The 461,373-nt window shown below is 66.4% G+C and carries 374 protein-coding genes, 1 tRNA gene, 3 other RNA genes, 3 pseudogenes and 1 riboswitch (2 of these 382 only partly in view); of the genes and pseudogenes, 193 read left to right on the forward strand and 188 right to left on the reverse strand.

Annotated elements, in window-relative coordinates:
- On the forward strand, positions 1-843 hold the 3' portion of the coding sequence (locus XnspCFBP7698_RS04150; protein WP_104580491.1) for a helicase HerA-like domain-containing protein. Its footprint begins 663 nt before the window's first position; the window shows 843 of its 1,506 coding nt (coding positions 664-1,506); its start codon lies off the left edge, out of view; it ends in the stop codon at positions 841-843.
- A 223-nt stretch (positions 844-1,066) separates the two neighbouring features.
- Here XnspCFBP7698_RS04150 and XnspCFBP7698_RS21520 read toward each other — a convergent pair whose 3' ends face one another.
- Positions 1,067-1,366: a hypothetical protein gene (locus XnspCFBP7698_RS21520; RefSeq protein WP_158255445.1), complete on the reverse strand. Its 300-nt coding sequence runs from the start codon at positions 1,364-1,366 to the stop codon at positions 1,067-1,069.
- A 187-nt stretch (positions 1,367-1,553) separates the two neighbouring features.
- Positions 1,554-2,153, reverse strand: a complete 600-nt coding sequence (gene nudK, locus XnspCFBP7698_RS04160; RefSeq protein ID WP_104580492.1) for a GDP-mannose pyrophosphatase NudK — start codon at positions 2,151-2,153, stop codon at positions 1,554-1,556.
- A 221-nt stretch (positions 2,154-2,374) separates the two neighbouring features.
- On the opposite strand from nudK, the gene XnspCFBP7698_RS04165 reads away from it, so the two are divergent.
- On the forward strand, positions 2,375-3,646 hold the full coding sequence (locus tag XnspCFBP7698_RS04165; RefSeq protein ID WP_104580493.1) for a DUF4013 domain-containing protein: 1,272 nt from the start codon (positions 2,375-2,377) through the stop codon (positions 3,644-3,646).
- Between the two features lie 207 nt (positions 3,647-3,853).
- Here the strand turns inward: XnspCFBP7698_RS04165 and XnspCFBP7698_RS04170 are convergent, their stop codons facing one another.
- On the reverse strand, positions 3,854-5,320 hold the full coding sequence (locus tag XnspCFBP7698_RS04170; RefSeq protein WP_199680032.1) for a rhomboid family intramembrane serine protease: 1,467 nt from the start codon (positions 5,318-5,320) through the stop codon (positions 3,854-3,856).
- A 111-nt stretch (positions 5,321-5,431) separates the two neighbouring features.
- On the opposite strand from XnspCFBP7698_RS04170, the gene greB reads away from it, so the two are divergent.
- On the forward strand, positions 5,432-5,938 hold the full coding sequence (gene greB / locus XnspCFBP7698_RS04175) for a transcription elongation factor GreB (protein WP_123137256.1): 507 nt from the start codon (positions 5,432-5,434) through the stop codon (positions 5,936-5,938).
- Between the two features lie 154 nt (positions 5,939-6,092).
- On the opposite strand, the gene rimO is transcribed toward greB, so the two are convergent.
- Complete coding sequence (gene rimO, locus XnspCFBP7698_RS04180) at positions 6,093-7,466, reverse strand: 30S ribosomal protein S12 methylthiotransferase RimO (RefSeq protein WP_123137257.1); 1,374 nt, start codon at positions 7,464-7,466, stop codon at positions 6,093-6,095.
- Between the two features lie 182 nt (positions 7,467-7,648).
- Between rimO and XnspCFBP7698_RS04185 the strand changes: the two genes are divergently transcribed.
- The 4 genes from XnspCFBP7698_RS04185 (at position 7,649) to XnspCFBP7698_RS04205 (ending at position 9,587) form a co-directional block, all read left to right on the forward strand.
- Positions 7,649-8,311 (forward strand): dienelactone hydrolase family protein, encoded by a 663-nt coding sequence (locus XnspCFBP7698_RS04185; protein ID WP_047693204.1) that lies wholly within the window; start codon positions 7,649-7,651, stop codon positions 8,309-8,311.
- A complete protein-coding gene (locus tag XnspCFBP7698_RS04190; RefSeq protein WP_123137258.1) occupies positions 8,308-8,745 on the forward strand; it encodes an HIT family protein in 438 nt (145 codons plus the stop codon). The genes XnspCFBP7698_RS04185 and XnspCFBP7698_RS04190 overlap by 4 nt, the downstream gene beginning before the upstream one ends.
- A gap of 28 nt (positions 8,746-8,773) precedes the next feature.
- Positions 8,774-8,941, forward strand: a complete 168-nt coding sequence (locus tag XnspCFBP7698_RS04195; RefSeq protein WP_003486900.1) for a DUF5668 domain-containing protein — start codon at positions 8,774-8,776, stop codon at positions 8,939-8,941.
- A 460-nt stretch (positions 8,942-9,401) separates the two neighbouring features.
- A complete protein-coding gene (locus XnspCFBP7698_RS04205) occupies positions 9,402-9,587 on the forward strand; it encodes a DUF5668 domain-containing protein (RefSeq protein WP_047693207.1) in 186 nt (61 codons plus the stop codon).
- Positions 9,588-9,607: 20 nt separating this feature from the next.
- Here the strand turns inward: XnspCFBP7698_RS04205 and dcd are convergent, their stop codons facing one another.
- From dcd to apbC, 3 genes are all read right to left on the reverse strand, one after another.
- Positions 9,608-10,177, reverse strand: a complete 570-nt coding sequence (gene dcd / locus XnspCFBP7698_RS04210) for a dCTP deaminase (protein WP_010366727.1) — start codon at positions 10,175-10,177, stop codon at positions 9,608-9,610.
- A gap of 104 nt (positions 10,178-10,281) precedes the next feature.
- A non-coding RNA gene (locus tag XnspCFBP7698_RS04215) (sX9 sRNA) lies at positions 10,282-10,357 on the reverse strand.
- A 60-nt stretch (positions 10,358-10,417) separates the two neighbouring features.
- Positions 10,418-11,269 (reverse strand): iron-sulfur cluster carrier protein ApbC, encoded by an 852-nt coding sequence (apbC, locus tag XnspCFBP7698_RS04220; protein ID WP_104580497.1) that lies wholly within the window; start codon positions 11,267-11,269, stop codon positions 10,418-10,420.
- Positions 11,270-11,600: 331 nt separating this feature from the next.
- Here apbC and XnspCFBP7698_RS04225 point away from each other — a divergent pair, with 331 nt between their 5' ends.
- The 5 genes from XnspCFBP7698_RS04225 to XnspCFBP7698_RS04245 all read left to right on the forward strand — a co-directional run bounded on the left by XnspCFBP7698_RS04225 (position 11,601) and on the right by XnspCFBP7698_RS04245 (position 25,046).
- Entirely contained in the window at positions 11,601-14,591 is a 2,991-nt protein-coding gene (locus tag XnspCFBP7698_RS04225) for a TonB-dependent receptor (protein WP_123137259.1), read from the forward strand.
- A 367-nt stretch (positions 14,592-14,958) separates the two neighbouring features.
- On the forward strand, positions 14,959-18,006 hold the full coding sequence (locus XnspCFBP7698_RS04230) for a TonB-dependent receptor (protein ID WP_123137260.1): 3,048 nt from the start codon (positions 14,959-14,961) through the stop codon (positions 18,004-18,006).
- 245 nt (positions 18,007-18,251) lie between these two features.
- The gene (locus XnspCFBP7698_RS04235) at positions 18,252-20,363 is read left to right on the forward strand and encodes a M13-type metalloendopeptidase (protein WP_123137261.1); all 2,112 of its coding nucleotides are present in this window, start codon (positions 18,252-18,254) and stop codon (positions 20,361-20,363) included.
- A gap of 412 nt (positions 20,364-20,775) precedes the next feature.
- A complete protein-coding gene (locus XnspCFBP7698_RS04240) occupies positions 20,776-22,863 on the forward strand; it encodes a M13 family metallopeptidase (RefSeq protein ID WP_123137262.1) in 2,088 nt (695 codons plus the stop codon).
- Positions 22,864-23,033: 170 nt separating this feature from the next.
- The gene (locus XnspCFBP7698_RS04245; RefSeq protein WP_104580502.1) at positions 23,034-25,046 is read left to right on the forward strand and encodes a M13 family metallopeptidase; all 2,013 of its coding nucleotides are present in this window, start codon (positions 23,034-23,036) and stop codon (positions 25,044-25,046) included.
- 214 nt (positions 25,047-25,260) lie between these two features.
- On the opposite strand, the gene XnspCFBP7698_RS04250 is transcribed toward XnspCFBP7698_RS04245, so the two are convergent.
- From XnspCFBP7698_RS04250 to XnspCFBP7698_RS04275, 6 genes are all read right to left on the reverse strand, one after another.
- Positions 25,261-25,959 (reverse strand): rhomboid family intramembrane serine protease, encoded by a 699-nt coding sequence (locus XnspCFBP7698_RS04250; protein WP_047695727.1) that lies wholly within the window; start codon positions 25,957-25,959, stop codon positions 25,261-25,263.
- 41 nt (positions 25,960-26,000) lie between these two features.
- Positions 26,001-26,408 carry an MGMT family protein gene (locus XnspCFBP7698_RS04255; RefSeq protein ID WP_081422515.1) on the reverse strand — a complete coding sequence of 136 codons (408 nt, stop codon included), beginning with the start codon at positions 26,406-26,408 and terminating at the stop codon, positions 26,001-26,003.
- Positions 26,409-26,843: 435 nt separating this feature from the next.
- Entirely contained in the window at positions 26,844-28,214 is a 1,371-nt protein-coding gene (gene gorA, locus XnspCFBP7698_RS04260; protein WP_047695725.1) for a glutathione-disulfide reductase, read from the reverse strand.
- Positions 28,211-29,461: an FAD-dependent oxidoreductase gene (locus tag XnspCFBP7698_RS04265; RefSeq protein WP_123137263.1), complete on the reverse strand. Its 1,251-nt coding sequence runs from the start codon at positions 29,459-29,461 to the stop codon at positions 28,211-28,213. Before XnspCFBP7698_RS04265 ends, gorA begins: the two co-directional genes overlap by 4 nt.
- Before the next feature lie 6 nt (positions 29,462-29,467).
- A complete protein-coding gene (locus tag XnspCFBP7698_RS04270) occupies positions 29,468-30,709 on the reverse strand; it encodes a DUF418 domain-containing protein (RefSeq protein ID WP_104580506.1) in 1,242 nt (413 codons plus the stop codon).
- A gap of 233 nt (positions 30,710-30,942) precedes the next feature.
- On the reverse strand, positions 30,943-31,422 hold the full coding sequence (locus XnspCFBP7698_RS04275; RefSeq protein WP_047695722.1) for a peptidylprolyl isomerase: 480 nt from the start codon (positions 31,420-31,422) through the stop codon (positions 30,943-30,945).
- 109 nt (positions 31,423-31,531) lie between these two features.
- On the opposite strand from XnspCFBP7698_RS04275, the gene XnspCFBP7698_RS04280 reads away from it, so the two are divergent.
- Positions 31,532-32,077: a C40 family peptidase gene (locus XnspCFBP7698_RS04280; RefSeq protein WP_147423586.1), complete on the forward strand. Its 546-nt coding sequence runs from the start codon at positions 31,532-31,534 to the stop codon at positions 32,075-32,077.
- Positions 32,078-32,186: 109 nt separating this feature from the next.
- Positions 32,187-32,936: a C40 family peptidase gene (locus XnspCFBP7698_RS04285; protein ID WP_047695720.1), complete on the forward strand. Its 750-nt coding sequence runs from the start codon at positions 32,187-32,189 to the stop codon at positions 32,934-32,936.
- Between the two features lie 222 nt (positions 32,937-33,158).
- On the opposite strand, the gene XnspCFBP7698_RS04290 is transcribed toward XnspCFBP7698_RS04285, so the two are convergent.
- The 3 genes from XnspCFBP7698_RS04290 to XnspCFBP7698_RS04300 form a co-directional block, all read right to left on the reverse strand.
- Entirely contained in the window at positions 33,159-33,650 is a 492-nt protein-coding gene (locus tag XnspCFBP7698_RS04290; RefSeq protein WP_047695719.1) for an acyl-CoA thioesterase, read from the reverse strand.
- Positions 33,651-33,940: 290 nt separating this feature from the next.
- Entirely contained in the window at positions 33,941-34,783 is an 843-nt protein-coding gene (locus tag XnspCFBP7698_RS04295; protein ID WP_104580507.1) for a class I SAM-dependent methyltransferase, read from the reverse strand.
- Positions 34,784-34,792: 9 nt separating this feature from the next.
- The gene (locus tag XnspCFBP7698_RS04300; RefSeq protein WP_104580508.1) at positions 34,793-36,133 is read right to left on the reverse strand and encodes a dicarboxylate/amino acid:cation symporter; all 1,341 of its coding nucleotides are present in this window, start codon (positions 36,131-36,133) and stop codon (positions 34,793-34,795) included.
- 115 nt (positions 36,134-36,248) lie between these two features.
- Here XnspCFBP7698_RS04300 and XnspCFBP7698_RS04305 point away from each other — a divergent pair, with 115 nt between their 5' ends.
- The 5 genes from XnspCFBP7698_RS04305 (at position 36,249) to XnspCFBP7698_RS04325 (ending at position 42,553) form a co-directional block, all read left to right on the forward strand.
- Positions 36,249-37,982, forward strand: a complete 1,734-nt coding sequence (locus XnspCFBP7698_RS04305; protein WP_104580509.1) for an alkaline phosphatase — start codon at positions 36,249-36,251, stop codon at positions 37,980-37,982.
- A gap of 280 nt (positions 37,983-38,262) precedes the next feature.
- On the forward strand, positions 38,263-39,564 hold the full coding sequence (tilS, locus tag XnspCFBP7698_RS04310; protein WP_255404428.1) for a tRNA lysidine(34) synthetase TilS: 1,302 nt from the start codon (positions 38,263-38,265) through the stop codon (positions 39,562-39,564).
- 31 nt (positions 39,565-39,595) lie between these two features.
- Complete coding sequence (locus tag XnspCFBP7698_RS04315; RefSeq protein WP_039411772.1) at positions 39,596-39,859, forward strand: exodeoxyribonuclease VII small subunit; 264 nt, start codon at positions 39,596-39,598, stop codon at positions 39,857-39,859.
- A 1-nt stretch (position 39,860) separates the two neighbouring features.
- Positions 39,861-40,736 carry a farnesyl diphosphate synthase gene (locus XnspCFBP7698_RS04320; RefSeq protein WP_104580511.1) on the forward strand — a complete coding sequence of 292 codons (876 nt, stop codon included), beginning with the start codon at positions 39,861-39,863 and terminating at the stop codon, positions 40,734-40,736.
- A 719-nt stretch (positions 40,737-41,455) separates the two neighbouring features.
- Positions 41,456-42,553 carry a M35 family metallo-endopeptidase gene (locus XnspCFBP7698_RS04325; RefSeq protein ID WP_064632770.1) on the forward strand — a complete coding sequence of 366 codons (1,098 nt, stop codon included), beginning with the start codon at positions 41,456-41,458 and terminating at the stop codon, positions 42,551-42,553.
- 68 nt (positions 42,554-42,621) lie between these two features.
- Here XnspCFBP7698_RS04325 and XnspCFBP7698_RS04330 read toward each other — a convergent pair whose 3' ends face one another.
- Entirely contained in the window at positions 42,622-43,011 is a 390-nt protein-coding gene (locus tag XnspCFBP7698_RS04330) for a DUF4870 domain-containing protein (RefSeq protein WP_047695713.1), read from the reverse strand.
- Positions 43,012-43,239: 228 nt separating this feature from the next.
- Positions 43,240-44,607: a metalloprotease PmbA gene (gene pmbA, locus XnspCFBP7698_RS04335; RefSeq protein ID WP_104580512.1), complete on the reverse strand. Its 1,368-nt coding sequence runs from the start codon at positions 44,605-44,607 to the stop codon at positions 43,240-43,242.
- A gap of 199 nt (positions 44,608-44,806) precedes the next feature.
- On the opposite strand from pmbA, the gene yjgA reads away from it, so the two are divergent.
- Positions 44,807-45,388: a ribosome biogenesis factor YjgA gene (yjgA, locus tag XnspCFBP7698_RS04340; RefSeq protein ID WP_047695711.1), complete on the forward strand. Its 582-nt coding sequence runs from the start codon at positions 44,807-44,809 to the stop codon at positions 45,386-45,388.
- Positions 45,389-45,557: 169 nt separating this feature from the next.
- Here the strand turns inward: yjgA and tldD are convergent, their stop codons facing one another.
- On the reverse strand, positions 45,558-47,003 hold the full coding sequence (gene tldD, locus XnspCFBP7698_RS04345) for a metalloprotease TldD (RefSeq protein WP_104580513.1): 1,446 nt from the start codon (positions 47,001-47,003) through the stop codon (positions 45,558-45,560).
- Positions 47,004-47,100: 97 nt separating this feature from the next.
- On the opposite strand from tldD, the gene XnspCFBP7698_RS04350 reads away from it, so the two are divergent.
- The gene (locus tag XnspCFBP7698_RS04350; RefSeq protein ID WP_104580514.1) at positions 47,101-47,850 is read left to right on the forward strand and encodes a DUF6065 family protein; all 750 of its coding nucleotides are present in this window, start codon (positions 47,101-47,103) and stop codon (positions 47,848-47,850) included.
- Between the two features lie 126 nt (positions 47,851-47,976).
- Here the strand turns inward: XnspCFBP7698_RS04350 and XnspCFBP7698_RS04355 are convergent, their stop codons facing one another.
- The 3 genes from XnspCFBP7698_RS04355 to XnspCFBP7698_RS04365 form a co-directional block, all read right to left on the reverse strand.
- Complete coding sequence (locus XnspCFBP7698_RS04355) at positions 47,977-51,894, reverse strand: YhdP family protein (protein ID WP_123137264.1); 3,918 nt, start codon at positions 51,892-51,894, stop codon at positions 47,977-47,979.
- Between the two features lie 169 nt (positions 51,895-52,063).
- Positions 52,064-53,563, reverse strand: coding sequence for a ribonuclease G (gene rng / locus XnspCFBP7698_RS04360; RefSeq protein ID WP_047695708.1), 1,500 nt, complete (start codon positions 53,561-53,563; stop codon positions 52,064-52,066).
- A complete protein-coding gene (locus XnspCFBP7698_RS04365) occupies positions 53,563-54,135 on the reverse strand; it encodes a Maf-like protein (protein WP_123137265.1) in 573 nt (190 codons plus the stop codon). Before XnspCFBP7698_RS04365 ends, rng begins: the two co-directional genes overlap by 1 nt.
- A gap of 130 nt (positions 54,136-54,265) precedes the next feature.
- Here XnspCFBP7698_RS04365 and XnspCFBP7698_RS04370 point away from each other — a divergent pair, with 130 nt between their 5' ends.
- From XnspCFBP7698_RS04370 to XnspCFBP7698_RS04380, 3 genes are all read left to right on the forward strand, one after another.
- Positions 54,266-55,000, forward strand: coding sequence for an SIMPL domain-containing protein (locus XnspCFBP7698_RS04370; RefSeq protein ID WP_123137266.1), 735 nt, complete (start codon positions 54,266-54,268; stop codon positions 54,998-55,000).
- A gap of 322 nt (positions 55,001-55,322) precedes the next feature.
- Positions 55,323-58,427: a TonB-dependent receptor gene (locus tag XnspCFBP7698_RS04375; protein WP_123137267.1), complete on the forward strand. Its 3,105-nt coding sequence runs from the start codon at positions 55,323-55,325 to the stop codon at positions 58,425-58,427.
- 375 nt (positions 58,428-58,802) lie between these two features.
- Positions 58,803-59,408, forward strand: coding sequence for an energy transducer TonB (locus XnspCFBP7698_RS04380; RefSeq protein WP_199680094.1), 606 nt, complete (start codon positions 58,803-58,805; stop codon positions 59,406-59,408).
- Between the two features lie 433 nt (positions 59,409-59,841).
- On the opposite strand, the gene rlmH is transcribed toward XnspCFBP7698_RS04380, so the two are convergent.
- The gene (gene rlmH / locus XnspCFBP7698_RS04385; RefSeq protein WP_104580521.1) at positions 59,842-60,312 is read right to left on the reverse strand and encodes a 23S rRNA (pseudouridine(1915)-N(3))-methyltransferase RlmH; all 471 of its coding nucleotides are present in this window, start codon (positions 60,310-60,312) and stop codon (positions 59,842-59,844) included.
- Between the two features lie 121 nt (positions 60,313-60,433).
- On the opposite strand from rlmH, the gene XnspCFBP7698_RS04390 reads away from it, so the two are divergent.
- The gene (locus tag XnspCFBP7698_RS04390) at positions 60,434-61,969 is read left to right on the forward strand and encodes an alkaline phosphatase PhoX (RefSeq protein WP_123137268.1); all 1,536 of its coding nucleotides are present in this window, start codon (positions 60,434-60,436) and stop codon (positions 61,967-61,969) included.
- A gap of 245 nt (positions 61,970-62,214) precedes the next feature.
- Here XnspCFBP7698_RS04390 and XnspCFBP7698_RS04395 read toward each other — a convergent pair whose 3' ends face one another.
- The 7 genes from XnspCFBP7698_RS04395 to XnspCFBP7698_RS04425 form a co-directional block, all read right to left on the reverse strand.
- On the reverse strand, positions 62,215-63,330 hold the full coding sequence (locus XnspCFBP7698_RS04395; protein WP_123137269.1) for a J domain-containing protein: 1,116 nt from the start codon (positions 63,328-63,330) through the stop codon (positions 62,215-62,217).
- A gap of 11 nt (positions 63,331-63,341) precedes the next feature.
- Positions 63,342-63,758, reverse strand: a complete 417-nt coding sequence (gene rsfS / locus XnspCFBP7698_RS04400) for a ribosome silencing factor (RefSeq protein WP_047695700.1) — start codon at positions 63,756-63,758, stop codon at positions 63,342-63,344.
- Between the two features lie 56 nt (positions 63,759-63,814).
- Positions 63,815-64,606, reverse strand: a complete 792-nt coding sequence (gene nadD / locus XnspCFBP7698_RS04405) for a nicotinate-nucleotide adenylyltransferase (RefSeq protein ID WP_233548943.1) — start codon at positions 64,604-64,606, stop codon at positions 63,815-63,817.
- A 95-nt stretch (positions 64,607-64,701) separates the two neighbouring features.
- Positions 64,702-65,730 carry a DNA polymerase III subunit delta gene (gene holA, locus XnspCFBP7698_RS04410; RefSeq protein WP_123137270.1) on the reverse strand — a complete coding sequence of 343 codons (1,029 nt, stop codon included), beginning with the start codon at positions 65,728-65,730 and terminating at the stop codon, positions 64,702-64,704.
- A 154-nt stretch (positions 65,731-65,884) separates the two neighbouring features.
- Complete coding sequence (gene lptE / locus XnspCFBP7698_RS04415) at positions 65,885-66,526, reverse strand: LPS assembly lipoprotein LptE (protein ID WP_047695697.1); 642 nt, start codon at positions 66,524-66,526, stop codon at positions 65,885-65,887.
- A 352-nt stretch (positions 66,527-66,878) separates the two neighbouring features.
- Positions 66,879-69,521: a leucine--tRNA ligase gene (gene leuS / locus XnspCFBP7698_RS04420; RefSeq protein WP_104580583.1), complete on the reverse strand. Its 2,643-nt coding sequence runs from the start codon at positions 69,519-69,521 to the stop codon at positions 66,879-66,881.
- A 67-nt stretch (positions 69,522-69,588) separates the two neighbouring features.
- Complete coding sequence (locus XnspCFBP7698_RS04425) at positions 69,589-70,206, reverse strand: DUF998 domain-containing protein (protein ID WP_104580525.1); 618 nt, start codon at positions 70,204-70,206, stop codon at positions 69,589-69,591.
- A gap of 165 nt (positions 70,207-70,371) precedes the next feature.
- Here XnspCFBP7698_RS04425 and trxA point away from each other — a divergent pair, with 165 nt between their 5' ends.
- From trxA to XnspCFBP7698_RS04445, 4 genes are all read left to right on the forward strand, one after another.
- Complete coding sequence (gene trxA, locus XnspCFBP7698_RS04430; protein ID WP_104580526.1) at positions 70,372-71,229, forward strand: thioredoxin; 858 nt, start codon at positions 70,372-70,374, stop codon at positions 71,227-71,229.
- A 222-nt stretch (positions 71,230-71,451) separates the two neighbouring features.
- Positions 71,452-71,901 carry a DUF4442 domain-containing protein gene (locus tag XnspCFBP7698_RS04435; RefSeq protein WP_104580527.1) on the forward strand — a complete coding sequence of 150 codons (450 nt, stop codon included), beginning with the start codon at positions 71,452-71,454 and terminating at the stop codon, positions 71,899-71,901.
- A 181-nt stretch (positions 71,902-72,082) separates the two neighbouring features.
- Positions 72,083-72,322 carry a DUF378 domain-containing protein gene (locus XnspCFBP7698_RS04440; protein ID WP_047695693.1) on the forward strand — a complete coding sequence of 80 codons (240 nt, stop codon included), beginning with the start codon at positions 72,083-72,085 and terminating at the stop codon, positions 72,320-72,322.
- Between the two features lie 124 nt (positions 72,323-72,446).
- A complete protein-coding gene (locus XnspCFBP7698_RS04445) occupies positions 72,447-73,367 on the forward strand; it encodes a peptidylprolyl isomerase (protein ID WP_104580584.1) in 921 nt (306 codons plus the stop codon).
- A gap of 74 nt (positions 73,368-73,441) precedes the next feature.
- On the opposite strand, the gene XnspCFBP7698_RS04450 is transcribed toward XnspCFBP7698_RS04445, so the two are convergent.
- Positions 73,442-74,329: a DMT family transporter gene (locus XnspCFBP7698_RS04450; protein ID WP_123137271.1), complete on the reverse strand. Its 888-nt coding sequence runs from the start codon at positions 74,327-74,329 to the stop codon at positions 73,442-73,444.
- 170 nt (positions 74,330-74,499) lie between these two features.
- On the opposite strand from XnspCFBP7698_RS04450, the gene XnspCFBP7698_RS04455 reads away from it, so the two are divergent.
- The 4 genes from XnspCFBP7698_RS04455 (at position 74,500) to XnspCFBP7698_RS04470 (ending at position 77,990) form a co-directional block, all read left to right on the forward strand.
- Entirely contained in the window at positions 74,500-75,492 is a 993-nt protein-coding gene (locus XnspCFBP7698_RS04455; protein WP_104580529.1) for a LysR substrate-binding domain-containing protein, read from the forward strand.
- Positions 75,493-75,857: 365 nt separating this feature from the next.
- Positions 75,858-76,172, forward strand: coding sequence for a metalloregulator ArsR/SmtB family transcription factor (locus tag XnspCFBP7698_RS04460; protein WP_064508264.1), 315 nt, complete (start codon positions 75,858-75,860; stop codon positions 76,170-76,172).
- Between the two features lie 110 nt (positions 76,173-76,282).
- Complete coding sequence (locus XnspCFBP7698_RS04465; RefSeq protein WP_104580585.1) at positions 76,283-77,617, forward strand: DUF2867 domain-containing protein; 1,335 nt, start codon at positions 76,283-76,285, stop codon at positions 77,615-77,617.
- Positions 77,618-77,696: 79 nt separating this feature from the next.
- Complete coding sequence (locus XnspCFBP7698_RS04470; protein WP_039412560.1) at positions 77,697-77,990, forward strand: hypothetical protein; 294 nt, start codon at positions 77,697-77,699, stop codon at positions 77,988-77,990.
- Positions 77,991-78,178: 188 nt separating this feature from the next.
- Here the strand turns inward: XnspCFBP7698_RS04470 and XnspCFBP7698_RS04475 are convergent, their stop codons facing one another.
- Positions 78,179-78,982, reverse strand: coding sequence for a DUF4349 domain-containing protein (locus XnspCFBP7698_RS04475; RefSeq protein ID WP_104580530.1), 804 nt, complete (start codon positions 78,980-78,982; stop codon positions 78,179-78,181).
- A complete protein-coding gene (locus tag XnspCFBP7698_RS04480) occupies positions 78,979-79,335 on the reverse strand; it encodes a GFA family protein (protein ID WP_104580531.1) in 357 nt (118 codons plus the stop codon). Before XnspCFBP7698_RS04480 ends, XnspCFBP7698_RS04475 begins: the two co-directional genes overlap by 4 nt.
- Positions 79,336-79,554: 219 nt before the next feature.
- On the opposite strand from XnspCFBP7698_RS04480, the gene XnspCFBP7698_RS04485 reads away from it, so the two are divergent.
- A complete protein-coding gene (locus XnspCFBP7698_RS04485) occupies positions 79,555-81,360 on the forward strand; it encodes a DUF885 domain-containing protein (RefSeq protein ID WP_104580532.1) in 1,806 nt (601 codons plus the stop codon).
- 698 nt (positions 81,361-82,058) lie between these two features.
- Here the strand turns inward: XnspCFBP7698_RS04485 and XnspCFBP7698_RS04490 are convergent.
- Together XnspCFBP7698_RS04490 and XnspCFBP7698_RS04495 are read right to left on the reverse strand one after the other, a co-directional pair.
- On the reverse strand, positions 82,059-83,891 hold the full coding sequence (locus tag XnspCFBP7698_RS04490) for an ABC transporter ATP-binding protein (protein WP_104580533.1): 1,833 nt from the start codon (positions 83,889-83,891) through the stop codon (positions 82,059-82,061).
- A 157-nt stretch (positions 83,892-84,048) separates the two neighbouring features.
- Entirely contained in the window at positions 84,049-84,645 is a 597-nt protein-coding gene (locus XnspCFBP7698_RS04495) for a plasmid pRiA4b ORF-3 family protein (protein WP_104580534.1), read from the reverse strand.
- Positions 84,646-84,772: 127 nt separating this feature from the next.
- On the opposite strand from XnspCFBP7698_RS04495, the gene XnspCFBP7698_RS04500 reads away from it, so the two are divergent.
- Positions 84,773-84,849: non-coding RNA, sX9 sRNA (locus tag XnspCFBP7698_RS04500), on the forward strand.
- A gap of 4 nt (positions 84,850-84,853) precedes the next feature.
- On the opposite strand, the gene XnspCFBP7698_RS04505 is transcribed toward XnspCFBP7698_RS04500, so the two are convergent.
- From XnspCFBP7698_RS04505 to XnspCFBP7698_RS04520, 4 genes are read right to left on the reverse strand one after another with little or no spacing between them, the layout of a single operon-like run.
- A complete protein-coding gene (locus XnspCFBP7698_RS04505; RefSeq protein ID WP_123137272.1) occupies positions 84,854-87,913 on the reverse strand; it encodes an efflux RND transporter permease subunit in 3,060 nt (1,019 codons plus the stop codon).
- Positions 87,910-89,016, reverse strand: coding sequence for an efflux RND transporter periplasmic adaptor subunit (locus XnspCFBP7698_RS04510; protein ID WP_123137273.1), 1,107 nt, complete (start codon positions 89,014-89,016; stop codon positions 87,910-87,912). Before XnspCFBP7698_RS04510 ends, XnspCFBP7698_RS04505 begins: the two co-directional genes overlap by 4 nt.
- Before the next feature lie 21 nt (positions 89,017-89,037).
- On the reverse strand, positions 89,038-89,874 hold the full coding sequence (locus XnspCFBP7698_RS04515) for a MipA/OmpV family protein (RefSeq protein ID WP_104580537.1): 837 nt from the start codon (positions 89,872-89,874) through the stop codon (positions 89,038-89,040).
- 19 nt (positions 89,875-89,893) lie between these two features.
- On the reverse strand, positions 89,894-91,363 hold the full coding sequence (locus tag XnspCFBP7698_RS04520) for an efflux transporter outer membrane subunit (RefSeq protein ID WP_104580538.1): 1,470 nt from the start codon (positions 91,361-91,363) through the stop codon (positions 89,894-89,896).
- 105 nt (positions 91,364-91,468) lie between these two features.
- On the opposite strand from XnspCFBP7698_RS04520, the gene XnspCFBP7698_RS04525 reads away from it, so the two are divergent.
- Together XnspCFBP7698_RS04525 and XnspCFBP7698_RS04530 are read left to right on the forward strand one after the other, a co-directional pair.
- A complete protein-coding gene (locus tag XnspCFBP7698_RS04525) occupies positions 91,469-92,158 on the forward strand; it encodes a response regulator (RefSeq protein ID WP_104580539.1) in 690 nt (229 codons plus the stop codon).
- Complete coding sequence (locus tag XnspCFBP7698_RS04530; RefSeq protein ID WP_104580540.1) at positions 92,155-93,348, forward strand: ATP-binding protein; 1,194 nt, start codon at positions 92,155-92,157, stop codon at positions 93,346-93,348. The genes XnspCFBP7698_RS04525 and XnspCFBP7698_RS04530 overlap by 4 nt, the downstream gene beginning before the upstream one ends.
- Positions 93,349-93,412: 64 nt before the next feature.
- Here the strand turns inward: XnspCFBP7698_RS04530 and XnspCFBP7698_RS04535 are convergent, their stop codons facing one another.
- The 3 genes from XnspCFBP7698_RS04535 to rraA form a co-directional block, all read right to left on the reverse strand.
- Positions 93,413-94,678 carry a cation:proton antiporter gene (locus tag XnspCFBP7698_RS04535; protein WP_104580586.1) on the reverse strand — a complete coding sequence of 422 codons (1,266 nt, stop codon included), beginning with the start codon at positions 94,676-94,678 and terminating at the stop codon, positions 93,413-93,415.
- Between the two features lie 216 nt (positions 94,679-94,894).
- A complete protein-coding gene (locus XnspCFBP7698_RS04540) occupies positions 94,895-96,490 on the reverse strand; it encodes a serine hydrolase (protein WP_199680034.1) in 1,596 nt (531 codons plus the stop codon).
- Positions 96,491-96,512: 22 nt separating this feature from the next.
- Positions 96,513-97,013: a ribonuclease E activity regulator RraA gene (gene rraA / locus XnspCFBP7698_RS04545; RefSeq protein WP_104580541.1), complete on the reverse strand. Its 501-nt coding sequence runs from the start codon at positions 97,011-97,013 to the stop codon at positions 96,513-96,515.
- A 301-nt stretch (positions 97,014-97,314) separates the two neighbouring features.
- Here rraA and XnspCFBP7698_RS04550 point away from each other — a divergent pair, with 301 nt between their 5' ends.
- Entirely contained in the window at positions 97,315-98,148 is an 834-nt protein-coding gene (locus tag XnspCFBP7698_RS04550) for a DUF72 domain-containing protein (protein ID WP_104580542.1), read from the forward strand.
- Between the two features lie 343 nt (positions 98,149-98,491).
- Positions 98,492-99,439, forward strand: a complete 948-nt coding sequence (locus tag XnspCFBP7698_RS04555; protein ID WP_047695678.1) for a DMT family transporter — start codon at positions 98,492-98,494, stop codon at positions 99,437-99,439.
- A 347-nt stretch (positions 99,440-99,786) separates the two neighbouring features.
- On the opposite strand, the gene XnspCFBP7698_RS04560 is transcribed toward XnspCFBP7698_RS04555, so the two are convergent.
- The 4 genes from XnspCFBP7698_RS04560 to XnspCFBP7698_RS04575 form a co-directional block, all read right to left on the reverse strand.
- On the reverse strand, positions 99,787-100,857 hold the full coding sequence (locus tag XnspCFBP7698_RS04560; protein WP_039412991.1) for a sensor domain-containing diguanylate cyclase: 1,071 nt from the start codon (positions 100,855-100,857) through the stop codon (positions 99,787-99,789).
- 120 nt (positions 100,858-100,977) lie between these two features.
- The gene (locus XnspCFBP7698_RS04565) at positions 100,978-101,700 is read right to left on the reverse strand and encodes a pseudouridine synthase (RefSeq protein ID WP_039412988.1); all 723 of its coding nucleotides are present in this window, start codon (positions 101,698-101,700) and stop codon (positions 100,978-100,980) included.
- A gap of 81 nt (positions 101,701-101,781) precedes the next feature.
- Positions 101,782-104,187: an EAL domain-containing protein gene (locus XnspCFBP7698_RS04570; protein ID WP_147423581.1), complete on the reverse strand. Its 2,406-nt coding sequence runs from the start codon at positions 104,185-104,187 to the stop codon at positions 101,782-101,784.
- Positions 104,188-104,445: 258 nt separating this feature from the next.
- On the reverse strand, positions 104,446-106,350 hold the full coding sequence (locus tag XnspCFBP7698_RS04575) for a DEAD/DEAH box helicase (protein WP_104580543.1): 1,905 nt from the start codon (positions 106,348-106,350) through the stop codon (positions 104,446-104,448).
- Between the two features lie 170 nt (positions 106,351-106,520).
- On the opposite strand from XnspCFBP7698_RS04575, the gene XnspCFBP7698_RS04580 reads away from it, so the two are divergent.
- The 3 genes from XnspCFBP7698_RS04580 (at position 106,521) to XnspCFBP7698_RS04590 (ending at position 108,100) form a co-directional block, all read left to right on the forward strand.
- Positions 106,521-107,021, forward strand: a complete 501-nt coding sequence (locus tag XnspCFBP7698_RS04580) for a sigma-70 family RNA polymerase sigma factor (RefSeq protein WP_104580544.1) — start codon at positions 106,521-106,523, stop codon at positions 107,019-107,021.
- A 28-nt stretch (positions 107,022-107,049) separates the two neighbouring features.
- Complete coding sequence (locus tag XnspCFBP7698_RS04585; protein ID WP_104580545.1) at positions 107,050-107,697, forward strand: hypothetical protein; 648 nt, start codon at positions 107,050-107,052, stop codon at positions 107,695-107,697.
- Positions 107,698-107,857: 160 nt separating this feature from the next.
- Positions 107,858-108,100 (forward strand): RNA-binding S4 domain-containing protein, encoded by a 243-nt coding sequence (locus XnspCFBP7698_RS04590; protein WP_047695671.1) that lies wholly within the window; start codon positions 107,858-107,860, stop codon positions 108,098-108,100.
- A gap of 176 nt (positions 108,101-108,276) precedes the next feature.
- Here the strand turns inward: XnspCFBP7698_RS04590 and ubiM are convergent, their stop codons facing one another.
- The 5 genes from ubiM to XnspCFBP7698_RS04615 form a co-directional block, all read right to left on the reverse strand.
- A complete protein-coding gene (ubiM, locus tag XnspCFBP7698_RS04595; RefSeq protein WP_104580546.1) occupies positions 108,277-109,452 on the reverse strand; it encodes a 5-demethoxyubiquinol-8 5-hydroxylase UbiM in 1,176 nt (391 codons plus the stop codon).
- 86 nt (positions 109,453-109,538) lie between these two features.
- On the reverse strand, positions 109,539-109,940 hold the full coding sequence (locus XnspCFBP7698_RS04600; protein ID WP_039411317.1) for an MAPEG family protein: 402 nt from the start codon (positions 109,938-109,940) through the stop codon (positions 109,539-109,541).
- Between the two features lie 25 nt (positions 109,941-109,965).
- On the reverse strand, positions 109,966-110,511 hold the full coding sequence (locus XnspCFBP7698_RS04605) for a DUF4019 domain-containing protein (protein ID WP_047695670.1): 546 nt from the start codon (positions 110,509-110,511) through the stop codon (positions 109,966-109,968).
- A 240-nt stretch (positions 110,512-110,751) separates the two neighbouring features.
- Positions 110,752-111,006 carry a hypothetical protein gene (locus tag XnspCFBP7698_RS04610; RefSeq protein ID WP_047695669.1) on the reverse strand — a complete coding sequence of 85 codons (255 nt, stop codon included), beginning with the start codon at positions 111,004-111,006 and terminating at the stop codon, positions 110,752-110,754.
- A gap of 78 nt (positions 111,007-111,084) precedes the next feature.
- Positions 111,085-112,266 carry a hypothetical protein gene (locus XnspCFBP7698_RS04615; RefSeq protein ID WP_104580547.1) on the reverse strand — a complete coding sequence of 394 codons (1,182 nt, stop codon included), beginning with the start codon at positions 112,264-112,266 and terminating at the stop codon, positions 111,085-111,087.
- Between the two features lie 269 nt (positions 112,267-112,535).
- Between XnspCFBP7698_RS04615 and XnspCFBP7698_RS04620 the strand changes: the two genes are divergently transcribed.
- The 4 genes from XnspCFBP7698_RS04620 to XnspCFBP7698_RS04635 are packed head-to-tail and all read left to right on the forward strand — an operon-like array spanning position 112,536 to position 117,274.
- Positions 112,536-113,999 carry a DNA-3-methyladenine glycosylase 2 gene (locus tag XnspCFBP7698_RS04620; protein WP_104580548.1) on the forward strand — a complete coding sequence of 488 codons (1,464 nt, stop codon included), beginning with the start codon at positions 112,536-112,538 and terminating at the stop codon, positions 113,997-113,999.
- Positions 113,996-114,541 (forward strand): methylated-DNA--[protein]-cysteine S-methyltransferase, encoded by a 546-nt coding sequence (locus XnspCFBP7698_RS04625; protein ID WP_104580549.1) that lies wholly within the window; start codon positions 113,996-113,998, stop codon positions 114,539-114,541. Before XnspCFBP7698_RS04620 ends, XnspCFBP7698_RS04625 begins: the two co-directional genes overlap by 4 nt.
- 37 nt (positions 114,542-114,578) lie before the next feature.
- The gene (locus tag XnspCFBP7698_RS04630; protein WP_104580550.1) at positions 114,579-115,883 is read left to right on the forward strand and encodes an ectonucleotide pyrophosphatase/phosphodiesterase; all 1,305 of its coding nucleotides are present in this window, start codon (positions 114,579-114,581) and stop codon (positions 115,881-115,883) included.
- A 53-nt stretch (positions 115,884-115,936) separates the two neighbouring features.
- Positions 115,937-117,274 carry a chloride channel protein gene (locus tag XnspCFBP7698_RS04635; protein ID WP_104580551.1) on the forward strand — a complete coding sequence of 446 codons (1,338 nt, stop codon included), beginning with the start codon at positions 115,937-115,939 and terminating at the stop codon, positions 117,272-117,274.
- Between the two features lie 186 nt (positions 117,275-117,460).
- Here XnspCFBP7698_RS04635 and XnspCFBP7698_RS04640 read toward each other — a convergent pair whose 3' ends face one another.
- Together XnspCFBP7698_RS04640 and XnspCFBP7698_RS04645 are read right to left on the reverse strand one after the other, a co-directional pair.
- The gene (locus XnspCFBP7698_RS04640; RefSeq protein ID WP_008571876.1) at positions 117,461-117,643 is read right to left on the reverse strand and encodes a 30S ribosomal protein THX; all 183 of its coding nucleotides are present in this window, start codon (positions 117,641-117,643) and stop codon (positions 117,461-117,463) included.
- 282 nt (positions 117,644-117,925) lie between these two features.
- Positions 117,926-118,342 carry a MerC domain-containing protein gene (locus XnspCFBP7698_RS04645; RefSeq protein WP_047695869.1) on the reverse strand — a complete coding sequence of 139 codons (417 nt, stop codon included), beginning with the start codon at positions 118,340-118,342 and terminating at the stop codon, positions 117,926-117,928.
- 161 nt (positions 118,343-118,503) lie between these two features.
- Here XnspCFBP7698_RS04645 and XnspCFBP7698_RS04650 point away from each other — a divergent pair, with 161 nt between their 5' ends.
- Together XnspCFBP7698_RS04650 and XnspCFBP7698_RS04655 are read left to right on the forward strand one after the other, a co-directional pair.
- Positions 118,504-120,570, forward strand: a complete 2,067-nt coding sequence (locus XnspCFBP7698_RS04650) for a TonB-dependent receptor (protein ID WP_047695872.1) — start codon at positions 118,504-118,506, stop codon at positions 120,568-120,570.
- Positions 120,571-120,962: 392 nt separating this feature from the next.
- Positions 120,963-123,344 (forward strand): TonB-dependent receptor, encoded by a 2,382-nt coding sequence (locus XnspCFBP7698_RS04655; RefSeq protein ID WP_104580589.1) that lies wholly within the window; start codon positions 120,963-120,965, stop codon positions 123,342-123,344.
- 337 nt (positions 123,345-123,681) lie between these two features.
- Here XnspCFBP7698_RS04655 and XnspCFBP7698_RS04660 read toward each other — a convergent pair whose 3' ends face one another.
- Together XnspCFBP7698_RS04660 and XnspCFBP7698_RS04665 are read right to left on the reverse strand one after the other, a co-directional pair.
- On the reverse strand, positions 123,682-124,713 hold the full coding sequence (locus XnspCFBP7698_RS04660) for an aldo/keto reductase (RefSeq protein WP_104580552.1): 1,032 nt from the start codon (positions 124,711-124,713) through the stop codon (positions 123,682-123,684).
- Positions 124,714-124,855: 142 nt separating this feature from the next.
- Positions 124,856-126,064: an MFS transporter gene (locus tag XnspCFBP7698_RS04665; protein WP_104580553.1), complete on the reverse strand. Its 1,209-nt coding sequence runs from the start codon at positions 126,062-126,064 to the stop codon at positions 124,856-124,858.
- 100 nt (positions 126,065-126,164) lie between these two features.
- On the opposite strand from XnspCFBP7698_RS04665, the gene XnspCFBP7698_RS04670 reads away from it, so the two are divergent.
- From XnspCFBP7698_RS04670 to XnspCFBP7698_RS04680, 3 genes are all read left to right on the forward strand, one after another.
- Entirely contained in the window at positions 126,165-127,070 is a 906-nt protein-coding gene (locus tag XnspCFBP7698_RS04670; RefSeq protein WP_104580554.1) for a LysR family transcriptional regulator, read from the forward strand.
- 494 nt (positions 127,071-127,564) lie between these two features.
- Complete coding sequence (locus XnspCFBP7698_RS04675) at positions 127,565-128,527, forward strand: metallophosphoesterase (protein WP_104580555.1); 963 nt, start codon at positions 127,565-127,567, stop codon at positions 128,525-128,527.
- Positions 128,528-128,627: 100 nt separating this feature from the next.
- Positions 128,628-130,928, forward strand: a complete 2,301-nt coding sequence (locus XnspCFBP7698_RS04680) for a TonB-dependent receptor (RefSeq protein ID WP_104580556.1) — start codon at positions 128,628-128,630, stop codon at positions 130,926-130,928.
- Between the two features lie 3 nt (positions 130,929-130,931).
- Here XnspCFBP7698_RS04680 and XnspCFBP7698_RS04685 read toward each other — a convergent pair.
- Positions 130,932-131,007: non-coding RNA, sX9 sRNA (locus tag XnspCFBP7698_RS04685), on the reverse strand.
- 254 nt (positions 131,008-131,261) lie between these two features.
- Positions 131,262-131,465 (reverse strand): hypothetical protein, encoded by a 204-nt coding sequence (locus XnspCFBP7698_RS04690; RefSeq protein ID WP_104580557.1) that lies wholly within the window; start codon positions 131,463-131,465, stop codon positions 131,262-131,264.
- Between the two features lie 218 nt (positions 131,466-131,683).
- Here XnspCFBP7698_RS04690 and XnspCFBP7698_RS04695 point away from each other — a divergent pair, with 218 nt between their 5' ends.
- Complete coding sequence (locus tag XnspCFBP7698_RS04695; RefSeq protein ID WP_123137346.1) at positions 131,684-132,592, forward strand: AraC family transcriptional regulator; 909 nt, start codon at positions 131,684-131,686, stop codon at positions 132,590-132,592.
- An 11-nt stretch (positions 132,593-132,603) separates the two neighbouring features.
- On the opposite strand, the gene XnspCFBP7698_RS04700 is transcribed toward XnspCFBP7698_RS04695, so the two are convergent.
- From XnspCFBP7698_RS04700 to XnspCFBP7698_RS04715, 4 genes are read right to left on the reverse strand one after another with little or no spacing between them, the layout of a single operon-like run.
- Positions 132,604-133,290, reverse strand: a complete 687-nt coding sequence (locus XnspCFBP7698_RS04700) for a TetR/AcrR family transcriptional regulator (RefSeq protein WP_104580558.1) — start codon at positions 133,288-133,290, stop codon at positions 132,604-132,606.
- Positions 133,283-134,770: an efflux transporter outer membrane subunit gene (locus XnspCFBP7698_RS04705; RefSeq protein ID WP_104580559.1), complete on the reverse strand. Its 1,488-nt coding sequence runs from the start codon at positions 134,768-134,770 to the stop codon at positions 133,283-133,285. Before XnspCFBP7698_RS04705 ends, XnspCFBP7698_RS04700 begins: the two co-directional genes overlap by 8 nt.
- A gap of 1 nt (position 134,771) precedes the next feature.
- Complete coding sequence (locus XnspCFBP7698_RS04710) at positions 134,772-137,915, reverse strand: efflux RND transporter permease subunit (protein WP_104580560.1); 3,144 nt, start codon at positions 137,913-137,915, stop codon at positions 134,772-134,774.
- Positions 137,916-137,930: 15 nt separating this feature from the next.
- Positions 137,931-139,136 carry an efflux RND transporter periplasmic adaptor subunit gene (locus tag XnspCFBP7698_RS04715; protein ID WP_104580561.1) on the reverse strand — a complete coding sequence of 402 codons (1,206 nt, stop codon included), beginning with the start codon at positions 139,134-139,136 and terminating at the stop codon, positions 137,931-137,933.
- Between the two features lie 108 nt (positions 139,137-139,244).
- Between XnspCFBP7698_RS04715 and XnspCFBP7698_RS04720 the strand changes: the two genes are divergently transcribed.
- Complete coding sequence (locus XnspCFBP7698_RS04720) at positions 139,245-139,886, forward strand: TetR/AcrR family transcriptional regulator (protein WP_179454232.1); 642 nt, start codon at positions 139,245-139,247, stop codon at positions 139,884-139,886.
- A 107-nt stretch (positions 139,887-139,993) separates the two neighbouring features.
- Here the strand turns inward: XnspCFBP7698_RS04720 and XnspCFBP7698_RS04725 are convergent, their stop codons facing one another.
- The 9 genes from XnspCFBP7698_RS04725 to creB all read right to left on the reverse strand — a co-directional run bounded on the left by XnspCFBP7698_RS04725 (position 139,994) and on the right by creB (position 148,894).
- Entirely contained in the window at positions 139,994-140,500 is a 507-nt protein-coding gene (locus tag XnspCFBP7698_RS04725) for a transcriptional repressor (RefSeq protein WP_039413527.1), read from the reverse strand.
- A gap of 13 nt (positions 140,501-140,513) precedes the next feature.
- Positions 140,514-141,917, reverse strand: a complete 1,404-nt coding sequence (gene gltX / locus XnspCFBP7698_RS04730; RefSeq protein WP_104580562.1) for a glutamate--tRNA ligase — start codon at positions 141,915-141,917, stop codon at positions 140,514-140,516.
- 68 nt (positions 141,918-141,985) lie between these two features.
- The gene (locus tag XnspCFBP7698_RS04735; RefSeq protein ID WP_104580563.1) at positions 141,986-143,077 is read right to left on the reverse strand and encodes a DUF3616 domain-containing protein; all 1,092 of its coding nucleotides are present in this window, start codon (positions 143,075-143,077) and stop codon (positions 141,986-141,988) included.
- Between the two features lie 138 nt (positions 143,078-143,215).
- Positions 143,216-144,112: a carbon-nitrogen hydrolase family protein gene (locus XnspCFBP7698_RS04740; RefSeq protein WP_104580564.1), complete on the reverse strand. Its 897-nt coding sequence runs from the start codon at positions 144,110-144,112 to the stop codon at positions 143,216-143,218.
- A 66-nt stretch (positions 144,113-144,178) separates the two neighbouring features.
- Positions 144,179-144,781: a GNAT family N-acetyltransferase gene (locus XnspCFBP7698_RS04745; protein ID WP_104580565.1), complete on the reverse strand. Its 603-nt coding sequence runs from the start codon at positions 144,779-144,781 to the stop codon at positions 144,179-144,181.
- Positions 144,782-144,830: 49 nt separating this feature from the next.
- On the reverse strand, positions 144,831-145,244 hold the full coding sequence (locus XnspCFBP7698_RS04750; protein ID WP_104580566.1) for a hypothetical protein: 414 nt from the start codon (positions 145,242-145,244) through the stop codon (positions 144,831-144,833).
- A 7-nt stretch (positions 145,245-145,251) separates the two neighbouring features.
- Entirely contained in the window at positions 145,252-146,571 is a 1,320-nt protein-coding gene (gene creD, locus XnspCFBP7698_RS04755) for a cell envelope integrity protein CreD (protein ID WP_104580567.1), read from the reverse strand.
- Between the two features lie 122 nt (positions 146,572-146,693).
- Entirely contained in the window at positions 146,694-148,142 is a 1,449-nt protein-coding gene (gene creC / locus XnspCFBP7698_RS04760) for a two-component system sensor histidine kinase CreC (RefSeq protein ID WP_104580568.1), read from the reverse strand.
- Between the two features lie 47 nt (positions 148,143-148,189).
- Positions 148,190-148,894: a two-component system response regulator CreB gene (creB, locus tag XnspCFBP7698_RS04765; RefSeq protein WP_184384983.1), complete on the reverse strand. Its 705-nt coding sequence runs from the start codon at positions 148,892-148,894 to the stop codon at positions 148,190-148,192.
- 213 nt (positions 148,895-149,107) lie between these two features.
- Here creB and rlmJ point away from each other — a divergent pair, with 213 nt between their 5' ends.
- The 10 genes from rlmJ (at position 149,108) to XnspCFBP7698_RS04830 (ending at position 164,567) form a co-directional block, all read left to right on the forward strand.
- The gene (gene rlmJ / locus XnspCFBP7698_RS04770) at positions 149,108-150,016 is read left to right on the forward strand and encodes a 23S rRNA (adenine(2030)-N(6))-methyltransferase RlmJ (RefSeq protein ID WP_104580569.1); all 909 of its coding nucleotides are present in this window, start codon (positions 149,108-149,110) and stop codon (positions 150,014-150,016) included.
- A 385-nt stretch (positions 150,017-150,401) separates the two neighbouring features.
- On the forward strand, positions 150,402-150,944 hold the full coding sequence (locus XnspCFBP7698_RS04775; protein ID WP_047697449.1) for a GNAT family N-acetyltransferase: 543 nt from the start codon (positions 150,402-150,404) through the stop codon (positions 150,942-150,944).
- Between the two features lie 1,326 nt (positions 150,945-152,270).
- Positions 152,271-155,735, forward strand: a complete 3,465-nt coding sequence (mfd, locus tag XnspCFBP7698_RS04795; protein WP_104581735.1) for a transcription-repair coupling factor — start codon at positions 152,271-152,273, stop codon at positions 155,733-155,735.
- Positions 155,736-156,226: 491 nt separating this feature from the next.
- Positions 156,227-156,556, forward strand: coding sequence for an STAS domain-containing protein (locus XnspCFBP7698_RS04800; protein ID WP_039414978.1), 330 nt, complete (start codon positions 156,227-156,229; stop codon positions 156,554-156,556).
- Between the two features lie 16 nt (positions 156,557-156,572).
- The gene (locus tag XnspCFBP7698_RS04805; RefSeq protein ID WP_184372656.1) at positions 156,573-158,582 is read left to right on the forward strand and encodes a chemotaxis protein CheA; all 2,010 of its coding nucleotides are present in this window, start codon (positions 156,573-156,575) and stop codon (positions 158,580-158,582) included.
- A 64-nt stretch (positions 158,583-158,646) separates the two neighbouring features.
- Positions 158,647-160,800: a methyl-accepting chemotaxis protein gene (locus XnspCFBP7698_RS04810; protein WP_146093295.1), complete on the forward strand. Its 2,154-nt coding sequence runs from the start codon at positions 158,647-158,649 to the stop codon at positions 160,798-160,800.
- Positions 160,801-160,810: 10 nt separating this feature from the next.
- The gene (locus tag XnspCFBP7698_RS04815; protein ID WP_104581733.1) at positions 160,811-161,323 is read left to right on the forward strand and encodes a chemotaxis protein CheW; all 513 of its coding nucleotides are present in this window, start codon (positions 160,811-160,813) and stop codon (positions 161,321-161,323) included.
- Between the two features lie 25 nt (positions 161,324-161,348).
- Positions 161,349-162,632, forward strand: a complete 1,284-nt coding sequence (locus XnspCFBP7698_RS04820) for an EAL domain-containing response regulator (RefSeq protein WP_104581738.1) — start codon at positions 161,349-161,351, stop codon at positions 162,630-162,632.
- Positions 162,633-162,636: 4 nt separating this feature from the next.
- The gene (locus tag XnspCFBP7698_RS04825; RefSeq protein WP_047697462.1) at positions 162,637-163,443 is read left to right on the forward strand and encodes a protein-glutamate O-methyltransferase CheR; all 807 of its coding nucleotides are present in this window, start codon (positions 162,637-162,639) and stop codon (positions 163,441-163,443) included.
- Positions 163,440-164,567 carry a chemotaxis response regulator protein-glutamate methylesterase gene (locus XnspCFBP7698_RS04830; RefSeq protein ID WP_104581732.1) on the forward strand — a complete coding sequence of 376 codons (1,128 nt, stop codon included), beginning with the start codon at positions 163,440-163,442 and terminating at the stop codon, positions 164,565-164,567. Before XnspCFBP7698_RS04825 ends, XnspCFBP7698_RS04830 begins: the two co-directional genes overlap by 4 nt.
- Positions 164,568-164,682: 115 nt before the next feature.
- On the opposite strand, the gene XnspCFBP7698_RS04835 is transcribed toward XnspCFBP7698_RS04830, so the two are convergent.
- From XnspCFBP7698_RS04835 to gpmA, 4 genes are all read right to left on the reverse strand, one after another.
- Positions 164,683-166,245: a phospholipase D family protein gene (locus tag XnspCFBP7698_RS04835; protein WP_104581731.1), complete on the reverse strand. Its 1,563-nt coding sequence runs from the start codon at positions 166,243-166,245 to the stop codon at positions 164,683-164,685.
- 298 nt (positions 166,246-166,543) lie between these two features.
- Positions 166,544-168,646 carry a M13-type metalloendopeptidase gene (locus tag XnspCFBP7698_RS04840; RefSeq protein WP_104581730.1) on the reverse strand — a complete coding sequence of 701 codons (2,103 nt, stop codon included), beginning with the start codon at positions 168,644-168,646 and terminating at the stop codon, positions 166,544-166,546.
- A gap of 281 nt (positions 168,647-168,927) precedes the next feature.
- Entirely contained in the window at positions 168,928-169,245 is a 318-nt protein-coding gene (locus XnspCFBP7698_RS04845) for a hypothetical protein (protein WP_104581737.1), read from the reverse strand.
- A 148-nt stretch (positions 169,246-169,393) separates the two neighbouring features.
- Entirely contained in the window at positions 169,394-170,143 is a 750-nt protein-coding gene (gpmA, locus tag XnspCFBP7698_RS04850) for a 2,3-diphosphoglycerate-dependent phosphoglycerate mutase (RefSeq protein WP_047697473.1), read from the reverse strand.
- 103 nt (positions 170,144-170,246) lie between these two features.
- Here gpmA and nfi point away from each other — a divergent pair, with 103 nt between their 5' ends.
- From nfi to XnspCFBP7698_RS04865, 3 genes are all read left to right on the forward strand, one after another.
- On the forward strand, positions 170,247-170,954 hold the full coding sequence (nfi, locus tag XnspCFBP7698_RS04855) for a deoxyribonuclease V (RefSeq protein WP_104581729.1): 708 nt from the start codon (positions 170,247-170,249) through the stop codon (positions 170,952-170,954).
- Positions 170,955-171,099: 145 nt separating this feature from the next.
- Positions 171,100-171,990, forward strand: a complete 891-nt coding sequence (locus tag XnspCFBP7698_RS04860) for a pirin family protein (RefSeq protein WP_104581728.1) — start codon at positions 171,100-171,102, stop codon at positions 171,988-171,990.
- 246 nt (positions 171,991-172,236) lie between these two features.
- Positions 172,237-172,698, forward strand: a complete 462-nt coding sequence (locus XnspCFBP7698_RS04865; RefSeq protein WP_104581727.1) for a hypothetical protein — start codon at positions 172,237-172,239, stop codon at positions 172,696-172,698.
- Between the two features lie 283 nt (positions 172,699-172,981).
- On the opposite strand, the gene XnspCFBP7698_RS04870 is transcribed toward XnspCFBP7698_RS04865, so the two are convergent.
- On the reverse strand, positions 172,982-173,416 hold the full coding sequence (locus tag XnspCFBP7698_RS04870; RefSeq protein ID WP_104581726.1) for an OsmC family protein: 435 nt from the start codon (positions 173,414-173,416) through the stop codon (positions 172,982-172,984).
- A gap of 33 nt (positions 173,417-173,449) precedes the next feature.
- The gene (locus tag XnspCFBP7698_RS04875) at positions 173,450-174,307 is read right to left on the reverse strand and encodes a pirin family protein (protein ID WP_104581725.1); all 858 of its coding nucleotides are present in this window, start codon (positions 174,305-174,307) and stop codon (positions 173,450-173,452) included.
- A 229-nt stretch (positions 174,308-174,536) separates the two neighbouring features.
- Between XnspCFBP7698_RS04875 and XnspCFBP7698_RS04880 the strand changes: the two genes are divergently transcribed.
- Complete coding sequence (locus tag XnspCFBP7698_RS04880; RefSeq protein WP_104581724.1) at positions 174,537-176,609, forward strand: carbon starvation CstA family protein; 2,073 nt, start codon at positions 174,537-174,539, stop codon at positions 176,607-176,609.
- Positions 176,609-176,833 carry a CstA-like transporter-associated (seleno)protein gene (locus XnspCFBP7698_RS04885; protein ID WP_005926176.1) on the forward strand — a complete coding sequence of 75 codons (225 nt, stop codon included), beginning with the start codon at positions 176,609-176,611 and terminating at the stop codon, positions 176,831-176,833. The genes XnspCFBP7698_RS04880 and XnspCFBP7698_RS04885 overlap by 1 nt, the downstream gene beginning before the upstream one ends.
- 1,353 nt (positions 176,834-178,186) lie before the next feature.
- Here the strand turns inward: XnspCFBP7698_RS04885 and XnspCFBP7698_RS04895 are convergent.
- Positions 178,187-178,891 carry an HAD family hydrolase gene (locus tag XnspCFBP7698_RS04895; protein ID WP_199680036.1) on the reverse strand — a complete coding sequence of 235 codons (705 nt, stop codon included), beginning with the start codon at positions 178,889-178,891 and terminating at the stop codon, positions 178,187-178,189.
- 193 nt (positions 178,892-179,084) lie between these two features.
- Between XnspCFBP7698_RS04895 and XnspCFBP7698_RS04900 the strand changes: the two genes are divergently transcribed.
- Together XnspCFBP7698_RS04900 and XnspCFBP7698_RS04905 are read left to right on the forward strand one after the other, a co-directional pair.
- Positions 179,085-179,894, forward strand: a complete 810-nt coding sequence (locus XnspCFBP7698_RS04900; RefSeq protein WP_199680038.1) for an ankyrin repeat domain-containing protein — start codon at positions 179,085-179,087, stop codon at positions 179,892-179,894.
- A 36-nt stretch (positions 179,895-179,930) separates the two neighbouring features.
- A complete protein-coding gene (locus tag XnspCFBP7698_RS04905; protein WP_104581723.1) occupies positions 179,931-181,127 on the forward strand; it encodes an XVIPCD domain-containing protein in 1,197 nt (398 codons plus the stop codon).
- Between the two features lie 134 nt (positions 181,128-181,261).
- Here XnspCFBP7698_RS04905 and XnspCFBP7698_RS04910 read toward each other — a convergent pair whose 3' ends face one another.
- The 8 genes from XnspCFBP7698_RS04910 to XnspCFBP7698_RS04945 all read right to left on the reverse strand — a co-directional run bounded on the left by XnspCFBP7698_RS04910 (position 181,262) and on the right by XnspCFBP7698_RS04945 (position 190,925).
- Positions 181,262-182,512 (reverse strand): DUF819 family protein, encoded by a 1,251-nt coding sequence (locus XnspCFBP7698_RS04910; protein ID WP_047697497.1) that lies wholly within the window; start codon positions 182,510-182,512, stop codon positions 181,262-181,264.
- A gap of 351 nt (positions 182,513-182,863) precedes the next feature.
- Positions 182,864-183,079 (reverse strand): hypothetical protein, encoded by a 216-nt coding sequence (locus XnspCFBP7698_RS04915; protein WP_039414022.1) that lies wholly within the window; start codon positions 183,077-183,079, stop codon positions 182,864-182,866.
- A gap of 533 nt (positions 183,080-183,612) precedes the next feature.
- Positions 183,613-184,221: a nucleotidyltransferase family protein gene (locus tag XnspCFBP7698_RS04920; RefSeq protein WP_104581722.1), complete on the reverse strand. Its 609-nt coding sequence runs from the start codon at positions 184,219-184,221 to the stop codon at positions 183,613-183,615.
- A gap of 473 nt (positions 184,222-184,694) precedes the next feature.
- Positions 184,695-185,708, reverse strand: a complete 1,014-nt coding sequence (locus XnspCFBP7698_RS04925) for an XdhC family protein (protein WP_104581721.1) — start codon at positions 185,706-185,708, stop codon at positions 184,695-184,697.
- Complete coding sequence (paoC, locus tag XnspCFBP7698_RS04930; protein WP_104581720.1) at positions 185,705-187,912, reverse strand: aldehyde oxidoreductase molybdenum-binding subunit PaoC; 2,208 nt, start codon at positions 187,910-187,912, stop codon at positions 185,705-185,707. The genes XnspCFBP7698_RS04925 and paoC overlap by 4 nt, the downstream gene beginning before the upstream one ends.
- A 1-nt stretch (position 187,913) precedes the next feature.
- A complete protein-coding gene (locus XnspCFBP7698_RS04935; protein WP_047697509.1) occupies positions 187,914-188,864 on the reverse strand; it encodes a xanthine dehydrogenase family protein subunit M in 951 nt (316 codons plus the stop codon).
- Complete coding sequence (gene paoA / locus XnspCFBP7698_RS04940) at positions 188,861-189,520, reverse strand: aldehyde dehydrogenase iron-sulfur subunit PaoA (RefSeq protein ID WP_255404433.1); 660 nt, start codon at positions 189,518-189,520, stop codon at positions 188,861-188,863. The genes XnspCFBP7698_RS04935 and paoA overlap by 4 nt, the downstream gene beginning before the upstream one ends.
- A 397-nt stretch (positions 189,521-189,917) precedes the next feature.
- The gene (locus tag XnspCFBP7698_RS04945) at positions 189,918-190,925 is read right to left on the reverse strand and encodes an NAD(P)-dependent alcohol dehydrogenase (RefSeq protein ID WP_104581719.1); all 1,008 of its coding nucleotides are present in this window, start codon (positions 190,923-190,925) and stop codon (positions 189,918-189,920) included.
- A gap of 212 nt (positions 190,926-191,137) precedes the next feature.
- Between XnspCFBP7698_RS04945 and XnspCFBP7698_RS04950 the strand changes: the two genes are divergently transcribed.
- Positions 191,138-192,685 carry a GGDEF domain-containing protein gene (locus XnspCFBP7698_RS04950; protein ID WP_199680104.1) on the forward strand — a complete coding sequence of 516 codons (1,548 nt, stop codon included), beginning with the start codon at positions 191,138-191,140 and terminating at the stop codon, positions 192,683-192,685.
- 155 nt (positions 192,686-192,840) lie between these two features.
- Here the strand turns inward: XnspCFBP7698_RS04950 and XnspCFBP7698_RS04955 are convergent, their stop codons facing one another.
- Positions 192,841-193,386 (reverse strand): single-stranded DNA-binding protein, encoded by a 546-nt coding sequence (locus tag XnspCFBP7698_RS04955; protein ID WP_123137275.1) that lies wholly within the window; start codon positions 193,384-193,386, stop codon positions 192,841-192,843.
- Between the two features lie 273 nt (positions 193,387-193,659).
- Between XnspCFBP7698_RS04955 and XnspCFBP7698_RS04960 the strand changes: the two genes are divergently transcribed.
- Positions 193,660-194,658, forward strand: a complete 999-nt coding sequence (locus XnspCFBP7698_RS04960; protein ID WP_104579817.1) for a polyprenyl synthetase family protein — start codon at positions 193,660-193,662, stop codon at positions 194,656-194,658.
- 194 nt (positions 194,659-194,852) lie between these two features.
- Here the strand turns inward: XnspCFBP7698_RS04960 and XnspCFBP7698_RS04965 are convergent, their stop codons facing one another.
- The 5 genes from XnspCFBP7698_RS04965 to XnspCFBP7698_RS04985 form a co-directional block, all read right to left on the reverse strand.
- Positions 194,853-195,653: a dienelactone hydrolase family protein gene (locus tag XnspCFBP7698_RS04965; protein ID WP_146093176.1), complete on the reverse strand. Its 801-nt coding sequence runs from the start codon at positions 195,651-195,653 to the stop codon at positions 194,853-194,855.
- Positions 195,654-195,950: 297 nt separating this feature from the next.
- Positions 195,951-197,360 carry a UDP-N-acetylmuramoyl-L-alanine--D-glutamate ligase gene (gene murD, locus XnspCFBP7698_RS04970; protein WP_104579816.1) on the reverse strand — a complete coding sequence of 470 codons (1,410 nt, stop codon included), beginning with the start codon at positions 197,358-197,360 and terminating at the stop codon, positions 195,951-195,953.
- A complete protein-coding gene (murL, locus tag XnspCFBP7698_RS04975) occupies positions 197,341-198,696 on the reverse strand; it encodes a UDP-N-acetyl-alpha-D-muramoyl-L-alanyl-L-glutamate epimerase (RefSeq protein ID WP_104579815.1) in 1,356 nt (451 codons plus the stop codon). The genes murD and murL overlap by 20 nt, the downstream gene beginning before the upstream one ends.
- Positions 198,693-199,151: a hypothetical protein gene (locus tag XnspCFBP7698_RS04980; protein WP_104579814.1), complete on the reverse strand. Its 459-nt coding sequence runs from the start codon at positions 199,149-199,151 to the stop codon at positions 198,693-198,695. Before XnspCFBP7698_RS04980 ends, murL begins: the two co-directional genes overlap by 4 nt.
- Positions 199,135-201,744: a bifunctional aspartate kinase/diaminopimelate decarboxylase gene (locus XnspCFBP7698_RS04985; RefSeq protein WP_104579813.1), complete on the reverse strand. Its 2,610-nt coding sequence runs from the start codon at positions 201,742-201,744 to the stop codon at positions 199,135-199,137. The genes XnspCFBP7698_RS04980 and XnspCFBP7698_RS04985 overlap by 17 nt, the downstream gene beginning before the upstream one ends.
- 178 nt (positions 201,745-201,922) lie before the next feature.
- Here XnspCFBP7698_RS04985 and XnspCFBP7698_RS04990 point away from each other — a divergent pair, with 178 nt between their 5' ends.
- On the forward strand, positions 201,923-202,801 hold the full coding sequence (locus XnspCFBP7698_RS04990) for a PhzF family phenazine biosynthesis protein (protein WP_104579812.1): 879 nt from the start codon (positions 201,923-201,925) through the stop codon (positions 202,799-202,801).
- Positions 202,802-202,832: 31 nt separating this feature from the next.
- Positions 202,833-203,714, forward strand: coding sequence for a PhzF family phenazine biosynthesis protein (locus XnspCFBP7698_RS04995; RefSeq protein ID WP_104579811.1), 882 nt, complete (start codon positions 202,833-202,835; stop codon positions 203,712-203,714).
- Positions 203,715-203,967: 253 nt separating this feature from the next.
- On the opposite strand, the gene XnspCFBP7698_RS05000 is transcribed toward XnspCFBP7698_RS04995, so the two are convergent.
- From XnspCFBP7698_RS05000 to XnspCFBP7698_RS05020, 5 genes are all read right to left on the reverse strand, one after another.
- Entirely contained in the window at positions 203,968-204,570 is a 603-nt protein-coding gene (locus tag XnspCFBP7698_RS05000) for a glycine zipper 2TM domain-containing protein (RefSeq protein ID WP_039404808.1), read from the reverse strand.
- Between the two features lie 152 nt (positions 204,571-204,722).
- Positions 204,723-205,157 carry an OsmC family protein gene (locus XnspCFBP7698_RS05005; protein WP_039404806.1) on the reverse strand — a complete coding sequence of 145 codons (435 nt, stop codon included), beginning with the start codon at positions 205,155-205,157 and terminating at the stop codon, positions 204,723-204,725.
- A 215-nt stretch (positions 205,158-205,372) separates the two neighbouring features.
- Complete coding sequence (locus XnspCFBP7698_RS05010; RefSeq protein ID WP_039404804.1) at positions 205,373-206,320, reverse strand: aspartate carbamoyltransferase catalytic subunit; 948 nt, start codon at positions 206,318-206,320, stop codon at positions 205,373-205,375.
- A 13-nt stretch (positions 206,321-206,333) separates the two neighbouring features.
- Positions 206,334-206,801, reverse strand: a complete 468-nt coding sequence (ruvX, locus tag XnspCFBP7698_RS05015; RefSeq protein ID WP_039404802.1) for a Holliday junction resolvase RuvX — start codon at positions 206,799-206,801, stop codon at positions 206,334-206,336.
- Positions 206,794-207,360 carry a YqgE/AlgH family protein gene (locus tag XnspCFBP7698_RS05020; RefSeq protein WP_039404799.1) on the reverse strand — a complete coding sequence of 189 codons (567 nt, stop codon included), beginning with the start codon at positions 207,358-207,360 and terminating at the stop codon, positions 206,794-206,796. The genes ruvX and XnspCFBP7698_RS05020 overlap by 8 nt, the downstream gene beginning before the upstream one ends.
- Before the next feature lie 308 nt (positions 207,361-207,668).
- Between XnspCFBP7698_RS05020 and XnspCFBP7698_RS05025 the strand changes: the two genes are divergently transcribed.
- Entirely contained in the window at positions 207,669-208,235 is a 567-nt protein-coding gene (locus XnspCFBP7698_RS05025) for a DNA-3-methyladenine glycosylase I (protein WP_104579810.1), read from the forward strand.
- 36 nt (positions 208,236-208,271) lie between these two features.
- Positions 208,272-209,171 (forward strand): DUF72 domain-containing protein, encoded by a 900-nt coding sequence (locus XnspCFBP7698_RS05030; protein ID WP_047693783.1) that lies wholly within the window; start codon positions 208,272-208,274, stop codon positions 209,169-209,171.
- 12 nt (positions 209,172-209,183) lie between these two features.
- On the opposite strand, the gene XnspCFBP7698_RS05035 is transcribed toward XnspCFBP7698_RS05030, so the two are convergent.
- The 3 genes from XnspCFBP7698_RS05035 to XnspCFBP7698_RS05045 all read right to left on the reverse strand — a co-directional run bounded on the left by XnspCFBP7698_RS05035 (position 209,184) and on the right by XnspCFBP7698_RS05045 (position 212,458).
- Positions 209,184-209,858, reverse strand: coding sequence for a YitT family protein (locus XnspCFBP7698_RS05035; RefSeq protein ID WP_184372665.1), 675 nt, complete (start codon positions 209,856-209,858; stop codon positions 209,184-209,186).
- A 309-nt stretch (positions 209,859-210,167) separates the two neighbouring features.
- Positions 210,168-211,298 (reverse strand): PilT/PilU family type 4a pilus ATPase, encoded by a 1,131-nt coding sequence (locus tag XnspCFBP7698_RS05040; RefSeq protein WP_039404792.1) that lies wholly within the window; start codon positions 211,296-211,298, stop codon positions 210,168-210,170.
- 122 nt (positions 211,299-211,420) lie between these two features.
- Positions 211,421-212,458 carry a type IV pilus twitching motility protein PilT gene (locus tag XnspCFBP7698_RS05045; RefSeq protein WP_003489919.1) on the reverse strand — a complete coding sequence of 346 codons (1,038 nt, stop codon included), beginning with the start codon at positions 212,456-212,458 and terminating at the stop codon, positions 211,421-211,423.
- A 327-nt stretch (positions 212,459-212,785) separates the two neighbouring features.
- Between XnspCFBP7698_RS05045 and XnspCFBP7698_RS05050 the strand changes: the two genes are divergently transcribed.
- The 7 genes from XnspCFBP7698_RS05050 to XnspCFBP7698_RS05080 all read left to right on the forward strand — a co-directional run bounded on the left by XnspCFBP7698_RS05050 (position 212,786) and on the right by XnspCFBP7698_RS05080 (position 217,732).
- Positions 212,786-213,478 carry a YggS family pyridoxal phosphate-dependent enzyme gene (locus tag XnspCFBP7698_RS05050; RefSeq protein ID WP_104579809.1) on the forward strand — a complete coding sequence of 231 codons (693 nt, stop codon included), beginning with the start codon at positions 212,786-212,788 and terminating at the stop codon, positions 213,476-213,478.
- 43 nt (positions 213,479-213,521) lie between these two features.
- A complete protein-coding gene (gene proC, locus XnspCFBP7698_RS05055) occupies positions 213,522-214,376 on the forward strand; it encodes a pyrroline-5-carboxylate reductase (protein WP_104579947.1) in 855 nt (284 codons plus the stop codon).
- Between the two features lie 555 nt (positions 214,377-214,931).
- Positions 214,932-215,351 (forward strand): HU family DNA-binding protein, encoded by a 420-nt coding sequence (locus XnspCFBP7698_RS05060; protein ID WP_039404742.1) that lies wholly within the window; start codon positions 214,932-214,934, stop codon positions 215,349-215,351.
- Between the two features lie 150 nt (positions 215,352-215,501).
- Positions 215,502-216,086, forward strand: coding sequence for a M23 family metallopeptidase (locus XnspCFBP7698_RS05065; RefSeq protein WP_104579808.1), 585 nt, complete (start codon positions 215,502-215,504; stop codon positions 216,084-216,086).
- A 91-nt stretch (positions 216,087-216,177) separates the two neighbouring features.
- Positions 216,178-216,480, forward strand: a complete 303-nt coding sequence (locus XnspCFBP7698_RS05070; RefSeq protein WP_047693789.1) for a DUF3861 family protein — start codon at positions 216,178-216,180, stop codon at positions 216,478-216,480.
- Between the two features lie 57 nt (positions 216,481-216,537).
- Positions 216,538-217,080: a hypothetical protein gene (locus XnspCFBP7698_RS05075; protein ID WP_343125100.1), complete on the forward strand. Its 543-nt coding sequence runs from the start codon at positions 216,538-216,540 to the stop codon at positions 217,078-217,080.
- Between the two features lie 55 nt (positions 217,081-217,135).
- Positions 217,136-217,732 (forward strand): DUF1439 domain-containing protein, encoded by a 597-nt coding sequence (locus XnspCFBP7698_RS05080; RefSeq protein ID WP_104579807.1) that lies wholly within the window; start codon positions 217,136-217,138, stop codon positions 217,730-217,732.
- Positions 217,733-217,855: 123 nt separating this feature from the next.
- Here the strand turns inward: XnspCFBP7698_RS05080 and XnspCFBP7698_RS05085 are convergent, their stop codons facing one another.
- Both XnspCFBP7698_RS05085 and XnspCFBP7698_RS05090 read right to left on the reverse strand, forming a co-directional pair.
- Positions 217,856-218,398, reverse strand: coding sequence for a type 1 glutamine amidotransferase domain-containing protein (locus XnspCFBP7698_RS05085; protein ID WP_104579806.1), 543 nt, complete (start codon positions 218,396-218,398; stop codon positions 217,856-217,858).
- 102 nt (positions 218,399-218,500) lie between these two features.
- Entirely contained in the window at positions 218,501-218,968 is a 468-nt protein-coding gene (locus tag XnspCFBP7698_RS05090; protein ID WP_039404726.1) for an SET domain-containing protein-lysine N-methyltransferase, read from the reverse strand.
- 172 nt (positions 218,969-219,140) lie between these two features.
- On the opposite strand from XnspCFBP7698_RS05090, the gene XnspCFBP7698_RS05095 reads away from it, so the two are divergent.
- From XnspCFBP7698_RS05095 to XnspCFBP7698_RS05165, 15 genes are all read left to right on the forward strand, one after another.
- Positions 219,141-219,599: an SUF system Fe-S cluster assembly regulator gene (locus XnspCFBP7698_RS05095; RefSeq protein WP_039404723.1), complete on the forward strand. Its 459-nt coding sequence runs from the start codon at positions 219,141-219,143 to the stop codon at positions 219,597-219,599.
- A 15-nt stretch (positions 219,600-219,614) separates the two neighbouring features.
- Entirely contained in the window at positions 219,615-221,072 is a 1,458-nt protein-coding gene (gene sufB / locus XnspCFBP7698_RS05100; protein WP_104579805.1) for a Fe-S cluster assembly protein SufB, read from the forward strand.
- A 112-nt stretch (positions 221,073-221,184) separates the two neighbouring features.
- Positions 221,185-221,949 carry a Fe-S cluster assembly ATPase SufC gene (gene sufC, locus XnspCFBP7698_RS05105; protein ID WP_104579804.1) on the forward strand — a complete coding sequence of 255 codons (765 nt, stop codon included), beginning with the start codon at positions 221,185-221,187 and terminating at the stop codon, positions 221,947-221,949.
- Positions 221,949-223,211 (forward strand): Fe-S cluster assembly protein SufD, encoded by a 1,263-nt coding sequence (sufD, locus tag XnspCFBP7698_RS05110; RefSeq protein WP_104579803.1) that lies wholly within the window; start codon positions 221,949-221,951, stop codon positions 223,209-223,211. The genes sufC and sufD overlap by 1 nt, the downstream gene beginning before the upstream one ends.
- Positions 223,208-224,452 (forward strand): cysteine desulfurase, encoded by a 1,245-nt coding sequence (locus tag XnspCFBP7698_RS05115; protein ID WP_047693803.1) that lies wholly within the window; start codon positions 223,208-223,210, stop codon positions 224,450-224,452. The genes sufD and XnspCFBP7698_RS05115 overlap by 4 nt, the downstream gene beginning before the upstream one ends.
- Positions 224,453-224,801: 349 nt before the next feature.
- Positions 224,802-225,341, forward strand: a complete 540-nt coding sequence (locus XnspCFBP7698_RS05120; protein ID WP_104579802.1) for a GNAT family N-acetyltransferase — start codon at positions 224,802-224,804, stop codon at positions 225,339-225,341.
- Positions 225,338-225,667, forward strand: coding sequence for a non-heme iron oxygenase ferredoxin subunit (locus tag XnspCFBP7698_RS05125; protein ID WP_039404706.1), 330 nt, complete (start codon positions 225,338-225,340; stop codon positions 225,665-225,667). The genes XnspCFBP7698_RS05120 and XnspCFBP7698_RS05125 overlap by 4 nt, the downstream gene beginning before the upstream one ends.
- A 324-nt stretch (positions 225,668-225,991) precedes the next feature.
- On the forward strand, positions 225,992-228,310 hold the full coding sequence (locus XnspCFBP7698_RS05130; RefSeq protein ID WP_104579801.1) for a TonB-dependent siderophore receptor: 2,319 nt from the start codon (positions 225,992-225,994) through the stop codon (positions 228,308-228,310).
- A gap of 47 nt (positions 228,311-228,357) precedes the next feature.
- Positions 228,358-229,044 (forward strand): Fe2+-dependent dioxygenase, encoded by a 687-nt coding sequence (locus XnspCFBP7698_RS05135; RefSeq protein WP_047693808.1) that lies wholly within the window; start codon positions 228,358-228,360, stop codon positions 229,042-229,044.
- A complete protein-coding gene (locus tag XnspCFBP7698_RS05140; RefSeq protein ID WP_104579800.1) occupies positions 229,037-229,795 on the forward strand; it encodes a tetratricopeptide repeat protein in 759 nt (252 codons plus the stop codon). Before XnspCFBP7698_RS05135 ends, XnspCFBP7698_RS05140 begins: the two co-directional genes overlap by 8 nt.
- Positions 229,796-229,801: 6 nt before the next feature.
- Positions 229,802-230,440: a PepSY-associated TM helix domain-containing protein gene (locus XnspCFBP7698_RS05145; protein ID WP_104579799.1), complete on the forward strand. Its 639-nt coding sequence runs from the start codon at positions 229,802-229,804 to the stop codon at positions 230,438-230,440.
- 21 nt (positions 230,441-230,461) lie between these two features.
- Positions 230,462-230,977 carry a DUF2271 domain-containing protein gene (locus XnspCFBP7698_RS05150; protein ID WP_104579798.1) on the forward strand — a complete coding sequence of 172 codons (516 nt, stop codon included), beginning with the start codon at positions 230,462-230,464 and terminating at the stop codon, positions 230,975-230,977.
- A gap of 160 nt (positions 230,978-231,137) precedes the next feature.
- Entirely contained in the window at positions 231,138-231,941 is an 804-nt protein-coding gene (locus tag XnspCFBP7698_RS05155; protein ID WP_104579797.1) for a DUF4198 domain-containing protein, read from the forward strand.
- Between the two features lie 384 nt (positions 231,942-232,325).
- Positions 232,326-233,300 carry an FAD:protein FMN transferase gene (locus tag XnspCFBP7698_RS05160; RefSeq protein WP_233548945.1) on the forward strand — a complete coding sequence of 325 codons (975 nt, stop codon included), beginning with the start codon at positions 232,326-232,328 and terminating at the stop codon, positions 233,298-233,300.
- Entirely contained in the window at positions 233,297-234,916 is a 1,620-nt protein-coding gene (locus tag XnspCFBP7698_RS05165) for a flavodoxin domain-containing protein (RefSeq protein ID WP_104579796.1), read from the forward strand. Before XnspCFBP7698_RS05160 ends, XnspCFBP7698_RS05165 begins: the two co-directional genes overlap by 4 nt.
- A 9-nt stretch (positions 234,917-234,925) precedes the next feature.
- Here XnspCFBP7698_RS05165 and XnspCFBP7698_RS05170 read toward each other — a convergent pair whose 3' ends face one another.
- Positions 234,926-235,663 (reverse strand): HutD family protein, encoded by a 738-nt coding sequence (locus XnspCFBP7698_RS05170; RefSeq protein ID WP_104579795.1) that lies wholly within the window; start codon positions 235,661-235,663, stop codon positions 234,926-234,928.
- A 314-nt stretch (positions 235,664-235,977) separates the two neighbouring features.
- Positions 235,978-236,352: a helix-hairpin-helix domain-containing protein gene (locus XnspCFBP7698_RS05175; RefSeq protein ID WP_005993268.1), complete on the reverse strand. Its 375-nt coding sequence runs from the start codon at positions 236,350-236,352 to the stop codon at positions 235,978-235,980.
- A 157-nt stretch (positions 236,353-236,509) separates the two neighbouring features.
- On the opposite strand from XnspCFBP7698_RS05175, the gene XnspCFBP7698_RS05180 reads away from it, so the two are divergent.
- The 4 genes from XnspCFBP7698_RS05180 (at position 236,510) to murU (ending at position 240,561) form a co-directional block, all read left to right on the forward strand.
- Positions 236,510-238,003 (forward strand): M20 family metallopeptidase, encoded by a 1,494-nt coding sequence (locus XnspCFBP7698_RS05180; RefSeq protein ID WP_104579794.1) that lies wholly within the window; start codon positions 236,510-236,512, stop codon positions 238,001-238,003.
- Between the two features lie 511 nt (positions 238,004-238,514).
- A complete protein-coding gene (locus tag XnspCFBP7698_RS05185; RefSeq protein ID WP_039404677.1) occupies positions 238,515-238,787 on the forward strand; it encodes a GlsB/YeaQ/YmgE family stress response membrane protein in 273 nt (90 codons plus the stop codon).
- Between the two features lie 47 nt (positions 238,788-238,834).
- Complete coding sequence (locus tag XnspCFBP7698_RS05190) at positions 238,835-239,854, forward strand: phosphotransferase (protein WP_104579793.1); 1,020 nt, start codon at positions 238,835-238,837, stop codon at positions 239,852-239,854.
- Complete coding sequence (murU, locus tag XnspCFBP7698_RS05195) at positions 239,851-240,561, forward strand: N-acetylmuramate alpha-1-phosphate uridylyltransferase MurU (protein WP_104579792.1); 711 nt, start codon at positions 239,851-239,853, stop codon at positions 240,559-240,561. The genes XnspCFBP7698_RS05190 and murU overlap by 4 nt, the downstream gene beginning before the upstream one ends.
- A gap of 392 nt (positions 240,562-240,953) precedes the next feature.
- On the opposite strand, the gene hda is transcribed toward murU, so the two are convergent.
- From hda to XnspCFBP7698_RS05210, 3 genes are read right to left on the reverse strand one after another with little or no spacing between them, the layout of a single operon-like run.
- On the reverse strand, positions 240,954-241,655 hold the full coding sequence (hda, locus tag XnspCFBP7698_RS05200; protein WP_047693831.1) for a DnaA regulatory inactivator Hda: 702 nt from the start codon (positions 241,653-241,655) through the stop codon (positions 240,954-240,956).
- The gene (locus XnspCFBP7698_RS05205; RefSeq protein ID WP_039404666.1) at positions 241,652-242,818 is read right to left on the reverse strand and encodes an AI-2E family transporter; all 1,167 of its coding nucleotides are present in this window, start codon (positions 242,816-242,818) and stop codon (positions 241,652-241,654) included. Before XnspCFBP7698_RS05205 ends, hda begins: the two co-directional genes overlap by 4 nt.
- The gene (locus tag XnspCFBP7698_RS05210; RefSeq protein WP_199680040.1) at positions 242,815-243,927 is read right to left on the reverse strand and encodes a DUF2066 domain-containing protein; all 1,113 of its coding nucleotides are present in this window, start codon (positions 243,925-243,927) and stop codon (positions 242,815-242,817) included. Before XnspCFBP7698_RS05210 ends, XnspCFBP7698_RS05205 begins: the two co-directional genes overlap by 4 nt.
- Before the next feature lie 22 nt (positions 243,928-243,949).
- On the opposite strand from XnspCFBP7698_RS05210, the gene purM reads away from it, so the two are divergent.
- The 6 genes from purM to XnspCFBP7698_RS05240 all read left to right on the forward strand — a co-directional run bounded on the left by purM (position 243,950) and on the right by XnspCFBP7698_RS05240 (position 248,431).
- Positions 243,950-245,083 (forward strand): phosphoribosylformylglycinamidine cyclo-ligase, encoded by a 1,134-nt coding sequence (purM, locus tag XnspCFBP7698_RS05215; RefSeq protein WP_199680042.1) that lies wholly within the window; start codon positions 243,950-243,952, stop codon positions 245,081-245,083.
- Positions 245,084-245,096: 13 nt separating this feature from the next.
- A complete protein-coding gene (locus tag XnspCFBP7698_RS05220) occupies positions 245,097-245,555 on the forward strand; it encodes a hypothetical protein (RefSeq protein WP_047693836.1) in 459 nt (152 codons plus the stop codon).
- Between the two features lie 22 nt (positions 245,556-245,577).
- Positions 245,578-246,195, forward strand: coding sequence for a DUF2238 domain-containing protein (locus XnspCFBP7698_RS05225; protein WP_104579944.1), 618 nt, complete (start codon positions 245,578-245,580; stop codon positions 246,193-246,195).
- Positions 246,182-246,850, forward strand: a complete 669-nt coding sequence (gene purN, locus XnspCFBP7698_RS05230) for a phosphoribosylglycinamide formyltransferase (RefSeq protein WP_104579789.1) — start codon at positions 246,182-246,184, stop codon at positions 246,848-246,850. The genes XnspCFBP7698_RS05225 and purN overlap by 14 nt, the downstream gene beginning before the upstream one ends.
- A 64-nt stretch (positions 246,851-246,914) precedes the next feature.
- Entirely contained in the window at positions 246,915-247,742 is an 828-nt protein-coding gene (locus XnspCFBP7698_RS05235; RefSeq protein ID WP_047693839.1) for a DUF3108 domain-containing protein, read from the forward strand.
- Positions 247,743-247,744: 2 nt separating this feature from the next.
- Complete coding sequence (locus XnspCFBP7698_RS05240) at positions 247,745-248,431, forward strand: DUF3108 domain-containing protein (RefSeq protein WP_123137276.1); 687 nt, start codon at positions 247,745-247,747, stop codon at positions 248,429-248,431.
- 321 nt (positions 248,432-248,752) lie between these two features.
- On the opposite strand, the gene XnspCFBP7698_RS05245 is transcribed toward XnspCFBP7698_RS05240, so the two are convergent.
- The 3 genes from XnspCFBP7698_RS05245 to XnspCFBP7698_RS05255 all read right to left on the reverse strand — a co-directional run bounded on the left by XnspCFBP7698_RS05245 (position 248,753) and on the right by XnspCFBP7698_RS05255 (position 250,809).
- Positions 248,753-249,076 (reverse strand): hypothetical protein, encoded by a 324-nt coding sequence (locus tag XnspCFBP7698_RS05245; protein WP_047693841.1) that lies wholly within the window; start codon positions 249,074-249,076, stop codon positions 248,753-248,755.
- Positions 249,073-250,347: a UDP-N-acetylglucosamine 1-carboxyvinyltransferase gene (murA, locus tag XnspCFBP7698_RS05250; RefSeq protein WP_104579788.1), complete on the reverse strand. Its 1,275-nt coding sequence runs from the start codon at positions 250,345-250,347 to the stop codon at positions 249,073-249,075. The genes XnspCFBP7698_RS05245 and murA overlap by 4 nt, the downstream gene beginning before the upstream one ends.
- 234 nt (positions 250,348-250,581) lie before the next feature.
- Complete coding sequence (locus XnspCFBP7698_RS05255) at positions 250,582-250,809, reverse strand: BolA family protein (protein WP_104579787.1); 228 nt, start codon at positions 250,807-250,809, stop codon at positions 250,582-250,584.
- Between the two features lie 53 nt (positions 250,810-250,862).
- Here XnspCFBP7698_RS05255 and XnspCFBP7698_RS05260 point away from each other — a divergent pair, with 53 nt between their 5' ends.
- The 15 genes from XnspCFBP7698_RS05260 (at position 250,863) to XnspCFBP7698_RS05335 (ending at position 264,016) form a co-directional block, all read left to right on the forward strand.
- Entirely contained in the window at positions 250,863-251,864 is a 1,002-nt protein-coding gene (locus tag XnspCFBP7698_RS05260; protein WP_104579786.1) for a KpsF/GutQ family sugar-phosphate isomerase, read from the forward strand.
- 48 nt (positions 251,865-251,912) lie between these two features.
- Complete coding sequence (locus tag XnspCFBP7698_RS05265; RefSeq protein WP_039409257.1) at positions 251,913-252,461, forward strand: HAD family hydrolase; 549 nt, start codon at positions 251,913-251,915, stop codon at positions 252,459-252,461.
- On the forward strand, positions 252,458-253,033 hold the full coding sequence (gene lptC / locus XnspCFBP7698_RS05270) for an LPS export ABC transporter periplasmic protein LptC (protein WP_039409260.1): 576 nt from the start codon (positions 252,458-252,460) through the stop codon (positions 253,031-253,033). The genes XnspCFBP7698_RS05265 and lptC overlap by 4 nt, the downstream gene beginning before the upstream one ends.
- Positions 253,011-253,565, forward strand: coding sequence for a lipopolysaccharide transport periplasmic protein LptA (gene lptA / locus XnspCFBP7698_RS05275; protein ID WP_081422339.1), 555 nt, complete (start codon positions 253,011-253,013; stop codon positions 253,563-253,565). Before lptC ends, lptA begins: the two co-directional genes overlap by 23 nt.
- Positions 253,565-254,284 carry an LPS export ABC transporter ATP-binding protein gene (lptB, locus tag XnspCFBP7698_RS05280; protein WP_039409264.1) on the forward strand — a complete coding sequence of 240 codons (720 nt, stop codon included), beginning with the start codon at positions 253,565-253,567 and terminating at the stop codon, positions 254,282-254,284. The genes lptA and lptB overlap by 1 nt, the downstream gene beginning before the upstream one ends.
- Positions 254,285-254,324: 40 nt before the next feature.
- Positions 254,325-255,764 (forward strand): RNA polymerase factor sigma-54, encoded by a 1,440-nt coding sequence (locus XnspCFBP7698_RS05285; RefSeq protein WP_047693853.1) that lies wholly within the window; start codon positions 254,325-254,327, stop codon positions 255,762-255,764.
- Positions 255,765-255,851: 87 nt separating this feature from the next.
- Positions 255,852-256,169 (forward strand): ribosome-associated translation inhibitor RaiA, encoded by a 318-nt coding sequence (gene raiA / locus XnspCFBP7698_RS05290; protein WP_005913379.1) that lies wholly within the window; start codon positions 255,852-255,854, stop codon positions 256,167-256,169.
- 21 nt (positions 256,170-256,190) lie between these two features.
- On the forward strand, positions 256,191-256,649 hold the full coding sequence (locus tag XnspCFBP7698_RS05295) for a PTS sugar transporter subunit IIA (protein ID WP_047693857.1): 459 nt from the start codon (positions 256,191-256,193) through the stop codon (positions 256,647-256,649).
- Positions 256,646-257,596, forward strand: a complete 951-nt coding sequence (gene hprK, locus XnspCFBP7698_RS05300; RefSeq protein ID WP_005993219.1) for an HPr(Ser) kinase/phosphatase — start codon at positions 256,646-256,648, stop codon at positions 257,594-257,596. The genes XnspCFBP7698_RS05295 and hprK overlap by 4 nt, the downstream gene beginning before the upstream one ends.
- The gene (rapZ, locus tag XnspCFBP7698_RS05305) at positions 257,593-258,465 is read left to right on the forward strand and encodes an RNase adapter RapZ (RefSeq protein WP_039409288.1); all 873 of its coding nucleotides are present in this window, start codon (positions 257,593-257,595) and stop codon (positions 258,463-258,465) included. The genes hprK and rapZ overlap by 4 nt, the downstream gene beginning before the upstream one ends.
- Before the next feature lie 515 nt (positions 258,466-258,980).
- Positions 258,981-259,373, forward strand: a complete 393-nt coding sequence (locus XnspCFBP7698_RS05315; RefSeq protein ID WP_039409290.1) for a PTS fructose IIA component family protein — start codon at positions 258,981-258,983, stop codon at positions 259,371-259,373.
- On the forward strand, positions 259,366-259,635 hold the full coding sequence (locus tag XnspCFBP7698_RS05320) for an HPr family phosphocarrier protein (RefSeq protein WP_039409292.1): 270 nt from the start codon (positions 259,366-259,368) through the stop codon (positions 259,633-259,635). Before XnspCFBP7698_RS05315 ends, XnspCFBP7698_RS05320 begins: the two co-directional genes overlap by 8 nt.
- Before the next feature lie 58 nt (positions 259,636-259,693).
- Complete coding sequence (gene ptsP, locus XnspCFBP7698_RS05325) at positions 259,694-261,433, forward strand: phosphoenolpyruvate--protein phosphotransferase (RefSeq protein ID WP_047693858.1); 1,740 nt, start codon at positions 259,694-259,696, stop codon at positions 261,431-261,433.
- Between the two features lie 301 nt (positions 261,434-261,734).
- A complete protein-coding gene (gene mgtE / locus XnspCFBP7698_RS05330) occupies positions 261,735-263,096 on the forward strand; it encodes a magnesium transporter (RefSeq protein ID WP_039409298.1) in 1,362 nt (453 codons plus the stop codon).
- A 182-nt stretch (positions 263,097-263,278) separates the two neighbouring features.
- Complete coding sequence (locus tag XnspCFBP7698_RS05335) at positions 263,279-264,016, forward strand: prolyl oligopeptidase family serine peptidase (protein ID WP_208412504.1); 738 nt, start codon at positions 263,279-263,281, stop codon at positions 264,014-264,016.
- 133 nt (positions 264,017-264,149) lie between these two features.
- On the opposite strand, the gene cydB is transcribed toward XnspCFBP7698_RS05335, so the two are convergent.
- The 6 genes from cydB to XnspCFBP7698_RS05375 all read right to left on the reverse strand — a co-directional run bounded on the left by cydB (position 264,150) and on the right by XnspCFBP7698_RS05375 (position 273,297).
- Complete coding sequence (gene cydB, locus XnspCFBP7698_RS05340) at positions 264,150-265,166, reverse strand: cytochrome d ubiquinol oxidase subunit II (RefSeq protein ID WP_047693860.1); 1,017 nt, start codon at positions 265,164-265,166, stop codon at positions 264,150-264,152.
- Positions 265,166-266,566: a cytochrome ubiquinol oxidase subunit I gene (locus tag XnspCFBP7698_RS05345; RefSeq protein ID WP_104579785.1), complete on the reverse strand. Its 1,401-nt coding sequence runs from the start codon at positions 266,564-266,566 to the stop codon at positions 265,166-265,168. The genes cydB and XnspCFBP7698_RS05345 overlap by 1 nt, the downstream gene beginning before the upstream one ends.
- A gap of 962 nt (positions 266,567-267,528) precedes the next feature.
- Positions 267,529-268,917, reverse strand: coding sequence for an amino acid permease (locus XnspCFBP7698_RS05355; protein WP_104579783.1), 1,389 nt, complete (start codon positions 268,915-268,917; stop codon positions 267,529-267,531).
- 276 nt (positions 268,918-269,193) lie between these two features.
- Positions 269,194-270,255, reverse strand: a complete 1,062-nt coding sequence (locus XnspCFBP7698_RS05360) for a pectate lyase (RefSeq protein WP_039409313.1) — start codon at positions 270,253-270,255, stop codon at positions 269,194-269,196.
- Between the two features lie 907 nt (positions 270,256-271,162).
- On the reverse strand, positions 271,163-272,104 hold the full coding sequence (locus XnspCFBP7698_RS05370; RefSeq protein ID WP_104579782.1) for a proline iminopeptidase-family hydrolase: 942 nt from the start codon (positions 272,102-272,104) through the stop codon (positions 271,163-271,165).
- 428 nt (positions 272,105-272,532) lie between these two features.
- Positions 272,533-273,297 carry a LuxR family transcriptional regulator gene (locus tag XnspCFBP7698_RS05375; protein WP_104579781.1) on the reverse strand — a complete coding sequence of 255 codons (765 nt, stop codon included), beginning with the start codon at positions 273,295-273,297 and terminating at the stop codon, positions 272,533-272,535.
- Between the two features lie 184 nt (positions 273,298-273,481).
- On the opposite strand from XnspCFBP7698_RS05375, the gene XnspCFBP7698_RS05380 reads away from it, so the two are divergent.
- The 4 genes from XnspCFBP7698_RS05380 to XnspCFBP7698_RS05395 all read left to right on the forward strand — a co-directional run bounded on the left by XnspCFBP7698_RS05380 (position 273,482) and on the right by XnspCFBP7698_RS05395 (position 278,909).
- The gene (locus tag XnspCFBP7698_RS05380) at positions 273,482-274,864 is read left to right on the forward strand and encodes an APC family permease (RefSeq protein WP_123137279.1); all 1,383 of its coding nucleotides are present in this window, start codon (positions 273,482-273,484) and stop codon (positions 274,862-274,864) included.
- A gap of 473 nt (positions 274,865-275,337) precedes the next feature.
- The gene (locus XnspCFBP7698_RS05385) at positions 275,338-276,735 is read left to right on the forward strand and encodes a trypsin-like peptidase domain-containing protein (protein WP_104579779.1); all 1,398 of its coding nucleotides are present in this window, start codon (positions 275,338-275,340) and stop codon (positions 276,733-276,735) included.
- 536 nt (positions 276,736-277,271) lie between these two features.
- On the forward strand, positions 277,272-277,676 hold the full coding sequence (locus tag XnspCFBP7698_RS05390) for a hypothetical protein (RefSeq protein ID WP_104579778.1): 405 nt from the start codon (positions 277,272-277,274) through the stop codon (positions 277,674-277,676).
- A 225-nt stretch (positions 277,677-277,901) separates the two neighbouring features.
- Positions 277,902-278,909 (forward strand): MBL fold metallo-hydrolase, encoded by a 1,008-nt coding sequence (locus tag XnspCFBP7698_RS05395; protein ID WP_104579777.1) that lies wholly within the window; start codon positions 277,902-277,904, stop codon positions 278,907-278,909.
- A 48-nt stretch (positions 278,910-278,957) separates the two neighbouring features.
- Here the strand turns inward: XnspCFBP7698_RS05395 and XnspCFBP7698_RS05400 are convergent, their stop codons facing one another.
- From XnspCFBP7698_RS05400 to soxR, 6 genes are all read right to left on the reverse strand, one after another.
- The gene (locus XnspCFBP7698_RS05400) at positions 278,958-280,475 is read right to left on the reverse strand and encodes a tryptophan halogenase family protein (protein ID WP_104579776.1); all 1,518 of its coding nucleotides are present in this window, start codon (positions 280,473-280,475) and stop codon (positions 278,958-278,960) included.
- Between the two features lie 176 nt (positions 280,476-280,651).
- Complete coding sequence (locus tag XnspCFBP7698_RS05405) at positions 280,652-281,698, reverse strand: cupin-like domain-containing protein (RefSeq protein WP_104579775.1); 1,047 nt, start codon at positions 281,696-281,698, stop codon at positions 280,652-280,654.
- A gap of 4 nt (positions 281,699-281,702) precedes the next feature.
- Complete coding sequence (locus XnspCFBP7698_RS05410; protein WP_104579774.1) at positions 281,703-282,461, reverse strand: SapC family protein; 759 nt, start codon at positions 282,459-282,461, stop codon at positions 281,703-281,705.
- Positions 282,462-282,768: 307 nt separating this feature from the next.
- Positions 282,769-285,924: a TonB-dependent receptor gene (locus XnspCFBP7698_RS05415; protein WP_039409335.1), complete on the reverse strand. Its 3,156-nt coding sequence runs from the start codon at positions 285,922-285,924 to the stop codon at positions 282,769-282,771.
- 710 nt (positions 285,925-286,634) lie between these two features.
- Positions 286,635-288,626: a M1 family metallopeptidase gene (locus XnspCFBP7698_RS05420; protein WP_146093174.1), complete on the reverse strand. Its 1,992-nt coding sequence runs from the start codon at positions 288,624-288,626 to the stop codon at positions 286,635-286,637.
- 395 nt (positions 288,627-289,021) lie between these two features.
- Complete coding sequence (gene soxR, locus XnspCFBP7698_RS05425; RefSeq protein ID WP_039409341.1) at positions 289,022-289,468, reverse strand: redox-sensitive transcriptional activator SoxR; 447 nt, start codon at positions 289,466-289,468, stop codon at positions 289,022-289,024.
- Positions 289,469-289,566: 98 nt separating this feature from the next.
- Between soxR and XnspCFBP7698_RS05430 the strand changes: the two genes are divergently transcribed.
- Positions 289,567-290,937 (forward strand): MFS transporter, encoded by a 1,371-nt coding sequence (locus XnspCFBP7698_RS05430; RefSeq protein WP_104579773.1) that lies wholly within the window; start codon positions 289,567-289,569, stop codon positions 290,935-290,937.
- A gap of 532 nt (positions 290,938-291,469) precedes the next feature.
- On the opposite strand, the gene XnspCFBP7698_RS05440 is transcribed toward XnspCFBP7698_RS05430, so the two are convergent.
- The 8 genes from XnspCFBP7698_RS05440 to pdxH form a co-directional block, all read right to left on the reverse strand.
- Positions 291,470-292,636: a glutathionylspermidine synthase family protein gene (locus tag XnspCFBP7698_RS05440; protein WP_104579771.1), complete on the reverse strand. Its 1,167-nt coding sequence runs from the start codon at positions 292,634-292,636 to the stop codon at positions 291,470-291,472.
- Between the two features lies 1 nt (position 292,637).
- Entirely contained in the window at positions 292,638-293,213 is a 576-nt protein-coding gene (locus XnspCFBP7698_RS05445; RefSeq protein ID WP_039414410.1) for a DUF1190 domain-containing protein, read from the reverse strand.
- Positions 293,214-293,226: 13 nt separating this feature from the next.
- The gene (locus XnspCFBP7698_RS05450; RefSeq protein ID WP_039414407.1) at positions 293,227-293,631 is read right to left on the reverse strand and encodes a DUF350 domain-containing protein; all 405 of its coding nucleotides are present in this window, start codon (positions 293,629-293,631) and stop codon (positions 293,227-293,229) included.
- Positions 293,632-293,665: 34 nt separating this feature from the next.
- A complete protein-coding gene (locus XnspCFBP7698_RS05455) occupies positions 293,666-294,343 on the reverse strand; it encodes a YjfK family protein (protein WP_184368145.1) in 678 nt (225 codons plus the stop codon).
- Complete coding sequence (locus tag XnspCFBP7698_RS05460) at positions 294,340-295,419, reverse strand: potassium channel family protein (protein ID WP_104579769.1); 1,080 nt, start codon at positions 295,417-295,419, stop codon at positions 294,340-294,342. The genes XnspCFBP7698_RS05455 and XnspCFBP7698_RS05460 overlap by 4 nt, the downstream gene beginning before the upstream one ends.
- A 27-nt stretch (positions 295,420-295,446) precedes the next feature.
- Positions 295,447-296,220: a PspA/IM30 family protein gene (locus XnspCFBP7698_RS05465; protein WP_047696482.1), complete on the reverse strand. Its 774-nt coding sequence runs from the start codon at positions 296,218-296,220 to the stop codon at positions 295,447-295,449.
- A 12-nt stretch (positions 296,221-296,232) separates the two neighbouring features.
- Entirely contained in the window at positions 296,233-296,649 is a 417-nt protein-coding gene (locus XnspCFBP7698_RS05470; protein ID WP_039414395.1) for a YjfI family protein, read from the reverse strand.
- A gap of 307 nt (positions 296,650-296,956) precedes the next feature.
- Positions 296,957-297,556 carry a pyridoxamine 5'-phosphate oxidase gene (gene pdxH / locus XnspCFBP7698_RS05475; protein WP_039414416.1) on the reverse strand — a complete coding sequence of 200 codons (600 nt, stop codon included), beginning with the start codon at positions 297,554-297,556 and terminating at the stop codon, positions 296,957-296,959.
- Between the two features lie 217 nt (positions 297,557-297,773).
- Between pdxH and XnspCFBP7698_RS05480 the strand changes: the two genes are divergently transcribed.
- From XnspCFBP7698_RS05480 to mdtD, 10 genes are all read left to right on the forward strand, one after another.
- Positions 297,774-298,316: a shikimate kinase gene (locus XnspCFBP7698_RS05480; RefSeq protein WP_047696486.1), complete on the forward strand. Its 543-nt coding sequence runs from the start codon at positions 297,774-297,776 to the stop codon at positions 298,314-298,316.
- Positions 298,313-299,425, forward strand: a complete 1,113-nt coding sequence (gene aroB / locus XnspCFBP7698_RS05485; protein WP_123137280.1) for a 3-dehydroquinate synthase — start codon at positions 298,313-298,315, stop codon at positions 299,423-299,425. Before XnspCFBP7698_RS05480 ends, aroB begins: the two co-directional genes overlap by 4 nt.
- A gap of 231 nt (positions 299,426-299,656) precedes the next feature.
- The gene (locus XnspCFBP7698_RS05490) at positions 299,657-299,908 is read left to right on the forward strand and encodes a WGR domain-containing protein (RefSeq protein WP_039414382.1); all 252 of its coding nucleotides are present in this window, start codon (positions 299,657-299,659) and stop codon (positions 299,906-299,908) included.
- Positions 299,909-299,922: 14 nt separating this feature from the next.
- Positions 299,923-300,987 carry a uroporphyrinogen decarboxylase gene (gene hemE / locus XnspCFBP7698_RS05495; protein WP_123137281.1) on the forward strand — a complete coding sequence of 355 codons (1,065 nt, stop codon included), beginning with the start codon at positions 299,923-299,925 and terminating at the stop codon, positions 300,985-300,987.
- A 785-nt stretch (positions 300,988-301,772) separates the two neighbouring features.
- On the forward strand, positions 301,773-302,066 hold the full coding sequence (locus XnspCFBP7698_RS05500) for a RebB family R body protein (protein WP_011051975.1): 294 nt from the start codon (positions 301,773-301,775) through the stop codon (positions 302,064-302,066).
- Between the two features lie 22 nt (positions 302,067-302,088).
- Positions 302,089-302,358, forward strand: coding sequence for a RebB family R body protein (locus XnspCFBP7698_RS05505; RefSeq protein ID WP_047696491.1), 270 nt, complete (start codon positions 302,089-302,091; stop codon positions 302,356-302,358).
- A 30-nt stretch (positions 302,359-302,388) separates the two neighbouring features.
- On the forward strand, positions 302,389-302,655 hold the full coding sequence (locus XnspCFBP7698_RS05510) for a RebB family R body protein (RefSeq protein ID WP_039414371.1): 267 nt from the start codon (positions 302,389-302,391) through the stop codon (positions 302,653-302,655).
- Between the two features lie 52 nt (positions 302,656-302,707).
- Entirely contained in the window at positions 302,708-302,986 is a 279-nt protein-coding gene (locus XnspCFBP7698_RS05515; RefSeq protein WP_011051978.1) for a RebB family R body protein, read from the forward strand.
- A 106-nt stretch (positions 302,987-303,092) separates the two neighbouring features.
- Positions 303,093-303,428: a hypothetical protein gene (locus XnspCFBP7698_RS05520; RefSeq protein ID WP_039414365.1), complete on the forward strand. Its 336-nt coding sequence runs from the start codon at positions 303,093-303,095 to the stop codon at positions 303,426-303,428.
- A gap of 443 nt (positions 303,429-303,871) precedes the next feature.
- The gene (gene mdtD / locus XnspCFBP7698_RS05525; RefSeq protein ID WP_123137282.1) at positions 303,872-305,293 is read left to right on the forward strand and encodes a multidrug transporter subunit MdtD; all 1,422 of its coding nucleotides are present in this window, start codon (positions 303,872-303,874) and stop codon (positions 305,291-305,293) included.
- Between the two features lie 240 nt (positions 305,294-305,533).
- Here mdtD and XnspCFBP7698_RS05530 read toward each other — a convergent pair whose 3' ends face one another.
- From XnspCFBP7698_RS05530 to XnspCFBP7698_RS05545, 4 genes are all read right to left on the reverse strand, one after another.
- Complete coding sequence (locus XnspCFBP7698_RS05530; protein ID WP_343203217.1) at positions 305,534-309,001, reverse strand: ATP-binding protein; 3,468 nt, start codon at positions 308,999-309,001, stop codon at positions 305,534-305,536.
- A 401-nt stretch (positions 309,002-309,402) separates the two neighbouring features.
- Positions 309,403-312,987 (reverse strand): two-component regulator propeller domain-containing protein, encoded by a 3,585-nt coding sequence (locus XnspCFBP7698_RS05535; RefSeq protein WP_104579941.1) that lies wholly within the window; start codon positions 312,985-312,987, stop codon positions 309,403-309,405.
- Between the two features lie 97 nt (positions 312,988-313,084).
- Positions 313,085-313,294: a hypothetical protein gene (locus tag XnspCFBP7698_RS05540; RefSeq protein ID WP_147423582.1), complete on the reverse strand. Its 210-nt coding sequence runs from the start codon at positions 313,292-313,294 to the stop codon at positions 313,085-313,087.
- An 84-nt stretch (positions 313,295-313,378) separates the two neighbouring features.
- Positions 313,379-316,942: an ATP-binding protein gene (locus XnspCFBP7698_RS05545; protein ID WP_123137284.1), complete on the reverse strand. Its 3,564-nt coding sequence runs from the start codon at positions 316,940-316,942 to the stop codon at positions 313,379-313,381.
- A 96-nt stretch (positions 316,943-317,038) separates the two neighbouring features.
- On the opposite strand from XnspCFBP7698_RS05545, the gene XnspCFBP7698_RS05550 reads away from it, so the two are divergent.
- From XnspCFBP7698_RS05550 to XnspCFBP7698_RS05565, 4 genes are all read left to right on the forward strand, one after another.
- The gene (locus tag XnspCFBP7698_RS05550) at positions 317,039-317,695 is read left to right on the forward strand and encodes a YceI family protein (RefSeq protein ID WP_123137285.1); all 657 of its coding nucleotides are present in this window, start codon (positions 317,039-317,041) and stop codon (positions 317,693-317,695) included.
- Entirely contained in the window at positions 317,692-318,255 is a 564-nt protein-coding gene (locus tag XnspCFBP7698_RS05555) for a cytochrome b (RefSeq protein ID WP_104579758.1), read from the forward strand. Before XnspCFBP7698_RS05550 ends, XnspCFBP7698_RS05555 begins: the two co-directional genes overlap by 4 nt.
- Positions 318,256-318,264: 9 nt before the next feature.
- On the forward strand, positions 318,265-318,834 hold the full coding sequence (locus XnspCFBP7698_RS05560) for a YceI family protein (RefSeq protein ID WP_123137286.1): 570 nt from the start codon (positions 318,265-318,267) through the stop codon (positions 318,832-318,834).
- Positions 318,835-318,964: 130 nt separating this feature from the next.
- Positions 318,965-319,540, forward strand: coding sequence for an excalibur calcium-binding domain-containing protein (locus XnspCFBP7698_RS05565; RefSeq protein ID WP_123137287.1), 576 nt, complete (start codon positions 318,965-318,967; stop codon positions 319,538-319,540).
- Between the two features lie 93 nt (positions 319,541-319,633).
- Here the strand turns inward: XnspCFBP7698_RS05565 and XnspCFBP7698_RS05570 are convergent, their stop codons facing one another.
- Entirely contained in the window at positions 319,634-319,867 is a 234-nt protein-coding gene (locus XnspCFBP7698_RS05570) for a glutaredoxin family protein (RefSeq protein WP_047697417.1), read from the reverse strand.
- An 86-nt stretch (positions 319,868-319,953) separates the two neighbouring features.
- Here XnspCFBP7698_RS05570 and XnspCFBP7698_RS05575 point away from each other — a divergent pair, with 86 nt between their 5' ends.
- Positions 319,954-321,336 (forward strand): L-serine ammonia-lyase, encoded by a 1,383-nt coding sequence (locus tag XnspCFBP7698_RS05575; RefSeq protein ID WP_047697415.1) that lies wholly within the window; start codon positions 319,954-319,956, stop codon positions 321,334-321,336.
- A 363-nt stretch (positions 321,337-321,699) separates the two neighbouring features.
- Positions 321,700-322,707 (forward strand): alpha/beta hydrolase, encoded by a 1,008-nt coding sequence (locus XnspCFBP7698_RS05580; RefSeq protein ID WP_199680044.1) that lies wholly within the window; start codon positions 321,700-321,702, stop codon positions 322,705-322,707.
- 341 nt (positions 322,708-323,048) lie between these two features.
- On the opposite strand, the gene XnspCFBP7698_RS05585 is transcribed toward XnspCFBP7698_RS05580, so the two are convergent.
- The 3 genes from XnspCFBP7698_RS05585 to XnspCFBP7698_RS05595 are packed head-to-tail and all read right to left on the reverse strand — an operon-like array spanning position 323,049 to position 326,379.
- Entirely contained in the window at positions 323,049-324,137 is a 1,089-nt protein-coding gene (locus tag XnspCFBP7698_RS05585) for a homoserine dehydrogenase (protein ID WP_166751949.1), read from the reverse strand.
- Positions 324,134-325,351, reverse strand: coding sequence for an O-succinylhomoserine (thiol)-lyase (locus XnspCFBP7698_RS05590; RefSeq protein ID WP_104579818.1), 1,218 nt, complete (start codon positions 325,349-325,351; stop codon positions 324,134-324,136). The genes XnspCFBP7698_RS05585 and XnspCFBP7698_RS05590 overlap by 4 nt, the downstream gene beginning before the upstream one ends.
- The gene (locus XnspCFBP7698_RS05595; RefSeq protein WP_123137288.1) at positions 325,348-326,379 is read right to left on the reverse strand and encodes a homoserine O-succinyltransferase; all 1,032 of its coding nucleotides are present in this window, start codon (positions 326,377-326,379) and stop codon (positions 325,348-325,350) included. The genes XnspCFBP7698_RS05590 and XnspCFBP7698_RS05595 overlap by 4 nt, the downstream gene beginning before the upstream one ends.
- A gap of 71 nt (positions 326,380-326,450) precedes the next feature.
- A riboswitch (SAM riboswitch) is annotated at positions 326,451-326,571 on the reverse strand.
- Positions 326,572-326,739: 168 nt separating this feature from the next.
- Between XnspCFBP7698_RS05595 and XnspCFBP7698_RS05600 the strand changes: the two genes are divergently transcribed.
- The 4 genes from XnspCFBP7698_RS05600 (at position 326,740) to XnspCFBP7698_RS05615 (ending at position 332,074) form a co-directional block, all read left to right on the forward strand.
- A complete protein-coding gene (locus XnspCFBP7698_RS05600; RefSeq protein WP_123137289.1) occupies positions 326,740-327,612 on the forward strand; it encodes a M23 family metallopeptidase in 873 nt (290 codons plus the stop codon).
- A gap of 127 nt (positions 327,613-327,739) precedes the next feature.
- Positions 327,740-329,344, forward strand: coding sequence for a peptide chain release factor 3 (locus XnspCFBP7698_RS05605; protein WP_123137290.1), 1,605 nt, complete (start codon positions 327,740-327,742; stop codon positions 329,342-329,344).
- Between the two features lie 75 nt (positions 329,345-329,419).
- Complete coding sequence (locus XnspCFBP7698_RS05610) at positions 329,420-330,064, forward strand: hemolysin III family protein (RefSeq protein WP_039413436.1); 645 nt, start codon at positions 329,420-329,422, stop codon at positions 330,062-330,064.
- 54 nt (positions 330,065-330,118) lie between these two features.
- Positions 330,119-332,074: an AsmA family protein gene (locus XnspCFBP7698_RS05615; RefSeq protein WP_123137291.1), complete on the forward strand. Its 1,956-nt coding sequence runs from the start codon at positions 330,119-330,121 to the stop codon at positions 332,072-332,074.
- Between the two features lie 161 nt (positions 332,075-332,235).
- Here the strand turns inward: XnspCFBP7698_RS05615 and XnspCFBP7698_RS05620 are convergent, their stop codons facing one another.
- From XnspCFBP7698_RS05620 to mtgA, 3 genes are read right to left on the reverse strand one after another with little or no spacing between them, the layout of a single operon-like run.
- Positions 332,236-332,664, reverse strand: a complete 429-nt coding sequence (locus XnspCFBP7698_RS05620) for a CBS domain-containing protein (RefSeq protein WP_104579822.1) — start codon at positions 332,662-332,664, stop codon at positions 332,236-332,238.
- Complete coding sequence (locus tag XnspCFBP7698_RS05625) at positions 332,624-333,670, reverse strand: glycosyltransferase family 2 protein (RefSeq protein ID WP_104579823.1); 1,047 nt, start codon at positions 333,668-333,670, stop codon at positions 332,624-332,626. The genes XnspCFBP7698_RS05620 and XnspCFBP7698_RS05625 overlap by 41 nt, the downstream gene beginning before the upstream one ends.
- A gap of 2 nt (positions 333,671-333,672) precedes the next feature.
- Positions 333,673-334,410: a monofunctional biosynthetic peptidoglycan transglycosylase gene (mtgA, locus tag XnspCFBP7698_RS05630; RefSeq protein ID WP_104579824.1), complete on the reverse strand. Its 738-nt coding sequence runs from the start codon at positions 334,408-334,410 to the stop codon at positions 333,673-333,675.
- 75 nt (positions 334,411-334,485) lie between these two features.
- Between mtgA and XnspCFBP7698_RS05635 the strand changes: the two genes are divergently transcribed.
- The 3 genes from XnspCFBP7698_RS05635 (at position 334,486) to XnspCFBP7698_RS05645 (ending at position 339,456) form a co-directional block, all read left to right on the forward strand.
- Entirely contained in the window at positions 334,486-335,376 is an 891-nt protein-coding gene (locus XnspCFBP7698_RS05635) for an Hsp33 family molecular chaperone HslO (protein WP_047697393.1), read from the forward strand.
- 152 nt (positions 335,377-335,528) lie between these two features.
- Positions 335,529-336,365, forward strand: coding sequence for a hypothetical protein (locus XnspCFBP7698_RS05640; protein ID WP_199680106.1), 837 nt, complete (start codon positions 335,529-335,531; stop codon positions 336,363-336,365).
- Between the two features lie 241 nt (positions 336,366-336,606).
- A complete protein-coding gene (locus XnspCFBP7698_RS05645) occupies positions 336,607-339,456 on the forward strand; it encodes a TonB-dependent receptor (protein WP_104579825.1) in 2,850 nt (949 codons plus the stop codon).
- A gap of 116 nt (positions 339,457-339,572) precedes the next feature.
- Here the strand turns inward: XnspCFBP7698_RS05645 and XnspCFBP7698_RS05650 are convergent, their stop codons facing one another.
- Positions 339,573-340,181: a TetR/AcrR family transcriptional regulator gene (locus XnspCFBP7698_RS05650; RefSeq protein WP_039413419.1), complete on the reverse strand. Its 609-nt coding sequence runs from the start codon at positions 340,179-340,181 to the stop codon at positions 339,573-339,575.
- A gap of 136 nt (positions 340,182-340,317) precedes the next feature.
- Here XnspCFBP7698_RS05650 and XnspCFBP7698_RS05655 point away from each other — a divergent pair, with 136 nt between their 5' ends.
- Both XnspCFBP7698_RS05655 and XnspCFBP7698_RS05660 read left to right on the forward strand, forming a co-directional pair.
- Positions 340,318-341,241, forward strand: a complete 924-nt coding sequence (locus XnspCFBP7698_RS05655) for an alpha/beta hydrolase (RefSeq protein WP_199680046.1) — start codon at positions 340,318-340,320, stop codon at positions 341,239-341,241.
- On the forward strand, positions 341,238-343,712 hold the full coding sequence (locus XnspCFBP7698_RS05660; RefSeq protein WP_039565375.1) for an acyl-CoA dehydrogenase: 2,475 nt from the start codon (positions 341,238-341,240) through the stop codon (positions 343,710-343,712). The genes XnspCFBP7698_RS05655 and XnspCFBP7698_RS05660 overlap by 4 nt, the downstream gene beginning before the upstream one ends.
- A 322-nt stretch (positions 343,713-344,034) precedes the next feature.
- Here XnspCFBP7698_RS05660 and XnspCFBP7698_RS05665 read toward each other — a convergent pair whose 3' ends face one another.
- Entirely contained in the window at positions 344,035-344,388 is a 354-nt protein-coding gene (locus tag XnspCFBP7698_RS05665) for a DUF1304 domain-containing protein (RefSeq protein ID WP_104579827.1), read from the reverse strand.
- 407 nt (positions 344,389-344,795) lie between these two features.
- Positions 344,796-346,166: an MFS transporter gene (locus XnspCFBP7698_RS05670; RefSeq protein WP_104579828.1), complete on the reverse strand. Its 1,371-nt coding sequence runs from the start codon at positions 346,164-346,166 to the stop codon at positions 344,796-344,798.
- 367 nt (positions 346,167-346,533) lie between these two features.
- On the opposite strand from XnspCFBP7698_RS05670, the gene XnspCFBP7698_RS05675 reads away from it, so the two are divergent.
- Together XnspCFBP7698_RS05675 and XnspCFBP7698_RS21710 are read left to right on the forward strand one after the other, a co-directional pair.
- A complete protein-coding gene (locus tag XnspCFBP7698_RS05675; protein ID WP_184368158.1) occupies positions 346,534-347,877 on the forward strand; it encodes a serine hydrolase domain-containing protein in 1,344 nt (447 codons plus the stop codon).
- An 841-nt stretch (positions 347,878-348,718) separates the two neighbouring features.
- Positions 348,719-349,138 carry a hypothetical protein gene (locus tag XnspCFBP7698_RS21710; protein ID WP_233548927.1) on the forward strand — a complete coding sequence of 140 codons (420 nt, stop codon included), beginning with the start codon at positions 348,719-348,721 and terminating at the stop codon, positions 349,136-349,138.
- Positions 349,139-349,387: 249 nt separating this feature from the next.
- Here XnspCFBP7698_RS21710 and XnspCFBP7698_RS21310 read toward each other — a convergent pair whose 3' ends face one another.
- The 9 genes and pseudogenes from XnspCFBP7698_RS21310 to nudE all read right to left on the reverse strand — a co-directional run bounded on the left by XnspCFBP7698_RS21310 (position 349,388) and on the right by nudE (position 356,319).
- Positions 349,388-349,720, reverse strand: a complete 333-nt coding sequence (locus XnspCFBP7698_RS21310) for a hypothetical protein (protein ID WP_146093178.1) — start codon at positions 349,718-349,720, stop codon at positions 349,388-349,390.
- A gap of 410 nt (positions 349,721-350,130) precedes the next feature.
- Complete coding sequence (gene gcvH / locus XnspCFBP7698_RS05685) at positions 350,131-350,526, reverse strand: glycine cleavage system protein GcvH (RefSeq protein ID WP_104579830.1); 396 nt, start codon at positions 350,524-350,526, stop codon at positions 350,131-350,133.
- 149 nt (positions 350,527-350,675) lie between these two features.
- Positions 350,676-351,785, reverse strand: coding sequence for a glycine cleavage system aminomethyltransferase GcvT (gcvT, locus tag XnspCFBP7698_RS05690; protein WP_104579831.1), 1,110 nt, complete (start codon positions 351,783-351,785; stop codon positions 350,676-350,678).
- Between the two features lie 153 nt (positions 351,786-351,938).
- Positions 351,939-352,373, reverse strand: a complete 435-nt coding sequence (locus tag XnspCFBP7698_RS05695) for an NfeD family protein (RefSeq protein ID WP_039408890.1) — start codon at positions 352,371-352,373, stop codon at positions 351,939-351,941.
- 3 nt (positions 352,374-352,376) lie between these two features.
- Positions 352,377-353,342, reverse strand: a complete 966-nt coding sequence (locus XnspCFBP7698_RS05700) for an SPFH domain-containing protein (protein WP_104579832.1) — start codon at positions 353,340-353,342, stop codon at positions 352,377-352,379.
- 131 nt (positions 353,343-353,473) lie between these two features.
- Positions 353,474-353,809, reverse strand: coding sequence for a YnfA family protein (locus tag XnspCFBP7698_RS05705; RefSeq protein ID WP_104579833.1), 336 nt, complete (start codon positions 353,807-353,809; stop codon positions 353,474-353,476).
- Positions 353,810-353,853: 44 nt separating this feature from the next.
- Positions 353,854-354,663, reverse strand: a pseudogene (gene mazG / locus XnspCFBP7698_RS05710) (nucleoside triphosphate pyrophosphohydrolase); the annotation flags it as partial.
- 310 nt (positions 354,664-354,973) lie between these two features.
- Entirely contained in the window at positions 354,974-355,774 is an 801-nt protein-coding gene (gene cysQ, locus XnspCFBP7698_RS05715) for a 3'(2'),5'-bisphosphate nucleotidase CysQ (RefSeq protein WP_104579835.1), read from the reverse strand.
- Positions 355,771-356,319: an ADP compounds hydrolase NudE gene (gene nudE, locus XnspCFBP7698_RS05720; RefSeq protein WP_039408877.1), complete on the reverse strand. Its 549-nt coding sequence runs from the start codon at positions 356,317-356,319 to the stop codon at positions 355,771-355,773. Before nudE ends, cysQ begins: the two co-directional genes overlap by 4 nt.
- 41 nt (positions 356,320-356,360) lie before the next feature.
- Between nudE and bioA the strand changes: the two genes are divergently transcribed.
- Positions 356,361-357,779, forward strand: a complete 1,419-nt coding sequence (bioA, locus tag XnspCFBP7698_RS05725; protein ID WP_104579836.1) for an adenosylmethionine--8-amino-7-oxononanoate transaminase — start codon at positions 356,361-356,363, stop codon at positions 357,777-357,779.
- Entirely contained in the window at positions 357,770-358,504 is a 735-nt protein-coding gene (locus tag XnspCFBP7698_RS05730) for a 16S rRNA (uracil(1498)-N(3))-methyltransferase (RefSeq protein ID WP_047697366.1), read from the forward strand. Before bioA ends, XnspCFBP7698_RS05730 begins: the two co-directional genes overlap by 10 nt.
- 566 nt (positions 358,505-359,070) lie before the next feature.
- Here XnspCFBP7698_RS05730 and XnspCFBP7698_RS05735 read toward each other — a convergent pair.
- Positions 359,071-360,069, reverse strand: a complete 999-nt coding sequence (locus XnspCFBP7698_RS05735; RefSeq protein WP_199680108.1) for a glucokinase family protein — start codon at positions 360,067-360,069, stop codon at positions 359,071-359,073.
- 716 nt (positions 360,070-360,785) lie between these two features.
- Here XnspCFBP7698_RS05735 and XnspCFBP7698_RS05740 point away from each other — a divergent pair.
- The 13 genes from XnspCFBP7698_RS05740 to XnspCFBP7698_RS05800 all read left to right on the forward strand — a co-directional run bounded on the left by XnspCFBP7698_RS05740 (position 360,786) and on the right by XnspCFBP7698_RS05800 (position 385,768).
- Positions 360,786-363,506, forward strand: coding sequence for a TonB-dependent receptor (locus tag XnspCFBP7698_RS05740; RefSeq protein WP_104579838.1), 2,721 nt, complete (start codon positions 360,786-360,788; stop codon positions 363,504-363,506).
- Between the two features lie 175 nt (positions 363,507-363,681).
- Complete coding sequence (locus XnspCFBP7698_RS05745) at positions 363,682-365,367, forward strand: alpha-L-fucosidase (protein ID WP_123137293.1); 1,686 nt, start codon at positions 363,682-363,684, stop codon at positions 365,365-365,367.
- A 3-nt stretch (positions 365,368-365,370) separates the two neighbouring features.
- Positions 365,371-366,438, forward strand: coding sequence for a glycosyl hydrolase family 18 protein (locus tag XnspCFBP7698_RS05750; RefSeq protein WP_184374881.1), 1,068 nt, complete (start codon positions 365,371-365,373; stop codon positions 366,436-366,438).
- 208 nt (positions 366,439-366,646) lie between these two features.
- Entirely contained in the window at positions 366,647-369,136 is a 2,490-nt protein-coding gene (locus XnspCFBP7698_RS05755) for a family 20 glycosylhydrolase (protein WP_199680047.1), read from the forward strand.
- Between the two features lie 21 nt (positions 369,137-369,157).
- Positions 369,158-371,860 carry a glycoside hydrolase family 2 protein gene (locus XnspCFBP7698_RS05760; protein ID WP_199680048.1) on the forward strand — a complete coding sequence of 901 codons (2,703 nt, stop codon included), beginning with the start codon at positions 369,158-369,160 and terminating at the stop codon, positions 371,858-371,860.
- Between the two features lie 346 nt (positions 371,861-372,206).
- Complete coding sequence (locus XnspCFBP7698_RS05765) at positions 372,207-374,867, forward strand: glycoside hydrolase family 3 C-terminal domain-containing protein (RefSeq protein WP_104579842.1); 2,661 nt, start codon at positions 372,207-372,209, stop codon at positions 374,865-374,867.
- A 482-nt stretch (positions 374,868-375,349) separates the two neighbouring features.
- Positions 375,350-376,807: a glycoside hydrolase family 125 protein gene (locus XnspCFBP7698_RS05770; RefSeq protein WP_123137294.1), complete on the forward strand. Its 1,458-nt coding sequence runs from the start codon at positions 375,350-375,352 to the stop codon at positions 376,805-376,807.
- 157 nt (positions 376,808-376,964) lie between these two features.
- On the forward strand, positions 376,965-379,307 hold the full coding sequence (locus tag XnspCFBP7698_RS05775) for a GH92 family glycosyl hydrolase (protein ID WP_104579844.1): 2,343 nt from the start codon (positions 376,965-376,967) through the stop codon (positions 379,305-379,307).
- Positions 379,308-379,491: 184 nt separating this feature from the next.
- Entirely contained in the window at positions 379,492-381,327 is a 1,836-nt protein-coding gene (locus XnspCFBP7698_RS05780) for a beta-galactosidase family protein (RefSeq protein ID WP_123137295.1), read from the forward strand.
- Between the two features lie 316 nt (positions 381,328-381,643).
- On the forward strand, positions 381,644-381,844 hold the full coding sequence (locus tag XnspCFBP7698_RS05785; protein ID WP_047697346.1) for a hypothetical protein: 201 nt from the start codon (positions 381,644-381,646) through the stop codon (positions 381,842-381,844).
- Positions 381,845-382,281: 437 nt separating this feature from the next.
- Positions 382,282-383,385, forward strand: a complete 1,104-nt coding sequence (locus tag XnspCFBP7698_RS05790) for a sialidase family protein (protein ID WP_123137296.1) — start codon at positions 382,282-382,284, stop codon at positions 383,383-383,385.
- Positions 383,386-383,695: 310 nt separating this feature from the next.
- Positions 383,696-384,091, forward strand: coding sequence for an ATP synthase F1 subunit epsilon (atpC, locus tag XnspCFBP7698_RS05795; RefSeq protein WP_104579847.1), 396 nt, complete (start codon positions 383,696-383,698; stop codon positions 384,089-384,091).
- A gap of 165 nt (positions 384,092-384,256) precedes the next feature.
- Positions 384,257-385,768 carry a DASS family sodium-coupled anion symporter gene (locus XnspCFBP7698_RS05800; RefSeq protein ID WP_199680050.1) on the forward strand — a complete coding sequence of 504 codons (1,512 nt, stop codon included), beginning with the start codon at positions 384,257-384,259 and terminating at the stop codon, positions 385,766-385,768.
- A 41-nt stretch (positions 385,769-385,809) separates the two neighbouring features.
- On the opposite strand, the gene XnspCFBP7698_RS05805 is transcribed toward XnspCFBP7698_RS05800, so the two are convergent.
- Both XnspCFBP7698_RS05805 and XnspCFBP7698_RS05810 read right to left on the reverse strand, forming a co-directional pair.
- Complete coding sequence (locus XnspCFBP7698_RS05805) at positions 385,810-386,547, reverse strand: copper homeostasis protein CutC (protein ID WP_104579848.1); 738 nt, start codon at positions 386,545-386,547, stop codon at positions 385,810-385,812.
- Complete coding sequence (locus XnspCFBP7698_RS05810) at positions 386,544-387,608, reverse strand: N(4)-(beta-N-acetylglucosaminyl)-L-asparaginase (RefSeq protein WP_104579849.1); 1,065 nt, start codon at positions 387,606-387,608, stop codon at positions 386,544-386,546. Before XnspCFBP7698_RS05810 ends, XnspCFBP7698_RS05805 begins: the two co-directional genes overlap by 4 nt.
- A gap of 517 nt (positions 387,609-388,125) precedes the next feature.
- Between XnspCFBP7698_RS05810 and XnspCFBP7698_RS05820 the strand changes: the two genes are divergently transcribed.
- The 3 genes from XnspCFBP7698_RS05820 to XnspCFBP7698_RS05830 are packed head-to-tail and all read left to right on the forward strand — an operon-like array spanning position 388,126 to position 392,275.
- A complete protein-coding gene (locus XnspCFBP7698_RS05820; protein WP_104579850.1) occupies positions 388,126-389,931 on the forward strand; it encodes a VWA domain-containing protein in 1,806 nt (601 codons plus the stop codon).
- Between the two features lie 29 nt (positions 389,932-389,960).
- The gene (locus XnspCFBP7698_RS05825; RefSeq protein ID WP_047697335.1) at positions 389,961-390,533 is read left to right on the forward strand and encodes a sigma-70 family RNA polymerase sigma factor; all 573 of its coding nucleotides are present in this window, start codon (positions 389,961-389,963) and stop codon (positions 390,531-390,533) included.
- Positions 390,530-392,275, forward strand: coding sequence for a hypothetical protein (locus XnspCFBP7698_RS05830; protein ID WP_123137297.1), 1,746 nt, complete (start codon positions 390,530-390,532; stop codon positions 392,273-392,275). Before XnspCFBP7698_RS05825 ends, XnspCFBP7698_RS05830 begins: the two co-directional genes overlap by 4 nt.
- A gap of 434 nt (positions 392,276-392,709) precedes the next feature.
- On the opposite strand, the gene XnspCFBP7698_RS05835 is transcribed toward XnspCFBP7698_RS05830, so the two are convergent.
- From XnspCFBP7698_RS05835 to pilG, 8 genes are all read right to left on the reverse strand, one after another.
- A complete protein-coding gene (locus tag XnspCFBP7698_RS05835; RefSeq protein WP_104579852.1) occupies positions 392,710-393,282 on the reverse strand; it encodes a GNAT family N-acetyltransferase in 573 nt (190 codons plus the stop codon).
- Positions 393,283-393,930: 648 nt separating this feature from the next.
- Positions 393,931-394,410: a chemotaxis protein CheW gene (locus tag XnspCFBP7698_RS05845; protein ID WP_123137298.1), complete on the reverse strand. Its 480-nt coding sequence runs from the start codon at positions 394,408-394,410 to the stop codon at positions 393,931-393,933.
- Positions 394,411-394,443: 33 nt separating this feature from the next.
- On the reverse strand, positions 394,444-395,631 hold the full coding sequence (locus tag XnspCFBP7698_RS05850) for a chemotaxis protein CheB (protein ID WP_123137299.1): 1,188 nt from the start codon (positions 395,629-395,631) through the stop codon (positions 394,444-394,446).
- 7 nt (positions 395,632-395,638) lie between these two features.
- Complete coding sequence (locus XnspCFBP7698_RS05855; protein ID WP_123137300.1) at positions 395,639-402,922, reverse strand: Hpt domain-containing protein; 7,284 nt, start codon at positions 402,920-402,922, stop codon at positions 395,639-395,641.
- A 113-nt stretch (positions 402,923-403,035) separates the two neighbouring features.
- Complete coding sequence (locus XnspCFBP7698_RS05860) at positions 403,036-405,072, reverse strand: methyl-accepting chemotaxis protein (RefSeq protein WP_047697324.1); 2,037 nt, start codon at positions 405,070-405,072, stop codon at positions 403,036-403,038.
- Between the two features lie 39 nt (positions 405,073-405,111).
- Positions 405,112-405,642 (reverse strand): chemotaxis protein CheW, encoded by a 531-nt coding sequence (locus XnspCFBP7698_RS05865; protein ID WP_039413900.1) that lies wholly within the window; start codon positions 405,640-405,642, stop codon positions 405,112-405,114.
- Positions 405,642-406,004, reverse strand: coding sequence for a response regulator (locus XnspCFBP7698_RS05870; RefSeq protein ID WP_039413898.1), 363 nt, complete (start codon positions 406,002-406,004; stop codon positions 405,642-405,644). The genes XnspCFBP7698_RS05865 and XnspCFBP7698_RS05870 overlap by 1 nt, the downstream gene beginning before the upstream one ends.
- Positions 406,005-406,021: 17 nt before the next feature.
- Entirely contained in the window at positions 406,022-406,423 is a 402-nt protein-coding gene (gene pilG, locus XnspCFBP7698_RS05875; protein ID WP_005913706.1) for a twitching motility response regulator PilG, read from the reverse strand.
- Between the two features lie 237 nt (positions 406,424-406,660).
- Here pilG and gshB point away from each other — a divergent pair, with 237 nt between their 5' ends.
- Positions 406,661-407,611 (forward strand): glutathione synthase, encoded by a 951-nt coding sequence (gene gshB, locus XnspCFBP7698_RS05880; protein WP_104579856.1) that lies wholly within the window; start codon positions 406,661-406,663, stop codon positions 407,609-407,611.
- On the forward strand, positions 407,608-408,483 hold the full coding sequence (locus XnspCFBP7698_RS05885; RefSeq protein ID WP_104579857.1) for an energy transducer TonB: 876 nt from the start codon (positions 407,608-407,610) through the stop codon (positions 408,481-408,483). The genes gshB and XnspCFBP7698_RS05885 overlap by 4 nt, the downstream gene beginning before the upstream one ends.
- An 82-nt stretch (positions 408,484-408,565) precedes the next feature.
- Here XnspCFBP7698_RS05885 and XnspCFBP7698_RS05890 read toward each other — a convergent pair.
- The 6 genes and pseudogenes from XnspCFBP7698_RS05890 to mrcB all read right to left on the reverse strand — a co-directional run.
- Positions 408,566-409,111, reverse strand: a pseudogene (locus tag XnspCFBP7698_RS05890) (ADP-ribosylglycohydrolase family protein); the annotation flags it as partial.
- A gap of 281 nt (positions 409,112-409,392) precedes the next feature.
- Positions 409,393-409,746, reverse strand: a pseudogene (locus tag XnspCFBP7698_RS05895) (ADP-ribosylglycohydrolase family protein); the annotation flags it as partial.
- Positions 409,743-410,462, reverse strand: coding sequence for a tRNA (adenosine(37)-N6)-threonylcarbamoyltransferase complex dimerization subunit type 1 TsaB (gene tsaB, locus XnspCFBP7698_RS05900; RefSeq protein WP_104579858.1), 720 nt, complete (start codon positions 410,460-410,462; stop codon positions 409,743-409,745). The pseudogene XnspCFBP7698_RS05895 and the gene tsaB, both read right to left, overlap by 4 nt.
- Before the next feature lie 319 nt (positions 410,463-410,781).
- On the reverse strand, positions 410,782-412,779 hold the full coding sequence (locus tag XnspCFBP7698_RS05905; RefSeq protein ID WP_104579859.1) for an ATP-dependent DNA helicase: 1,998 nt from the start codon (positions 412,777-412,779) through the stop codon (positions 410,782-410,784).
- A gap of 436 nt (positions 412,780-413,215) precedes the next feature.
- A complete protein-coding gene (locus tag XnspCFBP7698_RS05910; protein ID WP_104579860.1) occupies positions 413,216-413,740 on the reverse strand; it encodes a hypothetical protein in 525 nt (174 codons plus the stop codon).
- A 13-nt stretch (positions 413,741-413,753) separates the two neighbouring features.
- Positions 413,754-416,198, reverse strand: a complete 2,445-nt coding sequence (gene mrcB / locus XnspCFBP7698_RS05915; RefSeq protein ID WP_104579861.1) for a penicillin-binding protein 1B — start codon at positions 416,196-416,198, stop codon at positions 413,754-413,756.
- Positions 416,199-416,431: 233 nt separating this feature from the next.
- Between mrcB and XnspCFBP7698_RS05920 the strand changes: the two genes are divergently transcribed.
- Positions 416,432-418,534, forward strand: coding sequence for a glycosyltransferase (locus XnspCFBP7698_RS05920; protein WP_146093179.1), 2,103 nt, complete (start codon positions 416,432-416,434; stop codon positions 418,532-418,534).
- A 78-nt stretch (positions 418,535-418,612) separates the two neighbouring features.
- On the opposite strand, the gene XnspCFBP7698_RS21605 is transcribed toward XnspCFBP7698_RS05920, so the two are convergent.
- Complete coding sequence (locus XnspCFBP7698_RS21605; RefSeq protein WP_184367248.1) at positions 418,613-420,127, reverse strand: hypothetical protein; 1,515 nt, start codon at positions 420,125-420,127, stop codon at positions 418,613-418,615.
- A gap of 371 nt (positions 420,128-420,498) precedes the next feature.
- The gene (locus XnspCFBP7698_RS05940; protein WP_146093181.1) at positions 420,499-422,658 is read right to left on the reverse strand and encodes a bifunctional (p)ppGpp synthetase/guanosine-3',5'-bis(diphosphate) 3'-pyrophosphohydrolase; all 2,160 of its coding nucleotides are present in this window, start codon (positions 422,656-422,658) and stop codon (positions 420,499-420,501) included.
- A 315-nt stretch (positions 422,659-422,973) separates the two neighbouring features.
- Between XnspCFBP7698_RS05940 and pqqA the strand changes: the two genes are divergently transcribed.
- The 9 genes from pqqA to XnspCFBP7698_RS05980 all read left to right on the forward strand — a co-directional run bounded on the left by pqqA (position 422,974) and on the right by XnspCFBP7698_RS05980 (position 432,684).
- A complete protein-coding gene (gene pqqA / locus XnspCFBP7698_RS05945; protein WP_002812057.1) occupies positions 422,974-423,054 on the forward strand; it encodes a pyrroloquinoline quinone precursor peptide PqqA in 81 nt (26 codons plus the stop codon).
- Positions 423,055-423,137: 83 nt separating this feature from the next.
- A complete protein-coding gene (pqqB, locus tag XnspCFBP7698_RS05950; RefSeq protein ID WP_104579865.1) occupies positions 423,138-424,037 on the forward strand; it encodes a pyrroloquinoline quinone biosynthesis protein PqqB in 900 nt (299 codons plus the stop codon).
- A complete protein-coding gene (gene pqqC / locus XnspCFBP7698_RS05955) occupies positions 424,034-424,786 on the forward strand; it encodes a pyrroloquinoline-quinone synthase PqqC (protein WP_104579866.1) in 753 nt (250 codons plus the stop codon). Before pqqB ends, pqqC begins: the two co-directional genes overlap by 4 nt.
- Entirely contained in the window at positions 424,783-425,061 is a 279-nt protein-coding gene (pqqD, locus tag XnspCFBP7698_RS21715) for a pyrroloquinoline quinone biosynthesis peptide chaperone PqqD (RefSeq protein WP_047695269.1), read from the forward strand. The genes pqqC and pqqD overlap by 4 nt, the downstream gene beginning before the upstream one ends.
- Positions 425,058-426,185 carry a pyrroloquinoline quinone biosynthesis protein PqqE gene (pqqE, locus tag XnspCFBP7698_RS05960; protein WP_233548928.1) on the forward strand — a complete coding sequence of 376 codons (1,128 nt, stop codon included), beginning with the start codon at positions 425,058-425,060 and terminating at the stop codon, positions 426,183-426,185. Before pqqD ends, pqqE begins: the two co-directional genes overlap by 4 nt.
- A 63-nt stretch (positions 426,186-426,248) precedes the next feature.
- Positions 426,249-426,761 carry a hypothetical protein gene (locus XnspCFBP7698_RS05965; RefSeq protein WP_104579868.1) on the forward strand — a complete coding sequence of 171 codons (513 nt, stop codon included), beginning with the start codon at positions 426,249-426,251 and terminating at the stop codon, positions 426,759-426,761.
- Between the two features lie 202 nt (positions 426,762-426,963).
- A complete protein-coding gene (locus tag XnspCFBP7698_RS05970) occupies positions 426,964-428,454 on the forward strand; it encodes a PhoPQ-activated protein PqaA family protein (protein ID WP_104579869.1) in 1,491 nt (496 codons plus the stop codon).
- A gap of 461 nt (positions 428,455-428,915) precedes the next feature.
- A complete protein-coding gene (locus XnspCFBP7698_RS05975) occupies positions 428,916-429,947 on the forward strand; it encodes a glucokinase family protein (RefSeq protein WP_104579870.1) in 1,032 nt (343 codons plus the stop codon).
- 100 nt (positions 429,948-430,047) lie between these two features.
- A complete protein-coding gene (locus tag XnspCFBP7698_RS05980; protein WP_104579871.1) occupies positions 430,048-432,684 on the forward strand; it encodes a TonB-dependent receptor in 2,637 nt (878 codons plus the stop codon).
- 277 nt (positions 432,685-432,961) lie between these two features.
- Here the strand turns inward: XnspCFBP7698_RS05980 and hrpA are convergent, their stop codons facing one another.
- Positions 432,962-437,077 carry an ATP-dependent RNA helicase HrpA gene (gene hrpA / locus XnspCFBP7698_RS05985; RefSeq protein ID WP_104579872.1) on the reverse strand — a complete coding sequence of 1,372 codons (4,116 nt, stop codon included), beginning with the start codon at positions 437,075-437,077 and terminating at the stop codon, positions 432,962-432,964.
- 103 nt (positions 437,078-437,180) lie between these two features.
- Between hrpA and XnspCFBP7698_RS05990 the strand changes: the two genes are divergently transcribed.
- The 4 genes from XnspCFBP7698_RS05990 to XnspCFBP7698_RS06005 all read left to right on the forward strand — a co-directional run bounded on the left by XnspCFBP7698_RS05990 (position 437,181) and on the right by XnspCFBP7698_RS06005 (position 441,164).
- Positions 437,181-437,729 carry a Dps family protein gene (locus tag XnspCFBP7698_RS05990; RefSeq protein WP_039410975.1) on the forward strand — a complete coding sequence of 183 codons (549 nt, stop codon included), beginning with the start codon at positions 437,181-437,183 and terminating at the stop codon, positions 437,727-437,729.
- Positions 437,730-438,249: 520 nt separating this feature from the next.
- Complete coding sequence (recQ, locus tag XnspCFBP7698_RS05995; protein ID WP_047695276.1) at positions 438,250-440,046, forward strand: DNA helicase RecQ; 1,797 nt, start codon at positions 438,250-438,252, stop codon at positions 440,044-440,046.
- A gap of 152 nt (positions 440,047-440,198) precedes the next feature.
- Positions 440,199-440,681 (forward strand): hypothetical protein, encoded by a 483-nt coding sequence (locus XnspCFBP7698_RS06000; protein WP_047695277.1) that lies wholly within the window; start codon positions 440,199-440,201, stop codon positions 440,679-440,681.
- A 78-nt stretch (positions 440,682-440,759) separates the two neighbouring features.
- Positions 440,760-441,164 (forward strand): response regulator, encoded by a 405-nt coding sequence (locus XnspCFBP7698_RS06005; protein WP_104579873.1) that lies wholly within the window; start codon positions 440,760-440,762, stop codon positions 441,162-441,164.
- Positions 441,165-442,440: 1,276 nt separating this feature from the next.
- On the opposite strand, the gene XnspCFBP7698_RS06015 is transcribed toward XnspCFBP7698_RS06005, so the two are convergent.
- Positions 442,441-443,151 carry an rRNA pseudouridine synthase gene (locus XnspCFBP7698_RS06015; protein WP_104579874.1) on the reverse strand — a complete coding sequence of 237 codons (711 nt, stop codon included), beginning with the start codon at positions 443,149-443,151 and terminating at the stop codon, positions 442,441-442,443.
- Between the two features lie 197 nt (positions 443,152-443,348).
- Between XnspCFBP7698_RS06015 and XnspCFBP7698_RS06020 the strand changes: the two genes are divergently transcribed.
- Positions 443,349-443,555: a hypothetical protein gene (locus XnspCFBP7698_RS06020; protein WP_039410964.1), complete on the forward strand. Its 207-nt coding sequence runs from the start codon at positions 443,349-443,351 to the stop codon at positions 443,553-443,555.
- A 469-nt stretch (positions 443,556-444,024) separates the two neighbouring features.
- Complete coding sequence (locus tag XnspCFBP7698_RS06025) at positions 444,025-446,193, forward strand: methyl-accepting chemotaxis protein (protein ID WP_104579875.1); 2,169 nt, start codon at positions 444,025-444,027, stop codon at positions 446,191-446,193.
- 247 nt (positions 446,194-446,440) lie between these two features.
- Here the strand turns inward: XnspCFBP7698_RS06025 and XnspCFBP7698_RS06030 are convergent, their stop codons facing one another.
- Positions 446,441-446,803: a response regulator gene (locus XnspCFBP7698_RS06030; protein WP_047695280.1), complete on the reverse strand. Its 363-nt coding sequence runs from the start codon at positions 446,801-446,803 to the stop codon at positions 446,441-446,443.
- Positions 446,800-447,807 carry an HWE histidine kinase domain-containing protein gene (locus XnspCFBP7698_RS06035; protein ID WP_104579876.1) on the reverse strand — a complete coding sequence of 336 codons (1,008 nt, stop codon included), beginning with the start codon at positions 447,805-447,807 and terminating at the stop codon, positions 446,800-446,802. Before XnspCFBP7698_RS06035 ends, XnspCFBP7698_RS06030 begins: the two co-directional genes overlap by 4 nt.
- A 799-nt stretch (positions 447,808-448,606) precedes the next feature.
- Here XnspCFBP7698_RS06035 and XnspCFBP7698_RS21720 point away from each other — a divergent pair.
- Complete coding sequence (locus XnspCFBP7698_RS21720) at positions 448,607-448,876, forward strand: hypothetical protein (RefSeq protein WP_233548929.1); 270 nt, start codon at positions 448,607-448,609, stop codon at positions 448,874-448,876.
- A gap of 281 nt (positions 448,877-449,157) precedes the next feature.
- Here the strand turns inward: XnspCFBP7698_RS21720 and XnspCFBP7698_RS06045 are convergent, their stop codons facing one another.
- Positions 449,158-449,847: a TetR/AcrR family transcriptional regulator gene (locus XnspCFBP7698_RS06045; protein ID WP_199680052.1), complete on the reverse strand. Its 690-nt coding sequence runs from the start codon at positions 449,845-449,847 to the stop codon at positions 449,158-449,160.
- A 256-nt stretch (positions 449,848-450,103) separates the two neighbouring features.
- Here XnspCFBP7698_RS06045 and XnspCFBP7698_RS06050 point away from each other — a divergent pair, with 256 nt between their 5' ends.
- Positions 450,104-450,997 (forward strand): NAD(P)/FAD-dependent oxidoreductase, encoded by an 894-nt coding sequence (locus tag XnspCFBP7698_RS06050; protein WP_104579878.1) that lies wholly within the window; start codon positions 450,104-450,106, stop codon positions 450,995-450,997.
- 287 nt (positions 450,998-451,284) lie between these two features.
- Here XnspCFBP7698_RS06050 and XnspCFBP7698_RS06055 read toward each other — a convergent pair.
- The 12 genes from XnspCFBP7698_RS06055 to XnspCFBP7698_RS06110 all read right to left on the reverse strand — a co-directional run.
- A tRNA-Lys gene (locus XnspCFBP7698_RS06055) sits at positions 451,285-451,360 on the reverse strand.
- 46 nt (positions 451,361-451,406) lie between these two features.
- The gene (gene queC, locus XnspCFBP7698_RS06060) at positions 451,407-452,081 is read right to left on the reverse strand and encodes a 7-cyano-7-deazaguanine synthase QueC (RefSeq protein ID WP_104579879.1); all 675 of its coding nucleotides are present in this window, start codon (positions 452,079-452,081) and stop codon (positions 451,407-451,409) included.
- 428 nt (positions 452,082-452,509) lie between these two features.
- On the reverse strand, positions 452,510-453,193 hold the full coding sequence (gene queE, locus XnspCFBP7698_RS06065) for a 7-carboxy-7-deazaguanine synthase QueE (protein WP_104579880.1): 684 nt from the start codon (positions 453,191-453,193) through the stop codon (positions 452,510-452,512).
- Positions 453,194-453,235: 42 nt separating this feature from the next.
- The gene (gene ybgF, locus XnspCFBP7698_RS06070; RefSeq protein ID WP_104579881.1) at positions 453,236-454,051 is read right to left on the reverse strand and encodes a tol-pal system protein YbgF; all 816 of its coding nucleotides are present in this window, start codon (positions 454,049-454,051) and stop codon (positions 453,236-453,238) included.
- A gap of 6 nt (positions 454,052-454,057) precedes the next feature.
- The gene (gene pal, locus XnspCFBP7698_RS06075; RefSeq protein WP_039415542.1) at positions 454,058-454,576 is read right to left on the reverse strand and encodes a peptidoglycan-associated lipoprotein Pal; all 519 of its coding nucleotides are present in this window, start codon (positions 454,574-454,576) and stop codon (positions 454,058-454,060) included.
- A 57-nt stretch (positions 454,577-454,633) separates the two neighbouring features.
- Entirely contained in the window at positions 454,634-455,953 is a 1,320-nt protein-coding gene (gene tolB / locus XnspCFBP7698_RS06080) for a Tol-Pal system beta propeller repeat protein TolB (RefSeq protein WP_047695287.1), read from the reverse strand.
- 268 nt (positions 455,954-456,221) lie between these two features.
- Positions 456,222-457,262 carry a cell envelope integrity protein TolA gene (tolA, locus tag XnspCFBP7698_RS06085; RefSeq protein ID WP_104579882.1) on the reverse strand — a complete coding sequence of 347 codons (1,041 nt, stop codon included), beginning with the start codon at positions 457,260-457,262 and terminating at the stop codon, positions 456,222-456,224.
- Positions 457,252-457,701 (reverse strand): protein TolR, encoded by a 450-nt coding sequence (gene tolR, locus XnspCFBP7698_RS06090; RefSeq protein WP_039415386.1) that lies wholly within the window; start codon positions 457,699-457,701, stop codon positions 457,252-457,254. The genes tolA and tolR overlap by 11 nt, the downstream gene beginning before the upstream one ends.
- A gap of 178 nt (positions 457,702-457,879) precedes the next feature.
- A complete protein-coding gene (gene tolQ, locus XnspCFBP7698_RS06095) occupies positions 457,880-458,659 on the reverse strand; it encodes a protein TolQ (protein WP_039415390.1) in 780 nt (259 codons plus the stop codon).
- Positions 458,660-458,670: 11 nt separating this feature from the next.
- Positions 458,671-459,129: a tol-pal system-associated acyl-CoA thioesterase gene (gene ybgC / locus XnspCFBP7698_RS06100; RefSeq protein ID WP_047695289.1), complete on the reverse strand. Its 459-nt coding sequence runs from the start codon at positions 459,127-459,129 to the stop codon at positions 458,671-458,673.
- Positions 459,130-459,181: 52 nt separating this feature from the next.
- Positions 459,182-460,216 (reverse strand): Holliday junction branch migration DNA helicase RuvB, encoded by a 1,035-nt coding sequence (gene ruvB, locus XnspCFBP7698_RS06105; protein ID WP_047695290.1) that lies wholly within the window; start codon positions 460,214-460,216, stop codon positions 459,182-459,184.
- 131 nt (positions 460,217-460,347) lie between these two features.
- Positions 460,348-461,373, reverse strand: the 3' portion of a protein-coding gene (locus XnspCFBP7698_RS06110) for a potassium transporter Kup (RefSeq protein WP_039563631.1). The gene runs 882 nt beyond the window's last position; 1,026 of the gene's 1,908 nt are visible here — the last part of the coding sequence; the start codon falls outside the window, past its right edge — the gene reads right to left on this strand; its stop codon occupies positions 460,348-460,350.

Raw genomic sequence — 461,373 nt, forward strand, 5'->3', positions numbered from 1 at the left:
GGCATCCTGGCGGCCAATCAACTGGTGCTCAAGCCGAAGCTGTATTCCACCTTCCTGCTGTGGTTGTTGTCCGAACTGTTCGAGGGCTTGCCGGAAGTGGGCGACCTGGACCAGCCCAAGCTGGTGTTCGTCTTCGACGAGGCGCACCTGCTGTTCGACGATGCGCCGGCCGCGCTGGTGCAGCGCATCGAACAGGTGGTGCGCTTGATTCGCTCCAAGGGCGTCGGGGTGTATTTCTGCTCGCAGTTTCCCGACGACATCCCGGACACCATCCTCGGCCAGCTCGGCAACCGCGTGCAGCACGCGTTGCGCGCCTACACCCCGCGTGACCAGAAGGCGGTCAAGACCGCCGCGCAGACCTTCGTGGCCAATCCCAAGCTCGACGTGGCCAGCGCCATTTCCAGCCTGGGCACCGGCGAAGCCCTGGTATCGCCGTTGCAGGGCAAGGGCGTGCCGGCACCCGTGCAGCAGACGCTGATCGCACCGCCGCGTTGCCGCATGGGCGCCATCAGCGCGCCCGAACGCGCGCAGGTCCGCGCGGCCAGCCCGGTTGGTACCCGCTACGACACCGCGATCAATCGCGAATCGGCCGCCGAACTGCTGGCACGCCGCGTGGAACAGGTGGCCATGCAGACCGCCGCCCCGCCCGCGCGTAGCCGCGAGCAGGAGGACGCGCAGGACAGCGGCTTCGGCAAGGCGGTCAAGGATGCCGTGTTCGGCACCGGACGTCGCCAGGGCATGCTGGAAACGATGGCCAAGCAGACCTCGCGCACCATCGGCAGCAAGATCGGCCAGCAGATCGTGCGCGGTATTTTTGGAAGTATTTTTGGCGGGAAGCGCTGAGCCTAGCATTGCAACCAGCGTGGTTGTGCGCCTCCACGCAATAAAGCCTGACCAACAAGGCATCGCAATCGAGCGTGCTCGCGCAACACCACGTCCGCACGTCAAGGAGACTCGCAAGATGCAAGCAGATGCAGCTGTTATCTCGTCACTTTTCTTACTCATCAGCGCCGGCACAACGTTCGCTCAGCAGAACGCAAATCAAGACGACCCGCCCAGCGCATGGCTACTGGGCAGGCAGCACCTGCTTGCAGGTCACTATGTCGGCAAGCTGCACCCAGACAATACGCAATGCCAGGCCGTTCGCGCAGAACTCTGGCTTGAGGCCTAAGGAGACAAGGAAAGCCGGCGATACATTTTGAAGACGGCATGTATCGCGCCCGAAACGCAACGCAGCACCACCACCACAACCGAACGTGGACCTTGGTGGCTCGATAAGAACGGAGACGAGTGCCTGATTCTCTCCCGCGACGACGTCTCCGATCTCTCGCTCAATCCGAATATGTATGGATTTCGGATCGACCAAGAAACTGGTCCGAAAGGGCAGCAAGCTAGCTTTTCGTTAGTTCAAGACGGCAATAACTGCCACAGCGGCAGTCCACTAGAACATCGAGACAAAGTGTTGAGACGAGCTCGTTGAGCGAGAGCCTGGGCATCCGCGCGTTGCGCGTTTGCCTACTTACCCATACTGGGCAGGGTAGACAGTGCGCACTTCAATCCAGCACCCCGTGCAGCTTTGCGTACTGCAGCAGCATGATGGTCTTGGCGTCGGCGATGTCGCCGGAGCCGATCATTGCCAGCGCATCGTCGAGTGACAGTTCCAGCACCTCGATCTCCTCGCCGTCCTCTTCGACGCCGCCGCCTTCGCTCACCTTGTCGCCGTCGAAGTATTCGCCGACGAAGAAGTACAGCCGCTCGGTGACCGAGCCCGGGCTCATGAAGGCCTCGAACACCTTGCGCACGTGATCGATGCGATAGCCGGTTTCCTCTTCGGTTTCCTTGCGGATACAGGTCAGCGCATCGTCCTGATCGAGCAGGCCGGCGCAGGCTTCGATCAACAGGCCGTCCGGATTGCCGTTGAGCAGGGTCGGCAGGCGAAATTGCCGGGTCAACATCACCGTCTTCCTGGCGCGGCTGTAGAGCAGGATGGTGGCGCCGTTACCGCGGTCGTATGCCTCGCGCGACAGGGTCTGCCAACGGCCGTCCTTGCGCAGGAAGTCGAAGGTGACCTTGCGGAGCACATACCAGTTGTCGGACAGCACATCGATGCTGCGAATACGGACCTGTGGGGTGTCCAGGGTCGATGGATTCACGCGGAGCTCCTTGCGATAGGAAAAGGACAGGCGCCATGGGATGGCATGGGAAGCGCATGGCATCTGGGGCGCGCGGCCCCGCGGCGAACCGGCGACAGCGAGCGGCAGGCCGCAGGCAGCTGACCCGCCCGGACCGCAGTGGCCGAAAGGCCTCAACGCCCAATTGCACGAGGCCGCGCATCGTCGCACAATCCCTTCACATCACACGCTTGGGGAGCGTCATGGAAGACCGTTTTCGCGCGCGCAAGGCCGTGCAGGCCGCGCCTGCGCCGTTCTGGACCCGCATTCCCGCCATTGCCACTTACCCGCTGCGCGGCTCGGCGCTGTATGCGCTGATCGCGCTGACGCTATGCAGTGCATTGCTGGTGTTGCCGGGCATTCTGAAGCTGCTGGTCATGGGCGTGCTGGGCATGGCGACCTACACCTACGCCTTCGACATCCTGCGCCACACCGCCGATGGGCAAGCCGATGCGCCCCGGCTCGGATACAACAGCTTCGACAGCGCGGTGCTGCGCCTGATCCTGCTGGCCATCGCGCTGGGCATCGTGATCGGCGCGGCCGCCGTGGTCGCGGGCCCGTTCGGGCTGACCATCGCCTATGTGGCAACCCTGTTGCTGTTGCCCGGCATGCTCATTTCGCTTGCCATCGACGGCAGCCTGCGGCGCGCATTGAACCCTGCGGTATCGATCGACATGGCGATGCGCATCGGCTGGCCATATCTGGCCGCCTACGGGCTGCTGTATGTGATCCAGGGCAGCGGCACGGCGGCGGCGTTCATTGCACTGACATATCTGCCGCCCATCGTGCGCGAGGCGACCACGCTGGTGGCCTCCATCTGGGCCCTGTTCGCCAGCTTCCATCTGATGGGGTACCTAGTCTACCAGTACCACGAAGCGCTGGGCTATACCCCCAGTGGTGGCGACGTGCAGGAACGTGCCGATCCGGATCAGCGCCTGCTCGATGAAGCCGAACACCATGTGCGCGAGGGTCACACCGACGAGGCCTTTCAGGCAGTGCGCGGTGCGGTGCGCTCGCGTGCGGTGAGCCTGGCGGTGCACGAGCTGTATCAGCGCCTGCTCCGACAGCACCATCGCAGCGACGAACTACACGAACACACCCAGCACTACATCAACCGCCTGCTGCAGGAAAGGCAGGAACGCCGCGCGCTCGCACTGCAGCGCGAAGCGCTGGACAGCGACCCTGCATTCACCCCGATGCTGCCGGAGCAGGCCACCCTGCTGGCCGAGCGCGCCAAGATGGCCGGGCAATTCCAGCTGGCCACCGATGGCTTGCTGGCCGCCATCGCAGCCTGGCCGCGCGACCCGATGCTGCCGAGCTGGTCGCTGGATGCGGGCCTGATGCTGGCCGAGCGCTTCGGCCGCGACGACCAGGCACGTGCGCTGCTGCAACACGCAACGGAGCGCTGCGACGATGCAGCGCAGCGCGCAAAGCTGGATGCGGCATTGCGCGCGGTTGTGATCCAGCCGGCGTAAAGACAGCCGCGCAGGGGCGCGAGCGATCGTCAGCGTGGCACGTCAGCCGATGGCTGCGGCCAACTTATGGCCGCTGACAAAACCACTGCGCTCACCGCCAGGCGGGCACGGCGGGTGCTCGGAATAGGAAGGTACACGCGCGCACCCGCTTCCTCCGCGCCATGCGCCCCCACCTGACAACGGCTCGCCAGGTGTCGTTCGCCACGCTCATCCGTTCTCGAGCAGAAACCGCGCCTTGGCCGCCTGCCCCTGCTCGGGAAACTGGTCCAGCACCTGGCGCAGCAAACGCGTGCGCTGCTCCCCGGCGTGCAGGTCGCCGTGGCGCAGTGCCAGCACGAACCATCGCTGGGCAAGCTCGGCCCGCGGCGCGTCGCTTTCGCAGTCCTTCAACACACGCTCGGCATCGGCCAGCAGCCCGTTGCTGAGGCAGGCGTCGACCAAGGCCATGCGAGCCGGCAGCTCGCACAGGGCCAGGTCCTTGCCCAGCTCTGCTGCCACGCCCAACTGGAGCCGCGCCTGTTCTGCCGTATGCGACGGCAGGCGCAACATGGTCTGCGCGTGCCGCAGCGTGTCCTGCCTGCTCCCGGCATTGCGCGCAACGCGGTAGCGCGCCAGCGCGATTTCCAGGCTCTGCGGCATTTCATCGGCAAGCTCGGCCAGCAACCGCTCTGCCTCACGGTTTTCCATGCGCCCCAGATGCGACTGCGCGCGCGCCCAGCGGTCATCGGCCTGCGCAGGCTCGTGCTCGTCCATGAATCCCGGGCGGATCTGACGCGTGGCCACGAGGATCGCGCCCAGCAGCGCGCCACTGACCAGGCCGCCGGCATGCGCCTCGAACGCCACCGAGCCGTTCTCGCTCCACAGCAGGCTGTAGATTTCCCAGCCCAGCCATAGCGGCAGCAACAGGATTGCAGGCCCACGCACGTAGTTGAACACCACGAAAAACCAGTAGAAGAACCGCGCCCGACGGCGGCCCCAGACCACGCAAAATGCGCCCATCAGTGCGGCAATGGCGCCGGACGCGCCCAGCCCGCCACCGGGCTGGCCCCAACGCCACCACAGGCTCGCCGCACTGGCGCCGAAGCCGCCCGCCAGGTACAGCAGCAGGAACCATCCGCTGCCGATCGCACCTTCCAGCAAGGTACCGAGCGCCAGCAGAAACACCATGTTGCCGAACAGATGATTCAGGTCTCCATGCAGGAAGGTGGCCGACAGCATGCGCGCCGGCGACCATTCGGAACTGCGTTGCAGATGGCGCAACGTGAATACCTTGGACAGCCGCGCGTCGTACGGCGCACGCAAGCCCTGCCATTGGCGCAGCTGTTCTTCGTTGTTGAACAGCGTGCCGCCGCGCAACGCCTGCGCAAAGGCGACATCGTGCATCGTCAGGTGGGCGAGATAGGCGGTGCGCTGGCGCGCAGGAGCGGCAGCCAGCTTGCCCTGCCGCGCAGCACGCAACCTGGGGTCGCTGGTCTGTTCCAGATAGTGGGCGTGCGCCGCCGCTTCCAGCGTTCCCAGCCCGGAGTCGACGTAGTAGCGCACGGCATCCTCGACCAGCGCATCGTCCTTGCGCTGATAACCGACGTAGACGACCACGTTGATCAGCACCAGCAGCAGCGTCACCCAGGGAATGTTCTGGCGCGACCAGGGTTTGTGCAGCGGCATGAGCAGCATGACGACATCCGTGTCCGAGAATGGCGCAAAGCTTCGCTGTGCGGCGGCAGATGCGCAAGCACGCCATGCGCGCTAGCATCGCGCCCCCGCCGTTCGATGCCCCGCCCGACCATGAGCCGCTGGCGCCCGCCTGCCGAAAAAAGCACCGCACTGATCACCCCGGAAGGCCATGCGTGCCTGAAGGCCGAGCTGGAAGAGCTGTGGCGCGTGCGCCGGCCGGAGGTGGTGCGCGCACTGGCTGCGGCCGCTGCGGAAGGCGACCGCTCGGAAAACGCGGAGTACACCTATCGCAAGAAGCAGCTGGGCGAGATCGACCGCCGCGTGCGCTACCTGAGCAAGCGCCTGGAAGCGCTGCGCGTGGTGGACACCGCGCCCACCGACCCGCAGGCGGTGTTTTTCGGCGCGCTGGTGGAACTGGAAGATGCCGACAGCGGCGAACTGCTGCGCTACCGCATCGTCGGCCCGGACGAAACCGATGCCGCACGCGGCTGGATCAGCATTGATTCGCCGCTGGCGCGCGCGCTGCTGAAAAAGCGCGTGGACGACGAATTCGACGCGCAACTGCCGTCTGGCAAGCACAGCTTCGTAGTGGTGTCGGTGGATTACACCGGCCAGTAGCCGCGTGATCGCATTCCGCTGACGCTCGGCGGCCGGGGCCAGGATGACCTTGGCGCGTGCAGAAGCGCACTTGTGCGCGATGGGGCTGTATCGATAAGGCCTCATCGCGCACAAGCGCGCTGCTACGGACTGCGGTGTCCCGACACGTGGCCGGTTACACCATCTGCAGATTCAACGACCGCCCTTGCTGGATCGCGCCATTGGCCGGCAGCGCATCGCCGAACAGGTCGTGCTCGTCGCTGTCGGTGATTTCCACGTCGACCAGGTCGCCCACCTTCAACTGGAGCTCGCCGCCGTTCTGGATATGCACCAGGCCGTCGATTTCCGGTGCGTCCGCGCGCGAACGTGCCACCGCGATGTCGTCTTCGATCAGATCCACCAGGCATTGCTGCACGCTGCCGATCTTGGCTTCCAGACGCAGCGCAGAGATCTCCGCCTGCTTGGCCATGAAGCGCGCCAGGCGCTCCTGCTTGACCTCTTCCGGCACCTGATCCGGCAGCGCATTGGCACTGGCGCCATCCACCGGCGAGTACGCGAACGCGCCCACGCGATCGAGCTGCGCCTGGTCCAGGAAATCCAGCATGGACGCGAACTCGGCCTCGGTTTCACCGGGGAAGCCAACGATGAAGGTCGAGCGCACGGTGATCTCCGGGCACATCGCCTTCCAGCGCTGTACGCGCTCCAGGGTCTTGTCCACCGCGCCCGGGCGCTTCATCAGCTTGAGGATGCGCGGGCTGGCGTGCTGGAACGGGATGTCCAGATACGGCAACAGCTTGCCTTCGGCCATCAGCGGAATGACGTCGTCCACGTGCGGGTACGGGTAGACGTAATGCAGGCGCGTCCACACGCCCAGCTCCGACAGGCCTTCGCACAACGCCTTCATGCGGGTCTGGTACATGCGGTCGCGCCACGGGCGCTCGTCGTATTTCAGATCCACGCCGTAGGCGGAGGTGTCCTGCGAGACCACCAGCAGCTCCTTGACCCCGCCACGCACCAGCCGCTCGGCCTCGCGCAACACTTCGTCCACCGGGCGCGAGACCAGATCGCCGCGCATCGAGGGGATGATGCAGAAGCTGCAGCGATGGTTGCAGCCTTCGGAAATCTTCAAGTAAGCGTAATGCCGCGGCGTCAGCTTGATGCCGTAGTCCGGCACCAGATCCACGAACGGGTCGTGCCGCGGCGGCAGCGCGGCGTGCACCGCTTCCATCACGCTCTGGTAGTCCTGCGGGCCGGACACCGCCAGCACCTGCGGGTAGGCCTCGCGGATCTGCTCCGGGCGCTTGCCCAGGCAGCCGGTGACGATCACCTTGCCGTTGGCATTCATCGCCTCGCCGATCGCATCCAGCGATTCGGTCACCGCCGAATCGATGAAGCCGCAGGTGTTGACCACCACCACGTCGGCGGCGTCGTAGCTGGGCACGATGTCGTAGCCCTCCACGCGCAGCTGGGTGAGGATGCGTTCGGAATCGACGAGCGCCTTCGGGCAGCCAAGGCTGACGAAGCCGACTTTGGGGTTCAGCTGGGACATGGAAGCAGGAGCCTGGGAGTGGAGCGGCCTGGGGCCTGGGCAGGGCCAATTATAGCGGCGCGCGGGCAGCGCTCTGAACCGTCATGCCTCGCCAGCGGGGTCGGCTTTGCGAAACCCTCACTTTTCACGATGCCGGTCCGGTCGATAATGCGCGCCTCCCCCGCCGCACATCAGGAATTCCCATGGGTCACTGGACCACGCTCGACACCCCCGACGGCCAGGTTGCTGCCTGGCACGCCACCCCCGCCTCCAGCCCGCGCGGCGGCCTGGTGGTGATTCAGGAGATCTTCGGCGTCAACGAACATATCCGCGCGGTGGCCGACGATTACGCCGCGCGCGGCTACGAGGTACTGGCACCGGCCTTCTTCGATCTGGAAGAAAAGGACGTGCAGCTGCCCTACGACCAGGAAAGCGTCCAGCGCGGTCTGGCCTTGGCCAATGCGGTCGGCCTGGAGCGCGCGGTGGAGGTGGTGAAATCCGCCGCCACGCTGCTGACCCGCGCCGGCAAGGTGGGCACGGTGGGCTATTGCTGGGGCGGCTCGGTGGCGCTGCTGTCGGCCATCCGCCTGGGCCTGCCCTCGGTGAGCTACTACGGCGGCCGCAACACCCAGCTACTGGACGAAACCCCCAAGGCACCGGTGATGTTCCACTTCGGCGAGCAGGACGCCAGCATTCCGCCCGAGGCGATCCAGGCGCACCGCGAGAAGCTGCCGCAGATGGAGACCTTCGTGTACCCCACCGGCCATGCCTTCAATCGCAGCATCGACCCCACCCACTACGACGCCGACAGCGCCGAACGCGCGCTGGAACGCACCTTGGGCTTCTTCGAAGCGCACCTGGGATGAGTGCACCGGCACCCGGCAGTGCTGTAGCGGACGGGTTTCAGCTGGATCCGCGCCTGGCGGCCGACACGGTGTTCGTCGCCGACGGGCCGTTGTCGCAGGTCCGCCTGATGGACGACACACGCTTCCCGTGGCTGGTGCTGGTGCCACGGGTGGCCGATGTCAGCGAGTGGGTCGATCTGGATGGCGGCCAGCAGCGTCTGTTGCTGGCCGAAATCAACCAGCTCTCGCAGTTGCTGCGCGTGGAGCCGGGCGTGGGCAAGCTCAATCTCGGTGCGCTGGGCAATATCGTGCGGCAGCTGCACGTGCATCTGGTCGGCCGCCATCCCGGCGATGCGGCCTGGCCCGGGCCGGTCTGGGGCAGTGGCAGCGCGCAGCGATTTGCCGCCGACGCCCTGCAGGAGCGTGTCGCGGCATGGGCGCAACGGCTACGATAGGCGCCCGTTCGCCAACCTGCCTTCTCGCATGAAATCCAATGTCGTCGCCGCGCTGATCCTGATCCTGGTGGGCCTGCTGTTCCTGGCCAACAACCTGGGCTGGACCAATCTCAGTCTTGGCCGGCTGATCGCCACCTGGTGGCCGGCGGCGCTGGTCGCCTGCGGCATCGGGATGCTGTTCGGGCGCGGCAAGTAGGTCGGGCGGGGATTCGGGAATCGGGATTGGGGAATCGTCAAAGCGGCGTGCTTGCGCTGAAGGTTCTCCGTTCAAAGAAGGTTCTCCGTTCGGCGGCTTGCTGTGATTCCAGGGAGGTGATGCCCGGTTCTGGTCCTGGCGTTGCAAACGAATCACCCGGCGCTCCCTTCTCCCGTCGGGACATTGCCCTTCTTTATGGGGGAGAAGGTGCCCCGCAGGGGCGGATGAGGGTACGGGCCAAGCTCATGCACTTGCCGGCTGCCCACTGCGCCAGGACATCTTGCTCTGCCGCATCTGCCCGAAAACTGACAGGCAACGCATTGCGTGCCCTGGCCAACCATCCTGACGCGCTCAGTAGCGATGCAACATGACAACTGTCATCCGCAACTGTTGACTTCTGGCACCTGATCGGCAGCCGTATCGCGCGCAGCATGGCCTCACACCAACCGAGGATGTCGCCATGCACTACCGCCTGATTCCTGCCTTGTTTCTGATCGTCCTGGGCGCGTTGTTTCTGCTGGACAACCTAGGGCTGGCCGATCTGGATGTGGGCCACCTGATCGCCACCTGGTGGCCGGCTTTTATGATCGCTGCCGGCGTGCGCCAGCTGCTGCGTTATCGCGAAAAAGCCGCCGCGACCTGCTGAAGGCCACGGCAGCCCGTGCCTCAGGTCCGCGGCAAGGTCACGCCGGTCTGGCCCTGGTACTTGCCGCCACGGTCCTTGTACGAGGTCTCGCACACTTCATCGGACTGGAAGAACAGCATCTGCGCCACGCCTTCGTTGGCGTAGATGCGCGCCGGCAACGGCGTGGTATTGCTGAATTCCAGCGTCACGTGGCCTTCCCACTCCGGCTCCAGCGGAGTCACGTTGACGATGATGCCGCAGCGCGCGTAGGTGCTCTTGCCCAGGCACACCACCAATGTGTCGCGCGGGATGCGGAAATATTCCACCGTACGCGCCAACGCGAAGCTGTTCGGCGGAATGATGCAGACATCGGATTCGATGTCGACAAAACTGCCCGGGTCGAAATGCTTCGGGTCAACGATCGTCGAGTTGATGTTGGTGAAGATCTTGAACTCGCGCGAGCAGCGCACGTCGTAGCCGTAGCTGGAGGTGCCGAAGCTGACGATGCGCTGCCCGGCGGCGTCGTGCTTGATCTGCCCGGGCTCGAACGGCTCGATCATCGCGTGCTGTTCGGCCATGCGCTTGATCCAGCGGTCGCTCTTGATGCTCATGCGGTGTTCCTTGAAGACGGAAGGCGGCGGGCCGAGCGGCCCGCGCGAAGACGGCGAATTCTAGCAAGCGGCCGGCATCGGCGGCCGGCCGGTGTACTGAGAGTAGCGAACACAACGTCGCGAGCAGACCTCAGGTGGGCGTAGACGGCGCTGGGGGACCGCAGTGTATGAGTGGTAGATGCCGATTCGAACACCGGCCGCGCCCGCCTGGCGGTGAGCGCAGTCGTTTAGCTGGTTGCTCTATAGCAGCGAGGCCGAAATCGGGATGCTGGCGCGCGGGCGCTTGCCCAACTCCTCGGCCAGGCGCGCGGCAGCGGCCAGGTATGCCTGCGCTGCTGCCGATTCCGGCGCGGCCACCACAATGGGTTGACCGGCATCGCCCTGCTCGCGGATCCCGATCGCCAGCGGCAACGACCCCAGCAACGGCACGCCGTACTGCGCGGCCATGCGCTCGCCACCGCCTTCGCCGAACAGGTGCTCGCGATGCCCGCAGTTGCTGCAGGTATGCACCGCCATGTTCTCGACGATGCCCAGCACCGGCACCTCGACCTTTTCGAACATCTTCAAGGCCTTGCGCGCATCCAGCGTGGCGATGTCCTGAGGCGTGGTGACGATCACCGCACCGGCTACCGGAATCTTCTGCGACAGGGTCAGCTGGATATCACCGGTGCCGGGCGGCAGGTCGATCAGCAGATAATCCAGGTCGTCCCACAGGGTGTCGTTGAACAGCTGGGTCAGGGCGGAAGTCGCCATCGGGCCGCGCCAGATCATCGGCGTGTCCTGATCCACCAACAGGCCGATCGACATCGCCTCGATCCCGAACGCGCGCAAGGGCTCGATCGACTTGTTGTCCGGGCTATCCGGGCGCCCGCTCAGGCCCAGCATCGCCGGCACGCTGGGGCCATAGATATCGGCGTCCAGCACGCCCACGCGTGCGCCCTGCTGCCGCAGCGCCAGCGCCAGATTCACTGCCGTGGTGGACTTGCCCACCCCACCCTTGCCCGACCCCACCGCAATGACGTTACGGATACGCGGATGCGGGGCCAGCGCGCCCTGCACTGCATGTGCGGCAATTCTGCGTTCGCCACTCATGCGTCGCGGCCCTGGGGTGCACCCGTCGCGGCGCGCGCGTGTTGTTTCAACTTCATCGCCATTGTCTACCCGGTTTCATCGTATGCGGAACGCAGCCACTGCCTGACCGTGCGCTCGCGAAGCCGTGCAGTTTACCGGCTCGTGTCCAAATCGCCGTACATGCCCGGCTACAGCGATATCCGGTCTCGATGCAAGCGCATGTCAAACACCGACATATTTCACAATTGTGGACACATGATTAAGGAGTTGTTACGTTCGAGATTCAGTTCAGCCAGCGCTCAGCGAGCCCAGCTGTTACCCCACATCGTCAGTACAGGAATCTGCAAAGGTCATGTCGAGTCGTCTCCCGCAACGCACCCGTCGTCATCGTTTGAGCGCCGCCTTGTTGGCCGCGCTGGTCGCACCGGCCGGCCACGTTGCCGCGCAATCGGAAAATGGCGTGGCGCCCGGCACCACCGATCTGGACAAGGTCACCGTCACCGGCTCGCGCATTGCGCGTACCGGTTTCGTCACCCCCTCGCCGGTCACCGCCATCAGTGCCGAAGAAATCCGCGCCACCGGCGCGACCACCATCAGCGATCTGATGGCACGCATGCCGGCGCTGGCGCCGAGCTACACCCTGGGCAATTCCACCCGCTTCATCGGTACCGCCGGCCTGGGCCTGCTCGACCTGCGCGGCATGGGCGTGGACCGCACGCTGGTGCTGGTCAACGGCCGCCGCCATGTGGGCTCCAGCCCCGGCTCGACCGCAGTGGACGTCAACACCATTCCGGTGGAATGGGTCGAACGCGTGGAAGTCATCACCGGTGGCGCGTCGGCGGTGTATGGCGCCGATGCGGTGGCGGGCGTGGTCAACTTCATCCTCAAGAAATCCTTCACCGGTTTCGAGACGCGCGCACAGACCGGCCTGGCCGATGAAGGCAATTACAACCGCTCGTTTGCCAGCTTCTCTGCCGGCACCGACTTTGCGCAAGGCCGCGGCAACATCGCCATCTCGGGCGAATACAGCAAACAGGACCGCTTCGGCCGCGGCAATCGTGCCATCGGCCGCGAGTACCTGGTCAGCGTGCAAAACCCCAGCTTCGACCCGAGCCGCCCGCCAAGCGAGAGCAACCCGCAGACCGTGCTCAGCGGCCCGGGTGGCAACCACGGCACCTCCTACGGCGGCACCTTCAACCTGGGCACGTTCGATTTCCGCAACCCGGCCACGTACGGCAACCGCTATCTGTTCAACGACGACGGCAGCTTCCGTCGTAACCGTTACAACGGCACGGTGGTGAGCAACACCTCGTGCGTGGATTGCGATTTTGCCGACCTCAACGCGGTGGCCGACCTGCAGCCGGGCTTCGACCGCAAGAGCGTCAATACCATGATCAACTTCGAGATCAGCGAAAACCATCGCGTGTTCTTCGAAGGCAAGTACAGCGAAACCGATTCGGAATTCTTCGGCCAGCCGGCATTCGACAGCTCGCTGCGCGTACGCCGCCAGAACCCGTATGTCAGCCCCGAACTCGGCGCGCTGATGGATTCGCGCGGGGCCACGCAGATCCTGATGAACCGCTTCAACGTCGACGCCGGCCGCCGCGGCGAGAACATCGAGCGCAAGACCTACCGTGCGGTGCTCGGTGCCGAAGGCAATTTCACCGACAACTGGACCTACGACGTGTCTGCCAACTACGGCAAGACCACGGTGGACCGGCTCAACCTCAACAACCGCATCAACGAACGTTGGCAGGCCGGCATCGATGCCGCGCGCGATGCCAGCGGCAACATCGTCTGCCGCACCACCCTGGATCCAAGCGCGATCAACCCCAACACCAGCCGGGTGTATTCGGCACTGGCGCGCGAGGGCTGCGTGCCCTTCAGCATCTTCGGCAACGGTGCAGTGAGCCCGGAAGCCGCTGCCTGGTTCAATACCACCGCGCGCTCCCAGGCCAAGATCCAGCAGACCGTGTTCAGCGCCTCGGTGGCCAATAGCAACCTGCTGTCGCTGCCGGCCGGCGACATCGGCATTGCCGGCGGCGTGGAATACCGCAAGGAGCAAAGCGAGGAAATCACCGACCCGCTGGCGGCATCGGGCGTGACCTTCCTCAATGCGATCCCCAACAGCGGCGGCGAATACACCGTCAAGGAAGTCTTCGTCGAAAGCACCATTCCGCTGCTGGCCGGGCTGCCGGGCGTGGATCGGTTGGCGCTGGATGTGGCTGGCCGTTATTCGGACTACAGCAGCATCGGCTCGACCAAGACCTGGAACATCGGCCTGGACTGGACCATCATTCCGTCGCTGCGTCTGCGCGGCACCCTCGCTCAGTCGGTGCGTGCGCCCAGCATCGGCGAACTGTACGACTCGCAGAGCGAGAACTTCGCCACCATCAACGACCCCTGTAACTACCTGCCCACCAATACCAATCGCCCGGGCACGGCGGGCGATGTGGGCTTGCGTCAGGCCAACTGCAATGCGCTGGGTGTGCCGGTGGGCTGGATCGACACCTACACGGCCACCCGCCCCGGCGTGAGCGGCGGCAACCCGGACCTCAAGCCGGAGCGCGCACGCAGCCTGTCCTATGGCCTGGTGTGGCAACCAGAGTTCTTCGAAGGCTTCGGCATGTCGATCGACTACTGGCGCATCGATCTGCGCGATGCCATCGGCACCGTGACGGCCGAGACCAATGCGACGCGTTGCGTGGATAACCCCGGTGGCATCGGCAACAGCTTCTGCGGTTTTGTGCAGCGCGCACCGCTGGGTGGCTTCACCGACCCGCAGGGCCGCATCTATCCCGAGCACAGCATCATCGGCTGGCAGGCATTGAATGAAAACCTGGCGCGTTCGCGTCGTGTGGGCGTGGACCTGGAAATGGACTATCGCTTCCAGCTCGGCGAAGGCAACACCGTGTTGCGCTTTGTCGGCACGCGCCTGATCCAGTCGCGCGAATGGGTGTTCCAGGATTTCCCGGCCGAATACGACGAGTACGTGACCTACGTGACCGACCCGCGCTGGCGTGCGCAGTTCCAGACCAAATACAACTGGAACGAATGGCGCGCCTCGTGGGACATGAACTACGTGGACGGCAACCTGCGCGTGACCCCGGAGAGCTACAACAGCAACCCGGGCTCGGCCAGCCCGATCAAGAACGGCTCGTACGTCTACCACAACTTCCAGTTCGGCTATCAGTTCCCCGGTTCGAAGATCGACGTCTATCTGGGCATCGACAACGCCTTCGACAAAGACCCGCCGCGTAATTACTTCGGCTCGGACTTCAACTCCGCGTTGTACGACAACGTGGGCCGGTTCTTCTATCTGGGAACGACCGTGCGGTTTTGAGGGATGTGAGGAAAAGAGCCCCGCTTGGTCGGGGCTTTTTTTTGCCAGACGTCGCAGCGAGGTTCCTCGTGTAGCGGATGCGCCGGTCGCAACCGCCTCAGCAGGTCGAGCTTGCTGCCTGAGGGTCGGCGTATCTGTATCGAATGTAACTAGCTCACGCTGGCAATTGTCGAGGTTGTTTGTTTCGGCGTGCTCTCTGCCGCCCTTTTGTGCCGAATTCACCGCTTCTTGCGCGGATTTCATCTATTTCATTAAGAAATGGTTTCAATCGCTTGCACCGTCAGACACAGATTCATTACGTTCGGGTTAAGGCCATCTGACTCCCCGATGACCGCCCCTTATCCGAAATCCAGTTTAAAGGTCAGGAATGAGCAATCAGTTTCGTCGCCAGGTCCTCAAGCGCACCGCCCTCGCCGTCGTGCTCGGTGCCTGCCTAGCCAACGGCGCGGTCTATGCGCAGAGCACCACCGGCAGCATCTACGGCAGTGCCCCGTCGGAAGCCGGCAGCACCATCGTCGTACAGAGCGACACAGGTCTTAGCCGCACCATCACCATCGATGCAAATGGCCGTTACAACCTCGGCTCGCTGCCGGTGGGCGCCTACACCGTTACCCTGAAGCGCGGCGACCAGGTCGTCGATACCCGCAAGAACGTGCAACTGCGCGTCGGCTCGGGCACTGAAGTCTCGTTTGCTGGGGCAAGTGCCGCAGGCAGCGCCGATGCAACCACGCTGGGCGCGATCACTGTCACCGCCGCCAATGCACCGAAGATCGATGTCAGCTCGACGAGTGCACGGTCGGTCATCACTTCCCAGCAGCTTGCGATCCTGCCACTTGGACGCAGCGCTGAAGCAATTGCGCTGCTTGCACCTGGCGCTGTCGCGGGAAGCGGCGCGTTTGATAACGGCTCACGCTCGGTCGTTTCATTCGGCGGCGCGGGCGTTACCGAAAATGCTTATTACATCAACGGATTCAACGTCAGCAATCCGCTCAGCAACTTGGGTGGCGTGAGCTTGCCGTATGGTGCCATCGACCAGCAGGAAACCTATACCGGCGGTTACAGCGCGCGTTACGGTCGTTCGACTGGCGGCGTGATCAATCAGGTGGGCAAGCGCGGCACCAACGAATGGCATTTTGGTGCTCAGGCCGTCTGGGAGCCTAAAGCGCTCGCAAGCTCGCCTGAGAACGTGCGCTTCCCCAACAACACACTGCCAGCCGATTTCGAATACACCAATGCAGACCAGCCGGGAACGCTCTACCGTAGCCGCAAAGACGACGCCGCCAACCGTACCGTCTATAGCGCTTATGCGGGCGGCCCGCTGATCGAAGACAAGCTCTTCGTATTTGTCGCCGGCGAATCCGACAAGACCGACGGCGTGTCCACCAACTCCAGCGCGGCAAGCATTCTGGGTCGCAACAATTACTCGTACAGCGCACCGAAGTTCTACGGCAAGATCGACTGGAACATCAACGACAGCAACATTCTGGAATACACCCGCATCGAAAGCACAGATCGTCGCGCGGGCTATTACACCGATTTCGACTACGACACCTTGTCCGGTGGTGGTCGTAGCGGGACGTTCGCCGATACCTACAAGATCAAAGACCGTTACGACATCTTCAAGTACACCGGGTATCTCACCGATGACCTGACCTTGAATGCCACCTGGGGCCGTAGCCGCCAGGACAATCTGCAGGGCAATCCGTACGTTTCCAACCTGCCTTACCTGCAGAATGTGACCAATCAGGATCCTGCACTGACCGGGGGTACGCCGATCACCAACGATCAGGCAAGCAACCGCACCAAGGCCGATCGCCCACAGAACAAGACCCGCAGCCTGCGGCTTGAACTCGAATACCGGCTCGGCGACCACGACCTGACCGCCGGCGTGGACAACATGTATTTCAATGCGTCTGATGAAGGTGTTCGCACCACTGGGCCCGGATACCAGTGGTTGTTCGCACGGCAGTCCAATCCGGCTGTCGACATCCGTCCTAGTCTGGGTGTCGGCCCGTCGGGCGGCAATGGCTACTATGCGCAGCGCCGTATCTTCACCACGACCACCAGCATGGCCGTTGAGCAGAAGGCGTACTACCTGGAAGATCGCTGGCAGGTCACCGACAAGTGGCTGGTCCTGCTGGGCATCCGCAACGACAAGTTCACCAACTTCAATAGTGCCGGCGCTCCGTACGTTGACAGTGGTGACCAGTGGGCACCACGTCTGGGCGTGAGCTGGGATGTGTTCGGCGATTCGTCGCTGAAGCTGTATGCCAACCTTGGACGTTACTACCTGGCGCTGCCAAACAGTGTTGCAGTGCGTGGAGCGTCTGCGTCCACCTACACCGACGAATATTTCGCGTATAGCGGCTTGGACGCAAACGGAGAGCCGACCGGCTTGAGAGCGCTGGGCCCGGGCCCGGTGTCTTCGAATGGCGAATACGGCCAGACGCCCGACCCGAATTCATTCGCACCGAGCGATCTGAAGTCTCAGTACCAGGATGAGTTCCTGATGGGCTTCGAAAAGACGCTCGGCGAGAAGTGGAACTCGGGTGCAAAGGTGACCTATCGCAAGCTGCAGACCGCGATCGACGATGTATGCGATACAGGCCGGATCGCCGACAAGCTCGCAGCCGGTGGCATTGACGCCTCATCGGTTGCCATTCCTGGTTGCGTGATGTTCAACCCAGGCGAAACCAACACCTACAACCTGGCCAATGTCGACGGCTCGGGCCGCACGCAGGTGCGTATGTCTCAGGAGGATTGGGGATTCACCAGTGGTGCCAAGCGTAACTACGTGTCGGTCGACTTGTTCCTGGAACATCCGTTCGACGAAAAGTGGTTCGGCCGCGTCGATTACACTTGGTCGCATCTGTACGGCAACACCGAAGGCCAGGTGAAATCCGATCTGGGACAGGCTGACGTTTCCAAGACGCAGGACTGGGACTCGGCAGAGCTGATGTACTACGCAGGTGGAAGTCTGGCCAATGATCGCCGCCATCAGCTCAAGGCATTCGGTGCCTATCAGTTCACACCGGAATGGATGGCATCTGCCACGGTGCGCGTGTTGTCCGGCACACCAAAATCGTGCTTGGGCTATTTCGGCCAGGGCGAGCAGGACCCGATCGGCTATGAGTCGGCTTACCACTATTGCGCCGGTTCTCCTTCGCGTCCGGGCGACGCAGGCCGCACGCCTTGGCTGACAAATCTGGATCTGGGCGTGACCTATCGCCCGTCATTTGCCGATCACAAGCTCGCCATCGGGCTGCAGGTCTTCAACGTACTCAATGACCGCGATGCCACACGTGCGGAAGCGGTGTACGGGGACGACCGTTATACGGTGTCCAACACCTATGGCATGGGCACCTACTTCAACCCGCCCCGCTTCGTCCGTCTCTCTGCGGCTTATGACTTTTAAGCGCAGCGTTCAGAACTAGAACACGCACTTCTCCACGGCCCCGAAAGGGGCCGTTTTTTTAGTGTGCCCCCTGCTGCAGCTGCGTCGGGAGCCTGCCTCCCGACCATCTACACACCCCGCACCCATGACCTTCGACACCATGCCATCCGGCTGGCGAGGCGTAGAGTGCCGGCCACGGCTCCGGCGACGGAGCTTCCCAATCGACTGCTGCTCCTGGAGCCTTTGTGATTCGAACACCTCACCTATTGACGTTGACCCTGGCCGTGGCGGCCGCGCTCAGTGGTTGCAAGAAATCCGACGACGCTGCACCGGCGGCCCCGGCCGGCGACGCCGCAACTGCGGCAGCCGCTGAGCCGGCGGCGCCCAAGACGCTGACCCTGGACCAGAGCAAGCTGCCGGCGGTGAACCAGTTCACTGCGGCAGACCTCGACCCCAACGGCAATGCCTGTACCGACCTCAACGCCTACGCCAATGCCAAGTTCCTGGCCGCCAACCCGGTGCCGGGCGACCGCACCAGCTGGGGCGCATTCGAGATGCTCGACGAGCGCTCCAATGCGATCCAGCAGCAATTGGTGGAACAGGCCGCTGCGGACACCAAGGCGACGGGCGTGGAGAAGATCGTCGGCGACCTGTGGTCCACCGGCATGGACGAAGCCAAGATCAACGCGCAGGGCATCGAGCCGCTGAAGCCGGAGCTGGCTGCCATCGACGCCATCAGCGATCAGGCCAAGCTGGTCGACTATCTGCGTAGCAGCGCGGCCAAGGGCAACAACGACCTCTTCAGTTTCGGCGCCGAGGCGGACTTCAAGAAGTCCAGCCAGAACATCGCCTATGCCATGCAGGGCGGCCTGGGTCTGCCGGACCCGGAGTACTACACCAGCGCCGGCAACAAGGCCAAGCTGGACGCCTACCAGGCGCACGTGGCCAAGGTGCTGGAACTGTCCGGCGTGGCTGCGGCCGATGCCGCCGCGCAGGCCAAGCAGGTGGTCGCGTTCGAAACCCGCCTGGCCAAGGTGTCCAAGACCAGCACGCAACTGTCGCGCGATGCCTCGCTGGCCTACAACCCGATTTCCCCGGCCGATGCCGACAAGCTGACCCCGAACTGGTCGTGGACCGAGTTCTTCAAATCGCAGGGCGTCACCACGCCGGAGATGTTCTCGCTGGCGATCCCGGCCTTCCACCAGGAAGTGAGCAAGATGATTGCCGACACCGACCCGGCGATCTGGCGCGCATACCTGCGCTTCCACACTGTCGATGGCGCTTCGCCGTACCTGAGCCAGCCCTTCGTCGATGAGAGCTTTGCGTTCTACAACAAGACCCTGCGCGGCCAGAAGGAAATCAAGCCGCGCTGGAAGCGCGTGCTGGCCACCATCAACGGCCAGACCGGTGAAGCGCTGGGCCAGATGTACGTCAAGGTTGCCTTCCCGGCCGAGTCCAAGGCCAAGATGGAAACCCTGGTGACCAATCTGCGCACCGCGCTCAAGGCCCGCATCGAAAAGCTGGACTGGATGAGCCCGGAGACCAAAACCAAGGCCATCGCCAAGTGGGAAAGCTTCACGCCCAAGATCGGCTATCCGGAAAAATGGCGTGAGTGGAATGGCCTGACCACCACCCGCGAGAGCTACCTGGGCAACGTGCAGGCCGCGGCCGAATACAACTACAAGTGGAACCTGTCCAAGATCGGCAAGCCGGTGGACAAGACCGAATGGGGCATGAGCCCGCAGACGGTCAACGCCTACTACAACCCGCTGCAGAACGAGATCGTGTTCCCGGCCGCCATCCTGCAGCCGCCGTTCTTCGACCCGAATGCGCCGGAGGAAATGAACTACGGCGGCATCGGCGCGGTGATCGGCCATGAGATGACCCACGGCTACGACGACCAGGGCAGCCGCTTCGGTGCCGATGGCAACTTCATCCCCGATCCGGGCTGGTGGACGCAGAAGGATCTGGACGCATTCAAGGCACGCACCGGCAAGCTGGTAGCGCAGTTCGACAGCTACCGCACGCCGGCCGGTGACAAGGTCAAGGGCGACCTGACCCTGGGCGAGAACATTGCCGACCTGGGCGGCCTCAATACCGCCTACGACGCGATGAAAACCGCCACCGCCGGCAAGGACGACCCGAAGACCGACGGCATCACCCGCGACCAGCGCTTCTTCCTCAACTGGGCCACGGTGTGGCGCCGCAACTTCACCCCGGAAGAACTCGTCGTGCGCCTGAAGACCGACCCGCATGCGCCGGCCAACTTCCGCGCCATCGGTGCACCGTCGAACATGCCGGCCTTCGCCGCTGCGTTCTCGTGCAAGGCGGGCGATGCGATGGTGCGTCAGGGCGACAAGCAGGTTGTGATCTGGTAATTGCGCGGTCGTTGTAAACGACGGGCGGCGATCGAGAGGTTGCCGCCCGTTCTTCTTTGGAGATGCCTTGTGAGGCTGCGCAATGCGGTCCGCGCCTTCAAGCGCCGCGCCAGCGCCACGCCAGCGCCGTGCACGATGCATTGACTGCACGCATCAGGTCCCGGCGACCACCAGGTGCATCGCGTCGGCGACAGAGAGTCCGTGCGCTCATGCATTGACCTGCACCACACCGCTGACGTTTGCGACGGCTGGTTCGGATTCGGGGCACGCCCGTTGCCATTTTCCCTGCGCCATCAGGCACCTGTTGTCCAGCAATCAGCACCCTAAATACAAGTCTCAACAAAGCTCAAACGCATGCGCCAGCACGGCAGAGCCCGCCTATTCTCGGTGCTCCTTCCTGCCACTTTCTGCCATGTCAGCCATCAAGACTTCAACACTCGCCCTTGCCCTGCTGGTCGCTTTGACGGGCTGCAAGCGCGCATCCGATGACAGCAGCGTACCGACGCAGGCACCCACTGCGGCCGCCACTCCATCCAAGCCGGCTTTCGATATCGAAGAGCTGGATACCGCGTCAAGCGCGTGCACGAATCTGGATACCTTCGTCAATGCCAAGTGGGACAAGGCCAATCCGATTCCGCCCGACCAGACCACTTGGGGCGTGTTCGACGAGCTCGTGGAAAAGAGCCTGGCCACGCAGCGACGGATTGTCGAAGCCGCCGCAAGGCAGGCAGACAAACAGGCCGATCCCCTGACCCGCAAGCTGGGCTTGCTGTACGCCTCGGGCATGGACGAACACGCCATCGAAGCAGCCGGCTACGACCCCATTCGTCCGCAGCTGGAGGCGATTGCCACACTCAGCTCCAGCACCGCGATTGCCGACTACATCACCAAACGCTACGCAGAAGGCGACGCACTGGTGTTCGATTTCGGTGCCGGCCCCGATTTCCACAAGGCTGAGCAGCAGATCGCGTTCGCCCAGGAAGGTGGCCTGGGGTTGCCGACCAAGGACTATTACACCGCTGCGCAATACGCTCCCATCCGCGCAGCCTACCTCGCCTACATCGCCAAATCCTTCGAACTCACCGGGAGCGATGCCGACACGGCCAAACGCCAGGCCAAAGACGTCATGACGCTCGAATCGCGCCTGGCCGCTGCATCGCTTGCGCCGACCGATGCCCGCCAGCCCAAGAACCGATATCACTTCCTCAGCGTCGCCGATGCCGACAAGATCACGCCGCACTTTTCGTGGACAACATTCTTCGCCGCGCAGGGCGTGGATGTCGGCCCCGGCTTCTCGCTGTCGCAACCACGCTTTTTTGCGGCATTCGATCAACAATTAGCCACCGCGCCGGTGGCGCAGTGGCAGGCATATCTGCGCTTCCATACCATCGATGAGGCGTCCAAGCAGCTCAGCAAGGCGTTCGTCGACAACAACTTTGCGTTTTATGGAAAGACGCTGTCCGGGCAGCCCGAACAACGGCCGCGCTGGAAGCGCGTTCTTCGTGCGGTCAACGGGGCCATGGGCGAAGGCCTGGGCGAACTGTACGTCGCCAAGGTCTTCACGCCCGACACCAAGCAACGCGCCGCCGAACTGGTGGACAACATCCGTGCCGCACTCAAGACACGGATCGAGCACGTCGACTGGATGAGCGAGCAGACCAAGGCCAAGGCCTTGGCGAAGTGGGAAACCTTCCTGCCCAAGATCGGTTACCCGGACACCTGGCGCGACTGGTCCGGGCTGGAGATCGTGCCCGGCGCGTATTACCGCAACCTGCAGGCCGCGGCAAAGTTCAACTACCACTACGACATTGCGCAAATCGGCAAACCCACCGATCGCAAGCGCTGGACGATGACGCCGCAGACGGTCAACGCGTATTACAGCCCCAGCACAAACTCCATCAGTTTCCCGGCCGCCATCCTGCAACCGCCATTCTTCGATGCCAACGCGGATGACGCACTGAACTACGGCGCGATCGGCGCCGTCATCGGCCATGAGGCGTCGCATGGTTTTGACGATCAGGGCAGCCAATTCGATGGCGCGGGCAACAATGTCAATTGGTGGACGCCGCAGGATCGCAAAGCCTTCGACGCGCGCACCGATGTGCTGGTCAAGCAATTCGACGCCTATGTGCCGCTGCCGAACCATCCAACCCTGCACGTCAACGGCAAGCTCACCCTGGGCGAAAACATCGCCGACCTGGGTGGCCTCAACATTGCCTACGACGCCTTGCAGACCGCACTGCGCACGCATCCCGAGCGCGCACGCACGATCGATGGCTACCGCCCGGAACAACGGTTTTTCCTGGGCTTTGCGCGCAACTGGCGCGAACAGGTCCGTGAGCAGCAGCAGCTGGTCTATCTGGCCTCCGACCCGCATTCGCCAAGCCACCTGCGTGCCATCGCCTCGCCGTCCAACATGCCGCAATTCGCCCAGGCGTTCTCCTGCAAGCCAGGCGATGCAATGGTGCGCCCGGACAAGGACCGCGTGGTGATCTGGTAAGCGCCTGCAAGCGCTTCCAACCCATGAGCGCACGCACAGGCCCGCACACGCGGGCCTGTCGCGTTCATGCAAACGGCCGGTACCGGAGACGAACGGCAGCGGGCGCATGCCTGCGCAGCACGCAGCCTTGCTAAACTCCGCCGACTTTACTCTGGCCACCTGTCTTCTCGATGCCCACCATTCGCCCGCTTGCCCTCGCTCTTGGCTTCAGCCTGATCACGCTGCTGTCCGCCCCCGACGCCGACGCCGCTCGCAAGAAGAAGGCAGCTCCCAAGGCCCCGGCCGTCTCTGCGGCCTGCACCGATTTCTACGACTACGCCAATGCCGGCTGGCTGAAGGCCAACCCGGTGCCGCAGGCCGGCGCCGTGACCGCGCTGGGCCAACTGTCCGACCGCGCACTGCAGCAGCAGCGTGAGTTGCTGGACGCCTCGATGAAGGCGCCGCAGGGCAATGTGCAGAAGCTGCTGGGCGATTTCTGGGCCAGCGGCCTGGATGAGGCCGCCGTGGAAAAGGACGGCTCCAACCCGATCGCCCCCTTGCTGTCGCGCATCGACGCGATCAAGAAGGCCAAGGATGTGCCCGCTTCGATCGCCGCATTGCATCAGGTCGGCATTCCGGTCGGCTTCAACTTCGGTCCCGATGTGGACCTGAAGGCGCTGGACCGCCACATCGGCTACTTCATGCAGGGCGGCATGGGTCTGCCCGACCCGGCGTTCTACACCCGTACCGATGCCGACACCCAGGCGCTGATGGGCCGCTACCGCGCCTACGTCAAGCAGATCCTGGCGCTGACCGGCACCCCGGCCGACAAGCTCGACGCCGATGCCGCCTCCGTGCTGCAGATCGAAACCGCGCTGGCGCGTAGCGCGCAGTCGGTGCAGGGCATCAACAACCCGTTCAACAACTACGCCCCGATCGCCACCAAGGAGCTGACCAAGCAGTACAAGAACCTGCGCCTGGCCGACTTCCTGGAGGCCCAGGGCGTCAAGGACGACCTGGTGTCGATGGCCGACCCGGCCATGTTCAAGCAGCTCGACAGCATGATCGTCAGCATCAAGCCGGAGCAGTGGAAGGCCTACCTGCGCTGGCGCGTGGGCGATGCGATGGCGCCGTACCTGTCCAAGAGCTTCCACGATGCCGAATACCAGTTCCGCGGCCGCCTGCTGCGTGGCGACGCCGTGGCGCCGCAGCGCTGGCAGCAGGTGCTGGATGCCATCAACGTGGCTGCCGGCCCGATGCTGGGTCGCGAATACGTGGCGCGTTACCTGAGCAGCGACACCCGCCGCCAGGCCGAAGCCATCGCCGACCAGGTGCGCGACGCACAGCTGGCCGCGCTGGAGCGCACCGGCTGGGGTAACGGCGAGGCAGTGGCAGAAGCCAAGGCCAAATTGACCGCGATGAAGATCGAAGTCGGCGCACCGCGTCGCGATCTGGATTACACCGTGCAGCCGATGGGCCGTGGCAGCTTCGGCGGCAACATGCTGATCGCCTCGACCTGGCGTCACCGCGAGGAAATGAAGCGCATCGGCAAGGGCAACGCCGACCGTCGCTGGGACGTGCTGCCGCAGCAGCCCGCCGTCGCCTATGACATTGCACAGAACCGCCTGATCGTCACCGCTGCCGTGTTGCAGGCACCTGTGCTGACCAGCGGCAGCACGCCGGCGGCCCAGTACGGCGCCTACGGCGCGCTTGTGGCGCACGAGCTGACCCGCGCGATCGACGCCAAGGGGTCGCTGGTCGATGCCAAGGGCGAGCTGCGTAGCTGGTGGACGCCGGCCGAAAAGACCAGTTGGACGCTGCTCACCGGCAAGGTGGCCAATCAGTTCGCTGCCTATCCGTACCCGGGCGTGCCCAATGCCAAGGTCAACGGCGCGCAGACCGCCGAAGAGAACCTGGCCGATCTGGCCGGCGTCGAATTGGCCTGGCAGGCCTTCAGCAAGGCGCAACCCGCCGCCACCGAAGCCGACAAGCAGGCCTTCTTCACTGCCTGGGCCGGCCTGTGGGCACAGCAACTGTCGCCGAACGAAGCGGTGCAGCGCGCCAGCGCCGACATCCGTGCACCGGGCCAGTGGCGCACCAATGGCCCGCTGTCGAACCTGCCGGAGTTCGGAGCAGCATTCACCTGCAAGCCGGGCCAGCCGATGCAGCGCGTGGACGCGGACCAGATCAAGATCTGGCGTTGATTCACGCGCCAGGAGGTCACTGGCAATCAACACGCAGTGGCAGGCAATGAAAAAGAGCGCGGAATCCGCGCTCTTTTTTTGTCTCCACGTTTGTCGATTTACCGACCAGCCTGAAACACGCTGAACGTAGGAGCGGACCTGGCCGCGACACGGCTTTACCTGTAACCGCCGTCGCGGCCGGATCCGCTCCTATGAATCGATGCGTAGTCCGACCTCAGCGCACCACGCGCAACGGCGGCTTGCGGCCCTTGCCACCGCCCTTGCGGCCGCCGCTGCTACCGAACGGCGGCTGGCCGCGCCAATAGCGGATCATCAGCCAGCCGAACAGCATGCCGCCCAGGTGCGCGAAATGCGCCACGCCCGGCTGCCAGCCGGTCGCGCCCAGAAACAATTCGATCGCGCCAAACACGATCACAAAGGTGCGCGCCTTCATCGGAATCGGCGGGAACAGCAGCATCACGCGCTGGTTCGGGAACAGCATGCCGTAGGCTAGCAATAGCCCGAACACACCACCCGAGGCCCCCACCACCGGCGCACCGCTCTGGGTGAACCAGGCCATCAGCAACTGGCACACGCCGGCCCCGGCCACGCACACCAGGTAATAGGTGAGAAAGCGCTTCTGGCCCCAGGTCTGTTCCAGCGGCGCACCGAACATGAAAAGCGCCAGCATGTTGAAGAACAGATGGTTGAAACCGCCATGCAGGAAGGCGTAGGTCAGCAACTGCCACGGCATGAAGCTGGCACCGGGCGAAAACGCATCGAAGCCGTTGGACAGCGGCCACAGCATCAGCCATGACAGCGTGCTATCGGATGGCAGCATGCCCGCACCCAGGTCGCCCACCGCCCACTGCAGCAGGAACAGGCCGATGTTGGCGATCAATAAGGCTTTGGTGACGGGCGGCAGTTGGGGCATGGCGGCATTCCTTCAGGATGCTGCAGATGATAACGGCAGCCCTATGAAGGCCCCCACACGGCCGCATCCAGCCGCTGTGCGGCACTGGCCCGGCGCACACGGCCCCGCTCCACCCGGACGCCCTCGGCACGCAGCCGCTGACATTGCTCGCGATGGCCTGCCGAGCCCTCGGGCAGCGCGATCCGGCCATCACTGCGCACCACGCGGTGCCAGGGCAGCTGCGGGTCGTCATTGCCGCTGAGCACGCGCGCCACCAGCCGCGCACGGCCCGGCAGGCCGGCGCGCTGGGCAACGTCCCCATAACCGGCGACCTCGCCCACGGGAATCGCGCGGATCACCTGGAGAATCCGCAGCCGCGCCTGCTCGCCGGACAGTGACTCACCCTTGGAGGCGACATGCCCTGCGGAGGTGGCGGATAGAAATGGCGTTGAAAAGCGAGATCTGGACATCGCGCAAGCATGCCAGCTGACGGGGTTGCATATGCGCGTGCGGATCGCCCCGTAGGCTAAGAGAAAGTTGCAAGCCCCTCTTCCCCGGGAGAGGGGTTGGGGTGAGGGTACGGCCGCAGCAAGCAAACCGCTCAGGCAACGCAATACGTCGTCATTCGCCCCGATTAGAGTACAAAAAGCTTTGAACATCAGATCGAGCTGGATCAATGAGTCGCTTGTGCTGAGGCCTCTCCTCGCTGGCAGAGGCTTCAATCCTGCTCCCATCGGGACATTGCCCCTTTATGGGAGAGAAGGTGGCGCCCAGCGCCGGATGCGGGTACGGCTGCCACTGGAAATCGCAGTCTGGCATCAAACGCGGCATCGCCTTATGCGCCGCAACATGGCAACCAAGCATCGATAGCGACGGCGACGGCGACGCCACCGCGTCGCCATCCCTCAATGCATCAACACGATCTCTTCCGACGAGGTGGGATGAATCGCCACCGTCTCGTCGAAGTCGCGCTTGGTCGCGCCCATCTTCACCGCAACCGCAAAGCCCTGCAGCATCTCGTCGGCGCTCTCGCCCAGCAGATGCACGCCAACCACACGCTCCTCCTGGCCTGCGCATACCAGCTTGAACAGGCTGCGCTGCGGCGCATCGGCCAGCGCATGCAGCATTGGGCGGAAGTTGCTGCGATAGACGCGCACCTCGCCGTTGTACCGTTCGCGTGCCTGCTCCTCGGTCAGCCCGACATGGCCCAGCGGCGGGTGCGAGAACACCACGCTGGGCACGCCGTCGTAGTCCATGCGCGCATCGGGCTGGTTGCCGAACAACCTGTCCATCAACTTGCGCGCCGCCGCGATCGCCACCGGCGTCAGCCCAACCTTGCCAGCCACATCGCCGATCGCATGAATGTTGGGCACATTGGTGGTCTGCCCGTCGTCCACCACCACCTCGCCCTTGTCGCCGAGCGTCACACCGACGCCATCCAGGCCCAGGCCGGCCGTGTTGGCGCGCCGGCCGATGGCAAAGAACACCTTGTCGAACACGTCGTTGCCTTGCTCGCGCGGATGCGCAGGATGACCATGCACGCGCAGCCCGCCCTGCGCATCGCGCTCCAGACCGGTGGTGGTGAAACCGAAATGCAGGCGTACGCCCAGGTGGCGCAGGTTGTCGGCCAACTGCAGCGTCAACTCCGCATCGAAGCGCTCCAACAGACGGTCGCTTTGCACGTACAGGTGCACGCGGCTGCCAAGTGCCTGCAACAGGCCGGCAATTTCCACCGCGATATAGCCACCCCCAACGATCGCCACGTGCGCTGGCGCATGACAGAGGTTGAAAAAATCGTCTGAAACCTCGCCATGCTCGGCGCCGTCCACGCCCGGGCGCAGCGGATGCGCACCGGTGGCGATGACGATGTGTTCGGCAGTGACTGGCACACCATCGCCACCCAGGATGGTATGACGGTCCTGCAACACGCCACGCTGCGGGATCAGGACCACGCCATCTTCGTTGAGACGCCGCCGATAACTCGCGTGGATGTTGGCGATGTAGCCCTGCCGATGCGTGACCAGCTCCTGCCATGCCAACGTGGGGCGCGGCACATCGAACCCCAGCGCGCCGGCCAGCTCGATCTTGCCGGCCAGATCGGCCGCCAGCCACATCGCTTTTTTCGGCACGCAACCCAGGTTGACGCAGGTCCCGCCCAGCTCGTCGGGCTCCATGATCGCCACGCGCGCGCCGTGTTTTGCCGCGCGAAAACCGGCCGCCAGCCCACCGGAACCGCCGCCCAGAATCACCACGTCGTAGTCGTAACGCGCACTCATGCGAATCGCTCCGCCCGGTAGGGATGCGGGTCCAGCGCAGGTGCGCGGCCCGTGATCAGGTCGGCCATCAGTTTTCCGCTTGCAGTGCTCATGCTGATCCCGAGCATGCCATGGCCAGCCGCGAGCCAGACGTGAGGACGCGCCGGCACGGCGCCCAGTACCGGCACATCGTCCCAGGTCATCGGTCGCCATCCATACCAGCGCTCGATCACTGCCGGCCCGCATGGCGCATGCAGATATTCGGCGGCCGCACGTTCCAGCGCAGCCAGGCGCGCGGGCGTGAGCTGGGTGTCGTGGCCGGAAAATTCCATCGTGCTGCCGATGCGCAGCCGGTCGCGCCACGGCACCACGAACACCCAGCGATCCTTCAGCACCACCGGGCGGCGCGGCATCAACGGTGGTGCGCTGTAAGTGATCGAATAGCCCTTGCCGGCCTGCACCGGCAGGCGTAGCCCGAGCTGCGCAGCCAGCTGCGGCGACCACGGCCCGGTGGCGATCACCACCTCACGTGCGTGCAGCACCGCCGGGCCGGTGTGCACGCAGACACCGGATGCCTCCGGCAGCACGGCATGCACGCGGCAGTGCTCATCGATCACCGCGCCCTGTGCGCGCAGCACCCTGGCCAGTTCCGCGGTATAGCGTTCCGGGCGCAGATGCGCGTCGCCAGGGAAATGGATCGCACCTGCGATGCCGTCGCGAAATGCCGGATCCTGCCGCGCGTAGTCGGCGCCATCGATTACCTGCGTCTGGATGCCCCACTGCGCCAGCACCTTGCATTCGGCGCGGTACTGCGCAAAGCGGCGTGCGTCGCCGAACACATAGTCCAGCCCATCGGTCCGGTAATCGCAGTCCAGCGCGTAACGCCTCACCCAGTCGTCCAGGCGCTGGCGCGCGTCGTGCAGCAAGGCCGCACGGGCATGCGCACTGGCGTGCCAGTCGCGCGCATTGCAGCGCCGTGCGAACCGCAACAGCCAGCGCCATAACGCCGGATCCAGGCGTGGCGGGATGTACAAGGGCGCGTCCGGCGTCAGCATCCATTTCACCGCCTGCGCGATCATGCCCGGCGCCGCCAGCGGTGGCGCATGGCTTGGCGTGATCGTGCCGCAGTTGCCGTGCGAGGTGGCAGCGCCCAACGCGCCGGCATCGAGCACGCGCACCTGACGGCCGGCTTCCACGAGCGCCAGCGCAGTGGCCAGGCCGATCGCGCCGGCACCGATCACCACCACGTCCTCGCGCACGGCGCTCACCTGCGGCTACCCGGCCCGGGCGTTGCTGCGCCACATCGGCGGCACGCGCAGGTAGGTCACGCTCCGCCAGACCCATTCCAGTGGCCCGAAGCGGAACCAGCGCAGCCACAGGTGGCTCAGCACCACCTGCGCGGCGAACAGCGCCACTGCGAACGGTAGTTGCCACACGCGCGGCAATTGCTCGAAGTAGCCCAGCCCGTACCCGTAGAACACCCACGTGCACAGCACCGACTGCAACAGATAATTGCTCAGCGCCATGCGGCCGGCAGGCGCAAGCCATGCCAGACGCGACGCAAAGCGCACCACCCATGCCGCATAGCCCAGGCTCATCAGCGGCCCGGCGATCAACGCCAACGCGAACGCGCCGGACAGGCGCAGCGTCGCACGCGCAGGGTCCATCCACGGTTCCAGCGCGTAGCTGACCACCATGACGGCAAGCCCCAGCGGCACGGCCCCGTAGCGCAATGCGCGAAACAGCTGTGGAAAGCGCTCGGGCGCCGCGATCGCGCCGCTGCGCACGAACCAGCTGCCCAACAGGAACATGCCCAGCATGGCCGGACCATTGATGCTGAGCCCGCTCATCGCCTGGCGTAGGTCATGCCAACGCTGCACGGTGGCCTGCAGGTAGGTACCGTGTCCAAACGCGGCGCGCTGTGCCTGCACGTTGGCTGCTGCCTGCTGCGCGGCGTCGGCCATGGCGGTGTTCCAGTCGCTCGCCGCTGCCGGATCGGACTGCATCAGCGCGATCGCACTGCCGTACAGCATCACCAGCGCCGGCGCGCACAGGTACACCAGCGCGGCAAGCCACGGCAACGTCACCGTCGGCACCTTGCGCGCGCTCAGCAGCAGGACCGCCAGCACGGCATAGGTCACCAGAATGTCACCGGACCACAGCAGCAGCGCATGCGCCAGACCGATCACCAGCAAGCCGGCAGTGCGGCGCAGGTACATGCCGATCAATCCGCGCCCTGCCTGATCGGCGCGCTGCGCCATCACCGCAAAGCCCATGCCGAACAACATCGAGAACAGGGTGTAGAACTTTCCCTGCACGAACAGATAGACCAGCGCATCGGCGATGCGATCGGCGCCGTGCCAGTGCGGCTCCACGCCGCTCAATGCCAGATCGAGCGGTCCGACGAAGGCCTCGATGTTCATCAGCAGGATGCCGAGCAATGCAAAGCCGCGCAGTACGTCCAACACGACGATGCGCTCGGTCGCGGCAATGGGGAGCAGATCGGGTCGGGTCATTGCAACTCAGGCCATCGGGTGCGATGGCGCACACCGCAGAACGCAAACGGCCCGCCTGGAGGGCGGGCCGTCGGAAACGCCGCCGTTACCGGCTGCATCGAGCGTGGCGCAGTGCGTGCCCCCTGGTGGGAAAGTGGCGGCTCCGGCGGCCCGGCACGCAACCGAGGTGCAGACCGAACCCGGAATCCAGCACTTCACCGCCACCGGCAACGCCGACACCCTGCCCGCAGTGCTTAGTGGTGATGACCGCCGTCACCGTGAACGTGCCCGTGGTCGCGCTCTTCCTGGCTTGCTTCGCGCACTTCGATGATTTCCACATCGAAGTGCAGGTCCTTGCCGGCCATCGGGTGATTGAGGTCGACATCGACCACGCTCATGCCGACCTTCTGCACGGTGACCGCACGCGGGCCGAAGTTGGTCTGCAGCACCACCTGGGTGCCCGGAACCAGCTTGGTGGCACCGAAATGCTTCTTGGGCACGCGCTGGCTCAGGCCTTCGCGGTACTCGCCATAGGCCTCGGTCGCCTTGACGTCGACGCCGAAGCTTTCGCCGGCTTCCTTGTCCATCATGGCCGCTTCCAGGCCGGGGATGATGTTGCCGTGGCCGATCAGGATCACCAACGGGTCACGCTCCTTGGAGCTCTCGATCGGCTCCTGGCCGATCTCCGAAACGGTGTAGTGGAAGCGGACGACGCTGTCTTTTTCGATCTTCATGCCTGGCTCTGAATGGGCTGCCCGGTGGCAGACGGTTGAGGACGGCTTGTCGGCCGCCGGGTGCGCCGCCATCATGGCGACCTTTCGAACCGCCCATTATCCCGGCTCCATGCATATCACGCCAGTTTTCGCCGCCCGCATCCATCGCGCCGCGGCCTGTTTGCTGCTGGGCTTGTTCCTGCTGGGTGGTTGCGCGCAGCAGACCCCGGTGCGGCGTCCGGCCGCCGCGCCCCCGCCGCCGCCGCGCGTCTGGCCGCAGGTGGCGCCGGCCAATCCTGCGGCGGCCAACGACATCCTGATGCGCGCATTGGGCCTGGTCGGCACTCCGTACCGGTTTGGTGGCAACACACCGGAGACCGGGTTCGACTGCAGCGGGCTGGTCACTTATGTCTACAAGGACGTGGCGGCCGTCATGCTGCCGCGCACCTCGCGCGAGCTGGCCGAGATCCAGGGGCCGCCGATCCCGCCAGAGCGGCTTGCCACCGGCGATCTGGTGTTCTTCGGAGCCAGCGGCAGCGTGACCCACGTCGGCATTTACGTGGGTGAAGGTCGCTTCGTGCATGCCCCGACCACCGGCGGTACGGTCCGCTTGGATTTCCTGGATGGCGCCTACTGGCGTGACCATTATTCAGGTTCGAAGCGGGTTTTACACTGAAATGTGATGAACATCACAAGTCATAAAACGGAAAGTTAACTTTTTTTGAACGTAACGATTCGTTCACCAGGGCATCATCCCGCATCGACAGCAGAATTGTGATTCCCGCGTGACGAACGACGAACAGATCAGCCCTGGCGCCGCCCCGCTTCCGCTCCGGAAACCGCTCCGCCTGCTTTGCGCCACCGCACTTTGGATTGCAGCACTTCCCGCTCTGGCGCAGACCGCCACCAGCGCCTCATCCACTCCGCAGACGACTACGCCAGACAGCGCCGTCGCCGCCGAGAAAGCCGCAACCCGCAGCCGCGCCGACGCCGCTGCCACCGCAACACTGGCCGCCCTGCTTCCGCACCTGGCCGCCAATGACGCCATTCCGCTGATGGACCGCTCGGCGATGTTCGCCGGCGACCTCAGCCGCCTGCTGGCCAATTACGACGTGTCGCAGAGCGCAGCCAACGCTGCACAGAACGCCGTGGCGGACAGCCGCGTGCAGGTGATCCTGCAACGCGCCATGGCCCTGCTCGGCACCCCCTACGTCTGGGGCGGCGAGTCCACCGAAGGTTTCGATTGCAGCGGCCTGGTTGGCTACGTCTTCAAGACCGCGCTGGGTATCGATCTGCCGCGCGTTTCGCGCGACATTGCGCGCGATGAATCAGCCGAGCTGATCAAGGACCCGAACGCGCTGAAGGCAGGCGACCTGGTGTTCTTCGGCAAGCGTGGCCGCATCGATCATGTCGGCCTGGTGGTCGGCGACGGCAAGTTCCTGCACGCGCCCAGCCGCGGCAAGGACGTGCGCGTGGATTCGCTGGCCAGCGGCTACTGGAGCGAGAAGTTCATCCAGGCACGTCGGGTGCTCTGACTGCCGGCATAGACACTGCGTCGATTGCATGACAAAGGCCGCGGCGATCCCGCGGCCTTTTTGTTGCAGTGCCGTGGCACGTTGCAGTTCTGCATCGCCCATGACCGCTGCGTGGCAGCGGGTACACCCGCCGCCGGCTGCACTGCACGCGCCTGGCCTCACGCTACGTGCGGCAGCTCGGGCATGCGTGGACCCCAGCGGCAGCGCAGCCTGCGGTGCCGGTTACCGCGAGGTATCGGCCTGGTAATGGGACATGGTGTCCTCGATCCCTTTGCTCAGCTCCATCACCTTGAGCGCGTACTCGGCCAGGCGTTGGTCCTCCGGGGTATCCGGTCGCCACGAGGGCACTTCCACCGGCGTGACGCCGTCCGGGTCCATCGCCACGAACACGATGATGCAGTGCGTGCACAGGCGCGAGTCGCCCCCCATCGGGCTGCGTGCCCGCACATCGATGGCGAAGTGCATGCTGCTGCGGCCGGTGTAGACCAGCTTGGCCGACACCGCGACCAAGTCACCGATCCGTACCGGCGCCACGAAACGGATGCCGCCCACCGCCACGGTCACGCAGTAATGCCCGCTCCAGCCACTGGCCGCCGCGAAACCGACCTGGTCGATCCACTTCATCACCACGCCGCCATGCACCTTGCCGCCGAAATTGACGTCGCTGGGCTCGGCCAGAAATCGAAATGTCAGATCACGCTGTTGGCCGATCACCGCCCGCCTCCCTCAATGGATGAGCCGGCAGTGTGCCATGTGGCTGCAACGGCGGGCATGCGTTGCGCGGCCGCGTCCACTGCTCGCAACAGTCAGCGACGTTGCCCACCTGCAAGGCGGTGATCTGCGCTGATCCGGCGCGAGCTCCGCAGCCCTACGAGCAGAACCGCAACGCCGGCCACCATTGCGATGTCGACGCGGCACCCACCTGGCTGTCGACGTCCGCAAGCGACCGGCCTGCTCACCGGCCGCTATATCGCAGCCTCGTCCAATGCGGCTTGCAGGCAACGCTAGGCCGTCGCGCACACTGCCGCGACGTTGTCCTGCTTGCGAAGGCAAAGCCACGGGAAATGCGGCTGTTGCAGCCTCAGCAGGCGCCGCACCCGCGCACCCAGCCGGCGCGGATCGAACCGCCATTCCACTGCAAATCGGTCGAAGGTGGCGTAGGTGTGCTGGTGATATTGCTCGGCCAATGCAGGCACGCCCAACCCGGTGAAATACCGCAGGCTGCGCGCGGCACTGCCGTTGGCGCGTTGCGGATTTGCATACAAGGGGCTGTCGAGGATATGCAGCTCGCCGCCATCGCGCAGCTGCGCCAGCAGGCGCACCAGCAGCGCGCCGGGGTCGGCGAAATACTGGATGCACGCCGGCACCACGATGACGTCGAACACATCCTGCGGCAGTGCCAGGGTGTGGATATCGGCGGCAACGAAACTCAGGCGTTGGTCGTGACCGAACACGCGTGCGGCCTGCGCAAGTTCGGTGCGATTGACGTCGATGCCGCACACGTCGCGTTGCAGCGACTGGGCGAGCCGTTGCGACAGCCAGCCATTACCGCAGCCCAGTTCAAGAATGGCGCCCTCGCTTGCGCGCGCGCGCAGGTGTTGCACCAGCAAGTCACTGGACAGCGCGCGCACCTGCCATTCCAGGCTGGCGCCGAGCTTGCCGCCGGGGCGCGGCAGGCTGCGGACTTGCGCATCGGTATACACGCGGCCTTCCTTGCGCCGCACCTGCAGGTAGCGATCCTCGAACGGGTCCGGCGCCAGGCTGCGCTGCACGAACACACCGTCGACCATCTCCAGCTCGGTCACTTGCGCCAGGCGCTCGCGCAGCGCGGGAAATCCTGCCGTCATCGAGGGCGCTCAGCGCAGCGGCTTGGCACTGTCCGCCGGCGGATCTTCCAGCCCCACATTGGTGGAGGCGGATTCGTAGATGGTCTTGTCGAGCAGGCCGGTTTCCTTGGCCACCAGCACCGGCACCAGCATCTGCCCGGTCACGTTGGTCATGGTGCGCATCATGTCCAGGATGCGGTCGATGGCGTACAGGTAGCCGATCACTTCCAATGGCAGGTTGGCCGCGCTCAGCACCACCGTGGCCATGATCACCGCCGTGCCCGGCACGCCGGCCGTGCCGAAGCTGCCGAGTACCGAGGCGATCAGCACCACGAAATACTGATTGGCGGTCAGCGGCACGCCGGTGTATTGCGCGATGAACACTGCGCACAAAGCCGGAAAGATTGCGCCGCAGCCGTCCATCTTGATGCTGGCGCCCAGCGGCACCGCGAATGCGGCGTAATCCTTGCTCACGCCTAGGTTATGGGTGATCGAGCGCATCGCCACCGGCATGGCGGCAAAGCTCGACGAACTGACGAAGGCCACCTGCATGCCGGGCGCAGCGCCGCGGAAGAACTTCCACGGGTTGAGCCCATGCACCAGCAACAGGCCGCTGTAGACCACCAGGATATGGATCGCGCAGGCCAGATACAGCGCCAGCACGAAACTACCGAAAGGCAACAACTTGGCGAACCCGTAGCTGCCGACCAGGCTGGCGATCAGGCCGAAGGTGCCGAGCGGGGTCATCTCCAGCACGAAGCGGGTGACCTGGATCATGATGTCGCTCAGTTGCCCGGTCAGCTTGCGCGCCTCGGTCACCCGTTCGCCGAGCTTGACCATTGCAAAGCCCAGCAGCCCGGCAAAGAAGATCACCGGCAGGATCGAGCCGCGCCCGGCCGCCAGCACGGTTTCGCCGGCGGCATTGGTCTTGGTGCCGATGCCGGTGAGTGCGTAGAACGGATTGGACGGCACCACGTCCAGCAGCACCTTGATCGGGCTGGGCACATCGCGCGGCTTCCAGGCCGAATCCACACTCAGATTGAAATGGCCGGCACCCGGCTGCATCAACGTGCCCACCGCCAGGCCAACGCCCACCGCCAGGGCTGCGGTGATCACGAACCACAGGAAGGTGCGCCCCCCCAGCGCGGCCACCGATTTCTGCCCGTGCAGCGACGAGATTGCGTTGATCACCGCGAAGAACACCAGCGGGACCGCAATCATCTTGATCAGGGTGACGTACAGATCGCCCAGTGGGCCGAACCACACGTCGGCCGCAGGGCCCATTGCCGCACCGGCCAGCGCGCCGAGAACGAAGCCGGCCACCACGCGCTGCCAGAACGGAATGCGCAACCAGGCCGCAACCAGTCTCATGTCGTCGAATCATCCGGGGGGAGAGTGCATGCACCTTATCGCAGGCCCGGCCTGCCCGCGAGGCCACGACTGGAACAGCGGCGTGTCATCTGTGCGACGGACGCGGGCCGGCATAATGGGCGCTGATTCAGCCACGAGTTCGACCCCGATGCGTTACCGCCTGCCTGCCCTCGCCGCCCTCACCACGCTCTGCGTCGCCGCCTGCGCCTCCACTGCCGGAAGCAGCGCCTCTGCACCCGCTGCCGTCAACGTGGACGTGCCACCCGTGACCCATCCGGCCGGCGAGACCCCGCAGTGGTGGTATCGCTCCGGTGCGGCGCGCGCCGCCGGCAACGGCGCCATGGCCGGCAAGGCGCGTAACGTGATCCTGTTCCTGGGCGATGGCATGAGCCTGACCACCGTGGCGGCCGCACGCATCCTCGATGGCCAACGCAAGGGCGGGCCGGGCGAAGAGAACCTGTTGTCGTGGGAGCAGTTCCCGGCCACCGCCTTCAGCAAGACCTACAACACCGATTCGCAGACGCCCGATTCGGCCGGCACCATGACCTCCATCACCACCGGTGTGAAGTCGCACATGGGCGCGATCGGGGTCAGCAGCGGCAATCGCAGCGACTGCGCCGACAGCTTGAACAAGGGCCTGCTGAGCTGGCTGCAACTGGCCGACAGCGCCGGCATGGCCACCGGCATCGTCACCACCACGCGGCTGACCCATGCAACGCCTGCGGCAACGTATGCGCATTCGCCGGACCGCAACTGGGAAAACGACACCGATCTTCCCGAGTCCGCGCGCACCGCCGGCTGCCAGGACATCGCCCAGCAGTTGCTGTCCACCGCGCGCTACGGACGCGGCCCGCAGGTGGTGCTGGGCGGAGGACGCAGCCAGTTCCAGACCGTGCAGGAGCGCGACCCCGAATACGACGACAAGGTGGGCCTGCGCCTGGACGGCCGCGACCTGGTGGCCGAATGGAAGCAGGCGCACCCGCAGGGCGCGTATGTCTGGAACGCGCAGCAATTGAAAGCGGCAACCGGCGCGCCGGCGCTGCTGGGGCTGTTCGAACCGGACCACATGCAGTTCGACCACGACCGCAACCGCACCCAGCAGGGCGAGCCCAGCCTGACCGAGATGACACGCACCGCGATCCAGTCGCTGTCGCGCGACCCGAATGGGTTCGTGCTGATGGTCGAAGGCGGGCGTATCGATCACGCCAATCACGCCGGCAATGCCTACCGCGCGCTCGATGAAACCGTGTCGCTGTCCGATGCGGTGCGCGCTGCCGTGCAGACCGCGCCACCGGACACGCTGATCATCGTCACCGCCGACCATTCGCACACGCTCAACTTCGTCGGGTACCCGGTGCGCGGCAACCCGATTCTGGGCAAGGTGCGCGGCACCGGCGGCGAAGAAGGCGACCGCACCCAGCTGGCCACCGACCTGGCCGGCCAGCCCTACACCACGCTCAGCTACGCCAACGGCCCCGGCTACACCGGCGCCAGCAACGCGCAGCCGGCCGGGCCGAAGAAGTATCCGCACGAGCCCAGCAACAGCGAGCCGGCGTCCGGTCGCCCGGACCTGACCCACGTCGACACCGAGGCGCCCAGCTACATGCAGGAGTCGCTGGTGCCGACCAAGTCCGAAAGCCATGGCGGCGAAGACGTCGGCATCTGGGCCACCGGCCCGGGCAGCGCGGCCTTCCGCGGCACCCTGGAGGAGAACGTGATCTACCACGTCATCGTGCAGGCCACCCCACGCCTGCGTGCGCGCCTGTGCAAGGCCGGCACCTGCAACAGCGCCGGCGTGCCGGTGGAGCTGCCCAAGCCGGCCACGTTCGAGGCGGCGGCCACGCGTTGATGGGCGGCTTGCTGCGCGATGACCGCCGGTGGGCCGGCGACCAGCCTCACCTTGCCGGCGTGTCTGCCGCATCAACGGACGGCGGTGGGCATGACGCGCAGCGGCTTGGGCGACTGGCCGCATCGGCTTGTGCTTGCCCATGCGCGGCACACCGCGATGGCCATGGCACCGCCATGCGCGCGGGCCAGGCGGTGCGATCCGCACCCGCCTGGCACACGGCTGCTTCGCAGACACCGGCAACTCGCGTGCGACGCGGCGTTCGTCCTTCAGTGAGTACCCGGTGACCGACGCCACCACATTGCTGCCCACCACTCCCCCCGGCCCGGTGGTGATCGCCTACAGCGGCGGCATGGATTCGGCGGTCTTGCTGCACGCGCTGGCTGCGATTCCGGCCTACCGTGCGCGCGGCCTGCGGGCGCTGCACGTGCACCACGGCCTGCACGCCGATGCCGGTGCCTGGGCGCTGCACTGCAAGCACACCTGCGCGGCGCTGCAGGTGCCGCTGCGCATCGTGCAGGTGCAGGTCGCGCGCGACAGCGGGCTGGGCCTGGAGGCCGCCGCGCGCCAGGCCCGCCATGCCGCCTTTGCCGAAAGCCTTGCCCCCGGCGAATGGTTGGCACTGGCCCACCACCGCGACGACCAGGCCGAAACCTTCCTGCTGCGCGCTCTGCGCGCCTCCGGCCCGGATGGCTTGGGTGCCATGCGCGCGCAGCGGCGCTTCGCCGACGGCATGGCGTGGCGCCCGTTGCTGGCGCGGGCACGCGCCGACCTGCAGGCGTATGCACAGGTGCACCGGTTGCACTGGATCGAAGACCCGAGCAATGCAGATGCGCGCTACGACCGCAATTTCCTGCGGACCCGGGTGCTGCCGTTGCTGCAGCAACGCTGGCCGCAGGCGGCCGACGCGCTGGCGCGCAGCGCGCAGCTGAGTGCCGACGCCGGCGAGCTGCTGCTGCACGAGGACCTGATACTGCTGCCCGATATGCAGACGGCCACGGGCGCCCTGGACCTGCAGTTGCTGCGCGCACAGCCCGCGGCACGCCGGCCGCGGTTGCTGCGCGCATGGGCAAGCGCAGCCGGCGCGCCACCGCTGCCCGCCCACGGCGTGGCGGCCCTGGAGCAGGAGATCGAGCACCCCGCCGCCGACCGGCAGGCCTGTTTTGCGTGGCAGCAGGTCGAAGTGCGCCGCTGGCGGCACCGTCTCTACCTGCGCCGCCCGTCCGTCCCATGGCCGGCGCACTGGTCTGCGCCATGGGACGGCGCGCAGCCGCTCTGCCTACCCGATGGCGCGCAGCTGCAGCTGCAGGGCGCGCCGGGGCTGCGCTTTGCGCAACCGCTGTTGGTGCGTGGCCGACACGGTGGCGAGCGCATCGTGCTGCCGCAGCGCGCGCATTCGCATCGGCTCAAGCATCTGCTGCAGGCCTCGGATCTGCCACCGTGGGAGCGCGATCGCCTGCCGATCCTGTGGGCCGGCGACCAGGTCCTGGCCGCGGGCGATTGCATCGTCTCGGCACCGTTGAGCCACTGGTTGCAGGCCAATGCGGCGCGCCTGGTCTGGCGCGCGGACACCACGGCGAATTGACCCGCCTGCGCGCGCGCCGCACACTTTAGCGATGGCCAAGAAGTCCTTGAACGAAACATCCCCGGTTGCCCGCTTCGAACAGTCGCTGGAAGAACTCGAGCAACTGGTGCAAAAGATGGAAGTCGGCGATCTGAGCCTGGAGCAATCGCTCACTGCCTACGAACGTGGCATCGGCTTGTACCGCGATTGCCAGCAGGCGCTGGAACAGGCCGAACTGCGCGTGCGATTGCTGACCGACCCCGCCCGCCCCGAGCTTGCCGAAGCGTTCGAGCCGCCGTCGCTGGACGGCGGCTGAGGTGAGCTCCGCGCTGTTCGAACACTGGATCGCCCGTACCGAACGCAGCCTCGACGCCGGCCTGCCAGACGCCGCACTGGCGCCGCAGCGGCTGCACGCCGCGATGCGGCACGCCGTGCTCGGCGGCGGCAAACGCATGCGTCCGCTGCTGGTGTATGCCAGCGGCGCATTGTTCGGCGCCGAGGAAGACCTGCTGGACACACCGGCGGTGGCGGTGGAGCTGATCCACGCCTACTCGCTGGTGCACGACGACCTGCCGGCGATGGACGACGACGCGTTGCGCCGCGGCCAGCCCACCGTGCATATCGCCTTCGACGAAGCAACCGCCATCCTGGCCGGCGATGCATTGCAGAGCCGCGCCTTCGAGCTGCTGGCCGCCGCACCTGTCAGTGCCGAGCTGCGTGTGGGCTGGCTGCAGAGCCTGTCCACTGCTGCCGGTGCTGCCGGCATGTGCGGGGGCCAGGCACTGGATATCGATGCCACCGGCCAGCTGCAATCGCTGCACGCCTTGCAGCGCATGCATGCGCTCAAGACCGGTGCCCTGATCCGCGCGGCGGTGCGCATGGGCGCGCTGGCCGGCAACGCCGGCGCGGCCGACCAGCAGCGCGTGGACGACTTTGCCGACGCGCTGGGCCTGGCCTTCCAGGTCCGTGACGACATCCTGGACGTGGAGTCGAGCTCGGCGCAGCTGGGCAAGACCGCCGGCAAGGACGCCGCACAGTCCAAGTCCACCTACCCTGCCTTGCTTGGCATGGACGGCGCCAAATCCAAATTGGCGGAGCTGGCAACGCGCATGCACGACATCCTGCAGCCCTATGGCCAGCCGGGCGACACCCTGGCCAGCCTGGGCCGGTTCGCGGTGGACCGGGCGCACTGAAGCACCTCGCCACGGCCACCGTCGTCTGCCAGGCGACGGTGGTGCCCGACCACACTCCTCCATTGGACAGTTCTGCTCGGTCGGGAGGCGGTGCGCCGAAAGCGCTGCTCGTTCACTGCGTCACCGACATACGCAGAGCACCTGTGCGCTGGCGCCACGAGCCAGCACTGGCGCATACAACCGGGTCAACACACACGCAGGCATCCCGCTGCCCGGTGCATCGGCACGACCCAACGCCAGTGGCTGCGACATGGCCGGCCGACCTGCTCGCGGTTGCCGTCGAGCATCGCAGTGACGCTTGGAGTGCACTCCAACACGGCGCCGAAGCGGGCGGCCCACCACGCACTCGCCGACTTCCGGCATCCCGCTGGCAGCCGTTCTGATCGGCCCCCACTGACGAAGGCGACCCAATCTGCGCACTCCGTGCGCCAGCGCACGGTTGCAGCCGTGAGGGCGATCGGGCGACCGGAGAAGAAGGTCACAAAATGAAACTTTCATAACTGCGGTTTGTGTCAGCCGCTGACACACGCCCGGCGCCAAGGAGTGACGGGAATCACTCTTTATTCCTGAATTATCGACATCGGCAGTGATTTGCTCTGATTTCTGGATTATCTGTCATCAGAAATATCGTTAATTGAACGACTTGTCGCGCCCGCTCGCGCTACCTAGGTTTGGTTGGCCTGCACTCGCAGGCATCCCCCGACCAAGGAGAGTCACTGGTGAAAAATGTTTTTCTCGCATCGTTTGCAGCAGGCACGCTCGCCGTTGTTGGCGTGCTCGGTTCGGCGCAGGCGCAGTCCGTGCGCGGCCCGGTTCCGTTGACCATCGAGTTGTCGCCAGTGGCCGATCAGGCTGGCCGTCATCAAGGCAAGATCGCCGTCACCGTCACCAACAACGGCAGCCAGATCGCACGCGTGCCGACCTATCAGCTGCCGCTGAAGTCGCTGGACAACGGCATTCTGGAAGTGAGCCGCGATGGCACGCCAGTGGACTACACCGGACGCCTGGTCAAGCGCGGCCTGCCCAAGGCGGCCGACTTCACCATCCTGCAGCCGGGCCAGAGCGTGAAGGGTGAGGTCGATCTGGCCGGCGCCTACGACCTGTCCACCAGCGGCAACTACACCATCCAGGTGCGCTCCACCCTGCAGTACGCCTCGCTGTCCGACGGCAGCCTGATGAAAGCCGCCAACGGCCTGCCCGCGGTGGCCACCAGCACCCCGCTCACCGTGTGGCTGGACGGCGCACGCCGCGGCGTGCAGCGCCAGCTCGCAGTCGGCCCGACCGCCGTGGTCAACGGCATCAACTACCTCAACTGCAGCACCACCCGCACCAACCAGGCCGCCAGTGCGGTCACTGCCGCGCGCAACTACTCGCAGAACTCGCGCAACTACCTCAATGCGGGCAGCACCGGCGCGCGTTACACCACCTGGTTCGGTGCCTACAACGCCTCGCGCTACAGCCGGGTCAGCTCCAACTTCGTCAACATCGACAACGCGCTGGACCAGAACAACGGCCAGCTGACGATCAACTGCAGCTGCGAAGCGGATCTGGCCGACGCCTTCGCCTACGTCTATCCGAACCAGCCGTACGAGATCCATGTCTGCAACGCATTCTGGAGCGCGTCCACCACCGGCACCGACTCCAAGGCGGGCACGCTGGTGCACGAGACCAGCCACTTCACCGTGGTGGCCGGCACGCAGGACCGCGTCTACGGTCAGTCCGGTGCGCGCAGCCTGGCGATCAGCAATCCGGCCCAGGCCATCACCAACGCCGACAGCCATGAATACTTCGCCGAAAACACCCCGGCGCAGAACTGATCGCGCCATCGCCTGAACGACAAAGGCCCGGCATCGCTGCCGGGCCTTTGTGTTTACCGCCGCGTCGATTACTTGATCAGGCGCAGCGCGAACGGGTAACGGTAATGCTCGCCGTTGTTGGCCTTGACCGCGGCCAGGATGCAGAACACCAGGTTGGCCACCCAGACCAGCGTCGGCACGAAGAACAGGATGCCGAACGAGACGATGGTCAGGATCACCGCCAGGACATAGGCGATGATCACGGTGATCTGGAAGTTCAACGCTTCCTTGGCCTGGTCGGTGGCGAACGGCTTGGACGGGCTGGCGTCCTTGCTGATCAGCCAGATCACCAACGCGCCGATGAAGGACGTCAGGATGCCGAGCAGATGCGCGGCCAGCGCCAGGGTGCGTTCTTCGGACGGCGTGCTGGTGCCGATCGGCGGTGGCGGCGGTGCGGCGTGGGTGTCGAATTCGCTCATATGTCTCCCCGAACATGATTGTGGTGCGGCGGACTATAACAACGATTCAGCCAGCCACCAGTGCGGGAAGACATGGTCTCTCACGGCAGCCAGGTCCGGTCCGTGCAGTGCGCACCACCCGGGCCGGACGTCCCTACCCACCACATGGCGAGACAGGCGCCTGCATGATTCATCCGTCACTGCGCCCGAACGCAGGCGGCGCATCGACCCAGCACACGAACGCCTAGCTCAGCTATCGCCCGCCACGGTCATGCGGTTGATCAGCACCGAGCCGATCTTGACGTGTGAGCGCGGGTCGACATCGCTGCCCACCGCTTCGATACCGGCGAACATGTCGCGCAGGTTGCCGGCGATGGTCAGCCCATCCACCGGATAGGCGATGGCGCCGTTCTCGATCCAGAAACCGCCGGCGCCGCGCGAGTAATCGCCGGTCACCGGGTTGACGCCGTTGCCCATCAGCTCGGTCACCAGCAGCCCGCGCGACATGCCGCCGATCAGCGATGCCAGATCGCCGGCGTTGGCGCTGACCTGCAGGTTGTGCACGCCGCCGGCGTTGGCGGTGGTCTGCAGACCCAGCTTGCGGGCCGAATAGCTGCCCAGCACGTAGCGCTGCAGCACGCCGTCGGTGATCAGCGCCGAACGCCGCGTGGCCACGCCTTCGCCATCGAACGCGGCCGAACGCAGCCCGCGGCGCAGATGCGGCAGTTCTTCGATGTTGAACCAGTCCGGAAACAGCTTGGTGCCGACGCTGTCGAGCAGGAAGCTGGCGCGGCGATACAACGCGCCACCGGACACTGCACCCAGCAGATGGCCGACCAGCGAACGCGCCACTTCCGGGGCGAACAGCACCGGTAACTGGCCAGTGGGCAGGGAGCGCGGCTGCAGACGCGCCAGGGTGCGCTCGGCAGCGTGGCGGCCAATGGCCTCCGGCGCTTCGAGGTCCTCGCGCGCCAGGGCACTGCTGTACCAGCCGTCGCGCTGCATGCCGTCGCCCTGCCCGGCAATCAACGCGCAGCTGATCGAATGATGGGTGCCGCGTTCGCGGCCGATGAACCCATGCGAGTTGGCGTAGACCGACAGGCTGAGCCCGGTGCTGGCCGAGGCGCCGTCGGAATTGCTGATGCGCGCGTCCGCCTCGCGTCCGGCGCTTTCGCAGGCCAGGGCCAGATCCACTGCAGTGTCGGCGTCCAGCGCCCACGGGTGCCAGCTGTCGAGGTCGGGGAACTCGCGCGCCATCAGCTCTGGATCGGCCAGGCCGGCGGCCACGTCGTCTTCGGTGTAGCGCGCGATGGCACAGGCCTGCGCGACGGTGGCTTCCAGGCTGGACTCCTGCAGGTCGGCGGTGCTGGCACTGCCCTTGCGCTTGCCGAAGTAGACGGTCACTGCAATGCCGCGGTCGCGGGTGGATTCGACCGTTTCCACCTCGCCCAGGCGTACGTTGACGTCCAGGCCGCGCTCCTCGCTACAGCTCACTTCGGCCTGGGTGGCGCCGGCTGCACGGGCGCGCTCGAGCAGGCGCTGCGAGATATCGGTCAATGCGTCCAGACGCTGCAGGCTGTCGTCGGCGACACGGGTTTCGGAGGAGAGTGCGTTCAATGCTTTATCCTTTGGATGCGGATCCGTCCGCGAAAGCCCGACCATCCATGGTCGGACTGTCTGAATTTGGATGCGGATCCGTCCGCGAAAGCTCGGCCATCCGTGGCCGGAGTGTCTGAATTTGCTGCGGAGTCTTCCGCCGGAGTCCGGCCGTTCGTGGCCGGAAAGTCAACTAACCAAGTTTCGGGATGTAGTGGCAATGCGCGGACGTGATGAAGAGACCGGTGAATTCCGCGGCGCCAGCCGCAGCCAGCAGCGGCGCGAGGCGCTAGAAATCTTCGACCTGGGCGAAAAGCTGGTGGCGCTGACCCCGGCGCAGCTGGCCAAGCTGCCGGTGCCCGAGTCGCTGATCCCGCATATCGAAGAGAGCAAGCGCATCACCTCACACATCGCGCATAAGCGACAGCTGGCGTTTCTGGCCAAGCACATGCGCCGCGAGGACGACGAAACCCTGGCTGCGATCCGCGATGCGCTGGACGCCAACAGCGACACCGCGCGCCGCGAGGTGGCCGCGATCCACCGGGTCGAGCGTTGGCGCGAGCGCCTGCTCGCCGAAGGCGACGTCGCGCTGGCCGAACTGCTGGAAGCCTACCCGGCCGCCGACCGCCAGCAGCTGCGCCAACTGGTACGCAACGCGATCCACGAACGCGCCAAGAACAAACCCCCGCGCGCCTACCGCGAACTGTTCCAGGTGCTGCGCGAGCTGTCTCAAGAGCAGGGACTGGAGAGTGGGGATTCGGGATTGGACGACGAGGAATCGGCGTCGGAAGGCGACGAATAAGGATCTGCCCGATCCATCAATCGAGGCAACGACCATCCCGGCCGTTGCCACTCCCGAATCCCGATTCCCGATTCCCCTCTGCTGAACCCGCGAAGCGCAAACGCCCGACGCACTGCTCTGCGCTCCTGCCGTTACGATTCCCGAATCCCGATTCCCGAATCCCCGCATCTCAGGCCTGCGTTCCGCCAACCGTGATGCCGTCGATCAACAGCGACGGCTGGCCGACACCGACCGGCACGCTTTGCCCGTCCTTGCCGCACACGCCCACGCCTTCGTCCAGTGCCAGATCATTGCCGATCATGCGCACCTTCTGCATGGTTTCCGGGCCGTTGCCGATCAACGTGGCGCCCTTGACCGGCGCGGTGACCTTGCCGTCTTCGATCAGGTAGGCCTCGGTGGCCGAGAACACGTATTTGCCGCTGGTGATGTCGACCTGGCCGCCGCCGAAGTTCACGGCGTAGATGCCCTTCTTGACCGAGCGGATCATCTCTTCCGGGTCGTGCTGGCCGGCGCGCATGTAGGTGTTGGTCATGCGCGGCATGGTCAGGTGCGCGAACGATTCGCGGCGGCCATTGCCGGTGGGCGCCACGCCCATCAGGCGCGCGTTGTGGCTGTCCTGCATGTAGCCCACCAGCACGCCGTCTTCGATCAGCGTGGTGCACTGGGTGGGGGTGCCTTCGTCGTCGATATTGAGCGAGCCGCGGCGTCCGTCCAGGGTGCCGTCGTCGACGATGGTCACGCCCGGCGACGCCACGCGCTCGCCGATGCGGCCGGCGTAGACGCTGGTGCCCTTGCGATTGAAGTCGCCTTCCAGCCCGTGGCCCACTGCCTCGTGCAGCAGCACGCCGGGCCAGCCGGGACCGAGCACCACCGGCATCACGCCGGCCGGCGCCGGTATCGCCTCCAGGTTGACCAGCGCCTGGCGCAGCGCTTCGCGCGCAAACCCTTCCGGGCGGCCCTCGGCAAACAGCTCGGCGTAGCCATACCGGCCACCGCCTCCGGAATAACCGGATTCGCGGCGGCCGTTGTGCTCGACGATCACCTGCACGTTCAGGCGTACCAGCGGGCGCACATCGGCGGCCAGCACGCCATCGCTGCGGGCGATCAACACCGTGTCCACGCCGCCGGACAGGCTCACCATCACCTGCTTGACGCGCGGGTCGGCAGCGCGCAGGTACTGGTCGATGCGGCGTAGCAGCTCCACCTTGGTGGCGCTGTCCATGTCGTCGATGGGATCGGTGGCCGGGTACAACGCCCGGCCATTGCCACGCACCAGCGCGCGCGTGGACTGCGCACCGCCGTCGCGCGAGATCGCACGGGCCGACTGCGCCGCTTCCAGCAAGGTCTCGCGCTGGATGTCGTCGGAATACGCAAACCCGGTCTTTTCGCCGGCAATGGCGCGCACGCCCACGCCCTGTTCGATGGAATGCGCACCGTCCTTGACGATGCCATCCTCCACGCTCCAGCTCTCGCGCCGCGAATGCTGGAAATACAGATCGCCGAAGTCGATGCCCGGGCCCAGCAGGGCGCCGAAGGTGCGGTCGAGATGGCCGGCATCCAGGCCGGAAGGAAGCAGCAGCCGGGTTTCGGCCAGAGTGAGTGCGTGATCGGTCATGCGGTCAGGATGGGGCCCGCGCGCCGGGGAGACAAGTCGTTCGGCTGAACATGCGGCGCCGCTATCATCCCCGCCAGCTCTTATCGATCGCCCGCGCATGAAGCTCATCGCCCACGTTCTGGACGGCCACACGCTGGACATCCGCCCCGCCCCGCATGAGCGCGCGTGGATGGATGCCACCGACCAGCGTTACGCCTACCGTTGCCTGCCGCTGGCGATCGCCAATGCGCACGGCTGGGAGCTGCTGTGCCAGTCCGGTTTCGACGCCGATTGGGACGGCGGCGACGCGCTAGCGGCAATCACCATCAACGCTGATCCAGAGACGGTCGCGCCGGCGATCAGCCACTTCGGTTATGGCGTGCTGACCTTCCATGTGCCCTGCCTGTTTCGCACCGACACCGGCATCGACCTGTTCGTCACCGGCCCGTTGAACCGGCCCAAGGACGGCATCGGCGCGTTGAGCGGCCTGGTGGAAACCGACTGGAGCCCGCACACCTTCACCATGAACTGGCGCCTCACCCGGCCCGGGCGGGTGCGCTTCGAGGCGGGCGAGCCGTTCTGCCATCTGTTCCCGCTGCAGCGGCAGTTGATCGAGCAGGTGCAGCCGCAATGGAAGCCGCTTTCCGAAGCGCCGCAGCTGGCGCAGCAACATGCCGACTGGACCCACAGCCGTACGCGATTTCTGGATGCACTGCCGGATGCGCAATCGGCGGCGGCGCGTGAAAAATGGCAACGCGGCTACTTTCTGGGCGTGCCCGCACCTGGGCAACCGCCGGCGCCTGGGCACCGCTCGCGGCTGCGTCTGCCGATGTTCACGCGCGCCGACAGCGACAGCCCTGCCGAATGAATGCGGCAATGCGTCGGCATGCACGGCTTGCCGGCTGGCGCGCGTACTGCATTCGATCGACGCACGGATTGAGAGCCTGAGACCAATCAGCACCGATCCCCGCTGACGCTGACGCAATCGAGGGCGTCAGCGTGGCGACCGACCGGGGGTGCCTGGGGTTGCCGTTGGCGCAGCCGGTTTGCCCGGCGCACGCTCGCGCACGTCGCGTTCGACCACATCCACCTGCGGATCCTTCCACGGGCCGGTGACGTGGTAGGTCTTGGCACCGATCGCACCCAGCGGTTTGCCGAGCACCGCGTTGGCGGCCGCGCCCACCGCCGCGCCGACCGGGCCGCCAGCCACGGCGCCGACCACGGCCAGCAGATTGCCGGCCTTGGGGTTGACGTCCACGGTCTGGTCGAAGGTCTGCGCGCGCAGGTCGGTCTGCCCACGGATGGCGATATCCGCCGCCGGGCCGGCGATGCGGATGGCGTCGGTGCGCGCGAAGCCTTCGCCAAAGCGCACCTCGCCGTCCAGCGTATTGAAGGCCAGCCCCTTGGAGAAGAAATCGCGGAAGTCGAACATCAGCCGGCGCGGCAGCTGCGCCACGCTGAGCAGGCCCAGCACGCGCCCGGCGCCCGGCTCCACTTCCAGCAGCTGGCCATTGCGGACATCGACCTTGAGGTTGCCGTCCAGCGAGCCGAGCGCAAAGCCGGTCGGCGAGCCCTGCCAGCCGGCATTGAGTTCCAGCTGGCCCTCGCCCCCGCGCAGCTGGCCGCCCAGGGTGAGGTTCTGCAGCAGATTGCCCAGGTTGCGGCTGTCCACCCGCGCCGACAACCGCGTGCTGGCCGCCTCGCCCTTGCCGCGCCAGGCGCCGGTCAGGCCGATGCTCTGGTCCTCCGAGCGCAGCTGCAGCTGGTCCACCTGCATGCCATCGGTGAGCCGGCTGCTGCGCAGGGTGGCCGCGCCGAAGGTCATCTTGCCCACGCGCAGGTCATCGATATCCAGCGCCAGCGGCGGGATCGACACCGGGTCGAACTCGGCCACCGCCCGTCGCGCCGGCTCGGGCAAGGCACCGGCCAGCGGATCGCCGGGCTCCGGCGCCGCAGGCTCGGGGGCCTCGGCCACCGGTTGCCAGCGCACGGTGCCGAGCTTGCCCTGCACGGTGCCACCGTCGGCATTGGGCACGGTCAGCTGGCCGGCAAGCGAGGGGCCATCCAGCGTCACCGCCACTGCATCGCGGGTCGGCCGCAACCGCAGCCGCGTCTGCGGAAACACGCCGCCGATCATCAGCAACCTGTCTGCCTGCACGTCGACCTGCTGCAGGGGGACGGCATCTTTTTTGGGCGTGGCCGGTTGGCCCGGCAGCGGCGGCATGTCCGCAGCGCTGCTGCCGCGCGCCAGGCTGATCCAGTCGATCGCATCCAGCGAGGCGGTGCGGCCGGTCACCACCAACCCGTTCGCAGGCGGGCGCTCGCTCACCGTGTCGGTGCCCATCACCACGCGCACGCCGGTCTGCTCGCCGTGACTGCTGGCCTTGAGCGCCACCAGCTTGCCGAACGCCACATCGATATCGCCATCGCCCACCGGCAACGCCACCTTGACCTGGGTATCCAGCGGCCGGGCGGCGGGTTTGTCCAGCGGCGCGGGCAGGTCCAGGGTGGTGCCCACCAGCTCGGACCGCAGCGTCAGCATGGCCTGCGCATCCAGCTGGCCGGGCGTCGGCAGTGGCACATCCACCCCCACCTGCCATGGCGCGCTGCCATGCACGTAGGGGCGCAGCCACTCCATCTGCGGTGCGCGGTCGAACAACTCCTTGGCATCCAGGGTGGCACCCAGCCGCGCCTCGAACGCCTGCCCGGGGTCTTGTACGAAGCCACCGGCGCGCAGCGCCAGCGTGCCGCTGCGGCCCTGGTGCTGCACGCTCAACTGCTCGGCCGCAAAGCCGCTGTCGCGATACTCGGCCTGGCCACTGACCTGGTCGAAGGCCAGGTTCCAGCGCGCGTCGGCCAGCCTGGCGCCCTGCAGTGCCACCGTGCCCTGCAGGTGACCGCCCACCCCGTGGGTGCGTAACGGCCGCAGCAAATCGAAGCTCACCGCCGCCGGGCCGGACACCGTGAGATTGCGCAAGGTGTCGCCATAGCGGCGCTCCAACGGGCTCTTGCGCAGCATGCCCAACAGCTGCGCGGCATCGGCCTGGGTGGAGGCGCGCACGTACAGCTCGGAGGTGGTGAAGCTGGGGATGCCGGCCTCCAGTTGCCTGATCGGGGTGCCGGCCAGATCGCCGCTGCCCTGCAGGGAGAATCCGTTGGCGACGAAGCGCAGGTCGGCCTGCACCTGTTCCATCGCCGGCCAGTCCGGCTGGAAGCGGATCACGCCATCGCGGATGTGCCCAAACGCCTCGAAGCGCCCGTCGTTGTTGTCGAACGGCCACTCGTCCAGATCGCCGCTGACCAGGCCGGTACCGCCGGTGACGACACCACCGGCCACGGCCATGTCCAGCCAGTCGATGGCGGCCTTGCTCATCTTGGAGCGGATCCAGAACTTGCGCGCCACCGGCAGGGCGACATCGTCCAGCTGCGCGGCCAGCTGCATGCGTGGGCGGCTGCCGTCGTTCTGGAACCACAAGCCGCCGCGCACGTTGGCGCCGTACTCCCTGGCCTGCACGCGCAGCGCGGGCGTGGCCACCTGCCAGCCTGCGCCGTCGCGCCAGCCGACAATCTTGCCGGCCAGCTGGATTTCGTGCACCACGCCAAAGCCGGTAGGCCAGTCGAAGCGCACCGTGGCATCGGGCGCGGTGTCCAGCTCGCCGCCCTGCGCATCGCCGTCGACGCGGCCGCGCAGGCCGCTGATGCCGGGCGAATTGCCCACCGGCAGAAACCCGAGCTCTTCGATCTGACCCTGCGCGCGCACCGGCCCGCCCTGCTCGCCGGCGATCTGCACATCGGCCACCCGCAGTTGCGGTTTGGACAAGGTCAGCCAGCGCCGTAGTGCGGGCGACAATCGGTCGCTCAGCGCAGCTGTGGCGATCAGGCCGGAGACATCCGCCTTGCCGACGGCCACCGCATAGCGGCGCCCACCGGCGATGCTCAGCCCGTCCAGCTGCTGCACGGTGCCGGCCTGACCCAGCCGCAACCGGGGCGCATCCAGTCGCCAGCCGCCATCGATGGTCTGCCAGCGCGCGCGCGCCTGCAGCCGCTCCCAATGCAGCGTGCGGCGCGCGGTCTCCTCCGCCAGCGGTGCGCCGGACAGCGCGAGCTGGGTGAGGTCCGCATCCACGGTGACGCCGGTGATCCGGCGCGCGCGCAACTGCGCCCAGGCCTGCACGCGTCCGCTACCGCCTTCCACCCGCAGGCCACCGAGGGTGAGCAGCGACGTCCAGGCAGCCAGATCGGCCGGGTCGGCCTGCGCATAGACGCTGCCATCGCCGCTGTCGCGGTCGAACGCCAGCACGCCGGTCAGCGGCGCGCGCTTGAGATCGATCCAGCTCCGGCTGCCGACCCGGACGGTCGAGCCATTGACGCGCAGGCGCAGGTCGATGCGTGGCAGGGTGGTGTCCAGGCCGATCGAGGGCGCGGCGACGCGCAGGCGCGCCTCGGTCAGCTGGATCTCGCCCAGCCGGCGCAGGGCCTCCAGCGGATCGGAGCGTCGGGCGCTCGGCAGGCCCTGCACCGACCACACGCCGTCGTCACTGCGCTGCAGGGTCAGCGCCAGCCCGCGCAGCCGCACTTCGGTCAGCGACTGCCCGGGCAGCAGGCCCGCATACATGGCCAGCAGAATCTCGGCCTGCCCCACCCGCACCTCGCCGTGCGGGCCGATCCGCAGGCCGTCCAGCCGCAGCAACGGCCCGCGCCGGGTCCACTCGGTATCGAGATGATCGAAGGCGATCTGTTGCCCGGCCCGCTGGCTCAGCCACGTGGCAATCTGCTGCGGATGCTCCTCGGCCAGCGGCAACGCCTGACTGGCCGCGCCCACCAACAACGCGACCGCCACCACCGCCAGCGCAGCGGCAGTGATCGCATAACGGCGGAACAGTCGCAGACGGCGGCGCAGCGGGGTGGGCATTAACGGCGAGGAATGGGGACTAGGGAATGGGGAATCGTAAGAGCACCAGCGCTGGCGTACGAACGCTTAGCCGTCTGATCGCGCATTGGCGCTGAAGGGATGGCAGACGTGACGTGGGGCGGCTGTTGCTTCAAGCCGATTCCCCACTCCCGATTCCCGATTCCCGGATTCACAGCAACACCACATCGAACTGCTCCTGCAGGTACTGGTCGTCGGACTGGAAGCGGATGCTCTTGCCGAGGAACTCCTCCAGCTCGGCCACGGCCGCCGATTCCTCGTCGGTGATGCGCGCGACCACCTTGGACGAGGCGATCACCAGCAGCCGCGCGGCGTCGAACTGGCGCACGGCGCGGGTGATCTCGCGGAAGATCTCGTAGGTCACCGTTTCGGCGGTCTTGATGGTGCCGCGCCCGCCGCACTGGCCGCAGGTCTCTGAGAGCTGACGCTCCAGGCTTTCCACGGTGCGCTTGCGGGTCATCTCCACCAGGCCCAACGGCGAAAACTCGTACACGGTGGTCTTGGCATGGTCGCGCGCCAGCGCCTTCTCCAGCGTGCGCAGCACCTGGCGGCGGTGCTCCGGGTCGTCCATGTCGATGAAGTCGATGATGATGATGCCGCCCAGGTTGCGCAGCCGCAGCTGCCGCGCCACCGCCTGCGCGGCCTCCAGATTGGTGCGGAACACGGTTTCTTCCAGATTGCGCTGCCCCACGAACGAGCCGGTGTTGACGTCGATGGTGGTCATCGCTTCGGTCTGGTCGATCACCAGATAGCCGCCGGACTTGAGCGGCACCTGCTTGTTCAACGCACGCCCGATCTCGTCCTCGACCCCGTACAGGTCGAAGATCGGCCGGTCGCCGGTATACAGCTCCAGACGCTCGGCCAGCACCGGCATGTATTTGGCCACGAACGCCTGCAGCTGCGCGAAGGTCTCGTTGGAATCGACCTTGACCTTCTCCACGTCGCGCCGGATCAAATCGCGCACCGCACGCAGCGGCAGGCTCAGGTCTTCATAGATGATGCTGCACGACGGCGCCTCGCGACCGCGCCGCTCGACCACGTTCCAGACCCGCGACAGATACGCGATGTCCTCGGCCAACGCTTCGGCCGGCTGGCCTTCGGCGTTGGTGCGGATGATGTAGCCGAACCCGCCGTGCTGGGCCGAGACCTCGCTGACGATGGTCTTCAGCCGCAGCCGCTCGGCCTCGTCCTCGATCCGTGCCGACACTCCGACGACCTTGGACTGCGGCAGGAGCACCAGATAGCGCGAAGGAATGCTGATCTGCGTGGTCAGCCGCGCGCCCTTGGTGCCGATCGGGTCCTTGACCACCTGCACCACGATGTCCTGACCGTCGCGCAGCAGCTCCACGATCGGCACCGCGGCGGGCGGCGGCGGCGGGATCGGGGTTTCTTCGGTATCGACCACACTGGCCGGCGCCGGTGCCGGGCGCACCACGTCGTTGGCGTGCAGGAACGCGGCGCGCTCCAGCCCCACCTCGACGAACGCGGCCTGCATGCCCGGCATCACCCGCTGCACCTTGCCCTTGTAGATGTTGCCCACCACGCCCCGACGCCAACCGCGCTCGATATGCAGCTCTTGCAGCATGCCGTTCTCGATCACCGCCACGCGGGTTTCGCGCGGGGTGACGTTGACCAAGATCTCTTCCGACATCAATGCGCTCCGAAGGCTGTGAGCAACTGCGAGGTGTGATACAGCGGCAATCCCATCACGCCGGAATAGCTTCCGGACAGGTGACGAATGAAACGCTCCGCGCGCCCCTGGATCGCATACGCGCCGGCCTTGCCCATCGGCTCGCCACAGGCTACGTAGGCAGCGATCTGCGCGTCATCGAGCGTGTCGAAGTTCACCTCCGACACCACCAAGGCCTGCGCCGGCGCCCGCTGCGTGCAGACTAGAGCCACCGCCGTGAGTACCTGGTGGGTGCGTCCGGACAGCGCGCGCAGCATCGCGATCGCATCGTCGCCATCGACCGGCTTGCCGAATACCCGATCGCCCAACACCACCTCGGTGTCGGAGCCCAGCACGATGGCGTTGGGGTCGCGCGCGCGCACCTGCGCAAGCCCGGCGCGCGCCTTGTCCAGCGCGACGCGCTGCACGTAGTGTTCGGGCGATTCGTCCGGCGCGCGCAGCTCGGGCACGTCCAGTTCCAGTGTCTGGAACGGTACCTCCAGGCGTTGCAGGAGTTCTTGTCGGCGCGGCGAGCGCGAGGCGAGATAGAGCATCCGCCCAGCATACCTGTTGCCCGTGCCCGCCCGCTGACTCGGCACTCGCATCCGCGCTGCGCGGTGGCGTCCGGCTCACAACATATTCATCGACCTCCCAACACGCTCTTGCCACAGACAAGGAGATCTCATGCGTACCACCCTCAAGCCGTTGTTGCTGGCCCTGTCCATCGCCGCCGGAACCGCCATGACCGTCCACGCCCAGACTGCCCCGAGCTACACCATTCCCAACGACGGCACCCTGCTCAACGTGTCGGCCGAGGCCGAGGCCAAGCGCGTGCCGGACATCGCCACGCTGTCCGCCGGCGTCGTCACCCAGGCCGCCGACGGCAACGCCGCCATGCGCCAGAACGCCGAGCAGATGAGCAAGGTCATGAACGCCGTGAAGGCGGCCGGCATCGCCGACAAGGACGTGCAGACCAGCGGCATCAACCTGAGCCCGCAATACACCTACAAGGAAAACGAAGCGCCCAAGATCAACGGCTACCAGGCCAGCAACACGGTCAGCCTCAAGGTCCGCGACATCGCCAAGCTCGGCAAGGTGCTCGACGCCCTGGTCGCTCACGGCGCCAACGACATCAATGGCCCCAGCTTCTCGATCGACCAACCCGAACCGGTGTACGACGAAGCCCGCGTCGCCGCACTGAAGAAGGCGCAGACCCGCGCCGAGACCTACGCCAAATCGCTGGGTCTGAAGGTGCGCCGCATCGTCAGCATTTCCGAAGGCCGCAGTGGCGGCGGCGTGCGCCCGATGATGATGGCCGCCTCGATGCGCTCGGCCAAGGCCGAAATGGACACCCCGGTGGCCCCCGGCGAAAGCACGCTCTCGATCAATCTGGACGTGATATTCGAGCTCGGTCGATAAGAAAACGGACTCCCGCCAATCGCCGTTCCTCGCTGCCCTCTTCGGAGGGCAGTGTCGTTTGTAGAGTGTCGGAACGGATCACGTGGGGCGAGAAACGACGCGGCAGCCCGGCACCAATCAAGTGCCGCTTTAAAACTTTGAGGCGGGTAACTTACAAGTGCCCAATATCACACTTCTCAAAATGAATAGGCGGATTTTGGTGTTTGTGCTTAAAGAAACATGAAATTTAGAGAAATCATTCTTTAAGCAGGCTCTACAGCTCTCTAGCATCAATGGTCAGCGTGCCGTCATATTCGTGATGGCGCTTCTCTGGAGAGAGACGATGACCCGCCACCCTGTCTTGAAGCACCCCTTGAATCCACCGTCGCGCATGCGCTACGGCCGCATCAGCGTGCTTGCACTTGCACTGAGTGGTGCGGTGGGTGTCATGGCCACCGGCACTGCAGCCGCGCAGAGCACCACCGCCGGCATTTACGGAAGCGCACCGGCAGGCGCCGGCGCCACCGTCACCGCACAGAGCGACAGCGGGTTCACACGGACAGCGACTGTCGACGCCAACGGCCGCTACGCCATCGGCAATCTTCCAGTGGGTACGTACACGGTCACCCTGCAGCGCGAGGGCCAGGCGGCGGAGACACGCAAGAACATCGCACTGCGCGTCGGCGCGGGTACCGATGTGTCGTTCGGCGTTGGCGCCTCCGGCGATACCGCCACCCTGGGCACCATTACCGTGACCGGCAAGAACATCTCGCCGGTGGATGTGTCGGCCACCGCCTCGCGCACGGTAATTACCGCCGAACAGCTGCAGCGCTTGCCGCTGGCACGCTCAGGCGAAGCGATTGCGCTGCTGTCGCCCGGAGCCGTGCAGGGCAGCGGCTACTTCGGCAATGCGATCTCGTTCGGCGGCGCGGGTATAACCGAAAACGCGTATTACCTCAACGGCTATCTGAGCTCGAATCCGCTTTCCAACATCGGTGGCGTCACCCTGCCATTCGGCGCCATCGATCAGCAGGAAACCTACACCGGCGGTTACAGCGCGCGCTACGGTCGCTCGGCCGGCGGTGTGCTCAGCCAGCTGGGCAAGCGCGGCACCAACGAGTGGCATTTTGGCGCGCAGGTCTTGTGGCGCCCCAAGTCGCTATCCAGCACGGACAAAAACGTGTTGTATCCCGATACCGCGCCGCCCGACGGTTACGAGTACAGCGACCCCACCCTGCCAGGCACGCTGTACCGCAGCCGAAAGGATGACACCTTCTGGAATACGGTCTACAGCGTGTATGGCGGCGGCCCGTTGATCGAGGACCGCCTGTTCGTGTTCGTTGCCGCCGAGCAGGAGCGCAGCGAAGGCGTTTCCACTGCGCGCCGGGACGACCCGGTCATCGGCCGCAACAACTACCGCATTGATGAGCCCAAGGTCTACGCCAAGATCGACTGGAACATCAACGACAGCAACCTGCTCGAACTGACCGGCGTCAAGAACAATTACCGCGAAGGCGGTGCTTACAGCGATTTCAACGGATATCAGGGAGTCGACGGCGACGCCAACGGTGCGTTCGCCGATACGGTCAAGGTCAACGACCGCTATTACATCGGCAAATACACCAGCTATATCACCGACGATCTGACCTTGAGCGCCACCTACGGTAAAAGCCGGCAGACCGACTTCCGCAACAACCCAAGCACCGCGCCGCTGCTGAGCAGCACGAATCTGCAAGATCCGGCCATCACCGGCGGCGGCGAGATTCGCAACAACCAGACCTCCAGCCAGGCACGCGATGGCGAGAACACGACGCGCGGCCTGCGCATCGACCTGGAATATGTGCTGGGCAGCCACACGCTGACCGCGGGCGTAGACAACATGTATTTCAACGCCCGCAATGAGGGCGTCATCACCACCGGCCCAGGCTTTCGCTGGATCTACGGCCGCTCTTCGCGCCCCACCTCACCCATCAGCGCCGCGCTGGGCGTCGGGCCGGCCGGCGGCAACGGGTATTACGCCTATCGCTCGGTCTTCAATACCGCCACCAGCATGTCGGTGCAACAAAAAGCCTATTTCCTCGAAGACAAGTGGCAGCTCAACGATACGCTGCTGCTGACGCTGGGCATCCGCAACGACAAGTTCACCAACTTCAACGACGTCGGCGCACCCTATGTCACCAGTGGCGACCAGTGGGCACCGCGCCTGGGATTGAGCTGGGATGTGTTCGGCGACTCCTCGCTCAAGGTCTACGGCAACGCCGGCCGCTACTACCTGGCCTTGCCCAATAGCGTGGCCATCCGCGGTGCCTCGCCGTCCACCTTTACGCGCGAGTACTTCACCTACACCGGCATAGACGCCCAGGGCACGCCCACCGGCCTGACACCCGTGGCCGTGGACCCGAGCGCAGGCTTTGCGTGCTCCGGCAATATCGTCTCCTCCAACCTGGAATGCGGCCAGGCACCGGATGCGGCAGGCATCGCCGCGAGCGATCTCAAATCGATGTACCAGGACGAGTTCATGCTCGGCTTCGACAAGACCCTGGGCGAGAGCTGGGTCACCGGCGCCAAGGCCACCTACCGCACACTGGGCGCCACCATCGACGACGTCTGCGATGCGGACCGGATGCGTACCAAGTTGAGCGCCTCCGGCATCGACCCGAGCACCGTCAACGTGCCCGGCTGCATCATCTTCAATCCGGGCGAAACCAACTCCTTCAGTCTGGCCAACCTCGATGGATCCGGCCGCACCTCGGTGTCGATGTCGCCCTCGGACTGGGGCTTCGACAAGAAGGCCAAACGCACCTACCTGGCGGTGGACCTGTTCCTGCAGCATCCGTTCGACGGCAAGTGGGAAGGCCGTATCGATTACACCTGGTCGCGCAACTTCGGCAACACGGAAGGCCAGATCAAATCCGATATCGGCCAGACCGATGTCTCCAAGACGCAGGACTGGGATGCTGCCGCGCTGATGTGGTACTCGGGTGGCTACCTGGCCAACGATCGGCGTCACCAGATCAAGATCTACGGCTCCTACCAGATCGCGCCCGAGTGGCTGATTGCGGGCAATATCCGTGTGCTGTCCGGTACGCCGAAATCCTGCCTGGGCTATGTCAGCATCAATGGCATCAGCGAGGATTCCGATGCCGGCGATCCGGTGGGCTACGGTTCGTCGTACCACACCTGCAACGGCCAGCCGTCGCGTCCCGGCGATGCCGGCCGGTTGCCCTGGACCAAGATCGTCGACCTGGGCCTGACCTACCGCCCTGCCTTTGCCGACAACAAGCTTGCGGTGACCCTGCAGGCCTTCAACATCTTCAATGAGCGCAAGCCGCTGCAGGTTGATTCCACCTGGGAAGACGACACGTTCACGCTGTCCAACACCTACAACATGGGCCGGTTTTTCACCCAGCCGCGCTACGCCATGTTCTCGGTGTCTTACGACTACTGACGCCCTCTCCCGTCACTGTCGTTTCCCCGGCCCTGCAAGGGGCCGGGCTTTTCTGCCAAAACGCCCAGCTTCGGTTGGGCGTTTTCAGTGGCAACACGATCGAAGCTGGCACCCTCGAAGAATGCCGGCGGATCGACGCCGCGACCTCGATGGAGTGCATCTGCAGGCCCGTGCCGATCCGATGCGTCAGACGAACGTCTGCGCCGTGCTTGTGCCGGTGCGCGCGCTGCGGTAAACCTACGCTACCGGATGGTGTAAGGCGTCCGGGCCGCGCTGGTCCTTTCCGCAGTTCCGTTCTGGAGGTGGATGATGGTTCGCACGCAATCGCAGGTTTCTTCCCGTCCCCTTGGCATCGACAGCTCGCGCGTCCTGGCGATGAGCACCGCCGTGGCACTGCATCTCCTGGCCGGTGGCCTGTTGTTGATTCCGCTCTCGCATCGGGCGATTCCGCAGCAGACCGTGCCGAAGGAGCGGTGGCTTATGCCGATGAGTATTCCAACCCCGCCGCCACCGGTGGTGTTTCCAGTCAACGTGACGTTCAAGCCGAAAACACATTCGCCCACCAAAACGTTAACGGTACCGGTGCAGACCGCGGTGGTCAGTCAGGAGCCCGTTGTCGATAACCCAGCGTTTGCGGTTCCGGCAACGGTCTCCGACGTGGTCGCAGAAGGCACTCCCACGACAGCTACGCCCAGCGGGCCGATCGAAGCAGGCCAGTTGCAGTATTTGAGTTCACCAGCGCCGAGCTACCCGGCGGCCGCATTGCGTGCCGGCCAGCAAGGCACGGTACTGCTACGCGTACTGGTCGGCACCGATGGACGCCCGGCCGAAGTGAGCGTGCAGACCAGCAGTGGCCATCGGGTGCTCGATCTGGCCGCGCGTAGCCAGGTGCTGCGTAGCTGGCGCTTCCAGCCGGCGATGCAGAACGGCCAGGCGGTGCAGGCCTACGGCCTGGTGCCGGTGAGTTTTTCGTTGAATTGATGAGTGGTCGAATGCGGTGGCCCGGGCATCGGGTCACCGTCTTCGATGCGCTGCGCAGGCATCGGTCCATCCCTCCTTTCGCAAGGTCATGGTCTGGATCGAGCCAAGGCAGAGCACCGCGCAGGCACAAATCCTGGCGACAAAGCAGCGATCGAGACGTCGATGACGCGCGCGTAGCAGGCCCCTCCGGTCCCAGCGATAGCGTCATGTCCAACGCCGCGACGGCACGCGACGCGGCCTACCTGGCAGCCAGTAGATAGCTGTGACCGGCAATCCGGCGTACGGTCAAATGGAGACGCGAGACCGGGAATCGGGATGTAAGGCCGCGCGCAATCAGGTTCGGTAGCCATTCCTGTGCAGGCCAACCGCTGTCAGCCTGCCTCAGCCAGGCACACCGTTACAGCCATGCCCAGAGCCACCACGCGCCCACCACTTATGCGCGGTGATACGGATGATTCGCCAGCATCGCCGCGGCGCGATACAGCTGTTCGGCCACGATCAGGCGCACCAGCATGTGCGGCAGCGTGAGCGGGCCGATCGACCAGCTTTCGCTGGCGCTTTTCAATACTTCAGCCGCATGCCCTTCCGGGCCGCCGATCAGAAACGCCAGATCGCGGCCCTGCCCACGCCAGTGCTCCATGCGCTGGGCAAGCTGCTCTGAACTCAAGGGGCGCCCGGGCACATCCAGCGCCACGACATGCGCGTTCTTGGGCAGTGCGGCCAGTACGCGGCGGCCCTCGTCATCGATGGCGCGTTGCGCGTCGCGCCCCTTGCCACGCAGGCCGGGTTCGATCTCGACCAGCTCCAGCGGCATCCAGTGCGACAGACGCTTTTGATATTCGGCAAAACCTTGCGCCACCCAGGCCGGTGCGCGCTCGCCGGTGGCGATGAGTCGGCATTTCATGGCGACATGATATCCGCGTCACAGCCTGGGCAGTCCGTGCCGATGTGTCGCTGCGTGTCATGGTGTCGTTACAGCCGGCAATTAGTGTCGCCCGACCACCCAGCCCCGCAGGAGTCGTTCGATGCCGATTTTCGATCCCGCCCGCCGCCAGGTTCTCAAGGGCAGCGCCGCCGTCATGGCCGCTGGCGCCCTTGGCAGCTTGAGTGCGCTGCAATCGCGCCAGGCCCAGGCCGCCACCTCGCCGTCGTCGCGGCTCGCGCCGGTTCCCAGCCGCTACGGCCCGCTCGCCCCGGTGGCCGACCAGAGCACCGGCCTGCCATTGCTGCAATTGCCACGTGGTTTCAGCTACCGCTCGTTCGGCTGGAGCGGTGACCGCATGGACGACGGGCAGCCCTGCCCCGACCGCCACGACGGCATGGCCGTGGTCGGCCTGCGCCGGCCCGACTGGCGCCCGGGCAGCGATCCGCTGCGCGGCCTGGAATACGTGCTGATCCGCAACCACGAACGCGGCGCCACCACGCCGTTCCGCGCACCGGCGATGTACGACACCGGCATCGTCAGCGGCACCCAGCAGGCCGGCGGCGGCACCACCACGCTGAGTTACGGCCGGCGCGGCTGGGGCAGCCTGGAGCCCAGCCTGGGCGGCACGCTGGTCAACTGCGCCGGCGGCCCGACCCCCTGGGGCACCTGGCTGAGCTGCGAAGAGATCAAGACCAACGCGGTGTCCAGCACCGGTCGCAAGCATGGCTACGTGTTCGAAGTGGACCCGGACAGCCATCGCACCACCGGCCGCCCGTTGGTAGGCCTGGGCCGTTTCAGCCACGAGGCGGTGGCGATCGACCCGCGCACCGGCATCGTCTATCTCACCGAAGACGACCGCAACAAGGCCGGCCTGTATCGCTTCATCCCCAACGATCGCCGTGGCCGCAACGGTTCGCTGGAAAACGGCGGCCGGCTGCAGGCCGCACGCGTGCGCGGGCGTCGCAATGCCGACCTGACCGTGGCCAGCACCGGCCAGCAGTTCCAGCTGGAGTGGGTGGATATCGCCGAGCCCGATCTGGACAGCATCGCCGCACCGGCCGGATTTGCCGACATCGGCGCCAACGACACCTTGAGCGGGCCGTTCGCGCAGGCCTGGGCCGATGGCGCGCTGCGTATGAGCCGCGGCGAAGGCATCTGGTACAGCTACGGCAAGATGTTCATCGTGGACACCAGCACCGGTGTGGATGCGCAGGGCCGCCGCGGTTACGGCAATGGCGCGGTGTGGGTGCTGGACCTGTTTACCCAACGCCTGAGCGCACTATTCGTCAGCGGCAACCAGCTGGCCGCGCACAACCCGGACAACGTGACGGTGAGCGCGCGCGGCGGCGTGGTGCTGTGCGAAGACGGCGGCGAAAGCCCGGACGAATACGGGCCCGGCGCGCGTCTGCTTGGCCTGACCCGCAACGGCGAATCGTTTTATCTGGCCAAGAACAACGTGCAACTCACCTCGCAGCAGATCGCCGATGCCGGCAAGACCATTGCCGAAGGCGACTACCGCGACACCGAGTTCTGCGGTGCGTGCTGGGACCCGTTGGCGCGCACCTTGTTCGTCAATATCCAGACCCCGGGCATCACCCTGGCGATCACCGGGCCGTGGGAACGCGGCCCGTTGTAAACGTCGCGGTGGACCCGCGCGATCATGGCCGGTCGTGAATGTCCGGCCATGGTTGGCCGGTCATTGGCGGAAAGCGGCTGTCGGCGGTTGGCGTTGGCCAGCCGCCTTGCGATGGCTGCTGTACGCGCGTTTTCATGAGCGTGTTGCAAAACCAGCGATGCCGGGCGGGCAACGTGTTCTGTCCGGCATCGCCCAGGTGATCTGCGGCATTGGCCGACTTCCGCCGGTTGGCGACTGCGCGCCCGTCAGAACCACGGCGCATCGTGCATGCCCGCCATGGCGCGCTGCAGCTTGAGCCAGCGCTTGAACGCCGACGGGTCGGCGAGTTCGCGCAGGCTCTGTTGGGCATCCCACAGATCCTCTTCGACATCGCGCTTGAGTTGCGCCATCAACCGAGGCAGCCGCTCAGGCTTGGGACGCGATGGCAGCTCCAGTCCGTACTCCTGGCAGAACTGCGTCGCCTGCTGCGCGACCTGCTGTTGCAATGCCTTGCACTGCCGATCCAGTTCGCGGTTGTAGTCCTGCAACCGTGCCGTGCTCATTGCGTCCACGCCCTGCGCATCCAGCAGGCCGATCTCTGCCTGCAGTTCGAGCAGGCCCAGCAGATCGCCGGCCTTGTAAGCGGCATTGAGCCGCTGCATCAGGATGGTGCGCGATGCGTGATCGTCGCTGTCCTTGGCGCGGTCGGGGTGCAGATTGCCGGCCAGCTTGCGGTATAGCTCGCGCAGCGGAGGCGGTTCGGCACTGCCGGCCACCGCTTTCTTTTCGGCGCGCGTGCGACGTTGCGTCTCGCGTTGCTGTTGCTGCGCGTGCTCCTGCTGCAAGCGCTCGCTGACGCGTTCGTAGAGCTCCTCGGGCGAATCGATGCCATCCAGTTCGTCGGCATCCAGCCCGTAGGCTTCGCCAAGAATCTGCTTCATCAACGCGTCGGATTCGGACACTTCCTGCGCATAGCTCACCGCGCTATGGCGATCGTAAATCGGCCGCAGCGCCTCGTGCCCGGCCTCGATCAACGGGCCGGCGATATCGCACAACAGCTCGGACAGGAACTGTCGTTCGGCCTTGCCCAACTTGATGGCGACAGACGCGCGATCGAGTTGTTCGACCAGGGCAACGTCGGCCTCGCGGCGGAGGTCGAACAAGGGCTGCAGTTCGCCGTGATAGCGCTCGCGCCACTGGGCGAGCGCTACCTGCCAGGCCTGCAATTGGGACCGGTGGCCCTGCAGATCCTGCAGCAGCCGGTCGAAGCGTTTGCGCGCCGCCGATAGCGGCGGACCGTTCGCCTGCGCTGGCTGGCCGCGCAGTTGCCGCAATGCCTGCGAATCGGGCAAAGCTGGCGATGCGCGGGCTTTTTTCGGCATGCCGGGCGTTGTCAGTCTTCGACTGCGCCGGACTCGTCCGCATCGGAGGGACGCTGGTCGCCTACCGTCCACAGACGTTCCAGTGCGTAGAACTCGCGCACGCGCGGCAGCATCACATGCACCACCACATCGCCCAGGTCCACCAGCACCCACTCGGCTTCGCGCTCGCCTTCCACGCCCAGCGGCATCACATCCAGGCGCTTGGCGAACTTGACCACTTCGTCGGCGATCGATTTGACGTGGCGGGTCGAGGTGCCGGAGGCGATCACCATGTAATCGCAGACGCTGGACTTGCCGCGCACATCGATCTCGACCACGTCCTTGGCTTTCAGTTCCTCGACGGCTTCGCGCACGGTGGCCAACAGGGCCGGCACCGACGGCGGCGGATTCGGAAGGGAGGTCTTGATGACTTGGGCTTGGCTGGTCAAAGCGGCGACTCGATGGAATTAGCGTGAATTATAGGCCGGTCCGGGCGGACGCGTGTTCAGCTAGCCGGCCGGGCGCTGCCATACAGGCCTTCGCGCTGGATCATTCCGGCCACCGGCGGCGGCACCAGCGCCTGCCAAGCGCCACCCGCAGCAATGCGCGAGCGCACGGCGCTGGCCGATTCGCCGCGCAACGGCTGATGCAGCAGATACAGGCGACCCGCCGGCGCCGCGACCAGGTCGTCGGCGCTGGCGACCCAGCGGCCCTGCACCGCCGCAGCAAGCTGCGGCGCTTCGGCCAGCTCCAGCGCGGTGCCCGGACGTGCGGCCACCACGAAGTGCGCCAGCCCGAACAAGGCCTCCCACTGATGCCAATGCTCAAGCCCGACAAAGGCATCGGCGCCGAGCAGCCAGGCGATCGGCGCGCCGGGGCCAAGTTCCGCACGTAGTTCGCGCAGGGTGTCCACGGTGTAGGACGGCGCACCGCTATGCGCGGCGCGCTGCAGTTCGCGGGTATCCAGCAGCAACCCCGGGCGATCGGCAAGCGCCAGCTCCAGCATGTGCGCGCGCTGCGCGGCGGTGGCGCCGGGTGCCGGGCGGTGTGGTGGATCGGCCGCCGGGATCAGCTGCACGCGCGTCTGCAGCTCGTCGCGCGCTGCACAGGCGATCGCGAGATGGCCGAGGTGGATCGGGTCGAAGGTGCCGCCGTAGTAGAGGTGGAGCTGGGAGTCGGGAGTCGGGAATCGGGAATCGGGAGTCGGGATTCGGGATTCGGAAAGAAGCGGGTCTGACGTAACCGGCTGGGCGTGCCTGGCCGGCGACGTCGGAGCGGAACTGATTGGGTCTGCCAGCGGTGCGTCTGGGTCTGCCGTCTCATCGGCTCGGGGCTTGGGCTCCCGCTCTTGGATACCGGTGCCCTGCTGTGTGGCTCCGGCCTGCCCCACCCTCACGCCAGCAATCTCACCGCACGCGCTTCGGCGACCGCCACCAGCAGGCGTTCCAGGCCGACCCAGGCATCGCCGTCGGCGCGCCCCTTGGCCATGCGGTCGACCAGGCCGGCCTCGGCGACGAAACGCTCCCAGCGGCGCGGTTCCGGGTGGCGCTGCAGCGCGCGCTTGAACGGGGCCTGCCGCGCTTCCCAGATGCCTTGCGATTTCATTTCGGCGGCCAGGTTGCCGCCGTTGGCCTGCACCTTGGCCAGCGCGGCGGTGCGCAGCAGTTCCTTGATCAGGATCGGCATCAGCGCGGCCACTGCCTCGCCTTCGGCGCGCAACCCGGCCAGCATGCGGACTACCGCAACCGGCTGGCCGGAGAAGGTGGTTTCGGCCAGGCGGAACACGTCGTAACGCGCGGCATCGGCCACCAGCGATTCCATCGCCTGCAGATCCAGCGTCTTGCCGTCGGCCAGCAGGGCGAGCTTGTCGATTTCCTGCGCGGCGGCCAGCAGATTGCCTTCCACCCGCTCGCTCAGCCGCTGCACGGCGGCCGCGTCGGCACGCAGGCCGTGCGCACGTAGGCGACGCTCGATCCAGTCGGACAATTCGTGCGGCTTGATCGCCCAGGCCACCGCAATGGTGCCGATGCGGCCCACGGCCTCGGCCCACTTGCCCTGGTGCGCCTTGCTCCAGTCGTTGGCGGTGATCAGCAGCACCACGTCCGGCGGCGGATTGGCGCAGAAACGGGTGATAACCTCGGCGCCGTCCTTGCCGGGCTTGCCGCTGGGCAGGCGCACCTCGACCAGACGGCGCGGGCTGAACAGGCTGGGCGCGTTGAAGCTGGCGTCCAGCTGGTTCCAGTCGAAATCACGACCGTCGGCATCGAACACCTCGCGCTCGCCGATGCCTTCGGCGCGCGCGCGCGCACGAATGGCGTCGGCGGCTTCGAGCACGCGCAAGGTTTCCGGGCCGGCGATCAGATAGGCCGGCTGCAAGGGCTGGCTGGACTGGCCGGCCAGCTGTTCTGGGCGAAGTTCCATGGGCTACGACCGCGCGTGCAGACCGGCAGCGACCAGGCGCCACTGGTGCGTCATGGCCCGCTGAGGCAGCAGTCGCGCTGCCGCCAGCGCGCGTGCCGGCGCCGGTCGGCAGTACCCGCCTGGCCACTGCGTCGTCGTATCGATACCCACGCGCTCAGTTGTTCGAGGTCGGCGCCGGTGGCAGCGATGCCGGCACGCTCGACTCGGGCGTGGACGGCTGCACCGGCGGCGTGGTGGCCTGCGGCAACGGCGCGGTGGGGGTGCTCTCCAGACTTTCGCCACGCTGGATACGCGCACGCACCACGCTGTCGATGCGACGCAGGATCGATGCGGACATGTCCTTGCGCAGTTCGTCGGCCAGGATCTCGCGCTCGGTGGCGGTACCGGTGGCATCCACCGGTGGCGACACATAATCGCGCGAGAGCTCGATCACCTGCTGCGGCACCAGCACAGCCCCGTTGGCCGTGGTGACGGTGAAGATGGCGGCATAGCGCAGGCTGTATTCCTGGGCGCGGCCCTGACTGTCGATGGCGATCGGCAGGTCGCCCCACCGCTCGGACAGCACCTGCACCTGCGCAAAGCCGGTCTTGGCATCTTCATCGGCCAGCGTGGCGCCAGCCGCCTTGAGGCCGCGCCGCAGCAACTTGGCCAGTTCGCTGTACTGCACTGCAGACTGCACCTTCACTGCCGGGGTGTCGGGCGGCAACGCAAGCGAATTGCGCAAATGGAAGCCGCAGGCGGTGAGGCTGGAGACCAGCACGAGAGACGCAGCGAAGGCAGTAGGAAATCGAATCATGGGCACAGTCTGGATGAGCGCCCCGGCGGCGGCAACAGGCGGCTAGCCTGACGCAGCACGCGTGAACGGGGCTTGATAAGCGCCGCAACTGATTGCGGCGCCAAGAAATGAAAACCGCGTCGCCACGCGGCATCTGCAATGAGTGCCACGAACCACCGAGGCAACCCTGGCGTGCGGTTGCCGAGCGCCAGAGAAGTGATGCACGGGAAACGCGGCAACACGCGCAGCGGCGCATTGCAACTTACCGATGCAATCCATCGCCAGCACCAAACGGAAACCTAGCCCGGCCCGCCAAGCGCCGATCCGGCACACCGCCCGGACCGGGCATGGCAACCCGGCCACTGCGCCACCCTCACCCCGCCACGATGTTCACGATCTTGCCCGGCACGATGATGATCTTGCGGATCGTCAGCCCGTCGAGGAACTTCGCGGCATTGGGTTCGGCCTGCGCCAGCGCTTCGATCTGTTCGCGCGTGGCGTCCGCAGCGACGTCGATGGTGCCGCGCAGCTTGCCGTTGATCTGCACCGCCAGGGTCAGCGCATCGCGCACCAGCGCGCTGGCATCGGCCTGCGGGAACGCCACGTCTTCCAGCAACGTCTCGCCACGGCCCAGCACCTGCCACAACGCGTGGCTGGCGTGCGGGGTGATCGGGTTGAGCAGCAACACCATCGCTTCCAGGGCTTCCTGGCGCACTGCCCTGCCCTGGTCGCTGGCATCGTCGAACTTGGCCAGCGCGTTGGACAGTTCCATCACCGCGGCAATGGCGGTGTTGAAGCTGTGGCGGCGGCCATAGTCGTCGCTGACCTTGCCGATGGTCTCGTGGGTCTTGCGGCGGATCGCCTTCTGCTCGGCGCTCAGGCTGGCGGCATCCAGCGCAACCGCGGCGCCCTCGCCCACGTGCTTGTGCACCTGCACCCACAGCCGGCGCATGAAGCGCGCCATGCCATCCACGCCGGCCTCGTTCCACTCCAGCGATTGCTCCGGCGGTGCGGCAAACATCGAGAACAGGCGCACGGTGTCGGCGCCGTACTTGGCCACCATCGACTGCGGGTCCACGCCGTTGTTCTTGGACTTGGACATCTTCTCGGTGCCGCCGATGTGCACCGGCTGGCCGTCGGCGATCAGCACCGCACCGGTGACGCGGCCGCGCTCATCGCGCTGGATCTCGACGTCGGCCGGATTGATCCAGTCCTTGCCGCCGTTGTCGGCATCGCGATAGAAGGTGTCGGCGATGACCATGCCCTGGGTGAGCAGGTTGGTCACCGGCTCGTCGCTGTCCACCAGCCGCGCGTCGCGCATGAGCTTGTGATAGAAGCGGAAATACATCAGGTGCAGGATCGCGTGCTCGATGCCGCCCACATACAGGTCGGCCGGCATCCAGTAGTTGGCGCGACGGTCGACCATGTCGCGCGCATTGGGGCTGGTGTAGCGCGCCACGTACCAGCTGGACTCCATGAAGGTGTCGAAGGTGTCGGTTTCGCGCTCGGCCGGGCCGCCGCAGTCCGGGCAGGTGGTCTGGCGCCAGGTCGGGTCGGTCTTGATCGGCGAGCCGGTGCCGGCAAATTCCACGTTTTCCGGCAGCACCACCGGCAGTTGGTCTTCCGGCACCGGCACCGCGCCGCATTTGGCGCAATAGATCACCGGAATCGGGCAGCCCCAGTAGCGCTGGCGGCTCACGCCCCAGTCGCGCAGGCGGTAGTTGACCCGGCGCTGGCCCTGGCCCTTGCGCTCGAAGCGCTCGGCCAGTGCCTCGAAGGCGCCGCCGAAATCCAGCCCGTCGAACTCGGCCGAATTGATCAGCTCCAGCTCGCGGCTCTTGTCGGTATACCAGTCGCGCCACTGGGTGGCGTCCCAGGTCTGCTCGTCGTCGTTGCGCGGCTCGCGCAGCTTGACCACCTGCACGATCGGCAGGCCGTACTTGTTGGCGAATTCGAAATCGCGCTGGTCGTGGCCCGGCACCGCCATCACCGCGCCGGTGCCGTAGCCCATCAACACGAAGTTGGCCACCCACACCGGCACCTGCTCGCCGCTGATCGGGTGGACCGCGGTCAGGCCGGTGGCCATGCCGCGTTTTTCCTGGGTTTCCAGCTCGGCTTCGGAGACGCCGCCGTGCTTGAGCTCTTCCAGCAGGCGTGCCAGTTCCGGGTTGGATTTGGCGGCGTGCAGGGCCAGCGGGTGTTCGGCGGCGATCGACACGAAGGTCACGCCCATCAGCGTGTCCGGGCGGGTGGTGAACACGCGCAGCGGGTCGAGTGCGGCGCCGTTGGTGTCGCGCACGTCGAACTGGATCTCCAGCCCTTCCGAGCGGCCGATCCAGTTGCGCTGCATGGTCTTGACCGAATCCGGCCAGCCGTCCAGCTGGTCCAGGCCGTCCAGCAGCTCCTGCGCGTAATCGGTGATGCGCAGGAACCACTGCGGAATCTCGCGCTTTTCCACCAGCGCGCCAGAGCGCCAGCCGCGGCCATCGATGACCTGCTCGTTGGCCAGCACGGTCTGGTCGATCGGGTCCCAGTTCACCACCGCGTTGCGGCGATAGGCCAGGCCCTTGCGCATCAGCCGGGTGAACATGCGCTGCTCGTGCACGTAATAGTCCGGCGTGCAGGTGGCGAACTCGCGCGACCAGTCGATGGCGTAGCCCAGCGATTTGAGCTGGCCGCGCATGTGCTCGATGTTGGCGTAGGTCCACTTGGCCGGCGCGGTCTTGTTCTTGATCGCGGCGTTTTCGGCCGGCAACCCGAACGCATCCCAGCCCATTGGCTGCATCACGTTGTGGCCGGTCATGCGCTTGTAGCGGCTGACCACATCGGAGATGGTGTAGTTGCGCACATGGCCCATGTGCAGCGCACCGGACGGGTACGGCAGCATCGACAGGCAGTAGAACTTCGGTTTGTCCGAGTTCTCGTCGACCTGGAAGGCGCGGGTGGCATCCCAGAACTGCTGGGCGGAAGATTCGACCTGCTGGGGGTCGTAGGCGTTCGGTTCGACGGTGGACATTGGGAGCGGATGCTCGGGCGGTGCAAAGCGGTACAGGGTACCGCAGTGCAGCAGGTGCTCCAAACCGTTACTGCAGCACGGGCGGCTTGGCCGGCCAACTCCAGGCGGCCAACGCCAGCCAGCCGACCCAGGCCAGGAACGCCAACCGCTGGGCAATCGCCTGCCGCAGCAGGCCGGGCGGGCCGAACGCCAGCACCGCCACCAGCAGCCCGGCCACCAGGCTGAGCCAGGCCAGGCCACGGGTGTCGGCCCCGTTGAGCAGCGCCGCGGCGATCAACAGCATGGCCGGCACGAAGGCCACCGCCCACAACAACCACGCCGTGGCATGCGCCTGGCTGGCGCGGCCGTCCAGGTCGGTGGGGTCCAGCGGCAGCATGCCCATGCCGACGAAGGCCAGCCCCGCCAGCACGATCAGTTGCCCACCCACGCGCAGGCTCCAGCCGGCCTTGGGCGGCATGCGCGCCAGCAGGCTGACCCCCGTCACCATGCCCAGCACGCCGACCAGCACGAAGGCCAGCAGGTTGAAGCCCAGCGCGTGCGGCACGCCGGCCGCGCCCAGCAGCGCGACCGGGTGGCTGGCCTGCAGATAGCCGGGCAGCGTGGCGCCGAAACCGGCCACCGCCAGCACGAAGACGGTGGCCGCGATCAGGCCCAGGTAGCGCTGTGCGCTGTCGGTACTTCCCATTGTGGTGCTCCGGTGCGGGGCGCATGCGCGCCACCAGGACGCGGCATTGTCGGGCCGGGCGGACGCGCCGTGAACCCCTTCGGCCTGGCAGCCGCGCCGGACTTGTGTCGGCCGGGTTTGCCACCATTACCCTCCACTGTTGCCGTCACTACTTTCAGGAAGCCCATGTCCGACAAACCGCATGTATTCGATGTCACCACCGACACCTTCGAGACCGAGGTCCTGCAGAAATCGTTGACGACACCGGTGCTGGTGGACTTCTGGGCCACCTGGTGCGGGCCCTGCAAGACGCTGACGCCGATCCTGGAAAAGCTGGCCGCCGACTACCACGGCGCCTTCGAGCTGGCCAAGGTCGATGTGGACAAGGAACAGCAGGTCGCGGCGGCGTTCCAGATCCGCTCGGTGCCGACGGTGTTCCTGGTCAAGGGCGGCGAGATCGTGGACGGCTTCCCCGGCGCGATGCCGGAAGGCCAGGTGCGCGAATTCCTGACCCAGCATGGCGTGCTGCCGGCCGAGGCGCAGGTGGTCGAAGAAGTGCCTCCCACCCCGCTCGACCCGCAGGCGCAGGCAGCGGCCCTGCGTGAGGCCATCGCCGCCGAGCCGGACAAGGACGAGCTCAAGCTGGACCTGGCGCTGGCGCTGCTGAAGACCGGCGACACCGCCGAGGCCGAGCAGTTGATCGACGCCCTGCCCGCCAACCTGGCCACCGACGACCGCGCCGTGCGCGCCAAAGCGCGGCTGGGCTTTGCCAATGTGCTCAAGGACGCCCCCGATGCCGACACCTTGCAGGCCAGCGTGGCCGCCAATGGCGCCGACCTGCGCGCCCGCCACCTGCTCGGCGTGCGCCACCTGCTCGACGGCAACGACGAGGCAGCGCTGGAACAATTCCTGGAAATGCTGCGCCAGGACCGTAGCTTCGAGGACAACCTGCCGCGCCGCAGCCTGATCGATGCATTCCGCGTGATCGAGGACGAAGACCTGGTCGGCCGGTATCGCCGCAAGATGTCGGCGCTGGTGTTCTGACAGCCGATGGCGCTACGGCGCCAGATGGACATGTAGGAGCGGACCTGGCCGCGACGAGGTATTACCGCCGGTCGCCAATCGAGAGCTCCCCGGTAAGGCTGCGTCGCGGCCAGGTCCGCTCCTACGAACACCTGCGGCCAGGCCGAGGTGCGGGCCAAGGCCCCATCCATACGCATGCGAATGTTATGCTGGGCACCCGCCCCGCCATGGATTCCGGCACGCATGCGCGCCTCCCTGTTCAAACTCGGCGTCAACCTGTGGCCGCCCTATCTGTTTTCAGGCATCCACGTCACCGTGTTGTCGGCCGACTACCGTTTTGCGCGGGTGGAACTGCGACAGCGTCCGTGGAACCGCAACTACGTCGGCACCCATTTCGGCGGCAGCCTGTTCGCCATGACCGACCCGTTCTGGATGCTGCTGGTGATGCAGAACCTGGGCCGCGACTATTACGTCTGGGACAAGGCCGGCAGCATCGATTTCATCAAACCCGGGCGCGGAACGGTCAGTGCGGACTTCGTGATCGACGACCAGGTGCTGGCCGAGCTGCGCGAAGCCACTGCCGGTGGCGACAAGCACTTGCGCTGGTTCGAGAACGAAGTGCACAACCGCGACGGCGAGGTGGTGGCACGCGTTCGCAAGCAGCTCTACGTCAGGCGCAAACCCGCGCGGTGACGGCGCGCTGCCGTTGCATGCCGGCGCCGGTGATCGATGTTTCAGCTGCGCCAAGGCCGTGCGCCTGGTGCCCGGATGTGATCGTGATGTCTGCACGCGGCGCAACGCGGCGACCGCGCTCACGACATACTCGCTGCCGCATGCGGACCCTGTGACCTCCCAACCCACATGGAATGCCTGCATGAAAGCGATCAACATCATCACCCTGGTGCTTCTTATCGTCGGTGGACTGAACTGGGGCCTGGTCGGCCTGTTCCAGTTCGATCTGGTGGCGGCGCTGTTCGGTGGACAGGATGCGCTGCTGTCACGTGTGGTCTACACGCTGGTCGGCATCTCCGCGCTCTGGCAGCTGGTGCCGTTGTTCCGCAACAACCATGGCGCCACTGCGCATCACACCAGCCCGCACGTGCGCAACCCGTAACCTGCCCGCTGCACGCGTGACACGACGCCGGCGCATCGCGCCGGCGTTGCCATCTGCGCACCGGCGCTTTGCGTCCTTGCGCGCATTGGTCAAGAATCAGCCATCTCCCCTGCTGGTTGCCTTCATGCTGCTGCGCACCGTTGCTTCTGCCTGCCTGGCGTCTGCCTGCCTCGTCGCACTCGCACTGCCCGCTGCCGCCGAGGCGGTCTATCGCAGCCCGCAGCAGATCCTGGACAGCTCACCGGCCAACGCGTGGCGCGTCCTCGACCCGGAGCGCACGCTCTATCTGGAGCTGGATACCGGCAGGGTCATCATCGAACTGGCGCCACAATTTGCGCCCGAGCATGTCGGCAACATCCGCACGCTGGCCCACGAACGTTTCTGGGACGGGCTCACCATTTACCGCTCGCAGGATAATTTCGTGGTGCAGTTCGGCGACCCCGACGGCGAGACGCCGGGCAAGGCCAAGTCGCTGGGATCGGCCAAAACGCATCTGCCGGCCGAATTCGAGCGCACCTCGCACGGCCTGGACTTCCAGCGTCTGCCCGATAGCGACGGCTGGGCGCCGCAGGTCGGCTTCGTCGATGGCTTTCCGGTCGGCCGCGACGGCGCCAACGGCAAGACCTGGCTGGCGCACTGCTATGGCACCCTGGGTGCAGGCCGCAACAACGACGACGACAGCAGCATCGGCGCCGAACTCTACGTGGTCACCGGGCAGTCGCCGCGCCAGCTCGACCGCAACATCACCGTGGTTGGCCGCGTGGTCAAGGGCATGGAATTGCTGAGCGTGATCCCGCGTGGCCCGGACCCGATGGGCTTTTACGAAGACCCCGCCCAGCGCTCGCCGATCCGCGCGATGCGCCTGGCCAGCGAAGTGCCGGTACCCGAACGCACGCCCTTGCAGGTGCTGCGCACCGACAGCCAGACCTTCCGTGATGTGGCCGAAGCCCGCCGCAATCGCAAGGACGCTTTCTACAAGCGCCCGGCCGGGCATATCGATCTGTGCAATGTGCCGTTGCCGGTACGGGCGCCGCCTGCCGGCTAGTTCGGGATTCGGGATTCGGGATTCGGGAAAGCAGAGCCGGTCTCGGACATCTTCGCAACTGCGGGCGCGCGTGTTTAGCGGGCGCGTTGGCTGAAGGCGACACTGCCGAGGATCAGCACTGCGGCGACCAGCATGGTCCAGGTCAGCGGTTCGCCCAGCAGCGACCATGCCAGCAATGCACCGAACACCGGCACCAGATAGGTCACGGTGGACGCGCGTGCCGGGCCGATGCGCTGGATCAGGCGGTAGTACATCAGGAACGCCAGCCCGGTGCAGACCACGCCCAGCGCGGTGGCGCAGGCCCAGGCCACTGCCGGCACCGGCGTGGTCGGCCACTGCCACCACGCCAGCGGTGCCAGCAGCAGCGCACTGCAACCCAGCGTGGACGCCGCCGACGCCGCCGGCGGCAGGTCGCCCATGTGCCGCTTCACCAGGTTGTAGCCGATGCCGTACAGCAGCGAGGCGGTGGCGCCCGCCAGTGCTGCCGGCCCCACGCTCAGCCCCGCCGATTTGCCGGTGGCCAGCACCAGCACGCCGATGAAGCCAACCAGCAAGGCCAATGCGCGCCGCGTGCCGATCTTTTCGCCGAAGAACAAAAACGCGATCAATGCGGTGAACAACACCGTCATCGCGTTGCAGATCGCCCCAACGGCCGCCGGGGCGTGTTGTGCTCCCCAGGCGAACAGCAGAAACGGCAACGCGGAGTTGAGCACGCCGATTGCCGCCAGCATCGGCCAGCGCCGCAGCGGGAAGCGCTCGCGTGCCAGCCATAGGAACGGCAGCAACACCAATGCGCCCAATGCCAGGCGGATCTCCACCAGCGCCACGGTGCCGAACCTGGGTGCGGCCACGCGCATGAACAGGAACAAGCAGCCCCAGACGATGCCGAGGAACCCCAGCTCCAGCGGCGTACGCCATTCGCGTGCCGCCAGCTGCGGCTGCGTCGAGGGCTGTGCGCTCACGGGCAGGCCCCTGCGACGCGCCGCAATGTGCTGAAACGGCAGGCAACGACATCCGGCAGGCAGGTGGACATGGCACGATCATCGCGATTGGATGACGCAGCATCGGCTGCGGCCGCAGGCGCGACAAGCGCGTAGTATCGGGGTCAGCCACAAATCTGACTCATGCCTCGATGAACCTGCGTCCGACCCTGTTGCCTGCGCTGGGCGTCTTCGCCGCCGCCGCCCGCCACCAGAATTTCGCGCATGCGGCCGAAGAACTGCATCTCACCGCCAGTGCGGTCAGCCACCATGTGCGCAAGCTGGAAGCATTGCTCGGCGCGACCCTGTTCCAGCGGCTGCCGCGCGGCGTCAAGCTCACTGCCGAAGGCCGCCAGCTGGCCGATGCCGCCACCGCCGCATTGGCCGAGATCGCCGCGGTGGCCGGCAACCTGCATCCGCGCGACGACGCCATCCCGCTGCGCGTGACCACGCTGCGCTCACTGTCGTACTGCTGGTTGTTGCCGCGGCTGCCGCGCTTCTGTCGCGCACATCCGCATATCAGGCTGGACCTGCAATCGGACCCGGCGTTCTCGCGTTTCGAAGAAGGCGGCCCCGAGCTGGGCATACGCTACGGACAAGGCGCCTGGCCAGGGCTGACCTCGCATCACCTGATGGATGACGAACTGTTTCCGGTGGCTTCGCCGTCGTTGCCGGAAGTGGCCGCGCTGCGCACGCCGGCGCAGATCGCGCAATTGCCGCTGCTGAGCGACATGTCACCGCAGGGCTGGCGCGACTGGTTCCGCGCCGCGCAGGTGCGCGGCACCACGCTGCCGCCCATGCACACCTTCAACGACAGCACCGACGCCATGCGCGCGGCGGTGTACGGCCTGGGCGCGGTGCTGGCACGCAAGCACATCGCCCAGCCCTACCTGCAGCGCTACGAACTAGTGCGCCTGCCCGGGCCCACGCTCAAGGCGCGCTACGCGTATTACATCGTGCACCCCAGCCACCGCGAACCCAGCCCGGCGGCGGCGCTGTTCATCGACTGGCTCAAGCGCGAAGCACTGGACGAGCGCACCCCGATGCCGGCGCTGCCGGCAGAGCTGGTGGCGTTGCCGCCGAGCGAAGGCGTGCGGGAGCTGCGGGGACGTCGGAATTCGCGCAAGGCAACGGCAGCGGATTGAAGCAGCACTGAAATCCTGGGAGTGCGTGAAACATCTCGCTGTCCCTTCTCCTCGCAGGACAGTGTCCTCCTTCATGGAGGAGAAGGTGCCCAAGGAGCGGGTGAGGGAGCAAAGCCTGCTGGAGGCCCGGCTAGGCGTGTGGCTTCGCCCAGTGCCCTCATCCCAACCCCGCTCCGCGCCCCGGCCCGCGCTTGCGGCGCGGGTGCTCCAAGGCACGCGCGCCAGTGGCCCGCAAGCTGTGCCTTCTCGCCCCGCGGAGAGAGAGGCTTCCAGGACGTCGGGCAGCAGGACGACCAGAAATCGCTTGACAGCCGCACCCATCAAGATCATTAATTAGCTAATTCGTTAATTATCTAAGACCAACCATGTCCGCTGACCGCATTTTCGAAGCCCTTGCCTCGCGCCCGCGCCGGGAAATCCTGGCCTACCTGTCCGCACAGGAACTGACCGCCGGGCAGATCGGCGAACGCTTTGCGATGAGCGCGCCCGCCATTTCGCGCCACCTGTCGGTGCTGTCGGCGGCCGGGCTGGTCAGCAGCGAGCGGCGCGGGCAGTTCGTGGTGTACCGGCTGACCCCGGACAACATGGTCAATACGCTCAGCGGGTTCGCCTTCGAGGTCTGTCCCGTCGCCGGCCCGCTGCAGCGCGAGTCGCGCAGATTGGCCAAGAAATCCAGCTGACGCCCACTTCCACGCAAGGAGTTGCCATGGACCACCAACGGATTGTTTCCGACCGCAGTTTCCCGCGCGTTGCGCTGCCCTCTTACAGCGGCGGCCGGCCGGTGGAAGTGATGCTGATCGCCCAGCTCGATCCCGGCGCAGGCGATAGCCTGATCGCGCAGACAGTGGAGCGGCAGCGGCAGCATCCGGCGCATCACGACGCGCTAGACGAACCCTCCGCGCAGTTGTCGGCGCCGGACCTGAGTCATGGCGACCCTACCTCGCTGTTCTCGTTTTCGGTGGGTCCGCAGGGACACCCATTCCACTGCCACGCCGGCAACCGCGTGTTCACTGCCATCACCGGCAGCGGCGGTGCACAGTTGCGCTTTTCCACCGCCTCGCCGCAGCAGATCGAAGCCGATCCGCATGCGTTCGTGCGCGCTCTGCGTTATGTAAACCTGCCAGGCGACAGCCTGTTCACCGTGCGCTTCGGCGGCGGCACCTGGCATCAGTTCGCACCGGCGCAGGGCGATGCCGCGCATTCGGCCTTCTTTGCGTTGTCCTGCCACCCGGACGAAGCCGGCGGCGCGCTGAGCGACGCGCAGCAGGCGTTGGTCAACCGGGGCCAGGCCACCATTGCCAGCCTGACCGACCTGCTGCCGGCCTCGGTGACCGCCCTGCTGCAGGCTACGCCGCTGGCCGCCAGCGATGTTCCCACCGTGTCGCTCTCCCTGCATGTCAGGCCGGAGAGCTGGAAGCAACGCGCCTGCAGCCGCGCGCGCCGTTGGAGCGGCCGGCTTCGGCAGGCGCTGCCGCGGGTGCGTCGGCCCGGGTTTGTCGCCACGCGCCTGGGCGTGCCGCAGATCCGCCCGCTGCCGGGCCTGCCTGCCGATGCATTGCTGCGCGGCCAGCTTGGTGAGGCCGTGCATTTCGAAGACAGCCACCAGCTGGAGCTGGATACGCGCCAGTTGCGCAGCGACAGGCTGCAGGGCGTGCTCTGCGATCTGCTGCAGGCATTCGTGGATCAGCCGCCGAGCGGGGTGAGCGGATTGATGCGGCTGCGCAACCTGATGGTCAAGCCGCTGGGGCTGCGCACCTCGCGCCTGGGCTGCCCGGTGTCGTCCTTGCTCGATCCGTCTGCAAAGCAGCTGTTCGCCGGGCGCTTCCCGGTGCTGGCGCAACGTCGCGATGCCGATGGGCAGCAGGTGCAGGTCGTCCTCGGCGCCGACGACAAGCATCTGCGTTTTCGTTCCTCGATCGGGTTGCGCCGCATCGGCGAGCATCGCATCGTGCTGACCATGGCCACGCAGGTCAGCTGCCGCAACTGGCTGGGACGCCTGTACATGGCGTCCATCCATCACGTGCATCACCACTACATCGTGCCGAGCATGCTGCGCGCCGCGACGCACCGCCTGCTGCATGCCGAACAGGCGGCAAGCGATGCCTGGCTGGCGCATTCGCTGTGAACGGATACGGGCGCGCCATCACCTCGTTTTGTCCTCGCGCTGCCTAGGCTTTGGGTCCCCAACTCAAGGAAGCTGCCCCATGCCCACGCTTCGCATGCGTATCACCGGCACCGACGACGACGCCCGTGCCATTGCCAACTTGCTGCAGAGCATCGAAGGCATCGAGCACGTGGAAGAAGTCGACGACCTGATGCCGCACCTGGACGACGACGATTCCAGCTCGGCGGGCTTGTCCGACGATGAAGGTCCGGGCAGCCACGAGTTCGAGGTGGAAGCCGGCAACGAGGCCACCGCGCAAAAGGTGCGCGATGCCGTGCAGGAACTGGCGCTGCAGCTGGATGTGTTTGTCGAATACGAGCTCGACGAAGGCTGAGCCGCACCGGCGGGTCTGCACCGCCGCACCCGACGGCATGTGTAGTCGATCTGTCGTGAGGTCTTGAGGTCTGCACGTCGATCGGCGTGCCGCCTGCCGCCACCGCACCTCAGGCGGCCACGTCATCTGCGCAGCACCAACGCTGCACGACGCCAGCCGGGGCGGCACCGCCGCCCGGCCCCTATAGGTCAGGACATCCGGCGCCGCCGCGCGCGCCAGCGCCACGCCTGCAACAGCAGCCAGCCGGCGATGGCCGCCAGCAGCACGACCGGCAGCAGCGCCGCCACTGCGCGGATCACGAACGCCACACTCGACGAAAACACCTGGCCAAACCCTGCCGCGGCCTCGGCAATCTCGCCCCTGCCCTGCTCGCCACCGGTGCTGCGGAAGGTGAGCGTCAGCAATTGTGTGCGGATACGGCGTTGCTGCTGCGCGGCGTCCTGCTGGGTCTGCTGCGCTTCGGCTTCGATTTCTGCCAGTCGTTTGGACAACGCGAGCAGATCGGTCACCGACAGATCGCGGCGTTGCTGCAATTCCAGCAGGCGGGCGTGTTCCTTCTGTAGCCGCGCCTGGGCCAGGCCGGTATCGGCGATCTGCTGCGCCAGGTCTTCGGCACGCGTGCTGCGGGCCGCCACCTCGCCGTGCTGGCCGGCCAGTTGCACCAGCGGCTCGACCCCGTCGGGCACCACCCGCACGCGCACGCTGCCGCTGGCATCGCGCCCGCCCTCCTGCTCCACCGCCAGCAGCGCGCAGCTGCCGAACTGCGCGTTCTGGCAGGCGGTGCGCACCGACGCGATGCGTTGATCGATCTGATCGGCCGGCAGCTCGATACGGACATCGTGTTCGTACGCCAGCGCGTTGCCCTGCGCGGCGGGCGGCGCCGGGGCCGGGGCGCCACCATCTGCGCCTATCTCTGCAGGTGGACGCGCACAACCGCTCAGCCCCCAACCAACCAGCAACGCAATAGCGTACCTGCGCAAGCGGCGGCTCATCGGCTGGCCCCGTCGACCATGTGGACGCGCAGGCCGGCAAGATCCAGCCTGGGCAGGCAGCGCACGTTGACCGCGACGCCGGCTTCGCCGGTCTTCGGGTCCGCGCCCTCGCTGAAGGGCGCAATGCCGCACTGCGGGCAATGGTGATGCTCGATATGCAGCCGATTGAAGCGATAGCTACCCAGCGCATCCGGGGCCGCCTGCAAGTGCAGTTGGGTACGCGCGCCAAACCAGAGCAGGCCACCGCGGCGGCGGCAGAACGAGCAATTGCAGTCGTAGACCTCGGTGATCGGCGTCTCGGTCTCCAGATCGAACGCGATGCGTCCGCAATGACAGCTACCGGCGTAGTGCATGTATTCCTCCTTGGAAGCGCCACCGCAACGTGGCAACGATCGGGCGTAGTGCCTGGCGAAGGCGCTGCCACCTGGGCGAGTGCCAGCTCGGCTGGATGCGCCGCGGCCGCGCCCGCCTGGCGGGGGCGGTGCAGATGCGATCGCCACTCTAAACCAATGGCGGATGCGGACAACCGCACAGTTGCCTATGCTGGCGGTTTGCTTCCACCAGGACCCACGATGCGTCAACGCCTGCTTGTCCTCGCCCTGATCGCCGGCCTGAGCGCCTGCCAGCAGCAGCCCGAATCGCCGCAAGCCGGCACCACCGCAGCTCCCGCCCAGGACGCACAGACCCCGGATGCGCGCTTTGCGGCGTTGTCCAAACAGGCGCTGGACACCTGGATGCAGCTGTCGCCGGTGACCGCCACCCAGACCGGCGACCACCGCTTCGACACCCAGATCGACGACCTCAGCACAGCAGGACGCCAGCGCAGCCTGGACGCCGGCAAGAAGCTGCTGGGCGAGCTGGATGCCATCGACGTGGCCAAGCTCTCGCGCGAGAACCAGGTCGACGCGGCGATCCTGCGCAACCAGCTGCAGTCGGAAATCTGGAATACCGAGGTGCTGCAAAGCTGGGCCTGGGACCCGCAGATCTATAACGGCTTGGCCGGCAGCGCGTTGTACGGCCTGATGGCGCGCGAGTTCGCGCCGCTGCCCGAGCGCCTTGCCGCGGCCACCCAGCGCATGGAAAAGATTCCCAGCATCTTTGCGCAGGCGCGCGAGAACCTGGACCCGGCGCGCGTGCCGAAGATCCATGCCGAGACGGTGGCCAAGCAGAACAAGGGCATCCTCAGCATCGTCGATACCTTCATCGCGCCCAACATCAGCCAGCTTGGCCCGATCGAGGCGGCGCGCGCGCAGGCGGCCATCGACAACCTGCGCAAGGCGGTGGCCGAGCAGCAGACCTGGCTGGACACCGTGCTGGTGCCCAACGCCAAGGGCGACTTCCGCGTCGGTGCGGAAAAATACGACCAGAAGCTGAAATTCGCGCTGTTGTCGTCGCTGTCGCGTGCCGAGATCAAGCAACGCGCCGAGTCCGAACTCAAGCGCGTTCGTAGCGAGATGTACGGCATTGCGCGCACCGTGCTCAAGGACAAGCCCGGCGCTCCCAAGCTGCCCGAATCGCCCAACGACGACCAGCAGCAGGCCGCGATCGAGGCCGCGCTGGAACTGGCCTATGCCGACAAGCCCGCACGCGACAAGGTGGTTGACGAAGCCAAGGCCGCACTGGCGCAATCCACCGAGTTCGTGCGCCAGAAGGACTTGATGACGCTGCCCGATTCGCCGGTGGACATCATCCTGATGCCGGAATTCCAGCGTGGCGTGGCAGTGGCCTATTGCGATTCGCCCGGCCCGCTGGACAAGAATCTGAAGACGTTCTACGCGGTTTCGCCGATTCCCGACGACTGGAACGACAAGCAGGTCGATTCGTTCCTGCGCGAGTACAACACCCGCATGATCCACCTGCTCAGCATCCACGAGGGCACGCCGGGCCACTACCTGGAAGGCTGGCACTCCGCCAAGTTCCCCTCCACGCTGCGCGCGGTGCTGCGTTCGGGCATGTTCGCCGAGGGCTGGGCGGTGTACACCGAGCGCATGATGCAGGAACAGGGCTACCTGGATAACGACCCGCTGTTCCATCTGGTGCAGTTGAAGTTCTACCTGCGCACCATTGCCAATGCCATCCTCGACCAGGGGGTGCATGTGGACGGCTGGGACCGCGACAAGGCGATGCACCTGATGACCCACGACACTTTCCAGCAGGAAAGCGAAGCGTCGGGCAAGTGGGTGCGCGCGCAGTTGTCGTCCGCGCAGTTGCCGACCTACTTTGTCGGCGTGCAGGAGCATCTGGATACGCGCAAGGCGGTGCAGGACAAGCTGGGCGACAGCTTCAACCTGAAGGCCTATCACGACAAGATGCTGTCCTACGGCGCGCCACCGGTCCGCTTCGCACGCGAGCTGATGCTGGATCAGCCGATCGAGTGATCGATCGGTCTCCCGCAGGGGAGGGCTTGCTGCTGGTCAATCAAAGTTTGCGAGTCTTCCTTCTCCCGCGCGCGGGAGAAGGTGCCCCGTAGGGGCGGATGAGGGGCGCCTGGTGACGTTGTTGCGGCCGGCGATGTCGAATGCATCGCCAGGCGCTTCGGAGATGAGGCACCAAGTGGCTTCGCCCGTACCCTCACCCCAACCCCTCTCCCGCAGGAGAGGGGCTTGCTGTTGGTCGATCAAAGACTGCAAGTCTTCCTTCTCCCGCGCGCGGGAGAAGGTGCCCCGTAGGGGCGGATGAGGGGCCCCTTGTGACGTCGTTGCGGCCCGCGATGTCGAATGCATCGCCAGGCGCTTCGGCGATGATGCGCCAAGTGGCTTCGCCCGTACCCTCACCCCAACCCCTCTTCCGCAGGAGAGGGGCTTGCTGTTGGTCGATCAAAGACTGCAAGTCTTCCTTCTCCCGCGCGCGGGAGAAGGTGCCCCGTAGGGGCGGATGAGGGGCGCCTCGTGACGTTGTTGCGGCCGGCGATGTCGAATGCATCGCCAGGCGCTTCGGAGATGAGGCGCCAAGTGGCTTCGCCCGTACCCTCACCCCAACCCCTCTCCGGCGGGAGAGGGGCTTGCTCTGTTGCTATTTCTTGGCGAGCGGCGAGCCTGCGCCCAGCTGCCGCGCAGCGACCACGCACGGCCTTGCGTCACGCATCTGCCGCAACAAATCCGCCGGTCTGGCGCGCCCACAGCCGTGCATACAGCCCGCCATACGCGATCAGCTCAGCATGCGTGCCGGTTTCGACGATGCGGCCGGCATCCATGACCACCAGCCGGTCCATGCGCGCGATGGTCGACAGCCGGTGCGCAATCGCGATGACGGTCTTGTTGCCCATGAGTGCATCCAGGCTGTCCTGGATCGCCGCTTCCACTTCCGAATCCAGCGCCGAGGTCGCTTCGTCCAGGACCAGGATCGGCGCGTCCTTCAACAGCACCCGCGCGATCGCGATGCGCTGACGCTGACCGCCGGAGAGCTTGACGCCGCGCTCGCCCACATGCGCATCGAAGCCGCGACGGCCTTCGCCATCGATCAACGTGTCGATGAAACCTTCCGCGCGCGCCTTGCGCACCGCATCCAGGATCTGCGCGTCGCTGGCCTGCGGCCGGCCGTACAGCAAGTTGTCGCGGATCGAGCGATGCAGCAACGAGGTGTCCTGGGTCACCAACCCGATCTGCCCGCGCAGGCTGTCCTGCGTGACCTGCGCAATGTCCTGCCCGTCGATGAGGATGCGCCCCTGCTCCAGGTCGTACAGCCGCAACAGCACGTTGACCAACGTCGATTTGCCGGCGCCCGAGGGCCCCACCAGGCCGATCTTTTCGCCGGCGCGCACCTGCAGATCCAGCCCGGCGATCACGCCACCGCGCTTGCCGTAATGGAAATGGATGTGCTCGAACCGCACCTGGCCTTGCGTCACCTGCAACGGCACCGCAGTCGGCACATCCTGCACCTGTACCGGCTGCGAGATGGTCTGCATGCCGTCCTGCACGGTGCCGATGTCTTCAAAAATTCCGTTGACCGTCCACATGATCCAACCGGACATGTTGTGGATGCGAATCACCAGCCCGGTCGCCAGGGTGATGGCGCCAACGCTGATCTGCCCGCGGCTCCACAGCCAGAGCGCCAGCCCGCACGTCCCGACGATGAGGAACCCGTTGGCCACCGCGATGGCCGTGTCCATCGAGGTGGTCACGCGCGTCTGCCCGCGATGCTTGACCGCCAGCTCGTCGATCGCCTCGCGCACATAGGCTTCCTCGCGGCCGGCGTGGGCGAACAGCTTGAGCGTGGAAATATTGGTGTAGCCATCGACGATGCGCCCGGTGGCCTTGGAGCGCGCGTCCGACGCGATCCAGGCGCGCGCCTTCATGCGCGGCACGAAGAACGCCATCAGCGCGACATACACCACCAGCCAGATCAACAGCGGCGCCATCAGCCACGGATCGGCCTGAGCGAACAGCCACAACGCGCTGCCGGTATAGACCACGATGTACCACAGCGCATCGACCATCTGCACCGCCGATTCGCGCAGCGACGTACCGGTCTGCATGACGCGGTTGGCAATGCGGCCGGCGAAATCGTTATTGAAGAACCCCAGGCTCTGCCGCACCACATAGTTGTGCATCAACCAGCGCGAGCGGTTGCTCAGCCCCGGCACGATGGCCTGGTTGACCAGCAGGTTGTGCAGGCCGGTGAAGAACGGCCGCGCGATCAGGGTGATCCCCGCCATCCACGCCAGTTCGCTGGCGTGGCGGCGGAAGAAGTCGGGCCCTGGCCGCTCATTCAACATGTCCACGATGCGGCCGAGGAAGTCGAACATCGCCACTTCCACCAAGGCCAGCAACAAGCCCGCGATCAGCGTGGCCAGCAGGATCGGCCACAGCGGCCGGAGGTAGTGCAGATAGAACCGCCACACGCTACGTGGCGGCATCTCCCGCTCGATGGACGGAAAGATGTCGATCAGGGATTCGAACCAGCGGAACATTGCACATACTTCGCTAACACCGGGCCGTCAGGCTAGCCGATCGGGCGTCAAGCCGCAGTGCGTTGATCCGGCGGCCTGGCGTACCGCGGTGGCAGCGTCCGGGCGTGGGTGCCCATGTTGCTGCACCTGCACGCCACGGCACTGTCGGCATCCGGATCTACTCGCGAATCCGCGCCAGCAGCCGGTTGACCTCGGCCAGATCGAAATGGGCTGGATCCAGACGACCACCGAGCGTGGCCAGCTCCTGCACATGCTGCGGGTGGTCCGTGTCGGCGATGATCTGCAAGAGCGCCTGGTAGGCGTCGATCCCGCCACTGCGTTCCGGCGGACAGGCATTGGCGCCCTCGATGCAGCGCGCGATGCGCAAGCCCGCATCCGGCGGCAGCACGGCCTCTACCTGCAGCGTGTGCTTCCAGCCAGCGCCGGCACCATAGAAATAGGCGAATTCGCCAAGCTCGCCCACCGCGCTTTCCAGCGTGACCCGGGCGGCATGCTTGAGCCGCGAGCGCTCCGGCACATCCAGCCCGGCCTCGCCATAGCGGCCACCGCCGAAGTCGAATTCGTACGGATGCGCGCCGCTCCAGCCCATCACCGACTGCAGCACGCGGTGCAACGTGGCCAGGCGTACTGCGCCCGACACCAGCAGGCGCCGCCAAATCGGCGGCGCGCTATCGGTCAATGCCACATGCAGTTGATACAGCGGTGCAGATGGCTGCACCGGTTGCTGCGCGAATTTCTTTTTTGCCTTCGTCATCGTGTCGTGCTTGTTCCTGACTGTCACCCAGTATGGCGTGCCAACCAGGCAAATGCAGACGCCGCCCAGAGCGTCGAGTAAACGACCGGGCAGTCGCCAGGCCGGTGCGGCCGGTGCCCGAATCGGTATGCACCACATGTACATTCCGGATCTGAGCGCGTCGTCCACGCCCGCCTGATGTCCCCTCGCTACGTATTGTTAACCACGCCTAGACACTCCTTCGCGTGCGCAAACCGAACAGCAGGTCATACAGGATCGGAATCAGGCCCAGCGTCACCAGCGTGCCCAACGCCAGCCCACCGATCATGGTGATCGCCATACCCGTCCACAGCGGGCCTGCAAACAGCATCAGCGGTACAAGGCCGACGATGCAGGTGAGCTTGGTCATGACGATCGGGCGCAGCCGCTTGACCGCAGCCGCCACCACCGCTTCGCGACGCGGCAGGCCATCGGCAAGTTCGGCCTCGATGCGCTCCAGCAGCAACACCGCGTTGTTGACGATGATGCCGGCCAGCGCCAGCAGGCCGAAGGTCGCCATGAAGCCGAACGGATAGCCGGTCAACACCAGCGCCAGTGCCGCACCGATCAGCACGAACGGCACCGCCGACAGCACGATGAACAACTTCCGGAACGAGTTGAACTGCCACACGAACAACAACAGGATCGCGCCCAGCGCATGCGGCATGTAGTGCAGCAAAGCCTGATTGGCTTCGGCCGAATCTTCCAGCTCGCCGCCAATCTCCACGCGGTAGCCGGGCGGCAGCTTGAGCGCGGCGATTGGCGCGGACAGCCGTTCGACGATCTCGGTCGCGGTCAGTTGCGGGTTGCGCGCGGTCACGGTGATGGCACGGCTGAGGTTGCGCCGCTGGATCGCCGACGGCTCGCTGTCGCGCAACACCGTGGCGACCGCCGCCAACGGGACAGGTGCGCCGCCTGCCTGCGGGTACACCAACGTATCGGCCGGATTGCCGTTGGCGGCACGCTCGTCGGTGCTGCCGCGCACGACAACCGGCACATCGGTGCCATCGTCGCGGATCACCGTGGCATCCACGCCGCTGTAGCGCCCCTGCAAGGCCTGCGCCACGTCTTCGCTGCTCACACCGGCGCGGCGGGCCTTGAGCTGGTCCACCTGCACCACATAGCGCGGAATGCGCGCCTGCCAGTCGTCCTGCACGTCCACGGTGCCCGGCACCGCCCGCAAGGCCCTGGCAATCGCAGCGGCGCTGCTGCGCAGCACCGCCTCGTCCGGACCCACCACGCGATACACCGCCATCCCAGCTTCGGTGGCGCCCAGCGAAAAGCGTTTGGGCTCGGCGCGCAGCGCAGGGAAGTGGCTGCGCACATGCGAGCGTACCCGCGCGATCACCGCATCGATGTCGGTCCCCGGCCGCACGCTGACCGTGAAGTACGCCTGGTTGGCGGCCGGCAGCGGCGGGTTCAGGCCCAGCACGATGCGCGGCCCGCCATCGGCAACATACCCGATGCTGTCCACCACCTCGGGGTTGGCGTGGCGGTCGCCCAACCAGCGGCTGAGTTCACTCACCGTGCGCAGCGTCTGGCGCGCATCGCTGCCCGCCTGCAAGGTCACCGGCATCTGGAACTGCAGGCGGTCGGACTTGGGCAGGAAGTCGTATGGGATGGACACCAGCACGGTGACCGCTAGCGCCAGCATCGCCGTCATCGCACCAATGAACAGCACCTTGTGCTGCAGCACGCGTTCGATCACACGGCGATAGCCGCGATAGAACCGCGATTCGGCTGCGTCGCTGGTCTTGGTGACATGCACCTTGGCGAAGTACATGCACAGCAGCGGCGTCACGGTGATGCTCAGCAACCACGACCCCAGCAGTGTCACGCCAAGCACGGTCGCCAGCGAGCGCAGGTATTCATTGGTGCTGGTCTGGCCGAAGAAGAACGGCGAAAATGCCAGCACGATGACCAACGACGACGTCAGCAAGGGGGTCGCCAACGTCCGGCCGGCATCGATGCAGGCCTGGCGACGTTCCTCGCCGGACACCAGACGGCGCTCGATGTCTTCGGCAATCACGATGCCGTTGTCCACCAACAAGCCCAACGCAAGAATAATGGCGGCAATCGAGACCGTCTGCAGCTCCACGTCCAGCACACGCATGACGATCAGCGAGGCGAAGATGGTCAACGGCACGATCGCGCCGACGATCAACCCGGTGCGCCAGCCCAGAAACAGCATCACCACCGCCATGACGATGACAATGGTCTCGCCCATGACGTGATGCATCTTGCCCATCTCGCGCTCGACCACATCGGCCTGGACGCTCACCACGTGCTGGGTGAAGCCGACAGGCAGCTCACGCGCGGTGTCGTCGAGCTTGGCGCGCAGCGCCTTGCCGAAGTCGGCGATATTGGTGCCGGGCTGCATCGAGACCGAGACCACCACCGCCGGCTGGCCCTGGTAGACGGCCGCGCTTTGCGGCGGGTCGGTCGGCATCACCTGCACCTGTGCCAGCTCGCCCAGGGTCACTTCGCGGGTACTGCCTGCGGGCGCGCCTGGCACGCTCAGCAGCACGCCGCGCAACTGCTCGGGCGTGCGGATTTCGCCGGACGTGGCCACGGTCAGCGCCAGCCCGGACACCGCCACCTGCCCGCCGGAGCCCACCACATTCTGGGCGCGCAATTGCGCCATCACGCTGGACGGTGTCAAGCCGCTGGCCAGCAACCGCGCGCGATCGAACGACACGTACACTGCCTCGTCCTGCAGGCCATACAACTTCACCTGCTCCACGCCGGGCAAGGCGTACAGCTGCTCGCGCATTCGCCGCAACGGGCCGCGCATTTCGCTCATCGAAAAGCCCGGTGCGGTCACCGCAATCGAAGCCACCGACACGCGCCCGAAGTCGTCGTCGACGAAGGGGCCAAGGGTGCCCGCAGGCAATTGTGCGCCGGCCTCCGCGGCCTTGGCGCGCACGCGCTGCCACAGCGCCGGCAGATCCTGCACATCGTCATAGGCGGTCAGCTGCACGATCGCGCTGCCCGGATGCAACGTGGTGAGGATGCGCTTGATGCCGGCCAACTCGCGCAAGCGCTCCTCCACCGGACGCGCCAGCAGGTTTTCCACCTGCTCGCTGGGCATGCCGGGATAGGCTACCGACACCAGCGTGTCGCGCACGGTCACCGACGGTTCCTCCTGCGACGGGAAACCGAGAAACGCCACGATGCCGCCGATCAGGATCATCGCTGCGGCAAACAACGTCAGCCGGCTCGAGCGCATCGCCATCTGGGTCAGCTTCATGGCGTGCGACCTCCGCCCAGCTGCGTCTGCGCCTGCAGTGGCGTCACCGGCTGGCCGTTCACCAAGAAGCCCACCCCGGCGCTCACCACCTGCTCGCCTGCACGCAGCCCGCGCAGAATCTGCACACGCTCGCCGACGATCGTCCCCAGGTCGACCGCGCGTTCGATCACCGCCCGCGTTGCCGGCTGGTAAACGAACACGCTGGCCCGCTGCCGGTTGAGCCGGGGCAATACCGCCGACAACGGCACGCTCGGCGTGGAAGCGGCAGGCGTCGGCAGCGTCAGCATCACGCTGTCGCCGCTACGCAGCGACGGCGCGGCGGCGAGGGGTTGCAGCAACGCATGTACCGTCGTGGCATTGTCCAGGCGGCTGGAAAGACTGCGCAGACGCAGTTCGATCAGCCCATCGCCCGCATCCGCCACACGGGCATGCACGGTCTGCCCCGGCACCAAGCCGGCACCGGCAGTTGCCGGCAATGTGGCGACCAGTTGCACATGGCCCTGCCCCTCCACCTGCAGCACCGTCTGCCCAGCCGCCACATCGGCCTGCGGTTGTTGCAGGCGCGCCACCACGCTGCCATCGAAGGGCGCGCGGAGCTCGCCCAAACGCGTGCCGCGGCGCGCCATGGCCAGGTCGGCCCTGGCCACCTGCAGCTGTGCGGCCGCCGCATCTGCCGCTGCGCGCGCAGCAGTCAAGGTGGCGTTGGAACTGGCACCGTCATCGAACATTGTCTGTTGCTGGCGCAATTGCAGTTGCCGCTCGCCGGATTGCGCTAGTGCCGCGCGCACGTTTGCAGCAGCCTGCTGTTCGCGCAGGCGCAGCGGTTCATCATCCAGCCGTGCCAACAGCTGGCCGCGGGTCACCCGGTCGCCGACATCCACCAGCACTGCGGAGAGACGGCCCGCCCCTTCGAACCCCAGCTCGGCGCGTTGTTCCTGGCGCACCAGCGCCGGTACCTGCAGTGGGTTATCGCTCCCGCTGCCGAAGCGCTCCAGCTTCACCGCGCGTGGTGCCTCACTGGCCGGCGCATCCGGCCCGCTGCATGCGGCCACTCCCAGCAGCAACGTGCCGCACACCAGGCCGCGATAAAACATCGTCATCATTTGATCCCCGGTCTATGCCGCTCAGCGGCTGTAGGTCAGTGCAAGGTTGCCGCTGACCACGCTGCGGCGTGCCACCAGCGGGCTGTCTTCGGCGTTGTCCAAGTAACGCGTTCCGGTGACCCCCAACGTGGTGGCCCAGTGGTCGCCCAACGAGTGCGTCCAACTGCCACCTACCGCGGCGGCATACGCACCGGATCCGGAATTGAAGGCGGCAAAGCGGGTGCGCGCGGCTTGCGCATCGGTGACGCCGAAGTAAGCCTGATTGAAGCGGCGGTCGCCGCCATGCACGTCCAGATCCAGGGTGATCGTGTCGTTGGCGCTATGCAGCAGGGTGAATTCCATCCCGGCGCGATAGCGGTTGCGGCGCGCAGCATCCTTGAGCGTGAACTCCACCTCCGCATTGACGTTCATGTAGGGCGTCACTTGCTGCATCACCAGCGTGCGTGCCGTCACCGACCCAGGCACATCGCCCATGCCGGCCAGCAGGCGCGAGCCCGGCCGCCAGTTGCTGTCGCTTTGCAGCCGGCCCAGGTCGTAATACAGCGATTGCGATATGTAGAAGCCGGATGTGCTCTGGAATTGCAGGCCGCCGCCGCGGGAGGTGTCGAAGAACAGCACGCCGCGCTGCACCACCAGCACCGGGTTAAATTGCACGCGCGCGCGCTCGGCACCGGCATACTCCGGCGTGGCAACCGCGGCGGCACCGGCGGTGATTTCAGTGCGATCTCCCAGCAGGCGCGAACTCCCGGTCAGATCGGTTTGTGCGTGTGCGATGCACGGAATGGCGGTCATGCACGCGAGGACGCTGGCGCGGACGGCACGGTTGCCACGCAAGCGATTGAAGGACGATACGTTCATCGAAAGTCTCCGTCGGAAGTCAGGAAGCGGTGGGCAGGCGCACGCCGTAGAACGCCTGAAACAGCGCAATACGGCTCAGCACGCGTTGACGTGCGGTGTCCAGGTAATCGAGTTCGGTTTGAGCGATGCGGGCCCGCTCGGCCAGCAGCGCGCTGCGGTCTTCCAGACCGGCATCTACGCGCTGATGCATTCGGGCAAGCCGCAGTTGCTCGCGTTCGACCTGCTCGCGCGAGCGCGGCTCGGCCTGCGACAAGGTGGCGTGGGCGTCGAGTGCATTGGCGACCTCGCGAAATGCAGACTCGATCACCTGCTCGTAGGCGATGACATCGGCACGTCTGCGCACTTGCGCCAGGTCCAGATTGGCGCGATTGCGGCCGCCATCGAACACCGGCAGGTTCAATTGCGGCATGAAGCTCCACATGCCGTGGCCTGCAGAAAACAAGCCGTTCAATCCGTCGCTGGCCGTGCCCACGCTGCTGCTCAAGGTGATCGAGGGGAAAAACGCCGCACGCGCCGCGCCGATATCGGCATTGGCCGCGCGCAACTCCAGCTCGGCCTGCTGGATATCCGGGCGTTGCAGCAACAGCGACGAATCCAGCGCGCGCCACGCACTGGCCGGCGTATCGGCGGCGATCAGCCCCTGCAGATCGCCGGGTACCGGCGTGCTGTCGTAGCCGGCCAGCACCTGCAGCGCGCGCACCGCCGCCGCGTGGTTGTCGTTGCCCTGCAGGGCCGCCACGTGGGCCTGGTCGGCCTGACGCTGCTGCGCGTCGCGCTCATCGCGCGCGATCAGCCCGACCTGATATTGCCGCTCGGCAATGGCAAGCAACGCAGCGCTGTCAGCATCCAGCGATTGCAGCTGTTGCAGCGCCTGCGCGGTGGTGCGCTCGGCGGTGTAGGCGCGCAGCACCTCTGCAATCAGGGCGCCACGCGCCGCGTCGCGGCCATGGGTGCTGGCCAGGTAGCGCTGGCGTGCGGCCTCGGACATCGCTTGCAGCTTGCCGAAAAAGTCCACTTCGAAATTGCCGATCCCTGCATTGGCAATGACCAGATCCTGCTGGTACCGCGCATCCAGCGTCGGGTTGTCGAAATGTTGCCGCAGCTGCTGTGCGCCGACGGCGAGCGTCGGCAGGCGCGACGCGTGCGTGATGCCGTATTGCGCGCGTGCCTGCTCTACCTGCAACGCCGCACGGCGGAAATCGCCGTTGTGCGCCAAGGCACGTTCGACCAGGGGCCGCAGGTCGCGGTCTGGCGCCAAGGTCTGCAAGAACACGCGCTCTTGCTCGTTCAGAGTGACGGTGGTAGTCGCGTTGGCGTCGGGCTGACCGGATGCCGGCGCCAATGCGGCCTGCCGGTCGCCGAACGTGGCCGGCACGCTCAGCGCCGGGCGCTGGTAGGCCGGCGTCAGCGAGCAGCCAGTCACCAGCACTGCACTGGCGGCAACCAGGCACACGCAAGACCAACGATGCGGAATAATTTGTGGAATCATGATGTCGGGGCACAGAGCCAATCTCGACCGACATCCTCGACCCGCAGCGTCCAGGTTGTTTTCGGGAATTATTCAGATTTGATCGAGACGACAGGGCAACACGCCATGACAGGCAAGAAAGTTCTGCTGGTGGAAGACGACGCCGATAGCGCGAGCATTCTGGAGGCCTATCTCCGCCGCGACGGCTTCGATGTGGCCGTGGCCGGCGATGGCGAACGCGCCATCCAGCTCCATCGGCAATGGGCACCGGATCTGGTGCTGCTGGACGTGATGCTGCCCAAGCTCAGCGGCATCGAGGTGCTGTCGGCGATCCGCCGCGCTGGCGACACGCCGGTAATCATGGTCACCGCCATTGGCGACGAGCCGGAAAAGCTCGGCGCACTGCGCTACGGCGCCGACGATTACGTGGTCAAGCCTTACAGCCCCAAGGAGGTTGTGGCGCGCGTGCATGCCGTGCTACGCCGGAGCGTGGCAGTGCGTGCGCCGGGCGAGCCCTTACAGCACGGTCGGCTGAGCGTGGATCCGGCCGCCGTGGTGGCCAGCGTGCAACACGAAAACGGCGACAGCGTGGTGCTGGATCTGACGCCGACCGAATTCAACCTGCTCGCGCTGCTGCTCAAGACCCCATTCAAGGCCTTTACGCGCAGCGAACTGCTCGACGCCTGCCTGCCCGACAGCGATGCATTGGAACGGGTAGTGGATTCGCACATCCACAACCTGCGCCGCAAACTTGAAGTGCATGGCATCACCGGGGTGCTGGTCACCGTGCGTGCAGTGGGGTATCGCTTTCAATGAAGGTGCTGCGGCGGTTTCATGCCTGGCGCAACCAGGCGCCCCTGTGGTGGTGGGTAGGGCTGCGCATGAGCGCGCTGGCGGTGGTGACCATGATGGTCATCGCGTTCGGCATGTGGTGCTATTTCAATCTGCGCTACAGCCTGATACTGAGCACCGTGCCGGCCGGGCCGCGTGCGGAGATCTCCCAGCTGATCGAGCAGCCCCGGGCCAACCAGGCCCGCCTGTGGGAGCTGTTCCAGCGCTATTACGACATCGAAAATTTCCTGCCCGGGCTGGCAAATCCGGACTGGTGGATGCTGGGCGCCATGATGGCCATCTCGGTGCCGGTCATTTTGTTCTGCGGCCTGCTCGCCTCGCGGCCGCTGTCGCGGCAGTTTTCGCAGGTGGCTTTCGCGGCGCACCGGGTCAGCGATGGCGATTTCGGCGCACGCGCAGAAGTGGTGCGCGGCGCACCGGACGAGCTCACCGCCCTGGCCGACGACTTCAATACGATGAGCGGCAGGCTGCAGCAGTACGAGCGCGAATTACGCGACTCCAGCGCGATGCTGGCGCATGAATTGCGCACCCCGCTCAATGCCGCGATGGGACGCGTGCAAGGCATGCTGGACGACGTCTTCCCGCGCGAACCCGAGCAACTGCGGCTGGTGCATCGCCAGCTGGAGCAGATCAATCGCCTGATCGGCGACCTGCACCTGGTGTCGCTGGCGCGTGCCGGCCAGCTGGTGCTGGAGCCGGAAAGCGTCGAGCTGCGGGAGCTCGTCGCCGAACGCATCGAATGGGCAGGGCCGGCGCTGCGCGAGGCGCAGATGACCGTCCACTACCCCACGCATCCGGCGCTGCGCCTGCATGCCGACCGGCACCGGCTAGGCCAGGTGCTGTCGATCCTGATCGATAACGCGTTGCGCTACGCCGCAGCCGGCAAGCTGCTGGAGATCCAGGTGCGCCGCGACGGCAACATCGTGCAGCTCACCGTCGGCGACCGCGGCCCTGGCGTGGCGCCTGCGCAACTGCCGCACCTGTTGGACCGCTTCTGGCGCGCCGACAGCTCGCGCGCGCGGCATTCCGGCGGCAGCGGCCTGGGCCTGGCGATCGCCTCGGCCATCTGCCAGGCGCACGATGGCCAACTGGTCGTCAGCAACCGCCCCGGCGGTGGCCTGCTGGCCAGCGTGCAGTTACCGCTGGGGCGTTGACGCAACGCCCGGCCGCGCACACGTCAGTGCAACTGCCCGCACCCGCGGGCGGTTGCGCACCCGATCACCGCGACTGCAGGCTCGGCACCGCGTCGCTCACATGGGCGTGGCGACGCATGATCCAGTTGAACAGCGGCGTCGCCATCAGCGTGGACAGGATCGCCATCAGCACCAGTACCGAGAACAGGCCCTGCTCGATCACACCGGCCTGCAGGCCGATGTTGATGATGATCAGCTCCATCAGGCCGCGTGCATTCATCAGCGAGCCGATCGCCATCGCGTCGCGGTTGTTTTCGCCGGTAACGCGCGCCGCAGCCCAGCAGGCCACACCCTTGCCAACGAACGATGCAGCCAGGATCGCGACACCGGCCAGCATGATCTGCGGCTGCAACAGCACGCTGAGCTGGGTCTTCAGGCCCGAATAGGTAAAGAACAACGGCAGCAGCAAGACCACCACGAACGGCTGCATCATCTCGCGCAGTTTTTCCGTCAACGGCCCCTTGGGCAGGCAGACACCCAACAGGAAGCCACCGAACACCGCGTGGATGCCGATCGCGTCCATCGCCCACGCGCTCACGCAGAACAGCATCAGCACGATCGCCAGCACGCTGTTGCTGAGCGGCTGATCCGGCACCACGTGGTCGGCCAGGCGACGCAACAGATGCCGTCCGACGAAAATCATGAACACCGCGTAGCCCACGCCGCCACCGATGGCCAGATAGGCGCTGCCCCAGCTGCCGCCGAAGCTGGCCAGCACCACCGCAAGGATGCACCACGCGGCGGCGTCGTCGAACGCGCCAGCCGTCAGCGCCAGCGTTCCCAGCGGGCTATTGGTCAGGCCGCGTTCGTGGATGATGCGCGCCAGCATCGGGAAGGCAGTGATGGCGATGGCTGCGCCCAGAAACAGCGACGCTTCCGTGAGCTTGGCCTTCTCGGAGAACAGGCCATTGACGGTGAGCAGCCATGGGCACATCGCAAATGCCAGCGCGAACGGCACCGCGATGCCGGCCAGCGACACGCTCATCGCGCTGCGGTAGCGCGCGCGGAAGTGATCGCCGCGGAAATCGGTCCCGACCAGAAACATGTACAGGCCCACGCCGAACTGCGCGAACACGTACAACACATCCATGGTCTGCTTGGGGAACAACGCCGCCTGCGCGCCCGGCGCCAGCAGGCCGAACAACGATGGCCCCAGCATCACCCCGGCAATCATCTCGCCGACCACCTGCGGCTGCCCCAGGCGCTTGGCCAGCAACCCGACCAACCGGCACACCAGCAGGATGGCTGCAGCCTGCAGAAAGAAATACACCGACATCTGTGGAGTGGTCATGCGTGCGGCGACATCCTTGAGAAGTGCGCGGATCATAACCACACGCGCCGCCAGGCGGTAGCGACGCGGCGGCGGTCGCTGCAATGCTGCACGCGCCAGCCGCCATGGCCATGTCGGCGTGCAGAGCTGCGCTGCGCTGCGGTGGCCGCCGGCCGCAACCGACTCCGGCCACCAGCGCACTGCAAGACAGCGAGCGCCCGGCAACCGAGCGCCGCTTCACTTCGGCGCAGCGGCCTGCGTCTGCACAGGCGTCAGCAGCAGATCCTGAAAATCGAAGCTGAAATCGGTCAGCGGCGAGATCGCCTGCATGCGCATCTCGCGCACCGCACCGTCCGGGGTCAACGCGAAGTTGACGAAGGCATCCGCGTTCAAGGAGCGGTCGTCCCAGCGCACGATGAAGCTGTCGTGCTGCCAATGCTCCAGCGTGCCCACCAATTGGGCGGTCCTGATGAACTGCAGGCGCAGCCGCTTGCCGTCCTGGCGGATCACCACATCGCCATACCAGGGGTCGCGATAGGTCGCCGCATAGCCGCGCAGCGGCAACGACGGCGTGGAGCGTGCCGCGCGTGCGTCCTGATGCGCCTTCCAACTGGTATCGGCCTCGCTGCCGGCCTTGGCCACGGCCTTGGCGTACGCCTCGGTCCAATCGGTGGGTGGCACCTGCAGGAATGCGTCCAGCACCTGCAGCGTCACCGCATTGAACGCCGCGCCGACTTCCTGATTGGTCAGCACCACCACGCCCAGCTTCTGGTCAGGCACCAGCGTCAGCCGCGACACCATGCCGGGCCAGCCGCCGGTATGCCACACCAGACGATGGCCGCGATAGTCGCTCAGGCTCCAGCCTTCGCCATAGCCGGCAAAATTGGGCTGCGCGCCGGCCAGTTCGGGCACTGCCGGAGCGGCGACGGCGATCGGCGTGATCATCGACCACATCTCCTGCTGCCGCTTTGCACTGAACAGCGGTGTGCCGTCCGGCAATACGCCGCCGGCCAGTTGCACCTTCATCCACAACGCCATGTCGTGCGCACTGGAGTAGATGCCGCCGGCACCGGAGTTGTTGGACCAGGTCAATGGCGCCACCGTGCGCAACTCGGTGAAGTCGTACTTGGCGTGCCCTACTGCGGCGTTATCGTCGGGCTGCAGATGGTCGGCATTGAAGCGCGTGCCGCGCATGCCCACCGGGGCAAAGATGCGCTGCTGCAGAAACGCAGCGTAGGGTTGCCCGGAGACCTGCTCGATCACCTTCTGCGCCACGGCGTACAAGATATTGTCGTATGCATAGCGATCGCGGAAACCGCCTTTCAATGGCACCTTGGCCAGGCGCTGCACGACCTCTTCGGTGCTGTAGCTGGTGGTTGGCCAGAACAACAGGTCGCCTGCGCCCAGGCTCAGGCCGCTGCGATGCGCCAGCAAGTCGCGGATACGCATTTGGTCGCTGACATACGGGTCGGACATGCGGAACCACGGCAGGTGGTCGATGACCTTGTCGTCGAGCGAGAGCTTGCCTTCGTCGGCCAGAATCGACAGCGAGGCAGCGGTGAACGCCTTGGTGTTGGAGGCGATCGCAAACAGCGTATCGGCCTGCACCGGATCGGGTTTGCCGATCTCGCGGACGCCGTAGCCACGCTCCAGCACCACCTGGCCATCCTTGACGATGGCCACGGCGATGCCGGGCACGTCGAACTGGGTGCGCACGCGTTCCATCTGCGCGTCGAACTGCTGCATGCCGGCCGGCAGGTCGGCCGCATGCGTCGTTGTCACCAGGGTTGCCAGCATCAGCACGCCTCCCGTCAGCCATCGGTTCACGATCACCACCACGTCCTCCTGTTGTCGATCAGGGTGTGCCACCGGCACTGTCCAGCGACAGCGGCAGCGGCGTCACCAGCACGCCGTTGGCGTCGGCGTAGAGCCAGTGCCCGGGCACGAACGGGACGCCGGCAAAATTCACCGGCACCTGCGCATCGCCCAGGTCGCGCCGTTCGGTACGGCGCGGGCAGGCAGCCAAGGCCAGCACGCCCAGCGGCAGCGTGCCCAGGATCTCGACATCGCGCACGCAGCCATAGATCACCACCCCGGCCCAGCCATTGGCCACCGCCTGCGCTGCGATCTGGTCGCCCAGCAGCGCATGCTTCAACGAGCCCTGCCCGTCCACCACCAGCACCCGCCCGTCGCCCGGCGTGGAGGCCAGTTCGCGCACGCGCGAGTTGTCTTCAACACAGCGCACCGTTGCGATCGGTCCGCAGAACGCGGTGCGCCCGCCAAAGTGGCGGAACAATGGCTCGGCAACGCTCACCTCGGGAAAGCGGTCACACAGATCGGGAGTGGTCCAGGTCATCGAGACGGTCTCATGCGGCGATGCAGGCATGGTAGCCGGCTGCGCTGGCGTGCGGGCGCTGGCTGCCGCATGTCGCGGTGGGGCCAGGCTGGCAGGCGTGCGATGGCGTGGCTGACGGTTGCGCGATCGATGTGCTTGCGTCCGCTGCAGTCCGTCGCAACGCGCACGGCCGTCGCCGCTGCAACGCCGCCGTTCTCACGCGCCATCCAGTCCGGATGCGCCAGGCTATGCGCCGCGGTCGCTGCCGGCTTCGCGCAGCACGCCCCGCCACCGTGCCCTCCTGCCAGCGAGTACCCCTGCGATGACTGATCTGTTCGCTTCCGCCCCGCCCTCCCTGGATGGCATCCACGTCGGCATCGGCGGTTGGGTGTACGCGCCTTGGCGCGCGGGCATGTTCTATCCGGAAGGACTGGTGCAGCGCCGCGAGCTGGAATACGCCAGCCGCCATGTCACTGCCATCGAAATCAACGGCACCTATTACGGCGCGCAGAAGCCGGCAACCTATGCAAAGTGGCGCGACGAAGTGCCGCCCGGGTTCGTGTTCTCGGCCAAGGCGCCGCGACGCATTACCCAGTCGCGCAGACTGGCGGGCACCAGGGCCCAGGTGGAGGACTTCGTTGGCGGCATTGTCGAGCTCGGCGACACGCTTGGCCCGCTGGTGTGGCAGTTCGAACACGGGCATCGCCTGCAGGCCGACGACTTGGACGACTTTCTGGCACTGCTGCCCAGGCACACGGGCGGCCGCACGCTGCGCCACGTGCTGGAAATCCGCGATCCGGATGCGGTGGATGCGTCGTTGCTGGCGCTGGTGCGCCGCCATGGCGTCGCGACGGTGTTCACCGATTCCGACGAACACCCCTCCTTCGCCGACCTCTCCACCGACGTTGTCTACGCGCGGCTGATGCGAAGCCAGGCGCGCCTGCATGCCGGTTACCCCGCGCCTGCGCTGGCACGCTGGGCCGAGCGCATCCAGGCATGGCGCCGCGGCGAAGACCCGGACGATCTGCCGCACATCGAAGATCCGTCGAAAACGCCTGCTGCGCCGCGCGAGGTGTTCGTGTTCTTCATCAGTGCGGCAAAGGAACGCAACCCGGCGGCGGCGATGGCGTTGTTGAAGGCGTTGTCGGCAGGCTAGCTGCCTCGCCGACGTTGCACGCGGTTGTGCATGCGGCAGTTTTTAACGGTGGCGCGTGGCAGACAAGTGGCGATGTGCGACGACCTCACATCTGCTGCCTGGCCATGATCGTTTCGCACCGATCGTGCGAACGGTCCTGGGTGCTCACCGTGGCGTTGGGCCTTAGCGACGCCGTGAATGGTGCAGCAGTCAGTGGCATGGGTAGGCGGTGCCCTCGCCCCTTTCCTGCGGGAGAGGGGCTTGGTACTCGGTATCCGCTGCGGCCGGGAGCCGGGTTGCCATCGCCATCCACACGGCTGTCGCCGCCCGACGTCGGCACGCAACTTTTCGGCGACAATGGCGCATGCCCACGACCGACCTGCGCAAGGCGCAACTGCAAATTCATTTCTGCGTGCTGCTCTGGGGCATCACCGCGATCCTGGGCAAATTGATCACGCTGCAGGCCTTGCCGCTGGTGTGGTGGCGGATGTTGATCGTGGTGGTGGCGCTGGCCTTGTGGCCACGCGTGTGGCGCGGGCTGCGCGGTCTGTCCGGGCGCGTGGTGCTGGGCTATTGCGGCATCGGCGCGCTGGTGGCGTTGCACTGGCTCACCTTCTACGGCGCGATCAAGCTGGCCAATGCCTCGGTGGCGGCGACCTGCATCGCCCTGGCGCCGGTGTTCACCGCGGTGATCGAGCCGTGGGTCACGCAGCGGCCGTTCCGTCCGCGCGAGTTGCTGTTCGGCCTGGCGGTGCTGCCGGGGGTGGCGCTGGTGGTTGGCGGCGTGCCCGATGGCATGCGAGCCGGCGTGGTGGTCGGCGCGATCTCGGCGGTCTTCGTCGGCCTGTTCGGCTCGCTCAACAAGCGCATGGTCGCGCATGCAGACCCGCTGACCGTGACCGCACTGGAGTTGGGTGCCGGCACCTTGACCCTGACCGTGCTGGCGCCGGCCATGCCGCTGTTGCTGCCATCGCTGCATGGCAGCCTGCTGGTCCTGCCCAGCCTGCACGACGGTGTGCTGCTGCTCGCCCTGTCACTGGCCTGCACGTTGCTGCCGTTTGCGCTGGCGCTGATGGCGCTGCGTCATCTGAGCGCGTATTCGGTGCAACTGGTGACCAACCTGGAACCGGTCTACGCCATCGTGCTGGCCATCGCCCTGCTCGGCGAGCAGCGCGAGCTGACCCTGCAGTTCTATCTGGGCGTGGCGATCATTCTCGGCGCCGTGTTCCTGCATCCGGTGCTGGAACGTCGGCGCAAGGTGGTGCATCCGGAATTGCTCGGCACCGCCGAAGCGAAGAACATCGTCGACTGATCCGATTGTCCTGAGGGTGCGCCAGCGTCAGCTCTCGCGCACGCCCCGAACCGCCTGCATGCATGCATGCATGCATACAGCATCGCTTCCGCGCGCCGGAGATCTCTCGCGGCCATGCTGCGCAAGCCAGTCTCGAACCGGTGCCGGTCGACGTGTAAGCCGGCGGCCCTGTTATCGACATGAAGTTACTGGCGCCGTCCATTCAACCGACATCACGCGCGACCAGTGCTTTGCACGCGCATAGTCGACATCCGCAATGCAGCCGTACAGCTGCAGCACCGTCGTGGCGCTGCACACACGCGTCCTGCGCTGTCCCGGCCACGAAGCTCCACCCGGCAAGCCATGCGCTACTCCAGCGCCACCACCTGATCGCGGCCGCCGCGCTTGGCCGCGTACAAGGCCTGGTCGGCCCGCTTGATCACCGCCTCCACGCTCTCGTGCGGGTACAGCATGGCCACGCCGATGCTCACCGTCACCGGCAGGGCGAGCGTCATCGTCGCCACGCTCTGGCGCAGGTATTCGCACTGCACCCGCGCCTGCTGCAGGTCCACGTTGGGCAGCAGCAACACGAACTCTTCGCCGCCGTAGCGCGCAATCGTGCCTGCGCCGGCCGCATGCGCACGCAACAGCGCCGACAGCTCGCGCAGCACCAGATCGCCCTGGTCATGCCCATGGACATCGTTCACCACCTTGAAGTGGTCCACGTCCAACAGGGCCACCGACAGCGGTTGATTGGCCACGCGCGTCTGCTGCGTGGCGGCGGCGAGCGCAGCGGTGAACGCGCGGCGATTGGGCAGGCCGGTCAGCGGGTCGGTGCGGGTCTGCTCGACCAGATCGGCATTGACCGCCTCCATCGCCGCGTAATACTGCGCCATCTGCTGCTCGTACCAGTCGCGCTCACGCAGTTGCTGCCGCAGCTGCTTGCCTGCCAGGCGCAGTTCCAGCAGATGCGAGGCCTGCCGCGACAATGCCTGCAACGCAGCGCGTTGCGCGTCGCGCAGATGCGCCGGCGCCTGATCGAACACGCACAACGAACCCAGCGGCATGCCGTCGCTGGTGACCAGCGGCGCCCCGGCATAGAAGCGCACCGCGCCTTCCCCGGTCACCATCGGGTTGTCGAAAAAGCGCGGGTCCAGCAAGGTGTCTTCGACCGTCATCACCTCGTCCGGGCGCAGGATGGCATGTGCGCAGAACGAGATATCGCGCGGGGCTTCGCTACGCGGCACGCCATGGGCCGCCTTGAACCACTGCCGATGCGCATCCACCAGCACCACGGCCGCCATCTGCGTCTCGCACACGGTGGACGCCACCAGCGTGAGGTCGTCGAAGGCGCGCTCGGGTGGCGAATCCAGCAGCTCGTACTGACGCAGGGCGATCAGCCGTTCGGCTTCGTTCCCTGGCAATTGCGGTTTGATCACGCGGTCAGCCCCCTGCTGAGTCGTTATCGTCGGAAGTATGCCGGAGCCCTGTCGGGCCAGCGCTCTGCGCAGGCGACGGCTGGCCGTTCGCGCAGTGTGCGGTTCATCCGGCGCGCCGGCTTACCAGTCGGTGCGCTGCGGCAGCAATCCGCGCAGTTCCGCATCGCTGAGGTTGCGCCATTGCCCCGGCTTGAGCGCCGCCAGCTTGATGTTGTCGATGCGCACCCGCCGCAATTGCGTCACCCGATAGCCGAACTCGGCGGCCATCAGCCGGATCTGCCGGTTCAGGCCCTGCTCCAGCACGATGCGAAAGCCGAACTTGGCGATGCGCGCGGTGCGGCACGGCAACGTGGTCTCGTTATGGATGCGCACGCCACGTGCCATGCCGCGCAGAAATTCGTCGGTGACCGCCTTGTTGACCGCAACCAGATACTCTTTCTGGTGGCGGTTTTCCGCACGCAGGATTTCATTGACGATGTTGCCGTTGCTGGTCAGCAGGATCAGCCCCTCGGACTCCTTGTCCAGCCGGCCGATCGGAAAGATGCGCTGCTCGTGGCCGACGAAGTCGACGATGTTGCCCTTGACCGAACTCTCGGTGGTGCAGGTGATGCCCACCGGCTTGTTGAGCGCGATATAGACGTGTTTGCGCCCGCCCGGCTTCTTGGCTTCGCGCGCGCGCAGCGGTTGGCCATCCACCAGCACGGTGTCCTGCTCGCCCACCACCGCCCCGGTGCCGGCCACCACGCCATTGACGGTGACACGGCGCTCGCCGATCAGCCGATCGGCCTCGCGGCGTGAGCAGAAGCCGGTATCGGCGATATGTTTGTTGAGTCGGATCGTCATCGTCGGATTATCGGCGATTTGGCGCCGGCAACGCACTCTCGCATCGCCGTGCGCCGCTAGCGCGACGCCTGCCCGCAGGCCTCATCCGGTGATTGCCAGCAGCGGTTGCGGCGCGACCAGGTCTTCCAGCGGGCATGGGCGGTGCAGGCTGAAGCCCTGTACCTGGCCGACGCCAGCTTCGCGCAGGCCGGGAATATCGGCTTCGGACTCGACCCCTTCGGCCACCACCTCGATCCCCAGGGCCAGGCCGACCTGGGCGATCGAATGCACCGCCGCGCGGTCCACCGCATCGTGCGCGTAATTACGCACGAACCCGCAATCGATCTTCAGCACATCCACGGTGAACTGCTTGAGGTAGCCGAACGAGGCCAGCCCGCTGCCGAAGTCGTCCAGCGCCACGTGGCAGCCGCGTGCGCGCACGCTCTGCACGAAACGCTGCGCGTGCTCCAGATCGCCGATCACCGCGGTCTCGGTGATTTCCATGCACAGCTTGGGCACCAAGGTGGGGTAGCGCTCGAACAGGGCGCAGACAAAATCCAGGAAATCCGGCTGCGCGATCGACTGCGCGGACAAATTGACGTGGCACAGGTCCAGCGTGGCCACATGCATCGGGTTGTCGGCCAAGTGCGCGCACAGGGTTTCCAGCACGTAGGCATCGACCATGCGCCCGAGCCCGTACCGCTCCACCGCCGGCAGAAACTCGCCGGGGCTCAGCACGCGCCCGTCGCGCGCGCGCATGCGCACCAGCACTTCGTACTGCACCCGCCCGGGGTCGCTGAGCACCTGGATCTTCTGCGCATACAGCAGCAACCGGCTTTCGGCGATGGCCTGCTGCACCGCGCTGATCCAGCCACCGTCATGGCGGCGGCGCGCCAGTGCCAGATCGTTTTCGCTGAAGCAGCGAATCCGGTTGCGGCCTTCTTCCTTGGCCGCATAGCAGGCCAGATCGGCCGCGGTCATCAGTGCGTTGACATCGCTGGCGCCGTGGCAGACTTCCACCACGCCGAAGCTGCAGCTCGGCGTCAGCGGCTTGCCATCCTGATGGCTCCACGGCTGCCCGAGCACCCCGTGCATGCGCTCCAGCAAGGCCTGCGCCTGCGCCAGATCGGTGTTGGCCAGCAGGATCGCGAATTCGTCGCCGCCCAGCCGCCCCAGCCAGTCGCCCGGACGCAGCTGCATGGTGATGACATCGGCGAAGTGGCACAGGAACTTGTCGCCGACCGCATGCCCGAAGGTGTCGTTGACCAGCTTGAAATGATCCAGGTCCACGAAGCACAGCGCATGGCACAACTGTGGCGATTGCGGCAGCTCGATCAGCTTCAGCAAGCGGCGTTCGATTTCGCGGCGGTTGATCAAGCCGGTCAAGGCATCGTGGCGCGCGTGGTAGGCGACTTCGTCGGCCAGCTCGTGCGCATGCGAGACATCTTCGATCACCGCCAGCACCAGCGTGGGTTCTTCCGGGCCAGGCTCCACCAGCGACGCGCTCCAGCGCCCCCACATCACCCCGCCATCGGCGCGCAGGAAGCGCAGCTCGCCCGATTGCAGCAGGCGCGGCCAGTCGATCATGCCGCGGCTGTCCAGCACGATGTCGTCCGGGTGCATCACCTGCGCCAGTGTGCAGGCCTGCAGCTCCTCCGGGCGATAGCGCAGGATGTTGGCCATCGAGGCGTTGGCGTCCAGCACGTGGCCTCGCAGATCGAACTTGACCATGCCCAGCGCCGCCTGCTGAAACGCGGTGCGGAAGCGGCCTTCGTGCGACAGCAGGTAATCGCGGATACGGCGCATGGCCAGCACGCAGGTGGTCAGCACCAGCAGCAGGGTGGCCAGGCTGCAGACCACCATCACATCGTGCAGCAGCCGCGCACAGCGGGTCAGCAACACCAGAAATTCCGCCGCGATGCGGCGCATGCGTGCGTCCAGCAGATGCAGCTCATCGCGCAGCGCCTGCAGGGTGCGCGGGTCGGGCGTGGCGGTGGCCTGAGCGGACGCGGCGCGGTCGGCCAGCGCATTCAGTTGCAGGATGTCGCTGTCGGTCTGCTTCCACAGCGCGATCGCCTCGCCCAGATGCGGTACGCGCTGGCCGTAGCGGTACAGCCGCACCATCTGCGGCATGTCCTCACGGGCATTGCGGCCGGCGGCCAGCCCGGCGTAGACCGTGTCCCAGTCGATCACCGGCTGCTCGACCGCGATGCGCGCCGAGCGATCGCCCAGCGGCACCTCCAGCGCCCGGCAGGCCGCCTGCAGATCGGCCGGGTCGCCACTTCCCAGATAGCGCTCCAGCCAGTAGACCGACTCCTGCTGGGCCTTGGACCAGTGGCTCTCGCCGACGATCCAGGCGGTGGCTCCGGACTGGATCTCGATCACCAGCGCCGAGATCACCGCCATCGCCACGGCCATGCCGATCAGGAGCGCCAAAGGAAGCGTCAGCCAGCCGCGCATCAGATGCAGGGTCTGCCCACCACTCTTGCTGCGTGCTGCCTGCCCCATTGCCATCCGTCCTTCGCCGCGCCGATGCGATTCAGGCGCCCAGTGGGCGCCTGAAGGCAGTAACGGCCGCAATGGCCCAGTCTGTATGGCAGGGTTCGCGTGCCGGACGACCGGTCGGGCCGGTTGCAGGCGGCGGGACGACGTCCAGGGCGGCGCTGGAACGGGCCCGGCAACGACGCCGGACTTGCTATGCGCTTACAGGCATATCCAAATCAACCACTTGCAGCACCTGCCGGCTGCCGCCGGCCCCGGCCGCGCTTACTCGCCGCGCGGCTTGGGCGGGCCCTTGCGATGCGGCGCGCCGGAGCGGTCCATCGGACGGCCCGGGCCGTTCGGACGACCGGACGGCTTGCCGCCTCGCGGGAAGCGTGGCTTGGCCGCCGACGCTGCGGCTTCGCCGTCTTCCAGCTTGCGCATGTTGAGCTGCTGACCGGACACCCAGACCTTCTTCAGGTGCGTGAGCAACTCGCGCGGCATGTCGGCCGGCAGGTCCAGGATCGAGTAATCGTCCTGGATGTCGATACGGCCGATGTAGCGGCTTTCCAGGCCGGCCTCGTTGGCGATGGCACCGACGATATTGGCCGGCTTCACGCCGTGGGTGTGGCCCACTTCGATGCGATAGCTTTCCATGCCGAACTCCGGCTCGCCGCGTGGTGCCGGCTCGCGACGCGGACGCTCGCCGCCGGCATCGTCGCCGCGCGGCGGACGCGGTGCGCGCTCGCCGTCGTGGGCACGCGGACCACGCTCGAACTTCGGCTCGAAGCGCGGACGCTCGCCACGGTCGGCACGTTCGTTGCGCTCGCGCGGTGCGAACTCTTCGCGCGCACCACGCACCGGCGGGGTCAGCAGGAACGGCGCATCGCCCTGCAGCAGCTTGGCCATGGCAGCGGCGATATCGATCGCCGGTACGTTGTTTTCGGTCTCGTAGCGCTGCAGCAGATCGCGGTACATGTCGATCTGACCACCGGCCAGGGTCTCGGTGATGCGGGTCATGAAACGCGCCACGCGGGTGTCGTTGACCGCATCCACGCTCGGCAGCTGCATTTCTTCGATCGGCTGACGGGTGGCGCGTTCGATCGAGCGCAGCATGCCCTTCTCGCGCGGGGTCACGAACAGGATCGCGTCGCCGGTGCGCCCGGCACGGCCGGTACGGCCGATGCGGTGCACGTAGCTTTCGGTGTCGTAGGGAATGTCGTAATTGAGCACGTGGCTGATGCGTTCCACGTCCAGACCGCGGGCGGCCACGTCGGTGGCGACCAGGATGTCCAGCTTGCCGTCCTTGAGCTGGGCGATGGTCTTCTCACGCGCGGCCTGCTGCATGTCGCCGTTGATGGCGGCCGCAGCCATGCCGCGTGCCTGCAGCTTCTGCGCCAGTTCTTCGGTGGCCGCCTTGGTGCGCGCGAAGATGATCATGCCGTCGAACTGCTCGACCTCGAGGATGCGGGTCAGCGCGTCCAGCTTGTGCAGCCCGCTCACCCACCAGTAGCGCTGGCGGATGTTGGCCGAGGTGGTGGTCTTGGCCGCGATGGTGACTTCGGCCGGGTCCTTCAGATAGGTCTGCGCGATGCGGCGGATGGCCGGCGGCATGGTGGCCGAGAACAAGGCCACCTGGCGCTGCTCCGGCAGCTTCTTGAGCACGGCTTCGACGTCGTCGATGAAGCCCATGCGCAGCATTTCGTCGGCTTCGTCCAGCACCAGGGTCTTGAGCTGCGACAGGTCCAGCGTGCCGCGGTCCAGGTGGTCGATCACCCGGCCCGGGGTACCCACCACCACATGCACGCCGCGCTTGAGCGCGCTCAGCTGCTGGGCATAGGGCTGGCCGCCGTACACCGGCAGCACGCGGAAGCCCGGAATGGCCTCGGCATATTTCTGGAACGCCTCGGCGACCTGGATAGCCAGCTCGCGGGTGGGCGCCAGCACCAGGGCTTGCGGCTTGACCTGGTTGAGGTCGGCGTTGGACAGCACCGGCAGCGCGAACGCGGCGGTCTTGCCGGTACCGGTCTGCGCCTGGCCGAGCACGTCGCGGCCTGCCAGCAGCGCGGGAATGGTGGCGGCCTGGATCGGCGACGGCGACTCGTAGCCAACGTTGGCGACGGCTTTCATCACAGCGTCCGAGAGGCCGAGGTCTGCAAACAGCAGCGGCGCGGAAGATTCTTGGGTCATGGGTAACTCCGGGGGCGCCGCACGGAGCCGGCAGGCGCAAAGCAGCATAGTGTGCGCCCTTAGACCCCCTCCTGTCGAAGGGCCGTGACGTTCCGTTCAGGTTGTGAGGATTCGCCCGCTGCGACGAATCATCTGTTCGACCCTTGTCATCCACCCACGCGGCCGGAGCCATGTCCCTGGAAACAGACCTGCACACCCGCTTCAACGCCTTGTTGCAGCAGCACCGTGGCATCGTCCTGAAGGTCGCGGCCAGCTATTGCTGGAACCCGGACGACCGTGCCGAGCTGGCGCAAGACATCACCGTGCAGTTATGGCGTGCATTTCCCGGCTATGACACCGGCCGGCGTTTTTCCACCTGGATGTACCGCATCGCCTTGAACGTGGCAATCAGCGATCTGCGCGGCCGCAGCCGCGTGCCGCACGACCCGCTCCCGCTGGAGGCGGTGGCCGACAGCATCGCCGACCCGCTGGCACACGACCCGGCGCACGAACAGCAGGTCGCCGCGCTCTACGGCTTTATCGCGCACCTGCCGCAACTGGAACGGGCCTTGATGCTGCTGTACCTGGACGCGCACAGCTACCGCGAGATCGGCGAGGTGCTCGGCATCAGCGAGACCAACGTCGCCACGAAACTCAGCCGCCTCAAGGCACGCATCCGCGCCGAACTCTGACCACCCCGCTTAGCCGAAGGAACACCCGATGGAACTCGACGACATGCAACGCGCCTGGCACGCGATGGAACACCGCCTGGATCAGCACACCACGCAGATCGGCCACATCAGCGGCGAACTACGTCGCCATGCGTCGCGCGCCAGCCTGCGCCCGCTGTGGCTGAGCCAATCGGCGCAATTGCTGTGCGCGGTGGTGCTGCACATCCTGATCGCGCACAGCTGGCTTGCCCATACGGATCAGGCCGCGGCGATCATCGGCGGCGTGCTGCTGCAGCTGTGGAGCATTGCGCTGGCGATCTCCGCACTACGGCAGCTGCAGCTGTTGGCACAGCTGGACTTTGCCGGCCCGCTGCTGCCCACGCAGCGCGCGCTCGCGCAGTTGCGGCGCTGGCGCACGCGGGTAGCCCCGTGGCTGGGCGTGGCGTTCTGGGTGCTGTGGGTGGCGGTGGCGGACGCCGGCTGGCGCGCACTGACCGGCCTGACCCTGCCGCACGACTGGCTGCTGCTCAATCTGCTGGTGGGTGTGCTCGGCGGTATTGGTACCTGGCTCGGCTATCGACGGCTGCAGCGCAGCCGCCATCCGTGGCTGGAGCGTATCGACAACGCGCATGCCGGGCCCGGGGTCGTGCGTGCCGAAGGCATGCTCGATGAAATCGCACGCTTTCGACGCGAATAAGCGCGCAGACGCGGCCTACGACGATCGTGCAATGGATGCAGCCAGTGGCCTGGGTACCGCTGCGCCACCGATTGCAGCCGCCGGCCCCGTCGTCCTGCCACGGTGGTGTTGTGGACGGCGACAGGCGGATAATCGCTGTCTTCCTGTCATCGAGCGCAGCATGCAATTCCTGGAATTCGACCTGGACGGCGAGTACATCGAACTCAATCAACTGCTCAAGCTGGCCGGCATTGCCGACAGCGGCGGCCAGGGCAAGGCGATCGTCGCCAGCGGTGCCGTCAGTGTCGATGGCGTGCAGGAACTGCGCAAGACCGCGAAGATCCGCCCGGGCCAGCTGGTGCAGCTGGATGAGGTGGAGATTCGTGTGCTGGCGATGGACCCGGATGCCGACCACCCTGCATGACGCTCGTTGAGCGGCCAGCGCAACATCGCGCCGTCCCCGGATGATCCGGCGTAAGACTGCAACACGGGCGAACCGCCTGCATCGGGCGGCATCGCGCAGCACAGCCTGGCGCTTGTGATCACGCCACCCGACCCGCGATGTGGTGACGATCGACCTGGGACGGTCTTCTCGACGCGTCAGCTGCGCTGGGTCAAATGTGCCGCAATCGCCTGCCGGAAAGGAGCGATCGCATGCGCCGCACGCAGCGCGCCGCCTCGCAACACGCGCGCCGGCAGGCGGTCATCGGTGTAGAGCGCAGCCAGGGCATTGGTCGCCTCGAACAAGGGCCGGGTGGCAAGGCGGTGCACGCGTTGGTAGTCATGCAACAGCCCGGCGCTGCCGATGTCGCGCCCGGCAGCGGCGGCGGCACGCACGCGCTCGGCTAGGCGCGCCTGGCTCTGCAATCCAAAGTTGAACCCGTGCGCGGTGACCGGATGCATGCCCACCGCCGCATCGCCGATCAAGGCCGCGCGCTCAACCACGAACCGGTGCGCGTAGACGGCAACCAGCGGATAGGCATGCCGGCTGCCGTCCTGGTACATGCGGCCGAGGCGATGCTCGAATGCGTCACTGACGGCGGCGCTGAAGTGGTCTTCATCCAGCGCAAGCAGTGCGTTGACCTGTCGCGGCGGCAGGGTGAGCACGGCGCCGGCGCGATGACCGTGCAACGGCAACAACGCCAGCGTCTTGCCGTAGCCAAACCACTCCAACGCCGCATGCCGGTGCGGCAGCGTGTGGCGCATCCGGCACACCAGCATGGTCTTGCCGAAATCGCGCAACTGCGCCCCGATGCCGAGCAGCCGCCGGGTCGTGGAAAACCGGCTGTCGGCCGCAACCAGCAGGCGCGACGACAGCCGCTGCCCATCGGAGAGTTGCAGCTCCACGCGACCGGCACCGTGGTGCAGCGCGTGCACGCTGCAACCGCAGTGGATCTGCAGTCCATCCTGCGTCTGCACGGCCTGCCAGGCCGCGCGACGGATCAGATGATTGGGTACCAGCCAGCCCAGCGCGCCGGCAGCGGGCGCAGCCGCGGCAAAGGTCAGCGCAAAGGACGAGTGCCCATCCATGACGCGCGCATCGCGCAGTGGCGAGATTGCCGTTGCGGGGAACTGCTGCCAGATGCCCAACTGCTCCAGCACGCTACGCGAGGCATGCGTGAGCGCAATCTCGCGTCCATCGAAGGCCGGTTCGGCAAGCGACTCGCGCGGCTGTTGGTCGATCAGCGCGACCGACAGGCCGCTGCCGGCCAGGGCACGTGCAAAACCGAGCCCGACCGGCCCGGCGCCAATGATCGCGATATCCACCGATTGCATGCTGCGCACCCGCGACTGCCGATGCGCCCAGTCTAGACGCTATCCCTGGCCTGCCCCTTGATCAGGATCAGGCGCGCATCCACACGTCACCAGCCCAGCAGCGCGCGCAGCAGCTTGACGATGCCCCAGAACGACACCACCCAGATCGCGCTGCGCACGTAGGGAATGCCGGCCGCATAGGCCGGCACATAGGCCACGCGCGCCCACAGATACAGCTGCACACCCAGCGCGGTGTCTGCGCTGGTGCGCCCGGCCACGCTCACCGCCAGCACGGCGGCGGCGAAGATCGGAAAGGTTTCCAGATAGTTGCGGAACGCGCGGTCCAGACGCGCCGCAACGCCGGTCAGCGGCTTGGCCTCGCCGTCGCGGGCGCTGGCGTTCCATTTGGTGCCACGCTGGGCCGTCATGCTGCCGGAGGCCGCCAGCAGCTGTACCAGGCCAAGCACCATGGCCCAGCCGAGCATCTGCAGTTCGATGGTCAATTGCATGCAAGGCTCCTAGGAAGCGGCACCATCACTTGGCCGCCGTGCGCAGGCTGTAGCCGGCAACGCGCCAGGTCTTGTCTTCGTCCAGACGGAACGAAACCAGTTCACGCACCGGCTGCGGCGCATTGGCAAACCGGGTCGGGAAACTGACGTTGACGTACAGCCCCTCGGGCACCTGCGCACCGGGGCCGTACTTCACCCGCGTTACCGAGCTCTGGCCGCGCCCGACCACCGCACCCAGGCGCGCACGCTCGCCAGCCAGCTGGGCGACGAAGGCGTCGCGCTTGACCGCGGTCTTGGCGACAGCGGACGCGCCGTCCCACAACGAAGCGGCTTTATTGGCATCGACCATCTGCGCCACGCGCAGGGCGGCCTGGGTCATTTCGATGTCCTGCTTGGCCACCTGGGCCTGCTGGGCGGCGCTCGGGGCGGGAGCCGGCTGCGCCGCAGACGGCCGCTGCGCGGACGGCGTTGCCTGCGTGGCGGTGGCCGGGCGGCTGGACGGCTGCGGCTGTTGGGCAAACGCCAGCGCGGGAGCCAGCACAAACGCGACAAGCAAACGAGGACGGAGCATGGGACAGGGACCTTGTACGGATCGGATGGAGGAAACGGGCCGCAGCGTGCGCTGCGCTGCGCAGTCTATGGCGCGACCTGCGCAACACAAGTGCAGCTGCGGATGTCGCGATGGAATCGCTGGAAAACGTCTCGATGGTGGGTGCCAAGCGGGCGCAGGTCGGCTTGATGGGAATGAGGCGGGCAACCCATCGCGCACGCCGCATCCGAAGGCGAGAAGAGTGCCGGCCGAGCGCAGTGCCTATACCTCACCGCCCGGTGCGGGCGGCACCGTCGCCACGCTGCGTGGTCGCCACAGGCGCCAGCTGACCCAGAACGCGCGCGCGATGGCCGCAATCAAGGCCGCTAGGCTGAGCCACATCGCCAGGGTGGCTGGCCACTGCTCGTGCATTGCGGCAGCGGCCACACGCAGCAGCTCGGCCACGCCAAAGCCCACCAGCACCAGCAGGGCGGACGGCAGATATGCCAGCAAAACGCCTTTGGTCTTCCCTCGCATACTGCCCCCCCGGCTCGGTTGTGTTCCGGCGACGATAGGCAGCGCCCAGTGCGATACGCGTGAAACCTGCGGCCGGCCTCAACCGTCGGCGTGGGCGGCTGACGGCGGCGCCGGCACGGAGTCGGCGGCCGGCTGGGCGTCCGGCACGGCCGGTGCCTGCTCGGCGGGGGCGGCATCGCGCTGCGCGTCGGCCGCTGGGGTGGTCGGCAGGGCCGCCGCGTCGGTTTCGGCCAGCGGGCTTTCTTCCGGGCAGGCCGCATCCGGAAAGCCGAAGCGTTGCTTCAAGGCCAGGCCGCAGGCATTGACCGCATCCAGGTCCGCGCCCTCGCCCTTGCACTTCTGGTCGAAGGCGACCAGAAACGCATCCTTGCGCCGCACGAACGCATCGCCGCACTTGCGCATCTGGCGGATCCGCTCCAGGTCGTCCTGCACGGCATTGGTGCCGTCCAGCCCGTACTCGCGCAGCTCTTCCATGGTGAGCAGGCGCAGGCTGCGGTTGGGCACGGTCATCATCAGATCGGCCACCGCCACCGCCACACCGTTGCGCTCCAGATAATTCTTGACGTTGCCGTAGACCTCGCGCAGCTCGCGATTGAGCTCGGCGCGCGAGGTGGCCTTTGAGCTGATCCGCATCATCCGGTGGATGCCGACCTTGCCGGCGACCAGGCGGTTGTCGCCGGCCGCCAGCACGAACACGCAGGCGCTGTGACACACCGAGCCTTCGCGCACCCAGATCGTCCAGTTGGATTCGCCGATGGTGTCGCCGGCGCGGATCGCCGCCTCCACCTGCCCGCCGCTGGAATCCAGGTCCAGGATGCGATGCGGCAACTTCCATTGCTCGGCCACCGAGGCCAGCCGCCACACCAGTGCGGCGAAGCCGGCGTTGATCTTGCCGGCGTAGCGCACCCGCACCAGCCCGGTCTCGCGGCACGGCGCCAGCGCCGCTTCCACACTGGCCCGGTCCAACGCCGGCAGCAGCGTGCCGTCGCCGGCTTCATGGCTGTAATCGGTCGCGCAACTGATCCAGGCCTGGCCCGATTCCAGCGCTGCCTGCGGCCATCCCGCCTCGCCGGCCTGCGCGCGCGGACGCGGCGGCGGCGCCACCGGCTCGGGCGTATCCACCGACACCATATGGTCGCCATCGCCGGCCTGCGCGCCGCCGCTCTGCTGCGCCGCTGCGGTATCGGCGGAGGTGCTGGCGCGATCGCACGCCGCCAGCAGAAGCAGACACGCAAGGGACAGGCAAATCGGTTTCAACATCGGGTGCGGGCCATCGAGAGCGTGAGCGGGCTCCCAGTCTAGGGCGGACGCGCAGCATGCCCCGAACCCGACCTTAACCTGGCACCCGTCAGGCCAGTTGCCTGCATGCGTGCGCTACGAAGCATCCAGCGGCATCGCGCCCCGGCGCAGGCGGCGCTGACGTCGCGGCGGTTGCACATCGTTCGCCTCGGACGAGGCGGCATCACGCTGAGCACAGTGCTGTCCGAAAACGGCCAGCCGGGGCGATGGGCAGCGCATAGACTGGCGCCATGCAATCGCTCACGCCCGACCGGACCCAATGCGACCGCGCCCGCCTGGCGCGCGATGCGCGCTTCGACGGGCTGTTCTTTACCGCCGTGCGCAGCACCGGCATTTATTGCCGCCCGGTGTGCCCGGCGCCGGCGCCCAATCCGGGCAACGTAAGCTACTACCCCAGCGCTGCGGCGGCCAGTGCAGCCGGCTACCGGCCATGCCTGCGCTGCCGGCCGGAGCTGTCGCCGCAGGCGCAGCAGCATCTGGGCGACGAGAGCGTGCAGCGTGCCCTGGCGATGATCGCCGACGGCGTGTTGCAGGAGCAGCCGGTGCAGACCCTGGCCGATGCGGTCGGCGTAAGTGCGCGGCAATTGCAGCGGCAGTTCGTGCAGCAGCTCGGCGCCACGCCGATCCAGGTGCATGGCACGCGTCGGCTGCTGCTGGCCAAGCAACTGCTCACCGAAACCGCACTGCCGGTGACCGAGGTCGCGCTGGCCGCGGGCTTCAACAGCCTGCGCCGTTTCAATGCGGCCTTCGTACAGGGCTGCGGGATGCCGCCGTCGGCCTTGCGCAAGCAACGCGCCGAAGTCCCCGGCGGCGAACTCACGCTGCGCCTGGGCTATCGGCCACCGCTGGACTGGCCGGCGATGCTGGCATTCTTGCGGCGCCGTGCGATCCCGGGGATCGAGCAGATCGATGCCGGCAGCTACCGGCGCGTGATCGGCACGCCCGGCAACGCCAGCGTGATCGAGGTCGCACCGGCGCCGCAGCGCGCCGAGCTGCTGCTGCGCATCGGCGCCACCGACCCACGCCGGATCCCGCAGATCGTGCGCCGCGTGCGCCGGCTGTTCGACCTGGACGCGGACCTGCAGGCCGTGCATGCCACGCTTGCCCAGGAGCCGCTGCTGGCCGAGGCGATTGCGCGCCGGCCCGGCCTGCGCGTGCCGGGGGGATGGGACGGGTTCGAAGTGGCGGTGCGTGCGGTGTTGGGCCAGCAGATCAGCGTGGCCGGTGCCACGACGCTGGCGGCGCGCCTGGTCGACCGCCACGGCGGCCAGCATGCCGACATGCCGCCAGGCCTGGACCGCAGTTTTCCCACCCCCGCGCAACTGGCCGACGCACCGCTGGAACAGCTGGGCCTGCCACGCGCCCGCGCCGCCACCTTGCGGGCGCTGGCCGGCGCCTGTGCGCAAAGGCGGCTGCAGTTCGGTGCCGGCCAGCGGCTGGTCGATTTCGTCGCGGCCTGTACTGCCCTGCCCGGCATCGGACCGTGGACCGCGCACTACATCGCCATGCGCGCGCTGTCGCATCCGGATGCGTTTCCGGCCGGCGATCTGATCCTGCAGCAGGTGCTTGGCGCGCCGGAGCGGCTGAGCGAGCGCGCCACCGAGGCGCGCTCGCAGGCATGGCGGCCATGGCGCGCGTATGCGGTGCTGCACCTGTGGCATCTGGCCGTCGATCACAAGGAACCCCGCCCATGAGCGCAGTGCGTTACGACACTTTCCCGTCGCCGATCGGCGCGCTCACCGTGGCCGCCGACCACGCTGGCGTACGCCACATCCTGTTCGCGCAGAACCGTTACGACGCGGCCGGGCGGGCGCGCTGGGTGCACGATCCGGAGGCCGCACTGGTGCGCGAGGCGCGCGAGCAACTGCTGGACTATCTGCACGGCGGGCGACGCCGTTTCGACCTGCCGTTGGCGCCGGCCGGCACGCCGTTTCAACTGGAGGTCTGGCACACGCTGGCGCAGATTCCGTTCGGCCAGACCTGGAGTTACGTGCAACTGGCGCAGGCGGTGGGGCGGCCTGCCGCCAGCCGTGCGGTGGGCGCCGCCAACAGCCGCAACCCGCTGCCGATCGTGCTGCCGTGCCACCGCGTGATCGGCGCCAATGGGGCGTTGACCGGCTTCGGCGGCGGCCTGCCGACCAAGCAGGCGTTGCTGCAGCTGGAAGGCTGGTCGCCACGCCAGAGTGCACGCGCCGACGATCTGTTCGCCCACGCACACCCGCCCCACACGCCCTGACTTCGCGACGTCATCGCCGCGCCTTACACTCGCGTGCATGATCGACCGACGTCTTGTGTTCGCCGCAATGGCCAGCGTGCTGCTCGCGGCCTGTACCTCCCAGCCTTCCGTCCGTGGCGCTGCGCCACCCTCGCCCGCTGCAGCGTCGCCCGCACAGGACGCGGCAGCCGATGCCAGCGCGCACACCTTGCTGCTGATCTCCATCGACGGGCTGCGTGCGGACATGCTCGATCGCGGCATCACCCCGCACCTGTCGCAGCTGGCGCGCGAGGGCGTGCGTGCGCGCTGGATGACGCCGTCGTATCCGTCGCTGACCTTTCCCAACCACTACACGCTGGTCACCGGGCTGCGCCCGGACCACCACGGCATCGTGCACAACAGCATGCGCGACCCGGCGCTGGGCAGTTTCTGGCTGAGCAAGCCCGAGGCGGTGGGCGATGCGCGCTGGTGGGGTGGCCAGCCGTTGTGGGTAGGCGCAGAAAACGCCGGCCTGCATGCGGCGACATGGTCGTGGCCGGGCAGCGAAGCGGCGATCCAGGGCGTGCGGCCCACCCAGTGGCGCCATTACGAAGAAGGCATCGGCCTGGAAGCACGCGTGGACACCGTGCTCGGCTGGCTGAGCGACTCCGGCGCCGCACGCAAGCGATTGGTCACGCTGTACTTCGAACACGTGGACGAAGCCGGCCATGACCACGGCCCGGAGTCGCGCGAATACGCCGACAGCGTGCGCGCGGTGGATGCCGCCATCGGCCGGCTGCTGGCCGGGATGCAGCGCGACGGCACCCGCGCACGCACCAACATCATCGTGGTGTCCGACCACGGCATGGCCGAGGTGGCGCCGGGCCATGCGATCAGCGTGGAAGACATCGCGCCGGCGACGGTGGCCACCGCGCTCACCGACGGGCAGGTGATCGGGTTTGCGCCAATGCCCGGGCAACAGGCCGCCGCCGAAGCCGCCCTGCTCGGCACGCATGCGCAGTACGACTGCTGGCGCAAGGCAGAACTACCGGCGCACTGGCATTACGGCAGCAACCCGCGCATTCCACCGATCGTGTGCCAGATGCATGAGGGCTGGGACGCGTTGTTCCCGGACAAACTGGCCAGGCGCCCGCAGCAGGGCATGCGCGGCTCGCACGGCTTCGACCCGGCGCTGCCATCGATGCGTGCGGTATTCGTGGCGCAAGGCCCGGACCTGGCGCGGGGCAAGACCCTGCCCGGCTTCGACAACGTCGATGTGTATGCCTTGATGACGCGCCTGCTGGGCATTGCAGCTGCGCCCAACGACGGCAACCCGGCCACCTTGCTGCCGGCACTGCGCGTGCCGCCGGACGCTGCACACTGAAGCACTGAGCACACTGTCCACCGACGACGGCCGGCGGGTGCGACAATGCTGCGATGTCCGTTCCCGATCCGTCGCCGCGTCGTCTGCGGCCGCTGTTGTCCAGCGCAGGCTGGCGTCGCCGTGCGGCACTGTGGGGTGGTGCGATCGCGGTGGCCCTGGTGGCGATCGTGTTCGCCAAGGCCAGCGATGCGGCCTTCCACCTGTTCCAGCGCATCACCGCACACTCGCTCTGGTGGGCACTGCTGCTGACGCCGGGCATCTTCGCCCTGCTTGCCTGGCTCACCGCCGGCGCCCTGCGTCCCACCCGTGGCAGCGGCATCCCGCAGGTCATCGCCGCGCTGGAGCATCCGGACCCGGCGTTTCGCGAGACCAACCTGTCGCTGCGCGTGTCGGTCGGCAAGCTTGCCTTGACCACCTTGTCATTGCTGGGTGGCGCCTCGGTCGGGCGCGAAGGCCCCACCGTGCATGTGGGCGCCAGCCTGATGCATGTGTTCGGGCGCTGGTTTGGCTTTCATGATCCACGCGAGCTCTCGCATTTTTTGCTGGCCGGCGGCGCTGCCGGCATTGCCGCGGCGTTCAACACGCCACTGGCGGGGGTGGTGTTTGCGATCGAGGAATTGAGCGGGCGCTTCGAGCACCGCTTTTCCGGCACCCTGCTCACCGCGGTGATCGTGGGCGGCGTGGTGTCGCTGGGCCTGCTGGGCAACTACACCTATTTCGGCAAGGTGGCGGTGGCCTTGCCGCTGGGCCAGGCCTGGCTGGCGATCGCGCTGTGCGGCAGCGTGGCCGGGCTGCTGGGCGGGATCTTTGCGCGTCTGGTGCTGGCCAGCGTCAGTGGCAAGCCGCGCTGGCTGGGCAGCCTGCGCCGGCGCCACCCGGTGCTGTTGGCGGCGTTGTGCGGCCTAGCGTTGGTCGGGTTGGCGCTGGTGTTCGGGCAAGGCGCCTTCGGCACCGGCTACGAGCAGGCGCGCAGCCTGGTGCAGGGGCAGGCAGTGGTGGGGCACGAATTCGGGCTGATGAAGCTCATCGCCAATCTGGTGTCGTATCTGGCGGGGATTCCGGGTGGCCTGTTTTCGCCGGCGCTGGCGGTCGGTGCCGGCATCGGCCACAACCTGTCGGTGCTGATGCCGGGCGTGGACCCGCGCACCTTCGTGCTGCTGGGCATGTGCGCGTACCTGACCGGCGTGACCCAGGCACCGCTGACCTCGGCGGTGATTTCGCTTGAGCTCACCGATACCGGGCAGATGCTGCTGCCGATCCTGGCCACGGTACTGATCGCCCGTGCGGTGTCCGGGCTGGTGTGCAAGACGCCCATCTACCGCGGGCTGGCCGAACAGCTGCTGCAACCGGCAGCGGCGAACCCGGCGCCTGCTGCGGACACCACGCGCTAGGTGCGGCGCGCCACGGATGTGCCAACCGAGGCGATGCAGCGTTGCCGCGTACCGGCGGCGGCCCGGGCTGGTCGGCACGGCAGCCGACGGTGATGGCGATGGCCATGGCGATGGCGATAGTGCTGACGTCGGGCATAAAAAAACGCGGCGCAAGCGCCGCGTTTCGATGTCGCGAAGTGGCTGGAATCAACCGGCCTTGGCAACGGTCTTCTTGGCAACAGCCTTCTTGGCCGGCGCCTTGACCACGCCCTTCTTGGCAACCGGGGCAGCTGCACCCACGACAACCTTGCTCACCGCGTGCGAACGCGAATTGCCGTAGCTGGCGTTATAGCGCTTGCCCTTGGCGGTCTTACGGTCACCCTTACCCATTTCGTCGACTCCTGAATGTGAATACAAATTCCCGTGCTGGCACGGGTCTGGCGAGGTTTGCACCGGCGGCGCCCTCGCGCAAGGCCGGCAAGCCTATCACGTCGGCCGCAAGGCGCGCAGCCCGGCGGTAGAGCTGCCCAACGCTGGCGCCGGGCAAGCGGCCTGCCCGTGCAGCGCGCCGGTGCCTGGTCGGTACCGAATATCCATCATTGCGGTCAGGTGCCTGCAGCAGCTCAAGGCGTCGCCGGCGCACCCTGCCGACTGCCGTACGACTCAGCCGACTCAGTGCGCGCAGCTGGCATCGTGGACATGCCCGTGCCCGTGGTTGAGACGCAGATTGACCAGATGCGCGATGCCCACCAGGGTGCCGCCCAAGGTCATCACCACCGCATGCGGCACCACCGAGTGATGCAGCGGCTCGTACAGCAGGCCCAGCCACAGCAACGCCAGGCCCGGCAGCAGCAATGCCAGCGCATGCAGCGCCCTGTGCCGGCGATAGCCCAGGACCAGGCTGAACAATCCCAGCAAGGTCACGAACACCACGATGGCCAGTTCCACCCCGTCCCCCAGCCAGAAAGAAAGGCCCAGCGAAGGCGCCAGGGCCAGGACCAGCGGTAGCACCGCGCAGTGCACGGCGCACAGCAGCGACCCGGTCGCACCGAAGCGGTCGAGCAAATGGCGAAGCGTGGGTAGAGGCATGACTTCCAGCAGGTACTCGCGGCGACGTGGAATAATATAACATCTTCCTTGTTCCAGCCCCGCACCAGTGCATCGCGCGGGGCGGGTCTTGCCCGTCGGCGCAGCAGGCAAGCTGCGCCATCCTATTGATATACAGTAACAATCCTGAGAGTCCGGTCGATATGTCCCCCTCCCTCGTTCCCTCGCTGCGCCGCTCCGCCCTCTCGCTGGCATTGGCCGGCCTGCTGTCCCCCGCCCTGGCCATGGCAGACGACGCGTCGGCCGCTGGCGACCCGCAGACGCCACCGTCCTCGGACACCCGGCACGACGCCACGCCCTCCAGCGGCCGCCACATCAAGGATCTGGACAAGGTCGTCGTCACCGCCAGCCCGCTGCGCGATGCCGCCGGTGAGCTGAGCCGCCCGGTCGAGGTGCTGGCCGGCGAGCGCCTGGACGAAGTACGCAGCTCCAGCCTGGGCGAGACCGTGGCCAGCCTGCCGGGCGTGCAGAGTTCCAACTTCGGCCCCGGCGTGGGCCGGCCGATCATCCGCGGCCTGGACGGCCCGCGCGTGGCGGTGCTGCGCGATGGCCTGTCCACCCAGGACGTGTCCACGGTCAGCCAGGACCACTCGCCGGCGATCGAGCCGTTCCTGGCCAACCAGATCGAAGTGCTCAAGGGACCGTCGACGCTGCTGTACGGCTCCGGCGCCATTGGCGGTGTGGTCAACGTGGTCGACGGGCGCATCGCCGAGACCCCGGTGGACGGCTTCAGCGGGCGCGCCGAAGTGCGCTTCGACGGCGGCGACAAGGACGGCAACACCGACATGTTCCGCGTCGACGCCGGCAATGGCAGCGGTCTGTCGGTTCACGCCGATGGCGTGTACCGCAACCAGAACGACTACGACACCCCGCAGGGTCGCCAGCTCAACAGCTGGATCGATTCCAAGGTGGGCTCGATCGGTGCATCGCTGTCCGGAGACTGGGGGTTCGTGGGCCTGTCGGCATCGCGGTTCCGCGACAACTACGGCAACCCCGGCGAGCCGGGCGACCCGTCCATCGGCGAGCGCGGCGTCTCGTTGAAGCTGCAGCAGGACCGCTACGACCTCAAGGGCGGGCTGACCGATCCCTGGGGCGAAGGCAGCGCGCTGCGCTACAGCTTCGGTCATACCGATTACGCGCATACCGAGTTCGAAGGCGATGAAGTGGGCACGGTGTTCACCAAGCGCGCCAACGAGGGGCGCGTGGAAGCGTCGTTTACGTTCGGCGGCGGCTGGCAGACTGCGTTCGGCCTGCAGGGCAGCGACACCACCTTCCAGGCAGTGGGCGAAGAATCCTTCGTGCCCAAGACCGATACGCGCTCGCTCGGCGCCTTTGCCGTGGCACGCAACAGCTGGGAGCGCGTCACCGCCGAAGTCGGCGCGCGCGTGGACAAGGTCAAGTACCAGACCGACATCGGCGTGGACCGCGATTTCACCCCGACCAGCTTCTCGGCCAGCGGTGGCTTCCGCTTCAACGAACAGTGGCGCCTGACCGCCAACCTCGACCATGCCGAGCGCGCACCGGCCGAGGAAGAGCTGTTCGCCAACGGCCCGCACATCGCCACGCTCGCCTTCGAGATCGGCGATGCCGATCTGAAGACCGAAAAGGCCAACCAGGCCGAGCTGGGCCTGAACTTCCAGAACGACTGGGTGGATGCCAAGGTGGCGGCGTACTACAACCGCTACAACGACTTCGTCTACATCGTCGATACCGGCGGCCAGTGGTTCAACGAAGAAGACAACGATTTCCTGCCGATCCGCCAGTGGACCCAGGCCGACGCGATCTTCCACGGTTTCGAAGGCGAAGCCACGTTCCACCTGGCCAACAACGACACGGGTGCGTGGGACCTGCGCGTATTCGGCGACACCGTGCGCGCGCGCCTGAAGGACGGCGGCAACCTGCCGCGTATCGCGCCTGGCCGTTTCGGTGCGCAGATGCGCTGGAATGCCGACCAGTGGCGCGCCTCGCTCGGCGCCACCCGCACGCTGAAGCAGGACAAGGTGGCGGTGAACGAAACCCCGACCGATGGCTACACCTTCGTCGATGCGCATCTGGCGTACCACGTAGACCGCGGCAGCAACGCGTGGGAAGTGTTCCTGGACGGCAACAACCTGACCAACCAGGACGCGCGTGTGCATACCTCCTTCCTCAAGGACGACGTAATGCTTCCCGGCCGCAGCGCCTCATTCGGCGTGCGGATGTTCTTCTGACAGCGGTCTCTCTCCCCCGCTGACTGGAAGCGAGGCCGCCTTCGGGCGGCCTTTTTTATGTGCGGTATCGACGTAACGGCGCGCGGCGCATTGGCACTGCACCGACGCAGGCAGTTGCGTCCGTCACTGCATGCGAGGAGTGGGTCGCAGGATGTGATCGTCGCCACAGCGCAGGCACACCCTGCCGTGCGAACAGCGACACACCGAGACCGTAGCTGCTGCGTCGCACAACAGGCTGCGGCGCATCTGGGGTTAAAACTTCATTGCACTGCGCTGACAGGGGGCGCCAAGCGACGCGACAGCGCGGGCGCGCGCATGCACTGCCTGCCGTTGCATGCGCGCCACTGCGTGGCACGGCAGCGTTCTTGCACCGAGACCAAGGAACCATGCGCATGCGTTTTTCCTCACCCCGCTACACCCTCTCGCTCGCCATCGCCGCCGTGCTGCTGGCACCGGATGGCCACACGCAGACCGCCACGCCCGCCACGGGTCCTCAGGACGCCACCACACTGGATGCGGTGATCGTCAGCGGCACCGCGCGCTTCAAGGGCCTGGCCAAACGCGATGCCAGTTTTTCGATCACCACCGCCAGCCCGGAGCAGATCCAGCAGGCGGTACCGCAAAGCACCGCCGACCTGCTCAAGATCGTGCCCGGCGTGTGGGCCGAACCCAGCGGTGGCGGCACCGGCGCCAACATCTTCGTGCGCGGCATGCCGTCCGAGGGCGATGCGCCGTTCGTGACCATGCAACTGGATGGCTCGCCGTTGTTCCCGCCGCCGACTCTGTCGTTCCTGGAAAATTCCACGCTGTTCCGCGTCGATGACACTGTCGAGCGCATGGAAGTGTTGCGTGGCGGCTCCAGCCCGATCTTCTCCAATGGCCAGCCTGGCCTCACCGTCAATTTCATCCAGAAAAAAGGCCAGGACACGCCGGAAGGCAGCGTGCGGCTGACCGGCGGCAACAACGCCTTGCGCCGCATCGATCTGTTCAACAGCGGGCCGATGGGCAATGGCTGGTACTACAGCGTAGGCGGCTTCTTCCGCGAAACCGACGGCGTGCGCGACCCGCAGTTCGCTGCCGACAAGGGCGGCCAGTTCAGCGCCACCCTGAGCAAACGCTGGGACAGCGGCGAGCTGTCGTTCTATGCGCGGCATACCGACGACAACAACGCGTTCTACACCGCCATTCCGTTGCTCTCGCGCAATAACGGCAACGATCTGTCCAGCTTTCCCGGTTTGAACGCGCAGACCGGCACCCTGCTCGGTCGCGACTTTCGCAACGTCGATCTGCTGGTCGGGCCCAATGGCCAGACGCTGCGGCGCGATCTGGCCGACGGGCGCGGCGTCAATATCGATGTGTTCGGCGGCGAATGGAACTGGGAAAGCGGCGGCTGGACCGTTGCCGACCGCTTCAATGTGATGAGTGGCAGCGCGCCGACCTATGCGCTGTTCACCGGCGACGCACCGCAGCGCTTGAGCGATTTCATTGCAAGCTACGGCAGCGGCGGCAGCGCCAGCTACACCAATGGTGGCGGTGCGGTGGATGCAGATCAACAGGTGCTCGAAGCCGGCTGGTGGTCGGTGGACAAGCGTCTGAACTCCTTCACCAACGACCTGCGCCTGAGCCGCGAGTTGTTTGCCGGCAATACGCTCACCGTGGGCGCGTATTACGCCAAGTATTCCTCGGCCGACACCTGGTACCTGGGCAACACCATGCTGCTCACGGCCCAGAACAATGCGCGCCGCATCGACGTGGCGCTGGACGACGGGCGCCAGGCCACCCGCCAGGGATTTACCAGCACGGCCTTCTTCAATTTGCGCGCGAAGTACGATGGTGAAAATATCGCCGCCTTCGTTGCCGACGAGTGGGAACTCAACGAGCGCCTGCGCCTGGACCTGGGGGCACGCTACGAGCGCCAGAGCGTCACCGGCGACGTGCACGACACCGCAACCGTCGACCTGGACGGCAACCCCGCCACGCTTTACGACAACGCGACCTCGCTGGCGCTGGCCACCACGCGGCGCATCGATCAGGACGATGAAGCGTTTTCGTGGACGGCCGGCCTGAACTTCACGCTCGACCAGAACAACAGCCTGTTTGCGCGGGTCAACTCGGGGGTGAAGTTCCCCGGCTTCGACAATCTGCGCGATGGACAGAACCGCGTGCAGGAAGTGGATCAATACGAGCTGGGATTGAAGTCGGGCGCCAGCAGCTACGACCTGTATCTCACCGCGTTCTACAACACGTTCAAGAATTCGCCGTTCCAGGCATTCCTGTCCAATGGCCAGAACTTCACCGCCGTTGGCGATTCGCGCGCGCGTGGCCTGGAAGTGGAAGGCGCCATCCGCCCGTTCGGCGGCTTCGAGCTGGCCGGCACCGGGGTGTGGCTGGATGCGAACTACCGCAACTATCGCGAGTTCACCGGCAACCAGGTGATGCGCCAACCCAAGCGGCAGTTCCGGCTCACGCCGAGCTATTACTGGATGCTGCCGTTCGGCGACCTCAAGCTGTTTGCAACGTATTCGTACATCGGCGAGCGCTTTGCGGATCTGGCCAACAGCCAGCGCCTGCCGTCTTACGACATGGTCGATATCGGCGCCAACCTGCATGTGGGCGATCACTGGGAAGTGACCGCCAGCGGCAGCAACGTCACCGACACGCTGGGGCTCACCGAAGGCAATGTGCGCGTGCCCGGCGCTGCCACCGGCGGGGTGTTCATGGGCCGGCCGATCGCCGGACGGCAATACCAGATGTCGGTGGCCTACCGCTGGTGATCGGCCGCAGGTGATCCACCGCGGCCGTCCCGCGTGCTGGCACCCGGCCATCACGCGGGCCGTGCCTGGGTCGAGACCATCTGCAAGGTCGGTACGCCGGGCGCTTGCACTACTGCTTCAGCGCTACCGCGGCCTGCTCGCGGGCCGGCTACGACTCGGTGGCAACTGTATTGGACAGCTGCAGGCAGTTGCAGGGCGCTGAGGGTGTGGAGCGATCAGGCCGGAGGTGATTCCACGCGCGGCCAGGTCGTTGTGGCACGACAGCGCTCACGACAGGGATGCAGCGCGCCACGCTGTCGCCGCCGCCGTGCAGCGTGGCGCAATGGTGCAGCCCGCGTCACACCGGCAACGGGCTGCGTTCGGCGAAGTGTCCGCGCCAGTAGGGGTAATACGGATACGGCGGCTCTACTGCGCTGGCCGCATTCAGGCGGGCGCGTTGCGCGTCGGTCAGCGACCAGCCCACTGCGCCGAGGTTGTCGCGCAGTTGCGTTTCGTCGCGCGCGCCGATCAGCACCGTGCTCACGGTGGGCCGCTGCAGCAGCCAGTTGATGGCGATCTGCGGCACGCTGCGGCCGGTCTCGGCGGCGATGGCGTCCAGCGCATCGACGATGTCGAACAAGCGCGCGTCGTCGATCGCAGGCCCGGCTGCGGCGGTGGCGTGCAGGCGGCTGTGTTGCGGCAACGGCTGGCCGCGCCGCAGCTTGCCGGTGAGGCGCCCCCAGCCGAGCGGGCTCCACACCACCGCGCCGATGCCCTGGTCGATGCCCAGCGGCATCAGTTCCCACTCGTAATCGCGCCCGGCCAGCGAATAATAGGTTTGATTGGCAACGAAGCGGCTCCAGCCGTGCGCGTCGGCCACGGCCTGCGATTTCATCAGCTGCCAACCGGCGTAATTGGACGCACCCAGATAGCGCACCTTGCCCGCGCGCACCAGACCGTCGAGCGTGGACAGGGTTTCTTCCATCGGCGTCAACGCATCGAAGGCATGCAGCTGCAGCAGATCGATGTAGTCGGTGCGCAAACGCCGCAATGACGCTTCCACCGCACGCAACAACCGGAAGCGTGAAGCGCCGGCATCGTTGGGGCCTTCGCCCAGACGCAGGCCGGTCTTGGTCGAAACGATCACCTGATCGCGGCGGCCCTGCAGCGCCTGGCCGAGAATGTCTTCCGAAGCGCCATCGGAATACACATCGGCGGTATCGAACAGGTTGAGCCCCACGTCCAGGCACACGTCGATCATGCGCCGCGCCTGCGCCACATCGGTATCGCCCCACGCCGAAAACAGCGGCCCCTTGCCGCCGAATGTGCCGGCGCCCAGGCCGAGCACCGGAACCTTGAAGCCGGAGCGACCGAGAAAACGTGTCTCCATTGCAGAACTCCATGAGTTGGAAGAAGACGCGATGCCGGTCAGCGCCGGCACATCGCCAAGTCACTGGCAAGACAGCGCATCCCGCCACCACCTGCCCGCAGCACCAGGCCTTCGGTACGCGGAGCGTGATCGCCGCGCAGCGTCAGCGTGCCTGCAGACAACCGGCCGACCCGAGAGTGCGCCGACGTTGCAGGTGCACGCTCCACAGCGCGATGGCCAGGCCTAAGGCCGTCAGCAGCGCGGCGACCCACGGGGTGGCCACCAGCCCGGCCCGCGTGGCGATCACCATCCCGCCCAGCCACGCACCCAACGCATTGCCGAGGTTGAACGCGGCAATGTTCAGGCTGGAGGCCAGGTTCTGGCCGGCGCCGCGCGCGTGTTCGAGCACGCGCAGCTGCAACGGCGCCACCGTGGCGAACGCGGCCACGCCCAGCAGACCGACAAACACCACCATCGCGGTCTTGCTGTGCAGGACCAATCCCATTGCCCCGAGCACCAGCACCAGGGCGGCCAGGCTGCCCAGCAACGCAGCGGTGGGGCGACGGTCGGCCAGCCGGCCACCGAGCAGGTTGCCCACGATCATGCCCACCCCGAACACCAGCAGGACCGGCGACACCGCCGCCTGCGCGAACCCGGTGACCTGCACCAGCATCGGCTGGATGTAGGTGAACACCGCAAAGACCCCGGCATAGCCCACCACCGTCATTGCCAGCGCCAGCAGCACCTGGCCGCGTGCCAGCACCGCCACTTCCTGCCGCCACGGCACCGGCGCCGCCGCGCCTGCGGCCGCCGGCACCCACAGCGCCACCGCCGCAGTGGCGAGCACGCCGATGACCGCCACCGCCCAGAACGTGGCCCGCCAGCCCAGTTGCAGGCCCAGCCACGCACCGGCCGGCACCCCGAGCAGGGTGGCCACGGTGAGCCCGGCGAACATCAGCGAAATGGCCGACGCGCGCCGCTCCGGCGGCACCAGCGAGGTCGCCACCACCGCGCCCACGCCGAAGAAGGTGCCGTGGGCGAGCGAGGTCAGCATGCGCGCCACCATCAGGGTGGTGTAGTCCGGCGCCAGCGCGCAGGCCACGTTGCCGACGGTGAAGATCAGCATCAGCCCGACCAGCACCGCCTTGCGCGGCAGGCGGGCGCTGGCCAGCGTCAGCACCGGCGCGCCGACGAACACGCCCAGCGCATAGCCGCTGATCAGCAGGCCGGCGGCGCTGAGCGACACGCCCAGATCGCCGGCCACCTGCTGCAGCAGGCCCATGATCACGAACTCGGTGGTGCCGATGCCGAAGGCACCGATGGTCAATGCCAGCAGTGCTGGCGGGAAACGGGAAGACGCTACAACGGACATGGGCGTTGGCCAGCAAGGATTGCCAACAGGCTGCGCCGCACCGCCCTGTGCAAACAGCCCTGTTATCCTGATTCACTTTCAACAAATGGTTGAGAATTGCATGGACCGGCTCGGCGACATCGCCTTGTTCCTGCGCGTGCTGGACCTGGGGTCGATCACGGCCGCCGCGCACAGCCTGGACCTGTCGGTGGCAGTGGCCAGCCAACGCCTGAAGCGGCTGGAAGGCGAGCTCGGCGTGCGCCTGCTGCACCGGACCACGCGGCGCCTGCATCCGACGGCCGAAGGCCAGCAGCTGGCCGACCGCGGGCGGGTGCTGGTGGACGATCTGGAGGCGCTGGCCGACGATCTGCGTGAGAGCGCACACGATGTCGGCGGCGTCCTGCGCATGACCTTGTCGGCCACGTTCGGACGGCAGTTCGTGTCGCCGCTGCTGACCGAATTCCAGGCGCGCCACCCACGCCTGCGCATTAGCGCGCATCTGAGCGACGACGTGGTGGACCTGGTCAGGCAGGGCTTCGACCTGGCAATCCGCATCGGCCCGCTGGACGACTCCGGGCTGGTGGCCCGGCGCATCGCCGACAACCGCCGCACCCTCGCCGCCTCGCCCGACTATCTGCGTCGCCACGGCACCCCGCGTACGCCGGACGAACTTGCGCAGCACGCCGGCGTGCTGCTGATGGGCCGTGACGGCCGTCAGGATGTGTGGACACTGCAGACGCCCGACGGCGGGCTGGTGCGCGTGCGCATGCAGAGCCGCTTCGAAAGCAACCTGGGCGAACTGGTGCGCGATGCGGTGGTGGCCGGCCAGGGCATCGCCGTACATTCGTACTGGCATATCGCCGACGAACTGCGCAGCGGTCGCCTGGTCGCGGTCATGCCCGATTACCCGCCGCCCGCCTCGCAGATCAGCGCAGTGATGCCGGCGCGCCGGCTGCAGCCACCACGGGTACGCACGTTCGTGGACTTCCTGCTGGAGCGGCTGGGCACGCGGCCGCCGTGGGAGTGACGCACCTTGCGCGGGCGTGAGCGCCTTGTGCGGGCGTGAGCGCCTACGCCTGGTTTGCGCCGCGTGACCGGGGCGCGTGACACCAGTGCTAATGAATGCAACGGCGCTGCAATGGGTTCAGCAGCCGTGCGCGACAAGCGAGTGAGCGCCATGGGTCGCTGTCGATGATGTTGCGAAGTGCGCGCTCGGTCGACGTACAACTCGCGGTCACTGGCAACGCATGACCGCAGCCTGCAATGCGGGCAAAAACGTCATGCGACAGCCACCGCGCCGTCAACCCGCCCGCGCGGCGGCACCGCGACCGTAATGGCGTGCTGCGGGGGATGACGGCCCCACGACCGCGCTCTTGCATCGATCGGCACGTGCATCTCAGGCATGGTCCACGCTGCAATCGCATGACGACGCAAGCGGTCACATCCGGGACATGGCGAGCACATCTGGCTGACATCTACGCTGCCCAAACTGCGCAGCGTGTTCCAGACCCCGCTGCGTTCATGACATCTTTGCCCATCAGCCGGCGACGGCTGCTGACCGGCGCGGCCGCTGCCTCCGCAGTGCTGGTGGCCGGTCAAACCACGCGTGCAATGACCACGGCGTCATCGAAGGACCGGTTTTCCTTCGTGTTCATGACAGACACGCATATCCAGCCGGAGCTCGATGCGCGCACGGGCTGCCTGGACTGCTTTCGCCGTATTGCCAACGAGCCGGCGGACTTCGTCATCCATGGGGGAGACCACGTCTTCGATGCGCTGGAAGTCGATCGCAAGCGTGCCTACATGCTGCGCGATCTGTACTTCGAGGTGGAGAAGGAGATCGGCAAGCAGGTCTATCACACCATCGGCAACCACGACTGCTTCGGCGTGTTCCCCAGCAGCGGCGTGGAGCCCGGCAGCCCGGGCTACGGCAAGGCCTATTACACCGAGCGCTTTGGTCCGCTGTACTACGCCTTCGACCACAAGGGCGTGCACTTCATCGTGCTCGACTCGATCGGCCTGACGCCCGACCGCAGCTACGAAGGCCGGCTGGACGCGGCGCAGATGCGCTGGCTGCGCGACGACCTGGCCGCACTGGCGCCGGGCACCCGCATCATCATCACCACGCATATCCCGCTGGTCACCGCGCTCGGTTGCTACGAGCCACCGTCCTGGACCCACGCGCCGCATAACTGGACCTTCGTGAGCAACGCCCGGGACGTGCTGGCATTGCTCCGTGGCCATACCGTGCTGGCAGTGCTGCAAGGCCACAGCCATGTCGCCGAAAGCGTGGTGCTCAACGGCATCACCTTCGTGACCGGCGGCGCGGTCAGCGGCAACTGGTGGCAGGGGCGCTTTCTTGGCACTGCCGAAGGCTATATGCGCGTGGATGTCGATGGCGACCGCGTGACCAGCCACTACCAACGGCTCGACTTTCAGCCCATCGATCGCCACGACGTCGACATCGGCGATGCGCAGGCGTGATGCACGCGAGTCACTGACGTACCGCAAAAAAACCGATCAGGCCGCTTGCCGCAGGACATGGCTGCTGCTCGACAGCTCATCCCCCTCAGCGAGTCACTCCATGCCCATGCCACTCCCCTGCCGCCTTGCCTGCGGCCTTCCCTTGCTGCTGCTGTTACCCATCCCGCGTGCCGCCGCCGTCGAACCACCCGACGCCGCTGCCAGCACCGCAGGCCAGGCGCCCAAGACCACACTGGATGCCATCATCGTGCTGGGCGCGGGGCAATCGCGGCAGGTGCAGACGATCAAGCCGGCAGACCTGGCCAAGGCTCCGCCCGGCACCTCGCCGCTGGCCAGTCTGTCCAAGCTTCCCGGCGTCAACTTTCAATCGTCCGACCCGTTGGGCGGCTACGAGTGGGCCCAGCAGATCACCATCCGCGGCTTCAGTACCGACCAGATGGGGTACACCCTGGACGGCGTGCCACTGGGCAACATGCAATACCGCAACAACAACGGCCTGAGCATCGGGCGTGCCTTGCAGGCGGAAAACAACGGGCCGGTGACACTTTCGCAAGGCAGTGCCGCGGTGGGCACCGCCTCGACCAGCAACATCGGCGGCACCATCGATTTCACCTCGCTCGACCCCACCGACGGCTTCGGCGTGGATCTGGCGCAGACCGTCGGCAGCGCCAGCAACCTGCGCAGCTTCGCGCGCCTCAATAGCGGCACCTTGCGCGGCGGCGGACGCTTCTATCTGTCGGCCAGTCATCAGGACGCGGACAAGTGGAAAGGCCACGGTTCGCAGCGCCAGCAGCAGCTCAATTTCAAATACGTGCAGCCGCTGTCGGACAGCCTCACCGCCACCACCTTCATCGATGGCGTGGATCGCCGCGAAGACGATTATCTGGATGTCTCGCTGGATCTGATTCGTCGCCTCGGTGATCGGGTGGACAACATCTCCAGTGATTTCCCCCTGGCCGAGCGCATGGCGCAGGCGCTGCAGAGCGGGACGCCTGCGCCGGCACCCTACCGCAATGGCGACGATGTCTATTACAACGGCGGCGGCGTGCGCAAGGACCTGTTCGCCTACGAAAAACTCGACTACGACCTGAGCGCGCAACTGAGCGGCCAAACCACGCTGTACTGGCATCAAAACCACGGCATCGGCACCTTCGCCAGCCCGTACGACCCCACGCCGGCGGCGTTCGGCGGCTCGCCGGTATCGGTGTCCACCGTGGGTTATGACATCCAGCGCAAGGGCATCCTGTCGCAGCTGGAACTGCGGCTGGACCGGCACACGCTGCAGGCCGGGCTGTGGTACGAGAACAATCGCTTCGATCAGATCGCCCGCCTTTATGGCCTGCAGGCCGGCAGTGCCCCGCGCAACTTCCAGCGCTTCTACGACAACCCGTTCCGCACCCGCTGGCACTACATCTTCGACACCGAGGTCTATCAGCTGCATGTCGGCGACAGCTGGGAGGTCAACGATGCCCTGCGGGTGGACCTGGGCCTGAAATCCCTGCAGGCCAAGAACACCGCCCGCACCATCACCAGCAGCCAGCCGATTGATGGCCGGATCGAGGCGTCGGGCCATTTTCTGCCGAGCGCCAGCGCGTTGTACCGGTTCGACAGCCGTAACGAAGCCTTCGTCGACTACACGCGCAATCTGTCCGCCTTTGTCGCCTCCGCCTCCACTGGCCCGTTCTCGACCACCAAGGCCGGGTTCGACTACATCCGCGACACGCTGAAACCGGAAAAGACCGCCACCACCGAACTGGGCTTCCGCCACACCGGTGCCTCCGTGCAGACCTCCATCACCGCCTACCACGTGCAGTTCCGCAATCGCCTGCTGGCCTCGTCGATCAGCGCGGCGGTGGTCGGCAACCAGAACGTGCTGCAGAACGTCGGCGGCGTCACCTCGCAGGGAGTGGAGCTGGCGGCCAGCTGGAATTTTTTGCCGCACTGGTCGCTCTACGGCAGCAGCTCCTATAACGACGCCCACTACGACGATGACGTGGCCGTACCCGGCAGCGCCGTGGTGGCCATCCGCGACAAGCAGGTGGTGGGCTCGGCACGCACGCTGGCCAATCTCCAGCTCGGCTACGACGATGGCGCCGCGTGGGCGCAACTGTCGGCGCACTACACCGGCAAGCGCTATTACAGCTATTTGAACGATCAGCCGATTGCCGGGGCGACGGTGCTGAACTTCGGTACCGGCTACCGCTTCCATGCGTCATCCGGCGGCGTCCATTGGCTGGACGGCACCGATGTGGATCTCAACGTCACCAATCTGCTGGACAGGCGCTACATCGCCTCCCTGGGCACCAGCGGGTTCGTGACCGCCGATCCGGACGGCACCTACACCACGCTACAGGTGGGTGCGCCGCGCCAGGTCTTTGTCAGCGTGCGCAAGCACTTTTAGAGCGGCTAACAAAACGTAGCGAGCGGTCGTCAGGTGGGTGCGGACGGCGCGGAGGAACCGCAGTGTACAAGTGGTACATGAGGATTCCGAGCACCGACCGCGCCCGCCTGACGGCCGCGCAGTAGTTTTGTTAGCTGCTCTTAAGCGGGCGGTGGCGGCCGCGTCGGTGGCCGATGCAGATGCGCAGGGAATGGCAGCGCTCGGCAGTGACGGCTGCCGGCAGTGCAATCATGCAGGTCGGCGCCCCACCGATCGCGCCGCTCGCCTGCATCCCGGCTCACGCTGCGGCAGACCAGTGCGCGGCGCCTGACCTCGGGCGCCGGCGGCACACGCTCAACGCCCGCCGCGTTGCAGGCGCTTGTGCAGACTGCGGCGCTGCGCATCGCTCAACAGGTGCCCATGCGTGCTCAACAGCCCCAGGATCTGCTGATGCGCCTGCGCGGTACGCCGGGCGAGCTCTGCGCTGGCTGCAGCTTCGAGGCGTTTCCACTCGGCAGCGGTGGTCGGCGTCGGCAGGGACAAGGGCTTTGCAGGCATGGGTGGCGCAGGCACGGGAGCGGGCCGCCATGATACGGCGCGCGCGTGAGCGCGCTATCAGCAGCCGCTGCGCCGCCGGCAGGCCATCGCGTCGGTGACCACGCGCGAGCTCGTGCAGGCGGCTGCGTTCGCCAACCCCGTTGCCGGCCGCATGACCTGCGGTCTTGTACGATCGGCCCGTCGCGGCCGGGCCGCCCTGCACCATCGACGAGTTGCGCATGTCTTCGCTGATCGAGTTGAGCACCCTGTTACTACGGCATGCGCCGGCCGACGGCCTGCATGCCACCGCGATTGCCGGGCTGCAGATCATGCGCAGCTCCACGCAAACGCTGTCCATCCCGACCGTCTACACGCCGATGCTGTGCCTGGTGGCGCAGGGCCGCAAGCGCGCGATGCTGGGCGCGCAGGCCTACGACTATCACCCGGACATGTATCTGGTGGCCTCGGTGGATCTGCCCATCGTCGGCTCGGTCACCCAGGCCAGCGCCGCGCAACCCTACCTGTGCTTCTGCCTGGATCTGGACACCGCCGTACTCAGCGAGCTGGCCATCCATCACCCCGAACTGGCCGAGCCGCAACGCGACGCTGCCGCAACCGGCCTGCTGCTCAACCACAGCACGTCGCCGCTGCACGACACCGCCGTGCGGCTGGCACGCCTGCTCGACCGGCCGCAGGAAATCGCCGCGCTGGCACCGCTGGTGACCCGCGAGCTGCTGTACCGCCTGATGGCCGATCCCGCCAACGCGGTGGTGCGCCAGATGGCCATCGCCGACAGCCGGCTCAACCAGATCTCCAAGGCCATCGTCTGGTTGCGCGAGCACTATGCGCAGCGTTTCAGCATCGAGCAGATCGCGGACCTGTCAGCCATGAGCCGCTCCACCTTCCATGCGCATTTCAAGACGGTGACCTCGATGACGCCACTGGAATACCGCTCGCACCTGCGCGTGCACGAGGCGCGCCGGCTGATGGTGGCCGAGGCACTCACCGCCGCCGACGCCGGCTTCCGGGTCGGCTACGAAAGCGCCTCGCAGTTCAGCCGCGACTACGCGCGCATCCTGGGCGAACCCCCGGCCCGCGATGCACAGCGGCTGCGCGCCAGCACACCGGATGCGACCGAAGCGGCATGAGGACTACGTCGCTAGAACCCGCTCGGCGTCTCGCGCTTCTGCTGCGCCACTGGCTGTGCCACAACGGGTCGATAGGCACGCAGGAACAATGCCACTGCGCCGCTGACGTAGGCCGATACCTGCGCAGCACCGGCATGCGCCGCACCGCTGCGCACCGCCGCATTGGCCGGTAGCCCGGCCATCAACCCGAAGAAATGCACCGAGGCATCCGGCAGGTTGTCGATCACCAGGACACCCTGGGCCACCTCGCGGGCCAGCAGCGTGCGCATCATGCCGTCGTAACGCTCGAAGCACAGCATCCACATCTCCTCGCGCATCTGGCTCGGCAACAGCGGTGGGCGCACCAAACCGTATTCCGCATCGTCCGGTGCGCTGCGGCTCGCCACTCCCACCACCGCGTTGGCCACCGCAATCAACCGTTGCTGCAGTGGGCCGCGCAGCGCCAGCAACGCGTCCCACCGGTTCGGCGACGCCTGCGCCACTGCGTCCAGGGTGGTGCGGAACAGCACTTCCTTGGACGCGAAATACGCATACACCGTGGCCTTGGACACCATCGCATGGGTGGCGATGGTCTCCATGCTGGTGCGATCGAAGCCGCGTTGCTGAAACAGCCGCAGTGCCGCCGCGACGATTGCGCCACGTTTGCCGGACGGTGCTGGCAGCGGTGGCGCGTCCGGCGCCGGACCGGCTTCATCCACGGGGTTGCGCCGTCCCCACGCTGGCCAGCTCCGGTTGTGCCGTCTGCAACCAGCCGCCGCCCATCGCCTTGTAGAAGGTCACCAGATTGGTGAAGCGCGACAACTGGGTGGCGATCAGCGTCTGCTGCGCGCTGTAGAGCGAGCGCTGTGCATCCAGCGCCTGCAGATAGCTGTCGATGCCGCGTTCAAAACGCGCCTGCGACAGCCGGTAGCTATCGGCAGTTGCATCGACCAAGGCCTGTTGCGCCTGCAATTGCCGCCCCAGGGTGTCGCGCTGGGCCAGCGCGTCGGAGACTTCGCGGAAGGCGCTCTGGATGGATTTTTCGTAGCGCGCCACTTCGATCTCGCGGTTGGCCTTGGCCATGTCCAGGTTGGCGCGGTTGCGCCCGGCATTGAAGATCGGCAAGGTCAGCGACGGCACGAAACTCCAGGCGCGGGTGCCGGAATCGAACAGGTTCGACAGGCTGCTGCTGGACGACCCCAGCGAGCCGGTCAGGCTGATGCTGGGGAAGAACGCCGCACGCGCCGCACCGATGTTGGCATTGGCCGCGCGCAGGTTGCGCTCGGCCTCCAGGATGTCCGGGCGGCGCTGCAGCAACTGCGACGGCACCCCGGCCGGCACGCTGGCCAGCACATTGCCCTCGACACTGGCGCCGTCGGGCAAGGCGCGCGGCAACAGGGTATCGGGCACGGACGTGCCAACCAGCAGCACCAGCGCATTACGATCCTGCGCCACCTGTGCGGTGTAGCGCTCCACCTCCACGCGCGCGGTTTCCACCGTGGTCTGTGCCTGGCGCAAGGTGAGTTGCGAGGCCACACCCAGCTCGAAACTGCGTTGCTGCAGGCGGTAGCTGGCGCTCTGGCTGCTCAGGGTGGACTGCGCCAGGTGCAGCGACGCCTGATCGGCAGCCAGGGTCAGGTAGGCAGTGGCCACCTCTGCCACCAGGCTGATGTGCGCGCTGCGGCGGGCCTCGGCCGTGGACAGGAACTGTTGCAGCGCCTGTTCCTTCAGACTGCGCACCCGCCCGAACAGGTCCAGCTCGTACGCGCTGATGCCGATGTTGGCGCTGTAGGTGCGAAACACCGCCGGCTGGCCGGGGATGGCCAGTTCCGCCGGCGTGCGCGCGTTGTTGGCAGTGCCGGTGCCATCGATGGCCGGCAGCAGCGCGGCGCGCTCCACCCGGTATTGCGCACGCGCCACTTCGATATTGAGTGCTGCCACGCGCAGGTCGCGGTTGTTCTGCAGGGCCAGCTCGATGACCTGCTGCAATGCCGGGTCGGTGAATACCTCGCGCCAGCCGATGTCGGCAACGGTGCGCGCCGCATCCACTGCAGCCGCCTGCGGCGTGGCAATGGACGTGGCGCCAGCGAACGTGTCCGGCACCGGCGCATCGGGACGCGCGTAGCGCGGCATCATCGTGCAGCCAGACAGCACGCTGGCCACCGCGATCGCGGCAAGTGTCATGCGGATCGGAGTCATGTCAGTGTCCTGTGGGTTGCGGAACGGGCACGGCCGCTTGCGGGCGACGCTTGAACAGGCCGCTCACCAGCACGAAGAACAGCGGGACGAAGAACACCGCCAGGACCGTGCCGGACAGCATGCCGCCGATCACCGCGGTCCCCAGCGCATGCTGCGCGCCGGCACCGGCACCACTGCCGAGCACCAGCGGCACCACGCCCAGGATGAAGGCCAGCGACGTCATCAGGATCGGCCGCAAGCGCATGCGCGCCGCTTCCAGCGCGGACTCGATCAGGCTCTTGCCACCGGCGTGCAGCTCCTTGGCGAACTCCACGATCAGGATCGCGTTCTTCGACGCCAGGCCAATGGTGGTGAGCAGGCCCACCTGGAAGTACACGTCGTTCATTTTCCAGGTCAGCATGGCGCCCAGCAGCGTGCCGAATACGCCCAGCGGCACCACCAGGATCACCGAGAACGGAATCGCCCAGCTCTCGTACAGCGCCGCCAGACACAGGAACACGATCAGGATCGACAGGCCGTACAACAACCCGGTCTGGCCGGTCGAGGATTTTTCCTGGCGCGACAGACCGGTCCACTCGAAGCCGATGCCCGGCGGCAGTTTTGCCGCCGCAGCCTCCACGATCTGCATCGCCTCGCCGCTGGAGGCCGCACCGGGCATTGCCATGCCCAGAATCTCCACCGACGGCACGCTGTTGTAGCGCTCCAGCCGCGGCGACCCCGAGCGCCAGCTCACCGTGGCGAAGGCGTTGAACGGCACCATGGTGCCGGCGCTGTTGCGCACGAACCAGCGATCCACGTCCTGCGGGTTCATGCGGTACGGCGCATCGGCCTGCAGCATCACCTTCTTGACGCGGCCCTTGTCGATGAAGTCGTTGACGTACACGCTGCCCCACGCGCTGGAGAACGTGTTGTTGATGTCGGCGATCGACACGCCCATCGCCTGCGCGCGGTGCGGGTCGATCTCCAGCTTGAACTCGGGCGTGTCTTCCTGCCCGTTCGGACGCACGCCGACCAGCCGCTTGTCCTGCGACAGTTCGGCCAGCAGTTGATTGCGTGCCTGCATCAGCGCGTCGTGCCCCAGATTGGCGCGGTCCTGCAGCATCAGATCGAAACCGGTGGCATTGCCCAGCTCCGACACCGCTGGCGGCGCAAACGCAAATACCTGCGCGTCGCGGATGCCGGCAAAGAACGCGCCGGCCTTGCCCGCCACATCGGTCACGCTCTGGCCCTTGCCGGTGCGTTCGTCCCAGGGCCGCAACTTGACGAAGGCAAGGCCCACGTTCTGCCCGGTGCCGGCAAAACTGAAACCGGACACCGCGAACACGCCCGACACCGAGTCCTTCTGGTCGACCAGGAAGTGATGCTCCACCTGCTCGAGCACCTCGCTGGTGCGCGCATGCGATGCGCCCGGCGGCAACTGCACCAGCACGAACAAGGTGCCCTGGTCTTCATCCGGCAAAAAGCCCACCGGTAATTTCATGAAGCCCACCACCACCAGCGCCAGCAGCACGGCGTAGGCCAGCATGTAGCGCCCCCCCTTGCCCAGCATGTGCCGCACCACGCCCTGATAGCGGGTGTTGCCGCGATCGAAGATGCGGTTGAACCAGCCGAAGAAGCCGGTGGTCGCCATGCCGTGGCCTGGTTGCACCGGCTTGAGCAAGGTGGCGCACAGGGCCGGGGTGAGGATCATCGCCACCAGCACCGACAAGGTCATCGCGGACACGATCGTGATCGAGAACTGGCGGTAGATCACACCGGTCGAGCCGCCAAAGAACGCCATTGGCACGAACACCGCAGCCAGCACCAGCGCCACGCCCACCAGTGCGCCGGAGATCTGGTCCATCGACTTGCGCGTGGCCTCCCTGGGCGACAGTTGCTCTTCGCCCATCACACGTTCGACGTTTTCCACCACCACGATGGCATCGTCCACCAGCAGGCCGATTGCCAGCACCATCGCGAACATGGTCAGCGTGTTGATGGTGAAACCGAAAGCGGCGAGGACGCCGAACGTGCCCAGCAACACCACCGGCACCGCAATGGTCGGAATCAAGGTGGCACGGAAGTTCTGCAGGAACAGGTACATCACCAGAAACACCAGCACCACCGCTTCCACCAGCGTATGCACCACCTGCTCGATGGAGATGCGCACGAACGGCGTGGTGTCGTACGGCTTTTGCACCTTCATGCCCGGCGGGAAGAATTTCTGCTGTTCTTCCAGGCTTTTATCGATCGCACGTACCGTATCCAGCGCATTCGCGCCGGTGGCCAGCTTGATCGCAAGACCGGCGGCCGGCTTGCCGTTGTAACGGCCGACCGTGTTGTAGCTTTCGCTGCCCAGTTCCACGCGCGCCACATCGCGCAAGCGCACCTGTGCGCCATCGGCCTGGGTGCGCAGCAGGATGTTTTCGAATTCCTGCGCCGTCTTGAGCCGGGTCTGCGCGGTGATGGTGGCATTGAGCTGTTGGTTGGCCACCGCCGGCAACGCGCCGAGCTGGCCGGCCGACACCTGTGCGTTCTGTGCCTGGATGGCGGTGCGCACGTCGACCGGCGTGAGATTGAAATTGGTCAACTTGTCCGGGTCCAGCCAGATGCGCATGGCGTATTGCGAACCGAACAAGGTGGTGTCGCCCACGCCTTCGACGCGGCTGATGGTCTCCTGCACGTTGGCAGCCACGTAATCGGACAGGTCCGAATCGCTCATGCTGCCGTCTTCGGACGTAAAGGCCAGCACGTTGACGAAGTTGGTGGCCGACTTGGTCACTGTCACGCCCTGCTGTTGCACTTCCTGCGGCAACAACGGCGTGGCCAGCGACAACTTGTTCTGCACCTGCACCTGCGCCGTGTCCGGGTCGGTGCCGTTCTCGAAGGTCAGGGTGATGGTTACCGCACCGCTGGATTCGCTGGTGGAGGCCATGTAGCTGAGATGGTCCAGCCCCTTCATCTTCTGCTCGATGACCTGGGTGACGGTGTCTTCCAGGGTCTGCGCCGATGCACCGGGGTAGTTGGCGGTGATGGCCACGGCGGGCGGTGCGATGCTGGGATATTGCGCAATCGGCAAGGTGGCAATGGACAGGATGCCGGCCAGCATCACGATGATGGCCAACACCCACGCAAAGATCGGACGGTCGATAAAAAAGCGTGCCATGTCGTGTGCTCCGCCTCAGTTGGCCGCACGCGGTGCGGTCGGGGCGGCAGCCGCGGCATCGGCATTGCCACGCTTGGGCTGCCACGGCACGGTCTTGACCTCGATGCCATCGCGCGCGCGCGAGGCGCCTTCCACCACCAGTTGCTCGCCGGGCCTCAGGCCGCTGCGGACCAGCCACTGGTCGCCAACCTCACGGTCGACATCCAGCAGGCGCAGGTGCAGCTTGCGGTCGCTGCCCACCACGAACGCGGTCGGCTTGCCGGCGCCGTTACGCGTCACTGCCTGCTGCGGCACCAGCATGCCCTGCTGCTTGACGCCCTCCTGCAGCACCGCGCGCACGTACATGCCCGGCAACAGGTCGGCATTGGGGTTGGGGAACACCGCGCGCAAGGTGATCGAGCCGGTGGCCTGGTCCACGGTGACGTCGGAGAACGCCAGGTGCCCCTGCAGCGGGTAGTGGCTGCCGTCCTCCAGCAGCAGCGACACCTTGGCCGCGCCCTCGCCAGCCTGTTCCAGGTCGCCGCGCGCCATCGCCTGCTTCAGCCGCAGCACGGCTGCGCTCGGCTGGGTGACATCGATATAGATCGGGTCCAGTTGCTGGATGGTGGTCAGCGCCGTGGCCTGGTTGGCAGTGACCAACGCACCGGGTGTGACGCTGGAGCGGCCGATACGGCCGGAAATCGGCGCATCCAGGCGTGCGAACGCCAGGTTGATGCGGGCGGTCTCCACGCTGGCCTTGCCGGCGGCCACGTCGGCCTCGGCCTGGCCCAGCGCGGCGGCGGTGTCGTCGCCCTCCTGCTGGCTGATCGCCTTGATCTGGGCCAGCTCGGTGTAGCGCTCGGCCTTGAGCTGCGCCGTGCGCAGGGTCGCCTCGGCCTTGGCCAGCGAGGCCTGGGCGCTAGCATAGCTGGCGCGGTACTGGGCCGGGTCGATCTGGTACAGGGTCTGCCCGGCCTTGACGTCGCCGCCTTCGGTGAACTGGCGCGACTGCACAAGGCCACCCACCTGCGGGCGAATTTCGGCGATCAGGTACGGAACGGTGCGCCCCGGCAATTCGGTGGTCAGCGTCACCGGCTGCTGCTTGACGGTCAGCACGCCCATTTCAGGGGTGCCCTCCTGCGGCGGCGGGCCGCCCGGCGGGCTGCCGCAGGCGCTGAGCAAGGCGGTGGCGGCAACGGCAACAGCAAGCAACGACAGGCGAAACGAGGCATGGGCACGCACGGGCAGGTCTCCGACGGGAGTTGTAATGGTTAAATCTAAACGGTACGGTTCGGTATCCTAATAAGCGCATCCGTAGCCGTCAAGCATTTCTGCCCAGTCGGTATACTTATGAATTATTGGGAGAACCTGATGCGGGTCAGAACCGAAGAAAAGCGCGATGCGATCATTCAGGCCGCCAGCGAGGTGTTCCTCGAACTGGGCTTCGAAGGCGCGTCGATGTCGCAGATCGCCGCCCGGGTCGGCGGCTCCAAGCGCACGCTGTACGGCTATTTCCCGTCCAAGGAAGAGTTGTTCGTGGCGTTTGCCAAAGACATGTCAGACCGCTACATCGACCCGTTGCTGGACGCGTTGTCACAAAGCAGCGGCCCCGTTGCGGAAACCCTGCAGCGCTTCGGCGAGGACATCCTCAGCTTCCTGTGCGCCCCCAGCTCGATCACGATCTGGCAGACCATCATCGGCGTGTCGGGGCGGTCGGACGTGGGGGCACTGTTCTTCAATGCAGGCCCCGAAGAAGGCGTGCAACGCATGGCCGACTTCCTGCAGACACAGATGGATCGCGGCGTGATCCGCTGCGCCGACGTCCTGATCGCGTCAAGGCAGTTCGGCGCGCTGCTGGAAGCGGAAACCCTGATGCCCTGCCTGTTCGGCGCGCTCAAGGACCCCTCGCCCGAGTATTTGCGCGAGGCAACGCGACGCGCGGTAGATTTGTTCCTGGCGGGCTATGGGTGCAAGACCGCCGCCGCGGCGTGATGCGCGGTGGCGTAGTTCGGTAGCTTGCAGAGCGCATCCATCGGCAGCCGAGTGCGCGTGTTTCTATTGCCGCCAGGTCGATAAATCGCCTGTTTCCCAGGCGATCGTCACTCCGCCACCGCGCACTTGGCGCACAGGCCATGCACTTCCAGCGTCTGCGCCTGCGGCTGGAACCCGAGCGCCTTGGCGCGGGCTTCCAGTTGCGAGACCACCTCGCGGTCTTCCAGTTCCACTGCGCTGTGGCAGCGGTCGCAGATCAGGAACGGCACCGAGTGCTGGGCGCTGTTGGGGTGATGGCAGGCGACGAAGGCGTTGACCGATTCGAGCTTGTGCACAAAGCCATTGGCCATCAGGAAATCCAGCGCGCGGTACACCGTGGGCGGTGCATCGGCGCCCACGCCCTTGCCCTCGCGCACCCAGTCCAGCAGTTCGTAGGCCTTGACCGGCTTGCCGGCGTCGGCAATCAGCCGCAGCACATTGGCGCGGATGGGGGTCAGCCGCAGGCCGCGCTCGCTGCAGGCGCGCTCCACCGCGCGCACGAAGCCGTTGGCGTCGTCGACGTGGTGGTGCGGCTCGGTACAGGCGTGGTCTTGGGCGTGGGTGTGCTTGGTCATACAGGCTCCGGCGTCAGGCCGCTCCAATCTTGATGAGTGCCGCATCGATGCGTTTCAAGGCACCCTCGCGGCCGGCCAGGTACACCGTCTGCGAAATATCCGGGCTGACCTGGGTGCCGGTGATGGCCACGCGCAGCGGCTGGGCGACCTTGCCCATGCCCAGTTCCAACGCAGCGGCCGCATCGTGCAACGCCGCCGATACGCCCTCCACGCTCCATTCGCTCAGCGCAGCCAGCAGTTCGCGCGCCTTGCCCAGCGGCACCTCGGCACCCAGCTTCAGGTGCTTCATCACCGCCGCTTCGTCGTAGACCTCCAGCGGCTGGTACCAGACCACGGCTTTTTCGGCCATTTCCTTCAGCGTCTGCACGCGCTCGCGCAACGCCACCACCACATCCGCAGCGGCCGGGCCGGCGGCGATGTCCACCCCCAGCTTGGCAAGCTGGTATTCCAGCTGGGGGGCGATGCTGGCCGGGTCGTCGGTCTTCAGATAGTGCTGGTTGACCCAGCCCAGCTTGGCCATGTCCAGGCGCGCGGCCTTGGAATTGACGTCCTTGACGTCGAACAGCTCCAGCAGTTCCTGCGGCGTGAACAGCTCCTGGTCGCCATGCGACCAGCCCAGGCGTGCCAGATAATTGATCAACGCATGCGGCAGATAGCCGGCGTCCTTGTACTGCATGACGTCGGCCGCGCCGGTGCGCTTGGACAGCTTGGCGCCCTGCTCGTCCAGGATCATCGGCATGTGCGCGAACCTGGGCACCGGTGCGCCCAGCGCTTCATAGATGTTGATCTGGCGCGGGGTGTTGTTGATGTGGTCGTCGCCGCGGATCACCTCGGTGATGCCCATGTCCCAGTCGTCCACCACCACCGCGAAGTTGTAGGTGGGGAAGCCGTCCGGGCGGAAGATCACCATGTCGTCGAGCTCGCTGTTGGCGATCTCGATGCGGCCCTTGATCAGGTCCTCGAACACCACCGTGCCGCCGATGGGATTCTTGAAGCGGATGACGCGATTGGGGTCGTCGCGGTACGGCAGGTTCTGCTCGCGCGCGGCGCCGTTGTAGCGTGGCTTTTCCTGCCGGGCCATCGCCGCTTCGCGCATGGCGTCGAGCTCTTCGCGGGTTTCATAGGCGTAATACGCCTTGCCCTGCGCGAGCAGCTGCTCGGCGACCTCCTGATAGCGGGCCACGCGCTGGGTCTGGTAGATCGGGCCTTCGTCGTAGTTCAGGCCCAGCCAGTCCATCGCTTCCAGGATGGCGTCGATCGCTTCCTGCGTGCTGCGTTCGCGGTCGGTGTCCTCGATGCGCAGCACGAACTGCCCGCCACGGTGGCGTGCCTCCAGCCAGCAATACAGGGCGGTGCGGGCGCCGCCGATGTGCAGGTAACCGGTGGGGCTGGGAGCGAAGCGGGTGCGGCAGGTCATGGAGCGCTCGGCGAAACGGGTGTGCGCCGATTTTACCTTGCGCGACGTGACCCTGCCCGGCCCACTGCTCAGCGATTACGCAGCAGGTCGCCGTATACCACGCAATTGCCGCCGCTGCGGGCCGCGCCCGGGGCGTCATACAGCACCAGCCAGGTGGGGATCTTGCCGGCCAGCGACTTGGGCAGGTTGCAGATCGCCTCGGCGCGGTCGCTGTCCTTGCCATGCGGCAACACCGCCGATTCCAGCAGATCGTGCTGAAAGCGCACCGGCGCCTGGTTGGCAGCCAGCGCGCTGCGCGCATCCGGCCACTTGAACAGGCGGATTTCGCCGTTCAACACCATCGTCGGCCCGGCCAGCAGGTACAGATCGTCGCCGGAGTAATGCAGGTCGCGGATGCCCAGCCCACCCAACTGCAGGAAGTGCTTGCGCAGCAGCGTGCCGTCCTCGTCCAGCGGTACCAGGCGCAGGTGGTCGCCATGCGCTTCCACCGCAATCTCCAGCAGCGCCGACCAGCCACGCAGCACCGGCCCGCGCAGGCCCAGCAGCAAACGCTGACCGTCGACCACGATGCCTTCGATATCGAAGCCGTTGTCCTTGCCCGGGATCTTCAAAAACGGGCCGAAATGCGGGTCGTCGGCCAGCAGCTCGGTGAGCTGGTTGTGCCTGGCGTCGCCCTTGAGCCGCAACGCGCGGCGACCGTCGGCGGCTTCGCGCACCAGCTGCGGGGTGCCGTCGGCATCGCGCTCGATCGGCAGGCAGGCCAGCAGGCGGCGGTTGGCATCGAGTTTGAGTTTGCTCAGGCGCTTGGCGTTGTCGGCATCGTCGCGACCGGGCTTGGCGTTCTTGCGCTTCAACCCGTGCGAGCCGACCACCCACAGATACCCGTCCGACAGGCCCATGCCTTCCAGGTCGGCTTCCTCGGCATCGTCGCCGGGCAGGTCCAGCAGCTCGGCCAGCGGAAAACTCTGCCCCTCGCCGAAGCGCAAGGTCTCACGCTGGCCGGGCGGCAGCTTGCGCAACCGGTCCACTGCACAGGCTTCGTCGCCGGCGACCCACAGCCAGTCGTCGGTGAACGCCGCGCCGGAAAGATTGCTGTGCACCAGTGCGCCAGGTGTGAACTCCAGCCGGACGCTGTGCGGAATCAGGGTTTTCTTGGCCATTGAGCAGGTGGGCGACGGTGCGGAAGAAGACCGCCAGTACACCACGACCGCCGCACCGGTGGGTGCCGTGGTGACAGAACGGACGGTGGCGAGGCGGTGCCAACGCGGCCGCGCGTCCAAGCTCCGATCACCGCACGCTCACTCCCACGGCGCCAGCCGGGCACGCGCCAGGCCGGCCGCCCACTGGCCGGGCCAATCACGGTCGTTGGCCACCTGCGCCTGCGCGCGGCTGGCCTCCAAGGCAGCGACATCCAGCGCCGCGTACGCCCAGACCGCCTCGCCCCGGGTCTGCGCCAATACGCCGTCTTCCGGAAAGCCCACATCCATCGGCGCAAACACTGCCGCTTCGCCGGTGTTGACGTCCAGCGCCGGGCTCCACGGCGCCTCGCCCGCGGTCACCGATTGCGCAACGAACATGCGGTTTTCCAGCGCGCGCGCCAGGCAGCCGACCCGCACCCGGGTGGCGCCGGCGGCGGTGTCGGTGCAACTGGGCACGACCAGCAGGCGCGCGCCGGCCTCGTACTGCGCCCGCACCGGCAACGGGAATTCGCTGTCGTAGCAGATCGCAATCGCCGCGCGCACGCCGTCCAGGTCGAACACCTTGAGCGCATCGCCCGGCTCGATCAGCCCGGTGCCCTTTTCGAACCCGGTGAGCTGCAACTTGTCTTGCCAACCGTGACCACCGGCGGGCGTGAACCAGTCGCTGCGGTTGCGGTAACGGCCCTGGCCCAGATCCAGCAGAAAACTTCCCGCGATCAGGTGCAGCCGATGTTGCCGCGCCAGGCCGGCAAACAGCTCCAGCCAGCGCCCCCGCAGTGCCTGGATCGCGGCCAGCGATTCGGGCAGGCCGGCGGACACCTGCGTCCCGAACGTGGCGGCCAGCTCCAGCGACAGATATTCCGGCAGCACGGCCACGCGTGCACCGGCCGCGGCGGCCTCGCCGACCAGCGCCGCCATGCGCGCAGCGAAGGCGTCGAAGTCCTTCGGCCGGCCGATCGGATACTTGGCAACGGCAATGGTGAGTGGCGCATTCATGGGCAAGAGTCCTGTCACGACAGTAAAAAGCAACGACCACGCAACGGCGCGATCGCGTGCGCGCGCTCAAGGGTCCAGCGCGCGCGTCCAGACACGCAAGCTGTGGTCGACCGGGCCGCGTTGCAACTCCGCCCATTCCAGCCGCACCTGCATCCCCGGCCGCGGTGCGTAACCGCGCTTGCGCCAGAACACATCGTTGGGGCGATAGTCCGCAGGTTTGCGCGGATCGTCCGATGCCCGCTCCACCGAGCAGAAGGCCGTGAGCGCAAACCGGCCCAGCGCGCGGGCATGCGCCTCGCGCTGGTCGAAGAAGGCGTGGCCGATCCCCTGCCCGCGATACGCCGGCAGCAGCACCGATTCGCCGAAATAGAACACCCCGGCCGGCTCGATGCCGGCGGCACGGAACGGCGCATGGAACGCATCGCTGTCGTCCAGCAGCGGCAGGCCGGTGGATGCACCGACCACCGCATCGCCATCGCGCGCCAGCACGAACACGCTCTGCGGCGAGGCGGCATAGGCCGCCAGGTACTCGCGTTCGTAGCCGGCGTCGCCCTCGTACAGGTATGGCCATGCGGCGAACACTGCGATACGCAACTGCGCCAGCGCGTCCAGATACGGCAACACCGCAGCGCCGCGCACGGTTTCAACGGTGAGGGAGGTCCTGGTCATGCCGCCATGGTAAGCGAGCCTGGCCGGGGCGATGCCGTGCCGCCGCGGCTCAACGCAACCAGCCGCCATGAGCGCGGGCCGTGCTGGCCGGCTGCTGCCACAGCAACCACACCGCCGCTTCGTCCTGGGCCACCAGCACGCCGAGCAAGGCGTCGCTGCTGCGCGCCCAGTAACTGCCGTTGCTCAGGCGTTGCCAGGGCCCATAGCCACGAACCGGCGTGCCGGTCGGCTGCGCCTGCCGCTGCCGCTGCAGGAACGCAGATCCGTGCGCGCGCAACGCCTGCACGGTACGCGCATGCAGGCGCAACCCGATCACCCCACGGCGGCCCTCGCATGCCAGCGGCAGCGCCGACAGCGGCGAACAGTCCCACTGCGGTGGCGCTGCGGGAAGCAGCGCCACCGTGTCGATCCCGGCGGGCAGCAGACGCTGCGCCCGTCGCATCACCTGAGCATGTGCGCGCATGCCGACCTCAGCGCAGGCTGTTGCCAAGCTCGTACCAATCGAGCTTGCGGGTCACCCACATGATGCTGGCCAGGATGCCGAACAGCAGCAACGAGCCCATCAGCAGCGCGTTGTCTTCGGAGATCAACAGGCTGTACAGCACGCCATACAAGGCAGTGAGCATCAGCGAAAATCCCGCCGCGCGCCCCCAGCTGCGCAAGACGCCGGACAGATAGAAACACTGCAGCCCGATGCACGCCGCCGCCGACACCAGATACGCCTGCCAGAACGCGATGTGCTCGGAAAGGCTCAGCAGCAGCAGGAAGAAGATCGCCAGCGCCAGGCCAACCAGCAGGTATTGCAGCGGGTGGATCGGCAAGCGCTTGATCAGCTCGAACAGCACGAACGCCACGAAGGTCAGCACCACGAACAGGATGCCGTACTTGCTGGCGCGATCGGCCTGGGTATACACGTCCACCGGGTCGACCAGGCGCACTTCCAGCGTATCCAGCGACGACTGGCTGGATTGCAGCTGCGTCTGCGCGCCGGTGGCCAGCGACGACAACGACCAGCTGGCATCGAAGCCGCGATCGCTGATGGTGGGCGCATTCGGCAGGAAGCGCCCGCCGAAGGACGGGTGCTGCCAGCTGGAGCGCAACGCAATCTCGTTGTTGTCGGCGATCGGTGCGATGGCCAGCCGGCGGGTGCCGTCCAGCACGAACTGCATGTCCACCACGTTGCCTTCCTGCAGCCGCCCGGCGAGCGGGTCGGCCAGCGGGCTCAGCTCGGCATGCACACCGGTCGATCGATCCGCCAGCGCCCCGGCACCGCTTTCCAGCGTCACCGCATGGCCGTCCACCTGTAGACGCGGCGTGCCCACCAGCCCGCGCACATCGGAAATGCCCACCGCCAGATGCGGCTGGCCATACACGCGGGTCGGTGCGGCGGCATAGTCGAAGGGGGCGTATTCCGCGTGCAGGGTCGCCTTCCACGAATACACCTGCACGCGATACAGGCCCACCTCGCGCACCGAGGGCACCATCTCGCCACTGAGCTTCAGGCTGCGCGGCGTCTGCAACAGCGCGCCCTCGCGCTTGCGCCACACCTTGCGCTGGTTGCCCTGCTCGTCCGGCTCGGTCACCTGCACGTCTTCGGTGTAGGGCAGCACGCGTACCGGCGCAATGAATTGCTGCTCGCCCGCCTTGCTCTGCGCCACCCGCTCCACCGCCTGGTCGCGGTAGCGCGCGCGGTCCTGCACCGCGCCACGGATCAGCAACAACGGAATCAACAGCAGCAGGATCAGTCCGCCGATGGTGGCGAACCGCAACAACAGTTTCAGGGATTTCATCGACCGTCCTCAGTCTGGGAGGTGGTCAGGCTGCGCCGCGTCGATGGTGGGGGTTTGAGGCGAATTTGAAGCGAATGTGAAGTGGGTGGTCGACCGGCAACAGGTCCTCCTGCCGCAATGGCTCAGGAGATTGGCAGACGCAGCATTGCCACCGCACCACCACCGTCGCGATTGCGCAAGCTCACCTCGCCGCCGTGCAGGCGGGCCACCTCGCGCACGAACGGCAGGCCCAGCCCGGAGCTGCGTTGTCCGGTCTGCGGGCGCGCCAGCGAATAGAACCGCTCGAAGACGCGTTCGATCGCGTAGTCCGGCACGCCACTGCCGCGGTCTTCGACCAGCAGGTGCAACTGGCCGTCGTGCGCCTGCGTATGCAGCCGCACAGTGCCGCCCTCCGGCGAGAAGGCGATGGCGTTTTCCAGCAGATTGACCAACGCCTGACGCAACAGATAGGCGTCGCCCTGCACGGCCTGCGTACTGGCCGCCACGCCCGCCGCATCGCACTCCACCCGCACACCGACGCTGGCGGCACGCTGCCGCACGGCGTCCACCGCCGCCTGCAGCAGGGTGGGCACGGCAATTCGCTCGCGCGTCTGCAGCCAGCCGTGCTGCTCCACTTCGGCCAACGCCAGCAGCTTGTCGATGGTTTCGGTCAGCCGCTGCTCCTGCGCGCGGATGCTGGCCACGAAGTGCTGGCGATCGGGCTCGGGCAACGGCTCGGTCAACAACTCCGATGCCCCGCGGATCGCCGCCAGCGGGCTCTTCATCTCATGCGTCAGCGACTGCACGTATTGCTCGACGTAGGCCTTGCCTTCCAGCTTGCGGCGCATGGTTTCCAGCGCCTGGCCCAGGTCGCCGATCTCATCGCCGCGCGGCCTGGGCGGCGGCACCGGAATGCCGGCGCTCACCGCCTGCGCATAGCGGTTGAGCCGGCCGATGCCGCGCATCAGCCACCAGGTCATCGCGATGCCGATCAACGCAGAAATGCCGATCAACCAGGCGCCGCGCTGCAGGATATTGCGCTGGCTGGCTTCGATGAATGGGTCGATGCTGCGATTGGGCTGGGCCAGGGTGAGCACGCCGATCAACGTGCCCGGCCGGCCGGGCGCGTAAATCGGCGCGGCCACATGCATGACGGTCGCGCCGGGGTCGCCGTCGCTTTCCGGACTGGAACGCGCGCCGTATTCGCCGCGCAAGGTGCGGTAGACATCATTCCAGCGCGAATTGTCGCGGCCTACGTCGCGGCCTTGCGAATCGAACACCACCACACCGCGCGCGTCGGTCACGGTGACGCGGTAATCCACGTTGTTCTTGCGGAAGCGCCACACCCAGGCCTTCGGGTCACGCCGCTGCGCCTGCGCCAGGTTACGCGCAAAGCGGCCGTCGGCGATGTGACCGGCCGCCAGGTCGCCGCTGGCCATTTCCGCCAGCACATTGGCCGCATCCACCAGGGTCGCTTCCATCGCCTGGCGCACGCCTGGCTTGACCTCGTTGACGAAGACCCGCATCACGAAGAACGCGGCCAGCCCGACGATCAGAAAGAAGCCCAGAAACAGCTTGAGGCCGAGCCGCATCTCAGTGCGCCACGCCGGTCAACGCCTGCGCCTGCACGCCCTTCGCCTCACAGCTCCAGCGCATAGCCCAGACCACGGTGCGTGCGGATCGGGTCGGCCGGCACGCCGGCCAGGCGTAGCTTGCCGCGCAAGGTCTTGATGTGGGTGTCTACGGTGCGGTCGGCGCTGTCGGCGCTGGCGTCCCAGCCACGGTCCATCAACTGCGCACGGCTCAGGATCGCACCGGGGCGCTGCAGCAACGCCGCCAGCACGGCGTATTCGTAACGGGTCAGCGGCAGCAAGGCATCGCCATACCGGATGCGGCTGCCCTCGCGGTCGATCGCAAACGCGCCATGCGGCTGCCAGCCGGGCTCTGCCACTGCTGCCACCGTGCGGCGACGCAGGCGCGCCCGCACACGCGCCACCAGCTCGCGCGGGGAGAACGGCTTGGCCATGTAGTCGTCGGCACCCAGCTCCAGGCCCAGCACGCGGTCGATCTCGTCGTTGCGCGCGGTCAGGAAGATCACCGGCACCTCGCTGAAGCTGCGCAGGCTGCGGCACACCTCGAAGCCGTTGATGTCCGGCAGCCCCACGTCCAGCACCACCACATCGGCCGGCTCGGCGCGCAGCCGCGCCAGCGCCTCGCGGCCCAGCAGGCAATGCTCGGGCGCATAGCCTTCGCTGCGCAGCGCGTACAGCACGGTATCGGCAATGGCGGCCTCGTCTTCGACGACGAGCACGCGGGCGGGAGATTCGGACATGCCGCGCAGCATAGCCGCATGCCGGCGCGGCCTGTAGCGCCATCGCGGCACAGCAGGCGCTCCGCACAGGGCGATGGTTGCAGGCACGGCGCGCAATGCGGCGCCCCTCGACAACACCAAGCGCCGACGCGGCGGGTATGCACCCGGCGCACACGGCGCCCACGCACGCGCAACATCCAGACCCGCAGGCCAGCGCAAACCAGCGCGCCCGCTTACACTGCCGCGATGAACTATCGCCACGCCTTCCATGCCGGCAACCATGCCGACGTGCTCAAGCACATCGCCCTGCTTGCCCTGATCGACACCCTCAAGCGCAAGGACACCCCGTTCTTCGTGCTCGACACCCACGCCGGGCGCGGGCGCTATCAACTCGGTGGCGAAGAAAGCCGCAAGACCAACGAAGCCGACGCCGGGGTGATGCGGCTGATGGCCGAGGCCACCTTGCCCGAGGTGGTCGAACGCTACCTGCGCGCGGTGCAGGCCGACAACCAGGCCGTGGCCCGCCCGGCCACGCCCGGCCAGAAGCCCACCCGCCCCACCGCAGGCATCCAGCTCAATTACTACCCCGGCTCGCCGCTGCTGGCCGCGCAGGCGCTGCGCGCGCAGGACCGCATGGCGTTCTGCGAACTGCAACCGGACGAAGCCGAGGCGCTCAAGGGCCTGTTCGCCAAGGACAACCGCGTGCGCGTGCATGCCGGCGACGGCTATGCGGCCATCCGTGCATTTCTGCCGCCACGCGCCGGCGAGACCAAGATCGGCCGCGGGCTGGTGCTGATCGACCCGCCGTACGAATCGCAGGATGCCGAATACCAGCAGATCATCCACAGCGTGCGCGAGGCGCTGGCACGCTGGCCGCAGGCGATCTGCATGGTGTGGTACCCGATCAAGCTGCGCCGCAGCCTGCAGCCGTTCATGCGCAAGGCCGCCACGCTGCCGGCCAAGTCGGTGCTGGTGGCCGAGCTGCAGGTGCGCCCGGACGACTCCCCGCTGCGCCTGACCGGCAGCGGGCTGTTGATCGTCAACGCCCCCTGGCAATTCGACAAGGTGCTGGCGCCGGCGCTGCCGGTGCTGAAGAAGCACCTGGGCGAGCTGGGTGCCTCTACCCGGCTGGAATGGCTGCGCCAGGACGCGTGATGCGGTGCGCTCCACCTGCCCGGCTGTCGGGAACTGCAGCGAGATAAGGCGCTGCAGCGACGACCGCACCGCGGTGGCGCATCGGCGCGCGCTCCTGGGCGCTGCAGATGCGTGCCACTGGCAGGGCCTGCCGCGCCCTCCGCGCCGCGCAGGCGATTGCGCGTGTGGCGTCACAAGCACAATCGCCTGCGCACGCACTGGCTCGGCACATCCGGCAGTCGCCGCAGCCGGACGCCAAGCTCACGACCGGCTCACGGCTCGGCTCGTTACAGTGCCGTGGGAAGCACTGCCACCCCTCTGTTGGCCCCCGACGACGCACCGGATTCATTCACGGTAGCGCGCCGGGCTGGTGCCAGAATCTTCCGATCTTCAAGGAACACCGGTCATGGCCATTCGCAATCGCATGCCTCCCTGGCATGAAAACTTCAGCCTGCCCAATGGCCGCACCCTTCTGCTCCGCCCGATCCGTCCCGAGGACGGTCCGCCGCTGCAAGGGGCTTTCAGCCTGTTGGGCCCGGAGGAAATCCGCGCACGTTTCGTGCGCTCCTCCGCCGAAATCACCCCGGAGATGGTGCAACGCCTGACCCATCCCAACCCCAAGAGCGAAATCGTGCTGGTCGCCGCCGAACAGCTGCCGCCCGGCGAGGCGCTGGTGGGTGCGGTCGCCCGCGCCGCGTTGGTGCCGGGCACCCGCCAGGCCGAATACACCATCCTGGTCAGCAGCTTCGTCGCCGGCCAGGGCCTGGGCCGGCAATTGATGCGCAAGCTGGTGAAGTGGGCGCGCCGCAAGTACCTGGATTGCCTGTTCGGCGATGTGCTGCAAAGCAACGTGCCGATGCTGCAGCTGGCCGAGTCACTGGGCTTCAAGCCGCAGGCGCACCCTGATTCGCCCGAGCTGGTGCGGATGGTCCTGGAGCTGGATGCCTGAGGGGCTGGGATTTGGGATTCGGGATTCGGGATTCGTCGAAGCGGCTCGGCTGTTGGTTTGCTGCAGGGCCCTTGCCCGCCCACCATCGCAGGACACGCCGTGAATCCGTCCCTGAAGGCTCTGCCGCGGCATCCATGCCGCGCAAGGTCCCGCGACAGTGGGCGGGCAAGGACCAGTCACGATGGTCGGTGCGCATGGCGCAAGCAGTAAATTGCGCTAGTCCTTAACTGGATCAGTTGCCAGCACATTCGATGTCCTGTCGCAGCGCTTTCGAATGTCATAAGCCGGCGATCCGCAGCCGTTGCCCAACTCCTGCAGTGAATCGCTTCAGTAGGCCATCAGCCAACTGTCTGGCGCGGTGTCCTTGCCGATTGAGGGACCGTTGGCGGCATGGATGCCGCCACCGAGCCCCCATGGACGGGTTAACGGCGTGTCCCGCGAGCGGTGAGGGCACCGCGCACTCGACCGAGGCTGCGCGTTTGCTGCAGGGCCCTTGCCCGCCCACCATCGCGGGACACGCCGTGAATCCGTCCATGGAGGCTCTGGCGCGGCATCCATGCCGCTCAAGGTCCCGCGACGGTGGGCGGGCAAGGACCAGTCGAGATGGTCGGTTTGCAGAGTTTTTCAACAGAACAGCTGCCAGCGACACTCTGGTGTGGTGTTTTCGTTCTTCAACAGAGCCACCAGCCAACTGTCTGGCGCGGTGTCCTTGCCGATTGAGGGACCGTTGGCGGCATGGATGCCGCCACCGAGCCCCCATGGACGGGTTGACGGCGTGTCCCGCAAGCCGTGAGGGCACCGCGCCCTCGACGTCTTTGTGTTTGCTGCGGGGCCCTTGCCCGCCCACCATCGCGGGACACGCCGTGAATCCGTCCCTGGAGGCTCTGGCGCGGCATCCATGCCGCTCAAGGTCCCGCGACGGTGAGCGGGCAAGGACCAGTCGAGTTGGTCGTTTCGCAGAGCTTTCAACAGCGCAACGATCAACGCTCTGGTGCGGTGTTTTGTTCCTACTGGTAAGCCACCAACCAACTGTCTGGTGCGGTGTCCTTACCGATTGCGGGACCGTTGGCGGCATGGATGCCGCCATCGAGCCCCCATGGACGGGTTAACGGCGTGTCCCGCAAGCGGTGAGGGCACCGCGCACTCGACCAGCGCGGCTTTGGACTTTCCAGCCCCCACAGAGCGCCGCCAACAACACAAATGCAAGACCTCGCAACCGCTAGCGAGGCCTGTCCCCCCGCAACGCCATCCTGCACACACCGTCAAAACCACCTTTCACGCCAGATGGACCGGCCGCGGCGGGGGCTCTGATAAAATTGTGGGCTGATGCCGTCGCCTACCTTCCCCTCTCCGCCGCTGCCCAAGTCCGGCCAGCTCCGCGCCTACTGGCGCGCACCCTCGTCTGCGACGGCGCTGGCCTGGTCGATCGCGCGTGCCGCCGAAGCACATGCCGGCCCGTTGCTGGTGATCGCCCGCGACAACCAGAGCGCGCACCAGATCGAAGCCGACCTGCTCGCCCTGCTGGGCGAACAGTCCGCGCTGCCGGTGGTGCCGTTTCCCGATTGGGAAACCCTGCCGTACGACCAGTTCAGCCCGCACCCGGAAATCATCAGCCAGCGCCTGGCGGCCTTGCATCGCCTGCCCGGCCTGACCAAGGGCGTGGTGATCGTGCCGGTGCAGACCCTGATGCAGCAGCTGGCGCCCCTGAGCTACATCGTTGGCGGCAGTTTCGATCTCACCGTGGGCCAGCGCCTGGACCTGGATGCGGAAAAACGCCGCCTGGAAAGCGCCGGCTACCGCAACGTGCCGCAGGTGATGGACCCGGGCGACTTCGCGGTGCGCGGCGGCTTGCTCGACGTGTTCCCGATGGGCGCAGACACGCCGCTGCGCGTTGAATTGCTGGATGAGGATATCGACTCGATCCGCGCCTTCGACCCGGAATCGCAGCGCTCGCTGGACAAGGTGGACGCGGTCAAGATGCTCCCCGGCCGCGAAGTGCCGATGGACGATGCCAGCATCGAACGCGTGCTGGCCTGCCTGCGCGAACGCTTCGATGTGGATACCCGGCGCAGTGCGCTGTACCAGGACCTCAAGTCCGGCATCGCGCCCTCGGGCATCGAGTATTACCTGCCGATGTTCTTCGCCAAGACCGCTACCTTGTTCGAGTACCTGGACAAGCGCGCCCTGCCGTTGATCGCCAGCGGTGTCTCCAATGCGGCCGATGCGTTCTGGACCCAGGCACAAAACCGCTACGAACAGCGTCGCCACGATGTGGAACGCCCGCTGCTGCCGCCGGACGAGTTGTACCAATCCCCGGATGCGCTGCGCGAGCGGCTCAACAAGCTGGCGCGCATCGAAGTGTGGGCCAGCGACCATCCGCGCATCGATGAGGCCGCCGCGCTCGGCGACCAGCCGCTGCCGCCCTTGCCGGTGGCCGCGAAGGACGCGCCCGCTGGCCAGGCGCTGGCGACGTTCCTGCACCATTACCCCGGCCGGGTGCTGGTGGCCGCCGACTCGGCCGGCCGCCGCGAAGCCTTGATGGAAGTGCTGGCCGCCGCGCAGTTGAAGCCCGAGGTGGTGGCCGATGTGCCGACCTTCCTGGCCGGCAAGCTGCGTTTCGGCATCACCGTGGCCGCACTGGACGACGGATTTGCGCTGGATGCCCCGCAGATTGCGGTGCTCACCGAGCGCCAGCTGTTTCCCGAGCGGGCCAACCAGCCGCGTCGCTCGCGGCGGGTGGGACGCGAGCCGGAAGCGATCATCCGCGACCTGGGCGAACTGTCCGAAGGCGCGCCGATCGTGCACGAGGATCACGGTGTGGGCCGTTACCGCGGCCTGATCGTGCTCGATGCCGGCGGCATGCCCGGCGAGTTCCTGGAAATCGAATACGCCAAGGGCGACCGGCTGTATGTGCCGGTGGCGCAGCTGCACCTGATCAGCCGCTATTCCGGCGCCTCGGCCGAGACCGCGCCGCTGCATTCGCTGGGTGGCGAGCAATGGACCAAGGCCAAGCGCAAGGCGGCTGAAAAGGTCCGCGACGTGGCCGCCGAATTGCTGGAAATCCAGGCGCGCCGCCGCGCGCGTGCGGGTCTGGCCTTGCAGGTGGACCGGGCGATGTACGAACCGTTCGCAGCCGGCTTTCCGTTCGAGGAAACCGGCGACCAGTTGGCCGCCATCGATGCGACGCTGCGCGATCTAGGTAGCAGCCAGCCGATGGACCGCGTGGTCTGCGGCGATGTCGGCTTCGGCAAGACCGAGGTCGCGGTGCGCGCCGCGTTTGCGGCCGCCAGCGCCGGCAAGCAGGTGGCCGTGCTGGTGCCCACCACCCTGCTGGCCGAACAGCATTACCGCAATTTCCGCGACCGTTTCGCCGATTACCCGATGAAGGTGGAAGTGCTCTCGCGCTTCAAGAGCACCAAGGAGATCAAGGCCGAACTGGAGAAGGTGGCCAGCGGCGATATCGACGTCATCATCGGCACGCATCGGCTGTTGCAGCCGGACGTGAAGTTCAAGGATCTCGGTCTGGTCGTGGTCGACGAGGAACAGCGCTTCGGCGTGCGGCAAAAAGAGGCACTCAAGGCGATGCGCGCCAACGTGCATCTGCTCACGCTGACCGCAACACCCATCCCGCGCACGCTCAATATGGCCATGGCCGGCCTGCGCGATCTGTCCATCATCGCCACCCCGCCGCCGAACCGGCTGGCAGTGCAGACCTTCATCACTGCCTGGGACAACGCGCTGCTGCGCGAAGCCTTCCAGCGCGAACTCAGCCGTGGTGGGCAGCTGTATTTCCTGCACAACGATGTGGAAAGCATCGTGCGCATGCAGCGCGACCTGTCCGAACTGGTGCCCGAAGCGCGCATCGGCATCGCACACGGGCAGATGCCCGAGCGCGAGCTGGAACGGGTGATGCTGGATTTCCAGAAGCAACGCTTCAACGTACTGCTGTCGACCACGATCATCGAGTCGGGTATCGACATCCCCAATGCCAATACCATCATCATCAACCGCGCCGATCGGTTTGGCCTGGCCCAGTTGCACCAGCTGCGTGGCCGCGTCGGCCGCTCGCACCACCGCGCCTATGCGTACCTGGTGGTGCCCGATCGGCGCTCGATGACCTCCGATGCTGAAAAGCGCCTGGAGGCGATTGCATCCATGGACGAGCTTGGCGCCGGCTTCACCCTGGCCACGCACGATCTGGAAATCCGCGGTGCCGGCGAGTTGCTGGGCGAAGACCAGAGCGGGCAGATGGCCGAGGTCGGCTTCAGCCTGTACACCGAGCTGCTGGAACGCGCCGTGCGCAGCATCCGCCAGGGCAAGTTGCCCGATCTGGATGCCGGCGAGGAAGTGCGTGGCGCGGAGGTCGAGCTGCATGTGGCGGCGTTGATTCCGGAGGACTACCTGCCGGACGTGCACACGCGGCTGACCCTGTACAAGCGCATTTCCAGTGCACGCGATCCCGACGCGCTGCGCGAGCTGCAGGTGGAAATGATCGACCGTTTCGGCCTGTTGCCGGACCCGGTCAAGCACCTGTTCGCCATTGCCGAGCTCAAGCTGCAGGCCAATGCCTTGGGCGTGCGCAAGCTGGATCTGGGCGAGAACGGCGGACGCCTGGTGTTCGAGGCCAAGCCGTCGATCGACCCGATGACCATCATCCAGATGATCCAGAAGCAGCCCAAGATCTACACCATGGACGGCCCGGACAAGCTGCGCATCAAACTGCCGATGCCCGAGGGCGCCGACCGCTTCAATGCTGCACGCGGCCTGCTGGCGGCGTTGGCACCGGGCTGAAGCGCGGCACGGCCTGGCGATCATGTGGCCCCGGACGGGGCCGCCAATGCGATGGTCCCTGCGAGCAGGTGAGCGATCACCTGCTCGTTGCGTCTGTGCGCCACGCCCTGCCCGTTCGATCCGCCGGAGTGGACAGCGCCAACGGCCGCAACCCGTCGCCGCGGGACAGCAAATCGCACATGCCCCGCCCATGTAGGGCAGCACCCGCACCGCCAGCGAGCACTCGATTCAGCGCCTCGCCTGTCCCCAGGACAGCCCGGGACAGTGCCTTCCTGAGCCTGCTTGCGACGAAGCTGAGCTGTTAATGCCCGTGCAGTGACGTATTTCGCAAAACCGTCATTGCGCTGAATTTGGCCTAAATATTCCTGTCAGGCGCCGATACCAGCATGGACCGGCATGACCCCGCGTGCAGAACAGCGCCGCGCCACCCCATGCCATTGCGATCCATCCCGCGTCAGCGCACTCCCCGTGCGGCATCGCCCGAGGCACTCATGAACAGCCCGCTTTCCGATCTCCCCGCGCCGTTGACGCTTGCCCTGGAAGGCGAGATGACCATCCGTCGCGCCGCCGAACTCAAGCCGCTGCTGCAGCCGGCACTGGCGCATCCGGGTGGCTTGCATCTGGACCTGGGCGCGGTCAGCGAGATCGACACCACCGGCCTGCAGTTGCTGCTGGCCACCAAGCAGGCCATCCAGGCCGATGGCCGGCCGTTTTCGCTGACCGATTCCAGCCGCGCGGTGGTGGATGTGATCGAACTGCTCGGCCTGCTCGAAGCGCTGTACCCGCACGCGGTTGCAGGCCTCGGCGAACGCATTCACTAACGGACTGGTGACGCACATGGACATGAACCAGCTGATGCAGACCTTCCTGGCCGAAAGCCGGGACCTGCTCGAAGACATGGAACGCCACCTGCTCGAAGCCGAGCGTGGCGAATCGTCGCCGGATGCGGTCAATGCGATCTTCCGCGCCGCGCACACCATCAAGGGTTCCGGCGGTCTGTTCGACCTGCCGCAACTGGTGGGCTTCACCCATGTGGTGGAAAGCGTGCTGGACCTGGTGCGCGACGAGACGCTGACCTTGAGCTCGGAGCTGATCGGCCTGCTGCTGGTGTGCTGTGACCACATCCACGCGCTGGTGGAAACCGCGGCCGACCCCGGCCATGCCGATCCGGCCGCCCTCGCCGCCGAAGCCGAACCCCTGCTGGCGCAATTGCAGACCTATCTGCATGCCAGCGCCTGTGGCGTCACCACCGCTGCCATCCAGCACAGCACGCCGGAAAAGCAGAGCGGGTACTGGCGCATCACGCTCACCCTGTTTGCCGACGCGCTGCGCTTCGGCAACTCGCCGCTCAAGCTGATCCGTAATCTGCGCAGCCTGGGTTCGGTGGAAGCGATCAGCACCGATCACAGCAAGCTGCCGAGCTTTGAAGAGCTCGATCCGGAAGCCAACTACCTGGGTTTCCAGATCCTGCTGCGCAGCGATGCCGACCGCGCCGCGATCGAAGAGGTGTTCGAATTCGTTCGCGACGATTGCGATCTGGACATCGTCGCGGTGCCGGCGCCCGCCGATGCGGCAGCCCTGCTCGCGGCCGAGCCACTGGCCGTTGCCGCACCGAGCAACGCGCTGGCCGCCGTGCCGTCCGCTGCCGCAGCGCCTGCGCGGGCTGCGCCCGATGCCGGTGCGCGCAACGCCGACGCACGCTCCATCCGCGTGGATGCCGACAAGCTCGATCGCATGATCGACCTGGTGGGCGAACTCATCATCGCCGTGGCCAGCACCAATGCCAATGCGCAACGCAGCGGCGATGCGCAATTGCTGGAATCGGCCTCGATCCTTGCCGGCCTGGTGGAAGACGTGCGCGAAAGCGCGCTGCAGCTGCGCATGGTCAAGATCGGCGGTACCTTCAGCCGCTTCCAGCGCGTGGTGCATGACGTGGCGCGTGAACTGGGCAAGGACATCGCGCTGGTGGTGGCCGGCGAAGACACCGAACTGGACAAGTCGGTGGTGGAAAAGATCGGCGACCCGCTCACCCATCTGGTGCGCAACGCGATGGACCACGGCATCGAGCCGGCGGACGTGCGCGTGGCGCGCGGCAAGCCCGCACGCGGCACCGTCGGGCTCAATGCGTACCACGACTCCGGCAGCATCGTCATCCAGATCACCGACGACGGCGGCGGTTTGAACCGCGACCGCATCCTGGCCAAGGCGCTCGAACGCGGGCTGGTCGAACCCGGCCGCCAGCTCAGCGACCGCGAGGTGTTCGCCATGATCTTCGAGCCGGGCTTTTCCACTGCCGAAAAGGTCACCAACCTGTCCGGCCGCGGTGTCGGCATGGACGTGGTCAAGCGCAACATCACCGCATTGCGTGGCACGGTCGATATCGACAGCGCAGCCGGCGTGGGCACCACCATTTCGGTGCGCCTGCCGCTGACCCTGGCCATCATCAACGGCTTCCAGGTGGGCGTGGGCAAATCCGTGTTCGTGGTGCCGCTGGATGTGGTGGAGGAATGCGTGGAATTCACGCCCGACTACGCCAGCGACTACATCGACCTGCGCGGCAGCGTGCTGCCGTATGTGCGCCTGCGTGAACTGTTCGCGCTCGGCGGCAAGACCCCCGCGCGCGAAAGCATCGTGGTGATCCGCCAGGGCGCGCAGCGCTTCGGCCTGGTGGTGGATACCTTGCTCGGCGAATGGCAGACCGTCATCAAGCCGTTGTCCAAGGTCTTCGCCCAGGTCAAGGGCATCAGTGGCTCCAGCATCCTGGGCAGCGGAGATGTCGCGCTGATCCTGGATGTGCCCAGCCTGCTTCAGCAGTTGCATCCCAACCAGGATGCCTTGGCGGCCTGAGCGTTCGCAGTCCCGCTCCCGCCATCCACATCGTTCGTCGTTACCTGACCCCAGGACACTCGCCATGTCACACCGTCTTCCGATCGCCACCCAACTCTGGTTCACCGCCGCGCTTGCGGTGGCCCTGCCCGTCCTCGTGATCGTCGCCGGCTTCGCGCTGACGCTCTCGCATGCGGCCCTGCTCGGCGCCAGCATCGTGGCCGCAGTGATCAGCGGCGCCTTGCTGGTGTGGGCAATCCGTCTGGCCAGCGACTCGCTGGAGCTGGCCACCACCACGCTGGACGCGTTCTCGCGCGGCAACTTCGATGTCGCCCTGCCGCAGACGCGCGACGAGCAGGCCGGCGACGTGCTGCGCGGCCTGCGCAAGGTGCAGAGCGGCATCCGTCACGTCAACGAGGAGATCAACCGCGTCTCGCGTGAACACGATGCCGGGCAGATCGAGGCGCGCATCGACGTGGCGCGCTTTGACGGCGATTTCCGCACCCTGGGCGATGGCATCAACCGCATGGTGGCCAGCCATATCGCCGTGAACAAGCAGGCCATGGCGTGCGTGGCCGAGTTCGGCCGCGGCAACTTCGCCGCCGAGCTGGAGCGCCTGCCGGGCCAGAAGGCCTTCATCAACGACGTCGTGGACCAGATCCGCGGCAACCTCACCGGCATGGTCGCCGAGGTCAACCACATGTCCGCCGAGCACGATGCCGGCGACATCGACGTGGTCATCGACACGCAGCGCTTCACCGGCGATTTCCGCCGCATGGCCGAGGGCATCAACGCCATGGTCGCCGGCCACATCGCGGTCAAGAAACAGGCCATTGCCTGCGTCGGCGAATTCGGTCGCGGCAACTTCACCGCGCAGCTGCCGCTGCTGCCGGGCAAGAAGCGCTTCATCAATGACACCATCGAACAGGTGCGCGGCAACCTCACCGGGCTGATCGCCGAGATCAACCACATGTCGGCCGAACACGAGGCCGGCGATATCGACGTGGTCATCGACAGCGCACGCTTCGACGGCGACTTCCGCAGCATGGCGCTGGGCATCAACCAGATGGTGGGTGCGCACATCGCGGTGAAGAAGCTGGCGATGGGCGTGGTGGCCGAATTCGGCCGCGGCAACTTCGATGCCCCGCTGGCGCAGCTGCCCGGCAAGAAGGCCTTCATCAACGACACCGTGGAGCGTGCGCGCGGCAACCTGCGCAGCATTTCCGAAGTGATCCAGGTCATGGGCGCGATGGCCGAAGGCGACCTCACCCACACCGTGGAAGGCCGCTACGAAGGCGCCTTCGCCGACATGCAGCGCTACGTCAACACCACCATGACCCGCCTCACCGAGATCGTCGACGAGGTCAACCGCAACGCCGAAAACCTGGCCAGTGCGTCGGAAGAAGTCAGCGCCACCGCGCAGGCGCTTGCGCAGGCCGCCAGCGAACAGGCCGCCGGCGTGGAAGAAACCAGCGCCTCGCTGGAGCAGATGACCGCTTCCATCGCGCAGAACACCGAAAACGCGCGCGTCACCGACAGCATGGCCGCCAAGGCCGCCAGCGAAGCAGCCGACGGTGGCGACACCGTGCGCGCCACCGTGGTAGCGATGAAGGACATCGCCAGGAAGATCGGCATCATCGACGACATCGCGTATCAAACCAATCTGCTGGCGCTCAACGCCGCCATCGAAGCGGCGCGTGCCGGCGAACACGGCAAGGGCTTTGCCGTAGTGGCCGCGGAAGTACGCAAGCTGGCCGAGCGTAGCCAGATCGCCGCGCAGGAAATCGGCGAAGTGGCCGGCTCCAGCGTGGAACTGGCCGAAAGCGCCGGCCGCGTGCTGGGCGAGATGGTGCCTTCGATCCGCCGCACCTCCGACCTGGTGCAGGAGATCGCCGCCGCTTCCGAAGAGCAGACCGCCGGCGTCAGCCAGATCAACACCGCAGTCGGCCAGTTGAACCAGACCACCCAGTCGGCCGCGGCCAATGCCGAAGAACTGGCCGCCACGTCCGAAGAAATGAGCGCGCAGGCCGAACAGCTGCAGCAACTGATGGGCTTCTTCCGGCTGGGCAACGGCGGACGTGGCGCCGTGCCAGCCAGCAAGAGCGGGCCGCGACGTGTGGTGCAGGCCGGTCACGCGCCGGTGGTCAGCGCACCGGCACGCCGCACCAACGTACGCCAGATCGGCATGGCGGCGGCCACTGCCGATGCCATCGACGAATCGCAGTTCGCCAGCTTCTGAGGAGCCGACGATGCACACGCACACTGCCAACAGCAGCACACCGTCGCCGACGGCCCCGCAGCAATACCTCACCTTTACGCTGGGTGGGGAGATGTTCGGCCTGGGGATTCTCGGCATCAAGGAGATCATCGAATACCGCGCGCCCACCGATGTGCCGATGATGCCGCCGGCACTACGTGGCGTGATCAACCTGCGCGGCGCGGTGGTGCCGGTGGTGGACCTGCAGCAGCGCTTCGGACGCAGCGCCAGCGCAATCACCAAGCGCAGTTGCATCGTGATCGTGGAGATCGCGCACGCCGACACGCAGCAGGTGCTCGGGCTGCTGGTGGATGCGGTGAGCGAAGTGCTGGAGATCGCCGCGGGCGATATCGTCGACACACCGAGTTTCGGCGCCGGCATCGCACGCGACTTCATCCAGGCCATGGGCAAGATCGGCGAGCGCTTCGTGATCCTGCTCGATGCCGATGCCGTGCTGGGCAACGATGCGCTCGCCCAGCTTCCTGCCGCCGCGCTGGCGGCCTGACTTTCGCATGCACGCAAGGATTCCCATGCGCCCCGCCCTTCTCTCCTGCAACTGCACGCTGGCCGGCCCGGTACTGGTGGTCGACGACAGCGTGGTCCAGCGCGAACACGCCATGGCGTTATGCCGCCAGCTTGGCGCCACGCAGGTCGATGGCGCCGGCGACGGTCACGCGGCGCTGGACTGGCTGAGCCACGCCACGGCGCCGTCGCTGCTGCTGATCGATCTGGAAATGCCCGGCATGGACGGCGTGCAACTGCTCGACGCGCTGGCCCGCGGCCAGTACGGCGTGCCGGTCGTGGTGGTGTCGCAACGCGGCGGCGCGCTGATCGATGCGGTGATGCAGCTCAGCCGCAGTGCCGGCGTGCGCGTGCTGGGCGGGATCGAAAAACCGATGAACCTGCAGGACCTGGCCACCGTGCTGGATTGCGAGCCGGACAGCGGTACCACGGCGCCCGTAGCATCGGCGGCGGCGATCTCGCCGTTGATGTCCAGCGGCGGCGCGGCCGCCTCGCGGCTGGACCGCGCGATGCGGCGCGGCGAAATCCGCGTGGCCTACCAGCCCAAGCTCGACCTGAAGGATGGCCGCCTGCGCGGTGTGGAAGCACTGGCACGCTGGCGCCGGCCGCAGGGCGACATGATCGGCCCGGACCGCTTCATCCCGCTGGCCGAACGCGAAGGGCTGATCCATGCGTTGACCCAGCAGGTGATCGACAAGGCCATTGCGCAATTGGTGGACTGGCGCGCCGAAGGCTTCGAGCTGAGCCTGGCATTGAACCTGTCGCCCCGCTTGCTGGGCGAAGAGGATTTTCTCGAGCAGCTGTGCGGCAAGCTGAGCGACAACGGCCTGAGTCCGGCCGACCTGGTGCTGGAACTGACCGAAAGCGCCATCGTGGAGCCGGCCAATGCGCTGAGCATGCTGGCGCGGTTGCGCCTGCACGGCTTCGGTCTGTCGATCGACGACTACGGCACCGGGTTCTCCTCGCTGCAGCGTCTGGCCAGCATCCCGTTCACCGAACTCAAGCTGGACCGTAGCTTCGTGCAGGCCGCACATCGCAGCCGCAGCCAGCGCACCGTGCTCGAATCCACGCTGGAGTTGGCGCATCGTCTGGAGCTGACCGCCGTGGCCGAAGGGGTGGAAACCCCGGACGATTGGCGGCTGCTGCGCGAGCTGGGGTGCGATCTGGCGCAGGGCTATCTGATGGGCTCGCCGATGCCCGGCCCGATGTTGTCGGACTGGTGGCGCGAGCACGCCGTGCGCATTGCGCGCCTGAGCGACAGCAGCGTGCCCAGCGATGCGGACGTGGCCTGAGCCAATGAGCACCGCAACCGCCATCACCGAACAGGAGTTCGGCCGCTTTCAGCGTTTCATCTTCGAAGCGGCCGGCATCAGCATTTCCTCCGGCAAGAAAGCCATGCTGTGCGGCCGCCTGGGCAAGCGCCTGCGCGAGCACCAGTTCAGCAGCTACACCCAGTATCTGCAGCTGCTGGAAAGCCGCCAGGACCGTGCGGAGATCCAGACCGCGATCGATCTGCTGACCACCAACGAAACCTATTTCTTCCGCGAGCCCAAGCACTTCGAGTTGCTGCGCAAGCTGGCCGCAGAGCATCGCGGCGGGCTGCCGTTCCGCTGCTGGAGCGCGGCCAGCTCCAGCGGCGAGGAGGCCTACAGCATGGCGATGGTGCTGGACGACACCCTGCAGGGGCGCCCGTTCGAGGTCGTGGGCACCGACATCAGCACGCGCGTCCTGGCCAAGGCGCGCACCGGGCATTACGCGCTGCAACGCATCGACGGCATCCCGCAGCCGTATCTCAAACGCTACTGCCTGCGTGGTCAGGGCGAGTACGCAGGCACCTTGCTGGTGGAGCGCCGCCTGCGCGACCGCGTGCAGTTCGTGCATGCCAACCTCAACGCTGCGTTGCCGCCGCTGGGCAACTTCGATGCAATCTTCCTGCGCAATGTCATGATCTATTTCAACGGGCAGACCAAGCGCGAGGTGATCCTGCGCGTGCTGGCCGCCCTCAAGCCGGGCGGGCATTTCTGCATCGGCCACTCGGAAAGCCTGAGCGAACTCGACATCGATCTGGTCCAGGTGGCACCCTCGATCTTCCGCAAGGCATGACCCAAGGATTCACCGTGTCGACAGCGCTCAACCGCCCCACCGCCAATCCCGCCACCATCAAGGCCATGGTGGTCGACGACTCGGCAGTGGTGCGCCAGGTGCTGGTGGGCGTGCTCAACGACGCGCAAGGCATCGAGGTGATCGCCACGGCCGCCGACCCGCTGCTGGCTATCGACAAGATGCGCCAGCAATGGCCGGATGTGATCGTGCTGGACGTGGAAATGCCACGCATGGACGGCATCACCTTCCTGCGCAAGATCATGAGCGAGCGCCCCACCCCGGTGGTGATCTGCTCCACGCTCACCGAAAAGGGCGCGCGCGTCACCATGGACGCGCTGGCCGCCGGCGCGGTGGCGGTGGTGACCAAGCCGCACCTGGGGCTCAAGCAGTTCCTCACCGATTCGGCCGACGAACTGGTGGCCACCGTGCGTAGCGCCGCACGCGCCAACGTCAAGCGGCTGGCCGCACGCGTCACCGCCGCACCGCTGGAGCCGGAAGTCAAACACACCGCCGACGTGATCCTGCCGGCGCAGAGCGGGCGCGCCCTGGCGCAGACCACCGAGCGCATCGTCGCCATCGGCACCTCCACCGGCGGCACCCAGGCGCTGGAAGAAGTGCTGACCGCGTTGCCGCGCGTGTGCCCGGGCATCGTGATCGTGCAGCACATGCCGGAGAAGTTCACCGCCGCCTTCGCCGCACGCCTCAACGGCCTGTGCCAGATCGCCGTGAAAGAGGCCGCCAACAACGACCGCGTGATGCCGGGCCGCGCCCTGATCGCGCCCGGCGGCAAGCACCTGCTGCTGCGGCGCAGCGGCGCGCAGTATTTCGTCGAAGTGATGGAAGGCCCGCCAGTGAACCGGCATCGCCCGTCGGTGGATGTGCTGTTCCGCTCCGCTGCGCGTGCGGCCGGCAGCAACGCGCTGGGCATCATCATGACCGGCATGGGCGATGACGGCGCCGCGGGACTGCTGGAAATGCGTCAGGCCGGCGCACGCACGGTGGCGCAGGACGAGCACACCAGCATCGTGTTCGGCATGCCCAAGGAAGCGATCAAGCGCGGCGGCGCGGACCGCATCCTGCCGCTGGGCGCGATGGCACGCGAGATCGTGACGCAGCTGCAATAACCAACGGACGTCCGCGTCACGCGCAAACGGATCCAACAAGGCCGCCACACTCCCTTCTCCCGCCTGCGGGAGAAGGTGCCCGAAGGGCGGATGAGGGCAACCGCCGACCAACCAACTACAACTGCGACTCCAGCGGGAACCAGCCCATCACCGCTGCCGCGCCACGCCGCCACACGCTCGCGGCCGGCTCGCGCGACCACACCTCCGGCGGCGTTGCGGCGTCGTCGTGCCAGCGCAGCTCACCGTGGTCCAGCGTCACGCGATAACTCACCGGCGCACTGACCTTATGGTTGTACAGCCGCTCGAGCTCTGCAGTGACCACCCGGTCGTCGAACAGCAGCCCCATCTCGGTATTGAGGTTCATCGAGCGCGGGTCCAGGTTGAACGAGCCGATGAAACCGCTGCTGTCGTCCACCACAAACGCCTTGGTGTGCAGGCTGGCGCCGCTGGAGCCGAACAGGCTGCCATCGGGTTTGCCCATCGGCTTGAGCTCGTGCAGGCGCACGCCCTGCTGCAGCAGTGGCACCCGATAGTCGGCGTAGCCACTGTGCACGGCGACCACATCGTTTGCCGCCAGCGAATTGGTCAGGATATTGACCCGGACATCGCGCCGACGCAGCTCGCCGATCCAGCGCATGCCCTGGTCGCCGGGCACGAAGTAGGGCGAGATCACTTTCAACTCGCGCTGCGCGCGCGCCATCTGGCCGATCAATACCGGCGTCATCCAGTCGGCCTGCGGCGGTGCGCCTTCGGCCTTCTCCGGCGGATCGGAGACGATGCGTGCATGGTCCAGCCAATGCACCGCACGATCGCCCTGCATCAGCGCATGCACGCTCGGCGAGCGGCGCAGCCGCTCCACGTACGGGTGCGCGCGCGCCGAGGCCATGCCGGCATCCAGGCTGCCACGCAACGCCTCCAGCGCCTGCGGCTTTGCCGTCACCAGGGCGGCCAGCGGCAAGGCATTGGGGCTGTTCCAGTACGCATCGAAGTTGCCTTCGGCCTGCTGCACCGTCGGCCCCATCAGCGCTGCATCCATGTCCATGAAGTTGGTATCGCGCGCCGCATCGAAATATTCGTCGCCCACGTTGCGCCCACCCACCACCGCGATGCGGCCATCGGCAATCCAGGCCTTGTTGTGCATGCGCCGGTTGATGCTGAACATGCGTAGCACCATCTCCACGCCGCGCATCAGGGTGCCTTCGCGCGCACGGGTGGGGTTGAACAGGCGGATCTCGATCATCGGATGGCTGTCGAGCGCGGCCAGCACCGAATCGCTGCCATGGATGTTCATGTCGTCCAGCAGGAGGCGCACGCGCACGCCGCGGTCGGCGGCACGCAGCAACTCGTTGTGCAGCAGATTGCCGGTGAAATCGGCATGCCAGATGTAGTACTGCAGATCCAGGCTGCGCCCGGCCGCACGCGCGGTGAGCGCACGCACTGCAAACGCATCGATATTGTCGGACAGGATCACCATGCCGGTCTGATCGGCATGCGCCCGCTGCAAGGGCGCCACCACCTGATCGATCGGCGTGCTGACGGCAGTGGCCGGCAACGCATGGCTTGCCGGGCCGCGTTGGCGGTCGGCGAAGCGGCCGTACCCGTACAACGACAGCGCGCTGCCCAGCACGAACACGGCGATGCCGATGCCCATCCACTTGAAGACGTTACGCTTGCTCACTGCAGGCCCTGACATTCACGACGCGCCAGTGTAGATGCTGCCCCTGCAGCGGCGCGTGCAGGGCCTGCTACGCAAGCGGGCTCGACAACCCTGGGAAACAAGGTCTTTTTTGATCGCTATTGCCGGCATCGCCTGCGCAAGCGGCGTGCATGCCGAACGGCAACGCACGCAGCTCCGGGACGACACGACCAGGTTCCGCTCGACGCACCCCAGCTGCACGCAGCCACGCGCAACTGCAGCGACCCACACCATGACCGACTGCGCCCGCTGCCGCAGAGCGCAGTCGTGCAGCGGCCGCCTACCAGATGGCGACACGCGCCTTGTCACCGCGCACCATCGCATCGCCCGGCTTGCACTGGAACGCTTGCGCAAACACCGGCATGTTCGACGGCGCACCGTTGGCGCGGAAATTGGCCGGCGCGTGCGGGTCGGTGTTCAGACGCACACGCAATTCGCCATCGGTGAAGTTGCGACGCCACACGGTCGCCCAGTTCATGAAGAAACGCTGATCCTGCGAATAGCCGTCGATGTCCCGGTTGGCATCGGGCTGTTCCTTCAACGCCATTTGCAGGGCATCGTAGGCCACGGTCAGCCCGCCCAGGTCACCGATATTTTCACCCAGGGTCAGCTTGCCTTTGACGTGCACGCCGGGGATGGCTTCATAGCCGTCGAACTGTGCCACCAGTTGATCGGTGCGCTGGGTGAACAGCTTGCGGTCCGCATCCGTCCACCAGCTGGCGAAGTTGCCCTTGGCATCGAACTGGCTGCCGGAGTCGTCGTAGCCGTGCATCATCTCGTGCCCGATCACCGCACCGATGCCGCCGTAATTGAGCGCCGGATCGGCCTTGGGATCGAAGAACGGCGGCTGCAGGATGGCGGCGGGAAACACGATCTCGTTGCGGGTGGCGTTGTAGTACGCATTCACCGTCTGCGGCGTCATGTGCCACTCGCGCTTGTCCACCGGCTTGCCGATCTTGTCGAGCATGTAGCGATAGTTGAACGCCTGCGCGGCCTGCATGTTGGCCAGGAAACCATCGCCGCGCGTCTGCAGCCCGGACCAGTCACGCCATTGATCCGGGTAACCGATCTTGGGCGTGAAGCTGGCCCACTTCTCCAGCGCGCGCTGCTTGGTCTCGGCGCTCATCCAGTCGAGCTTTTCCAGGCGCGCCTTCAACGCGGCCGACAGGTTCTGCACCAGTTGCTGCATCTGCTCCTTCGACTCGGCGGAAAATGCAGACTGCACGTAGAGCTGGCCCAGCGCCTCGCCCATGGCCTCGTTGACCGCGTTCAAGGTGCGCTTCCAGCGCGGCAGCATGTCCTGCTGACCGCGCAGCGTCCTGGAATAGAAATCGAAGTTGGCCTGCTCGAACGGCTTGGCCAGATACGGCGCCGCCTCGTCCACGCTGTGGAAGCGCAGATACGCCTTCCAGGTGTCCACCGGGGTGTCGGCGAGCATCGCATCGAGCTCGGCAAAGTACCCGGGCTGGCTGAGCGAAAAAGTGCCGGCCGGCACCTTGAGCGCGCCGAAGAACGCCTGCCAGTCGAAGTGCGGCGTCACCGCATTGGCGCCGGCCACATCGACCGGGTTGTAACGCTTGGCCGGGTCGCGCAGTTCGATCCGCGACAACGAGGCAGCGGCCAGCCGCGTCTCGAACGCCATGACCGCCTTGGCCTGGGTCGCCGCCTGTGCGGCCGGAATGCCGGACAGCTCCAGCACGCGTGCGATGTAGGCCACGTACTGTTCGCGGATCTTGGCTTGCGCCGGATCGGTGTAGTAGCCCTTCTCGGGCAGGCCCAGGCCGCCCTGCCCCGCATAGGCGATCATCTGCTCGGAATTCTTGTAGTCGGCATTGGCGCCGAACGAGAACATGAAGCCCTGGCCCTTGGCATAGCTGTCGCGCAGCCACGCGGCGATGGACGGCGCATCGGTCAGCGCATCGATCGCTTTCAACTGCGGTTGCAGCGGGGTGATGCCGGCGGTGTCGATGGCCGCCTCGTCCGACCCGGTGCGCCACAGGTCGGCGATCTTGGCGTCCACCGAGCCAGCCGAGAGATTGCCGCGCGCCAGCTGCTCCACCAACGCGTGCTGGATGGTCAGCGAGCGCTCGGCCAGCACTTCGAAGCTGCCCCAGCTGGTGCGATCGGACGGCACCGGGTTGGCCTTGAGCCACTTGGCGTTGACGAAGCCGTTGAGGTCCTGGCACGCGTTGATGGCAGGATCCAGATCGCCGCTGCCGAACGCCACGATCGGCGCATCGAGCTTGGACACATCGACCTTGGTCGGTGCAGCCTGCGGGGTGGCGGGCGCCCCCTTGGCAGTGTCGTCGGGGGCGCCGCATGCAGACAACGCGACCACGATGGCCACCGCAAGCGATAGCGGGGCGAACTTGCTCAACTTCATTGAATTCTCCAAGGCATGACCGCGCATGCGCGGTCGAAAAAAGTCGGCAGCCCGTCGGGAGCCGCCGGCGAATCGCAGCGCATCAGGCGGCGCGCGCTCCTTCGTCAGTCGCTCTGCTACCGGCCACACCAGATCAGCGGCACCGCAACGCCCTAACGTCCGTTGCCGCGCTTTATAGAAACGTCATTGCAACGACAGGCCGCTGGCGCGTCTGCCACTGACGCCGCGACCGTCTGCTTCACCCAACCCTGCATCCCGGCGCAACGCGCCGTCGCAGGCAGTCACCGACGCGCGTAGAACGGCGCCATCACCACGTACACCGGATACGCCAACACCATCAGCACCAGGGCGACCTCATGCCCGGACGCCGCATCGGCCCACGCTTCCATCTGCCGTACCGGTCCGAACAGACCCATCGCCAGCAACACCGCACCGAGCACGCAGATCAGCAAGGCCAGTGCCAGCCCGGGGCCGGAGATGCTGGCGCCGGTCAACACCGCTACTGCACCGCTTCCACCTGCCAACAGCAGGCCCTCGGTCACCAGATACGCGCGACAGTAAATGGCAGTCATCTGCTGGGTTCTACGTTTGCCGGACATCATGTCTCGCCTGCGCTAACGCGGCGCGTGCGCGATCCACGCCCACGCACCACTCCCATTCACCACAGCGCGCAGCCTCTTGCGGCGGCGTGCTACACACGACAAGCGCTGCGCGCAACGCATGCAGCGCTTCAACCGCCGGCAGCGCTTACTTCGCCTTGCCCTGATTGGCTACTGCTTCGGCCGCACGCTTGGCCGCTTCCGGGTCGCCCAGGTAACGGAAGCTGCGCACCTGCAGGTTGTCGTCCAGCTCGAACAGCAGCGGGATGCCGGTAGGGATGTTGAGCTCCAGGATCTGCTCGTTGGAGACGTCGTTGAGGTACTTGTACAACGCGCGCAGCGAATTGCCGTGCGCGGTCACCAGCACGGTCTGCCCGGCCTTCAACTGCGGCGCAATCGCGTCGTGCCAGTACGGCAGCACGCGCACCAGCGTGGTTGCCAGCGACTCGGTCCCCGGCAACGCATTGCGGTCGAGCGTGGCGTAACGACGGTCGTGACACGGGTGGCCCGGGTCGGCAACGTCCATCGCCGGCGGCGGGATGTCGTAGGAACGGCGCCAGATCTTGACCTGCTCCTCGCCATGCTTGGCCGCGGTTTCGGCCTTGTCCAGGCCTTGCAGGCCACCGTAGTGGCGCTCGTTGAGGCGCCAGCTCTTGGACACCGGCAGCCAGTCCTGGTCGAGCTCCTTCAACGCGCCCTGCAGCGTGTGGATGGCGCGCTTGAGTACCGAGGTGTGGGCAACATCGAACTGCAGCCCCTCGTCCTTCATCAGCTTGCCGGCCGCCGTCGCTTCCTGGCGGCCCTGCTCGGTGAGTTCCACATCCACCCAGCCGGTGAAACGGTTGTCCAGGTTCCATTGGCTCTGGCCATGGCGCAGCAGTACGAGTTTGCGGGTCACTACGGTTCTCCGATTGGGGGCCGATCAGCCTGCGATTGTAGCGGCAGCGCGTGCATCGCAGGCGTGCACGAGATCGCCACGGCCCGCACGCGATGCTGTGGCCATGCACACCAACGACCCCGTCTTCGCCGGTTGGGACGGCAGCACGACCCAGGCGCGACAGTTGCAACAGCAACTGGCACAGCGCGTGGTGCTACAGGATGAGGTGAGCGCAACGCCGCAGCTGCTTGCAGGCTTCGACGTCGGGTTCGAAGACGACGGCCAGACGACGCGTGCGGCCGCGGTGTTGCTGGATGCGCATACGCTGCTGCCACTGGAAACGCATGTCGCACGCGTGCCCACCTCGATGCCGTACGTGCCCGGCCTGCTCAGTTTTCGCGAACTGCCGGCATTGCTGCAGGCCCTGGCGCTGCTGTCGCGCACGCCGGACCTGGTCTTCATTGATGGCCAGGGCATTGCGCATCCACGCAAGCTCGGCATCGCGGCGCACTTCGGCGTGGTGACCGGCCTGCCCTGCATCGGCGTGGCCAAGCAACGCCTGGCCGGCAGCTTCAGCGAACCCGGCCCCGAACGCGGCGATCACAGCCCGATCCTGCTGACCGGTGCACAGATCGGCTGGGCGCTGCGCAGCAAGCCGCGCTGCAACCCCTTGATCGTTTCGCCCGGCCATCGCGTCTCCATGCACGGCGCCCTCGACTGGACGATGCGCACCTTGCGCGCCTATCGCCTGCCCGAACCCACGCGCCTGGCCGACCGCATCGCCTCGCGTCGTGGCGAGGTCGAGCTGCCTACGCAGACGTGCCTGCTATAGGGCTCGCCTGATAGGTGATCACCACCTCGCGCGCGGCGCCCGGCGACATCACCTGCATACGGAACATTCCATCTTGGCCGATGCGCTGCACAGCGCCTGATGTGCATGCGACGCTTTGGCTCCCAGTCCGTCACGAGCCACCGCCATGACCACTCTGATCGCCCCACGCGTACATGACATCGGCGGGCTGGAAGTGCGCCGCGCCGTGCCCACCTTGCAGGCGCGCAGCGTGGGCCCGTTCGTCTTCGTCGACCACATGGGCCCGGCGCTGCTCGAACCGGAGCACGGCATCGATGTCCGCCCGCACCCGCACATCGGCCTGGCCACGGTCACCTTCCTGTGGGCCGGCGAGATCGGGCACCGCGACACGCTGGGCTCGGATCAGGTGATCCGCCCCGGCGACGTCAACTGGATGACCGCCGGCCGCGGCATCGCCCATTCCGAACGCACGCCCGGCCCAGAGCGTACTCGCCAGCACGCACTGCACGGCATGCAGACCTGGATCGCACTCCCGCGCTCGGCCGAAGAAACCGCGCCGGCCTTCCATCACCACGCCGCCGCCAGCCTGCCGCAGCAGCGCCGCAATGGCGTCTGGTTGCGCGTGATCGCCGGGCGCGCCTATGGCGACGAATCGCCGGTGCAGGTGTTCAGCGGCACGCTCAATGTGGCGCTGGACCTGGCACCGGACGCGGAGATCGACCTGGACACCGGCCACGCCGAGCGCGCCCTGTACATCCTGGAAGGCGAGGCGCAGCTGGATGGCGCCGATGTACCGGCGCGCCACCTGATCGTGCCCTCGCCCGGCGCCCGCGGCCGCCTGCGCGCCAGGACGCCGCTCAAGGCCATGCTGCTGGGCGGCGAGCCGCTGGATGGGCCGCGCCACCTGTGGTGGAACTTCGTGTCCAGCTCCAAGGAACGCATCGAGCAGGCCAAGGACGACTGGCAGGCCGGTCGCTTCGGCAGCATTCCCGGCGACGACAAGGAGTTCATTCCGTTGCCGGCAAGCCCGGCCCCGAAGCCGGTTAATTACCCTTGAAACCGTGCGCGGCGAGGGCTGCGCTTCGCCGCCGGTCACCAGGTCTCGCAATGGGAGTGCCCTGCCGCACAGGCCATGCCACACCAACATGCGACATGGCTTGAGCCAGCTCGCAAAACTGTGGTAGTGATGCAAGCGTAAGCGCACGTCGAGTGGACGGCATGCCCAGGCGGGGAGCCTGAGGCGATGCAGCGGCACGGGGTCGACGTCGCTCCGTCTCATCATCCACTGCCCGGGGAACCTTGCATGAAGTCTGCATCCTGCCTAGTCGGCCTGAGCCTGCTGCTGGCCGCCGCGACCACCCACGCCCAGACCTCGCCGGTCTGCCCACCGCTGCCGCCCGCCTCGGGCCTGCAGTGGAACGAGCTGGCAGGTGCCGACTATCTGGTCTGCAAGGCAGTGACGGCCGACGGTCGCCAGGTGGTGGGCGTGATGCTCACCACGCGCGACCCGTCCATGACGCTGGCACGCGACCGCCGCGCCGAAAAGGGCCAGATCCAGCAGGAAGATTTCTACTGGTACAAGCTCGATCTGGGCGGCCGCGAGATGCCCGGCATGGAATCGCGCCGCGTCACCGTGGTGGAGCTGGGCAAGAAACGGTATGCGCAGCTGTGGATCGACGGCGCCAGCACCGAGGAACTGGCCTCGATGCAGTCGCTGGTGCAGTCGATGGATCTGCAACCGGCCAGTCTTGCGTTGCAGCGCTGAGGCAGCGCGTCGCCGCATTGCTGGCTGTCGATGCAGCAAGCTTGCAGCGCGCCGGTTTGCCCGGCGCGCTGTAGGTCACATCAGGCGGCCTGCTGCAGCCGGCCTTGACGCCGCGAATTGCCCCACGTGCCCGCATCTTCGGGCCAGCGTCATGCCGGCGCGAGCGAAAACCTACCCGCTGCAGCCCTGAGCCAAGGCGCCGCGACTGGCGATCGGCACCAGCGTCGCGATCGTTCCATTCCGATCGCGTCACCGCCTCCCCGGGGCGACTGGCAGGCGTTTATCAGCCTGCCAGCGTCGTTGCTTTGTCTCCCACGCTGGCCGCCTGCAGCTGGCTGTCGATGCGCACTTCGCCAGTCAGCAGGCGATGGATCGGGCACTTGTCGGCCACCTCCAGCAAGCGTGCGCGCTGGTCGTCATCCAGTGCACCGTCAAGCACGATCTCGCGGGTGATCGCCGTGCCGGCGGCACCGCGCTGGGTGTAATGCAGATGCACATGCACCGCCGTCAGCGGCCACTGCTTGCGTGCGGCCACCATCGACACCGTGATTGCCGTGCAGGCACCCAAGGCGCCGAGCACCTGCGATTCCGGATCCGGCCCGGCATCGGCGCCGCCATTGGCCGGCTGGGTATCGCCGAGCCAGCGGTGCTGGCCGTCGTGGATGGTGACGGTATATGGCACCGCAGTGGTGCCGACGCTGACCGGGCGATCACTCATGTCCCTTTCCTGCGCTGGATGAGGTGGCCGGGCTCAAAACCGGCCTTCCTGGAAATCGACGAACGCCTGCATCAATTCCTGCTTGGTGTTCATCACGAACGGCCCGTGCCGCATCACCGGCTCGTTGAGCGGGCGGCCGGCTACCACGATCAGCTGCGCGCCCTGTGCCCCTGCGCGCAGCGTCAGCCGCTCGCCGCCGCCCAGCACCGCCAGTTCCTGCGCGGGCAAGGGGCGCGAGGCGTCGCCCTCGCCCACGACCACCGCGCCCTCGAACGCATACGCAAACGCGTTGTGTCCGCTGGGCAGCAGGTAATCCCACTCCACATTTGGCTCCAAGGCGATATCCAGATACACCGGGCTGGTCGCCGGCTGCACGATCGGGCCGACGACATCGCCCACCGCTCCGGCAATCACCTTGACCGTGACACCGGGCGCCGGATGCGCCACCGGAATGTGTTCCGGCGCGTATTCCTGGTACCTGGGGTCGGTCATCTTGTCGCGCGCCGGCAGGTTCACCCACAGCTGAAAGCCGCGCATGCGCCCGGATTCCTGTTCGGGCATTTCCGAATGGATCAGGCCGCGCCCGGCGGTCATCCACTGCACGCTGCCCGGGGTCAGCAGGCCTTCGTTGCCGTGGTTGTCCTTGTGCCGCATACGCCCGTCGAGCATGTAGGTCACCGTCTCGAAGCCGCGATGCGGGTGGCTGGGGAAGCCGCCGATGTAGTCCTCGGCCTTTTCGGTACCGAACTCGTCCAGCATCAGAAACGGGTCCAGCTCCGGCAGCTGCTGGGTGCCGATGACGCGGGTCAGCTTGACGCCGGCGCCGTCGGAGGTCGGTTGGCCGCGGATGGTGCGCAGCACATGCGCCGCGGTGGTGGTGGTAGTGCTCATGGCAGTGTCCCTGTGCAAGGTGTCGTGCGCCCATCATGGGTGCGCGGGATGCGGCGCCCAACCGCGACCGTTGCAACCGATCGTTCCAAACGCCTGTCCCGCTGGCGCCGCCAGCGCAGCATGCAGGCAATCACTCTACGACCAAAGTTTTACCCCGCCACTGACCCCTGCCATTGACCGCAGGCGGGCACGGGGGGACCCTTGAGTGAATCGTTCCTGAGGGATATGCATGAAAGGGTTCTCGAAGCTGGCCTGGGGCGCGCTGGCGCTGCTGGCCGCGTTCTGCCTGGGTACCGTGGCATTGCGGCGTGGCGAGCACATCAACGCGTTGTGGATCGTGGTGGCCGCGGTGTCGATCTATCTGATCGCCTACCGGTTCTACAGCTTGTTCATCGCCGACAAGGTGATGCAGCTGGACATCACCCGCGCCACGCCGGCGGTGGCCAACAACGACGGCCTGGATTACGTGCCCACCAACAAGCATGTGCTGTTCGGCCATCACTTCGCCGCCATTGCCGGCGCCGGGCCGTTGGTGGGCCCGGTGCTTGCCGCGCAGATGGGCTACCTGCCCGGGCTGCTGTGGCTGGTGGTGGGCGTGGTGTTTGCCGGTGCGGTGCAGGACTTCGTGGTGCTGTTCCTGTCCAGCCGCCGCAACGGCCGCTCGCTGGGCGATCTGGTGCGCGAAGAGATGGGCCAGGTGCCCGGCACCATCGCCTTGTTCGGCGCGTTCCTGATCATGATCATCATCCTGGCGGTGCTGGCGATGGTGGTGGTCAAGGCATTGGCCGAAAGCCCGTGGGGCATGTTCACGGTGATCGCCACCATGCCCATCGCGCTAATGATGGGCGTGTACATGCGCTACATCCGCGTCGGCAAGATCGGCGAGATCTCGGTGGTCGGATTGATCTTGCTGCTGGGCGCGATCTGGCTCGGTGGCAAGGTCGCCGCCGACCCGACCTGGGGCCCGGCCTTCACCTTCACCGCCAAGCAGATCACCTGGATGCTGATCGGCTACGGCTTCGTCGCCTCGGTGTTGCCGGTGTGGCTGCTGCTGGCACCGCGCGATTACCTGTCCACCTTTCTCAAGATCGGCACCATCCTGGCGCTGGCCATCGGCATTCTTGTGGTGATGCCGGACCTCAAGATGCCGGCGCTGACCCAGTTCGCGTCCACCGGCGACGGCCCGGTGTGGAAGGGCGGCATCTTCCCTTTCCTGTTCATCACCATTGCCTGTGGTGCAGTGTCCGGCTTCCATGCCCTGATCGCCTCCGGCACCACGCCCAAGCTGCTCGCCAATGAAGGCCACATGCGCTACATCGGCTACGGCGGCATGTTGATGGAATCGTTCGTGGCCATCATGGCGCTGGTGGCCGCCTCGATCATCGAGCCGGGCATCTACTTCGCGATGAACAGCCCGGCATCGCTGGTCGGCACCGACACCGTGGCGGTCGCGGCCAAGGTGTCCGAATGGGGCTTTGCGATCACCCCCGAAGTGCTGGAGGCCACCGCGCGCGATATCGGCGAGCACAGCATCCTGGCGCGCGCCGGCGGTGCACCCACGCTGGCCGTTGGTATCGCGCAGATCCTGCATCAACTGCTGCCGGGCGAAGACACCATGGCGTTCTGGTACCACTTCGCCATCCTGTTCGAAGCCTTGTTCATCCTCACCGCAGTGGATGCCGGTACCCGCGCAGGCCGCTTCATGCTGCAGGACCTGCTGGGCAACTTCATCCCGGCGCTGAAAAAGACCGAATCGTGGACCGCCAACATCATCGCCACCGCCGGGTGCGTGGCACTGTGGGGCTATCTGCTCTACACCGGGGTGATCGATCCGTTCGGCGGCATCCAGACGCTGTGGCCGTTGTTCGGCATCTCCAACCAGATGCTGGCCGGCATCGCGCTGATGCTGGGTACGGTGGTGCTGTTCAAGATGAAGCGCGACCGCTATGCCTGGGTCACCATCGTGCCGGCGCTGTGGCTGCTGCTGTGCACGACCTACGCGGGGCTGATCAAGATCTTCGACAGCAACCCGGCGCAGGGTTTCCTGGCGCAGGCGCACAAGTTCCAGGCCGCCATCGCCAGCAATACCATCACCGCACCGGCCAAAACGGTGCCGCAGATGCAGCAGATCGTCACCAACGCCTACGTCAACACCGGGCTGACGGTGCTGTTCCTGTTCGTGGTGGCTTCGATCCTTGTGTACGCAATCAAGACGATCATCGCCGCACGCCGCAATCCGCAGCGGAGCGACCGTGAAACGCCGTACGTGGCCTTGCAGCCACACCAGATGGCGGATCTGTAATGGGCACCCAACTCGTTCTGGCCAGCCAATATCAGGTGCACCGCCGCATCTGGCGGCGCCTGATCCAGACCGCGCGCTTGTGCTGCGGCATTCCTGACTACGACAACTACGTGCGCCACATGCTGGAAAAACATCCGGACAAACCGGTAATGGACTATCCCGCCTTCTTCCGCGAGCGGCAGGATGCACGCTACGGCGGCAAGAGCGGGTTTCGCTGTTGCTGATTGGTGATTGATCGATTCGCGATCGGTTGACCGGTCAAACAAGACGTTGAAAAGCAACAGGGCGCGATGCAAATCGCGCCCTGTTGCTTTGTTGGAGATGCGAGATTGCCTGGTGTTTGGCGCGCTTGGGTCGCGCGGCAGGTCGGTTGCAGGGCGCTCTCGACGCTGCGGCTTTGCTGCAGGGCCCGTGCCCGCCCACCATCGCGGGACACACGGATTCACGGCGTGTCCTGCAAGCGATGAGGGCACCGCGCCCTCGACCAGATTTGAAGACCGCCAAGTGATCGCAATATGCACAGTGAAGGAGTCTCGACCTGATTGCTCAAGACGGACAAATCAGGCGCAAAGCGGATGATCTTTGCCTCTGCTGCAGGGTCCTTGCCCGCCCACCATCGCAGGACACGCTGCAAGTACGTCCATGTAGCTCCTTGGCGGCATCCATGCCGCCAAGGGTCCCGCGACGGTGGGCGGGCAAGGACCAGTCAAGTTGGTCGGTGCGCATGGCACAAGCAGTAAATTGCGCTCGTCATTAACTGGATCACTTGCCAGCACATTCGATGTCCTGTCACAGCGCTTTCGAATGTCATAAGCCGGCGATCCGCAGCCGTTGCCCGACTCCTGCAGTGATTCGCTTTCAGTCGGCCACCAGCCAACGTTCTGGTGCGGTGTCCTCGCCGATTGCGGGACCGTTGGCGGCATGGATGCCGCCACCGAGCCCCCATGGGCGGGTTAACGGCGTGTCCCGCGAGCGGTGAGGGCGCCGCGCCCTCGACCAGATTTGACGACAGCCAAGTGATCGCAATATGCACAGCGAAGGCGTCTCGACCTGATTGCTCAAGACGGACAAATCAGGCGCAAAGCGGATGATCTGTGCTTTTGCTGCAGGGCCCTTGCCCGCCCACCATCGCGGGACACGCCGTGAATCCGTCCCTGGAGGCTCTGGCGCGGCATCCATGCCGCTCAAGGTCCCGCGACGGTGGGCGGGCAAGGACCAGTCGAGATGATCGGTGTGCATGGATTTCAACAGCAACTAGCAAGCTGCGACGCGGTATCTTTGCTTTTCAACAAAACCACCGGCCAACTGTCTGGCGTGGTGTCCTCGCCGATTGCGGGACCGTGTGGCGGCATGGATGCCGCCACCGAGCCCCCATGGACGGGGTGACGGCGTGTCCCGCGAGCGGTGAGGGCGCCGCGCCCTCGACCAGACGTGAAGACAGCCAAGTGATCGCAATACGCACAGTGCAGGAGTCTTGACCTGATTGCTCGATACCGGCAGATCAGGTACAGAGCAGCAGGTCAGCTGCAGAGTGCAACGTTGCGCGTTGCCTGCGCCCTACTCACCGGGCCTTTCACTCAACCGGCGCGCCGTTGCGCCAACCGCGCGAACAACGCAGGCAAGTCACGCATCTCATGGAACACCTCAAGCACACCGATGCGGCGCAGGGTGTCACCGTGGCCAGGCGGAATGTGGCTGGCACCGATAAACCCCAGTACCTGCATGCCTGCCGCCACGGCGGCCGTGGTACCGGTGGGGCTGTCTTCGATCACCAGGCAGCGCTCCGGCGCCACCCCTGCCGTGCGTGCTGCCAGCAGATAGACATCCGGTGCCGGCTTGGGCCGCTCCACCATGTCGGCACTGAACACGCGCCCCGCCGCACGCGCGGTCAGCCCGGTCCGTTCCACCGATGCGATCACGTTGTGGCGGCGGCTGTTGGACGCTACTGCCAACGGCAGCGGAATCTGTTCCAGCGCCTCGCGCACACCGGGTATGGGTTGCACCTCTGCCTGGATCAGTGCCTCGCTGCGCGCCTGGATCTGCGCCAGCAAGGTCTCCGGCAACTGCAGCGCAAAGCGTTCTTCCACGCGCCGCAATACCTCGCGCGTGGTTTGCCCGAAGGTGCTTTCCAGCAGATGTTCCAACGGCTCGGCCGGCACGAATGCTGCCAGCGCCTCGCGCATCACCCGGTCGGCCAGTATCTCGCTGTCGACAAGAACCCCGTCGCAATCACTGATCAGTAGCTCGTAGACCATTGCACCCATCTGCTCGCAAAGCGCCATTATGCGAGCCGTGGCGTGACCGCCGGCTGTGGTGCCACGCACGTGCATGTGACGGCAGCAATCGCACGACTGCGACAGAGGCAAACGGATGACCAAGCAGACTGGACAGCCCATGCACGGCCCCAGCCATGTCACGAAATCTTACCGCGCCCGATTTTTGCAGCTGGTAGCATCGGCCCCGCTGCAGCGGGACGTGCTGCGGCGCCACCAGGAATGCGATCAGGACAAGGAGATTTCGATGAAGACGCGATTCCCCACCCTGCTCGTTCTTGCGACCTCGTTTTTCGCGGTCTCATGCACCGCCTCACCCGGTGCCAAGGAGCAAACCACCATGTCAGCTACGCTGCAGGACCATACCGTCGCCTTCCGCGACCCAGCCCTGACCGACATCGCCAACGCCATCGCGCAGGGCGACGTCGCTCGCATCAAGGCACTCGCCCCCACCGTCGATCTGGCCGCACACGGCGATCAACAGGTGACCCTGCTGGAATGGGCGATCTGGAACGAACAACCGCGCGCACTGCAGGCCCTGCTCGACGCAGGCGCGGACCCATCGCTGCCGGGCATGGACCAGGAAACGGTCGTGCACATGGCTGCCATGGCCAAGGACCCGGACTATCTGAAGATTCTGCTGCAGCACAAGGCACCGATCGACGTGGTCAGTGCACGTGCCGGCTGGACGCCGCTGTTCCGTGCGGTGCAGAGCAAGCGCGATGCGCAGATCGGCCTGCTGCTGGACGCCGGCGCCGACGTCCAGCGCGTCGACCATACCGGCAATAGCCTGCTGCACCTGGCCGCCCAGAGCGGCGCCGCCAGCCCGGCCGTGCTGCAGCTGCTCAAGGCCGGCGTGGACCCCACGCTGCGCAATGCACAGCAAAAAACCTTCCAGGCATATTTTTTCACCACGCCGGATCGTTTGCTCAATGCCAGCGGCCAACAGGTCAGATCGGACGTGCGCGCGTGGTTGAGCGCCCACAACATTCCCGTGGAAAGCAGCCGCTAAGCGCGCTTTCCGTACGACGAACGCAAGGAGCCGCGCATGAGCCCGTCAGAATCCACATCTTCCACCGCTGCAACCACTCCCTTCGCAGAGTCGATGCGCGGTCAACAACCGCAGCCGCAAGACCGCCAGTTTCCGGAGCTGCTGCAAGATCTCTACAGCACCGCCAATCAGCGCCGCGAAGGCGGCGCCGAAACCTTCGCCCCGCTGGCCAATGGCTGGTCGCGCATGGACGACAGCGCACTGCAGCAGGCCGGTATCGACCCGGCGCTGCTGCACGATGCCAAGAGCGGCTTCGATGCCGCGTTCTATCGCAACGATCAGGGCCAGGTCGTGCTCGGCTTTTGCGGCACCGACGAAGGCAAGGACTGGAAGCACAACATCGGCCAGGGCCTGGGCTTTGACGATGCGCAGTATGCCTCGGCGATCCAGCTGGGCAGCCAGGCCAGGCAGGCATTCGGCGACCAGGTGGTCATCGCGGGGCATTCACTGGGCGGCGGACTGGCTGCGGCGTCGGCCATGGTCAACGATATTCCCGCAGTGACGTACAACGCCGCCGGCGTCAACGACCGCACGCTCGAACGCGCGGGCCTGGACGCATCGGCAGCCAAGGATTACGCCAGCAGCGAATTGATCCGCGGCTACCACGTCAAGAACGAAATCCTGACCCACCTGCAGGAAGACAGCATTCCGCTGAAGTGGACGATGCCCGACGCGGCCGGCCACCAGATCGAGTTGCCGGAACCGGACCCGCTATCGTTCGGCCAGCGTCTGGTGCCCGGCTTGATGCTCAAGCATCGCCTGGATCTGCACGGCATGGACTCGGTGATCAAGGCGCAGGACATGCAGGCGCCCGACCAGGCACGGGCCGCACCGCTGCAGCCCGGCAGTCAGCTGTTCAACGACGCGGTGGTGCAGCTGGATGGCCAACGCGACCGGCTGGGGCTACGCGATGACACGGCGTTTATCAACACGGCCGCTAGTGTGGCTGCACGCGCAGGCAGCGACGGCCTGCAGCGCATCGACCATCTGGTGCCCAACCGCAATGGCGATAGCCTGATCGCGGTGCAGGGGCGCATGGACGACCCGACGCATTTGCGTAGCCATGTCCAGACCGCCTCGGCCGCACACGAACCCGCGCACGGCAATGTCAGTCAGCTGCAGCAGCAAAACCAGCAACATGCCCATCCGCCTGCGCAACAGCAGGAAGAACAGCGCCGCGTCATTCAGCAGTAATCGGCGCCCGCCTTACCGCAGGCGGCACACAGCCGCCTGCGCTGCAGACAACGGCAATGGCATGCAGAGAGATCTCCATGCCGCATGCGCTGACCCTGCCACGCTGGGCCGGCCGGACCATCGGCCGATCACCGCTACCCTGCCCCGGCCATCGCTCGCAGCGTGATGCCGACCAGGTACGCCAGGTAAGTGCCGGTGGCGTAGCCCATCGTGCCCAGCAAGACGCCCACCGGCGCCAATGCGGGGTGGAAGGCAGCGGCCACCACCGGCGCCGAAGCCGGACCGCCGATGTTGGACTGCGAACCGATCGCAAAATAAAAGAATGGCACCCGCAGCCAGCGGCCCAGGCCCCACAGCAGTGCGATGTGGACGGCAATCCAGATCAGGCCGAGCAGGAACAGCCAGGGGCGATCCAGTAGCGCCAGCAGATCCATCTGCATGCCGATGCAGGCGATCAGGAAATACAGCAGCAGCGAACCGATCTTGGACGCACCGGCGCCCTCCAGGTTGCGTGCGCGGGTGAAGCTCAACGACAACCCCACACTGGTGGCCAGAACCACCACCCAGACAAAGGGCGTGTCCAGACTGAACTGGCTGGCCCAGCTCAGGTGCGCCTTGCACCACGCCGCCAGCGGGTTGGCCAGCGCATGCGCCAGGCCGACCCCACCGAACGCCACCGCCACGATCACCATCAAGTCGGTCAGGCTGGGAATACGCGCATGCTCGGCCTGAAAGCGCGCCATGCGTTCCTGCAAGGCATCCAGCGCGCGGGTGTCCGCCCCGCTGCGCGCATCGATGGTCCGGGCGCGCCCGGCCAGAAAGATCAGCGCCGCCATCCAGACATACCCGACACCGACATCGACCACCGCGAACTGGCCAAAGGTGGTGGCGTCCACGTTGAACACTTCCCGCATCGCCAGCATGTTGGCGCCCCCGCCGATCCAGCTGCCGGCCAGCGCCGCCATGCCTGCCCAGGTATCGCCGGCCACGGTGGCCGGGTGCAGCCAGCCCATGACCCAGAACGCCACCACTGCGCCTAGCATGATGCTCAGCGACGCGCCCAGATACATGGCGACCAGCTTGGGCCCCAGCCCCAGGATCGCGCGCAGGTCGATGCTCAGGGTGAGCAGGATCAACGCCGCCGGCAGCAACACGTCGCGGGCGATGGGGTTGTAGAGCCGCGTCGTGGCGCCGTCGATCAGGCCCACGGTGTTGTAGATGCCCGGTAGCAGATAGCACAGCAACAACGCCGGTACGACGGAATAGAACCGTCGCCACGGGCCCTGCTCGCGCGACGATGTCCAGAACACTGCGCCAAGCGTGGCGGCGATCAAACCAAAGACGACGATATCGTTTTGAATCAGGGCAGAAGCAGGCGCAGTCACCGCAGGCAGGTATCCGGACAAGGGGCCGCCAATGCGGATCGAACCGGGAGCGGCCGATGACGACGAATCTAGCCGACCATGGCGGTCGCGCAAACCCTGTGGGTCAGATCGGGCGCATGACCGCGGTGATCAGCCGTGCGATTCCGGCGGTCATCGCGGCTGTGCCCCATGGCGGCCAATGGCAGCGCCCGGATTCGCAACGACGTTGATCAGCACACCGGCGACGCCATCGCCGACGGCGGCCACCGCCGGCTCTGGCGGCAATCGCGGTGGCGCCCCACTGCAGCTGCCGCGGATGGCACCTGGCAAACAGCCGGCAACGACGAGCGCTGCAGACCTGCGGCTGGAACCTCAGCCGTAACGTCGCACCAGGCGCTCGCCGTCGGCCGTGTTCAGCACCACGCCGCTCGGCTGGCCGGTGGTCAGGCAATGCAGTTTGGCCATCAGTTCGGCGTTTTCCAGCGCGCCCTGCTCGCGCAGGTAGCGCAGCGGCGACCACTGCGGGCGGGTGACCCACCAACCGCCCTGCTCGGGATGAATGCGTACAACATAACGGGACTCGTCCATGTGGCCTCCGGCCGGTAGGTGCTGCGCTGGAACAGTGGTGCACTGCAGCGCATCAAGGCGCCCGGCACCGACATCGGGGACGTCGTACGGCTGCGATCACGCCAACATGCCCTTACTCAAGGGGCCGCGGGAGAGTGGCCGAGGGCCCCGCGTTTGGCATAGGCAGCATGCAGGTTTGGGAATGACGGCACTGTCAGGCGGACACTGGCACCCGGGTAGGAAAATTCTCACGTGACACCGGTGACGCCCGCCGCTACATTCCGCCAAAAGCAGTGAGGACATCGTCACAGCTGCCGTCACCAGGGCGCGGGCGATGCAGCAGGAGTTGCAGGGGCGCTTGGACACATCCTTGGGGAAGGGGTTGGCATGTATCTGCTCAGAAAATTCCAGTTTCCGGTCAAGACCGCGATGGTGCTGGGCTATGTCCTGGTGATCAGGGAAGCGTTGGTGCTGTGGTCCTGAGGCGGCGACGACCATCTGGCCGGTGCGTCGCAGGCTGACCGATCGCGCCAGGCGATACCCGTCATCGCGTCTCACTCCCGGTCGATCCAACCCCGTTGCTGTGCGGCGACCAGATCGACCGGGGTGTCCACATCCAGCGCCAGCGCCGGGGCGCTGACGCAGCCAAGCGCTTGCACATCCAGACCCGCAAACAGGCCGCGCAAGCCGGTGTCGGCCTGCAGTGGCACATCGGCCCAGGCCGCGTGGGTCACCACCGCGGGGATGCCGCGCACGCCGGCGTAGCCACTGGTGGCGCAGCCCGAGGCGGCTCGGTCGGCCTCTTCCAGCAACGCGCGCAGGTGTGGTGCGTCCAGCGCCGGTTGATCGCACCCCAGAATCAGGCTGCGGCGCACGTCGGAGTCGCCCTGCACATGCTGGCGCAGCGCCGCCAGGCTGGAACCCATGCCGGCGGCCCACCCGGCGTGCACCAGCACGTCCACCTCCAGCCCCTGCAGCACGTCGGCAAGTGCTTCCGCATCCGCACCCAACACCACCACGCAGCGGCGCGGCGCGGTCTGCAGCGCGATGCGTGCGGCGCGACGCAGCAACGGTTCGCCATCGCGCCGCAGCAACTGCTTGGATCGTCCCAGCCGGCTGCCCGCCCCGGCCGCCAATACCAATGCGGCGTGATCGCCGCTCATGGGCTCACGCTCGGTGTTGCGCACGACCCGCGAAGTGAACGTGCTTGCACCTGGGTGATCGACGCGGCGACGCGTGCGCGTGCGCGGGAGGCATGGGCATGCGGCGGCCGGAACGGTACGGCATCGACCCTGTTGCGCAATGCGTCGTCATAACGAGGAGCTGGTGACATGGCGACGTCGTACGGAGTGGAGACGACCTCAGCGTAGAAGCCGGACCGTGCGTGCGAAGTGACTGCGTGCTGTGCGCGCGCTGTTTGCTGCGGCATTGGCCGCGTCGATTGCCCCACGCATCGACGCAGCTCGTGCCTGGCTGATCGAACGCGCGTGGCGTTCAGGCGATCGCCGGTGATGGGATCGAGGAGCGCTCATCCGCCAGGTGCAGGATCTGCAATAGGGGGACATGTGATCCATGGATCGTGCACAACCACGGTTGCCGCCAGGCCAGGTCGCCCGACGCGTCGAAGCGCAACAAGTTACCCCGCCACCACACCCGCCCGCACATCCGCCACCGCCTGTGTTGCCTCGGCGATGATGCCCAGCGCAATGGTGTGCGGCGAGGAGCGACCCATGCGCCAGCCAGCAGGCAGGCGCAGGCGTGCCAGCGCCGCATCGTCGTGCCCAAGTGCGCGCAATGCCTGCAGACGCTGCTCGCGTTTATGTCGACTGCCCAGGATGCCGATGCACGCCACCTCCGATGCCAGACCACGGCTGGCCACCTGCACATCGATCGCGCTGTCGTGCGCAAGGCTGTACAAGGCAGTGCTTGCGTCCAGCTGGACGTCGTTCAAGGCATCACCGAGCGCGCGGCGGTCGTAGTGCTCGGCGGCGAGGCCGGGCGGCGGCTCGCCCGGGCCGTGCGGTCGCAGCACACGCAGCTCGATGCCCATCTGGCTGGCCAGTGTTATCAACACCAGCAACGCCGGATCCGCACCGACCACCACCAGCCGCAACGGTGGGCGATGCACGCGCACGAACTCGCCGGGACGTACCTCGTGCGCAGTGGCGGGATAGCGCACTGCCCCACTGGTGCGATCCAGCGCGACATGGAATGCCCGACGATGCTGGCGCGCGTTGCGCCAGCGCGCCAGATGCTCGGCAAGATCGGGCACAGGCCAGACCAGTACACCGATACGGCCACCGCAGCTGAGCTGGATGTCCAGCACCTCACTGCCCTCGCCATAATCCAGCCAGCGTGGCTGCCCGTCGCGCAGGGCCGCCACCGCCTCGTGCGCCACTGCCGCCTCCACGCATCCACCCGACACATACCCGGCAACCCGGCCATCGGCACCGATCGCCATCTCGCTGCCCAGCGGGCGCGGTGAGGAGCCTTGCACGTCGATCAGCGTGGCGATCGCCACGCGCTGCCCGGCGCGATGCCAGGCGGTCAACACCGGAAGCAGATCGTCGTGCAGTGCATAGCTCGGCCACGCCGGCCACGCCGATTCGGCCGGCGTGACATGCGTGACCGGCGCGACGACTGCGCTCACGCGCGCAGCAACGCAGGCAGATGCGGCAGCAACTTTTCCAGCGTGACCGGGTAATCGCGCACCCGCACGCCGGTGGCGTTGTAGACCGCGTTGGCGATCGCCGCTGCCACGCCGCAGATCCCCAGCTCGCCCACGCCCTTGGCCTTCATGGGTGACGACATCGGGTCGCTCTCTTCCAGGAACACCACGTCCTGATGCGGGATGTCCGCATGCACCGGGACTTCATAGCCGGCCAGGTCGTGGTTGACGAAGAAGCCGAAGCGCTTGTCCACCGCCAGCTCTTCCATCAATGCCGCACCCGCACCCATGGTCATGCCGCCGATCACCTGGCTGCGCGCAGACTTGGGATTGAGGATGCGTCCAGCTGCGCATACCGCGAGCATGCGCCGGATGCGCACTTCGGCGGTGGCGACATCCACGCCCACCTCGACAAAGTGCGCGCCGAAGGTCGACAGCTGCTGCTGCTTGGCCAGGTCGCCGAACTCGATCTTGTCCTCCACCACCAACGCACCGGTGGCAGCGGCATCGCCGAGCGCGATGCGTTTGCCGCCGGCACGCACGTGACCATCGGCAAACTCGGCCTTGGCCGGGTCCAGGCCCAGTCGTGCAGCGATGGCCTCGCGCAGCTTGACGGCGGCCGCATAGACGCCGGCGGTGGAACTGTTTGCGCCCCACTGGCCGCCGGAACCGGCCGATGCCGGGAAGCTGGAATCGCCCAAGCGCACGTCCACCCAGTTCAGCGGCACGCCGAGCATTTCCGCGGCGGTCTGCGCAATGATGGTGTAGGAGCCTGTACCGATGTCGGTCATGTCGGTTTCCACCACCACGCGGCCGCCCTGCTCCAGCCGCATGCGCGCGCCCGAGGTCATGACCGGCGCGTTGCGAAACGCCGCGGCCACGCCCATGCCGACCAACCAGCGCCCGTCACGGGTAGCAGCCGGTTTGGCCTTGCGCCTTGACCAATCGAACCGCTTGGCACCGTCCTCCAGGCACTTCACCAGCTGCCGCTGCGAGAACGGGCGTTGCGGATTTTCCGGGTCCACCTGTGTGTCGTTGACGACGCGGAAGGTAACCGGATCCATCTCCAGTTTCTCGGCCATTTCATCCATGGCAATTTCCAGCGCCATCAGGCCTGGCGCCTCACCAGGGGCGCGCATCGCGTTGCCTTCGGGCAGGTCGAGCACCGCCAGCCGGGTAGTGATCAGGCGATTGGCACCTGCGTACAGCAGCTGCGTCTGCGCAGCGGCAATTTCCGGCTCGCCATCGGGCAGGTCGCCAGACCAGCTGTCGTGGCCGATTGCCGTGATCTTGCCGTTGCGCTCGGCGCCGATGCGGATGCGCTGCACCGTGGCCGGGCGATGGGTCGTGTTGTTGGCGATCAACGGCCGCGGCAGCATCACCTTGACCGGGCGGCCGACCTCGCGTGCCGCCAGCGATGCCAGCAATGCGTCGGCGCGCAGGAACAACTTGCCGCCAAACCCGCCGCCGACATAAGGCGACATGATGCGCACGTTTTCCCGCGGGATACCGAGCGTGGTGGCCAGATCGCCGGCGCCCCAGTTGATCATCTGGTTGGAGGTCCACACGCTGAGCTTGTCACCTTCCCACATCGCGATCGAGGCGTGCGGTTCCATCATCGCGTGCGAGTGATCCGGCGTGGTGTATTCGGCATCCAGTTGCACCGGCGCAGCGGCGAACGCGCCGTTGAAGTCGCCGACATCGCTGTTCGGCGCGCCGCCGGCCTTGGTGACCTTTGCGCTGTCGCGTGCCTTGTCCAGATCGTACACACCGACATGGCGGCCGTAGTCCACCTTGATCAGCTGGCCGGCGGCGCGTGCCTGCTCGAAGGTTTCCGCCACCACCACTGCAATCGCCTGGTGGTAGTGCTGAATCTCCGGGCCGCCCAGCAGCTTGGCCGTGTTGCGCTTGCCCTTCTGCAGCTTGCCGGCGTTCTGCGCGGTAATGATGCCAAGCACGCCCGGGGCCGCGCGTGCAGCGCTCAGATCGATGCTGCGGATGGTGCCCTTGGCAATTCCGGCGCCCACCACGTGCCCGTAGGCGGCATGTCCGGGCAGGTCGTGGTGCTCGTACGCATACGGCGCCTGGCCGGTGGTCTTGAGCGGCCCGTCGATGCGGTCGACGGGCTTGCCGACGAGCTTGAGTTGATCGATGGGGTTGGTACCGGCGGGAGTGTCAAATTTCATATCAGGCCCTCGTGTCGGCCAGGATCGCGGTCAGGGTGCGCTCGACCAGCGGCACCTTGAAGGCGTTGTGTTCGGTGGGCTGTGCGCCGTCCAGCAGCACAGCGGCGATGGCACGTGCGCCCTGCCGCGACTGCGCCTCGGCTACTTCGCTGCGCCAGGGCTTGTGCGCCACGCCGCCCACGCCAACGCGGGCGCTGCCGTCGCGCTGCACGACAGCGGCCACCGAAACCAGCGCGAATGCATACGAGGCGCGGTCACGCACCTTGCGATACACATGCGTTCCACCCAGCGGCTTGGGCAGGGTCACCGCGGTGATCAGTTCGCCGCGCTCCAGGACGGTTTCCAGATGCGGTGTGGTGCCCGGGGCGCGATAGAAATCGGCCAGCGGCACCGCGCGCGTCTGTCCATCCGGACGGACCGTCTCCACCACCGCGTCCAGCACGCGCATGGCAATGGCCATGTCGCTGGGATGGGTGGCGATGCAGGCCTCGCTGGCACCGATCACGGCCAACTGCCGGTTGAAGCCGCCGATGGCCGCGCACCCGCTGCCGGGCAAACGCTTGTTGCACGGTTGATTGGTGTCGTAGAAATACGGGCAGCGCGTGCGCTGCAACAGGTTGCCGGCCGTGGTGGCGCGATTGCGCAGCTGGCCCGACGCGCCCGCCAGCAACGCACGCGACAGCACCGCGTAATCGCGGCGCACGCGTGCATCGGCAGCCAGGTCGGTATTGCGCACCAGGGCGCCGATGCGCAAGCCGCCATCGGGCGTGGCCTCGATGGTGTCCAGGCTCAAGCCGTTGACATCGATCAGATGCGACGGGGTTTCGATCTGCAGCTTCATCAGATCCAGCAGGTTGGTGCCGCCGGCGATGAACTTCGCACCCGGCTGCCGCGCCGCCTTGGCGGCCGCATCTGCAGGCGAGGTGGCGCGCTCGTAACTGAAAGCCTTCATGCGCGGTCTCCTGCGACATCGTTGATCGCATCGACGATGTTGGAATACGCACCGCAGCGGCAGATGTTGCCGCTCATGCGTTCCTGCAGTTCCGGCGTGGTCAGCCGGGTCCTGGCGGTGAGGTCTTCAGTGACATGGCTGGGGATGCCGCGCTTCACTTCGTCGAGCACGGCCACTGCCGAGCAGATCTGGCCGGGCGTGCAATAGCCGCATTGGTAGCCGTCGTGCTTGACGAAGGCCGCCTGCATCGGATGCAGCTTGTCCGGTGTGCCCAGGCCTTCGATGGTGGTGACCTTGGCGCCCTGATGCATCACCGCCAGCGACAGGCAGGAATTCATGCGCTGCCCATCGACGATGACCGTACAGGCGCCGCACTGGCCGTGATCGCAGCCTTTCTTGGTGCCGGTCAGCTGCAGATGCTCACGCAGTGCGTCCAGCAACGTGGTGCGGTTATCCAGGGTCAGCGTCACCGGCTTGCCGTTGACCTCGAAGGCAACCTGACTGGAGGCGTTGGCCGGCTCGACTGCCTGCCGCTGCGACATGGCAGTGGCGGCAGTGGCGGCCATCGATTGGGTTGCGGCAACGCTGGCTGCCGACGCCGTGCCAGCGATCAGTACCTCGCGACGGGTCATCTTGATATCTCTCATGGCTGGCATCTCCAACAATGCTGGCTTATTCAGTTCTTTATCAATGTGCAGCGCCGCCGGTCACAAGCGCGTGAGTACCGACGCCTGTTGCTCACACTTCGGGGAACGACCGGTCCAGTGCCGGCACATACAACCTGCAGCGATGTTGCGTCTGCATACATCCATGGAACGCGCTCATCACGGCGCAGCGCCAGCGCATGCGCGGACGCAGTGTCTTGCATGCACGATAAGGCCGCGTCATTCAGCGTCGACGGCGTTGGAGCCATCGACGCGGGCTGCTGCAGCACCGCAGACATTCTTCGCTACGCCTCGCGGTCCTGATGCTGTGATGCAATGCGCAGTGTGCGTTTTATCAGCGTGCCGGCTCCGCTGTCAGTGAGCCGGCATCGCCGGGTGGCCCACGTCGTCAGAACTCCAGCACGATCTTGCCCAGATGGCCCCCGGACTTCTGCAAGGCGAATGCTTCGCCGATGTCGTCGAGTGCGTAGGCCCGGTCGATCACCGGACGCAGCGGCAAGCTGTCGAGCGCCCGCACCAGCGCCTGCTGATGCCGGCGGCTGCCCACGACCAGCCCCTGCAGACGTTGCTGGCGGCCCATCATCTCCGCTGTCGGCACCGGCCCGGCGGCGCCGGTCAATACGCCGATCAAAGCGATGTGCCCGCCCACACGCGCCGCGCGGATCGATTGCGCGAGCGTGCCAGGCCCACCGACCTCGACCACATGGTCCACACCACGCCCGTCGGTGATCTCCAGCACCTGCTTCGACCATTCGGCATGCTGGCGATAATTGATCAGGTGGTCGGCACCCAGCGCCCGCGCCTTGTCCAGCTTCTCGTCCGACGACGAGGTGGCGATCACGGTCGCGCCCATGGCCTTGGCGAACTGCAGCGCAAAGATCGATACGCCGCCGGTGCCCAGCACCAGCACCGTGTCGCCCGCCTTCAGGCCACCATTGGCTACCAGGGCGCGCCAGGCGGTGACACCGGCTGTGGTCAGGGTGGCGGCTTCGGCATGACTGTAGCCGGCCGGCGCATGGGTGAACGCGTGCGCAGCAGTCACCACCGCCGAGCGCGCGTACCCATCGACCCCGTCGCCCGGGGTGGTGGCGAAGCCCGCATGCAGCGGCTCGCCGTCCAGCCAGGACGGGAAGAAGGTGGACACCACGTGGTCGCCCACCGCGAACTCGCTGACGTCCGGGCCGACCGCTTCGATCACTCCGGCACCATCGGACATGGGGATGCGTCCGTCCGCCGTCGGCATCTGGCCAAGCACGATGCCCAGGTCGTGGAAGTTGAGCGAACTGGCATGCAGACGCACACGGATCTGTCCGTGTGCGGGCTGCCCCGGGTCGGCCACATCGACCGACTGCAATGCATCCAGACCGCCGGGTTGCGAGAGACGAATGGCGCGCATGAGAGCTCCTCGGGTAACGAATCGACTCCCGGGATACCACGCACAACGTGATGCGGATGCAGTCGAGCTGGCTTGCATCGCGACGGCGGTCACGCCGGACGCTGATGCAGCACCACCGCGCGACGGCCGCACACGGCAAGCGGGCTGCAGCGCAGCAGTGCGCTGCCAATCACAGATCGGCACTGTGGCTGCGCGGCTGCACACGGTTGCCACTGCGGCCACGCGTAGGCTGGCACACCGGTTGCATCGCCCTGGTGTCCATACAGGTAGCCACAGTGACGTCAACAACCAAGCGGTGGCGCCAACGTGCACAACGCATCGCGTTGCACTTCGTGCTGACCATTTCGTGGCTACTGCTGCTCGGTTCAGAGTACTGGTCCATCCACGAGGAGCGCGCGAGCGCCCTGCGCAGCGCGGAGGCGCAGTCGTTGAATCTGGCCAATTCGCTGGCCCAGCATGCCAGCGACACCCTGTCCATCGCCGACGCGGTGCTGTCGGGCCTGGTCTCGCGGGTCGAACACGATCAAGGCAACAACAGCGCGCACTCGGCGATGCACGAGTTTCTGGTCCGTGAGGCCAGGCGCTCGGACCGCCTGCATGGCATCTTCATCTATGCGGGCGATGGCAGCTGGGTCAGCTCATCGCTGGACAGCACGCCCCGCACCCACAACAACGCCGACCGCGCCTATTTCAGATATCACCGCGACCACCGCGATGCATTGTCGCTGGTGGGCCCACCCGTGCGGAGCCGTTCCGATGGCAGCTGGGTGATGACCCTCAGTCGCCGGCTCAACGACCGCGATGGCGAATTTGCCGGTGTGGTACTGGTGACGCTGCAGCTGAAGTATTTCCAGCATTACTACAGCACCTTCGAAGTCGGCCCGAACGGGACCATCGGCATGACCAACGACGATGGCATCGTGCTGGTACGCCGGCCCGACAAACAGGACGTCATCGGCACCTCGATCGCGGGCACCTCGATCTACGTCACCATGCGCGCACGCAAGCACGGCACTGCGACCTATCGCTCGCCGATCGACGGCGTGGAGCGCATCTCCAGCTTCGCTCCGGCGCGCCCGTATCCGTTGACCGTGCTGACCGGTGTGTCGGTGGACGATGCGCTGGCCAATTGGCGGCAGGCAGCAACCCAGCGGATCGTGATTGCCGCACTCGGCTGCATCGTGCTGCTGGGCGTGGGCATCTGGCTGGACCTGCAACTGCGCCGCATGCATCGCAACGAGGCCAAGCTCAGCTCCGAAGCCTGGGTGGATGCGCTGACCGGCATCGCCAACCGGCGCGCGTTCGACTACCGCCTGTCGCAAGCATTGCGCGAAGCCGTGCACCTACAGTCGCCGTTATCGGTGCTGATGATCGATGTGGACCACTTCAAGCTCTACAACGACACCTATGGCCATGTGAATGGCGATGCCTGCCTGCGCCTGATTGCCGGCGCCATCGCGGCCTGCTCGCGCCGCAGCGAGGACGTGGCGGCACGCTACGGTGGCGAAGAGTTCGGCATGATCCTGCCGCATACCGATGCCGCCGGCGCGTTGCGCCTAGCCGATGCCGTGCGCAGCGCCGTGGCCGGTCTGGGCCTGATGCATCTGTCCAGCCCGACCAGCGCGCATGTCACCGTCAGCGTGGGCGCCGCGACCTTCGAACCGGGCGAAACACCGCAGACGCCGGATGCCATCGTGCACGACGCCGATTCAGCGCTCTACCGCGCCAAGCAAAGCGGGCGGGATCGCACATCGGCGTAGTCAGGCGCCAGTCCGGTCGCTGTCTCGCCGACGACTTCATCCGCTGCTGGACGGCGAACCATCCCGCCAGCCGGTGACGTCCGGTTCCCGATGACGCTGAATACAGAAGGCCCGCACATGGCGGGCCTTCCGGATGACGAGGGCGACAACGCGGCTCAGAACGGGATGTCGTCGTCGGCGAAATCGTCCATCGGCGGCGCCGATTGTTGCTGGGCCGGCTGCTGACGACGCGGCGCGTAATCCTGCCCGCCGCCCTGCCCACCGCCGTATCCGCCACCGCCCTGCCCGCCACCGCCGCCTTGCTGCTGACGCGGGGCCTGCGAGCGCTGCGGACGATCTCCGCCCATGCCGCCACCGCCACCTTCACCACGGCCGCCAAGCATCTGCATCTCGTTGGCGACGATGTCGGTGCTGTACTTTTCCACGCCGTCCTGCCCGGTGTACTTGTCGTAGCGCAGCTCGCCTTCGACATACACCTGCGAGCCCTTGCGCAGGTACTCGCCGGCGATTTCACCCAGCTTTCCAAAAAAGACCACGCGGTGCCACTCGGTGCGTTCCTGGTTGTTGCCGTCGCGGTCCTTGCGCACGCTGGTGGTGGCAAGGCTTACGCGGGTGATGGCCATGCCGGCCTGGGTGTACTTGGTGTCGGGATCGTTGCCGAGGTTGCCGACGAGGATGACTTTGTTGATGCCGCGGGCCATAGGTGCTTCCGAGATGATGCGCTGGCGCCGGGAGCGCGCAACGATGAATGTCTGTGCGGCAATGTTACCGCACCTGCCTGTCGGCGGTCGTGGCGGGTTGCCGCGCGGCGCTGCCGGGCAAGCGCCCTGCCGGGGGTCGGAAATCCAGCCCACGCGGGCCTTTGCGGGGCCCGGCCCGGCCCGCGGGCCGCAAATGTGAAGCCACCGGTTGGGTCCGGCGGGACGGATCCGGCCCGGGCACCTATAATCGACGCACATCACGAACGCCTGCGCATGACCATCGCCGAAGACCTCCCCACCGTGCTGGGCCTGCCCCAGATCCAGTCCCTCGCCGCGCCAGACATGGCCGCGGTCGATGCACTGATCCGTCGCCGCCTGGCCTCGGACGTCGTGCTGATCAACCAGATCGCCGATCACATCATCTCCGCCGGCGGCAAACGCCTGCGTCCGATGCTGGTGATGCTGGCCGGCCACGCCGCCGGCGGCTCCGGCCCGGAGCACCACCAACTGGCGGCGATCATCGAATTCATCCACACCTCCACGCTGCTGCACGACGACGTGGTGGACGAGTCGGACCTGCGCCGCGGCCGCAGCACCGCCAACGCGCTGTGGGGCAACGCGCCCAGCGTGCTGGTCGGCGACTTCCTGTATTCGCGCAGCTTCCAGTTGATGGTGGAGCTGGACCGCATGGAGGTGATGCAGATCCTGGCCGACACCACCAACCGCATCGCCGAAGGCGAGGTGCTGCAACTGCTGCACGTGCACAACCCCGACACCGACGAAGCCGCCTACCTGCGGGTGATCGAGCGCAAGACCGCGGTGCTGTTCGCCGCCGGCACGCGCCTGGGCGCACTGGCCTCCGGTGCGGACGCCGCGGTGCAGCAGCAGCTGTACGACTACGGCATGCAGCTGGGCTTTGCGTTCCAGATTGCCGACGACGTGCTGGACTACGCCGCGGAGGCAGCCGACCTGGGCAAGAACCTGGGCGACGACCTGGCCGAAGGCAAGGCCACGCTGCCGCTGATCCACGCCATGGCGCATTCGGACGCGCCCACCCAGCAGCGCCTGCGCACCATCGTCGAACAAGGCGATGCAGCGGCGATGCCCGAGGTGCTGGCCGCCATCCACGCCACCGGTGGCCTGGATTACAGCCGCGCGCGCGCTGCCGAATATGCCGCCGCCGCCGAACGCGCGCTGGACAGCCTGCCGCACAGCCCGGCGGTGGCCGCCTTGCGTGGACTGGCACGTTACGCGGTCGAACGTACGCATTGATCGGGCGCGTTGCGCGCGCCGGACGGGCTTCGGGATTGGGGATTCGCAACGGCGGCTTGGCCGCACGTTGACGAATCCCGGCACCCGAAGGCACAGCGAGGTTCAGCACAAGCCCCTGAGTACAACCTCACGGGAAGATTCGAAGGACGGGACCGCGCTTTTACGAATCCCAAATCCCGAATCTCCAATCTCCGCTATCGACCAAACCGCTCCTCAAAGAAATCGCCCAGCATGCGGTAGGCACGCTTGGCCGCGCGCGGGTTGTACAGGCAGCCCGGCGGGCTGTTGGCATCGGCTTCGGCAAAGCAATGCACTGCCCCGCTGAAATTGACGAACTGCCAATCGGCGCCGGCGCCATTCATCTCGGTTTCGAACGCCGCAATATCCGCCTTGGTCACGCTCTTGTCGTCGGCGCCATTGAGCACCAGCAGCGGTGTTTTGGCCGAACCGGCAGCGGCAGGAGCGGGCGTGGCGATGCCGCCGTGCAGACTGACCACGCCGGCCAGCTGCGCGCCGGCGCGGACCAGCTCCAGCACCGTGGTGCCGCCGAAACAGAAGCCCACCGCGCCGATCCGTGATGCATCCAGCGGCGCCTTGCCGGCCTGCGCCTTGAGCACATCCACCGCCTTGAGCGCACGTGCCTGCAAGGTGGGCCGGTCATCGCGCAGCTTCTTGGCCTGGGCACCGGCTTCGGTGTCGTCCTTGGGGCGGATGCCCTTGCCGTACACGTCGGCCACCAGCACCACGTAATCGTCGCCAGCCAACTGTTTGGCCTTGGTCACCGCCGAGTCGTTCACGCCGCGCCAGTTGGGCACCATCACCAGGCCGGGGCGCGTGGCAGCGCCGGCATCGTCGTAGACCAGCACGCCGCTAAAGGTGTCCTTGCCGATCTTCCATTCCAGCGGCTTGGCCTGCATCGCCGCCATCGCCGGAAATGTCAACGACGCCAGAACGCCGACCAGACCCACACCGCTCCACGACCATTGCTTGTGCATGCGCTTGCTCCGGGGATTTGCCGCGAGTGTAGGCCCAGCCACCGTGCAGGCGTGGTCGCGATGCGCGCCGGCAGCAAAATCGCCTGCCCGATCACCGGCTGGTCGTGAACCGGCTAACGGTTCGCGCCAATACCGATGGGCGGGTTGGCCGCAGACACCAGGGCAACGCGCTTCACTGCACACCGCCTGGAAGTGCGCAGGCATGGACTCGCTGACCTCGGCCAGCTGCGCGACGAGTCGGCCGCACTGCCACCTGACCGCAAGCGATGCGGTGGCGCGGGCAGGCGAACAACGTCCTTACTGCACGCCCAGGCCCGGGATCGCGCTGATCGCCGCAGGGTCGAACCCCGCCAGCTGGGCGAAATGCCGGCCACGCGCCACGTAATCGCTGTAGGCGCCGAAGCTGGGCGCCCCCGGCGACAGCAGCACCACGCCGCCCTGCTCGCCCAGTGCATCGCGCGCCAGCTGCATGGCGTGTTCCAGGTCGGCGGCGGCATGCAGGCCGAACCGTCCCGTCACGGCCAGTGGCACCAGCAGCGCATGGATGCGCGGGCCATTGGCACCCATGGTGACGATCTCCAGCGGAGCCTGGTGCGCCATGTGCGCGACAAACTCCTGCCAGTCCAGCCCGCGGTCATGCCCGCCAACCAGCAAGGCAACGCGACGCTGCGCAAAACAGGCCAGCGCAGCCAGCGACGCGTGCGGGGTGGTGCTGATCGAGTCGTTGACGTAACTGATGCCATCCACACTGCCGAGCAGCTGCAGGCGATTGGGCAACGGACGAAAGCTCCGCGCCGCCGGCGCCAGCGCGGCGGCATCCAGGCCGAGCGCTTCCACCGCAGCCAGCACCGCGCACAGGTTGCGTCGATTGTGCTCGCCGGGCAGCGGCACATCGGCGGTATCGAACACCGCCTGCGCGCCGCGGTAGACCATATCGCCGCGCAGATGCCAGCCATCGGGATGGTTGAACCAGCGCACCTCGCTGTCGGGCAGCTGCAGTCCGCGCAGCAGCGGGTCGGCAGCATTGAGCAACGCGATCCGCGGCCGGCCTTCGGTCACCAGCGACAGCTTGTCGCGCACGTAGCGCGCTTCATCGCCGTGCCAGTCCAGATGTTCGGGAAACAGGTTCAGCACCACCGCCAGTTGTGGACGTGCGCCGCTGCGCCCGACCTCGCCAGTCTGGTAACTGGACAGTTCGATCGCCCAGTACGCCGGCGGCGGCTGCGGTGCCAGCACTTCCAGCAAGGGTTGACCGATATTGCCGACCAGGGCGGTGCGATGCCCGGCGCAGCGCAGCAGATGCGCCAGCAACGCGGTGGTGGTGCTTTTGCCCTTGGTGCCGGTGACGCAGATGGCGCCCGTCACGGCGCCGTCGGCCTGCGCATGTTCGGCAAACCACAGCGCGGTGCCGCCGATGAACTGCGTGCCGTGCGCGGCTGCAGCGGTGAGCGCCTCGGGGCGGTACGGGCTGATTCCCGGCGACTTCACCACGATCTCGAACCGGCCCAACGCCTGCGCGCTGGCGTCGGTCTCCACCTGCAGCGCCGCGTCGGCCAGCGCAGCCAGCTCACGTGCCTCTTCGGTGGTGCAGAACACCGTCAGCGGCTGGGCGGGCAAGGCACTCCGCAGCGCGCGATAGGCGGCGCGCCCCTCGCGCCCCCAACCCCACAACGCAACCGCCCTGCCCTCAAGCTGCGAAATTCGCACGCACGCGCTCCCACAGCGCCGAAGGAATGCGGTGCTCGCCGTCGATGGCCATCAACGGCTCCATCTGCAAGGCCTGCGCATCCAGCTGCGGCTGGATCTCACGGATGAAGCGCATCACCAGCGCGTCTTCCTTCCACTCCGCGCGCGTTGCCAGCAGCGCCATCGCCGCACGCGATTCGCGGCCTTCGCCGACGCATTCGAACGGCTTGTGATCCTGGAATTCCAGCAGCGCATCGTAGCCGCCGGCCTGGCTCGCATCGTCGAGCAGGTTGCGCCCGAAGATCTTGACCAGACGCGTCTTGGGCATGAACGGTGCCAGCGCCAGAAAGACGAAATGGCACTTGGGGCACACGCCGCACCAGCGATGCACCGGCCGCTCGCCCATGATGTGGAAGTTGCGGTTGCAGCTGGAAAAATGCGCGTCGTAGTGATCGGTCTTGGCGAACTGCCGCGCCACCGCCAGCTCCGACAACGGTCGCAGCAACGAGTAGTAACGCAGGTCGGCCGCCACGTGCCGTTGCACGTAATCGCCGAAGGCCTGCTCGAACGCCCAGCCCTTGGACCACTGGTGGTTGACCTCGCCGGTGCCGGGAATCTGGCTGCCATAGCTGGCCGAGCGTTCGTTGGAGAACACCACCTGATCCACGCCGGTCAGCAGCGCCGACAGCACCAGGATGGCCGAATTCACCGCAGTGACCGGGATGTGCCCATTCCAGGCGCCGTGGCGGTTGAGCTCGAACAATTCGGGCGCCAGTACGCGACCGACATTGAGCACCGGCAGGCCGGTACGTTCGGCGCAGGCGCGAATGAGCTGCGAGCCGCCGATCCAGCTGACGGTCTGCGCCACGCCGGCGTGGCGCAGGGCCTCGATGCTGACCAACGAGTCCTTGCCGCCACCGATGGCCACCAGCGCATGCTCGCGCAGGCCGAGCGCAGGCGCATCGGCAGGCGCGTGTGCTGCGACCGGGAAATTGATCTTGCCATGCAGGTTCAGGCCGTTGCGGTAGGCAAACTCGCCCAGGCCATGCAGATAGACGCTTTCCACCAGCGCAGCGGTGCCGGCATCGATGCTGTAGCTGTCGATGGCGATGGCCGGCGGCACCGCGGCCTTGTAGTAACTCACACCGGCGATCAGGTGCAGCAGCTGCAGCGCCTGCTGCACGGCGGCAGCGCGCGCGCCGTCCAGCACGAACGGTGCGCCCGGCACGGCCACGGTCTCCACCAGCTCCGGGCCCTGGTCGAAGGCATACACCAGCGTCGCCACGCCGGTCTGCGCGTCGAGCGCGCAGCGCACGAAACGGAAAGTGGATACCTGATGTTTGTCGAAAGCGCTCATGGACACCCTGCAAGACCCCGTTGACGGCGTAGATAACGCCGGCACAAGGCATATTCAATCATGGAAAACGGCACCGCCGCCCACAGCAGCGGCAGGCAGCCGATCAGAAACAACAGCAGCATCACGTCCGCTCGGATCGCCTTCGCATCGCCGGTGACCAGCAGCGCGACCAGCAAGTACAGCAGCAATGCCGGCAGATAGCCGAGTGCGCTCAACAGCACCGTGCGCAGCGCCATGCCACCGGCGTGCTGCGCCAGCGAGCGGTCCTGGCGGCGTCGCTGCCAGCGCGCCGCACCCCACGCACCGAGGCCGGCAGCGAGCAATGCAGGCAGCAGCCACTTCAGGCTGTCGGTCCACGGCGCCGGCTGCCCGGCCATGTCGATGGAAGTGGAAAACACCATCGCCACACCACCGGCCAGCGTGCTGAGCGCCACGAACTCAGCCAGCGGGCGCATCGATCACCTCTTCGCGCGGCAATTCGCGCTGGTTGTAGGTGCTGGCCATCGAATAGCCGTACGCACCGGCGTCGGCCACCAGCACCACATCGCCCGGCGCGGTGGCCGCCGGCAGACGGCGGCGCTTGCCGAACACATCCGACGATTCGCAGATCGGCCCGACGATATCGAAGCTGCCATCGGCCGGCGCATCGAGCCGGCTGAGGTTTTCGATGTCGTGCCAGGCGTCGTACAACGCCGGGCGGATCAAGGTATTCATGCCCGCATCCAGGCCCACGCGCTGCACGCCGTCCTTTTCGATCACCTGGGTCACCTGCGCAAGCAGCACGCCGGCTTCGGCCACCAGGTAACGGCCCGGCTCGATCGCCAGGCGATAGCCCGGATGCACGGCCTTGACCTCGGCTAGGCCCTTGGCCCACACCTCCAGGTCGAACGGTTCGTCCTCGGCGCTGTACGGAATCGGCAGACCACCACCGATATCGATGGTCTCCACCGTGCCGATGCGGCGCGCAAAACCGGCCAGTTCGTCGTACATCATCCGCCAGTGCTCGCCGGTTTCCACGCCGCTGCCCAGGTGCGCGTGCACGCCGGTGATGGTGACCTCCAGCGTGCGCGCCACCTCGACGAACTCATCCACGCGCGTGGACGACAGGCCGAACTTGGACGCCTTGCCGCCGGTATTGACCTTCTCGTGATGGCCATCGCCATGACCCAGGTCGATGCGCAGCCACACGTTGCGGCCGCGAAACACCTCCGGCCAGTTGCGCAGCGCTTCGACGTTGTCCACGGTCACCGTCACACCCAGCGCGAATGCCGCTTCGTACTCGGCCCTGGGCGCAAAGCTCGGCGTGAACAACACGCGGCGCGGCGACAACTCCGGCAGCGTCTGGAACACACGGCGCAATTCGCCATGCGAGACGCATTCCAGACCGAAACCGGCCTGCTCCAGCGCCATCAGGATGGCCGGATGCGCATTGGCCTTGATCGCGTAATAGCGCTGGTCCACCGCCGCGATCTGCGCCAGCGCCTGCGCCCGCGCACGCACCGTGGGCAGGTGATAGACGTAACGCGGCGTGCCGGCGCTGGACAGCGACAACAGATGCGCGCGCTCGGCATGCCACCACGGCGTGGGGCGCGGACGCACCGAGCCGATGATCTCGCGCCAGCGCGGGCCAAACACCTCGCCTTCGCTCACCGGCATCGCGCCGCTGTCGATCAACTCGGCATGCAGGATCGGCAGCAAACCATCGGCATCGGCCTCGTCGATGACGAAGGTCAGGTTCAAGTCGTTGGACGATTGCGAAATCATGTGCACGCGTTCCTGCCCGAACGTGGCCCACACGTCGGACAGCTTGTGCAGCAGCGAGCGCATGCCGCGCCCGACCAGCGTGATCGCCGCGCAGGGAACAATGATCTTGACCTTGCAGATCTGCGACAGGTCCGCCGACAACGCCGCCAGCACATCGGTGTTGACCAGGTTCTCCGACGGATCCAGCGACACGGTGACGTTGGTTTCGGCCGAGCCGATCAGGTCCACCGACAGGCCATGCTTCTTGAACAGCGTAAACACATCAGCGAGGAAGCCGACCTGCTGCCACATGCCGATGCCTTCCATCGACACCAGCACGATGCCGTTGCGGCGGCTGATCGCCTTCACGCCCAGCACCGGCTCGGCATTGCCGTCGATGCTGGTGCCGGGCAGATCGGGGCGCTCGGTGTCCAGGATCGCCATCGGCACGCCGGAATCGCGGCAGGGCTTGATCGAGCGCGGATGCAGCACCTTGGCGCCGGTGGTGGCGATTTCCTGCGCTTCGTAATAGTCCAGACGGGTCAGCAGGCGCGCGTCCGGCACTTCCTTTGGATTGGCGCTGAACATGCCGGGCACGTCGGTCCAGATTTCCACCCGGCTGGCACCGAGCAACGCGCCGAAGTAAGCCGCCGAGGTATCCGAACCGCCGCGCCCCAGAATGGCGGTACCGCCATCGGCGTGCCGCGAAATGAAGCCCTGGGTGATCAGCAAGCGCGTGGGCTGCGCATCGAAGCGCGCGCGCCAGTCGGCATCGGACTGCCACTGGCACGACACCGACAGGCGCTTGGACCACTCGCTCTGATTGGGTTGCGGCGGCAGTGCCGACAACCACTGGCGCGCATCCAGCCAGCCCATGTCCAGGCCACTGGCATGCAGATACGCCGCGCCGATGGTGGAGGACAGCAATTCGCCCTGCCCCAGCACCTCGGCCTGCCAGTCCAGCGTGCGCGCGGCAGCGCGTGCATCGCCCACCAGCGCATGCAACGCGGCCAGACGCTCGCCCAGCACCGCATCGACGTCGAGCTCCAGCTCGGCCAGGAAGTCGCGATGGCGTTGTTCCAGCGCTGCCACGCGCTGCGCGCTGTCGGCGGCGCCATCGGCAATGGCGGTGAGCTCGTTGGTCACGCCCGACAGTGCAGACACCACCACCAGCACGCGGCCGCCGGTTTCGTTCGCCCGTTTGCCCGCCAGTTTTCCAATCGTGTCCCAGCGATGACGACGCGACACCGAGGTGCCGCCGAACTTGAGGACGATCCAACGATCGGTAGTGTGGGGAGCTGACATGGGGTAGGCGTTTAAGATGGGGGGAAAGCCGGTATGCCGGGCGGAACCCCCGATTCTACTGCCAATACCGCCCGCATGACCCCGTGCCTGGTCGCAGTCCGCAGCGCGTTGCATCTTGCGGCAACGGTTTGCGCTGCAACCATCCGCACCTCTTCCCACCACCGAGTCCGCATCGATCATGAGCAAGCACCGCTATCTGCAACTGGACGTCTTCGCAAGCCGCACCGGCGGCGGCAATCCACTGGGCGTGGTGTTCGATGCAGGCACCTTGTCCGGCGAACAGATGCAGCAGATCGCCGCATGGCTGAACCTGTCGGAGACGATTTTTTTCGTGCCCGTGAGCGTGCCCGACGCCGACTATCACATCCGTATCTTCACCCCGCGCGCGGAACTGCCGTTTGCCGGCCACCCCAGCGTGGGTGCGGCGTGGGCCGCAGCGACCCATGGACTCACCAGCTACCAGGCCGACGGCCGGCTGCGTCAGCAATGCGCGGCCGGCGTGCTACCGGTGGATGTATTCGACCGCCACGGCAGCGTGCAGGTGCGACTGCGCGCACCGCGTGCCCGCGTCATCGCAACCGGTGACACCCACGCGGCAGCGCTGCAGGCAGCCGCTGCCGGCCTGCGCACCGCTCCTCACCCGGCAGCGCTCTGGAACAATGGCCCGAACTGGTGGCTGCTGGAACTGGCCGATGCGGCGGCGGTGCGCCAGGCAGTGCCCGATCTTGCCGCCATCACCCGCCTGACCCAGGCCAGCGCCGCCACCGGGCTGGCGATTTACGCGCCCGCAGACGGCGACGGCGAAGACCTGGTGGTGCGTGCGTTCTGCCCTGGCGATGGCATCCCGGAAGACCCGGTCACCGGCAGCGCCAATGCGTGCATTGCCGCACGCCTGCACGGCGAAAACCGCCTGCCGGGCGCGGGGCTGCACTATGTCGCCAGCCAGGGCCGCGAGGTCGGCCGCGATGGCCGCATCCACATCGAAGTGGACGCTGCAGGCGAGGTCTGGATCGGCGGTACGACCCTGCAGGTGATCGACGGACGCATCGATTGGTAAGCTGCCGCGCCCTGTCCGCGGATCCGCCCTCATGACCACCCGCCGTTTCCTGCAACTGGATGTGTTCTCCGCCCGCCCCGGCAGCGGCAATCCGCTGGCGGTGGTGCTGGATGCGCAGGGCCTGGACGATGTGGCCATGCAGGCGATTGCGCGCTGGACCAAGCTGCCGGAGACCACCTTTGTGTTCCCCGCGGCGGACGCGCACAGCAGCTACCGGCTGCGCATGTTTTCCCCGCACAAAGAGGTGCCGTTCGCCGGCCACCCCAGCGTGGGCACGGCGCATGCAGTGCTCGAGGCCGGGCTGGCCGCGCCCGATGACGGCGTACTGGTGCAGGACGGCATCGCCGGCCAGTTGCCGCTGCGCGTGGAGCAGATCGATGACCACCGCAGCATCGCCATCCGCACCCCGCGCGCGCGCGTCGCCGAGCAGGTGCAGGCCGATGACCCGCGCCTGCGAGATGCACTGCATGGCTGGTCGTTGGGTGCCCTGCCGCCCGCACTGATGGACGGCGGCCGCACCTGGTGGGTGGTGGAACTGGCCAGCGAGGCCGCGCTGCGCGGCCTGCAGCCGGAGTGGGAGGCGATCGCCGCGTTGGCCGAATCCACCGGCAGCATGGGTGTGTTTGCGTATGCGCGCGCCGCCACCGCCGGTGCCTACGATCTGGCCGTGCGCGCCTTTGTCGGCAACGGCCGGCGTTTTGAAGATGCCGCCTCTGGCGCGGCCAATGCCGTGCTCGCCGCCTGGCTGGACAGCCGCCACGCACTACCCGGCAAGGACCGCCGCTACGTGGTCAGCCAGGGGCGCGAAATCGGCTTCGATGCCCTGCTGGAACTGCGCATCGACGGCGACGGTGCCGTGTGGTCGGGCGGCCAGGTCCAGACGGTGATTCGCGGCACCCTGGACTGGGCCTGAGCGCGGCCAACGCTGGGCCGGCGACGTAGCCGTGTGCCGGCTGCGGCGAGCGTCGCCACGCCGGGAAGAAGGCTCGACGCGTCGCGTTGCACACGATCGCCGCTGCATCGTCAGCAAGCAGACGTGGCGAGATTCGACAGGATCGAACGTCGCCTGCGAGGAGGAAGCGGGATCTGCGCTCCCTGGCACCTCGCAGGAATAAAAAACGCTGCGGTCTCCCGCAGCGTTCTCGCATTCGCCACATCGCACGGCGTCAGTCGGGGCGCACATCCACGCGCACGCGGATCCGGTCGCCCGGGTTGTAATCGCTGCGCGTGTGGTACGTGCGGCCGGCATATTCATAGGTCACGTCATACCCGTCCACGCGCTCGCGGGTGGTGCGGTACGACACCGGCTCGCACACGCTGACATTGCCCTGATAGGTGCGGTGGTTGGCCTCGTAGATCGAACGCCCCGCCGCGACACCGGCCATGGTGCCCACGGCAGTGCCGACCAGGCGACCGTTGCCGCCGCCCACCTGGCTGCCGAGTACCGCACCGGCAATACCGCCGATCACGCTGGCGACCCCGCGATTGGACGCATTCGGCCCGCCGTAGCCACCACCATCGCGGTAGTAGCCGTCATTGCTGGTGTAGTAGCCGTCGGACGGCCGGTTGTAGCAGCGTTCGCTGCTGCGTTCGTTGTAGGAATCGGACACGATGATCGGGTCCACGCGCACCACGCGCGCATATTCGTAACGACCGTCCTCGTAGCCGCCGCGATAGGTGTCGCGGTAGCCGCTGTCGTAGCGCTGCGCTGTGGCGTTGCCCGCCACGGCCAGACCCATTACCAGAGCACCAAGCACAAGAGTTTTCATTGCGGCAGCTTCACAGGGAGGACACGCTGCCGATGCTCGGCCTGCTGCGGTGAAACCGCCCTGAACCGACCCGGGTGGCGAAAGCCCTATTCAGGTCGCCGCCAGCTGCGTGCACCGGCACGTCGTACCGGCGCCGCGCAGCCTGCTGCCGGTCAGTTGGAAAACTCGCTTTCCAGGCTGATCGGCACCGCACTCAACGCCTTGGAAACCGGGCAATTCTTCTTGGCGGTATCGGCCAGCTCGCGGAACTTGGCTTCGTCGATGCCCGGTACCACGGCAGTGAGCTTGAGGCGGATCTGCGACAGCTGCGGGCCGCCTTCCATCGACAGGTCGACGTCGGCGCGGGTATCCAGCGAGGTGGGCGGAAAGCCCGCTTCGGTCAGCTGCGCCGACAGTGCCATGGTGAAACACCCGGCATGCGCTGCGGCGATGAGCTCTTCCGGGTTGGTGCCCTTCTCGTCACCGAAGCGGCTGCTGAAGGCATAGCGGGTGTTGTCCATCAAGCCGCTCTGCGGCGTGCTGAGCTGGCCCTTGCCGGTCTTGAGGTCGCCTTCCCAGTGAGCGGTGGCGTGACGCGAAATACCCATTGCGGTCTCCTGCGATGAAAGGGACCGCCACGATAGGCGAGCGGGTGTTATGGCTTGGTGCTCGCGTTCGGGAATCGGGAATCGGGAATCGGGAATCGGGAATCGTAAGAGCGGACTGCGGGGCGCACTTGGTGGCAAGACTCGGTCTGTTTGCCATGACGCCTTCACACGCCGGACGCGACCGCGCTAGCTGGCGGCCGCGTTGCCGGTAACGCTTAACCGAGCAGGGTTTCCAGTACCGCCATGCGGACGGCGACGCCGTTGGCGACCTGGCGCAGCACGCACGATTGCGCGCCGTCGGCGACGTCGTCAGTGATTTCGACGCCGCGGTTGATCGGGCCCGGATGCAGCACGGCGGCATCGCGGCCGGCGCGCGCCAGGCGCTCGCGGGTCAGGCCGTATTGGCTGTGGTAGTGCTCAAGCGATGGCACCAGGCCCTCTTCCATGCGCTCGCGTTGCAGGCGCAGCATCATCAGCGCATCGGCGCCTTCGAGCATGGCATCGAAATCCTGACCAACCACGCAGCCGTCCAGCATGTCGTCATCGGGCAACAGGCTGGCCGGGCCGCACACGCGGATCTCGCCGGCGCCCAGGGTGCGCAGTGCATGCAGGTCTGAACGCGCCACGCGCGAGTGCTTCACATCGCCGACGATGACCACCTTGAGCTTGGAAAAGTCGGTGCCCTTGGCCTGGCGCAGGGTGAGCATGTCGAGCAGGCCCTGGGTGGGGTGCGCGCTGCGGCCGTCGCCGGCGTTGATCAATGCAGTTCCCTCGCCCGCCGCGGCGGCCAGCGCTTCCACCGCGCCATCGTCGGGGTGGCGCACCACAAACCCGCGCACGCCCATCGCCTCGAGATTCTTCAAGGTGTCGCGCGCAGTCTCGCCCTTGCGGGTGGAGGACGTGGACGCATCGAAGTTGAGCACGTCCGCGCCCAGCCGCTGTGCAGCGAGATGGAACGAGCTGCGCGTGCGCGTTGACGGTTCGAAAAACAGGGTGCACACCGCCGTGCCGGCCAGCACGCTGCGCTTGCCGACGCGGCCGACCGCGGCATCGCGGATCTGACCTGCGCGGTCGAGCAGTTGCAGCAATGTCGCGCGCGGCAGTCCTTCCAGGGTGAGCAGGTGACGCAGGCGTCCGTCCGAATCGAGTTGCATGGTGGTCATCGCAGGTCGGGAATCAAGGGAGAAGAGTGGCTTGGTCAGGCGCGGCCAACCAGCGTTCGACGATCACGGCGGCGGCCATGGCATCCAGCGCCTCGGCATCGCGGCGGCGCTTGCGCCCGTCGGCACGTTCGCGGGCGAACCGCTGCGCGGCTTCGACCGAGCTGGAGCGTTCGTCGATCAGCACGACCGGCAGCGCATAGCGCTCGCGCAATTCGCGGGCGAAGGCATGCGCCCGCTTGCGCGCAGGCTGGTCCTTGTCGTCCAGCGTGAGCGGGTCGCCAACCACCAGACCGTCGGGCCGCCATTCCTTGTGCACGCGATCCAGCGCCGCCCAGTCCGGGCCGCTGGCATGCACCTGGACGACGGCGACCGCGCGCGCACCGGCGCCGAGCGCGGTACCGACCGCCACGCCAATCCGGCGCGACCCTACGTCGAAGCCCAGCACCGTGCCATCGGGGCGGATGGTGCCCGCCTCAGGCATGCCCGGAGTAATCCGTCAGCCGGAACAGGTCCACGCCGATGCGACCGGCCGCGGTCTGCCAGCGATCCTCCAGTGCGGTGGCGAACAGCACGTTGGCGTCCGACGGCGCGGTGAGCCAGCTGTTCTCGCCCAGTTCGAACTCCAGCTGCCCCGCGCCCCACCCCGCGCAGCCCAGCGCCACCAGCGCATTGCGCGGGCCTTCGCCGGCCGCCATCGCTTCGAGGATGTCGCGCGAGGTGGTCAGGAACACGCCCTGCCCCACTTCCAGGCTGGAATCCCATTCGCGCGCGTCGTCGTGGATGACAAACCCGCGCTCCGGGTGCACCGGGCCGCCACTGAGCACGATCTGCTCGCACAGCTGCGCATCTTCGGTCGCGATGCCCATCTGCGACAGCACCTCGCCCAGGGTGTACTCGGAGGGGCGGTTGACCAGTACCCCCATCGCGCCGTTTTCGTCGTGCTGACAGATCAGCGCGACGCTGCGCGAAAAGGTAGGGTCCGACAGCGCCGGAAGCGCGATCAGCAGTTGGTTGGCAAGCGGCGTGGGAACAACGGACATGCCCGCATTCTAGCCGTTCGCTCCGCCGCGCGCAGAGCCGCTGCCATACTTGGCCCCGGACGTGACCCTGGAGCGCGAATGCAGACCACACCTACCGCCACTTGCTGCCCCGCGGGCACGCGCCCGCCGCGCCAGGTCCGCATGCTCAGCGCGACCGCGCGCCTCCCTGCAGCGAACGCCAGCCGACGCGGCGCAACCGGTCCGCTGGCGGGCCAACGGCGTCGCCCGCTGCCGGCACGGGCGCCCTCTGCCGAAGCGGTCCACGCGCGGCCGCGCTCCGACCTGCGCGCCCGCCTACGGGCAACCATATGAGCGGCTACTGCAGCATCGCCCCGGGCCATCCGGTGCACGGCCATTACCACGACCACGAATACGGCTTTCCACAACGCGACGAGCGCGAGCTGTTCGAGCGCCTGGTGCTGGAAATCAACCAGGCCGGTCTGAGCTGGGAGACCATCCTGCGCAAGCGCGGCAATTTCCAGCGGGCCTATGCCGGCTTCGACGTGGATACGGTCGCGGCCTATGGCGAGGCGGACATCGCCCGCCTGATGAACGATGCCGGCATCATCCGCAATCGTCTGAAGATCCTGGCAGCCATCCACAATGCCCAGGTCATCCAGACGCTGCGCCGCACGCATGGCAGCTTTGCGCAATGGCTGGATGCACAGCATCCGCTCGACAAGCCGGCCTGGGTCAAATTGTTCAAGAAGACCTTCCGGTTTACCGGTGGCGAAATCACCGGCGAATTCCTGATGAGCCTGGGTTACCTGCCCGGCGCGCATCACCCCGATTGCCCGGTGTTTGCACAGATCCAGGCGCTGTCGCCGCCATGGGCGCAGACGCCCTTACCCAGACGCACGGTCCAGCGCGGCTAGACGCCTCCTCCACGGCACAGACGAAATGCTGGGTGCATGGCTATCCGCATCGGCATTTCCGGCTGGCGCTACCCGCGTTGGCGCGGCACCTTCTATCCCAGCGGCCTGGCGCAGCGGCGCGAGCTCGAATACGCGGCGCGCTGCTTTCCAAGCGTGGAAATCAATGGCTCGTTCTATTCGCTGCAGCGGCCGGACAGCTTCCAGGCCTGGCATGACGAGACGCCGGACGACTTCGTGTTTTCGGTCAAGGGCCCGCGCTTCATCACCCACATGAAGCGCCTGCGCGACTGTGAGCAGGCGCTGGCCAATTTCTTTGCCTCCGGCGTGCTGCGATTGGGCTCCAAGCTGGGGCCGATCCTGTGGCAGCTGCCGCCGACATTGCGCTTCGATGCCACGTTGCTCGATGGATTTCTCGCCAGCCTGCCGCGCGACAGCGAGGCCGCACTGGCGTTGGCGCGCAAACGCGACAGCGCGCTGATGCACGGGCGCAGTGCGCTCGCGATCGATCGCAAGCGGCCGATCCGTCATGCGCTGGAGGTACGCCACGCCAGTTTCTGCGATCCCGCCTGCATGCGCCTGCTACGCCGTCACAAGGTGGCGGTGGTGGTGGCCGACACCGCGGGCAAGTTCCCGTATCTGGAAGACGTGAGTGCGGACTTCGTCTACCTGCGCCTGCATGGCGATGCGCAGCTCTATGCCAGCGGCTACAGCGACAGCGCGCTGGACCGCTGGGCCGCGCGCATCGACGCCTGGGCGCATGGCAGCGAGCCGGACGATGCAGTCCGTGCAGGCCCGCGCGCGCTCAAACGCGCCACGCGCGACGTGTATTGCTACTTCGACAACGACATGAAGGTGCACGCCCCGTTCGACGCGCGCGGCCTGCTGCAACGCCTGCACCTGCCGACCGATTGCCCGGCGCGCGCGGGCGGCGTCTGACGCGTGCGCCAATCACACGCCCATGTAGCGATGCGGGCGATGGTTGAACATCAGCACCAGACTGAGCATCAAGGCGCCCAGGGCCGAATACAGCACCTTGTCCGGGGTGAGGATGGCGAATGCCACCAGCATCAACATCGCATCGAAGCTCATCTGCACCTTGCCCGCGCTCCAGCCACGCTCGCGCTGCAGGTACACGGCCAGGATGCCGATTCCGCCCAGGCTGCCGCGGTGACGGATGAAGAACAGGATGCCCAGCCCGGACAAAGCGCCGCCAACGATCGCCGAAAACGCGGTACTCATGTGCGCGTAGTCGGCCCAGCGCGGCAACAGGTTGGTCAGCGCGCCGCAGGCGCCGACTGCCGCGAAGGTCTTCAAGGTGAATTCCCAGCCCATGCGACGCACGCTCAGCCAGTAGAACGGCAGGTTGACCAGCACGAACACCAGGCCGAAATTCCAGTGCAGGGCGTAGTGCAGCAGGAACGCCACGCCGGCCATGCCGCCGATCATCAGCCCGCCCTTGGCAAAGATCGCCAGGCCCAGCGACGCGACCAGCGTTGCCAGCACCATGCCCTGGGCGTCTTCGGCCACCGAGTGGTGATACGCCTGGTCGTCGGCGAAGGTGCCGGCCGAATCCGGTGGTGGCGTCAGCGGGCCGGACGTGACCACGGCACCGTCATCGGGCAACGGTTCTTGCTCCGGACGCAGATCGGAATCGGGAAGGCTCACGGGCTTGGGCACTGCAGTGGGGTGCGTTATTAGACACTATCGGCTGGCGCGGTTACATCTGAAACCGCAGTGCCCCGACGCGCGCGGCATCCAGCATCGCCGATCGGTGCGCTTACCGTGGGCGCCGACCACGCTGGCGTGCGCCACATCCCTCAGTCATCACGCGCGTGCCGTCGCGGCAGCACCGCACTGGCGGTGCCGGGCGCGCCCGGCGGGCCGCCACTGGCGTTCGACGTGCGTACGCATCGGCACGCGCTGCGCATTGCCTCAGCGAACTTCGGCAATCTCCACGCCATCCAGGCCCTGCGACAAGGTCTTGGCATCGCCGCCCTGCGACAGCTTGATGCGCAAACGCACCTCGTTTTGCGAATCGGCGTAGCGCAAGGCGTCTTCGTAGCTGATCTCACCGGCCTGGTAGAGCTCGAACAGGCTCTGATCGAAGGTGCGCATGCCCAGGTTGGTGGACTCCTTCATGATCTCCTTGAGCTTGTGGATCTCGCCGTCGCGGATGTAGTCCTGCACCAGCGGTGTGCCCAGCATGATCTCCATCGCCACGCGCCGGCCGCGACCATCCGGGGTCGGAATCAGCTGCTGCGCGACCACGCCCTTGAGATTGAGCGACAGATCCATCAACAACTGGTTGCGCCGGTCTTCCGGGAAGAAGTTGATGATGCGGTCCATCGCCTGGTTGGCGTTGTTGGCGTGCAGGGTGCACAGCACCAGGTGGCCGGTTTCGGCAAAGGCCACGGCGTGATCCATGCCCTCGCGGGTACGCACCTCGCCGATCATGATCACGTCCGGCGCCTGGCGCAGGGTGTTTTTCAGCGCGTTTTCCCAGCTGTCGGTATCGATGCCCACTTCGCGCTGGGTGATGATGCAGCCCTCGTGCTTGTGCACGAATTCGATCGGGTCCTCGATGGTGATGATGTGCCCGGTGGAATTCTGGTTGCGGTAGCCGATCATCGCCGCCAGCGAGGTCGATTTACCGGTACCGGTGGCACCGACGAAGATGATGATGCCGCGCTTGGTCATCGCCAGCGTCTTGATCACCGGCGGCAGGCTCAGCTCTTCCACGGTGGGAATGCGCGTCTCGATCCGGCGCAGCACCATGCCCACCTGGTTGCGCTGGTAGAAGCAGCTCACACGGAAACGCCCGACCCCGGACACGCCGATGGCGAAGTTGCACTCGTGGGTCTTTTCGAACTCTTCGCGCTGCGACGGCGTCATCACGTTCAACACCAGGTCGCGGCTTTGCTGCGCGGTCAACGGTGTCTGCGTAATCGGGCTGATCTTGCCATGCACCTTGATCGCCGGCGGCATCCCGGAGGTGATGAACAGGTCCGACGCCTTCTGATGCGCCATCAGCTTGAGGAAGGAGGTGAAGTCGATGGTGCTCATGGCGTGCTCCTTCGGAGCCGGGAATGGGGAATCGAGAATCGGGAATTGGAGAAGCCGGGCAACGGACTCGGTGACGGGAACGCGCTTTTACGATTCCCGATTCCCGATTCCCTATTCCCGTATCACTCGAATATCCGCTTGTCCTTGGCGTACTCACGCGCCTGGTTGCGCGTGATCAGGCTGCGCTTGACCAGGTCCTGCAGATGCTGGTCCAGCGTCTGCATGCCGTATTGCTGGCCGGTCTGGATCGAGGAATACATCTGCGCCACCTTGTCCTCGCGGATCAGGTTACGGATGGCCGGGGTGCCGACCATGATTTCCCAGGCGGCGGTGCGCCCGCCGCCCACTTTCTTGAGCAACGCCTGCGAAATCACCGCACGCAGCGATTCGGACAGCATCGAGCGCACCATCGGCTTTTCGCCGGCCGGGAACACGTCGATGATGCGGTCGATGGTCTTGGCCGCCGAGCTGGTGTGCAGGGTGCCGAACACCAGGTGGCCGGTTTCCGCGGCGGTGAGCGCCAGGCGGATGGTCTCCAGGTCGCGCAATTCGCCCACCAGTATGATGTCCGGGTCTTCGCGCAACGCCGAGCGCAGCGCCTCGTTGAAGCCGTGCGTATCGCGGTGCACTTCGCGCTGGTTGATCAGGCACTTCTGCGAGGTGTGCACGAATTCGATCGGGTCCTCGACAGTGAGGATGTGGCCGTATTCGTTCTTGTTGATGTAGTCGATCATGCCGGCCAGCGTGGTCGACTTGCCCGACCCGGTGGGGCCGGTGACCAGGATCAGGCCCTGCGGCTGGTCGATCAGCTGGCGGAAGATCGGCGGGCAGCCCAGGTCTTCCAGCGTCAGCACTTCGGAGGGAATGGTACGGAACACCGCACCGGCGCCGCGGTTCTGGTTGAACGCATTGACGCGGAAGCGCGCCAGCGACGGAATCTCGAACGAGAAGTCGACCTCGAGGAATTCTTCGTAATCGCGGCGCTGCTTGTCCGACATGATGTCGTAGACCAGCGCATGCACCTGCTTGTGGTCCAGCGCCGGAATATTGATGCGGCGGACATCGCCATCGACACGGATCATCGGCGGCAGCCCTGCAGACAGGTGCAGGTCCGATGCCTTGTTCTTGACAGAAAACGCCAATAGTTCAGCGATATCCATGCGCTGCTTTTCCCCTAGGCTGCGATTGGAAGGTACTCCCCGGCCGGCAGTATAGCGTTCTGGGTGCCAGCGGGAAGCGGCCCGCCACCGGTTCAGGTCGGCACGGCCGCCCAGGGCTGAAGGCGTTGTCTTTCGGGCATGGGCAGGCCCGGCGCCGGCTTGCGAACGGCTTGCCTGGCCTGGCCAACCCCGCTGCCACGCACGTCGCCTCGGCTGCAGGAACAGACCTGCGCGCGGGCCTGAGCTGCACGTGCCAGGCACGCAACGCGCTGGAAGGAAGCCAGCCGCGTCGGCACACTAGCGCTCCCGTCCTTTCTGGAATGCCACGTGCCGGTTTCGTCGCTGCAGCAGATCCTCGATGCCATCCACGCCGCGGCAGCCGCGCATGCGCGCTCCGATGTCCGTCTGCTTGCGGTGTCCAAGACCAAACCCGCCGAAGCGGTGGCCGCACTGGCTGCCCAGGGGCAGCGCGCCTTCGGCGAAAACTACGTGCAGGAAGCGCAGACCAAGATTGCTGCCCTGCGCGAGCTGGGCCTGGAATGGCATCTCATCGGCCACCTGCAATCCAACAAGGCCGATGTCGCCAGCCAGTGTTTCGACTGGGTGCAGACGGTGGATCGCCCCAAGCTGATTCCGCTGCTGGCGCGCCACCGCCCGGACGACCGCGCGCCGTTGAAGGTGCTGATCCAGGTCAATATCGACGATGAGGACAGCAAATACGGCTGCGCCCCCGAGGCGATCGACGCCCTGGCCGAGGCCATTGCGCTGCAACCGCGTCTGCAGCTACGCGGGCTGATGGCAATCCCGGCGCCGTTCCCGGAGCAGGCGCGGCGCGTCGACGCGTTTGCGCGCATGCAGTCCCTGTTCGCACAGCTGCGGCAGGCGCACCGGCAGGTGGACACCTTGTCGATGGGCATGAGCGCCGACTTCGCCGAAGCGATCGCGGCCGGTGCCACCATGGTGCGCGTGGGCACGGCGCTGTTCGGTACGCGGGCGCCGCTGACCGACACCGCCGCCTGATCTGCGCAACGCCACACCTATTCTTATGACCGGAGTGACCACGATGCCCCTGCCCGTTTCGCCTGCGCCATCGTCCGCCCACGCCGCGCCCATCGCGTTCATCGGCGGCGGCAACATGGCACGCAGCCTGATCGCCGGACTGATCCGGCAAGGCACACCGGCAGCCGACATCCGCGTCGCCGAGCCGGTCGCCGACCTGCGTGCCGCGCTGTCGCGCGATTTCGGCGTGGCGGTGGTCGCCGACGCAGAGGCGGCGGCCGACGGCGCAGCCACCTGGGTGCTCGCGGTCAAGCCACAGGTCATGCCGGCCGTGTGTGCGCAACTGGCCGACCTCGCGCAGGCACAGCAGCCGCTGTTGCTGTCGATCGCCGCCGGCATCACCGCCACGCAGCTGCAGCGCTGGTCCGGTGGCGATGTGGCCGTGGTGCGCGCAATGCCCAACACGCCCGCACTGCTTGGCGCCGGCGTCACCGGCCTGTACGCCACCGCGCGCGTGTCCGATGCGCAGCGTGCGCACGCGACCGGCCTGCTGGAAAGCGCCGGCGTCACCGTGTGGATCGACGACGAAGCACAGATGGATGCAGTGACGGCGGTTTCCGGCAGCGGGCCGGCCTACGTGTTTCTGCTGGCCGAAGCCATGGAGGCCGCAGCGCAGGCGCAGGGCCTGCCGGCCGACACCGCACGCACGCTCGTGCTGCAAACCCTGCTCGGCGCATCGCGCATGCTCACCGAATCGGGCGAAGCACCGGAGCTGCTCCGCCGCCGCGTGACCTCGCCCAACGGCACCACGCAAGCGGCCATCGAGACCTTCCAGGCAGGCGGTTTCGAAGCGTTGACTGCCAAAGCGATCGCGGCGGCGACCGAGCGCGGCCGCAGCTTGTCGGCTGCCAACGACTAGCCGCACACAGGGCCGCGGCGGCATCGACCGCTGCGATGCCGCCGCGCGATCCACCGGTGACGCCAACGGCAGCGACTCGCCGGCCGCCACCAGGACAGCGTCGCGCCAGGCGCATCCAGCATCGACACGGCATCGGTGCCGGTTGCGGGCCTTCAACGCACATGCCGTGCACCGTCCTTGCAATCGATGCCAATGGACATTGCGCAGCACGCACGCAAGGCCACTTCGCCATCGCTCGTTGCAGCGCATGCCACTCAACCCCAACCGAAGCGCAATCGATGCGTGCTCCCCATGCGCGCAAACACGCACACCTGCCTGCGCAAATCACCTGTTGCCCTGCATCAGATGCCGCACCCACGCGTGCGCCGTGCGTGTCGAGCACTGCGTTTCTGTCGGCGTTTTGCGCCGCCGGTGAACGAATCCCCGTCGAAAGACGCTTTTTTCGTGTTGTTTCATGGTTTGCCTATTGGCGGCGCGCAGCAGTTGCCCTACATTTCGCGTTGCCGACTGGGTCGGCAGACCCAACACCACCAACGAATACGGAACGTATACCTCATGGCAAAAACCGCCGCTAAGAAGGCTGCCCCCAAGAAGGCAGTGAAAAAGGTCGCCGCCACCAAGACTGCGAAGCCGGCCAAGGCCGCTACGTCGGCCGCGCCGAAGCCGATCAAGGAAGCCCTGAGCAAGACCGGCCTGGTCGCCCACATCGCCGAATCCACCCAGCTGGCTCCGAAGGACGTGCGCGCCGTGCTGGCGTCGCTGGAAGCCGCTGCGCATTCCTCGTTGAACAAGAAGGGCGTCGGCAGCTTCACCCTGCCGGGCATGCTCAAGATCACCTCGGTCAACGTGCCGGCCAAGCCGAAGCGCAAGGGCATCAACCCCTTCACCAAGGAAGAGCAGATCTTTGCTGCCAAGGCCGCAACCCGTAAGGTCAAGGTTCGCCCCCTGAAGAAGCTGAAAGACGCCGCGCTCTGATCCAGCGCGCATCCGGTGTTATCGGGACGGCCTTCGGGCCGTCTTTTTTTTTGCGCACGTCATGACGTCAATGCAGTGCCGCACCCACCACACACCTCGCTCATCGCCGCTCCCCTACCCTGGCCGGCGTCCCTGCAAGCAGCATCTTTCGTGACCTCAGCCACTCCAAGCTCCAGCCCCGCACGCCGGCTTCGCCGCTTCTTGCTGTGGATCGCCGTGCTGTGTGTCCTGGCAGTCGCCGCACGTTGGGCGTGGCAATTGCCGATCGCAACACAACTGCGCACTACCTGGGAATTGTCGCGGATGCCACCGCCGGAGCGCCTGGCCATCCCGGTCAAGGACGTGCGTGCGCGACAGATTGCTGACACCTTTGGTGCACCGCGTGGCCGCGACCGTACGCATGCGGGCGTGGATATCTTCGCGCCACGCGGTACACCGGTGGTGGCGGCAACGCGCGGCGTGGTCAGCGCCATCCGCGACCAGGGCCTGGGCGGCAAGCAGGTCTGGCTGCTCGGCCCGGCGATGGAGCGGCACTATTACGCGCATCTAGACGATTGGGCGGCAGGCCTGGCGGTGGGCGATGTGGTCGAGCCTGGCACACAGCTGGGCATGGTCGGCGCCACCGGCAATGCGCGCGGCACGCCGCCGCATCTGCACTTTGGTGTCTATGGACGCAACGGTGCGTACGATCCACTGCCGCTGCTGCGTCAAACCCCATCGCCGCCTGCCGACTGAGCGCGCTGGAACACTGCGTCATGGTCCGCACTCTCGAGCGCGCGGCGGCCTGCCCCTATGGTGGCGTCAGTCTAGGAGTGACGCGACCACCATGTCCCGAAAACGCTACCGCATTACGGTCACGCCCATCGAAAACGACGGACGCCCGTGCGACGACCGCTGCACCATCGAGTTCGAACAGCGCTCGCGGGCGGACTGGATGCGCCTGCTCGAAGAACTGCACCTGCGCCGCGACCTGAGCAGCGACGAATGCGCCGCGTTGACGGTGGGCTCGCAGCTGCTGGAGGACCTGGCCGCCCGCCCGCGCACCCAACCCAGCGACGCGCTCGACGCGTTGCGACCAAAGCTGCAGCTCCTGCTCGAACGCCTGCAACGCGTACAGCCAGGCGTCTGAGCACCTGCGCGGTGCACTGCGCAGCTACACTGCGCGTATCGGGGATGGGGACGCGCCATGCGCTGGATTGCAATCGTCATGTCAGTGGCCGCACTTGCCGGCTGCAGTTGTCAGCGCACCGCAGAGCAGGAAACCGCGGCCACTCCACCAGCCTCGCACCAGGCCGATGCCATGGAGCAGGCAGCCATCCACGCCGCGCCGGGCACTCCAGCGCCCACGCCCGCCGAAGATCCCGATGATGCGCAGGCACGCGCCGCGTTCGCCGAAGCAAGCGCCACCGTGCAGCGTTACCTGGGCGCGCTGCCGGGTGCGGCACGCGCGGATGCCGATGCGCTGTGGACGGGCGGGCACCCGGCGCCGGTGCCCGACGATGCGGTCCTGCGCGGTATGAGCGACATCCAGTCGATGCGCATCATGAACGACCCGCCGCTGCCGCTGAATCAGCAGCATCCGCCACGACAGATCGAGGTACCCGTGCGCATCACCGTCCGCACCCGGTCCGGCACGCAACAATTGGTCGGCGCGTACCGCTTGCAACCACGTGCCGGCAGCGACCGCTGGGAAATCTACTCGGCCACGCTACAGCCGGTGCTGCGCTAACCCGTGGTTCACCGGCGCTGATTAAGGTTGTGTCACCTGTTGCCGGAGTCACTCGATGAAACTGCGTTCGCTTACCGGATCCGTGCTCGCTCTTGCCTTGGCACTTCCCGCCACCGGTGCTTGGGCGGCGCCGCAGATCCAGGGCCGTCAGATCAGCGTGCAGGCCAGCGACTTGCAGCAGTATCTCGGCGGCCGCTTTCCGCAGACGCACGACACGCTCGGCGGCCTGGTCGAAATGACGGTCAGCAATCCCGCGCTGTCACTGCCGCCGGGCGACCGGCTCGAGATGGCGTTCGACCTGGCGGTTGCCACTGCCGGCGGGGCGCCATCGCCGGTGGGCAACGTGACCCTGACCAGCGCGCTGCGCTACGACGTCGCCAAGCAAGGCTTCTATCTCGACCAGCCCAGCATCGACGATTTCCGTCCGGCCCATGCCGGCGCAAAACTCGACCACAGCACCCGCCAGCTGCTCAACACCTGGCTGGCGGACTATGCGCGCAAGGAACCGATTTACCGCATCGACCCGTCGATTGCGGCGGTGATGGGCGCCGTCCAGGTGGAATCGGTCGGCATCCAGAACGGGCGGGTCGCCGTCAACTTCAATCAGAACATCGAGCAGCTGGTGCCGGCGGCGGCACTGTCGGGCAAATAAGCCGCACGCTGCGCCGTGCAGTGCCGATCGACCCGCCCTGCGCAACGCAGGCGTCCACACAAAGGCCCGACGCATCAGCGCCGGGCCTTTATATGCGTGCTGCCACCGGCAACGCGCTCGCCCTTATGCGGATAGCGCCTTGGCGACGGCGGCGCTGAACGCCGGAATGTCGTCCGGCTTGCGGCTGGTGATCAACTGCCCGTCCACCACCACTTCGGCGTCTTGCCAGCGCGCGCCGGCATTGGTCAGGTCTGTCTTGACCGACGGCCAGGAGGTGACGTTGCGGTCGCGTACCAGGTCGCTCTCCAGCAACAGCCATGGACCATGGCAGATCGCGGCCACTGGCTTGTGCGCCGTGGCGAAGGCGCGAATGAAGGCAATCGCCTGCGCGTCGGTGCGCAGCGTATCGGGATTGAGCACGCCGCCGGGCAGCACCAGGGCGTCGTAGCTGTTCGGCGTTGCCTGTGCGAGCGACCGGTCGACGGCGACCGAATCGCCCCAATCGGTATGGTTCCAGGCACGAATCGTGGCGCTGTCGCCTGGCGCGATCACATCGACCTTGGCGCCCCAGGATTCCAGCAGGCGCTTGGGCTCCGTCAGCTCGGATTGTTCAAAACCATCGGTCGCCAGTACGGCCACGGTTTTGCCAGAGAGCGAATACGACATGTGTGGGCTCCTCTTCAAAGAAGCCCGCACCCTAGGCAGCGCGCCGTTGCGCACCTGTGAACCGATGTATGCGGCGCGTCAGCGCGCGGCGTTCGCCTGCGGTCAGCGCTTGGGCTGCAGCATCGTGCCGGTGCAGTTCTTGGAGCCGCAGCGGCATTCCCAGATCTTCTTCAGACGCGGGGTGTGGCGCTCGCTCAAGGTGATGCCGTAGTTGTAGGTGAGTTCCTCGCCGGCCTTGATGGCGCGCTTGGCCTCGATGAAAATCTTGTCCTTGCGACGGTCGTCGCCTTCGGCTTCCTCGATCACCGCTTCGCAATTGGGATTGCAGCTGTGGTTGATCCAGCGTGCGACGTTGCCTTCGTAGTTGGCGTCCAGCACGTAATCGTCGCTGAGCGTGAACAGGAAGGTGTGGCCGCTTTCCACATCGCCGGTATCGTCTGCATCCACTTCGGCATGCGTGCGCAGGCGTCCCTTGTATTGAATGATGCGCTCGCCCTTGCGGAGCGGGGCGAGGGCGAACATGCCATTGCCGTGGATACGTGACTTGCGGGCGGCAACTTTGCGCGACATGTAAGGGTCCGGTGAGGGGGCCGCTCATTGTGACCGCAGCGCGCCCATGCGCCAAGCACAAGCGCACCCACTGCCGCAACGCCGGGTGCTTGCCGGGGGCTGAACCGGGCAGTTGGCCCTGCCCGCGCCAAAAGAGTACAATTTCGGTCCGCTTTAAGGTACTCCTTCTTTCATGTTGCGCGTCACCAAACTCACCGATTACGCCACTGTCGTGCTGACCGTGCTTGCCGCCCGGTGTGGCGAGGTCCTCAGTGCCAGCGAGCTGGCCGAACAGGCGGGCCTGGAAGCGCCGACCGTGAGCAAGATCCTCAAGCCGTTGTCGCAGGCCGGTCTGGTCGAAGGCCTGCGAGGCGTGCATGGCGGTTACCGACTGGCGCGCGCGGCCAGCCAGATCACCCTGGTGGAAATCGTCGAGGCCATGGAAGGTCCGTTGGCGATTACCGAATGCAGCCAGGACCATAGCCAGTGCGGCATCGCGCAGACCTGTGGGGTGCGCTCCAATTGGCGCCTGATCAACGACGTGGTCGGCGACGCTTTGCGTCGGGTCACGCTCGCGCAGATGTTGCAGCCCCTTTCTCTCCCTGGCGACAGCCGTCGGCGTTCCATCGCCGCACGCGTCGCGACCACCTGACCTGTAGGCAGCCCGATGGCCACCGAACTAGCTCCCCCGCAGAATGCACAGATCCTCGAACGGCTGGGCCGACGTTACGACGCCGGCTTCATCACCGCGATCGAGTCCGATTCGCTCCCGCCCGGCCTGGACGAAGACACCATCATTGCGCTGTCGGCCAAGAAGGACGAGCCGCAATGGATGACCGACTGGCGGCTGGAGGCGTACCGCCACTGGCTGAAGATGCCGATGCCGGAGTGGGCGAAGTTGAACATCGCGCCGATCGATTTCCAGGCATTGAGCTATTACTCCGCGCCCAAGGGCCCGAAGTACGCGTCGCTGGACGAGGTGCCCAAGGAACTGCTCGACACCTACGACAAGCTCGGGGTACCGCTGCACGAGCGTGCCAAGCTGGCTGGTGTTGCAGTGGACGCCGTGTTCGATTCGGTCTCGGTCGGCACCACGTTCCGCAAGGAGCTGGCCGAAAAGGGCGTGATCTTCTGCTCGATGTCCGAAGCCATCAAGGAACATCCGGAGATCGTCCGGCAGTATCTGGGCAGCGTGGTGCCGGTGGGCGACAACTACTTCGCCGCGCTGAACTCGGCCGTGTTTTCCGATGGCAGCTTCGTATTCATTCCCAAGGGTGTGCGTTGCCCGATGGAGCTGAGCACCTATTTCCGTATCAATGCCGGCCACACCGGCCAGTTCGAGCGCACCTTGATTGTGTGCGAGGACAAGGCCTACGTGTCGTACCTCGAAGGCTGTACTGCGCCGATGCGCGATGAAAACCAGCTGCATGCGGCCGTGGTGGAGCTGGTGACGCTGGAAGATGCCGAGATCAAGTATTCGACGGTGCAGAACTGGTACCCGGGTGACGAGAATGGTGTTGGCGGCATCTACAATTTCGTCACCAAGCGTGCCGAATGCCGTGGCGCGCGCAGCAAGGTGACCTGGACCCAGGTCGAAACCGGCTCGGCGATTACCTGGAAGTACCCGTCGTGCGTGCTGCTTGGCGACGATTCGGTGGGCGAGTTCCATTCGGTCGCGCTGACGCACCACCGTCAGCAGGCCGATACCGGCACCAAGATGATCCACATCGGCAAGCGCACCAAGAGCAAGATCGTCAGCAAGGGCATCAGCGCCGGGCGCGGGCAGAACACCTATCGCGGCTTGGTCAAGGTGGACCGCAACGCCGATGGCGCACGCAACTATACCCAGTGCGATTCGCTATTGATCGGCAAGCAATGCGGCGCGCACACCTTCCCCTATATCGAGGTGAAGAACCCGGGCGCCACGGTCGAGCACGAGGCCACCACGTCCAAGATCAGCGACGACCAGCTGTTCTATTGCCGCGTGCGCGGCATCAGCCAGGAAGACGCGGTGTCGTTGATCGTCGACGGCTTCTGCAAGCAGGTGTTCCGCGAGCTGCCGATGGAGTTCGCGGTGGAAGCCAAGAAGCTGCTGGAAGTCTCCCTGGAAGGCAGCGTCGGCTGACGCCGACGGAATCGGGAGTGGGGAATGGAGAATCGGTATCGGTTCTCTTTCCTGCTCCTTGCCGCGCCAACGTCTCGCATTACCCATTCCCTATTCTCGATTCCCTATTCCCATGCTTACGATCAACAACCTCCACGCCAGCATCGCCGGCAAAGACATCCTCAAGGGCCTGTCGCTGGACATCCAGCCGGGCCAGGTGCACGCCATCATGGGGCCCAACGGCGCGGGTAAGTCCACGCTGGGTAATGTGCTGGCCGGGCGCGACGGCTATGAGGTCAGCGCCGGCAGCGTGCAGTTCGAAGGCAAGGATCTGCTCGACCTGCCGCCGGAAGAACGCGCTGCCGCCGGCCTGTTTCTGGCCTTCCAGTACCCGGTGGAAATCCCCGGCGTCAACAACACCTACTTCCTGCGCGCCGCACTCAATGCGCAGCGCAAGGCACGTGGCGAGGACGAGCTGGACTCGATGCAGTTCCTCAAGCTCGTGCGCCAGAAGCTCGCCGTACTGCATCTGAAGGACGAGCTGCTGCATCGCGGCGTCAACGAAGGTTTCTCCGGCGGCGAAAAGAAGCGCAACGAGATTTTCCAGCTGGCGGTGCTCGAACCCAAGCTCGCCATCCTGGACGAGACCGACTCCGGCCTGGACATCGATGCGCTCAAGAGCGTGGCCGACGGCGTCAATGCATTGCGCTCGCCGGAGCGCTCGTTCCTGGTGATCACCCACTACCAGCGCCTGCTCGACTACATCAAGCCGGACGTGGTGCATGTGCTGGCCGAAGGCCGCATCGTGCAGAGCGGCGGCCCGGAGCTGGCGCTGGAGCTGGAAAAACACGGTTATCACTTCCTCAAGGACCGTGTCGTGCCCGAGGTTGCCGCCTGATGAGCGCCCTGCTCGACTCCCTGGCACGCGGCTTCTGCGGTGACGATGCGCGCCGCGCCGAGCTGGACGCCGCGCTGCAGGCCGGCCTGCCCGGCCCGCGCGCCGAAGCATGGAAGTACACGTCGCTGCGGCAGCTGGAACGACGCAGTTTTCATCCGGCGCCATTGGTACCGACCTTGGTCGATGCCGCCGTGCTGGACGACATTCCGACGCCACGGCTGGTATTCGTCAATGGACGGCCATCGGCGGCGCTCAGTGATGTGGCGAGCCTGCCGGACGGTGTACAGCTGGACACCCTGTCCGCCTCGATCGCTGCAGGCGATGACGCGCAGCATCTGCTCGGCCGTCGTTTCGAGGGCAGCGACGAGATCTTCGCCCGCCTCAATGCGGCGCTCGCCGACGAAGGCGTGCTGGTGCGTGTGCGCGACGGCGCGCAGATCGCACTGCCGCTGCACCTTGTCTTTGTCAGCGTGGCCGGCGAGCACGATCTGTCCTGGCATCACCGCCATCTGATCGAACTGCGGGCCGGCGCGGCACTGAGCGTGGTCGAGCACCATCTGCACGTCGGCGACGCGGCGCACCTGGACAACAGCGTGATGCATGTGCACCTGGGTCAGGACGCGGCGCTGTCGCATGCCCGCGTGCAAGCCGACAGCGCGCAAGCGACCTCGCTGCTGCGCACCGATGCTGTGCTCGCACGCGATGCACGCTACCAGCGCGTGGATCTGGAACTGGGCGCCGGCCTGTCGCGGCACGAGCTCAACGTGCGCCTGGAAGGCAACAATGCACGGCTCACTGCCAATGGCGTGTTGCTGGGCAACGGCCGCCGCCATGTCGACACGCGCCTGGGCATCGACCATATCGCCCGCGATACCGCCTGCGAGCTGGTGTGGCGGGGCGTCGGCGCCGACCGCAGCCGCCTGGTGTTTCATGGCGGCATCCATATCCGGCCCGGCGCCGACGGCACCGACGCGCGTCTGTCCAACAAGAACCTGTTGCTGTCTGCCAACGCCGAGATCGACACCCAGCCGGTACTGGTGATCGATGCCGATGAAGTGCAGGCTGCGCATGGCGCCACGGTCGGCCAGCTCGACGAAAACGCCTTGTTCTATCTACGCTCCCGCGGCCTGCCGCAGGTCGAGGCACAGCGCCTGCTCAGCGCCGCGTTTTGCCACGAGCCGCTACGGGTGCTGCCCACGGCGTTGAGCGCCGTGCTGGCCTTGCAGCTGGACCGCGCCCTGAATTCGGCGGGTGTGGCATGAACGCGCCTGCCGTCGCTGCGGGTAGCGCCCCGGAGTGGGAGCGCGTCCGTTCAGACTTCCCGCTGCTGATGCGGCAGGTGCATGGCAAGCCGCTGATCTACTTCGACAACGCCAACACCGGGCAAAAGCCGCTGCAGGTCATCGCGGCCACCGATGAGTTCTATCGCCGTCAGAACGCCAACGTCAGCCGCGCGGTGCATGCGCTGGGCAGCGAAGCCACCGACGCGTTCGAGGGCGCCCGCAGCAAGCTGGCGCGCTTTCTCAACGTGCGCGCCGACGAGCTGGTGCTGTGCAGCGGCACGACCTTCGCGATCAATCTGGTCGCTTATTCCTGGGCCTTGCCGCGACTGGGCGCCGGCGATGTGATCCTGATCTCGCGCATGGAACACCATGCCAACATCGTGCCGTGGCAGCTGGTGGCCCAGCGCACCGGCGCTACCATCCGTGTGGCCGAAATCACCCCCGATGGCGCGCTGGATCTGGACGCCTTGCGCAAGGCGATGACACCCGAGGTCAAGCTGCTGGCGATCACCCATGTGTCCAATGTGCTGGGCACGGTCAATCCGGTGCGCGAGATCTGCCGCGAGGCGCGCAAGCGCGGCATCGTCAGCGTGGTGGACGGCTCGCAGGCGGCGCCGCATCGGCGTATCGATGTGGCGGGCATCGGCTGCGATTTCTATGCCATCACCGGCCACAAGATGTGCGGCCCCACCGGTACCGGCGCGTTGTGGGCACGCCGCGAACATCTGCAGGCCATGCCGCCATTTCTGGGCGGCGGCGAGATGATCAAGGAAGTGAGCTTCGAGAACACCGTTTTCAACGATGCCCCGCACAAGTTCGAAGCCGGCACGCCCAACATCGCCGGTTTCATCGGCCTGGGCGCGGCCGTGGATTATCTGGAGTCGATCGGTCTCGACCACGTGGAAGCGCGCGAAGCCGAACTGCTGGCGCACTTCACCGAAGAGCTGCAACGGATCGACGGCCTGCGTATCTTCGGCACCACGCCGGACAAGGCGGCCGTAGTGTCGTTCCTGATCGACGGCGCACATTCGCACGACCTGGCCACCCTGCTCGACCTGGAGGGCGTCGCGGTCCGCTCCGGCCAGCACTGCGCGCATCCGCTGCTGCAGTACTACGGTGTTGCGGCCACCTGCCGCGCCTCGCTGGCGTTCTACAACACGCACGACGAGATCGAGCGCTTTGTTGCGGCGTTGAAGAAGGTGCGGACGTTGCTTGGATGAGTTGATTGTCGGGATTAGGTTGGGATTCGTGGGAACCGTGTTCCCTGAGATCCGCATTGCAGTTTCTTCTCCCGGCGGGAGAAGGTGCCCCGAAGGGGCGGATGAGGGTACGTGCAAAGCCTGGCGTTGCTCGACTGCACGAGCGCTTCGCTCCGTACCCTCACCCCAACCCCTCTCCTGGGGGGGAGAGGGGCTCGCCTCTGCTTCCTCCGGCTTTGCCTGGACTGGTCGCGTGTGGCCCAACAGATCCTGCCTGCATTGCGGGGCTGCCATACATGTCTACATGCAACCGACCAAGCACCAGCGAATCCCGAATCACCCATTCCTGATTCCCGCTAAACTGCCCTGCATGCAGACCACCACTTTCCGCACCGCCACCGTTGATGACATCGACGCCCTTGTCCAGTTGGTGACCTCGGCCTATCGCGGCGACAGCAGCCGCGTGGGCTGGACCACGGAGGCCGACATTCTCGATGGCGCGCGTATCGATCCTGCAGTGCTGCGGCAGGACATCCTGCGTGAACGCAGCCTGGTGTTGCTGGTCGAGCAGGATGGCAGGCTGGTGGCGTGTGCCCACATCGCCGACGATGAGGGCGCCGGGTATTTCGGCATGTTCGCGGTCGACCCGACACTGCAGGGGAGCGGCCTCGGCAAGACATTGCTGGCCGAGGGTGAGCGCATCGCCGCCACCGAATGGCAGCTGCCGTTGATGCGCATGACCGTGATCGATGTGCGCAACGAACTCATTGCCTTTTATGAGCGCCGCGGCTATCGGCGCACCGGCATCCTCAAGCCGTTTCCGTATGGCGACGAACGCTTCGGCGTGCCGCTGCGTCAGGATCTGCGCTTCGAAGTGCTGGAAAAACCGCTGGACGGCGCATCCCCGTGAGCGAGACCTGGACCTTTGTCTGCGCCAGCGCAGCCTTGCTGCCCGGCGAACTGCAAACCGTGTGGGATGAAGTGACCGACGCGCCCATCGTGGTGTTCAACCTCGACGGCGAGCTGTACGCGCTGGAAGACCGCTGCAGCCATGAAGACTACGAACTGTCGCCCGGCAGCTTCGACCCGGTGGCCGGTACCATCGAGTGCCAGCTGCATAGTGCGCGCTTCGATATCCGCGATGGCCGCCCGCTGTGTGCACCCGCGTACACCGCCGTTCCCAAGTTTCCGGTCAAGCGCGAGCACGACGGCATCTGGACCCGCGACGACCGCTGAGGCGACCCGCAACCCACGCTAGCGCCCGCCATCGACGGGCAGCGTGCGCCGTCGATCGGCGAAGATTGCAAAGAAGAATGATTTGCATTTAAGATCGCAGCCCTTCAGGTCTTCTTAACATCTGACCTGCCTGCGATCCCATGCGCCCTGCCCTGCCCGACACCTCTGATCCGCCTGTTGCCGGCCTGCGCTTTTCAGCGCCGCGCCGCCGCGCGCGTGGTGGCAGCCGGCCGGTCGCGGTGGGCTAGCGGCGGCGTTCGACCCTTCCCGCATCCGCCGAGCCATCGCCAGGCCGGAGCATCGCTTTCCTTTTCGAGACATCTCATGACTCCCAGGATTTCCCCGCTCACCTCGGCCGTGCTGTTGACCCTGTCCGCCCCCGCCCTTGCCCAACCTGGCGACGCGCCAGCCCCTCCGGGTGCGGTGGATCTGGATGCCATCCGGGTGCAGCAGGAACGTGCGCAGAAGCCGTCCTCGCCCAAGTACACCGAAGCCCTGCGCGATACGCCGCAGACCATCACCGTGGTCACCAAGCAGACCATGGACCAGCAGAATCTGCTGTCCTTGCGCGATGTGCTGAGCACCCTGCCCGGCATCACCTTCGGTGCGGGCGAAGGCGGCGGCGGCTATGGCGACAGCATCAACCTGCGCGGCTTCACGGCAAGCAGCGACATCACCACCGACGGCGTGCGCGACAGCGCGCAATACAGCCGCAGCGATACCTTCAACCTGGAAGCGGTGGAGCTGATCAACGGCGCCAATTCGGCCATGTCCGGTGCCGGCTCGGTCGGCGGCAACATCAATCTGGTGACCAAGACGGCTGGCCAGGGCGACTTCACCAACGTACTGATCGGTGGCGGCAGCGACCGCTACGGCCGCCTCACCGTCGACAGCAACCACGACTTCGACAACGGCACCGCCGTGCGACTGAACGCGATGGGCCACACCCAGGACGTGCCGGGCCGCGATGAAGAATTCCGTCATCGCTGGGGCTTTGCGCCGTCGGTGGCCTTCGGCCTGGGCTCGGACACCCGCTTCACCCTGAGCTACCTGCACCAGCACGACAACAACCTGCCGCAGTACGGCGTGCCGTTTGCGCTCAGCCCGTTCAACGACGGCCCGCTGCCGGGCGTGGACCGCGAAACCTATTACGGTTATCGCAATACCTCGCGTCAGGAGATCGACGTGGACATGCTCACCGGCGTGCTGGACATGGATTTTGGCGACACCCTCAAACTGCGCAGCCTGGCGCGTCTGCAGCGGGTGGACCAGAGCCTCAATGCCACCGCACTGCAGGGCACCTGGTGCCTGCCCGATGGCACCGACCCGTACACCGGTCGCGCCTGCGTCGGCCAGCCGCCCGCCACCTGGAACCCGAACAGCGGCCCGCGCGGCCTGGTGCGCGAGACCGAGAATTTCATTGCGCACAGCCAGACCGATCTGACCGCCACGCTGCGTACCGGCGCCATCGAGCATCGCATCGTCGCTGGCGTGGCCTTCAGCAAGGAAGACTTCGAGCTGGACAGCGGTACGACCTTCCGCAATGCCGACGGCTCCACCACGGGCATCACCTACCCACTGCAGAGCTTCGACAATCCGTACAACATCTGGACCGGCCCGCAGAACTACTTCCGTACCGCTCACAGCAAGGGCAGCCTGACCAACCAGGCGATCTACCTGTTCGATACGCTGCAGTTCAACGAACAGTGGATGCTCAATGTCGGCGGGCGCTACGAGCACAACGAAGGCGATAGCACCACCTACACCGTCAACGCCGCCGGTGGCGTCACCGGCGTTGCCGCAGGTTTCCCGGCCGGCAACGAAGAAGACCTGTTCTCCTACCGCGCCGGCCTGGTGTTCAAGCCGGCCGATAACGCCAGCCTGTATCTGTCCTACGCCAACAGCAAGACGCCCTCCAAGGCGTCGGTCAACGGCTCGTGCACGCCGATCGCCAGCGCCACCGCCGGTGCCAACTGCAATGTCGCGCCGGAAACGGCCGTCAACATCGAACTCGGTGGCAAGTGGGACGTACTCGATGAGCGCCTGGCGCTGACCGCGGCGGTGTTCCGCAACGAACGTGAGAACTACAAGGTCAACAGCGGCGACCCGCTGATTCCCGAGCAGGTGCTGGACGGCAAGGCACGCGTGGACGGCATCGCGCTGGGTGCGGCCGGCTACCTGACCGACCGCTGGTCGATCTTTGCCAACTACACCTTCCTGGACAGCGAAGTGCTGCAGAGCGTGTCCAATCGCACCGCCAGCCTCACCGGCGATCCGGTCGCCGGACGCGAACTGGTGCAGACCCCGCGCAATGCCGGCAACATCTGGACCACCTATTCGCTCAACCAGTGGACCTTTGGTTATGGCGTCACCTATCAGGGCGGCTTCTATCCGAACAATGCGTCGGGCGCGGCCTACATCAAGACCGACGATTACTGGGTGCACCGGGCGATGGTCGGCCTGCGCGTCAACGACTGGCTCAGCCTGCAGTTGAACGTCAACAACCTGTTCGACAAGGAGTACTACACCAGCGTGCGCAACAACCTGACCGTCAATGCCGCAGGCACCGTCACCGCCGGAAACGGCTGGGCATTGCCGGGCGACGGCCGCTCGGCAGTATTGAACGCCACCTTTAGTTTCTGACCCCCGGCACGCCGCCCGGCTGGCACGGGCGGCGTGGAGAACACCGCATGTTGCTGCCCATTCCCGATGTGTTGACGCCCGCGCAGCTGCACACGTTGCGCGCGCGACTGGACGCGGCCGATTGGGCAGACGGCCGCATCACCGCCGGCCATCAATCGGCACAGGCCAAGGACAATGCGCAGCTGCCCGAAGACAGCGCGGTGGCGCGCGACGCCAGTGCGCTGGTGCTGGACGCACTGGCGCGCAGCAGCACGTTCTTTTCGGCGGCATTGCCACGCCGGATCTATCCGCCGTTGTTCAACCGCTACAGCGGCGGGCAGTCGTTCGGCTATCACGTCGACAATGCGGTGCGGTACGACCGCAGTCGCGGTGGCGCCGAACCGGTACGTACCGATGTGTCGGGCACGCTGTTTCTCAGCGACCCGGATAGTTACGACGGTGGCGAGCTGGTGATCGAAGACACCTACGGCACCCAGTCGGTCAAGTTGCCGGCCGGGCACCTGGTGATCTACCCCGGCACCAGCCTGCACAAGGTGATGCCCGTGACGCGTGGTACGCGGGTGGCGTCGTTCTTCTGGACCCAGAGCATGCTGCGCGACGATGCGCAGCGCCGCCTGTTGTTCGAACTGGATGTCTCGATCAGGCGCCTCACACAAGACACGCCCGGCCATCCGTCGCTGATCCAGCTCACCGGCGTCTATCACAACCTGCTGCGGCAATGGGCCGATGTCTGAGCCTGCACTGGACCCTGCGCAGTGGATCGGCCTGCTGCGCACGCAGCCGGACCAGGCCATTGCGTTGCTGCGCAGGGCCGCGGCCGGTCACGATCCGAACGCGCAACTGCTGCTCGCCCAGATCTATGCCGAAGGGCGCGGCATCGCCGCAGACCCGGCCCTGGCAATGCTGTGGTACGAAGTGGCCGCCAATGGCGGGCATCCGGAGGCGATGAATCAACTGGGCCGCTGCCATGAGCTGGGGTTTGGCACTGCCGCCAACGAGATGCTGGCGGCCTTGTGGTACCGCCGCGCCGCCGAGCACGACCTGGTGTGGGGCATGTACAACCTGGCGCATCTGTACGCCTCCGGTCGGGGTGTGGCGCAGGACCACGCGCAGGCCCTGGCGCTGTATCGCCGCGCGGCCGAGCGTGGCCACGCCAAGTCGATGAACTTTCTGGCGCGTTATCTCGACCAGGGCCTGGCCTGCAGCCCCGATCCGCTGGCCGCGCGCCACTGGTATCGCCGCTCCGCCGAAGCCGGCGATTTCCGAGGCCAGGCAAGCTATGCCACCTTGCTGGCAGACAGTGGCGAACTGGATCTGGCCGAACAGTGGATGCGTCGCGCCATCGCCGGGGGACACGCCGGCTTCCTGCGCCAGCTCACGCCGCTGCTGGCCAATGCACCGCAGCCGCGCCTGCGCGCACTGCTGGGCCAGGTGGCCCTGCGGCAGGCGCACCTGCAGCCGTCCGCTCCTGCGGACGTGGCATAGACCCGCATGTCCACTTCGAACGACGCCGTCGCCAACGCCCAGCAACGCCGCGGGTTCTGGCTGCGCATGCTGCATCAGTGGCACTGGATCAGTTCGGCGTTGTGTCTGATCGGCATGCTGCTGTTTACGCTCACCGGGCTGACCCTGAATCACGCTGCACGCATCGAAGCCAGCCCATCGACCGAGCAACGCGCACTGGCCCTGCCGCCTGCGCTGCTGACCACCCTGGGCGACAGGCAAGAGGGCGACGCACCACTGCCGCCACGCGTGGCGCATTGGCTGGAGCGCGAACTGGACATCGGCATCGGCGCGCGCAGCGGCGAGTGGTCCGCGGACGAGGTGTATGTGGCCCTGCCCCGCCCAGGCGGCGATGCCTGGTTGAGCCTGGACCGCCACACCGGCGCGATCGAATACGAATCCACCACGCGTGGCGCGATCGCCTACCTCAACGACCTGCACAAGGGCCGTAACGCGGGGCCGGCCTGGGGCTGGTTCATCGACGTGTTCGCCATCGCCTGCCTGGTGTTCTGCATCACCGGCCTGTTCCTGCTGCACCTGCATGCCCGTCAGCGCAGCATGACCTGGCCGCTGGTCGGCCTCGGTTTGCTGGTGCCGCTACTGCTTGCCTTGCTGTTGATCCACTGACCCTCGTTACCGGAGACGATCATGCGCGCCACCCTGACCATCGCCCTGAGCGGCCTGCTCGCCATGCCGGCGTATGCGGCCACGCTCGACATCAACGTCGAGATCCCCAAGCTCAATGTCGCCGAATATCACCGCCCTTATGTGGCGATCTGGCTGGAAGGCGCCGATCAGAAAGTCGCGGCCAACCTGGCGGTCTGGTACCAGTCCAAGGACACCGCCGAAGGCCACGGCACCAAGTGGCTGCCGGACCTGCGCCAGTGGTGGCGCAAGAGCGGCCGCACCCTGACCGTGCCGGTCGATGGCGTGACCGGCCCGACCCGCCCGGCCGGCGCGCACGCGCTGTCGTTCTCCGATACCAAAAGCGCGCTGAAGGCGCTGCCGGCCGGTCAATACACGCTGGTGGTGGAGGCCGCGCGCGAAGTGGGCGGGCGTGAGTTGGTCAAGGTGCCTTTCACCTGGCCGGCCACGTCTGCGCAATCCGCCAAGGCCAGCGGCAGCAGCGAGCTGGGCACGGTCAGCCTGACTGCCAAACCGTGATGCGCGAGCGCACCGCGGCCAGGCATGCAGCGGCGCGCAGGACGCACGCGGTTTCCTCGCAGCAAACACGCTCTACTTCGCCGGCCTATTGCCCCCGCAGCGCCGCAGCGTGCTGCTCAACCACGCGCCCCCTCGACCTTATCGTCTTCAAGGAGTTGTCATGACACGTTCGCTCGCCCTGATCGCCATGCTTGCCGCACTTCCTGTCAGCGCGCTGGCCCACAAGGCCTGGCTGCTGCCGTCGCAGACCGTGCTGGCCGGCGAAGCCCCGTGGATCACCGTCGATGCGGCGGTCTCCAACGACCTGTTCTACTTCAATCACGTGCCGCTGCGCCTGGACAACCTGAGCATCACTGCGCCGGACGGCAGCACGCTCAAGCCGGAAAATCCGGCAACCGGCAAATACCGCAGCGTGTTCGACCTGCAACTCACCCAGCCGGGCACCTACAAGCTCGGCATCGTCAACGCCGGCCTGTTCGCCAGCTGGAAGGAAGACGGCAAGCCCAAGCGCTGGCGTGGCAACGAAGCCAGCTTCGCCACCGAAGTGCCGAAAAATGCGCAGGAGCTGCAGGTCTCGCAATCGCTCAACCGCGTAGAGACCTTCGTCACCCGGGGCGCTCCCACCACCACCGTATTCAAGCCCACCGGCAAGGGCATCGAGTTGCTACCGGTCACCCACCCCAACGACCTGGTGGCCGGCGAAGCGGCGCAGTTCACCCTGCAGCTGGATGGCAAGCCGGCAGCCGGCCTCGAGATCGAAATCGTGCGTGGCGGCACCCGCTATCGCGATGCGCAACATGAAATCAAGCTCAAGACCGACGCCAAGGGCAACTTCAGCGTGACCTGGCCGGAAGCGGGCATGTACTGGCTGGAGACCACCAGCGAAGACACCAGGACCTCGCTGCCGCAGGCCAAGCAGCGTCGCCTGGGCTATGTGGCAACGCTGGAAGTGCTGCCGCAATAAGAGCGGCTGACGCCATTGCTGCGCGCCCATCCGGCAGACGCGGTCGGTGCTCGGCATCTGTCTGTCCTCGTGCACTTTCGGCTCCTGTGCAGCGTCGATGCCCAACTGGCCACTGCTTGCCATCTGTCTTGGCCGCAGTGACGGCAGCGCGCGCAACGGTTCTGGTGACATACCAGAACCGTGCACGAGGGAGCCGTCGCCCCGCGCTACCGTCCGCGTCGCAACGGTCCACGCGGAGATGCCGGGATGCTGGGATGCTGGGATGCTGGGATGCTGCGCACAGCAGAGGGCATTGATCGCCGAACCGCCAACATGCGGATGCAATCGGCTGCGCCGCACCTCACCATGACGTTCCTGCCGCAGCGCCCGCCCACCAATCCACGTATGAACTCACCGATTCCCGCAGACGCAACGCTTGCCACCCTGGGCGGCCGCAGCATGGGCACCACCTGGAGCGTGAAGCTGGTGGCGCCACGCACGCGCGACCTGCATCCCCTGCATGCAGGCATCCAGACTGCGCTCGACCGGGTGGTGGCGCAGATGAGCACCTGGGAAGCGGGCTCGAACATCAGCCGCTACAACCGCGCTTCTGCGGGAGGCTGGCATCCCTTGCCCGAGGATTTCCAGCGCGTGCTGCACGCCGCACTGCAGATCGCGCAGGCCAGCGGTGGCGCGTTTGACCCGACCATCGGGCCGCTGGTCGAGCTGTGGGGTTTTGGCCCTTCCGGCGGCCGGCGACGCGTGCCCTCCCCCGAGCAGATCGCATTGGCCAGCCTGCGTTGCGGGTGGCAGCGACTGGAGCTGGATGGCCAGCGGCTGCTACAGCCAGGTGCCGTGGCGCTGGACCTGTCCGGCATCGCAAAGGGATTCGGCGTGGACTGTGTGCACCACGCGCTGATCAAGGCCGATATCGCCAGCGCCCTGATCGAGGTCGGCGGCGAGTTGTTCGGCTATGGACGCAAGCCCGATGGCAGCGCCTGGCGCGTGCTGGTCGAATCCGCGCCCGATGAAGAGGCTGGCGCTGCACTGCCGCCCCGCGTAGTCGCCCTGGACGGACTGGCCGTGGCCACTTCCGGCGATCGCTGGCACCGTTTCGACGCCGAGGGAACGCGCTACACGCACACGCTGGACCCGCGCACGGGTTCCCCGATCGCGCATGCGCCCGCTGCCGTTACCGTGCTCGCGCGCGATGCGATGCATGCCGATGCCTGGGCCACTGCGATGACCGTCCTCGGCGCCGATGCCGGCCTGGCCTACGCACGCAACGCCAACCTGGCCGTGCGCTTTCTGACCCGACAAGACGGCGCCCTGAGCGAAGCGATGAGCCCCGCGTTCGAGCGGCACCTGGCGGCGTCATGAGCGGCGCACCTGCCCGCATCTGGTTTGGCAATGGCGCGCTGCTGCTCGCCCTGGCCGCGCTAGGCGCATGGTTTGCCAGCCTGCATGCTGGCACATGGTGGAGCGCGCCCACTCCGCATCGCTGGCAGTGGGCCGGCCTTTGCGTGGCGAGCTATGCAGGATTGTGCACCGCCATCTTCCTCCGCCGCCGCACGCGGACCGGTGCGCCGCACGGACGCGGCAGCAGCCTGCTGATCGCGTGGGCAAGCCAGACCGGGTTCGCACGCGAGCTTGCCGAACGCAGCGCAGCGGCATTCCAGTTTGCAGGCATTGGCGCCCACGCGTTGCCGCTGGAGGCGGTCAGTGCAGAGCAACTGGCGCGCGTACCGCGGTTGCTGTGCATCGTCAGCACCACCGGCGAGGGCGATGCGCCGGATCACGCACAGGTAGCGGAGCGCGACTGGCTCAGCGACGACGGGCAGGATCTGGCAGCCGTGCAGTACGCGGTGCTGGCGCTGGGCGATCGGCGATACGCGCAGTTCTGCGCGTTCGGTCGTCGCCTCGATCATCGCCTGCAGGCGCGTGGCGGCGTCCGTCTGTTCGAGCGCATCGAGGTCGACAATGCCGACCCGCATGCGCTGAAACGGTGGCAGCACCATCTGGCAGCCCTCACACCCGCGCTCGATGCGCAGCCGAACTGGAGCCTGCCGACCTATGCCGCCTGGCAGCTGCGCGACCGTTGCCACGTCAATCCCGGCAGTGCCGGCGCACCGGTCCATCGGCTTCGGCTCACGCCCTGCGAGGGACCGCTGCCGCATTGGCAGGCTGGCGACATCGCCGAGATCGCCCCGCAAAATCCGCCGGAGCAGGTGGAGGCCTGGTTGCAGCAGCACCGATGCGATGGCGCGCGGATGATCGACGGCCGCCCGCTGCGCGACTGGCTCAGCGGCGCGCGTTTGTCAGAAGATGCCAATGCCAATGCCGCGATATTCAATGCAGACCTCGACGTGTTGGTGCACAACCTGGTTGCGTTGCCGCATCGCGAGTATTCGCTGGCATCGATCCCCGAGGAAGAACACGCCGAACTGCTGATCCGCGAACACCGGCAGGCCGATGGACGCCCAGGCGTCGGCAGCGGCTGGCTTTGCCTGCATGCGCCGATCGGTGCGCACATCGCGTTGCGTGTGCGCAGCAATCCGGGCTTTCATCCACCGGCACCGGAGCACCCCATGCTGCTGATCGGCAATGGCACCGGCATCGCCGGGTTGCGCGCGCACCTGGTCGCACGCATTGCAGCGGGCGCGCGCGACAACTGGTTGATCTTTGGCGAACGCAATGCCGCATACGACGCGCTCTACGCCGAAGAATTGCAGCAGTGGCGCCGTGAGGGCTGGATCGCCCGTCTCGATCTGGTGTACTCGCGCGACCAGGACGCCGCGCTGCGCTACGTACAACACGTACTCACCGCCGCTGCCGATACCTTGCACCACTGGGTCGACCGCGGCGCCTGTCTCTATCTCTGCGGCAGCCTGCGCGGCATGGCACCCGAGGTCGATCGCGCACTCGACACCGTTTTAGGAGCCGAACTCAGACAGACGCTGCTGGACAGCGGCCGCTACCGTCGCGACGTGTACTGAGTCTGTGGCCTACTCGGCCGCTCCCGGATACGGGCTCACCCGAATCGCCAGCAACTCGCCACCGCCATCCAGAACGTAGCGACTGCGTGTCGCGGCACTCAGCCAGGCGGTATCGCCGGCCGCCAACGGCGGCAGCGCACTATCGCGGCCAAAACTGGCCTGACCGGTCAGCAAATGGATCGCCCAGGCGCTGGAAGGGTCGGCGAAAAACAGCATGGTGCCGACCAGGGGCCGATGCAGCAGCTCGGTCCGCAAAAGATCGCGCCGCCACATCAGGTTGAAGTCCTGCGTCGGCCCGTCGAGCAGTTCGGCACTCACCGTCTCTTCGCCCGCAAATCGGACGCGCTGGTAAGGCGGCAGCAACGCCACACGACGGGCCGCACGAGAGGAGGCCACGCCAGCAGCCACGTTGATCAGAAGGTCGCCGCTCTGACCTGTATCTCTACCTGCATCTGCATCTGCACCTGCAGCATCGCCAAGGCCGGCGTCACCATCGGCGGCCTGCTCGCAGTTGCCAAACTGCAGCCGCATGCCGTTACCGTGCAGCAGCACCAGTTCGCGGTCGACGCCCGGAAACGCAGAAAACGCAGCGTCCTGCTCGATCTCGGCGATCGACAGGCGTAGCGCCCAGTGCTCGGCGTTCCCAAGCCGCAGGATCTCGCGCGTCCACCCCAATTGATTGCGCCAGCGCTCGCGACGGTAGTCGGTGGCCGGAATCACCCGGCTGCTCAGGTCTGTCAGCTGCATCAGCGCATTGTGCCCGAAGCCCTGCCGTCACAGCGTCACCCGCCCTCGGCGGCCAGGCAAGCAGACATCGCAGCTGCAATGCCCTGCCTGCCCCGCCCTTCCCGGCACGGCACGGCCCTCGCTCATGGAGTGGACCAGTTTCCGCGGAGCCACCAGTTCAGCCTGCCCCAACGAAAAACGCCCGGCTGCACATCCAAGTGCAACACCGGGCGATTCCACGTCCTTGTCGGCTTCCAGCCATCCCCCAGACATCCTGTCCAGTTAGGTTGCGGCCACGCATCCTCGCGTCGAACCGTATCTCGGATCCCTTCCCCTTAACGCCGTCCCACCGGTTTCACCGCCGCCCCCTTGGCAGCCTTCTTGGCGGGAGCCATCGTGGCTCCTACTTCGATCAGGTCGCGATTCCGTTCGACCGTCTTGAGTCCGATGCCCTTGACCAGTGCCAGTTCCTCGGCACTTTTGAAGGGACCGTTTGCCTGACGGTGCTCGACGATTGCCTCGGCTTTTGATCGCCCGACGTTCGTCAGCACCTTGTCCAATTCCTCAGCAGACGCGGTGTTGATATCGACCTTCTCAAGCGCGTACGCATTCGAGGACAACAGCAACGCCAGTAGCAGGGACTTCAGGACTACGGTAAATGACTTCATTGCAACGCTCCTTGTGGCTTGGGTGATGGTCCTAGCCAGCATTCCTGCCGGCGGAGCCAGTGTCCCGCGCCACATGCAGCAATCCTATCGCCAACGAACTTTTCACACAGCCGGTGAACTGCGCGCCGCCTTGTAGGGAAATCCCTACCCCATGTCCCCGGCGTAGAATGTGCTGCTACGTCACGCATTCGGAGCCTCCATGGACAGCGCCAAGATCGACCAATTCATCAGCGACACCTGGGACCGCGAGATCGTCCCGCAGCTGGTCGATTACATCCGTATCCCCAACAAGTCGCCGATGTTCGACACCGATTGGGTGGCCAACGGATATATGGAGCAAGCCGTCACCCTGATGGAAAGCTGGGCGCGGGCGCAGGCGATCGACGGCATGCAGGTCGAGGTGGTGCGGCTGGAAGGCCGCACGCCGTTGATCTTCATCGAGATCCCGGCCACCGGCCCGGAATCGGGCGACGACACCGTGTTGCTGTACGGGCACCTGGACAAGCAGCCGGAAATGACCGGCTGGGATGCCGACCTTGGCCCCTGGGAGCCGGTGCTGCGCGACGACAAGTTGTACGGCCGCGGTGGCGCCGACGACGGCTACGCAATCTACGGCTCGCTGGCGGCCATCCTGGCACTGCGCACGCAGGGCCTGCCGCACGCGCGTTGCGTGGTGCTGATCGAGGCCTGCGAAGAGTCCGGCAGCTACGACCTGCCGGCCTACGTGGACCACCTGGCACAGCGCATCGGCAAGCCGTCGCTGGTGGTCTGCCTGGACTCGGGCTGCGGCAATTACGAGCAGCTGTGGTGCACCACCTCGTTGCGCGGCCTGACCGGCGGCAACCTCACAGTGAAGGTACTGGAAGAAGGCGTGCACTCCGGCGACGCGTCCGGCGTGGTGCCGTCCAGCTTCCGGCTGTTGCGTCAGCTGCTCTCGCGCATCGAAGACGAAACCAGCGGCCGCATCCTGCTGGACGGCCTGCATGTCGAGGTGCCGGCGGAACGGCTGACCCAGGCCAAGGCTGCAGCGGCAACGCTGGATACTGCCATTTTCGACAAGTTTCCGATGGTCGATGGCCTGGTGCCGATGCACGAAGACCTCACCGAATTGGTGTTGAACCGCACCTGGCGCCCGGCGTTGTCGATCACCGGTGCGGACGGTCTGCCGCCGCTGGCGTCGGCCGGCAACGTGCTGCGTCCGCAGACCGCGGTGAAACTGTCGCTGCGACTGCCGCCAACGGCCGATGGCAAGGCCTGCGGCGAGTTGCTCAAGGAAGCGCTGCTGCGCGATCCGCCCAACGGCGCTCAGGTCACACTGGAGCTGGAGAAGGCCTCGTCCGGCTGGAATGCACCGGCCATGGCGCCGTGGCTGGAAAAGGCCATCGACGACGCCAGCCAGGCGTTTTTCCACAAGCCGGCGATGTACATGGGCGAAGGCGGCTCTATTCCGTTCATGGGCATGCTGGGCGAGAAGTTCCCCGGTGCGCAGTTCATGATCACCGGCGTGCTGGGGCCCCACTCCAACGCACACGGTCCGAACGAGTTCCTGCACATCCCGATGGGCAAGCGCGTCACCGCCTGCGTATCGAAGGTGATCGCCGACCATCACGCGGCCTGTCTGCGCGGCGAAACCAGTGGCTCGCCGGTGGCGGCCGATAGCGGCACCCGGCATGGGGGTCATGGTTGCTGTTGAGTTAGCGGTTGAACCGATGCATGCGGCTGACTTGCATCGGTCGATGGGAAAGCTGAGTGGCGATTCGTGCGGGTGCTTGCCTGGTGGTGGTCTGGCTGGCTGGTTGGCGATCAGGCTCCTGGTGCGACTTGGCTGCCTGACGTCACGCGTCGCCTGGCTCCGTACCCTCACCCCACCTCCTTTCCCGATGGGAGAGGGGCTTAGGATCTGCTCGTCGGGGAGGATTTGGCAGTGGCTGGCCGATGCAGAGCCGTTGTTTTCCCCTGAAGCGTCGCCTGCGATGCCGTTAGGTTTGCAAACTTCATCCGCGACATTTTTCAGCGGACATATCTCCTAGGAAGCGGCTGGCCGGAGAGATGGCTTCGCACGAAATCAAAAGCGCACAGCGGCAAAAGCCGATCACTATGCTCTCTGAAGCCGTTGCATCGGCGCGGTCGCTCCTGCGCCCGCTGCGCCAGGTGGCGACATCCGAAATGCTAGGCTGCCAATCCCGTCCACTCGCGGTGCTGCGATGAACAATCTGTTTGGTAGCGATAGCTGGCTCTACATCCTGCTGGTCGGTTTTGTGGTCGGGCTGCTGGCGCGTTTCATCACGCCCGGTACCCAGCGCCTGGGCTGCCTGCTGACCATCGTGCTCGGGATCGCCGGTGCAGTGGTTGCCAGCTGGTTTGGGCGCTACATGGGGTGGTACCGCGCAGGCGAGCCGGCCGGTTTCCTTGGCGCATTGCTCGGTGCCATCGCCATCCTCGCGCTGCTGCGGTTATTCAGCGGCAGCAAACGCTAAGCGCTGCCCGCGCGCCTGACCCACCACGACACGACAGCTCAGAACACATGACGTCATCACCTTCGGACACTGCGCGCGACACGCTGCGCCTGCACTGGGCGCGCCAGGCCCTCAACGATTCACACGCCACGCTGCAGCGTGCGTCCACGGACGCCGGGTTTCGCAGCTACTGGCGCACGCAGGGCAGTGGCGTCGATCGCATCGTGATGGACGCGCCACCAGCGCTGGAGAATGTAGCGCCGTGGTTGCGCATGCACGGCGTGCTGCGTGAGCACGGCGTGCGCGTGCCGCAGGTGCTGGCGCAGGAGTTGGAGAGCGGATTCCTGCTGCTGGAGGATCTGGGCGTGCCGACGTTGGCGCAGGTGTTGACCGACACCAACGCCGATGACCTGATCGATGGTGCCATCGCGCAGTTGCTGTTGCTGCAGCAGATTCCGCCGCCTGCCGACAGCGGAGTGTTCGGCGAGGCGCTGCTGCAACGCGATGCGGGACTGTTCGAGGAATGGTTTGTGGGACGCTATCTCGGCGTGCAGCTGAACTGTGGCCATGCCGAGCAACTGCAGTTGGTGCAGCGCCGTTTGATGGACAACGCCCTGGCGCAGCCACGCGTGTTCACCCATCGCGATTTCATGCCGCGCAATCTGATGCCGGTGGCCGATGGCCCGGCAGTGCTGGACTTTCAGGATTGCGTGATCGGCCCGATCGGCTACGACCCGATCAGCCTGTTCAAGGACACCTCGGTGAGCTGGCCGATCGCCCGCGTGGACGGCTGGCTGCAGCGCTACCATGCGCGCGCAAGTGCGGCCGGATTGCCGGTACCGCCGCTGGCGCAATTTCTGCGCGATGCGGACTGGATGGGCGTGCAACGGCATCTGAAGAATCTGGGTATTTTTTCGCGCCTGAGCCATCGCGATGGCAAGCATTGGTATCTGGATAACGTGCCGCGTTTCATCACGTATCTGGACGAGGTACTGCCCCGCTACACCGAGCTTGCGCCGTTGCTTGGCCTGCTGGACGAGGTGATCAAGCCCGCACTGGCAGCACGCGTGCAGCAGGTCACGGCATGAAAGCGCTGATCTTTGCCGCCGGATTCGGCGAGCGCATGCGCCCGCTCACCGAGCGCACGCCCAAGCCGCTGCTTTCGGTCGGCGGCACGCCGTTGATCGTGTGGCATTTACGCAAATTGGCGGCACTGGGCGTGGACGAGGTGGTGATCAACACCTCGTGGCTGGCCGAGCAGTTTCCCCAGGTATTGGGCGACGGCAGCACGTTCGGTCTACGGCTGACCTATTCCTACGAAGGTGCGACGCCACTGGAAACCGGCGGCGGCATGCTGCATGCGCTGCCGCTGCTGGGCGATGCACCATTTCTGCTGGTCAATGGCGACATCTGGACCGATTTCGATTTTGCCCGCCTGTCGCGTGCGCCGGAGGGATTGGCGCAGCTGGTGCTGGTCGACCAACCTGCATATGCAGCGCGTGCGGATTTCGCGATGGACGCCGATGGCAAGGTACGCACCGATATCCCTGCTACGCATACCTACGCCGGCATCGGTGTCTATCGGCCGGCGTTGCTACGCGATTGGCCATCAGTGATTGGCCCGCTGCCAGCACAGGGCAGCACGGCGCCGCGGTTTGCGCTGGCGCCGATCCTGCGCGCGCAGATGGCAGCAGGCTTGGTCGATGGCATCCACCATGCCGGGCGCTGGACCGATGTCGGTACGCCGCAGCGGCTGGCGAACCTGGATGCGCAGTTATTGCGTGACCGCGGCTGATCGCAACCACACCGCTACAACGCCCGGCCGCGCACTGCGCATTGCGTGAATCACCCACATCGAGCATCTCGACGAGCCTTGCAGCCAGCCCGAGGGCCGTCGCACCTACTCTTATCCATGCGCACCGACCATCCCGACGGGTCCCAGCCCGCCCACCGTCGCGGGACCTTGAGCGGCATGGATGCCGCGCCAGAGCCTATGAGGACGTACTTGCGGCGTGTCCCGCGATGATGGGCGGGCAAGGGCCAAGCAGCAGCGCCACAGACCATTCGCTCTGTAAGCTCTAGGCGTTGTGCTCCGACAGCCTGAGCGTTGTAGATAGACGCGTAGCCGGGAAGAGCGAGGCACACCGCGCCTCCCGGACAACGAGCGCAGTCCTCCTGCCGACCGCTCTAAGCCCCACGATCCTCAAGCACCCGCCGCAGGAACGGCACCGTGATGCGGCGCTTGGCGGCCAGCGATTCGCGATCCAGCCGATCCAGCAAGGCCACCAGGCCGGCCAGTTCGCGCTCGCTATGGGTCAGTAGCCAATCGATCGCCGCCTCGTCCAGAGCCAGGCCGCGCCGCTGCGCGCGGTCGCGCAGCACCGCCGCGCGCGCGGCATCGTCGAGTACCGGCAAGCCGATGCGGATGCATTGCGACAGGCGCGAGCGCAGATCCGGCAGGACCAGGGCCAGGCCATCGGGCATCTGCCGGGCGGTGTAGAGCAGGCTGATGCCGGCCGCGCGCGCACGGTTGTGGAAATCGAATAGCGCCACTTCGTCGTCGCGCTGCCCGGCAATGCTGTCCACGCCATCCAGTGCGACCAGGCTGCGCCCTTCCAACGCTTCGAGCGCATCGCGCAGCCGTCCAGCGGCCGCGTGCAGGGGCAGATACGCCGTTGCGCGCCCGGCCTGCTCGGCCGCAGCGCACACCGCCAGTGCCAGATGCGTCTTGCCGGTACCGGCGGGACCGGCCAGGTACAGCCAGTCGCTCACCTGCCCGGCCGCCAGCGCCTGCAACTGCGCAAGCAGGCCGTCGGGCGCGGCGATGTAACTGTCGAAACGCTGGTCGGATGGCGCGCGCAACGCCAATGGCAACTGCGGCACGCTCACGACCGATCTGCGTCCTTGCTCGGGTCGATGATGATGCTGCGCTCGGGCGTGGACTGCAGCACGATGCCGGCCCGCTCGCCTGCATATAGGTCGCTGCGGGTGTACTGCTCATGCGCATAGCGCAGCAGCACATTGGCCACCGCCGCCACCGGCAATGCCAGCAACATGCCGAGGAAGCCGAACAACTGGCCGCCAGCCATCACCGCAAAGATCACTGCCACCGGATGCAGCCCGATCTTGTCGCCGACGATGCGCGGGGTGAGCACGTAGCTTTCCAGCAACTGGCCAACGGTGAACACCACGCCCACGCCGATCAGCAGCTTCAGGTCCAGGCCCTGCGCCTGCACGATGGCCGCCAGCAGCGCGAGCACGATGCCGGTGGTCGCGCCCAGGTACGGAATGAAACTGATGAAACCGGCGATGATGCCGATCAACAACCCCAGGTTGAGCCCGATGATGGACAGGCCGGTGGCATAGATCGCGCCCAACGCCAGCATCACCAGGAACTGGCCGCGAATGAAGCCGCCCAGTACGTCGTTGGATTCGAGCGCCAACCGGCTCACCGTGCCGATGTAGGCACGCGGTATCACCGCCGCCACGCGCTCGACCAGCCGGTCCCAGTCACGCAGGAAGTAGAACGCCAGAATCGGCAGCAATGCCAGGTTGATCACCCAGGTCACCATCGCAAAGCCCGAGCGCGACACGTAGCCGAAGAAGGTCTTGGCGGCACCGCCGGCCTGTTCCCAATGGCTGCGGATCCAGTCGATCAGCCGCTCCGGGTCCAGCCAGCCCATCAGCTCCACGCCGGTCTTGGCTTCCAGCCACGGGATGGCGGTACTGATCGCCCAGGCGCGCATCTGCGGCAGTGCATCGATCAGGGTCATGATCTGGCGTTCGATCATCGGTACCAGGATCATCAGCGCCAGCACGAACAACAGCGTGGCCAGCACGAACACCAGGGCCACCGCCACATTGCGCGAACGCCCGGCGCGCTCAATGCGGTCCACCAGCGGGTCGCCCAGCCACGCAAGCAGCAGGGCCAGCACGAAGGGCGTCAGGATCGGCGCCAGCAGCGAGATCACCCACAGCACACCGACGATCACCGCCGCCCATTTGAGGCGACGCAGGAATAAGGCGATCTCGGCTTCGGGAGTCAAAGTCATTTCAGGCGGTACTCGGCGTGCTCGTTTTCGAGAATGATCGGGCCCTCGGTCGGGACCGACACCGAGACCAGGGGACTAGTGTCGCCGAGCATACGGTTGAGCCCGGAAATGCCCGTGAGCAATTCCAGATCCACTTCCATGCGGTCGCCATTGGCGCTGACCGGGCGGATGCTGCGCACCACCGACACGCCCTGCAGCGCAGCGGCAACCCGCAGGTAGTCGTCGGCGCTATGGATGCCAGTGATCACCGCACGGTACACGCCCGGCACCCCCGAGTCCACGCGCTTGGCATAGCGCTTGACCAGTGCATCGGCCGCGCCATCGGCACCGGCCGCCATCGCACGCCGCGCATCGCCATCGCTGCTGGTCCAGCTGGACAACACATTGCCGTTGTCCACGAACACCCAGTCTGCGGTCCAGCCGGCGGCATTGCGGTAGAGCTTGCCGATCAGTTGCATCGGCGGGCTGTACCTGGCCGAGGCACGCGACACCGCGGCGGTGTCCTTGCGCCAGATCGCACCGGCCAGTACCTGCTCGGCAGCGGCGCCGCCCGGCAGGCCGAGCCGGTAGCCACGCTCGATGGCGCGGTCGAGCACGCTGCGGGCGGCGTTGGCCTGGGCAACCCCGACCAGGCGCGGACCGCTGCCGTCATCGATGGCCAGCCACAGCACCGGCTTGGGCCGCGGCAGCGGCCAGACCGGCAGGCCCAGCGCCGCGATCAGTCCATCGACATCGGACTGCCGAAACCGTGCCACCAGGGTAGTGCGGAAGGTCGGCGCACCGGAGCGCGAAGTGCCCTGATCCTGGCGGTAGTCGTAGTGCTCGACGTAATTGGGCGCATTGCGCAGCGCCTGCGGCACCCCCGGGCGGCTCATCACCGCGCGATCGCCGGAGACCTTGCCCAGCACCGCGCCCAGCGCGCGCGCCAGGGCACCGGGGCGATCGGATTCGCTCTGGCTGTTGACCGGCACTTCGGCATCGTAGGCGCTCTGCGCTTTGGCGACGTCGCCTTCGGTACGCAGATCGGCCTGCGCAAAGGCCGGAACGGCGGGCATGGCGACCACGAGGGCGAGAAAGAAAGCAAGACTGCGGCGCATCGACGGTTCCATGGCGTAGGCGTATCCGGGTGAATTGTTGCCCGAATGGGGCGCTAGCGCCAACGTGGCTGTTAAAATCGCCGCCTTTACTGCCGAGCCACCCACGCCCGTGACCAGCCCAACGCCTTCTACTCCCTCGCCCATGACCTACCGCGACGCAGGCGTCGACATCGATGCCGGCAACGCCCTGGTCGAACGCATCAAGCCGCTGGTCAAGCGCAGCTTCCGGCCGGAGGTGATGGGTGGCCTGGGCGGCTTTGGCGCGCTGTTCGACCTGTCCGGCAAGTACAAGGAGCCGGTGCTGGTCTCCGGCACCGACGGTGTGGGCACCAAGCTCAAGCTGGCACAGCAACTGGGCCGCCACGACACCATCGGCATCGACCTGGTCGGCATGTGCGTCAACGACGTGCTGGTGCAGGGCGCCGAACCGCTGTTCTTCCTGGACTACTTCGCCACCGGCAAGCTGGATGTGGACACTGCGGCTGCGGTGGTGGGCGGCATTGCACGCGGTTGCGAGCTGTCCGGTTGCGCCTTGATCGGCGGCGAAACCGCCGAAATGCCCGACATGTACCCGCCCGGCGAATACGACCTGGCCGGCTTCACCGTCGGTGCGGTGGAAAAGTCGCAGTTGCTGGACGGCGCACAGGTACGCGCCGGCGACGTGCTGATCGGCATCGCGTCTTCCGGCCCGCATTCCAACGGCTATTCGTTGATCCGCAAGATCTACGAGCGTGCAGGCTCGCCGGCCGAACACGTGCTGGACGATGGCACCAGGTTGATCGATGCGCTGATGGCGCCCACCGCGCTGTACGTCAAGCCGGTGCTGGCGCTGCTGAAATCGCATGGCGAATCGATCCACGCCATGGCGCACATCACCGGCGGCGGGCTGACCGAAAACATCATTCGCGTGATTCCGGATGGCCTGGGCCTGGAGATCGATGCCAAGGCGTGGACGCTGCCGCCGGTCTTCGCCTGGCTGCAGCGCGAAGGGGCGGTGGCCGATGCCGAAATGTGGCGCACCTTCAACTGCGGGATCGGGTTCGTGCTGGTCGCATCGCCCGATCAGGCGGCGGCGCTGGAACAGGCGCTGGATGGCCAGTCGCTCGCCCACTGGCGGATCGGCCAGGTGGTCGCCGCGCACGGCGACGAACGCGTGCAGATCGGCTGACCAGGAACCTCGCATGGACGCTTCCCCACCCCTGGCCGCTCCGTCGGCCAGCGCCGACGACCTGCAGCATCTCAAGCTGCTGTCGATCTTTCATTACGTGCTGGCCGGCATCACCGGGCTGTTTTCGTTGTTCCCGCTGATCCATCTGGTCATGGGGCTGGCCATTGTCACCGGGCAGTTGCCGATGCAGGGCAGCAATGGGGAACCCGCACCTGCCGAGATGCGCCTGTTCGGCTGGATTTTCGTGGTGTTCGCCGCCGCCCTGATCACCGGCGGCCTGACCCTGGCCGGGTTCATGGCCTATGCCGGGCGCTGCATCGCCCAGCGCCGGCGGCATCTGCTCTGTCTGATCGTGGCGGGCATCTCCTGCAGCTTCATGCCGTTCGGGACCGTGCTTGGAGTCTTCACGCTGGTCACCTTGCTGCGCCCCCAGGTCAAGGCACTGTTCGGCGCTGCGCCTGCCGCAGGTTGAAATGAAGGCGAGCCCACGCGCCATGCGCCGTCCGAAGCTGGCCGCGTTGGTCGCCACGCTGGCAGTGTTTGCAGCAAGCTGGATCGCCCCGTTGTGGCCGCTCGAGCAGGCGCTGCACAGCACGTTGACCGTGGCCGGGCTGATTGCGCTGGTGGGTGTCGACCGTCGCTGGCCGATGGACACCGGTGCCTTTACAGCGATCTGCGTGTTCATCTGCATGCACTGCATCGGCGCACGCTGGCTGTATTCCAACGTGCCCTACGAACACTGGAGCCGGCAGCTGCTGCACTGGTCGCCTGCTGCGACGTTCGGCTGGACGCGCAATCATTTCGACCGGCTGATCCATCTGCTGTTCGGGCTGTGCTTTACCCCGGCCGTGATGCAGCTGGCGATGCGGCGATGGCCGCGATTGACACGTCGGCAGGCATTCGCGCTGACGGTGATGAGCATCATGTGCGTCAGCCTGATTTACGAGTGGTTCGAATGGGGCATTGCGCTGCTGCTGTCGCCGCAGGCCGCCGAAGCCTACAACGGCCAGCAGGGCGATCCCTGGGACGCGCATACCGACATGCTGCTGGCCACCCTGGGCAGCCTGGCGGCCTACCCCGTGGTGAGGACATTGCTCAATGCACGCAACTGACGCCCCGCTCCGCCTGGCCGTACTGGCCTCCGGCCGCGGCAGCAACCTGCAGGCCATGCTCGATGCCATCGCCAGCGGGCGCCTGCGCGCAACCGTGGTCGGGGTGTTCTCCGATCGCCCGCAGGCGCCGGCCCTGCAGAAGGTGGACGCGGCACGGCGCTGGAGCGCCAGCCCGCGTGCGTTTGCCGACAGGGATGCGTTCGATGCTGCGCTGGGCGATGCGATCGCCGCCGTGCAGCCGGACTGGATCGTCTGCGCCGGCTACATGCGCATCCTCGGCGAGCCGCTGGTGCGCCGCTTTGCCGGCCGCATGCTCAATATCCACCCGTCGCTGCTGCCCAAGTATCGCGGCCTGCACACCCATGCGCGTGCGCTGGAAGCCGGCGATGCCGAACATGGCGCCAGCGTGCATCTGGTAGTGCCCGAGCTGGATGCCGGCAGCGTGATCGCACAGGCCCGCGTGCCGGTGCTGCCTGGCGACAGTGCCGACCAGCTGGCTGCGCGTGTACTGGCCCGCGAGCATCCGCTGCTGCTTGCCACCCTCAACCTGCTGGCCAGTGGGCGTCTGCAGATCCACGACGATGCGGTCCACCTCGACGGTCAGTGCCTGTTTACGCCACTACGACTAGAGTCCGCTGACACCGCATTCGCCTGAATGCGCAGACGCCCCCCTCATCCTGCCTCGGACATCCTTGTGGGCCCTGTGCCCCAATCAGCGCATGAACGTCCTTCCGATTGCCGCCGCGCTGTTGACCACCGCCCTGCTCACCCAGGCCGGCCCCGGCCGCGCGCAACAGGCCACCCAAGTCCCCGCGCCTGCCCAGCCAACGCCGGTAGCCCCTGCTGCGGCGGCACCGGCGTCTGCCGCCACTCTGCCCGCCAGCACCTGGACGCCGCCACCGCTGGAGCCGTTCGTGGCGACCTACCAGGCGTTCTATCGCGGCAAGGAGGCGGGCGACGCCACGATGCAGGTCAGCCACGGCGACGGCAGCCAGTGGCGCATCGACATGTCGGTACGCGGCCGTAAAGGCTTTGCCAGCATCCTGGGCCTGAACCTGGAGCAGAGCACGGTGTTCCGTGTCGACGGTGACACCTACGTGCCGCTGAGCCAGAGCACCGTGCGCAAGGCGGTGTTCTTCGGCAAGAAGGTCACCGGCGTCTACAACTGGCAGGCCGGCACCGCACAATGGGATGGCGATCTGAAGAAGGAACGCCAACAACCGATTCCGCTGCAGCACGGCGACCAGAGCGCGCTCTCCCTGAACCTGTCGCTGATGCGCGACGCGCAGCCCGGCCGCAGCCTGAGCTATCGCTATGTCGATGTGGGCAAGGTGCGCAAGTACGACTACCGCGCCGCCGACACCACCGAGGTGGTGCAGGTCGGCGACCTGAGCTACGACGCGTTGCGCGTGTATCGCGTCAACGGCGGCGACAACGAAACCATCCTCTGGATCGCCAACGGGGTTCCGACCCCGGTACGCATCCTGCAACGTGACAAAGGTGAGGATCAGGTCGATCTCCGCCTGGTCGAATACCAAGGAGCCTGACCATGACATTCTCTTTCCGCCCCAGCGCATTGATCGCCGCCGCTGCTCTGGCCGTGGCCAGCCTGCCGGCGTTTGCCGTGCAGCCCTTCCAGGCCGACTACTCGGCCAATTACATGGGTATGCAGGCCAACGGCACCATGACCCTGGCCGCGGCCGGCGCCAATCAGTGGCGCTACACGCTGACCATCCAGAACCAGCTGGCCAACCTGACCCAGAGCACGGTGTTCGAGGAAGCCAACGGCCAACTGCGCCCGGTGAGCAGCAACGACACCTCGTCGATGATGGTCAAGCGCCGCAACGTCACCGCCAATTACGACTGGAAAACCAGCCAGGCCACCTGGGGCGGCGACATCAAGCCGGACCGTTGCGGTCCGGTCAAGCTGCAGCCTGGCGATATGGACGCATTGCTGATCAACCTGGCAATCACCCGCGATCTGGCCGCCGGCAAGCCGCTCAACTACCGCATGGTGGACGAAGGCCGCATCAAGCCGATGAGCTACAAGGTGGTCGGCAAGGAAACCATCACCGTCAACGGCAAACAGGAACAGGCCACCAAGGTCTCGCGCGTGGACGGCGACAAGGAACTGATCGCCTGGGTGGTCAAGGACCTGCCGGTACCGGCGCGCCTGCTGCAGAAGGAAAAGGGCCAGGACGCGCTGGACCTGACCATCAAGTCGCTGCTGCGCTGAGCGCTCTGCGCTTATCCGACCATTTCGACTGGTCCTTGCCCGCCCACCGTCGCGGGACCTTGAGCGGCATGGATGCCGCGCCGGAGCCTCCAGGGACGGATTCACGGAGTGTCCTGCGATGGTGGGCGGGCAAGGGCCCTGCAGCACACGCAAGGACGTCGAGTGCGCGGTGCCCTCACCGCTCGCGGGACACGCCGTTAACCCATCCATGGGGGCTCGGTGGCGGCATCCATGCCGCCAACGGTCCCGCAATCGGTAAGGACACCGGAGCCGCAGATCAGCGGCTCCGCAATCACTCTTTCAACCAAGGCCGAGCGCTTCTCAAGGCTTGCCGGCAGCCTTGTCGTCGCCGGTCGTAAATACGGTGCGGCAGTCCACCCGGATCTGCTCATCAGTGCCACGCCAATAGAACAGGTCGCAATGGCGCTTGCCTTCGACGGTCTTTTTTACCGCCACTGCATAGAACGATTGCGCGATCTCGTTGCGGCTGGCGGTGCCGTCGCCGTTCCAGTCCATGTCCTTGAACTCGACGCCCTGGGTGATGGCCATGCCCACGCTCCATGCATAGGCCAGCCACGCCAGGATCAGCACGATCACGCCGAGCAGGATCTTGCGCCGGGTGGTGAAACGGCCGCGCAGGATCATGCGCTGCGCTGGATGGTCGCGCCCAGCGCCCCCAGCTTCTCCTCGATGTTTTCGTAGCCACGGTCCAGGTGGTAGATGCGATCGATGGTGGTGTCGCCGTCGGCCACCAGGCCGGCCAGGATCAACGACGCTGAGGCGCGCAGATCGGTCGCCATCACCGGCGCGCCGCTCAGGCGTTCGGCACCGCGCACGATGGCGGTATGGCCTTCGACCTGGATGTCCGCGCCCAGGCGCAGCAGCTCGTTGACGTGCATGAAGCGGTTTTCGAAGATGGTTTCGTTGATCACGCCTACGCCGTCTGCCACGCAGTTGAGCGCCATGAATTGCGCCTGCATGTCAGTGGGAAACGCCGGGTATGGCGCGGTGGTCAGGTTGACCGCACGCGGGCGCTTGCCGTGCATGTCCAGGGTGATGCTGTCGGCGGTGGTGGTGATGCTGGCGCCAGCTTCGGTGAGCTTGTCCAGCACCGCATCCAGGGTGTCCGGACGTGCGCGGCGCACGGTGACGCTGCCGCCGGTCATCGCCACGGCCACCAGGAAGGTGCCGGTTTCGATGCGATCCGGCAGCACCGCATGGTGCCCGCCGCCCAGCCGTTCCACGCCCTGCACCACGATGCGCGGGGTACCGGCGCCTTCGATCTGCGCACCGAGCGCGATCAGGCAATCGGCCAGGTCGGCCACCTCCGGCTCCATCGCCGCGTTTTCCAGCACCGTGGTGCCTTCGGCCAGCACGGCTGCCATCAGCACGTTCTCGGTGCCGGTGACGCTGACCATGTCGAAGACGTAACGGCCGCCTTTCAGACGCCCATTGCTGGTGGCCTTGATGTAGCCGTTCTCCACGCTGATCTCCGCACCCAGCGCCTGCAGGCCCTTGATGTGCTGATCCACCGGGCGCGAGCCGATCGCGCAGCCGCCGGGCAGCGAGACTTCGGCGGTGCCGTAGCGCGCCAGCAGCGGGCCCAGCACCAGGATCGATGCGCGCATGGTCTTGACCAGCTCGTACGGGGCGACCTGATGGGTGACCGAACGCGGGTCGACCAGGATCGAGCGGCCCTTGGCCAGCGTGCCTTCGTCGATGGTGACCTCGGCGCCCAGCTCACCGAGCAGCTTCACCGTGGTGATCACGTCATGCAGGTGCGGCACGTTGCTGATTTCCACCGGCGCGTCGGCCAGCAGGGTGGCGCACAGGATCGGCAGCACGGCGTTCTTGGCGCCGGAAATATTGACTTCGCCGTGCAGCGCTTGGCCGCCGGTCACTACGATTTTTGCCATGGGAATCTGAGAAGTCCGAAGTAAGGGTATGTCGGGGGAAGGAGGTGCGGCCGGACGGTTTTTAGGCGAACGGCGCTGAGACCGGGAGACCGAGCGCCACGCCGGGCATTGCCCGGGACGCGCTGGACACCGACGCGAGGTGACCGTGGACCCAAGCCAGGGAGCCGAGGATGCAGCTGCATGCCGACTCCCGGCCCGGCCCGGGCCGCCTGGCGGCGAGCGCGGTTGCCGGGCTCAGCCTTCCTCGGGGGTCAGCGTCTTGAGCTGCAGCGCGTGGATCGCCCCGCCCATCAGCTCGCCCAGGGTCGCGTAGACCATGCGGTGGCGCGCCAGCGGGGCCTTGCCCGCAAATGCGGGGCTGACCACGGTGGCCTCGAAGTGCACGCCATCGTCGCCGTGCACGTCGACGCGGGCTTCAGGCAAGCCGGTTTCGATGAGTTTACGGATGGTTTCGGCGTCCAAAGGGCGTTTCCTCATAAAATGAGCGCACATTCTACTCTTCACCCGAGTCCTGCATGGCTGTCTCGCCCCTGCTCATCGCCACCGTCAGCGACGCCAGCCTGGTCGCCAGCGGCCAGCGCGTGCTCCAGATCGAGCAGGACGCACTGGCCAGCGTGGGCGAGCGGATCGGCAGCGACTTTGCTGCCGCCTGCCGGCTGGTGCTGGCCTCGCGCGGGCGCGTGGTGGCTACCGGCATGGGCAAGTCCGGGCATATCGCACGCAAGATCGCCGCCACCCTGGCATCGACCGGCACCCCGGCGTTCTTCGTACATCCTGGCGAGGCCGGCCACGGCGACCTGGGCATGATCACCGAGGCCGACATCGTGCTGGCGCTGTCGTATTCAGGCGAATCGGACGAAGTGCGCATGCTGCTGCCGGTGCTCAAGCGCCAGGGCAACCCGATCATCGCCATGACCGGACGCGCAGGTTCCACCCTGGCCCAGGCCGCCGACGTGCACCTGGATGTCAGCGTCTCCGCCGAAGCCTGCCCGCTGCACCTGGCCCCAACCTCCAGCACCACCGCCTCGCTCGCCATGGGCGATGCGCTGGCCGTGGCGCTGCTCGACGCCCGCGGCTTCACCGCCGACGACTTTGCGCGCTCGCACCCGGCCGGCAGCCTGGGCCGGCGGCTGCTGCTGCACATCACCGATGTGATGCACGCCGGCGACGACCTGCCGCGCGTGCGCGAGGATGCCAGCCTGAGCGAGGCGTTGATGGAAATGAGCCGCAAGCGCCTCGGCATGACCGCCGTGGTCGATGGCAAGGACCGCCTGATCGGCCTGTTCACCGACGGCGACCTGCGCCGCGCCCTGGACAGCGATATCGACGTGCGCAGTGCCGGCATCGCCGAGGTGATGACGCGCAACCCGCGCACCATCGGCGCCGACCAGCTCGCCGCCGAGGCCGCGCGGCTGATGGAGGACTACAAGATCAACGGCCTGATCGTGGTGGACGCACAACAGCGCGCGGTCGGCGCATTGAACATTCACGACCTGTTGCGCGCCAAGGTGGTTTAACAGGTTCAGTTTTCAACCGCCGGACCCCGTTCTTACCGATTCGTGCCGATGCCCTACTCTCCCTTGCAGCACCTTCCCGCCGACCTGATCGACCGCGCCGCGCGGATCCGCCTGGCCTGTTTCGACGTCGACGGCACCCTGACCGACGGGCGCCTGTACTACGACCACGCCGGCAACGAGAGCAAGGCGTTCAACGTGCTGGACGGCCAGGGCCTCAAGCAACTCGAGCATGCCGGCATCCATGTGGCGCTGATCACTGCGCGTGCCAGCCTGTCGGCGGAAAAACGTGGCCAGGACCTGGGCCTGCATGTGCAGATCGGGGTCAGGAACAAGCGCCTGGCGGTTCTGGCGCTGTGCCAGGAACATGGCCTGTCGCTGGACCAGGTGCTGTTCATGGGCGATGACCTGCCCGATCTGCCCGCCCTGCTGGCGGTCGGCCTGCCGGTGGCCCCGGCCAACGCACACCCCTGGATTGCCGAGCGCGTGCAGTGGCACACCCGCGCCCGTGGCGGCGAAGGCGCGGCCCGCGAGGTCTGCGACGTGGTGCTGGCCGCGCAGGGCCAGGTCGAGGACATCATCGAAAGGTTTTCCGCATGAACTGGAACTGGAGAACCACCCTGGGCGTGGTGCTGTTCGCCGCCGCCGTGATCTCCGGCTGGTCGGCATGGCAGCAGCGCGCGCGCCCGGTCGCGGCGGCAGTGGACGAGTCGAAGGCGGACTACGTGCTGCGCGATTTCGAGCTGATCGCGCTGGACAAGCAGACCGGCAAGGAATCGATGACGCTGCGCGCGCCGGAAATGCACCGCAACCGCGCCGACCAGACCTCGGACATCACCACACCGGTGTTCCTGCTGCCCGACAACGCCAACCAGCCGTGGACGCTGCGCGCCAAGACCGGCTGGGTCAGCCCCAAGGGCGACGAACTGCGCCTGCGCGGCAGTGTCGAAGGCGACAGCCCCACCACCGGCAACACCCCGCCGACCACCTTCCGCACCGAAAGCCTGGACGTGTTCCCGCAGCAGAATCTCGCCAAGACCGCCGCGCCGGTGAGCATGAGCCGGCCGGGTATCATGCAGAGCGGGGTCGGCTTCGAGGCCGATCTCAAATCACGCCAGTACAAGCTCCTTTCTCAGGTCAAGACCCGCTATGAACCGAATGCTGCCCGCTAAACTGGCGTTTGCCGCGCTGCTGTTGCCCGCGATGGCCATGGCCAAGACCAGCGATCGCAATCAGCCGATGGCGATCGACTCCAATGCCAACGATTGCAACATGCTCGACGACAGCGGCAAGTGCCGTTTCAGCGGCAATGTGGTGATCACCCAGGGCACGCTGGAAATCCATGCCGACACCGCCGATATCTTCCAGAAGAACGGGCAGACCGACCGCGTGGTGCTCACCGGCAAGCAGGCCACGCTCAAGCAGCAGATGGACGACGGCGCGATGATGAACGGCCAGGCCGACAACATCGAATACCAGGTCGCCAACGAAGTCATCGTCCTGACCGGCAACTACAAGGTCGACTCGCCCAAGGGCACCAACGCCGGCCAGCGCATGGTCTACAACACCAAGACCGGCAACATGCAGAGCGGTGGCGATGGCAGCCGCGTGCGCACCATCATCCAGCCGAAGACCGCTGCGCCTGCCGCAGCCACGCCGGCGCCGGCCGCCAAGCCCGCGGCCAAGCCGCAGGGGAAGAAGTAATGCTGGTCGCCACCGGTCTGCGCAAGAAGTACAAGCAGCGCGAAGTGGTCAAGGAGTTCGGCCTGACGCTGGAAGCCGGCGAAGTGGTCGGCCTGCTCGGCCCCAATGGCGCGGGCAAGACCACCTGCTTCTACATGATCGTGGGTCTGGTCGAGGCCGATGCCGGGCGCATCGAGCTGGACGGCCGCGACCTCACTGCCGAGCCGATGTACGCACGCGCCAAACTCGGCGTGGGCTACCTGCCGCAGGAGCCGTCGATCTTCCGCAAGCTCACCGTGGCCGACAATATCCGCCTGGTGCTGGAACTGCGCGAGGAGCTGGACAACGCCGGCCGTGAGAAGGAGCTGGTTTCGCTGCTGGACGAATTGCAGATCACCCACGTCGCCGATCAGCTCGGTGCCAGCCTGTCCGGCGGCGAGCGTCGTCGGTGCGAGATCGCGCGTGCGCTGGCGGCCAAGCCGCGCATGATGCTGCTGGACGAACCGTTCGCCGGCGTCGATCCGATTTCGGTCGGCGAGATCCAGCGCATCATCATCCACCTCAAGGAACGCGGCATCGGCGTGCTGATCACCGATCACAACGTGCGCGAGACCTTGGGAATCTGTGACCGCGCGTATATCCTCGCCGAGGGGGGCGTGCTGGCGCAGGGGGCACCGGACGCGCTGCTAGCCAATCCCGACGTCCGTCGCGTGTATCTGGGGGAAACCTTCCGCCTTTGAGCGCGTCGCCGCGCCAACGCTTTTTTCAGTCAGTGCCCGCATGAAAGCCCGGCTCCAGACATCGCTAGGACAACAGTTGGTCATGACGCCGCAGTTGCGTCAGGCGATCAAGCTATTGCAGATGTCCACCACGGAGCTGGAAGTGGAAATCGCCGAAGCAGTGGAAACCAATCCATTGCTGGAATGGGCCGATGAAGCGGCGCATGCGGCCAACGAGCCGGCGCCCGAGGCGAGCGCATCGTCGTCCAGCGAAGAACCGCAGCGCGAAGATCCGGCCCCTGCCGAACGCGACGACGACTGGTCGCAGGACGAACTGCAGTGGAGCGGCTCGGGCAGCGGCGGCAGTTTCGACGACGACGAGTCCGGCGACGCCGCCGAACGTGTGGCCGAGTCCGAGACGCTGGCCGATCATCTTTTATGGCAGCTGCACCTGTCGCCGCTGTCGCCGCGCGACCGCCAGATCGGCGCGATGCTGATCGACGCGCTGGACGAGGACGGCTATCTGCGCGAGCCGCTGTCGGCCATTCTGGAGACGCTGGCGCTGGGCGCGGCGGTGGACGAGGCCGAAGTGCTCACCGTGCTGCACCAGATCCAGCGCTTCGATCCGGTCGGCGTGGGTGCACGTACCCTGGGCGAATGCCTGGCGTTGCAGTTGGCCGTGCTCGACCCCGCCACCCCCGGGCGCGAGCTGGCCCAGCAGATCGTCGCCGGCCCGCTGGAACGGCTGCCGCGCAGCGGGGTGGCCGGGCTGGCACACGAACTCAAACGCTCCACCGCCGATGTCGAGCAGGCGGTGCAGCTGGTGCGTTCGCTGGACCCGCGCCCGGGCAAGCAGATCGGCGAACTGGCGCAGGACACCTATGTGGTGCCCGACTGCGTGATCTGGCGCCAGCGCGGGGTCTGGCGCGCCTCCTTGGCCGGCCGCGCGCAGCCCAAGGTCACCATCCACCGCGGCTACGAGAACCTGATCCGCAGCTGCGGCGAGTCCGACGCCGGCTACCTGCGCGGGCAGCTGCAGGAAGCGCGCTGGCTGCTCAAGAGCCTGGAAGCACGCGGCGAGACCTTGCTGCGGGTGGTGCGCTGCCTGCTGCACCACCAGGCCGGGTTCCTGGAATTCGGTGCGCAGGCGCTGCGCCCGTTGACCCTGCGCGAGATCGCCGGCGAGCTCGGCCTGCACGAGTCGACCATTTCCCGCGCCATTGCGCGCAAGTACGTGCGCACCCCGCGCGGCACCATCCCGTTGCGCTCGTTCTTTGCCTCCGGCATCGACACCGACAGCGGCGGCGAGGCCTCCAGCACCGCCATCCAGGCCATGATCCGGCGCCTGATCGAGGCGGAAAACCCGCGCAAGCCGCTCTCCGACGCCAAGTTGGCCGATCTGCTGAAAACCTCCGGCGTACCAGTGGCGCGGCGCACCGTTGCGAAGTATCGTGAGGCCATGAACATTTCCGCCTCCCACGAACGCGTCCGCATCGCCTGACGTTGCAACCACCGCAACGCCGGCCTGCGCCGGGTTTGTCGGATCACCGGAACGGTTCATTGGCCCACCGACCAATGGAGGTATCCGATGCGCATCGAGACGTATGGCCACCAGCTTGAAGTGACCCCCGCCCTGCGGGAGTACGTGGCAAGCAAGCTGCAGCGACTGCAGCGCCATTTCGACCAGCACTGTGAAGTCCGAACGCAGCTGGCCGTTCGCAAGCCGGACCACCACGTGGTCGCCACCGTCAACCTTCCCGGTCGCACGCTGCACGCAGATGCCAGCGGCTCCACCATGTACGCCGCCATCGACCTGCTGGTCGACAAGCTCGACCGCCTGGTGCTCAAGCACAAAGAAAAGAAATGTAACCACCATGCACGCGAGGTGCGCGACAATCCCGCATGACGCTTCCCGCTTGATGCCCTCATGCCTTTAACCGATCTGATGGCGGCCGTGCGCACCGTGGTGTCGCCGGCCGCCGATCGCGACACCGTCCTGCACACCGCCGCCGATCTGCTGTCCTGCCGCCAGGCCGGCGCCGACGAGCTCTACGCCAACCTGTGCGAGCGCGAGGCCCTGGGCAGTACCGCCATCGGCCATGGCATCGCCATTCCGCATGGGCGCTGCCCCAATCTGACCGAACCCCGCGGCGCCCTGCTGCGGCTGGACACGCCGGTGGCCTTTGGCGGCGACGAGCCGGTGGATTTGATCTTTGCGATGGCCGTGCCTGCGCACTACACCCACCAGCATCTGATGCTGTTGTCGGAACTGGCCGAGCGTTTTTCCGATGCCGAGTTCCGCCAGCAATTGCGCGCAGCGCCCAATGCCGATGCCCTGCTCGCGTTGCTGACCGACGTCCCGCCACCACAGGCCAGCGCGGCATGAATACCAGCATCACCGCACGCGAGTTGTTCGACCAGCAGCGCGACAAGCTGGCGCTGCGCTGGGTCGCCGGCCAGAAGGGCGAGCACCGCGAGATCCAGGCCGGCAGCAACAATGCGCGGCGCCCGTCGCTGGCCGGCTATCTCAATGTGATCTACCCCAACAAGGTGCAGATCCTGGGCACCGAGGAACTGGCCTGGCTGGATTCGCTGGATGCGCGGCAGCGCTGGGAAACCATCGAAAAGATCATCCAGGTACAGCCGCTGGCGCTGGCGATCAGCAAGAACCAGTCCTGCCCGGAAGACCTGCGCGCGGCGGCCGACGAATCCAATACGCCGCTGTGGATCTCGCCCAAGCGCGGCCACGAACTGCTCAACCACCTGTCCTACCACCTGGCGCGCACGCTGGCGCCGCGGGTCACGTTGCATGGCGTGTTCATGGAGATCTATTCGATCGGCGTGCTGATCACCGGTGAAGCCGGCTCGGGCAAGAGCGAGCTGGCGCTGGAGCTGCTCAGCCGTGGTCACCGGCTGGTGGCCGACGATGCGCCCGAATTCACCCAGATAGCCCCCGACGTGCTCGACGGCACCTGCCCGGAACTGCTGCAGGACCTGCTGGAAGTGCGCGGCCTGGGCGTGTTGAACGTGCGCGACATGTTCGGCGACACCGCGGTGAAGAAGAACAAGTACCTGCGCTTGATCGTGCACCTGACCCGGCCGATGACCGAGCCCACGCCGTCCGGCTACGAGCGCCTGACCGGCGATTCCGGCAGCCGCCACGTGCTGGACCTGGACGTGCCGCTGATCACCCTGCCGGTGATGCCCGGCCGCAACCTGGCCGTGCTTACCGAGGCGGCCACCCGGCTGCATATCCTGCGCACCAAGGGCATCGACCCGGCGGCGATGTTCATCGCCCGCCACAGCAACCTGCTGGAGCGACGCACGCCATGAGTATCGCGCCCTCCACGCTGATGATCGTGAGCGGGCTGTCCGGCTCGGGCAAATCGGTCGCGCTGAAGACCTTCGAGGATCTGGACTATTACTGCTCGGACAACCTGCCGGTGGAGTTGCTGCCGGACTTCGTCAAGAGCCGCCTGCGTGGCAACCCGCTCGGCGACCAGCGGCTGGCGGTGGGTATCGACGTACGCAGCCGCAGCGACCTGACCCAGCTGGCGCAATGGCGCCAGGCCGCGCAGGAATACGGCATCGAAGCGCGGCTGCTGTTTTTCGAGGCCAGCGACGAGGCGTTGATCAAGCGCTACGCCGACACGCGGCGCCGCCATCCCTTGAGCCATCTTGGCCTGGCCTTGCCGGAAGCGATCACCCGCGAGCGCCAGTTGACCGAACCGCTGCGACTGCAGGCCGATGCCATCATCGACACCAGTACGCTCAACGTGCATCAGCTGCGTCGCCGCGTGGTGACCGAATTTGCGCTCGGCTCCAACGATCGCCTGTCGCTGTTGTTCGAATCGTTCGCCTACAAGCGCGGCGTGCCCGCCGAAGCCGACTTCGTGTTCGATGCGCGCGTGCTGCCCAATCCGCACTGGGACCCTGAACTGCGCCCGCTCACCGGCCGCGATGCCGCGGTGCGCGAGTATCTGGACAAGGAAGCCGATGTGCAGCGTTACAGCGCGCAGATCGTGGACCTGCTCGACACCTGGCTGCCGCGCCTGCGCAACGACACCCGCAGCTACGTGACCATCGCCTTCGGCTGCACCGGTGGCAAGCACCGCTCGGTCTACATGGCCGAACGCATGGCCCGGCATGCGCGCGAGCAGGGTTGGCCGGAAGTAGCGACGTTTCATCGCGAGCAGGACTGAAATTCCGGGATTCGGGATTCGGGATTCGGGAATCGGGAATCGGGAATCGGGAATCGGGAATCGTTATAGCGGCATTCTGCGAACTGTGTGTGCTGCAGCCACGTTGAGAGGGTGCTTTTTGCAGTGCCTTAGTGTGGAGTGCGGATGGCTTGCGGCTGATGGGCGCTATGCCGGGCGACAACGTTGCACCCGACGCGACTGACTCAGCGACGTCCCAACGCCGCGTGCCGTGTCTGTTCAAGCCCACGCAACACGGCACGACGAACGCGGCGGCGGCGTGTCGGACTGCATGACCACACCGCTGCCGGTCGCCGCGGCAACAGCAGCGTTCGCTTGTGCAGTTGGCCACATTGCTGACGCTGCGCAGGTCACCGAGCAGTGCTGAACGTCGCGACGCGCTCACGGTATCGGTGCAGCGGAGTCGCTGCAGCGGTCCTAAACGGCTATTCAGTTCGCAACACATCGGTGCGGGCAAACGCTATCGCGCGGTCATGCTGACCTGTTAACGTTTCGGCATGGCCTGTGGCATTCTCCTCATTACCCATCCCGGCATCGGCGCGGCGTTGTTGAACGTGGCGACGGGGCTGTTGCGGCATTTGCCGCTGAAGACCGAAGCGTTTGATGTGCCGTTCGATGCAGACCTGGACGCATTGTTGCCCCAGGCCTCGGCGGCGATGCGCCGGGTCGACGGCGGCGACGGCGTGCTGGTCATGACCGACCTGTATGGCGCCAGCCCCAGCAATCTCGCCAGCCGGTTGGCCAAGCTGGGCACGCCGGTTCGCCGCGTGTCCGCGTTGAGCCTGCCGATGCTGCTGCGGGTGATGAATTACCCCGAACAAGGTTTGCAGGAGCTGCCCGCCACTGCGGCGGCCGGTACCCGCAACGGAGCGATCATCGACGATGCTTGAACGCGAACTCATTGTGTCCAACCGACTCGGACTGCATGCGCGGGCAACCGCCAAGCTGGTGCAGACGCTGTCGTCCTATCGCAGCAACGCCACGCTGGCGGCCAAGGGCCGCGAAGTGAATGCCAAGAGCATCATGGGCGTGATGCTGCTCGCCGCCGGGCAAGGCACCAGCGTGGTGGTGCGGCTGGATGGCGAAGACGAAGCGCAGGCCTTGCAGGCGCTGGTGGAGTTGTTCGAGCGTCGTTTCGACGAGGACAGCTGAGCATGCGCGGCGTCGGTGCGGTTGCAGCCGACACGGCGCCAGCGCGCCAGGCACGCGCATGAGCCTGCGTTTGCGTGGACACGGCGCCTCGCGCGGCAATGCACTCGGGCGTGCGCGCGTGCGCCAGAGCCACACCCTGGAAGTAGCCGAACAACGCGTGCCTGCCAACCAGGTGGAAACGCAGTTGCAGCGCCTGCACACGGCCATCGAATCCGCACGGGTGGAAATGCAGCAACTGCGCGACCGCCTGCATGGCGCGCTGGCGCGCGAGGTGGGCGAATTTCTCGAGCTGCATGCCTTGCTGCTGGACGACCCGGAGCTGCTGCAGGGGCTGGACGAGCTGATCCGCACGCACCGCTATAGCGCCGACTATGCCTTGCGCGTGCAACGCGACCGCCTGGCGGCGGTGTTCGACGGCATGGAGGATGCCTACCTCAAGAGCCGCATGGACGACCTGGATCACGTCATCGGCCGCATCCATGCATTCCTGCACAAGCGTGCCCCCGACCTCAAAGGCGTGGCCGGCGAGATCCTGGTCTGCGACAACGTGGCGCCGTCCGAACTGGCACAGCTGCAGGCCCAGGGCGTGGTTGGCATCGTCACCACTGCCGGTAGCGCGCTGTCGCATAGCGCGATCCTGGCGCGCAGCCTGCACCTGCCGCTGGTGGTGGGCGTCAGCGACGCCGTCCAGCGCATCGACGATGGCGATGTGTTGATCGTCGATGCCGGCTCCGGCCAGGTGATCGTCGACCCCACCCCCGAGCATCTGCGCGATTACCGCGAGCGGCTGCGCGCGCTGGCCAAGGAGCAACGCGAACTCGGGCGGCTGCGCTCCAAGCCCACGCGCACCCGCGACAACGTCGATATCACCCTGCTGGCCAATGCAGAATCGCTGGAAGACGTCGCGCGTGCGCATGCGCTGGGCGCCAGCGGGCTGGGGCTGTATCGCACCGAATTCCTGTTCCTGCAGCGCAACGAGCTGCCGGACGAAGACGAACAGTTCCAGACCTATCGCGACACGGTACTGGGCATGAGCGGCCGCCCGGTCACCATCCGCACGCTGGACCTGGGCGCCGACAAGGCCGACCGCACCGGGCTGACCCTGAGCGACGAGGACAACCCGGCGCTGGGCCTGCGCGGCGTGCGGCTGTCGCTGGCCCGCCCTGCGGTGGCGCAGGCGCAGCTGCGCGCGATCCTGCGTGCGTCCGGCTACGGGCAGGTGCGCATCCTGGTGCCGATGGTCAGCGGCCGCGAAGAAATCCAGTTGCTGCGCAAGCAACTGAAAAAACTCGCCGCGCAGCTGCGCGATGAGGGCCACGAGATTGCCGAGCACATTCCGCTGGGCGCGATGATCGAAGTACCGGCAGCGGCGTTGGCGCTGGACTGCTTCATCGACGACATCGATTTCCTGTCGATCGGCACCAACGATCTGGTGCAGTACCTGCTGGCGGTGGATCGCAACAACGAAGCCCTGGGCGAGCTGTATTCGCCGCTGCACCCGGCGGTGCTGCGGCTGATTGCGCAGGTCATCGCCACCGGGCGCGCCTACGGCAAGCCGGTGGCGGTGTGCGGTGAAATCGCCGGCGACCCGCGTTTCGTGCCGATGTTGCTGGCGTTGGGACTGACCGAGTTCAGCCTGCATCCGGCCACCTTGCTGGAAGTGCGCCGCGCGGTACGCGACATCCATCTGGGCGAGCTGCGCGTGCATGGCGAGAAATTGCTGCGCGCGCGCGACCGCAAGAGCATCGAGAAGTGGCTGGCCGTCATCGCACAGGGCGGCAGCTGCAAGAGCAGCTAGACCAGCGCTGCTGCACGTCCTTCTCCCGCGTGCGGGGGAAGGTGTCCGCAGGGCGGATGTGGGCGCTTCGTCGATCATCGACCTGGCAATCAATCACCGGTCAATGCTGACAGCCAACTCGGGTTCGTCGTGGCTGCACGCAGCGTTTGCCAAGCGCACCAGCAAGCCGGCCGCGCCCGATCGACCGTCCGCAAACGCGCCGGCACTGTATGTTTCGTCACCATGCGCAAGCGATAATGCCGTGCTGACCCAGCACCGCGTCTTCCACTGACGGCGCGTCCACTCTTCCGGGGAGCCGCGCATGGCCGAAGCCGTCCGCCACGACAAGACTGCGCGCCAGCTGCGATTGCTGTCCGACGCGCTGGACAGCGGGCGCCTGGGACCAGTGCGCCGGCTGGTCAATACGCTGGCGCCGGCGGAGATCGGCAATTTGCTCGAATCGCTGCCGCCCGGCAAGCGTGAAGTGGTATGGGGGCTGGTCGACCCGGAGGACGATGGCGAGGTGCTGCTGCACGTCGGCGACGAAGTCCGCGAGAGCCTGCTGGCCGACATGGACCCGGACGAGATCGTGGCCGCGGTCGAAGACCTGGACATCGACGATCTGGCCAACCTGGTCGAGGATCTCCCCGACACCGTCATCGACGAAGTGCTCAAGTCGATGGACCGCGAGAACCGCGAACGGCTGGAGCAGGTGCTGTCGTATCCGGAAGACACCGCCGGCCGCCTGATGAACCCGGACGTGGTCACGGTGCGCGCCGACGTCAATGTCGATGTGGTGCTGCGCTACCTGCGCCTGCGCGGCGAGCTGCCCGACCACACCGACCACCTGTATGTGGTGAGCCGGCGCCACCAGTACCTGGGCCGCGTACCGCTGGCCGCGCTGGTGACCCACGAAGACAGCACGCCGGTCAACCGGCTGATCGACGACGAGCAGCCGGCCATCGATGTGGGCGATGGCGCCGAAGAAGTCGCGCGGCGCTTCTCCGACCACGACTGGATCTCTGCGCCGGTGGTGGACGACAACAACATCCTGCTTGGCCGCATCACCATCGATGACGTGGTCGACATCATCCGCGAGCAGGCCGAACACCAGGCCATGAGCGCTGCCGGTCTGGACGAAGACGAGGACATGTTCAGCCCGGCGCGGCGTGCGTTCCGCCGCCGCCTGATCTGGCTGGGCATCAATCTGTGCACCGCGTTCCTGGCCTCAAGCGTGGTCAGCCGCTTCGAGGGCACCATCGAAAAACTGGTGGCGCTGGCGGCGCTGATGCCGATCGTGGCCGGCATGGGCGGCAACGCCGGCACCCAGGTCCTGGCACTGATGGTGCGCGGCCTGGCGCTGGGCCAGATCGGCTCGTCCAACGTGATGACCCTGCTCAAGAAGGAGCTCACCGTCGCATTGATCAACGGTCTGTGCCTGGGCGTGGGGCTTGGATTGATCGTGCTGGCCTGGTTCCGGCAACCGATGCTGTCGCTGGTGATCGGCACTGCGCTGACGGCGAACATGCTCACCGCTGCGTTCGGCGGCGTGCTGGTGCCGGTGACGCTCAAACGCCTGGGCTTCGATCCGGCATTGGCCGGTGGCGTGATCCTGACCACCCTGACCGATGTGATGGGCTTCCTGAGCTTTCTCGGCCTGGCCACCTTGGTGCTGCTGCCGTGAGCGCAGGCACGTGAGCCCATGCGCGTGACGCCTGGACGCCGGTCGCCGGTCGCCGCAGCGCGACGTGCCAGTGCGGGTGCATGCGGTGATACTGCAGCACTGTGATCGACGGGGAGTAGTGCGTGATCGTTCGTTGCCTGGTGGTGGGAATCCTGGCGCTGGTGCTTGCCGGCTGCTCCAGCATGGCTGAGCGCCGGCATGACGGCCGGCACGGCCACTTCGTCACCCGCACCTTGCAGCTGGAGGGCCGGCTGTATCGCTACCAGGTGTTCGTGCCGGCGGCCAGGGCGCCGCAGCCGCGGCCGATCGTGTTGTTCCTGCACGGCTCGGGCGAACGCGGCGACAACGGCCGCGACCAGGCCGAGGTGGGCCTGGGCCCGTACCTGAGCGAACACGGCGCCGACTTCCCTGCGCTGGTGGTACTGCCGCAGGTGCCCGAAAACGAAGAATGGCTGGGCATCAACGCGCGCATGGCGATCGCTGCACTGGATGCCGCCAGCACCGAGTTCGCTGCCGACCCGCAACGCACCTACCTCACCGGCATTTCGATGGGCGGCTATGGCGCCTGGGAAATCGGGCTGATGCAGCCGCAGCGGTTTGCCGCAATCGTGCCGATCTGCGGCGCGCTCAAGGCGCCGCGCGATGAGCGCCGCACGCTCTACGTTAGCCTGGTGCTTAAGGAAGCCGACCCGTACACGGCGGCAGTCAGCCAGCTCAGGCACGTGCCGATCTGGACCTTCCATGGCGCCAAGGACACCGCCGTGCCGCCGCACGACGACCGCGCCCTGTATCGCGCGGCCAAGGGCATCGGCGCCAACCTGCGCTACAGCGAATATCCCGAAGGCAGCCACAACGTGTGGGACACGACCTACGCCGCCCCGGCCATGTGGACGTGGATGTTCGCGCAGCGGCTGCGCTGAACACCGCTGCATGTGAGCCTGGCGCAGGCCGGCGCTGGCCGATCACCCTGCGCCGCCGCGCATGCAAACCGCTCCGCCCCGTGTGTGCGCGGCGCCTGTGACCAGGGATGCGCACGGCGTCGAGCGCAGGCAATCAATGGTGGTAGCCGGTGTCGGCGGTGATCTTGCCGCGGAACACGCGATACGACCACACCGTGTAGCCCAGCACCAGCGGCAGCAGCATGACCAGCCCTACCATGGCGAACAGCTGCGATGACGGCGGCGCGGCGGCTTGCCAGAGGGTGTAGACCGGCGGCACCAGGTACGGCCACATGCCCAGCACCAGGCCCAGGAAGCCGAGCACGAACAGGCCCATGGCCAGCAGGAACGGCGGCGTGTCCGCACGGCCGGCATCGCATGAGCGCCACAGCGCATACCCCACCACGGCCACCAGCACCGGCACCGGCAGCAACCACAGGTAATGCGCGCCGGCGAACCAGCGCTCCATCACATGCGACTGCAACGACGGCAGCCAGGCGCTGACCAGGCCGATGAAGACCAGCACGCTGATGGTCAACGGCCGGGTGAGCTGACGCGCGAGCTGCTGCACGTGGCCTTCGGTCTTGAGGATCAGCCAGGTGCTGCCGAGCAAGGCATAGCCGAACACCAGTGCCGCGCCGGTCAGCATCGCGAACGGGCTGAACCAGCCCCAGATGCCGCCGACATAGCGGTCGTTCTCGATCGGCAAGCCCTGCACCAACGCACCGAGGATCACACCCTGGGCGAAGGCGGCCAGGATCGAGCCACCCGCAAAGGCATTGCTCCACAACCGCCGCGACCGCTGCGCCTTGAAGCGGAACTCGAACGCCACGCCGCGGAATACCAGTGCCATCACCATCAGCAACACCGGCAGGTACAGCGCCGACAGGATCACCGCGTACGCCTTCGGAAACGCCGCCAGCAGCCCTGCCCCGCCCAGCACCAGCCAGGTTTCGTTGCCGTCCCAGATCGGCGCGGCAGTGTTCATCATCAGGTCCAGCTGCTGCTCGTCGCGGCGAAACGGCGCCAGGATGCCGATGCCGAGCACGAAGCCGTCCAGCACCACGTACATCAGCACGCCGAAGCCGATCACCGCAAACCAGGCCACCGGCAACACGGTCGTCATGTCCATCATGCAGCTCCGTCGATTGGTGCATCGGCCGCCGACAGCGGGCGCGCCGGCGTGTGCTCGCCATGGTCCAGATGCGGTGCGTCGGCGTGCGGCGTAGGGCCCTGCTTGCCGATCTTGACCAGGTACCAGATGCCCCAGCCGAACACGAACACGTACCCGGCCACATACACCGCCAACGAGATCGCGGTCATCCAGGCGGACTGCGGGCCGACCGCATCGGCGGTGCGCAGCAGCCCGTAGACCACATACGGCTGCCGCCCGATCTCGGTGACGAACCAGCCCGAGATCAGCGCGATGAAGCCGCTTGGCAACATCCAGCGCCAGGTCGCCAGCAACCAGCGCCACTGCACCAGCTTGCCGCGCCACCAGGCGAAGGCCGACACCCAGGCCACCAGCAGCATCAACGAGCCGATCCCGACCATGATGCGGAAGGCGAAGAACACCGGCGTCACCGGCGGGCGCTCGCTCGCCGGTACCGACGTCAGCGGTGCGATGCTACCGTCCAGGCTATGGGTGAGAATCACGCTGCCCAGGCGCGGAATCGCCAGCTCGTAGTCGTTGCGCTCGGCCTGCGCATTGGGCAGCGCAAACACCACCAGCGGGACGCCCTCGCCCGCTTCTTCGGCGTGCCAGTGCGCTTCCATTGCCGCAATTTTCATGGGCTGGTGCTTGAGCGTGTTCAAGCCGTGCATGTCGCCGACGAAGATCTGCAGCGGCACGGTGATGGCGGCAAACGCCACCGCCAGCTTGAGCATGCGCAGCCCGGCGTCGCGATGCACGCCGCGATGCAGGTACCACGCCCCCACCGCGCCCACCACGAAGCAGGTGGTGATGAACGAGCCCAGCGCCATATGCGCCAAGCGGTACGGAAACGACGGATTGAAGATGATCTTCACCCAGTCCGCCGGATGCACGATGCCGTTGATCACCTCGTAGCCGGCCGGCGTCTGCAACCAGCTGTTGGAGGAAAGAATCCAGAACGTGGAGATCAAGGTGCCCAGCGCCACCATGCAGGTGGCGAAGAAATGCAGGCGCTCGGACACGCGCCCCCACCCGAACATCATCACGCCCAGGAAGCTGGCTTCGAGAAAGAACGCGGTGAGCACTTCGTAGCTCAACAGCGGGCCGATCACCCCGCCGGCAATGCGGCTCAGCTCCGGCCAGTTGGCGCCGAACTGGAACGCCATCACGATGCCGCTGACCACGCCCATGCCGAACGACACGGCGAAGATCTTCTGCCAGAAAAAATACAGCTCGCGCCACACCGGCCGGCGGGTACGCAGCCAGCGCCATTCCAGAAATGCCAGCAGGCTGGAGAGCCCGATGGTGAATGCCGGAAACAGCACGTGGAACGCGATGACGAACCCGAACTGGATCCGCGACAACAGCAGAGCGTCCATGGAGAGCCCTCCAGGAAAAGTGGGGTTAACCGTCAGCGTGCAGGTCGCACATCGATCGCCGGTAGACGCTGCGGTGGTCGACGTGGCGCTGCTGCGCTACGTGATAATGATAGGGACGGTCGGGCCCGTTCCCGATGCGACACGGCGTCGCATCTGCGGCAAAACGTCGCTTGTGCGCTTTGGAGCGTCTGACAAATTACGTTATGCCGGTCTGCTGTGGGCCGGCTGATCTGCGGCCTGGCTGAGGGACGCTGATCCGCGGCTTGGCTGCAGGGCCCTTGCCCGCCCACCATCGCAGGACACGCCGTGAATCCGTCCCTGGAGGCTCTGGCGCGGCATCCATGCCGCTCAAGGTCCTGCGACGGTGGGCGGGCAAGGACCAGTGGAGATGGTCGGCGTGCATGGTTTTCAACGAGTAACCGGCAAGCTGCGACGCACGCCTCGCTCTTCAACAAAACCGCCAGCCAACTATCTGGTGCGGTGTCCTTACCGATTGCGGGACCGTTGGCGGCATGGATGCCGCCACCGAGCCCCCATGGATGGGTTAACGGCGTGTCCCGCGAGCGGTGAGGGCACCGCGCCCTCGACCGACGCTGCACGTTTGCTGCAGGGCCCTTGCCCGCCTACCATCGCAGGACACGCCGTGAATCCGTCCCTGGAGGCTCTGGCGCGGCATCCATGCCGCTCAAGGTCCCGCGACGGTGGGCGGGCAAGGACCAGTCGAAATGGTCGGTGTGCATGGTTTTCAACGAGCAACCGGCAAGCCACGACGCGCTCTTCGTTCTTCAATAGACCACCAGCAAGCTGTCTGATGCGGCCTCCTTGCCGATTGCGGGGTGGGCTTACGGCCTGTTCCGCAAGCGGTGAGAGCACTGCGCGCTCATTCACTCAGCGTTTGACGCTGGACCTACCCGCGCCGCGCCATCGCGCGCCAGCGCGCTGCAACTAAACGGTATGGCTGTCTAGTGCTGGCGACGGATCCGCCGTGCGAGCTCGCTGACCAACGCAATCGCTACGGTCAAACCGACCATCGACAGGAACTGCGCGCGGGTGTCGGGCGAGCTGGCCAGCAGCACGAAGAGCACGGCCAGAATCACCAGGGCCAGCACCGTCAGAGCCGGATAGCCGCGCATGCGGAACGGCAGCGCGATGCCGTCGCGATCGGCGCGCGCGCGCAGGATCAGTTGCGACACCAGCGAAATCGTCCACACCAGCAGGCAGGTGGCGCCGACGATGTTGAGCAGCATCGGCAGCACCTTGTTCGGATACAGCATTTCCAGCGCGGCTGCGGCAAAGCCGAACAGCACACTGGCGATCACCGCCACCAGCGGCACCTGCTCGCCACTGGTCCTGGCGAGCAGGCGCGGCGCTTCGCCGCGCTGCGCCAGCGAGAAGATCATGCGCGAGGCGCCGTACAGGTTGGCATTGAGCGCCGACAGCAGCGCCACCACGGCCACCAGGGTGATGGCGGTGGCCGCACCGGGGATGCGCGCCACTTCCAGCACCGCCGCAAACGGCGAGCTCAGCGCCGTGCTGGTCCACGGCACCACCGCCACGATCACGCTGATCGAGCCGATGTAGAACACCAGGATGCGCCAGGCCACGGTGCGAATCGTGCGTGCCAGGCTGAGCCCCGGGTCGGCCGTCTCCGCCGCCGCCACGGCCACGATCTCGGTGCCGCCGAACGCGAACACCACCACCAGCAAGGCCGCACCCACACCCGCCAGGCCCTTGGGCGCAAATCCACCGTTCTGGGTGAAATTGGACAGCCCCGGCGAGGTCACACCGGGCAACCAGCCCGCCAGCAAGGCCATGCCGATCAGCAGGAACACCACGATCGCCACGACCTTGAGGATGGCGAACCAGAATTCGAACTCACCAAAATTGCGCACGCCCAACAGATTGATCGCGGTGAACGTGGCCATGAACAGCGAGGCCAGCAGTGGCACCGGCAGGGACGGCCAGACCGTCGCCAGCAAGCCCGCTGCGCCAACCGCTTCTGCCGCGATCACCACCACGATCTGCAACCACCACAGCCAGCCCACCGTGGCGCCGGCGGTCGGGCCCATCGCATCGGCCGCATAGACCGAAAAAGCGCCGCTGGCCGGCTTGGCGGCCGCCATCTCGCCCAGCGCATTCATCACGATGATCACCAGCGCCCCGGCAATCAGGTAGGACACCAGTACCGCCGGCCCCGCCGCATGGATGCCGACCCCCGAACCCAGAAACAGCCCGGCGCCGATCGCCGTGCCCAGGCCCATCATCATCAATTGCCGGGGTTTGAGCGCATGGCGCAGGGCAGGCGCGGCGGTCGAAGCGTTCTGGGCAACAGGATCGTTCGGAAGCGACATGGACGGGATTTGAGAAGTGGCAGCGCGACACGATACCGCGTCGCGGCGCCTGCCGCGCCTCTTGACGGCATGCCAGCGACCGGGGTGCGGGGCGCTGCTGCACTGCAGCTTGCATCGAGGCCCCGACCGGATCCACGCGGGATCGGGAACCGGCGCCTCACCGGCACGCGCTACGCGCCCATGACCTGTACCCGGTCATGGCATGGCGGACGGCGGCGTTGCACAGACAAATCCCCGGGCAGGCCGGGGATCTGTCACTGCAGTACCGCGCGAACGTTACTCCGCCAGATTCTTGCCTGCGCCGGCGGTGGCAATCACCTTGGCCTTGACCTGTGCGGCCGGGGTGACGGTGTAGATGTAGCCCAGCGATTCCGGGAACACCTTGGAGCTGACCCAGTTGGTGGCATTGGCGTACGGCTTGCTGCCGTCCGGGGTGCCCCAGGTGATGCCGCTGCCGACGTAGTTGTTGATCAGGTCCCAATAGCCGATCTCGCTGCTGTCGCGCGAGGTGACCGGGTTCTTGATGTTCTCGAAGTAGTTCGACTCGATCTTGGCCACGCCGCCCATGCGCACGTTGATGCCGGAGGTGAACACATTGTTGAAGTAGTTGTTGTAGATGTGGCTCAAGCCGCGGCGCTGCAGCGGCACGCGCGACTCGACGTTTTCGAAGCGGTTGTGGTGGTAGGTGGTACGTGCGGCCGAGTTCTTGGTGTCGCTGTCGCTGTAGCCGTTGAGCGCGACCTTTTGATAGTTGTAGACGTAGTTGTAGGACACGGTGACGTGGTGCACGCCCTTCTTCATGTCGATGCCGCCATCGAAGGAGGCATCGCCAGCGCCCGAGCACTTGGTCAACGAGGCGAACACGGTGTTGTGGTCGACCCAGATCCTGGACGGCTCGCCGCTGGAGTTGCCTTCCAGCGAAATCGAATCGGCATCCTCGCCCCCTTGCAGCAGGCCAATGGTCATGTTCTGGATGATCACGTTGTGCGCGTTGCCCACCACGCGCAAGCCGAAGTTCGCTGCCGAGCCGTTCGCACCCTTGATGGTGACATCGCTCTTGTTCTTGATCTGCACGGTCTTGGCTGGCAGCTTCCACTGCGCACAGACGTCCTTGATGGTGCCGAAGTCGAACTTGCCGGTGTAGTTGAGTACCAGCCCGCCGCTGCCGGAGTAACTGTCGATGGCCGCCTGCATCGCCTCGAAGGTAGCGACATTGACCGGTGTCTTGTTGCCGCCGCCGGTGGTGGCGGCACCGTACCCGACCGGGCCGGCGATGGCGCCTGCTGCGCACGTGGACAGCGCAAGCGCGAGTGCGCCCTGGAGCATCTTGCTAATCATGCAGCCTCTCCCAAAGAAGTCGATAAGCGATGCGTGCCGTCTGCGCAGTGGCGACGACAACGACAAAGCGGGCGTGGGGGCCGCATTCTTCGCGCGATTTAAAACATAAAACAATTATCCATCTTTGAAAGTTTGACGCACCACGGTGTTCTCTTTGCAGGACATGCAAAAGAGACAGCAGGGGACAGGCAGGACAGGACACCGCTGCAGCAACGGCTGCGGTAACGCGAGCGATTGACTGCAGCGCCTATCGGCGGTGCAGATGCGACTGCAGCATCATCAGCTGCTGAAGCTGGCGCAGCTGGCAACACGGCCGGAGCACACCGCGTTGCTGCACTGCCGCGCAACCTTCACCAGCACGCACATCGATGGATGTGCCATGCAGCCGGCGTGGATGCGTTCGACATCACCAGATCCAGTGGGTGACGATGCAGAAGGACCGCTTTTTTGCGACAGGCGTGCGGGACAGCGTATGTTCGGCACCGCTGCGGAGCTATCGGCGTGAGGCTGCACCGGACGATGGACGCGGACGGCCGGCGCTCGATCCGAACCACCGTTCAATCATGCACACAGCCGCTGGGGCGCAGGCCACAGCACCAGGCAGCCTGGATACGGCCCGGCCGCCAGAGGCCGGGTGGTACCCGGACTGGAATCTTGATCGGTAAACGTGCGCGCGTTGCAGGTGGCGTGATCACTGCAGCGTCAAGCGCTGCGCAACCAGCGGGCGCCCAAGGCCGCCGGTCCGCCGCTGACTGATGCACTTGTGCCAGGCGCACCACGCGATTGACACCAGCTGCCAGCGACACAGGTTGGATGCCAACGCCATGTTTGCGGCCGCGCACCGACGCCGACGGCGCCGTTTACCGTGCAGCCCACCAACAGGCACGCCAATGGTTGGCGCAGCCACTCACACCGCGCGACTGGCCAGTGCCGGCACGCGGGCAAGTTCGCCACCCGGCCAGGGCGTATGGTCCTCCAGGAAATCGCCCACCAGGCGCATGCAGGCGATGCGTTCTTCCACATGCGGCATGTGGCTGGAGTTGGCGAATACATGCCAGCGCGCATCGGGAATCAGGCGCGCATACGGTTCGACGGTTTCCGGCGTGGCCTCGTCATACCTGCCCGACAACACCAGCGTCGGCACCGTGATGCGATGCAGGCGCTCGATGATGCTCCAGTTGCGCAGGCTACCCACCACGTGGAATTCGGTCGGGCCGTTCATGGCGTGGTACACCGTCGGGTCGGCATCGATGGCGGCAAAGGTGCGCGCCACCTCGTCGGGCCACGGGACGATGCGGCACACATGCTGCGCGTAGAACACTTGGCTGGCCGCGCGGTAGGCCGGGTGATCCAGCGTGCCGGCCGCTTCATGTTCGTCCAGCGCGGCCTGGACCTGCTCAGGCAAGCCGGCGCGCAGGCGCAGGGCCGCCGCACGCCACAGGCCCATCGATGCCGGCGAATTGGCGATCACCAATGCACGCAGCCCACGGGGACGACGCACCGCATGCTCGGCGGCCAGCATGCCGCCCCACGATTGGCCCAGCAAGGCGTATTGCGACAGCCCCAGGTGGTCGATCAGCGTTTGCAATTCATCCAGAAACAGCCCCACGCTCCAGAATCCCGGGGCGGCATTGGGCAGGTGCGTCGAACGGCCGTTGCCGAGCTGGTCGTAATGAATCACCGCGCGGCCGCCGGCGGCCAGGTCCTTGAAGCTGTCGACGTAGTCGTGCGTGCAGCCGGGCCCACCGTGAGCGATCACCAATGGGCAGGCATCGCTGCGTAGGTCACCGGTGATGCGGTACCAGGTGCGATAGCCGCGAAATTCGACATAACCTTCGGTGGACTGCATGACCTGCGCCTGCTTGCGGCAATGATGAGCGCCGAGCCTAGCGAGCGGCACGGCCCGCGTTAACTGGCAAATCTCACAGGTTTGTGCGGTCGTGCCACCCTCGCAGCCAGGCGGGCACGCGCCAGGTGGGCAGGTGGGCAGGCTACAGAGACCGGAGCCGGCAGCGGCGATGCAGACTGGCGATTGCGCGCGTCGATCGGCCAGCGTGCGTTCTGCATAAACAGCAATCGCCGCGTGGTGCTCACAAGTGCGGATATGCGCCTCGCGCCAGCTGCCTGGGGACCACCGCTCGGCACGCGGCAGCTGAGCCTGGCGCTGCGCGCGTGGGCCTACGCAGGCCAGCTGCGCTGCGCACGCCCGCGTGCATCGATCAGGGGGCTTTGCGCTGCCGCGTTCAGCCGGCACGCCGTACGCATCCGCTCATCCGCTCAGGGCTCCAGCAACCGATAGTGCATGCCGCGTACCACCGCCTCGACGCGGTTGCGCGCGCCCAGTTTGCGCGCGGCCGAGTTCAGATGCAGGTTCACCGTCGCCGTGGAGCGATTGAGCGCGGCCGCGATGCTCTTGGCGGTCAGCCCCCTGGCCGAATACTGCAGGCACTCGCGCTCGCGCCGGGTCAGTGCGATGTGGTGGCAGCGGCGCTCCTGCGGGTCCAGCAACTCCTGCGCGCGCGCCTGGAAGGCATGGGCCAGCAACAGGAAGGGCGACAGCTGCGCCTCTGCCAGGCGTGGCGCTTCGGCGGCCACCGCATCCACCGCACCACTGAAGGTCGCAAATGCGCCACCAGGCAGGTGCAGTGGCACGGTGACACCGGTTGCCATGCCGCTATCGCACAGGTAACGCGTGACCTGACGGTGCTGCGCGCCAACGTATTCAACCCCGTCCCTGTCGCCATCGGTGCGATACGACCACACGAACGGCGTGGTACGTCGCGTGGCACGCTGCTGGACCGGGTCATGCTGGTAGTAGCCGTGTTCGCACCACACGTGCTGCATGTCGCCCGGCGCATTGCGCTGCATGAACACCGTCGGGGTGATCAGCGCGCCTTCCATGCTGAGCGGCACTGGCGCGTAGTCGTACACCAGCGACTGGAATCCCAGCGCGCAGACGTCGCTGAACACGCGGTCCAGACAGGCGTTGAGCGTGTGCAGTGCCTGCAGGTCACGGCCCAGGCTGGCCAGAGTGTCGAACATGGGGGTCCTTCGAAGCGAGTGACGCCACTGGATGACATCCAGCACGGAAAACCTAGCACTTTTACCAATGGATGGGCTTGCCGGCCACATTATCGTCACAATGCCGGTCACACGGCTGCAGTGCCGCAGCGACATTGCCGTGCCCTCGCCTGCACCCAACGGCCCTCTCCTAGCGGACATCTGCATGACCGACTCACCCCGCCGCGACGATGCGGCCACGCTGGAACGCTTCGGCTACGCCCAGGAGCTCAAACGCCAGCTCACGCTGAAGGATCTGCTGATCTACGGCCTGGTGTTCATGGTGCCGACGGCGCCGTTCTCGATCTTCGGCGGGGTGTTCGACATCAGCGCGGGCATGGTGCCGCTGACGTACCTGGTCGGCTTCGTGGCGATGCTGTTCACCGCGTTGAGTTATCAGCAGATGTCGCAGGCGTTTCCGGTGGCCGGCTCGGTGTACGCCTATGTCGGCCGAGGCTTGCACAGCGGCATGGGCTTTCTGGCCGGCTGGGCGATCCTGCTGGATTACCTGCTGGTGCCGACGCTGCTCTACGTGGTCGGTGCCAATGCGATGCACACTGTGCTGCCGGCGGTGCCGCAGCCGGCCTGGATCGCGTTCTTTGTCGTGCTCAATACCGTGGTCAACCTGCGCGGGATCGAAACCACCGCGCGCGCCAACCGGTTTTTCCTGTTGGCGCAGCTGGTGGTGCTGGCGATTTTCGTGGTGCTGGCCACGCTGGCCATCCAGCGTGGTGTCAACGGCGCGCACTGGAATCTGCGCCCGTTCTACAACCCGCAGGCCTTTTCGCCGCAATTGATCTTCAGCGCGTTATCGGTGGCGGTGGTGTCGTTTCTCGGCTTCGATGCGATCTCCACCTTGTCGGAAGAAGCCCGCGGCGGCCATCGCGTGGTCGGCCGTGCCACGCTGCTGGCGCTTGTGTTGGTCGCGGGCCTGTTCGTGCTGCAGACCTGGCTGGCCGCGCTGCTGCAGCCCCACCTGCAGCGCTATCCCAGCGTACAGGCGTCCAACGATGCGTTCTTCGAGATCGGACGGCTGGTTGCCGGGCCATGGCTGCAGATCGTCATCGCGCTGACAGTGGCCATCAGTGCCGCGATCGCCAACTCACTGGTGGCGCAGGCGGCAACCTCGCGGCTGTTGTTTGCAATGGCGCGCGACCGCCAGTTGCCGGCGTTCCTGCGCTATATCCACCCACGCACCGGCGTACCGCAGCGCGCCATCATGTTGGTGGCGGCACTGAGCATGGTCTTGGGCGAAGTGTTCGTCGGCCAGATCGCGTTGCTGTCGTCGTTGTGCAATGTCGGCGCGTTGACCGCATTCGTGCTGCTGCACGTCGCGGTGCTCTGGCACTTTCGTCGGCAAGGCAGGCGTGCGCTGCACGGAGCGGTGCCGTTGATCGGTATCGTGATCCTGGCGTATGTACTGATCAACGCCGACACTCACGCGCAACTTGGCGGCACCGCGTGGATGGTGGTGGGGCTGACGGTTCTGGCCTTTCTGAAAATCAGCGGTCGCTCGACCGAATTCCGCGCCAGCGACGCGCTGGAATAACGGCCGCTGCGCTGCGGCGCCAATGCACCGGCTCGCTGACGTGGTGCCGTGCGTTGCGCACGCCCGATGCGCAGGAGCGCCGGCCAAACCATCGTGGCGTTGCCTGCGCTCAGCCTGCGTTTGCTGCTGCGGGCGCGCTGCTGCATGAGACGACACGACACGACGCCATGCGTGTGCAAGTGCAGGCGCACTGCCTCGCCTTGCAAGCATGACGATCCACTTCGCTGGAGCAGCCACTCGCGAAGCCGATGCGCGTGCGCCCACTCGCTTGAATGCCACGCGCACAACGTGAGCGCTGCGCCCGTTCGCTGCATGCAAACGCGATGCTATCTTTATTGACTGTCGATCTCCGAACGAGATTTTCAGCACATATTCAGTTTTAAACATTCGCTAGTCTCGTTCCGCGCCACCGATGGCGCCGCAGCTGCCGGCCCCCGCCGCCGCCTGCCGTTCCCTGACGAGAAGGACTACCCATGATTCGCAAGAATGCGTTGTATCTCGCGCTGCTCTCTGCCGTTTCCGGCGCCGCGCTGGCCGCGCCGCCTACCGAGATGGATGCCGCACCGGTCAGCACTGCGCCGCAGGCCGCCAAGCTCGGCGCAGCCACGCTGCAGTCGGCAAGCCTGCGCGGCGGCATCCTGCCTACACAGGTGGCGCAGCTGGCCGCACCCAGCAGCAAGGAACTCGGCAGCGTGCGTGAACGACGCATTGCGCAGGTCAAACACGGCCAACCGCTGCAGATCGGCTTTTCGCGCGCGGTTGCACAGCCGCTGGTAAACCTGGCCAAGCTCGATTGGCAGATGGCCGGCGACGGCTCACGCGTGGCAACCCTGAAGCTCGGCTCTGCACAGGCCGCCTCGCTGCGCGCGGCACTGGTCTTGCGTGGTGCCGGTGCAACGCCGGGAGATCCGTCCCGGGTGACGCTGCGCTTTGCCGGCGACGATGGCCGCGTATTCGAGCAATCCGGCGCCAGCTTCACCGGCACCGGCGATGCCATCGGCTGGTCGCCGACCGTGAGCGGCGAAGACCTGCTGGTGGAGCTGTCATTGCCGGCCGGGCTGTATCCGGAAAACTTCAGCCTGAGCATTCCGCAGCTGTCGCATCTGGACATCAGCCCCACCGCCAGCCCGCGCGACATGATGACCATTGCCATTGGCGAGAGCGACTCCTGCCAGAACGACATCGTGTGCCGCGCCAACCCTACCACGGGCTTCACCAGCGCCGCCAAAGCGGTGGCGCGCATGGTGTTCACCACCAGCCAGGGTTCGTTCCTGTGCACCGGCACCCTGCTCAACAACACCAATACGCCCAAGCGCAACCTGTTCTGGACCGCCGCGCATTGCATCAGCACCCAGACCGTGGCCAACACGCTGCAGACCTACTGGTTCTACGACGCGGCCAGCTGCAACGGCAACACCGCCAGTTCGCAGGCCACCACGCTGACCGGCGGCGCGTTCCTGCGCCATGCCAACACCACGCGCGATACCGCGCTGCTGGAGCTGAAGACCGCACCGCCCAGCGGCGCGTTCTACGCAGCCTGGAACAGCGCGGCGATCGGCGCGACCGGGACCTCGATCGTGGGCATCCACCACCCTTCCGGCGACGTCAAGAAGTATTCACTGGGCACGGTCACCGGGTTGAACACGTCCATCGACGGCCAGAGCCCGTTCTATCGCGTTGCCTGGAACGATGGTGTCACCGAAGGCGGCTCGTCCGGCTCGGGTCTGTTCACCATCGCCAGCGGCGGTGCGTATCAGCTGCGCGGCGGCCTGTATGGCGGCTATTCGTACTGCACCGCGCAGACCGATCCTGATTACTACTCGCGCTTCTCGGACGTGTACTCGTCGATCTCCACCTTCTTCGGGCAGTAAGCACGCGCGATGCGTGGCAGGCGCCCTGTCGCCTGCCACGTTGGTCCACATGCACCCTGGCTGGCGCATGTCAGCACGCGAGCACGATGCATCCTGCGGCCCAGTGCCATCAGAGCACGCGAGTGCGGGCAGATCGCGACCCGCAGGGTCGTCACTGCGCGACGGTGATCCATCGCGCCTGCGGTGCGGCGTCTCGAAAAACGGCGGCACTCCCTACAACGCACGCGGCCCTCTTCCCGGCCGTTCGGTCACCGGGCACTGCGATCCAGCAGGAAAGCGCGCTCACCGGGATGGTGCACAGACCAGACCTGCCCCCGACAACGCCGTCAGCATCGCGATCAATGGGCAGCACGGCGGCTGCGCTGCGGTTTGCCGAGCGTGCGGCTGTACGTGCGTCGTGGCGCCTCCGGAGGCATTGGTGGTGCTGCTCGATGCGCAGCGCGATCACTTGCGGCACGCGGCCTCAGCGCGATGCACCGCTGCAACAGGCCATCAGGTTCGGGCAGACTTGGGGTTTGTTCGCGGAGAGATGCCCCATGCCGTTTCATCGTCATCGCCACGTGGTGTGGATCGCTGCACTGGCAGCACTGACATTGCAGGGCAACGCACTGGCCGCAGGCAAACCGGCCAACCCGGACGAGGTCAAGGCCTATGCATTGCAGCGCTGCCTGGACACCAACTACGTGCGCAGCGGCAAGTATGCGCAGGACCAGTTGCGCGACCGCTCGTACCTGCTGACCACCTACGCAATGGACAACGCCAAGGCCGGGGCGACCGATCGCCTGCAGCGATTCGTGGATGCCAGCACCGCAGAGTTCGATCGCAGCGAAGTACCGATGAAGGACGAAGCACGCCGCGGCCCGTTCAACGCCATCTTTGCGCGTTGCATGGGCTTTTACCGCTCACCCGCACTGGCCGACTTCATCGCTCGCCAGCTGTGAAGCGAGTCGCCGTGGTGCATCGCACAGCGTCAGGCCCCGCTGGCCCGCGTTGCTGCAGCCAGACCGCCCGCCGGCCCGCATCACCCAGGGCCGCCCACTTGCGCCCACGGCGTGTTGCATCTGCTGTAGTGGCACAGCCACTCTGCTGTCCAGGTGGGCGCACCGCGATGGCGGCGCGGCACCACTCCCGGCACACTCACCACCTCCGGCGCCCAAGGAATTGTCATGTCCGAGCCTCTTCCGCATTGCTCCCGTCGCACGGTGCTGCAGCTGACACTGTCCGCAGGGCTGTTGACCGCCGTCGGCCCGCTCGCGGCAGCCTCCACATCCGGCGCCAGCCACGCGCCCGCCAGCGGCAGTGCAGCAGGCCCCGCACCGGTTCCGGCCAAGGGCAGCGTGCTGGTGTTGTTGGGCACCAAGGGCGGGCCAACACCATCGCCACTGCGCGCAGCGGCGGCCAATGCGCTGGTGATCGACGGGCAGCCCTACCTCATCGATTGCGGCAATGGCGTGGCGCAGCAATTGGCCAAGGCCGGCATCCGGCTGCCGGCATTGCGCGATGTCTTTCTCACCCACCATCATTCCGACCACAACGCCGATCTGCTCAACGTGGTGTGGCTGGCCTGGGCCAGCGGCCTGCAGACACCGGTGCATCTCTACGGGCCGCCGGGAATCGCCAGGATGGTGGATGCGTTTGTCGAGATGAACGCCATCGACATCGACGCGCGCATCCGCGAGGAAGGCCGCCCACCGTTCAAGCAGCTCATCCATGTGCACGAGTTCGATCAGCCCGGCACGGTGTTGCACAACGACCAGGTCACCGTGACCGCGACCCTGGTGGACCATTACACGCTCAAGCCGGCCTTTGCCTACCGCTTCGCCGCGCGCGACCGCACGGTGGTGTTCTCCGGCGACACGCGTTACCTGCCTGCGCTGGCGGCGTTTGCCGAGGACACCGACATCCTGGTGCACGAGGTGATGTACCTGCCCGCACTGGAAAGGATGCTCAAGACCAACGACAACGCGCCCAGCTTGCTCGACCATCTGCTCAAGAGCCATTCCACCAGCGAAGAGGTCGGAAAGATCGCCGCGGCTGCCCGTGCACGGCAGTTGGTGCTCACGCACTTCGTGCCCGGCGGCGACCCGACCATCACCGATGCGATGTGGAGCGAGGGCGCACGCAAGCACTACAGCGGGCCGATCGTGGTGGGCACCGACCTGATGCGGCTGTAGCGCAACGGTGGCCTGGCAATCGGCAGGCCACGCGCTGCACGACGCTGGCTAGGCGATGGCCGGCTTGCGCGCTCCCCAGACCTCCGGCCTGGCCTGGCAATAGCGTTCAATGAAGGCCTGCTGCGAAGGGAACTGATCCACCGCATGCCGGATCGGCTGCGCGATGCCGTTGAGCAGGCCTTGCAGATCCCGGTCGGAAAACGCGCGCGTCAGCGGGTGGTGCTGCTCCGGCATCAGGCCCTGACCCATCAGCACATGCGTCCAGGAATCGACGCGGAACAGTTCATCTGCGGCCTGCCAGGCATGCGCCCGTTCGCGCCACGCGCGCAGGCGCAGTGCCAGCGACTCGGGCAGTTCCATCTCCCGGCATTGCTGCCATAGCGGCTCGTCGCGCCGGGTGGCGTGGTAGTGCAAGGTGACGAAGTCGCGCACGTGCTCCATCTCGGCGCGGCTGACGTCGTTGAACAACTGCACCTGCGATGGCGCGATGCCCTCTGCCGGAAACAGCGTCAGCAGCCGCACCACCGCAGAGATGGTGAGGTGGATGCTGGTCGACTCCAGCGGCTCGATGAAGCCGCTGGCCAGGCCCAGCGACACCACGTTCTTGTTCCATGCCTTGAGCCGGCGGCCGGTGCGGAACGGCACCATCCAGGGGTCTTTCACCGCCGGGGCGGCAACATCGCGCAGCAACTTGGCGTGGGCCTCGTCGTCGGACAGATGGCGGCTGGAGAACACCAGGCCGTTGCCGACCCGGTGCTGCAACGGGATATGCCAGCGCCAGCCGGCTTCGTGCGCAATGGCGCGGGTGTACGGCACCGGCGGGCCGAGCGCTTCGGTCTGCACCGCCACGGCGCGGTCGCACGGCAGCCAATGGCTCCAGTCTTCGTAGCCGGTATGCAGCGTCTGCTCGATCAACAGCCCCCGGAATCCGCTGCAGTCGATGAATAAATCGCCAGCAATGGCCTGGCCGTCTTCCAGCACCAGGCTGGCGACATCGCCACTGTCCGGATGTTGCGTCACCTGCTGGATCCTGCCTTCGATCCGCTGCACGCCGCAGGCCTCGCTGCGGGTGCGCAGGAAGCGCGCGTACAGCGCCGCATCCAGGTGATAGGCGTAATTGACCGCCGGCTCGCGCGGCAACGCAAACCGGTCCTCGCGCGAGGCCACGGTCTCCAGGCAGTAGTCGCCAAAGCTGCCGCGCATGCCGCGGCGCTGGCTTTCCAGCCACAGATGATGGAAGGCGCACACCAGGGTGCTCTGCCCGGTGATACCGAACGGGTGGATGTACCGCTCGCCCTGGCGCAGCCAATGTTCGAAAGAGATCGACAACTTGAAGGTGCCGGCCACCTCGCGCAGAAATTCCTGTTCGTCGATCTGCAGGAAGCGATGGAAGGTGCGGATCGGCGGCACCGTCGATTCGCCCACGCCCACGGTGCCGATCTGCTCGGACTCGATCAGGGTGATGTCGAGCAGGTTGCGGAACTGATGCGACAGCGCACATGCAGCGATCCAGCCGGCGGTACCGCCGCCGGCGATGACGACCTTGCGAATTTGAGCCTGGGTCACTGCGAACTCCCGTGGATGGATAAGAGGTGGCTGAAGCGATGCAGGGCGTCAAGGCGGCTGCTGCACCCGGTGCGCAGGTCGCTGACGCCGGGTCCAGCACGCGCTTGCGCTGCTGCCTGCTCTCCCGGCAGGACGACCGATTGCCTGACCGCCTGCATGCAGGACCACGCCACCCGTCAGCGGTTGAGCCTGCCGATCAGCATGACGCGCAATTGGCGCGCCAGGATCGGATCGATGGGCCCCAGCGCCTGCCGCGCCTGCTCGGGCAGATGCGCACCGGCACGTTCCGCAGGCCCGAACACGTAGTAATCGAACAGCGCGCGCCATGCGTCCTTTTCCGCGGCCGGCCGGTCGCGGATGGCCCACAGGGCGTGGTACAGCGCCGGCATCGCGGCGGGCAGCTGCGCGGGCGCGCTGCTCCACCAGTAATTGACCAGCACATTGAATGGCTGCAGCGATTGCACGTGATGCCACCACATGCCGGGAATGAACAGGGCATCGCCCGGTTCCAGCACCGCGGTGCGCGCATGCGCCAGCGCCTGCGCGAAGCGTGGGTAGCGCTGCAGATCCGGGTTGGCGACATCCACCATGCTCACCACCTGGCCGCCGGGCGTGGGCTCGAGCGGCCCCGGGTACAGGTTGGCGACCTGCTCTGGCGGAAACAGGGTGAAGCGGCGCTGCCCCACCGCGCAGCAGGCCAGATTGTCGGGCGCGTCGTAATGGCAGGAGGCAATGACGCGATTGCCGATCCAGATGCTCGGCTGCACGGCGATGCCGCCGGCGGCAACCGCCAGGTCGTTGTGCGCGCGCAGGCCGGGCAGGTGAGCGTCGATGGGCAGCGAGGCCAGGTAGTACGTAGGCGGCTGCGGGTCATCGCGATGCGCGGCAATGGCATCCAGCAAGGCGCTGATGCTGCCGCGCCTTACCTCGAAGTTCAGTGCGCTGCAGTCGTCGGTGTAGAACGGCCGGCCGGCAATCTCCGGTTCGCCGTAGGAGTACTGCAAGGTGCGTCCGTCATCGTGCGCGCGCAGCTGCGCCATGGCCTGCTCCGGGCTGCGCAGGCCGGCCTGCACCAGCGACCAGTCGCGTGCGAGGCCACGCAATACCACCGGCTCGGCTGCTGCGCAGAGCGCGGCCAGCGGCAAGGCGTCGGGCCTGCAGTCGTTGCGCTCGGCAATGCAGGCGATCGCTGCAGCGGGCGGATGCAAGACAGCGGCGGCCATGCGATCAGGCGTATGCAGCTGCAGGCGCGGCGTGCGCGTGCTGCAGACGGCGCTGCTTCTCGGCCATCAGCCGGCGCAGGTTGTACTGCGATGCCAGCATCAGGAACGCACCCTCCAGATAGCCGGCCTGGTGCAGCTGTTGCAGCGCCTGCGCATCGAGCGCGGCAAGCCGCTCGCGGTCGATGGCAAACAGGCCTTCCAGCTGTGCGGCGTGGGTTGCGTCCAGCGCCACGTCCAGGCGCACCGGCTGGATCAGACCGAGCGCGTCGAACGCGGCGGCCATGGCCTGCCCGGCGTCCACGCCCTCGCGGATGCCGCGCAGCACGCCGATGATGTGGTCCAGGTAGGGGCTGTGGCCGCCCTGTGGCAGGAACACCGCCTCGCCTTCGCTGCGGCTGACGCGTGGATGTTCCAGGTCGACGTGGATCACCGGCTCCTGCACCAGCGCACCGTCGATGCGCTGCTCCTGGAAGCCGATCAGAAACGGGCCCTTGGCCACGATGCCGGGTAGATAGCTGGCGTTCCAGCGCCCTTCCTGCAGGAACAGGTTTTCGTCCTGGGTGAAGCCCAGCAAGGCCACGGACTGATAGCCGCTACCGGCGGGGTCCTTGCGGAAAAACAGCGGGTACTCGCGCTGCAGGTCGGCGTATTCGGTCACGAACGCGGGGACCAGGCCAATGGCATCACCGAACTCGGGGCCGAAGCGCAGGATGACGCGCAGGTCGTGATGCGTCACGTTGTTGAGTACGGCGTATCGCGTCATCTGGTACTCCGGCAGGCATCCATCGGCGCACTGCAGTGGGAAAGGGATCGATCGCACGCCCGGCGCGCCTGCGAACGCCGAGCATTGCCAAAAACCGGGAGGCCGGCAAGCCGCAGGGCAGCATGCGCGATGCGCGAGCGAATGCCCGCGCATCGCGTTGGGGCTGCGTGCATCCGCCGTGCAGCCACACGACTGCGGCTGCACGACGAAGGCGGGCGGGCGAACCCCCGCCGCAGTCGCCCGGTTGCGGCCGCCATCCGAACAGGACGGCCGCCCCGAGCTGCCGGTGCGCGCCTGCGACGCGGTGTCAGAACGCGTAACGCACACCCAGGGTGTAGCGCGGCTGCTGATCGATCAGACGCACGATCTGCTTCTCCGACCGACCATGCCAACGTACGTCTTCGCCGGTGAGGTTGATCGCCTCAAAGCCCACCGACAGCTGCTTGTTGAGCGCATAGCTGACGCTCAGATCGAACTGCTGGTACGCCTCGACGTAGTACGGGTTGCGGTTGGAGGCATCCTGGTTGGCCGCGATCAGGTACTCGTCGCGCCAGTTCCAGGCCAGGCGTGCGCTCCAGCCGTACTTCTCGAACATCAGCATCACGTTGGCGGTATCGCTCAGGCCCAGCAACGCGAACTGGTCGCGGTCGATGACGTTGTTGTCGAAGGCCACATCGCCTTCGACGATGGTGTAGTTGGCATAGATACCGAAGCCGGTGCTGCCGAAGAAGTACTGCCCGCCCAGTTCCCAGCCGTGGATGTTGGCCTTGTTCTGGTTGATCGGCCGCGACACGTCGAACTGATACAGCGGGTCGGCCGCAGTGCCGACCAGGTCGTAGGCGTTTTCCAGGGCGAGGCTCTGCGCAGAGCTGCCGTTGTAGGCGCCCAGGCCACCGGTGGCCGCGGCGTTGCGCAGCAGGGCGGTGGCGGCGAACAGGGAGGTGTCGTTGGCCGAGCAGGCCGCCGCCACGTCGTTGCCGGCTGCGCCGACCTGCGCGGCGCAGGCCCCGCTTTGCAGGAAGGCCAGTGCCGCCTGCGCATCCGGGCCCGAGGTGGGGTCGGTCAGCCCGTACAGGGTCTCGCGCGAGACGGTGGTGCCGATGAAGTTGCTGACGCGCTTGTTCCAGAAGGTCGCCGACACGTAACTGGCATCGGCGAAATACCATTCCAGCGCCAGGTCGAGGTTGTCCGATTCCAGCGGGTCCAGCGTCGGCGTCTGCGAATCGCCGCTGGCGCGGTTGGACGGGTTGATCAGGATCGAGCCGGCCGGCGTATTGGGCGTCGGCCCGGCGAGCAGGTTGTTGTACGGTGCGCGCGCAATGGTCTGGCCAAACGACGCACGGCCCTTCAGCTGGTCGGTGATGTCCAGGCTGAAATCCAGATTCGGCAGGATGTAGTTGTAGCTGGTCTTCTCGCTGAAGGGCTGCTGCTCGGTGGAGCGCAGCAGCTGGAAGTCGTTGTTGGCCTGCCATTGCAGCGCCGTGGGCGTGGCAACCTGCGAGGTGGATTCCACATCGGTGCGCTCGTAACGCAGGCCCAGGCGGGTGTTGGCGGTCATGCCGGCGATATCGCCGGTCAACTCCAGTTGCACGTAGGCGGCACGGGTCTTTTCTTCGACCTGGTTGTTGGCGCTGTACAGCGGGTTGTAGCGCGTCTGCGCGCCGTACTGGCTGCCACCCCACAACGCCAGCTGGCTGGCATCGCCGCGCCAGGCATTGCGCGCGGCGCCGTTGGCGTTGAAATCGTCGAACATGCCCACGATGCTCACCGGCTGCAGCAACGCGACCATGCCCGGCTCGTTGCCGGCATTGGCCACGCCCCAGTCGCCCAGCGTGGAGTAGTTGTCGCTGGTCAGGCGGTGCATGGTGGTGTTGGACGAGCTCACGCCGAACTGGAAGCGCCCGTCGTCGAAATCGAACTTGCCGTCCAGGCGGCCTTCCTTGGTTTCGGTGACCTGCTTTTGATAATAGATGCGTTGCACCTGCGAGCCGAGATTGTTGGGCGTGAAATCCGGATTGACCACGCCGTTGGTGCCGGCCAGCGAATCGGCGACGGTGGGATACCACGTGCGCGCGCCGATCGGCAGCGAATTGTTGAACCACAGCTCCTGCCCCCACTGGCCGCCGCACGAAGGACCGTTGACGCAGTTGTTGGTGCCGGCAAAGCTGAAATAGGTCGCGCTGCCTCCGGTGACCGGATCGTTGGGCAGGCTCTGGGTCTTGGAGTTGTGCGCATCGAAGGTCAGCTGGAAGCGGTCGCTCACCTGCCAGTCCGCATTGAAGCCGAGCGAGCCGAGCGTGTACTTCTGCTCGTTGCGCTGCTGCTCCATGCCGAAGTCCTTGGCACCGTTGGGCACATCGCGCAGGTACACCGGCGTGGCCACGGTCTGGCCGGTATCGAAGGTGAGGTTGGTGAAGCTGTTGGCGCGTTGCAGCCAGATGCCCTGCTCGCCGCGTTCCTCGCGGATTTCGTTGGCCGAATAGGTGTAGTCCAGGGTCAGCGTCAGGCTGTCGGTCGGTGCGAACTGCATCACCGCCTGGCCGTTCATGCGCTCGCGCTGGAAATCGGCAAACGCGTAACGGATGTCGTTGGGCATGCCGTAGAGCTGGCCGATCGCCGGCGCGTTGGTCACCACGGTGTCCGGACGCAAGGCCGGGTCGGTGCCGGTCCAACGCTGGATGTTCCAGCGGTTTTCGGTGGCCTGCACCGAACCGCCGTGACGCTTCTGGTAACTGGCGCTCAAGCCGATGCCGAAGGTCTTGTCCGGGTTGGTGTAGCTGAAGATGCCCGACACTTCCGGGGTGAGCGAGTCGCCGAACGGCTGCGAGCGGTCGGACACCATCTTGGCGCCTGCATTGGCCACCACGCCTTCGTGATTGAACGGCTTGTCGGTCTGGATGTTGATCGTCGCGCCGATACCGCCGCTGGGCGCGGTGGCGCGGCTGGTCTTGAACACCTCGATGCCGGTGATGGCTTCGGAGGCGAGCTGGGCGAAGTTGAACGCACGCGTGCCCACGTCCACGCCGCCGATCGGGGTCTGCCCGGGCGCGCCGAATGCGTCGGCGCCGGGGATCAGGCGGCCGTTGAGGGTGACGGTATTGAACTGCGGCCCAAAGCCGCGCGCGGTGACCTGCGCGCCTTCGCCATCGCGGCGCTCGATCGAGATACCGGTGATGCGTTGCAACGACTCGGCCAGGTTGGTGTCCGGAAACTTGCCGATGTCTTCGGCGCTGATCGCATCCACCACACCGGCGGCATCGCGCTTGATGCCCATCGACTGATCCAGGCTGCTGCGGATGCCGGTGACGTTGACGGTGTCGAGCGTGGTGGCGGCATCGCTGCTGGACTGCGGCGCGGGCGTCGGCGGAGCGACATCCTGCGCAAACGCGGGATTGATGACCAACAGGCCACCAACGAAGGTGAACATGGCCTTCGACTTGAAGCTGTTCAACGTACGACGCATCGATGTGTCCTCGGGAGTGGAGTCCAACCGCCTACGGCCGATGTCGCGGCATGCGACACGGCAGTGTCATGACCACTGCCCGACGGGGCAGTGGCGAACAGTACTGCTTTGAATAAGGTCCCCTGACGCGCATGCCGGCGATCGCCCCTTCGATCGTCGCCCTGCGTTGTGCGGTGCATGCTGCGGGCGTCACCCACCCCATGGTGTCGGCGGCGCATCCGCGATGCATGCCCTGCACTGCATGCCAGCCAGTGATAGCGCTAACACGCCGCGCAGCCTAGTCAGGCGATAAAGGCCTTGTCACCGTGCGTTGCAGCATAGTGATTGGCCTGCACGGTTACAGCCGATACGGCAGCCGCTTGAGTCCGCAAGCCGCTTTCAATGGCGGCGCGGCTGTAAGCGTTATCAACGGATTGCGCAAAAACCGGCGACGGACACGGTGAACTTTGCACAATGCAACGGCCTTGGCGCACCGCGACGCGGCGACTGCGCAAATGTCGAAAAGGCCTGCGGCAGCGACGCCCGCGTTCCGCATGGCGGCGGTGGCGCGCACGCGATGGACGCGATGCCGTCGCCAGCGACAGGCGCAGGCGTGCAACGGCGCAGGGCGGTCCATCGCGTTGGTAAGAACGGCAGCCACGTCGCAATCGATTGCGGGCCACGGGGTGCGTGCAGCGCCTGTCCCTGCCGGCAACGCACGCTGGCGACGATCAGCCGATCACATCCACGCGATCGTCGCTGCGATCGGCATCGGGCACTGCGTGATCCGGATCCAGGGTGACGTGCAGGACCTTCTGGGTGGTGGGCAGCGTCAGCGTCGGTGTGGTGGTCTGCAGCCAGCTCTCCACCGGCACGCGACGGTCCAGATGGCTGCCATCGGCCAGATCCACGCGCACGGTGACCGGCATCACCAGTGGCTGCCGGCTGCGCAGGGTGAGTTGCAATCCCTTGGCCGGGTCGTGATCGATGTACTGTGCCCTGGCGATGCCCATGTCCAGCTGCCAGTTGTTGAAATACCAGCCGCGCCACCACCAGCTCAGGTCTTCGCCGCTTTCGCTTTCCATCAGCCGGAAGAAGTCCGACGGGGTCGGATGCTTGTAGGCCCAGGTGGCGATGTATTTGCGAAACGCCGGGTCGAACCGTTCCGGGCCCAGGATCTGCTCGCGCAACAACACCAGGCCCAGCGCGCCCTTGAAGTAGGTCAGCGGGTGGCGGTAGGTTTCGCTGGTGGCATCGGCGATATCCATCAAGGTCGGTGCCCTGCGGTCGGCCAGCAACGGCAGGATCTCCTCCACCGGGTTACCGCCCTTGGGCGCATATTCCGAATCGCGTTTGGGCGCGTACTCGCCCTTGTTGAAGGCGTCCGATGCATACACGTCGATGAAGGTATTGAAGCCTTCGTCCATGAACGCATGCCGGCGTTCGTTGGAGCCGACGATCATCGGGAACCAGGTGTGGCCGATCTCGTGCGCGGTAATCCAGAACAGGTCCTTGCCGCCATCTTCGAAGCCATCGAAGACGATGCCCGGATATTCCATGCCCGCACCGTAACCGCCCAGGTTGATCGCCGCCGGCCACGGGTAGGGATACCACTGCGAGAAGTGTTCGATCGCGCCCTTGACGTACTCGGTGGAGCGGTTCCACTTGTCCGCGCCCACGCCCTCCACCGGATACACCGACATCGCCAGCGATTGCGTGCCGTCCGGCAGGTTGATGCGCGCCGCATCCCAGACGAACGCGGGCGATGCGGCAAACGCCACGTCGCGGGTGTGCTCCATATGGAAGCGCCAGGTGCGCGTGCCCTTGCCCGCCGGTGGAGCGGCCTGCGCGGCCACCTCCGATGGCGTGCGGATCAGCACCGTGCGGTCGCTGTTGCGGGCCTGCTGCAGGCGCTGTTGCTGGGCGCGGCTGAGCACCTGTTCCGGATTGGTCAACGCACCGGAGCCGGCCACCACAAACCCGTCCGGCACGGTCACCGCATAATCGAAGTTGCCGTATTCCAGATAAAACTCCGAGCCCAGGTACGGTTGCGTATCCCAGCCGCGCAGGTCGTCGTAGACCGCCATGCGCGGGTACCACTGCGCTATCTCGTAGATCTCGCCGTGCTTGCTGGCACTGTAGGCAGTGCGCCCGCCCCAGGTGCCGGGAATGCGGTAGCGGTAGCGGATATGCAGGGTCAGTGCCTTGCCCTGCCCGGCCAGCGGTTGCGGCAGATCCACCCGCATGCGGGTGTCGTCGACGATGAAGTGCGCGGCCGTGCGACGGCCGCCGGTGTCGATCTCCACACCGGCGATCTGCATGCCATCGCTGAACTCGGTGCGCCGCGAAGGACGGCTGGCGGCCGCGCGCGCGTCGGCGCGATACAGGTTCTGGTCCAGCTGCAGCCACAGCACGTCCAGCGCGTCCGGGCTGTGGTTGGTGTAGTGGATGGCTGCCTCGCCAGTGAGCGTGTGGCTGGCCGGGTCGATGGTGGCCTCCAGCTGGTAATCGGCGCGGTTCTGCCAGAACAGCGGCCCCGGCACGCCACTGCCGCTGCGGTAGGCGGTGGGCGCATCCGGCAATTGCAGCGGTGCGAACAACGCCAGCGGGTCGAACGTGCCCGACGGCGCGGCGGCATCTGGCGCGGCAACCGCAAGCGGGGGTGCGCTGGCACACGCCAGCGATACGGCAACGGTGAGCAAACGGCGCATGGTGGGGAACATGCTCGGGTCCTGCGACGGGGGGACACCCATCCTACGGTGCCGCTCGCCGGGCACGGCACTGCCATTGGTCCCGGTTGGTGGCATGCGAGGTGGCGACCCGGCCATGACGCGAGGAACCCGCGCGCGACGGGGCGCCGAGGCGCGTTGATGACGGCGCCAGCGCCCTTCAGGCGCTTGATGCAGGCGGCCATCGCCTGGCATCGCTGCGATCGACGGCAGTGGTCGACACGCGACCGACCGATCGTCGGCTCATCACCACACCGATGCGGACGAGGTGCGCGCAGTGCTGAGGTCGATGGAAGACATGCGCAGCGCGGGCAGACATAGAAGGCAGGCGTGCCGATTGCGCCCATCGCGCCCTGCCGCACGGCAGCACCACGCTGCCGCGCGCCCGGCTAGCCCGGCGTCAGGCTGCCCAGTCGTAACGCGCCATCGCCATCGTCGCCCAGTGCATCGTCGGGATTGCTCAAGCGACAGCGGCGCAGCGACAGGCAGCCACAGCCGATGCAATCGGTGAGCTGGTCGCGCAAGGCCTGCAGCTCGCTGATGCGCGCATCCAGCTGGCCGCGCCAGCGCGCGGACATGCGCGCCCATTCCGCCCGCGTGGGCGTGCGCTGATCGGGCAGCACCGAAAACGCGTCCAGCACCTGCTGCAGCGGCACGCCCAGCCGTTGCGCGACCCGGATCACCGCAATCCGCCGCAGCACATCGCGCGCATAACGGCGCTGATTGCCCGCGGTCCGCAGGCTGCGGATCAGCCCCTTGCGCTCATAGAAATGCAGCGCCGACACCGCCACGCCGCTGCGCCTGGCCACTTCGCCCACGGACAACTCACGCTGCATTGCCTTGACCTCAACCTTGGTTGAGGCAGGATGCTGCGCGGCCGTGACCGACGCAAGCGCTTCGGGTCACGCCCATGCTCACTCGCTCTGGATGTTCGATGCCCACCGATACCGCCTTGCCCGCCGCCCCCCGAGACGACGCGCCGCCCACCTCGATCCTGGCAGCCCCTTATCGCGCTGCCACGCTGGGCATGGTTGCGCTGGTCTCGCTCAACGCTTTCGAATCGTTGGCCGTCGCCGCCGCCATGCCGACCGTGGCGCGCGAGTTGAACGGCTTGCCGCTCTACGCCCTGGCCTTCGGCGGGACGCTGGCCACCAGCGTGGTGGGCATGACCGCGGCCGGCCGCTGGAGCGACCGCCACGGCCCCGCCGCTGCCCTGGGCAGCGGCCTGCTGTGCTTTGTGATCGGCCTGTTGATCGCCGGCCTGGCGCCGGACATGCACTGGCTGATCGCCGGGCGCCTGCTGCAGGGGCTGGGCGCCGGTGCGTATTCGGTGGCCCTGTACGTGATTGTCGGGCGGCTGTATCCGGAAGCGTTGCGGCCACGCGTGTTTGCCGCGTTCTCTGCCGGCTGGGTGGTGCCGTCGTTGATCGGCCCGGGCATCAGCGGGCTGATCGTGCAACACATCGGCTGGCGCTGGGTGTTCCTCTCGGTGCCGCTGCTGGCGATTCCGGCCGGGTTGATGCTATGGCCGGCGCTGCGTGGGCGGCGCTGGTCCGGCGCGCGGTCCAGCCAGTCCGGCGCACTGCTGGGCTGGGCCATCGGCGCGGCACTGGGCGTGCTGGGCGTGTACCTGGGCGGCCAGCTGCATGGCCTGCCGGCGCTGATGGCGATGGTGCCGGCGCTGATGCTCACCGTGGCATGTGCCTGGCGCCTGCTGCCCGCCGGCACGCTGACGCTGGCACGCGGGCTGCCCAGCGTGATCGCACTGCGCGGCATCGCGGCGGCGGCGTTCTTCGGTTTCGAGGCGTTCCTGCCGCTGCTGCTGTCGCGCGAGCGCGGGCTGTCGCCGCTGCTGGCCGGGATCGCGTTGAGCGTGGGCGCGTTGGGGTGGTTCAGCGGCTCGTGGTACCAGGGCCATAGCCGCGCCGGCTGGTCGCGCCCGCGCCTGCTCAAGACCGGCGCCTTGCTGATGATGCTCGGCATCGCGATCAGCGCGGGCGCGGTCTGGCCGGTGATTCCGGTGCCGGTGGCCGTGGCCGGCTGGGCGTTGACCGGCCTGGGCATGGGGCTGCTGTATCCCAGCCTGTCGGTGCTGACGCTGTCGTTGTCGCCGCCTGCGCAGCAAGGCGCCAACAGCTCGGCACTGCAGTTGAGCGAGGCGATCGCGGTGGCCGGCATGCTGGCCCTGGCCGGCGCGCTGTTTGCCGCGTTGCTGGCATCGGCAACGCCGGCTGCTTATCTCAGCGTCTTCGCACTGGCCTGGCTACTGGCGGTGGCGAGCTTCGTGGTGGCGCGGCGGGTGTGATCACCACAGCGCTGCTGCAGGTGGTGTGTGGCCCTGCCCACGCGTGTGGAGATGGTGGCAGTGTGCGGCAGGGCCGGAGGTAAAACACCGCGTCCGGCTTGCAGAGCCGCCATGCCTGGCTGGCGCAGCGCACCGCTGCGATCCCGGGTGCGCGCCTCGCAGGACTTTGCCGATTCTGCCGGGATCGCTGCGAAAACCACGGCCGATCGTTTCCTGCGAGCGACTGGTCATTTTTTCGCCACCCATCTTGACAGCGTTGCAGGCCGGGGCCTGCACGCAGTTGTCCACAGCCTTGTGCAAGTTCCATCCACAGGGGGTGTGGAAAAGATGCAGCGCCGTGCAGCCACCGAGGCCTTGCGCAACGCCGGCGCCTGTGTCACGCGCGATCAGCACGGCCTGCGCCGCTGGGTGACATGCACTGGCAGCAGGCTCGCCAACCTCCGGCACACCGGGGTCCGGTGCACCACACAAGACGGTGGATCACGCACGTCACACCGCCACCTGGCAGTGGCGATGCCCGCGCAGCTGCCGGTCAATCGACGATGACGTGCGGCACGAAGCGGGAGGTGTCGCGGGTGATGGGGCCATCGTCGTCGCGCATGCCCAGCCCGGCCGGGCGATCGGCCACCACCCAACTGCCCACCAGTGCATGGCGGCCATCGAACACCGGCAACGGATGGTGCGCCTGCAGGATCGCCGGGCCATCCACATACGGGCCGTCGGTCTGCGCGGCGTCGCCCTGTGCCGTGACCAGCGCGATGTTGGCGCCCTCGCGCGACAGCAGCGGCTTGCGCACCCACCCCGCAGCCGGCGCTTCGCCGGCCTGCGCAAAACGCGCCGCCAGCAGGTTCGGGTGCCCTTGGTGGCGCTCCCACAGCAGCGGCAGGATGCCCTTGTTGCTCAGCACCGATTTCCATGCCGGTTCGATCAGCCGCACGCGGTTGGCGATCAACGCCGGGCCGAAGCGTTCTTCCATCATGAATTCCAGCGGATACAGCTTGAACAAGGTCTGGATCACCCGGTCCTGCTCATCGGTGAACCAGCCCTCGGCACTCAGGCCGATGTCCTCGATGGCCACTTCTTCCGTCGCGATGCCGACCTGATGCGCGCAATCGCGCAGGTAACGCACGGTGGCGCGATCTTCCAGCGAATCGCGGACCGCGGCGAAATGCATCTGCGCCCCGATGGCGCCATCCACCGCCAGCGCGCCCAGCGTCTCGCATAGTAGGTCCTGGATCAGGTTGTACTGATCGGTACCCTTGGGCAGCACACCGTTGGCGATCTGCTGCTCCAGCCACAGCCACTGGAAATACGCGGCCTCATACAGCGAGGTCGGCGTGTCGTAATTGAGCTCGTACAACTTGGCCGGGCCATTGCCCGAATAGGCCAGATCCATGCGCCCGTACAGGTGCGGGTCGCGGTTCTTCCACGAGGTGGCGATCCAGTCCCAGTAAAACGGCGGAATGGCCAGCTGGGTCAGCAGCTGCTCGGAGCCCACCACCTCGTCCACCAGCTGCATTGCCATGTCGTGCAGGTCCTGGGTGGGCGCTTCGATGTCCTCTTCGATCTGCTGCAATGAAAACGCGTAGTAGGCGCTTTCATCCCAATACGGCGCGCCGTCGATGGTGTGGAAGTGGAAGCCCAGCGATTCGGCTTGCGTGCGCCAGTCCGCGCGTTCGGGGATCAGGATGCGTTGCATGTCAGCCGCCGAACCCGGAGCTGCGCCCGCCGCTGCCGAACGAACTGCGCGCTGCCGCGCTGGAGCCGAAGCCCGAGCGCGACACGGTGATGGCGCGCGTCGGCATGTCGATCGCACCGCTGCGCCCACGCACGGTGCCGATGCGGTTGCTGGCCAGATCGCCGTTGGGCTTGTAGAAACCGCCGCTGCGGTAATCGCGATACAGCGGAATCGCACCGCCATAGCGATAGCCGCCACCGCCGGTCATGTTGCCCAGCGCATAGCCCAACAAGAACCCGCCCATCGGCGGAATCCAGCTCTGCTGACCCTGCGGGTTCTGGACGGCCGTGCAACTGCCGAACTGCTCATCGCACTCGTAGCGCGTGTTGAAGCGCGGCGCGGCCTGCTGATGCTTGGTCACCGCCTCGTCATACGCCTTGAGGCATTGCTGGATGTCGCTCTGTTCCTGCTTGACCTGGTAGCAGTCGGACGCCGACTGCAACACCACGCCGGTTTCCGGCTCCGAGCCGCAGCCGGTGACCAGGGCCGCCGGCAAGGCGGCCATCAGGGTCAATTTGAGATTGCGTGATCGCTTCATGGCGCAGGCTCCGTTACGGCGTGATCGCCGCGGCGTTGATCAGGCCCACGGCGATCGACACGCCCGCAGAAAAGATGCCCGCAGCGGTGACGTTGTCGGTGATCTGGCGCGAGATGCGCCCGGCGACCAGGTTGGCCAGCAGATACGCCACCACCTGGATGCCGCAGGCCACCAGGCCCCAGATCAAGGCATCGACCAGGCTCACCGAGTGGGTGATGGCCGAATGCAGCGGCAGTGCCACGCCGATCAGGTTGCCGGCCAGCGACGTGGCGGCGGCCACATTGCCCTGCCGCAGCAGGGTGAAGTCCTTGTGCGGCGTCACCAGGGTCACCAGTACCACCGAGACGATCAACACGCCCAGGCCGGTGCCGAAATACGAAAGAAACGCGAGAAAACTCTGCAGGTTGATCGGGTTCATGACAGGACCGGTTGAGTGAAGGGCGAGCGCACGCTCAGGTGATATCCAGATCGGCGACGGTGACATCGATGCCGACTGCGTAGGTCACGCAGAATTCGTTGGGGCCGGAATCTTCGCCGGTGACCAGCAGAAACTCCTCGCGCTGCAGCTCGGGCACCTCGCGGCTATAGAGCATGGCGTAGTGGGTCAGGTCGCCATCGCGACGTGGCGGCTGGTAGCGGTACAGCACTTCGTCGTAGGCGATGGGCGGGATGCGCGCGGTGTCGTCGGTGGATTGCGTGGCGCGTTGCCAGCGCTTGCCGGCGTAGTCGATCTGCGCCGCGCCCAGGTGGGGGTGCTGCATCACGAACTCCTGAAACGCCTGCTTGCTGGGCGGGTTCACCGTCTCGCAATACACGAATGCCTTCATCGCTTCCAGATCGCCGCCCACGGTGGTGACCTGCAGGAACGCATCGTCATCCAGATAGAAGCGGTGCAGCGAATACCCATCGCCCAGATTGACGTGGCCGTAGCATGGAATGCCCTGGTGACCGCCCGGCAGCTCGGCGGTCATGGCGTCCGGCGCCATGCGGTACAGCGTGGTGTCGATCTCGACCTGCCCGCCCACGCGCAGGCCCAACGGCAGCGCATGCCCGATCGCACCGGTGCCGGAGGTCGGCAGCGGCGGCGGTTGCGGTTGGCCAAACAACTTGCTGAAAAAACTCATCGTCAGACACCTCGTGGCGATGCGGAAATGGGGGATTCGGCGCGCAGCGCGGCCCACGCGATGACCTGTGCAGGCACACGCTGCTCGGCCAGGTAGTACAGCATGGCACCGGCGGCGACAGCGGTGCGTGCTGGCGGGTTCAAGCGCAGCGCGCCGTCGGGCGCGCGCAGGCCCAGCAGCAGGGCGCCGCGCTGGCTGAAGTCGGCCGCGAGCCGGCTGTAGTCCAGCGTCTCGACAGTGGCGGGCACGGCAAGACTGAACTGGGTCGGGCCATCGTCCACCGACAGCAGCTCGGCGGTGATTGCGGCGCTGCCCGGGTCCTGCGCGGCGCGGGCCAGGATCTCGGCGGTCATCGGGCGCGTGCACTCGATGGCCGGGTAATGGCAGTTGACCAGGCGTGCGGCGCTGGCCGAATCGAAATGCGCCACCACATGCGCAGCCGGCGCATGCGCCATCAACGCAAAGACCGCGGCCAGGGTCTGGTCGTCGGACGGCGGGTTGACGATCACCCGCGCGGCACCCGCGATGCCGGCTCGCAGATAGACCTCGGTGTGGGTGTACGACTCGGCCGCCACGAAGCGCATGTGGTCGGGCATCGGGTTTTCGCTGATGCCTTCGGCGATCAGCACCACGCCTTCATCGTCGGTGGCGGTATCGGACAGCAGCAGGTCCAGCAGGCGGCTGGACGCGGCGCCCTGCCAGCCGATCAGGATGGTGTGCCCGCGCAACGCGTCGTAGGCCATCTTGCCCATGTAGTGACGCCTCCAGAAGGTGATGAGCACCGCACTGGTCTTGGCCAGCACCGTGGCAAACAACGCCACCGCGCCCGGCATCAACACGAACGCGGCGATATAGCGCCCGGCCACCGAGCCCGGCGACAGGTCGCCGTAGCCGATCGTGGTGGCGGTGGTCATGTAGTAATACGGAAACGCGTCCAGGCCGACGAGCTTGTGCTCGCCGGCCAACCGCAACAGTGCCCAGCTCAGGCCCATGTGGGCCAGCAGCGCGAGCGCCACCATGCCCCAGCTGACGCGGCGCACATGCCGCCGCAAGACCCGGTACAACCGGCCGACAATGATCATGGCGCGTCCTGTGCCGTGGCGCTGCGGTCAGCTGTCGCTACGCGGAACCTGCTGCACGTCGCGCACCTGGCCGATCAATGGGGCCGTGCCGCTGGTGGTGTCGTGGCCCAGCTGCGCGGCGGGCTTCTTGAAGCGCGCCAGCACGGCGGCCGCGTTGGACTCGCCTTCCATCAGCCCGGCCGCGGCCAGACGCCGATTCAGATCGCCATCGCCGCTGGACGCTTCGAGTTCTTCGGCCGATTCGATGCGCGCCGAGGTTTCGGCCTGACGCGCCTTGATGCGCTCCAGCGATTCCAGTGCCGAGCCCATCTTGCTGCTGGCGCCGGAATGCCGCGCGGCGATCGCCGCCTGTGCCTTCTGCACCGCGTCGGTGGCCTTGACCGTATCGATCTGCTGGCGCATGCCGCGCAGCTGGTTTTCGGTCTTCTGGATGGTGGCCTTGAGCGTCACCACCGACTGGTCCAGCGATGTCTTGGACGCCTTGTCGCCGGCGTCTTCGCTTTCCAGCGCGGCCAGCTTGACCGCCACGTCGTGCGCCAGCGCTTCATCGTTCTTGGCCAGCGCACCTTCGATGTAGCGCGTGTACTCGGCCATCTTGCCGGCGCGCGCGTCGATCTTCTGCTGGGCCAGCTTGCTTTGCGCCATCAGCTTGGTCAGTTCTTCGCGCGAGCGCGTGAGCTGGGCGCCGGCATCGCGCATTTCCTGGTCCAGGATGCGCAATGCATTGGCATCGACCGCCTTCTGGCCGGTCTCGTGTGCGGTGCCACGCAGCAGCGTGATCAGTTTGGAAAAAATACTCATGACAACACGCCTTTAGGAAAAGAACGGCTTGAGAGATTCGGCGGCATCCAGCGTATTGGCCGCCAGGGTCTGGATTTCCTCGTCGATCTGGTCGAGCGTGGACGACGCCGACAGCTCACCGAAGACCACGTAGCTGTCCTTGCCGTCGACCTGCACCAGGCCCAGGTTGGACAGGGGATTGAGCGGATTGAGCCGCAGGCAGGCGTCGTTGAACGCGGCGCGGTCGTTGACCTGATCGGCATTGGCCAGCAGCGTGGACACGAATACCTGCGAGCCCGAGGCGGCCACCTGGATCTGCATGTCGCCGTGGTCGGCCAGGGTGAGGTTGATCGCCGGCTCCAGCCCGTCGATGAGTTCGACCTCGATCGGCTGGCCGCGGTAGCGCTCGGCCAACAGGCCGTGCAATTCGACAGTGGTGTACTGCGTCATACGATGTCCTGTCCTTTGGAAACGGTGGTCAAGCAATGGGCGGACATACTACAGACTGTTCGCGACCGGCAGAACGTGCCGTTCGGCACCGGTCAGGCGGCATCAAGTGCCGGCGTTCGACCGCTGGCACCGCCCGGGTGCGCCCCTTCCGGCGCATGCCGTACAGCGCTGCGCCGCGTGGCCGCTGCACACGCCGCCGCGCGTGCCGGCCCTGCCAGGCGGACGCGTTGGGCGCGGCAGCGGACCCCCGGCACCGCCGCGCCGACGATGCGGCCGCCAGCGTGCGCGCCGCCGCGTCGGGCGGGCGTTACGGGTAGAGCATCCGCTTGGTCCAGTGGCTGGCCGCATCGGCCTCGTACCGCCAACGCTCGTGCAGGCGGAACTTGGCGCCATACCAGAACTCGAACGCCTGCGGCACCACCCGGAAACCGCCCCAGCCATCCGGCCGTGGCACCTGCCGGCCGTCGAAGGTGGCCTCGACCTTGGCGATCGCCGCGTCGAACTCGGCGCGCGAGCCGAGCGTCTGCGATTGCAGCGAAGCCCAGGCGCCGATCTGGCTCATGCGCGGGCGTGACGCGAAGTAGGCATCGGCTTCGTCTGCGCTGACCAGCTGCACGCCGCCCTCGATGCGCACCTGGATGCCGGCCTCGCGCAGGCTGCGCCACAGGAACAGCAGTGCCGCCTGCGGATGGGTCTGCAGGTCCCGCCCCTTGGCGCTGTCCAGATGCGTGTAGAACACGAAGCCGCGCGCATCGAAGGCCTTGAGCAGTACGGTGCGCGCGCTCGGCCGCCCATCCACGGTGGCGGTGGCCACGGTCATGGCGCTGGCTTCCAGCTCGGCGCTGTCCTGCGCCTCGGCATACAGCGCGGTAAAGGTGGCAAGGGCTTCTGCGTACAGATCGGGCATGGCGGTGCGTGGCGGCAGGAGGGGCGTCCATTGTGGGCGCATCGCCGGCACTTGTCCTACGCCCGGCTGTCGCAGCCGGCATGGCTGGCCATGGGCACGGGCGCGCGACATGCGGCGTTGCAGGGCCACCGCACCGCGCGGCGTGCTGGCGGCCGCGATGGATTCGGCGCGCGTCAACCGGCCCGGTGCGCAAGCGTGAATGCTAGGATCCCTGCGCATGAACCCCGCTCCCAATCTCGTGATGGTCGGCCCGATGGGCGCCGGAAAAAGCTGTATCGGCCGACGCCTGGCCGAGCGCTTCGGGCTGGATTTCGTCGATGTGGATCAGGCCATCGTCGACCACGTGGGCAGCAGCATCGCGGCCATCTTCGAGCAACACGGCGAAGCACGCTTTCGCGAGCATGAGGCGCAGACCCTGCAGGCACTGCTGCAGCAGGACAACAAGCTCATTTCCACCGGTGGCGGCGCGGTGCTGGATCCGCTCAACCGCGAGCGTATTCGCGCGCGCGGATTCGTGGTGTATCTGCACGTGAGCGTGCCGGCGCAACTGACCCGCCTGGCGCGCGACCGCAACCGCCCGCTGCTGCAGCGCGCCGACCGCGAGCAGGTGCTGCACACGATGGCCGCGCATCGCACCCCGCTGTACCAGGAAGTGGCCGACCTCACCCTGGAAACCGATCACTTTTCTCCCGCCGAAGCCACCGCGCAGCTGGTGCTGCGCCTGGCCGCGCAATGGCGCATGTCGAGTACCCCTGCATGACACTCCCCCGCTCCAGCCGCAGCGTCGATGTCGACGGTGCACAGCCTTACACCATCACCATCGCGCCCGGCCTGCTCGCCGACGGTGCGCGCCTGGCCAGCCATGTGCGCGGTCGCCACGTGCTGGTGCTCAGCGACACCCAGGTGGCACCGCACTACGCCGCCGGCGTGCGCAGCGCGCTGCTGCAGGCGCGCCCGGACCTGCAGCTGGGCGAGCTGGTGATCGCCGCCGGCGAAGCCTCCAAGACGCTGGACAACTTTGGCGCTGCGATTGCCGCACTGGCCGAGCTCGGCGCCACCCGCGACGCCTGTGTGTTCGCTCTCGGTGGCGGCGTGGTCGGCGACCTGGCCGGCTTCGCCGCGGCCTGCTGGATGCGCGGGGTGGACTGCGTGCAGCTGCCCACCAGCCTGCTGGCGATGGTGGATTCGTCGGTCGGCGGCAAGACCGCGGTGGATATCCCGCAGGGCAAGAACCTGGTCGGCGCCTTCCACCCGCCACGCGCGGTGATTGCCGATACCGACACCCTGCACACCCTGCCCGCGCGCGAGCTGCGCGCCGGCCTGGCCGAGGTGATCAAGTACGGCGCCATCCGCGACCCGCTGTTCTTCCAATGGCTGCATGCCGAACGCCGGGCGTTGCTGGAAGGCGATGCCGACGCCCTCGCACAGGCGATCGCACGCAGTTGCGAGCACAAGGCCGACATCGTGGCGCGCGACCCGCTGGAAAAGGGCGAGCGCGCCCTGCTCAACCTGGGCCACACCTTCGGCCATGCGATCGAGACCGAACAAGGCTACGGGGCGCCCGGCAACGACAACCTCAACCATGGCGAAGCAGTCGCGGTGGGCATGGTGCTGGCCGCGCGACTGTCGGCCGCGCTGGGCATGAGCGATGTGCAGGACACCGAGGCGCTGCGCGCCCTGCTGCAGGAGTTCGAGCTACCGACCGAGATCCCGCCCGGCCTGGCGCCGCACGCCCTGTTGGGCCGCATGCGCCTGGACAAGAAGAACGTCGCCGGCCGCCTGCGGCTGGTGCTCTGGCGCGGCATCGGCAAGGCCGAAGTGGTGCCGGACGTGGACGAGGCTGCGGTGCTGGAGATCCTGGCCGGCTGAGGCCCGCCGGCCAGGCAGGCACGCAACGCTGCATGGCCGCACGCAACTGCCGTCGACCGCCCCGACGCCCACTCCTTGTAGGAGCGCACCTGGGCGCGATGGGTCTTGCCAGTAAATCCCCATCGCGCCCAGGTGCGCTCCTACGCAATCCCTGCTTGCCAGCGCTCCCGGCGCAACCCGGCGTGCCCACTGCCTCCCAGCCTTCAGCAGCGCCCGGCTACAATCGGTGACATGCGCATCCTCCTGCAACACGACTCCGGCGGCAACGAGCCGCTCCGCTATGTCCAGCTGACCCTGCAACCGGATCTGTTCGGGGGCTGGGAACTGCTGCGCGAGAGCGGCCAGATCGGTGGACGCACGCAACTCCGGCGCGACCAGTACCTGCTGCAGGACGAGGCAGACCGGGCCTTCGAAAAGGCCCGCGACACCCAGCTCAAGCGCGGCTTCCAACTCATCACCGGCGGCGCCGACGCGCCGCGCTGAGGACACACCTTCCCATGCTCAAGAACGATCGTCTGCTGCGCGCCCTCAACCGCCAGCCCGTGGACCGCACCCCCGTATGGTTGATGCGCCAGGCCGGCCGCTACTTGCCGGAGTACCGCGCCACCCGCGCGCGCGCCGGCAGCTTCCTGGGCATGGCCAAGAACCCGGACATCGCCTGCGAAGTGACCCTACAGCCGCTGCAGCGCTTCCCGCTGGATGCGGCAATCCTGTTCTCCGACATCCTGACCATCCCCGATGCGATGGGCCTGGAGCTGTACTTCGTCGAAGGCGAAGGCCCCAAGTTTCGTCACCCGGTGCGCGATGCCGCCGCGATCCATCGCCTGGGCGTGCCGGACATGGAAACCGAACTGCGCTACGTCATGGACGCGGTGCGCGTGATCCGCCGCGAGCTGGACGGGTCCGTGCCGCTGATCGGCTTCTCCGGCAGCCCGTGGACGCTGGCCTGCTACATGATCGAAGGTGGCGGCAGCAAGGAGTACGCGCGCATCAAGGCCATGGCCTTCAACGCGCCGGAACTGCTGCATCACCTGCTCGGCACCGTCACCGATGCGGTCATCGCCTACCTGGCCGCGCAGCGGGCGGCCGGTGCGCAGGCATTGCAGGTGTTCGACACCTGGGGCGGCGTGCTGTCGCCGGCGATGTACCGTGAATTCTCGCTGCCCTACCTCACCCGCATCGCGCGTGAGCTGGAACGCGGTAATGGCGCAGAACGCACCCCGCTGGTGCTGTTCGGCAAGGGCAACGGTGCCTATGTGGCCGACCTGGCCGCCAGCGGCGCCGAAGCGGTGGGCGTGGACTGGACCATCTCGCTGGCCGATGCCGCGCAGCGCGCCGGTGGCCGCGTCGCCGTGCAGGGCAACCTGGACCCGGCCACCCTGTACGGCTCGCCCGACGCGATCCGCGCCGAGGTCGGCAAGACCCTGGACAGCTACGCCCAGGGCAACGGCGGCTCGCGCGAAGGCCACGTCTTCAACCTTGGCCACGGCATGTCGCCAGACATGAATCCGGAGCACGTAGGCGTGCTGGTGGAAGCGGTGCAGAGCTTGAGCAAGCGCTGACGGGCCCTGCAACCGACGGCACCGCGCGTGCTGTCGGTTGCCGCAGAATCAGGCCGGAACACGTTCGTGTGCTGGCCGAGCAGTGCAGCGCCTAAGCACGCGCTGACGGGCCAACGCCGCCCGCGTCGGAACGCTGTCTTCATCACCAGCATCGGGTCGTCGTAACACCGCGCATCGACGCCGATGCGTCAGCCTTCTGGACTCGCTCCCGGCGACGCCGCGGCGTCGGTCGTGGCATCCCACCCATGCCAAGCGCTGCCCACACGCGCATGCCCGGCGATACCGCAGACCAGAGCAGGCAGCCCGCAGCCGGCCTCTGCGCACGCGTACCGATTTGTGACGGCACTCATGCTGTGAGTCGAGGCGCTGCGGCTGCAGCGTCACAGCCGATTCGTCTGATCTCTCACCAGCGGCACGTAGTGCGGCTGGCGCAGGACAGCGCAACGCGGAACCCGCTGGCAGCCGGCCCAGACGATGCACGTCCTCGCGCATTTCGCTGGGTGTTTTTGCAAACCCGGTTGCGATTTGCCGATGAATTCACCGCACCGCGTTCCAGATCGCATCGCCCCCTTGCATGCCGCTCTCAAGCCGGTTCGGCTTCACGTCGATAAACCCGGCATTGCCGTCGTTTGCGCCAATTCTTCGAAAGCACAGCGATCTACTGTTGCTCCACGGTGATGCGGTGCCACTGCAACACATCTCCAGCCAGGCAGGCCGCCTGCACAACCTCGACACCGTCACGTTTGTTCCAGCGCTTCAATCATCCGTACATCAGGGAGAAAAGCATGGCCTTTCCAACTGCCGTCAACGACCAGATCACCGACTCCGTCACACAAGCCAATACCAAGGTGCTGGGCGATGCCCCTGCCATCGCCATGGGCAATCTTTACCAGGCCACTGCACAAGCGCTGGCCAATGCCGCCCATAACGCGACCAATGCGCAGCAGCAGAGCTATGTCACCGCGCAATCGGCCACCACCATGGGCGTGGCCACGCTCTACTCCATCGATACCGCCACCACCGGTGTTGCGACCAAACAGATTTTGAGTACCGGCGTGCCTGGTCTGGTCTCGCGTTAACTCAAACAATTAGGAGAAGAAAATGGCATTTCCGACCGCAGTCAATAACCAGATCACCGACTCCGTTACCCAGGTCAATACCAAGGTACTAGGCGACGCACCGGCGATTGCAATGGGCAATCTGTATCAGGCAACTGCGCAAGCGTTGGCCAACGCTGCCCACAACGCAACCAACGCGCAGCAGCAGAGCTATGTCACTGCGCAGTCGGCCACCACCATGGGCGTGGCCACCCTGTACTCCATCGATACCGCTTCCACCGGCGTCGTCACCAAGCAGATCCTGAGCGTTTAACGGCCAGGCTAACGCCAAGGACATCCACCAATGGCATTTCCCACCGCCGTCAACGACCAGATCACCGACTCGGTTACCCAGGCCAACCTGCAGGTACTGGGAAGCTCGCCCGCCGCAGCCATGGGCAATCTGTACCAGGCCACCGCGCAGGCGCTGGCAAACGCGGCCCACAACGCCACGCTCGCGCAACAGCAGATGTATGTCACCGCACAGGCAGCGACCACCATGGGCGTTTCGCTGCTGTATTCGCTCGATACCGGCACCACCGGTGCCGCCACCAAGAAGATTCTCGGCTAACCGCTAACGCCGCAGCGTCTTCGTTCTTTCACTACCTCAAGGAGCTATCACCATGGCCTTTCCGACCGCCGTCAACAGCCAGATCACCGATTCCGTTTCCCAGGTCAACACCAAGGTCCTCGGCGATGCGCCGGCGATTGCAATGGGCAACCTGTTCGTCGCCACCAGCCAGGCGCTGTCCAACGCCGCGCACAACGCCACCAACAACCAGCAGCAGTCCTACGTGACGATGCAGGCATCGACCACCCAGGGCGTGTCCACCCTGTACTCGATCGATACCGCGTCCGATGGCGTCGCCACCCGGGAAATCCTGAGCGCCGGGCTGACCTGATCGGCAACCGGGCGCCGCTGCTGCCGCACCAGCGGCGCCCGGTTGACTAAGCGACGCGATGCCAACCCCATGCGGTTTCGTTGATCGAATCGAGAAAGGACGCCCCATGCTGCAACTACGTCATATCCCCACGTCCAACACCCTGGACGTCTTCGTCAGACTGATCAGGGGCCGCACCATCGTGGCGACCTTCGCGCCGCACCAGAAGGCAGTGATGAACGTCGAGTTCGACGGAATTCTTCCGCTGATTCCCGGTGTGCAGCCGCTGGTGTATCGCCAGAAGCTGGACGGCGTGATCGATGTGCCGCACGGCAATTTTGCCTTCCTGGAATCCGTGCGCAATGGCGTTGCCTTGCAATACGCAGGCAAGCACGAGCCACAAAACACCGTGCTGTTCTCGGCGTCGGCTGGCATTGAACAGCGCAGGCCGTCGTTGGCCTAGAACGCAGGGCTAGTGCCCCGTCATGCAGCCAAGCGCGCGTGCCGCAAGCGTCGCCAGCCTGGTCGGCCCTGCCGTCGGCAAAGCTCCAAGCGTGCATTCGGCTCTTGATCGAACGCTCCCCTCGCCCGCACTCGGTCGTTCCCCCTCATGTGAGACGACGCTCGCTTGCGGTGACCGGTCCGGCGACAGGCGCAAGAAGATTTCGCCAGCAACGCAACCGCTTGGTGCAAGCCAGATCTGGCATTAGCACGCGCCCGCCGTCCGTTCCCGACGATTCGTGGCATCCGGCTTGCCCGCAATTGGATTGAGTGAGGCGCGTCTCACTCGCCGCCAATGCGGCCGCGCGCACTGCGGCGGACTCAAGCAGCGCGGCAGTACAGCGTGTTGCAACGCTCTGCACGCGCGCGCGGAGATAATGCGCTGCCCTCCCGATAGCGATGCCCATGCCCTCTTCCGCCCCTGCCGTGCGTGCCTACGCCGAGGTCAAGCCGTTGCTGTGGCTGGTGTCGCTGGCGATCTTCATGCAGATGCTGGATGCGACCATCGTCAACACGGCGTTGCCGTCGATGGCGCGCAGCCTGCATGAAAGCCCGCTGCAGATGCAGTCGGTGGTGTTCAGCTATGCGCTGGCGGTAGCGATGTTCATCCCGGCCTCGGGCTGGATTGCCGACCGCTTCGGCACGCGGCGTACCTTTCTTGCCGCGATCATCGTGTTCACCTTGGGCTCGCTGCTATGCGCCGCTGCGCAACAGCTGCCGCAGTTGGTGGCCGCGCGCGTGGTGCAAGGCATCGGCGGGGCGATGTTGCTGCCGGTCGGGCGGTTGGCGGTACTCAAGACGGTGGCGCGCGAAGACTTCCTGCGTGCAATGAGCTTTATCGCGATCCCCGCGCTGATCGGCCCGCTGATCGGCCCGACCTTGGGCGGCTGGCTGGTCGAAGTCGCCTCGTGGCATTGGGTGTTTCTGATCAACCTGCCGATCGGCATCATCGGTTTTATCGCTGCATTGAAGATCATGCCGGACCATTACGGCGATGCACGCCGGCGCTTCGATCTGGTCGGCTATCTGATGCTGGCGTTTGGCATGGTGGCGTTGTCGCTGGCGCTGGATGGCATCGCCGAACCGGGCATGCGCCATGCCTTCGTGATGTTGCTGGCGATCGGCGGGCTGGCCGCGCTTGCCGGTTACTGGTTGCATGCCGGCACGGCCGCCAATGCCTTGTTTCCCTTGGCGCTGTTCAAGGTGGCAAGCTACCGCATCGGCATCCTCGGCAACCTGTTCGCACGCATCGGCAGTGGCTCGATGCCGTTTCTGATCCCGTTGCTGCTGCAGGTCGGCATGGGGATGAGCCCGATGCGCGCCGGGCTGATGATGGTGCCGGTAGCGCTGGCCGGCATGGCCGCCAAACGCGCCGCGGTGAAACTGGTGGGGCGCTTTGGCTACCGCAACACGCTGATGGTCAACACCGTGCTGGTAGGCCTGGCGATGGCCAGCTTTGCACTGATCGAGGCCGGCCAGCCGCTGTGGCTGCGCCTGCTGCAACTGGCCTGCTTTGGCGGGGTCAATTCGTTGCAGTTTACCGTCATGAATACCGTGACCCTGCGCGACCTGGACCGCGAGCAAGCCAGCCCCGGCAACAGCTTGTTGTCGATGGTGATGATGCTGGCGACCGGATTCGGCGCCGCAGCAGCCGGCAGCCTGCTGGCCGCGTTCAACACGCATCTGGGCGATACGCACGGCGCCACCGCCGCGCTGCATGCCACCTTCCTGTGCGTGGGCGGCATCACCCTGACCTCCACGCTGATCTTCTGGCAGCTGGCCGAGACCCGGCCGCATCCCAAGGACGTGGAGGCAGTGGCGGAGTAGACACCGCCGCCTTGGCTGGTGCAGGCAGCGGGACGCGGTGTGTTCTCAAGTCATTGCCCGACTGGCGCAAGGGTCACGGCCTTGCGCGAGGATGGCCGACGGCTTGTTCAAGACCCGTCGCAATCAACGCCGGCCTGCACCGATGCCGGCTCGCCCATCGCTCGCCACCCATGGCCCATCACCCATCAACAGGACGCTGCAGCGCTGCATCACCGCCGTTGTCAACGGTTGAGCGGCCAACTAGATCTCGTCGCGCGTACGCACCCGCCGCAGCGCCTCGGCAATGGTATCGGCGAGCAAGTCGCCAGTCAGCGGCTTGCGCAGGAAACTGTCGAAGCCGGCCTCCCTGGCCGCGGGTTCGGCCGCCTCGTCCGAGCGCGCGGTCACCGCAATCAACGGCATCTCGTAACCGAACACGCGCAGTTGCTGCGCCAGGGCGAAGCCGTCCAATCCGGGCAGATCCAGATCCAGCAGCGCCAGGTCGAAGGCGTTGTCGGCGGCCTCGGTGAGCGCGGCCAGGCCATGCGGCGCGTGCACCACCGAATGCCCCTGCGAGCGCAGCAAGCCGAGGATGACCTCGGCGATGGTCAGGTCGTCCTCCACCAGCAGGATGCGTTGTGGCGGGACCAGTGCGCTGGCACGCGTCACCTCGCCGCTCAGGGTGGCATTGGAGGCCACCCAGCGCAGCGGCAGGTCGACCACGAAGCGGGTGCCCAGCCCAAGACGGCTGATTACCTCGATATGCCCGCCCATCGCCAGCGCCAGTTCCTGGCAGATCGCCAGGCCCAGGCCACTGCCGCCATAGCGCGAGGTGGTCTTGGCACCATCGCCCTGTTCGAAGCGCTGGAACAGACGCGCCTTCTGGTCGGCATTGATGCCGGGGCCGGTGTCGGCCACTTCGAAGCGCAAGCCCTGGTACGAGCCCAACGTGGTCAGCTTGAGCCCTACCACGCCGCGCTCGGTGAACTTGATCGCGTTGTTGAGCAGGTTGAGCAATATCTGACGGATGCGGGTGGGGTCGCCGCTGGCGGTGATGTCGCCCAGCAAGCCCACTTCCAGGCTGAAACGCAGCCCGCGCTCCTGCGCCAGCGGTGCCATCAGGCCTTCGACCTCGGCAACCAGCTGGCGCACCGAGAACGGCTGCAGGTCCAGCTCCAGCCGCCCGGATTCGATGCGTGCCAGATCCAGCGCGTCGTTGACCAGCCGCAGCAGGTGCGCGCCGGCACGGCGGATGGATTCGGTGTAGCTGCGTTGCTTGGTATCCAGCGTGGTCTTGAGCAGCAATTCGCTCATGCCCAGCACGCCGGTCATCGGCGTGCGCACTTCGTGGCCCAGTGTCGCCAGGAAGCGCGTCTTGGCCAACGATGCCTGCTCGGCCAGTTCCTGCTTGTGCACCGCCAATTGCCACGCGTTCAAGCGGCGCAGGCGACGGCGATAAAGCAGCACCGATGCGATCACAATGCTGAGCGCAAGCAGGCCAAACAGGGTCATGCCCCAGGGCGACCACCACCACGCCGGCAACACCTGAAACCGCAGCTGCTGGCTTTCCGACCAGATGCCGTCGGCGGTACGCCCCTGCACTTCCAGCGTGTAGTGTCCGGCGGGCAGGCGCGAGAACAGCCGCTCGCCGCTGGAGCCGACATCGATCCAGTCCGGGTCGTAGCCGCTCAAGCGAAAGCGGTAGCTGGTGGACTCGGGATTGGTGAAGGTGGGCATGCGCGCGACGATGTGCAGGTCGCGGTCGCCGTCCTGCATCTGCAGCGGCGTGGTGCCGGTGACATCCAGGCTGCGTTCGCCACGCCGCAGGCCCACACGTTCGATCAGCAGCTGCGGCCGGCGTACGTTCGGCCGCATCGTGGACGGATCGAACACCACGACCCCATCGGAGGTGCCACCCAATATCTGCCCGGTGCGGGCCTGCACCAGCGTGGCGATCTGCATGGGCGAGCTGGGCAGGCCGTCGTGCACGTCGTACACGCGTACCAGCCTGCTGGCAGGGTCGACGCGAATCAGCCCACGGTGACTGGACACCCAGGCCACCCCACCGGCGTCGATCACCATGCCGGTCGGTGCCACCTTCGGGAACTCCTGCTCCCTTCCTGCGGTATCCAGGTGCTGGAGCTGGGCGCCATCCCATAGATACCGCCGCAATTCGCCGGCCAGCCCCACCCAGACGATGCCGCCATCTCCCAGGCGGAACACATACGTGGGCAGGGCAGCCGCGCCGGGCACCGCAACGAAGCGGTCCGCTTTGGGGTCCCAGCGCCACAGGCCGGCCTTGTTGCTCAGCCAGACCTGTCCATCGGGCCCGATCCGCATGTCCAGCACGGTCAGCGCCTTCAGCCCATGGGTTCCGTAGTCGATCGTCCTGAGCAGTTGCCCCGCGTCGCTCCACAGCTGGATGCCCTGCGTCATCAGCGCCACCCAGATGCGTCCCTGTGCATCTTCGGCCATCTTGCCCGGCCTGCCCGCATTGTCGGGGTCGACCGTGAGATCGATATCCTGCAGCAGCGGCCAACGCTTGACCTGCCGCGTGCGCGGGTCGTAGCGCACCAGGCTTTCCTGTACGCCGATCCAGACCATCCCCTGCCTGCTTTCGAAGACGGTATCGGGGACGCGCGTTGGATCGATCTTGGCCAGATGCCGCGTCACCTTTCCGCTCAGCGGATCGAAGTACTCCAGCACGCCTCGCGTCCCCGCCATCCAGACACCGCCCAACGCCGAAGGCGCCATCGCAGCGATCGACGGATTGGAGAGCGACTGCGGATCATCCTCATGATGCGAGAACACCGCGAAGGTGTCCCACCGCGGCGGCAGATGCCACAGCCCGCCCTCGAGGCTGGCAAACCACAGCCCCCCTTCCCGGTCCTGATAGGAAGCGATCCAGTTCCGATTGACCAGCCCATGCGCCGAGGCACTGTAGATCGGCACTTTTTTGATAGGCGCGTCGCCACTGCTGATGCTCAGACCAGCATCGGTGTCCAACCAGTAACGCCCGCGCGTGTCGCGTAGCAAGACACCTCTTACCTGCGGCCCGGTGGCAGCGATCTGCCACGGACGCGATGTGGCATGCGTGGCGGTGTCCAGCCGAAACGTGTTGCCCAGCAGATCGGCGACCCATAGCACCCTTCCGCCCGATTCCAGGTAGATCCTGTTGACGGACTGGTCCGCGACCGGGAGCGGCACGCGCTGCATGCGTTCGCCGTCCCACCGCACAAGTCCGCCCCAGGTGCCGATCCATAGCGTGTCGGACGCAACCTCGAAATTGACGATGCTGTCGGACGGCAAGCTGTTGGGATCGGCACCGGTGGCGGCAAAATGCTGCATGCGCCCGTCCGCCCGATAGCGGTACACCCCCTGCTTGCCGGTCCCGATCCAGAGGTCGCCGTTCGGTGTCTGCGCCAATGCCCACACCATGGCATCGCGCAGTTCCGGAAACTGCGGATCTTCCAGTCGCTTGAAGGTGCGTGTGGTTGCTTCCAGGAAGCCGACGCCGCCATCCTCGAAGCCCATCCACACCCGGTCCCTGGCATCCACATGGACGGCCCAGACCACGTTGCTGGGCAGGCCATCTTCCATTCGCCAGATGCGGTAATTGCGGCCATCGAATCTGGCCAACCCGTCATCGCTGGCTAGCCACAGATAGCCCTGCTTGTCCTCGGCGAAGTCATTGACCGTGTCGGACGGCAGCCCGTCGGCAACCGTCAACTGCACGGGCGCCGGTGTGGCCGGCGTGCGCGCCTGTGCCGGAAGCACAATCAGCCACAGGCACAAGCAAAGCGCAGCATGCAGCCGATAGGCGAAGCGGGATGAGAGGCGCACCGGAAGAGTTTCACGACAAGTCGGCGCATAGTGCGGGCCACGCGCGGTACGGGCAAGCCCGCGCATGCGCGTGTGCGACTCATCCCTCTGTTTCGCCGCGGCGTGCACAGGGCTGACCGCCGCACTTGGTCAGTGCCGCAACGCTCCGCCGCCAGGCGTGCAAGGCGACTGCTGCCTGAACAAGGCCGATGCCTGGCGAAATAATCGCCACCTCGCGTCGATGCTAAACCGTCGTGTCACTCACTCACCCCGCCGCAGGCTTCCCGCAGCGCTGTCGTGCGGGTGGACTAGCGGGCGCCATCGTAAGGCCGCGCCTTTCGCAACGCGTCTGCAATGGTGTCGGCCAGCATGTCACCGGTCAGCGGCTTGCGCAGGAAACTCTCGAACCCTGCCTCCCTGGCCGCAGGTTCGGCCGCCTCGTCCGAGCGTGCGGTCACCGCGATCAACGGCATCTGGTAACCGAACACGCGCAGTTGCCGCGCCAGTGCAAACCCGTCCAATCCGGGCAGATCCAGATCCAGCAGCGCCAGGTCGAAGGTGTTGTCCGCGGCCTCGGTGAGCGCGGCCAGGCTATGCGGTGCATGCACCACCGAATGCCCCTGCGAGCGCAGCAAACCAACGATGACCTCGGCAATCGTGGGGTCGTCTTCCACCAGCAGGATGCGCTGCGGGGCGACCGCAGCGCTGGCGCGCGGCACTTCGCCGCCCAGCGGTGCATTGGAGGCTACCCAGCGCAGTGGAAGGTCCACGACGAATCGCGTGCCAGACCCGAGCCGGCTGATCACTTCGATATGCCCGCCCATCGCCAGCGCCAGTTCCTGGCAGATCGCCAGGCCCAGGCCACTGCCGCCATAGCGCGAGGTGGTCTTGGCACCATCGCCCTGTTCGAAGCGCTGGAACAGACGCGCCTTCTGGTCGGCATTGATGCCGGGGCCGGTGTCGGCCACTTCGAAGCGCAAGCCCTGGTACGAGCCCAATGTGGTCAGCTTGAGCCCTACCACGCCGCGCTCGGTGAACTTGATCGCGTTGTTGAGCAGGTTGAGCAGGATCTGCCGGATGCGGGTCGGGTCGCCGCTGGCAGTGATGTCGCCCAGCAAGCCCACTTCCAGACTGAAACGCAGCCCGCGCTCCTGCGCCAGCGGTGCCATCAGGCCTTCGACCTCGGCAACCAGCTGGCGTACCGAGAACGGCTGCAAATCCAGCTCCAGCCGCCCCGATTCGATGCGTGCCAGATCCAGCGCGTCGTTGACCAACCGCAGCAGGTGCGCGCCGGCACGGCGGATGGATTCGGTGTAGCTGCGTTGCTTGGTATCCAGCGTGGTCTTGAGCAGCAATTCGCTCATGCCCAGCACGCCGGTCATCGGCGTGCGCACTTCGTGGCCCAGTGTGGCCAGAAAACGCGTCTTGGCCAGCGATGCCTGCTCGGCCAGTTCCTGCTTGTGCACTGCCAATTGCCACGCGTTCAAGCGGCGCAGGCGACGGCGGTAGAGCAACACCGCGGCAGCGATGATGCAGAGCAGCAGCAACCCCAGCGCTGTCAGACCCCAGGGCGACAGCCACCACGGCGGCATGACGCGGAAGCGCAGCGTCTGACTTTCCGACCAGATGCCATCGGCGGTGCGTCCCTGCACTTCCAGCGTGTAGTCCCCGGCGGGCAGGCGTGAGAACAGGCGCTCACCGCTGGGACCGACGTCGATCCAGTCCGGGTCGTAGCCGCTGAGGCGGAAGCGGTAGCTATTGGATTCTGAATCGGCAAAGCTCAGCAGGCGCGCCACGATATGCAGGTCGCGATCGCCGTCCTGCACCAGCAACGGCTGGACATGACTGACATCCAGCCCGCTCTCGCCGCGTCGCAGCCCTACCCGCTCAATCACCAGCGGAACGCGGTGCTCGTTGGGCTTGAGCTCGCGGGGATCGAAGATCACCAACCCGTCGGGGGTGGCACCGACAATCATGCCCTTGGAAGATTGCACCAGCGAGCGCGCCACGAACTGCGGGTTGGGCAACCCGTCATGCACGCCGAAGACGCGCACGCCACGTGTGGCCGGATCGACGCGGATCAGGCCACGCATGCTCGACAACCAGGCCACTCCGTCGGCATCGATCACCAGACCTTGCGGCGCCAGCGCCGGAAACTGCTGCTCGGCACCGACCGTATCCAGGTGCTGCAGGCGGCCGTCCTTCCACAGGTAACGCTGCAGCTTGCCCAGGCCGGCCAGCCAGGCGACCCCACTGTCGCTGAAGCGAAAGGTAAAGATTTGCTCTTCAGGCGCACCGACGATCGCCTCGAAGCGGTCGCTGGCCGCATTCCAGCGCTGCAGGCCCCGGCTTCCGGCCAGCCACAGCACGCCGTCGGGGCCGTTCTGCAGATCGTGCACCACCACGTCGTAGTCCAGGCCATGGCTGCCGCGCCGCAATTGACGCAGCACGCGTCCGTCCTCGTCGCGTTCCTGCAGCCCGGTCGTGGTGCGCACCCAGATGTGTCCATCGGCGGTCTGCTGCAGCGCTTCCATCGCTGCATCCGGTGTTTCATCCTGGTCGTCGCCCTGCGATTGCTCGTCGGCCATCTTCCAGCGCCGCAGCGCGCCGCTGGACGGGTCGTACCGGACCAGTTCTCCAAAATGGCCAACCCAGACCCGGCCCTTGCGATCTTCGAGCACGCTGTAGGACCAGCTGCTCACTCCCAAGGTTGGCAACACGCGCTCCATCTTGCCCACCGCAGGATCGACCCGCTCGAGCACGCCGGAGGTTCCTACCAGCCAGAACCGCCCATCGCTGGATTTGGCTGCGGCCTGGATAGCCAGGTTGCCGCCGTGGTTGCCGTCTTCCTTGGAATTGAACACCACCGCGAATCGGCGCCAGTTCGAGGGTAAATGCCAGAGCCCGCCGTTGGGACTGGCGAACCACACGCCGCCTTCGCGATCCTGATAGGCCGACTCCCAGTTGGGGCGGATGCGACCATGCGCCGCCAGGCTGTACAACGGCACGTTGCTCACCTCCTCGCCGATGGCGTGGCCAAGTCCATCCATGGTGTCGAGCCAGTAACTGCCGTCGTGGTCACGCAGCAGCAGGCCGAGCACCGGAAATTTGGCGGTCACCTTCCACTGATGCGGATGCAGGGAGCCCTCGGCGTCGCGTCGAAACAGCTGGTCGTCACCGGTTCCTATCCACACGCTGCCGTCGGTGTCGGCAGTGAGCCGGGTGATGATCTGCGACGTGCCGCGCGGAACCGCCTGCCGCTCGAAATCCGTGCCGGTCCAGTGCGCAGCGCCGTCAGCGGTTCCCACCCACAGCACGCCGCGGCTGTCGACCTCGAGCCGGTAGATGGCGTTGTCGGGCAAGCTGCGTGGATCGTCGGCGCGATGCACGAAGTGGTCCAGCGCCCCGTCCGGTCGCAGCCGATACAACCCGTTGCTTTCGGTTCCGAACCAGATGCTGCCGTCGTCGGTGGACTTGATGTTCCAGATCGCTGCGCCGCGCAGTGCGGGGTAGCGCGTGCCGTCGTAGAAGGTGAACCGGTGCCGCGACGGGTCCAGCATGGCCAGGCCCGCCATCCCGGTGCCGACCCAGACGCGGTTGTGCCTGTCGACGTGCACCGCCCACACCTGGTTGTCGCGCAGCCCATCTTCGATTCGCCAGATGCGGAAGTTGCGGCCGTCATAGCGTGCCAATCCATCGCTGCTGGCCAGCCACAAATAGCCGTTGGCATCCTCGTCGAAGCCATACACCACGTTGGACGGCAGACCGTCGGCCACCGTCAATTGACGCGGCTGCGGCAATACCGGGACACCGCCCAATGCATGTACCGGCCATGCGCACACCGCCACCAGGCACAACAGCAGCATGCATCGCGTCATCAGCGAGGCCGGCAGCACGCGACAGGGAAGGCAGTTGGGGGGCGACATGCGGTTGTTGTTTCCTTTGGGCCCATAGTGCGGACAGCGCACCATGCTGGCAACACGCGACCGGCTAGATGTACGGTCGCGATGCAGGGCCCCGCATGGCCCGCGTTGGGGCCCCTTGCCGGTCCTGCGTCAGCGCCAGCACCATGCGCGACGGCAGCCCCTCGGCCGGACCGAACCGGCGCATGCGTGGCGTCTCGATCTGGGTCACCGCCGCCGCGTCCATGCCGATCAACAGCACCATCGCAGCAAGCACGAACAGCACTCCCTTCTTCATCGTCATCCCTGTCCCGGCCATTCGCACGGTTGCGCGCACTCCCGCGCCGGACTGCACTGTACCTGCTCTGCCGCCTCTGGCGGTCTAACCGCGAGTGTCGCCGCCCTGCGCATCCTCGGCGTCGGCGAGCGCGCGCGCCAATGCAGTGGCCAGCAACTCGCCGGTCACCGGCTTGCGCAGGAAGCCATTGCACCCGGCCGCCATCGCCTGCGGCTCCGCATCGGCATCGGCGCGCGCGGTGACGGCCACGATCGGAAAGCGCACTCCGCGCGCGCGCAACTGCGCCACCAGCGCCGCGCCATCGATGCCGGGCAGGTCCAGGTCGCACAGGCCGGCGTCGAAGCTGCGCGTGCTCACCTCGGCCAACGCGGCCAGACCGTGCAGCACATGGGTCACCTGGTGCCCGCGCGTCTGCAGCAGGCCGATCATCACCTGCGCCACGGTCGGGTCGTCTTCGACCAGCAGCAGGTGCAACGGTGCCTGCTCGCTGGCCGGCACCGCACGTGCCGACGCCGCTGCCGCTGCCGCCACCGGCAATGCGGCCACCCAACGCAGCGGCAGCTCCACCACGAAACACGCGCCCTGCCCCAGTTCGCTGCTGACGCTCACCGCACCGCCCATGGCCGCCGCCAACTCACGGCAGATCGCCAAGCCCAACCCGCTGCCGCCATGCCGGGCCAGGGTCAATGCGCCTTCGGCCTGCTCGAATCGCTGAAACAGCCGCCCGCGCTGCTCGGCGCTCATGCCGGGACCGGTGTCGCGCACCTCGACCCGAATCCCCTGGCCAGGACTGTGCGGCACCGCCAGCACGCGCAGGCGCACGCTGCCACGCTCGGTGAATTTGACCGCGTTGAACAACAGGTTGAGCAGGATCTGCTGCACCCGGCTGGCATCGCCGTGCAGGGCCGGCGGCAGCGCGTCGTCCAGGTCGCACTCGAACGCCAGCTGCTTCTGCTCGGCACTGGGGCGCACCAGCTCCACCACCTGCCGGATCAACTGCCGCAGATCGAAATCGCGGTAATCCAGCGGCAGCTTGCCGGCCTCGATGCGGGCCAGGTCCAGGGCATCGTTGACCAATCGCAGCAAATGCTTGCCAGCGGACTGGATCGCCCCGGCATAGCCCTGCTGGCGCGCGTCCAGCGGCGTCTGCAAGAGCAGCTCGCTCATCCCCAGCACCCCGGTCATCGGGGTGCGGACCTCATGGCCCAAGGTAGCCAGGAACCGCGTTTTGGCCAGCGAGGCCTGCTCGGCCAGCTCGCGCTTGTGCTGCGCCAGCTGCCATTGCGCGCGCATGCGCACGCGATGCCGATAGGCCGCGGCCAGCAGCGCACCGAGCAACAAACCCAGCATGCAGATCAACGCAATGCCCACCTCGCTGCGCCACCAGGGCGGCAACACCGTAAACCGCAGCGATTGCACCTGCGAAGCATTGCCGAGCGGATCGATTCCCTGCATCTCCAGATCGTAGTTGCCCGGCGGCAATGATGAGAACTCGCGCATGCCCGCAGCGCCGAGCTCAACCCACTCGGTGTCGAAGCCCTGCAGCCGGGTGCGGTAGTGATTTGCCATCGGATCGACGAACGACAACAGCCTTAGGTTAATGCGCAACTGACGATCGTCTGGCGCCAGCGAGAAGCCACCACCGATCGGCAACGCACGACGTCTGTCGGCCTGCAAGACGCTTACTGCCTCCAGACGCATCTGCGGCGTGAACGAGGGAATGTCAGGCGCCTTGGTATCGATCAACAAGGTAAACCCGTCCGCGGTCCCACCGACCAGGACACCGTCATTGGACATCAACAAACAGCGACGACTGAACTCCTGGCTCGTCAGTCCATCGCGCGCACCGAAACTGCGAATCTTGGCGCGTGCCGTTCGCGGATCGATACGCCACAGGCCACGCGCGCCGGCCAGCCACACGCGACCGTACATATCCAGTTCAAGACCATACGCGTCCATGGCCGGAAAGCCTTCGGCAGCAGGTATGCGACGGACCCGTGTCCAGCTTCCGCCACGAAGCTCCCAGTGCTCGATGCTTCCCGGGATGTAAAGCCAGACGTGATTCTGATCCTGGACGACAAAGCGCTGAATGAAATCGCTATCCAGTCCTGGCAGCCGCGTAAATCGATGGGTTCTCGTGTCCCAGGCACGGAGTCCGCCACTTCCGCTGATCCAGACGCGTCCATCGGGCCCGGTGCCGATCTGGTAATGAACCGCCTCCTGCAGACCATGCAGATCCGTTTGAGAAATGGTCTCCAGAACACGCCCTGTTGCCAGGTCACGCCGCTGTATCACCTGCTCGAAAGCGGCCCAGATAGAGCCGTCACCAGGCTCTCCAAGCCAGAGCACAGCCTCGCCTGGCCCATCGCTGCTGAAATGGGTCAGCTCGCCGCTGGTCAGGTCCAGTCGCGACAACGCATGGCGCCCGTTACCGAGCCACAGCTGTCCGCGGCTGTCTTCCAGCGCTGATGAAACCTCCATATCGCCCAGGTCATCATGCTGGATACCGGTCTGTATCAGTGCACCGGACGAGGTGTCGTAACGCAGCAGCCGCCCGTTTTTATCGAACTGCCACAGCCCGCCAGAACGATTGGCTGGCGCAAGACTGCAACTGATCCCCTTGCCTTGATCGTTCACCTGCTTGAAGACTGCCGTACGACGCCAATCTTCACGCAGGTAGGCAAGGCCGCGACCATGCAACGGCACCCAGATGCCACCATGCGGACTGCGCCAGATGGTGGCGACATGTCGATTGGATACCAACGGGTCGTCGCCGTTGTTCACCGGCATCGGTGGATGACCGGGTCGGGTATGCCAAAGCCCCTGCTCGGTGCCCAGCCAGAATTCGCCATCCCCTGCATCGGCCACGGTCCAGACACGGTTGCCCGTCGCAAACATCGATGCCCAGCTCGGCGTATGCCAAGCGCCGGAGGCATCCATATAGCGCAATCCCGAATCCATGGAGGCCCACAGTCGTTGCCCGACCCACTGCAGTGCATTGATACCGCTGGCATCCCCATCTGGCCAAACGCGGTGCACCGCCTGCCCGTCGTGATACGCCAGACCGGCGAGCGTGCCGATCCACATGCGTTCACGTTCGTCCAGCGTCAGGGCATAGACCGGACTGGGCTCCAGCGGATGGTCCATCTTCGACAGATCGAGCGAGCTGAAATTTCCCTTGGCATCCAGCCGCAAGACGTTGCCGGTCGACATGCCGAGCCAGATCTCATCCCCCCGCCCGGCGATGGCGTAGATGTCCCCCTGCGACAGTGCAGGGACGTCGTCAGGCAGATAGGCGGTCAGCTTGCTGCGGTCGGCGCTCAACATCGCCAGCCCGGCGCCGGCCAGCGCCAGCCAGATACGGTCCTGATCGTCGATATACATCGCTTGCAGAACATTGCTCCGCAGCGAATAACGGTCGGTCGGATTGTTGCGCCATACCTTGAAGTCGGCGCCGTCATAGCGCACCAGCCCATCGGAGGTCGTCATCCACAGATAGCCGGCACGGTCTTGTGCAATTGCGGTAATCATGGTCGAGGGCAGGCCCTCGGCGGCACCCACGATCCGGAAACGCGGGATAGCCGGAACTCCCGCAAGCACCGGGAACGCCGTCAGCAGCAAGACCAGCACCAGCAACACACCACGCATGCAGGAATCCCTTCCTCGTCCAGCCGGCATGCTCGCAATGGATCGTTGCAAGCGCAAGCCGCGCGCGTGCCGCCGGGATGTGTCTAGAATCCGCCCATGACGCCTCTTGCCCGCCTGCTGCTCCTTCCCGCCCTGGCATTGACCAGCCTGGCCGCTACCGCCGCGCCGGTGCGTTATGCACTGGACCCGGTGCACACCCGGGTGCTGTTCGCGGTCGAACATGCCGGGTTTTCCAAGGCGTTGGGCACCGTGTCCGGTAGCAGCGGCACGCTGGTGTTCGACCCCGAAGACTGGGCGTCGGCGCGGCTGGACGTCACTGTGCCGCTGCAGCGCGCCGACCTGGGCGATGCCAAATGGAACCAGGCCACCCTGGCACGCAACCTACTCGATGCCGAGCGGTTCCCCGACGCGCATTTCGTCTCCACGCACGTGGAAACCAGCGGTGAGAACCGTGCCAGGGTCACCGGCAACCTGACCTTGCGCGGCGTCACCCGCCCCGTGACCCTGGACGTCACCCTCAATGCGCTCAAACGCCACCCGCTGCCACCGTTCCGCCGCACCGCCGGGTTCTCGGCCACGGCCACGCTGAGCCGTGCGGCGTTCGGCGTGGATGCGTGGAAATCGATGATCGGCGACACGGTCGAACTGCGCATCGAAGCCGAAGCCGTCCGCGAAGGACGCGCCGACGATGACGCGGCCCCACCGCCCGCCACCTCCCCAGCACCGCCCGCCAGCCAGGAATCCGGCACATGAGCCTGAAGAACATCGAACGCTGGGGCGGCATCAGCCAGACCCTGCACTGGTTGATCGCAGGTCTGATTCTGGTCCTGGGCATCGTTGGCCTGAGCATGGGCGAGCTGCCAAAGACACCGAAATATTTCTGGGTCTACACCGCGCACAAGTCGCTCGGACTGACCGTGCTGGCACTGGTGATCGTACGGCTGGGCTGGCGGCTCCATGCGGGGGCGCCGCCACCGGTGGCAGGCACGCCGCGCTGGCAGGAGCGCATCGCCGGGCTGACCCACTGGCTGCTGTACGCCATGATCTTCGCCCTGCCGCTGTCCGGCTGGCTATACGACTCCAGCAGCGGCCTGCGTCCGTTCCGGTGGTTCGGCCTGTTCCCGGTGCCCAAGCTCAGCGCGCCGGACGAGCAACTACGCGCCACCTCCCACGCCATCCACGAGTGGGGCTTCTGGCTGCTGATTGCCGTGGTGATGGCGCACGCCGGCGCTGCGCTGTACCACCATCTGTTCCAGCGTGATGCCACCCTGTCGCGGATGCTGCCGCGCGGTTGGCTCTCCCCCAAATCCTGAGGAATTCCCATGACGTCCAAGTTGTTTGCCTCTCCGTTGCTGGTCGCCGCCTCGCTGGTTGCCACCTTCGCCGCTGCGCCGGTATCCGCCGCCGAGTACGTGCAGGCCCCTGGCTCGACCCTGGTATTCGCCAGCAAGTACGACGGGGAAGTGTTCACCGGCAAATTTCCCGGCTTCGACACCACGCTGAGTTTCGATCCGGCCAATCTCGCCGGTGCCAAGCTCGATGTGCGCATTCCGCTGGCCGGCGCGATCAGCGGCAACAACGACCGCGACTCGACCCTGCAGGGGCCGGATTTCTTCAATGTCGCCAAGTTCGCCACCGCACGCTATCGCGCCGACAAGTTCCGCGCCCTGGGCGGCAACCAGTACGCCGCCGACGGCACCCTGGAACTGCGCGGCGTCAGCAAGCCGGTCACGCTCACCTTCACCTGGACCCCCGGCGCGCAGCCGGTGCTGGCCGGCAAGGCGATGGTCAAGCGGCTGGACTTCGGCGTGGGCGGCGGCGACTGGGCCGACACCAAGACCATCCCCAACGAGACCGCGATCAGCACCAAGGTCGTGTTGAAGGCGAAGTAACGCCGCAGGCCGCAACCGGACGCGGCCACTGAGCGGCGGGCCACTCGTCGGGTCCGCCGCTTTTTTTTGCCCATACGTTGGATGACACCGTAAGACAGCTAGACTCGGCCACCACTTCAGGACGCCGACGATGCGCACCCACGGAACCTTGACCCGCTGGAATACCGACCGTGGGTTCGGCTTCATCACGCCCGCCCACGCCGGGGATGACGTGTTCGTGCATGTCTCCGCATTCCCACGCAGCCCGGAGCCGCCGCGCGTGGGCGAGTTGATCTCCTTCGAAACGGAACCGGGTCCCGACGGCCGCCGCCGCGCAGTGCGCATCATGCGCGCCGCTGGGCATGGCGCCGGACCCGTCCGCTCCGCGCCACGCGCGGCCTCGCCCGCCAATCCCGCACAAGGGCTGAGCCTGGGCAAGGTGCTGCTGCTCATGCTGCTGGTCGGTGGCGGCGCAGTGGCCTATCAGCAGCGCGATCGGCTGGCCGACCTGGTTGCACCAACAGCGGTCCCCGACCAGACACCCGCACCGTCACGCGTACCAGCGACCGCCGCTGCGGCATCGCCGCAGTTCAGCTGCGCAGGACGCACGCATTGCTCGCAGATGACCTCCTGCGCCGATGCCAGGTACGTACTGCAGCATTGCCCCGACACCCGGATGGATGGCGACGGCGACGGCGTGCCTTGCGAAGACCAGTGGTGCCGCTGACGCGAGCAGACTGGCCGGCCTCGCCGTCAACCAGCTTCGCCGTCGCCCCTTGCGCTGCCACCTGCAGATCGTTGAGGCGCCGGATCGGCTGGCTCAGCTGCCGGCGCCCTGCAGCCACGCCCGTAGCGTGGGTACATCGAACGGCCACGCCAGCTCGCGTCCGCGGGCATCGCGCAGCACCGGCACCCGCGCACCGTAAGCGGACTCCAGCGCCACATCGTCGTCGATGAACACGCTGCCGAACTCGCCCGCGCGCGCCTGCGCCAGCACTTCCACCGCCTGGTCGCATAGATGGCAATCGTCGCGCTGGTACAGGGTCAGAGCCACCGGACAGGTCTCATGTTGCGCTGCAGCCGTGCCGCAATCGTCGAGCGACTAGAATAGCCGGCTTTACGCTCACCTCTCCGGCACGCATGGCTGTCAGCACGTTCGACCTGTTCAAGATCGGTATCGGTCCGAGTTCCTCTCACACCGTGGGGCCGATGCGTGCCGCCGAGCGCTTCGTGCACCGGTGGCTGCTCGATGCCGGGCGCCTGCAGGACGTGGTGCGCATCCGTGCCGAAGTGTTTGGCTCGCTGGCCCTGACCGGCCGCGGCCATGGCACCGACAAGGCGGTGCTGCTCGGGCTGGAAGGCCATCGCCCGAACCTGATCGATCCGGACATCATCCCCGCCACGCTGGAGCGCATCCGCACCAGCAAGCGCATCACCCTGATGGGCCAGCACGCGATTGGCTTCGACGAAAAGCGCGACCTGCCGATGAACAAGCGGCAGAAGCTGCCGTACCACACCAACGGCATGCGCTTTACCGCCTACGACGCCAATGAGGCGGTGATCGCCACGCGCGATTACTACTCGGTGGGTGGCGGTTTTGTGGTCAATCAGGACGACGCTGCCGACGACCGCATCGTGGCCGACGAGACGCCGCTGCCCTACCCATTCCTCAGTGGCGACGAATTGCTCGCGCAATGCGCACGCAGCGGCCTGAGCATCGCCGCGCTGATGTTCGAGAACGAAAAAAGCTGGCGCAGCGAGGACGAGATTCGTGCAGGCCTGCGCGAGCTATGGAGTGCAATGCAGTCCTGCGTGGCGCGCGGCATCCGCGAGGAAGGCACGCTACCGGGCGGCCTGAACGTCTCGCGCCGCGCACCAGCGCTATACCGCGAACTCTCGTCCAAACCCGAAGCGGCCATGCGCGATCCGTTGACCACGCTGGACTGGGTCAACCTGTATGCGCTCGCGGTCAACGAAGAAAACGCGGCCGGCGGGCGCGTGGTCACCGCGCCCACCAACGGCGCGGCCGGCATCATTCCATCCGTACTGCATTACTTCGACCGGTTCTGCGCCGGCGCCTCCGAGCAACGCATTTTCGATTTCCTGCTCACCGCCGCGGCCATCGGCATCCTCTACAAGGAAAACGCCTCGATTTCCGGCGCCGAAGTCGGCTGCCAGGGCGAAGTGGGCGTAGCCTGCTCGATGGCCGCCGGTGGCCTGGTTGCCGCACTCGGCGGCAACCCAGGGCAGATCGAAAATGCCGCCGAAATCGGCATGGAGCACAATCTCGGCCTGACCTGCGACCCGATCGGCGGGCTGGTGCAGATCCCGTGCATCGAGCGCAACGCAATGGGCGCGGTGAAGGCCATCAACGCCAGCCGCATGGCCATGCGCGGCGACGGCAAGCACAAGGTATCGCTGGACAAGGTCATCAAGACCATGCGCGACACCGGCCGCGACATGCAGGACAAGTACAAGGAAACCAGCCGCGGCGGCCTGGCGGTAAACGTCATCGAATGTTGAGTCAGTCGTGAGCGAGAGTGGCACCGAGTGAGCGCTTGGAGTGTCGAAACAATCCGCCACACAGATGCGCGCCGATCTCCAGGCAAAAGGTTTGCCAGGCGCGCGTTGATGTAAGGCCCCTGTCTCGCAAGCAGGAGAGGGGCGCACAGCTCGAATCACGAAAACACCTCGCGCGAACCGATCCACTCCCCTTCTCCCGCACGCGGGAGAAGGTGCGCGAAGCGCGGATGAGGGCAACAGGCATCGGCGCCCGCACTGGTCACCCGCGCCATCGCCAGCAACGCGCCGGCAGCGCCCGCCAAACGTTACCCGGCTGTACGTCCCCACCACATCTCCGGCTGTACCGTCACAGGCTGGATTCGGATGGAGATCACGATGCAAAAGCGCGCTTGCACCCTCACGCTCGCCCTGGCCTGCAGTCCGCTGATGGCGCAGGAAGCCAGTTATGGCCCGCGCCTGGAAGGCTTCGACTACCCGCACCCGGTCAAGACCTACGCGTTCACCTCGCAACAGCAGTCGCTTGAAATGGCCTACCTGGATGTTGCGCCAACCGGCACACCCAATGGCCGCACCGCGGTGCTGCTGCATGGCAAGAATTTCTGCGCCGCCACCTGGGAAACCACCATCGCGGCCCTGAGCAAGGCCGGCTACCGCGTGATCGCACCGGACCAGATCGGTTTCTGCAAATCCAGCAAACCGGCGGCCTACCAGTTCTCGTTTGCGCAACTGGCCGACAACACGCATGCGCTGTTGACCAAGCTCGGCATCGAACGTGCGGTGGTGGTCGGCCATTCGATGGGCGGCATGCTGGCGATTCGCTATGCGCTGATGTACCCGCAAGCCACCGAACATCTGGCGCTGGTCGACCCCATCGGCCTGGAAGACTGGAAAGTCGAAGGCATCCCCTGGCGCAGCGTCGACGCCTGGTACGACAACGAACTGAAAACCAGCTTCGAGCGGATCAAGAAGTACCAGATGGACGTGTACTACGCCGGCCAATGGAAGCCGGAATTTGAGCGCTGGGCGCGCATGCAGGCCGGCATGTCGCTGGGCAGCGGCAAGCAGGCGGTCGCCTGGAATCAGGCACTGACCTACGACATGGTGTTCAACCAACCGGTGGTCTACGAACTGCCAAAACTGGCGGTGCCGACCACGCTGTTCATCGGCCTCAAGGACCGTACCGCCATCGGCAAGAACACCGCACCGCCGCAGGTCAAGGCGCGCGTCGGCGATTACACCACGCTGGGCAAGCGCGCGGCGGCCGCAATTCCGAATGCGACACTGGTCGAATTCGCCGACCTGGGACATTCGCCGCAGGTGCAGGACCCAACACGCTTCAATGCCGCGTTACTCAAGGCGGTGACGCGGTAAGCAGCACCGGCGGCAACACCACTTGCATGACCAACGCGTCCTTGAAAGCAACAGCTCGCGTACCGGCGAGCGGCTGCTGGAGACGCTTGCAATCGCGGCGTGCAACCAGGTCATCCGCGCAGTAAAGGCGGCGACGCGGTAAGAAGCACCGGCGGCAAGACCACTGGCATGACCAACGCGTCCTTGAAAGCAAGAGCTCGCGTACCGGCGAGCTGCTGCTGGAGACGCTTGCAATCGCGGCGTGCAATCAGGTCATCCGCGCAGTAAATGACGCCATCAACCGCATGCGCACCGACGAAGAACCACAAGGAGAGCCGGCGCCGCCCCGCTTTCTCAACCAGCTACCCGGCCACGATCCGCAACACGTCATCCAGCAACGCGGCCGCCGTTACCTCGGCACCCGCGCCCGGTCCCTGGATCAGCAACGGCTGCGCGCGATAGCGATCGCTGCTGATGGCGACACGATTGTCGGTGCCGGCACCACCTGCCAGCGGGTGATCCAGCGCCAGCTCCCGCAGGCCTACGCTTGCGCCATGCGCGTCCACCCGGCCGACAAAGCGCAGGCAGCGCCCTGCGGCGCGCGCCTGCTGCCAGCGCGCACCAAGCCCGGCATCCAGCGCCTCCAGGTGCGCATGCAGTTCGCCCAACGGCACGTTGGCGAGGCCGGCAGGCACCAGCGATTCCACATGCACCTGCTCGGCCTCCAGCTGCCAACCGGCCGCGCGTGCCAGGATCAACAGCTTGCGTCGCACGTCTTCGCCAGACAGGTCGATGCGCGGATCCGGCTCGGTATAGCCGGCTGCCACCGCTTCACGCACGCAGCCGGAAAACCCACCACTGCCGTCGTACCGGTGAAACAGCCATGCCAACGATCCCGACAACACACCTTCGATCGAATGGATATGGTCGCCGCCCGCCACCAGCGCACGCACGCTGCTCAACACCGGCAGGCCGGCGCCCACGGTGGCGCTGTCGCCGTAATGCGCGCCGGTGGCATGGCGCGCGGCCTGCAGCGCCTGCGCACGCGCCAATGCCGTGCCCTGGCCCAACTTGTTGGCGGTGACCACGTGGACGCCGCGGCCCAGCCATTCCACATGCCAGTCGGCCACCACGTCGCTGGCGGTCGCGTCCACCAGCACATCGCCGGCGCGCAGCGCCACCGTTTCTGCCCAGGGCTGCAACACCGCCTGCCCGCGCGGGGCGGCATTGGCCTGCTGCAGCGCCTGTTCCGCACTTACGCCACAGTCGTGGGCAATGCGCGAATTGGCCAGCCAGTCGAAGCGCGGCAGCCGGAGCTGCCGCTGCTGCAACGCGGTGTAGCGCGTCACGAAGGCACGGCCCACGGTGCCGGTACCCAGCAGGGCCAGGCGTGGGGTCGGGGTCACCGATGCAGCCGATGCACGACGCGACTCGGGCAGCACGCTGCTCACGCGTCGACCTGTTTGCGGGTGTCGGTGGTCAGGGTGGCCTCGGCGCGCGCCAGACCGGCGCGTAGATCGATCAGCAGGTCTTCGGCCGATTCGATGCCGATCGACAACCGCAGCAACCCATCGGAAATTCCGGCCGCAGCGCGCGCTTCGGCGGTCATCGCCGCGTGCGTCATCGAGGCCGGATGCGCGATCAGGCTTTCCACCCCGCCCAGCGACTCGGCCAGGGTGAAATAGCGCAATCCATCGACAAACGCGCGCACCGCCGCTTCGCCGCCGTTCAATTCGAAACTCATCATCGCGCCAAAGCCCTTCTGCTGGCGCGCGGCCAGCGCATGGCCCGGATGCGCCGCCAGTCCCGGGAAATACACCTGGTTGACCACCGCGTGCCCATCCAGCAATGCAGCGATCGCATCGGCGTTTTCCTGGTGCACGCGCAGTCGCGCGTCCAGTGTGCGCAGGCCGCGCAAGGTGAGAAAGGCATCGAACGGCGAGCCGGTCAGGCCCAGCGCGTTGGCCCACCACACCAGCTGCTGATGCAGCTCGGCATCGCGTGCCACCACCGCGCCACCCACCACGTCGCTATGGCCATTGATGTACTTGGTGGTGGAATGCAGCACCAGGTCGGCACCGAATTCCAGCGGCTTCTGCAGCGCCGGCGACAGGAAGGTGTTGTCCACAACGGTCAACGCACCGACCTTCTTCGCCGCTTCGATGACAAAGCGCAGATCGGTGATGCGTAGCAGCGGATTGGACGGGGTTTCGATCAGCACCAGCTTGGGCGATTGCGCCAACGCATCGGCCAGCGAACGCGGATCGGTGAGGTCGGCGGTGATCAGCGCGAAGTGGCCTTTCTTGGCCAGCGCATTGAACAGGCGCCAGCTGCCGCCGTAGGCATCGTGCGGCACCACCAGTGTGTCGCCGGGCTGCAGCACCGCGTTGAGCACCAGGTTGATCGCGCCCATGCCGGTGGAGGTGATCACCCCGCCCGCGCCGCCTTCCAGTTCGGCCAGCGCTTCGCCAAGCAGGTCGCGGGTGGGATTGCCGCTGCGGGTGTAGTCGTACTGGCGCTTGTTGCCGAACCCGTCGAAGGAAAAGTTCGACGACAGCACGATCGGTGGGGTCACCGCACCGTAGGCGGTATCGCGGTCGATGCCTGCGCGCACGGCGGCGGTAGCGGCGGTACAAGGGGCGTCGGCAGGGTCACGAAAGCTCATGCGGTTTCTCCGGTGCTGCGAAGGGCAGTAGTGAGGATCGCGTCGATGCGATCGATTTCTTTCAGGAAGGCGTCATGCCCATACGGCGAACGCAACACGCGCAGGCTGCCGCGCGGGCCCAGGCCTTCGACCAGGCTGACCAGGTCGGCCAGCGGCACCAGACGGTCGCCTTCCACCGCCACCACGACGGTGGGCACTCGCACCTGCGCCGGCTCGATGCGGTGCAGGTCGATCGATTCGGACAGGCGCAGGTAAGCGGTGACAGGCGTGCGCGCCACGTACTGTGCGCCGGCGGCATCCAGATAATCTTCGGCCGCCACACGCACACGGCCATTGATCACTTCCGGCGGCGCGTCGAAGCGTTCGCTGAATTCTTCCGGCGTGCGGTAGCTGAGCATGGCGAACTGCCGTGCCAGCGCCAGCCCGTGATGCTCCGCGCATTGCAACTGGCCGAGCGCCACCGCGCGACGCTGCAATGCGCGCCAGGCGGCCGCATACGGATGCGCACGATGCGCCCCGCTCACTGCAATCAAGGTGCCCACGCGGCCGGAATGACGGGTGGCAAACTGCAGGCCGACCAGCGCACCGTACGAATAACCGACAAAGCCGTGCAGACGCGCGATACCCAGCGCATCCAGCAACGCGGCAATCGCGTCGGCCTGGTCGGCGGTATCGATCGGCGCATCCAGCGTGCCATCGGCGCCAAGAAAATCGAATGCCAGCAACCGGCGCCGCGCCGGGTCCAGTGCACGGCCCGCGCCCACCAGACCCTCAACCCAGCCCTTCTCCGCAAAGACCTCGCTGGCGGCCAGATGCCGGTGCGCCGAGATGCCGCCGGCCACGAACACCACCGGCGCAGTGGCGGCACCGATCAACTCGTAGCGCAGGCGCACCTCGCGCATGCCGGCATGGCGCATCGGCAAGGACACGGCGATGTCGCCGCGCACAGCGAGCGGGCCGTCGATCTCGGCGGCGTGGGTATCTGGATAATCAGTGGTAGTTGGCGATGCTGTGGTCACGAGGCTCATGGCGATATCCGGGGTGGATCGGCCATCGAGCTTCGCGGGAGCTCGCGTTCGACGTGCGGAAGGCACGAGTCGAACCATCTTTCGGCGGACGCGAAGGTCCCCGCAGGATTTGGCACCAAACGCGGGCGCTTGCGCGCTCCGCTGGCTGCCCCGGCATCAAAGGGCCTGTCCCTCCGCCGGTCTCGATGGTGAGGCAAAGATGCCACCGGCCTTGTGCGATGTCAATCTCTTCATGCGGATGGAAAGATATATTTTCATCCGATACCACCCGGCACTGTGATGGGCGGCATACTTGCGCCCCCACTCGTCCAAGCCAATCGCGTGCCTCACCGCGTTTCTTACCCGTGTTCGCCCGTGCGTATGGCGGTGTGGCTGGCCGCCTTGCTGAGCGCTGCACTGCCTGTCCAAGCGCAGCAGCGCTGGCATTGGGGCAGCGATGCGACCATGAAGCCGGCGGCGGCCATCCCGGCGCCGACTGGCGCTGCCCCGACCGGCGCCGGTCCTGCCCTGCAGCTGGAATGGCAGGCGCCGGTCTATCTGGCGTGGGTGACCAATCCGCTGGACGGGCCGGCGCAAGTGCGCCTGAGTGCGCCACCCACCGACGACTATCGCGCCGTGCCGCAGCTGCCGCAGACCCTGTCGCTGGCCGCACGCGAGCGTCGCCTGCTCACGCGGCTGTATCCGGCCAGCAACCAACGCACGCTGGACGGGCTGGGCCTCAAGCTGGACCTCGTCCCCGGCGATCCGCGCGCCCAGCCCCAACCGGTGCACTACCAACTGCCGTTCCGCGACGTGCCGATCCTGGTGGATCAGGGGTTTGGCGGCCAGTTCAGCCACGCGGATCTGCCCAACTGGTACGCCGTGGACTTCGCCCTGCCGCAGGGCACGCCGGTACTGGCGGCGCGCGAGGGCGTGATCATGGAGGTGCGCCAGGACGTGAGCGAGGGCCGTGCGCACGACCCGCGTGCCGGCGGCGGCAACCTGGTGCGGGTGCTGCACGCCGACGGCAGCATGGCGCTGTACGCCCATCTGGCTCCGAACGGGGTGGAAATGGGCGCCGGCCAGCGCGTCGGCAGCGGCCAGCGGCTGGGTACCTCCGGCAATACCGGCTACAGCACCGGTGCGCACCTGCACTTTTCGGTGCAACGCAACGCAGGCCTGCAGCTGGTGTCGGTGCCGTTCCGCATGCTGGGCCCGCAAGGCGAACTGCAGTTTCCCTCCCCCGCCCCCTGAGCGGCCTTGCACCTGGCGGCGACTCACCCGGCTTCGGCAGATCACCCGGCAGGGCCTGCCCGCCGAAGCCGCTATAATCATCGGCTTCCTCAGTTTCCGCAGGCGTCCGACCGGGCGCGCCCAGCCCATGTCCGAAGTCTCCAACGAAGCCGCGCGCCGCCGCACCTTCGCCATCATTTCCCATCCCGATGCCGGCAAGACCACGCTGACCGAAAAGCTGCTGCTGTTCGGCGGCGCGATCCAGATGGCCGGCTCGGTGAAGGGCCGCAAGGCCGCACGCCACGCCACCTCGGACTGGATGGCGCTGGAAAAGGAGCGCGGCATCTCGGTGACCTCCTCGGTGATGCAGTTCCCGTACGAGGGCAAGATCGTCAACCTGCTCGACACCCCCGGCCATGCCGACTTCGGCGAGGACACCTACCGCGTGCTCACCGCGGTGGACTCGGCGCTGATGGTGATCGACGTGGCCAAGGGCGTTGAAGAACGCACCATCAAGCTGATGGAAGTCTGCCGCCTGCGCGACACCCCCATCATGACCTTCATCAACAAGCTCGATCGCGAGGGCAAGAACCCGATCGAGCTGCTGGATGAAGTGGAAACCGTGCTCGGCATCCAGTGCGCGCCGGTCACCTGGCCGATCGGCATGGGCCAGCGCCTCAAGGGCGTGGTGCACCTGATCACCGGAGAGGTGCATCTGTACGAACAGGGGCGCAACTTCACCCGTCAGGACTCGACCATCTTTCCGTCGCTGGATGCACCCGGCCTGGCCGAAAAGATCGGCGAGCAGATGCTGGCCGAGCTGCGCGATGAGCTGGAGCTGGTGCAGGGCGCAAGCAATCCGTTCGACCTGGAGGCCTATCGCGCCGGTCAGCAGACGCCGGTGTTCTTCGGCTCGGGCGTCAACAACTTCGGTGTGCAGCCGCTGCTGGACTTCTTCGTCGAACACGCGCCGCCGCCGCAGGCACGCGACACCACCGGCCGCCGCGTCGAAGCGACCGAGGCCAGGCTCAGCGGCTTCGTGTTCAAGATCCAGGCCAACATGGACCCGCAGCATCGCGACCGCGTGGCGTTCATGCGCGTGTGCTCGGGCAAGTTCACCGCCGGCATGAAAGCCCTGCACGTGCGTAGCGGCAAGGACCTCAAACTCGCCAACGCGCTGACCTTCATGGCCTCCGACCGCGAGATTGCTGCCGAAGCCTGGCCGGGCGATGTCATCGGCATCCACAACCACGGCACCATTTCCATCGGCGACACATTCACCGAAGGCGAATCGCTGTCGTTCACCGGCATCCCGAACTTCGCGCCGGAACTGTTCCGCCGCGCGCGCCTGCGTGATCCACTCAAGCTCAAGCAATTGCAGAAGGGCCTGGCGCAGCTGTCCGAAGAAGGCGCCACCCAGTTCTTCCGCCCATTGATGAGCAACGACCTGATTCTCGGCGCCGTGGGCGTGCTGCAGTTCGACGTGGTGGCCTACCGCCTCAAGGACGAATACGGCGTGGATGCGATCTTCGAGCCGGTGAGCATCACCACCGCACGCTGGGTGCATTGCGCCAATGCCAAGAAGCTGGAGGAATTCCGCGAAAAGAATGCCGGCAACCTGGCCATCGATGCGGCCGGCGAGCTGGTCTACCTGGCACCGACCCGCGTCAACCTGCAGCTCGCGCAGGAACGCGCACCGGACGTGCGCTTCTCGGCCACCCGCGAACATGCGCATGCCAAGGCAGTCGATTGACCCGCGCTTGAACTTTCGCAAGCGTACGCTACTGCCTGCAATGCGAATTGCGCGCAGTTGCGGTACCTTTTTGGCATGAATGCAGACGCTTCCCCCTCGACCGACCTGCGCGACGAAATTGCCAGTGCCGTGACCCACGGCCTGGGTGCCATCGCCGCCCTGGCGGGCGGCTCGGTGCTGATCACCCTGGCCGCCATCTATGGCGATGGCTGGCAATTGGCCACCTCCATCGTGTTCAGTGCCACGCTGGTGCTGCTCTACGTCGCCTCCACACTGTTCCATGCCATTCCGCATCCAGGCGCCAAGGCGCGCCTGCAGGTGCTCGATCACTGCGCGATCTATCTGTTGATCGCCGGCACCTACACCCCGTTTACGCTGATCAATCTGCGCGGCCCCTGGGGCTGGGGCCTGTTCGCCGCGATCTGGACGATTGCCGCGGCAGGCGTGATCTTCAAGCTGTTTTTTACCGGGCGCTTCCGGTTGCTGTCGACCATCCTGTATCTGGCGATGGGCTGGCTGATCATCGTGGCGATCCAGCCCCTGCTTGCCTCGGTCGACACCTGGTCGCTGTGCTGGCTGCTGGCCGGCGGGCTCTTCTACACCCTTGGAACGTACTTCTATCAACGCGATACGCAGCGCTACTTCCATGCCATCTGGCACCTGTTCGTGCTTGCCGGTAGCGCTTGCCACTTCGTTGCGGTGATCGAACAGGTGGTGTGATGGCGGCGTGGCGCGTTCGCGCCCCGTGCACGAGGCATCGCCAACCATGCGCACGTGAACAACGTGACCCCTGCCGCTCCTACCCACACCTCCCGCTCACCGCGTCGCCGCCGCTGGCTGATCGGGTCCGGCATCGTTGCCGCCATCATCGTGATCTTCGTGCTGGTGTTCGACTGGAACTGGCTCCGCGGCCCGGTCGAACGCGTGGTCAGCGCCAAGACCGGACGCGAGTTTCGGCTGGGGCACCTGGATGTGGACCTGGGCCGCACCACCACCGTTCGCGGCGAGCGCATGCGGCTGGGCAATGCATCCTGGTCCAAGCGTGGCGCAATGGCCGAAGTGAATGCTGTCGAGATCGATGTCGAGCTATGGCCGCTGCTACGCGGCAAGGTGCGCCTGCCAGAGATTCGCCTCGAGCAACCGTCCGTTCTACTGGAAGCCGGCAACGACGCGCATCCGGGCAATTGGGTGTTCGACCAGAACGATGGCGACGGCAGCATGCCGCGCCTGGGCCGTCTGTTGGTCAACAACGGGTGGCTGCAATACGTTGACGATGCCAACCGCTCGGACATCGACGTGGCAATCAACAGCCTTGCACCGCCTAGCAGCGACCAGCGCGCCGCACCGATCGGCATCGATGGCAAGGGCCGCTGGAAGGGCTACCCCTTTACGTTGAAGGGCGATACCGCCTCGCCGCTGGAGCTGAGCCAGAGCGAACACCCCTTCCGCATCGATCTACGCGGCAGCGCTGGCGCCACCCGTACGCATGTGCGCGGCACCTTGACCAATCCATTCCAGTTCCGGGTGTTCGACCTGCAGATGGCGCTCAGCGGCCAGGACATGGAAGACCTGTATCCCCTGACCGGCGTCGCCATGCCGTCCACACCGCCCTACACCCTCGACGGCCGCCTGCGCCGCGACGGCGACGTGTGGCGCTACGAAAAGTTCACCGGCACCGCTGGCGACAGCGACCTGTCCGGCACTGCCGAAGTGGACCTGCGCAACAAGCGTCCACTGTTGCGCGCCGACCTGGCATCCAAGCGACTGGATTTCGACGATCTGGCCGGTTTCGTCGGTGCACCGCCCAAGACCGGTGCCAACGAGTCGGCCAACGCCGAGCAAAAGAAGCAGGCCGCGCAACTGGCCGCCAGCGCGCGCGTCCTGCCCACCACGCCCTATGACCTGTCCAAGCTGCGCGCCATGGATGCGCAGGTGCGTTGGCGCGCGCAGCGCATCAATGCGCCCTCCTGGCCACTGGACGACATGGATGCGACGCTGAAGCTGAAGGACGGTTTGTTGCAGCTGGACCCGCTCAACTTCGGCGTTGCCGGTGGTGACATCCGCTCCACCATCCGCATGGATGCGCGCAACGAGGTCATTACGACCCAGCTGAAAGCCGGCATTCGTGGCATCCGCCTGGACCAGTTGTTCCCCGATGCCACGCTCGCCAAGCAGGCCTCCGGTGCGATCGGCGGCGAGCTGGACCTGCGCGGTCGCGGCAACTCGATCGCTGCAATGCTCGGTACTGCCGACGGCTCGATCGGCGTTGGCATGGGACGCGGCCATGTGGGCAACCTGATCATGGAACTGGCGGGTCTGGACATTGCCGAATCGCTGAAATACCTGGTCACCAAGGACCGCCAGATTCCGGTGCGCTGCATCTTCGGCGACTTCGGCGTGCAGGACGGCCTGATGCAATCGCGCGCATTGGCCTTCGACAGCACCGACACCATCATCGTCGGCGAGGGCACCATCAGCCTCAAGAACGAGACGCTCGACCTGCTGCTGCGCCCGCGCCCCAAGGACCGCAGCATCCTGAGCCTGCGCTCGCCGCTGCGCATTGCCGGCACCTTCAAAGACCCCAGCTTCCGCCCGGATTTCAAGGCACTTGGTGTCCGCGGCGCCATTGCCGTGGCGCTGGGCAGCATTGCGCCGCCGGCGGCGCTGCTGGCGACCTTCGAGCCCGGCCCGGGGCAGGACAGCGATTGCGGCGGCAAGTACGCGCAGTAACAGCGAGCAAACGGACGGCGGCACAGTCGTCGTCACGACATCTGCCTGCAACCGGGCGATGCAAGCCACGCCCGGTGCCACGCTGCCATCGTCAGATACGCCGCCAATCAGCAGCACGCCTCAGGCGTTCAAGCTGCTTCGACCGCGACAACGCAGCGGGATCAGCTGGCGATATAACGCTGCAATTGATCGATATCGCGCTGCTGGGTCTCGATCACCGCCTTGACCAGATCGCCGATCGAGACAACGCCCTGCACGCGGCCGTTTTCGACCACCGGCAGATGCCGAAAGCGCCCGTCGGTCATCAGCTGCATGCAACGCTCCACCGAGTCCGATGGCGAAACCGTCACCACTTCAGTGCTCATGATTTCGGCAACGCTGGTGGTCGATGACGACCGATCGCGTAGCACCACCTTGCGCGCGTAATCGCGCTCGGACACGATGCCGACGAGGCGCTGCCCGTCCATCACCAGCACCGCACCGATGCCTTTCTCGGCCATCAGCCGGATCGCATCGATCACCGCGGCATCGGCCGCGACGGCGAATACCTCAACCTGCTTGGTCCCCAACAGCTGTCGTACGGTCTGCATGGCCCGCTCCGCGCTTGGTCTGGTCGTCGCAGCCTACTCCCACCGCGCCGTGGTGGGTATCGACCAGGTACAGCGGGCGCTGCTTGGCTTCGTCATACAAGCGCCCCAGGTATTCGCCGATCAATCCCAACGCAATCAGCTGGATCCCGCCCAGGAACAGGATCACCGACATCATGGTCGGCCAGCCGGCCACCGGGTCGCCCATCAGCGCCGCCTTGACCACCACCCACGCCCCGAACACAAAGGCCGCCAGCGCTGTCAGCAGCCCGAGATAGGTGGCGGCGCGAAGCGGCACGGTGGAAAAACTGGTGATGCCGTCGAGCGCGAAATTCCACAACCGCCACACGGTGAATTTGCTGCGCCCCGACAGCCGCGGCGCGCGCCGGTACGGTAATGCCACCTGACGGAATCCCACCCAGCCGAACAATCCCTTCATGAACCGGTGGCGTTCGCGGAGCTGCTGCAAGGCCTGCACCACACGCGGCGACAGCAAGCGGAAATCGCCGGTATCGGCTGGAATGGGCGTGCGCGACAGGCGCCGGATCACCCGGTAAAACGCGTGCGCTGCGCTGCGCTTGAGCCAGCTCTCGCCTTCGCGGAACACCCGCGTCCCGAAGATGTTGTCGTATCCAGCACGCCATAGCGCGACGAATTCGGGGATCAACTCCGGCGGGTCCTGGCCATCGGCATCGAGCAGCACCACCGCGCCCGGCAACACATGGTCCAGACCGGCAGAGACCGCCACTTCCTTGCCGAAATTACGCGACAGCCGCACCACGCTCACCTGCGTATCGGCCTGAGCAAGCGCCTGCACGACGTCCCAGGTGCCATCGGTACTGCCGTCATCGACATACAGCACACGGGTCTGCAGGTCCTGCAGGCCCGCCAGCACGGCGCACAGCCGCGGATGCAGCAACGGAATACTGGCCTCTTCGTTATAGGCCGCGATCACCACCGTCAGGCGCGCGGCGGCATCCAGTGGCTGGGCTGCGTCGAGGCTGCGCATGCTCACGGCGCCTGCAGATACGCAGCGCCGCCAAGCTGGCGCGCCTGACGCTGGATCCAGGCCGTGCGCCGCTGCACATAGGCACCGGGGCGGCGTGCGTCATAGCGACGGGGCGAAGGCAACACCGCTGCCAGACGCGCCGACTCGGCGGCCGACAGGCCGGCGGCATCCTTGCCCCAGAACTGCCGCGCAGCTGCCTGTGCGCCGTAGACCCCGTCGCCAAACTCGGCCACGTTGAGGTACATCTCCAGAATGCGTTGCTTGGGCCAGAGCAGTTCGATCAGCACCGTGTACCAGGCCTCCAGCCCCTTTCTCACCCAGCTGCGGCCTTGCCACAGAAACACGTTCTTGGCGACCTGCTGGCTGATCGTGCTGGCGCCACGCACCCGCCCGCCGCGCGCGTTGTGATCGCGCGCCTTCTCGATGGCCTGCAGATCGAAACCGTGGTGGATCGGAAACTGCTGGTCTTCTGCAGCCACCACCGAAATCGGCAGGCTGGCGGCAATCTTCTCGTAGTCGCGCCATTGCTGGTGCAGCGAAAAACTCCAGTCGCCGTCCCCCCACGCCTCCAGATAGCGAGCCACCATCATGCTGCTGACCGGTGGATCCACCACTCGGAGCACCAGCACCTGCAGCACGCTGGCCGCCGCAAACAGCAGCGGTGCCGCCAGTAGCCAGCGCAGCCAGCGCCTGCGCCGCCCGGGCGCACCCTGCTTGCCATCCAATGCATCCGTCCCCATTAGTGTGCTTCGACCTTCAATCCCGATGCCTGCCGCATTATCCGGCAACCGGCGTCCCTTACGTCCGATGTCTCCATGACCGATCACGATCAGCTTTCCCGCTTCCTGCTGCCCGCCGCCGGCGTGCGCGGTGTCCATGTGCGTCTGACCCAGGCCTGGCACGACATCCAGGGCGCCGCCGAGTACCCCCCGGCGGCACGCCAGCTGCTGGGCGAAGCGGCGGTGGCGTCGGCGCTGTTTACCGGCCATACCAAGGTCGACGGGCGGCTGTCGGTGCAATTGCGCGGCAACGACACCCTGCGCACCCTGTTTGCCGAATGCACCGCTGCCGGCACCTTGCGCGGCATCGTGCAGTTGGCCGATGGCGCGGATGCTCCCACCGACCTGCGCGAGCTGGGCGAGAGCGCACTATTGGCCATCACCATCGAGAACCCCGGCCTGGACCCGCGCGAGCCGCAGCGCTACCAGAGTCTGGTCGGCCTGCAGGCCCCCGATCTGGCCGAAGCCTTCGAAACCTACTTCCAGCAGTCCGAGCAGCTGCCAACACGCCTGCTGCTGGCGGCCGGCCCGGATCAGGCTGCCGGCCTGCTGCTGCAGAAACTGCCCGGCGACGAAGGCGACAACGATGGCTGGACCCGCATCGGCGCCCTGTTCGACACCCTCGGCGCGCCGGAATTGCTGTCGGTAGCCGGTGAGGACCTGCTGCATCGCCTGTTCCACGAAGAGGATGTCCAGCTGCTGGGCAACAGGCCGCTCAGCTTTGGCTGTTCCTGCTCACGCGAACGGGTGGCTTCGATGCTGCAATCGCTGGGCGAGGCCGAAGCGCGCGCCGCCGCTGAAGACACCGGCGAGGTAGAGGTGCGCTGCGAATTCTGCGGCCGTGAGTATCACTTTCCGTTGACCGAGCTGGACGTACTTTTCAGCGCAGCGCAGCCCTCCCAGCAGGCGCCGGAACGGTTGCAGTAGAGAGCATCGCGGGCGCGTTCTGGGGAGCGTGACTACTTGTTAAATAATCATAAACACCCTAGCATCTTCCCTGCCCGCTCTCGGGAACTTAACAACTGCCCCTGGGTCTGATCTCTGGTATGCGACACCTTCTGCGCCTTCCGCTCGCTCTGCTGGTTGCCCTTGCGGCAGCCACGGGTGTGCATGCGCAGTCGACGTCCCAGCAGCTCCGCGAAAGTACGATCCTGCCGGTGTGGAACAAGGGCAGCGGCAAGGTGGAAGCCTTCCTTTACCTGGAGCCCACAGGCGAGCAAAAAGCCGGCGCGCGCTGGCATTTCGGCCGTAACTCGCTGGACGCTGCGTTCGGCCTGACCTCGGGCGATTCGCTCGGCCTGCTGTGCAATAGCAGCCGTGGCACCAACATCAGCGGGCTGGCCAGCCACTGCCTGCTCGCCGGGATCGGCGACGAAGAAGAAGACAGCGCCGCTGCCGCGCGTCGCGTCTCCGGGACGTTGGGCTTCAACCGTGCCGGTGGCCGCGCTGGGGTCACTGCAGGCACCGGTCGCGACACCCTGCCCGCCTGGCTGGTCGGCGCAGGCAAGGCTCCGTTGACCCGGGTCGAACAGAACGACCTGACTGTCTTCGGCCAGAAGAACATCGGCCGCGAAGGCTTCGTCTCGATCGGCGGCACCTATGCACGCGCCCGTCTGGTTCCGCTGGCCGACGTCTCCCCGGCGATTGCCGACCAGTGGGACAGCAAGACCCTCAGCGTAGGCGGTGGCTATGGTGCTTTCAGCGCGAACGTGATCGGCCGCGTGGTCGACGTCCCCGGCCAACCGGAAAAATGGGAAGGCCTTGGCCTGGGCCTGACCTGGCGTACCCCCTGGAGCGGCCAGCTGACCGTCGGCGCAGAGAACGTGATCTCCCGCGGCAAGAACCCCTTTGCCCCGAACAACGACAGCAACAGCGACGGCACCATCCCGTACGTCAGGTACGAGCAGGACCTCTAATCTGCTGATTTAAAAGGATTTTTGAGTGCGCCACCGAGCTTCCGTCGGTGGCGTTTTGCGTTGTGGTCACCCTCCACCGCACGCGCTTTCACAGCTTTCTTCTTTTTCGTTAACGGGACTTTAATTTCCCGCACAACGCATATACCATCGGTTCACCCTGACGTTTTGGATCCGCTTCTTCGGAACCCCCGACAGGCAAACAACCCTTGGCAGTACCCAAGATCACTTGGAGAGAGAGCTAATGAATTGCAAGTCCAACAAGCTGCGCGATGCAGTTGTCCTCGCGCTTGTCGTGGGCGTGGGCGGTACCGGTACCGCCATCGCTCAAGACGCCGGCACCACCAACCTCGACAAGATCGAAGTGACTGGTTCGCGTATCAAGCGCGCAGACGTCGAAACGTCGCAGCCGGTCTTCAGCATGAGCCGTCAGCAGATCGAGTCGCAGGGCCTGACCTCGATCGGCGACGTGATCCAGAACATCAGCTCGGGCGGTTCGGCGCTCAACAGCAACGTCAACAATGGCGGCAACGGCGAAACCCGTGTCAACCTCCGCAACCTCGGCTCCAACCGTACCCTGGTGCTGGTCAACGGTCGTCGCTGGGTCGGCGGCACGGGCCTGGGCGGTGCGGTCGACCTCAACACGATTCCGACTGCTGCCGTTGAGCGCATCGAAGTCCTGAAGGACGGCGCTTCCACGATTTACGGTTCCGACGCCATCTCCGGCGTGATCAACATCATCCTGCGCCAGAACTTCGATGGCGCCGAAGCAAATGCTTATTACGGCCAGTACGACAAGGGCGACGGCAGCCGTGAGTCCTACGACTTCACGATCGGCTCCACTGGCGATCGCTGGCACGCCACGTTGGGCGTTGGCTACGTCAAGGAAGAGCCGGTGTGGGCGGGCGATCGCGAAATCTCGTCGGTCCCCGTGTTCGGCGCCGTTGCCGGAACCGGCAACAGCACCACGATTCCTGGTGGTCGCTTCGGCATTTTCGGGCCGACCGGCACCAGCGCCACCGGCACACCAACCTTCGGCGCAACGCGCTTCAACGGCACGCCCGGCTTCTCGATCACCAACGATGGTGGCACCACGCAGCGCAACTACACGGCTGCCGACAGCTACAACTTTGCACCGGCCAATTATTTGGTGACCCCGCAGGAACGCAAGTCGGTGTTTGCCGACGCCGGCCTGTCGATCACCGACAACGTGCGCTTCAAGACCACCGTGACCTACAACGAGCGTGAGTCGAGCCAGATCCTCGCGCCGATGCCGGTCGTGCTGGGCCGTTCCGCGCCGGGCACCAATGGTGCCGACATCGTCATTTCGGCGGCTAACATCTACAACAACACCGGCCGCGATATCGATTACATCCAGTACCGCGCAGAAGAAACGGGTGGTCGTATCTTCACCCAGAACGTCAAGACGTTCGGTTTCAGTGGCGCCTTTGAAGGCGACTTCGAAGTTGGCCAGCGCTTCTTCAGCTGGGAAGCCGGTATGTTCTACGGCAAGAACGACCAGACCGATCGCACTACCGGCCTGTTCAATATCTCTGCGCTGCGCAACGCACTTGGCCCGTCGTTCGTCGATGCAGGTGGTGTCGCACGCTGCGGCACCGCCGCCAGCACCATTGATGGCTGCGTCCCGATGGACATGCTGAGCGGCCCCGGCTCGTTGACCCCTGAAATGTTGAGCTATGCCGGATTCAATGCGCATGACCTGTACGGCTATGAGCAGAAGACCTACTTCGGAAACATCGGCGGCGAACTGTTCGATCTGCAGGGAGGCGCGTTTGCATTCTCCTTGGGCGCTGAACACCGCGAAGAGTCGGGCTTTGATGATCCGGACGCGCTGATCAACTCCGGCGACACCACCGGCAATGCGCGTACCGCCACCAACGGCGGCTACAAGCTGGACGAAGCCTACCTCGAACTCGCCGTGCCGCTGCTGGCCGACCTGCCGGGCGCACAGTTGCTCGATTTCAGCCTGGCAACGCGCTATTCGGATTACAGCAACTTCGGTGACACCACCAACAGCAAGTTTGGTTTCCGCTGGAAGCCGATCACCGACTTGATGATTCGTGGTAACTGGTCGCAAGGCTTCCGCGCCCCGTCGATCAACGAGCTGTTCCAAGGCGTGAGCGATACCTTCGAAGACGTACGCGATCCTTGCGCGGGCTCCTTCAGCGATGGCTCCGTCAATGGCACCCGTCCGGGCTCGTGCGGCGCAGTGCCGGCTTACGCTCAGGCCAACCCGCAGGTACGTACTGCAACCGGCGGCAACCCGAACCTGCAGCCGGAAACGTCCACATCCAAGACCTTGGGCTTCGTCTATAGCCCGGGTTGGGTGACCGGCCTGGATATCTCGCTCGACTGGTGGAACATCGAGATCGAAGATGCCATCGACACGCAGACCGTGCAGGAGACCCTGGACAGCTGCTACCTGGCCGGCATCGCCAACGCCTGCTCGCTGATCCAGCGCGAGCCGACTGGCGAAGTCTCCAACCTGCTTGCAGTGCCCAACAATATCGCCAGGATCGAAGCGGAAGGTTACGACCTGACCGTGGGCTATCGCCTGCCTGATACCGCATGGGGCAGCTTCAGCGTGGTGTGGGACTCGACCTACATGAGCAAGTTCGTGGTTGAGAAGCCGCTGCAGGATCCGGAAACCCGCGTTGGTCTGTACCGTGGCGGTTCGGCACGTGACAACAATTGGCGCATCCGCTCCAACCTGATGCTGAACTGGGAATTGGGTGATGTCGGCGGCTCGGCATCCATGCGCTATTACAGCTCGCAGGTTGAAAACTGCACCGGCGCCAATGTCGCTACTCCGGCCAACGTTGCACTGCTGTGCTCGGATCCGAATCGTAGGACTGATGCTGGCGCTGCTCCGCGTAACCACGTCCCGAGCGTCACTTACACCGACCTGGCCGCTTACTGGAAGGCTCCGTGGAATGCCCGCGTTACCGTCGGCGTGAACAACGCTTTCGACCGCGATCCGCCGCAGGCCGCAACAGCGTTTGCAAATAGCTTCGACTCGCAGTACGAAATCCCGGGTCGTTTCTATTACATGCGCTACACCCAGAAGTTCTGATAAGCAGCTTGCGTAATCTGTAATCAAAAAGCCGCGACTCGGAAGAGTCGCGGCTTTTTTGTGAGTGTCGGCTTGCGTTGCCTGGGCGCGTTCTGCGATATGCCAGCCGAAATCCTCTAGCCCGGAATCAACGTCTGAATCACATGCTCGACGTAGGATTCGAATTCTTCGCGTGCCTGTTTGGGTTGTTGCAGCTGCAGCGATAGTTGCAGGAAGCCGACGTAGGCGGCGTAGGCAAGGCGGGCGCGGTGTTGGGCGTCGGTGCGGGACAGGCCGGCCTGGCGGAACGAGGCGATCAGATAATCGAGGCGGCGTTGCGAGACGCGGTCGATGACCGGGCGCACGGCCGGGTGATCGAGCGCCTTGAGCAGTTCGCTATAGATGACATGCGGTTTAACTTCGTGCGCGACCAATTGAAACAGCGCGCGCAAGCGGGCGCTGGGGTCGGGTACGTCTTCCAGGCTGCCGAACACTTCCTTTTGTTCGAAGATCTCCCAGCGCTCCAGGGCGGCCTGCAGCAGGGCGTCACGCGAGGGGAAATGCCAATAGAAGCTGCCTTTGGTGACGCCGAGACGGCGTGCCAACGGCTCCACCGCAACTGCGCCCACGCCTTGTTCGGCGATCAGGTCCAGCGCGGCCTGCGCCCAATCGTCCGCGCTGAGGCGATTGCCGCGACCGGAACTGGCGCGGGGCGTGGTGGGGCTGGCGTCGGTAATGTCGTTCATGGCGCGATTTAACCATACGCCTGGGTCAGTTGCAGTATGCATCACAAAAACGCCACACAATCGCCACGATTCAACGGCTTAACCGTCCATACCAAGGAGTATTGACAGGGAACAGGCAGCATCCATACCATTAGGTATGGTCACCGTCCCCTCTACGCTTGCACACCCTGCGCCCGTGTCGCCTGTCAGCGTTGGCGACGCAGCGCTGGCGGTGTCGGTGCAAGGCGCCGAATACCGGCAGACGGTATTGCTCGCGCATGGGTTCGGACAGACCCGGCATGCCTGGGAGGCGACCGCAGCAGCGCTGGCGCACGCCGGCTACCGTGCGCTGTCGTATGACGCACGCGGGCATGGCGATTCGAGCTTCAATGATGCTGCCCTGCCCTACTCCGCCACCCAGTTCACCGACGACCTGATCGTGTTGGCGGGTGAGCAACCCGAACCGCCGGTATTGGTAGCTGCCTCCATGGGTGGCCTGTTCGGCCTGCTTGCGGAGGCACGCTGGCCGGGCCTGTTCCGGGCGATCGTGTTGGTGGATATCACCCCGCGCTGGGACACCACCGGCGTGGAGCGCATTCTGCGCTTCATGACCGCGCATCCGGATGGGTTTGCCTCGCTCGATTCCGCTGCCGATGCCATCGCCACGTACCTGCCGCATCGCCCGCGCAAGACGGCACGCCAGCTGCAGGGCCTGCTGCGTCAACGCGACGATGGCCGTTGGCAGTGGCACTGGGACCCGCGCCTGGTCGACGAACTGGCGGGGCAGGATCCACAGCTGCAGCAACAGGCCTTGCTGGAAGCCGCCGCGCAGGTGCGGTGCCCGATGCTGCTCATCAGCGGCGGGCGCAGCGATCTGGTAACGCCGGCCAACATCACCGAATTCTTGTCGATTGCGCCGCACGCGCAGCATGTGCAGGTGGCCGATGCCACGCACATGCTGGCCGGCGACGACAACACCACGTTTACCGCCACCGTGTTGCATTATCTGGACGCACTGCCCTCGGTTGGCACCATTGCAGCGTCCAACATCACCGAGCATGTCACTGGAGCAAGACCATGAGCATCGTTGCACCGTTCCTCCTCGTCATCCTGGCGGCGGGTATCGCTGCCTATCACCGCATGCGCCTTGCCACCTGGGTTGCGATCAGCGCCTGCGTGCTGGTGGGGTGCTGGTTGCTGGGTGCCAATCTCACCGCGACCATCGTCGCCGCCGCGCTGGTGGTGCTGGTGGCCGCTCCGGTGCTGTTGCCCTTCCTGCGCAAGCCGCTGCTGACCACGCCATTGATGGCGTTCTTCCGCAAGGTGCTGCCGCCGCTGTCGCAGACCGAGCGCATCGCGCTGGAAACCGGCTCGGTGGGTTTCGAAGGCGAGCTGTTCACCGGTGATCCGGATTGGCAGAAGCTGCTCAACTATCCCAAGCCGCAGCTCACCGCCGAAGAGCAGGCCTTCCTGGATGGCCCGGTGGAAGAGCTGTGCAAGATGGTCAACGACTGGGAGATCACCCACGTCCATGCCGACCTGCCGCCGGAGCTGTGGGACTTCATCAAGAAGAACAAGTTCTTCGGCATGATCATCCCCAAGCAATACGGTGGCCTGGGCTTCAGTGCGCTGGCGCACCACAAGGTGATCCAGAAGCTGTCCTCGATCTCCAGCGTGGTGAGTTCCACCGTTGGCGTGCCCAACTCGCTCGGGCCGGGCGAGCTGCTGCTGCATTACGGCACGCCGGAGCAGAAGGACTATTACCTTCCGCGCCTTGCGGTCGGTGCGGAAGTGCCCTGCTTCGGCCTGACCGGCCCGTTCGCCGGTTCCGATGCCACCTCGATTCCGGACTACGGCATCGTGTGCAAGGGCGAGTGGAATGGCGCCAACGTGCTCGGCGTCAAGCTCACCTTCGACAAGCGCTACATCACCCTGGCGCCGGTCGCCTCGCTGATCGGTCTGGCGTTCCGTGCCTATGATCCGGAAGGCCTGATCGGCGACAAGAAGGACATCGGCATCACGCTGGCATTGCTGCCGCGCGAAACGCCCGGGGTGGAAATCGGCCGTCGCCACTTCCCGCTCAACTCGCCGTTCCAGAACGGCCCGATCCACGGCGAAGAAGTGTTCATTCCGCTCAGCCAGTTGATTGGCGGCGTGGAGATGGTCGGCAAGGGCTGGAACATGCTCAACGAGTGCCTGGCGGTGGGCCGTTCGATCACCCTGCCCTCTACCGCCAGCGGCGGCAGCAAGGCGGCGGCCGTGGTCACCGGTGCGTATGCGCGCATCCGCAAGCAGTTCGGCCTGTCGGTCGGTCGTTTCGAAGGCGTGGAGGAGGCGCTGGCGCGTATCGGCGGCAAGGCGTACGCGATCAGTGCGTTGTCGCAGGCGACCGCCGCGGCGGTGGATCGCGGCGATGTGCCGTCGGTGCCGTCGGCGATCGCCAAGTATCACTGCACCACCATGGGCCGCGAAGTGGTCAGCGACATGATGGACGTGATCGGCGGCAAGGGCATCATCCTGGGGCCGCGCAACTTCGCTGGCCGTGCCTGGCAGGCTGCGCCGATCGGCGTGACCGTGGAAGGCGCCAACATCATGACCCGCAGCCTGCTGATCTTCGGCCAGGGTGCGATCCTGTGCCATCCGTGGGTGATGAAGGAAATGCAGGCGGCGCAGGATCCGGACACGCGTCGTGGCCTGGAAGCCTTCGACCAGAGCCTGTTTGGCCACATCCGCTTCGGTATTTCCAATGCGGTGCGTTCGTTCTGGTTTGGCATTACCGGTGCGCGCATCGGCGCGGCGCCGGGCGATGCCTACACCCGCCGCTTCTTCCGCAAGCTGGACCGTTACTCGGCCAATCTGGCATTGATGGCCGACGTGTCGATGCTGATGCTGGGCGGCAAGTTGAAGTTCAAGGAGTCCTTGTCCGGCCGTCTGGGCGATGTGTTGAGCCACATCTACCTGACCAGTGCGATGCTCAAGCGCTATCACGACGAGGGCGCGCCGGCCACCGACCAGCCGCTGCTGGCCTGGGCCTTCCACGACAGCGTGCACAAGATCGAAACCGCCTTGTCTGCGGCGCTGCGTAACTTCCCGATCCGCCCGGTGGGCTGGTTGATGTGGGTGTTGATCTTCCCGCTGGGCCGTCGTGCCGAAGCGCCGGGTGACCGTCTGGGCCACCGCGTCGCCTCGATCCTGATGGCGCCGAACGAGGCGCGCGACCGTCTGGCGCAGGGCGTGTTCCTGACCCCGTGCGCCAACAACCCGGGCGGCCGCATCGCCAGCTACCTGACCAAGGCAGTGATGGCCGAGCCGGTGGAGCGCAAGTTCCTCAAGGCGCTCAAGACCAAGGGTATCGAGGCGCTGGACTTCACCGCGCAGCTTGACGAAGCGGTGGCCGAAGGGGTGATCACCCTGGAAGAGCGCAAGTTGCTGGAAGAATTGCGCGAGATCATGATGGACACGATCACCGTCGACGACTTTGATCCACACGAGTTGCGTGCGGCCAGCTTCTACGACAAGCCACAGATGCAGCAGCCGCGCGAAGCGGCATAACAGCACTGCCAGGTGATGCGGACAACGGCGGGCTTCTGGCCCGCCGTTGTCGTTTGTAGGGCGGCGCGCTACGCGCGGGCTGCAGCCGTGAGCCGCAAGTGGCCAGGTCTCTTGCCGCTCGACACACGGAGGCGGGCTTGCCCCACGAGGAAGCATTGTTGCTACACGCCTAAGCGAGGCCGCTGGTAACACGCTGTCGCGGTCAGGCCCGCTCCTACGGGAGACGACCCGCTACCGAAGACGCCAGTGTGGGAGATCGCTGGTCATGCCTGATCGCGGTCAGGCTCGCGCCTGCACGAGGCGACTCGCGGCCGAACATGCCTCAGTGCGGCAGCCACACCAGGCACAGTGCGATCAACGCAGGCAGGGCCTGCACGAAAAAAATGCGGCGATTGACGCTGTAGGCACCATAGCAACCCGCCACGATCACGCAGCCCAGGAAGAAGCTCAGCACATCGGCGCGTGCCGCCAGTGCCCCCCAGAGCAGACCGGCCGCCAGAAAGCCGTTGTAGAGCCCCTGGTTGGCCGCCAGTACGCGTGTGGCCCGGGCATTCTCCAGCGTGTTGCGGAAGGTCTTCAGGCCCAGTGGGTGCGTCCACAGCGCCATCTCCAGCACCAGGATGTAGACATGCAGCAGGCCGACAAGGACACCGGCAACGATCGCGAACAGGGACATGGCGAAAAGATCTGATGGACGTGCGGCAAGCATAGCCGCGATGGCGCTGCGGCTGTCTGGCAAGACGCCCCCCCCCGGCCGATGTCTGGTGACCGGATGGCGTCACCAGCTCGGCAACCCGCGCGTAATGACGGGGTGCCTGGGCCATCGAATCAATCGCCGTGGGCGCAGGCCTGCAGCCGCTAAGAAGCGGCGCGGGCGGCACTCCGAGCTAGCCTCCCGAAGCATGATCGGCGCCCGCGCGTTGTCAGTCGTTTGCCCTTGGCAGCACAGCCTGGGTCGAGGCATGGAGACGGCAGGGGGCACGTCGATTGCCCCATCAACCGCACAGCCTCAGCACCCTGTCGATGGCACCCTGGCCGGAGCCGACAGACGCAACGACACGCACCTGCACGACCCGATACTGGTCAGCCCTGCGATTCCGCCACGCGCTCACCTGCCCCGCCATCGCGCTCTGCCGGCAGCTTGCGTGCCTCACGCAGCAGCCCGAACGCACCCAGCGTCATGCCGGCGGCGGCCAGCAGGCCGACGACGAAGACAGCGCTCGGGCCCAGGGCCGACACCAGCTTGTGGATCCAGACAAAGCTCAGGTCGCCGCCGCGATAGACCACAGTGTCGATTGCCGCGCCGGCCTTGTAGCGCCATTCGCGATTCACGCGTGTGTAGAGCGTTTCACGCGCAGGCTTGGCCAACGCAAACTCGCTGGAGCGGGTGATCACCTGCACGATCGCGATCATCATCGGCAGCGGCGACGCGGCAAGCACCGCATAGCCCAGGGTGATGGCGACTCCGGGAATCAGCAGCGCCGGCGCAATGCCGAAGCGCGACAGCAGCGCGCGGGTTACCAGTAATTGCAGCACCAGCGTAAGTGCATTGACGGCCAGGTCGATGCCGGCGTAATACGCGGTGCTCGCTGCCGCATCCGTGTACAGGCGCCGCACCAGCGCAGCCTGCTCGTTGTACAGCAGGGTACCGACGCCCACGCCGAACAAGGTCATCAGCGCCAGCCAGCGCAGCAGCGGCTCGCGTACGATCAACTTGAGCCCGCCAAACACATCGCCGCCCATCGGCACTTCGCCGGAATCGAGCCGAAGCTCCTGTTCGCGCGCCACCGCCCACAGCCGCAGGCGCAGCACGCAGACCACGCACACCGACAGGAAGCCGGCCGACACCAGCATCAGATGCGCGATGCCGATGCGCTCGACCAGGGTGCGGGTCAGGATCGGCCCGAGAAACGCACCCAGCGTGCCGGCCGCGCCGATGTAACCGTAGTAGCTGCGCGCCTCGGCATTGCTGAAGACATCGGCCATGAAGCTCCAGAACACCGCCACCGCAAACAGGTTGAACACGGTCACCCAGAGGAAAAACGCCATGCCGCGCCCGGGTACGTCACTGTTGAACAGCGCGTAGAACAGCAACAGGGTGGCGATGAAGAAGCCGTACACCGTCGGCAGGAACACCCGACGCGGGAACCGGCTGACCAACGCGCCGTAGATTGGCTGCAGCAACAACATGATCAGGAAGGTGCAGGTGAACAACACCTGCAGGGCCAGATCCTTGAGCGGCATGCCGTGCGCGGCGAAGAAAGCGATCATGCCGGCGGGGAAGATGGCCTGCAGGTCCGCCGAGGCGCCCATCGCCTCGCGCACCGGGCGCAGCACGTAATACCCGCTGAGCAGGCAGAAGAAATACAGGAACGACCACGCCAGCGGCGGCGAGTTGCGCAGCGCTGCGCCCAGACGGCCAACCGCAGAGCGCGGCGCAGACGGAGCGGTCATGGTGTCAGCGCCTGCGCGAACGAACCCGACAGCAAGACCATGGCGGTGGTGGTACCCGACTAGAAGTAGCGCGCACGTTAGCCGATGCCGCGCTGCACCACCAGCAGCGCTGGCCCGCTGCGGCCATGCCCGCGGACGGCGCCTGCGGCACGTGGCTTGCAACCTTCAACTCAGCGGCCACTGCCGATCGCCAACGCTCTGCGATCGGCTCGCTTTCTGAACCCAAATCGTCAATAGGATCAATATGATGCCCATTCATCTTCCGGCAGTTTGTGCTATTGCGAAGCGCGGCGCTAGAATCGCCGGAGGCAGTGGATCAGGCGGGAAAACCATGACAGTAATGCGCAGGCACCGACGGTTCCGTCCGTTGGCCATCGGGCTGCTCGGGGCGTTATTGCCTCTGGCCCTTTCTTCCACGGCACAGACGCCTGCGCCCACCGCTTCGACCCTGCAGCCGGCAACCGTGGTGCAGTCGCCCACTGCCCCGCTCCCGTATCGCGCTTCGCTGCCCGCCAGCAAGGTGTTGGCGCCTGCAGCCGGCTTCGATGTGGCGGCCTTCGAATCGATGGCCGACCAGCTGACCTACGGCAATCGCTTGCCGGGCATGGCAATGGCCATCGTGCAAGGCGGCAAGGTGCTCAGCGCGCGCGGTTATGGCGTCACCGACGTCAATCATCCGCAGCCGGTCGATGCCCACACGGTGTTCCGTCTTGCCTCCCTGTCCAAGGCCTTTGCCGGCACCATGGCCGGCCTGCTGGTCAACGACGGCGTGTTGCGCTGGGACAGCAAGGTGGTCGACTACGTGCCCGGCTTCCAGCTCAGCGACAACCTCGCGACCCGTCAGCTGACGGTGGCCGAAGTGCTCAGCCATCGCGTCGGCCTGACCCGCAATGCCTACGACCGCGATATCGAATCCAACGTCGATTACTACTCGCTCAGCCACAAGCTGGCGACCGCACCGCTGCGCTGCGCGCCGGGCGATTGCTACGCCTATCAGAACGTGGCCTTCAGCCTGGTCGGCGATGTGGTGTTCGCCGCCTCGGGCAGCTTCTACGAGCAATCGGTGGAGCGGCGCATCTTCAAGCCGCTGGGCATGAACGATGCCAGCATGGGCCTGGCCGGCATCCAGGCCAGCCCGCGCTGGGCGCGGCCGCACGTGCGCAGCCGCAACGGCTGGGTGTCACTGACGCCCAAGCCCACCTACTACCGGCTGGCGCCTGCCGCCGGCGTCAACGCCAGCGCCAGCGACATGGCGCAATGGCTGCTCGCGCACACCGGCCATCGCACCGACGTGCTGCCGGCGCCCCTGCTGGCCACCTTGCACGCACCGCTGATCTCCACGCCGGGCGAAATGCGCTCGGGCTGGCGTCACGAGCGCGTGGATGCAGCCAGCTATGCGCTGGGCTGGCGTGTGTTCGACTACGCGGGCCATCAGGTGGTGTTCCATGCCGGTGCGGTGCAGGGCTACCGTGGACTGGTGGCGCTGTTGCCCGAGCGCGACCTCGGCATCGCCATCATGTGGAACGGCGAAAGCGGCCTGCCCTCCGGCATGCTGCCCACCATCCTCGATCGCGCACTTGGCCTACCGGCCAAGCGTTGGCTGGATATCGATGTGGACGGTGACTTCGGCAGCGAGAACATGCTGGCCGAAAAGCCCGACCCGGCCGGCAAGGGCACCTCGTCCGGCAAGTCGGTGGCATCGCCGCGCTGAGCCGCCTGCCGCGCCGGCACTGCGTTCCTGCAGCGGTAGCGCGCTGCATGCTCAGACACAGGCGGCTTCGGACGCCTGCGTTGTTTCTGGCTGTCGCCGCGCTACGCCTGGTTGCACGCTGAGCCCGAGGGGCGCCTTGAGAAGGCTGGCCGATGTCGATCTGCATGGTCGGGATCGCGGGCGTGGACTGCCCTTCGAACGTTGACCGCAGCGCCGTCGCTCTGAGCCAGGCAGTCCATGCACGCACAAGCGTTCCGCGCGATGGATGTTCCGGGACCGCTGTGCTGCCATCGAGAACGATGCGCTGGGTCCGTCCACGTACCGGATCGGACGTGCGTGCGTGCGTGCTCAATTGAATCCAAGAATCCTCGACGCTGGCCACGCTGGGCCTTTGCTCGCTGCTTCGCGCGCACCGGCCGTCTTGCGCAGCGAATATCGTGAGAGAGCACTTGGCCGCCGCAAACGACGAACCCTGCCCGCCTGCCGCTCCGGCTTGCATGCCGGCTACAACCGAGGGACTCACGCTGGCAGATGTCGTGACTGCTGGAAGAGCCATGGCTGCACGGCGCTGCAAAGCCACCCTGGCGGCGCAAACCAACGCAAAGCTCGCCCGCACCACGCCTGCCCTGCCCTGCCCTGCACCATTGCATGATCGACCGTCGTGCCGACGACGGTCACTGCGCGATCACTGCCTCGCGCCTGGCCCGGACGGCCGTGCAATAAAAAAGCTCCCTCCCCGCTGGGCGTCGGGGAGAGAGCTCGATGTTTACGGCGATCGGGTGTTGCAGATCAGATCAGCGGTGCCGGGGTAGCGGGCAGCGCGACCGGAGCGGCCTTCTTCTTGCGAGCGGCCGGCTTCTTCTTGGCGACCTTCTTCACTGCAGGCTTCTTGGTAGCGGACTTCTTGGTGGCGGACTTCTTGGTCGCCTTCTTCGCTACGGCCTTTTTCGCAGTCTTCTTGGCGGTCTTTTTGACGGCCTTCTTGGCGGCAGTCTTCTTGGTCGCCTTCTTTGCGGTCTTCTTCACTGCCTTCTTGGCGGCAGTCTTCTTGGTTGCCTTCTTGGCAGTCTTCTTCACTGCCTTCTTGGCGGTTGCCTTCTTCGCAGTCTTCTTGACGGCCTTCTTGGCGGCGGTCTTCTTCACTGCCTTCTTGGCGGTTGCCTTCTTCGCGACCTTCTTGGTCGCCTTCTTGACGGCGGTCTTCTTCACTGCCTTCTTGGCGGTGGGTTTCTTTTTCGCAGCTTTTTTAATGGCCATGTAATTGGCTCCTCGTCAGTGAACTATGGAGATGAAACGCCCAGTTGAACCAAACCCCGCGCCGGCATGCCGTCGTCGGGAACCGTCCGCAGATGATGCGCGACGGGACGGATACAGAAACACCCGCATCGAACGGCGACACGGGTGCGTGATCGAAACGACAACTGCTTTTCTGGAGAGAAGCGGACCCGACTCCACCAGTGATCGTGCTTCGGTGGACGTCTTGAACAAGCGTGTCGGCTTGATGTCGATTCTACTCACTCTCTTTCGCAGCAATGTCTGCTGGGCGAAACCTAATCACGCTTTTTTTTACTGTCAACACTCTTTTGCATTTTTTTTTCAGTTCGCCATCACCATGCCTGGCATCGACGTCCGGCAAGCGCACCACGCGCGCGGCGCGGCGCACCGCCAACGCGCGCACCGCCGCGCCATTGACATCAAAAAAGCACTTCTTTTCTGCTGTTTTTCTAAATCGCTGCAACGACGCGTGTCGTGCGCCGCCACGACGCCACGGCAGTGCACTGCACCTGGCGGCATTGTTCGCCGCCTGTCCGCCAGCTGAAAATTTTTTGTCTGGCGACTCCACTTCCGGTGTCGCACATGCCCAAATGCGCAAACTTATTGCGTCGTTTGATCGCCGCATGCGTGTCGTTACGCGCTGGTCGCCACATGCAGCGCGCGCTGGTTCGCTTGGTCGACGCGCGTTGCCACGGGCAACTTTTTCACCAGGCGCACGCCAGATCCTCACGGGTGACTCACGTCAGAAATCCGACGCGCGTGTTCGCTGGTGTTGGCATCGGATCACCGCGCCATGGATGCCGCCATCCGACGTGGTCGCGTTGCCGTCGGCGCTTGATGCCCATGGCCGATCGAGCGCGCGCACAGGCGACTATCCAAGCGCCCACCCGGTCATGCTCGCGCAACGGCATCTCCCGCATCGCGCAAAAAAATGGCCGCTCCAGGAGCGGCCATTGGAGTGCAACAGGCGAGATCGCCTCAGTGATCGTCGTCTTCGAGCAGCTCGGCATAGTCGTCCGGCGACAACAGTTCGTTGAGCTGGTCCTTGTCGTCGAGTTCGACGACGAAGATCCAGCCTTCGCCGTAGGCGTCTTCGTTGATGGTTTCCGGCTTGTCGCCCAGCGCGCTGTTGACCTCGACCACGGTCCCGCTGACCGGGCTGTAGACATCGGACGCCGCCTTGACCGACTCGACTACCGCGGCGCCGTTGCCGGCCTGCACGGTGTCGCCGACGCCCGGCAGTTCGACGTAGACCAGATCGCCCAGCAAGCCCTGTGCGTGATCGGAGATACCGACGGTCACGCGGCCGTTGCTCTCGACGCGGGCCCACTCGTGGGATTTGAGGAACTTGAGGTCGCCAGGAATCTCGCTCATGGGTGTGCTCCGGGAAAGTTGGGTCAGGGAATGGGGTCGGGACAGGTGGTTAGTTTAGACCGCGCGACAAGACAGGTGCACGCGCGGCGGTATGGCTGGCTTGCATGCGATTGCATGATGCCGGCCAGCGACGGCCGACATCGTCGGGCTCACTCGCCCAGGACGCCGGGCTGCGCCTGGCCGTCGCGCACGAACGGGAACTTCACTGCGCGCAACGGCACCTGCTTGCCACGGATGTCCACGCGCAGCTGGTCGATGCTGCCGGCCGGCACGCGTGCAAAGGCAATCGCCTTGCCAAGCGTCGGCGAGAACGTGCCCGACAGGATTTCGCCCTGACCGGCAGCGGTGAGCACGGTCTGGCCGTGCCGCAGCACGCCTTTCTCATCCATCACCACGCCGATCATCTGGCGCGGCGCACCTTGCGCCTTCTGCGCTTCGAGCACGGCACGGCCGATGAAGTCGCGCCCTTCGTCGAGCGTGATCGTCCAGGCCAGTGCGGCCTCATACGGAGTGACCGCGTCGTCCATGTCCTGGCCATACAGATTCATGCCAGCCTCCAGCCGCAGGGTGTCACGTGCTCCCAGGCCGGCCGGCTTGACGCCCTGCGCGAGCAGCGCATTCCAGAACGTCACTGCAGCATCCTGCGGCAGCACGATCTCGAAACCGTCTTCGCCGGTGTATCCGGTGCGTGCCAGGAACAGTTCGATGCCATCGCGCGATCGGGTCTGCAATGCGGCAAAACGGCTGAGCTTGCTCGCCGCGGCGGTGTCGGCAGGATCGAGCAGGTCGATGACCTTGGCGCGGGCGTTGGGGCCTTGCACCGCGATCATCGCGAAGTCGCCGCGCTCTTCCACGCGCACCTCGAAGCGGGCCGCCTGCTCGCCGATCCACTGCAGGTCCTTCTCGCGGGTGGCGGCGTTGACCACCAGGCGGAAGAAATCTTCGCGCATGTAATAGACGATGAGGTCGTCGATCACTCCGCCCTGCGGGTTGAGCATGCAGGTGTACAGCGCCTTGCCGGCGACCTTGAGCTTGTCCACCGAGTTGGCCAGCAGGTAGCGCAGGAACTCACGCACGCGCGCACCGTGCAGGTCGACCACGGTCATGTGGCTGACATCGAACATGCCGGCGTCGCGACGCACCTGATGGTGCTCGTCCAGCTGCGAGCCGTAATGGATCGGCATGTCCCAACCGCCGAAATCGACCATCTTGGCGCCGAGCGCACGATGGGTGTCGTTGAGGATGGTCTTCTGGGTCATGAGCGCCGGTCCAAGGGAAAGACGCCCATTATCGCCGCCCAGCCGCACTTGCGGGGAAGCCGTGCATCCGCACAGCCGGAATCCAGGGCGCGCGTGCCTGACACTGCCACCCCGCACTGCAGCATCCGGAGCAGCACGCTATCTGCACACGCATCAGCCGGCCGCTTCCACCAGCAGGGTCATGCCATCCACACCGACGATACGCACCGGTGCGCCGGCCGGCAGCTCCGGACCGCTGACCACCCAGAACGCGTCGTCGACCTTGGCGCGACCGCGGCCATCGTGGATGGGCTGATCGAGCAGCACGCGACGGCCGATCAATTGCTCGGCGCGCCGGTTGAGCAACGGCCGATCGCTCTGCCGGCCCTTGCCGCGAAACCAGCTGCGATAGACCTGCACCGACACGAAGCTGAGCAGCACGAACGCCACGATCTGCACCAACAGCGACATGCCCGGCATTGCGAGCACCAGCAGGCACACCGCCGCCGCGGCGATGCCCATCCACAACAGGAATGCACCCGGCACCAAGGTCTCGGCGGCGATCAACAGCAACGCAAGCACCGCCCATACCACCACATCCCAACGCATGGCTCAGACTCCCGCGCGCGGCGGCATCGGCGGCACGCGTACGCCGGCGGTATCGGGTTTGCCCAGCGCTTCCTTCGCCAGGTCGGCGATGCCGGCAATCGAGCCGATGATGCCGCTGGATTCCATCGGCATCAGCACGAACTTCTGGTTGGGTGCGGTGGCCAGCGCCTTGAACGCCTCCACATATTTTTGTGCAACAAAGTAATTGATCGCCTGCACGCTACCGTTGGCGATCGCATCGGACACCACCTGGGTGGCGCGGGCTTCTGCCTCGGCCAGCCGCTCGCGTGCTTCGGCATCGCGGAAGGCGGCTTCCTTGCGGCCTTCGGCTTCAAGCACGGCGGCCTGCTTCTCGCCGTCGGCGCGCAGGATTTCCGATTGCCGCGAGCCTTCGGCTTCGAGAATCTGTGCGCGCTTTTCGCGCTCGGCCTTCATCTGCCGCGCCATCGAATCGATCAGGTCGCGCGGCGGCTGGATATCGCGGATCTCGATACGAGTGACCTTGATGCCCCAAGGATTGGTGGCCTGGTCAACGACGCTCAACAGCTGGGCATTGATGGTTTCGCGCTGGCTCAGCGATTCGTCCAGGTCCATCGAACCGATGACGGTACGGATATTGGTCTGCACCAGCGCGATCGAGGCGATTTCCAGGTTGGAGACTTCATAGGCGGCCTTGGCCGCATCCAGCACCTGGAAGAACACCACCCCGTCCACGCGCACCACGGCGTTGTCCTTGGTGATGACGTCCTGGCTGGGCACATCCAGCACCTGTTCCATCATGTTGATCTTGCGGCCCACGCCGTAGACCACCGGCACCAGGAAGTGCAGCCCGGGACTCATGGTGTGGGTGTAGCGGCCGAAGCGCTCCACCGTCCACTGGAATCCCTGCGGCACCATGCGCACGGTCTTGAACAACACGATGACGCCGGCAACCAGAACGGCGATGGCCAGAAACGAAGTTGGAAACATGTGCAGCCCCTTTGCAGTGACGAGTCGGTCCTGCGCGAAGTATGCACCCGCTGCACACACCACACTGGCGGCAACGGACAAGGATGCGCGGCGCCACGTCGGCCGGCGTGCGCGACCAGCGCCTACCCGGCTCAGGCGTTGCGTGGCGCGAACATGATGACCGCCATGCCCAGCAGGCAGCAGCCGGCACCGAGCAGGTCCCAGCGCGTGGGCGTGATGCGGTCCACCCACCACAACCACAGCAGCGCACTGGCGATGTAGACCCCGCCATAGGCTGCGTAGGTACGCCCGCTGGCAGTGGGATGCAGGCTCAACAGCCACACGAACAGCGCAAGGCTCAGTGCGGTGGGCAGCAGCAACCACGCACTGCCGCTCTTGCGCAGCCATAGATAAGGAAGGTAGCAGCCCACCAGCTCGGCCACGGCGGTGGCGACGAACAGCAGCAGCGTGCCCAGCGCGGAGTTCATCGGCGTGCCACAGGATCGGAATTGGGCATCGGGGCTGCAGCCGCTTCGTCCCGCTTGACCTGTTGCCACAATGCTTCCTGCGCGCCCAGCGGCAGCGCGTCCAGTCCGGTGCCCTGCGCATGCGCCAGCGCTTCCATTGCGCGGAAGCGACGTTCGAACTTCAGGTTGGCGTGCCGAAGTGCCGCGCCCACGTCCACCTTGGCATGCCGCGCAAGATTGGCGCAGACGAACAGCACGTCGCCGAGTTCGTCTTCCAGACGCGCCTGATTGTCGGCCACCGGGCCACGCGCGAATTCTACGCGCAACTCGTCGAGTTCTTCCTGCAACTTATCCAGCACCGGCGCCGGGCCCGGCCAGTCGAAGCCGACCCGCGCCGCACGCGACTGCAGCTTGGTGGAGCGCTGCCACTCCGGCAGACCGCGCGCGATGCCGGCCAGCGCCGACTCGTCCTGATGCCCGGCGACGCGGCGCTCCTGGCGCTTGATCTGTTCCCAGTTGGCGCTCACCGCCTGGGCGTCGTCGGCCGCCTGCGCTGCGAAGACGTGCGGGTGGCGACGCACCAGCTTGTCGCTGAGCGTGGCGACCACCTCGGCAAACCCGAACGCGCCCTGTTCGGACGCCATCTGCGCATGGAACACCACCTGCAGCAGCAGGTCGCCCAGCTCGTCGCGCAACCCCGGCAGGTCGTTGCGATCGATCGCGTCAGCCACTTCGTAGGCTTCTTCGATGGTGTACGGGGCGATGCTGGCAAAGGTCTGCTCCACATCCCAGGGACAGCCGTGCTCGCGATCGCGCAGGCGTGCCATCAGCTGCAGCAGGCGTTGGATGTCGCCGGTGGGCGGAGTCTGGGACATGGTGTCTTCCTGAAAACAGTGGGCAGGCGCACAGCGCCGCTACGATGCTCCATGCGCAATGCGGCGGCAGCGTGGCGATCGCGCATGCGTGCAGCGGATGAACCTCAGGCGCGCAAGGCTGCCGCAGTGTACCTGCCGGCCGATACGGGGCTGACGTATCCGTCGGTGCGCGGGCAGCATCGCAGGCACGCAGCACAAACGCGATACGGGCCGCACCCGAGCGCTCGGCGTGCGTGTGGGGCGTGCCACAACCGGCGCGCATGCGTTAACAGACCGGCACACCGACGCTGCCGGCCATCGCCGGGCACGCTTACGTCAGCCAATCGCGCCAGGGCAGATTGGGATCGCCCATCGCGATGAAGTCGCCATTGAGCAGCGTGTCGCGACGGTTGTAGCGGAACGGTTTGCCGGAGCCGCCCGCCAGCAGCACGCCACCGGCGGCGTGCAGCACGCACTGGCCGGCCGCCGTGTCCCACTCGGAGGTGGGGCCGAAGCGCGGATAGACATCCAGGTCGCCTTCGGCGATGCGGCAGAACTTCAACGACGACCCTTGCGCGACCACGTCGATCTCGCCCATGCGCTCCAGCGCGGCGGCGGTGCGCGCATCGCGATGCGAACGGCTGGCCGCCACCCGCAATGGCGTGGCGGCCGGGGTGCGGGTCTGCAGCATCTCGTCGCGATCGCCATCGCGGCGGTAGGCATTCTCGCCGCGCGCGGCGTACCAGACCCGGCCATCGACCGGCGCCTGGACCACGCCGAGCACCGGCGCGCCCATGTGGATGAGTGCGATGTTGACGCTGAACTCGCCGTTGCGTTTGACGAACTCACGCGTGCCGTCGAGCGGATCGACCAACCAATAGCTGGTCCAGTACTGCCGTGTTTCCCAGGCGACATGCGCGGACTCTTCCGAGAGCACCGGCACGTCGGGTGTGACCCGGCGCAGGCCGTCGACGATGACGCGGTTGGCAGCCAGGTCGGCCTGGGTCAGCGGGCTGGCATCGTCCTTGATCTCGACTGCGAAGTCCTGCGCGTACACCTGCATGATGGCCTCGCCGGCCTCACGGGCGATGGCGATCACGGTTTCGCGCAATTCCATCGGGATGCGGATCACCGGTTGCGCTCCAGCCACTCGCGCGCGATGAACAATGCCGCCAGCGAGCGCCCCTCCGAGAAGTCCTCGCGCAGCATCAACTCGTCCAGACGCGCCAGTGGCCAGGGCACGACTTCCATCTCTTCCGGTTCGTCGCCCACCAGGCGCTCCGGGTAGAGATCGCGCGCGAGCACCAGCCAGGATTGGTGACTCATATAAGTAGGAGCAAGCGTCATCGCGCGCAGCACCTGGACCTGGCGCGCGCCATAGCCGGCTTCTTCCTTGAGCTCGCGGTCGGCGGCCTGCTCCGGGGTCTCGCCGGCATCGATGCGCCCCTTGACCAGGCCCAGCTCGTAGCGATGCACACCGGCCGCGTATTCGCGCACCAGCAGCACCGTCGTCTCGTCGAGCATCGGCACCACCACGACCGCGCCATGACCCTGGCTGAGTTGGCGCTCGTACAGGCGGCGTTGCCCGTTGGAAAACTCCAGATCCAGCTGCTGGCGACGGAACGGCCCGTCCCCCAGATCGGTGATCTTGTGGATGGTCGGCAGACGCGGGCTCATGCGTGGCACGCAGCCGCCGAGCGGACCGATAGAATAGGCAGATGCATCGACATGTTCATGAGCCCGAAATCCTAGCAGACCCTGCAGCCTCCGAAGCTGCCCAACAGTGGCGGCAACGCGATCTTGCGGTGGTGTGGCACCCGTGCACGCAGATGCGCGAGCATCCGCACACGCTTCCCCTGGTGCCGATCGCAAGCGGCAGCGGCGCGTGGCTGGTCGGCCACGATGGCCGCCGCTATCTGGACGCGGTCAGCAGTTGGTGGACCAACCTGTTCGGCCACGCCGAGCCGCGCATCGGTGCGGCCATTGCGCAACAGGCCGGCACGCTGGAGCAGGTGATGCTGGCCGGCTTCACGCACGCACCGGCGGTGCAGCTGGCCGAGCGCCTGCTGGCCATTGCGCCACGCCAGCCCGACCGCGCGCCGTTGTCCAAGGTGTTCTACGCCGACAATGGCTCGGCCGGCGTGGAAGTGGCCTTGAAGATGGCCTTCCATTACTTCCACAACCGTGGCGAGCATCGCCGCACGCGGTTCATCGCGCTGGAAAACGGCTACCACGGCGAGACCATCGGCGCGTTGTCGGTGGGCGACATTCCGCTCTACCGGCGCGTGTATGCGCCGCTGTTGCTGGAAGCGACCTTCGCCCCCTCGCCCGATGCCTACCTGGCCGAGCCCGGGCAAAGCGCGGAAGCGTACGCGCTGCAGGCCGCCGATGCGCTGCAGGCACTGTTCGAGCAAGCGCCCGGCGAGATCTGCGCGCTGATCCTGGAACCGCGCGTGCAATGTGCCGGCGGCATGCGCATGTATCACCCGGCGTATCTGCGCCGCGCACGCGCCTTGTGCGATGCGCACGGCGCATTCCTGATTGCCGACGAGATTGCGACCGGCTTCGGCCGTACCGGCACCTTGTTCGCGTGCGAGCAGGCCGGCGTGATGCCCGACCTGCTGTGCCTGTCCAAAGGCCTGACCGGCGGCTTCCTGCCGTTGGCGGCGGTGCTGGCCACCCAGCAGTTGTACGACGCGTTCCTGGACGATTCGCGCGAACGCGCCTTCCTGCACTCACACAGCTACACGGGAAATCCGCTGGCCTGCGCGGCCGCGTTGGCGACCTTGCAGATCTTCGCAGACGACGACGTGATTGCGCGTAACCAGCACACCGCCGCGCACATGAGCACCCTGGCCGCGCAGATCGGCGAACACCACGCGGTGGCCGACGTGCGCCAGGCTGGCATGATCGTCGCCTTCGAACTCACCCGTGGCGGCGACAAGCGCACGCCTTTCCCCGCGGCCGCGCGCGTCGGCCTGAAGGCGTATCGCGCCGCGCTGGAACGCGGGGTGGTGCTGCGGCCCCTGGGCGACGTGCTGTACTGGATGCCGCCGTACTGCGTGGACGAGGCGCAACTTGCCTTGCTGGCGGCAACCACGCGCCAGGCCATCGAGGAGGCCGTCGCATGCGCGTGACCCGCTCCCATGTTGCGCTGCCGCTGCAGTGCGACCAGGAAGTGACTTTGCCCGAGGAATCGGCCAACCACCTGCTGCGCGTGCTGAGGCTGCGCGAGGGCGATGCCTGCATCCTGTTCAATGGCGATGGCAGCGACTACCACGCACGCATCACCGTGGCCGGCAAGCGCGAGGCACGCGCGATGGTGGAACGTGCCGAGCCGCTGGCGAACGAATCGCCGCTGCGCATCACCCTGATCCAGGGTATCGCCCGCGGCGAAAAGATGGATCTGATCCTGCAGAAAGCCACCGAGCTGGGCGTTGCAGCCATCGTGCCGGTAAACGCCGAACGCACCGAAGTGAAGCTGGATGCGGCGCGCCTGGAAAAACGCGTGGCGCACTGGCGCAGTGTGGTGGTGTCTGCCTGTGAGCAATCCGGCCGGGCGCGCGTCCCGGCGCTGGCAGCACCGACCGGCCTGCAGGAGGCGGCAGTGGCCAGCGACCCGCAGGCGCTGCGGCTGACCCTGGACCCGCAGGGCGAGCATCGCCTGGGCAGCTTGAGCGCGGGCACGCAGCGGGACGTCATCGTGGCGATCGGGCCGGAAGGCGGTTGGTCACCGCGCGATCGGGCGACGCTGGCCGACGCCGGGTTCACCGGCCTGCGCCTGGGGCCGCGCATCCTGCGCACCGAAACCGCCGGGCTGGCCGCCATTGCCGCATTGCAGTCGCGGTTCGGGGATCTGTAGGCCGCCGACGTGGCGGGGGATCGTTTGTCGGGCGTGGGACAGCCCGACGCAGGCAGCGCTCCGGTAAGGCGTAGGAGCGCACCCGGGCGCGACGGGGCCTTCCCGCGGAGCGACGTTTCCGATCGTCTTGGTGTTTGTCGGCAAGGCCTCTCGCGCCCAAGGGCGCTCCTACGAAGCTTTTGCGGTCGCGAGATGGCGGGTGGATCGTTTGTAGGTCCGTGGGACAGCCCGACGCAGGCAGCGCTCCGGTAAGGCGTAGGAGCGCACCCGGGCGCGATGGGCCTTCCCGCGGAGCGATGTTTCCGATCGTCCTGGCGTTTGTCGGTAAGGCCTCTCGCGCCCGAGGGCGCTCCTATGAAGCTTTTGCGGTCGCGAGATGGCGGGGGGATCGTTTGTAGGTCCGTGGGACAGCCCGACGCAGGCAGCGCCCCGGTAAGGCGTAGGAGCGCACCCGGGCGCGATGGGCCTTCCCGCGGAGCGACGTTTCCGATAGTCCCGGTGTTTGTCGGTAAGGCCCCTGCGGCCGCAAGCGCCCCTGCGGCGTGGATGCGATCCGGGGTTCTGGCCTAGCGAGCGTGCTGGAGAAGCCAGCTGGCCGCGCCGATGACGCCGAGCTGGCCGTGTTCGACGATGCGCACCGGCACCTGCTCCAGCGCCGGGCGCAACGTGCCCTTGTCGAGCAGGCGGGTGACGAAGTCGCTGGCGGCGATGAAGTCGGCGATCTGCGGCAAGAATCCGCCAGCCAGATACACGCCGCTGCGAATGCCATACAGCAGCATCATGTCGCCGACCACGCTGCCCATGAAGCCGCAGAATGCCTGCAGCGCGTCGCGCGCGAGCACGTCGTTGCCGGCCAGCGCAGCGGCGGTGACATCGGCCGGGCCGGCATGGGTGGCCCGCTCGCCGCGCAACACGGCCAGTGCGTGATAGAGATTCAACAGCCCCGGGCCGGACAACAACGTCTCGGTGCCGACATGCGTGCGGGTGCGCCGCAGTTCCTGCAGCAAGGCCACTTCCAGATCGCTGGCGGCGGCGAGCGCCGCGTGGCCGGCCTCGGTCGGCAATACCACCGGATGGGCGCCATTGGGGATCCACACCGCCGCGCCCAGGCCGGTGCCCGGGCCCAGCACCAGCGCCGGACCGGGCGCACCCTGCGCCGGGCCCGAAAGCTGCATCACCTGACTGCCGGTCATGTAGTTGGCCGCGTAGGCGACCGCCTCGAAATCGTTGACCAGATGAAGCACCTGCATGCCGAGCTGGCGACGGATCTGTTCCGGTGCCAGCACCCACGGCAGGTTGGCCGTGATCACGCTGCCGTCCTCGAGCGCGTATCCGGCACTGGCGATCACGCCGCGCTGCACCGGCGCACATCCCAGTTCGGCGAAGAACGTAGACATGATGTCGGCCAGGCCCGGGTAATCGGCGCAGCGGTACTTGCGGTAGTCCAGCACCGTGACCGGCTTGCCTGCATCGGCGCTTCCGCAGACCAGCGCCAGGCGCACATGCGTCCCTCCCACGTCTGCGGCAACGAAGGTGTCGGGGCGCGGAAAGACCACCGCTTCCATTGGGCTGCTTGCGCTCACGCATTCTCCTGTTAAGTGGCAGCGGGCTGGCGTCAGGTCCCGTTGTCCGACGAACGGCAGCGGGTAGACAACGTTGTCAGTAATTGCCGTGTAACGCAACCGTGGGGAGCACAATCAAGGCGATCCAGGGCCGCCCCCATCATCCGCGAAAAATCCGCACGCATAGCAAGGATTCCGGCACAAATTTCGCCAGACGTTGCGGCACGAAACGTTTCCAGCATTGAAAGCACCAATCGACCCGGCACGGCAGACGCACGGGCACACCTACCTGGTCGACTACGTCGACGATCGCGCCGTAAAAATGCTGCATTGCAGCGCAATCGCAGCTGCATCAGAGATCTGTGACGACGTGTTGACAACGCTGTCAGCGCTACGCGAGACTCGGTCCAAATCGGGGTTCTGGCAGGAGGGGCCATGGACTGTTCGGTACTGAAGAACGGCTCTTCCCTTCCCTGCTGATTCCAGGTTCGCGGGTTCTGCGTCATCAGACGCTGGGCTCGCCGAGATCGCGTTCGCTCCACCGCTTCACCACACGGGGGACACCTCCTCTACCACGCGAATCGACACCGCCCGCTGCCGTTGCCGAGCACGGAGTTGCGATCACCGCGATCGGTCAGGGCGTGTTGTTTTGCCGGCCACGCCGAGCGCGATGCCTTTCCACGGCGCGCGCTCACAGCACTAACCAACGAGGTTTAGCCATGCACAGCCGCACCACGACGTTAGCACTCTGTATCACCGCCGCTCTGTACTGCTCCGGCTCTGCAATGGCTGCCGGACAAGAACAACAGGCGCCTGCGGGCGCATCCTCGGCCACCACCGAGTTGGACACCATCACCGTCACCGGCTATCGCGCATCGCTGGAAAAGAGCCAGGCGGTCAAGCGCTCGGCCAACTCCATCGTCGATGCGATCAGCGCCGAAGACATTGGCAAGTTCCCGGACATCAATGCGGCCGAATCGCTGTCCCACCTGCCGGGCATCAGCGTCGACCGCCAGTTCGGCGAAGGCGAAAAGGTCAGCATCAACGGCACCGACCCGGCGTTGAACCGCGTGCTGCTCAACGGCCAGACCATCGCGTCCGGTGACTGGGGCGGCAATCCGACCGACACCAGCGGCCGTACCTTCAACTACACCCTGCTGTCGCCGGAAATCATCGGCCTGATGGAGGTCTACAAGACCCCCGAGGCGCGCATCGACGAAGGCTCGATCGGCGGTACTGTGATCGTGCACACCCGCAAGCCGCTGGAGCTGCCCAAGAACACCATCCGCGGCTCGATCGGCTACAACTACAACGATCGCTCGGAAGAAGGCAATCCGCGCGGTTCGGCGCTGTGGAGCTGGAAGAACGACGACGAAACCTTCGGCGCGTTGATCTCCGCCACGCACGACAAGCAGGACCTGGCACGCGCCGGTATCGAATACTTCGGCTACACCACCGGTGCCAACATTCCCGCTAGCGCCACCATCACCGGCGACGGCAGCGATGTGGCCACCGCCCGCGTGCCGGCCGGTATCAACAGCGCATTCTTCCAGCAGACCCGCGAGCGCAGCGGCCTGCAGGGTGCGTTGCAGTGGAAGCCGAACGACCAGAACGAATTCAACCTGACCGGCCTGTACATCAAGGGCAAGTACAACAATTTCAGTCAGTCGCGTTATATGTGCCCTGCATGTGGCTCGCCGGCCTCCGACGGTTCTGGAGAAAGCATCAATAACCTGAGGCTGGTTACTGAGGCGAATGTCCAGAATGGCGTGGTGACCTCTGCAACAGTTTCTGACGGCGGACTGGCACAGCCGTATGCACAGTTAGACGCAAACTACCGCGAGAGCACTGTCACTACCAAGAGCCTGAACCTGCGCCATGACTGGTCTGGTGAAAAGTGGGTGTTCACCACCCAGGGCGGCTACACCGAGGCGACTGGTGGCAAAAATCCAGAGTATCTGATGAAGTTCCTGATGCAGGACGGTGGCTACAACTACGCGTTCAATGGTCAGAACACAGCAGTCAACTATGACAACGGTGGTGCGGCCAACTGGACGCTGCCGGGCAACCCCGCAGGCTTAGCCCCGGGACAGCAAGGCAATCTTCCTGGCACGAGCACCGGCATCGTGCAGGCTGGCGGCATCGCCTACCAAAAGAGCAAGGACGACGAGAAGTATTTCCAGTGGGATGCGGCACGTGACCTGGAATGGGGTCCGTTCACCAAATTGCAGTTTGGCTACAAGTACATCAACCACAACAATGGCGTAGACGCGCGCGGCAACCGCATCAACACCACCGACCCGGTGTCGCTGACGCAGTTCAATCCTGGCACCACGCCGAGCAGTCTGTATGACGGTCTGGGCGCGAGCGGCGACCTGACCACGTGGCCAACCGCAAACCTCGAGACGGTTCGCCGTTACTTGCTCTCACAGCCGCAGGGCCCATACACGACCGATTTCGGCGCCTCGTTCCAGGTCAAGGAAATCACCCAGAACTTCTACACGCAGTTGAACTACGAGACCGGCAAGTGGCGCGGTAACGTCGGTGTACGCTTGGTGGATACCAGCGACAAGTCGGAGTACTGGCAAAGCAATAATGCCGGTAGTAGCTTCGATCGGGTTGCCGAGACAAATAGCTACCGAAAGGCACTGCCAAGCTTCAACATCGCCTACGACGTCACTGACGATGCAGTGCTGCGTTTCTCGGCAGCCAAAGTGATTGCACGGCCGCGGTATTCCGATTTGGCCGGCACTTTCACAATCAATAACGGCAATGGCGGCTCCGGCAACCTCACCGCTGGCGGCGGCAACCCGGACCTCAAGCCTTATGAATCCACCAACTACGACATTGCTGCGGAATGGTACTTTGCGCCTTCCAGCATGCTGTCTGGTGAAGTGTTTTACCGTGACATTAGCTCCTACATCGTCAACGTCACCACGACTCAGCAGTTGAACCCGGGTCCGCCGGCGCAGCCTGGCTTGTATGAGGTCAACTCGCCGGTCAATGTGTCAGACGCCAAAGTCAAAGGCGTGGCAGTCAATTACCAGCAATCTTTCGGCCTTGGTTTTGGTTTGCAGGCCAATTACACGTTCGCTGAATCTGAATCAAGTTCCGATTTAAACCTGCCCTACCTGTCGCGCGACACATATAACGTGATTCCGTACTGGGAACATGGTGACTGGACGGTACGTGTGAACTACAGCTACCGCTCGAAATACTTCACCCAGATCGGTCGCCTGTCATCGCGTGACTTTGCCGATGCCTACAAGCAGCTGGATCTGAACGCCTCGTACCAGATCACCGATTACATGGGCATCACCTTCGGCGCCACCAACCTGCTGGATTCCACCTACCGGGTCTTCAGCAACACGCGTGATACCCCCACGGCGTTCTACAAGAACGGCCGCGGCTATCAAGCCCAGCTCAACTTCAAGTTCTGATGTAGCACCGGCGCGCCACCGACCCTCCACGGTGGCGCGCTTTTTTTTGTTGTACCAAGGAGTGGTACTGGCCACGCCCCTTCGCGATCGAGGGAGCATGGCCAGGCCCGCTTTTGCCATCCACGCACGGTTGCAGCATCGCCGGCGCGTCTTGCTCAACAGGAGTGCAGTTCCCATGACGACCGATAGCCGCGCGTTTGCGGCTCCATCCCGCCGCCACGCCGGAGCTGCACCCAGGAGTCGAACGCTAGCGCTCGGTCTGCTGCTCGCGTTGCCCGCCGTGCATGCGAGTGCCGCGCAATCACCCACCGCACCGACCGCCACCACGCTCAGTCCCGAGGTGATCGACCAGCAGTGGCTCGATGCCACCGCCAAGTACGCGCCCGAACGCGAGCGTCTGGTGCGCGAAGCCGAGGCCGGCGCACGCAAGGGACCGTTCCGCCCAGACTGGGCCGCGCTGAAGGCGTATCAATCGCCGGCGTGGTACGACAATGCCAAGTTCGGCATCTTCATCCATTGGGGTGTGTTCTCGGTGCCGGCGTTCGGCAGCGAGTGGTATTCACGCAACATGTATCTGCAAGGCTCCAAGGAATTCGACCATCACGTCGCCACTTACGGCCCGCAGGCCAGCAGCGGCTACAAGGATCTGATTCCCAAGTTCACCGCGCCCAAGTTCGACCCCAATGGCTGGGCCAAGCTGTTCCGCGAATCGGGCGCACGCTACGTGGTGCCGGTGGCCGAGCACCACGACGGCTTTGCGTTGTACGACTCCAAGCTGTCCGACTGGACCGCGATGAAAATGGGGCCAAAGCGCGACCTGTTGGGCGAGCTGTCCAAGGCGATCCGCGCGCAGGGGCTGCACTTCGGCTTGTCGTCGCATCGCGCCGAACACAACTGGTTCTTCGATGGCGGGCGCACCTTCGACTCAGACGTCAACGACCCACGTTATGCCGCGCTGTACGGCCCGGCGCAGGTGCGGCTGCCGGGCAAGGACGATGCCGATGTGGCCAACGACTGGACGCCGGTCTCGCAGGCCTGGCTGGACGACTGGCTGGCGCGTACCGCCGAGTTGATCGACACCTATCAACCGGACCTGATCTATTTCGATTGGTGGATTGCCCACCCCACCTTCCGCCGCAGCCTGCCGACCATGCTGGCGTATTACTACAACCAGGGCGCAGCGCGCACCGAGGCCGACCGCGGCGTGGTGGTGAACTACAAGCTCGGCGCCTTTCCGGAAGGCGCCGGCACGCTGGATATCGAGCGTGGCCAGCTCACCGGCATCCATCCCACGCACTGGCAGACCGACACATCGGTGAGTAACGCCTCGTGGGGCTATATCGAAAACGACACCTACAAGTCGCCCACCTTCATCATCCACATGCTTGCCGATGTGGTGGCCAAGAACGGCAACCTGATGCTCAACATCGGCCCGCGTGCCGATGGCTCGATCCCGGACACCGAGCGCGGCATCCTGCTGGCGATCGGTCGTTGGCTCAAGACCAACGGCGGCGCGATCTACGACAGCACGCCGTGGCGCGTGTATGGCGAAGGCCCCACCGAAGTGGTGGGCGGCACCTTCCAGGACGTCAAGACCAAGCCGTACACGGCGGAAGATTTCCGCTTCACCACCCGCGATGGCGCGTTGTATGCGATCGAGCTGGGCTGGCCGAGCAATGGTGAAGCAGTGATCCGCTCGCTCAACGCCGCCGATGGCGTGCGCGCAGTGACCTTGCTGGCCAACGGCAAGAAGATTCCGTTCGAACAACGCACCGATGGCCTGCATCTGCGGCTTCCGGTCAAGCCGGTTGGCGAGAGCGCGTACGTGTTCCGCATCGACCTTTCTTCCCCCACTCCCTGACGGATGTTGTCTTTCATGAGTAAGCGATTGACCTGGATGTTGCTTGCGCTGGCGTTTGCCTGCGCCCCGGCCCTGGCCAAGAATCCCACGGCGTTGTTCTATCTGATGAACACGCAGAAATCGACCAACTCGTTCATTGCCAATGTCGACAAGATCGACGTGGTGGTGCCCACCTGGTACGGCGTTGACCAGAACGGCCTGGTCAACGGCACGCCCAACATGTACCTGTACGACATCGCCAAGAAGCACAAGCTGCGGGTGATGCCGATCCTGTCGATGACCACCGGCCGCGACGGCTTTCACAAGCTGATGCACGACGAAGCCGCCAAGAAGCGCATGATCGAATCGCTGCTGATCCACGGCAAGCAGCACAAGTACTACGGCTTCCAGTTCGATTTCGAAAACATCGCCTGGACCGATCGCGATGCCTACACCCTGATGGTCAAGCAGACCGCAGACGCGCTGCACAAGGCCGGTTTCAAGATGTCGGTGGCGGTGGTGCCCAATGCACCGGGCCATGCCGAAGGTGGCCAGTTCTCCAAGTGGATGTGGGAATACTGGCGCGGTGCCTACGACCTCAAGGCGCTGGGCCAGGCTGCTGATCTGGTCAGCATCATGACCTACGACCAGCACACCCGCTGGACCACGCCCGGCCCGGTCGATGGCATGGTGTGGATGAAGAAGCACCTGGATTACGCCATTACCCAGGTGCCGAAGGAAAAGCTGTCGCTGGGCATCGCCACCTACGGCTACCGCTGGTACACCGGCAACCCGGTGAAGGAAGACGGCACCGAAGCGTCGAATATCGCAGCCGCGTATATCGATGCCGACGAATCCTTCCCGCTGGCGATCGAACAGAACGCCACCGTGCAGTGGGATCCGGTCGAACAGGAGTCGTGGTTCTATTTCTATCGCGACGACATGCGCGAGTGGGTGTTCCGCCCGGACGCACGCAGCTTCAAGGCGCGTTACGAGCTGACCAAGCAGTACGGCCTGGAAGGTTTCAGCTGCTGGGTGCTGGGCGCCGAAGACCCCAAGGTGTGGGACGAGCTGCCGACTGCGCAGCGTTGATCATCGACTGCAGGCGGGTGCGCGGCGATGAAGCGTGCGCCAGTCCCTGCGTGATCCGCGGCGGCTTTGCTACTGTGCAGGGCTGCCGCGCTTCGATGTCTTCGGCAGGATCGAGCAAGGCTGTCGATGCGATATGGTGTCGTTCCACTTGGCTGCGCGCATGCAACAGTGCAGCCACACGCTCTCCGTCATCCCGGGATGTGATTGCATGATGTCCAACCTCAGCCGTACGCCGCGCATGCTGTTGTCGAAGGCGCTGTTGATGGACAGGCGAGCAGCGTACCTGCCGTCACTCACGACATTACCGTTGCGGTTGCTTGCGTTGTCGCTGGCCGTACTGGCGCTGGCCGGATGCGGCAAGCGCGAGGCAGGCACGGCGCCGGCAGTGGCAAGCGCGGGCGCTGCGGTGGCACCGGCGTCCGCCACGGCACCGTTGCCGCTGATTCCCGCACCGGTGGAGGCCAAACGCAGTGCCGGCAGTTTTACCGTCGGCACCGGCACGGTGATTTCGATCCCCGCTGGCGATGCCGACACGCGGCGCAGTGCCGAGCATCTTGCCGGCCTGCTCAAGCGTACGCGTGGGCTCGCACTGGAAGTGCGTGCAGAAGCAACGCCCTCGCCCGCCAGCATCCGTCTGCAACGCAACGCGCAGGCCGCGGTGACACAACCGGAAGGCTATCGCCTGGACGTGGATGCCAACGGCATCCGTATCGACGCGCGCGACGGTGCCGGCCTGTTCCACGGCGCCATCAGCGCCTGGCAGTTGATGACGCCGGATGCGCGCAAGGGCGCGGTGACCGTGCCCGCGGTCGCCATCCGCGACTGGCCACGTTTCGGTTGGCGTGGCCAGCATCTGGACGTGGCCCGTCACTTCCACGATGTGGACACGGTCAAGCATGTGCTCGATGCGATGGCCGTGCACAAGCTCAACGTCCTGCACTGGCATCTGACCGACGACCAGGGTTGGCGCATCGAGATCAAGCGGTACCCCAAGCTCACCGAGGTCGGTGCCTGGCGCACGCCGCCGGGCGCCGGCCGGCACGGCACGCCGGAGCGCTCCGGTGGCTTCTACACGCAGGAACAGATCAGCGAAATCGTCGCGTATGCCGCACGCCTGCACATCACCGTGCTGCCCGAGCTGGACATGCCCGGCCATGCGCAGGCAGCCGTTGCCGCCTATCCGGAAGAAGTGGGCGTGCCCGGTGTGCGCACCCAGGTGGGCGTGGACTGGGGCGTCAACCCGTATCTGTTCAACACCAGCGAACGCAGCCTGACCTTCATCACCAATGTGCTGGATGAAGTGTTGACGTTGTTCCCCTCGACCTACATCCATATCGGCGGCGATGAGGCGGTGAAGGATCAGTGGGAAGCCTCGCCTGCGGTGCGCGCGCAGATGCGCAAGCTCGGGGTCAAGGACGCCCACGCAATGCAAGGCTGGTTCAACGAACAGCTGGCCGCCTACCTCACCCGGCACGGCCGGCGCATGATCGGCTGGGATGAAATTCTGGAAGGCGGCGTGCCGGCGAGTGCGTCGGTGATGTCGTGGCGCGGCGTCGAAGGTGCGGTGACCGCGGCCAAGCAAGGCCACGATGTGGTGCTGGCACCGGGCGACTGGCTGTATCTGGACAATTTGCAGACCACGCGCAGCGACGAACCGAACGGTCGCCTGACGGTGCTGCCGTTGTCCAAGGTCTACACGTTCGACCCGGTGCCGGCCGATCTCACCGCCGACCAGGCCAGGCACGTGCTGGGCGCGCAGAGCGCGTTGTGGTCCGAATACATCCCCTCGCGCTGGCATGTGGATCACGCGTTGTTTCCGCGTCTGTCCGCGGTAGCAGAGATGACCTGGTCGCCGGTGGCAGCGCGCGATTGGAACAACTTTCTGGCGCGCCTGCCGGCACAGCTGCAGCGCTACAAGGCACTGGGCATCGACTACAGCGACGGTGCCTTCGCCGCAGAGATCGCCCTGGAAAACGGCCCCAACCCGGTGCTGGCCGGCGGCCCGGCCAAGGTGGCGCTGAGCACGCAGACCGGCGCCGGCGTGCTCCACTACACCGTCGACGGCAGCGACCCGACGCCTGCATCGCCGCGCTACCAGGCACCCTTTGCGATTCAATTGCCCACCACGGTCAAGGCCACTGCGTTCACCGCCGATGGCATGCCGCTGGCGGCGACGCGCAGCCGCAGCTTCGATCGCACCTCACTGTTGCGTGTGGACACGCAGGGACTGCGCCATTGCGTCGCACAGGGCGCACTCGGCCTGCGCCTGCCGCTGCTGCCGGAAATGACCGGCGCCGACACGCCGGTCTACAACGTCGACCTGTTCCATGCCTGCCGCATGTATCCGCAGGCACGCCTGGATGGCGTCGGCGCCATCCGCATCGACGCCGCACGCCTGCCCAACAACTTCGGTCTGGCGCACGAGCAATCCAAGGTGGTGCAGTACCCGGCCAACACCCGCGGCGGCGAACTGGAAGTACGCCAGGGCTGCGAGGGCGAGCTGATCGCCAGCGTGCAACTGCCGCGCAGCGACACCCTGGGCGAGCAATTCACCCTGGAAGCGCCACTGCCTGCACGCACCGGCGTCCACGATCTCTGCCTGCGCTTCACCGCGCCCATTCGCGGCCCGTTGTATGCCATCGGCGCCGTTCAATTGATTGAAACCACCGCGCAGGCGCCCCCCGCCGCCACGCGCTGATCCATCCAAGGAGATCCACCCATGCCCCTGTCGCACCGCACTGCCCCCGCCTCGTCCATGCTGACGCCCGCCCGGCTCGGGCTTGCCCTGGCCTTCGCGATCTCACAGGCCTGGGCGGCACCGCCCACGGCCGTGACCCTGGACAGCGGCTGGCAGGTGCGCCTGGTGCCGGGGCAGGAACAGGCCAAGACTTACCCCAAGGCCGCCAGCTGGATGCCGGCGCAGGTACCGGGCGTGGTGCAGACCGATCTGATCACCGCCAAGGTGGTGCCCGACCCGTTCCTGCGCGACAACGAAGGCAAGATCCAGTGGGCGGGCTTAAGCGATTGGCAGTACCAGACCCACTTCAATGTGGATGCGGCGATGCTCAAGCGCGAGCATGTGGAACTGGTGTTCGATGGACTGGACACGCTGGCCGAGGTCACCCTCAATGGCAAGAAGTTGCTCAGTGCCGACAACATGTTCCGGCAGTGGCGCGTGGATGCCAAACCGCTGCTCAAGCGCGGCGACAACGTGCTGGAAATCAAGTTCCTTTCGCCGATCAAGAAGATCCAGCCGTGGTTGGCCAAGCAGCCGTATGCACTGCCGGGCGCCTACGATTCGGCGTTCGGCGATGAGCCTGATGGCCGCCATAGTTCGACCTATGTGCGCAAGGCGCCGTATAGCTACGGCTGGGACTGGGGCCCGCGCATGGTCAATGCCGGCATCTGGAAGGACGTGCGCGTGGAAGCGTGGGATGCAGTGCGCGTGGACGGGCTGCATATCGCCCAGCAACGCGTGGACGCCGACGCTGCGCAACTGCAGGCGCAACTGGAACTGCAGGCCGGCCGCAGCGGCCCGGTGCAGGTGACGCTGGATGTGCTGGGCCCGGATGGGCAAAAAGTCGGCCAGTTCACCCAGGACGCGGTGGTCGACCCGGGCCAGAACCGCATCGATCTGTCGGTGCGCATCGCCAAGCCCAAGCGCTGGTTCCCGGCCGGCTACGGCGCGCAGGACCGCTACACCTTTGTCGCCAACGTGCGCGACGCCGATGGCGACAGCCAGCAGATCAAACGCGTGACCGGCCTGCGCTCGGTGGAGCTGCGCCGCGAGAAGGACCAGTGGGGCAAGAGCATGGAGATCGTGATCAACGGCATCCCGATCTTCGCCAAGGGCGCCAACCTGATTCCGCTGGACGCCTTCCCCTCGCGCGTCACCGCCGAGCGCATGCGCAGCACCCTGCAGGATGCGCGCGATGCCAACATGAACATGCTGCGCATGTGGGGCGGCGGGCATTACCAGGACGATCACTTCTACGAGGTGGCCGACGAGCTGGGCATCATGATCTGGCAGGACTTCATGTTCGGTGGCGCGGTGCCGCCGTACGACGTGGAGTTCCGCGAGAACACCCGGCAGGAAGCGATCGAACAGGTCAAGCGCCTGCGCGACCACCCCAGCGTGGTGCTCTGGTGCGGCAACAACGAAGTACAGACCGGTTGGGAAAACTGGGGCGACCGGGTCAAGTTCAAGCAATCGCTGGACCCGGAAGAACGCGCCCGGGTGGAACGCGGCATGACGACCTTGTTCGGCACCGTGTTCCGCGAAGTGGTGGCCACCTACGACAGCGATGTGCCGTACTGGGCCACCTCGCCGGGCACCAACTTCGATGGCGCTGCCGACCAGACCAATGATGGCGACATGCATTACTGGAAGGTGTGGGGCGGCCCTGCCCTGCCGGTCACCGAATACCTCAACGTCACCCCGCGTTTCATGTCCGAATACGGACTGCAGTCGTTCCCGGACATGCGTACCGTGCGCGTGTTCGCCGATGCGGCCGACATGGACCCGGAATCGCCGGTGATGCGCGCGCACCAGAAGTTCGACAAGGGCAATGGCAACAAGCGGCTGATGCTGTACATCCGCCGCGAGTTTGGCGAGCCCAAGGATTTTGAAAGCTTCGTCTACCTGAGCCAGTTGATGCAGGCCGAAGGCATCAACCTGGCCGCCTCGCATCTGCGCGCCTCGCGCCCGCAGTCGATGGGCTCGCTGTACTGGCAGCTCAACGACGTGTGGCCGGGTGCGTCGTGGTCCAGCGTGGATTACTACGGCCGCTGGAAGGCGCTGCAGTACCACGCGCGCCGTTTCTACGCGCCGGAAATGATCGCTGCGCTGCGCAACGACAAGGGCCAGACCGAGATCTCGCTGGTGTCCGACCGCACCACGGCCTTGGATGCGCGCTGGCGCATGCGGGTGATGGGCATGGACGGCAAGGTGCTGAGCAAGCGCGAGCAAAAGGCCACCATCAAGCCGCTTAGCAGCCTGCAGGTAGGCGACTTCAGCGATGCACAACTGCTGGGCAAGGCCGACCCCAAACGCAGTTATGCGGTGTTCGAGCTGCTGGAAGGCGACACGCTGCTCTCGCGCGAAGTGGTGTTTTTCGCGCCAGCCAAGCAGCTGGCCTTGCCGACTGCGAAGATCGACAGCCAATGGCGCGCCGATGGCGATGGCTACGCGCTGACCCTGACCAGCGACACGCTGGCGCGCGAGGTGTGGCTGTCGTTCGGCGATCTGGACGTGACCGTGGCCGACAACGCGTTCGACCTGCTGCCGGGCGAGCCGCTGACGCTGCACGTGGCCAGCAAGCTGCCGATGGCGCAGCTGCAGGCTGCGTTGCAGGTACGCGACCTGGCATCGACGCTGGCCGGTGCGCCGCCGGAGCCACCGGAGGCAGCGGCGGCGAAATGAGGGACGGGATGGCTCTCAATCATGAGGGACGGAATGGCCCTCATCCGCCCTTCGGGCACCTTCTCCCGCCAGGCGGGAGAAGGAGGCGATGACCTGCCATGTGTGCCATCGGATGCCTGCCTTCCTCCCCGCTCGCGTGCCCTCGTCTCGCGCTGGATGTGCTTCTCCCGCTGGCGGGAGAAGGTGCCCCGCAGGGGCGGATGAGGGCGCACCGCGCCACCAGCAACAGCCCCCCACCCAACGGCGTGCATGACACCGCCGCGCTGCATCCCCACCCTGCCGCAGCCCCTTGCGGCACTCACAGAACAACGCCCGGCGGATCTCACCGCTGCGCAGGAGTAGATCGATGTCATCCGTGTTTGTCTCGCGTCTTGCCATGGCACTGAGCCTGAGCCTTGGCCTGCCCTGTCTCGCACTTGCCGCGCCCGCCGACCGCAGCAGCACTCCCGAACAGCGCGCCGCCGCGCTGGTGGCGCAGATGAGCCGCGACGAAAAGGTCGCCCAGGCCATGAACGATGCACCGGCGATTCCACGCCTGGGCATCCCCGCCTACGAGTGGTGGAGCGAAGGCCTGCACGGCATCGCCCGCAATGGCTATGCCACGGTGTTTCCGCAGGCCATTGGCCTGGCGGCGAGCTGGAACACCACACTGATGCAGCAGGTGGGCACCGTGGTCTCCACCGAAGCGCGCGCCAAGTTCAACCAGGCCGGCGGCCCCGGCAAGGACCACCCGCGCTACGCCGGGCTGACCATCTGGTCGCCCAACATCAACATCTTCCGTGACCCGCGTTGGGGCCGTGGCATGGAAACCTACGGCGAGGATCCTTTCCTCACCGGGCAACTGGCGGTCGGTTTCATCCGCGGTTTGCAGGGCGATGATCTCGACCACCCGCGCACGATCGCCACGCCCAAGCACATCGCCGTGCACAGCGGCCCGGAGCCGGGGCGGCATGGGTTCGATGTGGATGTCTCGCCGCGCGATGTGGAGGCGACCTACACGCCGGCCTTCCGCGCGGCGCTGGTCGAGGGCCAGGCCGGCTCGGTGATGTGTGCGTACAACTCGCTGCACGGCACCCCGGCGTGCGCGGCCGACTGGCTGCTCAACGGCCGCGTGCGTGGGGATTGGGGCTTCAAGGGCTTTGTGGTGTCCGACTGCGATGCGGTGGACGACATGACCCAGTTCCATTACTTCCGCCCCGACAATGCCGGCTCGTCCGCCGCAGCGCTCAAGGCCGGGCACGATCTCAACTGCGGGCATGCCTATCGCGACCTCGGGACCGCCATCGAACGCGGCGAAGTGGACGAAGCGCTGCTCGATCAATCGCTGGTGCGCCTGTTTTCCGCACGCTATCGGCTGGGCGAACTGGAAGCCCCGCGCAAGGATCCGTATGCGCGGCTGGGTGCCAAGGACATCGACAGCCGCGCCAACCGTGCGTTGGCCTTGCAGGCGGCTGCCGAATCGATCGTGCTGCTCAAAAACGCCAATGCCACGCTGCCGCTGAAAGCCGGCACGCGGCTGGCGGTAGTCGGACCCAATGCAGACGCGCTGGCCGCGCTGGAGGCCAACTACCAGGGCACCTCCGCTGCGCCGGTGACGCCACTGCTCGGCCTGCGCGAGCGCTTCGGCACCCAGCAGGTGCGCTACGCGCAAGGCGCGCCGTTGGCCGCCGGCGTGCCGGGCATGATTCCGGAGACCGCACTGCGCAGCGACGGCAAGCCGGGGCTGCGTGGCGAATATTTCGACAACGTGGACATGAGCGGCGCGGCACGCGTGGTGCGGCAGGACCGCGTGGTGAGCTTCAACTGGGACCAGGTCGCCCCGGCCAAGGGCGTACCGGCGGATCGTTACGCCGTGCGCTGGAGCGGCGAACTGCTGCCGCCCGGTGCCGGCGATTACACCCTGGCGGTGCGCGTGGCGCGCTGCTTCGATTGCAGCGGCCACGACCCGGTGCGGCTGTACATCGACGACAAACTGGTGGTTGCCGGCAATGCGGAAGACAAGCACGTGCCGGCCGGCATGCATAACGCCGACGGCCGCAGCGTGGAAACCGTGCTGCATTTCGACGATACCCGGCCGCGCAAGATCCGCCTGGAAATGGAGCACCGCGGCCAGGACCAGGGCGTGCGCCTGGAATGGCTGGCTCCTGCCGCGGCGCAACTGGCCGAAGCGGAGCAGGCCGTGGCACAGGCCGACGCGGTGGTGGCCTTCGTCGGCCTGTCGCCGGATGTGGAAGGCGAAGAGTTGCGCATTGATGTACCCGGCTTCGACGGTGGCGACCGCAACGACATCGCCCTGCCCGCCCCGCAGCAAGCCCTGCTGGAACGCGCAAAGGCCTCCGGCAAGCCGCTGGTGGTGGTGTTGATGAGCGGCAGCGCAGTGGCGGTGAACTGGGCCAAGACCCACGCCGATGCGATCGTGGCCGCGTGGTACCCGGGCCAGTCCGGCGGCACCGCGATTGCCCGTGCGCTGGCTGGTGACGACAACCCCGGCGGGCGCCTGCCGGTGACGTTCTACCGCTCCACCAAGGACCTGCCGGCGTACGTCAGCTACGATATGAAGGGCCGCACCTACCGCTACTTCAAGGGCGAGCCGCTGTTTCCGTTCGGCTACGGGCTGAGCTATACCAGCTTTGCGTATGCGCCGCCGCGCCTGTCCACCACCACGCTGCAGGCCGGCAGCACGCTGCAGGTGACCACCACCGTGCGCAATACCGGCACGCGCGCTGGCGATGAAGTGGCGCAGGTGTATCTGCAATACCCGGACCGCCCACAGTCGCCGCTGCGCAGCCTGGTCGGCTTCCAACGCGTGCACCTCAAACCGGGCGAACAGCGCGAACTCACCTTCACGCTGGATGCGCGTGCGCTGAGCGACGTGGACCGCACCGGACAACGCGCGGTGGAAGCCGGCGATTACCGGGTGTTTGTCGGCGGTGGGCAGCCGGGCACCGGCGTAGCCGGCGATGCGGCGGCGTTCTCGATCTCGGGGCGTTCGCCGTTGCCGAAGTAGGCGCCGCATCGAGCGGACGCACGCAGTCGCCGGCCATTCCGGCGCAGGTGGACAACAGGTGCGCGGACGTCGGTGAAGTGTCGGCGACGCACCACGTCGGCTAGAGGCAGCGACGTGTATGCCTACGCCCCCTGTCGGCGCGTTGATCGGCACTGACGATGCCCGCTGCAAGGCAGCCGGAGCGAGTGCCGACGTGCGGGCTGCAGGGCGGAGGCCGTGGCGCCCGGCGGGCGTTCTCGAAGACGGGTCGCGGCCTGCGTGCAGATGGGAAGGCCGCGGACCAGCCCGCCACTCCGCCATCGAAACGGCCCGCATACGGCAACGAATTGTGCGGGCGCACTATGCACATTCGGCGCACACGTTGTATGGTCATCGGGAATTGGTCATGCATAGGTCTCATCGCTCCAGTTGCCGTGTGGCGGCCGCCAGCGCAGGGATGAGGGTCGTGCGGATCGCCGGTCGAACCATGGAGTCTTGAGGTCATGCATACCCGCCGCGACATCCTTCAGCTGCTCGGCGCCGGCGCCGGCCTGCTGGCCAGCGCCCTGCCCGCGTTCGCGGCCGCGCCTGCCGCAGGTGCGTCCACTGCCGGCGGCGCCTTCGTCAGCAAGCGTCCGCCCAAGGCGCAGCGCCGCTTCGTCAGCAAGGCGGTCGAGCAGCAGATCGTGCAGATCAAGGCGCAGATCGCCGACCCGGAACTGGCCTGGCTGTTCGAGAACTGCTACCCCAACACGCTCGACACCACCGTGGAAACCGGCACCCGCAACGGCAAGCCAGACACCTTCGTCATCACCGGCGACATCCATGCGATGTGGCTGCGCGATTCGTCTGCGCAGGTGCACCCGTATGTGCCGCTGGCCAGGCGCGACCCTGCGTTGCGGCGCATGTTTCATGGCCTGATCCAGCGCCAGGCCGCGTGCATCAAGCTCGACCCCTACGCCAACGCCTTCCTGCCCGATGGCCAGACCCAGCGCCTGAAGTGGTCGCTCAACGACATCACCGAGATGAAGCCCGGCGTGGGCGAGCGCAAGTGGGAAGTGGATTCGCTGTGCTACCCGATCCGCATCGCGCACGAATACTGGCGCGCCACCGGCGATGCCGCACCGTTCGACGACGACTGGCGCGAAGCGATGCACGTGGTGGTGCGCACCTTCCGCGAGCAGCAGCGCAAGGACAACCGCGGCCCGTACGTATTCCAGCGCCCCTCCCCGCTGGCTACCGAAACGCTGGTACTGGAAGGCTACGGCCAGCCGACCAAACCCAACGGCATGATCCACTCGATGTTCCGTCCCTCCGACGATGCCTGTGTGTTTCCGTTGTTCGTGCCGGCCAATCTGTTTGCGGTGACCTCGCTGCGGCAATTGGCCGCGATGAGCACGGCATTGCATCGCGACACGGCTTTCGCCGCCGACTGCACCGCACTGGCCGATGAAGTGGAAACCGCCACCCGCCAGTTCGGGCAGCTGCGCGACAGCGATGGGCAGGCGTACTGGGCATTCGAAGTGGACGGCTTCGGCAACCAGCTCTTCATCGACGACGCCAACGCCCCCGGTCTGCTCAGCCTGGCCTACCTGGGCTGTTGCGATCGCGCCGACCCGGTGTTCCTGCGCACCCGCCAGCTGGCCTGGAGCGAGCGCAACCCGTATTTCTCGCGCGGCACCGCCGCCGAGGGCGTGGGCAGCCCGCACAGCGGCATGGGCACCATCTGGCCGATGTCCATCGTGCAGTACGCGCTGGTCAGCGACGACGACGCACAGCTGCGCCAATGCCTGCAGTGGCTGAAAACCACCCACGCCGGCACCGGCTTCATGCACGAGGCGTTCGACAAGGACACCCCGAGCACCTTCACCCGCGACTGGTTCGCCTGGGCCAACACCTTGTTCGGCGAACTGATCATCGACCTGCATCAACGCAAACCCCAGCTGCTGCGTAGCGCCTGATGTTGCAAAGGGCCTGACCGCCCTTCGCATGCGTCACCGCGCAGCGCTTGATCTTCCCTTCTCCCCTCGGGACCTCGGTCCCCTTCATGGGGAGAAGGTGCCCGAAGGGCGGATGAGGGTACGGCGCACCCACTTCGCGACATCAGAGACCACACACATGGCAACACGACGCGGTTTTCTCCAAGGCGCCATCGCCGCAGCACTGTTCGGTAGCGTCGGCCTGCCTGGCATGGCCCGCGCGCGCGCCGGCAACTACGCGCTGCCGGCCGACGCGCGCACCCGCGCCGATCTCACCCGCCATGTCGATGTCTTCATCGGTACCGGTGGCCACGGCCACACCTTCCCCGGCGCCACGCTGCCGTTCGGCATGGTGCAGCTGAGCCCGGACACCTACAACGCGGTGTGGGATTCGTGTTCGGGCTATCACGAGTCCGACGGCTCGATCATGGGCTTCTCGCACACGCATCTGTCCGGCACCGGCATCGGCGACATGCTGGACTTCCTGCTGGTGCCCGCCACCGGCGAAGTCAGGCTGGTGCCCGGCCCGCTCGACAATCCGGACGCCGGCTACCGCTCGCGCTACGACCATGCCGATGAAGCCGCATCGCCCGGTTACTACCGCGTACGCCTCAAGGACAGCGGCGTGCATGCCGAGCTCACCGCCACCGCGCGCGCAGGCCTGCACCGTTACCACTTCCCCAAGGGCAAGCCGGCGCACGTGCTGCTGGACCTGTGCCACGGCATGCAGGACAAACCGGGCATCCCCACCCGCGTCAGCGATGCGCAGCTGCGCGTGGTCGATGCGCAGACCCTCACCGGCGGGCGTCGCGTCTATCAATGGGCCAAGGGGCGTTACATCTACTTCGCGCTGCGCGTCTCACGCCCATTCGCGCGCGTGCAGCTGTACAACGAAGACCAACCGCTGGCTGCCGATGCGCGCAGCAGCGACGGCACGCATCTCAAGGCCGCACTGCACTTCCCCGATGCATCCGACGCACCGCTGCTGATCAAGGTCGGCATTTCCGCGGTCAGTGCCGACAACGCATTGGCCAACCTCGACGCCGAATTGCCCGACTTCGACTTCGCCCGCGTGCACGCACAAGCCGTGGCCGCCTGGGAAAAAGAGCTGGCCCGCGTGCGCATCGACAGCGACGACGACGCACAACGGCGCATCTTCTACACCGGCCTGTATCACAGCCTGCTGGCGCCCACGCTGTTCTCCGACGTGGACAACCGCTACCGCGGCATGGACCTGCAGATCCACACCGCGCCTGCCGGCTACCACAACTACAGCACCTACTCGTTGTGGGACACCTACCGCGCCGCGCATCCGCTGCTCACGCTGGTGCAGCCCGAGCGCGTGCCCGACCTGGTGCAATGCCTGGTGCGCGGCGCCAACGAATGCCCGGACGGCGTGGGCATCTGGCCGCTGCAAGGCGTGGAAACCGGCTGCATGATCGGCTACCACTCGGCCGTGGTCCTGGCCGAAGCGCACGCCAAGGGCTTCACCGGCATCGACTACAAGGCCGCGTGGCCGGCGTACCGCAAACGGGCGATGGACGACACCACGCATGGCTTGGGCGAATATCGAAAACTCGGTTATATCCCGGCCGACAAGGTGGACGAAGCGGTCAGCCGCACGCTCGAATATGCCTACGACGACTGGGCCTGCGCACATCTGGCGCAAGCCGCAGGTGCCAGCGACGATGCACGCGCATTGCGCGAACGCTCGCGCAATTACCGCAACGTCTTCAATCGCGACAGCGGCTTCGTGCAGGCGCGGCTTGCCGACGGCAGCTGGGCCACACCGTTCGACCCGCGTGGCATGGGGCATATCGCCAAGTGGCGCGATTTCACCGAGTCCAATGCCTGGCAGGCCACCTTCCTCAATCAGCACGACCTGTACGGCTACATGGACTTGTACGGCGGCCGCGACGGCTTCGTCGCCAAGCTGGACGAGCTGTTTTCCACCAGTTCCGACCTGCCCGCCGACGCACCGCCGGACATCGACGGCCTAGTCGGCCAGTACGCGCACGGCAACGAGCCCAGTCACCACGTGGCGTACCTGTTTGCCTACGCCGGGCAACCGTACAAGACCCAGGCGATGGTGCGCCGCTTGCTGCGCGAGCAGTACCACGACGCGCGCAACGGCCTGTCTGGCAATGAAGATTGCGGGCAGATGAGTGCGTGGTTCGTGCTCAGCGCGCTCGGCCTGTATGCGGTGGATCCGGTCAGCGGCAACTACATCGTGGGCAGCCCGCTGTTCAAGCGTGCCACGCTGGATGTGGGCAACGGCCGCACCCTGCGCATCGTGGCCAACAACAACAGCGCGCAGAACGTGTACGTGCAATCGCTGACCTGGAACGGCAAGCCGCTCACCCGCGCCTGGCTGCGCCACACCGAGCTGGCCGCCGGTGGCACGCTGGAATTTGCGATGGGACCCAAACCGAACCCGGCCTTCGGCGCTGACAAGAAGGATCTGCCACCGTCGTTTGCGTAACGTGATTGCACAACTGCCGCGTGCTCCCGCAAGCAGGCATTGCGCGTCCTTCTCCCGCAAGCGGGCATTGCTCTCCCTTCTCCCGCAAGCGGGAGAAGGTGCCCGCAGGGCGGATGAGGGCAGAACGCAAACACCAGCGCCTCCATCCACCCGCACCACCGGCCCCACCTACATCGAGACCTCCATGCTGCGTACCACTCTTGCTCCCCTGGTCCTGGCCCTGGCGCTCGCGCTGCCCGCCGCTGCTGCAACGCCCCAATCCTGGCCGGCCTTCGGCACGCAGGGCACGCAGTTCGTGCGCGACGGCAAGCCTTACCAGATCCTCTCCGGCGCCATCCACTTCCAGCGCATCCCGCGTGCCTACTGGAAAGACCGCCTGCAGAAGGCGCGCGCCCTGGGCCTGAACACCGTCGAGACCTACGTGTTCTGGAACCTGGTGGAGCCGCAACAAGGCCAGTTCGATTTCGACGCCAACAACGATGTCGCCGCGTTCGTGCGCGAGGCTGCCGCGCAAGGCCTCAACGTCATCCTGCGCCCGGGCCCCTACGCCTGCGCCGAGTGGGAAGCCGGTGGCTACCCGGCCTGGTTGTTCGGCAAGGACAACATCCGCGTGCGCAGCCGCGACCCGCGCTTCCTCGCCGCCAGCCAGGCCTATCTGGACGCAGTAGCCAAGCAGGTGCAGCCGCTGCTCAACCACAACGGCGGCCCGATCATCGCCGTGCAGGTGGAGAACGAATACGGCTCCTACGCCGACGACCACGCATACATGGCCGACAACCGCGCCATGTACGTCAAGGCCGGCTTCGACAAGGCATTGCTGTTCACCTCCGATGGCGCCGACATGCTCGCCAACGGCACCTTGCCCGACACCCTGGCCGTGGTGAATTTTGCGCCAGGCGAAGCCAAGAGCGCGTTCGACAAGCTGATCAAGTTCCGCCCCGAGCAACCGCGCATGGTGGGCGAATACTGGGCCGGCTGGTTCGACCATTGGGGCAAGCCGCATGCCGCAACCGATGCCAGGCAACAGACCGAAGAACTGGAATGGATCCTGCGCCAGGGCCACTCGGCCAACCTCTACATGTTCATCGGCGGCACCAGTTTCGGCTTCATGAATGGCGCCAATTTCCAGGGCAATCCCAGCGACCACTACGCGCCGCAGACCACCAGCTACGACTACGACGCCATCCTCGACGAGGCCGGTCACCCCACGCCCAAGTTCGCGCTGATGCGCGACGCCATCACCCGCGTCACCGGCGTACAACCGCCCGCATTGCCCGCGCCGATTGCCATGGCCGCCCTGCCGGAAACCCCGCTGCGCGAATCCGCCTCGCTGTGGGACAACCTGCCCGCCCCGATCGCCATCGACACCCCGCAGCCGATGGAGCACTTCGGCCAGGATTACGGCTACATCCTCTACCGCACCACCATCGCCGGCCCGCGCAAGGGTCCGCTGTATCTGGGCGACGTGCGCGACGTGGCGCGTGTGTATGTGGATCAACAACCGGTCGGTAGCGTCGAACGGCGTCTGCAACAGGTGTCCATCGACGTGGATATTCCGGCCGGCCAACACACCCTCGATGTCCTGGTCGAAAACAGCGGCCGCATCAATTACGGCCCGCGCATGGCCGACGGCCGCGCCGGACTGGTCGACCCGGTGCTGTTAAACAACCAGCCCCTCACCGGCTGGCAGGCCTTCCCGCTGCCGATGCGCGCCCCCGACAGCATCCGCGGCTGGACCCGCAAGCCGGTGCAAGGCCCGGCCTTCCATCGCGGCACGCTGCGCATCGGCACGCCCACCGACACCTACCTGGACATGCGCGCCTTCGGCAAGGGTTTTGCCTGGGCCAACGGCGTCAACCTCGGCCGCCACTGGGCCATCGGCCCGCAGGCCGCGCTGTATTTCCCTGCCCCGTTCCAGCGCAAGGGCGACAACACCGTGGTGGTGTTCGACCTGGACAGTACGCCCAGGCCCAGCGTGCGCGGCTTGAAGCAGCAGGTGTGGATCAAACCGAAGGACTAAAGCCCGGCGAAATCGCGCGCTAAAGGTCTGCGGCTATCGGTGGTTGGCTAGTGGTGAACCCGGCGCACGCGCAGCAGCCGGCGTACCCAGGCACCACGCCACCCCCAACGCCAGGCAACTGCCGCAACAGCAGCGCCCGACGCGGCCTTCAGACCGCGCCGCACCCGCCGTTATCAGAACGTCCGGTGCCGCTGCGCCGCCCGTACCACCAGGTATCGGACGGCGCAGATTCCAGGCAAGATCACCGGCTGACACCGTTACGGGGGCGCTCTGGTTGCTACGTGGACGGCTTGATTGCAGGTTCCAGGAGCGTTGCATGTCCTCGTCCACCGTTACGCAAGAATCCGTTCCCGCAGGTCCGGAGCACACCCAGCACGCGTTCGCAGAACAGGTCCACAGCAAGCCGATGGGCAGCACCGAAGCGGCGCACATGATGACCTTCCTGTGCCAGACCCAGTCGGCCAAGAAGCCGCAGACACTGTTGCCGCCGCAAGTGCGCGACGACAGCAACGCCTGAGCAGTCGTCTCGATCATTGACGCCGCAGGCCAGGCCTGTGGCGGGCTGTGCGTGGGCGGCACACTCACACGTACGAACGCCGTGCTTGAACACGGCGCGTGCAGACAGGCGTTGGCGACGGCCCAGCGTGCTGACGGCCAGCACGTCCAGCCACGGTGACGGCCGCGCGAGTCACCTCACCGCAATCGAGAGCGACCGGCGACGACTGCCCGGCGCTTCGTCCTGCCTGCACGCTTCATGCAATGGAGTTTTCATTCCGACGCTGACGGCGACGCACCGCCATTGCCGCGTGCCACCAGCCAGCGCAGCGGAATGAGCGGGTGTCATGCGATCGTGACGTGCGCCGTGGTCAGCGACCGCCTGCTCCGGGGATACTCACTACACGCGGTCTTTGGTGGATGATAAGAGGCTTCACATCCGCACGGGACTCGACCACGATGCGTCTGCCATGCCTGCTGATCAGCGCTGTTGCCAGCCTTGCCGCATGCACTGCGCAGGCACAGGCGCCGCTGTCGCCAATCGTGCTCAGCGAGTTCATCGCCGACCCCGCACCCACACCGCAGGCGCATGCCTCCACGTTGTTGGAAACCCGCGACGGCCACCTGTTGGCCGCCTGGTTCGGCGGCGCGCATGAAGGCGCAGCGGACGTCGGCATCTGGCTCAGCCAGCGCGACGCGCAGCACTGGCAGTTACCCCGCCGCATCGCCGACGGCGCGCGTGCCGGCACCGGTGGCGTGACTGTGCCGGCCTGGAACCCGGTGCTGTTCCAGTCGGCCAGCGGGCCGGTGCAGCTGTATTACAAACTCGGCCCCAACCCGCGGCAGTGGTGGGGCCTGCGCATGACCTCCAGCGACGACGGTGCGCACTGGTCGTCTCCGCAACGCCTGCCCGACGGCATCCTCGGGCCGATCAAGAACAAGCCGGTGCAACTGCCCGGCGGGCGCATCCTGGCACCCAGCAGCAGCGAAGACCGCGGCTGGCGCGCACATCTGGAATGGAGCGACGACGATGGCGCGCACTGGCAACGCGGCATGCCGCTCAACGACCCGGCACTGATCGGCGCGATCCAGCCCAGCCTGTTGCTGCATGCGAATGGCCGCGTGCAGGCGCTGGGCCGCAGCCAGCAGAACAAGCTCTTCAGCACGTTCTCCGACGATGGCGGCCTGCACTGGCAGCCAATGCAGTTGCTCGATGTGCAAAACCCCAATTCCGGCACCGATGCGGTGCTGCTGCGCGATGGCCGCTCCCTGCTGGTCTACAACCCGGCAGTTGCCGGCAAGGACTGGTGGGAGGGCCGCGGTACCCTGGCCGTGGCCGTGTCTGACGACGGCCTGCAATGGCGGCGCGTGCTGACACTGGAAGACAGCGCCAAGGACGAATTCTCGTATCCCGCAGTGATCCAGACCCGCGATGGCCTGGTGCACATCAGCTACACCTGGAAACGCCAGCGCATCAGGCATGTGGTGATCGATCCGGCGCGGCTGGGCTCTGGCGACAATGCCAGCGTTGCCAACGGCGCTGCACCGCCGCTACGCCCGTGATCGCGCCTGCGTGATCGCGGCACACGCGATGCCCTGATCGCTCGTAGGTGCCGCCTGCAGGGGTGCATGCCGTGGGGAACATTGGTCATGCGTGGCCCGGCTGGGCTCAGCAAGACGGCACTGCCCGATCCATCACGCGCACCCGCGACGGCAGACCAAGGGATGGGCAAGCCGGCTGCCGCAGTCCGGGTCGGGTTCGGCAAGCCCCCTCGTACGACAAGGCATGCGCAAGGCCAGCGACTTGCGTTCGATCAATGCGGGCTGCGATCCGGCGACGTAGCTTGGAATTCCCCTCCGCGCAGGATCGAACATGTCGACAGTCCCTCACCCTCCTGTTTCGCAGGACAGGCCGACGCTGGCCGTCGAAATCGTCAGCCTGGGGGGCGCCGTGTGGGCGGGCCAGGCTCGGCAAGTGGAGCTCCCCGGCACGGCCGGCCGCTTCGGTGTCATGGCCGGGCATGCGCCCATGCTGGCAACCCTGCAAGAAGGCATGGCCATGATCCGCCTGCCCGACGCGCAGGCGCTCTGGGTCTACGTGTCTGGAGGACTGGTGGAAGTGCAGCCAGACAAGGTCACGGTCATCGCGGAACTTGCCGCTCTATCGCAGACCATCCCGCAGGGCCGCCTGGCAGTGGCAGCGTCGATTGATCAATCACCGATGGCCGGTGCCCTTGCGGGCAGGGCAACCGGCGAGCGGACTGCCTGAAGCAATCGGCGGGCGCCGGCATTCACTCCACGATGACAGACCGCCTGACGGCATGCGACCGACGCGTTGCGGTCGTGTGCGATGCGCCGATCCGCGCAGGCCAGACGCTATGGCGGGGCCTCGCGGACAGGCGTGCATCCCGTGATACCCCATGAGGAACCGCATATGAAAATCCCCCGGCGTCTGCAGGCTGCCGTGCAGTATTTTTCGGGTGTTGTCCCGTTTCGCATCGCACCTGCGGTGGCGACCACGGGAGTCTTGATCACCTTGCGGCTGATCCCCACACCGCAGGGGCTGAGCGAGAACGGCTGGTCACTGTTGGCGATCTTCCTGACCACCATCGTTGCGATCGTGCTCAAGGTGATGCCCATTGGTGTCATGGCGATGATGGCCATGACGATCATCGCGCTGTCCGAGGTCACCTCGGAGTCGTCGAAGGGGGCGATCGCCGACGCACTGGCCAGCCTGTCCAACCCGCTGATCTGGCTGATCGTGGTGGCAGTGCTGATCTCAAGAGGGTTGAAGAAGACGGGATTGGGAAACCGGATCGGCCTGATCTTCATCTCGCTGCTCGGGCGCAGGACGTTGGGCATCGGCTATGGACTAGCTGCATGCGAATTGATCCTGGCGCCCTTTACGCCAAGCAATACCGCCCGGGGCGGCGGCATCGTCCACCCCATCATGAAATCCATTGCGACCGCATTTGGCTCCGAGCCGGCGCAAGGGACCGAACGGAAGATGGGTACATATCTGTCGCTGGTGAACATGCACGCCAACACCATCACCTCCGGCATGTTTCTGACCGCAACGGCGCCCAATCCACTGGTGGTCGACTATGTGGCGAAAGTCACCAACCAGACCTTCCACCTGTCATGGACAACGTGGGCATTGGGCATGGCACTACCGGGCCTGCTCTGCCTCGCACTCATGCCGTTGTTGTTGCTGCATATTGCGCCGCCGGAAGTCACATCCACGCCCGATGCCGTCGTATATGCCAAGACCGAGCTCACGCGCATGGGCCCGATGTCGGGCAAGGAGCGGGTCATGATCGCGACCTTCCTGCTGCTGCTCACCCTGTGGGCAAACGTACCGGCCATGCTGTTCGGTCCGGCGTTGACCCTGGACCCCACCGTCGTGGCCTTCGCAGGCCTGTTCGTGCTGCTCATTACCGGGACCATCGACTGGGACGACGTGCTCGCCGAGAAAAGCGCGTGGGATACCCTGATCTGGTTCGGTGCCCTGGTGATGATGGCCGAGCAACTGAACAAAACCGGCGTCATCGCCTGGTTTTCCGCTTTGCTGCGTGACGGAATCCAGGCCTCGGGCATGGGATGGGAAACCGCAGCGACGGTGCTGGTCCTGCTGTTCGTGTTCTCCCATTATTTCTTTGCAAGCACCACCGCGCATATCAGCGCAATGCTGCTTGCGTTTCTGACAGTTGGCGCCGCGCTGGTGCCCCCTGCCTATCTGATCCCGTTCCTGCTGATGATGGTGGCCGGGTCGACGATCATGATGACGCTCACGCATTACGCCACCGGCACCTCCCCCATCATCTTCGGCAGCGGCTACGTCCCGCTTGGCATGTGGTGGCGCGTCGGCCTGACCATGTGCGTGGTCGAGCTGGTGATCTACGCAACGGTAGGCAATGCATGGTGGAAGCTGCTGGGCCTCTGGTAGAGGCAAGACGGGCCTGATGCGGGTGCGTGACAGGGGACGCTCTAATCCCCCGGCTGCCGCAGTAGCTCCACCATCCGCCGCACGCGCGCCACGTCGGTACGCTGATAGTCGCCACCGAGATCGGTGATATGAGGATGCGGCCTAGGCACCTGCGCCGCGACCGCCCCGCGTGCGGAGGCGTGGAATTCGCAGGCGCCGGTCCGGGTCCGCAAGGCAGCGATGTTGTGTTCAGACACGCCGGCACCCGGCATGATGCCGATGCGGCCGGCCGCCTGCTGCACCAGCGCGGCGATGACGTCCACCCCCTCCACGGCGCTGGGACGCGCACCGGAAGTCAGCACACGCTCGCAGCCCAGCAAGATCGCATCCTCCAGCGCACACGCCGGGTCCGCACTGACATCGATCGCGCGATGAAAGGTCACGCCCAGCGTGCCCGCTGCCGCGATCAACACGCGCATCGTGGCCAGATCGACCTGGCCATCACGATCCAGCGCCCCCAGCACCACGCCGTCGCAACCGATGCGCACGCACTGCTCCACATCGCGGCGCATCACCTCCACCTCGTCGGCGTTGAACACAAAATCGCCCACGCGCGGGCGGATCAGCACATACAACGGGATCTGCAGGCGCTCGCGCACCACCGCCAACGTGCCGAACGAGGGCGTCAGCCCACCGCCGTCCAGGCCGCCGCAGAGTTCCACGCGCATCGCGCCGCCTTGTTGCGCTGCCACTGCCGAACCGATGGAATCGGCAGCCACCTCCAGGCCGACCGCGCTCATGCCGCGGGCTCCTGGGTGTAGTGGCTTTCACCGGGCACCAGCAGATCCTGCCGCCGTGCATCGCACACCGCGTAGCTGAAGCCTTTCTGGATGGCGAATGCTCCCACCTCGCCACGCTTGTTCATCGCCAGAAAGCCAACCTGCAAAGTGCGCGTCAGCTCCGGCTTGCGGCGGATCAACCGCATCACCACCTCGCGGCACGCGTCGGCCGGCGACTTGCCTTGCCGCATCATTTCCACCACCGCAAAACTGCCGACATTGCGGATCACTTCCTCGCCCACGCCGGTGGAGGTCGCACCACCCACCTCGTTGTCCACGTACAACCCTGCACCAATGATCGGGCTGTCGCCGACCCGGCCGTGCATCTTCCACGCCATGCCGCTGGTGGTGCAGGCACCGGACAGGTTGCCGTGCGTATCCAGCGCCAGCATGCCGATGGTGTCGTGGTTGTCCTTACCGCCGGGCAACTTGGCATCGCGCCAGGCGCGGTTTTCGACATTGGCTTCCGGCGAATACTTGGACGTCTTCAACCATTCCTTCCAGGCCGCTTCCGAGCTTGGGGTGAGCAGCCTGGTTTTCGGAAAGCCCTGCTCCAGCGCGAACTGACGCGCACCATCGCCCACCAGCATCACGTGCGGCGTTTTCTCCATCACCGCGCGCGCCACCGAAATGGCGTGCACCACATCTTCCAGCGATGCCACCGCGCCGCAATTGCCCAGGTGATCCATGATGCAGGCGTCCAGCGTCACCCGCCCGTCGCGGTCCGGATAACCGCCTAGGCCGACGGTAGGATTGGTCGGGTCCGCTTCTGGCACCCGCACACCGGCTTCCACCGCATCCAGCGCAATGCCGCCGCTGCCGAGAATCTTCCAGGCCTCCTGGTTGGCGGCAACGCCAAAGTCCCAGGTGGAAATCACCCGCGCCGCACCACGCGGCAGCGCTGACGGCCGCACACCCGGCGTGGCGCCCACTGCGGCCTGCGCGCGTGCGCCCCAGCCGGCCAGCCCGGAAGCGATCGCGCCCAGCGTGGCGCTCTTGAGGAAGTGACGACGTTGGATCATCCGGGCAACTCCATGATGGAAACGAACGGCCGCGCAGTGCGGCACCAGCCTTCCATCATGCGGCAGCGTGGCGTGCGGATAAACCGTATTGCGGCGCTGTCGTGTGCGGATCCGCGCACAACTGTCGCGTGACTGGGCCGAGCCTGTCTGGGCCGCCGCGTGTTCGATGCGTGGATCGAACACGCGGCCGGCAACGGAGGGCGCCGTGCGCAGCGATGCCGAATCGCGCCTGGCCGCGCAGATGAGGCAGCCGACGCTGTCCTCTTCGCCGCACCCTCATCCGGCGCTGCGCGCCACCTGCTCCCGGTGGGAGAAGGGAGTGAGGCCGGTCACGACACGGTTACCGGCAACGGTCCAGCTGCACTGCCGCAGCGCATCCAGGCCCGGCGAAAAAATCTTTCGTCCGGTTAACCCCATTCGCTGCGCTGGCCCGTTTCACTGACAGAGGCGCAGTGCACGGCGACCTCGGGCTGCTCGATTGTTCACTCATCCCACTTCGTCACGCAAAGGATTTCCCATGCCACGTCATAGCCTGATCGCGCTCGCCTTGTTGCTGAGCGCCTGCTCGCACGAACCCACTGCAGCGATCGACGAGCCGTCACGCGCCGAATCCTTGCCACAGCTCGCGCAACCGCAGCAACCCGACCAGATCGACTCGCTCCCGGAGGTCAGGCCGCAAGCGCAGCTCGCAGCACCCGCCCCTGCACATGTCCTGGAAGCGCCATCGGCCCCTAGCCCGCCGCAGCCGCCCGTCCTTGCGATGCCGGCGATGCCTGCGCCGGTCAGCAGCAGCCTGTCACGTCAGGCACCCGCCGCCACGTTGATGGCGCATCGCCCGGTACTGGATAACCGCATGCCGATGCCACCGGTGATCCCGGCACCTGCCGAAGACCGCGAGCGCTACCAGCACATCGACGACAACGCCATCGTGCAGGCCGCCCAACAGCCCATCTCCACCTTCAGCATCGATGTCGATACCGGCAGCTACAGCAATGTGCGCCGCTTCCTCAGCGCAGGCAGCCTGCCGCCGGTGGATGCGGTGCGCGTGGAAGAATTGATCAACTACTTCCGCTACGACGACCCGGCGCCCACCAATGGCCAACCGTTCGCCGTGCGCACCGAACTGGCGACCACACCGTGGAATAAAGACAGCCTGTTGCTGCGCGTCGGCATCGCCGGCCGCGACATCGCCACCGCGAATCTGCCGCCGGCCAACCTGGTCTTTCTGGTCGACGTCTCCGGCTCGATGGACGCGCCGGACAAGCTGCCGCTGCTGCAGGCCTCGCTCAAACTGCTGGTGCGGCAGCTGCGTGCCAAGGATCGCATCACCCTGGTGACCTACGCCGGCAACACCGCGGTGGTGCTGCCGCCCACGCCGGGCGACCAGCAAGCCCGGATCGTCGAAGCCATCGACGCCCTGCAATCGGGCGGCGGCACCGCAGGCGCCAGCGGCATCGAACTCGCTTACAAAGCTGCGCAGCAAAGTTTTCTGCGTGGCGGCATCAACCGCATCCTGCTCGCCACCGATGGCGACTTCAACGTGGGCGTCACCGATTTCGATCAGCTCAAGGGCATGGTCGCCGAAAAGCGCCGCTCCGGCGTCGCCCTGTCCACGCTCGGCTTCGGTACCGGAAACTACAACGACACGCTGATGGAGCAGCTGGCCGATGCCGGCGACGGTGCCTATGCCTACATCGACACACCGCTGGAAGCGCGCAAGGTGCTCACTCACGAGCTGGGCGCCACGCTGGCCACCATCGCCCGCGACGTCAAGATCCAGGTGGAATTCAACCCGGACACCGTCAAGGAATACCGCCTGATCGGCTATGAAAACCGTGCGCTGCGCGATGAGGATTTCAACAACGACCAGGTCGATGCAGGCGACATCGGCGCCGGCCATACCGTCACCGCCTTGTACGAAATCACCCCCGCCAATGGCAACGCATCGGTGGACCCGTTGCGCTATGCAAACGCCGCGGCACGTCCGCAGGCGCGCGCCCTCAACGGCGAGCTGGCGCACGTCAAACTGCGCTACAAACTGCCCGATGCGCAGCGCAGCCGGCTGCTGGACACGGTGGTCCGCCGCGATCAACGCCGGGCGCTGAGCGCCACCAGCGATGCCTTCCGGTTTTCTGCGGCGGTGGCCGGGTTCGGGCAGCGTCTGCGTGGTGGCAACCAGCTGCGTGGCTGGGATTACCCGCAGGTACGCGCACTGGCTGCCAGCAGTCTGGGCGAGGACCGCTTCGGCTATCGCGCCGACTTCCTGCAGATGGTGCAGCAGGCCAACGCGCTGAGCACCCGGCCCGTCGCCACCACCGACTGATGCGCGCGGCGCTTGCCTATACTGCGCGCATGCACCCTGCCGATCTTGCGCATCTTCCCGACGAGGAGCTCATGCTCCTTGTCGCCAATGGCTTTGTCGAACAACCGGCAACCGAGTTGTTCACGCGCCACAACCGCGCCCTGTTCAACTTTCTGGCCTGGTTGTGCGAAGGCAATCTGAGCGAGGCCGAAGACCTTGCGCAGAAAACCTGGGTCAAGCTGATGACCCGTTGCAGCGATTATCGCCCCGGCGCATCCGCATTCACCAGTTTCCTGTTCCAGATCGCGCGCAATGCCTGGATCGATACGCGCCGTCGCGCCGACACCACCACCTCGGTGCCGCTGGAGGACAGCCACCTTCAGCTGCCCGACGAGGACCTGTCCACCGAACAGATGGCGATGCTCGGCCAGCAGCAACAGCGCGTGCGCACCGCGGTGATGGCGCTGCCCGACGCGCAACGCGAGGTGATCGTGTTGCGCTTCTTCGCCGGCCTGTCCGTCGAAGACATCGCGCAGGTGGTCGACGAAGGCTTCGAAACCGTCAAGAGTCGGCTGCGCTATGCGTTTGCCAAGCTGCGCCTGAGCCTGGACGCTGCGCAATGAAGCCGGTCGTCGAACGTTTCATCGCGGGCGAAGACGGCATGGCCACGCTGCTGCGTGCCCTGCCCGCCCATGCACCGCCGGCCAGCATGCAGGCATGGTTTGCGCAGGCCGCCAGGCAGGCCGACCGTGCACGCAGCGCCGCTGGATTTGGATCAGCGCAAGATCCCGGCACCCTGCAGTTCGAACCGCCCGCATCGATGAACGCCGTCTTTGCTGCCGCAGCCGCGCAGGCCGAGCAGGCGCAGGCTGCACAGCGTGCAGCCATTCACGCACGCATGAGCGACGGCGAAGACGCAGCGCAGGCACTGGGCGCCCCGTTGCACGACACCACGCGTGCGTGGCTGCAGCAGCACACGCCGTCGCCACCCACGGCCGCGATGCCTGTGGCGCCGGTGTTGCAGGGCTGCGTTGGTGACCAGACACCGGCCGGCGACGGCACTGCGCCAGCCGGTGTACAGCAGGCGGCGAATCGCGCGTCGTCCGATAGCTCGCCACGCACGGCTTCGCTGGCTCCGCCGCAGGCCGCGGCAACGCCATCGTTCACCTCGCCAGCGGCGGCGCCCGGTGGCGCCGCGCCGCCACGCGCTGCGCTGCACGGCCATGCCCCGGGTCGCGCGCGCCGCCAGCGGTGGATGCCGGCAGTGGCACTGGCTGCCTCGGTCACGCTGGTGGTCGGTGTTGGCCTGCGCTGGCAGGCAACTGCGCCGCAGCAGGCCCCGGCCGACGCGTATGAGCCAGCGCCGGCTTCAGCGCAAGTCGAAGCCGAAACCGGAGCAACGGCGACGGCAGCCGACGGCAAGCAGCCTGCGACGGGCCAGCGCCTGCCCGCGCCACCAGACCAGAGCGAGGCTGTTGAGCGCATGCCCCAACCTGCGCCCTCCCCGATGGCTGCACCGCCGCCGATGCCTGCACCCGCAGCGGTTGCGGAATCCCCCCCGATGCCTGCACCCGCTTCGCGCGCGGCGCCCATCGGCATCGCGCGCCCATCGCCTGCCGCGCCTGCTGCCGCGCCCGCGATTGCACCGCCACCTGCAGCTGCGTTGGCGCCGCCAGCGCTGCCCGCACCGCCAGCGCCGATCGCCAGCACCACAGTCGAGCAGAGGCAGTCCTCAAGTACCGACGGTATTGCGCCTGCGTCGATGGCCGATGGCACGCTGGCGTCGCCGCGTACTGCGACGCCCCAGGCAGCCCCGATGCCGGTCGGCACGCGGAGCAATGCGGCAGCGGCCATCGATGTGCAACGCTCCCAGGCACTGGACACCAATACACTGGTGTCCTCCGCGCAGCACGGCGCGACCACACCGCAGGCGCTGCAGGACGCGCGGCGCTTGTCGCTGCCGGCGCACGAGCGCTCTCCTGTGCCGAAGGCTGCGGCGCAACCGGGCGCTCCGAACGATGCCAAAGCATCCGCTGCTGCCAAGCCGGCGGCGCCAGCGGGCACCTCCACGACAGCCGCTACTGAGAGCAGCGTCTCCACGCCGGGCACATCGATACAGCTGGTGGCACTATCGGCGCCGCCGGATGCGTGGATCGACCAATATCTGCATACCCACCCTCGTGCACCCGCGCGGCTGCGCATCTGGACGCGCGAACCGGAGGCCACGGCCTTCAGGCAGTGGCTCGATCGACTGCGCGCGGCGGCTCGACAACACGACTGGTCCACGCCGGTGGACGTCATCCGTGAACCACGCCTGCCGCCAGACCGTGTCCGCATCGAAGTGATCAGCACGGCGCAACCATAAGCGCACCTGGTCCTACCGGGCGCAGGTACGGCGCATGCGCGCTGCGCGAATGTGGCGCAGGTAAGCGCGATGCGTCTGCCGATGCGTGGAGCGCTGCCGTATCCAGTTCTTGCGACGCAGTGACCCCAAGTTGGCAGATGTCGCGCGCAGCATCCCTGCAACCAGGCTGTCTATGTTCGACCATACCGAGATGCGGCACCCGCAGGATGCAGCGCCCGAATCACGATGCAGCGCACCGTCTGGGCTGCCGTCGACGCACCGTCGCCGGACCTGCGCACGCTTGCGCGGGCGCACTGCGCCACCTCGTCATCAAAGCCAAGCAGTTGCCCAAGCGCACGCGGCACACGCGAAACGCAAATCAGTACTTCCGATACGACTCATGAGGAGCCGCGCCATCGGCGCGATTTGCCCGGTAGCACGAAGCGCATCGCGCATCAGCCCTCGCCACCCTCCGCATCCTCGCGCAACAGGCTGGTCAGCACATGGTCGCGCCAGACGCCGTTCAACTGCAGGTAGCGACGCGCGCGGCCTTCGATCTGGAAGCCCAGCCGCGCCAGTACCTGGGCGCTACGCACATTGTCCGGCACGTATTGCGCCATGACCCGGTGCAGCCCCAGCGGGCCGAACACGAAAGCGATGCCCTGCGTGGCCGCCCACTGCATCACACCGCGCCCCTGCCAGCCGGCATCCAGCCCGTAACCGAGATGGCAGGCCTGAAATGCGCCCCGCTGGATCTGGGTGAACCCCACCGTGCCGATCACCTCCTGCCCGGCCTGCAGGACAAGTTGCAACTCGCGCTCGCCGGGCACCGACATGCGGTACGCACTGCATATCCGGCGCCACCCTTCGGCGGTGTAGAACGCGGGCGGCCGCAACGGCATCGCCTCGACCAGGTGCGCCCGGTTGCGTGCGTGATACCCGGCCACGGCGAGCGGATCCACACCGGACAGGTCGGAGAGCACCATGCCATCGTCGCGGCACACCGGGCGAAAAGCGGGCAGGCTCATGGCCGCTCCCCTACAGTGTTGACTGTCTGCTCCACGACGCCCGGCATCCATCCACCAGCACGCTGCAGATGCGGCCACGACACGGCCATCGCACCGTCCACCCACGCACGCGCCTGCGTGTTGGATATCTGCTCCACGAAGCCGGCCATCCACCAACCAGCGCGCCGTAGATGCGGCCACGACACGGCCATTGCGCCGGCTACCCAGGCATACGCCGGTGTGTGGATATCTGCCCCACGAAGCCGGCCATCCACCAACCAGCGCGCCGTAGATGCGGCCGCGACACGGCCATTGCGCCGGCTACCCAGGCACACGCCTGCGCGCCGGTCTGCACCCGCCGTATCGATCCGGATTTCAAACGGCGTGGCTGGCAACGCCTGGTCGGCACCGGCCAGCGTGGCACGAGGGCGGTGCGTCAGGCGCGCCGTGCAGATGAGCCGTGGCCGCTGCGGGCCGCGTTTGCGCAGGCTTGGCAGCTGCGGTGCGGAGCTGTTGCCTGCCACCCTGGAGTGCCCGACACAACCCAGCCAGCCGTCGCCAACCACGTGCGCACGGCGCACAGGACCGACGTGTATGTATGGTCCATGCCCACTCCGCGCGCCGGCCGCGCCCGCATGGCGGCGAGCGCCGTGGTCTTGTTGAACGCTCTTAGGCGGCAGCAGCCGAGTCAAGCGCCTGCGCCACCTGCCACTCGATGGCATCCAGGTTCGGCAGCAACGCGCTTTGCTCGCCGAGCAGCACGCGCATGTGCACGCCGTCCGGCAGCGCCTCTTCCGAGGCGTCGGCCAGCAGGCCGCCGCGCGGCACCGAGATCAGCTGCGGAAACGAAGCCGTCAGCAAGGCGAAATACGGCAGCGCAGGATTGCCGCCCAGCGCCTTCAGCACGATGACCTTGTTGTTGACCGCAGTGGGTTCATCGCCCAGGCCGCTGAAGCGCGCGAACGACAGCAGCGGCACCTTCCAGCCGTACCAGTCGATACGCCCGACCACCCAGCGCGGCATGTCCGGCAGCGCTTCGACCGCCACGCGCGACATCACCTCGGCCACCGTGGCGTTGGGCAGTAGCACCCGTTCGGTGCCGGCCTGAATCAGGACGCCGCGGATTTCGTCATTGTTGGCGTAGCTCATTGCAGGTTTCCGATCTGAAAGGGAGCGCCCGGCTTACGCCGGCCAACGCTGTGCCAACGCCTGCGCCAACTGCGCAGGATCGCCGGTCAGGATGCCTTGCCGGGCCAGGCGCGCGGCAGCGGCCGGGTCGTAGCAGCCATCGGCAGACTGACCCGCCAGCCAGCCGCCCTGCCCGGCCAATGCCAACGATGCGTCCACCAGCGCCTCGTTGGCGCCGCTGAGCAGCAGCACCGCACTGTCGCCGGGCGGCAGCGCGGCAATCAGCCCGGCAGCATCGCTGTGCGCCACGAAGGCCAGCGCGCCGGCGTGCTGCTGCACACCGACGTCGTCGGACAGCACATAGACCTTCCCCGGGGCGACCACCTGGCCAGCCTCGCCCAACTCCACCGGCAGCGCCGACACGCGCCCCATCTGGCGCACCAGGTTGCCGTACTGGCCACCGTCGAGGGTCATGCGCACCAGCACCGCGCGTGGAAACTGCGGCGGCAGCGCGGCCAGCAGGCGACGGATCGCATCCGGTCCGCCGATCCCGGCCATCACCAGCACCGCGCCGGTCACCTCGCCACTGTGTTCCAGATCCACCAGCGACAATCCGCCGGTCGACAAGGCTGCAACGTCCAGCTCGGCGCGCGGGCGCACCACCACGGTGACGTCGTCCACCAGGCCCCAGGTGCTGGAATCGCCCAGCGTCAGGCCGGGCGTGTCGGCGGCGGCCGGGGTCCCGGCCTGCGCGGCCGTGCGAGTAAACAACGCATCGCCCGGCATGTTCTCGAATGCGTGCGCGGCGGCTTCCAGATGTTGATCCAGCTGCAGGTCCGAATGCTGGCGTGGTTCCAGCGCCAGGCCCGGCTCGGGCTGCAGCGAGGGCTCGCTTTCGGTGCCCGGCGGCAGCACGTCGGCGTGGCCGTGCAGCTTGGCAGCCAGATGGCGCACCCAGCGCTGCGCTTCCCAGCCCTCGCGCCGCACGGTGAGCTCGGCTTCGTCGAAGATCACCGTCACGCCGGGCATGTTGAAGGCCGGCTCCAGCGCTTCGAGCGCGTCTTCGATGGCCGGCTCCAGTGCAACCAGCACCGCCACCGGCTCGGCGTCGCGCAGCATCTGCACGTCGACTGCAGACGGTTCGTCTTCCAGCACCACCTGCGCACCGGCCAGGCCGAGCGCTTCGCGCAGGCGCTCGCGCGCCTGACCGGGCCGGCCCAGCAGGGCAACCGGAGTTCCCATTGCGCCATTAGTCTCGGACACGGGCGATCCCCAGCAGGTCATACACGTTTCGCATCAGATCCAACTCTTGGTAAGGCTTGCCCAGGTAACGCTGCACGCCGATCTCGAAGGCGCGCTGGCGGTGCTTCTCGCCACTACGCGAGGTGATCATCACGATCGGCACCGCCTTGAAGCGCGGATCGGCGCGCATCGCGGTCGCCAGCTCGTAGCCGTCCATGCGCGGCATTTCGATATCCAGCAGCATCAGGTCGGGCACGCGCTCTTCGAGCAATTCCAGTGCCTCGACACCGTCGCGGGCGGTGGTGACGTCCAGGTTGTGGCGTTCCAGCACGCGGCTGGTGACCTTGCGCATGGTCAGCGAGTCGTCGACCACCATCACCAACGGCACCTGCCGCTGTGCTTCGGCGGGGCTTTCTAGGGCCGGACGCGCCGGCTGGCTGAGGTAGCGACGCACCAGCGGTGCCACGTCCAGGATCACCACCACGCGGCCATCGCCGGTGATGGTGGCGCCGTAGATGCCCGGCACCGAGGCAATCTGCAGGCCCACCGGCTTGACCACGATTTCGCGGTTGCCCAGCACCTGGTCGATCGCCACCGCCGCGCGCAGATCGCCCGCACGCACCAGCAGCAACGGCACCTGCGCCTGTCCATCGGCACGTGCGGCGGCCTGGCCGACCAGCGAGCCGAGATCGTGCAGCACGTACTCCTCGCCGGCGTAGTGGTAACCGCCCTCGCCCGACTCGTAGCGGGTGCGCGAGATACGGCCGATACCGCTGACCGACGCCACCGGCACCGCAAAGGTGGTCTCGCCGATGCGCACGAACACCGCCTGTGTGACCGCCAGCGTCTGCGGCAGGCGCAAGGTGAAGGTGACGCCCTGGCCACGCACGGAGTGGATATCCACCGAGCCGCCCAGCTGACGCACTTCGTTGCGCACCACATCCATGCCCACGCCACGGCCCGCCAGCTGGCTGACCTGCTCGGAGGTGCTGAAGCCGGAGGCAAAGATCAATGCATCCAGCTCGACATCGCTGAGCTCCTGCCCGGGTTCGATCAGGCCGCGCTGCTCGCCACGGCGACGGATCGCCTCGCGGTCCAGCCCGGCGCCGTCGTCGGCCACTTCCAGCACGATTTCCGAGCCTTCGCGGCGCAGGCGGATCGCGATGCTGCCTTCTTCCGGCTTGCCCGCGTCGCGACGTTGTTCCGGGCTTTCCAGCCCATGCGCGACCGAGTTGCGCAGCATGTGTTCCAACGGCGCGACCATGCGATCGAGCACGTTGCGATCGAGTTCGCCCTGGGTGCCTTCCAGCACCAGATGCACCTGCTTGCCGGTGTCGCTGGCCGCCTGGCGCACCACACGGCGCAGACGCGGCACCAGGCCATCGAAGGGCACCATGCGCGCACGCATCAGGCCGTCCTGCAGCTCGGAGCTGACGCGCGACTGCTGTTGCAGCAGGCCGTCGTACTGACGCGAGAGATCTTCCAGCACGCCCTGCAAGCCGCCCAAGTCGGCCGCCGACTCGTTCAGCGCACGGCTGAGCTGCTGCAGGGTGGAGAAGCGGTCCAGTTCCAGCGGATCGAAGGTGCGATCGCCCTGGTCCTGCTCACGCTGATAGCGCGCCACGATCTGTGCTTCGGTTTCCAGATCCAGACGACGCAGCTGGTCGCGCAGACGGGCGTTGGTGCGATCCAGTTCGCCCATGGCGCCGCGGAAGGCGCCCATCTGCTGTTCCAGCCGCGAACGGTAGATCGCCACTTCGCCGGCGTGATTGACCAGGCGATCGAGCAGGTCGGCGCGCACGCGCACCTGTTCCTGCTGGGTACGCGGCATCAGCTCTTCTTCGGCCTGGCCCTCGACCGGGATCGGAGCCGACAACGGTGCCGGCTCCACCGACGCCTTGGCGATCGCGCGGACATCGGCGTCGCTGGGCGGGGCCGCATCGCGGCCACGGGTGCGGGTTTCGAAGGCTTCCACCAGGTCGGTCGGCATCGCCACCGCGCGGTGCATGCCGGTACGGGTCAGCAGCTGATGCAGACGGTCGAAGCCACGCTCGAACAGGCGCACGTCATCGCGGTCGATGTCGGTGCGGTTGGCCGCCACCGCTTCCAGCAGCGATTCGATCGCATGGCCCAGGTCGCCGATGGCGTTGATGCCGGCCATGCGCGCGCCGCCCTTGAGCGTGTGCAGATCGCGCTGCAGTCCGTTGAGGACATCGCGGTCTTCGGGCACTTCGCGCATGCGGGCGATCAGGCCATCGCAATGGTCCAGCAGATCGCGGCCTTCTTCGACAAAGATATCGACCAATTCGCCATCGAGCTGATCGAAGTTGAGCGGGCCGATATCGAACGCAGCGCCCACGTCGTTGGCTGCGGTCTCCACGCGTGCGGCATCTTCCACCGGTGCGCTGAAGGCGGCGGCGGTGTCTTCCGGCACGACGGCGCTGTGGTCGGCTGGCTCGTGCGCGCTGGCGGCTGCGTGCTGGTCTGCAGCGTCGTCGGCGCCGGCATGCTGACCGGCGTCGGTGTAGGCGCCGGCATCCGTGTGATCGGCATGTGCTGCATGCCCGGTCGCGGCACCCACGTCCCCGGCTACATCCGCGTCGGCATGTACTGGAGCGTCGGCGCTGACAGCCGATGCGTCGTGCAGGTCCGGCGCGATGTCCGATTGCGGATCGCCTGTCTCTTCGACCTGGTCGGCCGCATGCGCCATTTCGAACGCCTGCACCGATTCGATGGTGTGATCAGGCAGTGCGTCGGCGTCGGCCTGCGCAGTCTGTGCGTACTCGGCGTGCGCAAGCTCCGCGTCGGCCTGCTCGGCGTCGGAGTGCCGAGCTTCGGACTGTTCGGCGTCGGTGTACTGGTATGCGGCAGTCTGCTCGCCTTCGGCCGCATGTTCGTGCGAAGACGTGTCCGGCTGCGACTGCTCGCCGGAATCGATGTGCTGCTCCGCCTGCGACTGCTCGCCGGCATCGACGTGCTGCTCCGCCTGCACCTGCCAGCCTGCGGACTGCTGGGCGTCCGAAGACGCGTCCTGGTCCGCATCCACGTGCTGAATCGACGCGTGTTCTGCCGCCGCTGCATGCTCGTCAGACTGCGCGAGGTCCGCAGAATGCGGCGGTTCGTCCGCAAGCGTTTCGCCAGCATGTAGCGGTGCTGCGTCGCTGTGCTGCAACGCCTCGTCCGCCGGCTGTTCGCCAGACAATTCCTGCGTGTCGGCCTGTGCGTGCACGCCCTGATCGACGGCATGGCCGTCCTGGTCGGACGGCACGCTGTCCAGCGCCGCGGTTTCCGGCGTCCAGTCTTCTGCGGTGGTTGCCTGCGGCTGTGCGTCCAACGCAACGTCGGCGTGCACGGCTTCCAATGCTTCGATGGTCTCGACCGCGTCGTCCGGGCGCGCTGCTGCGTGCTCGTCGTGCGTCTGCGCAGCCTGCGCATCCGTTGACTGCTCGGCATCGGCATCGGCATCGGCTTCGGCATCGGCATCTGCCGTGGCCAGCGTCTGCGCCTGGCCCAACGCAGCTTCTGCGTCGGCCAGCTCGTCTACCGCAACGCTGTCTGCCTGCGTGCTGGTCGCATCAGTGTCGTGCTCGCTGGACACACCATCAACTGCCTCGTTCGGCGACTCTGCAGCGTGCTCGCCCGGCGCATGGTCGTGCGGCGCGGTCTGCGCATGTTGCAGCTCGGTCGCATCCCAGGCATCGGCCTCGACCAGCGGCTCGTCGGCCGGCGTGTCCTGTGTGTAGGCGCCCTGCGCTACCGCCTGGTCTGCCTGCTCGTACTGCGCGGCATCGCCATGCAGCGCATCGGTGAGCTGCCCGGAATCGGCAACCGGCACCAGCGCATCATCGCTCGCTGCGTGCGCAGCGTCGGCAGTCGCGTCTTCGTGCTCGTGTTCGTGTTCGTGTGGCGCAGCGTGACCGGCATCGTCGACGGCGTGCGGTGCAGGCGCGTCCAATGCAAGCGCCGAATCGTGCTCGGCTTCAGCCTCGGCCAGTTCGTCCACTGCGATCGGCGCATCGGCCGACTGCGGCTGCGCGTCTTCGGCATCGGGCGTCGGTGCGGCGGTCTCGGGCGGCAGTGCGCTGGAATCCAGGTACTGCGACAGATCTTCCACGCCGGTCAGTTCGACCGGCACAGCGTGCCCGGCAGCCGCGTCGCTGGTCGCATCGAGGTCGTCGAGCTCTTCCAGGAACGCCTGCGGCGGCCACTGCGCTTCCGGCAAGGTCTCGACCAGGGCGCGCAGGCGGTCGGTCAACGGCGCAAACGACGGGATCAGCGGTGCGTCGGCGCGCAGTGCAGTGACCGTGGTGGCGATGGCTGCGGCGGTGGCCGCGATCGCGTCGATGCCTTCGGACGACGGTGTGGCCGATGCAGCGAGCAGGCGCTTGACGTAGCTTTCGGCCGGCGTGGTCACCAGGGTGATTTCCGGCACATCGGTCATCGCAAACGCGCCACTCATGGTGTGCACGGCGCGCAGCAATTCTTCGGTCGCCAGTTGCGGCGCGACGCGGGTGGCCTGCAGCCAGGCATTGACCGTGTCCAGATGCGTGGCAACCTCTGCTTCGAGGATCTCGCGCAGCACACTGTCCACCGAGGCCGGCGTGCCACCGCTGGCCGCAACCGCACTGGTCTGTGCAGAGATCGCGGCGATCTCGGGCACGGCCGGCGTGGCCGGTGCGGGCACGTAATAGACCTCTTCGCCGGCTGCAACGCGCTCGGCAATGGCCTGGATTTCAGGCAGATCCGCGCTGATGCGGCCCTGGTCGCGCAGCGCGGCATTGAACTGCGGCAGCACCTCGTAGGCCAGTTCCACCATCGCCACGACCGCCGGGCTGGCCGGACGCGAATTGTCGAGCACGCGGTTGAGCATGCTCTCGATCTTCCAGCTGAACTCGCCGAGCACGCTGGCACCGACCAGTCGCCCACTGCCCTTCAGTGTGTGGAAAACGCGACGGATCGGACGCAGGTTGTCCGGGCTGTTCGGGGCGGCGCGCCAGATGGGCAGCAACTGCCCGAGGTTGACCAGTTCCTCGTCGAACTCTTCAAGGAAGACATCACGGATGTCGTCATCGATATCGCTGTCGCCGAAGCCACCGAAAATGCCGGCATCGGCCGCCACCGGAGCCGGCTCGCTGACCGCGACGGGCGCGACGTCTGCAGCCCGGTCGCCGCGCACGGGCGCATCCTGCGGGCGCTCCACGTCGAATTGCGCAGCAGCGGCGTCGAGCTGGGCCAGGAACGCAGCCGAGGCATCGTCCAGCTCGAATTCGCTGACCGTGGCCTGCTGCACCCGCGCGGGCGTCTGCTCGGCGCTCGCTTCGGCCGGTGCGTCGTCTGCCTCAGGGGTAGACTCGACAAACGGGTCGTCGTGTTCCGGCGGTGCAACCGGCGGACTCGGCGGCGGCGAGAACGCATCGTCGATGCTGACCTGCGCGCGACGCGCCTGGTTGTCGGCAATGAAGTCCAGTGGCGCGTCGGCCTGGTCGGCATCGCCCGGCAGATCGATGTGCGTGATCTGCAGCGGTGCCTCGTCGGCGGGCACGGAGACGGCGGCCTGCTCCTGTTCCAGCGCACTCAGGTCGACGGTGTAGCTGACCTGCGCGGCCTCGCTCGCGACGTGGCTGTCCTGCTCGGCCGAGACCGGGTCGAAGGCGGAGCTTGCAATCGGCGCCGTCTGCCCGGTGGTCTCCAGGTGCCAGTCGCCCGGCGCCTGCGCACCGTCGTCGTCGGACAATTCCAGCGGGGCGACCGTAAACGGCACGTGCGCCTGGCCGGAGCGGGTTTCTTCCGCAGCGACAGGGTCGAACGAGAACACCGTATCGGTGGCCGCTGCGCCGGTGTCGTGCACGACACTGGCGGCAAACGGCGTCTCGACCACGGTTTCATTGGCCCATTCCAGCGACGCGGCAGGCACCGCATCGTTGACCGCCGCAGCCGGCGTGCCGGCGTGCGCAGCAGGCGATGCTGCCACCGTCTGCAAAGCGGCAACGCTGCCGGGCTGGTCGGTGCCGACCGGCAATTCGGACGGCTGCCCGGACGGCAGCGGCCAATACCGCAGCGTTTCCAGGCTGTTGCGGGTGATGTCCAGAATTTCCTCGCGGCCGGGACGGCGCTCGCGCAGGGCTTCCAGGTAGTACTCCAGGCTGGCCATCGCATCGGCCAGGGTATCCAGCTGACGGCCGCTGGGCACGCGCTGCTTGCCGATCAACTCCAGATCGACATAGCGCCGCACGCCTTCCAGGTAATCGGCGGCCTGCGGCAATTCGAGAATGCGCAGTGCGCCACCGACTTCGCCCAGCAGATGCGGCACATCGGCCAGACGCACATGGTCCCAATTGGTTTCGATGAAGGCGACGAAATGTTCGCGCGCCGCGCCGAAGTTGGCGATCGCTTCCTGCGCCAGCACGTCCACGGTGCGGCGCACTTCCGAGGAGGTGGCACTGTTGCTAGCTTCGTTGCCATCGCCGAGATCGGCGCCAAGGCTGGCGACCTGATCGTCCAGCGAGGCATCCACGTACAGCAGCGCGCCGGCGATATCCAGCAGCACGCCTTCGTCCATCTGCACCTGGCCGTCGACCACGCGCGCCAGCGCATCGCGCTGCTGCACGACGACATTGCGCGCAACGCCCAGGCCCATCATGCCCAGCGTGTCGGCAACGCTGCCCAGATCCTTGACCTGGGTCTGCAGCTCGGCGATGTCGCCGCCGGTGCGCAGATGCAGGTCCAGCGCATCCTTGACGCGCAGCAGTTCTTCCTTGACCGCGCTGCCGACGGTGTCGAGCAGTTCGCGGTTGCGCCCGGAAAGGCTGCCGCGGGCGTGATCCAGCTCGGCTTCGGTGGCAACACCGGCCTGCGGATCGAACGCGAACAACACGCTCTCATTCAGACCGGGCTGGCCACGGGTGGCGCGGATTTCGTTGAGCAGCGGCAGCAGCACGATCGGAATGTCGCGGTGGCCGTTCTGCAGGCGCTCCAGATAATCGGGCAGCAGCACGGTGCCGCGCATCAGCATGGCGCAGGCTTCGTCGCGGTCGGCGACCTCGCCGACCTGCACGGCCTGGGCCAGCAGTTCGAGCTCTTCGGCCACCATGGCCGGCGCATACAGCTCCACCATGCGCAGCGTGCCCTGCACCTGATGCAGATAACCCGCGCAGAAGCGCATCCGGCTGGTATCGGACGGCTCTTCGGCGAAGTATTCGATCTCATTGCGCGCCTGGCGCAAGGTCTCGTCCAGCTCCGGCTTGACCCAGCCCAGTGCGGCGTGGCTCATCGCATCGCGAAGCGCGCTCATTGCAGCCCCCTGACAACGGCCGGCTCACCGCTGCTGCGGTCACCGGTCACTTCCTGCATCGACGTAATGCGACTACGCGCCATCTGCTGATCCTTTCCCGTTCCGCGTCGTGGTCACGCCGGCAGCTTGAAGTCGGCGACCGAACGGCGCAGATCGGCAGCAAGCTCGGCCAGGTTGCCGATCGACTCGGCCGTCTGCTCCGCACCCTGCGATGTCTGGCTGGTGATCTGTCGGATCACGCCCATGGTCTGAGTGATGTCCGTCGCCGCGGCCGACTGCTGGTGCGCCGCGATGGAGATGTTCTTAATCAGGTTGTTCAAGGCGTTGGACACGCGCTCGATTTCGGTCAGCGCCGTGCCGGCGTCTTCGGCCAGGCGCGCACCGGACACCACTTCGGAGGTGGTCTGCTCCATCGAGCTGACCGCTTCGTTGGTATCGGCCTGAATGGTCTGCACCAGGCCTTCGATGCGTCGGGTCGCACTCGAGGTGCGCTCTGCCAGGCGTTGCACTTCGTCGGCCACCACCGCGAAACCGCGACCGGCCTCGCCTGCAGAGGCGGCCTGCACCGCGGCGTTGAGCGCCAGAATGTTGGTCTGCTCGGAAATGTCGTTGATCAGTTCCACGATCGAGCCGATCTCCTGCGAGGATTCGCCCAGGCGCTTGATGCGCTTGGAGGTTTCCTGGATCTGGTCACGGATCTGGTCCATGCCCTGGATCGTCTCGCGCACCACGCCGGCACCCTCGGCGGCGATGACCACCGAGCGCTGCGCCACTTCGGCCGATTCGGTGGAGTTGCGCGAGACCTGTTCGATGCTGGCAGCGATTTCGCTGATGCGCTCGGACGCAGTGGTGATCTGGTTGGCCTGCTGGCCGGCCGCTTCGGCCAGCTGCATCGCGGTGGCCTGGGTTTCCTGGGTCGACACGGCCACCTTGGCGGAGGTGTCGTTGATGGTGGTCACCAGGTGGCGCAGTTCGTCCACGGCGTAGTTGATGGCGTCTGCAATCGCGCCGGTCATGTCCTCGGTCACCGAGGCCTTGACGGTCAGGTCACCCTCACCGAGCGAGCTGATTTCGTCCAGCAAGCGCATGATCGCCTGCTGGTTGCGGCTGTTGAATTCCACCTGCGCCTGGTAGCGCACGTCCTGCTCGCGGGTGCGCACCCGCACCGAGCTCCATACGAAGCCGATGATGGCCAGCAACGCGACCAGGCCGGACACCACGCCCAGCCAGAAATTCGGGAACAGGCGGGTGTCGCGGACCGAACCGAACGCCGAAAACGCATCGAACAGCTTCTTGCTGTCGTCGAGCATCTTGTTGGAGCCAGCGGTCAGTGCGGCCGCCGACGACTGCGCGGCAAACAGGTTGCGCGAGCTGGCGAGGATGGCGTCGATGTCCTTCTTCATCGTCGCCCACTGCGCCTGCGACTGCTCCAGCGCCGCAAGCGCGGCCGGGTTGCGCACCGCGGCGATGCCGAGTTCTTCGTTGCCTGCGCGCAGGCCGTCCAGCATCTGCGTGAACACCACCGAGTCACGCGCCAGCGCGTCACCCGAGGCGGCCGCATTGGCGCCACCGGCACGCATTTCGGTGACCCGGCGCGCCATGGTGCCGGCGACCACGACCTGCTGCAGCGTGTTGTAGATCTGCGCGGCGGGCGCGCCGCTGACGGTCATCGCGCGCACCACTTCGTTCAACTGCGCCTGCAGCTGCGGCACGCTGCCGGAGAAGCGTTCGGCGTTGCCGGCCAGGCCGAGCACCGCCGGTTCGCTGGCGATGACCTGATCGGCGTTCTTGCTCAGCGGCACCCAGGTCGCCTTGAGCTGCGCCATCGAACTGGCCACCGAACCTTCCTGGCCGTAGCGGCCATCGAGTTCGCTCACCGTGCTGTCGATGCGGCCCTTGGTCTCCTTGAACGCGGCGAATGCCTTGGCGTCGCCGGACACCGCTTCGCGGCCCTGGTTGGCCAGCTGCTGCGAGAGCACCTGCAGGTCGGCCGCGCCGGTGCCGGCACCGGCCAGGCGGCTGCCCTGCCAGGTGGCGACGCCGGTGTTGGCGCCAAACACGATCATCGACAACACCAGCAAGCCAAGCCAGAAGCTGGTGCTGACGCTGCCGAGCTTGTTGGTCTTGCGGGCGTCCGGGGCGGTACTCATGGTTCGACCTCGATCTGTATGACGTGGCGGGGTCGCGGCTTAGGCCGCGGCCTGCCGGAATTCAGGAGTGCGCGACAGCAATGCCAGGGAGAACACACCCCAGTCCTGCGTCTCGTTGCGGAAGGCACGCTCGATGAAGTGGGCGTAGCGGCCCTGGGCCAGCTCGCCGGGCTCGACTGCCTGCGCCTGTTCGAAACTGCGCTGGCCGTAGAGCTCATCGATGGTCAGCGCGACGTCGCCGCCGCTCTGACGCATGATCAGCACGCGTTGGCCTTCCTGCAGCACCGTGCGACGGCCCTCCAGGAACTGCTTCAGATCGATCACCGGAAACAGATTGCCGCGCAGGTTGCCCACGCCCAGCAGCCAGGGCTGTGCGCCCGGCACCGGGGTGACCGGCGGCATCGGCACGATTTCCGCCACCTCGCGGAAGTCCGAGACCAGGCGCCGGGTACCGACGCGATAACCCACACCGCGCCAGATATCGGCCGAGAACTGACGTTCCGGCAGCGGCGTGGCGTGCGCAAGACTACGACGCTCGTAGTCTTCGAGAATATCGAATGGAGAACGCATCAACGCACCAGTTGTTTGATGCGTGCGATCAGATCGTCTTCGCGCGGCGGCTTGACGATGTAATCGCTGGCACCTTGTCGCAAACCCCAGGCCTTGTCGGTTTCCATGCCCTTGGTGCTGACCAGCAGCACCGGGATGTCCTTGGTGGCCTGGTCGCGCGCAAGTGCACGCGTTGCCTGGAAGCCGCTCATGCCGGGCAACACCACGTCCATCAGCACCAGATCGGGCGCCTGGCTGCGAACCAGCTCAAGTCCCGCTTCGGCGTTGTCGGTGGCGACGACCGTATGGCCAGCTTTTTCCAGCCATTGACTGAAGACTGCCCGATCGGTGGGCGAGTCCTCGATCAATATAATTCGAGCCATGTTGCCTTTCCCCCTGGTCAGGCGTGGACGTACGTGCGGATCGCGCTCAGTAGTTCTTCACGGGTGAACGGCTTGGTCAGATATTGCTCGGAACCGACGATGCGGCCACGTGCCTTGTCGAACAGGCCATCCTTGGACGACAACATGATGACCGGCGTCGACTTGAAGAGCTGGTTGCCCTTGATCAACGCACACGTCTGGTACCCATCCAGGCGCGGCATCATGATGTCGACAAAAATGATCTGAGGTTGCTGGTCCGCAATTTTGGCCAGTGCCTCGAAACCATCCGTTGCTGTCACTACTTCACACCCTTCCCGCTTCAGCAGCGTTTCGGCAGTGCGGCGAATGGTTTTCGAGTCATCGATCACCATCACCTTCAGTCCTGCGAGTTCCCCACCCGCAGCAATGTTTTCACTCATGCAAATATCCCCGGGCGCGCGACGCTTCATCCCTTCCGACGTCGCTACGAAACTGCATGTATATCCCAAGACCCGCATCGACTGTCAAGGGCGCATTGCCGGGGCCCCGCCAGGCGGACGTTCCGACCACGTCTGGGCGCGTCCGAACCGACGAGTCGCGCATCTGCGACCGCCCAGGCACGCCATCGCCCACCGCTTGAAGTTACCATCGGCAGCCTGTTCGAAAGGTTTAGCCCCATGTCGCTCGACGTCGTTGTGGTGATGGATCCCATCGCCTCCATCAAGATCGTAAAAGACACCACCTTCGCCATGCTGCTGGAAGCCCAGCGGCGTGGGCATCGCCTGCATTACGTGCGCCCCGGCGGACTCAGCCTGCGCGAAGGCCGCGCGGTGGCGCAGGTTGCGCCGCTGAGCGTGCGCGAGGACAAGACCAGCTGGTTCACCCTGGGCGAGTTCGCCGAACTGGCATTCGGCCCCGGCCAGGTGGTGCTGATGCGCAAGGACCCGCCGGTGGATGCGGAGTTCGTCTACGACACCCAGGTGCTGAGCGTGGCGCAGCGCGCCGGCGCGCAGATCGTCAACGACCCGCAGGGCCTGCGCGACTACAACGAGAAGCTGGCCGCGCTGCTGTTTCCGCAGTGCTGCCCGCCGACCCTGGTCAGCCGCGACGCGGCCGCGCTCAAGGCCTTCGTGCTGGAGCACGACCAGGCGGTGCTCAAGCCGCTGGACGGCATGGGCGGGCGCTCGATCTTCCGCAGCGGCACCGGCGACCCCAACCTCAACGTGATCCTGGAAACGCTGACCGACGGCAACCGCAAGCTGACCCTGGCGCAGCGCTTCATCCCCGACATCACTGCCGGCGACAAGCGCATCCTGCTGGTGGACGGCGTGCCGGTGGACTATTGCCTGGCGCGGATTCCGCAGGGCGACGAGTTCCGCGGCAACCTGGCCGCCGGCGGACGCGGCGAAGGCCGCCCGCTGTCCGAGCGCGACCGCTGGATCGCCGCGCAGGTCGGCCCGGAAATGCGCCGCCGCGGCATGCGCTTCGTCGGCCTGGACGTGATCGGCGATTACCTCACCGAGGTCAACGTCACCAGCCCCACCTGCGTGCGCGAGCTGGATGCGCAGTTCGGCCTGAACATCGCCGGGCTGCTGTTCGACGCCATCGAGGCCGGCGCCGCGCAATGAGCACGGCGGCGGCCCTGCCTGCTTCCATGGACCAACGCCGGCGGCTGACCACCACGCTGGTGATCTCGTTGCTGCTGCACGGCGCGCTGATCCTGGGCGTGGGCTTTGCGGTCAGCGAGGACGCGCCGCTGGTGCCGACCCTGGATGTGATCTTCAGCCAGACCAGCACGCCGCTGACGCCCAAGCAGGCCGACTTCCTGGCCCAGGCCAACCAGCAGGGCGGCGGCGACCACGCCACCGCGCAGCGCCCACGCGACAGCCAGCCCGGCGTGGTGCCGCAGGACCGCACCGGCCTGGCCCCTCAGGCGCAACGCGCCACCAGCGTGAACGCGCCGGAGCCGACCCAGACCCGGGTGGTGAGCAGCCGCCGCGGCGAACAGACGGTGCCGAGCCCGCAACCGAATCCACAGACCGACCCGCTCACCCCGGCCGATGCGCAACGCGTGCAGCGCGATGCAGAAATGGCCCGGCTGGCTGCCGAAGTGCACCTGCGCTCGGAGCAGTACGCCAAGCGCCCGAACCGCAAGTTCGTCTCTGCCAGTACCCGCGAATACGCCTACGCCAACTATCTGCGTGCATGGGTGGACCGTGCCGAGCGCGTGGGCAACCTGAATTACCCCGACGAGGCGCGGCGCCGCCGGCTGGGCGGCAAGGTGGTGATCAGCGTGGGCGTGCGCCGCGACGGCAGCGTGGAAAGCAGCCGCGTGCTGATCTCCAGCGGCGTGCCGGCGCTGGACGATGCCGCCTTGCGCGTGGTGCAGCTGGCACAGCCGTTCCCGCCGCTTCCCACGACCAAGGACGACGTGGACATTCTCGAAGTCACGCGCACGTGGTTGTTCCTGCCCGGCGGCGAGCTGCACGACGATCGTTGAGGTGGCACGCGCCTGATCGGTGCGCGCACGATGGCACACTGCGGATCGGATGACGGTGCTACCGATGCAGCTGCTCGCGCTGCTATGCGACCTGTGCCGCCTCGTACAGACCGTCTGCCAGCGCCACAATCTCCGCCGCGTCCTGCACGCGCTCGCGCCATGCGGCGGAGATGCGGTCGATGCCATAGAGCGCACCCGCCAGCTGCCCGCAGATTGCCGCGGTGGTATCGGCATCGTCGCCCAGATTGGCCGCACGCAGCACCGCGTCGGCAAACGTCTCGGTGGTGGCAAAACACCACAGCGCGGCCGACAGCGAATCGACTACGTAACCGGTGCCGCGGATCTGCGTCACCGGCACCGCCGCATGGTCGCGTATGGCCAAGGCGCGCACCGCTGGCGTGACCAAACCATCGCACGGCGTCTGCAGCACTGCCTGGCGATCGCCACCAAGCAGCGCAGCGCGTAGTTGCAGCGCGAACAACCGGCAGGCGTCGATCGCTTCGGCGGCGGCATGCGTGGTTCGCGAACTGTCTGCGGCACGCGCGCCCAATTCGTCCGGGCGATGCGCGTAATACATCGCCACCGGCGCCAGCCGCATCAACGAGCCGTTACCGGCCGCGCGCGGATCCTCGCTGCCGCCAGAGCGTGTCATCCACTTTGAGATGAGGTGCGTTGGTCGTCAGCGGTGCGGAGCGGGTGTTGCGTGGCGCTGGCTTGGCTGGCGCCAAGGCAAGCCGCGCGGCGTCCGCTCCGTGCCGCTGACGGCCAACCCTCCGGGAAGTGACCTGTGGCGCGCCGATACTACGTTGCGCGCTTTGCCCAGGCAGCCAGCCTGGGCCGCAGCGCACGCCTTGTCTCGACGCGCCACAGGCCGCTTCGCACTCATCTCAAAGTGGATGACACGCTCTAAGCCGGGCCACCATCCAGATAGCGCTCCAGCGCCTGCCGCACGGTTGCGCCGATATCGAAGCAGGTGCCGGTACTGCCGAGATACCCGTGCTGGTACCAGTTGCAATAGCGATTCATCTGGTCGGCTGCATCGAACCCCTGCCGGTGCAGCAGGCTATGCGCTAGACACAAGGCCATCGAGGTGTCGTCGGTCCACTGCCCGGCCTGCAATGCGAACGGGCCGCCGCCGCGCATGTCGTCGATCGGCGTGAAGCTCCCCGGCGCGCAGAATTCCAGCGTGGTGCCCAGCGCATCGCCGACTGCCAGGCCGAGCAGGCACCCGCGAAAACGGGCGCGTTGTGCAGCGTCGGTCATGGCGTCGCGCCGGCTGCCTTCGCGGCGCGCGCGGCCTGCTGCTCGACCAACGTGAGCGCGACGTTGTCGCGCAGGTAAGCCGGCTCCACCCGCTCCGGCGCCACGCCTTCGCCGCGTTGCAACGCCGGCACCGCGAGCGTGAGCAGATCGGCCGCACGTGGCAGCGCGGTTGCATCGACACTGGTCAGGCGGGTCGCAAAACGCTGTTGCAGCAGTGCGTCGGCCGCGGCGAAACCGGTGCCGACACCGGCTATGCGCGCGGCGCTGTCGGGCAGCACGAGCGCGTCCGGTGCGCACACCACTTCCGGCGCCAGTTCCAGCAAGCTGTCGCCGCTGCGCGCGAAGAGGCCGGCATACACCTCGCCCATGCGTGCGTCGATGCAGGCCAGCACATGGGGCGCATCGGCCGGCGCGCGCAAGGCCAGCACCTGCAGCGTGGAGATAGCCAGCACCGGCAGACCCAGCGCCAGGGCGATGCCTTGCGCGATGCCGATCGCCAGACGCACGCCGGTGAATGCACCGGGACCACGGCCCACCGCAATCGCATCGAGCTGGCGGCGCGCAATACCTGCCTCGGCCAATAACTGCTCGGCCCACGGCAGTGCCAGTTCGGCGTGGCGGCGCGGCGCCAGTTCGAAACGCTCGATCACGCGGCCATCCGCGTGCAGCGCAACGGAGCAGGCTTCGGTGGACGTTTCGAATGCGAGGATGTTCATGGGAGCAAGCCGGGACCGGGGACCCGGGACTGGAAACCCGGAAAGGGGCAAAGTTTAACTGATCGATTCGAGGGGCCGGGATGGTGCCTGGGTGTACCAATCGCTGCGTATGGTACTTGTGCGCAAGCGACTGCGCGGGCCGACCGGCCACGCGACGTGCGCGAGGGCCATTGCACATCGATGCGGCATCCGCGGCTGCCTTGCGCACTTCGCTCTGCGCTTAGCCAGGTCTCGGTCCCGAGTCGCGGCTTGCAGATCGCATAGCGACGGCAACCCAGCAATCCAACAACGCGACCGCCACCAACAGCTCGCCCTGCGTTTATTCGGGTTCCTGGCCCCCGGTTCCCGGTCCCGCCCCCTGCGGCTCGAAAAACGCCTGCACATCCGCAATCTCGCGTGTCCGCGCAAACGGCGGCAGCGACTTCATAAACGTGCGTCCGTAGCTCTTGTTCACCAGCCGCGGGTCGCACAGCACCAGCACGCCACGGTCGGTTTCGCTGCGGATCAGCCGGCCCACGCCCTGTTTGAGCGCGATCACCGCCTGCGGCAACTGCTCGTCGCGGAACGGGTTGCCGCCGTCGCGGCGGATCGCATCCAGGCGCGCTTCGAATACCGGATCGTCGGGCGCGGCGAACGGCAGCTTGTCGATCACCACCACGCTCAAGGCATCGCCGACCACGTCCACGCCCTCGCGGAAACTGGCCGAGCCCAGCAACACGCCGTTGCCGGAATCGCGGAAGCGCTGCAACAAGGTCGCGCGCGGCGCTTCGCCCTGCACGAACAATGGCCACGGCGCGCCACGCAAGGCCTCGGCCGCTTCGCGCAGCGCCCGATGCGAGGCGAACAATAAGAACGCACGGCCGTTGGATGCTTCCAGCACCGGCGTCAATGCCGCGATCAAGGCGGTGCCAAAACCACGCGCGGCCGGGTCGGGCAGATTCGGCGGCAGATAGCACAGCGCCTGGCGCGCCCAGTCGAAGGGACTGGGCTGCAGCAGGGTCACCGGATCGCTCAGGCCCAGCCGTAGCGCAATGTGGTCGAACTCCCCGCCCACCGCCAGCGTGGCCGAGGTGAACACCCAGGCCGCGTGCGATTTTTCACGGTGTTCGCGCAGCGGGCCGGAGACATCCAGCGGTGTGCGCTGGCAACGGAATCCGCGCGGACTCAGTTCGTACCAGAGCACATCGTTGTCGACCGTCTCTTCCGGCGGATCCTGCGCAAAATCGGGGATCGGCACATCCTCGCCCAGCCAGCGCGACAACCGGTTCAAGGCCTCCTGCGCACGCGCCGTGCAGCCATCGAAACCCGGCGACGCCTGGCGCAGCGGCAGCAGCGCCTCGCCCAACCGGGCCAGGGCCGACAGCACCGCATCGAAGCCTTCGCGCACCTGCGGCTTGGCCAGCGCGCGCCATTGCGTGCCACGTGGCGGCAGCCCCTCCATGCCGGCACGCAGCGCGCGCAAGGCCTCGTCCAGCGCCAGGATCGGTGCCTGCAGGCTGGCTTGCGCGCCGGCCACCAGCCGCGCTTCCACCATGCAATCGCGCGCCAGTTCCTGCCAAGGCCGCATGCCGAAACTTTCGCCGAAGAAATTGGCCGCCAGCTCGGGCAATTGATGCGCCTCGTCGATGACGAAGGCTTGCGCGCCCGGCAGGATTTCGCCGAAACCTTCCTGTTTGAGCGCCAGATCGGCCAGCAGCAGATGGTGGTTGACCACCACCAGATCGGCCGCCTGCGCGCGCTGACGTGCCTGCACCACGAAGCACTCGCTGTAGAACGGGCATTCGGTGCCCAGGCAGTTGTCGACGGTGGAGGTCACCATCGGCAGCAGCGGCGAGTCGTCCGGCAAGGCTTCGAGCTCGGCCATGTCGCCGTACTGGGTGCGCCCGCTCCAGGCCACGATGCGCTGGAACTGCGACACCTGCTCGGGCGTGGCAAAGCGCGGCTCGCCACGCGCCTGCTGGGTGCGGTACTTGCACAGATAATTGGCGCGGCCCTTCAACAATGCGCTGCGCAGCCCGACACCCAGTGCGGCACGCACGCGCGGCAGATCGCGATGGAACAGCTGATCCTGCAACGCACGCGTACCGGTGGAGACGATGGTCTTGAGCCCGGACAGCAGCGCAGGCACCAGATAAGCGTACGTCTTGCCGGTGCCGGTGCCGGCCTCGGCCAGCAATACATCGCGCTGCTCGAAGGCCTCGGCAATGGCGCCGGTCAGGCGCAACTGCGCAGTGCGCGGCGCAAACGCATCGAGCTGACGCGCCAGCGCCCCGCCCTCGCTCAGGGCCTCGATGCTGGCAGTGACAAGTTGGGACATGGGACCGAACGAAGAGCGGACAGGAAGCACGACAGCCTAGCGCGTGCGCAGTGATGCTGCCTGGGTCAGGCTTGCAGCAGCCGGCAAACACGTCATCGCAGCGAGGAGACTGCGGTGGACGCGGGGCGCATCGATTTCACGATTGCGCCATGCCAGCGACAGCGGTCGATGACTGCCGACAAGGTTCAGGCGCCTTTCGATGCCGTGCTGCGCGATGGCGCTTGCGTCATCCGCTTGGTCCGGCAGGCTGTTGCACCTTCGTTGCTACAGATGCCCCGCCCCATCCAGGCACGTCAGACCCAGGACCAAAGAGGCCGAGGGCGCTCGTCTTGCGTTGTGCTGCGCGGGCTGGCTCACGAAGCGACGCTGCCCGCCCACAGGAGGCAGCCGACCGAGCCGGTCGCGCTGCTGGCAGCACGACCGCTGCCGTGCGCACTCAGTACCGCTTCACGCCCGGCACGGTGCAGCCGGCGATCTGCGCCTTGGCAGAAGCTGCATTTTCCTTTTCGCCCCGTGCCAGCCGCGACTGCTCGATGGTCGCCCAATGGCGACGGCACAGTGGGCCGGTCTTGGAGCCAAGCTCGATCGCCTGCTTGGCGAAGCGCTCGGCGGCCGGCCAGTCGGCCTGCAGCACGGACACTTCCGCGCGCTCCTGCAGGATCGCCGGGTCGCCGGACACCAGTCCCAGCGCTTGATCCAGCGCGGCTGCCGCGCCGGGCAGATCGCCAGCCTGGCGCTTGCTCTTGGCGGTCTCGCGCAGATCGTCCACCTGCGGGTCGCGCAGCGGCTGCACCGACAGCTCGGTGTCGTCCACGCCGGCTTCGCGTTCGATCAGCAACAGCCGTTGGGTCGGGGTGGTCGGGTCCACCGGAGCCGGCGGCGGTGGAGGCGGTGCGCTGACGCACGCGGTGACTGCAGTCAACACGCCAACCAGGGCAAGCAAGCGGTGGATTCGGATCATGGGGTCACTCCAGTCAATGCGCGGGTGGGGCCGTGGCAGGTGCGGGGGCGGGTTCTTCGGGCTTCTTCTCCAGACCGAAGAAGCGGCGCCAGCCGCCACCGCTGGATTGCTCGGCGGGCGCGGTGGCCTCGCCGGGAACGCCCTCGATCGACGGCGCATTGCCGGCGCAGGGAGCATACGCGGGCGTGAAGCCGACCACGAACGGGAACTGCCGCGCGCCGGGGCAACCGGCGTCGGTCACGCCGGTCCCGGCGGCATCGACCGGCTGCCAGTCCAGCCCCTTGCCGCTGACCTTGAGCGGCGCGCTGGGCAGGCGCGCGAAGATGCTCGACCACACCCGCATCGCACCGGTGGCGCCGTACAGGCCGGTCTGCTCGTTCTGGTCGTTGCCCATCCAGATCACCGCCAGATGATCGCCGGTGTAGCCGGCATACCAGCTGTCGCGACCATCGTTGGAGGTGCCGGTCTTGCCGGCCGGCGACAGCCGCCCCAGCCCGTCGCTCAGCAACTGACGCGCGGTGCCGCCGCTGACCACCTGCTGCAGCGCGATGCTGATCAGGTTGGCCGCCACCGAATCGCCTTCCTGTGCCGGTGCCGGGGTCTTGTCGTAGCGCTTGAGCAGCTTGCCCTGCGGGTCGAGCACGCCACGCACCGCATGCAGCGGCTGGATCTCGCCGCCCGCAGCCAGGAACTGGTACAGCTGCGCCATGCCGTACGGGCTCTGGTCGGTGGCGCCCAGGATCAGCGACGGATTGGGGTCGGCCTTGATCCCGGCCAGCACCTGGATCAGCTGGGCGATGCGGTCGGCACCGACCTGCATGCCCACCCGCACCGTGGCCTGGTTGTAGGAATGCGCCAGCGCATCGATCAGCCGTACCGTGCCGTGGCTGCGGTTGTCGGAATTGCCCGGCGACCAGGTCTTGCCGCGGCTGAGCTGCACGGTCACCGGCGAGTCGTCGACCCAGCTGGAGAGCGCCCAGCGGTCCGGCGAGGCCAGGGCCAGCAGGTAGACGAACGGCTTGAGCAGCGAGCCGACCTGACGCTGCGCTTCCACCGCGCGATTGAACCCCGGCTTGGCCACGTCGCGACTGCCGACCACCGCCAGCACGTCACCGTTGTGCACATCGGTCAGCACCAAGCCGGCCTGCAAGGGCGGGCGCTTCTTGTTGTCCAGGCGCTTGATGGTGCCGGTCACCGCGCCTTCGGCATACGCCTGCGCAGACGGCGACATGCCGGTGAGCACGCTCATGCCGGCGCCCTGCAGCACGCCTTCCGGGTAGTCGTGCGCCAACTGGCGGCGCACCAGATCCACATAGGCCGGGAAGCGGTTGGCCGCGACCAGGCCCGGTTCCTGCGGCACGCCCAACGGTGCGGCCAGCGCGCGCTTGTACTCGGCATCGTTGATCAGGCTGTTTTCGTGCAGCTTGCCCAGTACGAAATTACGCCGGTCCAGCGCGCGTTCCGGGTTGCGGCGCGGGTCGTAATACGACGGCCCCTTGACCAGCCCGATCAGCAGGGCGATCTGCTCGGTGGTCATCGAATTCAACTCACGACCGAACCACAGCTCCGCGCCCGACGACACCCCGTGGATGGCCTGCCCGCCACGCTGGCCCAGGTAGACCTGATTGAGATAGGCCTCCAGGATGGTGCGCTTGTCGTAGCGCGCCTCCATGATCACCGCGTACAGGATCTCGTTGAACTTGCGGGTGAGCGTCTGCTCCTTGCCGATGCCGAGCAGGCCGCTGCGGGCCAACTGCTGGGTCAGGGTGCTCGCGCCCTGCCGCACCTGGCCGCCGGAGCGCAGCATGATCCAGGCCGCACGCACCATGCCGCTGAGATCGATGCCGTGATGGCTGTTGAAGTCGCGGTCTTCCACCGCCTGCAAGCCGGTCACCAGCAACTCCGGCACTTCCTCCATGCGCACCAGGCGGCGCTCTTCCTGCTTCTGTCCGTACAGCGTGGCGATGCGTGCCGGGTCCAGACGTGCGCTCTTGAGCGCCTTGCGGTCGCCAGCATCGCGCAGGCTGGCCACGCGGCCACCGGACAGCGCCACCTCGACACGCCGCGCGGCCACACGTCCGTCCACGTCGATATAGCCGCGGCTGGCAATGGTGAAGCGGCTGCCGTCCTGCTGATAGGTGCCAGCCAGCTTGGCCTGGCCGTCGTCGCGGTAGGACGCCGCATCCAGCTCGGTCTTCAAGGTGGCCGCATCCAGCGCATTGCCGGGCGCCAGCACCAACGGCCGCCCATAGACGCGGGTCGGAATCTGCCAGCGCAGTTCGCCGAACCGTTGGCTGACCTGCTTGTTCAGATACACCGTGTAGGGAATCAGGAAACCGAGCGCCAGCGCGATGCCGGCAAAGCCCCAGACAATCAGTCTGCGCTGCCAGCGGGAGCCTTGCTCGTCGGTGTCGTCCTGGAAATCGTCGGAATCGTCGTGGTCGTAGCGTCGGGGCACGGGAATGCGAGAATGTAGAGTCCGGCGAGTCTAGCGCAGCGGTGTCATGGTTGCGGTTCACCGGGCCTGGCGACTTAAGCGCGGCTAACAAACGCCGACACGCCTTGCGCTGTGGTCCGGCGATGCTCGGCGCGGCATGGCCCGCTCGGTACACTGCGCGCTCAGGCCCGCCTTGCCCCATCCGGCGACGGCTCGCCCTGTGTCACCCGTCTCTACGCTGGAGTTCCAACGGAATGTCGATGTCCCTGGCCGATGCGCGCTACCTGTTCAATCGCGTGCTTGGCCTGATCCACCGCAGCGTGGCGAGCATGCGCACCCGCGGGTGGCGCGCCACCTGGCAGCGCATTCGCGTGCACACGCAGGCGCCGCCGGTCGCGCTCGGCACCCCGCTCTGGTTGCCCGATGCCACGCCGTTCGACGTATTTGCGGTACCGCACAGCGCCGCACCACGGGTGACGGTGGTGATTCCGGTGTACAACCACATCGCCCATACGCTGGCCTGCCTGCGCGCGCTTGCCGCGCACCCGCCACGGCTCGCCATCGAGATCATCGTGGTGGACGATGGCAGCAGCGATGTCACCGCGGTGCAGCTGCCGCAGATCGAGGGCTTGCACTATCACCTGCGCGCCAGCAACGGCGGTTTCATTGCAGCCTGCAACGATGGCATTGAACTTGCGCGCGGCGATTACGTGGTGTTGCTCAACAACGACACCATCCCGCAGCCCGGCTGGCTGGACCGGCTGATCGCCACGTTCGACCAGCACCCGGCTGCCGGGCTGGTCGGCGCGCAGCTCGTTTACCCGGACGGACGCCTGCAGGAATCTGGTGGCGTGGTGTTCGCCGATGGCAGCGCCTGGAGCTATGGCCGCTTCGAATCGGCCGAGGACCCGCGCTACGCCTATGTGCGCGCGATGGACTACTGCTCGGGTGCGGCGATTGCCCTGCCACGGGCGCTGTTGCAGACACTGGGCGGGCTGGATCGCCGCTACATGCCGGCCTACTACGAAGACACCGACCTGGCTTTCGCCGTACGCGCCGCCGGGCATCAGGTGCTGGTGCAGCCGGCCAGCGTGGTGGTGCATGACGAAGGCACCAGCAACGGCACCGACACCCGTACCGGGGTCAAGGCCTACCAGGTCCGCAATCAGGCGGTCTTTGCGGACAAATGGCAGCAGGTGCTGACCCGGCAATTGCCGGTCGGCCGCGTGCCCGGCCCCGCGCAGCTGCATCGCGGGCAGCGCCAGGTACTGATCCTGGACGAATGCGTGCCGCAGCCGGACCGCGACTCCGGCTCGTTGCGGCAGTTCAACCTGATCCGTCTGCTCTGCGAGGAAGGCGCGCACGTGGTGTTTGTGCCGACCCGCCGCGAACATGCCGGACGCCACACCCAGGCGCTGCAGCAGTTGGGCGTGGAGGTCTGGTACGCGCCGTTCCTGGAGGGCATCGGCAGCTGGTTGCGCACGCATGGGTCGCGCTTTGCGGTGGTGCTGCTGGTGCGTCATCACGTGGCGCATGCCTGCCTGCCGTTGCTCAAGCAATACGCGCCACAGGCACGCACCCTGTTCGATACCGTCGACCTGCATTACCTGCGCGAACGCCGCGGTGCCGAGCTTGCCGGCGATGCCAACCTGCTGCGCAGCGCAGAGCGCACCCGGGTGCGCGAACTGGAGATCATGGCTGCCACCGATGTCACGTTGCTGGTGTCGGCCGCCGAACAGGCGCAGCTGCGCGCAGACGCACCGCAGATCCGCACCGCCCTGCTGTCCAACCTGCATGATGTCGTCGGCAGCGGCCACGGTTTCGAACAACGCCGCGACCTGGTGTTCGTCGGAGGGTTCCGTCACGCGCCGAACGTGGACGCGGTGCAGTGGTTCATCAGCGCCATCTTCCCGCAGGTCCGCGCGCAACTGCCCGGCGTGGTCTTTCATTGCATCGGCGCCGACCTGCCCGAAGCGCTCAAGCTGCTGGCCGACGAATGCCCAGGCGTGCAGTTGCACGGGCATGTGCCGGACCTGGTGCCGTTCATGGACAGCGCGCGCCTGTCGGTGGCACCGCTGCGCTTTGGCGCCGGCGTCAAGGGCAAGATCAACCTGAGCATGGCGCACGGCCAACCGGTGGTCGGCACCACCTGTGCAGTGGAAGGCATGCACCTGCGCGACGGCGAAGATGTCTGCGTGGCCGACGACGCCGACGCGTTCGCCAGCGCCATCGTGCGGCTGTATCAGGATGCGGCGTTATGGCAGCGCCTGGCGGACAACGGCCTGCGCAACGTGGCCCGGCATTTCTCGCTGGAGGCCGCACGCGACACCGTGCGCGCGTTGTTCATCGCGCCTTGACCGGGCGGTATCGCACGTGTCGCCTGGCCGGCCGGGGCTCTGCGTCCGACCTTCACTCACTCCCCACCGGTGCAAGCCTCAGCGCTGCTCGGCCACCGCCCGCACCCGTCGCGTGAACTCGGCCAGTTCCGGCAAGCCTGGATCCAGCTGATGCGCCTGATCCTGGGCACGTCGGGCGAACGCTGCATCCTCCTGCCCCAGCCGCTCGCTGCCGACCGCAACCCAGCGTTGCGCCAGGCGCCGACGTGCGCCGGCCAGCGCATCGCCGTTGGGCGTCAGCGCCTGCCAGGCATCCAGACATCCGCGCGCCGCGCGCAGGCGGTTGTTGCGCAGTTCGTCTTCGAAACAGCGTTGACTGGCAGGCACCACCCGCGCGGCCGCCTGCACCACGCGTGGGTCGCGCGGCGCCAGCGCCTGTGCGGCGCGCACGGCATCGTATGCACTGGCCCCGGGCGGCGTCATCCACTGCTGGCGTGCTTCGGCGTCGGCCACGCGTTGCAGCAACACGCGCAGGCGGCGCTCGCGCACTGCGCGCGACAGACCGGTCTGCGGGCCGCGTTGCGCATCGCGCGCACGCGCGATCGCCTGCTCGGCCTGCGCGATCGATGCAGCGCCCGGCACCAGGGCCTGCGCCTGTTGCAGCGACTGCATGGCTTCATCGAAATGGAAATCCGCAGCCTGGCGACCCGCCTGTGCGGCGTATTCGCCGGCCACCCGTTCGAGCCCGCGCTGCGCCCCGGCATCTGCCGGCTCGGCGACCAGCACCGCGGCAAAATCGCGCGCTGCCGGGGCCAACCGGCCGCGGCGCAGCAATGTCTGTGCACGTTGACGGCGCTGCTCGAGCAGACGGTGATAGTGCCCCTCGGTCAGCGGCAGGTCGGCATGCCCGGCATCGTAGCGCTTGGCAGCGGCCAGCAGGGCGGCGGCATCGGCAAGTGCGTCGCGTGCCAGCGCATGGCGCGCCTGCGCCAGCAGATCGGCCAGGGCATCTTCGCGTCCTTCCAGCGCGTCGGTGCGGTCCGGGGCCAGGGTCAGGATGCGCTGGTAAAGCGGCAGCGCGCTGTCGGGGGTTCCATCCAGGCGCCCCTGTTGCTGGGCGACCACCGCCTGTGCGAGCAAGGCATCGAGTCCGGCACGGCGCGCCTGCAGGTCGCGCAGGCGCAGCGCAGCCGGGGCGGTCTGCGCCTGCGGCACCTCCAGCGCACCTGCCAGTGTCAGCGCGCGCTGCGCACCGGGCGCATCGCCGGCCGCGATGGCCGCACGCGCCTGCACCACGGCGGCGGCACCGGTACGCGCCAAGCCGGTCCGCGCCTCGGTGCGATCGCTGTCCAGCGCGAGCGCAGCGTTGAACAATTCGCGCGCCCCGGTGCCGTCGGCTGCGCTGAGCCGGCCGCGCAGCAAGGCCGCATCGCCGCGTTGCAGCAGCTGCTGGATGCGCGTATCCGGCCACAGCCAGTCGGCAAGCGGCTTGCGCAGCACGATGACGCTGAGGAGCAGGCAGGCGGACAGCGCCAACACCACGCGCCACAGCGCGCGGCTGCGCAACGGCGCCCAGAGGCGGGGCGACCTGGCCCAGCGCGGCAGCGGAAACATGCGGTGGCGTCCATCCTTGGCGCGACCTGACAGGGACGCGTTCACCCGACTATGGTAGCTGCCTGCTGCGAAGACGATGTGCGTTTCGGGATTCGGGATTCGGGATTCGGGAATCGGGAATCGGGAATCGGGAATCGGGAATCGGGAATCGGGAATCGTCAGGCAAACATGGCTGATCGGCTGATGGGCTTTGCAGATCCACGGATAAACGGTCGCGACACGGATAGCATGGCGGCGCAGCGACTTGCACCGCATGACCTCCATCGTCCGCTTGCTGACCATCGATGGATGCCACGGCATGCGCTGTGACGATGACGCTGCTCGTCTGTGCGGCGCCCGTCAAGCGAACGCTACCGCCTTGTTACCCAGCCTCAGCCCAGGCGCCGGACCTCGTTGACGCCGGGCAAGGCGTCCAGTTTGCCGAGCAGGGCCGACAGCTGGTCGTAGTCGCTGACCTTGAGCCGCAGCCGCAATTGCGCCCTGCCGGTGTCGCGCACGTTGTCGCTGTTGATCTCCAGCACGTGGGCGTCTTCCTGCGCGATCAGGTTGGTGATGTCCTTGAGCAGCCAGCGCCGGTCCACCGCACGCACCTGCACATCCACCTCGTAGCCGCTGCCGGCCTTGCCCCACTCCACCGGCAACACGCGCTGCGGGTGGGCGGCGGCCAGCCGCGCCAATGCTGCGCAATCGGTGCGGTGCACGGTGATGCCGCGCCCGCGGGTGAGGTAGCCGGCAATGGGTTCGCCGGCCACCGGCTGGCAGCATCGCGCCAGCTGCACCAGCAGGTTGCCCACGCCCTGCACGGTGAATTTGGACTTGCCCAATCCATCGCGACGCGCAGTCGGGCGTGGCGGCGCCGGCACCGCCGGTTGCGACGCGGCGCGCTCGGCTTCCAGCAACGCGCGGCTGACCTGGTTCGGGCCGGTATCGCCTAGCGCCACCTGGATATACAGCTCGTCGATGTTCTCGGCGTGGAATTTGCGTGCGGCCACGCCCAGATCGGCATGCTGCAGGCCCAGCCGCTTGAGCTCGCGATCGAGCAGGTCCTTGCCGGCCTGCACGTTGCGCGCGCGGTCGAGCTTGTGGAACCACGCACGCACCTTGTCGCGCGACCGCCCGCTGGCCAGAAAGCCGTTGGACGCCAGCAGCCAGTCGCGGCGCGGGTCGGCTTCCTTGGCGGTCATGATCTCCACGCGGTCGCCGCTGCGCAGCCGATACGTCAGCGGCACGATGCGGTCGTTGACGCGCGCGCCGCGGCAGCGATGCCCCACCATGGTGTGCACGTGATACGCAAAATCCAGCGGCGTGGCGCCCTGTGGCAGATCGATCACCTCGCCCTTGGGGGTCAGCGCGTACACGCGGTCTTCGATCAGCTCGGCATCCAGCGCGCCGGCCAGCTCGCCGTGCTCGCCTTCCTGCACCTGCTCCAGCAACTGGCGCATCCACAGGATCTTGCGGTCGAAGGCCTTTTCGGCGCCCTTGCCGCCTTCCTTGTATTTCCAGTGCGCGGCCACGCCAAGTTCGGCCTGGGCATGCATATCGAAGGTACGGATCTGGATTTCGATGGTGCGCCCTTCCGGGCCGACCACGGCGGTGTGCAGCGAGCGGTAGTCGTTGGCCTTGGGCCGCGCGATGTAATCGTCGAACTCGCTGGGCACCGGTGCCCACAGCGAATGCACCGCACCCAACGCCGCGTAGCAGGCCGCCACGTCGTCCACCATCACGCGCACTGCGCGCACGTCGTACAACTGGTCGAAGGACAACCGCTTTTTCTGCATCTTCCGCCAGATGCTGTAGATGTGCTTCGGCCGCCCGCTCACCTCGGCCCGCAGCCCCTGCCCGGCCAACGCGCTGGACAGGCTGCGCTTGACCGCTTCGATATAGCGCTCGCGTGCAACGCGGGTTTCATCCACTTCGCGGGCAATGCGGCGGTAGGTCTCCGGCTCCAGGTGACGGAACGCCAGATCTTCCAGTTCCCACTTCACCTGCCAGATGCCCAGCCGGTTCGCCAGCGGGGCATGGATGTCGCGGGTGAGCTGGGCCAGCGCGCGACGCTGTTCCTCGTTGAGGCGGTCGGCCACGCGCATGCGCGCCAACTGCCGTGCCAGCAGGATCGGCACGACCCGCAGGTCGTGGATGATCGACAGCAACAAGCGGCGCAGGCCCTCGCTGTTGCGCCCGGCCTCGCGCCCGGCGTGCAGCGCCCAAACCTGGTCGGCCGCATCCAGGCCATCGAGCAGGCCCTCCACCGCCACGCGCCGCTCCGCCGGTTGCCACGGCAGGGCGGCAACGGTGCCGCGCAACGCCGGCAGGTCGAACAGCAGCGCCGCAATCAGGGTGGCCTCGTCGGCCGCCAGCAGGGCCAGCGCATCCAGCGTGTCGCCGAGCAGCGACCACGGCACGCTGTCGGCTGGCGCGGGCGGCATGTCCTGCCAGGCCTGCGCAAGCGCGTCCCGCAGGGCGGGTGCGATCGAGGCGACAGCCGGGCGCTGCAGCACTGCCCGCAGGCGTTCGAATGAGGAACTGGTCACAACGGTGGACACGGTGGCGGCAACAACAAGGGGCTGACGGCTACGGTAACGTGCGCGTCACCTTCTCCACAACGCGAAATTTCGGTGCCCGTGCGCTGCCGCACGACCGCCGTGCTTATGGTCGGTTCACGCGCCAACGTCTTGATTCGCAACCGCTCAGCGCAATGCGTCAGGCGCCATCACGGTCCATCTGCGCCGCATCCGCCGCTTTTTACGTGCTCTTTACAACTCGCCCAAACCGGCTGCCTATGCTCCCTGCACGTCGTCGCTGCCGTGCGCAGCGGCGACGTCACTCACCCAACTGCGAGGTAGCCGATGAAGACCTGGAAGAAGCCTGTCGTTCGTGAAGTCAACTGTGGCGCCGAAATCAACTGCTACGTCTCCGGCGAGTTTTGATCCGGCCCGTTTCACACACACCTGCCGCCCTTCCTTCTTGATGCATGTCCGGCAATTGCCGGCAGATTAGGTAACAGCTCTCCATGCGCATCATTGTTCTGGGATCGGCGGCCGGCGGTGGGCACCCGCAGTGGAATTGCCACACACCCGCCAGCCAGCGGGCGTGGCAACAAGCAGACGGTGCCCAACGTCGTACCCAGGCCAGCATCGCCGTCAGTGCAGATGGTCAGCGCTGGGTATTGATCAATGCCTCTCCTGATTTCCGCCAGCAGATCCTTGCCACGCCCGCGCTATGGCCACAGCAGGGGCTGCGTCACTCGCCGATCAAGGCAGTGCTGCTGACCAGTGGCGAAATCGACCACATCGCCGGGCTACTGTCGATGCGAGAGAGCCAACCATTCTCGTTGCATGCCAGCAGCCGCGTGCTCGACCTGCTGGCACAGAATCCGATTTTCGACGCAGTCAACCCGCACTACGTCACGCGCACGCCCTTCGCGCTCGATACACCCCTACCGCTGCTCGGCCTGCAGCTCACACCGTTCTCGGTGCCGGGCAAGGTGCCGTTGTTCATGGAATCGCGCAGTGAAGGCGACCTGGCCGGCTCCAACGAAGAAACCCTCGGGCTCACCATCGACGACGGCCGGCACCGGGTGCACTACATTCCCGGCTGCGCCGCCATGACCGATGCACTGCGCGCGCGCCTGCAAGGCGCCGAACTGGTGTTCTTCGACGGCACGCTGTGGCGCGACGATGAAATGGTGCAGCTGGGCGTCAGCCAGAAGACCGGCCAGCGCATGGGCCATCTCAGCATCGACGGACCCGCGGGCACCATCGCCGCGTTCGAAGCGCTGAACGTGGCGCGCAAGATCTTCATCCATATCAACACCACCAATCCCGTGCTCGATATTCACTCCCCGGAGTACGCCAGCGCGCGTGCCAGCGGCTGGGATGTCGCCCACGACGGCCTGGAGATCACGCTGTGACCGCCCTGCTCACCCCCGACCAGCTGGAAGCAGACCTGCGTGCCATCGGAGCACGCCTGTATCACGACCAGCACCCCTTCCACGCGCTGCTGCACGACGGCAAGCTCGATCGCGGCCAGGTGCAGGCGTGGGCCTTGAACCGCTTCGAGTACCAACGCTGCATTCCATTGAAGGACGCTGCGATCCTGGCGCGCATGGAAGACCCGGCGCTGCGGCGCATCTGGCGCCAGCGCATCCTCGATCACGACGGCAATAGCGCGGCCGATGGCGGCATCGCCCGCTGGCTGCATCTGACCGACGCCCTCGGCCTGGACCGCCAGCTGGTGGAATCGGGGCGTGCGCTGTTGCCCGGCACCCGCTTTGCGGTGCAGGCGTATCTGCACTTCGTGCGCGAAAAGAGCCTGCTCGAGGCCATCGCATCGTCCCTGACGGAATTGTTCGCGCCCAACATCATCGGCCAGCGCGTGGCCGGCATGCTCAAGCATTACGACTTCGTCTCGGCCGAGGCGCTGGCCTACTTCGAGCATCGCCTGACCGAAGCGCCGCGCGATTCGGATTTCGCGCTGGACTACGTCAAGCAGCACGCCGACACCATCGAGAAACAACAACTGGTCAAGGACGCGCTGCATTTCAAGTGCTCGGTGCTCTGGGCGCAGCTGGATGCCTTGCACGTGGCCTATGTTGCGCCCGGCATCGTGTGGCCGGACGCCTTCGTGCCGGCGCGCGACGCCACCCGGGCCGCCGCGTGAGCAGCATCACGCGCGACAGCCAGCCGGCCCTGCGCGCAGGCGTACGTCTGCAGCATGACCGCGCACGCGACCAATGGGTGCTGCTCGCCCCCGAACGCGTGGTCGAGCTGGACGACATCGCCCTGGTGGTGGCGCAGCGCTTCGATGGCGTCCGGTCGCTGGCGCAGATTGCGGTGGAACTGGCCGCCGAGTTCGACGCCGACGCCACCGAGATCGAAGCCGATGTGATCGAACTGACGACCACCTTGCATCAAAAGCGTCTGCTGCGGCCATGAACAGTGCACCGCCGCCGCTGTCGGTGCTGCTGGAGCTGACCCATCGCTGCCCGCTGGCGTGCCCGTATTGCTCCAACCCGATTGCACTGGCCGCACTGCGCGAGGAGATGGACACCGCCGGCTGGCGCTCGCTGCTGCAGCAGGCCGCCGACATGGGCGTACTGCAGGCGCATTTTTCCGGTGGCGAGCCGATGCTGCGTAAGGACCTGCCCGAACTGGTGGCGCATGCGCGCGCGCTCGGGATGTACAGCAACCTGATCACCTCCGGCGTGGCGGGCGGCGAGCCGATGCTGGACCAGCTGCAGGCCGCCGGGCTGGAGCACGTGCAACTGAGCGTGCAGGACGTCGACCCGGCCGGCGCCGACCGCATCGCCGGCTATTGCAACAGCCTGGCAAAGAAGCGCGAGTTCGCCAGCGCCGTGCGTGCGCGCGGCCTGCCGCTGACCCTCAACGCGGTGCTGCACCGGCATAACGCCGAGCGCGTGCCCGGCATGATCGCGCTCGCGCTGGAATGGCAGGCCGAGCGTATCGAAGTTGCCCATACCCAGTACTACGGCTGGGGCCTGCGCAATCGCGCGGCGCTGATGCCCAGCCGCGAGCAGTTGATGGCCACCATCGAGGCAGTGGAAACCGCACGCCGCGAACTCGGCGACCGCCTGGCGATCGACTTCGTCACCCCCGACTACTACGCGCGCCAGCCCAAACCCTGCATGGGCGGCTGGGGCCAACGCTTCGTCAACATCTCCCCCCGCGGGGACGTGCTGCCCTGCCATGCCGCCGAGACCATCGACGGCATGCGCTTCGACAATCTGCGCGAGCGCTCGCTGGCCGATATCTGGAACAACGGCGAGGCGTTCGTGCGCTTCCGTGGCACCGCGTGGATGCCCGAGGTCTGCCAGGGCTGTCCCAAGCGCGAGATCGACTGGGGCGGCTGCCGTTGCCAGGCGCTGGCGCTCAGCGGCAATGCCGCCACGCTGGACCCGGTGTGCGAACGCTCGCCCACCCACGCGCAGGTGCGTGCCACCGCCGAACGCGAAGCCGCCGCGCCAGCGCCGGACTTCGTCTATCGCCGGCCCGCCCGCCCCGCGCGCGCACAACCCGCCACCGCAGGCGGCACGGACTGATCTGCGGTGGCCGGCGCAGAACAGCGTCTACACTAGCCACCTCTTTCCTCCTGGATGGCTTCCATGTCGCTCGCGCGCCGCATTCCCCTGCTGGTCTGCCTGACCCTTGCGTTGTCTGCCACCCCGGCCCTGGCGCAGCGTGCCGTCCAGGGCGATCTGCAGTCGCAGATGAGCGCCGAGCAGTTCAAGGCCGCCGGCCTGGACAAGCTCGACGCCAGCGAACTGGCCGCGCTCAACGACTGGCTGCAGGGCAAGGTGGCCAAGGAAGCGGCCGTGGTGGTCGAGCAGGCCAAGGAGGCCGGCCGCCAGGAAGTCATCGTCAAGAATCGCGGCTTCTTCGATTTCGGCAGCAAGGAGCCGATCGAAAGCAGCATCGTCGGCGAGTTCAAGGGCTTCTCCAAGGGCCGCGTCTACACGCTGGCCAATGGTCAGGACTGGGAACAGACCGATGCCGCCAGCCTGTCCGGCGTGCGCAAGGACGCACCCAAGGTCAGGATCAAGCCCGGCCTGGTCGGCGTCTGGTATCTGCAGATCGAGGGCTACAACACCCCGGCCAAGGTACGGCGAATCAAGTAAGCACTGGTAACTGCGCGGCATGGGCGAGTCCTGCCGTGCAATGGCAGCATGGGCTTCGTCCCAACCCGCTGGCGGCCTTGGCACCGCGACCCGGACGTCCGTAACGTGCAAGACTTGCCATTACGGCCCGGCGCGCCATGTGCTTTCCGCTCGACCTGCCTATGACTGCGCTGGCGCGTTGCACCGCTTCCGGAGGACACCGATGCGCTTGATGACACGTTGCGGTCTTGCCCTGCTGGCCCTGCTCTCCTGCCCGGCGTTGGCCTCTACCGCGGCCGAGCGATGCGCCACCTCGCCGGAGGTCGGGTTTGATCAGGCCCTGGTCTGCTATCACGACGCGGTGGAACAGCAGCCGCTGGTCTACACGCGGGTGGGCACCAGCCGCGTTGCTGGCGTGGAACGGCGCAACTACCTGCTCACCTCGCAGACCTGGTCGCCTGAGGCGCGTGTCACGCCGGCCATCTGGCAGCACGATGTGGCGATCTATGTGCCGTCCGATGCCTTGCCGACCCGCGCGGTGCTGATCTCCACCAACGGCACGCGTCACCCGGCAGACGGCGGCGCGGCGCAGCCGGCCAGCGAGTTGCCGCCGGAGGCGCTGGCTGCGCTGGCGCAACGCAGCCGCACCGTGGTCATCGCATTGAGCGACATTCCCAACCAGGCCTTGCGCTATCAGGGCGACGCCGCGCCACGGCGCGAGGACGACAGCGTTGCCTACACCTGGTCGCTGTTTCTCAAGGCGCCACAGCAACGCAAGACCATGCCGCTGCATGTGCCCATGGCCGCGGCGATCGCACGCACCATGAGCCTGGCCGAGCGTGAGCTGGCGCCACTGAAGATCCACCGCTTCATCCTTGCCGGTGCGTCCAAGCGCGGCTGGGCCAGCTGGCATGCCACGATCGCCGACCCGCGCGTCGAAGCCGTGGTGCCGTTCGTGATCGACATCCTCAACATGCCGGCGGTGCTGGACCACATGTACCGGACATACGGGGGCAACTGGCCGATTGCATTCAATGCCTACGCCCGGCAAGGCATCACCACGCAGCTGCAGACGCCGGCGTTTGCGCAGCTGGTGCAACTGCAGGACCCGCTGAGCTACCTGCACTCGCCGTACCGCAAGCGGCTGTCGGTGCCCAAATACATCGTCAATGCCAGCGGCGATGATTTTTTCCTGCCCGACAATACGCAGTTCTTCTATGCGGCGCTGCCTGGCAGCAAGGCCTTGCGTGTGGTGCCCAACAGCGCGCACAACGGCATCCGTGCCGCGGTCGTCGACACGTTGGTGCCCTTCGTGACGCGGCTGCAGCAACAGCGCCCGCTTCCGCAGCTGAGCGATACCTTGCGCAGGGGCGCCGCGCCGCAGATCCGCCTGCGTTCTTCCGAGCGACCGACGCGGCTGCAACTGTGGACGGCCAGCAACCCGCAGGCACGCGACTTCCGCTACGCCTGTGGCATCCGCTATCACGCCAGTCCGCTCGTTGCGGGGCGCGGCCACACGATCGCCGTGCCGGTGCAGGTGCCCGAGACCGGCTGGAGCGCGTACTTCGTCGAAGCCACCTATGCCGATGGCTTTGTCGCCACCAGCCAGACCTACATCCTCGGCAAACAGCAGTATCCGCAGCAGGCGCCGCCGACCGACAACGCCGCCTGCAGCACCTTGCCGGGCATGGAAAGCAGTGCCGCTACGCGTTGATGTCGTGCACCGCCAACCTGGCGGAGACAGCGTTGCCGCAAGTGTCGCCAGCGAAGCACAGCCCTGCGCGGCGCTGATCCGCGTGTGCGTCTGAGGCACGCGGCTCCCGAACGGCGTTGAGATGTCGCAGCGGTCACTGCGCAGGTCGCCCTTCCACCTGCCTGGGTGCTGTCGCGGCAACGGCCGAACTGCCGCCGCACCCGCTGCATGCGCACCGATGGCGACGGCCAGCTTGGCTTGCTGCCGACGGCCGCCACCGCTGCGGTTGACCAAGTGGACACTCTTGACCGACTTGCGCAACGAAGTCCGCACAGAACCGTGCCCAAGCCCCGATTTGTCACTTGAGCCCGCCAGCAAGATCGATCCAACCCGACTGGACCATTGACATCGTTGTCACCAACTCCTAAACAGCCGTGACGCGCTGATGGCATTGGCCAATCGGACGGATCAAAGGACTGCATGTGGCTGCGACCTCCCGTTCTGCTCACGCTTCCTCCTCGCCCGCGGTGTCCGCTGCCACCGGCTTCGTCGCGGCCGATGTCGGCGGCACGCATGTCCGGCTTGCCCACGTGATGCAGGCCGACGACGGCGCGGTGGAGCTGACGCACTACCGCACCTATCGCTGCGCCGAATACGCCAGTCTCGACGCCATCCTTGCCGAGTTCCTGCCGCAGGTGAGCCGTGTGGAGGCGGTGGTCATCGCCAGCGCCGGCGTTGCGCTGGACGAGGACACCTTCATCAGCAACAACCTGCCGTGGAGCATGTCGCCCAAGCGCCTGCGCACCACGTTGGCGCTGCGCAGCGTGCACCTAGTCAACGATTTCGAAGCCGTCGCATACGCGGCGCCGCACATGGAGCCGCGTGCGGTGCTGCAGCTGAGCGGCCCCACGCCCCGGCATGTCCGCAGCACCGGCCCGATCCTGGTGGTCGGCCCCGGCACCGGGTTGGGCGCGGCGGTGTGGATCGATGCCACACCCAGACCGCTGGTGCTGGCCACCGAAGCCGGCCAGGTCGCGCTGGCCAGCACCCACGACCACGAACTGCAGCTGCTGCGCATCCTGCTGCGCGGGCAGCACTACCTGCCGCTGGAGCACGTACTGTCCGGCCCCGGTCTGCTCCGGCTCTACACCGCTGTCTGCCAACTCCATGGCACCGCGCCGCGTCATCAGTTGCCTGCCGCCATCACCCAGGCAGCCTTGCACGAGGACGACGCGCTGGCCGGCGAATGCCTGCAGGTGTTCTGCGCGCTGCTCGGGCATGCCGTCGGCGACATGGCGCTGGCCTATGGCGCGGGCGGCATCTATCTGGCCGGCGGCATCCTGCCGACGATCGGGCACTTCCTGACCACCAGCCAGTTCCGTGCGCGCTTCCTGGCCAAGGGCAACATGCGCGAGGTGCTCGAACGCATCCCGGTCAAGCTGGTCGAGCACGGGCAACTGGGCGTGCTCGGTGCGGCCAATTGGTACCTGCAGCACCACGCTGACGTGTCGTAGGCGATCTGTCGCGCGTTGTTGAGAACGCGCGGTGGCAACACCCCGCATCCGGCGAGCAGCCGCCCGCCGTCCATCCCTGTGCGTGATGAGGAGAGACATCATGAAATACAGCACCACCCTGCTGTCCAGTGCGATTGCGTTGTCGTTGGCATTCAGTGCGCATGCCCAGCAGAGCGATGGCCAGCACGCCACCGACCTGGATGCGGTCCAGGTGGTCGGCATCCGTGCCAGCCTGGAAAAATCGCTCGACACAAAACGCAACAACACCGGCATTTCCGAGGCCATCACTGCCGAGGACATCGGCAAATTCCCGAGCACCAACGTGGCCGAAGCGCTATCGCAGATTCCTGGCGTCACCCTGGATCGCCGCTTCGGGCAAGGCGAACGCGTGAGCATCGACGGCACCGATCCCAGCCTCAACCTGTCGTTCCTGGACGGTCACCCGGTGGCACAGGCGATCTGGCTGTACGGCGAACAACCCAGCCGCGGCTTCGACTACACCTTGCTGGCACCGCAAATCCTGGGCCGCGCGGAAATCCTCAAATCCTCCGAAGCGCGACTGACCGAAGGCAGCCTGGGCGGCACGGTCCTGATGCATACGCGCCAGCCGCTGGACCTGGAGGCCAACGAGATCGCCGGTTCCATCGGCTACAGCTACAGCGACCAGGCCAGCACGGGCAAACCCAACGCGGCGCTGCTTTACAGCTGGAAGAACGCTGCAGACACCTTCGGAATCGCGGTCTCCGCGCAGCATTACCAAGAGCGCGTCGACCGCCGTGGCATGGAAGTCTTCGGCTACGCACCAGCCAGTACCTTCGCCAATGCCGCAGGTACGGTGCTGGCTGATGCGGACGTACCCAACTCGATCAATGCCGCCTGGTTCCAGCAGGACCGTGAGCGCGACAGTGCCGTGGTCAACCTGCAACTCAAGCCCAGCGATGCGCTGGAGTTCAACCTGAGCGGCCTGTACATCAATGAGAATTTCGACAACTACAACCAGTCGATGTACAGCTTTCTCACCTGGAACGCCGGCACGGTGGCGGCGGTGGACCAGCTGGGCGACGTGCGCAATGGCGTGGTGACCAGCGGCCACTCCAGCGCCAATGCCGATCCGCTCGGCGGCACGGTGATCTACGACAACAACGTGCGCGAATCGGAAGTCACCACCAAGGGCCTGGACCTGCGCGGCGCGTTCCGCGGCGACGGCTGGAGCTTGAACGGACAGGTGGGCCAGAGCAAATCGGAGAACACCGATCTGTCGCAATACTTCATCGAACCGTTCTACAACGGTGGCTTCAGCTGGGACACCCGCCGTGGCATCCGCTTCGACGACCCTGCAGCGGCGCGCAACCCGGCCAACTGGGGCTCGGCCGGCGGTTGGTTCGGCAACAACGGCATCTTCTCCACTGACAGCAAGGACACCTACGGCCAGCTGGATCTCAACCTGCAGTTCGACAGCGTGTTCAACCAATTGCTGCTGGGCGTGCGCCATGGCAAGCATGAAGAGCGCTTCGAGCTCAATGTCTACGGCGGTGTGACTCCGGGCACCCTGGCCGATGTGGGCACCATCGGGCTCACCGATCTGCAGGATTTCTATCCCGATCATGGCCGGCATGTGCAGGCGGGCCGCAACAATGTGCTGAACTGGATCCGCAACAGCCCGGTCGATTACAGCGCACCGGATCCGGCCAGCTATCTCAACAACAGCTGGGCGCTGGAGCAGACCAACAACGCAGCCTATGCGCAGCTGAATTTTTCCGGCGGCGGTGTGCGCGGCAACCTGGGTGTGCGCTATGTGGATTCCAAGACCGAGGGCAGCGGTTTCGTCTACAGCGGCACGCCCTCGCTGGCCAACGCCGACAGCCTGTGGCAGACCCGCACCCGCAAGGAAGACTTTCTGCTGCCTTCGCTGACGCTGTCGTACGACGCTGCCGACGATTGGGTGTTCCGCTTTGCGGCCGCCAAGGTGATCGCCTGGGCGCCCTACAACCAGATGGTCAACAACACCTTCCTCAACGACACCACCTTGACCGGCAGCGGCGGCAACGCGGAGTTGTCGCCCTACGAATCGTGGAATTTCAACCTGTCGGCCGAGTACTACTTCGCGCAGCAATCGGTGGTGGCCTGGTCGGTGTTCTACAAGAAGATCGACAACTACATCGACACCAGCGCCAGCGTGGAGCGCCAGTACAACGCGCTCCGCGACACCGCGCCGCAAAGCTGGGCGCAATTGCTCGGCAGCAACGGCTGTACCGCCGACGGCTATTGCGACTACAGCATCCAGCGGCCGCGCAATGCCGGCGACGGCAAGGTCAAGGGCTTCAACATTTCCTTCCAGCAACCGTTCGGCGACAGTGGCTTCGGCCTGACCGCCAACTACACCTACGCCAACGGCGAAAACAACACCGGCGATGCCCTGCCCTACCAATCGCGCAACAGCGTGGCGTTCAGCCCGTACTACGAAAAAGGCCCGCTCAATGCGCGGCTGACCTACAACTGGCGCGACAGCTATCTGGCCGGCGGCTATGTCGCCGGCGCGGCACCGGCCAGCGTGGACGACTATGCCGAATTGGGAGCAAGCATCGGCTATGCCTTCAGCCCCAACTGGTCGCTGCAGGTGGATGCGCAAAACCTGCTGGATGAAGAATATCTGCAGTATCTGGGCGACAAGGATCACCTGGCCGGCCGTTACAGGAGTGGGCGCCGTTACATGGCCAGCCTGCATGTGAAGTTCTGAAACGGGCAAGCAACGGCCGCACCGGCCATGGGTCGGTGCGGCCGTTGCTTGATGGGTTGGCAGCCGGCGCAGGTTTGCTGCGTGTCTTGTGTGTGCGCATAAGCCATTGCCGCCGACCGCCGCCGACACCACGCCACGACTCTTCGGCGTGTGAACTGCACGCCGCGCCGGCCGCCCGATGCGATCGGAGCGGCCGGCCTGCTGGTGGTGCGCTCTTGGTTCGGCGCGTGTACCCGACGACAGGCAACGCGCTGCCACACGTCAAATGCCGCTCAGCTCAGCCCCGCAGCGCCGCGACGCGCTGCGACAACTTCTTCGCAGACACGCCGGACTTGGCGCCCAGTTCCTGCGCAAATACCGACACACGCAGCTCTTCCAGATCCCAACGCAGCGATTGCCATTCCTCGCGCTGCTGCAAGCCGCGCGCGGCCGCGTCATCCAGCGCATCCACGAAGGGCTTGAGTTCGAGCATGCGCGCCTGGTCGCGCGCCGGGTCGCGCTTGGCCCGCTCGGTACGCAGGATCATCGCCCTGAGGTAACGCGGATAGTTGGCCAACGCCTCGGCCGGCGTGTCACGCAAGAACCCGGCATGCACCAGCGCACGCAACTGCTGCTCCATGTCGTCCAGATTGCCGCGTGCCCAGCCCATCAACGGCGCTTCCAGCAGAGGTTTGAGCTCGGCGACCGCCCCCAGGATGCTTTCGGCCAGGGTCAGCCGCGCCATCGCCTCGCCGAACAGCCGCCTGGTGGCATCGTCGCGACGTTGCGCAAATGCAGCCGGGTCGCGAATCGCAGCCAGTCCCTCGGCCAGCACCGCATTGAGCGCGGCATCGACCAGATCGCCACGCAGGCGCTCCTGCGATTCGATCGCCGCGTACAGCAAGCCGGTCTTGGGCGACACCGGCAATTGCTTGCGCGCCTGCTTGATCTTGTCGGCGAGCGCAATTTCCAGCAGACGCCGCACCCCGCGCGGATGCGCGCGCGCCGCCTCGTTGCGGTCGGCGAAGATGCGTAGTGCCGCGTTGTCGCCCTGATCCACCAACGCCGGATAGGCCGGCACACCGGCCTCGCCGGCCACCTGCTCGGGGATCGCAGCGGCCGGGAAATCGCGCAGACCTTCGGCGGCCAGCGCACGCCCGGCCCGCGCGGCAAATGCCTGGCCGGCGCGCTCGCCGAAGCGCGCGCGCAACCCGTCCAGATCGCGCGATTCGGCGAGCACCTTGCCGTCGTCGTCGCGCAGGCGCAGGTTCATCAGCAGATGCGTGTCAAGCGACTCCTCATCGAAATCCAGCGCCGCCACCTGCACACCGGTGGCCTTGGACAAAAACCGCGCCAGCTCGCCGCGGATGTCGTCGGCCGAGGGCAGGCTGTAGGCCTCGTAGAACGCACGCCCGAAGTCCGGCGCCGGCACGAAATTGCGCCGCAACGCCTTGGGCAGGCTGCGGATCAGCGCCGACGCCTTGTCGGCCACAAAGCCCGGTGCCAGCCACGACAGGCGCGCCGGGTCCAGCGCGTTGAGCAGGTGCAGCGGCACTTCCAGGGTGACACCGTCATCGACGGCACCCGGCTCGAAGCGGTAGTGCAACGGCAGCCGCGCATCGCCAAGCGGGAAATACTTCGGAAAGCGGTCCGCCTCGCTGCCTTCGCCCGGCAGCAGGTCGTTCAAGCTCCAATGCAGGCTGCGGCGCTTGTCCGGCGGCAGGGTCTTCCACCACGCATCCAGCCCGCTGGCCGAATGCAGCTCGGCCGGGATGCGATCCAGATACCAGCGCGCCTGCCAGCCTTCGTCGGCCATGATGCCGGCACGCCGCAGCTTTGCTTCTTCTTCGCGTGCCTGCTCCAGCACCTTGAGGTTGTCGGCGACGAAGGCCGCGCGCGTGTTGATCTCGCCGGTCACCAGGCCCTGGCGCACGAACAACTCGTGTGCGCCGGCCGGGTCGATCTTGCCGTAGTGCACCGGCTTCTTCGGTGCCAGTACCAGGCCGAACAGGCTGATCTGTTCGGAAGCGACCACCTGCCCCTGGGCGCGCGACCAATGCGCATCGAAGTGCTTGCGCGCCAGCAGGTGCCCCAGTTCGGCGATGGCCCAGTCCGGCTCGATCGCCGCGTTGGTCATGCCCCAGACCTTTTGGGTGTCCAGCAGCGTGGCCGCCAGGATCCACGGTGGCGGCTTGCGCGCCAGGGCCGAGCCGGGGAACGGCACGAACCGCCGCTGCCGGGCCGCCAGAAAGTCGCCCTTTTCGGTGCGGTGGCCGATCTGCGTGGGCAGGCCGGCCAGCAGCGCGCGATGCAGCGATTGATAGGCGGCCGCGCGTTCGCGCTCGCTGGTGCGTGCCGACACCTCGGCCGCGTCGGCCTGCCGGCTTGCCGCCGCGGGCGTACGCTGCAGCGCCGGCGCGGTGGGATCGGGCTTGCCTTCGCGCGCCAGGCGCGCGGCGCGATGCAGTTGCCCGCGCGTGGGCCGGTTGGCGTTGTGGCCGTCGTCGCGTGCCGGCGCACTGGCACCGGCCAGCAGCGGCGCCAGCACCGCGGTGGCCGGCTCTTCGTTCCAGCCGAGCTCCTCGCACAGCAGCCGCAATTGACGATGCAGCTCGCGCCACTCGCGCATGCGCAGGAAGCCGAGGAAATGCCGGCCGCACCAGTCGCGCAACTTGGATTGGGTGAGATCTTCGTGCACCTGCCGGTACGCTTCCCACAGGCGCAGGATGCCGACGAATTCCGAACGCGCATCGGCAAACAGCGCATGCGCGTTGTCGGCGGCCTCGCGTGCTTCGGGCGGGCGCTCGCGCGGGTCCTGGATGCCCAGGAAAGAGGCGATGATGATCATCTCGCGCAGGCACCCATGCTGCTGCGCGGCCACCAGCATGCGCGCCAGCTTGACGTCCACCGGCAGGCGCGCCATCTGCCGGCCGATGGCGGTCAGACGGCGTTCGGCATCGATCGCACCCAGTTCCAGCAACTGCTGCCAGCCATCGGCCACCGCACGTTCGTCCGGCGCTTCCAGAAACGGAAAGTCTTCGATCCGCCCCAGCCCCAACTGCAACATGCGCAGGATCACGCCCGACAACGACGAACGCCGGATCTCCGGGTCGGTGAACGCCGGGCGCGCAGCAAAGTCGGCTTCGGCATACAGCCGGTAGCAGATGCCCTCGGCGATGCGTCCGCAGCGGCCCATGCGCTGGTTGGCGCTGGCCTGCGAGATCGGCTCGATGTGCAGGCGGTCCAGCTTCTGGCGCGGGCTGTAGCGTTTGACCCGCGCAAACCCCGGGTCCACCACGTAGCGGATGCGCGGCACCGTCAACGAGGTCTCGGCCACGTTGGTGGCCAGCACCAGGCGCCGGCGCGGGCCGGGGTTGAAGACGCGGTCCTGGTCGGCCGCCGACAACCGCGCATACAGCGGCACCACTTCGGTGTCGCGGTATTTGCGCCGCTCCAGCGAATGATGCGCATCGCGGATCTCGCGCTCGCCCGGCAGGAACATCAGCACATCGCCACGCGGGTCGATGCGGGTGATTTCATCGATGGCCGCCACGATCGCATCGTTGACCGTGCGTTCGCCGTCGCGCCCGTTGCCGTCGTCGTCATCGCCGCCGGCCTCGCCCTCCAACGGGCGGTAGCGCACTTCCACCGGAAAGGTGCGCCCTTCCACGCTGATCACCGGCGCATTGTTGAAGTGCTGGGCGAAGCGCTCGGTATCGATGGTGGCCGAGGTGACGATCAGCTTCAGATCGGGGCGCTTGCTCAGCAATTGCTTGAGATAGCCCAGCAGGAAATCGATGTTGAGGCTGCGCTCGTGCGCCTCGTCCACGATGATGGTGTCGTAGGACGACAGCCAACGGTCGCTGGCGATTTCAGCCAGCAGGATGCCGTCGGTCATGAACTTGATGCGCGACTGCTCGCTCACCCGGTCGGTGAAGCGCACCTGGAAACCCACCGTGGTGCCCAATGGGGTCTTCAACTCGTCGGCCACGCGTGCCGCCACCGCACGCGCGGCAATCCGGCGCGGCTGGGTACAGCCGATCATGCCGGCCGCGCCGCGCCCGGCCGCCAGACACAGCTTGGGCAACTGGGTGGTCTTGCCCGAGCCGGTCTCGCCGGCAATGACCACCACCTGGTGGTCGCGGATCAGCGCAATGATGCGTTCGGCCTCGCGCGCAATCGGCAGCTGCTCGTCCAGCGTGATGGCGGGCAGTTGCTCGGCGCGCGCCTGGCGCTGCGCCTGCGATGCCGCCAGGGCTTGCTCGAACGCCTCGCGCACCTGCACATTGCCGGGCTTGCCCTGCCAGCGCGACCATAGGCCCAGCAGACGGCCACGGTCGCGGCTCATCGCGCCATCCACGGCACGGCGGCGCTCGCGCAAGGTATTGGCAAGGTCGGTATCGATAGCGCTCATTGATCGGAAAATGTGAAAGATTGAATGACGTTTGATCCTTTAGCCTGTCTATTGTGACGCCATAACTGTTCTGTCAGACACCAACCCTCAGAGGGACCATCCCATGTCCAAGAAAAAGAACGCCAACAAGCCCGTCATCGTCAACGATGCCCTGCCGGTTGCAGCCGCCTCGGCGCCGCATATCGATATCGGGATCAAGGACACCGATCGCAAGCAGATCTCCGACGGTCTGGCCCGCTACATGGCTGACGCCTTCACCCTGTACCTGAAGACCCACAACTTCCACTGGAATGTCACCGGGTCGATGTTCAACTCGCTGCACACCATGTTCGAGACCCAGTACACCGAGCAGTGGGGCGCGCTGGACGAAGTGGCCGAGCGCATCCGCGCCCTGGGCTACAACGCGCCGGGCTCGTATCGCGAATTCGTCGCGCTGACCTCGATCCCGGAAGAACCGGGCCTGAGCGACAGCGCCGACTGGCGCGAAATGGTGCGCCAGCTGGTCAGCGGCAACGAAGCGGTCTGCCGCACCGCACGCAAGGTGCTGGGCACCGCCGACGACGCCGGCGACGATCCGACCGTGGACCTGCTGACCCAGCGCCTGCAGACCCACGAAAAGTACGCCTGGATGCTGCGCTCGCTGCTGCAGTAAACCCTTGGGGCTTCGCCCCTTCGGGTTTGCCCAAGGTTTCGCTGTTGCGAGACCTTGGGCCCCTGCTCAACTGCCTGCCACACCCCGCGCCTTCGGCGCGCCCCCCTGACTCAGGGGGCGCAGCCATCTCCGCTTCGCGGACATGTCCCCCAACATTTGCGTTGCAAACATTGGGCCCCGCTACGCATCTCCACACCCCGCGCCTTCGGCGCGCCCCCTGACTCAGGGGGCTATTGGTGTTAGGTTCACGACGAGAGCGCATGGTGTACAGGCCCTGCAGGACGCAGCGGTCTTCTGCCACACCCGCTGCATCGATTACCGGAAATTGAGCCGCTGTCCCAGCGGGAGCGGCGTTGGGGTGAGGGTACGGAGCGAAGCCTCATGGCGCTTACTCCGCACAAGACTTCACACACTGCCGGCCATCCCCGTAGCCGCATCACGGCAATCCCTGATGCCGCTTCGCGCAATCCCGCACAGCATCGCACCAACCAGGGCTTGACCCGCACGGTATCCTAAGCGGATGTCTTCCCCCGCTCACGAACTGCTCAGCCGCGTCTTCGGTTACGACGACTTCCGCGGCCCGCAGCAGGCCATTGTCGAACACGTCGCTGCCGGCAACGACGCCCTGGTGCTGATGCCCACCGGCGGCGGCAAGTCGCTGTGCTACCAGGTGCCGGCACTGCTGCGCGATGGCATCGGCATCGTGGTCTCGCCGCTGATCGCGCTGATGCAGGATCAGGTCGAAGCCCTGCGCCAGCTCGGCGTGCGCGCCGAGTTCCTCAACTCCACGCTGGATGCAGAAAACGCGCAGCGGGTGGAGCGCGCCTTGTTGTCCGGCGATCTGGACCTGCTCTACGTCGCACCCGAGCGCCTGCTGACCCAGCGCTTCCTGTCCTTGCTGGAACGCAGCCGCATCGCGCTGTTCGCCATCGACGAAGCGCACTGCGTATCGCAGTGGGGCCACGATTTCCGCCCCGAATACCGCCAGCTCACCGTGCTGCACGAGCGCTGGCCACACATCCCGCGCATGGCGCTGACCGCTACCGCCGACCCGCCCACCCAGCGCGAAATCGCCGAGCGCCTGGATCTGGTCGAGGCGCGCCACTTCGTCAGCTCCTTCGACCGCCCCAACATCCGCTACACCGTGGTGCAGAAGGACAACGCGCGCAAACAGCTGCAGGAATTCCTCACCCGCCATCGTGGCTCGGCCGGCATTGTCTACGCGATGTCGCGGCGCAAGGTCGAAGAGACCGCCCAGCAGCTGTGCGCGCAGGGCTTCAATGCGCTGCCCTACCACGCCGGCCTGCCGGCCGAGGTCCGTGCCGAAAACCAGCGCCGTTTCCTGCGCGAGGACGGCATCATCATGGCCGCCACGATCGCGTTCGGCATGGGCATCGACAAGCCGGACGTGCGCTTCGTGGCGCACGTGGACCTACCCAAATCGCTGGAAGGCTACTACCAGGAAACCGGCCGCGCCGGCCGCGATGGCGACCCCGCCGAGGCCTGGCTCTGTTACGGCCTGGGCGATGTGGTGCTGCTCAAGCAGATGATCGAACAGGGCGAAGCGGCCGAGGAGCGCAAGCGCCTGGAGCGCGCCAAGCTCGACCACCTGCTGGGCTATTGCGAATCCATGCAATGCCGCCGCCAGGTGCTGCTGGCCGGCTTCGGCGAGACCTACCCCAAGCCCTGCGGCAACTGCGACAACTGCCTGACGCCCGCCGCCGCCTGGGACGCCACGGTGGCCTCGCAGAAAGCGCTCAGCTGCGTGTATCGCAGCGGCCAGCGCTTCGGCGTGGGCCATCTGATCGACATCCTGCGCGGCAGCGAGAACGAGCGCATCAAGCAGCTCGGCCATGACCAGCTGAGCACGTATGGCATTGGCCGCGATCTGGACGAACGCACCTGGCGCGGCGTGTTCCGCCAACTGGTGGCGGCCAGCCTGCTGGAGGTCGACAGCGAAGGCCATGGCGGCCTGCGCCTGACCGATGCCAGCCGTCAGGTGCTCAAGGGCGAGCGTCAGGTGATGATGCGGCGCGAAAACCCGGCCGCCGGGCGCGAGCGCAGCGCGCAGCGCACCGGCCTGCCGGTGCAACCGCAGGACCTGGTGCTGTTCAATGCCCTGCGCGGCCTGCGCGCAGAACTGGCCAAGGAGCAGAACGTGCCGGCCTTCGTGATCTTCCACGACAGCACCCTGCGCAATATCGCCGAACAACGGCCTACCAGCATCGACGCACTGTCGCGCGTCGGCGGTATCGGCGGCGGCAAACTGGCGCGTTATGGGGCGCAACTGATCGAGGTCGTGCGCGAGCAGGGTTGATGCAACAGCGTGCGTCATCGCGGTGGCGGCGCCGGCGCCGGCGCCGGCGCAAAAAATCCACGGAATCGACAGCGCGCATTCAATCGGCCGTTGCTAGTTTCACAAGGCGATCCAGCACGCGCTGTCAGTCCCTCTTGATGAGAGTCCACCCGATGAAACGCAGCCTGCTTCTCCTGGCCATTCTGTTTGCTGCCGGCAGCGCGCTCGCCCAGACTGGCGACGGCAGCGCCGAGCCCGCCAGTGCGCGGTCGCTGGACCTGAGCGTTCCGCAGGCCCCGGTGCAGTATCGGTCCGACCCGGAATACAGCACCGACCCGCCGGGCACCTACTATGGCGACAAGAGCGGGCCACGGCCTGCCCTGGCGCGCCCGAGTGCGGCATCGATCGCCGCCGAACGCGCCGAGCAATGCCAGGGCAAGCTGCATGGCGCTGTGGAGACCGGCATGGGCTACTCCAGTCGCGGCGGCAACAGCAACTGGCAGGCCGCCAATCTGAATTCCTGCAAGACCTATTACGACGACGACGGCAAAGCGCACCAGATCGGCGTCAGCATCAGCGTCGGGCGCGGCGAAGGCCCGGTCTTCGGCCCACGTTACGCCCCCGGTGGTTATGGTCCGGGCCCGTTCGGCTGGTAACCATACGGCTCCGTTTGCGTTGACGAGGGGTTCACTGCCGCATCGCTGAGAATGTGGCTTGCCTTACGAGACGCGCTCATGTCACAGAACAAGGAACGGCCGGTTGTATTCGTTGTCGAGGACGGCGACGGCACCCGACAACTCAGCTGCCTTGTCCTGGAAAGCTATGGCTTTACCTGCCGCAGTGCCGGCTCGGTCGAGGAAGCGTTGACCCTGATCGAAAGCGACCCGCGCGTGGACGTGCTGTTTTCGGACATCCATTTTCCCGGTGGCCTGACCGGTGTGGATCTGGCGCTGAAGACAGCGCATGCACCGTACAACCTGCCGGTGCTGCTGACGTCCGGCCTGGCGGTGGAATATGTCGAAGAGATCCTGCCCGACGGCGTGGCCTTCCTCGAAAAGCCCTACACCCCCGAGCAATTGTTGACCGCGATCCGAAGCGTGATGGCCAAGCGCCGCGTGCTGGCGGCGCCAAGCGCCTGACGCGTCGGGCCCGGCTGGACCGCGGCCCGCGCTTCCGGCATGACGCCTCAACCGTCGCGCGATGCGGCGGCGCCCGGAATTGAGCACGACACGCTGTGCCAAGGCTGCGTGGGCCACTGCAGCTCGCCGATGACAGCTTCAGTGCGGCCTGCCATGGCGCCGCACCGTCCAGGTCGATTGCTACGGACTCTGCCGCACTTCGATCCTGCGATAACCTGCAACGGTTACGCCCGGAGGCCGACGTGGCGAGGGAAGTCCATCGTAGGAATCGCCCCGATAGGCTGTCGGCGCTTTCCCGATTTACGTGACGCAGCTCGCATTTAAACTGCAGCGACCGGACGCGAGGCCTGTTGGGCCGCTCAACTCGCGAGGCGCCGAGCACGCCCCTGCCGGGACACTGCCATGGCAGTGCCAGTGCCATGTCGTGTTTCTTGCACCGGCGCCAGGCAACGCATATCTGTCGCCACGTGGGCGACGCACTGTCAGTCCCATGCCCCGCCAATGCAGGCAGCGTGCGGACGCTGTCGCTAGCGCGCGTGGTGCGGCGAGCATGCTGCTCCCTCGACTCATCTCTTGATCGCCTATCGGACAGGCCGATCGCATCGATCCGCCGACCTGTCGCGCCGTGTACAGCGCAGCGACGCCTCACGCAGGCGATCCGAGCGGATCTGCGCAGCTGCTGGACGATCGGCGCCGACGCGCCATGCGCGGTGCAGGCAATGGGTCATCCCGCATGCGTGATTGCATGCAGCACTCCGTCGCCTATGGACGGATGGCCTCGATGGAGTGCGTCCAGCCCTGCCACTGCGTCGCGCCAACGCAGCGCGTCGATCTGCACCTGCAGCGTATTTCACGCTATCAAGCAGGCCGCTCGCTAGGCTAACGCCAGTGCAGTGCTTCGCTGCAGACGACTTTCAGGAGATCCTCATGGGCGACAATTCGTTTCTATCACCGGCTTTCGTCATCCTGGTGATCGGCATCATCGCCGTCGTGTTCTGGCTGGTGACCCGCGCCAAGAAAAAGCGCAACAAGAAGTAAGCGTTCGGACACCGGCCCGCAACGCATGCCGCCGTGCATGCAACGCGCGGCCGGTCAGGCGCCGGTCGACAGCAGTCGGCCTTGGTCTGGCCACTTCCAACACGGCAGCAGCGTCGCGGTTAGTGGCGACAACTCGCCTGCCGGCACAGCCGGCCTGTCGAAGCCGGCAACACTGCCGGGGCAGCGGACAGCGTCAACGCCGTCTGCGCACACCAGACGCAACCTACGCCGCGCTTGCTCAAAAGCGCTCGCCTGCCGGCAGATAGCGCCACTGGCCGATGGCCAGCTTGCCCAACGAAACACGACCCACGCGCAGGCGGCGGATGCTCACCACCTCCAGCCCCACCTCGCCGCACATGAAACGCAGCTGGCCGGGCTGCACGTGCTTGATGGCAAAGCGCAGCCGCTCTTCGTTCTGCCAGCTCACCTTGCACGGCGGCAGGGTCCGTTGCTGATAGACCAACCCCTGCGCCAGCCTGGCCATGCCGTAGGGACGCAAGGCGCCACGCACTTCCACCAGGAATTCCTGCTCGATGGCGCTGGCATCGGCACTCAACCTACGCAGCACGCGCCCGTCCTGGGTCAGCACCAGCAGGCCGCTTGCCTCGTCCTCCAGCGGCAACGGCGTAGTGAGGCGCAGGAATTGGCGCCTGAGCACGCGCGTCGCGGAGTGGTCCAGCTCGCTGCGCGACTGCGGGCTCGCCAAGGCCACCGCGGCGTCGGCGGGCATGCCGGCCGGCTTGTGCAGCAACAAGGTGGCAGGCTCCGCCGGTGCCAGGACAGCGTCGGCGGCCAAGGTCACCTGCTCCGCCGTCGCCAACGCCTGCGGCTCTTCGACCACCACGCCATCCACACTGACCCAGCCGCCTTCGATGTACTGCTGCGCCTCGCCACGCGAGCAACCGTAGCGCGCAGCCACGCATTTGTCGAGACGGATCGGATCGGACATCGGGCGAGCTCAGCATCAGGGCACGGCAGTGTACGTGCTGGCTCTGCGGATGCGTGAGGCACCGGTCTGCAGCACCCGCCATGGCAATGGCGAACGCCGCTCGCGTACCGCCCCTGCCTGCCTGCCGCGTACGCCGGTGCATGCTTCTTCCATGCACGCCAAAATGGGAAACTCGGCGCTCACACAGGAGATCGCAGATGTTCATCCAGTTCGGCACCACCCGGGTCCGCCTCAACCATATTTCCGTCATCAGCGATCCGTTCAACGCCGGCGAAAACTTCGGCTCGTACTGCCACTCGGTGCGGGTCGGCCTGATCTCCGGCGAAGAGGTCTTTGCACGTTTCAACAGCGAAGCCGGTGCACAGCAGCTCCACGCCGACGTGTTGAAGGCGCTGGAAGGCTGACCTCCCGGCACCACACCGCATCGCGCGCGCCGGCGGGCGCTGCAGATCAGCGCCAGCATCGCGCCGCATGGAGCTGAGGTTTTCGCCCTATCGCAGCAGGGCGGCACGCTGCTCGGCGAAATGCGTTCGCCCGCTGTCCTGACGCGCGTTGTGCAATGCGGCGCCGTCTGATGCTGTTGTCGCCCGTGGGTGCGGCAAAACCGCTGTTCTGGGCCACCATCACACTGTCCATCGTTCTGCAGTTGGCACGCTACGGCCCATGCAAACACATCGAACGCGCCTGCCGGATCAGGCGCTGTCAGGGCCGGCTGGACAGCTGTCGGGGAATGTCTTGCGCGGGGTGAATCCGCTCTAACTATTTTCAGAACGGAAGCTTTAGCTCGTCCAGATTCTGCCGCTAGCTGGGCAAGACGCCAGAGCGGACGCACCCCGCATCCGCCAGGCGAAGCTGCACTACCTGGATGTGGAAATGAACGATTATCTGCAACGCCTCAACGTCGGCCGTCGCCTGGGCGCGGCCTTCGGCATCCTGATCCTGCTCTCTGGCCTGCTCGTGGCCGCCGGCCTGATCACCATGTCCAACGCCCGCTATGAGCTGGACACCATCGTCAACAACAACATGGAGCGGATCCGACTTTCTTCCGACATGCTCGATGCCAATACCAATGTGGCGATCGGTCTGCGCGACATCGTGATGGTCTCCGGCGAGGCGGCCAATCGCCGCGCCATGCAGATGATCGAAGACAATCGCACGCGCTACCGCCAGGCCCACGATGCGTTGGCGGCCATGCCCAGCAACGCTCGGGAAAAGGATGCGCTCAAGCTGGTGCAGGACAAGCGCGACGTCTCGGTCAAATTCAACAACCAGATCCTGGACTACGGCATCCACGACCAGAATCAGCAGGCACAGGCGCTGTTGCAGGGCGCTGCCGCCACCGCAATGAACGAACAGCAGGCGGCCATTGGTGCCAATGCCGCACTGGAACGACGCCTCAGCAAGGATGCCTATGCAGTGGCGGTCGCATCGATGCATCGTGGCAAGGTCATCCTGGCAAGCGGCGGCATCGCGGCGCTGGTCATCAGCACCTTGCTGGCATGGCTGATCACCCGCAGCCTCACCAGGCCACTGAGCCAGGCCACCCGCACTGCCGAAGCCATCGCTGCCGGCAACCTGCACAACGACGTCCACACCACCGCCAACGATGAAACCGGCCGTCTGCTGCAGGCGATGGACAAGATGCAGCTGCAGCTGCGCAACCTGATCACCGCACAGACCGACATGGCCAGGCGCCATGACGCCGGCCAGATCAGCTTCCGCATCGATGCCAGCGCATTTCCAGGCGACTACGGCCGCATGGCCAACGACACCAACCTGCTGGTTGCCTCGCACGTCGCCGTGCAGACCGACCTGGCACGCATTATGGGCCGCTACGCGGTGGGCGAGCTGTCAGAAGACATGCAGCCCTTGCCGGGCGAAAAAGCGCTGTTCAGCGACACCATGTCGCAGGTCAAACTCAACCTGTCGGCCATGAATCACGAGATCAAGCATCTGGCGCAGGCCGCGGCCAATGGCGACTTCAGCGCGCGCGGCGATGTCGAGCGTTTCCAGTTCGACTTCCGCATCATGGTCGAAAGCCTCAACCACCTGATGTCCACCGCAGACGGCAACCTGCAGTCCTTGTCGTCGCTGCTGCAGGCAATCGCCGCCGGCGACCTCACTGCACGCATGAGTGGCGAATTCCGCGGCGTCTTCGCGCAGATGCGTGACGATGCCAATGCCACCGCCAGCCAGCTGGCGCAGATCGTCGGCAACATCCAGCAATCGGCGGTGTCGATCAATGCAGCGGCCAGCGAGATCGCGGCGGGCAACCAGGATCTTTCGCAACGCACCGAGCAGCAGGCCGCCAACCTGGAAGAAACCGCTGCCTCGATGGAAGAGCTGACCTCCACGGTCAGACAGAACGCCGAGAGCGCGCGCCAGGCCAACCAGCTGGCCATCGGCGCCGCACGCGTGGCCTCGCAGGGCGGCGATGTGGTGGGCAAGGTCGTCGAGACCATGAGCGGCATCGAAGCCTCGTCCAAGAAGATTTCCGACATCATTTCCGTCATCGACGGCATCGCGTTCCAGACCAACATCCTGGCGTTGAACGCTGCGGTGGAAGCCGCACGTGCGGGTGAGCAAGGCCGCGGCTTTGCGGTGGTGGCATCGGAAGTCCGCACGCTGGCGCAGCGCTCCTCCGGTGCGGCCAAGCAGATCAAGGATCTGATCGACGATTCGGTGCAGCGCGTGGCCGAAGGCTCGGCGCTGGTGCACAGCGCCGGCAAGACTATGGGCGATGTCGTCGCAAGCGTGCAACGCGTGACCGACATCATGGGCGAAATTTCCGCAGCCTCGCAGGAACAGTCTGCCGGCATCGAGCAGGTCAACCAGACCATCACCCACATGGACGAAACCACGCAGCAAAATGCGGCGCTGGTGGAAGAAGCCACTGCCGCCGCACGCGCCATGGAAGAACAGGCCGTCCAGCTCACCGATGCGGTGGCCATCTTCCGGATCGAAACAGCCGCAATACGGCAGGCCGACCCGCGCGTAGCCACACCGGTCGCGCAGCTGTTGAGCAAGGTCCGCAGCGCCTAGCGCCGCCGCGCTACGTTGGCTTGCAGCGATGTCGGCGCTGGCCGACATCGCTGCAAGCTGCGGGCGTCGACAACACACCGGTCCAAGCTCCTTTCCGTCTGCACTCGGCGCGTGATCGGGGGCAAACGCAGCTGCCAGCGGTGATGCGCGCGCTGGGAATGGGCTCACGCGCCCGGCGCCTGAGTCGCTCTGATTCTCTACCGGGTCAGTGCGCGCACGGTCTTGACGTGCGTGCACGGCAACCCGATCACCCGACTTTGATGCCCTGCTCCAGCAGCGACAACGCCTGTTGCAGGTCACGGAACTGGAACGGCTTCTGCAGCCCATGCCGGTGCCGGAACTTCTCCGGGATTCCGCTCTGCGCATAGCCGGTCACGAAGATATACGGCACGCCGCGCGCATCCAGTTCTTCTGCGATGGGAAACGACAGCGTTCCGCCCAGGTTGACGTCCAGCACCGCCAGATCCAGGTGGCCTTGCTGCACGACCGCCAGTGCCGTATCGACGTCACCGACGGTCGCTGCGACTTCGTAGCCCAGCTCGGCCAGACAATCTTCCAGCAGCATCGCAACCAGCGATTCGTCTTCGACCAGCAACACGCGCATGGTCACGGCTGCACCTCGGCAAGCTCGACCGGCAATGGGATCGATACGCGGAAGCACACGCCGGCAGGGTCGAACGACAGATCCACTTCGCCCTTGAGATCATGCTTCAAGCCGCGCTCCAACAGCCGCGAGCCGAAGCCCTTGCGCGTCGGCGGTTGCACACGCGGCCCGCCGGACTCCTGCCAGACCAGCTCAAGCAGCGCCTGTCCATCGCGGACGTGGCGCTCCCACACGATCCGCACCGCACCTTCGGACGAGGACAGCGCACCGTACTTCAGCGCATTGGTGCACAGCTCGTGCAGCGCCATCGACAAGGCCAGTGCGCGCCGCGGATCGAGACGGCAGGACTCGCCCTGCAGGGTGAAGCGCTGGCTGTCGCGCGATTCGTAGAGCGTCGCCGCATCGCGGGTGAGCTCCAGGATATCGGCGCTGACCCAGTTTTCCCGCGTCAGCGTATCGTGCGCACGCGACAGCGCCAGCAGGCGCGCATCGATCTTCTCCTGCGCATCGGCCAGGCTGTCGGCATTGTTGAATGACTGCCGCGCCAGCGACTGCACCATCACCAGCGAATTCTTGACCCGGTGGTTGAGCTCGTTGATCAACAGCTGCAGGTGTTGCTCGTGCTGTTTGTGTTCGGTGATGTCGCGCGTGGCGCCGGCAATGGCCTCCACTTCCCCGTCGGGCCCGAAGACCGGCGTAAAGATGTAATCGTAGATCCGCAATCCCTTGACCGTATGCGGAAATGGCACTTCACCACGCAGCGGCTGGCCGGTTGCGATGACGCGCTCGATTTCTTCGTCGTGCATCGCGGCATGCCAGGGCTCATACCCGATCTCCAGGCAGGTCTTTCCACATGCCTCTTCCCAGCGCATGCCCCACATCGTCAGCAATGCCTGATTGGCGTAGACGAAACGGTGCTGGGTGTCGAACACATATAAAAGGTCCGGCGTTGCCTGCAACAAGGCCTCGTAGATACGAGACTTTGCGGCGTCTTCCTGGTGCTCGGCCATTTACGTCGTGGTCCTGAAGTTGGACGGCACAATAATGCGATTGCCGTGAACGCACGATCATGCCTATATCGGCATCAGAATGGGCCAAAGCGCCAGGCCTTATCCTGACTAATATGCTTTTATAGTTATACCAATGCGGTTCGCTCTGAATGAAGCGGACTCAACAAATTGGTATGGTCCACGCTACGCGGCATCTGTGCACGACTCCTTGTAGCGACATGACGCCTTGTCGCACCGTGCGCGCAACCTCGCTTAGCCATCGACGCCAGATACGCGGCATACACACGTTTGACCCAGCATTGGGAGCCAACGCGGCGCCGGTTCATCGACGTGACCCGATCCACGCCGGGAGGGCTCCGGGCGGTCACTCAACCTGACGACTTACCAACCGCATCCGCCCGCTTCATCGAATGCAATTACCGGGGCTAGCCTGTTTTTTTTCTGCCTCAAACAAATCCTCGCGACAGATAGGGTGTTGCGATATGCGAATCAGCGACGCGCCGTTTTTCGCTACATCGTTGCGCCAGATAATCGCATCGCAGGCATGCAGCCTTCAGCGTGAGATGTCGATTTGGCTTGGCCAGCGACCGGCTAATCCGCAGTTTTATCGCTCTGCCGACGCCAAAGCAGCCGTCCTCTGAATGCCCGAATAACCCATTATCCAAGGCAAAGCCATCGTCATATGAGCGACTTGTCCGCGCCGTAGCCTCGCGCCCGGATTCAGTGTCTCCACCCACTCAGCAGGGTCGCCCAGATGAAAACATGCGCGTGTTCGTCCAGAAACTTCTTCCAGAACGCCATGCTGTTCGGCGCCCTGATGTCCGCTACGTTGGCCACCGCGGCCTCTGCGACGTCGTTGCATGCCGTTTCCCGTACCGATCAGATGAGGTCATTCAAAACCGGCGGGCCGAGCAGATCCGAAGTCTTCGATCAACAATGGGCAGAAGGCGCAGCGCAATGCCGTGAGTCCTTTCCGCAAACCACATCGGTGCAGCTGGGCCGGGTCGACAGCCGCGCGATCAATGCAAGAACGTTCCAGGTCACCGGAAAGTGGATCTGCAGGGGTTGATCGCTCGGCAGTCGGTGGCCCTGCCCGTCGAGCTGATGCATGCCCTGGTGATGCAATCGCCCCCGGCGCTTGTGCTGTGCCTGCAGACGCGGCGCAGCGCAGCCGCCGCCGCGTAGCCGTCCAGTGAGTGTCAGCGCGCGTGGGGCCGCGGTGCATCGAATCACATGACCTGCAAGCACGGCTCCATCCGTAATCGCCGTCGGCGCCACGCGTGCCGCGACCGTGGCCAGCGTTTTCCGTCTCATGATGAAGCGCCATGCATCCATCGGCGGCACGATGCTCTACCCGACAGGATCACTGCGCCCTCGCACGGCGGCAGGCTGGTCGCGCGTATCGCCGTTGCCGCCATGCGCGGCGATAAACATGGCCACGGCCGACCGGCAATAGCTGTGGATTTCGGTAGCGTCCTGCGCCTTTGCCTCATCAAAACGCGCGATCATCAAAAGATCGGATCCTTTGATGAGCGCCGCAAACAAGCGGGCAGACCGGGCAGGATCGGGCACGTGCAGGGCCGCCTTCGCGTGCAGCTGCCGCAACAGCGTCTCGATGCTGGCAATGATATGGCCGGCGCCGGCGGCGTAATGCAGCTTGCTCAATTCCCGTTGATTGGTCTTGTCCGCCATGACCATGGCTTCGACACCGCGCACGTCCGCACGCATCAATGTGCGAAGCAACAATGATCCCGCCGCCACGAGCTGATCCTCGGCTGAGCCGTCGGTGCATTCAAGCAGCCCCTGAGGTACGAGCTGATGGCAGCGCGCGGCGATGGCAGCGCTGAACAGCGCTTCCTTGTTCTCGAAGTGCCGATAGATGCTCAGCTTGGATATCTTCGCGCGCTGGGCCACCTTGTCCAAGGTCGCCGCTTCGAAACCCAATTCCATGAAGAGGTCGAACGCCGCGTCGGCAATCGTCTGGCCGAGCGCCGCATTGGCGGGTCGGCCACGCCGGGGCTGAGCGCTGTTGTTCGCCACAATTGAGTCCTTGACAGTATCCGAATTCCGTAATTAGGATACCACGCAGTTTCTTAAATCTGGACGTCTTACGCTGGATCGATGCTGTCCTCGAAGTCGCTACCGAACCTTCTTGCGGCATCAAAGGCGACCTCGTCAAGGGTATCGGCGGACGTCTCTGCCCGGATCACCAGGTCTTGCCATCGCTGTCTGGGCAAGCAGCAGCCAACGATCATCTGCCAACTCACTTCCCTCCCGCTGCAACTCGGAACTCTCTATGGATGACGTCATCATCATCGGCGGCAGCTTCGCCGGGCTCGCCGCCGCGCTGCAGCTGGGTCGTGCCCGCCGGGCGGTCACGGTGTTGGATACCGGCCTGCAGCGCAACCGCTTCGCCGGCCACTCGCATGGCCTGCTCGGCCACGATCACAAGCCGCCGTCGGACATCCTGGCGGAAGCACGCAAACAGCTGGAGCGCTATCCCACGATCAGGCTGGTCAATGCCCGCGCCGACAGCATCTCCGGCGCCATCGACGATTTCTCCGTGCGTGTTGATGAGGAAGGCCGTCTCACCGCGCGCCGCCTGATCCTGAGCTATGGCGTCGCCGATCAGATGCCGGATATTCCGGGTTTTGCTGAAGGCTGGGGCAAGTCCATCGTGCCCTGCCCCTATTGCGATGGCTATGAAGTCGCCGACAGGCATTGGGGCCTTATCTGGTCCGGCCCGCAGTCGCTGAATCATGTCCGCCTCTACCGCGACTGGACTGACACGCTGACGGTCTTCGCCGATGGTCACGACATTCCAGCCGAGGTCCGGGCGGACCTGGCGCGCCGCAAGCGACCTGTCGTCGATGGCCGGATCACCGAGATCGCTCATCATGGGGGCCACAACGCTATCGTCAACGTCGATACCGGCGCTGTCGTCCCGGTCGACATCCTGTTCGCGCATCCGCGCAACACGCCGTCCGCGAGCCTGCATGAGCCACTCGGGCTGGACACGGTCACGACCCCGCTAGGCGTCGCCATCAAGGTCGACGAGCGCCGCGAAACCAGTACGCCCGGCATCTACGCCGCTGGCGATCTTGCAAATCCCGCGATGGCCTCGGTCACCCTGGCAGTCGCGCATGGCGCGACAGCGGGCATCTCTGCCCAGCAGTCGATGCTGGTGTAAGCCCGAGCCCTGGCACGTGCGCCATCCACGCAACACGCGTCCTGCAGTCGCGCAGCGCGACGCGGCTTTCAGTTTCTCGAACAAAGACAAGGATCAAACTGAGGCGCAGCTTGATCGGGGACTTCGATGCCGCATCGGCCTTCGCAACGTGTGCCAGTGGCAGAGCCACCCCGGCGCAACGAGTGGCCATGGCGTTGCTCCACTCGCTTCGTCGCGGAGCCCTTGCGGCAAGATTTCGCGGGACACAAAAAAGGCGCCCAAGGCGCCTTTCAAGCTGGTGATCCGATTGGTGGGCCGTGATGGATTCGAACCATCGACCAAAAGATTAAAAGTCTTCTGCTCTACCGACTGAGCTAACGGCCCATTACCCGACTGTGCGTCGGGGTGCGCATTCTACCCTACACCGGCGTCAAGACGAAATCGCGTAGTGCGTGGGATCCTGAACTCCCGCGTCGGCGAAGCCGGCTGCGCGCAGCCGGCAGGCGTCGCAGTGGCCGCAGGCACGTCCGTCGGCATCGGCGCGGTAGCAGGACACGGTCAGCCCGAAATCCACGCCCAGGCGCACGCCTTCGCGCACGATGTCGGCCTTGCTGAGGAACTGCAGCGGGGCGTGGACGCGCAAGCCTGCACCTTCCACACCGGCCTTGGTGGCCAGATTGGCGAGCACTTCGAAGGCACGGACGAACTCGGGCCGGCAGTCCGGATAGCCGGAGTAGTCCACGGCATTGACGCCGCAGAACAGGTCGTTGGCACCCACCACTTCGGCCCAGCCTAGCGCCAGCGACAGCATGATGGTATTGCGTGCGGGCACGTAGGTGACCGGAATCCCCTCGCCGCCTGCATCGGGCACCTCGATGTCGTCGGTCAGCGCCGAGCCGCCGATGCTGCGCAGGTCCACATCGACCACCTTGTGCGCCGCCACGCCCTGCGCCGCCGCCACCCGCGCGGCCGCATCCAGCTCGGAGGTATGGCGCTGACCGTAGCGCACGCTCAGCGCGTAGACGGCAAAGCCCTGTTCCTGCGCTAGCGCAATGACGGCGGCAGAATCCATGCCTCCGGACAACAACACGACAGCTTTTTTCATGACCAATCAGACGATGACAGCAGAAAGGGAAGGCTAGCAGGCTCGGTCCGCGATGGGTTAACGCAGCCGATGGCGCCGACGACTTTTGGTCGTCTGGTCGATGACGCGGCCCCATCCCGTCGCACCATCCAGACGCGTCGAGTCGACGGGTAGCGACAACTTACCGCGCGATCCCGCGCGCAGGCAGCAGTGCAGCGGCATCGAGAGGCAACGCCATGTCCAGCTGCCAGAAGCCTCGGTAGACGACGCGCCGATCCAGCAAGCGCCGCGACGACGCGGTAGATGCTGTCAGCCCACCCCGCAAAGAACAGAGCTGCACACGCCATGATCCGCGATGGTCATGCGGACTCGATCATCCGGACCCAAGAACCATCTGGACGGTTGGGATCAGCAACCGACGCTCCCGACCCTCGCCGCGTGACCGGGCATCAGCGCCCCGGCTCGTCGTTCCACAGAATCTTGTGCAACTGCATCTGGAAGCGCACCGGCACCCGATCGGCCACGATCCAGTCGGCCAGCTGGCGTGGCGTCACCTCGCTCTTGCTGGGCGAAAACCACACCGTGCAGCGGCGATCCAGCGCATGGGCCGCCACGATCTCGCGCGACCAATCGTAGTCGGCACGGCTGCAGATCACGAACTTGATCTGGTCGCGTGCCGTCAGCAATGCCAGGTTGTCCCAGCGGTTGCGATGCGCTTCGCCGGATGCAGGCGTCTTGATGTCGACCACCCGCGAAACGCGCGCATCGACCTCGGACACATCCAGCGCACCGGAGGTTTCCAGCGAGACATCAAAGCCGGCATCGCAGAGCTTCTGCAGCAGCACTAGGCAGCGCTTCTGCGCCAGCGGCTCGCCGCCGGTGACGCAGACGTGGCGAACGCCGTGGCTTGCAACGTCGGCAACGATCGCGTCGATGTCATGCCACTGCCCGCCATGGAAAGCGTAGGCCGTGTCGCAATACCGGCAGCGCAACGGACAGCCGGTCAGGCGTACGAACACGGTCGGCCAACCAGCCGTCTCGGCTTCGCCCTGCAGGGACAGGAAGATTTCGGTGATCTTCAATCGCGGCAATGGCGATTGGACGATCTCGCTGGGGACGGCGGCGGCGTTCATGGGCAAGGTATGCGCCGCGCCAACCGGCAACGACGCGCGGGCTCAGCGCAGCTGCTGGCCGAGACGAATGGATTGCAGACGTTCCTGCGCGACGCGCGCGGCATCGGAACCGGGATACTGCGCGACGACCTGCTGCAAGGTCTGTTGGGCTTCGTTGTTCTTGCCTTCGCCATATTGCGACAGGCCGAGCTTCAACAGACCGCCGGCGGCCTTGTCATGCGTGGGATAGCGGCTGACGAGATCGCGGAACTGCGCCTCGGCCAGCTGGAAATTGCGGGTGGCGTAGTAACTCTCACCCAGCCAATACAAGGCATTGGGGGTGTAGACGCCATTGGGGTAGAGCTCCAGGAAGCTCAGGAACAGCTGCGATGCATCGTCGTACTTGCCGTTCTTCAGTGCATCGAACGCCACGTTATAGGCCGTGCGCTCGTCATTGCTGACGGCCAGGGTGCCTGGGTCGCCATGCACGCTCGGCGGCTTCTCGGAGGTAGCCGCCGTTGCAGGCCGCGCGGCCGGAGCCGGGGCTGGGGTGACGCCGGTGGCAGGAGGCAGCGGGGGCGTTGCGCCACCTGCACCTTCCAGCCGGTTCAGACGTCCGTCCAGGTCCAGATACTGGTCCTTGGACTGCTGCTTGAGTTGCTCGTTGTCGTGCTGCAGCTGTTCAACGGTCGCGCGCAGCGCCTGCAGGTCGGAACGCGCCTGCTGCAGTTGATTGAGCAGATCGTTGTTGGCCTGACTGTTGGCCTGCTGCTGCTCGAGCACCGCCACACGATCAGCGAGACTTGCTCGCTGGGCGTGAGCCGGCGCGGCGACCACAAGGGCCGCCGCGACGAACAGGGATGTCACTCGAAAGCGCATCGCTTCTTACTGAGCCGTGTACACGATTTCGACGCGACGGTTCTGCGACCAGCAGCTTTCGCTGGTTTCGGTGCAGACCGGACGCTCTTCACCGTAGCTGACGACGGTCAGCTGGCTGGCCGAACCACCGGCAGCCTGCAGTGCGGAGGACACGGCATTGCCGCGGCGCTCGCCCAGGCCCATGTTGTACTCGCGCGAACCGCGCTCGTCGGCATTGCCCTGTAGGGTGATGCGCGAGGAGGGACGGTCACGCAGGTACTTGGCGTGGCACGCCATGATGGCCTGGAATTCCGGCTTCAGGGAGTCCTGATCCAGATCGAAGTAGACAACGCGCTGACGCAGGCAGGCATCGGTATCCAGGTCGCCCGGGCCGTACAGGCCAGAGGTGGCCGGGCCGGTCGGAACGGAGGAACCAGCGGTGGTGTCGGTCGGAGCAGGCGGAGTTTCCTTCACCTTCTTCGAGCAACCAGCCAGCACGGCAACGGACAACAGGGAGACAAGCAAGACGCGGGTGGACTTGTTCATGGGATACCTATGGAGGCTCTGGGCCAATGAGTGGTTTAACGCAGCGAAATATTAACATTAATGCGCGGTTCGGTAAGGCCCCCAAGCAGGTTCTCTCACATCACCGTCGGCCAGGACCAGGCGCTGGCGGACCCGAGCGTCGGCGGACACCGCATAAAGGACGCCACGACCACCCTCACGTGCCGCATACAACACCATGCTGGCGTTCGGCGCAAAGCTCGGCGACTCGTCCAGCGACCCCGGCGAGAGCGTGCTCCAGCTGGGCGAACCCAGGCTGCGGTCCATCATGGCGATGCGGTAGCTGTTGCCGCTGCCCTGCGCCACGGCGATCTTCTTGCCGTCGAACGACACGCTGGCAGTCGCGTTGTAGTTGCCCTGGAAGGTCACGCGGTTGGCGCTGCCGCCACTGGCGGCCACCTGGTAGATCTGCGGGCGACCGCCGCGATCGGAGGTGAAATAGATGCTGCCGCCATCCGGCGCCCAGGTCGGCTCAGTGTCGATGCCGAAGTGGTTGGTCAGCTGGGTCAGCTGCTTGCTGCCCAGATCCATCACATAGATCTCAGGGTTGCCGCTGCGCGACAGGGCCAGCGCCAGGCGGCGGCCGTCGGGCGAGAACGCCGGCGCGCCGTTGATGCCGCGGAAGCTGGACACCAGCTCACGGGCGCCGGTGGCGATGTCCTGCAGATAGATCGACGAATTGCCGCGCTCGAAGCTCACGTACGCAAGCTTCTTGCCGTCCGGGCTCCAGTTCGGCGACAACAGCGGTTCGGCCGAGCGCACGATGGTCTGCGGGTTGTAGCCGTCCGAATCGGCCACCATCAGCGCATAGCGCATGGCGCCACCCTTGCCGCTGGCGGTGACGTAGGCGATGCGGGTCCAGAACGCGCCGCGCACGCCGGTGATCTTTTCATAGATCGCATCGGCCATCTGGTGCGAAACATCGCGCATCGCGTTGGCGCGCGCGGTCATCGCCAGGCCGAGCAGGCGCTCGCCCTTGGCCACGTCGAACAGTTCGTATTCGACGCGATATGCGCCCTCGCCTGCGTCCATCACGCGGCCGACGACGATGTAGTTCTGCTTGAGGGTACGCCAGGTCGGGAACTGCACCTCGGTCCCGCGGGTCGGCTTTTCGACAATCTGGGCAGCCGGCAAGGTGCGGAACTGGCCGGAGCGATCCAGGTCGGCACCGACCACCGCGGACACGTCGGTCTGCGGCGCGGCGCCGGAGCCCTGATACGGCATGGGAATGACCGCGATCGGCGTAGCCGAGGCGCTACCGCCCACGATGTCGATGGTAAGACCCTGCTGCTGCGCGAGCGCGCTCAGCGGCAACAACAGGGCGGTCAGGGCAGCTAGCCAACGCAGCGGTTTTTTCATGGACGGCTCGGATCGGGCAGGAAAAGTGGGCAAGGGATACCAATCAGCGAGTGAACATACTCGCAATCGTGAACGAGACAACGTGAAAATGGAGCGATTGATCATGTAACGAATTGGATGGCACTGCCGGCCAATCGCCGGTGCGCAGCGACTGCGCCACTGCCTGGCGGCGGCAGCCGTGACGCGTACACCGGCTCCGACGGCCCTGCCGTCGTCGCCGGGCTGCAGCGCGCGCAGGCAGCCGCGGCCCGGCCAGTACCGACGCCGGTTACTGGTCCTGCGCGGTGAACACGAAGGTCAGATTGCGCTGGAACACCGATTCGAAACCACGGTACGGCAGCGGCTGCGCACTCAATACCGCGGCTTCGATCGAACGCTGGCCGGCCTCGTCATACGGGCAACCCGGCGCGACCTTGGCTTCCATCACGCTTCCACCGGGCAACTGGCGGATGTTGATGGTGCACTTCTGACCCGGCGGTACCGACGGCGGGCGCACCCACTGGGCCAGCACCTTCTGCTGGATCGCGGCGGCATACTTGGCCGACAGATCGGTACTGGTGCCGCCCTGCCCCGCGGTCGGCTGCGCGCTGCTCGCCGCGGCCGCTGACGCCTGCTGGGCGCGCGCGGCAGCCACCTGACGCAGCTTCTGTTCTGCCAGTGCCGCTTCCTTGGTGGCCTGCTCGCGCTGCCGGCGGATGTCGGCAATCTTCTTTTCGCGCTCGGCATCGGCGGCCGCCTGCTGCGCGGCGGCCTGCTTCTTCTTGGCGTCGGCCTCTTCCTGCTGCTTGGCCAGGCGCAATTTCTGCTCGGCCTCTTCCTGGCGCTTGCGCTCGGTCAGGTCGATCTGCTCCTGGCGGCGCTTGGCTTCCTGCTCCTGCTTGGCCTTTTCGGCGGAAATGGCCAATGCGTCGACCTTCTCCTGGTCCACCTTGTCCGGCTGGGCCACGCGTTCCTGCGCCTGCGCTTGCTGCGGCGTGGGCGCATCCTGCGGGCGCGGCTCGGGGATCGGCTGCGGTGGCGGCACGGTGTCTTCCGGCGCGGGCTCGGGCAATGGGGCCGGCGGAGGCGGCGCTTCCACCGGCGTGGCCTTCAGTGCCTGGCGCGCGACGCGCGCCTCCGCGGCGGAGACATCCAGCGACGCTTCCATGCTGGGGTCGCCCGCGGCCGGCTCGACCGAGCGTTCAGGCGACCACAGCCAGCCGGCGATGAACACCAGCGCGACCAGGATGTGCACGACCAGGGCCAGCATGACCGGTCGCAGCCAGCCATCCTCGCGCATGCCTTGGGTCGGGAGTGCGTCAGCGTGCATCGCTGCCCGCAGTGCCGCCGGAGTCGGAGATCAGGCCGACCTTCTCGACCTTGGCCTGCTTGAGCACGTCGATGGCGTCCATGATCTTCTGGTACGGCGCGGCGCGATCGCCGGCCACGACCACGCGCGCGTCCTTGTCCTGCGCCACGATGGCGGCCAGCTGCGCCTGCAGGGCAGCGACGTCCATCGCCTGCGGCTTGCCCTTGGGCAGCTGCAATGCCAGCTGGCCATCGGCGGCGACCACCACCACGATCGGGTCCTGCTTGCTCTCCAGCGCCTTGGCGCGCGAGCTCGGCAGGCTGACATCGGTACTCAGGGTCAACAGCGGTGCGGTCACCATGAAGATGATCAGCAGCACCAGCATCACGTCGATGTACGGCACGACGTTGATGTCGGATTTGAGCTTGCGCTTCTTACGGCGGGAAATACCGGAGATCATCGCGAAACGTTCCTAATTAATCCCTCGCACATGCATGTGCGATCTGTCGCGAGTGGCTCGCCTGTGCAGGCCGATGCGCACGTCCGTACGCTGGCTTGCGCGCGGCGGGCTCCACCCACTGCGGCGCGGCGCCCATGGCCGGATGCGCGAACCGTCACGGGCTTGCAGGGCGCACGCATTACTCGTCCGCGCCGGCCTGGCGCTGCAGGATGGAGCTGAACTCGTCGGCGAAGGTCTCGTAGCGCACCGACAGCCGTTCCACGCGCGTGGTGAAGCGGTTGTAGGCCCACACGGCCGGGATCGCCACGAACAGGCCGATGGCGGTGGCGAACAGGGCTTCGGAGATGCCCGGTGCCACCGCTGCGATACCGGCCTGCTCGCCACTGCTGACCATGTCGTGCATGGTCACCATGATGCCGAACACGGTGCCGACCAGGCCGACGTAGGGCGCGGTGGAACCGATGTTGGCCAACAGTTCGAGATTGCGCTCGAGCTGGTCGACCTCACGGGTGAAGGCGGTACGCATGGCGCGCTGTGCGCCTTCCAGCTGTACGCGTGCGTCCAGGCGGCGGCGGTCGCGCAACCGCGAGAACTCGCGGAAGCCGCTCTCGAACATCGATTCCAGGCCACCAACAGTGCGGTTGCGATCGGTCGCCGACGCGTACAGCTTGGCCAGATCGGCGCCGGACCAGAAGCGGTTTTCAAATTCGTCGGCCTCGCGGTTGGCCTGCTTGAACGCGCGCGCCTTGCGAAAAATGATGACCCAGCTGATGAACGAGCCGATCAACAGCAACAGCACGATGATCTTCACCGGGATACTGGCCCGCAGGATCAGATCCACGTAGTTGATGCTGCTGTTGTGCGCCGCCGTGGCGGTTTGCGCCGCGGCCGCGGTGACGTCCTGCGGTAGTGCTTCCACTACCGTGTCCTGCAGGGCCAGGAGCAATGCAATCGACATCCGTTCGTTCCTCAGTAATCGGATTCTGTGGTTTCTAGAGCTTTCAACACGTCGTATACCGCATCGTCCATGCCGCGCGGGCGGAAGTCGCTGGCAGCGAGTGCGGCAATCCGCACCTCGGCCGTCAGCAGCACTTCGCCTTCGCGGCGGACCGACTGCGCAAACTGCAGGCTGGCCCGTCTGCATTTCAACAGCACCGCCGACACTGACAGCGCGTCGTCGAGCCGGGCCGGCTTGAGGAAATCCAGTTGCATCGAGCGGACCGCAAACACCAGACCGTGGTCCTGGCGCATCAGGTCCTGCCCGTAACCGGCCGCGCGCATCCACTCGGTGCGCGCACGTTCCAGGAAGGCGACGTAGCGCGCGTGGTAGACGACCCCGCCGGCGTCGGTATCTTCCCAGTAGACGCGTGTCGGCCAACTGAATACAGGCGGGGATTGGGGAGTCGGGAATCGTGATTCGGTGGTCATGGGCACGGAATGTCGGTCGGGACGGCCCGGGCGGGCGACCAATGGAGCGCCATCAAAACAGCTCTCCCGGTTCGCCGATGCCTGCGGCGCGGTCGCGTGGCGGCTTCAGGCCCAGGTGCAGATAGGCCTTGGTGGTGACCATGCGGCCGCGCGCGGTGCGGATCAGGAAGCCCTGCTGGATCAGGTAGGGCTCGATCACGTCTTCCAGCGTGCCGCGCTCTTCCGAGAGCGAGGCGGCCAGCGATTCCACGCCCACCGGGCCGCCATCGAAATGCTCGACGATGGTGCGCAGCATGCGGCGGTCGAGCTCATCGAAGCCTTCCGGGTCCACTTTCAGCATCTGCATGGCGGCCTGCGCCACTGGCAGATCGATGTGGCCGGCCGCCTTGACCTGGGCGTAGTCGCGCACCCGGCGCAGCAGGCGGTTGGCGATCCGCGGGGTGCCGCGGGCGCGGCGCGCGATTTCGGCAGCGCCCTCGGGTGTGCAGTCGATGCCCAGGATCGCGGCCGAGCGGATCACGATACGGGTCAGCTCCTGGGGCGAATAAAACTCCAGGCGTTGCACGATGCCAAAGCGGTCGCGCAGCGGCGCGGTCAGCAGGCCGGCACGCGTGGTGGCGCCGATCAGGGTAAACGGCGGCAGGTCGATCTTGATCGAGCGCGCAGCCGGGCCGTCGCCGATCATGATGTCGATCTGGAAATCTTCCATCGCCGGATACAGCACTTCCTCCACCACCGGCGACAGGCGATGGATTTCGTCGATGAACAACACATCGTGCGGCTGCAGGTTGGTCAGCAGCGCCGCAAGATCGCCGGCCTTCTCGATCACCGGGCCGGATGTCACCCGCAGGCTCACGCCCAGCTCGTTGGCGATCACATGGCTGAGCGTGGTCTTGCCGAGCCCGGGCGGGCCGAAGATCAGCACATGGTCCATGGCCTCGCCGCGCGCCTTGGCCGCCTGGATGTAGATCTCCATCTGCTCGCGCACCGGCTGCTGGCCGAGATAGTCGGCCAGGCGCTTGGGACGGATGCTCGCATCGGCGGCTTCGTCCTCGCGGGTGGAGCTGCTGGCGATGATGCGGTCCATTCAGGGCGGGGATTGGGGATTCGGCAGACGGGATTGGCAGCACACTAGTATGGGCCGCAGTGCGCCTCCGGCGCTACGCTCTTGCCAATCCCGACTGTCCAATCCCCGATCCCGGGCCGCCACCGGCGGCCTCAGATCTCCACCTGCGCGCCGAGCTCCACCAGGCGATTGCCCGGGATGCGGAAGAAACCGGTGGCCGGCGCGGCATTGCGATGCATCAGCGCGAACAGCTTGTCGCGCCAGATCGGCATGCCGCGGTTGGCGCTGGCCACGATGGTCTCGCGGCTGGCGAAGAAGGTGGTGTCCATCGGATCGAAATGGATACCGCCCTGGTCGCAGGAGCGCATCAGCGCCAGCGGCACGTCGGGCGTCTCCATGAAGCCGAAGCGCACGTAGACGCGGTAGAACTCGTCGCCGATCGATTCGATCTGCAGGCGCTTGTCCACCGGCGCATACGGAATCGGCAAGGTATCGACGTTGAGGAAGATGTTGCGCTCGTGCAGCACCTTGTTGTGCTTGAGGTTATGCATGAGTGCATGCGGCACCACCATCGGGTCGGCAGTCAGGAACACCGCCATGCCCGGCACGCGCGCCGGCGGGGCCAGCATCAGGCCCGGCAGGAAGCTGTCGATGCGGATACCGTCCTTGCGGATTTCCTCGCGCAGCAGCGCGCGGCCGCGGCGCCAGGTACGCATCAGGGTGAACACCACGATGCCCAGCGCCAGCGGGAACCAGGCACCCTGCAGCAGCTTGGCGCCGTTGGCGATCACGAAGGCCAGTTCGATGATGAAGAACACCACGCACAGGGGCAGCACCCAGTTGCGCCAGCGCGGCCACAGCGCGCGGGCAACCAGGGCCAGCAACAGGGTGTCGATCAGCATGGTCATCGACACCGAGATGCCGTAGGCCACCGCCAGGTTGGTGGAGCTGCGGAAGATCAGCACCAGCGCGATCACCATCACCATCAGCAGCCAGTTGATGCCGGGTACGTAGATCTGGCCGATGGTGTCGCGCGAGGTGTGCTTGATCAGCATGCGCGGGATGTAACCCAGCTGCATGGCCTGACGGGCCACCGAATAGGCGCCGGTGATCACCGCCTGCGAGGCGATCACCGCCGCCAGCGTGGCCAGGATGATCATCGGGTACAACGCCCAGCC

The organism is Xanthomonas sp. CFBP 7698 (genome assembly GCF_003600855.1).
In the GTDB taxonomy this organism is placed as follows: Bacteria; Pseudomonadota; Gammaproteobacteria; order Xanthomonadales; family Xanthomonadaceae; genus Xanthomonas; species Xanthomonas cannabis.

Excerpts from the sequence above, each read along its gene's own strand:
- XnspCFBP7698_RS04555 (WP_047695678.1), top strand. The coding sequence starts at position 98,492 with ATGCCCACGACCGACCTGCGCAAGGCGCAACTGCAAATTCATTTCTGC.
- XnspCFBP7698_RS04935 (WP_047697509.1), bottom strand. The coding sequence starts at position 188,864 with ATGAAGGCTTTCAGTTACGAGCGCGCCACCTCGCCTGCAGATGCGGCC.
- XnspCFBP7698_RS05225 (WP_104579944.1), top strand. The coding sequence starts at position 245,578 with ATGCGCCGTCCGAAGCTGGCCGCGTTGGTCGCCACGCTGGCAGTGTTT.
- XnspCFBP7698_RS05130 (WP_104579801.1), top strand. The coding sequence starts at position 225,992 with ATGACTCCCAGGATTTCCCCGCTCACCTCGGCCGTGCTGTTGACCCTG.
- XnspCFBP7698_RS04510 (WP_123137273.1), bottom strand. The coding sequence starts at position 89,016 with ATGATGACGATGTTTTATCGCGGCCTGGTGTGCGGCACGTTGCTGCTG.
- XnspCFBP7698_RS05775 (WP_104579844.1), top strand. The coding sequence starts at position 376,965 with ATGGCAACACGACGCGGTTTTCTCCAAGGCGCCATCGCCGCAGCACTG.
- gcvT (WP_104579831.1), bottom strand. The coding sequence starts at position 351,785 with ATGACCCAGAAGACCATCCTCAACGACACCCATCGTGCGCTCGGCGCC.
- XnspCFBP7698_RS06005 (WP_104579873.1), top strand. The coding sequence starts at position 440,760 with ATGTCACAGAACAAGGAACGGCCGGTTGTATTCGTTGTCGAGGACGGC.
- XnspCFBP7698_RS04240 (WP_123137262.1), top strand. The coding sequence starts at position 20,776 with ATGTCAGCCATCAAGACTTCAACACTCGCCCTTGCCCTGCTGGTCGCT.
- sufB (WP_104579805.1), top strand. The coding sequence starts at position 219,615 with ATGGCCACCGAACTAGCTCCCCCGCAGAATGCACAGATCCTCGAACGG.
- XnspCFBP7698_RS05505 (WP_047696491.1), top strand. The coding sequence starts at position 302,089 with ATGGCATTTCCGACCGCAGTCAATAACCAGATCACCGACTCCGTTACC.
- XnspCFBP7698_RS04800 (WP_039414978.1), top strand. The coding sequence starts at position 156,227 with ATGAACAGCCCGCTTTCCGATCTCCCCGCGCCGTTGACGCTTGCCCTG.
- ruvB (WP_047695290.1), bottom strand. The coding sequence starts at position 460,216 with ATGGACCGCATCATCGCCAGCAGCTCCACCCGCGAGGACGAAGCCGCC.
- bioA (WP_104579836.1), top strand. The coding sequence starts at position 356,361 with ATGCATCGACATGTTCATGAGCCCGAAATCCTAGCAGACCCTGCAGCC.
- XnspCFBP7698_RS04365 (WP_123137265.1), bottom strand. The coding sequence starts at position 54,135 with ATGCTCTATCTCGCCTCGCGCTCGCCGCGCCGACAAGAACTCCTGCAA.
- XnspCFBP7698_RS05430 (WP_104579773.1), top strand. The coding sequence starts at position 289,567 with ATGCCCACCGATACCGCCTTGCCCGCCGCCCCCCGAGACGACGCGCCG.
- XnspCFBP7698_RS05575 (WP_047697415.1), top strand. The coding sequence starts at position 319,954 with ATGGCTGTCAGCACGTTCGACCTGTTCAAGATCGGTATCGGTCCGAGT.
- XnspCFBP7698_RS04920 (WP_104581722.1), bottom strand. The coding sequence starts at position 184,221 with ATGAGCGGCGATCACGCCGCATTGGTATTGGCGGCCGGGGCGGGCAGC.
- XnspCFBP7698_RS05670 (WP_104579828.1), bottom strand. The coding sequence starts at position 346,166 with ATGACCGCTCCGTCTGCGCCGCGCTCTGCGGTTGGCCGTCTGGGCGCA.
- XnspCFBP7698_RS05625 (WP_104579823.1), bottom strand. The coding sequence starts at position 333,670 with ATGCGCAGCCTCGACGCAGCCCAGCCACTGGATGCCGCCGCGCGCCTG.
- XnspCFBP7698_RS04825 (WP_047697462.1), top strand. The coding sequence starts at position 162,637 with ATGAGCACCGCAACCGCCATCACCGAACAGGAGTTCGGCCGCTTTCAG.
- XnspCFBP7698_RS04660 (WP_104580552.1), bottom strand. The coding sequence starts at position 124,713 with ATGGAGACACGTTTTCTCGGTCGCTCCGGCTTCAAGGTTCCGGTGCTC.
- pqqB (WP_104579865.1), top strand. The coding sequence starts at position 423,138 with ATGCGCATCATTGTTCTGGGATCGGCGGCCGGCGGTGGGCACCCGCAG.
- ubiM (WP_104580546.1), bottom strand. The coding sequence starts at position 109,452 with ATGCAATCGGTGGATATCGCGATCATTGGCGCCGGGCCGGTCGGGCTC.
- XnspCFBP7698_RS04600 (WP_039411317.1), bottom strand. The coding sequence starts at position 109,940 with ATGCAATTGACCATCGAACTGCAGATGCTCGGCTGGGCCATGGTGCTT.
- XnspCFBP7698_RS05040 (WP_039404792.1), bottom strand. The coding sequence starts at position 211,298 with ATGAGCACCATCGACTTCACCTCCTTCCTCAAGCTGATGGCGCATCAG.
- pqqA (WP_002812057.1), top strand. The coding sequence starts at position 422,974 with ATGAAGACCTGGAAGAAGCCTGTCGTTCGTGAAGTCAACTGTGGCGCC.
- XnspCFBP7698_RS04515 (WP_104580537.1), bottom strand. The coding sequence starts at position 89,874 with ATGAACGTATCGTCCTTCAATCGCTTGCGTGGCAACCGTGCCGTCCGC.
- ybgF (WP_104579881.1), bottom strand. The coding sequence starts at position 454,051 with ATGCGCTTTCGAGTGACATCCCTGTTCGTCGCGGCGGCCCTTGTGGTC.
- XnspCFBP7698_RS05745 (WP_123137293.1), top strand. The coding sequence starts at position 363,682 with ATGACGACCGATAGCCGCGCGTTTGCGGCTCCATCCCGCCGCCACGCC.
- XnspCFBP7698_RS04985 (WP_104579813.1), bottom strand. The coding sequence starts at position 201,744 with ATGTCAGCTCCCCACACTACCGATCGTTGGATCGTCCTCAAGTTCGGC.
- XnspCFBP7698_RS05395 (WP_104579777.1), top strand. The coding sequence starts at position 277,902 with ATGTCCGAGCCTCTTCCGCATTGCTCCCGTCGCACGGTGCTGCAGCTG.
- XnspCFBP7698_RS05970 (WP_104579869.1), top strand. The coding sequence starts at position 426,964 with ATGCGCTTGATGACACGTTGCGGTCTTGCCCTGCTGGCCCTGCTCTCC.
- XnspCFBP7698_RS06050 (WP_104579878.1), top strand. The coding sequence starts at position 450,104 with ATGGATGACGTCATCATCATCGGCGGCAGCTTCGCCGGGCTCGCCGCC.
- XnspCFBP7698_RS04710 (WP_104580560.1), bottom strand. The coding sequence starts at position 137,915 with ATGGCACGCTTTTTTATCGACCGTCCGATCTTTGCGTGGGTGTTGGCC.
- XnspCFBP7698_RS04300 (WP_104580508.1), bottom strand. The coding sequence starts at position 36,133 with ATGAGACTGGTTGCGGCCTGGTTGCGCATTCCGTTCTGGCAGCGCGTG.
- XnspCFBP7698_RS05360 (WP_039409313.1), bottom strand. The coding sequence starts at position 270,255 with ATGATTAGCAAGATGCTCCAGGGCGCACTCGCGCTTGCGCTGTCCACG.
- XnspCFBP7698_RS05175 (WP_005993268.1), bottom strand. The coding sequence starts at position 236,352 with ATGCTGGCTAGGACCATCACCCAAGCCACAAGGAGCGTTGCAATGAAG.
- XnspCFBP7698_RS04250 (WP_047695727.1), bottom strand. The coding sequence starts at position 25,959 with ATGCCCCAACTGCCGCCCGTCACCAAAGCCTTATTGATCGCCAACATC.
- XnspCFBP7698_RS04675 (WP_104580555.1), top strand. The coding sequence starts at position 127,565 with ATGACATCTTTGCCCATCAGCCGGCGACGGCTGCTGACCGGCGCGGCC.
- XnspCFBP7698_RS05620 (WP_104579822.1), bottom strand. The coding sequence starts at position 332,664 with ATGCAGACCGTACGACAGCTGTTGGGGACCAAGCAGGTTGAGGTATTC.
- XnspCFBP7698_RS05465 (WP_047696482.1), bottom strand. The coding sequence starts at position 296,220 with ATGAGTATTTTTTCCAAACTGATCACGCTGCTGCGTGGCACCGCACAC.
- XnspCFBP7698_RS04490 (WP_104580533.1), bottom strand. The coding sequence starts at position 83,891 with ATGTTCCGCTGGTTCGAATCCCTGATCGACATCTTTCCGTCCATCGAG.
- XnspCFBP7698_RS05780 (WP_123137295.1), top strand. The coding sequence starts at position 379,492 with ATGCTGCGTACCACTCTTGCTCCCCTGGTCCTGGCCCTGGCGCTCGCG.
- XnspCFBP7698_RS04270 (WP_104580506.1), bottom strand. The coding sequence starts at position 30,709 with ATGACCCGACCCGATCTGCTCCCCATTGCCGCGACCGAGCGCATCGTC.
- XnspCFBP7698_RS05705 (WP_104579833.1), bottom strand. The coding sequence starts at position 353,809 with ATGAACTCCGCGCTGGGCACGCTGCTGCTGTTCGTCGCCACCGCCGTG.
- cydB (WP_047693860.1), bottom strand. The coding sequence starts at position 265,166 with ATGGACATGACGACCGTGTTGCCGGTGGCCTGGTTTGCGGTGATCGGC.
- XnspCFBP7698_RS05410 (WP_104579774.1), bottom strand. The coding sequence starts at position 282,461 with ATGACGCGATACGCCGTACTCAACAACGTGACGCATCACGACCTGCGC.
- XnspCFBP7698_RS04885 (WP_005926176.1), top strand. The coding sequence starts at position 176,609 with ATGGGCACCCAACTCGTTCTGGCCAGCCAATATCAGGTGCACCGCCGC.
- XnspCFBP7698_RS05420 (WP_146093174.1), bottom strand. The coding sequence starts at position 288,626 with ATGTTCCCCACCATGCGCCGTTTGCTCACCGTTGCCGTATCGCTGGCG.
- tsaB (WP_104579858.1), bottom strand. The coding sequence starts at position 410,462 with ATGAACATCCTCGCATTCGAAACGTCCACCGAAGCCTGCTCCGTTGCG.
- XnspCFBP7698_RS05635 (WP_047697393.1), top strand. The coding sequence starts at position 334,486 with ATGACCGATCACGATCAGCTTTCCCGCTTCCTGCTGCCCGCCGCCGGC.
- XnspCFBP7698_RS06025 (WP_104579875.1), top strand. The coding sequence starts at position 444,025 with ATGAACGATTATCTGCAACGCCTCAACGTCGGCCGTCGCCTGGGCGCG.
- nudE (WP_039408877.1), bottom strand. The coding sequence starts at position 356,319 with ATGAGCCCGCGTCTGCCGACCATCCACAAGATCACCGATCTGGGGGAC.
- XnspCFBP7698_RS04380 (WP_199680094.1), top strand. The coding sequence starts at position 58,803 with ATGAGCACCGCCGTGGCACTGCATCTCCTGGCCGGTGGCCTGTTGTTG.
- XnspCFBP7698_RS05285 (WP_047693853.1), top strand. The coding sequence starts at position 254,325 with ATGAAAGCCCGGCTCCAGACATCGCTAGGACAACAGTTGGTCATGACG.
- XnspCFBP7698_RS05295 (WP_047693857.1), top strand. The coding sequence starts at position 256,191 with ATGCCTTTAACCGATCTGATGGCGGCCGTGCGCACCGTGGTGTCGCCG.
- XnspCFBP7698_RS04350 (WP_104580514.1), top strand. The coding sequence starts at position 47,101 with ATGAAGCTCATCGCCCACGTTCTGGACGGCCACACGCTGGACATCCGC.
- XnspCFBP7698_RS05740 (WP_104579838.1), top strand. The coding sequence starts at position 360,786 with ATGCACAGCCGCACCACGACGTTAGCACTCTGTATCACCGCCGCTCTG.
- nfi (WP_104581729.1), top strand. The coding sequence starts at position 170,247 with ATGCACACCAACGACCCCGTCTTCGCCGGTTGGGACGGCAGCACGACC.
- XnspCFBP7698_RS05460 (WP_104579769.1), bottom strand. The coding sequence starts at position 295,419 with ATGATCATTGTCGGCCGGTTGTACCGGGTCTTGCGGCGGCATGTGCGC.
- XnspCFBP7698_RS04620 (WP_104580548.1), top strand. The coding sequence starts at position 112,536 with ATGCAATCGCTCACGCCCGACCGGACCCAATGCGACCGCGCCCGCCTG.
- raiA (WP_005913379.1), top strand. The coding sequence starts at position 255,852 with ATGCGCATCGAGACGTATGGCCACCAGCTTGAAGTGACCCCCGCCCTG.
- XnspCFBP7698_RS05155 (WP_104579797.1), top strand. The coding sequence starts at position 231,138 with ATGACACGTTCGCTCGCCCTGATCGCCATGCTTGCCGCACTTCCTGTC.
- XnspCFBP7698_RS05980 (WP_104579871.1), top strand. The coding sequence starts at position 430,048 with ATGAAATACAGCACCACCCTGCTGTCCAGTGCGATTGCGTTGTCGTTG.
- XnspCFBP7698_RS05265 (WP_039409257.1), top strand. The coding sequence starts at position 251,913 with ATGCCCTACTCTCCCTTGCAGCACCTTCCCGCCGACCTGATCGACCGC.
- XnspCFBP7698_RS04440 (WP_047695693.1), top strand. The coding sequence starts at position 72,083 with ATGAAAGCGATCAACATCATCACCCTGGTGCTTCTTATCGTCGGTGGA.
- XnspCFBP7698_RS05695 (WP_039408890.1), bottom strand. The coding sequence starts at position 352,373 with ATGCGTTGGGATGTGGTGGTATGGGCGGTGCTTGCGTTGCTGTTGATC.
- XnspCFBP7698_RS04520 (WP_104580538.1), bottom strand. The coding sequence starts at position 91,363 with ATGATTCCACAAATTATTCCGCATCGTTGGTCTTGCGTGTGCCTGGTT.
- XnspCFBP7698_RS04840 (WP_104581730.1), bottom strand. The coding sequence starts at position 168,646 with ATGAAGTTGAGCAAGTTCGCCCCGCTATCGCTTGCGGTGGCCATCGTG.
- XnspCFBP7698_RS04390 (WP_123137268.1), top strand. The coding sequence starts at position 60,434 with ATGCCGATTTTCGATCCCGCCCGCCGCCAGGTTCTCAAGGGCAGCGCC.
- XnspCFBP7698_RS04815 (WP_104581733.1), top strand. The coding sequence starts at position 160,811 with ATGCACACGCACACTGCCAACAGCAGCACACCGTCGCCGACGGCCCCG.
- XnspCFBP7698_RS05545 (WP_123137284.1), bottom strand. The coding sequence starts at position 316,942 with ATGCGTGGTGTGTTGCTGGTGCTGGTCTTGCTGCTGACGGCGTTCCCG.
- XnspCFBP7698_RS04195 (WP_003486900.1), top strand. The coding sequence starts at position 8,774 with ATGAAATCCAATGTCGTCGCCGCGCTGATCCTGATCCTGGTGGGCCTG.
- XnspCFBP7698_RS05005 (WP_039404806.1), bottom strand. The coding sequence starts at position 205,157 with ATGGGTATTTCGCGTCACGCCACCGCTCACTGGGAAGGCGACCTCAAG.
- XnspCFBP7698_RS04990 (WP_104579812.1), top strand. The coding sequence starts at position 201,923 with ATGAGCAAGCACCGCTATCTGCAACTGGACGTCTTCGCAAGCCGCACC.
- XnspCFBP7698_RS04875 (WP_104581725.1), bottom strand. The coding sequence starts at position 174,307 with ATGAGCACTACCACCACCACCGCGGCGCATGTGCTGCGCACCATCCGC.
- XnspCFBP7698_RS05135 (WP_047693808.1), top strand. The coding sequence starts at position 228,358 with ATGTTGCTGCCCATTCCCGATGTGTTGACGCCCGCGCAGCTGCACACG.
- XnspCFBP7698_RS05555 (WP_104579758.1), top strand. The coding sequence starts at position 317,692 with ATGAGCCTGAAGAACATCGAACGCTGGGGCGGCATCAGCCAGACCCTG.
- XnspCFBP7698_RS04720 (WP_179454232.1), top strand. The coding sequence starts at position 139,245 with ATGAATTATTGGGAGAACCTGATGCGGGTCAGAACCGAAGAAAAGCGC.
- XnspCFBP7698_RS05075 (WP_343125100.1), top strand. The coding sequence starts at position 216,538 with ATGCGCTGGATTGCAATCGTCATGTCAGTGGCCGCACTTGCCGGCTGC.
- XnspCFBP7698_RS05245 (WP_047693841.1), bottom strand. The coding sequence starts at position 249,076 with ATGATCCTGCGCGGCCGTTTCACCACCCGGCGCAAGATCCTGCTCGGC.
- XnspCFBP7698_RS04750 (WP_104580566.1), bottom strand. The coding sequence starts at position 145,244 with ATGCGCGCACATGCTCAGGTGATGCGACGGGCGCAGCGTCTGCTGCCC.
- XnspCFBP7698_RS05160 (WP_233548945.1), top strand. The coding sequence starts at position 232,326 with ATGAACTCACCGATTCCCGCAGACGCAACGCTTGCCACCCTGGGCGGC.
- XnspCFBP7698_RS05320 (WP_039409292.1), top strand. The coding sequence starts at position 259,366 with ATGCTTGAACGCGAACTCATTGTGTCCAACCGACTCGGACTGCATGCG.
- trxA (WP_104580526.1), top strand. The coding sequence starts at position 70,372 with ATGTCCGACAAACCGCATGTATTCGATGTCACCACCGACACCTTCGAG.
- hemE (WP_123137281.1), top strand. The coding sequence starts at position 299,923 with ATGCTCAAGAACGATCGTCTGCTGCGCGCCCTCAACCGCCAGCCCGTG.
- XnspCFBP7698_RS05730 (WP_047697366.1), top strand. The coding sequence starts at position 357,770 with ATGCGCGTGACCCGCTCCCATGTTGCGCTGCCGCTGCAGTGCGACCAG.
- XnspCFBP7698_RS05220 (WP_047693836.1), top strand. The coding sequence starts at position 245,097 with ATGGACGCTTCCCCACCCCTGGCCGCTCCGTCGGCCAGCGCCGACGAC.
- XnspCFBP7698_RS05025 (WP_104579810.1), top strand. The coding sequence starts at position 207,669 with ATGAGCGGCTACTGCAGCATCGCCCCGGGCCATCCGGTGCACGGCCAT.
- XnspCFBP7698_RS05060 (WP_039404742.1), top strand. The coding sequence starts at position 214,932 with ATGGCAAAAACCGCCGCTAAGAAGGCTGCCCCCAAGAAGGCAGTGAAA.
- XnspCFBP7698_RS06000 (WP_047695277.1), top strand. The coding sequence starts at position 440,199 with ATGAAACGCAGCCTGCTTCTCCTGGCCATTCTGTTTGCTGCCGGCAGC.
- XnspCFBP7698_RS04395 (WP_123137269.1), bottom strand. The coding sequence starts at position 63,330 with ATGCCGAAAAAAGCCCGCGCATCGCCAGCTTTGCCCGATTCGCAGGCA.
- gcvH (WP_104579830.1), bottom strand. The coding sequence starts at position 350,526 with ATGAGCGAGATTCCTGGCGACCTCAAGTTCCTCAAATCCCACGAGTGG.
- XnspCFBP7698_RS05085 (WP_104579806.1), bottom strand. The coding sequence starts at position 218,398 with ATGTCGTATTCGCTCTCTGGCAAAACCGTGGCCGTACTGGCGACCGAT.
- tolB (WP_047695287.1), bottom strand. The coding sequence starts at position 455,953 with ATGAAAAAACCGCTGCGTTGGCTAGCTGCCCTGACCGCCCTGTTGTTG.
- XnspCFBP7698_RS05965 (WP_104579868.1), top strand. The coding sequence starts at position 426,249 with ATGTCGCTCGCGCGCCGCATTCCCCTGCTGGTCTGCCTGACCCTTGCG.
- tldD (WP_104580513.1), bottom strand. The coding sequence starts at position 47,003 with ATGACCGATCACGCACTCACTCTGGCCGAAACCCGGCTGCTGCTTCCT.
- XnspCFBP7698_RS21720 (WP_233548929.1), top strand. The coding sequence starts at position 448,607 with ATGCTGTTCGGCGCCCTGATGTCCGCTACGTTGGCCACCGCGGCCTCT.
- XnspCFBP7698_RS04525 (WP_104580539.1), top strand. The coding sequence starts at position 91,469 with ATGACAGGCAAGAAAGTTCTGCTGGTGGAAGACGACGCCGATAGCGCG.
- XnspCFBP7698_RS05655 (WP_199680046.1), top strand. The coding sequence starts at position 340,318 with ATGGTCACCGTCCCCTCTACGCTTGCACACCCTGCGCCCGTGTCGCCT.
- XnspCFBP7698_RS05315 (WP_039409290.1), top strand. The coding sequence starts at position 258,981 with ATGGCCTGTGGCATTCTCCTCATTACCCATCCCGGCATCGGCGCGGCG.
- XnspCFBP7698_RS04255 (WP_081422515.1), bottom strand. The coding sequence starts at position 26,408 with ATGTCCAGATCTCGCTTTTCAACGCCATTTCTATCCGCCACCTCCGCA.
- XnspCFBP7698_RS05170 (WP_104579795.1), bottom strand. The coding sequence starts at position 235,663 with ATGCAGCTGACAGACCTGAGCAGCCGGGTGATTCCGGCCACCGACTAC.
- XnspCFBP7698_RS04980 (WP_104579814.1), bottom strand. The coding sequence starts at position 199,151 with ATGCGCCCGCTGGCTGAGTTCGTGGCGCTCAGCACGCTGGCCGGTGGT.
- XnspCFBP7698_RS05345 (WP_104579785.1), bottom strand. The coding sequence starts at position 266,566 with ATGGACGCTCTGCTGTTGTCGCGGATCCAGTTCGGGTTCGTCATCGCG.
- XnspCFBP7698_RS05590 (WP_104579818.1), bottom strand. The coding sequence starts at position 325,351 with ATGAGCTTTCGTGACCCTGCCGACGCCCCTTGTACCGCCGCTACCGCC.
- purN (WP_104579789.1), top strand. The coding sequence starts at position 246,182 with ATGCACGCAACTGACGCCCCGCTCCGCCTGGCCGTACTGGCCTCCGGC.
- XnspCFBP7698_RS05600 (WP_123137289.1), top strand. The coding sequence starts at position 326,740 with ATGGCGGTGTGGCTGGCCGCCTTGCTGAGCGCTGCACTGCCTGTCCAA.
- soxR (WP_039409341.1), bottom strand. The coding sequence starts at position 289,468 with ATGCAGCGTGAGTTGTCCGTGGGCGAAGTGGCCAGGCGCAGCGGCGTG.
- XnspCFBP7698_RS04670 (WP_104580554.1), top strand. The coding sequence starts at position 126,165 with ATGGACCGGCTCGGCGACATCGCCTTGTTCCTGCGCGTGCTGGACCTG.
- XnspCFBP7698_RS04305 (WP_104580509.1), top strand. The coding sequence starts at position 36,249 with ATGGGCGCTGATTCAGCCACGAGTTCGACCCCGATGCGTTACCGCCTG.
- XnspCFBP7698_RS04945 (WP_104581719.1), bottom strand. The coding sequence starts at position 190,925 with ATGCGCGCCATTCGTCTCTCGCAACCCGGCGGTCTGGATGCATTGCAG.
- XnspCFBP7698_RS05415 (WP_039409335.1), bottom strand. The coding sequence starts at position 285,924 with ATGCGTCGTACGTTGAACAGCTTCAAGTCGAAGGCCATGTTCACCTTC.
- XnspCFBP7698_RS04640 (WP_008571876.1), bottom strand. The coding sequence starts at position 117,643 with ATGGGTAAGGGTGACCGTAAGACCGCCAAGGGCAAGCGCTATAACGCC.
- XnspCFBP7698_RS05595 (WP_123137288.1), bottom strand. The coding sequence starts at position 326,379 with ATGAGCCTCGTGACCACAGCATCGCCAACTACCACTGATTATCCAGAT.
- XnspCFBP7698_RS04745 (WP_104580565.1), bottom strand. The coding sequence starts at position 144,781 with ATGACCAGGACCTCCCTCACCGTTGAAACCGTGCGCGGCGCTGCGGTG.
- XnspCFBP7698_RS04370 (WP_123137266.1), top strand. The coding sequence starts at position 54,266 with ATGCGTACCACCCTCAAGCCGTTGTTGCTGGCCCTGTCCATCGCCGCC.
- greB (WP_123137256.1), top strand. The coding sequence starts at position 5,432 with ATGAGCCGCTGGCGCCCGCCTGCCGAAAAAAGCACCGCACTGATCACC.
- XnspCFBP7698_RS04605 (WP_047695670.1), bottom strand. The coding sequence starts at position 110,511 with ATGCTCCGTCCTCGTTTGCTTGTCGCGTTTGTGCTGGCTCCCGCGCTG.
- XnspCFBP7698_RS05810 (WP_104579849.1), bottom strand. The coding sequence starts at position 387,608 with ATGATCCAACGTCGTCACTTCCTCAAGAGCGCCACGCTGGGCGCGATC.
- XnspCFBP7698_RS05605 (WP_123137290.1), top strand. The coding sequence starts at position 327,740 with ATGTCCGAAGTCTCCAACGAAGCCGCGCGCCGCCGCACCTTCGCCATC.
- XnspCFBP7698_RS04355 (WP_123137264.1), bottom strand. The coding sequence starts at position 51,894 with ATGCCCACCCCGCTGCGCCGCCGTCTGCGACTGTTCCGCCGTTATGCG.
- XnspCFBP7698_RS04960 (WP_104579817.1), top strand. The coding sequence starts at position 193,660 with ATGACCATCGCCGAAGACCTCCCCACCGTGCTGGGCCTGCCCCAGATC.
- queC (WP_104579879.1), bottom strand. The coding sequence starts at position 452,081 with ATGAAAAAAGCTGTCGTGTTGTTGTCCGGAGGCATGGATTCTGCCGCC.
- XnspCFBP7698_RS04275 (WP_047695722.1), bottom strand. The coding sequence starts at position 31,422 with ATGAAGATCGAAAAAGACAGCGTCGTCCGCTTCCACTACACCGTTTCG.
- XnspCFBP7698_RS05500 (WP_011051975.1), top strand. The coding sequence starts at position 301,773 with ATGGCCTTTCCAACTGCCGTCAACGACCAGATCACCGACTCCGTCACA.
- XnspCFBP7698_RS05390 (WP_104579778.1), top strand. The coding sequence starts at position 277,272 with ATGCCGTTTCATCGTCATCGCCACGTGGTGTGGATCGCTGCACTGGCA.
- XnspCFBP7698_RS05235 (WP_047693839.1), top strand. The coding sequence starts at position 246,915 with ATGAACGTCCTTCCGATTGCCGCCGCGCTGTTGACCACCGCCCTGCTC.
- XnspCFBP7698_RS05870 (WP_039413898.1), bottom strand. The coding sequence starts at position 406,004 with ATGGCTCGAATTATATTGATCGAGGACTCGCCCACCGATCGGGCAGTC.
- XnspCFBP7698_RS04860 (WP_104581728.1), top strand. The coding sequence starts at position 171,100 with ATGACCACTCTGATCGCCCCACGCGTACATGACATCGGCGGGCTGGAA.
- gorA (WP_047695725.1), bottom strand. The coding sequence starts at position 28,214 with ATGAGTGCGCGTTACGACTACGACGTGGTGATTCTGGGCGGCGGTTCC.
- yjgA (WP_047695711.1), top strand. The coding sequence starts at position 44,807 with ATGCGCGGACGTGATGAAGAGACCGGTGAATTCCGCGGCGCCAGCCGC.
- creC (WP_104580568.1), bottom strand. The coding sequence starts at position 148,142 with ATGCGGCTCGGCCTCAAGCTGTTTCTGGGCTTCTTTCTGATCGTCGGG.
- XnspCFBP7698_RS05750 (WP_184374881.1), top strand. The coding sequence starts at position 365,371 with ATGTTGTCTTTCATGAGTAAGCGATTGACCTGGATGTTGCTTGCGCTG.
- aroB (WP_123137280.1), top strand. The coding sequence starts at position 298,313 with ATGACACTCCCCCGCTCCAGCCGCAGCGTCGATGTCGACGGTGCACAG.
- XnspCFBP7698_RS05755 (WP_199680047.1), top strand. The coding sequence starts at position 366,647 with ATGATGTCCAACCTCAGCCGTACGCCGCGCATGCTGTTGTCGAAGGCG.
- XnspCFBP7698_RS05990 (WP_039410975.1), top strand. The coding sequence starts at position 437,181 with ATGTCCAAGAAAAAGAACGCCAACAAGCCCGTCATCGTCAACGATGCC.
- gltX (WP_104580562.1), bottom strand. The coding sequence starts at position 141,917 with ATGACCTGCCGCACCCGCTTCGCTCCCAGCCCCACCGGTTACCTGCAC.
- XnspCFBP7698_RS05565 (WP_123137287.1), top strand. The coding sequence starts at position 318,965 with ATGCGCACCCACGGAACCTTGACCCGCTGGAATACCGACCGTGGGTTC.
- XnspCFBP7698_RS05355 (WP_104579783.1), bottom strand. The coding sequence starts at position 268,917 with ATGTCGCTTCCGAACGATCCTGTTGCCCAGAACGCTTCGACCGCCGCG.
- XnspCFBP7698_RS05800 (WP_199680050.1), top strand. The coding sequence starts at position 384,257 with ATGAAAATCCCCCGGCGTCTGCAGGCTGCCGTGCAGTATTTTTCGGGT.
- XnspCFBP7698_RS21605 (WP_184367248.1), bottom strand. The coding sequence starts at position 420,127 with ATGTTTCCGCTGCCGCGCTGGGCCAGGTCGCCCCGCCTCTGGGCGCCG.
- XnspCFBP7698_RS04895 (WP_199680036.1), bottom strand. The coding sequence starts at position 178,891 with ATGGCGCTTTGCGAGCAGATGGGTGCAATGGTCTACGAGCTACTGATC.
- rraA (WP_104580541.1), bottom strand. The coding sequence starts at position 97,013 with ATGACCTGGACCACTCCCGATCTGTGTGACCGCTTTCCCGAGGTGAGC.
- XnspCFBP7698_RS05790 (WP_123137296.1), top strand. The coding sequence starts at position 382,282 with ATGCGTCTGCCATGCCTGCTGATCAGCGCTGTTGCCAGCCTTGCCGCA.
- rng (WP_047695708.1), bottom strand. The coding sequence starts at position 53,563 with ATGTCGGAAGAGATCTTGGTCAACGTCACCCCGCGCGAAACCCGCGTG.
- XnspCFBP7698_RS04590 (WP_047695671.1), top strand. The coding sequence starts at position 107,858 with ATGCAATTCCTGGAATTCGACCTGGACGGCGAGTACATCGAACTCAAT.
- pdxH (WP_039414416.1), bottom strand. The coding sequence starts at position 297,556 with ATGCCCGATCTGTACGCAGAAGCCCTTGCCACCTTTACCGCGCTGTAT.
- XnspCFBP7698_RS05660 (WP_039565375.1), top strand. The coding sequence starts at position 341,238 with ATGAGCATCGTTGCACCGTTCCTCCTCGTCATCCTGGCGGCGGGTATC.
- XnspCFBP7698_RS04185 (WP_047693204.1), top strand. The coding sequence starts at position 7,649 with ATGGGTCACTGGACCACGCTCGACACCCCCGACGGCCAGGTTGCTGCC.
- XnspCFBP7698_RS05080 (WP_104579807.1), top strand. The coding sequence starts at position 217,136 with ATGAAACTGCGTTCGCTTACCGGATCCGTGCTCGCTCTTGCCTTGGCA.
- XnspCFBP7698_RS04570 (WP_147423581.1), bottom strand. The coding sequence starts at position 104,187 with ATGGGGCAGGCAGCACGCAGCAAGAGTGGTGGGCAGACCCTGCATCTG.
- XnspCFBP7698_RS04170 (WP_199680032.1), bottom strand. The coding sequence starts at position 5,320 with ATGCTGCTCATGCCGCTGCACAAACCCTGGTCGCGCCAGAACATTCCC.
- XnspCFBP7698_RS06015 (WP_104579874.1), bottom strand. The coding sequence starts at position 443,151 with ATGTCCGATCCGATCCGTCTCGACAAATGCGTGGCTGCGCGCTACGGT.
- XnspCFBP7698_RS05515 (WP_011051978.1), top strand. The coding sequence starts at position 302,708 with ATGGCCTTTCCGACCGCCGTCAACAGCCAGATCACCGATTCCGTTTCC.
- XnspCFBP7698_RS05375 (WP_104579781.1), bottom strand. The coding sequence starts at position 273,297 with ATGTTCGACACTCTGGCCAGCCTGGGCCGTGACCTGCAGGCACTGCAC.
- murU (WP_104579792.1), top strand. The coding sequence starts at position 239,851 with ATGAAAGCGCTGATCTTTGCCGCCGGATTCGGCGAGCGCATGCGCCCG.
- dcd (WP_010366727.1), bottom strand. The coding sequence starts at position 10,177 with ATGAGCATCAAGAGCGACCGCTGGATCAAGCGCATGGCCGAACAGCAC.
- XnspCFBP7698_RS04690 (WP_104580557.1), bottom strand. The coding sequence starts at position 131,465 with ATGCCTGCAAAGCCCTTGTCCCTGCCGACGCCGACCACCGCTGCCGAG.
- tolA (WP_104579882.1), bottom strand. The coding sequence starts at position 457,262 with ATGCACGCTGACGCACTCCCGACCCAAGGCATGCGCGAGGATGGCTGG.
- XnspCFBP7698_RS04740 (WP_104580564.1), bottom strand. The coding sequence starts at position 144,112 with ATGAATGCGCCACTCACCATTGCCGTTGCCAAGTATCCGATCGGCCGG.
- XnspCFBP7698_RS05210 (WP_199680040.1), bottom strand. The coding sequence starts at position 243,927 with ATGGAACCGTCGATGCGCCGCAGTCTTGCTTTCTTTCTCGCCCTCGTG.
- XnspCFBP7698_RS05835 (WP_104579852.1), bottom strand. The coding sequence starts at position 393,282 with ATGAGCCTGCCCGCTTTTCGCCCGGTGTGCCGCGACGATGGCATGGTG.
- mdtD (WP_123137282.1), top strand. The coding sequence starts at position 303,872 with ATGCCCTCTTCCGCCCCTGCCGTGCGTGCCTACGCCGAGGTCAAGCCG.
- XnspCFBP7698_RS05735 (WP_199680108.1), bottom strand. The coding sequence starts at position 360,069 with ATGGAAGCGGTGGTCTTTCCGCGCCCCGACACCTTCGTTGCCGCAGAC.
- XnspCFBP7698_RS04445 (WP_104580584.1), top strand. The coding sequence starts at position 72,447 with ATGCTGCTGCGCACCGTTGCTTCTGCCTGCCTGGCGTCTGCCTGCCTC.
- XnspCFBP7698_RS04530 (WP_104580540.1), top strand. The coding sequence starts at position 92,155 with ATGAAGGTGCTGCGGCGGTTTCATGCCTGGCGCAACCAGGCGCCCCTG.
- XnspCFBP7698_RS04735 (WP_104580563.1), bottom strand. The coding sequence starts at position 143,077 with ATGGCCAAGAAAACCCTGATTCCGCACAGCGTCCGGCTGGAGTTCACA.
- XnspCFBP7698_RS05010 (WP_039404804.1), bottom strand. The coding sequence starts at position 206,320 with ATGACCACCATGCAACTCGATTCGGACGGACGCCTGCGTCACCTGCTC.
- XnspCFBP7698_RS04585 (WP_104580545.1), top strand. The coding sequence starts at position 107,050 with ATGGAACTCGACGACATGCAACGCGCCTGGCACGCGATGGAACACCGC.
- XnspCFBP7698_RS05490 (WP_039414382.1), top strand. The coding sequence starts at position 299,657 with ATGCGCATCCTCCTGCAACACGACTCCGGCGGCAACGAGCCGCTCCGC.
- XnspCFBP7698_RS04550 (WP_104580542.1), top strand. The coding sequence starts at position 97,315 with ATGACTGATCTGTTCGCTTCCGCCCCGCCCTCCCTGGATGGCATCCAC.
- XnspCFBP7698_RS05910 (WP_104579860.1), bottom strand. The coding sequence starts at position 413,740 with ATGATCCGAATCCACCGCTTGCTTGCCCTGGTTGGCGTGTTGACTGCA.
- XnspCFBP7698_RS05850 (WP_123137299.1), bottom strand. The coding sequence starts at position 395,631 with ATGGGAACTCCGGTTGCCCTGCTGGGCCGGCCCGGTCAGGCGCGCGAG.
- XnspCFBP7698_RS05560 (WP_123137286.1), top strand. The coding sequence starts at position 318,265 with ATGACGTCCAAGTTGTTTGCCTCTCCGTTGCTGGTCGCCGCCTCGCTG.
- XnspCFBP7698_RS04905 (WP_104581723.1), top strand. The coding sequence starts at position 179,931 with ATGAGCCCGTCAGAATCCACATCTTCCACCGCTGCAACCACTCCCTTC.
- XnspCFBP7698_RS05180 (WP_104579794.1), top strand. The coding sequence starts at position 236,510 with ATGGACAGCGCCAAGATCGACCAATTCATCAGCGACACCTGGGACCGC.
- paoA (WP_255404433.1), bottom strand. The coding sequence starts at position 189,520 with ATGCCAGCCATGAGAGATATCAAGATGACCCGTCGCGAGGTACTGATC.
- XnspCFBP7698_RS04190 (WP_123137258.1), top strand. The coding sequence starts at position 8,308 with ATGAGTGCACCGGCACCCGGCAGTGCTGTAGCGGACGGGTTTCAGCTG.
- XnspCFBP7698_RS05865 (WP_039413900.1), bottom strand. The coding sequence starts at position 405,642 with ATGCGTTCTCCATTCGATATTCTCGAAGACTACGAGCGTCGTAGTCTT.
- XnspCFBP7698_RS04820 (WP_104581738.1), top strand. The coding sequence starts at position 161,349 with ATGCGCCCCGCCCTTCTCTCCTGCAACTGCACGCTGGCCGGCCCGGTA.
- XnspCFBP7698_RS05700 (WP_104579832.1), bottom strand. The coding sequence starts at position 353,342 with ATGTTTCCAACTTCGTTTCTGGCCATCGCCGTTCTGGTTGCCGGCGTC.
- proC (WP_104579947.1), top strand. The coding sequence starts at position 213,522 with ATGCCCCTGCCCGTTTCGCCTGCGCCATCGTCCGCCCACGCCGCGCCC.
- recQ (WP_047695276.1), top strand. The coding sequence starts at position 438,250 with ATGTCTTCCCCCGCTCACGAACTGCTCAGCCGCGTCTTCGGTTACGAC.
- XnspCFBP7698_RS05805 (WP_104579848.1), bottom strand. The coding sequence starts at position 386,547 with ATGAGCGCGGTCGGCCTGGAGGTGGCTGCCGATTCCATCGGTTCGGCA.
- XnspCFBP7698_RS04805 (WP_184372656.1), top strand. The coding sequence starts at position 156,573 with ATGGACATGAACCAGCTGATGCAGACCTTCCTGGCCGAAAGCCGGGAC.
- XnspCFBP7698_RS05855 (WP_123137300.1), bottom strand. The coding sequence starts at position 402,922 with ATGAGCGCGCTTCGCGATGCGATGAGCCACGCCGCACTGGGCTGGGTC.
- XnspCFBP7698_RS05785 (WP_047697346.1), top strand. The coding sequence starts at position 381,644 with ATGTCCTCGTCCACCGTTACGCAAGAATCCGTTCCCGCAGGTCCGGAG.
- XnspCFBP7698_RS04650 (WP_047695872.1), top strand. The coding sequence starts at position 118,504 with ATGTCCCCCTCCCTCGTTCCCTCGCTGCGCCGCTCCGCCCTCTCGCTG.
- XnspCFBP7698_RS05380 (WP_123137279.1), top strand. The coding sequence starts at position 273,482 with ATGACCGACTCACCCCGCCGCGACGATGCGGCCACGCTGGAACGCTTC.
- XnspCFBP7698_RS05645 (WP_104579825.1), top strand. The coding sequence starts at position 336,607 with ATGAATTGCAAGTCCAACAAGCTGCGCGATGCAGTTGTCCTCGCGCTT.
- XnspCFBP7698_RS05760 (WP_199680048.1), top strand. The coding sequence starts at position 369,158 with ATGCCCCTGTCGCACCGCACTGCCCCCGCCTCGTCCATGCTGACGCCC.
- XnspCFBP7698_RS05665 (WP_104579827.1), bottom strand. The coding sequence starts at position 344,388 with ATGTCCCTGTTCGCGATCGTTGCCGGTGTCCTTGTCGGCCTGCTGCAT.
- XnspCFBP7698_RS04425 (WP_104580525.1), bottom strand. The coding sequence starts at position 70,206 with ATGGGAAGTACCGACAGCGCACAGCGCTACCTGGGCCTGATCGCGGCC.
- XnspCFBP7698_RS04830 (WP_104581732.1), top strand. The coding sequence starts at position 163,440 with ATGACCCAAGGATTCACCGTGTCGACAGCGCTCAACCGCCCCACCGCC.
- atpC (WP_104579847.1), top strand. The coding sequence starts at position 383,696 with ATGTCGACAGTCCCTCACCCTCCTGTTTCGCAGGACAGGCCGACGCTG.
- XnspCFBP7698_RS05845 (WP_123137298.1), bottom strand. The coding sequence starts at position 394,410 with ATGAGCTACGCCAACAATGACGAAATCCGCGGCGTCCTGATTCAGGCC.
- XnspCFBP7698_RS04205 (WP_047693207.1), top strand. The coding sequence starts at position 9,402 with ATGCACTACCGCCTGATTCCTGCCTTGTTTCTGATCGTCCTGGGCGCG.
- XnspCFBP7698_RS04470 (WP_039412560.1), top strand. The coding sequence starts at position 77,697 with ATGCCCACGCTTCGCATGCGTATCACCGGCACCGACGACGACGCCCGT.
- ybgC (WP_047695289.1), bottom strand. The coding sequence starts at position 459,129 with ATGACCACCGAATCACGATTCCCGACTCCCCAATCCCCGCCTGTATTC.
- XnspCFBP7698_RS05905 (WP_104579859.1), bottom strand. The coding sequence starts at position 412,779 with ATGTCCCAACTTGTCACTGCCAGCATCGAGGCCCTGAGCGAGGGCGGG.
- pilG (WP_005913706.1), bottom strand. The coding sequence starts at position 406,423 with ATGAGTGAAAACATTGCTGCGGGTGGGGAACTCGCAGGACTGAAGGTG.
- XnspCFBP7698_RS05145 (WP_104579799.1), top strand. The coding sequence starts at position 229,802 with ATGTCCACTTCGAACGACGCCGTCGCCAACGCCCAGCAACGCCGCGGG.
- XnspCFBP7698_RS05185 (WP_039404677.1), top strand. The coding sequence starts at position 238,515 with ATGAACAATCTGTTTGGTAGCGATAGCTGGCTCTACATCCTGCTGGTC.
- XnspCFBP7698_RS04995 (WP_104579811.1), top strand. The coding sequence starts at position 202,833 with ATGACCACCCGCCGTTTCCTGCAACTGGATGTGTTCTCCGCCCGCCCC.
- XnspCFBP7698_RS05115 (WP_047693803.1), top strand. The coding sequence starts at position 223,208 with ATGAACGCGCCTGCCGTCGCTGCGGGTAGCGCCCCGGAGTGGGAGCGC.
- hprK (WP_005993219.1), top strand. The coding sequence starts at position 256,646 with ATGAATACCAGCATCACCGCACGCGAGTTGTTCGACCAGCAGCGCGAC.
- XnspCFBP7698_RS04955 (WP_123137275.1), bottom strand. The coding sequence starts at position 193,386 with ATGGCCCGCGGCATCAACAAAGTCATCCTCGTCGGCAACCTCGGCAAC.
- XnspCFBP7698_RS05120 (WP_104579802.1), top strand. The coding sequence starts at position 224,802 with ATGCAGACCACCACTTTCCGCACCGCCACCGTTGATGACATCGACGCC.
- XnspCFBP7698_RS04865 (WP_104581727.1), top strand. The coding sequence starts at position 172,237 with ATGAAGTCTGCATCCTGCCTAGTCGGCCTGAGCCTGCTGCTGGCCGCC.
- XnspCFBP7698_RS04225 (WP_123137259.1), top strand. The coding sequence starts at position 11,601 with ATGTCGAGTCGTCTCCCGCAACGCACCCGTCGTCATCGTTTGAGCGCC.
- XnspCFBP7698_RS04915 (WP_039414022.1), bottom strand. The coding sequence starts at position 183,079 with ATGGACGAGTCCCGTTATGTTGTACGCATTCATCCCGAGCAGGGCGGT.
- paoC (WP_104581720.1), bottom strand. The coding sequence starts at position 187,912 with ATGAAATTTGACACTCCCGCCGGTACCAACCCCATCGATCAACTCAAG.
- XnspCFBP7698_RS04495 (WP_104580534.1), bottom strand. The coding sequence starts at position 84,645 with ATGACGAAGGCAAAAAAGAAATTCGCGCAGCAACCGGTGCAGCCATCT.
- XnspCFBP7698_RS05540 (WP_147423582.1), bottom strand. The coding sequence starts at position 313,294 with ATGAAGAAGGGAGTGCTGTTCGTGCTTGCTGCGATGGTGCTGTTGATC.
- XnspCFBP7698_RS04330 (WP_047695713.1), bottom strand. The coding sequence starts at position 43,011 with ATGAGCGAATTCGACACCCACGCCGCACCGCCGCCACCGCCGATCGGC.
- XnspCFBP7698_RS04460 (WP_064508264.1), top strand. The coding sequence starts at position 75,858 with ATGTCCGCTGACCGCATTTTCGAAGCCCTTGCCTCGCGCCCGCGCCGG.
- sufC (WP_104579804.1), top strand. The coding sequence starts at position 221,185 with ATGCTTACGATCAACAACCTCCACGCCAGCATCGCCGGCAAAGACATC.
- XnspCFBP7698_RS05020 (WP_039404799.1), bottom strand. The coding sequence starts at position 207,360 with ATGTCCGTTGTTCCCACGCCGCTTGCCAACCAACTGCTGATCGCGCTT.
- tolR (WP_039415386.1), bottom strand. The coding sequence starts at position 457,701 with ATGATCTCCGGTATTTCCCGCCGTAAGAAGCGCAAGCTCAAATCCGAC.
- XnspCFBP7698_RS04565 (WP_039412988.1), bottom strand. The coding sequence starts at position 101,700 with ATGACGATCCGACTCAACAAACATATCGCCGATACCGGCTTCTGCTCA.
- XnspCFBP7698_RS05450 (WP_039414407.1), bottom strand. The coding sequence starts at position 293,631 with ATGAACCCGATCAACCTGCAGAGTTTTCTCGCGTTTCTTTCGTATTTC.
- XnspCFBP7698_RS04870 (WP_104581726.1), bottom strand. The coding sequence starts at position 173,416 with ATGAGTGATCGCCCGGTCAGCGTCGGCACCACTGCGGTGCCATATACC.
- XnspCFBP7698_RS05770 (WP_123137294.1), top strand. The coding sequence starts at position 375,350 with ATGCATACCCGCCGCGACATCCTTCAGCTGCTCGGCGCCGGCGCCGGC.
- XnspCFBP7698_RS04455 (WP_104580529.1), top strand. The coding sequence starts at position 74,500 with ATGAACCTGCGTCCGACCCTGTTGCCTGCGCTGGGCGTCTTCGCCGCC.
- XnspCFBP7698_RS05650 (WP_039413419.1), bottom strand. The coding sequence starts at position 340,181 with ATGAACGACATTACCGACGCCAGCCCCACCACGCCCCGCGCCAGTTCC.
- creB (WP_184384983.1), bottom strand. The coding sequence starts at position 148,894 with ATGCTGCGCGGCATGTCCGAATCTCCCGCCCGCGTGCTCGTCGTCGAA.
- XnspCFBP7698_RS04230 (WP_123137260.1), top strand. The coding sequence starts at position 14,959 with ATGAGCAATCAGTTTCGTCGCCAGGTCCTCAAGCGCACCGCCCTCGCC.
- rlmH (WP_104580521.1), bottom strand. The coding sequence starts at position 60,312 with ATGAAATGCCGACTCATCGCCACCGGCGAGCGCGCACCGGCCTGGGTG.
- XnspCFBP7698_RS05610 (WP_039413436.1), top strand. The coding sequence starts at position 329,420 with ATGAATGCAGACGCTTCCCCCTCGACCGACCTGCGCGACGAAATTGCC.
- XnspCFBP7698_RS04775 (WP_047697449.1), top strand. The coding sequence starts at position 150,402 with ATGGCCATTCGCAATCGCATGCCTCCCTGGCATGAAAACTTCAGCCTG.
- sufD (WP_104579803.1), top strand. The coding sequence starts at position 221,949 with ATGAGCGCCCTGCTCGACTCCCTGGCACGCGGCTTCTGCGGTGACGAT.
- XnspCFBP7698_RS04630 (WP_104580550.1), top strand. The coding sequence starts at position 114,579 with ATGATCGACCGACGTCTTGTGTTCGCCGCAATGGCCAGCGTGCTGCTC.
- XnspCFBP7698_RS04625 (WP_104580549.1), top strand. The coding sequence starts at position 113,996 with ATGAGCGCAGTGCGTTACGACACTTTCCCGTCGCCGATCGGCGCGCTC.
- XnspCFBP7698_RS04315 (WP_039411772.1), top strand. The coding sequence starts at position 39,596 with ATGGCCAAGAAGTCCTTGAACGAAACATCCCCGGTTGCCCGCTTCGAA.
- pqqE (WP_233548928.1), top strand. The coding sequence starts at position 425,058 with ATGAACAGTGCACCGCCGCCGCTGTCGGTGCTGCTGGAGCTGACCCAT.
- XnspCFBP7698_RS05520 (WP_039414365.1), top strand. The coding sequence starts at position 303,093 with ATGCTGCAACTACGTCATATCCCCACGTCCAACACCCTGGACGTCTTC.
- XnspCFBP7698_RS04245 (WP_104580502.1), top strand. The coding sequence starts at position 23,034 with ATGCCCACCATTCGCCCGCTTGCCCTCGCTCTTGGCTTCAGCCTGATC.
- XnspCFBP7698_RS05860 (WP_047697324.1), bottom strand. The coding sequence starts at position 405,072 with ATGAGTACCGCCCCGGACGCCCGCAAGACCAACAAGCTCGGCAGCGTC.
- pal (WP_039415542.1), bottom strand. The coding sequence starts at position 454,576 with ATGAACAAGTCCACCCGCGTCTTGCTTGTCTCCCTGTTGTCCGTTGCC.
- XnspCFBP7698_RS05440 (WP_104579771.1), bottom strand. The coding sequence starts at position 292,636 with ATGCAACGCATCCTGATCCCCGAACGCGCGGACTGGCGCACGCAAGCC.
- XnspCFBP7698_RS05405 (WP_104579775.1), bottom strand. The coding sequence starts at position 281,698 with ATGGCCGCCGCTGTCTTGCATCCGCCCGCTGCAGCGATCGCCTGCATT.
- murL (WP_104579815.1), bottom strand. The coding sequence starts at position 198,696 with ATGAGCGCTTTCGACAAACATCAGGTATCCACTTTCCGTTTCGTGCGC.
- XnspCFBP7698_RS04705 (WP_104580559.1), bottom strand. The coding sequence starts at position 134,770 with ATGACTCCGATCCGCATGACACTTGCCGCGATCGCGGTGGCCAGCGTG.
- leuS (WP_104580583.1), bottom strand. The coding sequence starts at position 69,521 with ATGTCCACCGTCGAACCGAACGCCTACGACCCCCAGCAGGTCGAATCT.
- XnspCFBP7698_RS04610 (WP_047695669.1), bottom strand. The coding sequence starts at position 111,006 with ATGCGAGGGAAGACCAAAGGCGTTTTGCTGGCATATCTGCCGTCCGCC.
- XnspCFBP7698_RS05885 (WP_104579857.1), top strand. The coding sequence starts at position 407,608 with ATGAGCACGGCGGCGGCCCTGCCTGCTTCCATGGACCAACGCCGGCGG.
- XnspCFBP7698_RS04465 (WP_104580585.1), top strand. The coding sequence starts at position 76,283 with ATGCTGATCGCCCAGCTCGATCCCGGCGCAGGCGATAGCCTGATCGCG.
- XnspCFBP7698_RS04645 (WP_047695869.1), bottom strand. The coding sequence starts at position 118,342 with ATGCCTCTACCCACGCTTCGCCATTTGCTCGACCGCTTCGGTGCGACC.
- XnspCFBP7698_RS05030 (WP_047693783.1), top strand. The coding sequence starts at position 208,272 with ATGGCTATCCGCATCGGCATTTCCGGCTGGCGCTACCCGCGTTGGCGC.
- XnspCFBP7698_RS05920 (WP_146093179.1), top strand. The coding sequence starts at position 416,432 with ATGTCGATGTCCCTGGCCGATGCGCGCTACCTGTTCAATCGCGTGCTT.
- hrpA (WP_104579872.1), bottom strand. The coding sequence starts at position 437,077 with ATGAGCGCTATCGATACCGACCTTGCCAATACCTTGCGCGAGCGCCGC.
- XnspCFBP7698_RS04655 (WP_104580589.1), top strand. The coding sequence starts at position 120,963 with ATGCGTTTTTCCTCACCCCGCTACACCCTCTCGCTCGCCATCGCCGCC.
- rimO (WP_123137257.1), bottom strand. The coding sequence starts at position 7,466 with ATGTCCCAGCTGAACCCCAAAGTCGGCTTCGTCAGCCTTGGCTGCCCG.
- XnspCFBP7698_RS05385 (WP_104579779.1), top strand. The coding sequence starts at position 275,338 with ATGATTCGCAAGAATGCGTTGTATCTCGCGCTGCTCTCTGCCGTTTCC.
- XnspCFBP7698_RS05510 (WP_039414371.1), top strand. The coding sequence starts at position 302,389 with ATGGCATTTCCCACCGCCGTCAACGACCAGATCACCGACTCGGTTACC.
- murA (WP_104579788.1), bottom strand. The coding sequence starts at position 250,347 with ATGGCAAAAATCGTAGTGACCGGCGGCCAAGCGCTGCACGGCGAAGTC.
- XnspCFBP7698_RS05165 (WP_104579796.1), top strand. The coding sequence starts at position 233,297 with ATGAGCGGCGCACCTGCCCGCATCTGGTTTGGCAATGGCGCGCTGCTG.
- tolQ (WP_039415390.1), bottom strand. The coding sequence starts at position 458,659 with ATGTCGATTGCATTGCTCCTGGCCCTGCAGGACACGGTAGTGGAAGCA.
- apbC (WP_104580497.1), bottom strand. The coding sequence starts at position 11,269 with ATGAGTGGCGAACGCAGAATTGCCGCACATGCAGTGCAGGGCGCGCTG.
- XnspCFBP7698_RS05445 (WP_039414410.1), bottom strand. The coding sequence starts at position 293,213 with ATGAAGCGATCACGCAATCTCAAATTGACCCTGATGGCCGCCTTGCCG.
- XnspCFBP7698_RS04505 (WP_123137272.1), bottom strand. The coding sequence starts at position 87,913 with ATGAAGCTGACCCAGATGGCGATGCGCTCGAGCCGGCTGACGTTGTTT.
- XnspCFBP7698_RS05190 (WP_104579793.1), top strand. The coding sequence starts at position 238,835 with ATGACGTCATCACCTTCGGACACTGCGCGCGACACGCTGCGCCTGCAC.
- XnspCFBP7698_RS05370 (WP_104579782.1), bottom strand. The coding sequence starts at position 272,104 with ATGCAGTCCACCGAAGGTTATGTCGAATTTCGCGGCTATCGCACCTGG.
- XnspCFBP7698_RS05580 (WP_199680044.1), top strand. The coding sequence starts at position 321,700 with ATGGAGATCACGATGCAAAAGCGCGCTTGCACCCTCACGCTCGCCCTG.
- queE (WP_104579880.1), bottom strand. The coding sequence starts at position 453,193 with ATGAACGCCGCCGCCGTCCCCAGCGAGATCGTCCAATCGCCATTGCCG.
- creD (WP_104580567.1), bottom strand. The coding sequence starts at position 146,571 with ATGAAATCCCTGAAACTGTTGTTGCGGTTCGCCACCATCGGCGGACTG.
- rapZ (WP_039409288.1), top strand. The coding sequence starts at position 257,593 with ATGAGTATCGCGCCCTCCACGCTGATGATCGTGAGCGGGCTGTCCGGC.
- XnspCFBP7698_RS04615 (WP_104580547.1), bottom strand. The coding sequence starts at position 112,266 with ATGTTGAAACCGATTTGCCTGTCCCTTGCGTGTCTGCTTCTGCTGGCG.
- XnspCFBP7698_RS04375 (WP_123137267.1), top strand. The coding sequence starts at position 55,323 with ATGACCCGCCACCCTGTCTTGAAGCACCCCTTGAATCCACCGTCGCGC.
- lptB (WP_039409264.1), top strand. The coding sequence starts at position 253,565 with ATGCTGGTCGCCACCGGTCTGCGCAAGAAGTACAAGCAGCGCGAAGTG.
- XnspCFBP7698_RS06035 (WP_104579876.1), bottom strand. The coding sequence starts at position 447,807 with ATGGCCGAGCACCAGGAAGACGCCGCAAAGTCTCGTATCTACGAGGCC.
- mfd (WP_104581735.1), top strand. The coding sequence starts at position 152,271 with ATGCCGTCGCCTACCTTCCCCTCTCCGCCGCTGCCCAAGTCCGGCCAG.
- XnspCFBP7698_RS04725 (WP_039413527.1), bottom strand. The coding sequence starts at position 140,500 with ATGACCAAGCACACCCACGCCCAAGACCACGCCTGTACCGAGCCGCAC.
- XnspCFBP7698_RS05550 (WP_123137285.1), top strand. The coding sequence starts at position 317,039 with ATGACGCCTCTTGCCCGCCTGCTGCTCCTTCCCGCCCTGGCATTGACC.
- mtgA (WP_104579824.1), bottom strand. The coding sequence starts at position 334,410 with ATGGGGACGGATGCATTGGATGGCAAGCAGGGTGCGCCCGGGCGGCGC.
- XnspCFBP7698_RS05470 (WP_039414395.1), bottom strand. The coding sequence starts at position 296,649 with ATGACGCAGTACACCACTGTCGAATTGCACGGCCTGTTGGCCGAGCGC.
- XnspCFBP7698_RS04295 (WP_104580507.1), bottom strand. The coding sequence starts at position 34,783 with ATGACGGCAGGATTTCCCGCGCTGCGCGAGCGCCTGGCGCAAGTGACC.
- mgtE (WP_039409298.1), top strand. The coding sequence starts at position 261,735 with ATGGCCGAAGCCGTCCGCCACGACAAGACTGCGCGCCAGCTGCGATTG.
- lptE (WP_047695697.1), bottom strand. The coding sequence starts at position 66,526 with ATGATTCGATTTCCTACTGCCTTCGCTGCGTCTCTCGTGCTGGTCTCC.
- ptsP (WP_047693858.1), top strand. The coding sequence starts at position 259,694 with ATGAGCCTGCGTTTGCGTGGACACGGCGCCTCGCGCGGCAATGCACTC.
- XnspCFBP7698_RS05260 (WP_104579786.1), top strand. The coding sequence starts at position 250,863 with ATGGCTGTCTCGCCCCTGCTCATCGCCACCGTCAGCGACGCCAGCCTG.
- XnspCFBP7698_RS04695 (WP_123137346.1), top strand. The coding sequence starts at position 131,684 with ATGTCTTCGCTGATCGAGTTGAGCACCCTGTTACTACGGCATGCGCCG.
- XnspCFBP7698_RS05480 (WP_047696486.1), top strand. The coding sequence starts at position 297,774 with ATGAACCCCGCTCCCAATCTCGTGATGGTCGGCCCGATGGGCGCCGGA.
- XnspCFBP7698_RS04965 (WP_146093176.1), bottom strand. The coding sequence starts at position 195,653 with ATGCACAAGCAATGGTCGTGGAGCGGTGTGGGTCTGGTCGGCGTTCTG.
- XnspCFBP7698_RS04165 (WP_104580493.1), top strand. The coding sequence starts at position 2,375 with ATGGAAGACCGTTTTCGCGCGCGCAAGGCCGTGCAGGCCGCGCCTGCG.
- XnspCFBP7698_RS04435 (WP_104580527.1), top strand. The coding sequence starts at position 71,452 with ATGCGCGCCTCCCTGTTCAAACTCGGCGTCAACCTGTGGCCGCCCTAT.
- XnspCFBP7698_RS05140 (WP_104579800.1), top strand. The coding sequence starts at position 229,037 with ATGTCTGAGCCTGCACTGGACCCTGCGCAGTGGATCGGCCTGCTGCGC.
- rlmJ (WP_104580569.1), top strand. The coding sequence starts at position 149,108 with ATGAACTATCGCCACGCCTTCCATGCCGGCAACCATGCCGACGTGCTC.
- XnspCFBP7698_RS05205 (WP_039404666.1), bottom strand. The coding sequence starts at position 242,818 with ATGACTTTGACTCCCGAAGCCGAGATCGCCTTATTCCTGCGTCGCCTC.
- XnspCFBP7698_RS04575 (WP_104580543.1), bottom strand. The coding sequence starts at position 106,350 with ATGACCCAAGAATCTTCCGCGCCGCTGCTGTTTGCAGACCTCGGCCTC.
- XnspCFBP7698_RS04845 (WP_104581737.1), bottom strand. The coding sequence starts at position 169,245 with ATGTCCGGCAAACGTAGAACCCAGCAGATGACTGCCATTTACTGTCGC.
- XnspCFBP7698_RS04535 (WP_104580586.1), bottom strand. The coding sequence starts at position 94,678 with ATGACCACTCCACAGATGTCGGTGTATTTCTTTCTGCAGGCTGCAGCC.
- XnspCFBP7698_RS04635 (WP_104580551.1), top strand. The coding sequence starts at position 115,937 with ATGTCCGTTCCCGATCCGTCGCCGCGTCGTCTGCGGCCGCTGTTGTCC.
- XnspCFBP7698_RS05820 (WP_104579850.1), top strand. The coding sequence starts at position 388,126 with ATGCCACGTCATAGCCTGATCGCGCTCGCCTTGTTGCTGAGCGCCTGC.
- XnspCFBP7698_RS05830 (WP_123137297.1), top strand. The coding sequence starts at position 390,530 with ATGAAGCCGGTCGTCGAACGTTTCATCGCGGGCGAAGACGGCATGGCC.
- XnspCFBP7698_RS05765 (WP_104579842.1), top strand. The coding sequence starts at position 372,207 with ATGTCATCCGTGTTTGTCTCGCGTCTTGCCATGGCACTGAGCCTGAGC.
- XnspCFBP7698_RS04475 (WP_104580530.1), bottom strand. The coding sequence starts at position 78,982 with ATGAGCCGCCGCTTGCGCAGGTACGCTATTGCGTTGCTGGTTGGTTGG.
- XnspCFBP7698_RS05070 (WP_047693789.1), top strand. The coding sequence starts at position 216,178 with ATGTCCCGAAAACGCTACCGCATTACGGTCACGCCCATCGAAAACGAC.
- XnspCFBP7698_RS04880 (WP_104581724.1), top strand. The coding sequence starts at position 174,537 with ATGAAAGGGTTCTCGAAGCTGGCCTGGGGCGCGCTGGCGCTGCTGGCC.
- XnspCFBP7698_RS05825 (WP_047697335.1), top strand. The coding sequence starts at position 389,961 with ATGCACCCTGCCGATCTTGCGCATCTTCCCGACGAGGAGCTCATGCTC.
- XnspCFBP7698_RS04280 (WP_147423586.1), top strand. The coding sequence starts at position 31,532 with ATGCATATCACGCCAGTTTTCGCCGCCCGCATCCATCGCGCCGCGGCC.
- XnspCFBP7698_RS05150 (WP_104579798.1), top strand. The coding sequence starts at position 230,462 with ATGCGCGCCACCCTGACCATCGCCCTGAGCGGCCTGCTCGCCATGCCG.
- XnspCFBP7698_RS04480 (WP_104580531.1), bottom strand. The coding sequence starts at position 79,335 with ATGCACTACGCCGGTAGCTGTCATTGCGGACGCATCGCGTTCGATCTG.
- XnspCFBP7698_RS05335 (WP_208412504.1), top strand. The coding sequence starts at position 263,279 with ATGGCTGAGCGCCGGCATGACGGCCGGCACGGCCACTTCGTCACCCGC.
- gshB (WP_104579856.1), top strand. The coding sequence starts at position 406,661 with ATGTCGCTCGACGTCGTTGTGGTGATGGATCCCATCGCCTCCATCAAG.
- holA (WP_123137270.1), bottom strand. The coding sequence starts at position 65,730 with ATGGAACTTCGCCCAGAACAGCTGGCCGGCCAGTCCAGCCAGCCCTTG.
- ruvX (WP_039404802.1), bottom strand. The coding sequence starts at position 206,801 with ATGCCTGAGGCGGGCACCATCCGCCCCGATGGCACGGTGCTGGGCTTC.
- XnspCFBP7698_RS05090 (WP_039404726.1), bottom strand. The coding sequence starts at position 218,968 with ATGTCGCGCAAAGTTGCCGCCCGCAAGTCACGTATCCACGGCAATGGC.
- XnspCFBP7698_RS05240 (WP_123137276.1), top strand. The coding sequence starts at position 247,745 with ATGACATTCTCTTTCCGCCCCAGCGCATTGATCGCCGCCGCTGCTCTG.
- XnspCFBP7698_RS04485 (WP_104580532.1), top strand. The coding sequence starts at position 79,555 with ATGCGTCAACGCCTGCTTGTCCTCGCCCTGATCGCCGGCCTGAGCGCC.
- XnspCFBP7698_RS05000 (WP_039404808.1), bottom strand. The coding sequence starts at position 204,570 with ATGAAAACTCTTGTGCTTGGTGCTCTGGTAATGGGTCTGGCCGTGGCG.
- XnspCFBP7698_RS04810 (WP_146093295.1), top strand. The coding sequence starts at position 158,647 with ATGTCACACCGTCTTCCGATCGCCACCCAACTCTGGTTCACCGCCGCG.
- XnspCFBP7698_RS05045 (WP_003489919.1), bottom strand. The coding sequence starts at position 212,458 with ATGGATATCGCTGAACTATTGGCGTTTTCTGTCAAGAACAAGGCATCG.
- lptA (WP_081422339.1), top strand. The coding sequence starts at position 253,011 with ATGAACCGAATGCTGCCCGCTAAACTGGCGTTTGCCGCGCTGCTGTTG.
- XnspCFBP7698_RS04580 (WP_104580544.1), top strand. The coding sequence starts at position 106,521 with ATGTCCCTGGAAACAGACCTGCACACCCGCTTCAACGCCTTGTTGCAG.
- lptC (WP_039409260.1), top strand. The coding sequence starts at position 252,458 with ATGAACTGGAACTGGAGAACCACCCTGGGCGTGGTGCTGTTCGCCGCC.
- XnspCFBP7698_RS05095 (WP_039404723.1), top strand. The coding sequence starts at position 219,141 with ATGTTGCGCGTCACCAAACTCACCGATTACGCCACTGTCGTGCTGACC.
- XnspCFBP7698_RS04665 (WP_104580553.1), bottom strand. The coding sequence starts at position 126,064 with ATGTCCGTTGTAGCGTCTTCCCGTTTCCCGCCAGCACTGCTGGCATTG.
- XnspCFBP7698_RS06020 (WP_039410964.1), top strand. The coding sequence starts at position 443,349 with ATGTTCATCCAGTTCGGCACCACCCGGGTCCGCCTCAACCATATTTCC.
- XnspCFBP7698_RS04680 (WP_104580556.1), top strand. The coding sequence starts at position 128,628 with ATGCCCATGCCACTCCCCTGCCGCCTTGCCTGCGGCCTTCCCTTGCTG.